Source organism: Microbacterium sp. CR_7 (assembly GCF_041954755.1).
In the GTDB taxonomy this organism is placed as follows: domain Bacteria; phylum Actinomycetota; class Actinomycetes; order Actinomycetales; family Microbacteriaceae; genus Microbacterium.
The window spans coordinates 57672-503674 of record NZ_JAVAYF010000003.1 but is presented as its reverse complement, the minus strand read 5'-3'; the positions used below and the strand labels follow the sequence as shown (position 1 = coordinate 503674).

441 protein-coding genes, 3 tRNA genes and 3 pseudogenes (2 of these 447 cut by a window edge) are annotated in these 446003 nt (G+C 69.2%); 236 read left to right on the top strand and 211 right to left on the bottom strand.

The genetic code is table 11. The features are described 5' to 3' along the window. A protein-coding gene (trxB, locus tag RAC81_RS08585) for a thioredoxin-disulfide reductase (protein WP_375081971.1) crosses the window boundary here: on the top strand, positions 1–434 show its end. The gene continues 541 nt to the left of window position 1, outside the view; 434 of the gene's 975 nt are visible here — the last part of the coding sequence; its start codon lies beyond the left edge, outside the window; its stop codon occupies positions 432–434. A gap of 67 nt (positions 435–501) precedes the next feature. Continuing rightward, positions 502–825 carry a thioredoxin gene (gene trxA / locus RAC81_RS08580; protein WP_096713591.1) on the top strand — a complete coding sequence of 108 codons (324 nt, stop codon included), beginning with the start codon at positions 502–504 and terminating at the stop codon, positions 823–825. A gap of 615 nt (positions 826–1440) precedes the next feature. Here trxA and RAC81_RS08575 read toward each other — a convergent pair. The 11 genes from RAC81_RS08575 to rpmH form a co-directional block, all read right to left on the bottom strand. Further along, positions 1441–1776: a tryptophan synthase subunit alpha gene (locus RAC81_RS08575; RefSeq protein ID WP_096713593.1), complete on the bottom strand. Its 336-nt coding sequence runs from the start codon at positions 1774–1776 to the stop codon at positions 1441–1443. Between the two features lie 9 nt (positions 1777–1785). After that, a complete protein-coding gene (locus tag RAC81_RS08570) occupies positions 1786–3234 on the bottom strand; it encodes a sugar porter family MFS transporter (RefSeq protein ID WP_375081970.1) in 1449 nt (482 codons plus the stop codon). A 63-nt stretch (positions 3235–3297) separates the two neighbouring features. Then, on the bottom strand, positions 3298–4263 hold the full coding sequence (locus RAC81_RS08565) for a ParB/RepB/Spo0J family partition protein (RefSeq protein ID WP_375081969.1): 966 nt from the start codon (positions 4261–4263) through the stop codon (positions 3298–3300). Beyond that, positions 4263–5189, bottom strand: coding sequence for a ParA family protein (locus tag RAC81_RS08560; protein WP_375081968.1), 927 nt, complete (start codon positions 5187–5189; stop codon positions 4263–4265). Before RAC81_RS08560 ends, RAC81_RS08565 begins: the two co-directional genes overlap by 1 nt. A 1672-nt stretch (positions 5190–6861) precedes the next feature. Further along, the gene (locus RAC81_RS08555; RefSeq protein ID WP_375081967.1) at positions 6862–7383 is read right to left on the bottom strand and encodes an AAA family ATPase; all 522 of its coding nucleotides are present in this window, start codon (positions 7381–7383) and stop codon (positions 6862–6864) included. Positions 7384–7618: 235 nt separating this feature from the next. After that, entirely contained in the window at positions 7619–8251 is a 633-nt protein-coding gene (gene rsmG, locus RAC81_RS08550; RefSeq protein ID WP_375081966.1) for a 16S rRNA (guanine(527)-N(7))-methyltransferase RsmG, read from the bottom strand. Between the two features lie 31 nt (positions 8252–8282). After that, positions 8283–8774, bottom strand: coding sequence for a protein jag (locus tag RAC81_RS08545; protein ID WP_375081965.1), 492 nt, complete (start codon positions 8772–8774; stop codon positions 8283–8285). Beyond that, positions 8771–9841, bottom strand: a complete 1071-nt coding sequence (yidC, locus tag RAC81_RS08540; RefSeq protein WP_375081964.1) for a membrane protein insertase YidC — start codon at positions 9839–9841, stop codon at positions 8771–8773. The genes RAC81_RS08545 and yidC overlap by 4 nt, the downstream gene beginning before the upstream one ends. A gap of 3 nt (positions 9842–9844) precedes the next feature. Continuing rightward, on the bottom strand, positions 9845–10195 hold the full coding sequence (yidD, locus tag RAC81_RS08535; RefSeq protein ID WP_375081963.1) for a membrane protein insertion efficiency factor YidD: 351 nt from the start codon (positions 10193–10195) through the stop codon (positions 9845–9847). Then, the gene (rnpA, locus tag RAC81_RS08530; RefSeq protein WP_375081962.1) at positions 10192–10536 is read right to left on the bottom strand and encodes a ribonuclease P protein component; all 345 of its coding nucleotides are present in this window, start codon (positions 10534–10536) and stop codon (positions 10192–10194) included. Before rnpA ends, yidD begins: the two co-directional genes overlap by 4 nt. Positions 10537–10542: 6 nt before the next feature. Further along, positions 10543–10680 (bottom strand): 50S ribosomal protein L34, encoded by a 138-nt coding sequence (gene rpmH / locus RAC81_RS08525; RefSeq protein ID WP_022879826.1) that lies wholly within the window; start codon positions 10678–10680, stop codon positions 10543–10545. Between the two features lie 319 nt (positions 10681–10999). Here rpmH and dnaA point away from each other — a divergent pair, with 319 nt between their 5' ends. The 12 genes from dnaA to RAC81_RS08465 all read left to right on the top strand — a co-directional run bounded on the left by dnaA (position 11000) and on the right by RAC81_RS08465 (position 24371). Beyond that, positions 11000–12394, top strand: a complete 1395-nt coding sequence (dnaA, locus tag RAC81_RS08520; protein ID WP_375081961.1) for a chromosomal replication initiator protein DnaA — start codon at positions 11000–11002, stop codon at positions 12392–12394. A gap of 493 nt (positions 12395–12887) precedes the next feature. Beyond that, the gene (dnaN, locus tag RAC81_RS08515; protein ID WP_251585060.1) at positions 12888–14030 is read left to right on the top strand and encodes a DNA polymerase III subunit beta; all 1143 of its coding nucleotides are present in this window, start codon (positions 12888–12890) and stop codon (positions 14028–14030) included. A 49-nt stretch (positions 14031–14079) separates the two neighbouring features. Further along, positions 14080–15306, top strand: a complete 1227-nt coding sequence (gene recF, locus RAC81_RS08510; protein ID WP_375081960.1) for a DNA replication/repair protein RecF — start codon at positions 14080–14082, stop codon at positions 15304–15306. Then, positions 15299–15802, top strand: coding sequence for a DUF721 domain-containing protein (locus tag RAC81_RS08505; RefSeq protein ID WP_375081959.1), 504 nt, complete (start codon positions 15299–15301; stop codon positions 15800–15802). Before recF ends, RAC81_RS08505 begins: the two co-directional genes overlap by 8 nt. 118 nt (positions 15803–15920) lie before the next feature. Next, on the top strand, positions 15921–17990 hold the full coding sequence (gyrB, locus tag RAC81_RS08500; RefSeq protein WP_375081958.1) for a DNA topoisomerase (ATP-hydrolyzing) subunit B: 2070 nt from the start codon (positions 15921–15923) through the stop codon (positions 17988–17990). Between the two features lie 53 nt (positions 17991–18043). Next, on the top strand, positions 18044–20608 hold the full coding sequence (gyrA, locus tag RAC81_RS08495; protein WP_375081957.1) for a DNA gyrase subunit A: 2565 nt from the start codon (positions 18044–18046) through the stop codon (positions 20606–20608). Next, entirely contained in the window at positions 20605–21009 is a 405-nt protein-coding gene (locus RAC81_RS08490) for a DUF3566 domain-containing protein (RefSeq protein ID WP_096714173.1), read from the top strand. The genes gyrA and RAC81_RS08490 overlap by 4 nt, the downstream gene beginning before the upstream one ends. A 154-nt stretch (positions 21010–21163) precedes the next feature. After that, the gene (locus RAC81_RS08485) at positions 21164–22432 is read left to right on the top strand and encodes a histidine kinase (protein ID WP_375081956.1); all 1269 of its coding nucleotides are present in this window, start codon (positions 21164–21166) and stop codon (positions 22430–22432) included. Positions 22433–22484: 52 nt separating this feature from the next. After that, positions 22485–23174 carry a LuxR C-terminal-related transcriptional regulator gene (locus tag RAC81_RS08480; RefSeq protein WP_375081955.1) on the top strand — a complete coding sequence of 230 codons (690 nt, stop codon included), beginning with the start codon at positions 22485–22487 and terminating at the stop codon, positions 23172–23174. Then, positions 23171–24115, top strand: coding sequence for a DUF4097 family beta strand repeat-containing protein (locus tag RAC81_RS08475; protein WP_375081954.1), 945 nt, complete (start codon positions 23171–23173; stop codon positions 24113–24115). Before RAC81_RS08480 ends, RAC81_RS08475 begins: the two co-directional genes overlap by 4 nt. 83 nt (positions 24116–24198) lie before the next feature. After that, a tRNA-Ile gene (locus RAC81_RS08470) sits at positions 24199–24272 on the top strand. 26 nt (positions 24273–24298) lie between these two features. Continuing rightward, a tRNA-Ala gene (locus tag RAC81_RS08465) sits at positions 24299–24371 on the top strand. Between the two features lie 60 nt (positions 24372–24431). Here the strand turns inward: RAC81_RS08465 and RAC81_RS08460 are convergent. Beyond that, a complete protein-coding gene (locus RAC81_RS08460) occupies positions 24432–25256 on the bottom strand; it encodes a helix-turn-helix transcriptional regulator (protein ID WP_375081953.1) in 825 nt (274 codons plus the stop codon). Between the two features lie 76 nt (positions 25257–25332). Between RAC81_RS08460 and ilvD the strand changes: the two genes are divergently transcribed. From ilvD to RAC81_RS08445, 3 genes are all read left to right on the top strand, one after another. Then, entirely contained in the window at positions 25333–27237 is a 1905-nt protein-coding gene (gene ilvD, locus RAC81_RS08455; RefSeq protein WP_375081952.1) for a dihydroxy-acid dehydratase, read from the top strand. A 172-nt stretch (positions 27238–27409) separates the two neighbouring features. Then, complete coding sequence (locus tag RAC81_RS08450; RefSeq protein WP_375081951.1) at positions 27410–27700, top strand: hypothetical protein; 291 nt, start codon at positions 27410–27412, stop codon at positions 27698–27700. A gap of 74 nt (positions 27701–27774) precedes the next feature. Next, complete coding sequence (locus RAC81_RS08445) at positions 27775–28530, top strand: MBL fold metallo-hydrolase (protein ID WP_375081950.1); 756 nt, start codon at positions 27775–27777, stop codon at positions 28528–28530. A gap of 34 nt (positions 28531–28564) precedes the next feature. Here RAC81_RS08445 and RAC81_RS08440 read toward each other — a convergent pair whose 3' ends face one another. The 3 genes from RAC81_RS08440 to RAC81_RS08430 form a co-directional block, all read right to left on the bottom strand. Further along, entirely contained in the window at positions 28565–29038 is a 474-nt protein-coding gene (locus RAC81_RS08440; RefSeq protein ID WP_375081949.1) for a DUF4383 domain-containing protein, read from the bottom strand. 137 nt (positions 29039–29175) lie between these two features. After that, entirely contained in the window at positions 29176–29679 is a 504-nt protein-coding gene (locus tag RAC81_RS08435) for a DUF3253 domain-containing protein (protein WP_375081948.1), read from the bottom strand. A 73-nt stretch (positions 29680–29752) separates the two neighbouring features. Then, positions 29753–30760 (bottom strand): LacI family DNA-binding transcriptional regulator, encoded by a 1008-nt coding sequence (locus tag RAC81_RS08430; protein ID WP_375081947.1) that lies wholly within the window; start codon positions 30758–30760, stop codon positions 29753–29755. A 193-nt stretch (positions 30761–30953) separates the two neighbouring features. Here RAC81_RS08430 and RAC81_RS08425 point away from each other — a divergent pair, with 193 nt between their 5' ends. Then, on the top strand, positions 30954–36974 hold the full coding sequence (locus RAC81_RS08425; protein ID WP_375081946.1) for a GH92 family glycosyl hydrolase: 6021 nt from the start codon (positions 30954–30956) through the stop codon (positions 36972–36974). Positions 36975–37104: 130 nt separating this feature from the next. Here the strand turns inward: RAC81_RS08425 and RAC81_RS08420 are convergent, their stop codons facing one another. The 3 genes from RAC81_RS08420 to RAC81_RS08410 form a co-directional block, all read right to left on the bottom strand. Next, entirely contained in the window at positions 37105–38220 is a 1116-nt protein-coding gene (locus RAC81_RS08420) for a M24 family metallopeptidase (RefSeq protein ID WP_375081945.1), read from the bottom strand. A 90-nt stretch (positions 38221–38310) separates the two neighbouring features. Then, on the bottom strand, positions 38311–39156 hold the full coding sequence (locus RAC81_RS08415) for a lytic polysaccharide monooxygenase (RefSeq protein WP_375081944.1): 846 nt from the start codon (positions 39154–39156) through the stop codon (positions 38311–38313). A gap of 125 nt (positions 39157–39281) precedes the next feature. Then, positions 39282–39728 (bottom strand): iron chaperone, encoded by a 447-nt coding sequence (locus RAC81_RS08410; protein ID WP_375081943.1) that lies wholly within the window; start codon positions 39726–39728, stop codon positions 39282–39284. Positions 39729–39877: 149 nt separating this feature from the next. On the opposite strand from RAC81_RS08410, the gene RAC81_RS08405 reads away from it, so the two are divergent. Continuing rightward, positions 39878–40300, top strand: coding sequence for an NUDIX hydrolase (locus RAC81_RS08405; protein ID WP_375081942.1), 423 nt, complete (start codon positions 39878–39880; stop codon positions 40298–40300). Between the two features lie 9 nt (positions 40301–40309). Here RAC81_RS08405 and RAC81_RS08400 read toward each other — a convergent pair whose 3' ends face one another. Together RAC81_RS08400 and RAC81_RS08395 are read right to left on the bottom strand one after the other, a co-directional pair. After that, positions 40310–40738 carry an aminoacyl-tRNA deacylase gene (locus RAC81_RS08400; protein ID WP_375082054.1) on the bottom strand — a complete coding sequence of 143 codons (429 nt, stop codon included), beginning with the start codon at positions 40736–40738 and terminating at the stop codon, positions 40310–40312. 80 nt (positions 40739–40818) lie between these two features. Next, positions 40819–41331, bottom strand: coding sequence for a DNA helicase (locus tag RAC81_RS08395; protein WP_096714211.1), 513 nt, complete (start codon positions 41329–41331; stop codon positions 40819–40821). Positions 41332–41476: 145 nt separating this feature from the next. On the opposite strand from RAC81_RS08395, the gene RAC81_RS08390 reads away from it, so the two are divergent. Both RAC81_RS08390 and RAC81_RS08385 read left to right on the top strand, forming a co-directional pair. Beyond that, positions 41477–42034, top strand: a complete 558-nt coding sequence (locus tag RAC81_RS08390; protein WP_375081941.1) for a peptidylprolyl isomerase — start codon at positions 41477–41479, stop codon at positions 42032–42034. A 21-nt stretch (positions 42035–42055) separates the two neighbouring features. Then, the gene (locus tag RAC81_RS08385; RefSeq protein WP_375081940.1) at positions 42056–42955 is read left to right on the top strand and encodes a rhomboid family intramembrane serine protease; all 900 of its coding nucleotides are present in this window, start codon (positions 42056–42058) and stop codon (positions 42953–42955) included. Between the two features lie 194 nt (positions 42956–43149). Here the strand turns inward: RAC81_RS08385 and RAC81_RS08380 are convergent, their stop codons facing one another. Then, the gene (locus RAC81_RS08380; RefSeq protein ID WP_375081939.1) at positions 43150–43389 is read right to left on the bottom strand and encodes a cell division protein CrgA; all 240 of its coding nucleotides are present in this window, start codon (positions 43387–43389) and stop codon (positions 43150–43152) included. 86 nt (positions 43390–43475) lie between these two features. Here RAC81_RS08380 and RAC81_RS08375 point away from each other — a divergent pair, with 86 nt between their 5' ends. The 3 genes from RAC81_RS08375 to RAC81_RS08365 are packed head-to-tail and all read left to right on the top strand — an operon-like array spanning position 43476 to position 45079. Continuing rightward, positions 43476–44270, top strand: coding sequence for a class E sortase (locus tag RAC81_RS08375; protein ID WP_375081938.1), 795 nt, complete (start codon positions 43476–43478; stop codon positions 44268–44270). A 21-nt stretch (positions 44271–44291) separates the two neighbouring features. Then, complete coding sequence (locus RAC81_RS08370) at positions 44292–44447, top strand: hypothetical protein (protein ID WP_375081937.1); 156 nt, start codon at positions 44292–44294, stop codon at positions 44445–44447. Then, complete coding sequence (locus RAC81_RS08365) at positions 44444–45079, top strand: anthranilate synthase component II (RefSeq protein ID WP_375081936.1); 636 nt, start codon at positions 44444–44446, stop codon at positions 45077–45079. The genes RAC81_RS08370 and RAC81_RS08365 overlap by 4 nt, the downstream gene beginning before the upstream one ends. Positions 45080–45147: 68 nt before the next feature. Here the strand turns inward: RAC81_RS08365 and pknB are convergent, their stop codons facing one another. The 7 genes from pknB to RAC81_RS08330 are packed head-to-tail and all read right to left on the bottom strand — an operon-like array spanning position 45148 to position 54014. Further along, a complete protein-coding gene (pknB, locus tag RAC81_RS08360; protein ID WP_375081935.1) occupies positions 45148–46851 on the bottom strand; it encodes a Stk1 family PASTA domain-containing Ser/Thr kinase in 1704 nt (567 codons plus the stop codon). A 54-nt stretch (positions 46852–46905) separates the two neighbouring features. Further along, positions 46906–48627: a protein kinase gene (locus RAC81_RS08355; protein ID WP_375081934.1), complete on the bottom strand. Its 1722-nt coding sequence runs from the start codon at positions 48625–48627 to the stop codon at positions 46906–46908. After that, a complete protein-coding gene (locus RAC81_RS08350) occupies positions 48624–50081 on the bottom strand; it encodes a peptidoglycan D,D-transpeptidase FtsI family protein (protein WP_375081933.1) in 1458 nt (485 codons plus the stop codon). The genes RAC81_RS08355 and RAC81_RS08350 overlap by 4 nt, the downstream gene beginning before the upstream one ends. 1 nt (position 50082) lies before the next feature. Beyond that, positions 50083–51468, bottom strand: coding sequence for an FtsW/RodA/SpoVE family cell cycle protein (locus tag RAC81_RS08345; RefSeq protein WP_375081932.1), 1386 nt, complete (start codon positions 51466–51468; stop codon positions 50083–50085). Further along, the gene (locus RAC81_RS08340) at positions 51465–52760 is read right to left on the bottom strand and encodes a PP2C family protein-serine/threonine phosphatase (protein ID WP_375081931.1); all 1296 of its coding nucleotides are present in this window, start codon (positions 52758–52760) and stop codon (positions 51465–51467) included. The genes RAC81_RS08345 and RAC81_RS08340 overlap by 4 nt, the downstream gene beginning before the upstream one ends. A gap of 7 nt (positions 52761–52767) precedes the next feature. Continuing rightward, positions 52768–53292: an FHA domain-containing protein gene (locus tag RAC81_RS08335; RefSeq protein WP_375081930.1), complete on the bottom strand. Its 525-nt coding sequence runs from the start codon at positions 53290–53292 to the stop codon at positions 52768–52770. After that, positions 53292–54014, bottom strand: coding sequence for an FhaA domain-containing protein (locus RAC81_RS08330; RefSeq protein ID WP_375081929.1), 723 nt, complete (start codon positions 54012–54014; stop codon positions 53292–53294). Before RAC81_RS08330 ends, RAC81_RS08335 begins: the two co-directional genes overlap by 1 nt. 202 nt (positions 54015–54216) lie before the next feature. Between RAC81_RS08330 and RAC81_RS08325 the strand changes: the two genes are divergently transcribed. After that, a tRNA-Leu gene (locus RAC81_RS08325) sits at positions 54217–54299 on the top strand. Positions 54300–54482: 183 nt separating this feature from the next. After that, positions 54483–54917 (top strand): DUF488 family protein, encoded by a 435-nt coding sequence (locus tag RAC81_RS08320; RefSeq protein ID WP_375081928.1) that lies wholly within the window; start codon positions 54483–54485, stop codon positions 54915–54917. Here RAC81_RS08320 and RAC81_RS08315 read toward each other — a convergent pair. Continuing rightward, positions 54914–55711 (bottom strand): hypothetical protein, encoded by a 798-nt coding sequence (locus RAC81_RS08315; RefSeq protein ID WP_375081927.1) that lies wholly within the window; start codon positions 55709–55711, stop codon positions 54914–54916. The two genes, RAC81_RS08320 and RAC81_RS08315, sit on opposite strands and share 4 nt — an antisense overlap. A 131-nt stretch (positions 55712–55842) precedes the next feature. Here RAC81_RS08315 and RAC81_RS08310 point away from each other — a divergent pair, with 131 nt between their 5' ends. Then, positions 55843–57285: a hypothetical protein gene (locus tag RAC81_RS08310; RefSeq protein ID WP_375081926.1), complete on the top strand. Its 1443-nt coding sequence runs from the start codon at positions 55843–55845 to the stop codon at positions 57283–57285. 36 nt (positions 57286–57321) lie between these two features. Here RAC81_RS08310 and RAC81_RS08305 read toward each other — a convergent pair whose 3' ends face one another. Continuing rightward, complete coding sequence (locus tag RAC81_RS08305; RefSeq protein WP_375081925.1) at positions 57322–57882, bottom strand: recombinase family protein; 561 nt, start codon at positions 57880–57882, stop codon at positions 57322–57324. 143 nt (positions 57883–58025) lie between these two features. On the opposite strand from RAC81_RS08305, the gene RAC81_RS08300 reads away from it, so the two are divergent. Together RAC81_RS08300 and RAC81_RS08295 are read left to right on the top strand one after the other, a co-directional pair. Next, the gene (locus RAC81_RS08300) at positions 58026–58487 is read left to right on the top strand and encodes a hypothetical protein (protein ID WP_375081924.1); all 462 of its coding nucleotides are present in this window, start codon (positions 58026–58028) and stop codon (positions 58485–58487) included. Further along, complete coding sequence (locus RAC81_RS08295; protein WP_375081923.1) at positions 58487–59611, top strand: serine/threonine-protein kinase; 1125 nt, start codon at positions 58487–58489, stop codon at positions 59609–59611. The genes RAC81_RS08300 and RAC81_RS08295 overlap by 1 nt, the downstream gene beginning before the upstream one ends. Positions 59612–60870: 1259 nt before the next feature. Here RAC81_RS08295 and RAC81_RS08290 read toward each other — a convergent pair. Next, complete coding sequence (locus RAC81_RS08290) at positions 60871–62415, bottom strand: LuxR C-terminal-related transcriptional regulator (protein WP_375081922.1); 1545 nt, start codon at positions 62413–62415, stop codon at positions 60871–60873. A 267-nt stretch (positions 62416–62682) separates the two neighbouring features. Between RAC81_RS08290 and RAC81_RS08285 the strand changes: the two genes are divergently transcribed. Together RAC81_RS08285 and RAC81_RS08280 are read left to right on the top strand one after the other, a co-directional pair. After that, complete coding sequence (locus tag RAC81_RS08285) at positions 62683–69021, top strand: beta strand repeat-containing protein (protein WP_375081921.1); 6339 nt, start codon at positions 62683–62685, stop codon at positions 69019–69021. Positions 69022–69163: 142 nt separating this feature from the next. Then, positions 69164–70528, top strand: a complete 1365-nt coding sequence (locus tag RAC81_RS08280; protein ID WP_375081920.1) for a sigma-70 family RNA polymerase sigma factor — start codon at positions 69164–69166, stop codon at positions 70526–70528. 806 nt (positions 70529–71334) lie between these two features. On the opposite strand, the gene RAC81_RS08275 is transcribed toward RAC81_RS08280, so the two are convergent. From RAC81_RS08275 to RAC81_RS08255, 5 genes are all read right to left on the bottom strand, one after another. Further along, on the bottom strand, positions 71335–71715 hold the full coding sequence (locus tag RAC81_RS08275; RefSeq protein ID WP_375081919.1) for a hypothetical protein: 381 nt from the start codon (positions 71713–71715) through the stop codon (positions 71335–71337). Continuing rightward, the gene (locus tag RAC81_RS08270; protein ID WP_375081918.1) at positions 71712–72755 is read right to left on the bottom strand and encodes a metallophosphoesterase; all 1044 of its coding nucleotides are present in this window, start codon (positions 72753–72755) and stop codon (positions 71712–71714) included. Before RAC81_RS08270 ends, RAC81_RS08275 begins: the two co-directional genes overlap by 4 nt. A gap of 50 nt (positions 72756–72805) precedes the next feature. Next, complete coding sequence (locus tag RAC81_RS08265) at positions 72806–73669, bottom strand: hypothetical protein (protein ID WP_375081917.1); 864 nt, start codon at positions 73667–73669, stop codon at positions 72806–72808. Positions 73670–73719: 50 nt separating this feature from the next. Next, the gene (locus RAC81_RS08260; RefSeq protein WP_375081916.1) at positions 73720–74307 is read right to left on the bottom strand and encodes a TetR family transcriptional regulator; all 588 of its coding nucleotides are present in this window, start codon (positions 74305–74307) and stop codon (positions 73720–73722) included. Between the two features lie 167 nt (positions 74308–74474). Then, entirely contained in the window at positions 74475–74747 is a 273-nt protein-coding gene (locus RAC81_RS08255; protein WP_375081915.1) for a hypothetical protein, read from the bottom strand. A 12-nt stretch (positions 74748–74759) separates the two neighbouring features. On the opposite strand from RAC81_RS08255, the gene RAC81_RS08250 reads away from it, so the two are divergent. The 7 genes from RAC81_RS08250 to RAC81_RS08220 all read left to right on the top strand — a co-directional run bounded on the left by RAC81_RS08250 (position 74760) and on the right by RAC81_RS08220 (position 79792). Next, on the top strand, positions 74760–75668 hold the full coding sequence (locus RAC81_RS08250; RefSeq protein ID WP_375081914.1) for a hypothetical protein: 909 nt from the start codon (positions 74760–74762) through the stop codon (positions 75666–75668). Next, positions 75665–77485, top strand: coding sequence for a hypothetical protein (locus RAC81_RS08245; RefSeq protein WP_375081913.1), 1821 nt, complete (start codon positions 75665–75667; stop codon positions 77483–77485). Before RAC81_RS08250 ends, RAC81_RS08245 begins: the two co-directional genes overlap by 4 nt. A 30-nt stretch (positions 77486–77515) precedes the next feature. Beyond that, entirely contained in the window at positions 77516–77725 is a 210-nt protein-coding gene (locus RAC81_RS08240; protein ID WP_375081912.1) for a hypothetical protein, read from the top strand. 40 nt (positions 77726–77765) lie between these two features. Then, a complete protein-coding gene (locus tag RAC81_RS08235) occupies positions 77766–78284 on the top strand; it encodes a hypothetical protein (RefSeq protein ID WP_375081911.1) in 519 nt (172 codons plus the stop codon). Positions 78285–78374: 90 nt separating this feature from the next. Further along, positions 78375–78830, top strand: a complete 456-nt coding sequence (locus RAC81_RS08230; protein ID WP_375081910.1) for a hypothetical protein — start codon at positions 78375–78377, stop codon at positions 78828–78830. 42 nt (positions 78831–78872) lie between these two features. Beyond that, positions 78873–79325 carry a helix-turn-helix domain-containing protein gene (locus tag RAC81_RS08225; protein WP_375081909.1) on the top strand — a complete coding sequence of 151 codons (453 nt, stop codon included), beginning with the start codon at positions 78873–78875 and terminating at the stop codon, positions 79323–79325. Continuing rightward, positions 79325–79792, top strand: coding sequence for a hypothetical protein (locus RAC81_RS08220; RefSeq protein ID WP_375081908.1), 468 nt, complete (start codon positions 79325–79327; stop codon positions 79790–79792). Before RAC81_RS08225 ends, RAC81_RS08220 begins: the two co-directional genes overlap by 1 nt. A gap of 45 nt (positions 79793–79837) precedes the next feature. Here RAC81_RS08220 and RAC81_RS08215 read toward each other — a convergent pair whose 3' ends face one another. The 3 genes from RAC81_RS08215 to RAC81_RS08205 form a co-directional block, all read right to left on the bottom strand. Then, positions 79838–80590, bottom strand: coding sequence for a Fic/DOC family protein (locus RAC81_RS08215; RefSeq protein WP_375081907.1), 753 nt, complete (start codon positions 80588–80590; stop codon positions 79838–79840). After that, the gene (locus tag RAC81_RS08210; protein WP_375081906.1) at positions 80580–80843 is read right to left on the bottom strand and encodes a hypothetical protein; all 264 of its coding nucleotides are present in this window, start codon (positions 80841–80843) and stop codon (positions 80580–80582) included. Before RAC81_RS08210 ends, RAC81_RS08215 begins: the two co-directional genes overlap by 11 nt. A gap of 361 nt (positions 80844–81204) precedes the next feature. Continuing rightward, on the bottom strand, positions 81205–81450 hold the full coding sequence (locus RAC81_RS08205) for a hypothetical protein (RefSeq protein WP_375081905.1): 246 nt from the start codon (positions 81448–81450) through the stop codon (positions 81205–81207). Between the two features lie 246 nt (positions 81451–81696). Here RAC81_RS08205 and RAC81_RS08200 point away from each other — a divergent pair, with 246 nt between their 5' ends. After that, complete coding sequence (locus RAC81_RS08200; RefSeq protein ID WP_375081904.1) at positions 81697–82272, top strand: hypothetical protein; 576 nt, start codon at positions 81697–81699, stop codon at positions 82270–82272. On the opposite strand, the gene RAC81_RS08195 is transcribed toward RAC81_RS08200, so the two are convergent. The 3 genes from RAC81_RS08195 to RAC81_RS08185 form a co-directional block, all read right to left on the bottom strand. Then, complete coding sequence (locus RAC81_RS08195) at positions 82245–82757, bottom strand: hypothetical protein (RefSeq protein WP_375081903.1); 513 nt, start codon at positions 82755–82757, stop codon at positions 82245–82247. The genes RAC81_RS08200 and RAC81_RS08195 overlap by 28 nt on opposite strands. After that, on the bottom strand, positions 82754–83350 hold the full coding sequence (locus RAC81_RS08190; protein WP_375081902.1) for an RNA polymerase sigma factor: 597 nt from the start codon (positions 83348–83350) through the stop codon (positions 82754–82756). Before RAC81_RS08190 ends, RAC81_RS08195 begins: the two co-directional genes overlap by 4 nt. 88 nt (positions 83351–83438) lie before the next feature. Then, positions 83439–83801 (bottom strand): helix-turn-helix domain-containing protein, encoded by a 363-nt coding sequence (locus RAC81_RS08185; protein ID WP_375081901.1) that lies wholly within the window; start codon positions 83799–83801, stop codon positions 83439–83441. 99 nt (positions 83802–83900) lie between these two features. Between RAC81_RS08185 and RAC81_RS08180 the strand changes: the two genes are divergently transcribed. Genes RAC81_RS08180 through RAC81_RS08170 form a run of 3 tightly spaced genes read left to right on the top strand, consistent with a single transcriptional unit; the run spans position 83901 to position 85476 of the window. Continuing rightward, positions 83901–84494 (top strand): sulfite oxidase-like oxidoreductase, encoded by a 594-nt coding sequence (locus RAC81_RS08180; RefSeq protein ID WP_375081900.1) that lies wholly within the window; start codon positions 83901–83903, stop codon positions 84492–84494. Then, a complete protein-coding gene (locus RAC81_RS08175) occupies positions 84491–85210 on the top strand; it encodes a ferredoxin reductase (protein WP_375081899.1) in 720 nt (239 codons plus the stop codon). Before RAC81_RS08180 ends, RAC81_RS08175 begins: the two co-directional genes overlap by 4 nt. Continuing rightward, entirely contained in the window at positions 85210–85476 is a 267-nt protein-coding gene (locus RAC81_RS08170) for a DUF6510 family protein (protein ID WP_375081898.1), read from the top strand. The genes RAC81_RS08175 and RAC81_RS08170 overlap by 1 nt, the downstream gene beginning before the upstream one ends. Positions 85477–85562: 86 nt before the next feature. On the opposite strand, the gene RAC81_RS08165 is transcribed toward RAC81_RS08170, so the two are convergent. From RAC81_RS08165 to RAC81_RS08155, 3 genes are all read right to left on the bottom strand, one after another. Next, the gene (locus tag RAC81_RS08165; RefSeq protein WP_375081897.1) at positions 85563–86399 is read right to left on the bottom strand and encodes an aldo/keto reductase; all 837 of its coding nucleotides are present in this window, start codon (positions 86397–86399) and stop codon (positions 85563–85565) included. A gap of 67 nt (positions 86400–86466) precedes the next feature. Continuing rightward, the gene (locus tag RAC81_RS08160; RefSeq protein ID WP_375081896.1) at positions 86467–87189 is read right to left on the bottom strand and encodes a hypothetical protein; all 723 of its coding nucleotides are present in this window, start codon (positions 87187–87189) and stop codon (positions 86467–86469) included. After that, positions 87186–87752: a mismatch-specific DNA-glycosylase gene (locus RAC81_RS08155; protein WP_375081895.1), complete on the bottom strand. Its 567-nt coding sequence runs from the start codon at positions 87750–87752 to the stop codon at positions 87186–87188. Before RAC81_RS08155 ends, RAC81_RS08160 begins: the two co-directional genes overlap by 4 nt. 70 nt (positions 87753–87822) lie before the next feature. Here RAC81_RS08155 and RAC81_RS08150 point away from each other — a divergent pair, with 70 nt between their 5' ends. Continuing rightward, complete coding sequence (locus RAC81_RS08150) at positions 87823–88299, top strand: heme-binding protein (protein ID WP_375081894.1); 477 nt, start codon at positions 87823–87825, stop codon at positions 88297–88299. A 19-nt stretch (positions 88300–88318) separates the two neighbouring features. Here RAC81_RS08150 and RAC81_RS08145 read toward each other — a convergent pair whose 3' ends face one another. Beyond that, on the bottom strand, positions 88319–89308 hold the full coding sequence (locus tag RAC81_RS08145; RefSeq protein WP_375081893.1) for an aldo/keto reductase: 990 nt from the start codon (positions 89306–89308) through the stop codon (positions 88319–88321). Between the two features lie 154 nt (positions 89309–89462). Here RAC81_RS08145 and RAC81_RS08140 point away from each other — a divergent pair, with 154 nt between their 5' ends. From RAC81_RS08140 to arr, 3 genes are read left to right on the top strand one after another with little or no spacing between them, the layout of a single operon-like run. Continuing rightward, positions 89463–89696, top strand: a complete 234-nt coding sequence (locus RAC81_RS08140; RefSeq protein WP_096714121.1) for a hypothetical protein — start codon at positions 89463–89465, stop codon at positions 89694–89696. Beyond that, complete coding sequence (locus RAC81_RS08135; RefSeq protein WP_375081892.1) at positions 89693–89950, top strand: hypothetical protein; 258 nt, start codon at positions 89693–89695, stop codon at positions 89948–89950. Before RAC81_RS08140 ends, RAC81_RS08135 begins: the two co-directional genes overlap by 4 nt. Positions 89951–89993: 43 nt before the next feature. After that, positions 89994–90404, top strand: coding sequence for an NAD(+)--rifampin ADP-ribosyltransferase (arr, locus tag RAC81_RS08130; protein ID WP_375081891.1), 411 nt, complete (start codon positions 89994–89996; stop codon positions 90402–90404). A gap of 47 nt (positions 90405–90451) precedes the next feature. Here arr and RAC81_RS08125 read toward each other — a convergent pair whose 3' ends face one another. The 5 genes from RAC81_RS08125 to RAC81_RS08105 all read right to left on the bottom strand — a co-directional run bounded on the left by RAC81_RS08125 (position 90452) and on the right by RAC81_RS08105 (position 96638). Further along, positions 90452–91210: a Pr6Pr family membrane protein gene (locus RAC81_RS08125; RefSeq protein WP_375081890.1), complete on the bottom strand. Its 759-nt coding sequence runs from the start codon at positions 91208–91210 to the stop codon at positions 90452–90454. 147 nt (positions 91211–91357) lie between these two features. Next, entirely contained in the window at positions 91358–92584 is a 1227-nt protein-coding gene (manD, locus tag RAC81_RS08120; protein ID WP_375081889.1) for a D-mannonate dehydratase ManD, read from the bottom strand. A gap of 86 nt (positions 92585–92670) precedes the next feature. Further along, positions 92671–94071, bottom strand: coding sequence for an MFS transporter (locus tag RAC81_RS08115; RefSeq protein WP_375081888.1), 1401 nt, complete (start codon positions 94069–94071; stop codon positions 92671–92673). Positions 94072–94125: 54 nt separating this feature from the next. Further along, positions 94126–95130 carry an L-idonate 5-dehydrogenase gene (locus RAC81_RS08110; RefSeq protein WP_375081887.1) on the bottom strand — a complete coding sequence of 335 codons (1005 nt, stop codon included), beginning with the start codon at positions 95128–95130 and terminating at the stop codon, positions 94126–94128. Next, entirely contained in the window at positions 95127–96638 is a 1512-nt protein-coding gene (locus RAC81_RS08105; RefSeq protein WP_375081886.1) for a mannitol dehydrogenase family protein, read from the bottom strand. Before RAC81_RS08105 ends, RAC81_RS08110 begins: the two co-directional genes overlap by 4 nt. Before the next feature lie 172 nt (positions 96639–96810). Here RAC81_RS08105 and RAC81_RS08100 point away from each other — a divergent pair, with 172 nt between their 5' ends. Then, the gene (locus tag RAC81_RS08100; RefSeq protein ID WP_375081885.1) at positions 96811–97755 is read left to right on the top strand and encodes a LacI family DNA-binding transcriptional regulator; all 945 of its coding nucleotides are present in this window, start codon (positions 96811–96813) and stop codon (positions 97753–97755) included. A 105-nt stretch (positions 97756–97860) separates the two neighbouring features. Here RAC81_RS08100 and RAC81_RS08095 read toward each other — a convergent pair whose 3' ends face one another. Beyond that, positions 97861–98556, bottom strand: coding sequence for an aspartate/glutamate racemase family protein (locus RAC81_RS08095; protein ID WP_375081884.1), 696 nt, complete (start codon positions 98554–98556; stop codon positions 97861–97863). Positions 98557–98566: 10 nt separating this feature from the next. Next, the gene (locus RAC81_RS08090) at positions 98567–99016 is read right to left on the bottom strand and encodes a MarR family winged helix-turn-helix transcriptional regulator (RefSeq protein ID WP_375081883.1); all 450 of its coding nucleotides are present in this window, start codon (positions 99014–99016) and stop codon (positions 98567–98569) included. A 129-nt stretch (positions 99017–99145) separates the two neighbouring features. Here RAC81_RS08090 and RAC81_RS08085 point away from each other — a divergent pair, with 129 nt between their 5' ends. Then, the gene (locus RAC81_RS08085) at positions 99146–100336 is read left to right on the top strand and encodes an MFS transporter (protein WP_375081882.1); all 1191 of its coding nucleotides are present in this window, start codon (positions 99146–99148) and stop codon (positions 100334–100336) included. A gap of 6 nt (positions 100337–100342) precedes the next feature. Here the strand turns inward: RAC81_RS08085 and RAC81_RS08080 are convergent, their stop codons facing one another. After that, the gene (locus RAC81_RS08080; protein ID WP_375081881.1) at positions 100343–101161 is read right to left on the bottom strand and encodes a shikimate 5-dehydrogenase; all 819 of its coding nucleotides are present in this window, start codon (positions 101159–101161) and stop codon (positions 100343–100345) included. 554 nt (positions 101162–101715) lie between these two features. Between RAC81_RS08080 and RAC81_RS08075 the strand changes: the two genes are divergently transcribed. Further along, the gene (locus RAC81_RS08075; protein WP_067356903.1) at positions 101716–101922 is read left to right on the top strand and encodes a cold-shock protein; all 207 of its coding nucleotides are present in this window, start codon (positions 101716–101718) and stop codon (positions 101920–101922) included. A 91-nt stretch (positions 101923–102013) separates the two neighbouring features. Here RAC81_RS08075 and RAC81_RS08070 read toward each other — a convergent pair whose 3' ends face one another. After that, positions 102014–102679 carry an HAD hydrolase-like protein gene (locus RAC81_RS08070; RefSeq protein WP_375081880.1) on the bottom strand — a complete coding sequence of 222 codons (666 nt, stop codon included), beginning with the start codon at positions 102677–102679 and terminating at the stop codon, positions 102014–102016. A 129-nt stretch (positions 102680–102808) separates the two neighbouring features. On the opposite strand from RAC81_RS08070, the gene RAC81_RS08065 reads away from it, so the two are divergent. Continuing rightward, positions 102809–103276, top strand: coding sequence for a response regulator (locus RAC81_RS08065; protein ID WP_375081879.1), 468 nt, complete (start codon positions 102809–102811; stop codon positions 103274–103276). A gap of 2 nt (positions 103277–103278) precedes the next feature. Here the strand turns inward: RAC81_RS08065 and nucS are convergent, their stop codons facing one another. Beyond that, complete coding sequence (nucS, locus tag RAC81_RS08060) at positions 103279–103974, bottom strand: endonuclease NucS (protein ID WP_375081878.1); 696 nt, start codon at positions 103972–103974, stop codon at positions 103279–103281. Between the two features lie 34 nt (positions 103975–104008). Next, positions 104009–105244 carry an MFS transporter gene (locus RAC81_RS08055; RefSeq protein WP_375081877.1) on the bottom strand — a complete coding sequence of 412 codons (1236 nt, stop codon included), beginning with the start codon at positions 105242–105244 and terminating at the stop codon, positions 104009–104011. 59 nt (positions 105245–105303) lie between these two features. Here RAC81_RS08055 and RAC81_RS08050 point away from each other — a divergent pair, with 59 nt between their 5' ends. Further along, positions 105304–106365: a LacI family DNA-binding transcriptional regulator gene (locus RAC81_RS08050; RefSeq protein ID WP_375081876.1), complete on the top strand. Its 1062-nt coding sequence runs from the start codon at positions 105304–105306 to the stop codon at positions 106363–106365. A 22-nt stretch (positions 106366–106387) separates the two neighbouring features. Here RAC81_RS08050 and RAC81_RS08045 read toward each other — a convergent pair whose 3' ends face one another. The 3 genes from RAC81_RS08045 to RAC81_RS08035 are packed head-to-tail and all read right to left on the bottom strand — an operon-like array spanning position 106388 to position 109612. Beyond that, a complete protein-coding gene (locus tag RAC81_RS08045; protein WP_375081875.1) occupies positions 106388–107893 on the bottom strand; it encodes a hypothetical protein in 1506 nt (501 codons plus the stop codon). 44 nt (positions 107894–107937) lie between these two features. Continuing rightward, positions 107938–108267 (bottom strand): L-rhamnose mutarotase, encoded by a 330-nt coding sequence (locus RAC81_RS08040; RefSeq protein ID WP_375081874.1) that lies wholly within the window; start codon positions 108265–108267, stop codon positions 107938–107940. A gap of 16 nt (positions 108268–108283) precedes the next feature. Further along, positions 108284–109612: an alpha-L-fucosidase gene (locus RAC81_RS08035; RefSeq protein ID WP_375081873.1), complete on the bottom strand. Its 1329-nt coding sequence runs from the start codon at positions 109610–109612 to the stop codon at positions 108284–108286. Between the two features lie 82 nt (positions 109613–109694). On the opposite strand from RAC81_RS08035, the gene RAC81_RS08030 reads away from it, so the two are divergent. From RAC81_RS08030 to RAC81_RS07965, 14 genes and pseudogenes are all read left to right on the top strand, one after another. Continuing rightward, positions 109695–111044, top strand: coding sequence for an alpha-L-fucosidase (locus RAC81_RS08030; protein ID WP_375081872.1), 1350 nt, complete (start codon positions 109695–109697; stop codon positions 111042–111044). A gap of 113 nt (positions 111045–111157) precedes the next feature. Continuing rightward, positions 111158–112414 carry an ABC transporter substrate-binding protein gene (locus RAC81_RS08025; protein ID WP_375081871.1) on the top strand — a complete coding sequence of 419 codons (1257 nt, stop codon included), beginning with the start codon at positions 111158–111160 and terminating at the stop codon, positions 112412–112414. A 13-nt stretch (positions 112415–112427) separates the two neighbouring features. Beyond that, positions 112428–113387 carry a carbohydrate ABC transporter permease gene (locus RAC81_RS08020; protein WP_375081870.1) on the top strand — a complete coding sequence of 320 codons (960 nt, stop codon included), beginning with the start codon at positions 112428–112430 and terminating at the stop codon, positions 113385–113387. Continuing rightward, a complete protein-coding gene (locus tag RAC81_RS08015; RefSeq protein WP_375081869.1) occupies positions 113380–114264 on the top strand; it encodes a carbohydrate ABC transporter permease in 885 nt (294 codons plus the stop codon). The genes RAC81_RS08020 and RAC81_RS08015 overlap by 8 nt, the downstream gene beginning before the upstream one ends. Continuing rightward, positions 114264–115403, top strand: a complete 1140-nt coding sequence (locus RAC81_RS08010; protein ID WP_375081868.1) for a mandelate racemase/muconate lactonizing enzyme family protein — start codon at positions 114264–114266, stop codon at positions 115401–115403. The genes RAC81_RS08015 and RAC81_RS08010 overlap by 1 nt, the downstream gene beginning before the upstream one ends. Next, the gene (locus tag RAC81_RS08005; protein WP_375081867.1) at positions 115400–116455 is read left to right on the top strand and encodes an aldo/keto reductase; all 1056 of its coding nucleotides are present in this window, start codon (positions 115400–115402) and stop codon (positions 116453–116455) included. Before RAC81_RS08010 ends, RAC81_RS08005 begins: the two co-directional genes overlap by 4 nt. Before the next feature lie 5 nt (positions 116456–116460). After that, complete coding sequence (locus RAC81_RS08000) at positions 116461–117201, top strand: GntR family transcriptional regulator (protein WP_375081866.1); 741 nt, start codon at positions 116461–116463, stop codon at positions 117199–117201. Positions 117202–117273: 72 nt separating this feature from the next. Next, positions 117274–120216 (top strand): Na+/H+ antiporter subunit A, encoded by a 2943-nt coding sequence (locus RAC81_RS07995; protein WP_375081865.1) that lies wholly within the window; start codon positions 117274–117276, stop codon positions 120214–120216. Continuing rightward, a pseudogene (locus tag RAC81_RS07990) lies at positions 120216–120740 on the top strand (Na(+)/H(+) antiporter subunit C); the annotation flags it as partial. The gene RAC81_RS07995 and the pseudogene RAC81_RS07990, both read left to right, overlap by 1 nt. A 254-nt stretch (positions 120741–120994) precedes the next feature. Then, positions 120995–122548 (top strand): Na+/H+ antiporter subunit D, encoded by a 1554-nt coding sequence (locus RAC81_RS07985; protein WP_096714095.1) that lies wholly within the window; start codon positions 120995–120997, stop codon positions 122546–122548. Next, positions 122545–123123 (top strand): Na+/H+ antiporter subunit E, encoded by a 579-nt coding sequence (locus tag RAC81_RS07980; RefSeq protein ID WP_375081864.1) that lies wholly within the window; start codon positions 122545–122547, stop codon positions 123121–123123. Before RAC81_RS07985 ends, RAC81_RS07980 begins: the two co-directional genes overlap by 4 nt. Further along, the gene (locus tag RAC81_RS07975; RefSeq protein WP_251584885.1) at positions 123120–123389 is read left to right on the top strand and encodes a monovalent cation/H+ antiporter complex subunit F; all 270 of its coding nucleotides are present in this window, start codon (positions 123120–123122) and stop codon (positions 123387–123389) included. The genes RAC81_RS07980 and RAC81_RS07975 overlap by 4 nt, the downstream gene beginning before the upstream one ends. Continuing rightward, positions 123386–123775, top strand: a complete 390-nt coding sequence (gene mnhG / locus RAC81_RS07970; RefSeq protein ID WP_375081863.1) for a monovalent cation/H(+) antiporter subunit G — start codon at positions 123386–123388, stop codon at positions 123773–123775. Before RAC81_RS07975 ends, mnhG begins: the two co-directional genes overlap by 4 nt. 68 nt (positions 123776–123843) lie before the next feature. After that, positions 123844–124017: a hypothetical protein gene (locus RAC81_RS07965; protein ID WP_375081862.1), complete on the top strand. Its 174-nt coding sequence runs from the start codon at positions 123844–123846 to the stop codon at positions 124015–124017. Here the strand turns inward: RAC81_RS07965 and RAC81_RS07960 are convergent, their stop codons facing one another. Further along, the gene (locus RAC81_RS07960; RefSeq protein ID WP_375081861.1) at positions 124018–124779 is read right to left on the bottom strand and encodes an alpha/beta fold hydrolase; all 762 of its coding nucleotides are present in this window, start codon (positions 124777–124779) and stop codon (positions 124018–124020) included. Between the two features lie 82 nt (positions 124780–124861). On the opposite strand from RAC81_RS07960, the gene RAC81_RS07955 reads away from it, so the two are divergent. Next, the gene (locus tag RAC81_RS07955) at positions 124862–126199 is read left to right on the top strand and encodes an MFS transporter (protein ID WP_375081860.1); all 1338 of its coding nucleotides are present in this window, start codon (positions 124862–124864) and stop codon (positions 126197–126199) included. 11 nt (positions 126200–126210) lie between these two features. Here RAC81_RS07955 and RAC81_RS07950 read toward each other — a convergent pair whose 3' ends face one another. The 6 genes from RAC81_RS07950 to RAC81_RS07925 form a co-directional block, all read right to left on the bottom strand. After that, a complete protein-coding gene (locus RAC81_RS07950; RefSeq protein ID WP_375081859.1) occupies positions 126211–128859 on the bottom strand; it encodes a penicillin acylase family protein in 2649 nt (882 codons plus the stop codon). A gap of 179 nt (positions 128860–129038) precedes the next feature. After that, on the bottom strand, positions 129039–130874 hold the full coding sequence (locus RAC81_RS07945) for a YhgE/Pip family protein (RefSeq protein WP_375081858.1): 1836 nt from the start codon (positions 130872–130874) through the stop codon (positions 129039–129041). Beyond that, the gene (locus RAC81_RS07940; RefSeq protein WP_375081857.1) at positions 130871–131719 is read right to left on the bottom strand and encodes a hypothetical protein; all 849 of its coding nucleotides are present in this window, start codon (positions 131717–131719) and stop codon (positions 130871–130873) included. Before RAC81_RS07940 ends, RAC81_RS07945 begins: the two co-directional genes overlap by 4 nt. Continuing rightward, entirely contained in the window at positions 131716–132339 is a 624-nt protein-coding gene (locus RAC81_RS07935) for a TetR/AcrR family transcriptional regulator (RefSeq protein WP_375081856.1), read from the bottom strand. The genes RAC81_RS07940 and RAC81_RS07935 overlap by 4 nt, the downstream gene beginning before the upstream one ends. A gap of 123 nt (positions 132340–132462) precedes the next feature. After that, positions 132463–133896, bottom strand: a complete 1434-nt coding sequence (gene argG / locus RAC81_RS07930) for an argininosuccinate synthase (RefSeq protein WP_375081855.1) — start codon at positions 133894–133896, stop codon at positions 132463–132465. Between the two features lie 138 nt (positions 133897–134034). Continuing rightward, positions 134035–134406, bottom strand: coding sequence for a winged helix-turn-helix transcriptional regulator (locus tag RAC81_RS07925; protein ID WP_375081854.1), 372 nt, complete (start codon positions 134404–134406; stop codon positions 134035–134037). A 98-nt stretch (positions 134407–134504) separates the two neighbouring features. On the opposite strand from RAC81_RS07925, the gene RAC81_RS07920 reads away from it, so the two are divergent. From RAC81_RS07920 to RAC81_RS07895, 6 genes are all read left to right on the top strand, one after another. Next, positions 134505–135875, top strand: coding sequence for an MFS transporter (locus tag RAC81_RS07920; protein ID WP_375081853.1), 1371 nt, complete (start codon positions 134505–134507; stop codon positions 135873–135875). 23 nt (positions 135876–135898) lie between these two features. Beyond that, positions 135899–136681 carry an NAD(P)H-dependent oxidoreductase gene (locus tag RAC81_RS07915; RefSeq protein ID WP_375081852.1) on the top strand — a complete coding sequence of 261 codons (783 nt, stop codon included), beginning with the start codon at positions 135899–135901 and terminating at the stop codon, positions 136679–136681. Between the two features lie 146 nt (positions 136682–136827). Next, on the top strand, positions 136828–137535 hold the full coding sequence (locus tag RAC81_RS07910; protein ID WP_375081851.1) for a ZIP family metal transporter: 708 nt from the start codon (positions 136828–136830) through the stop codon (positions 137533–137535). A 131-nt stretch (positions 137536–137666) separates the two neighbouring features. After that, the gene (locus tag RAC81_RS07905) at positions 137667–138635 is read left to right on the top strand and encodes an alpha/beta hydrolase (protein WP_375081850.1); all 969 of its coding nucleotides are present in this window, start codon (positions 137667–137669) and stop codon (positions 138633–138635) included. A gap of 95 nt (positions 138636–138730) precedes the next feature. Continuing rightward, on the top strand, positions 138731–139726 hold the full coding sequence (locus RAC81_RS07900) for a hypothetical protein (protein ID WP_375081849.1): 996 nt from the start codon (positions 138731–138733) through the stop codon (positions 139724–139726). A gap of 214 nt (positions 139727–139940) precedes the next feature. Further along, complete coding sequence (locus RAC81_RS07895; RefSeq protein ID WP_375081848.1) at positions 139941–140597, top strand: hypothetical protein; 657 nt, start codon at positions 139941–139943, stop codon at positions 140595–140597. A gap of 24 nt (positions 140598–140621) precedes the next feature. On the opposite strand, the gene RAC81_RS07890 is transcribed toward RAC81_RS07895, so the two are convergent. From RAC81_RS07890 to RAC81_RS07850, 9 genes are all read right to left on the bottom strand, one after another. After that, on the bottom strand, positions 140622–141737 hold the full coding sequence (locus RAC81_RS07890) for a hypothetical protein (protein ID WP_375081847.1): 1116 nt from the start codon (positions 141735–141737) through the stop codon (positions 140622–140624). Beyond that, positions 141731–142498 carry a hypothetical protein gene (locus RAC81_RS07885; protein WP_375081846.1) on the bottom strand — a complete coding sequence of 256 codons (768 nt, stop codon included), beginning with the start codon at positions 142496–142498 and terminating at the stop codon, positions 141731–141733. Before RAC81_RS07885 ends, RAC81_RS07890 begins: the two co-directional genes overlap by 7 nt. Further along, the gene (locus RAC81_RS07880; protein WP_375081845.1) at positions 142495–143559 is read right to left on the bottom strand and encodes a VWA domain-containing protein; all 1065 of its coding nucleotides are present in this window, start codon (positions 143557–143559) and stop codon (positions 142495–142497) included. The genes RAC81_RS07885 and RAC81_RS07880 overlap by 4 nt, the downstream gene beginning before the upstream one ends. Further along, positions 143556–144542: a VWA domain-containing protein gene (locus tag RAC81_RS07875; protein WP_375081844.1), complete on the bottom strand. Its 987-nt coding sequence runs from the start codon at positions 144540–144542 to the stop codon at positions 143556–143558. Before RAC81_RS07875 ends, RAC81_RS07880 begins: the two co-directional genes overlap by 4 nt. Next, on the bottom strand, positions 144533–145024 hold the full coding sequence (locus RAC81_RS07870) for a hypothetical protein (RefSeq protein WP_375081843.1): 492 nt from the start codon (positions 145022–145024) through the stop codon (positions 144533–144535). The genes RAC81_RS07875 and RAC81_RS07870 overlap by 10 nt, the downstream gene beginning before the upstream one ends. Continuing rightward, the gene (locus RAC81_RS07865; protein ID WP_375081842.1) at positions 145011–145898 is read right to left on the bottom strand and encodes a DUF58 domain-containing protein; all 888 of its coding nucleotides are present in this window, start codon (positions 145896–145898) and stop codon (positions 145011–145013) included. Before RAC81_RS07865 ends, RAC81_RS07870 begins: the two co-directional genes overlap by 14 nt. A 7-nt stretch (positions 145899–145905) precedes the next feature. Beyond that, the gene (locus RAC81_RS07860) at positions 145906–146928 is read right to left on the bottom strand and encodes an AAA family ATPase (RefSeq protein WP_375082053.1); all 1023 of its coding nucleotides are present in this window, start codon (positions 146926–146928) and stop codon (positions 145906–145908) included. A 256-nt stretch (positions 146929–147184) separates the two neighbouring features. Beyond that, a complete protein-coding gene (locus RAC81_RS07855) occupies positions 147185–147886 on the bottom strand; it encodes a Pr6Pr family membrane protein (RefSeq protein WP_375081841.1) in 702 nt (233 codons plus the stop codon). A 149-nt stretch (positions 147887–148035) separates the two neighbouring features. After that, positions 148036–148959 (bottom strand): DMT family transporter, encoded by a 924-nt coding sequence (locus RAC81_RS07850; RefSeq protein ID WP_375081840.1) that lies wholly within the window; start codon positions 148957–148959, stop codon positions 148036–148038. Positions 148960–149229: 270 nt separating this feature from the next. On the opposite strand from RAC81_RS07850, the gene RAC81_RS07845 reads away from it, so the two are divergent. The 8 genes from RAC81_RS07845 to RAC81_RS07810 all read left to right on the top strand — a co-directional run bounded on the left by RAC81_RS07845 (position 149230) and on the right by RAC81_RS07810 (position 156975). Beyond that, positions 149230–150516, top strand: a complete 1287-nt coding sequence (locus RAC81_RS07845; RefSeq protein ID WP_375081839.1) for an adenylosuccinate synthase — start codon at positions 149230–149232, stop codon at positions 150514–150516. 4 nt (positions 150517–150520) lie between these two features. Then, complete coding sequence (locus RAC81_RS07840) at positions 150521–151633, top strand: lactonase family protein (RefSeq protein WP_375081838.1); 1113 nt, start codon at positions 150521–150523, stop codon at positions 151631–151633. 112 nt (positions 151634–151745) lie between these two features. Further along, positions 151746–153179 (top strand): dihydrolipoyl dehydrogenase family protein, encoded by a 1434-nt coding sequence (locus RAC81_RS07835; RefSeq protein WP_375081837.1) that lies wholly within the window; start codon positions 151746–151748, stop codon positions 153177–153179. Positions 153180–153328: 149 nt separating this feature from the next. After that, on the top strand, positions 153329–153631 hold the full coding sequence (locus tag RAC81_RS07830) for a DUF427 domain-containing protein (RefSeq protein WP_341936034.1): 303 nt from the start codon (positions 153329–153331) through the stop codon (positions 153629–153631). A 64-nt stretch (positions 153632–153695) separates the two neighbouring features. Then, entirely contained in the window at positions 153696–154583 is an 888-nt protein-coding gene (locus RAC81_RS07825; RefSeq protein WP_375081836.1) for an ABC transporter ATP-binding protein, read from the top strand. After that, a complete protein-coding gene (locus RAC81_RS07820) occupies positions 154580–155260 on the top strand; it encodes an ABC transporter permease (protein WP_375081835.1) in 681 nt (226 codons plus the stop codon). Before RAC81_RS07825 ends, RAC81_RS07820 begins: the two co-directional genes overlap by 4 nt. Beyond that, entirely contained in the window at positions 155257–155991 is a 735-nt protein-coding gene (locus RAC81_RS07815) for an ABC transporter permease (RefSeq protein ID WP_375081834.1), read from the top strand. Before RAC81_RS07820 ends, RAC81_RS07815 begins: the two co-directional genes overlap by 4 nt. Positions 155992–156054: 63 nt before the next feature. Continuing rightward, on the top strand, positions 156055–156975 hold the full coding sequence (locus RAC81_RS07810) for an ABC transporter substrate-binding protein (RefSeq protein ID WP_375081833.1): 921 nt from the start codon (positions 156055–156057) through the stop codon (positions 156973–156975). A 217-nt stretch (positions 156976–157192) separates the two neighbouring features. Here RAC81_RS07810 and RAC81_RS07805 read toward each other — a convergent pair whose 3' ends face one another. Next, positions 157193–158446 (bottom strand): AI-2E family transporter, encoded by a 1254-nt coding sequence (locus tag RAC81_RS07805; RefSeq protein WP_375081832.1) that lies wholly within the window; start codon positions 158444–158446, stop codon positions 157193–157195. A gap of 91 nt (positions 158447–158537) precedes the next feature. Here RAC81_RS07805 and RAC81_RS07800 point away from each other — a divergent pair, with 91 nt between their 5' ends. From RAC81_RS07800 to RAC81_RS07790, 3 genes are all read left to right on the top strand, one after another. Continuing rightward, positions 158538–158837, top strand: coding sequence for a chorismate mutase (locus RAC81_RS07800; protein WP_375081831.1), 300 nt, complete (start codon positions 158538–158540; stop codon positions 158835–158837). A gap of 136 nt (positions 158838–158973) precedes the next feature. Further along, a complete protein-coding gene (locus RAC81_RS07795) occupies positions 158974–160128 on the top strand; it encodes an ROK family protein (RefSeq protein ID WP_375081830.1) in 1155 nt (384 codons plus the stop codon). 64 nt (positions 160129–160192) lie between these two features. Further along, a complete protein-coding gene (locus tag RAC81_RS07790; RefSeq protein WP_375081829.1) occupies positions 160193–161041 on the top strand; it encodes an AraC family transcriptional regulator in 849 nt (282 codons plus the stop codon). Between the two features lie 81 nt (positions 161042–161122). Here RAC81_RS07790 and RAC81_RS07785 read toward each other — a convergent pair whose 3' ends face one another. From RAC81_RS07785 to RAC81_RS07775, 3 genes are read right to left on the bottom strand one after another with little or no spacing between them, the layout of a single operon-like run. Next, complete coding sequence (locus tag RAC81_RS07785) at positions 161123–162043, bottom strand: carbohydrate ABC transporter permease (protein WP_375081828.1); 921 nt, start codon at positions 162041–162043, stop codon at positions 161123–161125. A gap of 2 nt (positions 162044–162045) precedes the next feature. Then, a complete protein-coding gene (locus RAC81_RS07780) occupies positions 162046–163011 on the bottom strand; it encodes a carbohydrate ABC transporter permease (RefSeq protein ID WP_375081827.1) in 966 nt (321 codons plus the stop codon). Between the two features lie 31 nt (positions 163012–163042). Further along, complete coding sequence (locus tag RAC81_RS07775; RefSeq protein ID WP_375081826.1) at positions 163043–164290, bottom strand: extracellular solute-binding protein; 1248 nt, start codon at positions 164288–164290, stop codon at positions 163043–163045. Positions 164291–164534: 244 nt separating this feature from the next. On the opposite strand from RAC81_RS07775, the gene RAC81_RS07770 reads away from it, so the two are divergent. Genes RAC81_RS07770 through RAC81_RS07750 form a run of 5 tightly spaced genes read left to right on the top strand, consistent with a single transcriptional unit; the run spans position 164535 to position 168984 of the window. Next, complete coding sequence (locus tag RAC81_RS07770) at positions 164535–165431, top strand: SIS domain-containing protein (RefSeq protein WP_375081825.1); 897 nt, start codon at positions 164535–164537, stop codon at positions 165429–165431. Continuing rightward, positions 165428–166417 (top strand): ROK family protein, encoded by a 990-nt coding sequence (locus RAC81_RS07765; RefSeq protein ID WP_375081824.1) that lies wholly within the window; start codon positions 165428–165430, stop codon positions 166415–166417. The genes RAC81_RS07770 and RAC81_RS07765 overlap by 4 nt, the downstream gene beginning before the upstream one ends. After that, positions 166414–167355 carry a 1-phosphofructokinase family hexose kinase gene (locus RAC81_RS07760; RefSeq protein WP_375081823.1) on the top strand — a complete coding sequence of 314 codons (942 nt, stop codon included), beginning with the start codon at positions 166414–166416 and terminating at the stop codon, positions 167353–167355. Before RAC81_RS07765 ends, RAC81_RS07760 begins: the two co-directional genes overlap by 4 nt. Further along, entirely contained in the window at positions 167352–168200 is an 849-nt protein-coding gene (locus tag RAC81_RS07755; protein WP_375081822.1) for a ketose-bisphosphate aldolase, read from the top strand. The genes RAC81_RS07760 and RAC81_RS07755 overlap by 4 nt, the downstream gene beginning before the upstream one ends. A gap of 4 nt (positions 168201–168204) precedes the next feature. Further along, positions 168205–168984, top strand: coding sequence for a DeoR/GlpR family DNA-binding transcription regulator (locus RAC81_RS07750; RefSeq protein ID WP_375081821.1), 780 nt, complete (start codon positions 168205–168207; stop codon positions 168982–168984). Between the two features lie 263 nt (positions 168985–169247). On the opposite strand, the gene RAC81_RS07745 is transcribed toward RAC81_RS07750, so the two are convergent. The 4 genes from RAC81_RS07745 to RAC81_RS07730 form a co-directional block, all read right to left on the bottom strand. Continuing rightward, entirely contained in the window at positions 169248–171692 is a 2445-nt protein-coding gene (locus tag RAC81_RS07745) for a CHAT domain-containing protein (RefSeq protein WP_375081820.1), read from the bottom strand. Between the two features lie 76 nt (positions 171693–171768). Continuing rightward, positions 171769–173331, bottom strand: a complete 1563-nt coding sequence (locus RAC81_RS07740; protein ID WP_375081819.1) for a S8 family serine peptidase — start codon at positions 173329–173331, stop codon at positions 171769–171771. A 78-nt stretch (positions 173332–173409) separates the two neighbouring features. Next, complete coding sequence (locus RAC81_RS07735) at positions 173410–173871, bottom strand: hypothetical protein (protein ID WP_375081818.1); 462 nt, start codon at positions 173869–173871, stop codon at positions 173410–173412. Beyond that, the gene (locus tag RAC81_RS07730; RefSeq protein ID WP_375081817.1) at positions 173868–174491 is read right to left on the bottom strand and encodes an RNA polymerase sigma factor; all 624 of its coding nucleotides are present in this window, start codon (positions 174489–174491) and stop codon (positions 173868–173870) included. Before RAC81_RS07730 ends, RAC81_RS07735 begins: the two co-directional genes overlap by 4 nt. 122 nt (positions 174492–174613) lie before the next feature. Between RAC81_RS07730 and RAC81_RS07725 the strand changes: the two genes are divergently transcribed. Next, complete coding sequence (locus RAC81_RS07725; RefSeq protein ID WP_375081816.1) at positions 174614–174832, top strand: SCO4848 family membrane protein; 219 nt, start codon at positions 174614–174616, stop codon at positions 174830–174832. A 126-nt stretch (positions 174833–174958) separates the two neighbouring features. On the opposite strand, the gene RAC81_RS07720 is transcribed toward RAC81_RS07725, so the two are convergent. From RAC81_RS07720 to RAC81_RS07705, 4 genes are all read right to left on the bottom strand, one after another. Continuing rightward, positions 174959–176068 (bottom strand): aromatic acid exporter family protein, encoded by a 1110-nt coding sequence (locus tag RAC81_RS07720; protein ID WP_375081815.1) that lies wholly within the window; start codon positions 176066–176068, stop codon positions 174959–174961. Positions 176069–176288: 220 nt separating this feature from the next. Then, complete coding sequence (locus RAC81_RS07715; protein ID WP_375081814.1) at positions 176289–176975, bottom strand: hypothetical protein; 687 nt, start codon at positions 176973–176975, stop codon at positions 176289–176291. Next, positions 176975–177886, bottom strand: coding sequence for an ABC transporter ATP-binding protein (locus RAC81_RS07710; RefSeq protein ID WP_375081813.1), 912 nt, complete (start codon positions 177884–177886; stop codon positions 176975–176977). Before RAC81_RS07710 ends, RAC81_RS07715 begins: the two co-directional genes overlap by 1 nt. Then, complete coding sequence (locus RAC81_RS07705) at positions 177883–178263, bottom strand: GntR family transcriptional regulator (RefSeq protein ID WP_251584766.1); 381 nt, start codon at positions 178261–178263, stop codon at positions 177883–177885. The genes RAC81_RS07710 and RAC81_RS07705 overlap by 4 nt, the downstream gene beginning before the upstream one ends. Positions 178264–178758: 495 nt before the next feature. Between RAC81_RS07705 and RAC81_RS07700 the strand changes: the two genes are divergently transcribed. Genes RAC81_RS07700 through RAC81_RS07690 form a run of 3 tightly spaced genes read left to right on the top strand, consistent with a single transcriptional unit; the run spans position 178759 to position 183535 of the window. Then, on the top strand, positions 178759–180021 hold the full coding sequence (locus RAC81_RS07700; RefSeq protein ID WP_375081812.1) for a hypothetical protein: 1263 nt from the start codon (positions 178759–178761) through the stop codon (positions 180019–180021). Further along, positions 180018–182462 carry a ThiF family adenylyltransferase gene (locus RAC81_RS07695; RefSeq protein WP_375081811.1) on the top strand — a complete coding sequence of 815 codons (2445 nt, stop codon included), beginning with the start codon at positions 180018–180020 and terminating at the stop codon, positions 182460–182462. Before RAC81_RS07700 ends, RAC81_RS07695 begins: the two co-directional genes overlap by 4 nt. Further along, a complete protein-coding gene (locus RAC81_RS07690) occupies positions 182459–183535 on the top strand; it encodes a patatin-like phospholipase family protein (protein ID WP_375081810.1) in 1077 nt (358 codons plus the stop codon). The genes RAC81_RS07695 and RAC81_RS07690 overlap by 4 nt, the downstream gene beginning before the upstream one ends. A 297-nt stretch (positions 183536–183832) precedes the next feature. On the opposite strand, the gene RAC81_RS07685 is transcribed toward RAC81_RS07690, so the two are convergent. Genes RAC81_RS07685 through RAC81_RS07675 form a run of 3 tightly spaced genes read right to left on the bottom strand, consistent with a single transcriptional unit; the run spans position 183833 to position 186887 of the window. Next, positions 183833–184543, bottom strand: coding sequence for a FadR/GntR family transcriptional regulator (locus tag RAC81_RS07685; protein ID WP_375081809.1), 711 nt, complete (start codon positions 184541–184543; stop codon positions 183833–183835). 46 nt (positions 184544–184589) lie between these two features. Next, a complete protein-coding gene (locus RAC81_RS07680) occupies positions 184590–186059 on the bottom strand; it encodes an APC family permease (RefSeq protein WP_375081808.1) in 1470 nt (489 codons plus the stop codon). 48 nt (positions 186060–186107) lie between these two features. Next, entirely contained in the window at positions 186108–186887 is a 780-nt protein-coding gene (locus RAC81_RS07675; protein ID WP_375081807.1) for a carbon-nitrogen hydrolase family protein, read from the bottom strand. 204 nt (positions 186888–187091) lie between these two features. Here RAC81_RS07675 and RAC81_RS07670 point away from each other — a divergent pair, with 204 nt between their 5' ends. Next, positions 187092–188240, top strand: a complete 1149-nt coding sequence (locus RAC81_RS07670) for a class I SAM-dependent methyltransferase (RefSeq protein WP_375081806.1) — start codon at positions 187092–187094, stop codon at positions 188238–188240. A 145-nt stretch (positions 188241–188385) separates the two neighbouring features. Here RAC81_RS07670 and RAC81_RS07665 read toward each other — a convergent pair whose 3' ends face one another. Beyond that, a complete protein-coding gene (locus RAC81_RS07665) occupies positions 188386–189141 on the bottom strand; it encodes an NYN domain-containing protein (protein ID WP_375081805.1) in 756 nt (251 codons plus the stop codon). Between the two features lie 431 nt (positions 189142–189572). Between RAC81_RS07665 and RAC81_RS07660 the strand changes: the two genes are divergently transcribed. The 3 genes from RAC81_RS07660 to RAC81_RS07650 are packed head-to-tail and all read left to right on the top strand — an operon-like array spanning position 189573 to position 192761. Next, entirely contained in the window at positions 189573–190889 is a 1317-nt protein-coding gene (locus tag RAC81_RS07660; RefSeq protein WP_375081804.1) for a glycine betaine/L-proline ABC transporter ATP-binding protein, read from the top strand. Continuing rightward, on the top strand, positions 190889–191845 hold the full coding sequence (locus RAC81_RS07655) for an ABC transporter permease (RefSeq protein WP_375081803.1): 957 nt from the start codon (positions 190889–190891) through the stop codon (positions 191843–191845). The genes RAC81_RS07660 and RAC81_RS07655 overlap by 1 nt, the downstream gene beginning before the upstream one ends. Beyond that, positions 191838–192761, top strand: coding sequence for a glycine betaine ABC transporter substrate-binding protein (locus RAC81_RS07650; protein WP_375081802.1), 924 nt, complete (start codon positions 191838–191840; stop codon positions 192759–192761). The genes RAC81_RS07655 and RAC81_RS07650 overlap by 8 nt, the downstream gene beginning before the upstream one ends. 27 nt (positions 192762–192788) lie before the next feature. Here RAC81_RS07650 and RAC81_RS07645 read toward each other — a convergent pair whose 3' ends face one another. Beyond that, the gene (locus RAC81_RS07645; protein WP_375081801.1) at positions 192789–193232 is read right to left on the bottom strand and encodes a hypothetical protein; all 444 of its coding nucleotides are present in this window, start codon (positions 193230–193232) and stop codon (positions 192789–192791) included. Positions 193233–193479: 247 nt separating this feature from the next. Here RAC81_RS07645 and RAC81_RS07640 point away from each other — a divergent pair, with 247 nt between their 5' ends. After that, positions 193480–194946: a lipase maturation factor family protein gene (locus tag RAC81_RS07640; RefSeq protein WP_375081800.1), complete on the top strand. Its 1467-nt coding sequence runs from the start codon at positions 193480–193482 to the stop codon at positions 194944–194946. Between the two features lie 246 nt (positions 194947–195192). On the opposite strand, the gene RAC81_RS07635 is transcribed toward RAC81_RS07640, so the two are convergent. The 4 genes from RAC81_RS07635 to RAC81_RS07620 are packed head-to-tail and all read right to left on the bottom strand — an operon-like array spanning position 195193 to position 197474. Continuing rightward, positions 195193–195960, bottom strand: a complete 768-nt coding sequence (locus RAC81_RS07635; RefSeq protein ID WP_375081799.1) for an ABC transporter permease — start codon at positions 195958–195960, stop codon at positions 195193–195195. Continuing rightward, entirely contained in the window at positions 195957–196739 is a 783-nt protein-coding gene (locus tag RAC81_RS07630) for an ABC transporter ATP-binding protein (protein WP_375081798.1), read from the bottom strand. The genes RAC81_RS07635 and RAC81_RS07630 overlap by 4 nt, the downstream gene beginning before the upstream one ends. Then, positions 196736–197107, bottom strand: coding sequence for a DUF1048 domain-containing protein (locus tag RAC81_RS07625; protein WP_375081797.1), 372 nt, complete (start codon positions 197105–197107; stop codon positions 196736–196738). Before RAC81_RS07625 ends, RAC81_RS07630 begins: the two co-directional genes overlap by 4 nt. A gap of 1 nt (position 197108) precedes the next feature. Beyond that, positions 197109–197474 carry a PadR family transcriptional regulator gene (locus RAC81_RS07620; RefSeq protein WP_375082052.1) on the bottom strand — a complete coding sequence of 122 codons (366 nt, stop codon included), beginning with the start codon at positions 197472–197474 and terminating at the stop codon, positions 197109–197111. A gap of 155 nt (positions 197475–197629) precedes the next feature. On the opposite strand from RAC81_RS07620, the gene RAC81_RS07615 reads away from it, so the two are divergent. Further along, positions 197630–198598, top strand: a complete 969-nt coding sequence (locus RAC81_RS07615) for an FUSC family protein (protein ID WP_375081796.1) — start codon at positions 197630–197632, stop codon at positions 198596–198598. Here RAC81_RS07615 and RAC81_RS07610 read toward each other — a convergent pair. The 8 genes from RAC81_RS07610 to RAC81_RS07575 all read right to left on the bottom strand — a co-directional run bounded on the left by RAC81_RS07610 (position 198595) and on the right by RAC81_RS07575 (position 207584). Then, positions 198595–199920, bottom strand: coding sequence for a threonine/serine exporter ThrE family protein (locus tag RAC81_RS07610; RefSeq protein WP_375081795.1), 1326 nt, complete (start codon positions 199918–199920; stop codon positions 198595–198597). The two genes, RAC81_RS07615 and RAC81_RS07610, sit on opposite strands and share 4 nt — an antisense overlap. A gap of 15 nt (positions 199921–199935) precedes the next feature. Next, a complete protein-coding gene (locus RAC81_RS07605; RefSeq protein ID WP_375081794.1) occupies positions 199936–201291 on the bottom strand; it encodes an anaerobic C4-dicarboxylate transporter family protein in 1356 nt (451 codons plus the stop codon). Beyond that, positions 201288–202028 (bottom strand): Type 1 glutamine amidotransferase-like domain-containing protein, encoded by a 741-nt coding sequence (locus RAC81_RS07600; protein WP_375081793.1) that lies wholly within the window; start codon positions 202026–202028, stop codon positions 201288–201290. Before RAC81_RS07600 ends, RAC81_RS07605 begins: the two co-directional genes overlap by 4 nt. Positions 202029–202163: 135 nt before the next feature. Next, on the bottom strand, positions 202164–202868 hold the full coding sequence (locus tag RAC81_RS07595; RefSeq protein WP_375081792.1) for an SGNH/GDSL hydrolase family protein: 705 nt from the start codon (positions 202866–202868) through the stop codon (positions 202164–202166). Positions 202869–203045: 177 nt separating this feature from the next. After that, entirely contained in the window at positions 203046–204047 is a 1002-nt protein-coding gene (locus RAC81_RS07590) for a magnesium and cobalt transport protein CorA (RefSeq protein ID WP_096714022.1), read from the bottom strand. Positions 204048–204406: 359 nt separating this feature from the next. After that, complete coding sequence (locus RAC81_RS07585) at positions 204407–205426, bottom strand: Gfo/Idh/MocA family protein (protein WP_375081791.1); 1020 nt, start codon at positions 205424–205426, stop codon at positions 204407–204409. Continuing rightward, on the bottom strand, positions 205423–206421 hold the full coding sequence (locus RAC81_RS07580) for a Gfo/Idh/MocA family protein (RefSeq protein WP_375081790.1): 999 nt from the start codon (positions 206419–206421) through the stop codon (positions 205423–205425). The genes RAC81_RS07585 and RAC81_RS07580 overlap by 4 nt, the downstream gene beginning before the upstream one ends. Next, complete coding sequence (locus RAC81_RS07575; RefSeq protein WP_375081789.1) at positions 206418–207584, bottom strand: ROK family protein; 1167 nt, start codon at positions 207582–207584, stop codon at positions 206418–206420. The genes RAC81_RS07580 and RAC81_RS07575 overlap by 4 nt, the downstream gene beginning before the upstream one ends. A 186-nt stretch (positions 207585–207770) precedes the next feature. On the opposite strand from RAC81_RS07575, the gene RAC81_RS07570 reads away from it, so the two are divergent. From RAC81_RS07570 to RAC81_RS07535, 8 genes are all read left to right on the top strand, one after another. Further along, positions 207771–209009: an ABC transporter substrate-binding protein gene (locus RAC81_RS07570; protein WP_375081788.1), complete on the top strand. Its 1239-nt coding sequence runs from the start codon at positions 207771–207773 to the stop codon at positions 209007–209009. Between the two features lie 70 nt (positions 209010–209079). Further along, positions 209080–209985 (top strand): carbohydrate ABC transporter permease, encoded by a 906-nt coding sequence (locus tag RAC81_RS07565; protein WP_375081787.1) that lies wholly within the window; start codon positions 209080–209082, stop codon positions 209983–209985. Further along, complete coding sequence (locus RAC81_RS07560; protein WP_375081786.1) at positions 209982–210896, top strand: carbohydrate ABC transporter permease; 915 nt, start codon at positions 209982–209984, stop codon at positions 210894–210896. Before RAC81_RS07565 ends, RAC81_RS07560 begins: the two co-directional genes overlap by 4 nt. A 19-nt stretch (positions 210897–210915) precedes the next feature. After that, positions 210916–211950, top strand: a complete 1035-nt coding sequence (locus RAC81_RS07555) for an NAD-dependent epimerase/dehydratase family protein (protein ID WP_375081785.1) — start codon at positions 210916–210918, stop codon at positions 211948–211950. Beyond that, entirely contained in the window at positions 211950–213035 is a 1086-nt protein-coding gene (locus RAC81_RS07550) for a dihydrodipicolinate synthase family protein (protein ID WP_375081784.1), read from the top strand. Before RAC81_RS07555 ends, RAC81_RS07550 begins: the two co-directional genes overlap by 1 nt. After that, positions 213032–214054, top strand: a complete 1023-nt coding sequence (locus RAC81_RS07545; protein ID WP_375081783.1) for a hydroxyacid dehydrogenase — start codon at positions 213032–213034, stop codon at positions 214052–214054. The genes RAC81_RS07550 and RAC81_RS07545 overlap by 4 nt, the downstream gene beginning before the upstream one ends. Next, a complete protein-coding gene (locus RAC81_RS07540; protein WP_375081782.1) occupies positions 214051–214992 on the top strand; it encodes a hypothetical protein in 942 nt (313 codons plus the stop codon). The genes RAC81_RS07545 and RAC81_RS07540 overlap by 4 nt, the downstream gene beginning before the upstream one ends. 85 nt (positions 214993–215077) lie before the next feature. Continuing rightward, on the top strand, positions 215078–217231 hold the full coding sequence (locus RAC81_RS07535) for a peptidase C14 (protein WP_375081781.1): 2154 nt from the start codon (positions 215078–215080) through the stop codon (positions 217229–217231). A gap of 112 nt (positions 217232–217343) precedes the next feature. Here RAC81_RS07535 and RAC81_RS07530 read toward each other — a convergent pair whose 3' ends face one another. Then, positions 217344–218183, bottom strand: a complete 840-nt coding sequence (locus RAC81_RS07530) for an SDR family NAD(P)-dependent oxidoreductase (RefSeq protein ID WP_375081780.1) — start codon at positions 218181–218183, stop codon at positions 217344–217346. Positions 218184–218188: 5 nt separating this feature from the next. Continuing rightward, positions 218189–218836 carry a GntR family transcriptional regulator gene (locus RAC81_RS07525; protein WP_375081779.1) on the bottom strand — a complete coding sequence of 216 codons (648 nt, stop codon included), beginning with the start codon at positions 218834–218836 and terminating at the stop codon, positions 218189–218191. 108 nt (positions 218837–218944) lie between these two features. On the opposite strand from RAC81_RS07525, the gene RAC81_RS07520 reads away from it, so the two are divergent. Genes RAC81_RS07520 through RAC81_RS07505 form a run of 4 tightly spaced genes read left to right on the top strand, consistent with a single transcriptional unit; the run spans position 218945 to position 223147 of the window. Further along, positions 218945–220495 carry a hypothetical protein gene (locus tag RAC81_RS07520; protein ID WP_375081778.1) on the top strand — a complete coding sequence of 517 codons (1551 nt, stop codon included), beginning with the start codon at positions 218945–218947 and terminating at the stop codon, positions 220493–220495. After that, positions 220492–221253: an SDR family NAD(P)-dependent oxidoreductase gene (locus RAC81_RS07515; RefSeq protein ID WP_375081777.1), complete on the top strand. Its 762-nt coding sequence runs from the start codon at positions 220492–220494 to the stop codon at positions 221251–221253. The genes RAC81_RS07520 and RAC81_RS07515 overlap by 4 nt, the downstream gene beginning before the upstream one ends. Further along, on the top strand, positions 221250–222335 hold the full coding sequence (locus RAC81_RS07510) for an enolase C-terminal domain-like protein (protein ID WP_375081776.1): 1086 nt from the start codon (positions 221250–221252) through the stop codon (positions 222333–222335). The genes RAC81_RS07515 and RAC81_RS07510 overlap by 4 nt, the downstream gene beginning before the upstream one ends. Next, the gene (locus RAC81_RS07505; protein WP_375081775.1) at positions 222332–223147 is read left to right on the top strand and encodes an SDR family NAD(P)-dependent oxidoreductase; all 816 of its coding nucleotides are present in this window, start codon (positions 222332–222334) and stop codon (positions 223145–223147) included. Before RAC81_RS07510 ends, RAC81_RS07505 begins: the two co-directional genes overlap by 4 nt. Before the next feature lie 229 nt (positions 223148–223376). On the opposite strand, the gene RAC81_RS07500 is transcribed toward RAC81_RS07505, so the two are convergent. Beyond that, positions 223377–223718, bottom strand: coding sequence for a nuclear transport factor 2 family protein (locus RAC81_RS07500; protein ID WP_375081774.1), 342 nt, complete (start codon positions 223716–223718; stop codon positions 223377–223379). After that, positions 223711–224460 carry an SDR family NAD(P)-dependent oxidoreductase gene (locus tag RAC81_RS07495; protein ID WP_096714005.1) on the bottom strand — a complete coding sequence of 250 codons (750 nt, stop codon included), beginning with the start codon at positions 224458–224460 and terminating at the stop codon, positions 223711–223713. Before RAC81_RS07495 ends, RAC81_RS07500 begins: the two co-directional genes overlap by 8 nt. Before the next feature lie 78 nt (positions 224461–224538). Here RAC81_RS07495 and RAC81_RS07490 point away from each other — a divergent pair, with 78 nt between their 5' ends. Further along, a complete protein-coding gene (locus RAC81_RS07490) occupies positions 224539–225516 on the top strand; it encodes a C-terminal binding protein (RefSeq protein WP_375081773.1) in 978 nt (325 codons plus the stop codon). A gap of 13 nt (positions 225517–225529) precedes the next feature. Next, on the top strand, positions 225530–226384 hold the full coding sequence (locus tag RAC81_RS07485) for a fumarylacetoacetate hydrolase family protein (RefSeq protein WP_375081772.1): 855 nt from the start codon (positions 225530–225532) through the stop codon (positions 226382–226384). Between the two features lie 111 nt (positions 226385–226495). Here RAC81_RS07485 and RAC81_RS07480 read toward each other — a convergent pair whose 3' ends face one another. Together RAC81_RS07480 and RAC81_RS07475 are read right to left on the bottom strand one after the other, a co-directional pair. Continuing rightward, positions 226496–227341 (bottom strand): SMP-30/gluconolactonase/LRE family protein, encoded by an 846-nt coding sequence (locus RAC81_RS07480; RefSeq protein WP_375081771.1) that lies wholly within the window; start codon positions 227339–227341, stop codon positions 226496–226498. After that, positions 227338–228147 carry a hypothetical protein gene (locus tag RAC81_RS07475; protein WP_375081770.1) on the bottom strand — a complete coding sequence of 270 codons (810 nt, stop codon included), beginning with the start codon at positions 228145–228147 and terminating at the stop codon, positions 227338–227340. Before RAC81_RS07475 ends, RAC81_RS07480 begins: the two co-directional genes overlap by 4 nt. A 122-nt stretch (positions 228148–228269) precedes the next feature. Between RAC81_RS07475 and RAC81_RS07470 the strand changes: the two genes are divergently transcribed. Together RAC81_RS07470 and RAC81_RS07465 are read left to right on the top strand one after the other, a co-directional pair. After that, on the top strand, positions 228270–229145 hold the full coding sequence (locus tag RAC81_RS07470; RefSeq protein WP_375081769.1) for an alpha/beta fold hydrolase: 876 nt from the start codon (positions 228270–228272) through the stop codon (positions 229143–229145). Beyond that, positions 229142–230245 (top strand): M20 family metallopeptidase, encoded by a 1104-nt coding sequence (locus tag RAC81_RS07465; protein ID WP_375081768.1) that lies wholly within the window; start codon positions 229142–229144, stop codon positions 230243–230245. The genes RAC81_RS07470 and RAC81_RS07465 overlap by 4 nt, the downstream gene beginning before the upstream one ends. Before the next feature lie 116 nt (positions 230246–230361). Here the strand turns inward: RAC81_RS07465 and RAC81_RS07460 are convergent, their stop codons facing one another. Next, positions 230362–231093: a TetR/AcrR family transcriptional regulator gene (locus RAC81_RS07460; protein ID WP_375081767.1), complete on the bottom strand. Its 732-nt coding sequence runs from the start codon at positions 231091–231093 to the stop codon at positions 230362–230364. A 188-nt stretch (positions 231094–231281) separates the two neighbouring features. On the opposite strand from RAC81_RS07460, the gene RAC81_RS07455 reads away from it, so the two are divergent. The 8 genes from RAC81_RS07455 (at position 231282) to RAC81_RS07420 (ending at position 240469) form a co-directional block, all read left to right on the top strand. After that, positions 231282–233114 (top strand): alpha/beta hydrolase family protein, encoded by a 1833-nt coding sequence (locus RAC81_RS07455; protein WP_375081766.1) that lies wholly within the window; start codon positions 231282–231284, stop codon positions 233112–233114. A 52-nt stretch (positions 233115–233166) separates the two neighbouring features. After that, positions 233167–233454: a hypothetical protein gene (locus tag RAC81_RS07450; protein WP_375081765.1), complete on the top strand. Its 288-nt coding sequence runs from the start codon at positions 233167–233169 to the stop codon at positions 233452–233454. A 178-nt stretch (positions 233455–233632) separates the two neighbouring features. Beyond that, entirely contained in the window at positions 233633–235333 is a 1701-nt protein-coding gene (locus tag RAC81_RS07445; RefSeq protein ID WP_375081764.1) for a peptide ABC transporter substrate-binding protein, read from the top strand. Positions 235334–235373: 40 nt separating this feature from the next. Beyond that, positions 235374–236339, top strand: a complete 966-nt coding sequence (locus tag RAC81_RS07440; RefSeq protein WP_375081763.1) for an ABC transporter permease — start codon at positions 235374–235376, stop codon at positions 236337–236339. Continuing rightward, complete coding sequence (locus RAC81_RS07435; protein WP_375081762.1) at positions 236336–237238, top strand: ABC transporter permease; 903 nt, start codon at positions 236336–236338, stop codon at positions 237236–237238. Before RAC81_RS07440 ends, RAC81_RS07435 begins: the two co-directional genes overlap by 4 nt. Further along, positions 237235–238260 carry an ABC transporter ATP-binding protein gene (locus RAC81_RS07430; RefSeq protein ID WP_375081761.1) on the top strand — a complete coding sequence of 342 codons (1026 nt, stop codon included), beginning with the start codon at positions 237235–237237 and terminating at the stop codon, positions 238258–238260. The genes RAC81_RS07435 and RAC81_RS07430 overlap by 4 nt, the downstream gene beginning before the upstream one ends. Beyond that, positions 238257–239285 (top strand): ABC transporter ATP-binding protein, encoded by a 1029-nt coding sequence (locus tag RAC81_RS07425; RefSeq protein WP_375081760.1) that lies wholly within the window; start codon positions 238257–238259, stop codon positions 239283–239285. The genes RAC81_RS07430 and RAC81_RS07425 overlap by 4 nt, the downstream gene beginning before the upstream one ends. Positions 239286–239383: 98 nt before the next feature. After that, on the top strand, positions 239384–240469 hold the full coding sequence (locus tag RAC81_RS07420) for a tartrate dehydrogenase (RefSeq protein ID WP_375081759.1): 1086 nt from the start codon (positions 239384–239386) through the stop codon (positions 240467–240469). Between the two features lie 75 nt (positions 240470–240544). Here RAC81_RS07420 and RAC81_RS07415 read toward each other — a convergent pair whose 3' ends face one another. The 3 genes from RAC81_RS07415 to RAC81_RS07405 all read right to left on the bottom strand — a co-directional run bounded on the left by RAC81_RS07415 (position 240545) and on the right by RAC81_RS07405 (position 244105). Further along, positions 240545–240895, bottom strand: a complete 351-nt coding sequence (locus RAC81_RS07415) for a TraR/DksA family transcriptional regulator (protein WP_375081758.1) — start codon at positions 240893–240895, stop codon at positions 240545–240547. Between the two features lie 154 nt (positions 240896–241049). Next, complete coding sequence (locus tag RAC81_RS07410; RefSeq protein ID WP_375081757.1) at positions 241050–241373, bottom strand: cupin domain-containing protein; 324 nt, start codon at positions 241371–241373, stop codon at positions 241050–241052. Between the two features lie 161 nt (positions 241374–241534). After that, positions 241535–244105, bottom strand: coding sequence for an MMPL family transporter (locus RAC81_RS07405; protein WP_375081756.1), 2571 nt, complete (start codon positions 244103–244105; stop codon positions 241535–241537). A gap of 69 nt (positions 244106–244174) precedes the next feature. Between RAC81_RS07405 and RAC81_RS07400 the strand changes: the two genes are divergently transcribed. Next, the gene (locus RAC81_RS07400; RefSeq protein WP_375081755.1) at positions 244175–244747 is read left to right on the top strand and encodes a TetR/AcrR family transcriptional regulator; all 573 of its coding nucleotides are present in this window, start codon (positions 244175–244177) and stop codon (positions 244745–244747) included. A gap of 426 nt (positions 244748–245173) precedes the next feature. Further along, on the top strand, positions 245174–245584 hold the full coding sequence (mscL, locus tag RAC81_RS07395; protein ID WP_375081754.1) for a large conductance mechanosensitive channel protein MscL: 411 nt from the start codon (positions 245174–245176) through the stop codon (positions 245582–245584). A 224-nt stretch (positions 245585–245808) separates the two neighbouring features. On the opposite strand, the gene RAC81_RS07390 is transcribed toward mscL, so the two are convergent. The 3 genes from RAC81_RS07390 to RAC81_RS07380 are packed head-to-tail and all read right to left on the bottom strand — an operon-like array spanning position 245809 to position 249272. Further along, positions 245809–245955: a hypothetical protein gene (locus RAC81_RS07390; RefSeq protein ID WP_179297510.1), complete on the bottom strand. Its 147-nt coding sequence runs from the start codon at positions 245953–245955 to the stop codon at positions 245809–245811. After that, on the bottom strand, positions 245952–248285 hold the full coding sequence (gene purL, locus RAC81_RS07385; RefSeq protein WP_375081753.1) for a phosphoribosylformylglycinamidine synthase subunit PurL: 2334 nt from the start codon (positions 248283–248285) through the stop codon (positions 245952–245954). Before purL ends, RAC81_RS07390 begins: the two co-directional genes overlap by 4 nt. 39 nt (positions 248286–248324) lie before the next feature. Next, positions 248325–249272, bottom strand: a complete 948-nt coding sequence (locus RAC81_RS07380) for a helix-turn-helix transcriptional regulator (RefSeq protein ID WP_375081752.1) — start codon at positions 249270–249272, stop codon at positions 248325–248327. A 98-nt stretch (positions 249273–249370) separates the two neighbouring features. On the opposite strand from RAC81_RS07380, the gene RAC81_RS07375 reads away from it, so the two are divergent. Next, positions 249371–249823 (top strand): VOC family protein, encoded by a 453-nt coding sequence (locus RAC81_RS07375; RefSeq protein ID WP_375081751.1) that lies wholly within the window; start codon positions 249371–249373, stop codon positions 249821–249823. A gap of 74 nt (positions 249824–249897) precedes the next feature. On the opposite strand, the gene RAC81_RS07370 is transcribed toward RAC81_RS07375, so the two are convergent. Beyond that, on the bottom strand, positions 249898–251298 hold the full coding sequence (locus RAC81_RS07370) for a serine/threonine-protein kinase (RefSeq protein ID WP_375081750.1): 1401 nt from the start codon (positions 251296–251298) through the stop codon (positions 249898–249900). A gap of 203 nt (positions 251299–251501) precedes the next feature. Here RAC81_RS07370 and RAC81_RS07365 point away from each other — a divergent pair, with 203 nt between their 5' ends. The 3 genes from RAC81_RS07365 (at position 251502) to RAC81_RS07355 (ending at position 253831) form a co-directional block, all read left to right on the top strand. Beyond that, on the top strand, positions 251502–251729 hold the full coding sequence (locus tag RAC81_RS07365) for a DUF2188 domain-containing protein (protein WP_096713984.1): 228 nt from the start codon (positions 251502–251504) through the stop codon (positions 251727–251729). Next, entirely contained in the window at positions 251729–252493 is a 765-nt protein-coding gene (locus RAC81_RS07360; RefSeq protein WP_375081749.1) for a 3-keto-5-aminohexanoate cleavage protein, read from the top strand. Before RAC81_RS07365 ends, RAC81_RS07360 begins: the two co-directional genes overlap by 1 nt. Before the next feature lie 153 nt (positions 252494–252646). Next, positions 252647–253831 (top strand): MalY/PatB family protein, encoded by a 1185-nt coding sequence (locus RAC81_RS07355; protein ID WP_375081748.1) that lies wholly within the window; start codon positions 252647–252649, stop codon positions 253829–253831. A 76-nt stretch (positions 253832–253907) separates the two neighbouring features. On the opposite strand, the gene RAC81_RS07350 is transcribed toward RAC81_RS07355, so the two are convergent. Continuing rightward, a complete protein-coding gene (locus tag RAC81_RS07350) occupies positions 253908–254903 on the bottom strand; it encodes an NAD-dependent epimerase/dehydratase family protein (protein WP_375081747.1) in 996 nt (331 codons plus the stop codon). Between the two features lie 4 nt (positions 254904–254907). Then, complete coding sequence (locus RAC81_RS07345; RefSeq protein ID WP_375081746.1) at positions 254908–256239, bottom strand: MFS transporter; 1332 nt, start codon at positions 256237–256239, stop codon at positions 254908–254910. A 130-nt stretch (positions 256240–256369) separates the two neighbouring features. Between RAC81_RS07345 and RAC81_RS07340 the strand changes: the two genes are divergently transcribed. Next, positions 256370–258673, top strand: a complete 2304-nt coding sequence (locus RAC81_RS07340) for an FAD-dependent oxidoreductase (protein WP_375081745.1) — start codon at positions 256370–256372, stop codon at positions 258671–258673. Between the two features lie 27 nt (positions 258674–258700). Further along, the gene (locus tag RAC81_RS07335; protein ID WP_375081744.1) at positions 258701–259480 is read left to right on the top strand and encodes an IclR family transcriptional regulator; all 780 of its coding nucleotides are present in this window, start codon (positions 258701–258703) and stop codon (positions 259478–259480) included. A gap of 88 nt (positions 259481–259568) precedes the next feature. Here the strand turns inward: RAC81_RS07335 and RAC81_RS07330 are convergent, their stop codons facing one another. Further along, positions 259569–261371, bottom strand: coding sequence for a class I mannose-6-phosphate isomerase (locus RAC81_RS07330; RefSeq protein WP_375081743.1), 1803 nt, complete (start codon positions 261369–261371; stop codon positions 259569–259571). A gap of 106 nt (positions 261372–261477) precedes the next feature. After that, on the bottom strand, positions 261478–262491 hold the full coding sequence (locus RAC81_RS07325; protein WP_375081742.1) for a LacI family DNA-binding transcriptional regulator: 1014 nt from the start codon (positions 262489–262491) through the stop codon (positions 261478–261480). A gap of 194 nt (positions 262492–262685) precedes the next feature. Here RAC81_RS07325 and RAC81_RS07320 point away from each other — a divergent pair, with 194 nt between their 5' ends. The 6 genes from RAC81_RS07320 (at position 262686) to RAC81_RS07295 (ending at position 271000) form a co-directional block, all read left to right on the top strand. Further along, on the top strand, positions 262686–263930 hold the full coding sequence (locus tag RAC81_RS07320) for an ABC transporter substrate-binding protein (RefSeq protein WP_375081741.1): 1245 nt from the start codon (positions 262686–262688) through the stop codon (positions 263928–263930). A gap of 5 nt (positions 263931–263935) precedes the next feature. Next, positions 263936–264832, top strand: coding sequence for a carbohydrate ABC transporter permease (locus RAC81_RS07315; protein WP_375081740.1), 897 nt, complete (start codon positions 263936–263938; stop codon positions 264830–264832). Then, positions 264829–265650, top strand: coding sequence for a carbohydrate ABC transporter permease (locus RAC81_RS07310; protein WP_375081739.1), 822 nt, complete (start codon positions 264829–264831; stop codon positions 265648–265650). The genes RAC81_RS07315 and RAC81_RS07310 overlap by 4 nt, the downstream gene beginning before the upstream one ends. Before the next feature lie 39 nt (positions 265651–265689). After that, the gene (locus RAC81_RS07305) at positions 265690–266631 is read left to right on the top strand and encodes an ROK family protein (RefSeq protein WP_375081738.1); all 942 of its coding nucleotides are present in this window, start codon (positions 265690–265692) and stop codon (positions 266629–266631) included. 71 nt (positions 266632–266702) lie between these two features. Then, positions 266703–269828 (top strand): hypothetical protein, encoded by a 3126-nt coding sequence (locus RAC81_RS07300; protein WP_375081737.1) that lies wholly within the window; start codon positions 266703–266705, stop codon positions 269826–269828. 62 nt (positions 269829–269890) lie between these two features. Beyond that, positions 269891–271000: a GntR family transcriptional regulator gene (locus tag RAC81_RS07295; RefSeq protein ID WP_375081736.1), complete on the top strand. Its 1110-nt coding sequence runs from the start codon at positions 269891–269893 to the stop codon at positions 270998–271000. Positions 271001–271166: 166 nt separating this feature from the next. On the opposite strand, the gene RAC81_RS07290 is transcribed toward RAC81_RS07295, so the two are convergent. The 5 genes from RAC81_RS07290 to RAC81_RS07270 form a co-directional block, all read right to left on the bottom strand. Next, complete coding sequence (locus RAC81_RS07290; RefSeq protein WP_375081735.1) at positions 271167–272291, bottom strand: glycoside hydrolase family 76 protein; 1125 nt, start codon at positions 272289–272291, stop codon at positions 271167–271169. A gap of 101 nt (positions 272292–272392) precedes the next feature. After that, positions 272393–273646, bottom strand: coding sequence for an ABC transporter substrate-binding protein (locus RAC81_RS07285; protein ID WP_375081734.1), 1254 nt, complete (start codon positions 273644–273646; stop codon positions 272393–272395). Between the two features lie 45 nt (positions 273647–273691). Beyond that, entirely contained in the window at positions 273692–274645 is a 954-nt protein-coding gene (locus RAC81_RS07280; RefSeq protein WP_375082051.1) for a carbohydrate ABC transporter permease, read from the bottom strand. Continuing rightward, positions 274645–275604 carry a carbohydrate ABC transporter permease gene (locus RAC81_RS07275; RefSeq protein ID WP_375081733.1) on the bottom strand — a complete coding sequence of 320 codons (960 nt, stop codon included), beginning with the start codon at positions 275602–275604 and terminating at the stop codon, positions 274645–274647. Before RAC81_RS07275 ends, RAC81_RS07280 begins: the two co-directional genes overlap by 1 nt. After that, positions 275601–276956: a glycoside hydrolase family 125 protein gene (locus RAC81_RS07270; protein ID WP_375081732.1), complete on the bottom strand. Its 1356-nt coding sequence runs from the start codon at positions 276954–276956 to the stop codon at positions 275601–275603. Before RAC81_RS07270 ends, RAC81_RS07275 begins: the two co-directional genes overlap by 4 nt. Before the next feature lie 200 nt (positions 276957–277156). On the opposite strand from RAC81_RS07270, the gene RAC81_RS07265 reads away from it, so the two are divergent. From RAC81_RS07265 to RAC81_RS07255, 3 genes are all read left to right on the top strand, one after another. Further along, positions 277157–278080, top strand: a complete 924-nt coding sequence (locus RAC81_RS07265) for a hypothetical protein (protein WP_375081731.1) — start codon at positions 277157–277159, stop codon at positions 278078–278080. Between the two features lie 112 nt (positions 278081–278192). Then, a complete protein-coding gene (gene gnd / locus RAC81_RS07260) occupies positions 278193–279248 on the top strand; it encodes a phosphogluconate dehydrogenase (NAD(+)-dependent, decarboxylating) (protein ID WP_375081730.1) in 1056 nt (351 codons plus the stop codon). Between the two features lie 114 nt (positions 279249–279362). Then, on the top strand, positions 279363–279836 hold the full coding sequence (locus RAC81_RS07255) for a GNAT family N-acetyltransferase (RefSeq protein WP_375081729.1): 474 nt from the start codon (positions 279363–279365) through the stop codon (positions 279834–279836). A 4-nt stretch (positions 279837–279840) separates the two neighbouring features. On the opposite strand, the gene RAC81_RS07250 is transcribed toward RAC81_RS07255, so the two are convergent. The 4 genes from RAC81_RS07250 to RAC81_RS07235 all read right to left on the bottom strand — a co-directional run bounded on the left by RAC81_RS07250 (position 279841) and on the right by RAC81_RS07235 (position 282793). Beyond that, on the bottom strand, positions 279841–280224 hold the full coding sequence (locus RAC81_RS07250; RefSeq protein WP_375081728.1) for a VOC family protein: 384 nt from the start codon (positions 280222–280224) through the stop codon (positions 279841–279843). A 57-nt stretch (positions 280225–280281) separates the two neighbouring features. After that, on the bottom strand, positions 280282–281046 hold the full coding sequence (locus tag RAC81_RS07245) for a MerR family transcriptional regulator (RefSeq protein WP_375081727.1): 765 nt from the start codon (positions 281044–281046) through the stop codon (positions 280282–280284). An 11-nt stretch (positions 281047–281057) separates the two neighbouring features. Then, entirely contained in the window at positions 281058–281966 is a 909-nt protein-coding gene (locus RAC81_RS07240) for a DUF2268 domain-containing protein (protein ID WP_375081726.1), read from the bottom strand. A gap of 146 nt (positions 281967–282112) precedes the next feature. Continuing rightward, entirely contained in the window at positions 282113–282793 is a 681-nt protein-coding gene (locus RAC81_RS07235; protein ID WP_375081725.1) for a hypothetical protein, read from the bottom strand. Here RAC81_RS07235 and RAC81_RS07230 point away from each other — a divergent pair. Together RAC81_RS07230 and RAC81_RS07225 are read left to right on the top strand one after the other, a co-directional pair. Continuing rightward, a complete protein-coding gene (locus RAC81_RS07230) occupies positions 282792–283361 on the top strand; it encodes a dihydrofolate reductase family protein (protein ID WP_375081724.1) in 570 nt (189 codons plus the stop codon). The two genes, RAC81_RS07235 and RAC81_RS07230, sit on opposite strands and share 2 nt — an antisense overlap. A 38-nt stretch (positions 283362–283399) precedes the next feature. Then, positions 283400–283615 (top strand): hypothetical protein, encoded by a 216-nt coding sequence (locus RAC81_RS07225; protein ID WP_375081723.1) that lies wholly within the window; start codon positions 283400–283402, stop codon positions 283613–283615. Here the strand turns inward: RAC81_RS07225 and RAC81_RS07220 are convergent. Next, positions 283612–284043 carry a G5 domain-containing protein gene (locus RAC81_RS07220; RefSeq protein ID WP_375081722.1) on the bottom strand — a complete coding sequence of 144 codons (432 nt, stop codon included), beginning with the start codon at positions 284041–284043 and terminating at the stop codon, positions 283612–283614. The genes RAC81_RS07225 and RAC81_RS07220 overlap by 4 nt on opposite strands. A gap of 321 nt (positions 284044–284364) precedes the next feature. Here RAC81_RS07220 and RAC81_RS07215 point away from each other — a divergent pair, with 321 nt between their 5' ends. Beyond that, a complete protein-coding gene (locus RAC81_RS07215) occupies positions 284365–284640 on the top strand; it encodes a hypothetical protein (protein WP_375081721.1) in 276 nt (91 codons plus the stop codon). A 13-nt stretch (positions 284641–284653) separates the two neighbouring features. On the opposite strand, the gene RAC81_RS07210 is transcribed toward RAC81_RS07215, so the two are convergent. Beyond that, positions 284654–284950, bottom strand: a complete 297-nt coding sequence (locus RAC81_RS07210; RefSeq protein ID WP_375081720.1) for a hypothetical protein — start codon at positions 284948–284950, stop codon at positions 284654–284656. Positions 284951–285034: 84 nt separating this feature from the next. On the opposite strand from RAC81_RS07210, the gene RAC81_RS07205 reads away from it, so the two are divergent. Next, positions 285035–285604 (top strand): TetR/AcrR family transcriptional regulator, encoded by a 570-nt coding sequence (locus tag RAC81_RS07205; RefSeq protein ID WP_375081719.1) that lies wholly within the window; start codon positions 285035–285037, stop codon positions 285602–285604. A 94-nt stretch (positions 285605–285698) separates the two neighbouring features. On the opposite strand, the gene RAC81_RS07200 is transcribed toward RAC81_RS07205, so the two are convergent. Together RAC81_RS07200 and RAC81_RS07195 are read right to left on the bottom strand one after the other, a co-directional pair. Continuing rightward, positions 285699–287669: a restriction endonuclease gene (locus RAC81_RS07200; RefSeq protein ID WP_375081718.1), complete on the bottom strand. Its 1971-nt coding sequence runs from the start codon at positions 287667–287669 to the stop codon at positions 285699–285701. Positions 287670–287815: 146 nt separating this feature from the next. After that, positions 287816–288199, bottom strand: coding sequence for a hypothetical protein (locus tag RAC81_RS07195; RefSeq protein ID WP_375081717.1), 384 nt, complete (start codon positions 288197–288199; stop codon positions 287816–287818). 104 nt (positions 288200–288303) lie between these two features. Here RAC81_RS07195 and RAC81_RS07190 point away from each other — a divergent pair, with 104 nt between their 5' ends. Both RAC81_RS07190 and RAC81_RS07185 read left to right on the top strand, forming a co-directional pair. Continuing rightward, positions 288304–288582 (top strand): hypothetical protein, encoded by a 279-nt coding sequence (locus RAC81_RS07190; RefSeq protein ID WP_375081716.1) that lies wholly within the window; start codon positions 288304–288306, stop codon positions 288580–288582. 174 nt (positions 288583–288756) lie between these two features. Then, complete coding sequence (locus RAC81_RS07185; protein WP_375081715.1) at positions 288757–289038, top strand: hypothetical protein; 282 nt, start codon at positions 288757–288759, stop codon at positions 289036–289038. Positions 289039–289045: 7 nt separating this feature from the next. On the opposite strand, the gene RAC81_RS07180 is transcribed toward RAC81_RS07185, so the two are convergent. From RAC81_RS07180 to RAC81_RS07170, 3 genes are all read right to left on the bottom strand, one after another. Beyond that, a complete protein-coding gene (locus tag RAC81_RS07180; protein WP_375081714.1) occupies positions 289046–289423 on the bottom strand; it encodes a hypothetical protein in 378 nt (125 codons plus the stop codon). Positions 289424–289613: 190 nt separating this feature from the next. Continuing rightward, positions 289614–291029 (bottom strand): MFS transporter, encoded by a 1416-nt coding sequence (locus RAC81_RS07175; protein ID WP_375081713.1) that lies wholly within the window; start codon positions 291027–291029, stop codon positions 289614–289616. Positions 291030–291111: 82 nt separating this feature from the next. Continuing rightward, entirely contained in the window at positions 291112–291675 is a 564-nt protein-coding gene (locus RAC81_RS07170) for a TetR/AcrR family transcriptional regulator (protein ID WP_375081712.1), read from the bottom strand. A gap of 238 nt (positions 291676–291913) precedes the next feature. Between RAC81_RS07170 and RAC81_RS07165 the strand changes: the two genes are divergently transcribed. From RAC81_RS07165 to panB, 3 genes are read left to right on the top strand one after another with little or no spacing between them, the layout of a single operon-like run. Next, positions 291914–292666 (top strand): DUF2520 domain-containing protein, encoded by a 753-nt coding sequence (locus RAC81_RS07165; protein WP_375081711.1) that lies wholly within the window; start codon positions 291914–291916, stop codon positions 292664–292666. Continuing rightward, positions 292663–293505 (top strand): pantoate--beta-alanine ligase, encoded by an 843-nt coding sequence (gene panC, locus RAC81_RS07160; protein WP_375081710.1) that lies wholly within the window; start codon positions 292663–292665, stop codon positions 293503–293505. The genes RAC81_RS07165 and panC overlap by 4 nt, the downstream gene beginning before the upstream one ends. Beyond that, the gene (gene panB, locus RAC81_RS07155) at positions 293502–294371 is read left to right on the top strand and encodes a 3-methyl-2-oxobutanoate hydroxymethyltransferase (protein WP_375081709.1); all 870 of its coding nucleotides are present in this window, start codon (positions 293502–293504) and stop codon (positions 294369–294371) included. The genes panC and panB overlap by 4 nt, the downstream gene beginning before the upstream one ends. A 96-nt stretch (positions 294372–294467) precedes the next feature. Here the strand turns inward: panB and RAC81_RS07150 are convergent, their stop codons facing one another. From RAC81_RS07150 to RAC81_RS07140, 3 genes are all read right to left on the bottom strand, one after another. After that, complete coding sequence (locus RAC81_RS07150; RefSeq protein WP_375081708.1) at positions 294468–294671, bottom strand: helix-turn-helix domain-containing protein; 204 nt, start codon at positions 294669–294671, stop codon at positions 294468–294470. Further along, positions 294671–295159 carry a DUF2975 domain-containing protein gene (locus RAC81_RS07145; protein WP_375081707.1) on the bottom strand — a complete coding sequence of 163 codons (489 nt, stop codon included), beginning with the start codon at positions 295157–295159 and terminating at the stop codon, positions 294671–294673. Before RAC81_RS07145 ends, RAC81_RS07150 begins: the two co-directional genes overlap by 1 nt. Positions 295160–295825: 666 nt before the next feature. Then, positions 295826–297049 (bottom strand): MFS transporter, encoded by a 1224-nt coding sequence (locus tag RAC81_RS07140; protein ID WP_375081706.1) that lies wholly within the window; start codon positions 297047–297049, stop codon positions 295826–295828. An 81-nt stretch (positions 297050–297130) separates the two neighbouring features. Between RAC81_RS07140 and RAC81_RS07135 the strand changes: the two genes are divergently transcribed. Next, positions 297131–297436: an ArsR/SmtB family transcription factor gene (locus RAC81_RS07135; protein WP_375081705.1), complete on the top strand. Its 306-nt coding sequence runs from the start codon at positions 297131–297133 to the stop codon at positions 297434–297436. A gap of 197 nt (positions 297437–297633) precedes the next feature. On the opposite strand, the gene RAC81_RS07130 is transcribed toward RAC81_RS07135, so the two are convergent. After that, a complete protein-coding gene (locus RAC81_RS07130; protein ID WP_375081704.1) occupies positions 297634–298392 on the bottom strand; it encodes an SDR family NAD(P)-dependent oxidoreductase in 759 nt (252 codons plus the stop codon). Between the two features lies 1 nt (position 298393). Further along, positions 298394–298666, bottom strand: coding sequence for a helix-turn-helix domain-containing protein (locus tag RAC81_RS07125; RefSeq protein WP_375082050.1), 273 nt, complete (start codon positions 298664–298666; stop codon positions 298394–298396). Between the two features lie 68 nt (positions 298667–298734). On the opposite strand from RAC81_RS07125, the gene map reads away from it, so the two are divergent. Further along, positions 298735–299505 carry a type I methionyl aminopeptidase gene (gene map, locus RAC81_RS07120; RefSeq protein ID WP_375081703.1) on the top strand — a complete coding sequence of 257 codons (771 nt, stop codon included), beginning with the start codon at positions 298735–298737 and terminating at the stop codon, positions 299503–299505. A 193-nt stretch (positions 299506–299698) separates the two neighbouring features. On the opposite strand, the gene RAC81_RS07115 is transcribed toward map, so the two are convergent. The 3 genes from RAC81_RS07115 to RAC81_RS07105 all read right to left on the bottom strand — a co-directional run bounded on the left by RAC81_RS07115 (position 299699) and on the right by RAC81_RS07105 (position 302989). Next, entirely contained in the window at positions 299699–301264 is a 1566-nt protein-coding gene (locus tag RAC81_RS07115; protein WP_375081702.1) for a glycosyltransferase family 2 protein, read from the bottom strand. A gap of 148 nt (positions 301265–301412) precedes the next feature. Further along, positions 301413–302615, bottom strand: a complete 1203-nt coding sequence (locus RAC81_RS07110; protein WP_375081701.1) for an RNA polymerase sigma factor — start codon at positions 302613–302615, stop codon at positions 301413–301415. Continuing rightward, positions 302612–302989, bottom strand: a complete 378-nt coding sequence (locus tag RAC81_RS07105) for a YciI family protein (RefSeq protein WP_375081700.1) — start codon at positions 302987–302989, stop codon at positions 302612–302614. The genes RAC81_RS07110 and RAC81_RS07105 overlap by 4 nt, the downstream gene beginning before the upstream one ends. A gap of 179 nt (positions 302990–303168) precedes the next feature. Between RAC81_RS07105 and RAC81_RS07100 the strand changes: the two genes are divergently transcribed. The 3 genes from RAC81_RS07100 (at position 303169) to RAC81_RS07090 (ending at position 307716) form a co-directional block, all read left to right on the top strand. Next, on the top strand, positions 303169–303792 hold the full coding sequence (locus RAC81_RS07100) for a PadR family transcriptional regulator (protein ID WP_375081699.1): 624 nt from the start codon (positions 303169–303171) through the stop codon (positions 303790–303792). Between the two features lie 23 nt (positions 303793–303815). Further along, complete coding sequence (locus RAC81_RS07095; protein ID WP_375081698.1) at positions 303816–305504, top strand: ABC1 kinase family protein; 1689 nt, start codon at positions 303816–303818, stop codon at positions 305502–305504. A 211-nt stretch (positions 305505–305715) separates the two neighbouring features. Beyond that, positions 305716–307716, top strand: a complete 2001-nt coding sequence (locus tag RAC81_RS07090) for a BCCT family transporter (RefSeq protein WP_375081697.1) — start codon at positions 305716–305718, stop codon at positions 307714–307716. A 45-nt stretch (positions 307717–307761) separates the two neighbouring features. On the opposite strand, the gene RAC81_RS07085 is transcribed toward RAC81_RS07090, so the two are convergent. Further along, positions 307762–309345, bottom strand: coding sequence for an SDR family oxidoreductase (locus tag RAC81_RS07085; protein ID WP_375081696.1), 1584 nt, complete (start codon positions 309343–309345; stop codon positions 307762–307764). Between the two features lie 93 nt (positions 309346–309438). On the opposite strand from RAC81_RS07085, the gene RAC81_RS07080 reads away from it, so the two are divergent. Then, a complete protein-coding gene (locus RAC81_RS07080; protein WP_375081695.1) occupies positions 309439–309696 on the top strand; it encodes a hypothetical protein in 258 nt (85 codons plus the stop codon). A gap of 45 nt (positions 309697–309741) precedes the next feature. After that, complete coding sequence (locus RAC81_RS07075; RefSeq protein WP_251584553.1) at positions 309742–309915, top strand: CsbD family protein; 174 nt, start codon at positions 309742–309744, stop codon at positions 309913–309915. A gap of 70 nt (positions 309916–309985) precedes the next feature. Here RAC81_RS07075 and RAC81_RS07070 read toward each other — a convergent pair whose 3' ends face one another. Then, positions 309986–310546 carry a MarR family winged helix-turn-helix transcriptional regulator gene (locus tag RAC81_RS07070; protein ID WP_375081694.1) on the bottom strand — a complete coding sequence of 187 codons (561 nt, stop codon included), beginning with the start codon at positions 310544–310546 and terminating at the stop codon, positions 309986–309988. Beyond that, on the bottom strand, positions 310546–310785 hold the full coding sequence (locus RAC81_RS07065; protein ID WP_375081693.1) for a hypothetical protein: 240 nt from the start codon (positions 310783–310785) through the stop codon (positions 310546–310548). Before RAC81_RS07065 ends, RAC81_RS07070 begins: the two co-directional genes overlap by 1 nt. Before the next feature lie 121 nt (positions 310786–310906). On the opposite strand from RAC81_RS07065, the gene RAC81_RS07060 reads away from it, so the two are divergent. The 3 genes from RAC81_RS07060 (at position 310907) to RAC81_RS07050 (ending at position 312044) form a co-directional block, all read left to right on the top strand. Continuing rightward, positions 310907–311359, top strand: coding sequence for a MarR family winged helix-turn-helix transcriptional regulator (locus RAC81_RS07060; RefSeq protein WP_375081692.1), 453 nt, complete (start codon positions 310907–310909; stop codon positions 311357–311359). An 80-nt stretch (positions 311360–311439) separates the two neighbouring features. Then, entirely contained in the window at positions 311440–311763 is a 324-nt protein-coding gene (locus RAC81_RS07055) for a hypothetical protein (RefSeq protein WP_375081691.1), read from the top strand. Positions 311764–311765: 2 nt separating this feature from the next. After that, positions 311766–312044 (top strand): hypothetical protein, encoded by a 279-nt coding sequence (locus RAC81_RS07050; RefSeq protein ID WP_375081690.1) that lies wholly within the window; start codon positions 311766–311768, stop codon positions 312042–312044. Positions 312045–312115: 71 nt separating this feature from the next. Here the strand turns inward: RAC81_RS07050 and RAC81_RS07045 are convergent, their stop codons facing one another. After that, complete coding sequence (locus RAC81_RS07045) at positions 312116–312625, bottom strand: GNAT family N-acetyltransferase (protein ID WP_375081689.1); 510 nt, start codon at positions 312623–312625, stop codon at positions 312116–312118. Positions 312626–312703: 78 nt separating this feature from the next. On the opposite strand from RAC81_RS07045, the gene RAC81_RS07040 reads away from it, so the two are divergent. The 4 genes from RAC81_RS07040 (at position 312704) to RAC81_RS07025 (ending at position 316155) form a co-directional block, all read left to right on the top strand. Next, a complete protein-coding gene (locus RAC81_RS07040) occupies positions 312704–313927 on the top strand; it encodes an MFS transporter (protein ID WP_375081688.1) in 1224 nt (407 codons plus the stop codon). Positions 313928–314194: 267 nt separating this feature from the next. After that, positions 314195–314923, top strand: a complete 729-nt coding sequence (locus RAC81_RS07035) for a histidine phosphatase family protein (RefSeq protein WP_375081687.1) — start codon at positions 314195–314197, stop codon at positions 314921–314923. After that, positions 314907–315758, top strand: coding sequence for an NAD(P)H-hydrate dehydratase (locus RAC81_RS07030; RefSeq protein WP_375081686.1), 852 nt, complete (start codon positions 314907–314909; stop codon positions 315756–315758). Before RAC81_RS07035 ends, RAC81_RS07030 begins: the two co-directional genes overlap by 17 nt. Before the next feature lie 109 nt (positions 315759–315867). Continuing rightward, positions 315868–316155 carry an ArsR/SmtB family transcription factor gene (locus RAC81_RS07025; protein ID WP_375082049.1) on the top strand — a complete coding sequence of 96 codons (288 nt, stop codon included), beginning with the start codon at positions 315868–315870 and terminating at the stop codon, positions 316153–316155. On the opposite strand, the gene RAC81_RS07020 is transcribed toward RAC81_RS07025, so the two are convergent. Then, positions 316116–316286, bottom strand: a complete 171-nt coding sequence (locus RAC81_RS07020) for a hypothetical protein (RefSeq protein ID WP_375081685.1) — start codon at positions 316284–316286, stop codon at positions 316116–316118. The genes RAC81_RS07025 and RAC81_RS07020 overlap by 40 nt on opposite strands. A gap of 51 nt (positions 316287–316337) precedes the next feature. Continuing rightward, entirely contained in the window at positions 316338–317033 is a 696-nt protein-coding gene (locus RAC81_RS07015) for a lysostaphin resistance A-like protein (RefSeq protein WP_375081684.1), read from the bottom strand. Between the two features lie 77 nt (positions 317034–317110). Between RAC81_RS07015 and RAC81_RS07010 the strand changes: the two genes are divergently transcribed. From RAC81_RS07010 to RAC81_RS07000, 3 genes are all read left to right on the top strand, one after another. Beyond that, on the top strand, positions 317111–317698 hold the full coding sequence (locus tag RAC81_RS07010; RefSeq protein ID WP_375081683.1) for a TetR/AcrR family transcriptional regulator: 588 nt from the start codon (positions 317111–317113) through the stop codon (positions 317696–317698). Between the two features lie 80 nt (positions 317699–317778). After that, a complete protein-coding gene (locus tag RAC81_RS07005; protein ID WP_375081682.1) occupies positions 317779–318177 on the top strand; it encodes an ArsR/SmtB family transcription factor in 399 nt (132 codons plus the stop codon). Between the two features lie 2 nt (positions 318178–318179). After that, positions 318180–319157 (top strand): SRPBCC domain-containing protein, encoded by a 978-nt coding sequence (locus tag RAC81_RS07000; RefSeq protein WP_375081681.1) that lies wholly within the window; start codon positions 318180–318182, stop codon positions 319155–319157. 57 nt (positions 319158–319214) lie between these two features. On the opposite strand, the gene RAC81_RS06995 is transcribed toward RAC81_RS07000, so the two are convergent. From RAC81_RS06995 to RAC81_RS06965, 7 genes are all read right to left on the bottom strand, one after another. Further along, on the bottom strand, positions 319215–319604 hold the full coding sequence (locus RAC81_RS06995) for a DoxX family membrane protein (RefSeq protein WP_375081680.1): 390 nt from the start codon (positions 319602–319604) through the stop codon (positions 319215–319217). Positions 319605–319640: 36 nt separating this feature from the next. Beyond that, entirely contained in the window at positions 319641–320477 is an 837-nt protein-coding gene (locus tag RAC81_RS06990) for a ribonuclease H (RefSeq protein WP_375081679.1), read from the bottom strand. Positions 320478–320593: 116 nt separating this feature from the next. Beyond that, positions 320594–320821 carry a hypothetical protein gene (locus RAC81_RS06985; RefSeq protein ID WP_375081678.1) on the bottom strand — a complete coding sequence of 76 codons (228 nt, stop codon included), beginning with the start codon at positions 320819–320821 and terminating at the stop codon, positions 320594–320596. A gap of 70 nt (positions 320822–320891) precedes the next feature. After that, complete coding sequence (locus tag RAC81_RS06980) at positions 320892–321197, bottom strand: protealysin inhibitor emfourin (RefSeq protein WP_375081677.1); 306 nt, start codon at positions 321195–321197, stop codon at positions 320892–320894. Further along, on the bottom strand, positions 321172–322236 hold the full coding sequence (locus RAC81_RS06975) for a M4 family metallopeptidase (protein WP_375081676.1): 1065 nt from the start codon (positions 322234–322236) through the stop codon (positions 321172–321174). The genes RAC81_RS06980 and RAC81_RS06975 overlap by 26 nt, the downstream gene beginning before the upstream one ends. Positions 322237–322392: 156 nt before the next feature. Continuing rightward, entirely contained in the window at positions 322393–322779 is a 387-nt protein-coding gene (locus RAC81_RS06970) for a VOC family protein (protein WP_375081675.1), read from the bottom strand. Further along, positions 322776–323057 (bottom strand): ArsR/SmtB family transcription factor, encoded by a 282-nt coding sequence (locus RAC81_RS06965; RefSeq protein ID WP_375081674.1) that lies wholly within the window; start codon positions 323055–323057, stop codon positions 322776–322778. The genes RAC81_RS06970 and RAC81_RS06965 overlap by 4 nt, the downstream gene beginning before the upstream one ends. A 101-nt stretch (positions 323058–323158) precedes the next feature. On the opposite strand from RAC81_RS06965, the gene RAC81_RS06960 reads away from it, so the two are divergent. Further along, the gene (locus RAC81_RS06960) at positions 323159–324679 is read left to right on the top strand and encodes an SDR family NAD(P)-dependent oxidoreductase (protein WP_375081673.1); all 1521 of its coding nucleotides are present in this window, start codon (positions 323159–323161) and stop codon (positions 324677–324679) included. A gap of 90 nt (positions 324680–324769) precedes the next feature. Here RAC81_RS06960 and RAC81_RS06955 read toward each other — a convergent pair whose 3' ends face one another. Further along, positions 324770–325108 carry a winged helix-turn-helix transcriptional regulator gene (locus RAC81_RS06955; protein WP_375081672.1) on the bottom strand — a complete coding sequence of 113 codons (339 nt, stop codon included), beginning with the start codon at positions 325106–325108 and terminating at the stop codon, positions 324770–324772. 77 nt (positions 325109–325185) lie between these two features. Between RAC81_RS06955 and RAC81_RS06950 the strand changes: the two genes are divergently transcribed. Further along, positions 325186–325842: an FMN-dependent NADH-azoreductase gene (locus tag RAC81_RS06950; protein ID WP_375081671.1), complete on the top strand. Its 657-nt coding sequence runs from the start codon at positions 325186–325188 to the stop codon at positions 325840–325842. 173 nt (positions 325843–326015) lie between these two features. Here the strand turns inward: RAC81_RS06950 and RAC81_RS06945 are convergent, their stop codons facing one another. Both RAC81_RS06945 and RAC81_RS06940 read right to left on the bottom strand, forming a co-directional pair. Continuing rightward, positions 326016–327152 (bottom strand): sensor histidine kinase, encoded by a 1137-nt coding sequence (locus RAC81_RS06945; protein ID WP_375081670.1) that lies wholly within the window; start codon positions 327150–327152, stop codon positions 326016–326018. Beyond that, positions 327133–327822, bottom strand: a complete 690-nt coding sequence (locus tag RAC81_RS06940; RefSeq protein ID WP_375082048.1) for a response regulator transcription factor — start codon at positions 327820–327822, stop codon at positions 327133–327135. The genes RAC81_RS06945 and RAC81_RS06940 overlap by 20 nt, the downstream gene beginning before the upstream one ends. A 103-nt stretch (positions 327823–327925) precedes the next feature. On the opposite strand from RAC81_RS06940, the gene RAC81_RS06935 reads away from it, so the two are divergent. From RAC81_RS06935 to RAC81_RS06915, 5 genes and pseudogenes are all read left to right on the top strand, one after another. Further along, positions 327926–328531, top strand: coding sequence for a M15 family metallopeptidase (locus tag RAC81_RS06935; protein ID WP_375081669.1), 606 nt, complete (start codon positions 327926–327928; stop codon positions 328529–328531). Continuing rightward, a complete protein-coding gene (locus RAC81_RS06930; protein WP_375082057.1) occupies positions 328528–328662 on the top strand; it encodes a hypothetical protein in 135 nt (44 codons plus the stop codon). Before RAC81_RS06935 ends, RAC81_RS06930 begins: the two co-directional genes overlap by 4 nt. 38 nt (positions 328663–328700) lie before the next feature. After that, positions 328701–329714, top strand: a pseudogene (gene alr / locus RAC81_RS06925) (alanine racemase); the annotation flags it as partial. Beyond that, positions 329711–330667, top strand: coding sequence for a D-alanine--D-alanine ligase (locus RAC81_RS06920; RefSeq protein WP_375081668.1), 957 nt, complete (start codon positions 329711–329713; stop codon positions 330665–330667). The pseudogene alr and the gene RAC81_RS06920, both read left to right, overlap by 4 nt. Beyond that, positions 330664–331710: an acyltransferase family protein gene (locus RAC81_RS06915; protein ID WP_375081667.1), complete on the top strand. Its 1047-nt coding sequence runs from the start codon at positions 330664–330666 to the stop codon at positions 331708–331710. Before RAC81_RS06920 ends, RAC81_RS06915 begins: the two co-directional genes overlap by 4 nt. Here the strand turns inward: RAC81_RS06915 and RAC81_RS06910 are convergent. Both RAC81_RS06910 and deoD read right to left on the bottom strand, forming a co-directional pair. Beyond that, the gene (locus RAC81_RS06910) at positions 331682–334189 is read right to left on the bottom strand and encodes a DEAD/DEAH box helicase (protein ID WP_375081666.1); all 2508 of its coding nucleotides are present in this window, start codon (positions 334187–334189) and stop codon (positions 331682–331684) included. The genes RAC81_RS06915 and RAC81_RS06910 overlap by 29 nt on opposite strands. A 98-nt stretch (positions 334190–334287) precedes the next feature. Continuing rightward, the gene (gene deoD / locus RAC81_RS06905) at positions 334288–335001 is read right to left on the bottom strand and encodes a purine-nucleoside phosphorylase (protein ID WP_375081665.1); all 714 of its coding nucleotides are present in this window, start codon (positions 334999–335001) and stop codon (positions 334288–334290) included. A 197-nt stretch (positions 335002–335198) separates the two neighbouring features. Here deoD and RAC81_RS06900 point away from each other — a divergent pair, with 197 nt between their 5' ends. Further along, positions 335199–335399 carry a hypothetical protein gene (locus tag RAC81_RS06900; protein WP_375081664.1) on the top strand — a complete coding sequence of 67 codons (201 nt, stop codon included), beginning with the start codon at positions 335199–335201 and terminating at the stop codon, positions 335397–335399. 6 nt (positions 335400–335405) lie between these two features. Here the strand turns inward: RAC81_RS06900 and RAC81_RS06895 are convergent, their stop codons facing one another. Then, positions 335406–336440, bottom strand: a complete 1035-nt coding sequence (locus RAC81_RS06895; protein WP_375081663.1) for an aromatic acid exporter family protein — start codon at positions 336438–336440, stop codon at positions 335406–335408. A gap of 141 nt (positions 336441–336581) precedes the next feature. Here RAC81_RS06895 and RAC81_RS06890 point away from each other — a divergent pair, with 141 nt between their 5' ends. The 9 genes from RAC81_RS06890 to RAC81_RS06850 all read left to right on the top strand — a co-directional run bounded on the left by RAC81_RS06890 (position 336582) and on the right by RAC81_RS06850 (position 345773). Continuing rightward, positions 336582–337037 (top strand): SRPBCC family protein, encoded by a 456-nt coding sequence (locus RAC81_RS06890; protein WP_341935826.1) that lies wholly within the window; start codon positions 336582–336584, stop codon positions 337035–337037. A gap of 170 nt (positions 337038–337207) precedes the next feature. Further along, positions 337208–337450 carry a hypothetical protein gene (locus RAC81_RS06885; RefSeq protein ID WP_375081662.1) on the top strand — a complete coding sequence of 81 codons (243 nt, stop codon included), beginning with the start codon at positions 337208–337210 and terminating at the stop codon, positions 337448–337450. Positions 337451–337518: 68 nt separating this feature from the next. Then, complete coding sequence (locus RAC81_RS06880) at positions 337519–340410, top strand: AAA family ATPase (protein ID WP_375081661.1); 2892 nt, start codon at positions 337519–337521, stop codon at positions 340408–340410. 74 nt (positions 340411–340484) lie between these two features. Next, complete coding sequence (locus tag RAC81_RS06875; RefSeq protein ID WP_050723174.1) at positions 340485–340688, top strand: cold-shock protein; 204 nt, start codon at positions 340485–340487, stop codon at positions 340686–340688. 178 nt (positions 340689–340866) lie between these two features. Then, positions 340867–341892: an iron-siderophore ABC transporter substrate-binding protein gene (locus tag RAC81_RS06870; protein ID WP_375081660.1), complete on the top strand. Its 1026-nt coding sequence runs from the start codon at positions 340867–340869 to the stop codon at positions 341890–341892. A gap of 27 nt (positions 341893–341919) precedes the next feature. Further along, positions 341920–342963 (top strand): FecCD family ABC transporter permease, encoded by a 1044-nt coding sequence (locus RAC81_RS06865; RefSeq protein ID WP_375081659.1) that lies wholly within the window; start codon positions 341920–341922, stop codon positions 342961–342963. 5 nt (positions 342964–342968) lie between these two features. Then, a complete protein-coding gene (locus RAC81_RS06860; RefSeq protein ID WP_375082047.1) occupies positions 342969–344030 on the top strand; it encodes a FecCD family ABC transporter permease in 1062 nt (353 codons plus the stop codon). After that, entirely contained in the window at positions 344027–344827 is an 801-nt protein-coding gene (locus RAC81_RS06855; RefSeq protein WP_375081658.1) for an ABC transporter ATP-binding protein, read from the top strand. The genes RAC81_RS06860 and RAC81_RS06855 overlap by 4 nt, the downstream gene beginning before the upstream one ends. Beyond that, positions 344817–345773: a siderophore-interacting protein gene (locus RAC81_RS06850; protein WP_375081657.1), complete on the top strand. Its 957-nt coding sequence runs from the start codon at positions 344817–344819 to the stop codon at positions 345771–345773. Before RAC81_RS06855 ends, RAC81_RS06850 begins: the two co-directional genes overlap by 11 nt. A 103-nt stretch (positions 345774–345876) precedes the next feature. On the opposite strand, the gene RAC81_RS06845 is transcribed toward RAC81_RS06850, so the two are convergent. Continuing rightward, positions 345877–346719, bottom strand: coding sequence for an alpha/beta fold hydrolase (locus RAC81_RS06845; protein ID WP_375081656.1), 843 nt, complete (start codon positions 346717–346719; stop codon positions 345877–345879). A 96-nt stretch (positions 346720–346815) separates the two neighbouring features. On the opposite strand from RAC81_RS06845, the gene RAC81_RS06840 reads away from it, so the two are divergent. Then, entirely contained in the window at positions 346816–347376 is a 561-nt protein-coding gene (locus RAC81_RS06840) for a TetR/AcrR family transcriptional regulator (RefSeq protein WP_375081655.1), read from the top strand. Positions 347377–347698: 322 nt separating this feature from the next. Further along, entirely contained in the window at positions 347699–348496 is a 798-nt protein-coding gene (locus tag RAC81_RS06835; RefSeq protein WP_375081654.1) for a tryptophan-rich sensory protein, read from the top strand. A 116-nt stretch (positions 348497–348612) separates the two neighbouring features. Here RAC81_RS06835 and RAC81_RS06830 read toward each other — a convergent pair whose 3' ends face one another. Continuing rightward, positions 348613–349281, bottom strand: a complete 669-nt coding sequence (locus RAC81_RS06830) for a response regulator (protein WP_375081653.1) — start codon at positions 349279–349281, stop codon at positions 348613–348615. Next, complete coding sequence (locus RAC81_RS06825) at positions 349278–351794, bottom strand: ATP-binding protein (protein ID WP_375081652.1); 2517 nt, start codon at positions 351792–351794, stop codon at positions 349278–349280. Before RAC81_RS06825 ends, RAC81_RS06830 begins: the two co-directional genes overlap by 4 nt. A gap of 176 nt (positions 351795–351970) precedes the next feature. Between RAC81_RS06825 and RAC81_RS06820 the strand changes: the two genes are divergently transcribed. Beyond that, positions 351971–353149, top strand: a complete 1179-nt coding sequence (locus RAC81_RS06820; RefSeq protein WP_375081651.1) for an SLC13 family permease — start codon at positions 351971–351973, stop codon at positions 353147–353149. An 8-nt stretch (positions 353150–353157) separates the two neighbouring features. On the opposite strand, the gene RAC81_RS06815 is transcribed toward RAC81_RS06820, so the two are convergent. Next, entirely contained in the window at positions 353158–353739 is a 582-nt protein-coding gene (locus RAC81_RS06815) for a GNAT family N-acetyltransferase (RefSeq protein WP_375081650.1), read from the bottom strand. 93 nt (positions 353740–353832) lie between these two features. On the opposite strand from RAC81_RS06815, the gene RAC81_RS06810 reads away from it, so the two are divergent. Continuing rightward, a complete protein-coding gene (locus RAC81_RS06810) occupies positions 353833–354666 on the top strand; it encodes a sugar phosphate isomerase/epimerase family protein (RefSeq protein ID WP_375081649.1) in 834 nt (277 codons plus the stop codon). 6 nt (positions 354667–354672) lie between these two features. Here RAC81_RS06810 and RAC81_RS06805 read toward each other — a convergent pair whose 3' ends face one another. Further along, on the bottom strand, positions 354673–355491 hold the full coding sequence (locus RAC81_RS06805) for a helix-turn-helix domain-containing protein (protein ID WP_375081648.1): 819 nt from the start codon (positions 355489–355491) through the stop codon (positions 354673–354675). A gap of 94 nt (positions 355492–355585) precedes the next feature. Between RAC81_RS06805 and RAC81_RS06800 the strand changes: the two genes are divergently transcribed. Continuing rightward, positions 355586–356437 carry a phytanoyl-CoA dioxygenase family protein gene (locus tag RAC81_RS06800; protein WP_375081647.1) on the top strand — a complete coding sequence of 284 codons (852 nt, stop codon included), beginning with the start codon at positions 355586–355588 and terminating at the stop codon, positions 356435–356437. 168 nt (positions 356438–356605) lie between these two features. On the opposite strand, the gene RAC81_RS06795 is transcribed toward RAC81_RS06800, so the two are convergent. Further along, positions 356606–358570 carry an APC family permease gene (locus tag RAC81_RS06795; protein WP_375082046.1) on the bottom strand — a complete coding sequence of 655 codons (1965 nt, stop codon included), beginning with the start codon at positions 358568–358570 and terminating at the stop codon, positions 356606–356608. Between the two features lie 214 nt (positions 358571–358784). Continuing rightward, entirely contained in the window at positions 358785–359144 is a 360-nt protein-coding gene (locus tag RAC81_RS06790; RefSeq protein WP_375081646.1) for a YybH family protein, read from the bottom strand. Positions 359145–359264: 120 nt separating this feature from the next. Between RAC81_RS06790 and RAC81_RS06785 the strand changes: the two genes are divergently transcribed. The 4 genes from RAC81_RS06785 to RAC81_RS06770 all read left to right on the top strand — a co-directional run bounded on the left by RAC81_RS06785 (position 359265) and on the right by RAC81_RS06770 (position 362754). Next, positions 359265–359963 carry a GTP pyrophosphokinase family protein gene (locus RAC81_RS06785; protein WP_375081645.1) on the top strand — a complete coding sequence of 233 codons (699 nt, stop codon included), beginning with the start codon at positions 359265–359267 and terminating at the stop codon, positions 359961–359963. Between the two features lie 258 nt (positions 359964–360221). Beyond that, a complete protein-coding gene (locus RAC81_RS06780) occupies positions 360222–361790 on the top strand; it encodes a molybdopterin-dependent oxidoreductase (RefSeq protein ID WP_375081644.1) in 1569 nt (522 codons plus the stop codon). Positions 361791–361828: 38 nt separating this feature from the next. Continuing rightward, on the top strand, positions 361829–362314 hold the full coding sequence (locus RAC81_RS06775; protein WP_375081643.1) for a molybdenum cofactor biosynthesis protein B: 486 nt from the start codon (positions 361829–361831) through the stop codon (positions 362312–362314). Then, complete coding sequence (locus tag RAC81_RS06770) at positions 362314–362754, top strand: molybdenum cofactor biosynthesis protein MoaE (protein WP_375081642.1); 441 nt, start codon at positions 362314–362316, stop codon at positions 362752–362754. Before RAC81_RS06775 ends, RAC81_RS06770 begins: the two co-directional genes overlap by 1 nt. A 260-nt stretch (positions 362755–363014) precedes the next feature. Here the strand turns inward: RAC81_RS06770 and RAC81_RS06765 are convergent, their stop codons facing one another. Genes RAC81_RS06765 through RAC81_RS06750 form a run of 4 tightly spaced genes read right to left on the bottom strand, consistent with a single transcriptional unit; the run spans position 363015 to position 365720 of the window. Beyond that, entirely contained in the window at positions 363015–363248 is a 234-nt protein-coding gene (locus RAC81_RS06765; protein ID WP_375081641.1) for a MoaD/ThiS family protein, read from the bottom strand. Further along, a complete protein-coding gene (gene moaC, locus RAC81_RS06760; protein WP_375081640.1) occupies positions 363245–363724 on the bottom strand; it encodes a cyclic pyranopterin monophosphate synthase MoaC in 480 nt (159 codons plus the stop codon). Before moaC ends, RAC81_RS06765 begins: the two co-directional genes overlap by 4 nt. After that, entirely contained in the window at positions 363721–364953 is a 1233-nt protein-coding gene (glp, locus tag RAC81_RS06755) for a gephyrin-like molybdotransferase Glp (RefSeq protein ID WP_375081639.1), read from the bottom strand. Before glp ends, moaC begins: the two co-directional genes overlap by 4 nt. Then, positions 364950–365720 carry a ThiF family adenylyltransferase gene (locus RAC81_RS06750; protein WP_375081638.1) on the bottom strand — a complete coding sequence of 257 codons (771 nt, stop codon included), beginning with the start codon at positions 365718–365720 and terminating at the stop codon, positions 364950–364952. The genes glp and RAC81_RS06750 overlap by 4 nt, the downstream gene beginning before the upstream one ends. Positions 365721–365940: 220 nt before the next feature. Here RAC81_RS06750 and RAC81_RS06745 point away from each other — a divergent pair, with 220 nt between their 5' ends. From RAC81_RS06745 to RAC81_RS06720, 6 genes are all read left to right on the top strand, one after another. Then, positions 365941–366333: a molybdopterin-binding protein gene (locus tag RAC81_RS06745; protein ID WP_375081637.1), complete on the top strand. Its 393-nt coding sequence runs from the start codon at positions 365941–365943 to the stop codon at positions 366331–366333. Between the two features lies 1 nt (position 366334). Continuing rightward, a complete protein-coding gene (gene modA, locus RAC81_RS06740) occupies positions 366335–367123 on the top strand; it encodes a molybdate ABC transporter substrate-binding protein (RefSeq protein WP_375081636.1) in 789 nt (262 codons plus the stop codon). Further along, a complete protein-coding gene (gene modB / locus RAC81_RS06735; RefSeq protein WP_375081635.1) occupies positions 367120–367905 on the top strand; it encodes a molybdate ABC transporter permease subunit in 786 nt (261 codons plus the stop codon). The genes modA and modB overlap by 4 nt, the downstream gene beginning before the upstream one ends. Further along, a complete protein-coding gene (locus RAC81_RS06730) occupies positions 367902–368966 on the top strand; it encodes a sulfate/molybdate ABC transporter ATP-binding protein (RefSeq protein ID WP_375081634.1) in 1065 nt (354 codons plus the stop codon). The genes modB and RAC81_RS06730 overlap by 4 nt, the downstream gene beginning before the upstream one ends. A 220-nt stretch (positions 368967–369186) precedes the next feature. Next, a complete protein-coding gene (gene moaA / locus RAC81_RS06725; RefSeq protein WP_375081633.1) occupies positions 369187–370266 on the top strand; it encodes a GTP 3',8-cyclase MoaA in 1080 nt (359 codons plus the stop codon). A gap of 52 nt (positions 370267–370318) precedes the next feature. Further along, entirely contained in the window at positions 370319–370582 is a 264-nt protein-coding gene (locus RAC81_RS06720) for a hypothetical protein (protein WP_375081632.1), read from the top strand. A gap of 9 nt (positions 370583–370591) precedes the next feature. On the opposite strand, the gene RAC81_RS06715 is transcribed toward RAC81_RS06720, so the two are convergent. The 3 genes from RAC81_RS06715 to RAC81_RS06705 all read right to left on the bottom strand — a co-directional run bounded on the left by RAC81_RS06715 (position 370592) and on the right by RAC81_RS06705 (position 373830). Beyond that, on the bottom strand, positions 370592–371575 hold the full coding sequence (locus RAC81_RS06715; protein WP_375081631.1) for a carbohydrate kinase family protein: 984 nt from the start codon (positions 371573–371575) through the stop codon (positions 370592–370594). A gap of 122 nt (positions 371576–371697) precedes the next feature. Further along, on the bottom strand, positions 371698–372912 hold the full coding sequence (locus tag RAC81_RS06710) for an amidohydrolase (RefSeq protein WP_375081630.1): 1215 nt from the start codon (positions 372910–372912) through the stop codon (positions 371698–371700). 273 nt (positions 372913–373185) lie between these two features. Beyond that, positions 373186–373830 (bottom strand): TetR/AcrR family transcriptional regulator, encoded by a 645-nt coding sequence (locus RAC81_RS06705; protein WP_375081629.1) that lies wholly within the window; start codon positions 373828–373830, stop codon positions 373186–373188. A gap of 151 nt (positions 373831–373981) precedes the next feature. On the opposite strand from RAC81_RS06705, the gene RAC81_RS06700 reads away from it, so the two are divergent. The 6 genes from RAC81_RS06700 to RAC81_RS06675 all read left to right on the top strand — a co-directional run bounded on the left by RAC81_RS06700 (position 373982) and on the right by RAC81_RS06675 (position 381843). Beyond that, positions 373982–375646, top strand: a complete 1665-nt coding sequence (locus tag RAC81_RS06700; protein WP_375081628.1) for an ABC transporter substrate-binding protein — start codon at positions 373982–373984, stop codon at positions 375644–375646. Between the two features lie 112 nt (positions 375647–375758). After that, a complete protein-coding gene (locus RAC81_RS06695) occupies positions 375759–376583 on the top strand; it encodes an ABC transporter ATP-binding protein (protein ID WP_375081627.1) in 825 nt (274 codons plus the stop codon). Further along, positions 376580–377401: an ABC transporter ATP-binding protein gene (locus tag RAC81_RS06690; RefSeq protein ID WP_375081626.1), complete on the top strand. Its 822-nt coding sequence runs from the start codon at positions 376580–376582 to the stop codon at positions 377399–377401. Before RAC81_RS06695 ends, RAC81_RS06690 begins: the two co-directional genes overlap by 4 nt. Continuing rightward, positions 377398–378498, top strand: coding sequence for an ABC transporter permease (locus RAC81_RS06685; RefSeq protein ID WP_375081625.1), 1101 nt, complete (start codon positions 377398–377400; stop codon positions 378496–378498). Before RAC81_RS06690 ends, RAC81_RS06685 begins: the two co-directional genes overlap by 4 nt. A 1-nt stretch (position 378499) precedes the next feature. Beyond that, the gene (locus RAC81_RS06680; protein WP_375081624.1) at positions 378500–379597 is read left to right on the top strand and encodes an ABC transporter permease; all 1098 of its coding nucleotides are present in this window, start codon (positions 378500–378502) and stop codon (positions 379595–379597) included. Continuing rightward, entirely contained in the window at positions 379597–381843 is a 2247-nt protein-coding gene (locus RAC81_RS06675) for a glycoside hydrolase family 3 N-terminal domain-containing protein (RefSeq protein WP_375081623.1), read from the top strand. The genes RAC81_RS06680 and RAC81_RS06675 overlap by 1 nt, the downstream gene beginning before the upstream one ends. A gap of 140 nt (positions 381844–381983) precedes the next feature. On the opposite strand, the gene RAC81_RS06670 is transcribed toward RAC81_RS06675, so the two are convergent. The 9 genes from RAC81_RS06670 to soxR all read right to left on the bottom strand — a co-directional run bounded on the left by RAC81_RS06670 (position 381984) and on the right by soxR (position 391603). Beyond that, positions 381984–382811 (bottom strand): carbohydrate ABC transporter permease, encoded by an 828-nt coding sequence (locus tag RAC81_RS06670; RefSeq protein ID WP_375081622.1) that lies wholly within the window; start codon positions 382809–382811, stop codon positions 381984–381986. Then, entirely contained in the window at positions 382808–383755 is a 948-nt protein-coding gene (locus RAC81_RS06665) for a carbohydrate ABC transporter permease (protein WP_375081621.1), read from the bottom strand. The genes RAC81_RS06670 and RAC81_RS06665 overlap by 4 nt, the downstream gene beginning before the upstream one ends. Further along, positions 383755–384996 carry an extracellular solute-binding protein gene (locus tag RAC81_RS06660; protein WP_375081620.1) on the bottom strand — a complete coding sequence of 414 codons (1242 nt, stop codon included), beginning with the start codon at positions 384994–384996 and terminating at the stop codon, positions 383755–383757. The genes RAC81_RS06665 and RAC81_RS06660 overlap by 1 nt, the downstream gene beginning before the upstream one ends. Before the next feature lie 165 nt (positions 384997–385161). Then, entirely contained in the window at positions 385162–386529 is a 1368-nt protein-coding gene (locus RAC81_RS06655) for an NtaA/DmoA family FMN-dependent monooxygenase (protein WP_375081619.1), read from the bottom strand. Then, a complete protein-coding gene (locus tag RAC81_RS06650; protein ID WP_375081618.1) occupies positions 386526–387824 on the bottom strand; it encodes an amidohydrolase family protein in 1299 nt (432 codons plus the stop codon). The genes RAC81_RS06655 and RAC81_RS06650 overlap by 4 nt, the downstream gene beginning before the upstream one ends. Before the next feature lie 14 nt (positions 387825–387838). Beyond that, positions 387839–389122: an adenosylhomocysteinase gene (locus RAC81_RS06645; RefSeq protein WP_375081617.1), complete on the bottom strand. Its 1284-nt coding sequence runs from the start codon at positions 389120–389122 to the stop codon at positions 387839–387841. Beyond that, a complete protein-coding gene (locus RAC81_RS06640) occupies positions 389119–389904 on the bottom strand; it encodes a hypothetical protein (RefSeq protein ID WP_375081616.1) in 786 nt (261 codons plus the stop codon). Before RAC81_RS06640 ends, RAC81_RS06645 begins: the two co-directional genes overlap by 4 nt. Then, positions 389901–390992 (bottom strand): nucleoside hydrolase, encoded by a 1092-nt coding sequence (locus RAC81_RS06635; protein ID WP_375081615.1) that lies wholly within the window; start codon positions 390990–390992, stop codon positions 389901–389903. Before RAC81_RS06635 ends, RAC81_RS06640 begins: the two co-directional genes overlap by 4 nt. Positions 390993–391129: 137 nt before the next feature. After that, positions 391130–391603: a redox-sensitive transcriptional activator SoxR gene (gene soxR, locus RAC81_RS06630; RefSeq protein WP_375081614.1), complete on the bottom strand. Its 474-nt coding sequence runs from the start codon at positions 391601–391603 to the stop codon at positions 391130–391132. 75 nt (positions 391604–391678) lie between these two features. Here soxR and fdxA point away from each other — a divergent pair, with 75 nt between their 5' ends. The 3 genes from fdxA to RAC81_RS06615 are packed head-to-tail and all read left to right on the top strand — an operon-like array spanning position 391679 to position 393184. Next, positions 391679–392005 (top strand): ferredoxin, encoded by a 327-nt coding sequence (gene fdxA / locus RAC81_RS06625; protein WP_341935763.1) that lies wholly within the window; start codon positions 391679–391681, stop codon positions 392003–392005. Continuing rightward, a complete protein-coding gene (locus RAC81_RS06620; protein WP_375081613.1) occupies positions 392002–392520 on the top strand; it encodes a flavin reductase family protein in 519 nt (172 codons plus the stop codon). The genes fdxA and RAC81_RS06620 overlap by 4 nt, the downstream gene beginning before the upstream one ends. A gap of 37 nt (positions 392521–392557) precedes the next feature. Then, entirely contained in the window at positions 392558–393184 is a 627-nt protein-coding gene (locus RAC81_RS06615) for a superoxide dismutase (RefSeq protein WP_375081612.1), read from the top strand. A gap of 141 nt (positions 393185–393325) precedes the next feature. Here the strand turns inward: RAC81_RS06615 and RAC81_RS06610 are convergent, their stop codons facing one another. Together RAC81_RS06610 and RAC81_RS06605 are read right to left on the bottom strand one after the other, a co-directional pair. Then, the gene (locus RAC81_RS06610) at positions 393326–393730 is read right to left on the bottom strand and encodes an arsenate reductase ArsC (protein ID WP_375081611.1); all 405 of its coding nucleotides are present in this window, start codon (positions 393728–393730) and stop codon (positions 393326–393328) included. A gap of 162 nt (positions 393731–393892) precedes the next feature. Further along, positions 393893–395554 carry a glycoside hydrolase family 13 protein gene (locus RAC81_RS06605; RefSeq protein ID WP_375081610.1) on the bottom strand — a complete coding sequence of 554 codons (1662 nt, stop codon included), beginning with the start codon at positions 395552–395554 and terminating at the stop codon, positions 393893–393895. A 36-nt stretch (positions 395555–395590) separates the two neighbouring features. Here RAC81_RS06605 and RAC81_RS06600 point away from each other — a divergent pair. After that, positions 395591–395854 (top strand): annotated as a pseudogene (locus RAC81_RS06600) (DUF1761 domain-containing protein); the annotation flags it as partial. On the opposite strand, the gene RAC81_RS06595 reads toward RAC81_RS06600, so the two are convergent. Beyond that, a complete protein-coding gene (locus tag RAC81_RS06595) occupies positions 395851–396321 on the bottom strand; it encodes a VOC family protein (protein WP_375081609.1) in 471 nt (156 codons plus the stop codon). The pseudogene RAC81_RS06600 and the gene RAC81_RS06595 overlap by 4 nt on opposite strands. A gap of 206 nt (positions 396322–396527) precedes the next feature. Between RAC81_RS06595 and RAC81_RS06590 the strand changes: the two genes are divergently transcribed. Beyond that, positions 396528–397763, top strand: coding sequence for a hypothetical protein (locus RAC81_RS06590; protein WP_375081608.1), 1236 nt, complete (start codon positions 396528–396530; stop codon positions 397761–397763). Between the two features lie 169 nt (positions 397764–397932). Here the strand turns inward: RAC81_RS06590 and RAC81_RS06585 are convergent, their stop codons facing one another. Further along, entirely contained in the window at positions 397933–399567 is a 1635-nt protein-coding gene (locus tag RAC81_RS06585; RefSeq protein ID WP_375081607.1) for a beta-N-acetylhexosaminidase, read from the bottom strand. Positions 399568–399830: 263 nt separating this feature from the next. Here RAC81_RS06585 and RAC81_RS06580 point away from each other — a divergent pair, with 263 nt between their 5' ends. From RAC81_RS06580 to RAC81_RS06560, 5 genes are all read left to right on the top strand, one after another. Next, positions 399831–401153, top strand: a complete 1323-nt coding sequence (locus tag RAC81_RS06580; protein ID WP_375081606.1) for an extracellular solute-binding protein — start codon at positions 399831–399833, stop codon at positions 401151–401153. A gap of 102 nt (positions 401154–401255) precedes the next feature. Continuing rightward, positions 401256–402230, top strand: a complete 975-nt coding sequence (locus tag RAC81_RS06575) for a carbohydrate ABC transporter permease (RefSeq protein ID WP_375081605.1) — start codon at positions 401256–401258, stop codon at positions 402228–402230. Next, on the top strand, positions 402230–403084 hold the full coding sequence (locus RAC81_RS06570) for a carbohydrate ABC transporter permease (protein WP_375081604.1): 855 nt from the start codon (positions 402230–402232) through the stop codon (positions 403082–403084). Before RAC81_RS06575 ends, RAC81_RS06570 begins: the two co-directional genes overlap by 1 nt. A gap of 9 nt (positions 403085–403093) precedes the next feature. Continuing rightward, on the top strand, positions 403094–404320 hold the full coding sequence (locus RAC81_RS06565; protein WP_375081603.1) for an ROK family protein: 1227 nt from the start codon (positions 403094–403096) through the stop codon (positions 404318–404320). Continuing rightward, positions 404317–405423, top strand: coding sequence for an ROK family protein (locus RAC81_RS06560; RefSeq protein ID WP_375081602.1), 1107 nt, complete (start codon positions 404317–404319; stop codon positions 405421–405423). Before RAC81_RS06565 ends, RAC81_RS06560 begins: the two co-directional genes overlap by 4 nt. Positions 405424–405590: 167 nt before the next feature. Here RAC81_RS06560 and purQ read toward each other — a convergent pair whose 3' ends face one another. The 3 genes from purQ to RAC81_RS06545 form a co-directional block, all read right to left on the bottom strand. Next, entirely contained in the window at positions 405591–406298 is a 708-nt protein-coding gene (gene purQ / locus RAC81_RS06555; protein WP_375081601.1) for a phosphoribosylformylglycinamidine synthase subunit PurQ, read from the bottom strand. Continuing rightward, positions 406295–406543 carry a phosphoribosylformylglycinamidine synthase subunit PurS gene (gene purS, locus RAC81_RS06550; RefSeq protein ID WP_251584381.1) on the bottom strand — a complete coding sequence of 83 codons (249 nt, stop codon included), beginning with the start codon at positions 406541–406543 and terminating at the stop codon, positions 406295–406297. The genes purQ and purS overlap by 4 nt, the downstream gene beginning before the upstream one ends. A gap of 235 nt (positions 406544–406778) precedes the next feature. Next, a complete protein-coding gene (locus RAC81_RS06545; RefSeq protein WP_375081600.1) occupies positions 406779–407312 on the bottom strand; it encodes an adenine phosphoribosyltransferase in 534 nt (177 codons plus the stop codon). A 235-nt stretch (positions 407313–407547) separates the two neighbouring features. On the opposite strand from RAC81_RS06545, the gene RAC81_RS06540 reads away from it, so the two are divergent. The 6 genes from RAC81_RS06540 (at position 407548) to RAC81_RS06515 (ending at position 414228) form a co-directional block, all read left to right on the top strand. Next, positions 407548–408855, top strand: coding sequence for an ABC transporter substrate-binding protein (locus tag RAC81_RS06540; protein WP_375081599.1), 1308 nt, complete (start codon positions 407548–407550; stop codon positions 408853–408855). 106 nt (positions 408856–408961) lie between these two features. Beyond that, complete coding sequence (locus RAC81_RS06535; protein WP_375081598.1) at positions 408962–410011, top strand: carbohydrate ABC transporter permease; 1050 nt, start codon at positions 408962–408964, stop codon at positions 410009–410011. Continuing rightward, positions 410008–410898: a carbohydrate ABC transporter permease gene (locus tag RAC81_RS06530; RefSeq protein ID WP_375081597.1), complete on the top strand. Its 891-nt coding sequence runs from the start codon at positions 410008–410010 to the stop codon at positions 410896–410898. Before RAC81_RS06535 ends, RAC81_RS06530 begins: the two co-directional genes overlap by 4 nt. A 5-nt stretch (positions 410899–410903) precedes the next feature. After that, positions 410904–412334, top strand: coding sequence for a GH1 family beta-glucosidase (locus RAC81_RS06525; protein WP_375081596.1), 1431 nt, complete (start codon positions 410904–410906; stop codon positions 412332–412334). 56 nt (positions 412335–412390) lie between these two features. Further along, a complete protein-coding gene (locus RAC81_RS06520; RefSeq protein WP_375081595.1) occupies positions 412391–413386 on the top strand; it encodes a LacI family DNA-binding transcriptional regulator in 996 nt (331 codons plus the stop codon). Positions 413387–413565: 179 nt separating this feature from the next. Then, complete coding sequence (locus tag RAC81_RS06515; RefSeq protein WP_375081594.1) at positions 413566–414228, top strand: TetR/AcrR family transcriptional regulator; 663 nt, start codon at positions 413566–413568, stop codon at positions 414226–414228. 78 nt (positions 414229–414306) lie between these two features. On the opposite strand, the gene RAC81_RS06510 is transcribed toward RAC81_RS06515, so the two are convergent. Beyond that, positions 414307–415662: a uracil-xanthine permease family protein gene (locus RAC81_RS06510; RefSeq protein ID WP_375081593.1), complete on the bottom strand. Its 1356-nt coding sequence runs from the start codon at positions 415660–415662 to the stop codon at positions 414307–414309. A 197-nt stretch (positions 415663–415859) separates the two neighbouring features. Beyond that, positions 415860–416765: a phosphoribosylaminoimidazolesuccinocarboxamide synthase gene (locus tag RAC81_RS06505; protein ID WP_375081592.1), complete on the bottom strand. Its 906-nt coding sequence runs from the start codon at positions 416763–416765 to the stop codon at positions 415860–415862. A 101-nt stretch (positions 416766–416866) separates the two neighbouring features. Between RAC81_RS06505 and RAC81_RS06500 the strand changes: the two genes are divergently transcribed. The 6 genes from RAC81_RS06500 (at position 416867) to RAC81_RS06475 (ending at position 422330) form a co-directional block, all read left to right on the top strand. Further along, the gene (locus RAC81_RS06500) at positions 416867–417082 is read left to right on the top strand and encodes a DUF2945 domain-containing protein (protein ID WP_375081591.1); all 216 of its coding nucleotides are present in this window, start codon (positions 416867–416869) and stop codon (positions 417080–417082) included. Between the two features lie 66 nt (positions 417083–417148). After that, entirely contained in the window at positions 417149–417772 is a 624-nt protein-coding gene (locus RAC81_RS06495) for a PadR family transcriptional regulator (RefSeq protein WP_375081590.1), read from the top strand. Beyond that, entirely contained in the window at positions 417769–419331 is a 1563-nt protein-coding gene (locus RAC81_RS06490; RefSeq protein ID WP_375081589.1) for an MFS transporter, read from the top strand. The genes RAC81_RS06495 and RAC81_RS06490 overlap by 4 nt, the downstream gene beginning before the upstream one ends. Before the next feature lie 174 nt (positions 419332–419505). Next, complete coding sequence (locus RAC81_RS06485; protein ID WP_375081588.1) at positions 419506–420060, top strand: GNAT family N-acetyltransferase; 555 nt, start codon at positions 419506–419508, stop codon at positions 420058–420060. 54 nt (positions 420061–420114) lie between these two features. After that, entirely contained in the window at positions 420115–421605 is a 1491-nt protein-coding gene (locus tag RAC81_RS06480; protein WP_375081587.1) for an amino acid ABC transporter substrate-binding protein/permease, read from the top strand. Then, on the top strand, positions 421602–422330 hold the full coding sequence (locus RAC81_RS06475; RefSeq protein WP_375081586.1) for an amino acid ABC transporter ATP-binding protein: 729 nt from the start codon (positions 421602–421604) through the stop codon (positions 422328–422330). Before RAC81_RS06480 ends, RAC81_RS06475 begins: the two co-directional genes overlap by 4 nt. Before the next feature lie 141 nt (positions 422331–422471). Here the strand turns inward: RAC81_RS06475 and RAC81_RS06470 are convergent, their stop codons facing one another. The 4 genes from RAC81_RS06470 to RAC81_RS06455 all read right to left on the bottom strand — a co-directional run bounded on the left by RAC81_RS06470 (position 422472) and on the right by RAC81_RS06455 (position 426598). Beyond that, complete coding sequence (locus RAC81_RS06470) at positions 422472–423776, bottom strand: MFS transporter (RefSeq protein ID WP_375081585.1); 1305 nt, start codon at positions 423774–423776, stop codon at positions 422472–422474. Next, positions 423773–424240: a winged helix-turn-helix transcriptional regulator gene (locus tag RAC81_RS06465; RefSeq protein ID WP_375081584.1), complete on the bottom strand. Its 468-nt coding sequence runs from the start codon at positions 424238–424240 to the stop codon at positions 423773–423775. Before RAC81_RS06465 ends, RAC81_RS06470 begins: the two co-directional genes overlap by 4 nt. 151 nt (positions 424241–424391) lie before the next feature. Continuing rightward, on the bottom strand, positions 424392–425669 hold the full coding sequence (gene purD, locus RAC81_RS06460) for a phosphoribosylamine--glycine ligase (protein ID WP_375081583.1): 1278 nt from the start codon (positions 425667–425669) through the stop codon (positions 424392–424394). A 248-nt stretch (positions 425670–425917) separates the two neighbouring features. Further along, positions 425918–426598 carry an NUDIX hydrolase gene (locus tag RAC81_RS06455; RefSeq protein ID WP_375081582.1) on the bottom strand — a complete coding sequence of 227 codons (681 nt, stop codon included), beginning with the start codon at positions 426596–426598 and terminating at the stop codon, positions 425918–425920. A gap of 151 nt (positions 426599–426749) precedes the next feature. Between RAC81_RS06455 and RAC81_RS06450 the strand changes: the two genes are divergently transcribed. After that, positions 426750–427121 carry a sterol carrier family protein gene (locus tag RAC81_RS06450; protein WP_375081581.1) on the top strand — a complete coding sequence of 124 codons (372 nt, stop codon included), beginning with the start codon at positions 426750–426752 and terminating at the stop codon, positions 427119–427121. A gap of 90 nt (positions 427122–427211) precedes the next feature. On the opposite strand, the gene RAC81_RS06445 is transcribed toward RAC81_RS06450, so the two are convergent. Genes RAC81_RS06445 through RAC81_RS06435 form a run of 3 tightly spaced genes read right to left on the bottom strand, consistent with a single transcriptional unit; the run spans position 427212 to position 430185 of the window. Then, positions 427212–428000, bottom strand: a complete 789-nt coding sequence (locus RAC81_RS06445; protein WP_375081580.1) for a heme ABC transporter ATP-binding protein — start codon at positions 427998–428000, stop codon at positions 427212–427214. Further along, on the bottom strand, positions 427997–429070 hold the full coding sequence (locus tag RAC81_RS06440) for a FecCD family ABC transporter permease (protein ID WP_375081579.1): 1074 nt from the start codon (positions 429068–429070) through the stop codon (positions 427997–427999). The genes RAC81_RS06445 and RAC81_RS06440 overlap by 4 nt, the downstream gene beginning before the upstream one ends. After that, a complete protein-coding gene (locus RAC81_RS06435; RefSeq protein ID WP_375081578.1) occupies positions 429067–430185 on the bottom strand; it encodes a hemin ABC transporter substrate-binding protein in 1119 nt (372 codons plus the stop codon). Before RAC81_RS06435 ends, RAC81_RS06440 begins: the two co-directional genes overlap by 4 nt. 161 nt (positions 430186–430346) lie before the next feature. On the opposite strand from RAC81_RS06435, the gene RAC81_RS06430 reads away from it, so the two are divergent. After that, on the top strand, positions 430347–433877 hold the full coding sequence (locus tag RAC81_RS06430) for an HtaA domain-containing protein (RefSeq protein WP_375081577.1): 3531 nt from the start codon (positions 430347–430349) through the stop codon (positions 433875–433877). Between the two features lie 95 nt (positions 433878–433972). Then, positions 433973–434287 (top strand): potassium transporter Trk, encoded by a 315-nt coding sequence (locus tag RAC81_RS06425; protein WP_375081576.1) that lies wholly within the window; start codon positions 433973–433975, stop codon positions 434285–434287. 30 nt (positions 434288–434317) lie between these two features. On the opposite strand, the gene RAC81_RS06420 is transcribed toward RAC81_RS06425, so the two are convergent. Beyond that, positions 434318–434950: a zinc-binding alcohol dehydrogenase gene (locus RAC81_RS06420; RefSeq protein WP_375081575.1), complete on the bottom strand. Its 633-nt coding sequence runs from the start codon at positions 434948–434950 to the stop codon at positions 434318–434320. A gap of 206 nt (positions 434951–435156) precedes the next feature. Between RAC81_RS06420 and RAC81_RS06415 the strand changes: the two genes are divergently transcribed. The 3 genes from RAC81_RS06415 to RAC81_RS06405 are packed head-to-tail and all read left to right on the top strand — an operon-like array spanning position 435157 to position 436942. Then, positions 435157–435957, top strand: a complete 801-nt coding sequence (locus tag RAC81_RS06415) for a hypothetical protein (protein WP_375081574.1) — start codon at positions 435157–435159, stop codon at positions 435955–435957. Further along, entirely contained in the window at positions 435954–436367 is a 414-nt protein-coding gene (locus tag RAC81_RS06410) for a phage holin family protein (RefSeq protein WP_096716209.1), read from the top strand. Before RAC81_RS06415 ends, RAC81_RS06410 begins: the two co-directional genes overlap by 4 nt. Next, the gene (locus RAC81_RS06405) at positions 436364–436942 is read left to right on the top strand and encodes a DUF3618 domain-containing protein (RefSeq protein ID WP_375081573.1); all 579 of its coding nucleotides are present in this window, start codon (positions 436364–436366) and stop codon (positions 436940–436942) included. The genes RAC81_RS06410 and RAC81_RS06405 overlap by 4 nt, the downstream gene beginning before the upstream one ends. Before the next feature lie 52 nt (positions 436943–436994). Here the strand turns inward: RAC81_RS06405 and RAC81_RS06400 are convergent, their stop codons facing one another. Then, positions 436995–437339, bottom strand: a complete 345-nt coding sequence (locus tag RAC81_RS06400) for a UBP-type zinc finger domain-containing protein (protein ID WP_375081572.1) — start codon at positions 437337–437339, stop codon at positions 436995–436997. Positions 437340–437364: 25 nt separating this feature from the next. Next, positions 437365–439041, bottom strand: a complete 1677-nt coding sequence (locus RAC81_RS06395) for an FAD-dependent oxidoreductase (protein ID WP_375081571.1) — start codon at positions 439039–439041, stop codon at positions 437365–437367. A 123-nt stretch (positions 439042–439164) separates the two neighbouring features. On the opposite strand from RAC81_RS06395, the gene purM reads away from it, so the two are divergent. The 3 genes from purM to RAC81_RS06380 are packed head-to-tail and all read left to right on the top strand — an operon-like array spanning position 439165 to position 443075. Further along, positions 439165–440280, top strand: coding sequence for a phosphoribosylformylglycinamidine cyclo-ligase (gene purM, locus RAC81_RS06390; protein WP_375081570.1), 1116 nt, complete (start codon positions 439165–439167; stop codon positions 440278–440280). A gap of 6 nt (positions 440281–440286) precedes the next feature. Further along, positions 440287–441759 carry an amidophosphoribosyltransferase gene (purF, locus tag RAC81_RS06385; RefSeq protein WP_375081569.1) on the top strand — a complete coding sequence of 491 codons (1473 nt, stop codon included), beginning with the start codon at positions 440287–440289 and terminating at the stop codon, positions 441757–441759. Further along, positions 441756–443075: a CynX/NimT family MFS transporter gene (locus tag RAC81_RS06380; protein WP_375081568.1), complete on the top strand. Its 1320-nt coding sequence runs from the start codon at positions 441756–441758 to the stop codon at positions 443073–443075. Before purF ends, RAC81_RS06380 begins: the two co-directional genes overlap by 4 nt. A gap of 167 nt (positions 443076–443242) precedes the next feature. On the opposite strand, the gene RAC81_RS06375 is transcribed toward RAC81_RS06380, so the two are convergent. Then, entirely contained in the window at positions 443243–443431 is a 189-nt protein-coding gene (locus RAC81_RS06375) for a DUF3073 domain-containing protein (RefSeq protein ID WP_096716204.1), read from the bottom strand. 150 nt (positions 443432–443581) lie between these two features. Here RAC81_RS06375 and RAC81_RS06370 point away from each other — a divergent pair, with 150 nt between their 5' ends. After that, complete coding sequence (locus tag RAC81_RS06370) at positions 443582–444124, top strand: universal stress protein (protein WP_375081567.1); 543 nt, start codon at positions 443582–443584, stop codon at positions 444122–444124. A 113-nt stretch (positions 444125–444237) separates the two neighbouring features. On the opposite strand, the gene RAC81_RS06365 is transcribed toward RAC81_RS06370, so the two are convergent. Both RAC81_RS06365 and RAC81_RS06360 read right to left on the bottom strand, forming a co-directional pair. Further along, the gene (locus RAC81_RS06365; RefSeq protein WP_375081566.1) at positions 444238–444864 is read right to left on the bottom strand and encodes a PadR family transcriptional regulator; all 627 of its coding nucleotides are present in this window, start codon (positions 444862–444864) and stop codon (positions 444238–444240) included. Beyond that, complete coding sequence (locus tag RAC81_RS06360; protein ID WP_375081565.1) at positions 444861–445703, bottom strand: DUF4097 family beta strand repeat-containing protein; 843 nt, start codon at positions 445701–445703, stop codon at positions 444861–444863. Before RAC81_RS06360 ends, RAC81_RS06365 begins: the two co-directional genes overlap by 4 nt. A gap of 159 nt (positions 445704–445862) precedes the next feature. Between RAC81_RS06360 and RAC81_RS06355 the strand changes: the two genes are divergently transcribed. Beyond that, a protein-coding gene (locus RAC81_RS06355; RefSeq protein WP_375081564.1) for a MerR family transcriptional regulator crosses the window boundary here: on the top strand, positions 445863–446003 show its beginning. Its footprint extends 648 nt past the window's final position; the window shows 141 of its 789 coding nt (coding positions 1–141); its start codon is at positions 445863–445865; its stop codon lies off the right edge, out of view.

Below are 446003 nucleotides of genomic sequence, written 5' to 3'. Positions count from 1 at the left end.
CGAAGATCATGCAGGAGCGCGCGTTCGCGAACGCGAAGATCGAGTTCGTGTGGAACAGCGAGGTCGTCGAGATCCTCGGCGGCGACTCGGTCGCCGGCGTGCAGCTGCGCAACACGGTCGACGGCACGCTGAGCGACCTCGCGCTCGACGGTCTGTTCATCGCGATCGGCAACGACCCGCGCACCCACCTCGTGCACGAGAAGCTCGACCTCACGGCCGAGGGCACGATCTGGGTCGACGGCCGGTCGTCGAAGACCTCCGTGCCCGGTGTCTTCGCCGCGGGCGACGTCATCGACCCGACCTACCGTCAGGCCATCACGGCCGCCGGTTCGGGCACGGTCGCGGCTCTCGACGCAGAGCACTTCCTCGCGGATTTCGATGACGCCTCGGTCGAGGTTCCGGCCGCCGAGGCGGCGGAGATCATCACGGCCTGACCGGTCGGGAACACTTTCACCTCGCCCGCTGTTGTAGCAGGCGAACCTCGAATCAAGGAGAACTCTGATGAGTGCAAAGGCTACGAGCCAGGCGACCTGGGAGCAGGACGTTCTGCAGGCCGAAGGTCCCGTGCTGGTGGACTTCTGGGCCGAGTGGTGCGGACCGTGTCGCATGGTCTCGCCGGTTCTGGACGAGATCCAGTCCGACAACCCCGACAAGATCACCATCCTCAAGCTGAACGTGGACGAGAACCCGCAGCTGGCGATGCAGTACCAGATCACGTCGATCCCGGCGATGAAGGTGTTCCAGGGCGGTGAGGTCAAGACGACCATCATCGGCGCGAAGCCGAAGTTCGCCCTCGAGCAGGATCTCGCCGCTTTCATCGGCTGATCCGCCGTCACGACCTCCGGGCCGTCACCCTTCGGGGTGGCGGCCCGTTTCTGTGACCAGCCGCGCTCGTCGATCGTCGGTCGCTGAGCGAGCGGAGCGAGACGACCGTGGAATCTCGTGGTCCGGGCTCCGGATGTTCCCCTCTCTCGCAGAGCGGGTTCCCTCCCGCTACGCGGGCCCCTCCCGAGCTCGTTCGGGGAACATCCTCCGCCCTGCGCTATGCGGACGGGCGGGGTACGCGGGGCAAGGGTGCAGAGGGCATGTGAATGCAGGCACGGATATCGGAAACGTGCACGGTGGGCCACCGACCCAGTCGCGCAGGGTCCCGCGGATTCGCGCTGTCACGGTCGGACGCGGCGAAGAAGTGCGCGATGCCGGTGCGGATGCCGTCGACCTCGAACACCACCGACGAGCTGTCCCCGGACGCCGTCGTCCGTCGAGCACGGCTAGACTCTGCCGTACCTCTATGAGCAGGATTCGGCTGCATCGCTTTCTCGCGGCATGAGGGAGTCGGGGCGCTCCCGGAGTGAGCATCGGGAGGGGACCCGCGTAGCGGGGAGGGCGCCCGCTCTGCGAACGAAGGGAGCGTCCCGACTCCCGACCCACGAGTCGACGTCAGGACGCGTCGGCGATCGTGGGATCCCAGCGGCGGTGACGCTGCTTCTCGTCGAGGAGGCCCCATACGGCCGGGGTGAGCTCCGGGTATTCCAACGCGATCTGCCGCAGCACGCGGTAGTGACGAGCCTCGTTAGGCCGCACGCCGTCGTTCGCGGTGATGTTGTCGGCGCGCAGCAGGTAGACGACGAGCTCATCGACGCTGGGCAGCTCCTCCATGAACTCCCACGGGTCTTCGCCGCCCAGCAGGCGCTCCTGAATGAGCACGGCGAGCTCGTCCGACGCTTCGGCGCGCAGCACTTCGAGGCTGGCGCGGCGGGGAACGGACTCGGTCATGTTTCCAGCCTACGTCCGCTGGCGACGTCCTCGGCGCTCGACGACCAGTTCGTCCGACATCTCCTCGAGTTCGCGGCCCTTGGTCTCCGGAACCTTGAAGTACACGAAGAAGAACGACAGCAGCGCGAAGAACGCGTAGAAGCCGTAGGCGAACGTGAGGCCGATCTCGGCGAAAGCAGGGAACGTGGTCGAGATGAAGAAGTTCGCCGCCCACTGCGCCGCCGCAGCGACCGCGAGGGCCCCGGCTCGGATGGAGTTCGGAAAGATCTCACCCAGGAGCACCCACACCAGCGGACCCCACGTCGCGCCGAAGAACACGACGAAGCCGTTCGCGCAGATCAGGGCCACCGTCGCCCAGGGGTCGGGTAGCGTCGCCGTCCCTTCCGCGTTCAGAGTGCCGAACGAGAACGCGACAGCCATGAGGCCGAGCGTCACGGTCATGCCCACGGATCCGACCAGCAGCATGATGCGGCGGCCGACCTTGTCGACGAGGAGGATCGCGACGATCGTCACCACGATGTTCGTCACCGACGTGATCACCGACGTGAGCAGGGCGCTGGACTCGTCGAAACCGACCGACTGCCACAGCGTCGTCGAGTAGTAGAAGATCACGTTGATGCCGACGAACTGCTGGAACACCGACAGCAGGATGCCGACCCAGACGATCGGCTTGAGTCCCAGTCGACTGCCGCGCAGATCGCGCAGCGATTCCGACTTCTCGGTGTCGATCGTGCCCGTGATCTCCTTGATCTTCGAGTCGACGTCGACGGTTCCCGTGACGGTCTGCAGGACCTCCGATGCCTTGTCTATCTCGCCCTTGCGCACGAGGTAGCGCGGGGATTCGGGGAGCCGGAGCGACACCAGGCCGTACACGAGGGCGGGGATCGCCGCGACCATGAACATCCACCGCCATGCCGTGAGACCCCACAGCGGCTGGTCAGCCTCCCCCGCGATGCCCGCGAGCAGGGCGTCGGACAGCAGCGCGGCGAAGATACCCGTCACGATCGCGAGCTGCTGCAGGGATCCGAGTCGTCCTCGGATGGCCGCCGGCGAGACCTCGGCGATGTACGCGGGGGCGATGACGGATGCCGCGCCCACTCCGAGTCCACCGATCACCCGCCAGATGATGAGGTCGACGACGCTGAATGCCAGACCCGAGCCGATCGCCGAGATGAAGAACATCGCCGCGGCGACGACCATGACGGGGATGCGCCCGCGCTTGTTCGCGATGGGCCCGGCGAACCAGGCGCCGACCGCGCAGCCGATGAGCGCCGACGACACCGCGAAGCCCTTGAGGCCCACGTTGAGGTCGAATCCCGACACGGTTCCCGCGAGAGCATCCACTGCTCCGTTGATCACGGCCGTGTCGAAGCCGAAGAGGAAGCCGCCGAGGGCTGCCGCGATGCTGACTGCGATCACCCGGCGTTGGATGCCGGCCGGATTCTGCGCTGCGGACATTGTCGTCCCCCTCATCCTCACGATGACGCGAGTCTAGAGGACGCCCGCCTCAGCGGGGCGTCATCACGCCGAGCCGTACCCGGACTGCCCGAGCTCCTCCAAAATGCGGTTGAGGTCTTGAATCGAGGCGAAATCGATTGTGACCTGGCCTTTGCGCGCGCCCAGAGAGATCTTGACGCGAGTGTTGAGTCGGTCGCCGAGGCTGCCGGCGACCTCGTCGAGATACGCCCGGCGCGCGCCGGGCGTCGGCTTGACGGAACGACCGGGCGCCGACGGCACGCTCTTCGCGGCCTCCTCGGTCGCCCTCACCGAGAGGTCCTCGTTCACGACCTTGTCGGCCAGTCGCTGCATCGCCTCCGGTGAATCGAGACTGAGGATCGCGCGAGCGTGACCCGCCGTGAGCACACCGGCCGCGACCCGCTGCTGCACCGGCACCGGGAGCTTGAGGAGACGGATCGTGTTGCTGATCTGCGGACGCGACCGTCCGATGCGGGTCGCGAGCTCCTCCTGCGTGATGCCGAAGTCGTCGAGGAGCTGCTGGTACGCGGAGGCCTCCTCCAGGGGGTTCAGCTCGGAGCGGTGCAGGTTCTCGAGCAGGGCGTCGCGGAGCAGGTCTTCATCTGCGGTCTCACGGACGATCGCCGGGATCGCGTCGAGGCCCGCCTCGCGGGCGGCGCGGGTGCGCCGCTCCCCCATGATCAGCTCGTAGTCGCCGTCGCTGTTCTTGCGCACGACGACAGGCTGCAACACTCCGAACTCGCGCACGCTGTGCACGAGCTCGGCGAGGTCCTCGGGGTTGAAGTGCGTGCGCGGCTGCCGCGGATTCGGCACGATCTTCTGAGGGTCGACCTGTACGAGATGGATGCCGGGAACGGCCTCGAGGTCAGGGGCGTCGACCGTCTCGGCGGCCGTCTCCTCCGCGGGGCGAACGCTCGCTCCGGGGAAGAACACGTCGACGGGACGCTCCGCCTGATCAGCCGTGGGGATGAGGGCCCCGATTCCGCGACCCAAACCGGTGCGCTTCGCCATCATTTCTCCTTGCTCTGCGCCGCTGCTCGCGACGCGATCTCGACTGCGGCCTCACGATAGGCGATCGCGCCGGCGGACTGTCCGTCGTAGGCGATCACGGTCTGCCCGAAACTCGGCGCCTCCGACACGCGCACAGAACGCGGGATGACGGTGTCGAGCACCTGCGACGGGAAGTGACTGCGCACCTCATCCGCCACCTGCTGCGCCAGACGCGTGCGTCCGTCGTACATCGTCAGCAGGATCGTGGAGAGGTGGAGGCCAGGATTCAGGTGCTTCTGGATCATCTGGATGCTGCCCAGCAGCTGGCTCAAGCCCTCGAGAGCGTAGTACTCGCACTGGATCGGGATGAACACCTCGGATGCCGCGGTGAAAGCGTTGATGGTGAGAAGGCCCAGCGAGGGCGGGCAGTCGATGATGACGAAGTCCGTATTCGTCGTCTCGAGGTAGTCGAGAAGCGCCCTGCGTAGCCGATGTTCGCGTGCGACCTGGGCGACGAGTTCGATCTCGGCGCCAGCCAGGTGGATCGTGCTCGGGGCACAGAAAAGATTCTCGCTCTCCGGGCTCTGCTGCACGATGTCTGCGAGTGGGAACTCCTCGATGAGAACGTCGTAGACGCTCGGCGTATCCGCGTTGTGCGGCACACCCAGAGCAGTGGAGGCGTTTCCCTGCGGGTCGAGGTCGATGACGAGCACCTTCGCACCGAGGCTGGCCAGAGCGGAAGCGATGTTGACAGCACTCGTCGTCTTGCCGACGCCGCCCTTCTGGTTGGAGACGGTGAAGATGCGGGTGTCCCCCGAGAACTCGACCTGCACGTTCTCCAGCGCCCGACGGCGAGCGGAGAGGTCTGCGAGTTCCCGCGCGAGCGGTGTATCCATCCCGAAGGAGTCCTTCGACGATGCCTGTTCGGACTGTTTCACGTGAAACATCCACTCCTTTCGGGGCCGTCTTCCACTCTAATCGGTCACTCGGACGTTGCTCGTGTCGGGCTGGTCGCGGTTGCGCCGTTTGGGCTGAATAGAGGCCGAGCGTTCCCGTCGTCCACGCAGCGGCGAGCGTCTCGATGCTCATCGCGGGAACCTCCCTACCGGACGCCGGGGGATCTCCTCGCCGCTCCATCGGTCGCTGGACGTGGCCCCCACTTGCGTGGCGTGCCCAGCCAAGGGGATGGAGCGACCGCGATGGATGGTGACTGCTGTCCGACCGAGCCGGAGTCACGCCACGCGGAACCCTCACCTCCTTTGCGACCTGGTGTGAGCTGCGAGAGTCCGTCTTCGTACCTGCCGTCGCCCACCGGAATGCGCGTGCGATGCGATGCGGTGATGCGCGACGTACCGATATGCCCGGGCTGGGTCTACCTGACGCTTCGGTAGCGCTGGTGTCCACTCACCCGCCTGCGCGGGGGTACCAGTCGCGGAGCTGAGTTCTCGACATCGGTCGGTCGGCAAAAGTTTCACGTGAAACATCGATCCCTGGCGACAAGGGATCGTCTCTCCTCTCCGCGAACCAGCTCCTCCCCTGCGGTCTGTGGTTCGCCCGCTGCATACGGTGTGGTCCACGAAAGGCGGCTTCCCAGCTCACATCGCCCGTAACGTGCACGACCGCCGAGGCCAGCGAGCGCGGAGCATGAGTGCTTTGAGGTAGCTGGTCGCATCGATGTCGCTGCCTTCCTCTCCTCTCGACCCGGAGTCACCGCTGGCACAGAGTTTCAGTTTTAGGTGACTTTGCGGCTCGGCGACAGCCCGAACGACTTGTGTTTCACGTGAAACGGCGCGTGAGTCTCCGCGGCGCACAACCCGGATACCTGCGTCGATCCAGGTTCATAGCGTTGTGGCCTCCCCGCCACGTGGTTTCGGCGCCGTCCTCCGATGACGCAACTGGGTCACGGAGCCGAACGCGGCCTTGCCCCACACGAGGCGGCGACTGCATACCCACTGAGCTGGCCCCCACGGTCGCGGGGAGGCGGAACGTGTCACCGCGGAAGGCACAAGATCGGTCAGCACATTCCGCCCGACGCGCTTCGCGTAGCGATGCAGGGCACGCCGCGCCGTCGGCTCGCGTAGGGCCAGCTATCGCAACTCCCCTAGTACCCGCAGAAAGGAACCACCGCACGCACGCACTCGCTGATACAGCCAGGCACCACGGTCTCTCCATACAGTTCATATCGGTCCTGCGGAGGTCGGCGCGCGCATGGGGGCGAGACGACGTACAGCCCATTCCTATCTCGATGTCCCGACTCCCGAGCCCGCGGCGATCGGCGGAGGCGGTCTAATCTGAGTGTTTCACGTGAAACGACGCGGTTCATGGGAGAGCACATGCAGTCGTGTTTCACCGGACACCGGTCGAGACAGCCAACGGGGACCCCGGTCGTGGCTGCTGCGCTCGCTATGCCGGCGGCCGCCGTGTTCCCTACGCGTCGGGTGTCTGGTGCGTCCGCCAAACGTGCAGTGGGTCGGCTGGCACACACCCCCGCCCTACTGGCTACTAATAAGGGCCGCGACTCCTGACTGAGCTGTGTCGCGGGTCGACGGGCGGCAGTTGCGAATGCGCAAGAACTCAAGCGACCCCCCTTCGCCCCAACGCGGGCGCGTCCGGGATGTTTCACGTGAAACGGCGAGGTGCCTGCAGGAGGCGACGAATATGTTCGATGGTCTCGGCGACCGGCTGCGATGTGTCGATCTCCGCCGTCGCGGTCGCTCGCAGCAGAGGCTCCACCGTCGCCGTGTACTCGAGAATCTCCTGACGCTCGGCATCTGTTTTGCCGTACGGGTTCCCATGGCGACGAGCGATCCGCTCGATCATCACCGACGTCGGCGCAGACAGGAGGACCACGTGATCGAAGACGTCGTAGAGCAGCCCCTGATTCTCGACGGTCCCCGCGACGACGACATCTTCGTGTTCATCGAGCATTGCCCGAACCTTGTCTAGATCCCACTGCTCTCGTGAGACCTTCCATTCGCCGTAGTCCGTGTCGATGGCGAGCACCCCCTCCGCGGACAAGGCCTCGACCACCGTCGACTTCCCGACTCCCGACATACCCGTCACCAATACCCGCGCCACGCCCCAAACGTACCGTGCACACTTGCCGGTCCGTTTCACGTGAAACATCCCATCAGCCAGCACGGCCTAGATCCCCACCGAGCGCAGCCGTCGAGCGAAGCAAGACGCTGCCCCCAAACCCACACCATTAACTGAACGTGCTCCCACGCACGCGGAACGGGCACGGATTCACATCACGAGAGCGGAGGTGTGTCCGCGGAATGAGTATCGGGAGGGGCCCGCGAAGCGGGAGGGTCCCCGCTCTGCGAATGAAGAAGACACACCGCAGCGGCGAACCGAGATGCTCAACCCGACCACGTCAGGAACGAACGAAAGCCCGAACCACGCGAGTGACTTCAGCCTCGGGCAACACTCCTTCACCCAGTATCTCGACCCGAACATCGGACAGGCGGTACTTCTTGATCTGCTTCTGCGCCGCGTCGATCTCGTTGCTGGCGTTCTTTCCCTTGAGCAGCGTGAGCTCTCCACCGTTGCGAACGAGCGGCGCGGTCCAAGGCAGCAGCGTGCGGAGCGCGCTCACGGCTCGTGCGGTGACGACGTCGAACCCTTCGGGCCGCTCGACGTCTTCCGCCCGTGCGCGAAGCACTTCCACATTGTCGAGCCCGAGTTCGAGCTTCTGTTCTGTGAGCCAGGTGACTCGGCGTTCCATGGGCTCGACCAGAGTGAAGTGCACGTCGGGCCGGGCGATAGCGAGAACAATGCCGGGAAGTCCTGCTCCCGAACCCACATCAGCCACAGAGCCGTGAAAGAGCGGGGCGGCGATCGCACTGTTCAAGACGTGCCTCGTCCACAGGCGTGGGAGCTCGAGCGGGCCGATGAGGCCGCGTTCTTCACCCTGCTCAGCGAGCGCAGTCGTGAACTGGCGAGCGAGCCCGATGCGCGCTCCGAACAAATCCGCGGCGGCCGACGGCTCCGCCTCGAGTTCACTCACTTGACGAATCCTCGATGTTTCACGTGAAACGTCAGTGGCGACGCAGGACCGTGTGTCGGTCAGCACCCTCGCCATAGGACTCGGAGACGAGTCCGTGGTCAGCAGCGATGTCATGCACCAGCTTGCGCTCGTAGCTCGACATAGCCGGCAGCGACGCCTGCGATGCGCCACCCTCGAGCTTGGCGGCGGCAGCACTCACGAGCGTCTCGAGCTGACGACGACGCGTGTCGCGCGACCCGCCGATGTCGAGGATCAGGCGCGAGAACGAGCCGGTCTTGTTCTGCACGGCCAGGCGCGTGAGCTCCTGCAGGGCCTGCACGGTGTCGGGCGCCGACAGCAACGCAAGGGCGTCACCCTCAGCTTCGACCGAGACGTACGCGCGTCCCTGCCGCACGTCGAGGTTCAGGTCGCCGTCGATGTCCGCGATGTCGAGGAGCTCCTCGAGGTAGTCCGCAGCGACATCGCCCTCGTTCTCCAGCTGAGCAACCGTCGGCTCGACGGTCTCGGTCAGGTTGTCGGTCATGAACCGCTCCCCTTCTTCTTCGCACGCTTCTTGCCGACCGGCTGCTGCCGCTTCGGCGCCTCCGCCTTGACTCGCTCGGCCTCTTCCAGCAGACGCTTCTGCTCCGCCTCGTAGCTCGCCATCGAGACGACCTTGCCGGAGGAGTCGATCGCCTTGCCCTTGCGAGCCAGGCGCTCTTCCCGTGCCTTGGCCGCGTCCGAGCCGGGGGTCGGCATCTCGCGGATCACGAGGAATTGCTGCCCCATGGTCCAGAGGTTCGAGATGAACCAGTAGATGACGACGCCGAGCGGGAAGAACACACCCGAGAAGATGAAGCCGAGCGGCAGCACATACAGCATGATCTTCTGCATCTGGTACGCCTGGCCGGTCTTGGCCTCGGGCGACAGGTTCTTCGAAATGATCTGCAGCTGCGTGAAGAACTGCGACGCGATCATGAGCACCACGAGGGTGACGAGGATGATGATCGCGGTGGTGTTCTGCGCGTCGATCGCGTTGCCGAGCGTCTCGTGCAGCGAGGCGACGCCGAACAGCTTGGCATCGTAGAACTCCTTGGTGAGCTCCGCGTTGAGGAGACCGACACCGCCGATCTCCAGCTTCGCGTGCTTGCTCACGTCGCTGAGCACGCTGTACAGCGAGAAGAACACCGGCATCTGTACGAGGAGCGGCAGACAGCTCGACATCGGCGTCGTACCGTGCTTCTTGTACAGCGCCATGGTCTCGCGGCTCATGGCCTCACGGCTGAGCTGATCCTTCTTGCCGCGATACTTCTCCTGAACTTTTCGCAGTTCAGGGGCAATTTCCATCATCTTGCGCTGGCTCTTGATCTGCTTCACGAAGAGCGGGATCAGAGCGGCACGGACCACGATGACGAGGCCCACGATCGACAGGACCCAGGTGAGCCCGGATGCCGCGGGCATCCCGACCGCGGTCAGCAGCCAGTGCCAGGCGACGAGCACCATCTCGACGAGCCACTTGAGCGGCCACAGGATGGTCCCGAGCAGATCGAAACCGCCGGAAGCAGGCGCCGGCGAGGGGGTGGTACTGGCGAGCAGGAGGTCTAGACCCACCGTTCAATCCTTTCGGGCAGGGACGACGAAACCGCGAGCGGTCAGGTCATGGCGGAAGTGTTCATGCGGACGGACGTCATCGACGCCACCGCGAGTCCAGGGATTGCAACGGAGGATGCGCCATGCCGAGAGCAGAGCTCCCTTCACCGCGCCGTGCTGTTGCACCGCTCCTACAGCGTAAGCGGAGCAGGAGGGGTAGTACGCACAGACATCTCCATACAGAGGGGAGATGACCTTTCGATACCCGGCCAGGAACCCGAGCACGAGATTGCGTGGGATCAGGGGGATGCTGCGCACGAGGTCGTGCGAGTCGAGATGCGCGGTCCCGACGGACGACGCCGGTAGGGCGGTCATGCCGGCACCTGCGACAGCCGGCCGAGACACCGGTTCACGTCGGCGCTGAGCTCGGCGTAACTCGCGGAGGCAGATGCAGGAAGGGCACGGATGACGACATCCGTGCCCTCGGGCACCCGTGGGAGCGCCTCCGCACAGACGGCTTTCAATCGTCGCCGAACGGTGTTGCGCACCACTGCGGTGCCGACCTGCTTGCTGATGATGAATCCGAACCTCGCGGCTCTGCTCTCACCCGTCGTCAACATCGAGGTGACCACGCGGGCCCCGCCACAGCGCGATCCGCGTCGAACGACCAGTCGATAGTCGCTCCCGCGTGTCAGACGAAACGGGCGGGCGAGCACAGCGGACTACGCGGAGAGCTCGGTGCGGCCCTTCGCACGGCGGGCCGAAAGGATGGCGCGGCCGGCGCGGGTGCGCATGCGGGCGCGGAAGCCGTGCTTCTTGGCGCGACGACGGTTGTTGGGCTGGAAGGTGCGCTTGCTCATGGGATCACTCCGGGAATGCTGCCACCGGAACCTGTTTCGACCGGAGACATAGGGAACTGCCGTTCAGGCATAAGTCAACCGATTAAGGGTACGTCCTGCCAGCGCGCAGAGCAAATCTGCGCGCTCGTCCTGTCATCCGCCGGGAGGAACCGCACAGCCATTATCCACAACCTCGCGAGTGCAGGTCCGTGCAACACGCGCGCGTCTTTCCCAGGCCAGGTTGCCGTTCACGGCCACGGTGACTACCGTGGCATCCGAAGTTATCCACAGGGGGGCGCGTTCCACGTCGGCCCTCCGCGATCCCCCATCCCGGAGCGTCATGTCCTCACCAGCCCAGCCTGACGTTCCGATCTGGACCACGGTGCAGGAGCTGCTCGAGGCGGATGACCGCGTGACCCCTCAGCTGCAGGGCTTCCTCAGCCTCGCGGTGCCCGCTGGGGTGATGGCCGCGACCCTCTATCTCGAGGTGCCGAACGACCTCACCGCCGCTCAGATCAACAAGCGCCTGCGCCTGCCGATCATGGAGGCGCTGTCGCACATCGGCGACGAGGTCACCTCGTACCGCACCGTCGTGAACCACGAGCTCGCCGAACAGCCGACCGCGCCCATCGCCGTCGCCGACTTCGGCCGACAGGAGCAGGTTCGCATCGAGTCGCCCATGGAGCAGGCTCCGGCGCCGATGCGCCATGAGTCCCGGCTGAATCCGAAGTACACCTTCGACAACTTCGTCATCGGCCAGTCCAACCGCTTCGCCCACGCGGCGGCGGTCGCTGTGGCCGAAGCGCCGGCCAAGGCGTACAACCCGCTCTTCATCTACGGAGACTCCGGCCTCGGCAAAACCCACCTCCTCCATGCGATCGGCGACTACGCACAGTCCCTCTACGCGGGCGTCAAGGTGAGGTACGTCTCGAGCGAGGAGTTCACGAACGACTTCATCAACTCGATCGCCAACAACCGCGGCGCCGCTTTCCAAGCCCGCTATCGCGATGTCGACATCCTCCTCATCGACGACATCCAGTTCCTCCAGGGGCGTGCCGAGACGCAGGAGGCCTTCTTCCACACGTTCAACACCCTGCACGACCACAACAAGCAGGTCGTGATCACGAGCGATGTCGCGCCCAAGCACCTCACCGGCTTCGAGGACCGGATGCGGAGCCGCTTCGAGTGGGGCCTCATCACCGACGTGCAGGCGCCGGACCTCGAAACGCGTATCGCGATCCTCCGCAAGAAGGCGCAGAGCGAGGCTCTGCACATCCCCGACGAGGTGCTCGAGTACATCGCGACCGTCGTGTCGTCGAACATCCGCGAACTCGAGGGCGCACTGATCCGCGTCTCGGCCTTCGCGAGCCTCAACCGCTCGGCGCTCGACATCTCGCTCGCGCAGACCGTGCTGCGCGACATCGTCGACACGGCGGAGGACAACGTCATCTCGCCGACCGACATCATCACGGCGACCGCTCAGTACTTCAAGCTGACGGTCGACGACCTCTACGGCTCGAGCCGGTCGCAGCAGATCGCGACCGCGCGGCAGATCGCCATGTATCTGTGCCGTGAACGCACGAGCCTGTCGCTGCCCAAGATCGGGCAGCTGTTCGGCAACCGCGATCACACGACCGTGATGTACGCCTACAAGAAGATCAGCGAGCTCATGAAGGAGCGGCGCTCGATCTACAACCAGGTCACCGAGATCACCACGCAGCTCGGACGACGCTGAAGGTCGTCGTCCTCCGAAAGAGGGGTGCAGGGTCCGTGAGGACGCTGCACCCCTCTTCCCGTCCCGGTGCGTGCCGATTCCGGCATCCGTTCGATGCCCTTTTGCACATGTGGATAACTTGTGGATGAAGGGGTTCGAGATCGGGACGGATGTGGGGGAAACCCGCAGACCTGTGGATAACCACACGAGCGGAGACCGACGAATGAATGCCGTCCACCCGCGGATTCCTCAGGGATTCCACAAGTGACAGAGGTGTAGTTCCCTACTCGCGTCTGCTTTCCACCGACTTATCCACAGTATCCACAGGCGTTAACACCGTTAAGAAGTTAATTCGAATCAAGGGCGATCCGATCACCAGACGGTGGGGAAACTCCGACGAACCGGTCGAATCACACGAGCGTAGGGATAGGAGCATCTGTGGGGCTAGCATGGGAAGCCCTGCACTGGCAGGAACGATCACGACGCGTCACAGAACGACGACAAGGGAGCACCCGTGAGGTTTCAGGTCAACCGCGATGTCTTCAGCGAGGCTGTGTCCTTCGTCGTCAAGCTCCTGCCGCAGCGCAACCCACAGCCGATCCTGGCCGGAGTGCTCATCGAGGCCGATGACGCGGGCCTGACCCTCTCGGCGTTCGACTACGAGGCATCAGCGCGCACGACCATCGAGGCGACGGTCGAGACGCCGGGGACGATCCTCGTGCACGGCCGCCTGCTCTCTGACATCGCCAGCCGCCTCCCGAACGCTCCGATCGAGATCGCGGTCGAGGACGACGGCGGCATCACGGTGACCTGCGGATCCGCACGCTTCACCCTCGCGGCCATGCCCGTCGAGGAATATCCCTCGATCCCCGAGGTCTCCGGCTCCTCCGGCGTCGTCCCGGCCGACGAGTTCGGCACCGCGATCTCGCAGGTCGGCTTCGCCGCGTCTCGCGATGACGTGACCCCGGTCCTCACGGGTGTGCAGCTCGAGGTCTCGGGTCAGAGCCTGAGCCTCGTCGCGACCGACCGCTATCGCGTCTCGCTGCGTGACGTGCCGTGGGACGGCGAGACCGTCGAGAACACGGCCCTCGTCCCGGCGCGCACCCTGCTCGAGGTCGGCAAGACGTTCGGTCACGCCGGCACGATCCAGGTCGCGTTCTCGGGGGCGGGCGACCGCGAGATCATCGCGTTCACCGCCGGCAACAAGACCGTGACGTCGCTGCTGATCAAGGGCAACTTCCCGCCGGTGCGCCGTCTGTTCCCCGAGCAGACCGACCACTACGCGGTCGTGAACACCGCCGACCTCGTCGAGGCCGTCCGTCGCGTGTCGCTCGTGCTCGACCGCGCCGCCCCGCTGCGCTTCACGTTCTCGAGCGACAGCGTCACGATGGACGCGTCGGGCAGCGAGCACGCCAGGGCCTCGGAATCGGTCGACGCGATCCTCTCCGGTGGAGACGAGGTCACGCTCGGTCTCAACCCGCAGTACCTGATCGAGGCTCTCGGCGCGGTGAAGAGCGAGTTCGTGCGCGTGACGTTCACGTCGAGCGACAACGCCAACAAGCTCAGCCCGGTGCTGATCACGAGCCAGACCTCGGTCGACCAGGCCGGTCTTGACTCGTTCAAGTACCTGCTGCAGCCGAACCTGCTGCTGCGCTGACCCCCCACGCCGGCGGTCGACTGTCGGAGGCCGAAGGTAGGCTGACTCCGTGATCGTGGAGCATCTGAGTCTGGTGGATTTCCGCAATTACGCGACCGCCGAACTCGCTCTCCACAAGGGTCCCAACGTCCTGGTCGGCCGGAACGGACAGGGCAAGACGAACCTCGCCGAGGCCGTCGTGTTCCTCGCCACACTCGGCTCGCACCGGGTCTCGTCCGACGCCCCCATGGTGCGCGACGGCAAGGAGTACGCGATCATCCGCGCGCGACTCTCCCACGGAGAGCGTCGCGTGCTCACCGAGGTGCAGCTCAACCGGCAGGGCTCCAACAAGGCCCGCATCAACGGCTCCCCCTCGAAGACGAGCGAGCTTCCCCGCTACGCGCACGTCGTGCTGTTCGCCCCGGAAGATCTGCAGATCGTGCGCGGAGATCCCTCGTCGCGCCGCCGCTTCGCGGATCAGTTGCTCATCCAGCGCACGCCTCGGCTCTCGGCCGTGCTCGCCGATTACGATCGCGTGCTCAAGCAGCGCACCGCCCTGCTCAAATCGGCTCGCGCCCGCGGCATCCGAGGCGACGCCCTCAGCACCCTCGACGTGTGGGACGACAAGCTCGTCGCACTGGGATCCGAGATCATCGCCGCGCGCCAGCGGCTGGCCGCCGATCTCCAGCAGCCGGTGAGCGACGCCTATACCGCGATCGCCGGCGCCGACCACCAGCCGCAGCTCGAATGGGCACTCTCCATCAGGGGCGGAGACCCCGAAGAGGGCGAGGCCGCGACGCTCATCGACGATGACGGATCGCTGAGCCTCGCGAAGTGCGCCGAGATGTTCCGTGCGTCGCTGCTCGCGAAGCGCACCCAGGAGCTGGACCGCGGTCTCACGCTCACCGGGCCGCATCGCGACGACCTGATCCTGCGTGTTCGCGGTCTTCCGGTGAAGGGCTATGCCTCGCACGGGGAATCCTGGTCGGTCGCGCTCGCGCTCCGGCTCGCCTCAGCCGAGCTGCTCCGCAGCGAATCCCCGGCCGGCGACCCCGTGCTGATCCTCGATGACGTGTTCGCCGAGCTCGACGCCGACCGGCGGCAGCGGCTCGCCTCGCTGACGGCCGGTTATGAACAGGTGGTCGTCACCGCCGCGGTGGAGGAGGATATCCCCGAGGTGCTGCATGCCCATGTGGTGCGGATCACGGCCGGCACCATCAGTGATGAACGCGACACCGCGCCCGGAGAGGACGCGCCCGCAGCAGCCGAGAGCGGAGAGGAGGCCGGCGATGACTGATGCGACGACCGCTCCGTCATCCGACGCGCCCGAGACCGTCGCGACGTACCTGCGCCTGCGCGGGCTCCAGCCCAGTTCCAAGAACTGGAAGCGCAAGCGGCGCATCGTCACCGACGACGACAACGCACCCTTCACCCCGGGGCGCGATCCCGGTTCGCTCGGAGCCGTGCTCGACAAGCTCACCCGTGACGCGGGCTGGCAGACGACGCTCGCTCGCGAGGATCTCGTGCGACAGTGGGGCGATCTGGCCGGCGCCGACACCGCCAAGCACTCGGAGCCCGTCTCTCTCGAGCGCGGTCTGCTCACCGTCAAGTGCGATTCGACGGCCTGGGCGAAGAACCTCCAGTACATGCGCGGCACCATCCTCACCGAGATCGGACGACGCTATCCGGATGCCGGGGTCGAGAACCTCCGCTTCATCGGACCAGACGTACCCTCCTGGAAATGGGGTCCCAGAGTCGTTCCAGGACGGGGCCCGCGCGATACCTACGGGTAGGGCACCATGCAAGGGGTCTGACACGCTCAGAGGGCCACACGCGGCCTCTGAGCCGCATTTCGCATCGAAAGCCCGCTAGACTGGGAGTTCGACATATCGATGTGGAGACTGCCCGCTGATGACGCCTGAATCCCCTGCTGACGAGACGGAATCGACCGACGGAGGCACCCCCGAGAACGCGGGCACCCCGGCACCGAAGGCTCAGCAGCCCGGTGAGTACGGCGCCGACTCGATCCAGATCCTCGAAGGTCTTGAGGCGGTCCGCAAGCGGCCCGGTATGTACATCGGCTCGACCGGCCCCCGCGGTCTGCATCACCTCGTCTACGAGATCGTCGACAACTCGGTCGACGAGGCTCTGGCCGGGTACGCCGACACCATTCTCGTCACACTGCTCGAAGACGGCGGCGTCCGTGTGATCGACAACGGCCGCGGCATCCCCGTCGACCCGCACTCGTCCGACCCGACCAAGTCGACCGTCGAGGTCGTGCTGACGATCCTGCACGCCGGCGGCAAGTTCGGCGGCGGCGCGTACGCCGTCTCGGGCGGACTGCACGGCGTCGGCTCCTCGGTCGTGAACGCCCTCTCCACCCGCTTCGAGGTCGAGGTCAAGCAGAAGGGCTTCGTCTGGCGGCACAGCTTCGCGAACGGCGGCGCCCCGCAGCAGAAGCTCGAGAAGGGCGAGGCGACCGATCAGACCGGAACCGCGATCACGTTCTGGCCGGATGCCGAGATCTTCCAGGAGACCGTCGAGTTCGACTACGACACCCTCCGCACCCGCTTCCAGCAGATGGCCTTCCTCAACAAGGGCCTGCGCATCGAGCTCTCCGACGAGCGTCCCGGATCCGCCTATGAGGTGGAGCACGAGGGCGAGACGATCACGAAGCAGCCGAGCGACGTCTTCTTCTACGAGCGCGGCCTCGTCGACTACGTCGAGTACCTGAACAAGGTGCGTCACGCCGAGGTCGTGAACGAGGAGATCATCGCGTTCGAGTCGGAGGACACCGCGCGCAAGATCTCGCTCGAGGTCGCGATGCAGTGGACGACCTCGTACACCGAGAACGTGTTCACCTACGCGAACACCATCAACACCCACGAGGGCGGCACGCACGAAGAGGGGTTCCGGGCAGCGCTGACCACCCTGGTCAACCGCTACGCCAGGGCGAACAACCTCCTCAAGGAGAAGGACGACAACCTCTCGGGCGACGACGTGCGCGAGGGCCTCACGGCCGTCATCTCGATCAAGCTCGGCGAGCCGCAGTTCGAGGGTCAGACCAAGACGAAGCTCGGCAACACCGAGGCGAAGGCGTTCGTGCAGAAGGTCGTCGGCGATCAGCTCGGCGACTGGTTCGACCGCAATCCGGCGCAGGCCAAGAACGTGATCCGCAAGGCGATCGACGCGGCCACCGCTCGTCTCGCCGCCCGCAAAGCGCGCGAGACCGCCCGCCGCAAGAGCGTCTTCGAGTCGGCCGCGATGCCCGACAAGCTCAAGGACTGCACGAGCAAGGACCCGTCGATCAGCGAGATCTTCCTCGTCGAGGGCGACTCGGCCGGCGGTTCCGCCGTGCAGGGTCGCGATCCGCACACGCAGGCGATCCTCGCGCTCCGCGGCAAAATCCTTAACGTCGAGCGCGCGCGCCTCGACAAGGCCCTCGGCAACAAAGAGGTCCAGGCGATGATCCAGGCCTTCGGCACGGGCATCGGCGAGGACTTCGACATCGAGAAGGCGCGCTATCACAAGATCGTGCTGATGGCGGATGCCGATGTCGACGGCCAGCACATCACGACGCTGCTGCTCACGATGCTCTTCCGCTACATGCGCGGACTCATCGAGGCCGGCTTCGTGTACCTCGCGATGCCGCCGCTGTACCGCCTGAAGTGGTCGAACTCGCCCCACGAGTACGTGTTCAGCGACGCCGAGCGCGACGCGCTGCTGAAGTACGGTCTCGACAACGGCAAGCGGATCCCGAAGGATGCCGGCATCCAGCGATACAAGGGTCTCGGCGAGATGAACGCCAAGGAGCTGTGGGAGACCACGATGGATCACACCACCCGCACGCTCCGGCAGGTGACCATCGAGGACGCCGCGGCGGCCGACGAGATCTTCAGCGTGCTGATGGGTGAGGACGTCGAGTCGCGACGCGGCTTCATCCAGCGCAACGCCAAGGACGTCCGCTTCCTCGACATCTGAGTGCGAGCGGTTCTCGCTTCGCTCGCTCAACGACCGGAAACTGAAGAGTACACATGACTGACGAAGAACGCCCCGACATCAACGAGGGCCACGACCACGGCCGGATCGACCAGGTCGACCTGCAGTCCGAGATGCAGCGCAGCTATCTCGACTACGCGATGGCCGTCATCGTGGGGCGCGCGCTCCCCGATGTCCGCGACGGACTCAAGCCCGTGCACCGCCGTGTGATCTACGGCATGTACGACGGCGGCTTCCGCCCCGACAAGTCGTTCTCGAAGTGCGCCCGTGTCGTCGGCGAGGTCATGGGTCAGTACCACCCGCACGGCGACTCGGCGATCTACGACGCCCTCGTCCGCCTCGTGCAGCCGTGGTCGCTGCGGTATCCGCTGGCTCTCGGCCAGGGCAACTTCGGCTCCCCAGGCAACATGGGCGCCGCGGCCCCTCGGTACACGGAGACCAAGATGGCTCCGCTCGCGCTCGAGATGGTGCGCGACATCGAAGAGGACACGGTCGACTTCACCGACAACTACGACGGGCAGACGCAGGAGCCGACCGTGCTCCCCGCGCGCTTCCCGAACCTCCTCGTCAACGGGTCGGTCGGTATCGCGGTCGGCATGGCGACCAACATCCCGCCGCACAACCTGCGCGAGGTCTCGGCTGCGGCGCTGTGGGCGCTCGACAACCCCGGGCTGCCGCGCGAGGAGCTCGTCGAGGGCCTGATCCAGCGCATCCCCGGTCCGGACTTCCCGACCGGTGCGCAGATCCTCGGCACGAAGGGCGTGCAGGAGGCCTACCGTACCGGGCGCGGCTCGATCACGATGCGCGCGGTCGTCAACGTCGAGGAGATCCAGGGCCGCACCTGCCTCGTCATCACCGAGCTGCCGTACCAGGTGAACCCCGACAACGTCGCGGTGAAGATCGGCGACCTGGCGCGCGACGGCAAGATCACCGGCATCGCCGACATCCGCGACGAATCGTCCGACCGCACCGGCCAGCGTCTCGTCGTCGTCCTCAAGCGGGATGCCGTCGCCAAGGTCGTGCTGAACAACCTGTACAAGCACACCCAGCTGCAGGAGAACTTCGGCGCGAACATGCTCGCGATCGTCGACGGCGTGCCGCGCACGCTCGGCATCGACGGGTTCGTCACGAACTGGATCACGCACCAGCTCGAGGTCATCGTCCGCCGCACGCGCTTCCGCCTCGCGAAGGCCGAGCGTCGCATGCACATCCTGCGCGGATACCTGAAGGCGCTCGACGCGCTCGACGAGGTCATCGCACTCATCCGCCGATCGGCGACCGTGGAGGACGCGCGCGACGGACTGAAGACCCTGCTCGACATCGACGACGACCAGGCTCAGGCGATCCTCGACATGCAGCTGCGTCGACTGGCCGCCCTCGAGCGCCAGAAGATCCTCGACGAGGCCGCCGAGCTCGAGCGTCTCATCGCCGAGTACAACGCGATCCTCGGTGACGAGGCGCTGCAGCGCGACATCATCCGGGAGGAGCTCACGGGGATCGTCGACCGCTTCGGCGACGAGCGGCGCACGCACATCCTGCACGGGTTCGATGGCGACGTGTCGATGGAAGACCTCATCGCCGAGGAGGAGATGGTCGTCACCGTCACGCGCGAGGGTTACATCAAGCGCACGCGCAGCGACAACTACCGCTCGCAGCACCGCGGCGGCAAGGGAGTGAAGGGTGCGCAGCTGCGTGCTGACGACATCGTCGAGCACTTCTTCGTCACCACGACGCACCACTGGCTGCTCTTCTTCACCGACAAGGGCCGCGTCTACCGCTCGAAGACCTACGAGGTGCCGGAGGCCGGTCGCGACGCGAAGGGTACGCACGTCGCGAACCTGCTCGCACTGCAGCCCGACGAGAAGATCGCGCAGATCCTCGACATCCGCGACTACAAGGTGGCCGACTACCTCGTGCTCGCGACGCGCGACGGACTGGTCAAGAAGACGAGCCTCGCGAGCTACGACACGAACCGTCAGGGCGGCGTGATCGCGATCCGTCTGAACGACGAGGACGAGCTGGTCTCGGCGCTCATGGTGAACGCCGAGGACGACATCCTTCTCATCAGCCGCAAGGGGATGTCGGTGCGCTTCAGCGCCACCGATGAAGCCCTGCGTCCGATGGGTCGTGCCACCGCCGGCGTGAAGGGCATGAAGTTCCGCGAGGGTGACAGCCTGCTGTCCGCCTCGGTCGCCGCGCCCGGCCAGTACGTGTTCGTGGTCACCGACGGCGGCTACGCGAAGCGCACCGCGATCGACGAGTACCGGGTGCAGGGACGCGGCGGATACGGCATCAAGGTCGCCAAGCTCAACGACGATCGGGGCACTCTCGCGGGTGGTCTGATGGTGTCGGAGGACGACGAGGTCTTGGTGGTTCTGTCCAGCGGCAAGGTGGTACGCTCTGCCGTGGCCGAGGTGCCCGCCAAGGGCCGCGACACCATGGGAGTGGTGTTCGCACGGACGTCGGAAGCCGACCGCATCCTCGCCATCGCCCGCAATGGTGAGCGGGGCCTCGCCGAGGAAGAGGAATCGGCCGAGGCGGAGTCGGACTCCCCCACCGCCTCCCCCGAGACACAGAACCCTGAGGACACCAAGGCATGAGCACAGTAGCCGACAAGCTGGCGAAGAAGTCCACGCGCAAGACCGGCGGCAAGCAGGTTCGCCTGCGCCTCGTCTACGTCGACTTCTGGTCGGCCGTGAAGCTGTCGTTCCTGGGAGCCGTCGCGCTCGCGATCGTCACCATGGTGTCGTTCTTCCTGATCTACCTCGTGCTGCAGGCCACGGGCATCCTGTCCCAGGCCGACGACTTCATCGGCACCATCACCGACAACTCGGTGCGGATCTCGGAGATCGCAGGTCTCCCGCAGGTCATGGCCTTCGCAGCGGTCGTGTCGATCCTCAACCTGATCGTCTTCACGGTGCTCGGCGCGGTCGTCGCCGGCATCTACAACCTCGCCGTGAAGGTGACGGGCGGCCTGCTCGTCGGCTTCATGTCGAACTGACCCTCGACCGGGTCGGAGACCCGGACGAACAGAGGGGCGGATGCTGCGGCATCCGCCCCTCTCGTGTTCCTGCGCGAGAGGGTAGGGAAAACCGGAAGCGGGGTGTCGGGATCCCTCGGTGTCGGCGCGTTCACCGCGCCCGTACTTTGGAACCATGACCACACAGACAGCCACGCCTTCCCAGGCCCCGGCCGCGAAGCCGCCGCTGCGCCTCTTCCTCACGCTGCTCCATCTCGCGGGCGTCGGGGTGCTCGGCGGGATCATCTTCAGCGCCCTCACCGGACTGCTCAGCGCCGGACTCGGCCTCCTGCTCGTCGCCGGCATCGGCGTCGTCCTGCTGGTCGGTCTCGTCTACGCGCTCTTCGCGGTCGGCTGGTTCGAGGTCGCGCGAGTCAGCGGCCTCTACCGTTCGCCCATCCCGCCGCTGCGTTGGCGTCCCCGCGACCGTCCCGGCTTCTCGGGCTGGATCCGCGCTCTCGGACGGCAGGCCATCGACGGCCGCATGTGGCGGGCCATCGCGAACTTCGCCATCTCGGCCGTGCTCGGCTGGATCGTGCTGCGTCTGGCGTGGGGCCTGGTGTGGTCGATCGCCATCTGCTTCGCCCCGCTCGTCGGCGCCGACTCCGTGATGGGTCCGTTCGGCGGGATGGGTATCACCGCTCCCTGGGCTCCGGTCGTCGGCATCCTCGGCATCGCCGCCTGCGTGTTCGGCATGATCGGCCTCGCCGCCCTCCACCGCGTGCTGTCGCTCGCGATCGTGATCCGTGCGAAGGAGGCCGAGCTCACCGAGCGGGTCCGCACCAGCACCGCTCAGCGCGAGGGGGCCGTGCGCGCCGCCGACGTGGAGCGCACCCGCATCGAACGCGACCTGCATGACGGCGTCCAGCCCCGGCTCGTCTCGGTCGGCATGACGCTGGGGCTCGCGCAGCAGAAGATCGACACCGATCCGGATGCCGCGAAGGAACTCATCACCGAAGCGCACACCTCGACGAAGGCGGCGATCACGGAGCTGCGGCAGCTGGCCCGCGGCATACACGCCTCGGTCCTGGACGACCGCGGTCTCGACGCCGCACTGTCGGCGCTCGCCGGAAGGTCGCACATTCCCGTGCAGCTCGACGTGCGGATGGACGGGCGCTGCAGCCGCGAGGCCGAAGCAGCGGTCTACTTCTCCATCGCGGAGTCGCTGACGAACGCCGCCAAGCACTCCCGTGCGAGTGAGGCGCGCGTGACCGTGCGGCTGCGCGAGGGCGGTGTGCTCTGGGCGCGCGTCGAGGACAACGGAATGGGCGGCGCTCAGGTGCAGCCCGGCGGCGGGCTCGACGGCATCGCCAACCGCATCCTCGCCGCGGGCGGCACGTTCCGTCTCGACAGCCCCGCCGGCGGACCGACCAGCCTGGAGGTGAACGTGCCATGCGCATCCTGATCTGCCGGCACTTCGACCAGCGCACCGACTTCGACATGGACGGGGGATTCCCATGCGCATCCTAATCTGCGAGGACTCCGTCCTGCTCCGCGAAGGTCTCGTCCGGCTGCTGGAGGACGCCGGCCACACCGTGGTCGCGGCCCTCCCCGACACGAACGGTCTCGCCGAAGCCGTGCAGGCCGAGGCGCCGGAGCTCTGCATCCTCGACGTCCGCCTCCCTCCGACGTTCACCGACGAGGGCATCCGCGCAGCGCTCGAGCTGCGCGCCTCCGATCCGTCGCTTCCACTGCTCGTGCTGTCGCAGTACGTCGAGGAGCGGTACGCATCCGACCTCATCGCCGCACAGGGCGGACCGCTCGGCTACCTGCTCAAGGATCGGGTCGCCGACGTCGCGGAGTTCCTCGGCTCCGTGCAGCGAATCTCGGAGGGCGCGACCGTGCTCGACCCCGAAGTCGTGGCGCAGCTGCTCACCCGACGCAACCGCGACGACCGGATGATGCGCCTGACCGAGCGGGAGCGGACCGTGCTCGCCCTGATCGCCGAAGGGAAGTCGAACCAGGCGATCGCCGGGCTGCTCTTCCTCTCGGAGGCGAGCGTCGAGAAGCACATCACCGCCATCTTCCAGAAACTCGGGTTCGAGCCCGACGAGTCGGGCAACCGGCGCGTGCTCGCAGCCCTCGCCCACATCGAGAACACCGGCGGGACCACCCCGCCCACCGGCCAGACAGGAGCCGCACGATGACCACTCCCCAGCACGATCCCGCATTCGACCCGCAGGGCGGGCGGATGCCGCTCACTCCTCCTCCGGCCCCCGGAGGCGAGGTGCCGCCCGTCGCCACCGAGCCGCCGACCGGCGGATCCGGCGGCTCGGGTCGCGGCCCCGGTGTCACGGCGATCCTCGTGACCACCGCGGTGATCGGCGGCATCGCCCTGCTCGGCTCGGGGGCCACCGCCGCCGTCGCTGCGACCGGGACGATGCTCTCCACCTCGGGCGGGCGCGGCGACTCGGTGCAGACAGTGGATGCCGAGGGCATCACGAGCATCGATCTCGACGTCGACGCGGGCAACATGCGCGTCGAGTTCGGCGACGTCGGTGAGGCCGAGCTGTCGGTCACCAACTCGCGGAATCCCGGATGGACGCTCGAGCGAGAGGGCGACGAGCTGGTCGTCCGCAGTCCCGACTTCGAGTGGGGCTGGTGGTTCGGCGGCTGGTTCGGCGACGATCGGTCGGCCGTGCTGACCCTCCCCGAGGACCTCCGAGGGGATGCCGTGGACGCCGACCTCACGCTCGACGCCGGCAGCCTCGACGTGGTCGGCGACTTCGGCGCCCTCGAGCTCACCGTCAACGCGGGGGCGCTCGACGTCGAGGGCTCGGCCGAGAGCCTGGCCGTCGACATGAGCGCCGGCCGTGCGGACGTCGCACTGGACGGCGTGGACGGGGCCGACCTCAGCGTGTCCGCCGGCGACATGAACGTCGATCTCACGGGGCGCGGCCCGTCGCAGACGACGATCGAGGTCAGTGCCGGATCGCTCGATCTGACGCTGCCCGACACGTCGTACGCCATCACGCAGGACGTGAGCGCCGGAACGCTCGACGCCAAGGTCGACCAGGAATCCAGCAGCTCGCGCACCATCGATGTGTCGCTGTCCGCGGGCAGCGTCACCATCCGCCCCGGCAGCTGATCCGCACCGAGGGCGGGACTCTCCCGGGTCCCGCCCTCGATTGGGTATTTCCGAGAATCTCCGGTAAAGTCTTGGAGGTTGACGGGGCTATAGCTCAGGCGGTTAGAGCGCTTCACTGATAATGAAGAGGTCCCAGGTTCAAGTCCTGGTAGCCCCACTCCGTAACTCAAGAAGTACCCTCACGGGGCCTTAGCTCAGTTGGTAGAGCGCCTGCTTTGCAAGCAGGATGTCAGGAGTTCGAATCTCCTAGGCTCCACACTGTGTTGAGACAGTTCGAGAAGGCCCCGCCGTGTGCGGGGCCTTCTCGTTTCTCCGGTCAGGCGGATGCAGCGAAGCGGCGGCGCGTCTCGGCATCCGCTGTGTAGACGACCAGCTGCACGTCGGTCTGATCCGACGGGCGCAGCTGGTGGTGCTCGAAGACGAGGCGACCGAGGGTCGGATGCTGGAACACCCGCTCGCGCGACACGAAACCGCCGACGCCGTGGCTCTCCCACCGTTCGCGGAAGTCGTCGCTCTCCTGCACGAGCCTGCCGATGAGATCGCGGTACCGGGGGTCGCCGAGCCGCGGGCCCGCCTCCGCCCGGAACTCGGCGAGGAACCGTCGGCTGGTGTCGTCCCAGTCGTCGAGCAGCGACCGCACGGCGGGGTCGGTGAAGATGAGCCGCAGCAGGTTGCGCTGCTCCGGCGGGGTGCTCGCGACGTTCGGGTAGAGCTTCTCGTACGCGGCGTTCCACCCGGCGATCCCCCAGTCGGGCGCGAGTGCGTAGGCGGGGTGCTCGTCGAGGGCGTCGAGGAATCGCTGCACGTGCGCGGGCGCGGTCTCGACGGCTTCGCCGCCACCCGGTCGCTGCGGTGCGAAGCCGGAGAGGGTGAGCACGTAGTCGTGCTCGGTGACCGTGAGGTGCAGCGTGGTGGCGACGGCATCCAGCACCTGCCTCGAGGGATTGATGTCGCGGCCCTGCTCGAGCCAGGTGTACCAGGTGACGCTGACGCCGGAGAGGAAGGAGATCTCCTCGCGGCGGAGCCCGATGGTGCGGCCGCGGCCGGCCGGGGGCAGGCCGTAGCCCGTGCGGTCGAGCTGCTCGCGTCGGGCGCGCAGGAACGCGCCGAGCTCCTTGCGCTGCTGCTCATCCGTGGCCACCTCACAAACCTAGTGCTCTCACTACTAGTGTCAGCGGCGACTTCCGCGAATCGCGGAGACGCACGAGGGTGGGAGGATGCCCACTCCCCTTCGCTCCCGCACCGTGACGCACGGCCGCAACGCCGCCGGCGCCCGCGCCCTCTTCCGCGCAGCCGGCGTGAACGCCGCCGACTTCGGCAAGCCGATGGTCGCCGTCGCGAACAGCTTCACCGAGTTCGTCCCCGGCCACACGCACCTGCAGCCCGTGGGTCGCATCGTCTCGGAGGCGATCAGCGCGGCGGGCGGCATCCCCCGCGAGTTCAACACCATCGCTGTCGACGACGGCATCGCGATGGGCCACGGCGGGATGCTGTACTCGCTCCCCTCGCGCGACCTCATCGCCGACTCGGTCGAGTACATGGTCAACGCACACCAGGCCGACGCCCTCGTGTGCATCTCGAACTGCGACAAGATCACCCCGGGCATGCTCATGGCCGCGCTGCGCCTGAACATCCCGACCGTCTTCGTGTCCGGCGGCCCGATGGAGTCGGGACGCGCCACGCTCGTCGACGGAAGCGTGCGGACCCTCGACCTCGTCGACGCCATCTCAGAGGCCGCGAACGACACGGTGTCGGATGCCGACATCCAGCGCATCGAGGAGAATGCGTGCCCGACGTGCGGGTCGTGCTCGGGCATGTTCACCGCGAACTCGATGAACTGCCTCGTCGAGGCGCTGGGGCTCGCGCTGCCGGGCAACGGCTCGGTGCTCGCGACCCACACCGCTCGGCGTTCGCTGTACGAGCGGGCCGGCGAGGTGGCCGTCGAGATCACCCGCCGGTTCTACGACGAGGACGACGCCTCGGTGCTTCCCCGCTCCGTCGCGAGCTACAACGCCTTCGAGAACGCCATGGCGCTCGACATCGCGATGGGCGGCTCGACCAACACGATCCTGCATCTGCTGGCTGCCGCGCACGAGGCGGGCGTCGCGTTCGGCCTCGACGAGATCGACGCCGTCTCGCGTCGTGTTCCCTGCCTCGCGAAGATCGCCCCCAACCCCGCGTACGGCCGCATGTACTACATGGAGGATGTGCACCGCGCCGGCGGCATCCCTCGCATCCTCGGCGAGCTGCGTCGCGCTGGTGCGCTGAACGACGACGTGTCATCGATCCACTCACCTTCTCTCGAGTCGTGGCTCGCGGACTGGGACATCCGCGGCGGCTCGGTTTCCGATGAGGCGAAGGACCTCTGGTACGCCGCCCCCGGTGGCGTGCGGTCGTCGAGCGCGTTCTCGCAGTCGGAGCGGTGGCTGGAGCTCGACACGGATGCCGAGAACGGCTGCATCCGTGACACCGAGCACGCCTACTCTGCCGACGGCGGCCTCGCGGTGCTCCGCGGCAACATCGCCGTCGACGGCGCGGTGGTGAAGACGGCGGGGGTCGATCCCTCCATCCTCGTCTTCTCCGGGCCCGCGGTCGTGTGCGAGTCGCAGGAGGAGGCCGTCGCGAAGATCCTCGGCAAGAAGGTGCAGCCCGGCGACGTCGTCGTGATCCGCTATGAAGGCCCGAAGGGCGGACCCGGCATGCAGGAGATGCTGCACCCGACCTCCTTCCTCAAGGGGCGTGGGCTCGGCAAGGTGTGCGCGCTCATCACCGACGGCCGCTTCTCGGGCGGCACGTCGGGGCTCTCGATCGGCCACGTCTCCCCCGAGGCGGCGTCGGGCGGTGTGATCGCGCTGGTCGAGGACGGCGACATCATCTCGATCGACATCCCGACGCGGGACCTGACGCTGCAGGTCGACGAGGCGGAGCTCGAGCGTCGTCGCGCGGCATTGCTGGAGGACGGCGGCTATCGCCCGCGTGATCGCCAGCGCGCGGTGTCGCTGGCCCTACGCTCCTACGCCACGATGGCGACCTCGGCCGATCGAGGCGCGGTGCGCGATGTCGAGGCGGTTGAGCGCGCACTGCGCGAGCAGGAGCTCCGCTCGGCGTCCTCCCTGGTGTGAGCGATCAGCCCGAGAACGGTCGATTCATCCACAGCTGTGGATGAAGCTGTTAACAACTCTGACCTGGGATTCATGAGATTCACAGGAATGGAACTCGGTGATCGTCTGGCACTCCAGAGCCAAGATTGCAAGCCCCCTTTTGTCGATCGTCGATGCGGCGTACCGTGCTTTCATGACTAACGTCGAGACTGTGCAGACGATGGTGCAGATCGAGGTGACCTTCGACGGGCGGGGCTTCCTGCTCGCTCAGGATCAGGACCTGACGGATCTGAAGCACCGTATCGAGGCCGCGATGGGCACCTCGGGCACTTTCGTCGACCTCATCGTCGTGGGCAACCGCAAGCTCAGCGTGCTGATCACCCCGCGCAGTCACGTGACCATCACCGAGGCGACCGTGCCCTTCGACGCGCGCGACACCGGAGACATCGACTCGCCGTTCGGCGGGTATTACGACCTGCTCTGACCGAACCGCTACCACCGCGAACGGCATCCGGCAAGGCTCCTGCGTCCCAGACGCGGCAGGCCCACCGTGGGGCGATGAGCATCCGAACCCGGTGGACCGAGGTCGTCGACGGCGTGTACCGCCTCGAGACCGCGAACGTGAACTGCTATCTCGTCGTCACGGCCGAGGGGATGACCCTCGTCGACGCCGGCTTACCCGGCACGCTTCCGCTGCTCGACGATCTCCTGGCTCATCTCGGGGCGCATCGAGGTGACATCGACGCGCTCATCCTCACCCACGCGCACTTCGACCACGTCGGGATGGCGCATCGCCTGGTCTCGGAGCGCCGCACTCCGGTGCATGTCCATCCGCGGGATCAGCGTCTGGCGCGGCATCCGTATCGATATGCCCATGAACGCGCGCGGATCACCTACCCGTTCCGCTACCCGAAGGCCGTGCCGACGCTGCTGGCCATGACCGCGAAGGGGGCACTGGGCGTGCGCGGCATCGAGGCGGCACCGACCGTGCACCACGCGACGGCCGTGGAGGCACCGGGTCGGCCTGTCGCGCTCTGGAGTCCCGGGCACACCGACGGGCACTGCGGATTCTGGTTCGAAGACCTCGACGTGCTGATGACCGGCGACGCGATCGTGACCCTCGACCCGTACACGGGCGGAACGGGCCCTCGGATCGTCGCCGGAGCAGCGACCGCCGACAGCGGCCGAGCCCTGAGCGACCTCGACGCCCTGCTGGCCTCGTCGGCGCGCACACTGCTTCCCGGGCACGGCGAGCCGTGGCACGACGGAGCCGGGGCCGCCGTGGCTCACGCTCGTCGCGTAGGTCGCAGCTGACCCCGGCTCTGGTTCCCGCCGGATGGGCGGTGATTCAGGCGCGCGCTGCGCGCCCGTCGTTGCCCGGAACGCGCGGTGCGCGCGAGACGAACACGCCGAGCAGGATCATGCCGATGCCGAGAACGAGGTGCAGCCAGTTGTCGGCGTTGTTCACGGGGATGAAGTTCAGCTGGTCGTTGCCGACGGCGATGAGACCGTAGATCCAGACGACGAGGTACGCGGCACCGCCGACGATCAGGTACAGACGTGCCGCGCGCGCCCGCGCGGCCAGCGCGATGCCGGCGACCGCGAAGGCGAGGTGCACGAAGTTGTGCAGCACCGAGACCTGGAAGAGACCGAGCAGATGCGCCTCGGAGCCGGCTCCTGCACCGTGCAGGTGCTCCGCGGAGTGCGTGAGCCCGGGGATGAAGCCGGCGATGCCGACGAGGAGGAAGACGATGCCCACGATGAGGGCGGTCTTCTGGATGGGGGTTCCTGCATAGCGCTCGACGCGCGCGGTGTCACTCATGATGTCCTCCGTAACGGTGCGATGGGGTACCTGAGGCTATCGATCAGCTGAAGCCGTGCCGCAGGGCATTGACGCTGCCGTCTCGTGGGGAATATGCTCGCCCGCTCCCTGCGGCCGCGCGATATGGCCGCGTGACGTCAGAGCGACGGACCTCTCACGATCCGCACGGGTCCCCGTGCGTCGCGGATGCTGACGGCCGACCCCTTCTGCGTCACGACGACCTGGTCGTCGTCGACGAGTTCCGCGGCGACCCGTCGCACGGCGGGCATGAGCCCCCGCCACGCCTCTCCGCCGACCGTGCGCGCGACATCGCTCGGGCAGATCGAGGATTCGGCTCGCTTGCGGACGAGAGTCCGGATGGCGGCGGCGATCCGCTCGTCGAAGCCCTCGCCGGAGCGCTCCTCCCACCACGGGGTGCCGCGCTCGCCGAGGGCGGTCTTCGCGTCGTTCACCCGTCGGCGTGCGTCCGGCTCGGATGCCTTCACCGCTCGGCGAGCGGACATCAGCTCGTCGACGAGCTCCTGCCGGAAGGTGTCGGGAATGCTCGGGTCGGTGGCCCGCCAGCGGCGTCCGTCGATCACGACGTGGTGGCCGTCGGCCGTGCGCTCCGGGCCGTCGGCGGTGTCTCTTCCCTTGGCCATGACGTCAGTCTCGCGCGAAGAAGAGGTCGGCGAAATGGTCTTGACGCCGGGGGCATCCTGCCCGGCGCCGCGGTCAGGAACCGGTCGAGGCTCGAGCGACGAGCCGCATCGGAACCGTGACGCTCTCGTAGGGACGCGTCCGGTCGCTCAGACGGGCGACGGCGAGTCGGGCGGCCTGTCGTCCCAGCGCCTCGATGTCGCCCGAGACGACGCTCACGCCCAGCACGCGCGCCCACTCCGGCTCGTCGAAGCCGATGACGGCCGGCCGGTCGGGGAGCCCGGCGACGGCTTCCATGACACCGAGCAGGATGCGGTTGTTGCCGGCCACGACGGCGGTCGGCGGCTCGTCGAGCGCGAGCAGCTCGCGCATACACGCGCGGGAGGATGCCGCGTCGTGCGCGTCGGTGCGGAGGAGCCGGCGCCAATCGGCGTCGGCGGGGTCGAGCACGTCGCCCATGCCCGCGAGGCGTTCGCGGTACGTGGGGAGCCACGCGTAGTCGCCGATGAAGGCGATGCGGCGGTGCCCGGCATCCAGCAGGTGCTGTGCGGCCAGCCGCCCTCCCTCTCGGTTGTCGAAGACGACCGAGTCGGCGGCGAGGTTCTCGGCCGGGCGGTCGACGAACACGACGGGGATGCCGCGAGCCTGCAGCTGCGCATACTCGCTGTGATCGGTCATCGCCGAGACGGTGATCACGGCCGTCGTCTGGCGGTCGGCGAGGTCGCGGGCGACGCGCTGCTCCTGCTCGGCCGACTCGCGCGAGTTCGCGACCGAGAGGTGCATGCCGCGGGGGCGGATCTCGTCTTCGACGGCCTGCGCGAGCGCGGAATAGAACGGGTTCGTGAAGTCGCCGGTGATGAGACCGATGGATGCCGCCAGGCGTCCGCTCGCGAGGAGGCTCGCCGCCGCGTTGCGCTGGTAGTCGAGCTCCGCCGCAGCCGACAGGACGCTCGCGAGCGTCTTCTCGCTCACGTACGACTCTCCCCCGAGCGCCCGGGACGCCGTCTTGAGACTGACCCCCGCGCGTTCGGCGACCTGGGCCAGCGTCGGGCGCGGTGTCGCGCCGGTCTCTGTGCGAGTCATGCATCCCCTTGTCGGCCGCGAACGCGGATAGCTCATTATGGCGGCTGCCGATCGGAACCGAGCTCTTCCGCCGGTCGCGATCGCTGTGATAGCGTCCAGCGTATGACAGCGATGTCATATACCGGTCATCCCGGCGTCGAAGTCGGTGAGGACCCCATCAGCGACACACCGTAGTGGAGTTAGAGGAGCAACCATGAGGGTCCCCAGCCCGAGGAACCACCGATCCGCCAGACGATCCTGGGCGGCGGCCGGAGTCGCCGTCGCCGTCGGGCTCGGCATGCTGACGCCGACGGCGGCCTCGGCGGCCGGAGAGACGACCTTCGCCTCGTCGTTCGAGTCCGGCGACGCGGCCCCCGTGCTGAGCGGCACGGGTCAGCCCGTCAACGTGACAGGCAGCCGCTTCGCCCCGGGCAGCGTCCTCGGTGACGTGGCCGCGGTGACGGCATCCGCCGAGAACGCGCCGAACGAGGTCGCGTCGTTCCTCGCCGACGGCAACGCCTCGTCGAAGTGGTTGGCCTTCCAGCGCGCGGCCTGGGCGCAGTACGAGCTGACCACCCCGCAGCCGATGGTGCGCTACACCCTGACGTCGGGCAACGACGCCCCCGAGCGCGACCCTCGCGACTTCCGCGTGCTCGGCTCGCAGAACGGCACCGACTGGGTGACGGTCGACGAGCGCACCGGCGAGCAGTTCTCCGCTCGCGGCGAGACACGCACGTTCGACCTCGCGACGCCCAGCGAGCCGTACCTCTACTACCGCCTCGACGTGCTCGCCACACGCACGCCGACCACCGGCATCGTGCAGCTCGCCGGGTGGGAGCCGATCGCCGTCGACGGCGCGACCCCCGCACCGGGCGACCTCCTGCTGCAGGTCGGCAGCGGCCCGACCAGTTCCGACACCGCCAAGACCGGCGTCGGCTTCACCGGAACCAAGGCACTGCAGTACGTCGGCCGCCACCTCGACGCGGGGCCCGCCTCCTCAACGAGCGTGCTCTACGACGACGTCGCGATCGACGTGGCCGATGACAGTGAGCTCTCGTACCTCGTCTTCCCCGTGCTCGACGGCGAGCAGACCTACGCCGCGACGTTCGTGGCGGTCGACCTGACGTTCGACGACGGATCGACGCTGTCCGCCGGCGACGCCACCGACTCCTACGGATACGCTGCGAACGCGCGCGCCCAGGGTCAGGCCAACGTGCTCTGGCCGAACCAGTGGAACAAGGTCACGATCGATCTCGGACAGTTCGCGGGCCGGACGATCGACGACATCCTCTTCCGCTACGACCACCCCGGCACCGACGTGAAGGGCGTGGAGGTGCCCACCGGCGCGACCGCCTTCAGCGGCTGGCTCGACGACGTGAGCATCGGAGCTGCCGCACAGCTCGACACCTCGGACGGTCTCGTGTCGTACGTCGACACGCGCCGGGGCACCAACTCGACCGGCGGCTTCTCGCGCGGCAACAACCTGCCGGCGACCGCATGGCCGAACGGCTTCAACTTCATCACCCCGATGACCAACGCCGACAACGTCGGCACGATCTACCAGTACCAGCGGGCCAACAACGCGCAGAACCTCCCGGCCCTCAACGGCATCGGCTTCTCGCACCAGCCGAGCATCTGGATGGGCGACCGCAACCAGATCGCCGTGCTCCCCACCGCGAACGGCAACCCCACCTCGTCGCTCAACGACCGCAAGCTCGCGTTCCACCACGAGAACGAGACCGCGCGGCCCGACATCTACAGCGTCGAGTTCGACAACGGCATCCAGACGTCCGTGACCGCCACCGACCACGGTGCGATCTACCGCTTCGAGTTCACCGGCGACACGAGCTCCGTGCTCATCGACCAGCTCGTGGACTCCTCGAAGCTCCAGATCGACGGCGACACCGTCTCCGGCTGGGTCGACGGCGGATCCGGCTGGCCGGGACGCACGCGCATGTTCGTGTACGGCACCTTCGACAAGGCGCCGCTCACCGCCGGTGCGACCACTCAGGGCGACCGCAACGGCACGGCCCGCTACGCCGCCTTCGACACGAGCGGCGACAAGACGGTCGAGCTGCGCCTGTCGTCGTCGTTCATCTCGCAGGACCAGGCGAAGAAGAACCACGAGTTCGAGCTGCAGGGCGTCTCGTTCGAAGACGCGCACGCCGCCGTGCGCGACGCCTGGAACGACCGGCTCGGCGTGATCCACGACGTGAAGGGCGCCACCGACACCCAGCTCGTGACGCTGTACTCGAGCCTGTACCGCCTGAACCTGTACCCGAACTCGCAGTTCGAGAACACCGGGTCGAAGGCCGACCCCGTCTACCAGTACGCCAGCCCGGTGTCCGCGACGAGCGGCAGCGCCAGCGACACCCGCACGAACGCGAAGATCGTCGACGGCAAGATCTACGTCAACAACGGCTTCTGGGACACGTACCGCACCGCCTGGCCGCTCTACTCGCTGCTCTACCCCGACGTGACCGAGGAGCTCGTCGACGGCTTCGTGCAGCAGTACCGCGACGGCGGATGGGTCGCCCGGTGGTCGTCCCCCGGCTACGCCGACCTCATGACCGGCACGAGCTCCGACGTCGCGTTCGCCGATGCCTACCTCGCGGGTGCGCTCGACACCGACACCGCACTCGAGGCTTACGACGCCGCCGTGAAGAACGCCACCGTGCTGCCGGCGTCCAACGCCGTCGGACGGAAGGGCCTCGCTCAGTCGATCTTCCTCGGCTACACCGAGGCGACGACGCACGAGAGCGCATCGTGGGGTCTCGAGGGCTACATCAACGACTTCGGCATCGCCGAGATGGCGAAGAAGCTGTCGGAGGACCCGGCGACCCCGGCCGGCCGCGTCGAGCAGCTGAAGGAGGAGGCCACCTACTTCGAGGCCCGCGCCGAGCACTACGTCGAGATGTTCAACCCCGAGGCGGGCACCTTCACCTCGCGGAACGCCGACGGCTCGTGGACCTCGGGTGCCGAGTTCGACAAGAAGGCGTGGGGCGGTGCGTTCACCGAGGCCAGTGCCTGGACGTTCGGCTTCCACGCCCCGCACGATGTGGACGGACTCGCCGCCCTCTACGGCGGCCGCCAGGGTCTGCTCGACGTCATGCACGACTTCCTCACCACCCGTGAGAAGGCCGACTACTCCGGCATCCACGAGGCGCGCGAAGCACGCGACGTCCGGCTCGGGATGCTGGGCATGTCGAACCAGATCGCCCACCACATCCCGTACGTGCTCGCCGAGGCCGGCGACCCGTCGGGGGCGCAGGAGCTGATCCGCGACATCCAGGACCGCCTCTTCGTCGGCTCCGACATCGGCCAGGGCTACCCGGGCGATGAGGACAACGGCGAGTTCTCGGCCTGGTACGTCTTCTCGGCGCTCGGCTTCTACCCGCTCGAGGTGGGCTCCGGCGACTACACGATCGGCACCCCCCTCTTCGACAGCGCGACGCTGTCGATCGGTGGCAGCGACCTCGTCGTGAATGCACCGGGGGCATCGGCGGGCGCCGATTACGTGGGTGGTGTCAGCCTCAACGGGCAGCCGATCACCGAGACGACGTTCGACGGCGACCTGCTGCGCGCCGGAGGGACCCTCGACTTCACGATGAGCACGACGCCGCAGGCGTGGGGTGCCAAGGACCTCACCGAGAAGCTCGAGGTGCCGACCACGCTCGTCGACGCCACCAAGACGGGACGCGGTGCGCTCGCCGCGGCGGACGGCACGCCCGTCGGCTCGCTCGTCGACGACAACATGAACTCGACCGTCACCTTCCCGGGCGACTCGGCCGAGCTGGTGTGGACGTCGCAGTCGGGCCCTGTCTCTATCGGCCAGTACACGCTGACCAGCGCGTCGAAGGCGGCCGCTCCCGCGAGCTGGACGCTCTCCGGTTCGCTCGACGGCACGACGTGGACCGAACTCGACAGCCGTGAGGGCCAGACCTTCACGTGGGACTCGCAGACCCGACCGTTCACGACGCAGACCGCAGGGGGATACACGAGCGTCAAGCTCACTGTGAAGAGCGGCGGTTCCCCGCTGGCACTGTCGGAGGTCGAGCTGTTCGCCTCGGCATCCGCCGCCGACGGTCTGTCGATCGCCGCGGGCGCTCCGCAGCGCGTCGCCGTGGGCACCGAGTTCTCGGGGTCGCTCGCGACGATCGTCGGCACTGAGACCGAGGCGTCGGGCTACGACGTCACCGTGGACTACGGCGACGGCGAGGAAGTCGGCGACGTGACCCTCACCCGCGACGAGCTCGGCGGCTGGAAGGTCAGCGCGCCGCACACGTTCACGGCGCCGGGCACGTACTCGCCCGTCATCACCGTGCGCGACTCCTCGGGCGCGGCGGCCCAGGCCACCGCGTCGATCGAGGTGTTCCGCGACGAGACCCTCATCGGCGGCTTCAACAACGTCTGCATCGGCGACCTCGGGGTCACCGCCGCCAACTGCGACTCGCAGGGCCACGGCTACTTCCGCGACAAGCTCAACGCCGACGGCTTCGTACAGGGCGAGACCCTGACCGTGCCGGGCACGACGCTGACGTACGACCTGCCCGCCGTCCCGGCCGGTGCGCCGGACAACATCACGGGCGAGGGTCAGACGGTGAAGCTGTCGCTGGGCACCGGTGCCACGCAGATCGCGTTCATCGGCACCGCCACCGAGAGCAACCGCGACTCGGACGCCGTGCTGCACTTCACCGACGGCAGCACCCAGACCGTCACCATCAGCTTCGGCGACTGGGTCGGTGCATCCGGCAACCCCTACAAGGGCAACACCGTGCTCACGATCTCCGAGGGTCGCCTCTCGGGAACCGGAGCAGAGTCGAGTGTGAAGAACACGGCGATCTACGCCACCGCCCCGATCGCCCTCGCGGTCGACGGGAACGGTGCGCCGAAGGTGGTCGAGTCGCTCACGATGCCGAAGGAGTCCGGTTCACTGAACGACGGACGCGTGCACGTGTTCGCGATCGCGTCGGACGGCGACCGCGCCGCCGCCGCCGAACTGTCGGTCACGGCCGGTACGGTCGACGAGCAGGTCACGGGCGAGGAGTTCGACGCCACGCTGGCGACCGTCACCGGCGGTCTCGGCGAGACGTCAGCGGTGGTCAACTGGGGTGACGGCGCCGCCGTCTCCGCGGTCGACGTGGCCGATGGTGCGGTGCAGGGCACGCACACCTACGCGAAGGCCGGCAGCTACACCGTGACGGTCACGGTCGACGACGGCGTGAAGTCGGCGGCGACGCAGCTGACCATCGTCGTCGCGGACCCCATGCCCGTGTACGAGCCCGAGATCCAGGCTCCGCAGCAGGCGGCACCTGGCGACACGGTCACGATCACCGGAACCGGCTTCGCGCCGGGCGAGAACGTCGCGCTGCGCATCGACGACGAGCAGCCGGTCATCGTGCAGGCCGAGCAGGACGGATCGATCAGCGGATCGATCACGGTGCCGAGCGGAGCCGTCGACGGAGACCACCCGGTGGTCGCGCTCGGCGACGTCTCGAAGGTCGAGGCGCGGGCATCGCTCCTCGTCGTCGGCGACCCGACGGCTCCGAAGAACACCTCGGTGTCGCTGAAGGCCGGATCCGACGACCCCGTCGCCGGAGAATCCGTGCCGTTGATCGCCACGGTGAAGCCCGCCGGTGCGGCGGGTCAGGTCGAGTTCCTCGAGGGCGACGTCGTGGTCGGCGCGGCAGGCGTCTCGGCGGGAGTCGCGACGGCGGACGTCACGATCGCGACCTCCGGTCAGCACACCTACACGGCCCGGTTCGTCCCGTCGGATGACACCGCGTTCCGCCCGTCGACCTCGGCCCCGCTGACGATCGAGGTCCGCAGCGCCCCGGTGCTGCAGGCGGAGCTCGTGATCGGCCAGCTCCGGGTGGTGCAGGGCGGCACGGTCGAGCTCGCGGGACGCGGCTTCGCCGCCGGCGAGCTCATCACGATCACGCTCTTCTCGGAGCCGGTGCGCCTCGCCGAGGTCACGGCCGACGGGTCGGGTGCGTTCCGCACGACGGTGACAATCCCGGCGAACACCCCGGTCGGGCAGCACACGCTGGTCGCCGAGGCCACGGCATCCGGGCTCAGCGCGCAGGGTGCGCTCACGGTCACTGCCGCGGCGTCGACGGGCGACGGCCTGGCCGGTACGGGAGGCGCGGTGCCCATCGCGCTGATCGTGCTGATGCTCGGGTTGCTCGCCACGGGCGGCGTGCTGTTCGTCCGGCGCCGCCGCTCGGAGGTCTGACCCACCGCGACCGTTCGGGAGGAGAGATCCGCTTCGGAAGGAGGAATCGCACGGATTCCTCCTTCCGAAGCGCAGATCTCCTTCCGAACGGATGCGGTGACGAGACGGGATGCCGCGGCTGCGCGCCGCGTCAGACGGCGGTGAGACCGTGCGGTGCCACGTTCAGCCGCTCGCATCCGTCTGCGGTCACCACCACGATGTCCTCGATGCGCGAGCCCCACTCCCCTGCGAAGTAGATGCCCGGCTCGATGCTGAACGCCATGCCCTCGCGCAGCACCAGGTCGTTGCCCGGCGCGATGTACGGTTCCTCGTGCACCGAGACGCCGATGCCATGACCGGTGCGGTGCAGGAACGCGTCGCCGAGACCGGCTTCGGTCAGCACGGTCCTCGCCGCGGCATCCACCTGCTCAGCCGTGACGCCGGGCCGCACGGCGTCGACGGCGGCCTGCTGCGCCCGCTCGAGCACCGCGATGCGCTCGGCCGCCGCGGGGTCGGGTGTGCCGACCACATAGGTGCGGGTGCTGTCGGAGTTGTAGCCGCTGGGTACCGCTCCCCCGATGTCGACCACGACGACGTCGCCGTCCTCGATCACCCGGTCGGACACCTCGTGGTGCGGGTCGGCGCCGTTCGGGCCCGATCCGACGATCACGAACTCGACCGTCCGGTGGCCCTCCGCGACGATGGCTTCGGCGATGTCGGCGGCGACCTCCCGCTCGGTGCGACCGGCGCGCAGCCACTCCGGAACCCGGCGGTGCACGGCGTCGATCGCGTTACCGGCGCGGCGCAACTCGGCGATCTCGTCGGCATCCTTGATCATGCGTCCTTCACGAAGCACGGGTGTCGCGAGCTCGAGGCGCAGACCGAGGCGGTCGGCGAGCGGAATGACGTGCAGAGCGGGCAGCGCGTCCGATACCCCGACGCGGGTGGCGGCGGTGATCACGCCGGCGACGAGCGCGTGCGCATCGTCTCCGTCGACCCAGTCGGAGACGGCGAGGCCGAGCTCGCCGACGGCGGTGCTGCGCACCTTCGCGAGCTCCATGCGCGGGACGACGACCGTCGGCGCGATGCCCGGTCCGAGCACGAGGGCGGTCAGACGCTCGATCGTGTCGCCCTCCACGCCCACGAGGTACTGCAGGTCGGGACCAGGACCGACGATGATCGCGTCCAGGCCGGCGCCGGCGGCGAGAGCGGACGCGCGGTCGAGGCGGGCGGCGTACACGGATGCGGGGAAGGGCGTTGTGCTCACGGCATCCACGCTAGTGTCCCGCGGCTCGTCGGGGAACGGACGTCGCCCTCCCGGAGCCGGAAGGGCGACGTCGAAGCAGGCGGATGCAGGTCAATGACTGTGCGTCAGCGGCTCCCACAGCGACAGGGCCGTGATCCATGAGGGATCTCCCCACGCGCGGTGCGTCTGCACGGCTCGGTAGGTGACGCCCTCGTGCCGGCGCAGATCACCCCGGGTATAGGAACCGGTCGGACTCCACGCGGCGATGTCGTCGGACGGTGCCGGCGTCGCCGGGGTCGGCGGACTGGTCGGCGTCGGCGGGGTGGGCCGCGTCGGCGGTGTCGTGGGCGTGACGGGCGGCGTGACGGGCGTCGTGGGCGGCGTGATGACCGCGCCACCCGCCCGAACGTCGATGTCGATGGTGTTGTAGAAGGCGTTGGTGGTGTCGGCGATGTCCCACACCGCGTAGATCACGTGGTAGCCGATGTGGTCGGACGGGATGGTGAGGGTGTGGGTCGTCGGCACGCCGGGGATCTCCGCGCGCCCGTCGAACGTCGCGAGCGGTTCGAAGTCGCCGCGATCGAGGGGTGCGTCGGGATTCCAGCCCTGCTTCGTGATGAAGTAGCGCCACTGCGCGGTGCGGTGGGCCGCCGGGAGCGTCCACGAGACCTGTACCGGTCCGGCCTGCACGACGTTCTTCGCCCACCGGGTGGCCGACTGCTCGTCGAGCGCGCCGTCGAAGAGGCCCCCGGCCGACGCGAGCTGCCCGTCGGCCGGGCCGCCCGTCGGGAAGCCCTTCGGCGCCTCGAGGCTCTGCGGTTCGAACGCGACGCTGCCGCGGTCGGTGTTCGCCGACCAGGCGGCGCGGGAGATCACCGAAGAGGCCCCGCCTCCGACGTATCCGTGGGCAGAGGCGGACGGAGCGGGAGCGGTGAGCAGGCCGGAGGCGGTGACCACGGCGACGGCGAGAGATGCGATTCCGATTCTGGTGGGGGCTTTCACCCCCTCAGAGATACCGAACTCGCGGACCTCGTCCAAGAATCAGGCGGTATATAGCACCGTGTCGCCGTTCCGGCCCCGGCTCAGCTCACCGCTGTGCGCACGCGCTCCGCGAGGAACTGCCGATTCGCGTCATCCAGCTCGAGCACGGCGTACGCGGTCGGCCACAGGGTTCCTTCGTCGAGATTGGCGGGCTGCTCGAACCCGAAGGTGCCGTACCGCGTCTTGAACTTGCTCGCCGGCTGGAAGAAGCACAGCACCTTGCCGTCCTTCGCCCACGCCGGCATGCCGTAGTACGTGCGAGGGATCAGCTCTGGTGCCGCCTCCGACACGAGTGCGTGCAGCCCCTCGGCGATCGCCCGATCCTCCTCGCTGAGCTTCTCGATCGCCGCCTTCAGATCGGCCTCGCCCTCGGCCCTGACCTCCTCCGGGGACTTCTTCGCCCGCGAGCGTGCCTTGCGTTTGTCGGCCGCAGCCGCCTTCATGGCCTCGCGCTCCTCCGCGCTGAAACCCGTGTCCTTCTCGACCATCATCGGCTCCTCTCTGACTGGTGATGCGGGGGTGGTTCGTGATGACCTCACCCTACGAAGGCCCGCGCGCACGCCGCTTCTCGATTCGTGATCGATCATCGACGACACAACCGGCCGCGGTCCATTCCCCGACGGTTAGGGTGGGACGCATGGACATGCGTGTCGCGGCATACGCAGTCGTCACCGATGACGACGGGCGGGTGCTGCTGGCGCGCTGGATCGAGGGCCGCCGCGTCGCATGGACCATGCCCGGCGGCGGTCTCGAGCCGGGCGAGGCTCCGGAGGCGGCCGTGCGGCGCGAACTGCGTGAGGAGACCGGCTACACCGTGAAGGTGGGAGAGCTGCTCGGCATCCACTCGCGCGTCATCCCCGCGTCGCAGCGCGTCCAGAACTCGGGTCAGCCGCTGCACACTCTGCGCATCGTCTACCGCGCGACCATCTCGGGCGGGCGCCTCCAGTACGAGACCGACGGGTCGACCGACATGGCGGAGTGGTTCCCGGTGAAGGCGATCGCCGACCTGCAGCGGGTCAAGCTCGTCGACATCTCGCTGCGGATGGCCGGCCTCCTCTGACGCGCAGGCTCAGCCGCGGGGCTCCTCGGGGACGGAGATGTCGGCGACCGTCGCACCGTACGCGGCGATGAGGTCGTCGGCGTCGACGAAGAGGCTGTAGCCGTGGGTGCCGGCGCCCATCGCGATGCGCTGACCGACGATCGTCTCGTCGGCGTACACCGGCCAGTCGGTGGTGCTGCCGATCGGCACGATCGTGCCGCGCTCGTAGCCGGTGGCGGCGAGCGCGAGTTCGGCTTCTGGGAGCCGAAGCTTGTTCACGCCGACGACGGCCCGCAGCTTGGCCCAGGAGATCGAGCGCCCGCCCGGCACCAGCGCGAACAGGTACGTGTCGTCGGAGCGCTTGACCACGAGGGTCTTCACGATGCCCTCCGGAGGGATGCCGAGGAGCTCGGCCGCCTCGAAAAGACTGCGGGCCGCCGGCCGCTCGCGGATCTCGATGTCGAGATCGCGAGCAGCGGCGGCCTCACGCACGCGGGCGTGCACGTCCGCCGGCTCGGCGGCCGGGGACTCGAACTCGGTCACGCCTCGGGGGCGGACAGCGGGTCGTCGGCGACCCAGAGCTCGTCGTCGGCACGAAGGGCCTGCCATGCGGCGTACAGGACGCCGACGGCGGCGGCAGCGCCGAGAACCAGGGCGACGACCGAGCCGATGCCCGGGCCCTTCTTCTGCGGCTTGGTGGCCTTGCGCACCTTCTTCTCGATCTTCTTCTCGATGCCGTGACGCTTGGCGTTCGCGACATCCCAGGCGGTCAGCGCACTGCCGACGACACCGCCGACGATCGGAACGACCTTGTCGTCGACGACGTGCTTGCCGAAGCGCACGCCCTGGTCGACGACCGGCGCCACGCGGCGATCATAGGTGTGCTGCACGGCCGGACCGACCTGCTCGCGCCCGAAGTTGCCGAGCTGGCGCCCCGCCTCACGCGCCACATCGGCAGCGTGGCCGACGAGGACCTGCTGGTTCTCCCAGAGCTGGTTGGCCTCCTTCTGGAGACGGCGCAGTTCCTTCTTCCGCTTGCGGCTGATGCTCACGATGCTCTCCTGTCGCTTGGAGTACGGGTTCCCCATCTTGCCACGCCACCCTGGAAGGGGCGAGGGAATCACCGAGGCCTTGCATCAGGCGACGATCAGCGCTAGATCAGGGCTCGCACACGGGAAGCTCTGCGAGAATGACACCATGCCTCACGCTTCTCACGTCGCAACCCTGCACACCAACCACGGTGACATCGTCATCAACCTCTTCGGCGACCACGCCCCGAAGACGGTCAAGAACTTCGTCGGCCTCGCCGACGGCACCCAGTCGTGGACCGACCCCGCCACCGGCAAGCCCGGCGAGGGTCCTCTCTACAAGGACGTCATCTTCCACCGCATCATCCCGAACTTCATGATCCAGGGCGGTGACCCGCTCGGTCAGGGCGTCGGCGGACCCGGATACAACTTCGACGACGAGATCCACCCCGAGCTGAACTTCAACGAGCCGTACGTCCTGGCCATGGCGAACGCCGGTCTGCGCCGCAACGCGATCACGGGCAAGGCCGAGGGCACGAACGGGTCGCAGTTCTTCATCACCACCGACCCCACCCCGTGGCTCCAGGGCAAGCACACCATCTTCGGCGAGGTCGCCGACGACGCCTCGAAGGCGGTCGTCGCCGCGATCGGCGCCGTGCCGACCGCTGCGGGCGATCGTCCGATCGAGCCGGTCGTGCTGCAGTCGATCGACATCGTCGCGGCCTGACACCGAGGCTGGCCGATCCGGATGACCACGCCTGAGTTCGCGGACAACCGCGACAACTTCTGCTACCGGCATCCGGATCGGCAGAGCTTCGTGCTCTGCCAGCGGTGCCTCCGCACCATCTGCGGCGAATGCCAGACTCCGGCCGCGGTCGGCGTCATCTGCCCGGAGTGCATGAAGGAGGAGCGCAAGAACCGCACCCCGGCCCAGAAGCGCGCCGAGCGACGCTGGGGCGGACCCTCGTCGACCTTGGCCGCCGTGCGCAGCGGCAACCCCGTGGTGACCTACGCCCTGATGCTGATCACGTCGATCATCGGCCTGCTGCAGCTGGTCCCCGGTATGGGCCCCGCCATCACTCAGCAGCTGCTGTTCGCCGGGCCCTACCTCTATCCGGATCTCTTCGGCGCGCCCTTCGAACCCTGGCGTCTGCTCACGGCGGTCTTCGCCCATGGAGGATTCATCCACCTCGCTCTGAACATGCTGGCGCTGTGGATGCTCGGGCAGAGCCTCGAGCCGCTGCTCGGTCGCGTGCGGTTCCTCGCGCTCTATCTCATCAGCGGACTCGGCGGCTCCGTCGCCGTCGCGCTGCTCGCCCCGGGCACCGCGACCGTGGGCGCCTCCGGCGCGATCTTCGGGCTCATGGCCGCCCTGCTGATCGTCGGCCGCCACATCGGCGCCAACGTCACCGGCATCCTCGTGATCCTCGGAATCAACTTCGTCGTCGGGTTCTTCATCGGCGGGATCGCGTGGCAGGCGCACCTCGGAGGCGCGGTCGTCGGTGCACTGCTGGCGTTCATCCTCACCCGCACTCGCCGCCGCGATCAGCGCGCGTGGCAGATCGTGCTCATCACGGCCGTCGCACTCGCCCTGCTTGTGATCGTCGCGTTCATCCCTCCCCTGCTCATCACCTCGATCTACTCCTGATCAGAGGTTGTTAACAGGTTCGTTAACAGGTGTGAATAACACGCGTGTAATTCATCCCCAGGTGTGAACAACCCTGTGGATAACTCTGTGGTGACGTTGTGGACACGCTGTGGAGACCTGGGGACGGCCACCCCGCGGAGATACGAAGAAGGCCCCTCGCGGTGCGAGGGGCCTTCGTGCGTGAGCGGCGCGATCTAGCGCCAGCGGGTGGTCATCAGGAACCCGATCAGGGCGATGCCGAGACCGATCGCGAGGTTCCAGTTGTCGAGTCCGGGGATCGGGAACTGCATCCCGGAGATGTAGAACACGAGGATCCACGCGAGACCGAGCAGCATGAAGCCGATCATCACCGGCTTGAACCACACGGCGTTGGGGGCGGACTCGCCCTCGGTGCGCGGTGCGTCGGGCTCTTCGGTCTTCGGGTCTCGGGCCATGCCGACATTGTACCCGGGTCGCCTTTGCTCTCGCGAGAACGCCGGGTTCCGGCTCCGCGCATAGGCCGGAGGGATAGGATCTCGCCATGACCGCATCCGTCGTATCGGGGGAGCGACGTGGCCGCAGCCGTCGCCCTCGATCGCGCGCCACCTTCACGAGCGTGCTGGGGGAACTGCTGCTCACCGCCGGCGTGCTCGTGCTGCTGTTCGTCGCGTGGCAGATGTGGATCGGCGACATCATCATCAGCGCGCAGAAGAACGACGAGGGCGCGGCAGTGTCGCGCGAGTGGGCCGAGGCCCCGCCCCCTGCACTGCCCGAGACCTTCGAGCGGCCCGACGGCACCACCGCCTACCAGCCGGTGATCCCCGCGCGCCCCGCCGACACCGAGCAGCTGGGGCAGATGCACATCCCGCGCTTCGGATCCGAGTACAACGTCGGCATCTTCGGCGGCACCAGCCGCGCCCGCACGCTCGACAAGCTCGGGATCGGCGTCTACACGAACTCGAAGATGCCCGGTGAGCCCGGCAACTTCGCGATGGCGGGCCACCGCACGACCTGGGGCAAGCCGTTCAACCAGCTCGACAAGCTGCAGATCGGCGACGCGATCGTCGTGGAGACGGTCGACGGCTGGTTCACGTATCGCTTCCGCACACTCGAGTACGTGAAGCCGACCCAGACCGACGTGCTGCTCGACGTTCCGCAGGTGCCCGGAGCGCAGACCGGCGAGCAGTACATCACCCTCACCGCCTGCTCCCCGCTCTACTCGCTCGCCGAGCGCATCGTCGCCTACGGCGTCTTCGAGAGCTTCCAGCCCCGCGCAGAAGGACCCCCGAAGGCGCTGACCGACCCGCCCCCACCCCCGGCCGCGCCGTCGATCTGACCGAAGGGACCGAGAGGAATCATGTACGCCGCACTCTGGCGCCTGCTGCCCGGCCCGTGGTGGGTCAAGCTGTTCATCCTGCTCGTGCTCGTCACGGCCGTGCTCTACGCGCTGTTCTGGTTCGTGTTCCCGTGGGTCAGCCCCATCATCGCGCCCGGTGAGGTCGACCTCGAATGACCCGGGTGCTGGTCGTGGACAACCACGACAGTTTCGTGCACACCCTCGTCGGGTACCTGCGTGAGCTCGGCGCCGAGGTCGAGATGGTCGAGGCGGATGCCGTCGACGCCGCCGACCTCGAACAGCTGCTGCCCCGCTTCGACGGCCTCATGCTGTCACCCGGACCGGGGACGCCTTCGGATGCCGGAGCAAGCCTCGACGCCGCTCGGATCGCCATGGCGCTGCGCCTGCCGCTGCTCGGCGTCTGCCTCGGCCATCAGGCGATCGGAGAGGCACTCGGCGCCCCGGTGACCGAAGCGCCCGAGCTCATGCACGGCATGGTGTCGCAGGTCGGGCACGACGGGTCGGCGCTGTTCGACGGCATCCCTTCTCCGTTCGCCGTCGGGCGCTATCACTCGCTCGCGCTCGACGAGGCATCGCTGCCCGGGCCGCTCGTCGTCACCGCCCGCACCGACTCGGGCACCGTCATGGCCGTCGCCCACACGACCCTGCCCGTGGTGGGGGTGCAGTTCCACCCCGAGAGCGTCCTCACCGAGGGCGGATACCGTCTGCTCGCGAACTGGCTCGCCCAGTGCGGCGACGCGGATGCCGTGGCCCGCGCCGAACGACTGCATCCGCTCGTGCGGGCGTAGCGCGTTTCGTCTCGGTCGCTGCTCTCCCTCGCTCAACGACCCCGAGGGCAGGCCGTGGTGGGCGGCGGTCAGTCGCCTGCAGCCGCTGCGCAGTAGCGCAGCTCGACGGTTGATCCGACGGGTACGTCGCCGGGGGCGACCGACATCGACGCGACCGTGGGAGGGTTCGTGGGCGGGCAATCGGTGAGCTCGACGGGGCTCGCTGTGAGGCCGATCCGTTCGAGCTCGGCGGTCGCGGCATCCATCGTCCAGCCGGAGACGTCGGTCAGGGTCACCCGTCCGCTGGCCACCACGAGGTTCACGACGGTCTTGGGCGGTACCTCGGTGTCGGCGGCCTCGCTCGCCTCCATGACGGTATCGGCCGCGAGGCCCTTGTCGTTCCGCTGGATCACGGTGCCGAGCTCGAGGCCGGCCTGGGTCAGCGCGTCTGTCGCCGCGGCGAGAGACAGACCCTCGAGCGTCGGCACGACGACCGTCTCCTTGCCGGATGAGACGTACACGGTGATCGAGTCGCCCTCGCTCACCGTCGTCCCGCCCTCGGGATCCGTACGGGTGACGTTGCCCTCGGCGATGTCGTTGCTCGGTTCGAGCACGAGCTTCGCGGTGAGGTCGAGCTCGTTCAGGTCTTCCTGCGCGCGCTCGGATGACACGTTCACGAGGTCGGGCACCGTGCGGGAGCTCGACGGGATGTCGTCGGGCCGCATGCTGATGGTCCACACCCAGAACAGCACCGATGCGAGCAGGACAGCGAGCAGCGCGACACCGGCCCAGATCCACGCGACCGGGGGACCGGACTGCGTGCGTGCCATGGTGGTGTCGGTGCTGAGCTGCCGCAGCGACCGCGCGGTCTCCTGCGCCTGGCGCGGACTCGGTCCGTACAGCTCACTCGTGAGCGCGCCGATCTCCTTGCGGCTGGGTGCCTGTCCCGAGACGGCCGCGTCGAGCGCGGCGCGGAAGTGCGCGGCATCCGGGTAGCGCTGGTACGGATCCTTCGCGAGCGCACGCAGCACGATCGGGTCGAGGGAGGCCGGGGCGTCCTCGTTGACCTCGGTCGGCGGGACCGGGGTCTCGCTGACGTGCTGATAGGCGACGGCGACCGGAGACTCCCCGCGGAACGGCTGACGTCCGGTGAGCAGTTCGTACAGCACGACACCGGTCGAGTAGAGGTCGGCGCGTGCGTCGACGGGCTCGCCCTTCGCCTGCTCGGGGGAGAAGTAGGCGGCCGTGCCGATGATCTGCGTGGTCTCGGCGACGGTCGAGGAGGAGTCCGAGACCGCGCGGGCGATGCCGAAGTCCATGACCTTGACCTGGCCCCTGTCGGTGACCATGACGTTGCCCGGCTTGATGTCGCGGTGCACGACGCCGGCCCGATGCGAATAGTCGAGCGCCTCGAGGATGCCGTCGACGTACCGCACGGCGTCTTCGACGGGGACCGGTCCGCGGGCGATGATGTCTTTCAGCAGGGTGCCGCTGATGAGCTCCATGACGATGTACGGCGGCTCGCCCGATCCGTCGCCGGTGCTGCTCGACGGGTCGCCGGCGTCGTACACGCGCACGATCGACGGGTGCGACATACGAGAGGCGGACTGCGCCTCCAGGCGGAAGCGCGTGCGGAACGCGGTGTCTCGGGCCAGGTCGGCATCGAGGATCTTGATCGCGATCGCGCGGCCGAGCGTGAGATCGTAACCGCGGTAGACCTTGGCCATTCCGCCATGCCCGATGAGCTCGTCGACGCGGTAGCGACCCGCGAGAACGCGTGGCTCTGTCGACACGTACTGACCCCCTGAAACGACCTGATGAAGTGCTCAGCCTACGGCGTGGAACCCCTAATCCCCTGTGTCCTCGCCGCCGGCATCATCGGCCGGAGTGATCTGAGCGGTGAGCTGAGGCGAGTTGCCCGAGGGGCGGTCGCCGCAGAACGCGCGGTACGTCGCCGTGACCTGCAGAGCGGGATCGGTGGCCGGGGTGATCTGCGTCGTCAGCTCACCCGGGCCGAACGCGCGGGTGGTCTTGCCGTCGCTGAACGTGGCGTTGGTGATCGAGACCTCGTACGAGCTGACCGTGCCTGCGCCCGAGGGGCAGGAGAACGCGGTCCAGTTGAGGGCGATCGGCTCTCCGGCCTGCGGGGTGCCGGACAGGCTCGGTGCCGAACCCGGTGCGCCGATCTCCACTCGGGGCGCGTAGGTGATGAGCGTGATCGCGTCGCCCTTCTCGAGCGTTCCGCGCGGGTCGACGGTCTCGACGACGTCGACGAGGTCATCGGACGGGGCCGGCGTGTTGCCGACGCGGCACTGGGGGACGAGTCCCGCCTGCGTCGCCGTGTTCAGAGCCTCCTGGCACGACAGGCCGACGAGACCGAGCGAGTCGACGTTGACCGACGTGTCGGTGGGGGTCGGCGTGGGGGTCGGCGTCTGCGGGGGAGCCGACGAGATCGACGGAGAGGGCGTGGGGTCGGCATCCTTCCCGTCGCCCTGGTTCATCAGCGCCCAGATCGTGCCTCCGAGAACGATGACGAGCAGAGCGATGAGCGCGACGAGAGGCCACGTCCACCGGCTGCGCTTCTTCTTCTCGGCTTCCTCCTCGGCGGCCGCCTCGGTGGGGACCTGAGCGGTGGTGGGGAGCACGCGCGTGGCGCCGTCGTCGCCGGATGCCGTGAGCAGTCGGGTCGCGTCGTCTGCCGCGACGCCGCCGGTGGCGATGGCCGGGACGGCGATCGCGGCGGAGTTCAGGTCGCCGCGGCGCAGGGCCTGGGCGGCGCGGGCGACGGTCGCCGCGGACGACGGCCGGTCGGCCGGCTTCTTCGCGATCATCGCCATGACGAGGTTCTGCACGGGGATCGGCACGGTCGGCGGCAGCGGCGGCGGCTGCTCGTTGATCTGCGCCATCGCGATCGCGACCTGCGACTCGCCGGTGAACGGACGCTTGCCGGCGAGGGATTCGTAGGCGACGATGCCGAGCGAGTAGATGTCGGTCGCGGGGGAGGCCGGGTGACCAGAGGCCTGCTCCGGCGACAGGTACTGCACGGTGCCCATGACCTGGCCGGTCGCGGTGAGCGGCACCTGATCTGCGATGCGGGCGATGCCGAAGTCGGTGATCTTGACGCGGCCGTCCGGCGTGATCAGCAGGTTGCCGGGCTTGATGTCTCGGTGCACGAGGCCGGCGGCGTGCGCGGCCTGGAGGGCGGACGCCGTCTGAGCGACGATGTCGAGCGTCTTGTCGGCGCTCAGCGAGCCGTCGCGCTCGAGGATCGTCGACAGGGCCTCGCCGGGAACGAGCTCCATGACGAGGTAGGCGCTGCCGTTCTCCTCGCCGTAGTCGAACACGCTGGCGATGCCCTCGTGGTTGACGAGTGCGGCGTGGCGCGCCTCGGCGCGGAACCGCTCGAGGAACCCGGGGTCCCCCATGTACTCGTCCTTGAGGATCTTGATCGCGACGGTGCGTCCGATGACGTGATCCGTCGCCTCCCACACCTCGCCCATGCCGCCGATCGCGATTCGCGACTGCAGCTCGTAGCGACCACCGAACGACACACCCTGCGTCGGTCTCATCTGCCCAGCACCGCCTCTATGACCTTCTTTGCAATCGGGGCGGCGATGGTGTCGCCGGATCCTGACTGCCCCTGTCCGCCGCCGTCTTCGACGAGGACCGTTACTGCGACCGTCGGGTCGTCCGCCGGCGCGAAACCGGTGAACCACAGCGTGTAAGGCCTGTCGTTCCCGTTCTCGGTCGTGCCGGTCTTACCGGCCACGTCGACCCCGTCTATTCTTGCACCCTGCGCTGCGCCGTTTGAGACGCTGGCGACCATGGATGCCGTCACCTGATCGGCCACGTCCGCCTCCAGTGCACGACCGAATTCGGTGTCGTCGTACGACCGCACAACCGAGAGGTCGTTGCCGATCACCGAGTCGATCAGGCGAGGGTTCATGACGACGCCGTCGTTCGCGATCCCGGCGGCGACCATGGCCATCTGCAGCGGCGTCGCGATGACCTTGCCCTGCCCGAAGCCGGTGAGCGCGGTCTGCGCGTCGTCGAGCGACCGTGGGTAGCTGGAGGCGGTCGACTCGAGCGGGGTCGAGAAGCTCTGGTTGAATCCGAACTTCTCGGCCATCTCGCGGATCCGGTCGTCGCCGAGCTGCACCGCGAGCTCCGCCATCGGGATGTTGCAGCTCAGGCGGATCGCCTCGGAGATCGTCACGGTCTCGCCGCCGCCGCAGGTGCCGCCCCAGGCATTGGCGACGGTGTTCGTCGAGCCGGGCAGCTGATAGCGCGCGGGATTCGGCAGCGCGGAGTCCGGCATGTACTCGCCGGAGGCGTAGGCCGCGGCCGCGACCACGAGCTTGAAGGTCGACCCCGGCGGGTTCAGGTCGCCGGCGATGGCGCGGTTCGACAGGGGCTTCGACGGGTCGGCGTCGAGCTGGTCGTAGGCCGCGTTCGCGGCATCCGCGTCGTGCGTGGCGAGAGCGTTCGTGTCGAAGCCGGGCGTCGACACCATGGCGAGGACGCGACCGGTGCTCGGCTCGATCGCGATCACGGCGCCCTCGAGTCCCTGCAGGGCGTCGTAGGCGGCCTTCTGCGCGGCCGCGTCGAGTGTGAGCTGGGCGCTGAAGCCGGCCTGCGGCTGCCCGGAGAGGATGCGCTCGATCTCGGAGAAGAACGCGCTCGATCCGGTGCCGGAGAGGTCGGCGTTGAGCGCTCGCTCGATCCCCGTCGCAGACTGCAGCGCGGGGTTGAAGTAGCCGGTCACGGGCTCCCACATCGCGCCGTCGGTGTAGACGCGCTGGAACTGGTACTTGTCGTCGGACGGCACCGAGGTCGCGATCGCGACGCCGTCGACGATGATCGATCCGCGCTGGATCTCGTAGCTGTCGAGCAGCGTTCGTCGGTTGTTGCTGTTCTGGCCGAGGGAGTCGGCCTGGACGACCTGGATCCAGCTGGTCGCGGCGAACAGCGACAGGAACATGAAGAGCATCACGATGCTCAGGCGGCGGAGCTCCTTGGTCATGTCAGCCGATCACCGTCCTCGGTTGGCTGCGCACTCCGTCGGAGATGCGCAGCAGGATCGCCACGATGAGCCAGTTCGCCACGAGCGACGAGCCGCCGGCCGCGAGGAACGGCGTCGTCAGACCGGTCAGCGGGATGACGCGGGTCACACCGCCGACCATGATGAACACCTGCAGCGCGATCGTGAATGCGAGACCGGTGGCGAGCAGCTTGCCGAAGTCGTCCTGCCCCGCGAGGCCGATGCGGATGCCGCGGCTGATGAACACCATGTACAGGCAGAGGATCGCGAAGAGGCCGATCAGGCCGATCTCCTCACCGAGGCTCGTGATGATGTAGTCGCTGTGGGCGAGAGGTGTCTCCTCGGGGCGGCCCTGGCCCCAGCCGGTGCCCAGGAGGCCGCCGTGCGCCAGGCCGAACAGGCCCTGCATCGGCTGATAGCCGGCGCCGTCGGGATCGACCTTGTCGGGGTCGAACAGGAACAGCCAGTTCGTGAAGCGCCCCTGCACGTAGCTGAGGATCTGCGTCGCGACGGCGACGCCCGCGGCGACGAGGGTGAGTCCGATGACCACCCAGCTGGTCTTGCCCGTGGCGACGTAGAGCATCGCGACGAACATGCCGAAGATGAGGGTTCCGGTGCCGAGGTCGCGCTGGATCACGATGATCCCCAGCGAGATCGCCCACACCACGAGCACGGGCCCGAGCTCGCGCATGCGCGGCCAGGTGATGCCGAGCACCTTGGTGCCGACCGATGTGAGGCTCTCGCGCGTGCGCACCAGATAGCCGGCGAAGAAGATCGCGAGGCAGATCTTGGCGAGCTCGCCCGGCTGGAAGGCGAACATGCCGCCCAGCGACACCCACACCTGGGCGTTCGCGTCGGGGATGCGCAGGCCGGGAACGAAGGGCAGCAGGAGCAGCAGGATGCCGGTGAGGCCGAAGATGTACGTGTACCGGAACAGCACCCGGTAGTTCCGCAGCATGATCACGACCGTGATCGCTCCGGCGAGCGAGATGGCCGTCCACGCGAGCTGCTTGGTGGAGTACGCGTTCCAGCCGGTCAGCGCCTTCGCGATGTCGATGCGGTAGATCATCGCGATGCCCAGCCCCGTGAGCAGCGTCGCGATCGGCAGCACGAACGGGTCCGCATCGGACGCCACGGCGCGCAGCACGAAGTGCACCGCGAACGCCAGCACGGCGAGGCCGCCGCCGATCGCGAGGATCATCGGGTCGATCAGTCCGAGCGCACCGAGCTGCACGAGCGTGAGCGATGCGCCGCTGAGGACGACGGCGAACAGCAGCAGCCAGAACTCTCGGTTGCGCTGCGTCTGCGGCATCCGGAGTCGGCGGAGCGCCTTGATGACGGTGGTGTCCGCCTGGACGTCGGTGCTCATCCCCCGCCCTCCGTCGTCGTCGGCGTGGGTACGGGAGTGGGCAGCGGCGTCTCGCCGGTGACGCGGTCGGCTCCGGCCTGCAGACGCGCGACGATGGCCTCGGCATCCGACAGCGATCGTGCCGTGATCGTGCGTTCGACGGAGTCGCGCTGATACGGGGGCAGGTTCGCCAGAAGGATGTCGGTGTCCTGGATCGGCGTCGACAGCGTGATCGGACCGATGTTCTGCTGCACGCCCTGGTAGATCACGACGCTGTCCTCGTCGGCGCCGACGAAGTAGCGGGTCTGTGTCCAGCTGTAGGCCGCGAAGGCGGCGAAGGCGAGCGCGGCGAGGACCACCAGCATCCCGGCGATCCAGCCGAGCCGACGGCGCTTGGCGCGGCGGCGGTCCTCTTCGATGAGCTCCTCGAGGTACTCGGACGACGGCTCGAAGTGACTGGGGTCGTTCGCGGCCTGGCGAACCGGGTGCAGCCAGCTGCTGCGCGGAGCGCGCACGGGCGGCACGGTGACGTTCGCGGGGTTCGATGCCGAGCCGACGATGGTCGCCGTGCCGGAGTGCATCGCGTGCGCTCCGCCGACCTCGACGAGCACGATCGTGACGTTGTCGGGGGCTCCGCCGTCGAGCGCCTGCTTGAGCAGGTTGTCGGCCGTGCGGCCCGGGGGGAGTCCGAGGCGCATCGCCTTGAGTATGTGCGCCTCGTCGACGACGCCCGAGAGTCCGTCGGAGCACAGGAGCCAGCGGTCGCCGGGCTGCGTGTGCATGACGAACATGTCGAGCTCGGGGTCGGAGTCCATGTCGCTGAGCACCCGCATCAGCACCGACCGCCGCGGGTGATATCGGGCTTCTTCGGGAGTGATGCGGCCGGAATCGACGAGGCGCTGCACGAAGGTGTGGTCGGCCGTGATCTGCGTGAGCGCGTCGTCGCGGTAGAGGTAGATGCGCGAGTCGCCGATGTGCCCGATGACGGCGTAGTCGTCGACCATGATGATCGCGCTGAGGGTGGTGCCGAGGCCTGCGAGCTCGGGGCGGTCCTTCGCGGCGCGGATCAGGTCGACGGCGGCGGTCGTCGCGGCAGCCTGCAGCGACGCCTGGGCGTCGTCGGTCGATGCGTACGGCTGGTCGAGGGGCTGCATGCGCGAGATCGCGATGCTCGACGCGACGTCACCGCCGGCGTGCCCGCCCATGCCGTCGGCGACGACGAACAGGTTCGCGCCGGAGTACCCGGAGTCCTGGTTGTTGGAGCGGACCTTGCCCGTATGGGAGATCGCGGCGCTCGAGCCCTCGAAGACCATGCCCGCGTCAGGCTCGCAGCTCGAAGGTCGTGGCGCCCACCTTGATGGGAACGCCGAGGCCGAGGGCGACGGGTCCGCCCGTCACGCGGTTGCCGGCGACGAAGGTGCCGTTCGTGGATTCGAGGTCCTGGATCGCCCAGGCGTCGCCGCGCAGCAGCAGTCGTGCGTGGTGGCTGGACGTGTAGTCGTCGCGGATCACGAGCGCGCACTCGCTCGACCGACCGATCGTGAGGGTGTCTGTGCCCAACGGCAGCTCGAGACCCGCCTTCGGTCCGGACGTGATCACAAGGCGCTTGGCTGTCGCGACGGTCGCCGGCCCGGTGTTCGCCTTCGCCGACGACGGGCGCTTGGCCGGAGCCGGGGGAGTGGAGGGGGTTGCCGCAGCCGCATCGCCGTCTGCGGGCAGCTTACGCACCTTCATGCCGAACAGATCGGCGCGCAGTGAGTAGACGACGCCGAACACGAAGAACCACAGCAGCACCAGGAAGCCGATGCGCATGAGGAGGAGGACGAGCTCACTGGGCGTGGTCATCAGATCGCTCCGAACGCGCGGGTCGCGTCGTCGTCGCGCGGGCGCGCAGGGCGTGAGGGCGCCGCGACCGGCACGATGCGGAAGACCAGGTCGGTGCGGCCGATGGTCAGGGTGGTGTCGGAGGGCAGGGCGGCCTCCCTGACCTTCGATCCGTTGACCTTCGTGCCGTTCGTGGAGCCGAGGTCGCGCATCATGGCGCGCTCGCCGTCCCACAGCACCTCGACGTGCTTGCGGCTCGATCCGGAATCCGCGATCGTGATGTCGGCGTCGGATCCACGGCCGATCACCGTGCGGGCCCGAGTGAGCGAGTGGCGACGTCCGTCGACGTCGATCACGGCCTGCCAGTTGACGCGGCCCTCGACCGTGCCCGAGCTGACGCGCACCGTGCCGGTGGGGATGTCGTCGGACTCGAGGGCGATCGAGAGGGGGCCGGCGAAGCTGTAGCCCTGCGACTTCGCGTGCTTCGTCAGAAGTGCGTGCAGCTCGTCGGTCAGCGCACCGCCGAGTCCCCGCATCCGCTCGGCGTCGTCGGCGCTCAGCCGCACCACGTAGCTGTTGGGCGTGAGGATGCGGTCGCGACTGACCACAGCCGCCTTGGTATCCGCCTCGCGCCGAAGCGCCGAAGCGATCTCCACGGGCTGGATGCCGCTGCGGAAGGTCTTCGCGAAGGCGCTGTTCACAGCGCGCTCGAGACCCTTCTCAAAGCTGTCAAGTAGTCCCACTGGGCTCCTCTGGCATGCCGACCGGTAGGGACATCGTAGCCAGGTGTCCTGGAAGTACGCCGTTCCGCGGGGTTGTCCGGGCCGAATTCGCCCCGGATGTCGGGGGTGCACGCGGGGAGGAGGCTGCGCTGTCGCCGGTTTCGTGCGGGGTGGGAGCGCGTGATAGCCTTGCGAAGTTGAGTTCCTCGGAACGAGACGACTCGCGCGAGTGGCGGAATGGTAGACGCGCTGGCTTCAGGTGCCAGTGTCCGCATGGACGTGGGGGTTCAAGTCCCCCCTCGCGCACAGCGGGTGTGTTTGTGAAACTCACCTGACATCGTTTGCGAAACTGGCCCGGATTCACTTGTGAAACCGGGCCTTTCGCTTGTCCTGACTGGGATCGCGGGCCTCCGCACCCGCACACTGGGCGAGCCCACGACGCCTCATCCGGTCCGGAAGCACCACCGAGAATGCGAGACTTGACCCATCATGCAAGCGAACGTCATCGGTGTCGGCTACGAGGGACTCGACCAAGACGGCCTCGTCTCGAAGCTACGCGTACGCGGCGTGAAAACGCTCGTCGACGTTCGTCTCAACCCCATTTCCCGGAAGCGTGGCCTATCGAAGACGGGACTTCGCGACCGGCTCGAGGCGGACGGGATCGCCTACGAGCACCTTCCGGCGCTGGGGAACCCCCGCGACAACCGGGACGGATTCGGTGAGGTGGCGGGTGATGCAGCTGCGGAAGCGCGCAATCGCTTCAGCGAGCTCCTCGAGTCAGATGCCGCTCATGCCGCACTGGATCGAGTCATCGCTCTCAGCGAGGCGGGAACGGTCGCACTGCTCTGTTTCGAGGCCGACGAGACGCGCTGCCACCGCGAGCTGGTGCTGTCGGCGTTGCGACACCGAGTCGTCACCGTCTAGAACAGGACGTCTGCGTATGCCGAGGCCCGCGGGGGCTTGTAGACGCCGAGCACGGAGAAGTTCTTCCGCTTGACGATGTCGGCGAAGTTCCCGACGAAGAAGTATGTGCGCACTCGGTCGTTCCACATTTCGGTGTGGAACTTCTGCGTGATGAGAGCCTTCAGCTCCTCGTTCGACTTGAACCGGCTGTGATACTGGAGTGCGCTCAGCTCCATGTCGAGGATGCGAGGCTTGTGTCCCTTACACGACGGCGTCATGCAGTAGTAGTCGTAGTGGACCTTGAATCGGGGCGGGATCAGCATCGGTGTCTCATCGACGTCGCCGAAGATATCCGGCTGCATGGCAGACTTCATGTCTTCAATCTGCTTGGCGGTCCACGGCCCATGTTCGACGAACTGGAGCGGCTTGAGTTCTCGGACCTCGACGAGCCCGAGCGACTGGGCATTGAGGTCGGCGTCGACTCCGGCACGAAGCTCGCACATGGTTGGGCCGAGAAGCTGCTCGAGGATGGGGCCACGTGCATCGTTCGGGTACGTCGTGTACTTCCCGTTCTTCACCTGCCGAGACAGAGTCTCCCAGTTGGGCCGGTGACTCTCCAGCCGCGAGTCCTTGGTCGCGCGGGTCAGGTCGACGTCGATGACTTCGAACTTCTTGAACTGCTGAGCAGAGTCCAGGTGTCGGAAGGCCACGGGATAGATGCGCACCCAGGACCCGGTCCCGTCGTCGTTCAAGCGGACCCCGGCCACGCATACGGTGTCGCCGTATGTCTTCGACGGCTCCGGAGAAGCCTTCACGGTAATCAGTACGCGCGCACGTTCGCTAAGCATCGAGTCCCTCCCAGCACGAGTGTAGGACCCCTTGAACACGTCCTCGCAGCACATCCTCTGCAATACTCTTGCCAGCGAATGAGTGGGGGATAAGCGCAATGGCGAAGAAGTCAGGCAAGGATGTCGTTGTACTCGGAGGGTCTTCGGATCTCAGCACGTCAATCACCTCGTTCGAAGACAGGATGTTGGACCATGTCTCTTCGCTCGGACTGCCGAGCGAGTCAGTGCTGATCCCAATTGAGGACCGAGTCTCAGTGCTCGGAAACCTGGAGGGAGCGATAAGTCGGCTACCGGTCGGCTATCGCTCGACCTCTATGTATTTGTCCAAGTTCGCGCTCGCGGTCAGCGCCGGCCTCTTCGATGCTGCACTCAATTACCTATGGGATGAGACCATCGGAGAGCTTCGGCGCCGGATTGTCGACTACGACCTCAGCTACTTCTTCGACCTCGCCGTCTCGGATCCAGAGAAGCGCAAGGACCTCACAGATCCCGATGACCTCACGAAACTCACGGACGATGAACTGATCCGGGCCGCGGCGACCGTGGGGTTCATCTCAAGCATCGGGCACCGCCAGCTTGATGTCGTCAGGTTCATGCGGAATCATGCGAGTGCCGCGCACCCCAATCAGCACGAACTGAAGCCATTTCAACTTCTCGGTTACGTGGAGACCTGCATCTCCGAAGTAATCATGCTTCCGGAATCGCAGACGATGGTCGACACGTCGCGTCTACTTCGGAACGTCCGCGACGCGAAGGTCGGGAAGTCGGATGCTGCGGCATACGCCACGCTGTTTCAGAATCTTCGAGACGAGCAGGTGACTGCACTCGCCAACGGGTTGTTCGGGATCTACGTTCGCACCGATTCTTCGACGCGTGCTCGCGACAACATCCGTCTGCTTCTCCCGTATCTCTGGCCGTATATCGCCGAGCGCACGCGCGCGGCGTTCGGTGTCAAGTTCGGGCGGTTCAAGGCGAACATGGATTACGAGCAAGCAGACCTCGCGCGCGAGCTGCTCGAGACGGTCGGAGGAGCGGCTTCTTACCTCCCGGATGACCAGCGGGCGGTGGAGATCGACGCACTTGTGGCCGATTTGCTTTCGGCCCATGAGGGGATGAACAACTTCTACAATGAGCCTCCAGTTGCTCGGAAGCTAAGGGACTACGTAGGAGAACAGCAGGTTCCGCTAGGAGTTCGGGAACGCTATGTGGCCGCACTGGCTGACGTCTACCTCGGTCGCCGAAGCGGAGTATCCGTAAAGGCGGACCCAATCTACGCCGAGCTTCTCGAGCGGTTCACGCCCGACGAGGCTGCGCTTGCGCTGGTCGAAATCACCGGTCAGAACCTCGCAGGCACGCTGGCATTCCGTGGACCCCAGGAGCAGCTTGAGCAGATGCTGGATATTCTGCAACCGAAACTGATTGGTGAGCCGGCCGTCGCGCTCGATAAGGCGATTCGTACGTTCACGGGCCCCAGAGAGTCGATGATCCTAGACACGCGCCTCCAAGCGAAGCGCGCAGCACTCGCGAAGTTTGTTGCCTAGCACTGAGGAATAGGATCCGACGAGGGCTGGGCGGTGCTATCCGCGATGGAGGTATAGATGCCGATAAATGGTTGCTCGGCCCACGCCCAGGACATCAGCGATCTCTTGGACTGTGTGCTCTCGACTGTCGTACATGGCACGCGCCTGGCGGATCTTCGCCGGGGTCATCTTCGGCTTCGCACCTCCGCGCCGGCCACGCGCCTTCGCCGCCGCGAGTCCGGCGGTCGTCCTCTCAACGATGAGGCCGTGTTCGAACTCCGCGATGGCAGCGAGCATGTGGAAGAACAGCTTCCCGCCGGGAGTGGTGGTGTCGATGCCCTGAGTCAGGACTCGAAGCCCGACTCCGCGGCGGTCGAGCTCGTCGCTGAGCTCGGTCAGATTCTTCACGCTCCGTCCGAGGCGGTCGAGCTTGGTGATAACGAGGGTGTCGCCGGCTCGAAGGTACTCAAGCGCGTCAGTGAGGGCGGGGCGAGTAGATAACGTCCCGGATGCGCGGTCGATGAAGATCCTCTCGCAGCCGGCAGCGTCGAGAGCGTCAGTCTGGCTGTCTTCGCGCTGGTCAGTTGTCGAGACCCTCGCATACCCCACGTTCACCATGGCGTCGACTGTAGAGCTCAGCTCGGACAGTTCGACTGCCGACGCGATGGCGCCGCTGTTGAACCCCTCACACTCATGCGGAAGTATGAAATGCACAACAGGGCCTCGCCTTGCGGGTCGGCTCAATATGCACGGGGGAGATAATGGCGTTTCTCGGTATCAATGGGACTACGAGTGGCCTCTGGCTGGCGGTGCTGAGTGACGATGGGGTGGTGCAGGACGCTCCGCCCAACATCGCACTCTCCGGTGACACGCCGCTCGACACGCAGATCGCGAACGCGGTCGATGAAGCTACTCGGCTGTTCGAGCGATTCTCCATCACGAACGTCGTAATCCTGGATGCCGAGACGGGTGGGCAGAACAAGCCCAACTTCACGACCCTCGTGCCACGAATCTCTCTTGAAGCAGCAGTCATGTACGCCGCTCATACACACGGCATCGCCGCGGTACGCATACCCAGGGCTCGGGTAAGGTCCACGCTCGGCCTCCCGAAACGAGGGCCGCTGACCTCGTTCGTCGCAGACCACCTTGAGCCACATTCGCCGTACTGGGCCAACAAGAGGGACCTCGCCGCCCTCGCCGCTCTGGCGGAGCTGAGACGCTGATGGCGATACTCGGGGACAGCGCTCGGATCCAGGATCTCGCCCCAGCGACCTATTCGTTCTTGAGGACGATTGCTGAAGGCAACACCGGAATCACGGGCCTGTACTGGCACGATCTCCTCCAGAAGCACTGCGTTCAGAAAACCATCACGGTGTTGGGAATCGCGGACGGCGTCGCGCAGAGCGAACCGCGTCTGTTGGAATCGTTCAACCACCCTCGCCTCATCAAAGTCCGAGAGGCTCAATGGGACGCGGACTACCCGGCGTCGATGAAGATGATTACCTTCATCACGGACTACTATGAGGGCGAGAGCATCCACGCCGCCCTCACATCCGGTCATCGATTCAGTACGAAGGATGCGCTGGACATTACCGCATGCATCCTGGAGGGGCTGGCATACCTGCACGCGACAGCGGGGTACGTGCACCGTGACATCAAGCCCGGCAACATCATGTTGGATGGCACTCGTACACAGGGGTTCGTCGGAGACTTCGGCAGCGCTGCGCGAATGAATCTGGACTCGCGCTCCGTCAGCGCGTCAGGAGGCACACTCCTATACCGTCCGCCCGAGTTCGCCTCTGGTGAGGTCGACGAACGTGGCGACCTCTACTCCACGGGCATGACCACTTTCGAGATGCTGAATGGCCCTTTCGACTACGCGGCATTGAATCAGGAGACGCTCGACAGACGGGCGGCAGAGGGGAGGCCGACTCTCGGACCGTCGCACCTGTCACCTAAGCCGTGGGTCTCGCCCGCAGTCGTGAGTTTCGTGCGCAAACTGATGAACCCCGATCCGTCGAGACGGTTCCAGACGGCCGATGAGGCCCTCCGCGCGTTGCGTGGACTCAGGTATGTCAGTTGGAGTCAGGTGGGTCCGTCGGAATGGATCGGCGTATGGCCCCCGCGTGAGCGTGCGTCGCGGCAACGTCAGCTGAAGGTCACGGCTACGCCATTGACCGGAAGGGGTCAGGGGCAACTCGAGCTCAAGGCGTCGTGGAGCCGCGACGGAATCACCTGGCGAGGTTACGCGCGGCTTACCTGTCGAGTCGACGAGGACGACGTTGCCGCCCTCGCCGAGTTCTTCCGCGCTGTGGAGCGCGAAGCCCAGTCCGTGCCGGTGAGGTAGATCGCAGTAGCCTGGCCGGCAGGGAGACGGCTGAGCCGACGTCGAGCAGAAGCGGTCTCGTTATCTGCGAGCACGAAGTCGGCGCCGGCGTCGCTTTCGTGGACCTGAAGGCGCCCGTCTCGGACTGCGTCCCACAGCGAGGCAGTCACGCCGGGAACCCGTGAGCCCACTTCGGCGTCCGGTTGCCAAGAACGAGAGACGCCGAATGTGTTGAGGGCAGATACTCCGTCGGCGGTCTCACCGAGGCGGCGCAGTGCATCGTGCGCGAGACGGTGGTCCCGGGCATCTAGACGGGTGACACCCCCAGCAGCCATCATGGTTGTCAGGAGGTCAGACATACCTCTCTTAGACATATGTTTACGGTAGCTGGGGGGTGGGACATGGCAGAGAAGCGACACTCGGTCGACGCAGCCGAGCTTTTGCGGTTGAGTCGGGACAGGCAGGTGAGCTTCCGATTCCCCTTGGCGCTTGACCAGCGCCTCGATGCCCTGATGGACCGAGCGGTCGCTTCCGGGGAACGCACCACTCGTGCTGAACTTCTCCAGGCGCTGATCTTGGACTGCGGCAGTGAGGGGCGGGAGCTCGGGGACATGCTGCGGCGGTTGCGCACCTCGTCGAATGGCGAGGCGGTTCTTGACCGTGACGTGCCGCGGGACAACGTCTTGCAGTTCAGGGAGTACAAGCCTGGACCGCGAACTGGGAGCGTATAGCCCCAGTGCTCGCAGGTTGGGGCTTCTCTGCGGGTGGTTCCGCGAGGTATCGGGGGGCGACTGGACTCGAGGTCTCTTGAACGTGCCTGTTGAGTCATAGTTCACGGACACGGGTCATAAGACAGCGGCACGCCGTGGGCGAGAGGCTCACTGGAATCGTCTCGTAGACGGTCATCTCTGAGACAGGTCGTCGACGTAGACAGGCTGGCTCAGCCCACCCGCCAAATCAAAGCGAGCGGCACGAACTGCGTCTCCCTTATCGGGGGCACGAATCGAGGAACTCATGCACACCGCCAACTCCAGCGGCGGCATCATGCTCGTGGGCGAGGTCCTCGACCTTCCGGAAGTGTGTGCCGCCTCGGATTTCTAGCAACCCGCCCGGTGCTCTGACGGCGGCGTGCACGGGCGGGCGCCGCGCAAGGGTGCGCGAATTAGACCAGCGTCAAGGCAAGTGAGCCTTGAGAGGATTTCGCCACCTTCTTGGATGGCGCAGGTCCGCAATGGGCCCAGGGTGAAGCCGCGAGAGGAGTCGAGGGCCGCGCGAGGCCGCTATCGTCCCAGCTGGTAGAGCTGGAGTAGTTGTGTCCTATTCGAGACGCCGAGCTTCCGGTACGCGATCCGAATGTGGGTCTTCACGGTGTTCACGCTGACGTGCTGCAGCTCGGAGATCTCAACGTTACTGAGGCCAGAAAGAGCCGCTTCCACGACCGCTGCCTCGCGTCGTGTCAGAGTGTCGCTGCCTGCGATAGCCGTACTTTCCTCGATAGCAAGGAGACGGTCAGCTATCTCGTCACCCTCACACTCGCGAAGGAGCTCGGCCAGAGCCACGCGTTGCTCGACGGGTGCGAAGGCGAGGGCGGCGTAACAGCCGTTCCAGCTAGCCAGCCCAACAGCGCGCCGGAGTAGTTCCTGTTGCTGGTCCACGGCGTCGCTCGCGGCGGCGATGACCAACGCTGGAAGGAGAACGCGGGGCCTCGCGCTGGAAACGTGCAAGAGCGGGGCGACGATCTTCCGAGCGGCCGTCACTTGTCCGAGCTTGACCATGCGGAGAGCGTGAAGCGTCACGCCTACCTGCTGAACGACACTCGCCTCGACGCCAACCTTCGTGGGTCCGAGCGCGCGGACCGCACGCTCGGGCTGATGAAGCACCTGAAGAAGGAGGTAGCGCACCAGAGCCGAATATTCGGCGTTCAACGGAACCTCCGCGTACTCGGGAGCCAGGCCTTCAACGAAGGAGTCGAACTCAGAGAGAAGGGACTGTGCCTCAGCCCGGTCGTCATCGATGATGAAAGCACGAACTGCGAAGTATGGGCCTAGAAGATCCGGCGACGACGCGATCTGAATCCCGGCGAGGAGGCTGCGCGCTGCATCCAGTTGAAGTTGTTCGATGAGGACAATTGCCTCGGCAATCGTGGCAGCAGTGCGCGCATCGGCAGCCCACCATGCCTCATCAGGCACGGACGGCAACTTCGACAACCATGTCTTTGCGTCTCGACCGCGTCCGTGAAGCGCGTGAACGAGCGCTATCGCACCGCCCGCACGCGTCGAAACCATCCGGTTGTCGACGGTTACGGCCCAATCATGACTGCGAGTGAATTGCTCCATGGCGTCAGCGAACCTCGACACCAACAAGTAGGTGACGCCCCAGTGATAGTGAAACTCGGGCAACGCGTTCCCGAAGGAGGGGATCACCTCGACGGGCAGCTCGCGCAACGCCGCAACGGCACGGTCGGTGGCGTCTACGGCATCTCGGTGACGGCCGGCCGCGCGCGCCGCGGCGATCCGTCCCGTGAGCGCGGCGAGACGGTCGAGCGGGGCAGCGTCAGGGTCATCAGTAAGGATATCTCTATACGCTCGGGGTTCGGGGTCTCGCCGGAGCGTTCGCCTCAGATGCTGGTCGGCAAGGCGCAATCGAGGGTTCTGCTCCAGCACCGGCGCTGAAAGAGACCCGATGATGTCCAGCAGCGCATGGGGATCGTCCTGTACGAGCTCGCTCCAGTGGTCCCGCAGCAATGCGAGAACCTGATCCCATTCCTCATCCTTTCGGGCCTGCGTGATCCGACCTAACGCAGAGCTCTCGTCCTCCCCGCCCATCATTCGCACCCTTCCGTGGGCACATCACCCACCCCGCCATTCTTCCAGGCGGTGCCCGCTGGTACAGCAGGTTCTAGTCGCGTGCGCAGGCCGCCTGAGGGGTGATTTTTCCTCGTAAAGGGGTGAGATCGCGAATTCGTCATCAGCCTGAGGTCTAGCATTCGAACGACTAGCTGTGTGCGGGCAGTATGCGAGTTTCCTGATTGAGAGCTGGGAACGCGTGGTGCATATGGCGTGAGGAACGAGTTACGGCTCCGAGGGGGAGACATGTCTAATCGTGGTGCGCTCACGCGCCCGAAGTACGGTGCACGCCGCCGGCAGATGGCGGCCGTGCTGGCCACCATCCTGGCCATCATCGCGAGCTTGTTCGTGGCCACTCCGGCAATGGCAGCCCCGGTGTACCAGATCGAAGGGCAGTGGGTCGACGCGCCGACGAGCGTCGCCGCAGGTGACACCGTGGTGTCCGAATGGCGCGTGAATGTCAACGACGACGCAGCTGCACCATCGAATGCACCCGTGGACAACGTCACGGCCACGCTGATAGCTACGGCTGGGATCTTCGTGGACATCCCCGCGTTGTGTCTGACGGATGGAGTGACACCCGCGTCGTCGATCTCCGCTGACGGCACTGTCCTCACCTGTAATCTCGGCACCCGTAACCAGGGCACGAGCGCCGTCTTCCTCGCGACGGTGGAAGCGAACGGCCAGACTGGCGATGCCCTCAGCATCAGCGGCAGCGTGCCCGGTGACACGGCAGCGGTCCCCCCGATCCCGACGCAGAACCCGTTCTCGCTGGACTTCACCTTCGGCACGCCGACCAACGACTATGACCGTAACAACGCAGCGAACACGACCGACTACCGCTTCCAGTGGTCGCTGCAGCTCGGCGCCAACAGTGAAGCTGGGCCGAACAGCATCACCTACACCATCACGACGAACAACAACGTCGGAGCCACCATGGCCGTTGGACCCGGAGCGTGCCGGCCCTTCACGGCGGGCGTGGCAGGCGGGCACCCCTGGACCAGCGGCAACCACCCGGCTGACCAACTCAGCCGCTTCGTGTCTTCCTGCAACATCACCCAGACCGGCGCGAACACATTCAACCTGACGCTTACGGGCATCGACTACTCCGCTGTCACCGCCGCTCAGAAGGACTCGACCGGCGCGGGCATCTCCCCATCGGTCGACGTCATCGCGACAGGAGAGATCGTCCTTCGCGTGAACTCGGCGGCGGCACAAACCATCAACATCCAGGCGAACACCCCGACGTACACCTCCGTCTCCGGTGCCACATACACCGACAACGCGGCTAACAACCAGGCCCAGAAGGTCATCGTTGACTTCGGCGCCTTCGCCACCGTCTGGGACCGCATCTATACCAACTCGGGCGGCACGAACTGGGACGACACCTACCGCGTCCCCACCGGCGAGCGTGTGCAGGCAAGCGCGATCACTGGTATGGGCCCGATCTTTGCCGGTCTTGTTCCCGCGGACGCGCAATTCGGTTTGTGCATGCCTCTCGACTCTCGCTACGTGACCTACGACTCCGTAGTGACTACGGGGATGGACACGACGAACATCGTCTACGAGTACTACGTCGGTACGGCTGCTTCCGTGGATCCGAACTCGGCGGGTTATGACCCCAACGCATTCACCTGTAACGAGGGCGGCGCGGACATCGGCGCGACCGGATGGACGACTGTCGAGCCCGCGGATAAGTCTCTCGTCAAGGCAGTGCGTGCTCAGTTCCCGTACTCGGCCTTGAACCCGTCGAACAACAGCGGCATGCACGTTCGTCAGATCATCAAGGACGGCGTCGCGCCCGGGCAGGACATCTGGGAGTTCGGTGGATGGCGGCAGAACGGCGGCCAGTGGATCGCCCAAACCGCTCCGGCGAACGGAATCACCAACACGCCCGACGCACGTTACCCATTCACGACCGGCGTGCGTCGCGACATCCTCCGCGTTGCGGCCCTGCAGCCGTTCATCGAGAAGTCGTCTGACCGCGTTGTCGCCCAGCCGGGTGAGACGGTCGTGTACACGCTCGACTACCAGCTCTCCGGTGCAGATGCTGATGGGGTTGCCGATGGCGTCACTCTCACTGACCAGCTTCCCGTTGGTCTGACCTATATCCCCGGATCTGCCACTCCCGCCCCCGTCATCACGACCCGTGCCGACGGCGGTCAGACTCTCACCTGGAACCTCAACGGCGTGCCCGTTGAGACCCAGCAAGCCTTGACTTATCAGGCTCGTGTGGGAGCGGATGTGGAGCCAGGTAGCGCGCTGAGGAACATCGCCCAGGCGGCCATCGCCGGCGTCCTCTCCGACCGCTCTTTCGTTGACGTCCAGGTTCCGAACGACGGGTTCACCACCATCGCGAAGACCGCCGACGAGGCGTATATCCCCAACCTCGCTGGCGACGGTGTCGGCACGGGATCGTGGACGGTTACCCTCGGGTCGCAGGACCCCGTCACCCAGGCGTTCACGGACACCATCGACATCCTCCCGTACAACGGTGATGGCCGAGGAACCTCGTTCTCCGGCTCCTACGCGCTCACCGATGTCACCACGGTCGCGGGATCGACGGTTTACTACACCGACGTCGACCCGACAACGCTGAGCGACGACCCGTCAGATGCGTCGAACGGTTCCGCCGGTGACCCGACGGGCAACACGGTGGGTTGGACCACCACGCGTCCTGCCAACGTCACGGCCATCCGTGTCCTCGGCCCGGAGCTGCTCCCCGGGGCGACGCAATCGTTCGTCGTCGGGATCGAGACAGATGGCGTCGAGGGCGGAGACATCCTCGTCAACCGCGCCCAAGCCATCGCCGAGCACACCGGGCTCGTGATGCGGACCTCCGCGCCCATCACCGTCGCGAACTTCTACTCGGCATCCCTGAAGAAGTACGTGCAGAACGCCGCGGGCGAGTGGGTCGACGCGAACACCGCAGCCGAGTACCCCACCTACCAGGTGGGCGACACGGTCCCGTACCGCATCGTCATCACGAATACAGGTCAGGGAACCCTGACTGACCTCGTCATCACAGATGATCTGTTCCCCGAGGGGTCGTTCACCGTAGACGAGCTCGCGCCGGGGGCGGAGGAAGCGCACGAGTTCTCTATCGTGCTTGAGGCTGGCGGCCTGGACACGGTCGTGAACACCGCCTGCGCCACCGCCGCGATCCCCGGTGACTCGGAAGTTCCCCCCACGATCAACTGTGACCCTGCGGGGATCGAGGTCGAGGGCTCTCCGACCCACACGAAGGAGATCGTCTCGGCGACCCCCATCGGTGGTGGTCAGTGGGAGATCGTGTACGCGCTCACCGTGACCAACACGTCGACTGCTTCCACGTCGTACTCCCTGGCCGATGAGCTCCACTTCGCCGACGAGGTCACCATCGCCTCGGCCGCGGTGACCAGCTCGCCTGCAGGTGTCACCCTCGCCACTCCGGCGTGGGACGGTCAGGGTAACGTCGCCGTTTCTGCCGACGTACCGCTGCTCGGTTCGGACGATGCCGGGTACGCCGCGCACGTCTACGAACTGACCGTGGTCGCCGACGTCCCCTTGCAGCTGACGCCCGGTGGTGCTCCGCCAGCCGCGCAGTGTGATGCTGAGGGTGCGGACACTGACACCGCCTTCAACAACACCTCTGCGCTGACGCTGCCCTCTGGTGAGATCGAGCCCGATCAGGCTTGCGCGCCGGTGCCGTCGATTGACATCACCAAGTCCGTCTCCGCTGGTCCGACGGCCAACGGCGACGGAACGTGGACCGTCACCTATGACGTCGTTGCTACCAACGACGGTGGTGCCGCAGGCGTCTACGACGTCACCGACCGCATGACCGCTGACGGCGACCTGTCGGTCATCTCCGGCGAGGTTGTCGAAGCTCCGGTCGCCACGTCCCCGACGTGGACCGGACTCGGCGCCGAGGGCGCTGCAGAGAACGTCATCGCAACGGACGTCACCCTTCCCGCAGGCGGCACGCACACCTACCGCATCGAGGTCATCATCGGCCTTGCGGAAGGAACCGAGGGCAGCCCCGTCATCACACCGTGCTCGGCAGAGCCGGGTGCCGGAGGTAGCGGCCTGTCTAACACGGCGGAGATCGAGCACAACGATCTCACCGACGACGCCTCCGCCTGCATCACGGTGGGTGTCGTGACCGTTGACAAGTCGGTCTCGGCGGGCCCGACGCCGAACGGCGATGGGACATGGACGGTGGTCTACGACATCGTCGCCACGAACGTTGGAGCGGCCGACGCCGACTACGACGTGACCGACCGACTCCACTTCGGTGAGGACATCGAAATCGTCGAGAAGGAAGTTCGCTCGCTGGACGGCATCACGGTGAACGCAGGCTGGACCGGACTCGGTGCTGCCGCAGATGCAGCCGAGAACGTCATCGCGGAAGGCATCACACTTGCCGCTGGCGCCTCGCACACCTACCAGGTCGAGGTGACCGTTCAGATGGACCAAGCCACCATCGACCCGGGTTCGCTAGAGTGCCCGGCGCCGGGCACTGGTGACGCCGGTGGACTCGCGAACTCGACCACGTTGACGAGCAACGGCATCGTGACCGAGGACGAGGTCTGCCCGACACTTCCCCTCATTGAGCTCGATAAGGAGCTCGTAGCAGGAAGCCCCACTGAAAACGGCGACGGCACCTGGACCATTGCCTACGACGTCACCGCCACGAACACGGGACAAGCAGCCGGTGACTACACCGTCACCGACCAGCTCCAGTACGGCGAGGGCATCGAGGTCCAGTCCGCGAACATCAACGCCAGCCCCGCTGGCGTCACGGTGAACGCAGGATGGACCGGCCAGGGTGCGGCGGCTGATGCGGCCGAGAACGTCATCGCGAGCGATGTCACTCTCGACGCGGGAGCAACGCATACCTACCGAGTCGTGGTCATCGCGTCGATGGACACCGCGGCTGTCACGCCGGGAAGCCTTGAGTGCCCGGCACCCGGTTCGGGCGAAGCTGGTGGATTCGCGAACACTGCAGGTCTCACCCACAACGGTGAGGACCAGGCAGACGATGCGTGCGCCACGCCCCCGCTCATCGAGATCACCAAGTCGCTTTCCGGTGCTGTGACTCCGGTTGACGGACAGCCGGGTCAGTACGACGCCACGTACGAGATCACTGTCACGAACAGCGGTCCCGGCGTAGGTCTCTATGACCTCGATGACGAGCTCAACCCCGGAGCGGGTGTCGAGATCGTCGGCGTTCAGAGCGTGACGTCCGACGTAGCCGAGTCTGTGGCCATCAACGCTGGCTTCAATGGCCTGACGGACACGCGCATCGTGACCGACCAGCCCATCGCGGGCGCTGCTGGTGCCCCGGTGGTGCATACCTACACGGTCGTCGTGCGGTACTCCGCCGACCTCGCAGGCATCGACCTTCCCGACGGTGACGTGTGCACCGCGCCGGGCGGCGAGGCGCTTCCGGGCACACTGAACAACACCGCCACGGTGGACTGGAACGGCATTGAGGACACGGACAACGCTTGTGTCATCCCGGGTCAGCCGACCCTCGACAAGGCGCTCGTCTCCGCTAACCCAGTCGGCGACGGCCAGTGGGAGGTTGTCTACGACCTCACCGTCGGCAACACCGGCACCGAGGCGACCACCTACGATCTGGACGACGAGTTCCTCTTCGCCCCGCAGGTCACCGTCGACACGGTAACGGTCACCGGCCCCGCCGGTGTCGACATCAACGACGGATTCGACGGTGATGCCGACCAGCGCATCGCAACGGACGTGCCGATTATCGGTCTGGACGACGACGGGTACGCCCCGCACGTCTACCGGGTCACCGTGACCGTCAACGTCCCGCTGGCCTTCGATCCCACCGCGGTGGGCTCGGACGGCACTGCATCGCCTGCGTGCACCGCACCGGCTGGCGACAACTTCGTCGAACAGGGCCTGAACAACGCAGCCACCCTGACCGACGAGAACGACAACACCGTCAGCGATACCGACTGCGCGGCCCTGCCGTCGGTCAGCATCACCAAGGCCATGGCAGGCGCACCCATCCAGGGCGCCGACGGACTGTGGACGGTGAACTACACCATCACCGTCGTCAACGATGGTGCAGCTGCCGGCGACTACACAGCCACCGACCGCCTGCGCTACGGCACCGGCATCGAGGTTCGCTCCGCAGCGGTCACCGCCGCTCCGGAGGGAGTCACGCCCGCAGCCAGCTGGACCGGCCGTGGGGCAGAGGGTGAAGCTGCGAACGTTGTCGCTGCGAACGTCTCCCTCGCTGCCGGCATGCAGCACGTCTACCGAGTCACCGTCGTCGCGTTCCTGAACACGGCAACGGCAGACAGCACCGCCATCGTCTGCCCTGCACCGGGTTCGGACGGTAACGGCGGCTTCGCGAACACGGCAGGACTCTCTCACAACGACCTCACGGCCGATGCTGAGGCGTGCGCAGTCCCCGAGTGGCCAGAGGACGTTCCCCCGCCCCTCGCCATCACCGGCGGAACCATCGCCATCGGAGTGGTCACCACCGGCCTGCTTCTGTTGCTCGCCGGTGCCGTCCTCCTCTACGTTCGACGTCGCCGCGTCGAACTGGCGACGGATGCCGCTGAGTAAGTAGCGAGGTGAGTGCCCTGCCGCCGGGTAGGGCACTCGCCACTGCGTGCACAACTGTGCCCCGCCTCACCGATGCGTCGAAGAGGTGGGGCACAGTCGTGCGCGGACGGAACCATGCACCGACGACACGCGGAGAGACACCATGACCACGACGCCCGGCGAACTTCGAAGGACCCGCGACTCAGACAGCCTTGGGAGTGCGGATCAACCCGCTGCTGCACTGGCTCCTGAGGAATTACCAGTGGCCGCGGCGGCTGGGGATCGAGTCGCCGCCGGGCAACTACTCGCGAACCACCTTCCGGCGCTATCTGCGCTTGCCCGCCGCTTCTCCGGTCCCGCATACGAGGCCGAAGATCTCCTTGGAGACGCAATCGTCTCTGTGCTCTCCCAATGGGCTGCAGGGAAAGGACCTACCGAGAACGTCGTCGCCTACATGGCCCAGATCATGCGCAATCGCGTCAACGACGCAGTGAAATCACCTCGTTCCAAAGTCGTCCTTCTCTCCGACGACGACGACGTCGCCGCCCCTGAGGATCCGCGAATCGAGCAGATCGACGTCGGGGCAGAACTCGCACTCGTCCGTCGTGCGCTCGACGAGCTGCCCGAGGATCAGAGGGTCGTACTGAGGGCCACTGTGCTCGAGGGGAGAAAGCCCGCCGAGCTGGAAGCCACTCTCCATCGGCCCGCATCTGCGATCTACTCTCTCTCCGCGCGAGCGCGGGCGAATCTGCGGCGCACAACTTTGCGCCTCGTTCTAGAGGTGAACGCGCGCCCGGACTGCTCAGCCGCCGCGCAGCGTCTGCCCGAACGAGTAGGCGACACCCCCGACAGTACGAGCACCGGCCGCTCCGCAGATCACTTCGCCACCTGCAGACGCTGTCGCCGTGCGTGGGGGCGCTTCGGGGCGTTATCCGCCCTCGGCCTTGTTCCCCTGGTCATCGTCGCCTGGGAGGTGGCGGGGCCCGCTCCGGCAGCCGTCGCTGACTCTGGTCCGGACGATGGCGCCGACCGCTCAACGCCCGAACTCGATGCACCGCGCGCGACGCGTCGCGTTCTCTTCAAGCGCTTGCTCATCGGCGGATCCGCTCTCTTGGCAGTCGGCGCGGTCGTCCTGGTTATCGTGCTGACCACCTTCACGACGCGAACTCTTTGGTTCGCACCACTCGAGGGCGGTTATCTCACGGTCGGCGCCGAAGGGGAATCGACCGTGACACAGCTCGATGTGTCGTTCAATCTCGATGGTGGAGCCTGGACGGTGAGAGAGCTGCGCATCGACATCGACAACGAGATCGTGGGCATCCACGCCCCCGACACGTGGGATTGCACCCTGGCTGGTGACCTAGCCATATGCGTGACGTCGGCCCCCTCACCTCAGGGCGGGCTGTTCATCGTTACGCATTCAGCTTCCGAAGGCGTTGTGTACGACGTCAGTATCGATGCAGAGACAGCCAACGGCGCGCGGGTGAGCGGAGATGCATCAGGACGGGTGAACTCGGCCGGGACATGACCCGGTCTCCCACTCTCGAGGCGCAGCCGTCGCCGCAAAAGAATTTCTCCGGAACGCCGACAGATTTTCGAGGACGCCTCGTCTCCTAAGTTGTGGGGCTCTCTTGCCCCGCTCGACCCTCCCCAGTGTCGAGAAGCCCATCACGGGCCGCTGGGTGGAGCATCCCCACCCCGCTCCACCCAGCGAATCTCTCCGGGCGATCTGGCGGAAGAGTCACCGCTTTCGCGTAACGGGGGACGCGACAGTGCGTCTCACATATGACGATTCGCTTCACAGATATACGGACTCAAGGACAACACCATGACAAGCCTCGAAGGCACTTCTCACGGTCCGGTGCGCGTCACCATGGTGGTGAAGGATTTGCGGGGCTTCACGCACTACTACGAGGAGTTGGAGACCACACCCGACGCTGTCCGAGACGCATTCGACTTGATGGCGCGGGTATCGAGCCCGCTGACGCTAGGAGCACCCGCGGGGCCCGGCGACGCTATGTTGGTGCGATCTCCTTCACGTGGCGTCCGCCGGGGACTTACCTGGCTGACCAGCCGAATGGGCGTATGAGCGTCGGGTGGGCTCTGGTCGGGGTGGGCCTCGTTGTCCTGCTGTTGTCGCGGAGACTGATCTCCCAGAGCCGAAGGACGGGGTATCGCGGAACGACGGGATCCATCTCCATCGTCATCCTGACGAATTCGTTGCTTGCTGTCTTGACGGGATGAATCCTCGTCGCCACCGAAGCGTGACTGCATCACCTCCATCGCAGTGGGACGTCGAGCTGGTCTCCCATTCGTCCTCTACAGGCACCGAAGTCAGGAGCTCCAAGCCCAAGCGACATGGCGGGCATCCCGCAATGCTTCCTCGAGACGCCCTTGGCGGAGCAGCGTGATGTTGCGGCGAGGGTACTTATCGGGCAGCGCGACGTTCAACCATTGCGTCCAGGTCCACGAGTCATCCACCCCGGTACGGAGAACGTTGAGAACCTCCGTCAGCCCTTCGACCACCTTGCCGTCCAGTAGCTGAAACTCTGGAAAGAGGTAGACGTCGTCTGTCGTGTGCAGCATGAGGAGGCGAAGATCGTTTCCGGCCTCCATAACCTCTGTCTCAGTCCAGCCGAGGGTGCGGGCCATGCTCGTCACCGTGTAGCACGGGCCAACGATCTCGCCCCAGGGGGTCGGACCGTCCTCGCTCATGACTCTTCCTCGGTCATGCGCGTGTGGCGACGGCGGACGTCTTCGATGATCTCGTCGAGGTTGCGAACCCCGTCGATGTAGTCCCGAGCGTCCCGGAGCGCCTGAGCGGAAGGCCTCAATCCGTCCAGGACTCCCGAGTGCAGGGACTCGGCGACGCTGTTCATCCGCTGCTCCCGGGTGCGACGAGAACCACCGTCCTCGGCGAGTCCGCGGAGTATCGCCAGGCTCGGCGTCGCCATCCGGAGGTTGTTCATATCGAGGATCCCGAGGTTCCACTCGTGGCCCTCTCGCCCAAGGCTCGCCACGCGCCGACCGTCCTCCGTCCTGCCACCCCCCGCGACGTGCATGTGTCCATGAGCGAGCAGCTCAGGGCGCACGGCGTCCCATACCTTCGAAATGCGCGCACGCGACTCCGCGGACGCCTCCAGTGCGGCTTTCGAGAACCAGTGCGGGTTCGTGCGCAGGACTTCGCGGACGGGGCGTACTGGGGTGCCGGCCGGGGACTCGTGCGTGAGCATCAGGTCCGCGGGTCCTCCGGCGACAGCCGCTTCTACGTCCTCGTCGGTCAGGGCCTCCTGCGGCCACCAGGTCAACCCTTCCTGCCTAGACTCCCGGTCGACCGACGATGCCCCTCCGAGCGAGAGAACACTCCGGCCACCGATGGACAGACGAGCAGGGCGCGGCAGGATCCAGGTCAGGCGCGACACACGCACGGCTGCGCCGGGATGCTTGTCTAGCAGCGGCGTGAGCTTCCCATACGGTTCGTGGTTTCCCAGCGTGACGAGGATCCGCTGGATGCCGGTGTCGGCGAAGGCGTCATCGACGTCATCACCGTTCATCCAGTAGTCCCCGAGGTGCAGGATCGTCGTCACATCGGGGGCGAGGCGTGGCAGCGCGCGACCCATCATCCGCGCCCAGCCAGCGTTACCGTGCCAGTCGCCGAAGACCGCCACGCGCTGATCCGGCAGCGTGATGCGATCCATGTACTCGGCGGCTTCCTGCTCGCCCTCGACATCGTTACGGTCGTTCCCCAGGGTCATGGATGGCACCCTACCTGCGGACGCAGACGTTACGGTCCAGCGTGTCGTCTTCACTTGCCGCCGACGCTCTCTTCGGCGAGGAGGCGCGCGGGCCGCGCGAGCTGGCGTCTGGACGCCCTCTCGTCGGGCGCCGTGACGAACCCGACGTACCGCGTGAATGCCTCCAGGGAGTCCACACCAGCGGCCGTCATCAGCGTGACGACGTTGGTGTCCGATTCGAGGTGACGCACGATCCAGGTCGCTCGTAGCCGCTGCGGTTGGGGTCTGAGCAGTCCCGGCGCACGGCTGACGAAATGTGAGACAACGTTCTTGCTGGTGGACTGCCGACCTGGGCGGAAGACGAAGCGGTGGGGTTCCTCTTCCGCCAGCGTGAGGTCGCTCGCCCAGAGGTCGAGCATCGTCACCGTTCGTGGACGAACGCCGCGGATGGCGATCTCGGTGTGCTCGGACTGAACGACATCTTCGATTCGGAGGTTCGTGATCTCGCTCGTGGACAGTCCCGCGCCGAGACCGAGCGCGAGGAGGTTCATCGCGCTGACCGCCCGCTCGCCTGTCTGCGTCCAGGCCCAAGACCGTAGGGCGGCCACCTCCGCGGTCGTGTACGGCATCGCTGGGTCAGCGGATGGCAGCGCCTTAACCGGTCGTCGACGATCTCGGGGGTCGGCGATCCGCTCCGAGATCCTGAACAGCCGGCCACGAAGGTTGCCGAGTGAACCCTTGGAGTATTGCCCCATCGCCACTGTGATGAATCGCTCGATGTTCCGAGTCGTGAAGATCAGCTCGAGGTCCGGGTCGAAGCCGGCGGGACCGAGCGCCCAGCGGAGAAATGGGATCACAGCGAAGCGAATGTCCGCCTCGCTGTATGGAGTGGCCAGGCCAAGTCGCGCGCATTCGGAGGCGAGAGGCTCCACCATGGGGTGAGAAGTCATGGTCGACGGATCTACACGGGACCGCCGACATGCGACTACGAGCGGCCCGGAGGCAGTGCCCGTAGAAGTAGCCCCCGGATCAGGGTAAAGTCCGGCGCTCCGGTGACTGTCGTGTCCTCGAGCAATGTCGTGGTGAGGCCATCGAAGACGACCTGAAGCCGCACAGCCGCCATTCCGCTGATCCCGTTCAAGTTCGCAGTCGGACCAAGACCGGCGCTCTGGCGAAACTGGTGCTCACAGAAGGACAGGAGATGGGCGCGAACCTGAGCCGCTGCCACTGGGTACTCCGAGAGGATGTGGGCCGAGTGCCGCATCTGGGTAGCCAGCGTGAGGACCTCGCGGCGTGGAGGGGTCGTCGGCAACAGGGCCATCAGTGCGTCTGCCGGGGTTGATCCGTGCGTTGCCTGCATGTCCGCTCGGTTACGGCGGACGACCTCTCCCGCCAAGAGGCGGTGCAGGGCGGCGTGGGTCGGGAACGAACGTTGGACCGCGCTCGGTGACAGCTTTGCAGCTAGGGCGACCCGTCGAACAGTCGTTGCGCCGAGGCCTTCATCGCCTGCCACCCGCCAGGCCGCGTCGATGAGTTCTCGTCGGCGACCCGCGGCGTCGATGAGAGCTGGCATCCGCCCAATCTAATACAGCTGTATCGCCATAAGACCTGCGACAGCGGCTCGCTTCGGCAACCGCTCGTCAGAACTCCTGAAAAGATGCCGATCTGCGACGGCGTCCCGCATAGGTCCCCTGATTCAACCAATCAGGAGAACGAATGCCCAAGGGACAGAAAACCCCGTCACACTGGCCGCGGCCAGACCGCTCGACCGAGAGCGCGCTCCATCCCGACGATGAGCTGCAGGCTCGGCCAGGTGCGGCCCGCGCTGACGGCAAGCAGCGTCGCGTGGTTCATGCCGACCAGCTCGGCGAAGCCTCGAACGCCGTGCTCGGCGATGCCAGCACGGAGGTCGAGAACGATGAGGCGGGCAACCTCGGCCTCGGGGGTACTGGCCTCGCCGGCGGGCCAACCGTCGACGAGGTCGGCGGGGCTCTCGCGGCGGGGACGGGGCATGACGTCAATGCTATGTCGGAGGATGGTGGTTATATTTCTAACCACTCCATCGAGGAACTCATGGAGCTCTACGTCCCGCGTGACACCAAGCACTGGAAAGAGGTGAGGCCGCTCGTGCTCGAAGCGACCAACGCCACTCGGCCGAAGAGCTGGGACCGCACCCGAGAAATGATGTTGGTGCTCACCCACTTCATCATCTGGGCCTGGAAGGTCGGGGCACGCGACCTCAACCTCGACGACCTGTTGACCAAGAACGCAGTGCGTCGTTACATCGCCGCGCAGAAGGACCTCACCTCCTCGGCGCGCATCCGACACGAAACGCACCTCGCTCGTGCCGTCGAGGGTTACACGGGAGTGAAGCCCGGGAACCCGTCGCACGAGAACACCAACTCAGTTCCGTACACGGCAGCGGAGCTGGCGTCGTGGCTGTCCGTCGCCAATACGTACTCGACAGAACGGATGAGGACAACCAGCAAGAGCATCATCGCGCTCGGCGTCGGTGCCGGACTTGGAACCACTGAGATGGCCGGCCTGCGCAACCGCGACGTCATGCTTCCGGAGGTCCATGTCGGAGGCGAATACGCGCGAACCGGCTACCTCCTCCCGACGTGGCGAGAGTACCTGACGGTCGGCGTCAACCCGGACGACTATCTGCTGCTCCCCGATGTCGCTCGCCACCAGAAGCCCGGGACGACCATCCTCAACTTCCTCCATGCCCTCCCCGGCTCGTCGGTCAGCCCGCGACGCCTGCGCTCGACGTGGACCATCGACCTCCTCCATCGCGGCATCGGCGTTCAGGACTTCCTCGCCCTCACCGCGCAGAAGACCGCACGCACCCTCGACCGATACGTCGAGCACCTGCAGCCAGCATCCAGCCCCGAGGACATCATCAATCGCCTCTACGAAAGGAGTGACGCGTGAACACGCTCGGACGACTCACCCGGAGCGCCCTCTTCGCCCGCAGCCAGCGCACGTCCGTCTTCCCGGACGAAGAGGTCGAGATGGCGCTGAACTCTCTGTCGCTCGTCCCCATCGTCGAGGCGGTCGAAGGCTGGCGGAAGGACGATTTCGGAGTCGGCGGTCGACCACCGGTCCTGAACTACCGCGCCCTCCTCGCGGTGATGCTGCTGCTTCGCACCGAGCACGCTCCTCAGCTCGTCACCGAGATGTCCAATGTCTTCTACCGACGACTGAGCGCGCAAGGACTCGAGATGCTCGGCCTCGCCAGCATTCGGCCGGCGAAGGACCCCGACAAGGAGCCGACGCAGTGGTACGACCGGACCTGGCGCTGCTTCCACAGCCTCCTCGAGCTCATGGACCCGTATCCGGCACCGCGCGAGACCATGAACCGGGACGAATGGGCCTACGTCGTCTCGCAGTGGGACCCGAAGGTGCAGGAGCTCAAGCGCGCTCGGCTCGACTGGTTCTGCAACGCTCTCCTCGAGATGAGCTTTCTTGAACTTCCGGAGAAGGCACGCGATGCCTGGAAGGGTGACGTCTCCATCGACCAGACGAAGGTCGCCGCCGTCAGCAAGCGGGGTCGACCCAGCTGGAAGCGGAAGAATGGACAGGGAATCGAAATCGAGCCCGACGCCGTCATCATGGAACGGATGGCCGACTGGTACAACTCGGCACCCGAGTTCCGCCACAAGGACGACGCGCGTTCGCGCGACTTCGAATGGGCGTACGCCCTGAACCTTGCCGTCGGCGTCCCCCACGACGCCATCGGGCGAAAGACCGGACCGGTTCCTCACCCCGTCTTCGCTATCGGAATGAAGCTCTCGACGCCCATCCGGGACGCCGTCGCACCCGACACGGTGGACATGCTCGCGTCCATCGTCGAGCGCGGGCACCCGGCCGGTCGATGCACGGGCGACAAGGACTACTGGGCCAAGCAGAAGCCGAAGCGATTCGCCCTGCCCATCCGCGCACTCGGCTACACCCCTGTCACCGACTACCGGAAGGAGTCGAACACAGCGAGTGACGCCAGCGGCCTTCAGGGGCAGATTGGCGGAGCGCCCATCGCAGATGGAGGACTGTTCTGCCCGATGACCAGAGACGGCCTCCTGCGGGCAACGCCGCTCTTCCGCCGGGGAGAAATCGACAAGGAGACCTACCGTGCGCGTGTGGACGAGCGGAGGAACTGGATGCTGCACCGTGCGCGCAAGCCCGACGAGACCGGAGCATGGGAGATGCGGTGCCCCGCCATCGGGAAGAGCGCGACGCTGGAATGCCCGCTGCGGGAACTTCATCGGGAGGCGACCGATAAGGAACGGGATGAGGTTGTGCGTCCCCCTGCCGCGCACGAGCGGGATGCTGTGTGCACGAAGAGCAGCATCAAGATTCCCTTCGACGAGAGCATCCGCTACCTCCAGGACATCCCCTACAAGTCCCGACTGTGGCGAGCCACCCACGGTGCCGACCGTTCGGACATCGAGCGCTTCAACGGAGTCGTGAAGGACGGCGCCAAGGAAGCGCTCTCGAACCCCAAGCTCCGCCAGACGCGCGGGTTCGCCGCGGCGTCCGTGTTCGCCGCCATGGCACTGGTCTCGGCCAACCGCAGGTACACCCTGGCGTGGGCCCGGAAGGAAGCGCGGCGCAAGAAGAAATCTGACGTCACTCGTCGGTCAAAGTCCTTCACCCCAGCCTCGCTCGCGGACTACAAGCCCAAGCGACTCATGCTCACCCCGACCGGCGAGGTGCGGACACCGGACCGCGAAGACCTCATCGCCAGCTGACCACCAACCCCATCAACGAAGGAGAACCACATGAAGACCACGCCCGCCCCCATCGCCAACGCTCGGCCGAACGTGCTCGCCTGCCCCGCCGCGTACAAGCAGCGCCTGCGCTCGACGCGGAAGCACCGCTCCAGCTTCGTCTTGGACTGCGCGGTTGTGCCGCGGCTGACCCCGACCATCCGCCGGCTCGCTGAGGAGCGGGTTAGCCACGCTGGCCACGCTCATTCGTCTGCCGCCTAACCCTCCTCGCCTCACATCGCTCGACAGATAGGAACTGGCCATGAAGACCAGCAACACCCTGACCCCCGTCGCAGCCATCAACAAGGCGCTCGGCACCGACTTCGAACTCCGCTGGGGCGAGTACGAGCGCGATGACCCCTCCCACGTGACCGACGAGGGCCACCTCGTGCTCGAGCTGAAGGACCTCTTCGACCCGAACGGGTTCCGGCACTGGACCCTCGTCCACGAGTGGGCGGCGGTGGTCGGTTTCGAGTTCCAGGGCCTCGACCCGAACGAGGTCTTCGCGTGCATCCTCGGGCAGTCCCTCTACCCCGCGGTGCGCGAGCGCCACGATGGTCACCGCCTGCGCAACCAGCAGGAGGCATATCTTCGCACCGGCATCGCGCCGACGGACATCCCGGACTTCCGCATCGCCGTCCACGGTGACCTCCTGCTCGCAGCCATCGTCCGCGTCCTCGACGGACCGTTCACGTCCGAACACGAGACCCGCCTCGCCATCGCGCGACGGTGCCGGTTCATCAGCAACGACCCGGCTGACTGGGTTCCCGACGAGGACTGACGTTAGAAGCAGAGGAGGGCAGCCCCGTCGGGGTGGCCCTCCTCTGCTATCGCGCGCCGACATGTCGGTCCCGCCCAGTAGCATCTCGGTATGACGCTCGCGAATCGCACCGGTAGCGATTCGCGGTGTTGTATCGAGAGCGGCGCGCCGTACACATGGATCCATGCTGAGGATCCGACGCACGTCCAGATGGTCGAGTTCGAGGAATGGCTCGCTGGTCTCAACGACTTCTCCCGAGCGCACGAAGAGGGCGAGATCGATGAACTCTTCGAGGCGGCATCCGAGGGCAAGCTCGAAGACACCGGCGACAACCACACCAAGATCAAGCCCGTCACGCACAAGCCTGAGATCTTCGAACTTCGCCTCAAGTCCGGGCTGAAGCGTCCGCACACCTACCTTCGCTTCTATCACTCGGAGCCTGTAGTCAGGCCGAAGAACCTCATCGCGCTCCACCGACACATCAAGTCGAGCGACGATGCCCAGACTGACGGACTCGCGCAGGCGATCTCCATCCACCTGCTAGGCGAATCGATAAACTGGGCGTAACGCCCCTACTCAACCTTCAGGTTGTGTGCGTATGATGTCGACATGAGCAACATTTTCCCCATGCTCGCCAAGTCCATCCCGCCTATGAAGCTCGTGCGTGCCCGTGCGAAGGTTCTTGCACGCGAAGACCGAGACATGCGCGCCGAGCTTGTCCGCATTCGCCGCAGGGCGAACCTGACCCAGAAGAAGGTCGCGGAGCAGCTCGGCATCACTGCACAGGCAGTGGCCAAGATTGAACGCTACGACGCTGACCCCAAGCTTTCGACTCTTCGACGGTACGCCAACGCCGTCGGCGCCATTGTCGAGCACCGCGTGACCGTCGACGCCGGTCAGTCCATCTATATGGCCAGCTCTTCCCGCTGGGAGTCAAACGACGTGCCAGGCGTTCAGGGCGCTACCTGGCGCTTCGCTACCTCGGGCGTCGCGGCGCACGCGCCGTCGAGCACCGCAGAGTGGTCGGAGCCGAAGCGGTCCGAGTTCGCGCTGGTCGTCTAGTGGCCGGTGAGCTGAGCGAGACCGATAAGGCTCGTGTTCATGCGCTGATTGCCAACTGCGAGCTCGGTGGAGTCTTTTTTCACGAGCAGAGCGTACGCCGGCACGAAGAGACACCGGAGGGTATGCCGGCTGACTTCTCCAACGCGGAGATCGGCATTCAGTTCAGGCTCGCGGACGACGATTTCGGAGTTCGCCTGAGGGCGGATATCCAGAACACAGTTGGCACCGCCGCGGTGGTGGTCTCCGGAGAGTACAACCTCACCGGCGGATACCAGCCGACCCGACGCGACGTCATGATGTTCGCCAACGAGGTAGCGGCGATGACGATCTACCCGTACCTCCGCGAAGGCGTCAGCACAGCCACAGCAAAGGTTCTGGGTGAAGGCGTCCTCTTGCCGATTGCTCCCCGAGGCGCCATCGCTTTCGACATCGACGACGATCCAGACGTCGAGATCACCAGCGCGTGAATCACGAAGAGGACGACCAGGACAACCTGGTCGTCCTCTTCGTCTCTACTGGTGAAAGGGGCACGCTCCGCGGCGTCGGCACCACGTTCCGTTGGTCGTGGGAGCGCCGCAACGTTCCGCGGTCCGCTTCGGCGCACCGAGAGGTGCCGTCATGACGGCGGTCGAGCGTCGGCGCGCACGCGCAGGACCGGTGTTATCGCCCGCAGCCGGGCGAACGATGCGCGTGAAAAGGCTGATGAATGGTTCCCCGGTACCACTCTCGTGCGATGCTTTCGACGCGGCGGTGTTCTCCTCCGGTGTCACACTCCGCCAGTCGAAGGCGCGGCCTTTGAGCGACGCGACGTCGTTGAGGAACGCTCGCTGAGTTCGACCGTTGCCTTCGCGGAACGGGTGCATGTAGTTCAGTCGAGCGAGGAACTCGGCGGAGCGAGACACGAACTCGGGGTTGGTGAGTACTTCGGTCGTCGCAAGGCCACTCTCACGCAACCAGCCGAACGTGTACTCCGATGCGCTGTGCATCTGCGCTGCGTGATGGAAGCTGTCGCCGTTCTTCGAGATGTTGACGGTGCGAAGCTCGCCGGCCCACTCGTACAGGTCCTGGAACAGAGTTCGGTGGATGGCTCGAAGGTGTTGCAGGTCGAAGGTGCTGACGACAGGGCGCCGTTCGAGCTGCACCTGCCGCAAGGTCACGTACCGGTGTTCGCTGGCACTGAGCAGCGCGGGGTCCAGGAGACCGAGCTTGTTGCGGAGAACGCTGGTGCCCGTATAGACGTACGGGTCGACGAACTCAGCGGACACCGTGCTCGGCGTCCAGACGCGCCAGCAGGCCTTCAAGGGTCGCGCGACCCCTGATGTAGTCCATCGCCGCAGCGACGTCGGACTCGTCCGGAACGAAGCCCTCGAGCTTCGAGCTGGCGCAAGCCCGCTCGATGATCTGACGACGAACCTGGGGGTCAGACTCGTCTGGGAGTGGCCGAGGGACGCCTGCGGGAGGGTTGGGGGAGGTGGTGTTGGGGTCGGGCACCTCGCGGTGCCCCTGCTGAATGTCCATGAAGAGGACATGCGCGGTCTACGTGCGCCACGTGACCACATGAGCGTCGCCACAGCGGGCCGGAGATCGAAGGTCGGCTTCGATGCCTCGGAAGCCCCCGGAATCACGCGGATATCGGGGCTGTCCGACCGCGCCACGAAAACGCCGCGAAAGGCTCCCGAAAATCTTGCGATAGAGCCGCGATAACGCCGAAATCAGGGGTCGCGAAAACCCGCGGAATCACGCGGCCAGATCGAGTATCGCAATCACGTCACAGCGATGAAGGCCCGGTTTCGTACCGGGCCTTTTTTCGTGCCCTGATCCGCTCGCCCCGAGGCGCCGCCCGCCTGGGGGTTCTGGCCGGAGCCGCCCAGCGAGCTCGCTACTCCTGCGGGAGATCGCGCGTGACCACGGGGAGCGTGAACGGCCGCCCGGCGGTGACCGCTTCCGCGTACGCGCGCATTCCGGCGTCGTCGAGGTCGACGAGCGGGCCGATCACGCGGAAGTCGTCGATGATGTCGTCGATCGACGCACCGACGTGCACGGACCGGAATCTCTCGTCGGCCGCGGCGACATTCTCCGTCGCTACGCGGAGGATGTCTCCCTGGTCGTCTGACTGAGGCGCCATCCGTCGAGCCTAGAAAGCCGCGCACGGTCGCGGCCACGGGCGGTGACCGCGCTGTCCGAAATCCTGCAGTCGGCGGTCGCCACGATCCAGTTCACCGCGCGCGCCGGCTACAGAGATCGCGCCAACTTTCCTCGCGCCAGCCGCGTGATCACGCGGATCACCGCAGCATCCTCCGTCCCCGGGCGGAACCGCGCCTCGCGGCTCGGACATACCGAAGCGAATCCCACCCCCATCGGAGGAGCTTCCATGTATCGACGAATCGCATCCGTGGCGGCAGCGCTCATCATCGGCGTCGCCGTCTCCGCCCCCGCACCCGCTCTCGCGGCATCCGATCCACCCGCCGTGTGCACGGTCGGCGGAGTCGCCGTCCCAGACGGTGTGCCACTGCCCGAGGAGATACCCACCGTGATCTCCTGTTTCGACACGGTGGCGGAGGCGGAGCAGTTCATCGCCGACGGAGCGCCTGGCGATCTCGAGCAGCTCCCGGCTCCGGCGGCCGCGGCTCGCTCGTCGTTCGCCACCGCATCGACAGTCATCGTCGGCAAGGCGTACACGGGAACGTCGCGCGGCGGCACCGCGCTGATCCACTGGGGATCGGGAAGCGGATGCTACGGCGTGACCTTCGGGTTCCCGACACTCGCAGCGACCTGGAACAACAACGTCTACTCGGCGGAGGGTCTCAGCAACTGCTGGTCGTCGCAGTACGACGGCACGAGCTACACCGGATCGAAGATCACGTGCACCCCGTACTGCGCGACGCTCGGCGCGCTCGCCGGGAAGACGTCGTCGATCGTCTACCGTCCTGTGGGCTCGTTCGGCTGATACGGGTGCAGTCGCAGCACCGAGCACTCGATGACGCCGGGAACCACGGCCGCCTCGCCCTCATCGGTGACGCAGGTCGTGAACTCCGCCGGTGCCGTGCCCGGAGTGGGCGTGGCCGACAGCGGATCGTTGTCCTCGAAGGCGCCCGCCTCCCACATCTGCACGCACATAGCCTCGGCGTCCTCGATCGCGAGTACTCCGTCGGGGGTGGCGACGCTGGCCGCCGCCCCCGACAGCGTGCCGTCAGGGTTGCGGTACGGGCCCTCCAGGCAGTGCACGATGCCGGTCTCGCTCACCGGCTTCTCGTCGAGGAGCACGACCCCGGCGACACCCGCGCCCGCAAGCACGAGCACTCCGCCGGCGATGGACAGTCGACCCCACAGCGTCTTCCACCAGACGGGACGAGAGAGGTCACGCCGCATCTGCTCGACCAGAAGATCCTGCACCTCACGGTGATGCGGCATGCCGCCAAGACGGTCGTTCACGCGTTCGCCTCCTCTGCGGTGGGAGCGTATCGCTGCAGGGAACCACGCAGCCGGGCCTTCACCCGCGACAGACGCGACTTCACGGTGCCCTCCGGGATGCCCAGGACCACAGCGGCCTCGGCCGTGGGGAGCTCGTGGACGATGCAGAGCACGACGACACCGGCATCCTTGTGATTCAGCTCGAGAAGCGCCTCTCTGATCTGATGGGAGATCTTCAGGGTGTCCATCGCGTGCGCCACCTCGTCGGCATGATCCGGCACGTCGCTGTCGCGCGGGATCCGACTGAGCAGCCGGTGGTATCGGCGGCGCGAGCGCATGCTGTTCTTCGCGGCGAACGAGGTCGTCGCCAGCAGCCAGGGAAGGACCGAGTCGTCGACCACACGGACCTTGGCCCGCTTGCGCCAGAGTTCGAAGAACGCGGTCGCGGCGACCTCCTCGGCGTCCCAGGTCGTGCGCATGAGGACGAGGGCGACGCGGAAGACGGCGCCCTGATGGCGGTCGTGGAGGAGGCGGTACGCCGGCTCGTCACCGCGCGACAAGCGGAAGAGGAGTTCCCCATCACCGGGGAGTCCTGACGCTGCGTTTCCCGGCACGACCTCACCTCGATCTTCGGAGTCGGCTGTTCAGCACGACCGATCGCTTCGAGTCTACGGTCCGTCCGGGACGTACGCCTTCGGATGCTCACGCTGCCTCGGGGTGCACGACCGCACGGAGACCCGCCTCGCGGGCTTCCCGTGGCGAACACCCCAGATAGCGATGGCAGTGGGCGCGGAACGTCTCGTAAGTGCCGTAACCGCAGCGAGGGGTGATCTGCGCCAGGGGAACGGCGGGGTGCGCCGTCGAGACCGTGATCACCCGCTCGAGCCGACGCCGCGCGAGCTGCTCCGCCACACTGGGCCGGCCGATGAACGCGCGATCCAAGTGGCGACGCGAGACGAACAGCTCGCGAGCCAGCCACGTGGGGCCGACGCGGGGATCGCGGTAGTGCTGCTCGATCAGGGCGGCGCAGCGGACACGGAGCACGACGAGATCGGTGGTCTTCATACAACGGTATGTCCGGCATCCGCTCCCGAGTTCCCGTCGCCTTGCGCAGACCCGTATATCGCGCCAAGCTGGCGCCATGCGTACGGGAGAGGATGACAGATGGCTGTGATCTCGCGGGGTTTCGGCGGGCGACGGCGTGAGAGCGAGCCGAACCTGCCACCCGGGCAGTACCTCACACAGGATTTCCCGGTGCTGTCCGCCGGCCCCACGCCGCGGATCGGCACGTCGGAGTGGAGCTTCGGGATCCGCGACGAGGGCGGCGCTCTGACCTCGTGGACCTGGGATGAGCTGCACGCGTTGCCCCTCGAAGACGTGCACACCGACATCCACTGCGTCACCCGCTGGTCGAAGCTCGGCACGAACTGGCGCGGTGTGTCGCTCGACACCCTGCTGGCCGACGTCGACACGAGTGCGTCGTATGCGATGGCCCATTCCTACGGCGGGTACACCACGAACATCCCGCTCGACGACCTGCTCGGCGGACAGGCGTGGATCGTCTCGGAGTTCGAGGGCGAACCACTCGACCCCGAGCACGGAGGACCGGCGAGGCTCATCGTGCCGCACCTCTACTTCTGGAAGAGCGCCAAGTGGGTCAGGGGCCTCACCCTCATGGACGAGGACGCCCCCGGATTCTGGGAGCAGAACGGCTACAACATGCACGGCGACCCCTGGACCGAGGAACGCTATTGGTGATCGTCGCCGGATGGCGCCCCGCACGCGTGGTCGGTGTCACCGAGCAGACGGCGTCGTCGCGCAGCATCCTGCTCGATGTGTCCGACTGGCCGGGGAACGATCCGGGCCAGCACGTCGACGTGCGGCTGACCGCCGAGGACGGCTATCAGGCCGTGCGCTCGTACTCGCTCGCGTCGTCAGGTGACTCGACCGTCATCGAGCTCGGGGTCGACGAGATCCCGACCGGAGAGGTCTCGCCCTACCTCGTGCGCGACGTGATGGTCGGCGACGAGCTCGAGGTGAAGGGTCCGCTCGGGCAGTTCTTCGTCTGGCGGCCCGGGCAGGCGGGGCCGGTGCAGCTGATCGCCGGCGGGTCGGGCATCGTCCCGCTCGTCGCGATGGTGCGCGCGGCGCATGCTGCGGGCGTCGGGTCGTCGATGCGCCTGCTTTACTCGGTGCGCAGCGCGGACGATGCGATGTTCGGCGCGGAACTGGCCGCCGACGACGCGGGGGTCGATGTGCGCTGGGCGTACACCCGATCGGCTCCGGCCGGCTGGAACGGCAGGGCGGGCAGGCTCGACGCGGATGCCGTCGCCGACGCCGTCTGGCCGGCGGATCGGCGTCCGCTCGTCTTCGTCTGCGGGCCGACCGGATTCGTCGAGCACGTGTCGAGCATCCTCGTGCAGCTCGGGCACGAACCCGACCGCGTGCGCACCGAGAGATTCGGAGGCAGCTGATGAGTCACGAACACCCCGCCGCCCGCGTGGACGGCAACGCCATCGCCGGTCAGGTGCTCGACATCCTCGGCATCGACGTCACCGCGCTGCGCGGGACGTGCGACGGATGCGGCAGTGACGCGTGCCTGGCCGAAGCCGTCGTCGAGCTCGACGACAGTGCAGCGATCGTGCGCTGCCGCACGTGCACGCGCACCCTCTTCACGCTGTTGCACACGGACGAGCGGCCGCGTCTCGTGTTCGGCAGCCTGCGGTCGCTCAGCGGCTGAGCTCGGACCGGCAACCACGAGAGAGGGGCGGATGCCGGGCGCTCACCCGGCATCCGCCCCTCTCCGTCAGCGACCTGCGCGCTCGATCAGTTGAACTCGAGCGGGTGCGAGCCGACGCGGCCGGAGCCGTCGAGCGGGTCGAGTCCGTCGATCGCGGCGATCTCGGCATCCGTCAGCTCGAAGCCGAACACGTCGAAGTTCTGCTGCATGCGCTCCTTGCGGCTGGACTTCGGGAAGACGATGAAGCCCTTCTGCAGGTGCCAGCGGATCACGGCCTGGGCCGGGGTGACGCCGTGCGCCTCGGCGGCCTCGGCGACCGCGGGGTTCTCGAACAGCGGGTACTTGCCCTGGCCGAGCGGACCCCACGACTCGATCTTCGTGCCGTTCTTCTCGGCCCAGGCGAGCACGTCGCGCTGCTGGTAGGCCGGGTGCAGTTCGATCTGGTCGATGGCGGGCACGACGCCGGTCTCGGCGACCAGTCGGTCGAGGTGCTCGGGCAGGTGGTTAGAGACGCCGATGGAGCGCGAGAGGCCCGCGTCGCGGATCTCGATGAGCTTGGTCCACGCGTTCACGTAGGTGTTCTTCTCGGGCGTGGGCCAGTGCGTCAGGTACAGGTCGACGTAGTCGAGGCCGAGCTTGTCGAGGCTCTCGCGGATCGCGTCGTGCGGCTGCTCGCCGGACTGACGGTCGTTCCAGAGCTTCGTGGTGATGAACAGCTCGTCGCGGGGGATGCCGCTCTTCGCGATGGCGGCGCCGACACCCTCTTCGTTCTTGTAGATCGCGGCGGTGTCGATGTGGCGGTATCCGACCTCGAGGGCCTCGGAGACGGCCTTCTCGGCCTCATCCGCGGGCACGAGGAAGACGCCGAAACCCAGCTGGGGGATGGAGTGGCCGGAGTTCAGGGCGATGGTGGGAACAGTCATGACTCCAGCCTAGAAGCCGCCCCGTGCCGAGAGGCCAGACGTTGACAACTGCTGTCGCAGGGCGTCATCATCCGTCCTCGCTGTCGGCGCGCACCTCGACCGTGTCGCCGCGCAGCGTGAACTTCAGGGCCGTCCCTTCGGGGAAGCGGTCGCGGAGTTCGTCGGGTTGTCCGGCGTCGACGATGATCTGGAGGGATGCCGGGAACGCGCCGGCGGAGCACTCCATCCCGATCGCGGAGAAACCGTTCGACGCCGACCGGACCGTGTCGGTAGGCACTCCCAGAAGACAGCGCTGGTCGTCGATCTCGCTCCAGCCCTCGTTGCGCACGAACGTCAGGCCGTACCAGTCCTCGAACAGCACCGATCCGTCGGTGCGCTCGCCGAGGGCGTCCCACCAGTCCGCGCCGGGATCGACGGCGATCGTGTCGACGAGTCCCGGTTCGACTGGACGAGCGGCCGCGGTGAACGCCGTGGCGACGGATGCCGAGACGGCTGCCACGACCGCGACGGCCGCGCACGCGAGGGCGATCCACGCCGTGCGCGGGCGTGGATCGAAGAACCCGGGGCGCGGCACGGGCTCGGAATCGACGGACTCTGCAGCCGCGGACTGCGACTCCGGCGCCGACACGGCGGTCGTCGAGTGAGGCGCGACGGCGACCGACGCCTCGACGGGTTGAGGCGCTTCGAGATCTGCCAGGCGCCGCATCGCCTCGGGGTCGCGGGTGATGTCGGCATCGCGCCCGTACGCCCGCGACTGCAGGGCGCGAAGCTCGGCATCCGTGTCGGTCATCGCGTGTCCTCCTGTCGGACGGCGATCCCGGCGGCGACGGCCGCCTCGCGAAACGCGGCCGCCAAGTCGGCCAGTGTCGACCCGGCATTCAGCCCGCTCGGATTCGGCAGCACCCGAAGCTGGGCGTCGCCCAGAGTCTCCTCCTGCACGCCCTGGCGGGCCTTCCGTCGCCCGAAGCCCGTGCGGTAGGCGCCGATGCCGAGCATCGCGACCACCGCAAGGTCGTGCTCGGCGACGAGTCGCCGCAGATCCTCGACTCCGGCGACCAGTTCCTCCGGCGCGAGCTCGTCGGCCGCACGGGTCGCTCGCTGCACGAGGGTGCTGACCCCGACGCCGCGCGCCAGGATGCGCTCGCGATCGGCCGGCGTCACCCCGTCATACGCATCGATGACCCGGTCGAGGATGCCGGCGGCATGCAGCGCCTTCCAGAACCGGTTGCTGCGGTGCGCGAAAGGCGCCGCGACCTCGGCCGAACGCAGCCCGGGGTTGATGCCGACGAACAGCAGCCGCGTCCGCTCGTCGATGAGCGGCGGCATGACGAGAGCGGGGCGAGGATCGGGCACACTCGGACTCTACGCCCGCCGCGACGCGGCAGACTGGGGGAGCACCCTCGGTACGGAAGGATCGACGACGATGACCGACGACGAATGGCTCAGCCGCCTCGAGCACGAGCACATCGAGCTCGAGCTCGATCGATTCGACAGGGCCGACGCGTGGCGCCTCGGCCGCGCGATCGCCGAGCGCGGACTGGCGGAGTCGGCACCGATCGCGGTCGACATCCGCACCGCATCCGCTGTGCTCTTCCACGCCTCGCTCCCCGGTGCGACGGCCGACAACGACTCGTGGGTGGCGAAGAAGGCGGCGACCGCGCTGCGCTTCGAGACCAGCACGGCGCTGCTCGAAGCGCGAGTGGCAGCGGGGGGACGCGACCCGATGGAGCCCGGATGGCTGGATGCGGCGGCCTACGCCGTCGCCGGCGGCGCCGTCCCCGTGCGCGTGCGCGGCGTGGGAGTCGTGGCCGTGGTGACCGTGTCGGGTCTGCCGTCGGCCGACGACCACGCCCTCGTCACGGACGCGCTGCGAGAGCTGCGGGACGGGCAGCGCGCCTGACGGCGGGGCGGAGTCGCGCTCAGAACCCCTCGGGTGCGCGAGGCGTGTAGGCGGCTTCCAGCGCCTCGACCTCGGACTCCTCGAGATGGATGCCGACGGCATCCACTGCGTCGTCGATGTGCCCCACGCGCGTGGCTCCGACGATCGGCGCGGTCACGGCATCCTGCTGCGCCACCCAGGCGAGCGCGATCTGCGCCCGCGAGACGCCGCGGGCCTGGGCGACGCGCGCGACGGCCTCGACGATCGCGCGGTTCGACTGCTCCTCGCTCCGGTAGAGCGTCGAGCCGAACGCATCCGACTCGGTCCTCGCCGTCGTGTCGTCCCAGTCGCGGGTCAGGCGTCCGCGGGCGAGGGGCGACCACGGCAGCACGCCGACGCCGGAGTCGAGGCAGTACGGGTGCATCTCCCGCTCCTCCTCGCGCTGCAGCAGGTTGTACTGGTCCTGCATCGAGACGAACGGCGTCCATCCGTTCTGGAGTGCGACGTGCTGGGCGGTCGCGAACTGCCAGGTCCACATCGACGAGGCGCCGATGTAGCGTGCCTTGCCCGAGCGCACGACGTCGTTCAGCGCCTCCATGGTCTCTTCGATGGGCGTCTCGGGGTCCCAGCGGTGGATCTGGTACAGGTCGACGTAGTCGGTGCCGAGGCGCCGCAGGCTCGCATCGATCCCGCTGAGGATGTGTCCCCGACTGAGCCCCGCCTGGTTGGCGCCCGGGCCCATGCGGCCGTGCACCTTCGTGGCGATCTCGATCTGGTCGCGCCGTGCGAAGTCGGCGAGAGCCCGTCCGACGATCTCCTCGCTGGTGCCGTCGGAGTACACGTCGGCCGTGTCGAACGTCGTGATCCCGGCCTCGACCGCGTGCCGGATCAGCGGACGACTCGCCTCCTCGTCGAGCGACCACGGGTGCGCCCCGCGGTCCGGAACGCCGAAGCTCATGCATCCGAGCACCACGGGGGAGATCTTCAGCCCTGAATCGCCGAGTCTCACGCTGTCTTTCGCTTCGAGCATCCGTCTCTCCTCATCCTCGTCGTGTATCGGCAAGACTATGCGCCGCACCGAGGTGTCGGCGGGGATACAGCCGGGCGACGCGGCTGTCAACCGCCCTGCGCTCGCCGCCGATCCGCGTCACCATGGACGTCCGCCACCCACATAGGAGGACTCCATGACGAACATCGACGCATTCGCCAACAGCTTCGAGCCGGAGATGCCCGGCGTGCCGCGCACGGAGGACCCGACCGACGGCACCTTCCCGACCGACACCGAGCAGCCCGAGACGCAGGGCGACGAGCCGCTCGAGGCCGAGATCGGCGAGGACGGACAGGGCGACCTGGCTCCCGAGGACGAGGGGTCGCAGCACAGCGGCGACGCCCCCGACGATCTGCGGGTCGAAGAGTGAGTCACGCGGACAGCGTCGGCGACGCACGGGATGCCGCGGCCGAGCCGGATCCGAAGGACCGCATCGCCGAGATGCTCGACGATCGCGGAGGAGACGACCCGGATGCCGTGGACGACGTGCCGGCGGGCGGCGCTGGTGCCGACTCCGGCGGTGCCGGCGCGGTCCGCGTCGACCCCGCCTCGAAGGGCGAGGTCAAGGACGAGTCGATCCACAATGACGAGCCGGGGATCGGCACGCGTCGCTCCGGCGACTGAGATCGCCTTCTGTCGGTCGCCCGCGCAGTCGTAGGCTGTGCGGGTGACAGACGCACTCGATGACGGTCCGTTCTTCCACGGCACGAAGGCCGATCTGCAGCCGGGCGACCTCCTCACTGCGGGGTTCCGATCGAACTACCGGCCCGAGATCGTGATGAACCACATCTACTTCACCGCGCTGCGCGACGGCGCAGGCCTCGCGGCCGAGCTCGCTCCGGGCGATCGAGAACCGCGCGTGTACGAGGTCGAGCCGATGGGGGAGTTCGAGAACGACCCGAACGTCACCGACAAGAAGTTCCCCGGCAATCCGACGAGGTCGTATCGCAGCGCTGAGCCGTTGCGCATCGTGCGCGAGGTGCACGACTGGACGCGGCTCTCACCCGAGGCGCTCGCCGACTGGCGCGAGAAGCTCGCCGCCCTGCACTCCGACCCTCGGGCCGAGATCATCAACTAGGCGTGGTGCGGGGGCGAAGGCGGGGCGTCTCGTCTCGCTTCACTCGCTCAACGACCTGCGGCGCGGCGAGCGAGGGCCGCGAGCGCGCGATCGAGGACGACGAACACGAATCCCACCACGATCAGGGCGATCGACAGCGCGATGACCCACTGCGTGACTCCGGGGATCCCGAGCGCATCGACGTCCATGAAGGGGTAGGGGTAGCGCTGGCCCGGCACGAACTCGCCGCCCAGCGCGCCGTAGACGAATGCCCACACGAGATAGGCGTACGGGATCAGCGTCCACAGCACCGGATCGCTCCACCGGAACGCGCCCTTCGGAACGAACAGCAGCCAGTCGACGATCAGCAGCACCGGTGTGACGATGTGGATGAGGTTGTCGGTGAGGGAGAAGACGTCGGCATCCCCGGCGTCGAATCGCGTCGGCACCAGCACCACCAGGTAGATGAGCATCGTGACGGTGATCGCCATCATCACCGCGCCGCTCCAGCGGGCGCTCGGCGTCGACGTGCCGCGGGCGCCGAGGCGCCGGAGGTCGCCGACCGTGCGGACGGCGAGCAACAGCATCCATCCCCCGCAGATGAGGTTGCTGACCATCGTGTAGTAGAGGAACGTCGTGGGGTCGATGGCTCCGTCCACGATGCGCGAGTTCCGCGCGATTCCCGTCGCGATGATCGCCAGCGCCAGCAGGCGGTATGCGAGCGCAAGAGGCCGTGAGTCGACGGCTGCCCGGGGGAGCAGGCGCGTGTTCGGTCGGACGGCCGGGAGATCGGATGCCGCGGGCGGAGTCACGACGGCTTTCGACATGCTTCGAGGCTACGCGCCTCGCAGAGCCGTCCGGTCCGCGAACTCCGGAGCGTCACTTCTGCGGCCATTCTCGCTTTCTGCGGCCACGAGCGGATGCCGTGGCCGCAGAAGATGCTCACGGCCGCAGAACGTGCCACGGCCGGACGCTCACCAGTCGTGCACGGTCCCGTCGAGCAGGCGGTTCACGGGCAGATACGCCTTGGTGTACTCGTGACCGGCCGCGGCGTCCTCATCGAGCTCGACGCCCAGACCGGGCGTCTCGCCCGGGTGCAGGAACCCCTTGTCGAAGGTGAACGACGTCTGGAACACCTCGAGCGTCTGCTCGTTGTGCGGCATGTACTCCTGGATGCCGAAGTTGTGGATCGCGAGATCGAGGTGCAGCGCCGCCGCCATGCCGACCGGCGAGATGTCGGTCGGGCCGTGGATGCCGGACTTGATGCCGTAGATCGCCGCGAAGTCGAGCAGCTTCTTCATCGCCGTGATGCCGCCGGTGTGCGTGACCGCGGAGCGGACGTAGTCGATGAGCCGCTCGGTGATGAGGGTCTGGTAGTCGTACACCGAGTTGAAGACCTCGCCGATCGCGAGCGGGGTGGCGGAGTGCTGACGCACCAGGCGCAGCGCTGTCTGGTCCTCGCCGGGTGTGCAGTCCTCGAGCCAGAACAGGTCGTACGGCTCGATGTCCTTCGCGAAACGCGCGGCCTCGATCGGCGACATGCGGTGGTGGCCGTCGTGGAGGATGCGCAGATCGGAGCCGAAGTCCTCGCGGATGCGCGCGAAGATCCCCGGCATGTGGTTCAGGTAGTTGCGGGTGTCCCAGGTCTCCTCGCTGGGGCGGTCGCCCGAGCGCTTGGCCGGCTCGTAGTCGTAGCGCACGCCGGGGCCGGCGTTCGAGACGCCGTAGATCTGGCCGAGCCCGGGCACTCCGGTCTGCACGCGGACGGCGGTGTAGCCGAGCTCCTCGTACCCCGCGATGGCGTTCTTGAGCGCCTCGTAGTCGGTTCCGGATGCGTGCGCGTAGACGCGGACGCCCTCGCGGCTCGCACCGCCGAGCAGCTGGTACAACGGCATCCCGGCCTTCTTGGCCTTGATGTCCCACAGCGCCATGTCGACCGCGGCGATCGCCGCCATGGTGACGGGGCCGCGGCGCCAGTACGGTCCGCGGTAGAGGTACTGCCAGGTGTCCTCGATGCGGTCCTCGTCGCGGCCGACGAGCGTCGACGCGACGTGGTCGGAGAGGTACGAGGCCACGGCGAGCTCACGGCCGTTGAGGGTCGCGTCGCCCCAGCCGACGATGCCGTCGGAGGTCGTGATCTTGAGCGTGACGAAGTTGCGCCCCGGGCTGGTGATGATGACGTCGACGTGCTCGATGGCCATGGTCTTCTCCTGCGTGTCGAAAGTGTGGTCGGGTGCGGCCGCCGTCGGGTCGGTGGCCGCACCCCGTCAGTGGTGGTCGTCCGGCGTCACATGGCGGCGCGCGGATCGGTGAGATCGCGCCCCGTCCACTCGGGAGCCCAGATGGCGGCCACGAGTGCGGATGCCGTGAACACGCCCATGAGGATCATCACCGGAACGATGCTGCCGGTCGTCGCCGAGACCCACGCCGCGACGATGATCGGACCGAGGCCCGTCGCGACGATGGCGGCGATCTCGCGCACCACGGCGGTGAGCGTGTAGCGGTTGCGGGCGCCGAAGATCTCGGGGATAGAGATGTTCTCCATGGAGGCGAGGCCGAGCACCGACACGTTGTGGATGATCGCGTAGCCGACGAAGACGGCGCCGACCTCTGCCGTGTTGATCAGCAGCAGCGTCGGGACGATCAGCAGCAGCGACAGCGACGACATGATGATGTACATGCGGCGGCGACCGAACCTGTCGCCGAGGTAGCCCATCAGCGGGATCGTCAGGAAGCCGATCAGCGACGAGACGATGACGACCTCGGGGCCGACCTCCTTCGACATCGCGAGCGTGATCGTGATGAACGAGATGAGGTAGGTCTGCACGAGACCGGAGTTGCCCGCCTGGCCGAAGCGCAGCAGGAACGACACGATGATGGCCTTGATCGGCTTGCGCTGGAGCGACTCGAGGGTGCGGATGTCGTTGGTCTCGGTGGCGAGCTTGACGACCTCGTCGCGCGAGAGCGCCTTGCCGTCGACGACGTCGGTGCGCTCCTCGAAGACGGGGCTCTCCTTGAGGTTGAACCTCACCCAGAGGGCGAACAGCATGATGACCGCGCTGCCGATGAACGGGATGCGCCAGCCCCACTCGATCACGTCGGACTCGAGCATGACGGCGAGCAGGACCGCCCAGATCGCCGACGCGAACAGCGTGCCGCAGTTGGTTCCGAGCGCGACGAGCGACGCCACGATGCCGCGGCGGTTGTCCGGCGCGTACTCGGAGAGCATGACGCCGGCGCCCGAGATCTCCGCGCCGGCGCCGAAGCCCTGGGCCAGGCGCAGGATCACGAGGAGGATCGGGGCGAGGATGCCGACCTGCTGGTACGTCGGCAGGAAGCCGATAAGCGTGGTGGCGGCGCCCATGAGGAGGATCGTGTAGAACAGCACCTTCTTGCGGCCGATGCGGTCGCCGATGCGGGCGAACACGAACGCGCCGACCGGGCGGGCGATGTAGCCGACGCCGTAGGTGGCCATCGCGAGCACGACGGCGATGCCGGGGGAGTCGCCGGCGAAAAACAGCTGGCTGAACACCAGAGCGGCCGCGAGTGAGTAGAGCTGGAAGTCCATGAACTCCAGCGCGGTGCCGAGCCAACCGGAGACGGCGGCGCGGACGAGGTCGCCCATCGATCTCTTGGCGACAGGCGGCGGGGCGGACACGTCCGCACCGGGGAGGGAGGAACTGCTCATCGGAATACTCCTTTGTAGTGATGTGCGCTCGGGCGCGCGGGGCAGCGGGTACCGCTAGAGGGCCAGCAGGACCTTGGCCGAGGCCGACGAGTCGCGAGCGAGCTCGAGGGCCTGGACGGCGTCGGATGCCGGGAGGACGTGGGAGATGACGGGGTCGAGCGCGTCGGATTCGGCGAGCATCGCGACCGCGTCGTCGATCTCGGTGGAGAACCGGAACGCTCCGCGGATGGTCAGCTCCTTCGCGAGCATGGGCGCGAGGTTCACCCCGATCTCGGCGTTCGCGAGCATGCCGACCTGCACGACGGTGCCGGCACGACGCGCTGCACGCACGGCCTGGGTCAGGGCGACACCGACGCCCGAGCACTCGAACACGACGTCGTACGACTCGTCGTCGATCGTGTCGCGGCCGACGAGGGCGACCTCGGTGGCGCCGAGGGCCTGCGCTCGCGCGAGGGGCTCCTCGCGCACGTCGCTCGCGCCGACGATCGAGGCGCCGGCGTGCACGGCGGCGGCGACCACGAGCAGTCCGATGGGGCCGGAACCGATCACGAGCACGCGCTTCCCGCCGATGTCGCCCGCGAGGCTCACGGCGTGGATCGCGACGGCGAGCGGCTCGGCGAGGGCTGCGCGCTCCAAGGGCAGGGCCTCGGGGAGGACGCGGATCATGTGATCCTCGACGATCAGCAGCTCGGATGCTCCGCCCTGACGGTGCGGGTTCGCCGCCGCGCTGCCGAGGTAGTCGCCTCCCGCGCGCAGGTGCGGACGATCCTCGAGACCCGGCACGGAGGCGCCGTATCGGGCGGGGTGCACGGTGACGGGCGTGCCGGGGGCGAGACGGCCGGACGGATCGAGGTCGACGACGGCCGACAGCTCGTGTCCGGGCGTCAGCGGCTCGCGGATCGTGTACTCGCCGTTCGCGCCGTGGAAGTAGTAGTGCAGGTCGGATCCGCAGATGCCGACGTACTTCACACGTAGGCGGACCTCTCCGTCGCCGGGGTTCGGGACCTCGCGGTCCTCCCAGCGGATGTCTTCCTTGGCGTGGATCGCGAGAGCCTTCATGGCTGCAGCTCCTTCGTGGGGGTCCGAGAGGCGTCGAGGGCGTCGGCGATCGCGGCGTCGACGCCCTGACGACGGATGGTGTCGGTGAGCTCGCCGACGCGCTCGATGAAAGCATCCTGCTCCCCGAGCTCGGCACCGAACAGGTGCAGTTCGGCGATCACGCGGCGGGCGAGCTCGCGGCCGTCCCGCGCGGTGGAGGCGAGGGCTGCGAGGCGGTCGCGCGCGGCATCCGTCATCGCGGCGGCGTGCAGACCCGGGTCGAATCCGGGCAGCGGGGCGATGCACGACAGGTAGCCGGCGACGGTGAGTGCGATGAGATGCGGCATCTCGCCGCGCGACAGCGACAGCAGCGCCGGCTCGGGGATGCGCTGGCGCAGCTTGACCGATCCGTCGGTTCCGACCTGGCTGGTGCGGTGGCCGAGGGCGGTGTTCGCCCAGCGCTCGAAGAGCTCGGTCTCGTAGGCGCGGATGTCGACTCCCGAAGGTACCTCGATCGACGGCTCGTACTCGTCGCGCAGCACCGCGCGCGCCGCGTGCTCGATGCCGTCGAGGCCGATCGCGGCGGGGATCGTGGCGACGCGGCTCAGTGCGCCGAGGTAGGCGATGAGCGAGTGCGTGCCGTTGAGCAGGCGCACCTTCATCTGCTCGTAGCGGGCGACCTCGTCGGTGAAGACGGCGCCGCCGGCCTGCCATGCGGGCCGACCCGCGGCGAAGGCGTCTTCGATCGCCCACATCGTGAACGGCTCGGCCGGCACCGGGATGTCGTCCCGCGCGCCGAGCAGCGTGCTCACTCGCGTGCGCAGCTCGCCGGTGGTCGCCGGCACGATGCGGTCGACCATGCTCGACGGGAAGGTGACGGCGTGGTCGAGGAAGGTCAGCGCCTCCGCGCCCTGGGAGCCGGGGAGCTCCTGCAGGAACTCGCGGACGAGCTTCTCGGTGTGCTTGCCGTTGGCGGCGAGGTTGTCGCAGCTGAGGATCGAGATCGGCGTGCCGGCGGCGGCCCTCGCCTGGAGTCCGCGCGCCAGCTGTCCGATGGTCGACCGCGGGGCGCCGCCGCGGAGGTCGGCCCGCACGGTCTCGTCGTCGAGGTCGAGGCGCTGGGTGGCGGCCGAGTAGCTGTAGCCGTTCTCGGTGACCGTGAGGGTGACGATGCGGATGCCGGGGTCGGCGATCTGCGCGACGACGCGGTCGGGCTGCTCCGCACCGACGAACGCGTCGGTGTGCGCACCGGGGATCGAGAGCGACGTCGTGTCGGGGGAGATGGTCGCGACGGAGTACAGCATGTCCTGCGCGTGCAGCGCGTCGACGATGGTGCGGGAGCGCGACGCGACGCCCACGATCCCCCAGTCGCCGCCCTCGGCCTGCAGGGCGGCGGCGGTGTACACGGCCTGGTGCGCGCGGTGGAAGCTTCCGAGTCCGAGGTGCAGGATCCCGGCGCGGGCGGGGGCTGCCGGCGCGGTGGTCGAGATGCGAGCGGTGCGGCTCAGGGCCGAGGCGGGAGTGCTCACGCGGTGGCTCCTTCGCTGTGGGCCGGGCACCACTGCGGGTGATCGGCGATGATCGTCATGTAAACGAGTGTGTATGAGTTGTACAAACTTGTCAAGCACGTTTACATGAGCGAGGGGGATCGTAGGATTGCACGAAAGACGGAGGGTGCTCGTGGCAGCGACATTGACGGACGTGGCACGCCACGCAGGCGTGTCCATCGCGACGGCGTCGCGGGCGTTCGGCGAACCCGACCGCCTCGCCCCGGGAACGCTCGGCCGCGTGCTCGAAGCCGCGTCCGAACTCGGCTATGCGACTCCGCAGTCCGCGGCCACGGCCACCCGCACGTTCGGCGTGATCCTGCCCGACGTCGCGAACCCGGTCTACGGCACCCTGCTCAAGGCGATCCAGGGTCAGGCCTGGCACGGACGGCACCGGATCGTCGTCTTCGACGCCGACGAGGACCTGCGCCGCGAACGCGAGCAGATAGAGCAGGCGCGCAAGCTCGACGGGATGCTGCTGTGCTCGCCGCGTCTGCCCGACGACGAGGTGCTCGCGCTCGTCGGCGACACCCCGTTCGTCGTGGTCAACCGCCAGATCGACGGCGCCCCCTGCGTCGTCATGGATGCCGAGCACGGGCCGGCCCAGGCGATCGAGCATCTGGCCGCCCTCGGGCACACGCACATCGCCTACGCCTCCGGTCCGCGCGGATCCTGGGCCGACATCCGTCGCGCAGACACCGTCGCCCGCGCGTGCGAGCGCCACGGCATCCGCCTCACCCTGCTCAGTCATCAGGCGGCGTCGATCCAGGGCGGTCGGGCGGCCGCCGCTCCCGCCGCGGCGAGCGGGGCGACGGCCGTCGTCGCCTACAACGACCTCGTGGCACTCGGCCTCGAGGCCGGTCTGCTGGAGCTCGGTCGCCGATGCCCCGCCGACGTCAGCATCGTGGGCATCGACGACATCGATCTGGCCGGCGCCGTGACGCCCGCCCTCACGACGGTGCGGATGCCGATCGACCGCAGCGGGTCGGTCGCGGTCGACCTGCTTCTGCAGATCCTCGCCGGTGGGACGGTGGGAGACGTGGCGCCGCTCGCCTCGCAGCTCATCGTGAGGGCATCGACGGCAGCTCCGTCCGCCTGATCGCGGTTCGGCAGTGTTCGTCTCTGCGGCCTCCGTCACGTTCTGCGGTCTCCGCGCGGCGCGATGGCCGCAGAAGTCACCCTGAACCGCAGAAGTTCACGCGCGTCAGTCGACGCCCAGCGCTCGATCGACGGCCGCCGCGACGTGCAGGGCGGTGGTAGGGAACACCGACACGGGGGAGTCGCCGGCCGAGACGAGCAGTTCGATCTCGGTGCAGCCGAGGATGATGCCCTGGGCGCCCCGCGCGACGAGACGGTCGATGACCTCGCGGTAGCGCTGTCGCGACTCCTCGCGGATCTCGCCGTGCACGAGCTCGTCGTAGATGATCGCGTGCACCGCGCGACGGTCGTCGGCGTCGGGCACGAGCGTGCGGATGCCGTGCGCTGCGAGCCTCTCCCGGTAGAACGGCTGCTCCATCGTGAAGGCCGTGCCGAGCAGCCCCACGGTCGTCAGGCCCGCGCGGTTCACTGCCTCGGCCGCGACATCGGCGATGTGCAGGAAGGGGATGCCGACGGCATCCTGGATCCGATCCGCGACGAGGTGCATCGTGTTGGTGCAGAGCACGAGCAGCTCCGCGCCGGCGCGCTCGAGGGCGCGAGCCCGGTCGGCGAGGAGGTCGCCCGCGGCATCCCAGTCGCCTCGCGCCTGCATCGCCTCGACCTCGGCGAAGTCGACCGAGTCGAGCACGATCCTCGCCGAGTGATGGCCGCCGAGGCGGTCGCGCACCCTCTCGTTCGCGAGCCGGTACCACTCCAGCGAGGACTCCCAGCTCATGCCGCCGAGAACGCCGATCGTCTGCATCCGCCGCCCCTCAGACGCCGACCGCGGTGCTCTGCAGAGCATGCACGACCGGGGCGAGTTCGGGCTGCGTCACCGCGTCGCCCAGGGTGCGTTCGAGGGCGTCGTCGTGGATCGGATGAGCCTTCTCGTAGAGCGCCTGTCCGGCTGCGGTGAGCTCGGTGTAGATCCCGCGTCGGTCGTCGGCGCAGAGGATGCGGGTGAGCAGGCCGCGATCCTCCAGGCGGGTCACCAGACGCGTCGTGGCGCTCGGGCTGAGAGCTGCGGCACGGGCGAGCTGCTGCATCCGCATGTGCCAGCCGTCCTGACGACTGAGCGCATCGAGCACGGTGTACTCCACGACCGAGAGCCCGACGGCCTCGCCGAGCGCCCGTTCGAGCTCGGCGTCGATCAGCCCGTGGAGCGCGGCGAGCGTGCGCCAGCCGCGCGCGCGGATCTCGACGGCGTCGTCCGAGATGCCCATGGTGACCTCCTGAGTCATTGCCGACGCGGATAGTTGCTTGCGCCGACTAGTTGCGCGTGCAATGATTGCTCGTCGGACGCAATATCCCGCGTCTGCAACTACTTTAGCAGAGCACCACGGAGCACACCCATGCCACTCGGACTCATCGCCCTCGCCATCGGCGCCTTCGGAATCGGACTCACCGAGTTCGTCATCATGGGCCTGCTGCCCGAGGTGGCCGCCGACTTCGGGGTCACCGAGGCCACGGCGGGCTGGCTCATCTCCGGCTACGCGCTGAGCGTCGTGGTCGGGGCGCTCGGCCTCACCGCCGCGACGACGCGCCTGCCGCGCAAGGCCGTGCTGCTCGGACTCGTCGTGCTCTTCATCGCGGGCAACGCCCTGACCGCGATCGCGCCCGACTACTCCACGGCCATGATCGGCCGCATCGTCGCGGCTCTCTGCCACGGTGCGTTCTTCGGCATCGGCTCGGTCGTCGCGTCGAGCCTCGTCGCCCCGGCGAAGAAGGCCGGTGCGATCGCGATCATGTTCACGGGTCTCACCGCGGCCAACGTGCTCGGGGTTCCGTTCGGCACGTTCATCGGCCAGCAGTTCGGGTGGCGCGCGACGTTCTGGGTGATCTCCGCGATCGGCGTCGTCGCGTTCCTCGGCATCGCACTCCTCGTCTCGGCGCCGCGCTCCTCCGACGCCCCCGTGAGCCTGCGGCACGAGCTCCGCGCGTTCGCCTCGGGCCAGGTCTGGTTCTCGCTCGTCGTGACGGCCCTCGCCTTCGGCGGCATGTTCGGCGCCTTCACCTACATCGCGTACACGCTCACCGGCGTCACGGGGTTCGCGGCGTCGGCCGTGCCGTGGCTGCTCGTGCTTTTCGGGGCCGGGCTCGTGGTCGGCAACTGGGTGGGCGGCCGCCTCGCGGACCGGGCGATCGACCGCACGCTGCTCTGGTTCATCTCTGCTCTCGCCGCGATCCTCGTCCTCTTCGGGATGCTGGCGTGGTCGCAGCCCGCGACGATCGGCCTGCTCGTGGTGATGGGGGCGTTCGGCTTCGGCACGGTGCCCGGACTCCAGAGCCGCGTCATGCAGTACGCGGGCGGTGCTCCGACGCTCGCCTCGGGTGCGAACATCGGCGCGTTCAACATCGGCAACGCGCTCGGAGCGTGGGCGGGCGGACTCGGCATCTCCGCGGGTCTCGGCTACACCTCGCCCATCTGGATCGGCGCCGCGATCACGGCATCCGCTCTCGTGGTGATGGTCGTGGCGAGCGTTCTCGCCCGGCGGCGCCCCACATCGGCGGCCACGGGCACGCTGCGAACCGTCGTCGCCTGAGCCGGGTCACTGCGCGCGCATGAACTCCTCGGCCGCGCGTACCTGCTCGGTGGTCGGACGGATGCCGGTGTAGAGCACGAACTGCTCGAGCGCCTGCAGCGTCGCGACCTCGGCGCCCGTGATGACGGTCTTCCCGGCCGCACGAGCCGCCTGGATCAGCGGCGTCTCGGCGGGGAGGGCCACGACGTCGAACACCACGGATGCCGCGGCGATCTGCTCCGCGTCGAAGGCCAGGGACTGCGCCTCGGCGCCGCCGGCCATGCCGATCGGGGTGATGTTCACGATGACGTCGGCGGTGACTCCGGCGGCATCCGGGGTCCATGCGAAGCCGTAGAGGTCGGCGAGGCCGCGGCCCCGCTCCTCGTTGCGGGCCGCGATGGTCACCTCGGTGAAGCCGGCATCGCGGAACGCGGCGGCGGTGGCCTTCGCCATCCCGCCGGATCCGCGCAGCAGCACCGACGATGCACGGTCGAGACCGCCGCGCTCGATGAGTTGCGCGATCGCGCTGTAGTCGGTGTTGTACGCGGTGAGCACGCCGTCGTCGTTCACGATGGTGTTGACGGAGTCGATGGCGGAGGCGGAGGCGTCCATGCGATCCACGAGCGCGATCACGTCCTCCTTGTACGGCATCGACACGGCGCAGCCGCGGATGCCGAGACCGCGCACGCCCGCGATCGCCTGGCCGAGGTCGGTCGGCGCGAACGCCTTGTAGATCCAGTTGAGCCCGAGCTCCTCGTAGAGGAAGTTGTGGAAGCGGGTGCCGTTGTTGCTCGGTCGCGCCGACAGCGAGATGCAGAGGGTCATGTCCTTGTTCAGCATGGTCACCGGATCAGGCTACCCAAGGGCCGGGCGGGGCTCTCGCGGGAACGCTCCCGCGACACGGCGACGACCCCATGGCGCGATCGTGTTTCCTCGTTTATGGTGAAGGTGCATGCACAGGGGATTGATCGCTCCGTCTACCCCAGATGACGGGCTGCCTTCCCCAGAGGCAAAGGCGATCCGTGCATGCGATTGGGCCCCCTCGAGTCGCTCAGTCCCCAATGGGCCGCTCGAGGGGGCCGCTATCGTTGTGGGTTTCCGCAATTTTCATCTTTGTCCCCCAAATGGGGGACAAATCCTCCGCGAAGGGGGTAGGGTGGTCTCTGACGCACCCTCCGGTCGTCTTCGGCCCTCATCGCTCCCCCCGCGGTGAGGGCCACACCATTTTCCAGGCCGATGACGCTCGACGGCCGCCACGGTGTTGTGACGGCGAGAGGTCGCTCATGCAACATTTGGGTTACGGGCTGACACCGGGACTTCCGCTCTGGCGGTGCTCCACTAGCGTGGACCACGTCGGTGCATCCTGCGTCGGCTTCTTTTCCCAGCAGAACAGGCAGTAAATGAGCACCCAGGGCACGGTCAAGTGGTTCAACTCGGAGAAGGGCTTCGGCTTCATCTCCCCCGACGACGGCGGCGCTGACGTTTTCGCGCACTACTCCGCCATCCAGTCTTCCGGCTACCGCTCGCTGGAGGAAAACCAGCGAGTCGAGTTCGACGTCGCGCAGGGCCCCAAGGGCCTGCAGGCCGAGAACATCCGTCCTCTCTGAGGCGGGCGACCTACAGAACTCCCTGACCGGGTGCCGCAACGAGCGCGGCATCCGGCGGGGAGTTCTGTGCTTTCACCGGTCCTGAACGGCCTCAGCCGAGCAGCAGGTCGCGGAGCTCGTCGGCCGTGGAGACGCGGAACGCCGCGTCGTCGCCCTCGTGCGCGTCGCTGAAGCCCCAGTCGACGAAGATCACCGGAACCCCGTTCGCGGCGCCTCCTTCGACGTCGTGGTGGCGGTCGCCGATGAGCACCGGCCGTGAGATGTCGACGCCGCGTGCGGCCAATCGGCGCAGGGCTTCGGCCACGATATCGGTCTTGGTCGCGAGGGTCGCCTCGTCGGGCGTGGCGCCGACCGTCGTCACGAAGTAGGGGCGCAGTTCCAGGAAGTCGACGATGGCGTCGACCTGGATCTCGGGCTTGGAACTGGCGGTCGCCTGCGGGATGCCGGCGGCATGCACGTCACGGAGGATCTCCGGGACCCCCGCGTAGGTGGCGATATCGGTCGTGTAGCCGTCGGCCTTGCCGAGCGTGCGATAGAACGACACGGCTTCCGTCGCCTGTTCGGGCGTCATCCCCGCCTGGGCCTGGAACGAGTCGAACATGGGCGGGCCGATCCAGTGGATCAGTTCGTCGCGCGTCGGCGCGGGCCGGCCGAAGTGCGTGAGTGCCACGTTCAGTCGACGGAGGATGCCGACGGAGGCGTCGACGATGGTGCCGTCGACGTCCCACAGCACGCAGGAGTAGGGGGAGAGAGGCATACCTTCCAGCGTATGGGCACCCGTCCTGCACAGAATCCGCCCCGGCGGGCTTATCCACGGATACCGGGATGCCGGATCTCATGCGGCTACCGTCGGGACATCGCCGCGGACGCGGAGAAGACTGGGGGAATGTACGTGTCGATGGAAGTCATCGCGATCATCGCATGCGCGGTGTCGGTGATCGTCGCGTTCGTCAGCGCCTGCGGCTGGTTCCTCACCAGGATGGATGCGCGGTTCGCGGCGGCGGACGCACGGATGGATGCGCGGTTCGCGGCGGCGGACGCCAGGATGGACGAGCGGTTCGCGGCGTCCGAGGCACGGTGGGACGCGCGGGCTGCGGCTCAGGAAGCGCGGTGGGACGCGCGGGCTGCGGCTCAAGATGCACGGGTCGCGGCACAGGACGCCAAGTGGGACGCGCGCTTCGCGAGTGCAGACGAGAAGGCGGATGCCCGGTTCGCGAGTGCAGACGAGAAGGCGGACGCCCGGATCGATCGGCTCGAGAACCGCATGAGCGGGGTCGAGCACGAGCTCTCCGAGGTGAAGGTCGCGATCGCGCGGCTCGAAGGACCCCTCCCGCGACTCGTCACATCGCGCTGACCTCAGAAGAGCCGGGGGATGCCGGACTCGATGCCCTTCATGTCGTCGTAGTCGAGAACGAGGCAGCGGATGCCGCGGTCCTCGGCCAGGACGCGTGCCTGCGGTTTGATCTCCTGAGCGGCGAACACTCCCTGCACGGGTGACAGGTGGGGGTCGCGGCGGAGCAGGTCGAGGTAGCGCGTGAGCTGCTCGACGCCGTCGATGTCGCCACGGCGCTTGACCTCCACCGCGATGGCCACGCCGTCGGCATCCCGCACCAGCAGGTCGACCGGGCCGATCGCGGTGGGGTACTCGCGGCGCACGAGCGTGGCACCGTCGGCGATCCGATCCACCTGCTCCGCGAGAAGGCGCTGCAGGTCAGCCTCGACGCCGTCCTTCTGCAGACCGGGGTCGATGCCCAGGTCGTGGTTCGAGTCGTGGATGACCTCGTAGATCTGCACGCGCAGCGCGTCACCGGTCTTCTTGTGCGTGACGCGCCACACCTCGGTCACCCCCGCGCTCGCCTCCTCCTCACCTGGCGCCTCGGTCGAGAGCGAGCAGGGAGGGCTCATCCAGTTGAGCGGCTTGTAGCTGCCGCCGTCGGAGTGCACGAGAAGGCTGCCGTCGCCCTTGTGCACCAGCAGGCGCGTGGCGAGGGGCAGGTGGGCATTCAGCCGCCCGGTGTAGTCGACGGAGCAGCGGGCGATGACGAGACGCACCCGACGAGCCTAACCGCATCGAGCGCGGTCGACGTCAGCGCGTCGGGACCGGCGTCTTCTCGTCCTCGCGGAGGGGGCGGGCGGCGCCCGAGAACAGACCGGAGAGGGCAGCGAGCGCGACGAGGATGAACAGCGTGTTGAGCAGTCCGATGTGCTCGCTGATGAATCCGAGCACGGGCGGGCCGCCCAGGAACGAGATGTACCCGATGGTCGCCGCCGCGCTCACGCGCGCCGCCGCCTTGGCCGGATCGTCGGCAGCGGCCGACATGCCCAGCGGGAATCCGAGGGAGGCGCCCACGCCCCACAGTGCAGCGCCGACAAACACGAGCGGCAGCGTCGGCGCGAGGATGAACAGCAGGATGCCGGCGGCCGCCGTCAGGGCGAGGATGCGCAGCACGATGACGCGCCCGAAGCGGTCGACGAGCGGACCGCCGAAGATCCGCACGGCGGTCATCGCCACGGAGAAGGTCGCGAGCGCCGCGGCGCCGAGAGCCGTGCCGCCGCCGTGGTCCTCGGCCACGCCGAGCGCGAGCCAGTCGTTCGCACCGCCCTCTGCGAAGGACATGCCGAGCATGACGACGCCGAGCGCGTAGGTGCGCGGCTCGCGCCAGGCCTCCAGCGCCAGGTGCATGCGCTCGCGCCAGTGCGGCTTCTCACCCGACCCGGCCTCGGTGTCGAGCGCCTCACTGCGCGCGGGGACGTTGATGATGCTGACCGCGCCGATCACCGCGATGAGGATCGCCGTGGCGAGGGTGTGCAGGAAGACGTCGATGTGCAGCTGCGCGGCGAGGGCGCCGAGGCCGGCTCCTGCGACGGTGCCGAAGCTGAAGAAGGCGTGGAACAGCGGCAGGATCGTCTTGCTCGCGTGCTGTTCGATCGCGGTCGCCTCCACGTTCATCATCACGTCGATGCAGCCGTTGCCGAGGCCGAACAGGGCCAGCCCGATCAGCACCACCGGGAACGAGCCGAAGAGGTTCGCGCCGATGCCGATCAGCGCGACGCCCGAGGCGAACGTGGCGATCGACAGCGTCATGCCGAGACGCGCACCGGTGCGCGCCATGATCGCTGGGCTCGAGGAGATGCCGATGATCGACGCGATGCCGCCCCCGAGCAGCAGCAGCCCGACCTGCGCCTTGTCGATCTCGAGCGCGGTCTTGATGCTGGGCACCCGCGACGCCCAGGTCGCGACAGACAGGCCGCTGATGAAGAAGATCGCGAAGATCGCGGTGCGCCAGCGGACGTACTGCGGGCGGGTGAGGACGTGCTGCATGGGGAAAGCCTATCGAATCGATTCGATCCCGCATACCCGCGGCGGGTTATCCTCGGAGTATGAGCAGTCCCGAAACTCCGCGTCGCGCGACCATCGCCGATGTCGCGCGCGAGGCGGGGGTCGCGACCTCCACGGCATCCGTCGTCTTCAGCGGCAAGGCCAACGTCGCCCCCGCCACCCGGGAGAAGGTCCTCGCCGCGGCGGCGGAGCTCGGCTACGCGGGACCCGACCCGCGAGCGGCCTCCCTGCGGCGGGGCCGCAGCGGCATCGTCGCTGTCGTGCTCGAAGGGCATCTGCGGGCGGCGTTCCTCGACCCCGTGACGACGGCGATGATGGACGGCCTCACCGACGGGCTCGCAGAACTGAGCGCCGGCGTCCTGCTCATGCGCGACGAGCCGGGCGACGATGGATCGCCTCTCGCGAGCGCGCCGGTCGACGCCGTCGTGCTGATCGGATGCTCCGGTCGCACCCGGGCTTCTCTCGATGTCGTGCGCGGTCGAGGGCTCCCCGTCGTCGTGATCGAGGGCGACGCGGGCGACGGCATCCCCCGAATCACACTCGACAATCAGGCGGCCGCGGCGGACGTCGCGCGGCACCTCCGCGAGCTCGGACACTGCGACGTCGCCCTCGTCACGCTGCCGCTCGACCAGGACCGCGTGCGCGGTCCGGTCACGACGGAGCGCATCGCCGCGGCCACGGTCGACGTCACCGTGGATCGTCTGGCAGGCATGCGCGAGATCTTCCCCGACGCCCCGGCGATCTCGGCGTCTGGCAGCCTGATCGACGAGGGTCTGCTGGTCGGCCGGATGCTGCTCGAGGATCCCGCATCGCGCCCGACGGCGATCTTCGCGCAGAGCGACCTGCTCGCGGTCGGCGTCATCCGCGCGGCCGAGGAGCTCGGACTCCGGGTGCCGGACGACCTCTCCGTCGCCGGTTTCGACGGCATCGACGCCGACGGACTGGGGGACCTCGTGCTCACGACGAGCGTGCAGCCCGCGGTCGAGAAGGGCCGCGCCGCGGGCGAACAGGTCGCGCGGATGCTGCGGGGCGAGCCGGGGGTGTCGCTGCACCTGACGTGCCGCTTCCGGGCGGGGACCACGACGGCCGCGCCGCGCCGCTGATCCCGGGCCCGACGACGTCGGATCAGGAGTGCGCCGGCCCGAGCGGCAGCGGTGTCGACGCGAAGTCGAGTATCGTCCAACGGCCGCAGCCGACGATGTCATCCGGTACCGCGGAGGCGGGCAGCTCCCACGGCACCGACTGCGAGTCCTCCACGAGGAACGTCACTTCGCGCACCCCGAAGTCCTCGCGGTTCACGAGCCAGGCATAGCCGTTCAGCCGATGGTCGACCTGCACGAGCTGAGAAGGATCCCCGAGGTGCAGCTTGGGCAGCCGGGCGGTCCAGAACTGGCCGGCGCCGCTGCGCCCCGACGCGTCGATCCAGTCGGTGACGCAGGCGAGATCGGCGTCATCGGATGCCTCGGTCGCGGCGATCGCGAGACGGGGTGCGCTCACCGCCCCGAGGGCGAGGACGACCACGGCGGCGACCGCGACGACGGCGCGGCGTGCCCGCGTCGGGAAGCGGAGTGCTCGCGGAGAGGCCACGAGTGAGAGCACGGGCAGGAACGCGATCGGCTCGAGGTAGCGCGAGGCATGGGTACCGAGAGCGATCGCGCCGAGGGCGACCGCGACGGGGAAGGCCCACGACGCGAGGGCGACCATTCGCGACGCCGGGTCATCGGCGCGGATGCTGCGGATCACGCCGAGAGCGAGGAGTGCGAGCCCGACGAAGAGGGCGACGACCCCGAGCGGCGACTGCAGACGCTGCACCGCAAGATCGGCGTAATACCCGATCGACTCCCGCCACAACGACGGTTGGACGTATCCCGCACCCGTGTTTGCGATCCATGCCGCGAACGGAATGCGGAAGAGGAGGCCGAGGCCGGTGCCCGCGACCGCCGCCACCATGAGGCCGATCGCAGACGCGCGAGGGCCACGGCGGAACACGAACGCGGCGGACACCACGAGGTACGGCGCGGTGAACCAGGCCGCATAGAGGGGGTTGGTGAGAGCCGAGAGCGCGGCGACCGCGCCGAGCGTGACGCCGAGCGCGACGGTGTGAGCGCTGCCGTCGAGCGCCCGTCGCGTCAGGCCGGTCGACACCACCACGGCGACGACCGTCGCGGAGTAGTAGGTCGTCGTGAGCTGCAGCGAGGCGAGTTCGAGGGCGTCCCGCGACGCCGACGTCTCGGTCATCGCCAGGAGGCCGAAGACGGCGACGGCGACGACGGACCAGCCGACGGGAGCGCGCCCCGCTGTCGCGCGGCCCGCGACGAGACGGATCGCTCCGTACAGGGCGAGCACGCCGACGACTGCACTCACCGCGAACAAGCCGTCGACCCCGAGCGGAAGAAGGGCGCGGAGGCCGGCGAACAGGGCCGTCTCGGGGAGGAACAGCACACTCGACATCGCCCAGTCCAGCGTCTCCCCGCTGAGGATCGAGCGAGACAGGAGGGCGACGATGAGCGAGTCGCCGTCGCGGAAGATCAGCTCGGCGCGGGGCGACGACGCCACGCTCGCCGCGGTGATCAGCGCGACGGCGGCGGCCAGCATCCATCCCGTCAGCTCCCGCACCCACGTCCGCGTCACGGGCCTACTCTGCCACGCGACCGACGAGCGATCCGCACCGTGCTTCAGGCGTCGCGCTGCGCCGAGAGGTCCCACACCTGCTCGAGGGGCGCGGTGCCCTCGGCGCCGTCGGCATCGCGGAACAGCTCGACGAAGCGGCCGATGTCGGCCTGCCAGGCGTGGTCGGCGGGGTCGTCGGCGAGAGCCGCGACCGCGGCATCCCAGTCGTCGCACTCGACGAGGTGGAACAGGCGATGCCCCGAGCGCCAGATCGTCCAGTCGTGGATGCCGATGCGTGCGAAGGTCGCGGCGAGGTCGTCGGGGATCCGCGCGTGGTTCGTGCGGTAGTCGTCGATCGCGCCCTCGCGGATCTCGGAGTGCAGGGCGATGCGCATGATGAGCGGCCTTTCGTCAGGTGCGGGTCCGGAAGGAGATCGCGACGGGGCCGTCGCCGTCCGTCGTCTCGACCAGGATGGCATCCCCGGCGCTGGTCGCGGAGACCGGCGTGCCGGCGATGCGAGCGGTCTTCTCGTCGAGCAGTCCGGCGGGGTCGGGAAGACGGACGGCTCCGCGCGCATCGACCACGGCGTGCACGGTGTCGCCGGAGCGGGTCCAGCGCACCCACGGGTCGTCGGCAGGGGTCAGACCGTCCACCGGTCGGGCGTCGAAGACGGCGTGGCCATGCCGGGCGGTCCACGCCGCGATGCCGTCGAGCGTCTGCCGCTGGAGCTCGGGGATGCGGCCCGCCGCATCGAGGCCGATGTTCAGCAGCAGGTTGCCGCCGCGGGAGACGACGTCGACGAGCAGCCGAACGGCATCCTCCGCCGAGAGCAGGTGCTCGGACGTCTCGTTGCGGTTGTGGCCGAAGGAGAGGCCGATGCCACGGGTGTTCTCCCACCCCTCTCCGACTTCCACCGCCGTGCCGTGCACGTACTCGCTCGTGCGGAAGTCCCAGTGCGACTCGCCCCACCGATCGTTGACCACCCCGTCCGGCACCGCGTCGTAGAAGACGTCGAACGCGTGCGCGAGACTCTTCGGGCCGGGTGCGATGCCCGCCTCCGGCCAGCGGATGTCGCCCCACAGGATGTCGGGGCGGTACCGCTCGACCAGGTCGACGAGATGGTCGTGCGCGTACGCGGCGTAGGGGAGGTCGTCCGGGGCGGGGGCACCGTCGTGATCGATGGGCGGCAGGTCGGAGAAGTGCCAGTCGAGGCCGCCCGAGTAGTAGACGCCGAAGCGCAGGCCGGCCCGCCTGGTGGCGTCGGCGAAGGCGCCGATCAGGTCGCGGCGAGGTCCGCGCGCGACCGTGTTCCGGCCGTTGGTTCCCGGAGCGTCCCACAGCGTGACGCCGTCGTGGTGCTTGGTCGTGGGGATGAAGTAGCGCGCCCCGGTCGCGGCGACCACGGCGAGCACCTCGTCCGGGTCGAACTCCTCGGCACGCCACTGATCGAGGAAGTCGTCGTACGGGGCGCCGCCGTGCACGGTCTCGTGATGCTCGCGCGCCGGGGATCCCTCGATGCGGATCGTGTTGGCGTACCACTCCGCGTAAGGGTTATGGGCGTACCACTCCTCGCGGGACACGGCACCGAGCTCGCCCGTCGGCTCGGCCCAGGCAGGAACCGAATACGGCCCCCAGTGCACGAAGATTCCGAGGGCGGCGCCGCGGTACCACTCGGGCAGCGGCCGCTCGAAACGGCGGTACTCGGCGGGTCGGACGGCATCCTTCTCGAACATGGCCATCGGCGCTTCCCCTTCACTCCGTTGTGGGATATATTGCGTATCAGGTATCCTATAGGAAATTGTGATCTCGACGAGGAGAGTCATGACAGACGCAGCAGCCTTCCGACGGCCGACCGACCGCATCCCGGGCGGCGAATGGTTCAGCGACGCGGGTTTCGGCATCTTCGTGCACTGGGACCAGGCGTCCCAGCAGGGCATCGAGATCTCCTGGCCGCTCGTCGGACGCTCGATCATCCCCGGCCAGGATGCCGTCGAGGACCGCGTCACGGTCGCCGAGTACCAGGCGACCGCGCCGACGTTCGACCCGACAGAATGGGATGCCGCAGACCTCGCCCGGCGGGCGCGCGAGGCGGGTGCCACCTACGTCGTCTTCACCGCCCGGCACCACGCGGGCTACAACATGTTCTTCACCGCGCAGTCGGACTTCGGCGTCGAGCACGGGCCCTTCCAGCGCGACATCACCCGCGAGTTCGTCGATGCCGTGCGCGCGGAGGGGCTCCGAGTCGGGATCTACTACAGCCTCCCGGACTGGAACCACCCCGACTACCCGGCGTTCCGTGATGAGGACCTCCCCTACAAGCTCGAGCACTGGCCGGCCGCCGGGCTCCCGGAGTTCGCGGACACGCCCGACGCGACCGACCGCCACCGCCGGTCGAGTCCCGAGGAATGGGAACGCTACCTGGAGTACGTCCGCGCACAGCTGCGCGAGCTGCTGAGCAACTACGGCACGATCGACCTGCTGTGGTTCGACGGCGACTGGGAGCGCTCAGCGGTCGAATGGACGGCCCCCGCGCTGCGGCGTCTCATCAAGGAGCTGCAGCCGGATGTCGTGATCAACGACCGGCTGCCCGGACAGGGCGACTACCGCACCCCTGAGCAGGGCTTCCCGCTCACCGCACCGACCGGTCCGTGGGAGCTGTGCCTCACGATCGGCGACCACTGGGCCTACCGCCGTGGTCCCGACAACGAGAAGTCGGCGCGCTCGCTGCTCGTCACGCTCATCGACGTCGTGGCGCGCGGCGGCAACCTGCTGCTCAACGTCGGCCCAGGCCCCGACGGCACGCTTCCCGAGGTCGAACGGGAACGGCTGCAGGAGTTCGCCGACTGGATGCCGTCGCACGCCGAGTCCGTGATCGGCGTCGACCCCACCGAGGGAATCGACTTCCACGGACCGACGACGGCTCGAAAGGGGCGACTCTACCTGCACCTCACGGCCCTGCCGGTCGAGGAGATCATCGTTCGCGGGCTCCCGGTGCGGCGCATCACCCGCGTGCACCGGCTGGCCGACGGCCTCGACCTGCAGCACGACGCGACCTTCGAGGTGCACGAGGCCTCGACCGCCGGCGACGACCTGGGCGAACTGCGCATCGTCGCCCCCGACCCGAGCGGAGCGCTGGTCGACGTCGTCGCCATCGACTTCTCCACCACCTGAACACAGACGTGACAGCGTCCGGACCACCTCCACCCCGATCGAGGCCGGACGGCATCCGAGCGGTACCCCTCACCCACGCATCGATGATGCATCCAATGAAGGAGGCAGACAGTATGAATGCAGTCCCCACGCGCCGCGCCAGGCGCCTGATCGTCTCCGGCGTCGCCGGACTCGCCGCGGTCACCCTCGCCGGGTGCGCGAGCAGCTCGGGCGGAGGCGGCGGCGACGCCGGCGGTCCGCTCGTGCTCTACACCTGGGCCGCCAGCGAGGGCGACCAGGAGCAGTGGGCCGACTTCATCGCCGGTGCGAAGGCCGAGGATCCCGACCTCGACATCTCCGTCGAGGGTCCGAGCTTCTCCGACTACTGGACCAAGGTCAAGACGCGCCTCAGCGGCAGCAACCCGCCGTGCCTGCTGACCACGCAGGCCGCCAGGGCCCAGGAGCTCGGCGACCTGCTGATGCCGCTCGACGACCTCATCGAGGAGGCCGGGTTCGACACCGACGAGATCGACGCGTCGATGCTCGCCGGCATGACGGTCGACGGCACGATCCGGGCGATCCCGTACGACGCCGAGCCCATCGTGCTGTTCTACAACGTGGAGGCGTTCCAGGCCGCCGGCCTGGAGCTCCCCGGCACCGAGTACACGCGCGACCAGTTCATCTCCGACGCGAAGGCCCTGACCGACGGCGACAAGAAGGGGCTCGCTCTGGCACCCGGCATCTTCATCCCGAACGCCTGGTCGCTGGCCGACGGCGTTCCGGCCGTGACCGAGGACGGCGAGCTCGACCTGACCAACCCGGACTTCGTCGAGCAGATCCAGAGCTTCTTCGATCTCGTCGCGGTCGACCAGGTCGCGAAGGCGCCCGAGGCGGCCGACGGCTCGGAGGTGTCGCAGCAGGCGTTCACGTCCGGTGCGGTGCCGATGCTCATCGAGGGGCCGTGGATGTACGGCAGCTTCGCCGAGGCCGCCGACTTCACGCTCGGCGTCACGATCGTGCCGTCGACCAGCGGCAGCGCCGCGGCCATGACCGCCGGCTCGGGCTTCGGGATCGCCGCCAACTGCGAGCGCCCCGAGGAGGCGTTCGCGGCGATCGAGGCGCTCACCTCGCTGTCGGTGCAGGAGAAGCAGGCTGAGGCGCGCGGCATCGTCCCCGCTCGCATCGAGGCGCTGCCGGCCTGGGCCGAGGGCAAGACCGAGGGCGCGGCCGATGTCGTCGAGGCGCTGCTGTCCGACGCGACGCCGCAGCGCACGACTCCCACCTGGAACCAGGTCGAGACCCTCATGACGCAGTACGGCGTGCAGGGCTACCGCGGCGAGCTGACGGCCGCGGAGATCATGGACACCATCCAGAACTCGGTGGCGGGCTGAGCGCATGGCCGTCATGAGCGACCGGAGAGAGGCTGCCGCCTCCTCTGCGCTGCCCGGAGGGATGGGGGCGCTCGGCGTCCCCACCCCGAAGGCTCCGCGGATGCCGCGTCGGCGCGGCCAGGCGTGGGTCGCCGTCGCGTTCCTCGCGCCGGGGATGATCGGGTTCGTCCTGTTCATCCTCACGCCGCTGTTCGGCTCGGCGTTCATCAGCCTCTTCGACTGGAAGCTGTTCGGCAGCCCCGACTTCATCGGCGTCGACAACTACGTGAAGCTGTTCCGCGACCCGACGTTCTACACCGTGCTGGGCAACACCGTGATCTTCGCGGTGGTCTACACGGCCCTGAACCTGTTCGTCGCGCTCACGATCTCGCTCTGGCTCAACACCCGCATGAAGGCGGCGGGTGCGTGGCGGGTGGTCTTCTTCCTACCGGTGATCACGCCGATGGTCGCGAACGCGCTGGTGTGGCGGCTGCTGCTCTCGCAGGACGGGCTCGTCAACTCGATGCTCGCGACGGTCGGGATCGACGGACCCAACTGGCTCTCGGATTCGGCCTGGGCGCTCCCGTCGGTGATCGCCATGTCGGTGTGGCAGTCGTTCGGCTACAACGTCATCGTGCTCTCGGCCGGCCTCAGCGCCATCCCGAAGGAGCTCCTCGAGGCGTCCCGCATCGACGGTACGACCGCGTGGCAGCGGCTGCGCTTCATCATCCTCCCGCTGCTGTCGCCCTCGCTCTTCTTCTGCTCGACCATGACCATGATCGGCGCCTTCCAGGTGTTCGTGCAGCCGCTGTTCCTGACGCAGGGCGGCCCGGGCGAGAGCACCAACACGTTCGTGCTGTATCTGTACCGGAACGGTTTCGTCTTCGATCGGCTCGGCTACGCATCCGCCCTCGCGTGGATCCTCTTCGTCGTGGTCATGCTCATCACGGCGCTGCAGTTCGTCGGCCAGCGCAAGTGGGTGAACTATGAGTGACCGCGACCTCTCCGCCACCGCCCTGCTGGTGCTCCCGCGGCGAGCGAAGCAGCGGCGGACCACCGTGAAGGAGTGGCTGAACACCGCCGCGATCGCCGTGGTGGCGGTGATCTTCGCGTTCCCGTTCATCTGGATGTTCCTCACGGCGCTGAAACCCGAGAACGAGGTCTTCACCGAGACGCCGCAGATCTTCGGATCCGAGATCCGGTGGGCGAACTTCGTCGAGGCGTGGACTGTCGTGCCGTTCGGACGCTTCATCCTCAACGGACTGTTCGTCGCGATCCTCGGCGCCGCGCTGTCGGTCGTCGTCGCCGTGCTCTCGGCCTACGCGTTCTCGCGACTCCGCTTCCGCTTCCGCGACAAGCTGTTCCTCCTGTTCGTGCTCACGCTGGTGCTGCCGCAGGAGGTGCTGGTCGTCCCGCTGTTCATCATGATCAACGGCTGGGGGCTCAACGACACCTACGCGGCCCTGATCATCCCGTTCGCGTTCACGGCGTTCGGCACGTTCCTCATGCGGCAGTTCTTCCTCACCATCCCGCTCGAGTACGAGGAGGCGGCGCTGATCGACGGCGCCTCCCGGCTGCGCACCCTGTGGTCGGTGCTGCTGCCGCAGCTCACGGCTCCCCTGAGCGTGCTGGCGGTCTTCTCGTTCATCGGCTACTGGAACTCGTACCTGTGGCCGCTCATCATCATCAACACGCAGGACATGGCGACGGTCCCCCTGGGACTCGGCATGTTCACCGGCCAGTTCGGCACGCAGTGGGCTCTGCTCATGGCGGCGTCGACCCTGGCCGTCATCCCCTCGCTGATCCTGGTGCTGCTACTGCAGCGTCAGCTGATCAAGGGGGTCACCCTGGGCGGACTCGGAGGACGCTGATGACCACCACTGACGACACACGCCTCGAGGTGCGGACGGATGCCACGGCGGGCAGCCGCATCGTGCGCGCCGAGGCCCGGCTCTGCGACATCCCTGTCGAGACCGAGCGCACCGACGCGCTGCAGACCTTCGTGAAGCAGGAGACCATCCTCGTGCGGATCCGCACGGCGGACGGCATCGACGGCGTCGGCTACAGCTACACGATCGGCACGGGCGGCGGCGCGGTGCTGAGCCTGCTGCGCGAGACGCTGCTGCCCGCGCTGATCGGACTCGAGGCCGAGCGGCCGGAGTCCGTGTGGCTGGCGCTCTTCGGCATCACGCGGGCGACGACGGTCGGCCCGATCACGGCGCTCGCGCTCGCCGCGATCGACACCGCGGTCTGGGATGCGAAGACGAAGCGTGCAGGCCTTCCCCTCTGGGTCGCGGCCGGCGGGGCCTCCCCCTCGGTGCCGATGTACGACACGGAGGGCGGCTGGCTGCACTACCGCACCGACGAGCTCGTCGAGCACGCGGTCGCCGCGAAGGAGCGCGGCATGGGCGGAGTCAAGATCAAGGTCGGCATGCCGAGAGGTCACCAGGACCTCGACCGACTGCGCGCCGTGCGTGACGCCGTCGGCCCCGACCTCGACATCATGGTCGACGCGAACCAGTCGTTCTCCGTCTCGGAGGCGGTGCGCCGTGCGCGCCTGTTCGAGCAGGTCGACGTGTTCTGGTTCGAGGAGCCCCTTCCCGCCGAAGACATCGAGGGACACCGACTGCTCGCCCGGTCGACGTCGGTGCCGATCGCGGTCGGCGAGAGCATGTACTCGCTCGGGCACTTCCGTGAGCACCTGCAGCGCGGCGGGGCGTCGATCGTGCAGGCCGACGTCGCGCGCGTCGGCGGCATCACCCCCTGGCTCAAGATCGCGCACCTCGCGGAGTCGTTCACCGCGAAGGTGGCGCCGCACTTCCTCATGGAGCTGCACGTCTCGCTCGCCTGTGCGATCCCCAACGCGCTGTACCTCGAGCACATCCCGCAGCTGCGCGCCGTGACGACGGGCGAGCTGCGCATCGAGAACGGCAGGGGGTGGGCGCCCACGGCGCCCGGCCTCGGCATCCCGTGGGACGATCGTGCGCTGGACCGGCTGATCGTCGCATGAGCCTCGTCGATGCCCGACCCGTCGCCATCGGTCGCGGGGGACTCACGGCCCCGCCGATCGCCTACGGCGCCGCCGCGCTCGGCAACCTCTACCGCGCGCTCGGCGACGACGAGTGGCAGCAGATCATCCCCGCGGCATGGGACAGCGGCGTGCGGTACTTCGACGTCGCCCCGCACTACGGCCTCGGGCTTGCGGAGCGACGGCTGGGCGAAGGGCTGCGCGCCCTGCCGCGAGACGAGTTCCTCGTCTCGACGAAGGTCGGTCGGCTGCTCGTGCCACAGGATGCCGATGGCCGCACCGATCTGGAGAACCTCTTCGACGTGCCGTCCGACCACCGTCGGGTCCGGGACTATTCGCGGGACGGCGTGCTGCGCTCGATCGAGGACTCGCTGACGCGGCTCGGCCTCGACCGCATCGACATCGTGCTCGTGCACGACCCCGACGAGTTCGAGCGCGAGGCCCTGGACGGGGCGTTCCCGGCGCTCGCCGAGCTGCGCGACCAGGGGGTGATCACCTCGTTCGGGGCGGGCATGAACCAGAGTGCGATGCCGGCCCGCTTCGTGCGCGAGACGGATGCCGACGTGATGATGATCGCCGGACGGTGGACGCTGCTCGACGAGTCCGCCGCCGACGACCTTCTGCCCGCCGCCGCGGAGCGCGGTGTGAGTGTGCTCGCCGCCGCGGTGTTCAACTCGGGCATCCTCGCGACGGACGACCCGGCGGCCGGCGCGATGTTCGACTACGGACCGGCGGGGGAGCAGATCGTCGAGCGTGCCCGCGCGATCGCGCGCGTGGCCGCCCGCCACGGGCATACGCTCCCCGAGCTCGCGGTGCAGTACCCGCTCACCCATCCGGCGGTGCCAGCCGTCGTGCTCGGCGGGGCGAGCGCCGAGCAGATCGCGCGCAACAGCGGGCTGCGGAGCCGACCGGTCGCCCCTGAGCTCTGGGGCGAACTCAGGGAACTCGGCCTGATCAGCCACTCTCCGCCCACGGGTGCCGTACCGCCATCCGCGCGCCCCCGGTCTGAGCGCGAAGGGCAGCCCGTACGATGAGACTCATGTTCAGCGACGACGAGGCCCGCGGACCGCGACCGCTCCCTGCGCGGCGTGCCCTCGTCGACGACGTCTACGACGCCGTGCTCGGACTGCTCATGGACCGCGTGATCGATCCGGGCGCCCGCGTCAACATCGATGCCGTCGCCCGCGATCTCGACGTATCGCCCACCCCCGTGCGGGAGGCTCTCACGCGGCTCGAGGCGGAGGGGCTCGTCGCGAAGCGCGCGCTCAAGGGATACGTCGCCGCTCCGCTGCTCGACGCTCGAGGGCTCAGGGACCTCTACGACATGCGCGAGCTCCTCGAACCCGAGGCCGCGAGGCGCGCGTCCGGGCGTATCGACGACGACACCGAGGCGGAGCTCTCCGAGTCGGTCGAGCAGATGCGCGCGGCATCCGACCCCGACGAGGACGAGCGGTTCCGCAGCTACCGCCGATTCATCGACGAGGATCTGCATTTCCACCACCTCATCGCCGAGCACGCCGACAGCCCGCTGCTGGCCGAGGCCATCGTGCGGCTGCGCTCGCACATGCACCTCTATCGGCTGAACTTCCGTCACGACTTCGAAGACGACACGGTCAGAGAGCACGAGCGCATCCTCGAGGCGCTCCGCCGGCGCGACGCGGATGCCGCGGCCGAGGCGATGCGCGCGCACATCGCGCAGTCCTACGAGAGGCTCGGTCCCGCTCTCGCTCGGAACTCCGAAGCGGAGCAATCCGAGACCCGCGGCCTTACGACTTCCTAACGCCGGGTAAACTGGTCAGCGACACCCGCCCGCCTGTGCCGATCTCGGCCGACGAGCTTTGAGGAGCCGCTTATGCTGACGCTCCTCGCTGTGTTCCTCCTCGGGTCGCTTCTGATGCCCGTTCTGGTGCGCTGGCTGGGGGCTCAGGCCTTCGCGGTCGCCGCACTCATTCCCGCAGCGGCATTCGTCCACGCGCTCGTGCTCACGCCGCAGGTGCTCGACGGTCCGGCGCCGTTCGTGTCCGTGCCGTGGATCCCCCAACTCGGGCTGAACATGTCGATGCACATGGACGTGCTGGGGTGGGTGCTCACCCTCATCGTCACCGGTGTCGGCGCCCTCGTGCTGCTGTACTGCCGGTGGTATTTCCACGACGACTCGGCGGGCATCGGACAGTTCTCGGCGGTGCTGCTCGCGTTCGCCGGAGCGATGTACGGCCTGGTGCTCACCGACGACCTCGTCATGCTCGTCATGTTCTGGGAGGTCACGAGCATCCTGTCGTACCTCCTCATCGGCCATTACCGCCGTCGCGCCGCCAGCCGTCGCGCGGCCCTGCAGGCGCTGCTCGTGACGACGCTCGGCGGACTCGTGATGTTCATCGGCGTCGTGGTCCTCGTCGTCGACGCGGGAACGGGCAGCATCCGCGAGATCCTCGAGCTCGCGCCGACGGGTCCGATGGTGGATGCCGCGATCGTCATGCTGCTCGTCGGCGCCGTCAGCAAGTCGGCGATCTTCCCGTTCCACTTCTGGCTGCCCGGCGCCATGGCCGCGCCTACTCCCGTGAGCGCCTACCTGCACGCGGCCGCGATGGTGAAGGCCGGCATCTACCTCATCGCCCGGTTCGCGCCCATCTTCGCGTTCAGCGGGCCGTGGCGGCCGATCATCATCTCGCTCGGCATCGTGACCATGCTGCTCGGCGGCTTCCAGGCGCTGCGCGAGACCGACCTCAAGCGCATCCTCGCGTTCGGCACCGTGAGCCAGCTCGGTTTCTTCGCCGTCGTGGTGGGCTACGGCACGCAGGCCAGCGCGCTCGCGGGCCTCGCCCTGGTCATCGGTCACGCGCTGTTCAAGTCGGCGCTGTTCCTCATCGTCGGCGTGATCGACCGGCAGCTGTCGACCCGTGACATCACCGAACTCAGCGGCGTCGGCCGCCAGGCGCCGGTCATGGCGACTGCGGCATTCATCTCGGTCGCCTCGATGGCGGGCATCGCGCCCACGATCGGATTCGTGGCGAAGGAGTCGACGCTCACGGCCTTGCTCGACGACGCGATCGGCGGCTCTCCCTGGGGTCTCGTCGCCATCATCGGCGTGAGCCTCGGTTCCATGCTGACAGCGGCATACGGCATCCGCTTCCTCTGGGGTGCGTTCTGGAGCAAGCGCGACGCGATGGGCGACCGCATCCCGGACACCGTCTGGCCCGACCCGCCCGTGGGCTTCCTGTCGGCACCGATCATCCTCGCCGGCGTCACGCTGGCCGCCGGCATCGGCGCACCCGCGATCGACAAGGCCCTGCAGGGGTACGCGCTCACCGCGACCCCGGGTCTCGACCATGCGGGCGAAGCGGTCGAGGGGCCGGGGCACCTCGCGCTATGGCACGGGCTGGAGCCCGCGCTCGGCATCTCGATCCTCACGGTGCTGCTCGGCGCGGCGCTCTTCCTGCTCACGGTGCGCTCCGGCTGGGACCGCAGGTCCCGTCTGCTGCCGTTCACCGCGGCCGACGCGTACTACCTCGTGGTGCGCGGCGTCGACCGCCTGTCCGTGCTCAGCACGACCCTCACGCAGCGCGGTTCGCTGCCGGTGTACGTCGGCACGATCTTCGTGGTGTTCGTCGCCGCCGAGATCACCGCGCTGCTCGCGAGCGACGTCGACCGGTTCCAGCTCTCCGCCTGGCACACGCCCGTGCAGATCGTCGTCGCCCCGCTCATGGCCGTCGCCGGCGTGATCGCCGTAAGGGCGCGCAAGCGCTACACGGGCGTCGTGCTCGTCTCGGTCACCGGTCTCGGCATGGTCGTGCTCTTCGCGACGAGCGGCGCCCCCGATCTCGCGCTCACGCAGATCCTCGTCGAGACCGTCACGCTCGTGACGTTCGCGCTCGTGCTGCGCCGGCTGCCCGCACGTCTCGGCGAGCACAACGCCTCGGTCGGCCGCGTCCCGCGCGCGCTGCTCGCGATCGGAACGGGCCTGACCATGGCCTGGGTCGCGATCGTCGCGACGCAGTCACGGGTCGCTGAACCGATCTCCGAAGCGTTCCCGAAGCTGGCCTATGAGATCGGCCATGGCAAGAACGTCGTCAACGTCGCACTGGTCGACCTCCGCGGCTGGGACACGATGGGCGAGCTCTCGGTGCTCGTGCTCGCCGCGACCGGCGTCGCGTCGCTGGTGTTCGTCACGCACCGGGCCGACATGCTCGCCTCCACCAAGACGCTGCCGAAGGCGAAGCGCCGCCGCACGCTCAGCCGGCCGCTGGTCGAGACCACCGAAGGCATCCGGTTCCAGACCGCCGAGAACGAGAGCAGCCCGCGGGCCTGGCTCGTCGGCGGCCCGAAGATGAAGCCCGAGAACAGGTCGATCCTGCTCGAGGTGGTCGTCCGCATCCTGTTCCACACGATCATCGTCGTGTCGATCTTCCTGCTGTTCGCCGGCCACAACCTCCCTGGCGGCGGCTTCGCCGGCGGTCTCGTCGCCGGCATGGCGCTCGTCATGCGCTACATCGCGGGTGGGCGCTGGGAGCTCGGTGCGGCTGCCCCGACGGATGCGGGCCGTCTGCTCGGCGCCGGACTCATCCTCGCGGTCGGTGCGGCCGTCGTGCCCCTGTTCTTCGGCCAGGCCCCGCTCACCAGCACGTTCTGGGAGTGGGAGATCCCCGGCATCGGCCACATGGAGTTCGTCACATCGACGATCTTCGACGTGGGCGTGTACCTCGTCGTGATCGGGCTCGTGCTCGACGTGCTGCGCAGCCTCGGCGCCGAGGTCGACCGGCAGACCCAGGAGCTGCGCGATCGGGGGGTGACGATCTGATGGACGTCTCCGTCACCCTCATCGCCATCATGGCCGTGCTGTTCGCATGCGGCGTGTACGCGATGCTCGAGCGCAGCCTCACCCGCGTGCTCATCGGCTTCCTGCTCCTGGGCAACGCCACGAACCTGCTGCTGCTGATCGTCATGGGAGTCCCCGGACGCGCGCCGTTCTACGACGCCGACGGCGACGTGAGCGACCCTCTCCCGCAGGCGCTCACCCTCACCGCGATCGTCATCACCTTCGCCGTCTCGGCCTTCCTGCTCGCCCTCATCTACCGCTCCTGGCAGCTCGGCCAGGCCGACACGGTCGAGGACGACGAGGCCGACATCGCGCTCCGCGAGCGCACCGACGCCGACGAAGACCTCATGGACGACGAGTCCGAGATCGACGACGACGACGCGACCACCGACTTCGTCGGCGTGCAGACCTCGCCGATCACCGTGCTGCACATGCGCGACAACGCGGCGATCCACGACGACGCCCCGGTCGACCGGCCGAGCTCCTGGTCGCCGGAGGACCGCGACGCAGACGGCCGCGCCGACGCTCAGGACGCCGACGCAGACGCAGCGCACGACGCCGGTGCTGCAGCATCCGTCATGACCGACGAATCGGCTCCCCCCGACGACGCGGACGGCCCGTCCGACTTCCGCACCGACGCCGACACGCACGCGTCCGACGCCCACGAGACGGATGCCGCGGATGCGGCGCGCGACACGGCATCCGACACCGCATCCGACGACAACGCACCCGAGCACCGAGAAGACGGGGAGGACCGCCGATGAGCGCACTCGTCCCCCTCCTCGTCGCCCTGCCGCTGCTGGGCGCCGCGGTCACGCTCGTGTTCGGCCGCAACGCGCGCCTGCAGGTGTTCGTCACGGTGGCGACGCTCGCGATCGTCTCGGTGATCGCCGCCGTGCTGCTCGTGGTGGTGGATGCCGGGTCGCCGCTCGCCGTCTCGGTGGGCGGGTGGCCGGTGCCGTTCGGCATCGTGCTCTACGTCGACCGGCTCGCGGCGCTGCTCGTGCTCGTCTCGAGCATCGTGCTGCTCGCGGTCCTCCTCTTCTCGATCGGTCAGGGGGCGGCCGACGGCACGGACGAGACCCCGATCTCGATCTTCAACCCCTCGTATCTGATCCTCGCGGCCGGCATCTTCAACGCCTTCATCGCGGGCGACCTGTTCAACCTCTACGTCGGCTTCGAGATCCTGCTCGTCGCGTCGTACGTGCTCATCACGCTCGGCAGCACCGAGTCGCGCATCCGCACCGGCGCCGTGTACATCGTCGTCTCGCTCGTGTCGTCGATCCTCTTCCTCGCGTCGATCGCGATGATCTACGGCGCGCTCGGAACCGTGAACATGGCGCAGATCGCCGAGCGGATGACCGAGCTGCCGCAGGAGACGCAGCTCGTGCTGCACCTCATGCTCGTCGTGGCGTTCGGCATCAAGGCGGCCATCTTCCCGGTGTCGTTCTGGCTGCCCGACTCCTACCCGACCGCACCGGCGCCCGTCACCGCCGTCTTCGCCGGGTTGCTCACGAAGGTCGGCGTGTACGCGCTCATCCGCACCGAGACGCAGCTCTTCGCCGAGAACAGCATCGACACGCTGCTGCTCATCATCGCTCTGGCGACGATGATCGTGGGCGTGCTCGGCGCGGTCGCGCAGGCCGAGCTGAAACGCATCCTGTCGTTCACGCTCGTCAGCCACGTCGGCTACATGATCTTCGGTCTCGCGATCGCGACGCCCGCGGCGATCGGGGCGACGGTGTACTACATCGTCCACCACATCGTCGTGCAGACGACCCTGTTCCTCGCGGTCGGCCTCATCGAGCGCCGCGCGGGGAGCACGTCGATCCTGCGGGTGAAGGGCCTGCTCAAGGTCGCGCCGGTGATCGCCGTGCTCTACTTCATCCCCGCGATCAACCTCGGCGGGCTCCCGCCCTTCTCGGGATTCATCGGCAAGTTCGCGCTGTTCGAGGCGGCCGCCTCGGTGGGCACGCCCCTGATGATCGTGCTGATCGTCGGCGGCATCGTCACCTCGCTCCTCACGCTGTACGCCCTCATGCGCGCCTGGAACCTCGCGTTCTGGCGTGAGGAGGAGGACTCCGCCGAGACCGAGGGCCGCATCTCGTACCTCGGGAACGCACCCGCCGCCGACGAGCAGCAGGAGCGTCGCCGCATCCCGAAGATCATGACCGTCGCCACCGCCGGCATGGTCGGCGTCACCGTCGCGCTGACCGTCTTCGCCGGACCCCTCTACGCGCTGTGCGATCGAATCGGCGCCGTGCTGCTCGAGCCCGTCAACCTCGTGCAGCTGGAAGGCGAGGTGGAGGGATGAGCAAGGAGACCGGGCGCCACATCTGGCGCGACATCGGCGTGCAGCTGCCGTTCCTCGCGTGGCTGGTCGTGCTCTGGATGCTGCTGTGGAGCCAGTTCACGGTGCTGGCGTTTCTCTCCGGTCTGATCGTCGCCGTGTTCGTCACGCGCGTCTTCCGACTGCCGACCGTCGAGCTGTCCGGCCGCATCAATCTCTGGTACGGCGCGCTGTTCGTCGTGCAGTTCCTGGCGGCGATGATCCGGGGAGCGCTCGCGGTGACGGCGCAGGTGTTCGACTTCCGCCGTCAGCCGGGGGCCGCGATCATCGCGGTGCCGCTGCGATACGCCGACGATCTGATGATGACGCACGTCTCCGTGGTGTCGTCGCTGATCCCCGGATCGCTGATCGTCGAGGCGGACCGCGACCGGCGCATCCTGTACCTGCACGTGATCGGCGTGCGGTCGGCCGACGATGTCGAGAAGCAGCGCGAGGGCGTGCTCCGATGGGAGCGCCGCATCGTGCGTGCGCTCGGCGCGCCCTCGCAGTACCGTGCCCTCAAGGCCGACGAGCGCGCGGCGAAGGGCGGTGCCCGATGAACATCCTGCTCCTGGTCGTCATGGTCGTGTTCGGCGTCGCGGCGATCCTCACGATCGTCCGGATCGTGCGCGGTCCGTCGATCCTCGACCGCGCCGTCGCGTCGGACGTGCTCCTCACCGAGGTGATGTGCGTGCTCGGCGCCGAGATGGCGATCAACGGGCACACCCGCACGATCCCCGTGATGCTGATCATCGCCGCGGTCGGCGTCTTCGGATCGATCTCGGTCGCCCGGTTCGTCGCGAGAAGGGACAACACGACGCCATGAACGTCTTCGAACTCGCGCTCCCGAAGGGCGTCGTCGACGTGACGGTGCTGGTGCTGATCCTGCTCGGCGCGGTGCTGTGCCTGTCGGCCGCGGTCGGGCTGCTGCGGTTCCGCGACGTGCCGTCGCGTCTGCACGCGGCGACCAAGCCGCAGGTGCTCGGGCTCGCGCTGATCTGCCTCTCGATCGCGGTGTCGATGGGCTCCGTCGGCAGCATCCTCGTCGGGCTCCTGCTCGTCGCGCCGATCGTGCTCATGCAGTTCGCGACCGCTCCGCTGTCTGCCCACATGGTCGGGCGCCAGGCGTACCGCAACGGCACCACCGACGAGCGCAGCCTCGTCGTCGACGAGTTGGCCGAGTCGAAGCAGACGCCGCCCGCCGCGGGCTGACGCCGCCCGAATTTCGGACGTCCCCTCGGATCTCGACAGGTCCGCCGGACCGGCGCTACGCTCGCCCCATGGAAATGTTCCTGCTCATCGGCACCGTGGCCGCGGCCGTGTGGTTCGTCGTGCTGTATCGTGACGCGCCCCGGAAGGCACCGGCGGATGACGGCTTCGCTGTCGATCCCGCGCTCACGCGCGCCGTCGACGAGCTCGCCGCAGAGCACACGCGATTCAAGGGATACCCCTGATCAGAGACGGTCGGCGAAGCTCTGGATGAGCTCGGCGGCCGGCTCGGAGTCGCTGATGAGCGTGCCGTGCCCGTGGTCGGGGATGACCTGCAGGTCCGCCCCCGGGATCGCGTCGATGATCTCGCGGCACCAGCTCATGGGGGCGAGCGGGTCGTCCTCGCCGCGCAGCACGAGCACCGGACGGTCGATCCGCGCGTAGGCGTCTTCGGGCTCGTGCACGACCGTGGCACGGATCTTGCGGATCAGGTGCGGGCCGCCGCGCAGGTATTCACGGGCTCCGCGCCAGATGACGAGCGGTCGTTCGCCCACGAGATCGGTGAGCAGATAGCGCGCCTGGGCGGCGACGTTGCGCGCGGCCTTGTTCACGGTCGGTCCGGCGAGCACGACGCCCGCCACGAGAGACGGATGTCGGGCGGCGAGCTCGGCCGCGATCTGGCTGCCCATCGAATGGCCGATCACGACCACCGGCTCCTCGCCGACGTGGCGCAGATAGGCGGCGATGAGGTCGGCGTGCCGCTCCATGGTGAGCGTGCGGTCGGGTTCGGGCGCCTCGCCGAATCCGGGGAGGTCGAGCGCCACCACGCGTCCGCGCAGCCGCTGCACGACGTCGAGGTACACGCTGCGGCCCATGCCGATGCCGTGCAGCAGCAGGAAGGTCGGGCCGCCCTCGCCGAACGACTCGGCGAGGAGCGTCGCCCCGCCGTGCTCGAACTCGAGCAGCGTGACCGGCGTGCCCTTCGGTGCGAGGTAACTGGATGCCACCCGACAACGGTAATCGAGCCGTAGCCGCCCGGCGAAACTAGCGTGTGCACGGCGGTGTCCGAGCCTCGTGTGAGGATGGAGGGTGACTTCGCCAGGCCCCGACCCCGAGACGACGACCGTGCCGGAGGCGGGACCGGCGGTGACGCCCACGCGCTTCTTCGCGCGCCTCGCCTCGAGCATGAGCGATCCCGTGCTGCGCGCTCTCGTCGCGGCCACCGCGGTGTCACGGGTCGGACGCGGAGTGTTCTTCGCGGTCACGGTGCTGTTCTTCACCCAGATCATCGGACTCTCGGCCGCGCAGGCGGCGGTGGTGCTCGCGGTCTCGAGCGGGTGCGGAGTGCTCGGCTCGCTCCTCGGCGGGTGGCTCTCCGATCGATGGAGCGCACGGCGGCTGTCCTTCACCTTCGAGGTGGTGAGCGGGCTGATGCTCGCCGCCTACGCGTTCACGGGGGACTTCGTGTCGGCGCTCGTGCTCGCGAGCCTCAGTGGCTTCTTCGACTCCATGGGCCACTCCTCGAGGTCGGCCATCATCGCCCGCGGCTTCGCGCCCGACCGCCGGGTGCATGCCAGGGCCGTGCTGCGCACCGTGACCAACGTCTCGATCGCGGCGGGTTCGGGCCTCGGCGCCGTCGCCCTCGCACTCGGCACGCCTGAGGCCTATCGCGTCGTCATCGCCAGCGGCGGCCTGCTCTGCGCGCTCGGCTCCCTGCCCCTCCTCCGCCTCACCGCCGCCGTCGATGCACCGCGCCGCGAGACGCACGAGGTGCGCACCGAGACCGGATCGATCGACACGGATGCCGCGGCCGCGGCGCGCCGCGACTGGAACCGCCGCTCGCCGTGGCGCGACTCGCGCTACCTGCTGCTGACCGTGCTGTCGGCCGTGTTCGGCATGCAGTTCGGAGTGGCGGAGTTCGGCATCCCGCTCTGGATCACCGAATACACCGCGGCGCCGGAGGTCACGGTGTCGGCGCTGCTGATCGTCAACACCGCCCTCGTGGTGCTGTTCCAGGTGCGGGCGTCGCGCGGCACCCACGATCTCCGCGTCGCCGGCCGCGTGACGATGATCGCGGGATGGCTCATGGTCGCCGCCTGCATGATCTACGCGCTCGCTGCGGGACTGCCCGCCTGGGTCGCGATCGCGCTGCTCGTGTTCGGGATGGTGGCGCACACGTTCGGCGAGATCCTGTCGCAGGCGGGGGCGTGGGGGCTGAGCTTCGAACTCGCGGACCCGCAGCGCGCCGGGGCCTATCAGGGGGTGTTCGGCATGGGGTTCTCGCTGGGAGCGCTCGCCTCGCCGATCGTCGTCAACGCGACCGCCATCACCTACGGCCCGACCGGGTGGGCGATGCTCGCCGCGATCTTCCTCGCCGCCGCGGTCGGCATCTGGGCCATCGCGCGCCGCGCCGCGGCATCCGTCTGACCGGGCCCGCCTTACCCCGCGGGCGTCAGGACGAGCGTGCGCTGCGCCGCGGCATCCACCGCCTCGGGCGAGAAGGCCCAGGGGCGCTGCACTCCCGCGGCCCAGTCGGCGGTCTGGTCGGTGTAGTGCTCGTCGAACGCGTGGCCGGACGCGCCCGTGAGGTGGATCCACGTCGAGGCGTCGAAGTCCGACAGGTCGACGACCATGCGCATCGACGGCACCGTCGTCGTGGCGTACGACTCGCCCAGTTGCCAGCCGGTGGCGTTCACGACCGACGCGCCACCGCTCACGGCGTACGGGCCCCGGTTGAAGAGCGCCTCGATAGGAGCGATGCCCGATGACCCGAGAGTGTCGCTGGTGAGCGTGATCGCGTGCAGGTCTCCCCAGTTCCAGGCGTCGACATCGGCGCCCTGCAGGGCCGACAGCTCGTCGTAGGCCTCCTCGGCCGACAGCGCGAGCATCTCGTCCCGCCCATCGACGTCGATCGCGGGGTTGGTCCACAGCGGGTCGGACGGATCGTCGAGCAGTGCGCCCACGACCGTGAAGAGGCGGCCCTGGCCGTCGGCGGGAAGCGGTTCGTCGCGCTCCACGAAGAGGTTCTGCACGAGGTTCGACCAGAGCACGTTCGCGTAGGCGGCGGCTGCCGAGTCCGCCTCGTTCTGCGCGTCCCAGTCGCGGAGGAGATCGACGGCATCCTTCGTACCCGCACCGTCCACCTCGATGTCGTCCATCGCCCTGGTGAGGCGCTTGCCGATCCACATCTCGCTGTCCATCTGGATGTCGCGCATGTCCTGAGCGGTGAGCGGACCGGCCGCCGCGCGACGTTCGATGAGGTACGCGATGCGCGCGGCGCGGTAGCCGTAGTCCCAGTCGCGCGAGAGGAAGTAGCGGTAGTCGTCGGCGACGATCGCGTTGTTGGCCGTGACGATGTACCCGGATGCCGGGTTGTACGAGACAGGGAGCTCCTCGAACGGGATGAAGCCCGTCCAGTCGTACGCGCTATCCCACCCGGGCTGCGGCATCCATCCGTCGCCGGCGCCGCGGACCGGGAGGCGGCCGGGCGTCTGGTAGCCGATGTTCCCCTCGGTGTCGGCGTAGATGAGGTTCTGCGCGGGGACGTCGAACAGCGATGCCGCGACGCGGAAGTCGTCGAAGTCCTGCGCCGTCGACAGGGCGAAGATCGCCGTACCGGTGGTTCCGGGGTCGAGCGCCGTCCAGCGGAGGCTCACGGCGTACTCGGCGTCGTCGCCCGGAGGAGCGGATGCCGTCGCGCCGCCGGCCGAGAGCCCGGGACCCGGGTCGTCGGCGAGAACCGTGAAGTCGTCGACGAGTCCGGAGATGATCGGCCCGTGCCCGGTCGATCGGATCGTGAGCTCGATGTCGTCGCCGCCCGCGACACGGATCGTCTCGGTGCGTTCCTCGAGGGGCACGAGAGCACCGTCGCGCCAGTACTGGTCGCCCTCGATGCGCTCGACGTACAGGTCGGTGACGTCGGTCGTCAGGTTGGTGAAGCCCCAGGCCACGTGCTGGTTGTGGCCGATCACGATGCCGGGGAGTCCGGAGAACGAGAAGCCGCCGACGTCGAACGGGCACTCGTCGGTGACGTCGGAGCAACGCAACTGCACCTGGTACCAGACCGAGGGCAGCGAGGCGCCGAGGTGGGGATCGTTGGCGAGCAGCGGCATCCCGCTCTCGGTGAGGTCGCCGGAGACGACCCACGAGTTCGAGCCGATGCCCTCTCCCACGTCGCCCACGAGCAGGCTCGCCGCTTCGATGACGTCGGATGCCTCGGTCCAGTCGACGGTCGTGACGGCCTGCCGCAGCTCGGGGTCGGCGGGTGAGGTCGAGAACGCCGCAGGCTCGGCACCCGTGTCGAGGGCAGGCACCGTGGAGATGGTCGGCACGATCACGGGGTTCTCGTCGAAGGGGTACCGCGGGTACAACTGGTCGAGCGTGGCGTCGAGCTCCGCAGCACCCGCTCCTCCCTCGGCCAGCCGGGAGGCGAGCAGCGCCCGCTCGGTCTCGTCCTCGATGTTGCCGCGCAGATCCCAGGCCATCGCCTTCAACCACGCGACGGAGTCGGCGGGCTCCCACGGCTCGGGGGTGTAGTCGGGGTTCTGTATGCCGAGGACTGCATACTCCAGCGACAGTTCGGAGCCCGAGCGGGAGGAGAGGTACGCGTTGACGCCGTCGGCGTACGACTCGTAGTAGCCCCGAGTGACGTCGTCCATCTGGGCGACCTCCTCCTCCGCGACCTTGCGCCACCCGAGGGTGCGTAGGAACGCGTCGATGCCCGCCTGCGACTCGCCGAACATCTCGGCGACCCGTCCGGCCGTGACGTGGCGGCGGAAGTCCATCTCGAAGAAGCGGTCCTGCGCGTGCACGAAGCCCTGCGCGAAGAAGAGGTCGTGCGAGGAATCGGCCGCGATCGTCGGCACGCCGCTCGCATCGCGCTGCACCGTCACCTCGGCCTGCAGTCCGTCGAGGCGCAGTTCGCCCTCGGTCTGCGGGAAGGACCGCTGGATGGTCCAGGTCACGAAGAACGCGGCGGCGACGGCGATCACCACGATCGCCGCGACCACGAGGAACGCGATCCTGCCCAGCCGCACTCCCCACGAGCGGCGCGCAGGCTCCACGACAGCAGCCTGATCAGTTGTCATCATCGAAAACTCTCTCGGGTGGCTCGACGGGACTCAGTCCCAGAGAGTCCCAGAGCGCGTCCCACGGACGCATCCTCGAATCCTAGCCGCACCGGACGCTCTCGAATCGCCTGACTGGCAACTCCACGGCGGTCGCGGTTGCAAGTCAAGCGATTCGAAAAGCAATCCCGCCTCCCGTGTCAGCCGATCAGGCTCGGCTGGAGGTCTCGCAGCGTCCGTCGATGCGTCATCCTCGTCACGCCGAGCGCCGCGAGAGCGAGCGCACCGACCAGCCACATGCCGAGCACCGCGAGATCCCACCCGGCGCGGGAGAGATCGCCGCCGTACATGAGCTGACGCATCGCGTCGACGACGTACCCCAGAGGGAGAACGTGATGCAGAGCGGCGAGCGGTGCGGGCAGCGTCTGCCACGGGAACGTGCCGCCGGCCGTCACGAGCTGCAGCACCATGAGCACGAGGCCCATGAACTGGCCGACGGATCCGAGCCACACGTTCAGCGCGAGGATGATCGCGGCGAACGTCGCCGACGCCGCCATCAGCACCCCGAGGGTGCCGATCGGATTGTCGAACGTGAACCCGAGGGTGATCGCGAGGATGCCCATGAGGCCGAGCATCTGGACGGCGCCCAGCATCGCCGGAGTGAGCCAGCCGGCCAGCGTCACCCGGATCGGCGAGTGCAGGGCGGTGACCGCTCGGCGCGAGATCGGCTTGACGATGAGGAACAGCGCGTAGATGCCGATCCAGGCCGACAGCGCGGCGAAGAACGGCGCGAGACCTGCGCCGTAGTCTTCGGCCGACGCGACCTTGTCGCTGGACACCTTCACCGGGTCGGCGATCGTGTCGGCCTGCTTCTCGCGGAGCTCGGGGGTGGATGCCGGAATGCGCGCGACCCCGTCGGCCAGCCCGTCGCGCAGCTGGGCGGCGCCGTCGGAGAGGGTCGCGAGACCGTCGCGCAACTGCACGGCGCCGTCGTTCACGGCCGCGGCACCCGACGCGGCCGTGCTGGCGCCGCTCGCGAGCTGGGACGCGCCCGACGCCACTGCTGCGGCGCCGTCGGCGAGCTGATCGACCTTGCCGACGGCGGTCTGCACGGTGGTGTTGCCCTCCTGCAACCTGGTCGCGACCGGGTCGAGGGCACCCAGCACCTGATCGATCTCGTCCTGCGTGAGGCCCTGGTCGGCCAGCAGCGTCTGGATGTCGGAGCGCACCTGCGGCAGGGCGTTCGTCGCCTGCTGCACGATCGATCCGGCGCGGTCGGCCACGTCCGCGAGTTGACGGTTGCCGTCGCTCACCTGCTGAGCTCCGGCGGCGAGGGTGCTCGCTCCGGAGGCGAGCTGCGCCGTGCCCGAGGCGAGCTGCGAGGTGCCGTCAGCCAGCGTGGCGCTGCCGGATGCCGCGGTCGTCGCCCCGTCGGCGAGCTGAGTCGCGCCGTCGACGGCGGTGACGAGGTTGTCTCGCACCTCGCTGAGACCGGTGAGCAGGCGCTCCGCGGCTTCGCTGCCCACCATCTCGGCCACCGAGCTGCGAATCTTCTCCACAGCCTGGGTGCCCATCGACGACGCGAGGTAGTTGTTCGCGTCGTTCGTCTCGAGGTCGATGCGCGCCTGGTGCGGGTCGTCTCCGGCGGCCGACGTGAGTGCAGCAGAGAAGTCGGCGGGGATCGTCACGGTGAAGTCGACGGACCCGGTGCGCAGCGCCTCCGCGGCCTCGTCCTCCGACATCCGCTGCCAGTCGAAGGCATTGCCGTCGATGAGATTGTCGGCGACATCCTCGCCGTAGTTGACGGTGTCGTCGGTGTGCTCCGTGGCATCCGTGGTCGGTGCCGGCGCGCCCTCGTCGTCGACCACGAGTGCCACCGGGACCTCGGGGAACTTCGCGTAGGGATCCTGGTTCGCCCACAGGTACAGGCCGCCGTAGAGGATCGGCACGCACACGAGCGCGACGAGCGCGATGATGCCCATCTTGCTGGCGGTCAGCCGCCGCAGTTCGGCGGCGATCATGGCGGGGACCTTCATCGCGCGCCCTCCTCGTCTTCGGTCTCGGTGTCGGATGCCGTGAGCTCGGCGTCGTGCGTGTCGTGGCGCGTTTCGTCTCGGTCGGCGTCGCCGTCCTCGCTCGATGGCCCGTCGGGAGCCTCGGTCGTCGGGTCGGGGCGCTTTTCGTCTCGGTCGGCTTCGCCGTCCTCGCTCGACGACCCGTCGGGTTCCTCGGCATCCGTGTCGAGCGTCAGCGGCTCGATGGGGCCGGAGGCGTTGACCGCGTCGAACTCCTGCATCCGCTCCAGGGCGACGGCCGCCGACCCGCCGACGATCACGAGCATGGCGTAGCCGCGGTCGGCGAACTCCATGGCGATGCGCCACCAGCCGTCGGGGCTCCCGCCGTGGCGGTCGGGGGCCACGAGCACGATCGCCTGCGTGCCCTCGCGCAGTATCGCCAGTTCGCACAGGATGCGGACGCGCGCCGCCGGGTCGACGTTGCCGATCGGCACGGACGCGAGCTCGCCGTAGCCGAGCTGGTTCAGCCAGCGGCGGGCGTGCAGCGGAGTGGCGCCGAGTCCCGCGAACATGAGCTCCTCGCCGACGACGCCGGCGAGGGCGATGTCGGGGTGGGGGTCGCTGACGTCGGGGGCGTCGACGAGCGCGACGGTGCGGCGCAGCATCCGGTTGTCCGTCGCTCCGTCGATGGTCACGCGTCCTGTCTCGGGCCGCATGCGACCGCTGGCGATGAGGCCGAGCACAGTCGGGCGCTGCTCGGTCTCGGCGAGGGCGAACCGCACGGCGCCGGTGTGGAACTCGAGGCTGGTCGTCGGCAGCGCCTGGCCGCCGCGGCCCTTGCTGACCTCGTGCAGGGTGATCCTCATGCGTCGGCCTCCTCGGCCTCGATGATGTCGGGGTGCGTGCCGAGAAGATCGTCGGCTTCGCGCCAGGAGAGTCCCGCGATGCTCAGCAGCGCACGCACGGCGAGGTTCGCGGCCCCGCTGCTGTTCGCGTCGGTGCGTGAGACGACGGTGCGGGCGACCTCTTCGATGAGGCGCGCGAGCGTCGGGGCGGCGATGTCGGTGCGGAAGCTGCCCTCGTCCTGCCCGCGCTGCACGAGTGCGGCGACCGTGCGGCGCAGTGGCGCGAGTGCGGCGGCGGTGTGCTCGACGTGGGCCTCGTCGAGCGCGAGCGCGGCGGCGAACTGCACGTGCGAGGCTTCGCGCCAGAGGCGCGCGGCGAGCCGGGCGAGCGCGATGCGCGGGTCGGTGTCGGTCACCGACTCGGCGATCGCGTTGAAGCGCTGCGCGCCGGTCGAGATGAGCTCGCGGATCAGGGCGTCGCGGTCGTCGAAGTGGCCGTAGAGGGTGCGGCGCGAGAGACCGGCGCTGCGGGCGATGACGTCGATCGACGCACGGGGGTCGTTCGCCAGCGTCGCGCGGGCGGCGTCGAGGATGCCGGCGCGGTTCTCGACCGAGTCGCGGCGGGGTGCACGGGTGGTCATGCCTCCATGCTAGTTATGTTGCACACTGTTGTGCAACATAACTCGGAGAACTCACAGTGTCCGGCTGCAGACGCAGACGGGGGGGCGGATGCCGCAGCATCCGCCCCTCTCCGACAGGAACCGTCAGTCGGTGCCGGAGTCGAACGCGGCACCCTCGGAGGCCGTGTCGACGGCATCCGCGAACGTCTCGTCGATGTCTTCGACCGATCCGGTGATCTCGGCGGATTCGCCGGCGGTCACGCGTCCGACGAGCTCGCCCGTCGCGCCGCCGACGAGGCCGAGGCCCGCGTACTGCTCGAGGCGGGCGCGCGAGTCGGCGATGTCGAGGTTGCGCATCGTGAGCTGTCCGATGCGGTCGACCGGGCCGAAGGCGGCGTCGCCGACGCGCTCCATCGACAGCTTCTCGGGCCCGTACGACAGGTTCGGCGAGACGGTGTCGAGGATCGTCCAGTCGTCGCCGCGGCGCAGACGGATCGTCACCGACCCCGAGATCGTCGATCCGACCCAGCGCTGGATCGACTCGCGCAGCATGAGCGACTGGGGCTCCAGCCAGCGGCCCTCGTACATGAGTCGGCCGAGGCGGCGACCCTGCTCGTGGTAGGTGGCGAGCGTGTCCTCGTTGAGGATGCCGTTGACGAGGCGCTCGTACGCGATGAAGAGCAGCGCCATCGCGGGCGCCTCGTAGATGCCGCGCGACTTCGCCTCGATGATGCGGTTCTCGATCTGGTCGCTCATGCCGAGGCCGTGGCGTCCGCCGATCGCGTTCGCCTCCTGCACCAGGGCCACCGGGTCGGAGAACTCGACGCCGTTGATCGCGACGGGGCGGCCGCCCTCGAACGTGACCGTGACGTCTTCGGCGTCGATCGCGACCGAGGGGTCCCAGAACTTCACGCCCATGATCGGGTCGACGGTCTCGAGCGACACGTCGAGGTGCTCGAGGGTCTTCGCCTCGTGCGTCGCCCCCCAGATGTTCGCGTCGGTCGAGTACGCCTTCTCGGCGGAGTCGCGGTAGGGGAAGTCGTGGGCGACGAGCCAGTCGCTCATCTCCTTGCGGCCGCCGAGCTCGGTGACGAAGTCGGCGTCGAGCCACGGCTTGTAGATGCGCAGGCGAGGGTTGGCGAGCAGGCCGTAGCGGTAGAACCGCTCGATGTCGTTGCCCTTGTAGGTGGAGCCGTCGCCCCAGATGTCGACGCCGTCCTCCTTCATGGCGCGCACCAGCAGCGTGCCGGTGACCGCGCGACCGAGGGGCGTGGTGTTGAAGTACGTCTTGCCGCCGGAGCGGATGTGGAACGCGCCGCATGAGAGGGCGACGAAGCCCTCCTCGACCAGGGCGGTCTTGCAGTCGATCAGACGCGAGGCCTCGGCGCCGTACTCGAGCGCGCGGCCTGGGATCGATTCGATGTCGTCCTCGTCGTACTGACCGAGGTCGCCGGTGTAGGTGTACGGCACGGCGCCCTTGTCGCGCATCCAGGCGACGGCGACGGAGGTGTCGAGTCCTCCGGAGAAGGCGATGCCGACGCGCTCGCCGACGGGCAGTGACTGGAGGACCTTGGACATGCCTTCCAGTCTATCGGCGGCGTGTCGCCTCCTTTCGCGGGCGCCCGTAACAGGAGCATCGCCCGAGATCAGGACGCTGCCGACAGCATCCTCCTGATCTGAGTGCATGTTCCTGATCTCGGGAGGAGGATGCCGCGGTCAGGAGGATGCCGTGGCCAGCGCGGCCCGCTGCGTCGCTGCGTACTGCCCGCCCCAGGCTGTGAGCGCGTCGACGAGGGGCATGGATCCGCGACCGAGGTCGCTGAGGCGGTACTCGACCTTCGGAGGCACCTGCCGGTACACCTCGCGGGTGATCAACCCGTCATCTTCGAGTTCGCGCAGCTGGCGCGTGAGCACGCGCGCCGTCGGCTCGTCGAGCAGGCGGCTCAGCTCGCCGAATCGGAGCACCTCGTGCTCGCCGAGCAGGCTGAGGATGCTGGGCTTCCACGCCCCGCCGAGCACGGCGATCGAGATCTCGGCGTCGCAGGCATCGCCCCACTCGCGCACGATGCGTTCTGTCTTCTCCCTCATCGGTCCGCCTTCCGTCGCCGCCATGGTATCCGAAACGTCAGTATGTGACCTGGATGACCGTACTTGTCGGAATCGTACCCCTCCGCCAGACTCAGGTGGTGACCTTCCCCGTCCCCGTCGTCTCCGCTCCCGCGCGCACCGCTCGGCACCCGTGGCTCGCCATGGCGCCGCTGCTCCTCGGCATCCTCATCGGCGCCCTCGCGATCAGCAGCGTGTCGACCGCGCTTCCCGCGATCCGCGGCGACCTGGCGCTGTCCGACAGCGGTGCGCTGTGGCTGGTCGACGTCTATGCGCTCTCGCTCGCGGCGACGCTCATCCTCGCCTCGCGCATCGGCGACACGTTCGGCCGTAAGCGCATCGTGCTGCTCGGTCTCGCCGGCTTCGCGGCGCTCAACCTCGTGGGAGGGCTGGCCCAGGACGGACTGCTGCTGATCGTGGTGCGCGCGCTGCTCGGCGTCGCGGAGGCGTTCGTCGTCGCTGGCGTCGTCGCGACGATCGGCGCGCACTACCAGGCGCGTCAGCGCGTGCTGGCGTACGGGCTCTGGACGGCGACGTTCGGCACCGGCAGCGCGCTCGGGCCCGTGCTCGGCGGTATCGTCACCGAGGGGCCGGGATGGCGGTGGCTGCTGCTCGGCAGCGTGCCCCTCGCGGTGGTCGCCGGCATCCTCGCGATCTGGCTGGTCCCCGATTCGCGCAGTTCCCGGCCCGCGTCGTGGGACGCGCTCAGCATCCTCTCCTCGATCGTCGCCCTTGGCGCCCTCGTATTCGCCCTGCACGAGGCGCTCGCGGAGCCGATCGCCGCTGCCGTCGCCGCGCTCGTCGCCGTCGCGACCCTCGTGTACTTCATCCGCCGCCAGCGCGCCCTGCACGAACCGCTCATCGACATGCGGCTGTTCTCGGTGCCGGGGTTCAGCCCCGCGATCGCACGCATCGTGGCGAGCAGCGGTGTGGCTGCGGCATCCGTGCTGCTCGTCAGCCTGCACCTGCAGGATCTGCGCGCTCATACGGCTGCCGAGGCGGGGATCGCGATCCTCCCGCAGGCGGTCGCGATCGCCGTGGGCGGTGTCGTCGCCCCGCTGTTCCTGCGCTGGCTGACCTCGCCGACGCTGACCGTGCTCGCGCTCGTCGTGCAGGGCGTCGGGCTCGCGTGGCTGGCGTTCGACCCCGATGTCGTGGCGATCCCGCTCGTGCTCGTCGGCGCCGGGTTCGGCGTCGCCGCGACCCTGGCCGCCACGACCCTGTTCGACGTGACGACCGAGGACGACGCCGGCCAGGTCGGGGCGATCCAGGAGGTGAGCTTCTCCCTCGGCGGCGGACTCGGCATCGCCGTGCTCGGCACGATCGCGACGGTCGTCGGCGCCGGCGGATTCGCGGTCGCGCTCGTCGTCGCGGCCGTCGCCGTCGTCGCTGCCGCCGTGCTGCCGCTGTGGCGGGGAACACCCGCGAGTACTGCCGCCGACGCCCACTGACACCGACCCCACGAAAGGCCACCATGTCGTCGCGCCCTGTCGCCCACTGGATCCACGCCCACCCGCAGCCGGACTCCTTCAACGCGCGCCTCTTCCGTGAGGGAGTCGACGCGCTCTCCCGCGACTACGACATCGTCACCAGCGACCTGTACCGGCAGGGGTTCGATCCCGTGCTCGCCGCCCGCGACTTCGGTGACCCGCTCGGGCGGCCGGGCAACGTCGTCGACCTCATGGGCGAGGCGTTCGCCGAGGGCCGCCTGCCCGACGACGTGGTCGAGGAGCAGCGCAAGCTCGGAGCGGCGGACCTCGTCGTGCTGCAGTTCCCGCTCTGGTGGTACGGGCCGCCGGCGAGCCTCAAGGGGTGGTTCGACCGGGTGCTCACGAACGGCTTCGCGTACGGTCCGAACGACCCGGAGACGGGTCTGCCGCTCCGCTACGGCGACGGGCTGCTGACGGGACGGCGGGCGCTCGTGATCGTCACCGCGGGCGAGGACGACCGTTCTATCGGCAGCCGCGGCATCAGCGGCGACATCGACCAGCTGCTGTTCCCGCTCACGCACGGGACGCTCTGGTACACGGGAATCGAGCCGCTCGACCTGCACGTCGTGCACGACGCCGACGGACTCGATGCGGACGACGTCGACCGCGAGGCCGCGCGGCTGCTCGCGCGACTGGACGGTATCGCCGACGAGGCGCCGAGCCGCCCGTTCCGACGGCTGAAGGATGGCGACTACCGGGGCACACGCGCGCTGCGCGCCGACCTCCTGCCCGGACGCACCGACCTCGACATCCACCGCATCCGCTGAGCCTTCGTGTCCCCGAGCTCAGGACCATATCCCGAGATCAGGAGTGCGCGGACGGCATCCTCCTGATCTCGGGTGATGTTCCTGATCTCGGATTGCGCCGGCAACCCCCTGGGTTTTCCGACCCCGGCGGTGGGAGAGTGGTCGGCATGGGTCAGGCAGTGCTGTGGGGTGTGGTCGCGGCATCCCCGTTGTTCATCGGTGCGGTGCTCGCGCTGCTGCGCGCGTGGCCGCCCCGCTGGCTGGGCATCGTGCTGGGATTCGGCGCCGGCGCGCTCATGGCCTCGATCGCCTTCGAGCTGTGGGAGGAGGGGCTCGAGCGCACCGGACCCATCCCGCTGGTCATCGGCGTCGCCCTCGGGGCGCTCAGCTACTACATCGCCGATCGCGTCCTCGACGCGAGGGCAGCGAAGACGAAGGGCGGCGCTGGCGGCGGGCAGCTCGCCGTGGGGGCGCTGCTCGACGGCATCCCCGAGCAGCTCGTGCTGGGTATCGGTCTGGCGTCGGGCGAGCCGGTGAGCGTCGCGCTCGTCGTCGCCATCCTCGTGTCGAATCTGCCCGAGTCCATCGGCTCGGCCGCCGACCTGCTCCAGGGCGGCATGAAGCGCTCGCGCGTGCTCGTGCTGTGGGGCGGCGTCGCCGTCGTCTGCGCTGCGGCCACGGTGGCGGGGTTCGCGCTCGCGAGCGTCACCGACGACACCTTCCGCTCCGCGGCCGGCGGTTTCGCCGCGGGAGCGCTCCTGGTCATGCTCGTCGATTCGATGGTCCCCGAGGCGCAGTCGAAGGCCAAGGAGTCCACGGGTCTTGCGACCGTGCTCGGCTTCGCGCTCGCCGCTGGACTCTCGCTCTCGTCGTGACCCCGCCATCCGGCGGTCCGAGGGTCCTCGATCGGCCGCGCCCGGCGGGTTCCGGGGCGGCAGGGGCGGAGGGATGCTGAGCCGAAGGTCACCACGACGTGACCATGGACACAGAGGACAAAGGAGTTCCGATGACCGACACACTCGCCCGCCCGCCCTTCGACCCCGAGCTGGAGGCCGCGCTCGCGCTCGTCGGCGACCAGCTGCCGCCGACGCTGACGGCGGAGATGATCCCGCTGATGCGGCAGTCCCCCGTGGGGAACGACGACGAGATCAGGCAGGTGCTCGCGGAGCGCGGCTTCGTGTGGCGCGACGAGACCATCCCGGGCCACGCCGGCGAAGACATCGTCGTCACCGTGATCGAGAAGGACGGACGCACGGGCACCGGACCGGGCTTCTTCCACACGCACGGCGGTGGCATGATCATGGGCAACCGCTGGCTGGGCGTGGTCGGCTTCCTCGATTGGGCCGAGCGCTTCAACGGCGTGATCGTGACGGTCGAGTATCGGCTGGCGCCGGAGTTCCCCGATCCGTACCCGGTCGAAGACTGCTACGCGGCGCTGCAGTGGACCGCACAGCACGCCGACGAGCTCGGCATCGACACGAGCCGCCTGCTCATCGGCGGCGGGAGCGGGGGAGGAGGGCTCGCCGCGGGCACGGCTCTGCTCGCCCGCGATCGGCGAGGACCGGCGCTCGTCGGCCAGCTGCTCATCTACCCGATGCTCGACGACCGCGACCAGACAGCCTCCACCCACCAGATCGACGGCATCGGCGTGTGGGACCGCGGGTCGAACATCACCGGATGGACGGCGCTGCTCGGAGACCGCAAGGGCACCGACGACGTGTCGATCTACGCCGCCCCGGCGCGGGCCACGGATCTCTCGGGTCTGCCGCCCGCGTTCATCGACTGCGGCAGCGCCGAGGTGTTCCGCGATGAGGATGTGGCGTACGCGACGACGCTCTGGGCGTCGGGAGTGCAGGCCGAGCTGCACGTGTGGGCCGGCGGCTTCCACGGATTCGACATGTTCGCGCCGCACTCCGCCGTCGCGCAGGCGATGCTCGCCGCCCGCGACGACTGGGTCACGCGGCTTCTGGCCTGAGGTCGGCGGCGCCGCTCGGTGCGGGTCAGAGGGCGCTCCTTTCGGCCCGCGTGTGGCCGAGGTCCTAATCTGGAACCCCGGGCGATGGAGCCGACATGCAAGATCTGCTGGGGCGGTTGACCGCCCTCGACCCCGACGCGAGCGAGAGCCTCAAGGTCGTCGCGTACTTCGATGCGCTGGTCGCGCGGTCGGTCGGCGTCGAGAGCATGCTCCGCGGCGCCGCTGTGCTGAGCGGCGCGACAGTCGGGGTGCGGGACGGCGCGCAGATCGTGCGCGTCGCCGCGGGCGGGGAGCGTATCGATCCGCGGGATCCCGACGAGTCGTGGATGCGGCGGGAGAGCGGACAGGATGCTGTCGCCTGGATCGAACGTGACGGCGACCCCCACACCAACGACGCGATGATCCTCGAACGGCTCGCCCTCGCGCTCGGCATCGTCCGCGCCCGTCGATCGGTCGGCGCCGAGAGCGCGGTCGAACTCGCGATCAGCTCCTACGCGAGCGCCGATGAACGGGCGGCCGCGCTGCTGCGCCTCCGCATGACGGATGCCGCGCTGCGGGCCGTGGCCTCGCCGCCCGATCCCGCGCCGCTCGCTCGGCATCCGTCATCCGTGGTCGCGACCCGGCACGGTCTCACGCGTGCGACGCTTCTCGACGCCGCATCGGACCCGCTGGCGGCATGGCCGGCGGGTTCCGCCCCGCGCCTCGGTGTGGGGACGGCGGTGTCGGGCGTCGGTCTTCCCGAATCATGGGCGGCGGCGCTCATTGCGGCGCGCCTTTCCTCCGACGCGGAGCCCGCGGTGCATGCGGCAGACCTGGGTGCGGCGCTGATCGTTGCTCAGGCCGCCGACGCGGCTGCCCTTCACCCGGATGCGGCGGCGCTGCGGAGCCTCGACCCGCGCACCCTCGAACTCCTCGACGCGCTCGCCGAGGAGCGCAGCGTCCGAGGTGCCGCCGCCCGGCTCGGGCGGCACCACTCCAGCATCCAGGAGCGACTCGCGTCGCTGATCGACGTCCTCGAATACGACCCCCGCACCCCGCGCGGCCATACGCGGTATGCGCTGGCACGGATGCTGCACACCCTCGCCGACTGACCGTCGCCGTCGCGGGTTCGAAAGGTCGGTGATAAGACGAAGAAAACCCCGACCGTCACACTCGCGTGCGCTGCGTCGGGGGCTGTGCTCTAGAGTAATCCTGCGACCCGTCGCCAGGCAAGAGAAACCAGCCATGTACCGTTTGCGCGCATCGATCCCTGCAGCGCGAATCGCTCGATACGACGCGGCATGCCAGCATTCCGATGTAGACGGCGTGGAGCTTTATCGGTGGGCGAACTCGGTCGCCCTGGCGGTCTTCGACGATCTCGGCAACCTCGAGGTCGCGATGCGGTCCGCGATGGCCCGGGAGCTCGCGGTCACCTACGGGATCGAGTGGTACAAGCGCACAGACTTGCTGGACGAGGACACCCTCGAGCTCATCGCCGAAGCGTGGGCGAACGGACACCTCGCCACGCTTGACGCAGCACCCGATGTGGTGCACGGGAAACTCGTCGCCACCCTGATGTTCGGATTCTGGGTGAGAATTCTGGGCAGGGGCGGGTACCAGGGTGAAGGCAGCTCGCGCGCACGGCGGATCTACGACACCCAGCTCTGGAAGCCGGCTCTGCGGAAAGCGTTCCCCGAAGTCGGCGACCTCGAGCGGGCTCGAGTCGAGACGGCGGCGCGGCACGTGAGGTTCCTTCGTAATCGCATCGCCCACCATGAGCACATCGTGTGGGGAGTGCCCATCGTCGGCGAGCGAAACTCCGACGGTGCGCCCCTGCGACTCTCGCTGATGGAAGCGCACGGCACTGTTCTGGAGCTCGCTGGATACGTGAGCAAGGACCTCCGCGGGTGGCTGAACGAGAACAGCCGGGTGCGTTCGCTGATCGACGACTGCCCGATCTGGGAAGGACTTCTCCTGCTCTGAGGCCGACTCATCGCCGTCGCGGGCTCACTCGAAGCCGGGGTATTCCTGCAGCTTCTTCTCGAACTCGGCGCGGTCGGCGTCACTGAGCACTGCGCTCGCGAGCACGGTCAGCTGCAGACCCTCGAGCGGTTCGCCCGTGCGCGCGCTCTGCGCCTCCCGTGCCGTGCGGAAGTCGCCGCTCGGGTCATTGGAGAGGTCGTAGATGTTCGCGTAGAACCGCATCGGGTCGGGATAGTTCTCGGCGTAGTACTCCCACGTGTGCTGCTCCCGCGGGTCGTCGCTGCCGTAGAGTTTCGCGATCATGGTGGGGTCGAGACCGGACGAAGCATCGTTGAACGAGTACAGGTACGACATGCCGTGCTCGGCGATGACGTCGTCGATCGTCGACATCACATCGAGCTTGAGCGCGTAGTCCTGCACGGGCTGGGTCGTCGCCCAGCTCGCCGACGTGTACTCGACGAGCATCGATTCGCCGCCGTAGCCGTTGCGCTCGGGGCGGAAGTCCTCGTCGCCGACCTGTACCCACTCGAAGCCGTACTCGGCTGTGAGCCGGGACCGGATGTCGGCGAACAGGCTCTCCGCCTCGGCCTGCACCTGTTCGAGCGACTGCTGCGCCAGCACGTCCTGCGAGTCGGTGCCCTTGATGCCCGGGTACGCCTCCTCATGCTTCTGCTCGTCGGATTTCATGCCGTCGTACGTTCCGGCCGCCGAGGTCTGCAGTGCGCCGATTCCGCCGACGGTCGCGACGTTGACCACGAGCGTCACGGCGAGGGCGATCGCGCCGAGAGTGCGACCCCGCTGGGTGAACAGGGCGCCGACGATGACCGCGACGACGACGAGCTGCAGCGCGAGCATCGTGACGCCGTAGAGCACGTCGGTTCCGCCCGCGGCGAGCGTGACGAGCAGGATCGCGGCGAACAGGATGCCGATGGTCAGCGCGATCCAGCCGAGGGCGTTCGCGGGCTTCTTGGCCTCGGGTACGGCGGTCGCGGTGGCGAAGGCACCGGGGACCGCCGGCTGCTGCACGACCGGCGAAGAGGGCCGCCGTGCGTTGCGGTATCCGCCCGGCGGGGGTAGCGGTGGTGCGCCCTCCGTACCGGCGATGTACCGAGCGCGCTGCTTCTCGTGATCCATCACCATGGCTTGTCCGTTCCTGAGCCGCCGCCGTCGTCGCCCTGCTGCTGATCGCGCTCCTGCGTGCCCTGCTCGAGCTTGTCCTTGAGCTCCTCGAGCTTGTCGTCGGACGGCTGCTCCTGCTGCTGCTCCTGGGGCTGCTCCTGCTGCTCAGGCTCCTGCTCCTGCTGCTGCTTCTGCTTGAGGCGGTCCTCGAGGTCGTCCTTGCTCTGCTGCATGTCGCGGCTCGGATCGGACGACTGCTGCTGCGCCTCCTCGCTGTTGCACTCCGCGGGCATCTCGGTGGTGACCGTGAGCGCCTCGGCGTACAGCTGGGCGGCGCCCGGGCCGTCGCCGTCGGCGCGCGCGGCATCGCCCATCCGCTCGATCACGATCGCGAGATTGATGCGGACGCCGCAGACCTCGAGTCCGGTCGCGAGGTCGAGTGCCTCCTCGAGCTTCGCGCGCGCCTCGGGCAGCTGCTCGGCGCCGGCGAGCGCCGTGCCCACGTTGAACGGCGCCTTGTACGGCTCGAACCAGTTGAGGAACTCCTGACCGCGCGCCGACGCCTCCGAACCGGCGTAGTCGTCGGCCACGTATGCGCTGATCGACTGGTGCGCGAACGCGTACATGCTCAGCAGCTTGCCGACGAAGAGAAGCGCGACAAGCGTGAGCGGCAGCGTGCCGATCGCGAGCCAGCGACGGATGCGGCGGCGCCTCCGGTTCGACGCGAGGAGAGCGGATGCCGCCTCCGCCCGGACATCGTCGGGTGCGGTGAGCGTGGTCATGCGTCACCTCCGTCGGCGCGTGTCGTCTCGCTGCGCTCGCTCAACGACCCGAGGTCGCTGCGCTTGCTCGACGACCCGGGCCTCGGAGCGCGGAGGTGGCGCAACCGCGCGACGAGCATGCCCGCCCTCGCGAGCTCGACGGCGAGGAGCGCGGCGATCACGAGCGCGGCGATCCAGTACAGCTCGATCACGTTGCCCACCTGACCGGATTCGGCGTAGTTCCTCGTGGTCGACGGCGCCTCGGGCAGGGCGATCTCGGCATCCGCCGTGCGGTGCTGGTAATCGACGCCCAGTTGACCCGCAATCGTCTCGAGGTTCCGCTCGTCGATCGTCGACAGCGCGTCGGCGCCCTCGTACTGGATGTACTCGCCGCTCGCCCCGTCGACGCCGCCGGTGGTGAGCCGCATCGGCCCGCCCTCGGTCGTGCCATAGCCGAGCACGGCCCCGGCATCCGTGTACCGCTCGCTGCCGTCGAAGGGCTCGGGCGTCGAGCTCGCGGTCTGCTCGCCGTCGCCGAAGTAGAAGACCATGCGCGAGCGGTCGGGCTGCGATTCGGCGGCGTTCGCGAGCGTGTCGGCGAGCAGCTGGTTCGCGATGCCGATCGAGCTGCCGCGCGACTGGCTCGTCACCTCGGGGCGCAGCACGTCGAGCGATGAGATCAGCGCGGTGGTGTCCGTGGTCAGCGGCAGGCGCAGGTCGGCCGAGGCGTCGAACGTGATGAGCGCGAACCGGGCTCCGGGGTACTCGTCGACGATCGACTGCACATCGGCGCGCACGCCGTCGAGTCGGGGCTGGCCGTCGCCCCAGTCCTCGGCGACGATGCTCGCGGTCGTGTCGACGACGAGCACGATGTCGGTGTCGGTCGCGAGGGTCTGCGTCGCCCCTCCCGGAATGCCGGGGCGAAGCAGGATCGTGAACAGGGCCACGAGCATGACGAGCCGCATGACCCACAGCCCGCGGTCGCGGCCGGGAGCCTTGACGAGTGCGAGCACCCCGATCGCCGCGACCGGAGCGAACAGCAGCAGGAGGAGGAAGACGTTGAGGACGGGCTGGAGGATCACAGCTTCACCCTCCAGAGAACGACGACGAACGACAGCAGCGAGACGAGCAGCACCACGATCCACAGGTTCGGGGTGTCGGTCCAGACGACCTGAGCCTGCCCCTTCAGCTCGTTCGCCTCCTGCTCCTGCACCTGTGCCACGATGTCCGACACCGTGGTGGTGTCGCGCAGGCCGTAGGCCTGTCCGCCGCTCGCCTCGGCGGCGCGGGTGAGCTCGGCGCTGACGTCGGCATCCTTCCCCTCCACCGGATTGAGCGCGAACACGCGCACGCCGACCGACGCCGAGTACGCGGCGGCCTCGTCGAGGGTGACGATCGAGGCGCCGTTGATCTCGTTGTCGGTGGCGAAGATGATCGACCGTGAGCGCTCGTCGTCGGGGTGGTCGAACGCCATCGCGCAGGCGGCGAGGCCGTCGCCGATGAGCGAGGCGCCGTTGCCGTTGAGCGTGCCCACCCAGTGCTCCGGCACCTCGTCGAGGTAGTCGAAGCTTTCTCGGATGCTCTGCAGGTGCTCGCGGATGAACGGGTAGTCGTCGGTGAGGGGGAAGATCTGTACCGGCGAGCTGTTGAAGATCGTGAGCCCGATGCGCTCGCCCTCGAAGTCCTCGAGCAGCTCCTCGAAGACGCTGAGCACCTCGACATCGACCTCGCTCATCGACCCCGACACGTCGAGGCACAGCATGATGTCGCGGCTCGTGTTCACGGGTTGGATGGTCTGCGACGACATCGGCCGCGCGGCGACGACACCCGCCGAGACGACGGCGATGACCCCCAACAGCAGGATGCCGGAGAGCGCCAGCACGCGGCGGTTCAGCGCCTGACGGAATGTCGGCAGGGCGCGCAGGCGTTCGGCGCGCGCGACCCTCGCGCGCTCGTGCGCGTCGGTCTTCGCGCCGCCGCGCAACCCGAGCAGTACGCCGATCGCGATCGCGACGACAGCCGCGCCGACGACGACGAGGAGCACCCACCAGTTCGCTAGTGCCATGTGCGCACCACCGTTCTGGCGGCCTCGGCTCCGGCCAGCGGATCGATCGCAGGGCCAGGGCGGAAGATGCTGGGGTAGTAGTGGCGACCCATCGCGTCGATGAGGGCGGGGTGCACGCCGCGGGCGACGAGATCGTCGAGCGCGAGGACGGGCGCTTCGATGCCGCTGTACTCGTTCACGAAGGTGCGGACGACGCGGCTCAGCTCGAAGTTCGCGTTGCGTGCCGAGAGCGTGCGCGCGCGATAGTCGTCCTCGATGCGCTGGATCGCCTGCAGATACTCGATCCGAAGCTGCGACAGCACGTCGACGGTCTGCACCATCGCTCCCTGACCCTCGCGGATCAGCATGAGGTCGCGCCGCGGCTTCGTCAGGGCGATGACCAGCCACGCGCCGGCGATGAGCAGCAGCAGGATGCCGATCGCGAGCAGGATCCAGCCCCAGCCGTACTGCGCCGGCGGGTAGAACTCGTCAGAGCCGGGCATGCGACCTCCGATTCAGCAGCTGCAGCAGCTGCGAGACGGCGTCGTCCTGATCGGCGAGCACTCCGTGGCTGATCTCCATGCGCGTGAGGATCTCGGCGAGCCGCACGGCATCCGCTTCGGTCTGCGCGGTGAGCTCTCGCACGATGTCGAGGTCGCCCTGCACGAAGTCGGGCACCTCCCACATGCTGTCGACGTCGCTGCGGATGGTCCCCGTGGTGTGGTCGAGCACCGGCTCGGCGTCGCGCAGGGTCAGCCACAGCACGTCATGCTGTACGCGCAGTCGGCGCAGCATCCGCTCCGTCTCGGGGGTGATGGGCGCTTCGTCGGTGATGACGACGACGATCATCCGCCGCGAGATGGTCCGCGTCACGTATGACAGCAGGGCGTCGCGGTCGCTCGGGGCGGTGCTGTCGTCGATCGCGCGGTCGATCGTGCGCAGTGCGTGCTCCAGAGCGCCCTCGCTGCGGCCGGGCGCGCGACGACGCACGCCGTCGGCGTCACCGTAGACGACAGTGAAGTCGTCGCCGTGGCGCAGTGCGAGGACCCCGAGCACACCCGTCGCGAGGATCGCGAGCTCTTTCTTCGATCGCTCGTCGCGAGCGAGCGCGCCCATCGACCGCCCGGTGTCGACGACGAACATGACCGTGTGCATGCGCTGCGCGCGGTGCCGCTTAACGAGCGGGGTCCCCATACGGGCGGTCGCCCGCCAGTCGATGTCGCGCACCTGATCGCCGTACTCGTACTTGCGCAGGTCTTCGAAGTCGAGGCTGCGCCCGTGCAGCAGCGATGCGTACGCGCCGTCGAGCGCGTGCAGCGACTTGCGCGACGAGTGGATGAAGAGCTTGCTCTTCACCTGCGTGATCAGGCTGGGCATGGGGGCGTCAGGGCGTGGGGACGGCGCCGAAGATCTGGTCGATGATCTCCTCGCTGCGCATGCCCTCGGCGTCGGCCTCGAACGTCAGCAGCACACGGTGGCGCAGCACGAGGTGACGCAGCGAGCGGATGTCCTCCGGCAGCACGTGACCGCGACCGTTGAGCAGCGCGAGGGCGCGCGCGGCCTGCAGGAACGCGATGCTCGCGCGGGGGCTGGCGCCGTACTTGATGTAGCGGGCGCGCTCTTCGCCGATGTACGGCGCGGGGTTCCGGGTGACATAGGCGATCGAGACGATGTAGTTGCGGATCGCGGGGTCGACGTAGATGCGGCTCGCGACGTCCTGCAGCATTCGCACGTCGTCGAGCGTGATCGCGCTCTCGACGTGACGGTCGGGGTCGAGCACGCCGGAGTCGATGCGTCCGAGGATCTCGAACTCGTCGGCCGGACTCGGGTACTCGACGATCTCCTTCAGCAGGAAGCGGTCCATCTGCGCCTCGGGCAGCTCGTACGTTCCCTCCTGCTCGATGGGGTTCTGTGTCGCGATCACGAGGAACGGCTGCGGGAGGTGGTGCACCTCGCCGCCGATCGTGGTCTGGTGCTCCTGCATCGCCTCGAGCATCGCGCTCTGCGTCTTCGCGCTCGAGCGGTTGATCTCGTCGAGCAGCACGAAGTTCGCGTGCACCGGCCCGAGCACGGTGCGGAACGAGCCGGTCGCGGCGTCGTAGATCTGATTGCCGGTGATGTCGCTGGGCAGCAGGTCGGGCGTGCACTGGATGCGCTTGAACTGTGCCTTCACGGTGTCGGCCAGGGTGCTCGCGGCAGTGGTCTTCGCGAGACCCGGCACGCTCTCGAGCAGGATGTGCCCACCGGCGATGAGCGAGATGAGCAGGCTCGTCCGCAGGCGCTCCTGGCCGACCATCTTCGCCGAGTACGCGTCCGACACGGTCTTCAGCACGGCGCCCGCGCGGCGCAGCTCGGCCTCGGTCGGCGCTTCTGATCGCTTCGACGCCGAGGGCGAGGCCGGAGGCACGGGCTGAGCAGCGCTGGGCTCGGCGCGCGTGGCCGGCGCCGCGGGCGGAGCGGGAGGCGCAGGCGGCGCGGGTGATGCCGACGGAGCGGGCGGAGGCGGCGGAGTGGAACCCGCCGGGGTGCCAGGTGCGTAGGGCTCGTTCACAGGTCTCCTCGTTCCCTCGGGGACGCGACGATGTTCCCCCGCGACCAGCGTAACGGCATCCGTTCGTGCGCCTCCGGCCCTCGAATGGGGACTTCTCCCCATGCCCGTCGGATCAGGCGGAGGTGACGGATGCCGCGCGGCGGCGCCCCACCCAGACGACGAAGCAGGCGACGCCGATGATGGCGATCGCGATGCCCAGGATGTAGCCGGAGACGCCGAGATACCCGCCCGGGACGACATGCGGGTTGAGGAAGGGGTAGGGGTACCACCACTTCTCGCCGGTGGCCGGAGCGATCACGAGGTTCGCCCTGACCATCGTGTAGACGGCCCATACGAGCGGGAAGATCGCGGTGATGAAGACGCTGCTCCACGGCAGCGCACGACGCCGCGGGGCGAAGAGCACATCCAGCAGGAGCACAAGCGGGAAGACGACGTGCAGCACCTCATTCGACCACGGCACCGTGACGCCCTGGGGCAATTCGATGCCGCGCAGCAGGGTGTTGTAGACGATGCCCGTGACGATCATGTACGTGCTCGCGCACACGAGCAGGATCGCGAGCCAGGCGGGCTCACGCTCGTCGTCGCGGCGGTGCCGGATGCCCCAGATCGCGGCGACGATGAAGACCACCGCGGCGATGACGTTGGAGTCGATCGTGAAGAAGCTGAAGAAGTTCCCCCAGACCGTCGGCAGGTGTCCGCCCCACGGGGTCGGGTTGTCGGCCGCGAGGGCGACGGTGAGTGACAGCTGGGCGATGACGGCCGCCAGGCCGAGCGCTGCGGATGCCAACCGGACGTACGACCACCAGGTCTTCATACTTCCTCCCGCGCACACACTATCGACACCCTCTTCCGATGCCGTTGCTGTCGGTTTCGGGTGCCGTCGCCGCGGCCGAATACGCTTCCCTCGGCCATCTGCGGCGCATCAGGCCGAGCGAAGGGCGATCGGCCGAGCGAGGCGACGACTCAGCCGCGCCGCCGCCAGCGCATGCGGGTGACGAGCACACCGAGCAGGCAGAGCGCTCCACCCAGGAACATGAGCGGCGTGGGGACCTCGCCGAGGATGGCCCACGACAGCAGGATCGCGATCGCGGGCACGACGTAGGTCGTCGCCGAGGTCTGCCCTGCGGTGCTGCGCTGCAAGACGTATGCCCAGGTGGTGAAGGCGATCGCCGTCGGGAAGATCCCGAGGTACACGACCCAGAGCGTCGAGTCGAGGGGAGCCGTCTGGACGGCCCCGATGAGACTGCCGGTCCAGGGGAGGAGTGCGATCGTGCCGGCGACAGCGCCGAGGAACGTCAGCGTCGTGGCATCCGATCCCGCGTTCAGCAGCCGCTTCTGCAGCAGTGTGCACCCCGCGTACATGACAGCGGCCAGCAGGGCGAGCAGCAGCCCGGTGATGTCGGGCCCGGCGGACGTCGAGGAGTTCATGCCGATCAGCACGACGCCGAGGAAAGCGATCGGCGCTCCTATCAGCAGCGGCTTCGGGAAGCCCTCGCGCAGGAACAGTCCGCTGAAGACGACGACCATGAGCGGGGCGAGGTTCACCACCATCGCCGCGGTGCCGGCGTCGAGCGTGCGCTCGGCCGCGTTGAGGGCGAGGTTGTAGACGCAGAACCAGCCCACGCCCCACACGGCGATCAGCCACCAGTTTCTGCGCGCGGGAAGACGGATGCCGTGCCGCACGGCGATGATCGCCAACACGGCGCTGCCGACGGCCATGCGCAGCAGCGCGAGCGCGCCGGGGTCGAAATGCGGACCCGCGCCGCGGATGCCGATGAACGCCGACGCCCAGAGCACGACCGTGACGAGCGCGGCCGCGAGGACGAGCGGTCCCTGACGGCGCGGTGTCGCGACGGTGGCGTCGCTCGAAAGATCGGTCTGCGGCATCCTTTGATCGTGCCACCGGCCACCGACATCGGTCGATGCGGAAGAGCGTCAGCATCCGTCGTTTTTCGGCCGTTCGCTGCGCCTGTTCAGCTGTCGCTTCCGGTCGCACTTCGTGCCGCCGGACGCTCCATCAGGCGGCACGAACTGCGACCGGAGCGCGTTCAGGCACACCCGAAACAGCCCCGAAACCGGCCTTCGATAGGATGGGGTCGCCCGAAGAGGGCCAGCTCATCAGCCGGTGCGAACCCGGCGTCAGCAAGGGGGACACCCATGCCAGGAATCGTGATCGTCGGCGTCCAGTGGGGCGACGAGGGCAAGGGGAAGGCCACCGACCTGCTCGGTGAGCGCACCGACTGGGTGGTGAAGTTCAACGGCGGCAACAACGCCGGGCACACCGTCGTCGTCGGCAACGAGAAGTACGCGCTGCACCTGCTGCCCTCCGGGATCCTGTCCCCGGGCGTCACGCCCGTGATCGGCAACGGCGTCGTGATCGACCTCGAGGTGCTGTTCAGCGAGCTCGAGGCGCTCGGCGCCCGCGGCATCGACGTCTCACGGCTGAAGGTGAGCGCGAACGCGCACATCATCACCGCCTACCACCGCACGCTCGACAAGGTGACCGAGCGCTTCCTCGGCAAGCGCAACATCGGCACGACCGGCCGCGGCATCGGCCCGGCGTACGCCGACAAGATCAACCGCGTGGGCATCCGCGTGCAGGATCTGTTCGACGAGAACATCCTGCGCCAGAAGGTCGAGGGCGCGCTCGACCAGAAGAACCACCTGCTCGTGAAGGTCTTCAACCGCCGTGCGGTCACGGTCGACGAGATCGTCGAGGAGCTGCTGTCGTACGCCGAGCGCCTGCGCCCGATGGTCGCCGACACCGGCTACCTGATCGCCGAGGCGCTCGACCGCGGCGAGGTCGTCGTGTTCGAGGGCGGCCAGGCCACCATGCTCGACATCGACCACGGCACGTACCCGTTCGTCACCTCGTCGACCGCGACGGCGGCCGGCGCGGCATCCGGTTCGGGTGTCGGCCCCGGCGCGCTCGACCGCATCGTCGGCATCGTGAAGGCCTACACGACCCGGGTCGGGTCGGGTCCGTTCCCCACCGAGCTGTTCGACGAGCAGGGCGAGTGGCTGCGTTCGCGCGGGTTCGAGTTCGGCACGACGACCGGGCGCCCGCGTCGCGTCGGATGGTACGACGCCCCGATCACCCGCTACGCGACGCGCGTCAACGGCATCACCGACCTCGTGCTCACCAAGCTCGACATCCTCACCGGACTCGAGCAGATCCCGGTGTGCGTGGCCTACGACGTCGACGGCCAGCGCTTCGACGAGGTGCCGGTCAACCAGACCGACTTCCACCACGCGACGCCGATCCTAGAGTACTTCCCCGGTTGGTCGGAGGACATCTCCACCGCGCGCACCTTCGACGACCTGCCGAAGAACGCCCAGGACTACGTGCTCGCCCTGGAGGGCATGAGCAACACCCGCATCTCGGTGATCGGCGTGGGTCCGGAGCGCGACCAGGTCGTCGTCCGCCACGACCTGCTCGACTGATCGCATGACCCGGTTCTGGCTCGGCGGCTACGGTGCCGCGATGGGCGGCGGCTCCGCCGACGGCATCGGCCTCCTCGCCGGCGACGAGCAGACGCCGACGAAGCTCTCGTACCGCGGCGCGGTCACCGAGACCCCGTCGCCGTCATGGCTCGCGCAGCATCCCACCCTCGACGTCGTCTACGCGGCGCTGGAGGGGGATGCCGCGGTGCAGGCGTTCCGCCGCACCGGTGAATCGACGCTGCAGCCGCTCGGCGAGCCCGTCGAAGCGGGCGACTCGGTCTGCCACGTCGCGGTGTCGCCCTCGGGCGGCTACCTCGTGGCGAGCTGCTACGGCGACGGTCGCGTCGTGGGCATCGGGATCGCTCCTGACGGGAGCCTGGTGCCGGATGCCGCGAACAAGGCCGCCGAACTCCGTGCCGCCCTGCTCGGCGAACCCGCCGAGACCTCGGCCCCCGCGGGCGTCGCGGCCGCGGCATCCGACCCCTATGCGGGTGCGCTCACGGCGACCGGCGATCCCCGGGTGTCGCATGCTCACGCCGCGGCATTCCTCGCCGATGGACGCATCGCCACCACCGACCTGGGCTTCGACCTCGTGCGCATCTGGCGGGCCACGTCCGGCGGTCTCGTGCTCGACCACGAGATCGCCCTGCCGCAGGGCACCGGTCCGCGGCACATGGTCGTGCACCCGAGCGGGCACCTGCACGTCGTGACCGAGTACTCGTGCGAGGTCTTCACGCTCGCCCCGGGTCCCGACGGCATCTGGCGCGTCGTGTCGTCGGTGCCGTCGAGCCCGATCGCGCAGGTGGGCGTCGACTTCCCCGCCGAGCTCGCCCGCACGCGTGACGGACGGTTCCTGTACACGGCGCTGCGCGGCAGCAACACGATCGCCGCGCTGCGGGTGCGCGGAGCGGGCGAGAGCCTCGAACCGGTCGCTCTCGCCGACGCGGGGGTCGACTGGCCGCGGCATCACCTCGTGCACGAGGGCAAGCTCCTCGTCGCGGGGCAGCGCTCCGACACGATCTCGCTGCTCGACCTCGACGAGCGCACGGGTGCGCCCCTCGGCATCCGTCATGAGGCGCAGGTCCCGACGCCGACGCACTTCCTGCCCGTGCGCTGACGCTCGCGCCCTCCACTTCGCGTGCCGACCCGCCCGGATCGGCGGCCGCGGAACAAACCCCGTGACTCGGCGTTGGTTCTGAGCGAGACTGGGCCACGGAGAGGGGCATCGCATGACTGCCGAGAACACCGACGAATACGACCTGATCGTGCTGGGCGGAGGTCCGGTGGGCGAGAACGTCGCCGACCGTGCCGTGCAGGGCGGTCTGACCGCGATCATCGTGGAGAGCGAGCTCGTCGGGGGCGAATGCTCCTACTGGGCGTGCATGCCCTCGAAGGCGCTGCTGCGTCCGGCGCAGGCGGTCCGGGCGGCGAAGAAGGTCGGCGGCGCGGCCGAGGCCGTCACAGGCGACCTCGACGTACGCGCGGTCTTCGACCGTCGCGACTCGTTCACGAGCAACTGGTCGGACGACGGTCAGGTGAAGTGGCTCGACTCGGCGGGCATCGATCTGGCCCGGGGCCATGGACGGCTCACGGGCGAGCGCGAGGTGACGGTGACGGATGCCGAGGGCGGCACCCGCGTGCTCCGCGCCCGCCACGCGGTCGCGATCAGCACGGGCACGGATGCCGCGGTGCCGCCCATCCCCGGTCTGCGCGAGGCCCAGCCCTGGACGAGTCGGGAGGCGACCAGCGCCGAGGAGCTGCCCGAGTCGCTGGCCGTGATCGGCGGCGGCGTGGTGGCCGTCGAGATGGCGACCGTCTACGCGTCGCTGGGCACGAAGGTCACGGTCATCGCCCGCAGCGGCCTGCTCGGCGCGTTCGAGCCCTTCGCGGGGGAGCGGGTGACCGCGGGGCTCGCGGAGCTCGGCGTCGACGTGCGCACCGACACGGGCACCGCGAACGTCACGCGCACCGACGACGGAGTCGTGATCGATCTCTCCGACGGCACGAGCGTGACAGCGGCCGAGGTGCTCGTCGCCACCGGACGCACGCCACGCAGCGGCGACATCGGACTCGACGTCGTCGGACTCGAGCCGGGGCGCTACATCGAGGTGGACGACACCCAGCGCGTGCCCGGCTCCGACTGGCTGTACGCCGTGGGCGACGTCAACGGCCGCGTGCTGCTGACCCACCAGGGCAAGTACCAGGCCCGCGCGGCGGGCGACGTGATCGCGGCACGCGCGAAGGGGGATGCCGTCGACGACGCACCCTGGGGCCGCCACGTCGCGACGGCCGACCACGCGGCTGCGCCTCAGGTCACGTTCTCCTATCCCGAGGTCGCATCGGTCGGGCTCACCGAGGCCGAGGCCCGCAAGGCCGGGCATGAGGTCGCCGTGGTCGACTACGACCTCGGAGCGGTCGCGGGTGCGAGCGTCTACGAGGACGGGTTCTCCGGCCAGGCTCGCCTCGTCATCGACGCCGAGCGCGACGTCGTGCTCGGCGCGACGTTCGTCGGCCCCGAGGTCGCCGAACTTCTGCAGGCGGCGACGGTCGCGGTCGTCGGCGAGGTGCCGATCTCCCGCCTGTGGCACGCGGTTCCGGCGTATCCCACGATCAGCGAGATCTGGCTGCGCCTGCTCGAGGAGTACGGCAGGCAGTCGGCCTGATCGCGCTGACCGCGCGGAGCAATCCGTTCCGACTCCCGTGCCGAACAGGCGGGGGACTTTGTTTCCCACATTGACGACCGCTCGCACAACCCCGAGCGGATGTCGTACACCTCGGTTACGCTCATACCCACATCCCAGGAGGCAGGACCATGAAGGCTGTACTCGCAGGAACCGTCATCGCTGAAGCAGACGAGAGTGACCTCGCGCGCATCGAAGGCAACTGGTACTTTCCGCCCGCATCGATCACAGAGGGCGCGCTCGTCGAGAGCCCGACGCCGTACACATGCCCGTGGAAGGGCGCAGCGCAGTACTTCTCCGTGCAGGCCGGCGGCGAGCTGCACGAGGACTACGCGTGGTCGTACCCGACCCCGTATCCGTCGGCGTTCGACCGGGTGGGCAAGGACTTCTCCGGCTTCGTGGCCTTCGATCCCCGCGTGCAGATCGAAGCATGACCGCCGTGTGCCGGCGCCGGGGCGCCGATGCCCGACTCGTCGATCGACCGACTGGAGTACAGCCATGATCGAATTCCGCAACGTCACGAAGAAGTTCGCCGGCGGCGCCGTCGCCGTGAACGACTTCAGCCTGGTTCTGCCATCGCGTAAGACGACCGTCTTCGTCGGGTCGTCCGGATGCGGCAAGACCACCCTGCTCCGCATGATCAACCGCATGGTGGAGCCGACCTCGGGAGAGGTCGAGATCGACGGAGAGAGCGTTCTGGCGGGCGATCCCGTCGCTCTGCGCCGCAGCATCGGCTACGTGATGCAGAACTCCGGCCTCATGCCGCACTTCACGGTGATCGACAACGTCGCCACGGTCCTCCGCCTCAACGGCGTGAAGAAGGCCGAGGCGCACAAGCGCTCGCGCGAACTGCTCGACACGGTGGGCCTCGACCAGGCGCTGGCCGAGCGCTACCCGAGCCAGCTGTCGGGCGGACAGCAGCAGCGTGTCGGCGTGGCCCGCGGGCTCGCGGCCGACCCGAACATCCTGCTCATGGACGAGCCGTTCGGCGCCGTCGATCCGATCGTCCGCGCCGACCTGCAGCAGGAGACACTGCGTCTGCAGCACGAGCTCGACAAGACCGTCGTGTTCGTGACCCACGACATCGACGAGGCCTTCCTCCTCGGCGACCAGGTGGTGATCCTCGACAAGGGTGCGCGCATCGTGCAGGTGGGCAGCCCGAGCGAGATCATCGAGAACCCGGCCGACGACTTCGTCGCCTCGTTCATCGGCGCCGACCGGGGCCGCCGCGCGCTGCACCTCAAGCAGACTCCGCACGGCACCGTCGTCGTGGACTCGGAGGGCCGCACGCAGGGTGCGATCGTGGCGGATGCCGAGACGTCCGACGGTCCGCTCTCCGGGCCCGACACCGCAGCCCTCGACGCGGTGCAGGGCGGTCACCCGTGAACTGGGTCGGAGACAACGTCGGGCTGATCCTCGATCTCACGCTGGTGCACCTGCGTCAGAGCATCATCCCGATCGTGCTCGGTTTCGTGCTGTCGCTGCCGCTCGGGTGGGTCGCCTGGCGGTTCCGCCTCGTGCGCGGGCCCATCATCGTCCTCACCGGCCTGCTCTACACGATCCCCTCGCTGGCGCTGCTCATCCTGCTGCCGGCGACGCTCGGGTACTCGGCGACGGAGGAGCCGAATCTCGTCGTGGCGCTGACGATCTACGCCATCGCGATCCTCGTCCGCGCCGTCTCCGACGGCCTCGACTCTGTCGACGACGACGTGCGCCAGGCGGCGACCGCAACCGGATTCGCCTCATTCCGCCGCTTCTGGGCTGTGGAGTTCCCGCTCGCCGGACCCGTGATCCTCGCCGGTCTCCGGGTCACTGCCGTGAGCACGATCTCGCTCGCCACGGTCGGCACGCTCATCGGTGTGACGAACCTCGGCTACCTCTTCACGAACGGTCTCGAGCGCCGCATCATCGCCGAAGTGTTCGCCGGGGTCATCGCGGTCGTGGTCATCGCCCTCGTGATCGACCTGATCCTGCTGCTGCTCGGACGCGCCCTGATGCCGTGGACCCGCGTCGCGAAGAAGACGCCCGCCGCTCGCGCCATCGCCGTGGGGGCTCCCGCATGAACCTCTTCCTCGACGCCTTCGCCTGGATGTTCGCCCCCGAGCAGTGGACGGGCAACTACGCGCTGCCGAAGCTGCTCGGCCAGCACCTCGCGCTCACCGCGATCTCCGTTCTCATCGCCGCCGCGATCGCGCTTCCGATCGGGTGGCTCATCGGCCACACCGGCAGGGGGCGTGAGATCGCCGTCGCCGTCTCGGGTGCCGCGCGCGCGATCCCGGCGTTCGGGCTCTTGATCCTGCTCGTCCTCCTCCTCGGAGTCCTGCGCATCCCCGAAGCCGCCGTCATCACGTTCGTCCTGCTCGCGATCCCGTCGCTGCTCGCCGGCGCCTACACCGGCCTCGAGGCCATCGACCGTCGGGTGATCGACGCCGCGAAGTCGATGGGCATGACGGGATGGCAGGTCTTCTGGAAGGTCGAGGTGCCTCTGGGGCTGCCGCTGCTCGTCGGCGGCATCCGATCGGCCCTGCTCCAGGTGATCGCCACGGTCACGATCGCCGCCTACGTCAACCTCGGCGGACTCGGCTACCCGATCATCCAGGGCATCCCCCTGCGCCGGTTCGACCAGGTGCTCGCGGGTGCCCTGCTCGTCGCGGTGCTCGCTCTTATCGTCGACCTGATCCTCGCCGCGGTGCAGCATGCCGCGGTCCCTGCGGGGCTTCGCGCCGGGCGTCCGCCTCGGCGCCGCGCACGTGCGGACTCCGCCGTGGCGGCATCCGCACCAGCCACCGCCTGACCCGGCGGTTCGAACCCACAGACCCTTCGTCACACAGCAGCAGTTCCAGAGAAGAGGAATCCCATGTTCACAGCACGAGGCAAGCGCTCCGTTTTCGCCGTCGGCCTGGTCGCCACGGCGGCACTCGCCCTGTCGGCCTGCTCGTCGAGCAACCCGCTCGACGAGCCCACCGACTCCGGCGACAGCTCCGGCGGCGACACCATCGTCGTCGGCTCGCAGGCGTACTACTCCAACGAGATCATCGCCGAGATCTACGCTCAGGCGCTTGAGGCCGCCGGCTTCGACGTCGAGAAGAAGCTCAACATCGGACAGCGCGACGCGTACATGCCCGACGTCGAGTCCGGTGCGATCAACGTCTTCCCGGAGTACACGGGCAGCCTGCTCGAGTATCTTTCCGACGACGAGGTCACCGTCACGAGCCCGGAGGACGTCTACACGGCTCTGGGCGACGCGCTGCCCGACAGCCTGACCGCCCTCGATTTCGCCGAGGCCACCGATCAGGACTCCTACACGGTCCTGAAGAGCTTCGCAGAGGAGAACAACCTGAAGACGATCGGCGACCTGAAGAACGTCTCGTCCCAGGTGACGATCGGTGCGGCGCCGGAGTTCGAGCAGCGTCCGTACAGCCCGGCTCGCGCCAAGGAGGTCTACGGCGTCGACCTGACGTTCTCGGCCACCGGCCAGACCACCCTCGAGTCGCTGCTCGCCGGCTCGATCCAGGTGGCCGACATCTACACCGCCGACCCGGCGTTCGAGACCGAGGACATCGTGGCCCTGGAGGACCCCGAGAACCTCATCATCTCGTCGAACGTCGTGCCGATCGTCTCGAGCGACATCGCCGACGACGTCTCCGATGTGCTGAACGAGATCAGCGCGAAGCTCACCGGCGAGGAGCTCGTCGCCCTCAACGTGCAGAGCACGGTCGATCAGAAGTCGTCGGCCGACATCGCCAAGCAGTGGCTCACCGACAACGACCTCATCTGAGTCGAAGAGCCTGACGAAGTGCCCGGGTCCGAGGACCCGGGCACTTCTGCGTCCGTGCACCTGCGGCGGGCGATGCCGGCCGAGACCCACCATCCCCGCCGAGACCCACCATGCCCGCCGAGACCTACCATCCCCGCCGAGGCCCACCATGCGGAACGCCGCGGACGGTGGGTCTCGACGAGCGCGGTGGGCTTCGACGCGGAACGGGGAGGGCGGGCTAGACCCGGGCGTCCTGCCTCGGCACCCACACCTGCTTGATGATGATGAGGATGGATGCCGCGACAGGCACCGCCACGAGAGCACCGAGCAGCCCGAGCAGCGTTCCGCCCGCAAGCGCGCCGATCACGACGAGCGACCCCGGGATGGAGATCGCGCGGTTCATGACACGGGGTGTGATGACGTACGCCTCGATCTGCATGTAGACGAGGTAGACGAGCGCGAACACGAGAGCTGCGATCGGGTTCGTGAACAGGGCGAGGGTGGTGCCGATGATCCAGAACAGCACGGATCCGACGAGGGGGATGAGGGTGATGCAGAACGCGACCGTCGCCATGAGCGGGGGGAACGGCAGGCCGAGGAAGAGATAGAGCAGGAACGCGAGGATCGCGTTGCAGAACGCGAGGATCACCATCCCCATGACGTAGCCGCCGACGGAGTCGGTGATCTGGTCGGTGATGTCGCTGGCGCGGGCGCGGTCGCGGGCCGGGGCGAGGCGCAGCAGACCCGACTTGATGGTCGGCAGCGTCGCGACGAAGTACAGCGTGAGCACGAGCACGACGATGATGCCCGAGACGGCAGAGGCGATGCTCGCACCGACCTGCAGCGCCCCACCGCCGATCACGGCGATGTTGCCCGGATCGGTGAGGAACTTCTGCACTTCGGCGACGAGGTCTTCGAACTGGTCGCCGAACTGCCCCTCCAGCGTCGCGTAGATGTCGGAGCGGGTGAACTCTGCGATCATGCCGGGCACGGAGCGGATGAAGCTGGCGATCTGATCGACCACGATCGGCACCACCATCCACAGCAGCATACCGGCGACGACGACGAGCGCGAGGATCACCGCGACCACCGACAGAGCTCGCGAGAGGCCGCGGCGTTCGAGGAACCGCACCGACGGATCGAGACCCAGAGCAGCGAAGAGCGCGAGGGCGATGTAGATCAGCACCGTCGAGAGGTTCGACAGGGCGAGGCCGAGGAGCACGGCCGCGAGTCCGCCGAGCGTCACGAGGAACCCGAACACGAACGGCCGGTCGATGCGCGTCCAGAAGGAGCGGCTGGGAGTCATGGGCTCGACGACCTTGGCGCGCGCGGACGAGGGCGCGTGCCCCGCCGCGGCGAATGCCGCGGCATCCACTGCGCCCTCTGTCTCTGCCGAGCTAGAGTCCATTTCCGTCGTCGCGGAACCGTGCTCCGTGCGATCGGATGCCGCGCCCTCTGCGCTCTCGGGCCGGGCCCGCTCGTCGTCGCTCATGTGCTCACGATAGCGGCCGGCGTCATCGCGACCCCCGCATCCGACGTCACCCGCAGGGTCGCTCAGACCCGTGTTTCCGTAGAGTAGGGGCATGACCGCCGCCGAAGATCCCCGGGCTGAACTCCTCCGACTGCGCTCCAGCATCGACAACATCGACGCCGCTCTCATCTTCATGCTCGCCGAGCGGTTTCGGGCCACGCAGCAGGTCGGCCGACTCAAGGCGGAGCACGAGATGCCGGCATCCGATCCGGGCCGCGAAGAGCAGCAGGTCGCGCGCCTCCGAGCACTGGCGGAAGAAGCTCATCTCGACCCGGAGTTCGCCGAGAAATGGTTCAACTTCGTGGTCGCAGAAGTGATCCGCCACCACACCGAGGCGGCCGAAGGTCGATGACGGGTCTTCCGGGCGAGCGACGGTGTGTGCAGCACTCGCCCGCCCGGAACCCGACTTAGTTCAACGACTAAACTATGTGCGAGGCTACCCAGACGACTCCGCGCTGTCAACACTCTCCCTTCCAGGAGACCGCATCATGCTGAGCCACGACGACACTCTCGAGACCCAGGCGTCCGTGCGGCGCGCCAATCTGCGACGGGCCCTGCAGCTGGTGTTCGACGAGCCCGAAGCGCAGACGCGCGCCGGCATCGCCCGCGCCACGGGCCTGACGGCGGCGACTGCGTCCTCGCTGGTCGCCGAGCTCCTCGACGCCCGCCTTATCGTCGAGGGGGCGCCGGCCGCCAGCACGGGCGGCAAGCGGGCGACCACTCTCGGCATCGACACCGCGCATCACCGGATCGTCGTCGTCCTCCTGCGCCCGGCCGACGCGCTCATCTCCCTCTTCTCGCTCGATGGTCGGGAGGTGGACTCGCAGCGGGTCGCATTCACTGCGGCGACGCGGATCGGGATACTGGAGTCCGCCCTCGCCACCATCGCCGCCGAGTACGGATCCCGTGTGCTCATCGCGGCGGTGCAGCTGCCCGGAACGACCGATGGGAGAACCGTGCTCGAGAGCGTGCAGCTGGAGTGGCAGGGCGTCCCGCTCGCCGAGCAGCTCGGGGCCGCACTGGGCACGCGCGTCCTTCTCGTCAACGACGTCGACGCCGAAGCCCTCGCCGAGGCGGGGGCGGATGAGCCGACGACCGGACACCGGCTCTTCATCCACATCGGCGGCGGTATCGGGGCGGCAGTGACACTCGGCGGCGAGCTCGCCCCGGGTCCGCGTCACCGTGCCGGCGAGATCGGCCACGTGCAGGTGGTGTTCGGTGACGCCGCGCGGCGCTGCCGGTGCGGCCGGACGGGATGCCTGGAGTCCGCGGCGTCGCTCGGGTCGATGCTCGGCGCGGAGTTCTCGGATTCACTCGGCCGCGCCCAGATCGTGGACCTCGTCGACCGCGCCGATCAGCGCGATCTCGACGAGGGAGCCCGCGCTCTCGCCGGGGTCATCAAGCTCATCAGCGCTCTGCTCGATCCGGTCGAGGTGGTCATCGGCGGACCGGGGGTCGTGCTCGGCGAGCGCTTCCTCGATCTCGTGCGCTCTGAGACCGACTACGCGGCGACCGGCACGGCCCAGGTGCCCGTGCGCTTCGCGGATCCGCGGATACCGCCGGCCGTGGGGCCCGCGCAGGCCGCCCTGGCTGCCGCGCTCGGCGTGCGCTGGAGCCCGGAGCGGATGCCGCGGCATCCGTAGTCCGATCCGACATTCACCGTCACTTTCTTGTCTCCGGAGCCTCCGGTGGTGACACTGGATGATCATGCAGAACTGGGCGATCTACGCGAATCCCTCGCGCACGCTCGCCGATGTCACGATCGCCTGCCTCGGAGCGGGCGAGTACTCGGGGCGCAACGAGGGATTCCGTGATCGACGCCTGCGCTCCCATGCCGCCGTCGTGGTGAGCGACGGCAGCGGGTGGTACTCGAGTCCGCTCACGGGGGACGTGCGGGTGGAGGCGCCGGCGCTCATCTGGCTCTTCCCCGGTGTCGTCCACGGCTACGGCCCGCGACGTGAAGGCTGGACCGAGCACTGGGTGCTCTTCTCGGGGGCGGCGACGCGCGCTCTCGACGAGCTCGGCGTCTGGCGACGGGGTTCGCCGATCGTGACGCTCGACGGTGTGCCCGACGCGCTCGCACCGACGTTCTCCGGGCTGCACACCGACCTGGTCGACAGCGGGAACGCCGCCGCCCTCCGGGCATCCGCCACCGGCTACGCCTGGATCGCAGGCCTCGCCGCCCTGACGATGCCACACGCGGCACGCGACCGGATCGATGCGTTCCGCTGCGGCGCCGCCCGCCGGGTGCCGATGGCGATCCGGGCGCGAGAGCTCGGCATGAGTCTCGGCGAGCTGCGAGCAGCCACGCTCGCGGCGACCGGCCTCACACCCGTGCAGCTCCTCATCGATGCCCGGCTCGCGCGGGCGCAGTCGCTGCTGGTCGAGACCGATCTCGAGGTCGGCGCGATCGCTCGGCAGGTCGGATTCGACGATCCCTCCTACTTCACCAGGCAGTTCAGCCGGCGTCTGGGCCGGTCGCCGAGCATGTTCCGCGACGAGCAGAGACGGATGCCGATGCTCGACGGCATGCAACCGGAGCAGATTCTGCGGTGAACGGTCACTTCTGCGGCCACCTCGAACCGGCATGGCCGCAGAAGTCGCCGATGGCCGCAGAACTGACGGGCGTCGTGCCGCTTACTTCACGCTGCCGGCGGTGAGTCCGCCGACGAGGCGCTTCTCGATGAGCATGAACAGGATGACGACGGGCAGGATCGCCACGATCGAGACCCCGAACACGTACTGCCAACTCGTCTCGTACTGACCGACGAACTTGGTGAGCGCGACGGACAGGGGCTGGTTCTTGTCGGTCGACAGGATCACGAGAGACGCGGCGAACTCGTTCCAGCAGGCGACGAATGTGAAGACGATCGCCGTCACGATGCCCGGCCAGACCAGCGGCAGGTTGATCTTGAAGAGCACGGTGAAGCGACCGGCGCCGTCGATCTGCGCGGCCTCGTCGACCTCCTTCGGGATGCCGGCGAAGAACGAGTGCATGATCCACACCGCGAACGACAGGTTGAACGCCGCGTTGATGAAGATCATCGCGGCCCAGGTGTCGCCGAGGCCGAGTGTCGTGAACTGACGGAACAGACCCGACGTCAGCACCGCGGGCTGCAGCATCTGCGTGACGATCACGAGGAACAGGAAGACCATGCGCCCGGGGAACCGGAACCGCGCCGTGTAGTACGCGGCAGGCAGCGACACGAGCAGCACCAGCAGGGTCGCGAAGACCGCGATGATGATCGTCGAGATGAGGTTGTACGGCAGCGGGGTCTCGGGCGTCGACCACATCGAGATGTAGTTCTCCCAGTGCCACTCGACGGGGAGGTAGGTCGGGTCGACCGAGCGGATCTGCGGTTTGGTCTTCACGCTGCCGAAGAACATGATCAGGTACGGCAGCACGAAGATCGCGAGCACGAGGAAGCCGGCGGCCGTGCGCAGGATGACGCGCGGCAGCGTGACCTGGTCAGCGGTGTACCGGCGTTTGCGGCCGGGGATGCGCGGCGCGGGGGTGGGCCCGGCGGTGGTGACGAGGGCGGTCTCGGTCAGGGTCACGATCAGACCTCCTTCATGGGCTTGACGGCCTTGACGTAGATCGCGACGATCACGATCACGATGAGGAAGGCGACAACCGACAGGGCGCTCGCGACGTCGACCTTCTTCTGCAGTTCGATGTACTTGAAGATCATCGTCATGATCGTGTCGGCGCCGTAGCCGGGGATCGAGCCGGTCATGACCTTGAGGATCGGCAGCGAGTTGAAGACGTTGATGATGTTGATGAGCACGGCGACGGCGAGGGCGCTGCGCAGCTGCGGCAGCACGATCGACCAGTACGTGCGCGCCGGTCCGGCGCCGTCCATCTTCGCGGCCTCGATGGCATCGGCGGGCACCGACTGGAGTCCGGCGAGGATCGTGTAGGTCGTGAAGGGCAGTGACACGAAGATCGCGATGACGATCGACCACGCGAACGCGGTGGCGGGGTTCTTCGTCCACCCGTAGCCCACGGCGTCGTCGGACAGACCGATGTCGTAGAGGAACTTGTTGAACACCCCGAAGTAGGGCTCGAGGCTGTAGTAGAAGACCATCGTCGTCATGACGACGGACGCCGCCCAGGGCACGATCACAGCCATGCGGACGATCTGCCGGCCGGGGAACGCCTTGTTGAGGATCTGCGCGAGGCCGAGCGAGATGATCACGGTGAACGCGACGACCACGACGACCCACACGATCGTGCGGAACAGGATCGGCCAGAACTCCGCGAACCCGAACACGGTCGCGAAGTTGTCGAACCCGACCGAGCCCTTGTCGAGGCCGGAAAGCGAGATGTCGCGGGTGGAGTTATAGAACATGACCCCTGCGGGGAAGAACACCACTCCGACGATGAGGAGCAGGGCCGGCGCGATCCAGGGCAGCGCCTGGAGGAGGTCCTTGCCCCGGGAACGCGCGCGCGGCGCGGAGCCCGAGGGGCGGGGGCGGCCGGTGGCCGCCCCCGCGAGGGTCTGGGACTCTGTGGTCTGGCTCATGGGAATCCCCGAACCTCTCCTTCCGCGGGGCTCAGCCCGCGTCGACCTGCGCCTGGATCTCGGTCAGCACGTCCTGCGCCGGCTTGGTCTGCAGCTGCCCGAACAGCGACTTGAACGCGCCGTCGGTCGCCGACCACTTCGGGTTCGTCGACGGGTAGAACTGCGCGTCGGGCAGCACCTCGAGGAACGGCGCGAGCGCCTCCTCACCCGACAGCTGCTCGGCGCCCGACTTGGTGACCGGCAGGAAGCCCTCGGCCTGCACCCACGGCACGTACACGTCGGCCGAGTAGTAGTAGTCGAAGAACTTGGTGATCGCCTCCTGCTTGTCGCCGTCGTTCTGGAACGCCATCAACTGGTCCATGACGCCGAGCGTGAAGGGCGAGCCGTCCTTCGTCGGGATCGGGACGATGGAGTAGTCCAGTTCGGGGTTGCCCTCCTCGATCTGACCGACCGTGGGCGGCAGGCCCACTTGCATCCCGATCTTGCCCTGGATGAAGATGTCCATCAGCGGCGACCGCTGCGTGGAACCCGGGTCGGCCTGCGTCGCACCGGCGTCGATCATCTTCTTGATCTGCTCGGCGCCCGCGAGGTTCTCCGGGGTGTCGATCGTGATCTCGGACGCGTCGCCGAACGAGCCGCCGCCGCCCCACAGCCACACGGCCGCCTCGGCCTGGGCCTCCTCGGAGCCGAGCGGCATGCCGTAGCCGGCGACGCCGCCGCCGAGGGCCGAGACCTTGGTCGCGGCATCCAGCAGCTCGTCCCACGTCTGGGGAGCCTCGGTCACGCCCGCCTGCTGCAGCAGTGTGTTGTTGACGAACAGGGCACGCGCCGACGCGATCAACGGCAGCGCGTAGGCGGTGCCGTCGACCTCGGCGTTCGCGATGAACGCGTCCTGGAAGTCGGCGAGGGTGTCCTCCGACACGACGTCCGAGACCGGGTACAGCAGCTCGTCGCCGACGAACCCGGCGAACGGACCGCCGTTGTAGATGTCGGGCGCCTCGCCGGCCTGGATCTTGGTCGAGATGACCTTCTCGAGGTTGTCCCAGGACTGCACCTCGAGGTCGACGGTGATGTCGGGGTTCTCCTTCTCGAACCCGTCGATCACGTCTTCCCACAGACCCTTGGTCGCGTCGGAGTAGCTCGGGACGAGCAGGCTCAGGGTGTTCGCGTCGTCTCCGCCGCCGCCCCCTCCCGAAGAACCACCGAAACCGCAGGAGGTGAGCGTGAGTGTGGCGGTTGCCGCGAGTGCGACGGCGCCGAATCGCAGTGACTTCTTCATCTGTGTGGCATTCCTCACTGTGTCAGGAACCGCTCGGATGGAGCGGAGGGTCGCACAGCCGCGAGTACAGCACGCGACAGTGCGTGGTCGCCTCTCCGGAGGATCGGCGTGGAGTTGTTCGATTATTTGTCAGGCGAATAAACAAATCAAGGAGAATATTGCTGGGGCTCCCGATATCGCCATACTATGATTGAAACAGCCTCGAAAAATCACAAACGTGCATCAAACCAACGACGGAGATCCCATGACCGAGACTCTTCCCGGCGCGCACATGCGCGCCGAGCTCACCTCGCAGCCCGAGACCTGGGCCCGCGCGGTCGCCATGCGCGACGAGCAGGCGCTGCTCCCGGAGGCGGGTGCCCGCATCGCCGTGGTGGGCTGCGGAACCTCGTGGTTCATGGCGCAGGCGTACGCCGCTCTGCGTGAAGGATCCGGCCAGGGCGAGACCGACGCCTTCGCGGCATCCGAGGCCTTCGTCGACCGCGGCTACGACGCCGTCGTCGCCCTGACCCGTTCGGGCACGACCACCGAGGTGCTCGAGCTCGTCGAGCGCGTGCGCGGTCGGGTTCAGGTCATCGGTGTCATCGGCGACGAGACCTCTCCGCTCGTCTCCCTGGTCGACGAGGCGGTGCTGCTGCCCTTCGCCGACGAGAAGTCGGTCGTGCAGACGCGCTTCGCCACCACCTCGCTCGCGCTGCTGCGCGCCTCGCTCGGAGAAGACCTCACGCCCGCGATCGAGGATGCCGCTGCGGTGCTCGCCGCAGACGACGACGCCGAGCTGGGGGATGCCGAGCAGTACACCTTCCTCGGTCGCGGCTGGACCGTCGGCCTGGCCCACGAGGCCGCCCTGAAGATGCGCGAGTCGTCGCAGTCGTGGACTGAGTCGTACGCCTCGATGGAGTACCGGCACGGCCCGATCGCGATCGCCGCTCCGGGGCGCGTGACCTGGCAGTTCGGCGAGGCGCCCGAGGGTCTCGCCGCGCAGGTGGAGGCCACCGGTGCGCGTTTCGTGCAGCATCCGGTCGACCCGCTGGCAGACCTCGTGCGTCTGCACCGGGTGGCGCTCGACCGGGCCGTGGCTCGCGGCCTGGAGCCCGACGAGCCGCGCAACCTGACGCGATCCGTCATCCTGGATGCATGACCTCAGCGATACCGGAGAGTCCGATGGCCGTGCCTGACGCCGGGGTCGTGGATCGCGCCGGCGCCGCGCGGTCGCTCGGTGCCGGGGCTCCGGTGCTCGCTTTCGACGTCGGCGGGACCGACATCAAGTCGGCCCTCTTCGATGCCGACGGCACGGCACTCGACCTGAGGCGAACACCGACGCCGGGTGGCTCGGGCGACCGCACGGCCGCGGTCATGGAGCGCTTGGGCGTGCTCGCCGCCGAGTACCGCACGGCTTTCCCCTCGATCGAGCCGCGGGCGGTGGGGCTCGTCGTGCCCGGGATCGTCGATCCGGATGCCGGGATCGGCGTCTTCGCGAGCAACATGGGGTGGCGTGAAAGCCCGATCCGTGACCTGGCGTCCGCCCGACTCGGTCTGCCGGTCGCCTTCGACCACGACGTGCGGGCGGCGAGCTGGGCCGAGCACGTGCTCGGCGGAGCACGGGCCTACGACGACTCGGTCGTCCTCGTGATCGGCACCGGCATCGCCGGCGCGCTGATCATCGGCGGCGTCCCGTACACCGCGGGCGGATATGCGGGAGAGATCGGCCATTCCCCGATCGCCGACGGCCCGATCTGCCCGTGCGGCGCACGCGGATGCCTCGAGGCCGTCGCGTCGGCGGGCGCGATCACCCGGCGGTACGCCGAGGCCACGGGCGTGATCCCCGATGGAGCGAGGGACGTCATCGCCCGCGCCTCCGGCGGCGATTCGGTCGCCGCCGAGATCTGGGAGTCGGCGCTCGACGCGCTCGCCCTCTCGCTCGCTCAGCTCACCGCGGTGATCGCTCCTCAGGCGATCGTGATCGGCGGCGGGCTCTCGCGCGCGGGCGATGTCCTGTTCGACGAACTCCGCCACCGCCTCACGGCACGACTCAGCTTCCACCGCATCCCCGACCTGGTCCCCGCCCAGCTCTCCGGCAACGCCGGCATCCTCGGCGCCGCCCTCCGCGCACGGGAGCTCGCATGATCCTCACCGTCACCCCGAACCCGGCCCTCGACCTCACCTGGCGGGTCGACCGTCTGACGGTCGGCGCGACACACAGGGCGGATGCCGGGGCGGCGCGCGCCGGCGGGAAGGGACTCAACGTCGCGCGGGTGGCGCACGCGCAGGGGGCTTCGACTCTCGCGCTCACGACAGCAGGCGGGCGCACCGGCATCGCGTTCTCAGCCGAGATCGCCGCGAGCGGTGTGCCGCACCGCGTCGTGCCCGTCGCGGCGGCCACGAGGCAGAGCGTCGCGATCGTCGACGAGGAGCTCGGCGACACCACGATCATCAACGAGCGCGGCGTGAATCCGACGGACCCGGAGTGGGCGGCGCTGTTCGGAGAGGTCGTCGACGCTCTGCCGAGCGCGCGCGTGCTCGTCATCTCGGGGAGTCTGCCGCCCGGCGCCCCCGAGTCCTTCGTCCCGCTGCTGATCGGCACCGCTCGTGACGCGGGCGTGCCGACGATCGTCGACACGTCGGGCGCGGCGCTCGTGCGCGCGGCGGATGCCGGAGCATCCGTCCTCAAGCCGAACGCCGCCGAACTCGTCGAGGCCACGGGCATCGCCGACCCGGTCGACGGCGCCCGGTCGCTCATCGCGCGCGGGGCCGAGCTGGTCCTCCTGTCGCTCGGCGCCGACGGGATGCTCGCCGTGACGGCATCCGATGTCCTCCACGCCCGTCTCGACGCACCTCTCGCCGGCAACCCCACCGGAGCGGGCGATGCCGGCGTCGCCGCGTGCGCCGTGCTCTACGCCGACGGCGTGCGCGACCCCGAGACCGTCCTGCGGCGGGCCACGGCGTGGTCGGCCGCGGCGGTCCTGATGCCGCTCGCCGGCGAGATCTCCGACGACTGGCGCACGCTCGGAGGCCGTCTCGTCGTCGCTCCGCATACGTCCACCCTCCGAGAGGACTCACCGTGACACTCGTCTCCGCCCGTGAACTCGTGACGGATGCCGCGACCCGCGGCACCGGAATCGGCGCGTTCAACGTCATCCATCTGGAGACCGGGGAGGGCCTCGTGCGCGCCGCTGAGGCTGCGCACCTGCCCGTGGTCCTGCAGATCTCGCAGAACTGCGCCGACTACCACGGCGGTCTCGAGCCGATCTCGCTGGCGACGCTCGCCCTCGCCCGCCGCGCTGCGGTGCCCGTCGCCGTGCACCTCGATCACGCGGAGCGACCCGAGCTCGTCGACGAGGCCGTCGAGCTCGGCTTCGGGTCCGTCATGTTCGACGGGGGAGCGCTGCCCTACGACGAGAACGTCGCGCTCACCGCGGCCGTCGTCGAACGCGCCCACCGCGCCGGCGTGTTCGTCGAGGGGGAGTTGGGCGAGGTCGGCGGCAAGGACGGTGCGCATGCCCCGGGCGTCCGCACCGATCCCGAGGAGGCCAGGGCCTTCGTCGCGGCGACCGGCGTCGACGCTCTCGCCGTCGCGGTCGGGTCGTCGCACGCGATGACGGATCGCACGGCATCCCTCGATCTCGATCTGATCTCGCGTCTGAAAGCCGCCCTCGGAGTGCCGCTCGTGCTGCACGGCTCCTCCGGCGTCGCCGACGACATGATCGCTGCCGCCGTTCGAGCGGGGATGACGAAGATCAACGTCTCCACGCACCTGAACGGGTTCTTCACCCGTGCCGTCCGTGAGATGCTCGCCGCCGATGAGCGGCTGGTCGACTCGCGCAAGTACCTCGCCCCGGCGCGGGAGGCGCTGGCGGAGGAGGCGGAGCGGATGCTGCGGCTGTTCGCCCTCGCACCGGCGGCGGACTGAGCTCATGAAGCGCGCCGCTCGACTCGCCGCGATCCTCGACCTGCTCGCTGTCGACGGAGAGGTCACCGTCGACGACCTGGTCGAGCGCTTCGGCGCCTCCGCCGCCACGACCCGCCGCGACCTCGACAGCCTCGCCGAGCAGCGACTGCTCACCCGCACCCACGGCGGAGCGGTCGCGCACTCGGTCGCCTATGAGCTTCCGGTGCGCTACAAGAGCCATCTGCGCACGCGGCAGAAGGAGAGCATCGCCCGCGCTGCGGCGGCGCTCGTGTCGCCCGGCATGGTCGTCGGCCTCTCGGGCGGCACGACCACCACGGCGATCGCCGCGGCACTCGCGGCGCGCGCCGACCTCACCGCAGGGCCGGGAATCACGATCGTCACGAACGCCGTGAACATCGCCGCGCAGCTCGCGACGCGGCCCGACATCAAGGTGGTGGTGACGGGCGGCGTCATCCATTCGCGCAGTTATGAGCTGGTCGGGCCGTTCGTGGAACAGCTGCTGCGCGGCGTGCGGCTCGACATGGCGTTCATCGGTGTGAACGCGGTCGACCCCGCCGATGGCGCCAGGACCGACGACGAGCGGGAGGCGGCTGTCAACAGCGTGATGGCGCAGCGCGCACAGCGTGCCGTGATCGTCGCCGATTCGTCGAAGGTCGGAGCCGGATCGTTCGCGTCGATCGGCGGGGCGGATCTCTTCCAGACCCTCATCACGGACGACGGACTCTCCTCCGCCATGCGGGACGAGTTCACGTCGGCGGGGTACCGCGTGATCGTCGCGGATTGACCGGTGCCGCGACGGGGTCCCCGCCCGTCGCGGCATCCGGCCGACCCTACCCTCGTCGACGGTTGGTGGGGATGTCGCGACCCCTCTCGCGACATCCCCGAGGTAGATGGTGTCCATGTCGTCTCTCGCACTCCCCAGTGCACGAGATTCCCCATTTTCGACTGCGCCTCCCTCGCGCTTCGTTTCCGAAGCCCTTCGCACGGCACCCTCTGCAGATCAGGAGAGGGTGCATCCCCATCTGATACATCGAGTGGAGAAAATCTTCAGAACCCGTCCCCGTGGCACTGGAAAGGGGCGCGGAGACCCGTGGACTCGGATGCTGCGGCCAGCGCCACGGCGGGAGCGTCGCCGTCCGCCAGCCGCGCGTGCACTGCGCCGAGGAGTTCGCACGCCACATCGTCGGCGACCACGACCGGCGCTGCGATCACGCATCGCGTACCGGCATGCAGCCAGACGCGCGTCATGCCGAGTGCCTCTTCCCCCCACCGCACCGAGGACCGGCCGAGCTCGCACGCCGACAGCACGACCGTGTCGGGCGTACGCCGGATGAGGTCGACGTCATAGCCGAACAGGGTGCCGTCGGCGAGCTCGAAGCCCGAGAACAGCGGGTTGTCGACGGCGTGGCGGCCGTGGGCGGCGATGTGGAACACCTCGACGCGTCCGGCCAGGTCGGTGACCGCGTCGACTCGCGCGTCTTCCCCGACGTGCACCTCGGCCCCGCCCCACGCGCTCGCCGCGGTGCGCACCTCCTCGATGCCGCGGGCGACGCGCGGCCCGGCGGCGAACCCCGCGCGGTGCGCCGTCGTGCCGGGCTCTCGGCGAGGGAGCGCGCGGTCCCCCAGGAGGCGCGACACGGAGGTCGCGATCGTGAACGGGATGCCGGTGAGTCCCGGCAGCATGGCCCAGGGGATCCCGCCGAGGATGCCGGGGATCGTCAGCGCCAGCCGCGACGCATGCGGCGCCGCGGCGCGGACGCGCGCGAACAGCGACTCGTCGAGCGCGTGCAGCCGCTGGTCGAGGGAGCGGGCGACGATCGCCGCCATCGGCCCTCCGTGCGTGAGGGCCGCGACGTCGAGGTCGGCGCGCAGTCCGTCGAGGGCGGCACGGACGCGGGGCCACGACAGCTCGACGACCGACGCCCCGGCCGCCGTGACGACCGTGCAGAGCAGGTCCTCACCCGTGTACACGTAGGCGAGGATCGCCGTCTCCTCGTCGAGCCGAGCCAGGGTCGTCGGCAGATCGAGACGCCCGCGATTCGCGCCGGCGCCGATCGACGACCACTGCCGTTCCCGTACCCGGTCGCGCAGCGCCCTCACCCTGGCGTCGGCGGTCCAGTCCGCGCCGGCGAGGTCGGCACGCAGCATCCGCAGCTCCGCGAGGTCGGCGGCGAGGTCGGTGTCGTGCGGCGGACGGACCGGGGCGACCTGCTGACTCAGGTGCCTGGCGCGCTCCGACCACTCGAACAGCACAGCCGGATCCTGCGTGCGCGCCGCCGCCGCGAGCCCGGCGAACATCAACTCGGTGCCGTGCATCGCGACCGACGCCTGCAGATCGAGGGCGCCGAACGACTGCTGCCACGACGTGAGAAGGTCGAGGCCGTCCGCCGCGGCGCGCAGGGCTGCGGCATCCTTCCCGGCCTTCGCCGCTCGCACCGCCCGTACCTCGTGCGCACGCAATCGCAGGGGTGTGGGCGCGTCGGCGGCGATGCGCGGCATCCGCTGTTCGTCGGCGAGCCGGGAGGTGAGGGCCAGGGCGGTCGCCTCCGTGCGGAACCCGCCGTCGGCGAGCGCGGCGGCGGTGCGGGCGAAGGCCCCGTGGTCGACGTCGCGCCCCGGGCGGGCGCGGAGTGCCGCCTCCAGGCGCACGGCCTCGGCCCGCGCCGACCAGCCGTCGCTGCCGAGCGACGCGAAGCGACGGGCGGCCCTGGCGGCGGTGCGCTCGGCGGACGCGGGGTCGTGCCGCAGCAGGGAGCGGGCGAGATGGAACTCGGCCTCTCCGCGCGCCTGCCGCATCCGCTGCGCTCCGAACCGCGTCGCGACCTCGTCGAGTAGCGCTTCCGCCTCGGTGGTCAGCCCCGCGTCGCGCAACACCTCCGCCCGGTCGAGGTCGCTGATAGCCGCCGCCAGGTCGCTCGTGGCGGCGAGCGTCGGCCGTGAGGCGGTCATGAGGTTCAGGGCGGTGATGAGGTCACCGCCGAGCAGCGCGGCGTACCCCAGGTTGTGGCGCGCCTCGGCGAGGGGCTCCTCCTCGCCGAGCGCCTCGTAGACGGCGATGGCGCTGCGCAGGTCGGCGGTGCAGTCGTCGAGCCGGTGCCGCTGCATCCCGACGATCGAACGGCTCATCAGCAGGTTCGCGCGCTCGATCGAGCCCTCGTCCAGCGCGTCGATCGCCCGCGTGAGCGACTGATCCGCCTCGTCGAGTCGACCGCCGTGCATGAGCAGTGTGCCGAGCTGGCCGTGCAGGAGCGCCACCGTCTCAGCGCGGAGACCGGGCCGCTCGAGGGCGTCGCGAGACAGCCGCTCCGCCTCAGCGGGCTCGCCCGTCTGAGCGAGGACGTACGCCATCGTGCCCTCGATGCGCGCCCGCAGGTCGGCATCGTCGCCGACGCGCGCGGACGCCGTCGCCAGCGCTCGCCGCGCCTGACCGAACCGCCGGGAGTTGGCCGCGTCGACGCCACGCTGATGCAGCTCACGCGCAGACAGGGGCATCGTCCCAGAATGCCGGTCGACAACGCGGCGCGGAAGGGTCGTGACGGCATCCGTCGCCGGACGCCGTTACGAGTGGCTACTCCCGAGGCGCCGGCAGCGTCTTCAGCACGGCCGCGACGGCCTTCGCCGCAGTCGCTGTCGACACGCCCTCTCCTGGCACGACCCCGAGCTGCGCCGCGATGCGCCCTGCGACATACGGCGCCGCGAACGAGGTGCCGCTCCAGATGGCGAATCCGCCGCGGTAGTCGTCGGGATCGATCGTCTCGCGGCGCAGTCCGTCGATGTCGGCGCGGCACGACGCCTGCTCCCCGCCGACGAACGCCGGCGACGTGCTGACGACCCCCGCGCCCGGCGCGTACACCTGCACCCACGGGCCGACGTTCGAGAACAGCGCGACCGAGCGCGCCGAGGGGTTCAGCGCCCCGACCGACACATGCGGGGCGTCGTCGTCGTGCGGGATGCCGTTGTCGGACCCGGGCCACGGCCAGAGCGAGGCCGGGAACGACGGCCGGTCGATCGCGTCGTTGCCGGCCGAGCACACCACGACGCAGCCGAGCTCCCTGGCCTTGGTCAGCAGCGCCGTGAGAGTGGTGCTGAAGAGGCCGTCCTGCGGGGTCTCGTGGTAGTACCCGAGCGACAGGTTGAGCACGTCGATCGGATGCCCGGTCGACGGGTCCTCCCGGTGCCGCCGCAGCAGCTCGACCACCTGCGCGACCGTCGTGAGGAACGTGCTCTCGTCGATCACTCCCAGGGCACCGGCCATGCGCACCGACAGGATGTCGGCATCCGGCGCGGTCTGGCGGATGATGCCGGCGATGAACGTTCCGTGCCCCGCGACCGCGTCGATCTCGCCGTCGAGCTGGCCGTACAGGTCGGGGTAGCGCTCGGGGTCGGCGTCGTCGGTGAGACCGACGGGAAGGCCGTCGAGCTCGATATGCCGGGTGACGATGTCGTCGGGCAGCCAGTCGTGCACGCCGCAGCCCGTGTCGAGCACCGCGACCACGGGGCGTCGTCCGCGCTTCGGTGATGGTCCGCGGCGCGGTGCCGGGCCCAGCCAGCTCACCGGCTGCCGGGCGCCCCGCCCCGGCTCGAGGTAGTCGTCGCTGCCGCCCGCTCCGGCTCCGCGCACGGGGTTCGTCCGGCTGAACGGGTTCGTGCGGCTGAAGGGGTTCGTGCGGCTGAACGGATTGAGCCCGACCGGATCGATCGACAGCACGTGCTCGAGGCTGGTCCGCGGCATCGGCGACCGGGTGCTGCGCCGGGCGCGCTGCAGGACGCGCCACGCGTCCGGTGGAACGGGCGACTCCCCGCGCACCGGCTCGTCGGGCGTCGTGAGGTGGGCGCGCAGGAATCCCGGCACCCCGGGCAGCAGATCATCGGCGTACAGGCGCGACTCGGGCGACTCGACGTCGAGCTGCCAGCCGAAGGATGCCGCGGCCTCGCGGAGCGCCTTCACTTCGCCGTCGTACGCCTCATGGTCGCTGTCGCGGTCGAATGTGATGAGCAGCCGCTCGGGCAGATACGCGGTCGGGAAGGCGCGGACGCCCGCCACCGGTTCGACGTTCGGATCGAGCGCCGTCCCTCGACGGATCGATCCCTCCGCTCTGTCCTGCCAGCTCCATCCCCTCGGCTGCTCCATGGTCGGTCCCCTCCTCGCGGGCGCACCCGCATCCTGTGCGGGCAGACCCGCGATGTGTGCGGGCGGACCCGCGGTGGATCACAACTCGAACTGCGGTGTCGACAGCGTGCGTTCCTCGTCGCCGACGGTGGTGGTGAGGCGCACGCGGGTGAACCCGTCGGGGACCTCGTCGAACGCGAAGCGTCCGGTCTCGCTGGGCTCTGTGCGGCGCACCCGCTCGCCCTGCGCGAGCTCGATGACCGCGGCGGCGGTGTCGACCCATCCGTCGACCCGGTGGCGTCCGCTCGCAGTCCGGGTGACGTGCAGCAGGATGCTCGTCGTGCCGTCGCTGAACTGCAGAGTCAGGGCGTCGGTGTCGCTGCGCACCGCGCCGAGCGGCTGCTCGACCAGCGTCAGCAGGGCGTACTCCTCGCTGAGGCCCTCGGCGGCGACGGCCGCGATCATCCGGTCGATGAGCGTCGCCGGCATCGGATCGACGTCGCGCCAGAGCGCGCGCAGCTGGGCGAACAGCGCAGCATCCTCCCGATCGTGCTCGCTCATGGTGCGCCCTCCGTCCGCGTGGTCGGGGCGTCGAGCAACGCTCGCAGCTTCGCAAGGCAGCGCCGCCGGGTCGGGCCGATGCTGCCGACGGGCATGCCGAGATCGGCGGCCAGCCGTGCATAGTCCGGCCGATCTTCGAAGGCGATCACCCGCAGGAGCCGCTGGCACCGATCGGCGAGGAGGCGGACGGCCGCCCAGAGGCGGCGGTTCTGATCGCCGATCGCGGCGTGCTCCTCGGCGGACTCCTGCTCGGGGAGTAGCGCGTCGAGAGCATCCGTCTCGGTGGTGTCGACCCGTCCGTGCGCTTTGCCCGCCCGCCAGGCCTCGCGCCTCGCGGTCGTGGTGAGCCAGGCGGCGATCGCGCGCGACTCGGTGATCGAGCGCCCGCCGCGCACCAGCTGCATCCAGGTCGTCTGGATCACGTCCTCGGCGAGCGTGCGCTCGAGTCCGTAGGCGCGCACGACGTGCCAGAGCACAGGCGTCATCAGCCGCACGAGGTCGTCCATCGCGCGGCTGTCGCCGTCCCGCCATGCGTCGAAGTATCCGGCGGCGAGCTTCCAGCGTGCCACGCCGTCGTCCGGTGCAGGATCGAGGCCGGCTCCGGGTGGGCCGTCGATCATGAGACTCATTGTGATCACACCTATCAGGAGTGCGGCAAGAGGCTGCTGATACATGGACTCGGTCGATCTCCCGCGCCGGCTCGTCGACGGGCCGATCCCGGGGAGCGGATACCGTGGAGAGGGTGACCGTCCTCGCCGTGCTCCTGTTCCTCAACGCCGCCTTCAACGCCCTCGTCTGGCCGCGGTTCTACGCCCGAATCGCGAAGGATCCGCGCGCCAGGGATGCCGCGGGCAAGCCGACGGCCTTCCTCACCGTGCACGTGGTGCTGATCTCGATCGCCCTCGTGCTGGCCCTGGCGTCGGTGCTCGCCAGCATCGCGGCGCTGACCGGGTCCCTGTAGCGGCCGCGCGGCCGCGCCGCCGACGGCCCGCGCGGAAAACGGAGATGCCGAGCCCTCGGCATCCGCATGTCGTGGTGCGACCCGCCGTCCGAAGCTCTCCGGTTTGGGTTCCCCTGACCAACGACGTCAGTCGCGTGCTTCGTTCCCGGTGCCGCTCACGATGAGGATGCGGCGCAGATGCATCGCCGCGAGCACGCCGGGACCCATCGTGCGGCCGGCGTCGATCGTGCGGTCGTCGACCCTCTCGAGCAGCATCCGGATGGCTCGGGCCGCTTCGCCGCGCAGGCGGTGGGCGTCGGCCGACGACGGGTCTTCCACGGCGATCACGTCGGCGACGGCGTGGCAGGAGGCCGCCAGGGGCTCGGGCAGTTCGGGGTCGAGTGGCATCGCGCCAGGGCGATCCCAGATCGTGTCGGCCGTCGCGTCGGCGATGTCGCGGATCAGGTGCGCGATGCGGTCGAGTCGGGTGAGATCCTCGTGCACATGCAGCGTCTCGCCGCGGCCGCCCCGCGCGCGAGGATTCACGCGGCGGCTGTCGTCCGCCTCTGCGAGCGTCGTGCGCAGCGACGACGTCGTGTCGGCGAGCGACGCGGCATCCTCCGCCCATTGCTCGTGCTCGGGTGGCCACGACTCCGTGATCGCGTAGCCGATGTCGTGCAGGTGGTCGCTGAGCTGATGGCGGAACGCGTCGACCCGTGCGGCCGCGGCCAGGGTCGTGGGGGCAGGGGCGATCAGCAGGTTGACGATGAGTCCGACGACGACGCCGACCGCCATCTGGGTGAGGTAGCCGAGGGAGTAGTTCTCGGCGTCCTGCCCCCCGATGATCAAGACGAAGAGGGCGGCGATCGGCACGTACTCCTTGCCGGCGCCGAACCAGCCCGTGCCCGAGACCAGAACGCCCAGGCCGACGACGACGGGGATCGTCCACCAGTTCGGGCCGACCGTCACGATCACCAGGGTGGCGAGGCCGATTCCGGCGACCAGGCCCGAGAGCGTCTGCAGACTCGACCGCACCGATCCCATCAGCGTCGGATACATGCTCACGAGGGCGCCGAGCGGGGCGTAGTAGGGGTACTGATCGGTGACGCCCGGCATGTGCGGGGCGATCCACCACGCCAGTCCCACCGCGAGAGCGGTCTTCGCCACGAGCAGCAGTCGCGCGGGCTGCACGGCCTCGCGCAGCGACTCCACGACGGCCGGTCGGCGTTCGCGGATTCGCGTGCGGATCTTCGTCACGGCATCCTCTCGGTCGTCCTCCCCGCAGGCCGACGATAGCCGCTGGTGCGGCGCAGTCGAACGGGGTTGCCTCCCGGATCCGTGCCGGGTAGAGCAGCATCCGGCATCCCACACAGACACGTCGGGGGCCGACCCGCCGGATGTCGGACGGATGCTGTGAAGCAGTCCGCCGATCGGCGTGTCGGCCCCCGAAGTGGAGCGGGGCCCGAGCCCGAGCGACCTATGGGGTCACGCGTCGGAATGCGAGGAACGACACGGTCGCGAGCACGGCTACGATCACGAGTCCCCACAGCGCCAGTCCCAGCGCGCCGAGGTCGCCGATCGCGCGCCACACCTGCAGCCACAGCTCCAGGCGGGTCACGAGGAAGACGAGGCCGAGCAGGACGAGCGCGAGCCCGACGCCGACGATCGTCAGCACCAGCGGACCCCAGCTCTTGTAGATCGTGGCGCCCGTGAACCCGAAGAGGAACAGCAGCAGGGCCAGTGTGAAGAACACGACGAACGCGCCCAGCGGCCCTGCCTCCCACAGCCACGGCAGATGGAAGACGTAACCGTTCACGCCATAGCCGTTCGTCGCGAGCTCGATCGCTCCGCCGAGGAGGAAGACCAGTCCCAGCAGCGCGCTGCCCAGCACGGCGGTGGCCAGCGTGCCGAGGAAGAAGTCCCGCCTCGTCACGCTCATCGCCTGCGAGAACGGGAACGTGTACGTCATCGCGCCCATGCCGATCGCGAAGAAGTACCAGAGCGGGGCCTGCCCGCCACCGCCGTACTTCGGGCCGTCGACCGGGATCATGGCGTAGATGAGCACCGAGATAACGACGGCGGAGCCGAGCACGATCAGCGGAACCCAGATGAAGGTCTGGCGGTTGATCAGCTGCAGGCGGATGACGTTGAGTGTGCGTCGCATCAGCGGACTCCTTCCTTGACGGCGGCGTCTTTGGTCGCGGATTCCGCCTTCTGCGTGAGTCGGACGACCAGCTGCTGCAGCGAGACCGGCGCGAGATCGAGACCGGATGCCGAGATCTCGGCGCGCTCGGCCGCCGAGACGTGTCCGAGGACGGTGACCGAAGCCACATGGCCCAACGACTCGCGATGCAGCACCTCGCGGCCGGACGCCCAGGCGTCGACCTTCTCCGCATCGCCGACGACTGTCACGGCGCGGTCGCGCACGGCATCCGTGTCCTCCTCGAGGAGGATCCGACCGTTGTCGATCACGATGACCTTCTCGATGAGGTTCGAGACCTCGTCGATGAGATGCGACGACAGGATGATCGTGCGCGGGTGCTCGGCGTAATCCTCGAGCAGGCGATCGTAGAAGATCTGCCGTGCCACGGCGTCGAGACCCAGGTAGGGCTCGTCGAAGAACGTCAGCTCGGCGCGGGAGGCGAGTCCGATGATGACTCCGACGGCCGAGAGCTGTCCGCGCGACAGCTTCTTGATCGTCTGCTTCATCGGCAGCTGGAACTGCTCGATCAACTCCTCGGCCAGTTCCTGGTCCCAGTTGCGGAAGAACAGGCTCGCGGCTTTGAAGGCATGACGCGGGTACGCGTCATCCGGGTATTTCTGGCTCTCGCGGACGAAGCAGACCCGGTCGAGCACGCGGGCGTTCTCGTACGGCTGCTCTCCGAAGACCCTGACGTCTCCGGAAGTGGCGAAGTTCTGCGCGGTGAGGATCGACATGAGAGTCGTCTTGCCCGCGCCGTTGCGCCCGAGCAGTCCGTAGATCGAGCCTGCCTCGAGCGTCAACGACACGTTGTCGAGCGCACGCTTGTCCTTATAGCGCTTGGTGAGGTTCTGCACCTCGATGACGGCGGTCATGCGGGGTTCTTCCCTTCTGTGGAGGCCGCCCGCTCGGTGAGCAGGGCGGCGAGGTCGGTGGCGCTCAGGCCCAGGGTGCGGGCCTCGGCGAGGAGCGGATCGAGGTAGCGGTCGGCGAACGCGGCGCGGCGCTCGCCCAGCACGATCTCCCGAGCGCCTTCGGCGACGAACATGCCGATGCCGCGGCGCTTGTACAGCACTCCCTTGTCGGTGAGCATGGCGACTCCCTTCGCTGCCGTGGCGGGGTTGATCCGGTAGAAGCCGGCGAGCTCGTTGGTCGAAGGCGCCTTGGTCTCCTCCGCGAGCGAACCGTCGATGATCGAGTCCTCGATCTGCTCGGCGATCTGGAGGAAGAGCGGCTTGCCTTCTTCGATCACGAGTCCTCCGCGGTGGTTGGTGGGTTAGTTACTCGACTAGGTAACCACTGAACCGGAACTGTGTCAACCATGTTCTCGCCCGGGTGTAGGTTCTCGGCGATCATTGTGCGTTCACACTGAAGTGACGGCATGTGGCGGTTCCGTCACGTCCACGAGAAGGAGGCGCCTTTCGGGTGGCGCGGCTCCCCGAATATCCCGCGAACCGATGCACGACCGTGTGGTCCAATGCGAGCCGAACCCGCTCGACTGGGCGTCCAAGACGCTCCCGGGGCCACGAAGGTAGCGGTCTGCGCCGACCACCTCGAACTTCCCGAATGGCGTTCCCCGCAGTCCGATAACGATCTTCGTGCGACATTGGGCCAGTTGGTACCGGTGTCGGTGGGTGCGGGTAGCGTGTCGAGCACCCGAGCAAGCTCCAGGCGCTGACCGGAGCAGATAGAGAGGCGTGCGATGTATTCGGAGGGACTTCCCGCGCGTGGCGTGATCTTCTGGCCGGTGGGTACCGGCGACAGCACCACGGTCGTCGTTGACGACACGGTCGTGGTTCAGGTCGACCTGCACGACCTGGCCAAGGCGGACGATAATGCCAATCCGGAGGTCGCCGTGGTGGATCGGCTCGTTGACGCTCTGCCGCTTGTCGACGGCGAGCCGTACCTGGCGACGTTCGTCTTGACGCACGCGGACAAGGATCACTGTCTGGGTTTCGCGGACCTGCTGAATCGGGTGCGTATCGGCGAGCTCTGGTCCACTCCGCGGCTGTGGCGCGAGTACAACGATCCCGATGCTCCCGAGCTGTGCCCGGACGCCGTGGCATTCCGTGAGGAGTCAGAGCGCCGCATCAACGCGACACGGCTGGCGGTGAGCGCGGGCGGCGCTCCCGGCAGCGGCGATCGGATCCGCGTCGTCGGATACGACAACGAGCACAGCTCGCACGCATACAACGACCTCCCGGACGAGTACCTGGCATATCCGGGTATGTCGTTGTCCATGCTCGACGGTCACGATCGTTCCGGGACCTTTGAGGCGTTCATCCACGCGCCCTTCAAGGAGGACGCGGCCGCCGCGCGCAATGAGACGTCGCTGTCGATGCAGGTCACGCTCACCGATGAGTCCGGGGTTGACGGGAAGGTCCTCCTGTTCGGAGACCTCGCCCACGACACCATCATGAAGATCTTCAACTACAGCGAGTACTACGACCGCGAGCAGTACCTCCAGTGGGATCTGCTCCTGGCACCGCATCACTGTTCGAAGCGCGTGATGTACAAGAAGGACGCCGACGGCGCGGAGATCCTGCAACAGGACGTCCTGGACGCATTCGAACGAAATGCGCGGCTGGGAGCCGCGATCGTCGCGAGCAGTGCCATCTTCCCCACGGTCGACGTGGACGGTCACAACCCGCCTCACCGGATGGCGGCGGATCGGTACGCCGAGATCGCGGACGAGCTGATCTGCACGATGTCCTGGATGGACGAGCTCGCGCCCAGCCCGGTCGTGTTCGGCGTCGACGCGTTCGGGGCCCGCGTGATCCGGGGCGAGCTGCTCGCGAAGTCCGCGCAGGAAGCCGCCCTCGAACTGTCCTCGTCGGCGGTGGGGCGTCGTTTCGCCGCTGTAACGGCGGCGGCGGTGAGCCTTGCGCACGCGCTTCCTGCTGCTGCAGCGGGGGCGGAGACCTCCGGGGCCGATCAGGTCCAGGACGCTATCGCAGCTGATCGCGGCGGCCAGAGTGCGCCGGAGAATCCCATCGGATTCGGTCGGTGAGCGACCTCGCCGCACAGCAGCTCGCGGACCTCGCGGACGTCAGCGGCGGTGCGATCCAAGTTCTCGGCTCCGTCGCGGACGATAAGTCGACGGTCTTCAGCATCTCTCTGAATACCGCGGGGGTGGTGACCTCGGGCTCAGGGATCTCGGTGCGCAGCCGAGAGCGATTCGAGATCCTCGTCGACCCGTCGTACCCCCATTCCTATCCCTCCGTGATGGTTCGACACCGACGGTGGGCCGACACTCCGCACGTCCAATGGGGGTCCCTGCTGTGCTTGTACGCCGCACCATCGGTGGAATGGAACCCCGCAGACGGTATGAGAGGCCTGGTGTCGCGGCTGATGTTGTGGCTGCAGCGCGCCGCCGCCGGCGAACTGGATCCCGCAGGTCAGCCGCTGCACCCCCCGGTCGCGTACGGCTCGTACGCCAACGGATGGATCGTGCTGCGTCCCGATCTCGGAGATCTGGTCCCATGGCGCAACCCCGACGGCGACCGCGTCAAGATCCTCTATGCATGGTGCGTGCAGAAGGGGTCGCGGGTCGACGTCCTCGAATGGCTCACACCCCTCCAGGTCTACGAGCGGGTGATCGAAGCGGGCGACGAAGCCAGCCGCGATGCTGCAGGCCGCCCGCTGTTCGCGGCGCCCACCATCGTCATCAGCGATGTCCTCGACATGGAGTACCCGGCGTCGGCTGCGGCGCTTGCCGAAGCCCTCGACGGATACGGCGTTCCCCGAGAAGCGCTTCTGACTGCTCTCGTTCGCGCATCGACCATCAACAAGGCGCTCGGGCACGCCGTGAGCGGCACCGAAGCAGTGCCGGCCATGATGCTGCTGGCCACCCCAGCGCGCCGGTTGGATCCCGGCGAACCTCTCGCCCACATCACGAGCTGGCACCTGGACGACCTCGGCTCCAAGATCACCGATTTGCTGCAGAGCATCCGCCCGGAGAACGAGAAACTCGCGGCGGATGTGCGCGAACTCGCGGAATCCTGGCTGGGTTTCGCGAAGGTCCAGTGGATGATCGTCCACGAGGCGAGGGCGGAGGTCACGCGCCGTCGCGACACCGGCTCGGTGTCGGCCTGGTTGGCAGGCAAGCGAGTCCTCCTTCTCGGGGCCGGGGCGCTCGGCGCTCCAATCGCTGAGCAGTGCGTCCGCGCGGGCGTCGCAGCACTCCATGTGATCGACAAGGGCACGGTGGGACCTGGCATCCTCGTCCGGCAGCCCTATGACGACGACGACATCGGATACAACAAGGCGGAACGTCTCGCCGCACGCCTGTCCCGGGTTCGCGACGATCTGACCGTCACCGCTTCGCGCGTGAATATCGTCACCGGGATTCTCCAGGAACCGGAGCAGATCCTGACCTACGACCTCGTCATCGATGCGACCGCGGATGTGGGCGTGCGCACCGCATTGGAAGCGGCTCGAGCCCCGGACCGTGCGCAATGGCCCGCGACCATCGGTGCCGTCTTCGGGCACACCGCGGAGCGGGGACTGGTTACCGTCTCGCTGCCCGGCGCTACCGGGGCGACGCACGACATCCTGCGCCGTACCGCGATTGACATCACTTCCAACCCTCCCGCCGGCTGGGCCGACATCGCCGAAGACTTCTTTCCCGCTGCTCCCCGGACCGACATGTTCTTCCCCGAGCCGGGCTGCTCCTCACCGACCTTCACCGGTTCCTCGACGCAGACGGTGGCTCTGGCGGCAGGACTCCTGTGGGCGGCGCTCCGGGTGCTCACCGATTCCGCAGCTACCCCCATGACCGCAGTCGCCGTCTATCTCGCGCCACCCGCGTCGGGTCACCCTCCACGACCGCTTTCTTGGTCGAACGACGTGGCCGTCGCTGACGATTCGGGACAATACGAAGTGCTGCTCAGCACGCGCGCACTGGCCGAGATCCGCACTGAAGCGCGTCGCGGCGCACGCATTCGCGGCGCGAGCGTCGAAACCGGGGGGATGCTCCTTGGCGCCATCGACGACGCGACGCGCACCGTCCACGTCGACGCCGCCGCCGGGCCCCCGCCGGACAGTCACCTGTCCCCGATCTACCTCGACCACGGTGTCGACGGCACCCAGGAACTCGTCGACGCCAGCCTGCGCAACACGGGCGCTCGAGTCGGATTCGTCGGTATGTGGCACACGCACCCCTACGGGCCGGCGCGGCCGAGCGACATCGATGACAGGGGCATGTCGCAGATCGTGACCCCGCGAGGCGCTGGGCGCCGCGCGCTCATGGTCATTCTCGGCGGACCATCTCCTGAGTGGGACGGATGGCTTCAGAACGGGACACCACCACGCGTCTACGCGCGGGTCGTGCGCCGCGACGACACCGCCCGAAGGCCGTCGACGGACTCGCCGTATTACCTCACCATCGGGGAGACGCACTGGTTCCCGGGCGGGTTCACCTACCCGTCGACAGCGAGGGCCGAACGTTGACGTCCCCGCGGATCGGGCTGGCCCTGTCCGGGGGCGGTTTCCGCGCTACAGCATTCGGTCTCGGGTGCCTGCGTGCTCTTCACGACCGTGACCTGTTGCGGTGGGTCTCCGTGGTGTCGGGGATCAGCGGTGGAAGTCTGCTGACGGCCATGTGGGCATACGGTCCCGCCGATTTCGCCGAGTTCGACGATTCCGTGACCCGTTTGCTCCGCAGCGGACTGCAGTCCGAGTTGGTCCGGCGTGCGTTTGCGCCCGGCGCCGCGCTGAAAAGTACCGGGAGCGCGTTGCGCGCCGTCGTGCCGGGGAAGCACCGCGGCTACTCCCGCACGGATGCCCTGGTCTCCGCGCTCTCGTCGCGGGAGTTCGGCAGTCGCAGCTTGCAGGACGTCACCCACCCCGACATGTCCGTCGTGCTGTCCGCGACGGACATGGTCACCGGCAACGCTGTGCGCTTCGGCAGCCAAGTGAGCTCCTGCTCCGCTCACGGCAAGATCATCGATCCCGTGACAGTCGCCGAGGCTGTGGCGGCGTCGGCAGCGTTCCCACTCCTGCTGCCTGCGATGGCCAGGACGTACGAATTCGAGGACCACAACGGCGCTCGAGCTGCACGGAAAGTCGTGATGACCGACGGCGGGGTCTACGACAACCTCGGCCTGAGCCCGCTGCTGCCGAACCGGTCCATTGCCCATACGAACCACGCGTACGACCTGGACTTTCTCATCGCCGCCGATGCCGGCCGGGGACGCTCCCACCGCCGCGCCGCGCGCTTTTTCGTCAGCAGGCTTTCGCAGAGTTTCGACATCACCTACGCGAAGACACAGGACGCCAGTCGCAGCCGCATCCACGACGCCGCCTCCTCAGGTCAGATCAAGGGGTTTGTTCACGCCTACCTCGGCATGCGCGATCAGAACCTGCCCACGCCTTTGCCCGACTTGGTCCCACGCGCGCGCGTTGACCGCTACCCGACCAACTTTGCCGCGATGAGAGCTGAGGACCTGACTGCGGTGGCGGTACGGGGCGAGCAGCTGACAAGGGCCCTCCTCGGGTACTACCACCCGGAGTTGGACGGCTGACCGCCTCCCAGGCAGTACGCCCCGCTTGAGACGGTCGCGCGACCCGGATGGATCCGGAGATACCCTCGGGAAGGCGCATGTGATCTGCCCCTCAGAGCAACCCGGCCGGGGGCGTCAACTCTGGTCCCGGGGGCCCTCTGTAAGAATCCGCCCTCTTGTGTGGAATCTCCGGCCCGCGACCAATCGCAACTGTCGCGGAATCCACTCATCCTCCGCCATTCTGGGTGGGAACCTACACGGGGGCGACCGACGTGGGCCACCGGGTCGTCGAGCGAGCGGAGCGAGACGGAACGCGGCTCAGGCGCCCGGACTCCCGACGTACATCGACCCGTGCAGCTCGGCGACGTGGTCGAAGGCGAGGCGGCTCGCGGTCGCGGCATCCTTCGCACGCAGCGCGTCGACGAGCCGCGCGTGCTCCTCGTTGGACTCGCGCAGGTAGTCGATGCGATAGGGGATGAAGTACGCGTAGAGCTCATGCGAGACGCGCTGGTGCAGGTCGACGGCTCCGGCCGCGCCCGCCATCCCGACCAGCACCTCGTGGAACGCGGCGTCGGCGGTGCGGAAGCCGGTCCAGTCGGGCACTGAGCGCATCTCCTCGACGAGGGCGTCGAGCTGCGCCAGTGCCCCCTCGTCGGCGGAGGCGCTGGCGATCGCGGCGAGCCCGGCCTCGAGCGCGGCGCGCTGGTCGATCAGAGCGTGCACGTGCGCGGCATCCGCCCGGTACGCGTCGATCTCGACGACCGTGCCCACCGCCGGTGCGTCGGCGATGAACGTGCCGCCGGCGTGGCCCTTGCGCCGGACGACGACGCCCTCGTCGCTCAGCGCGCGGTATGCGCGTCGCACCGTCATCTCGCTGACCTCGAACGCGCGAGCCGTGTCCTCGGTGCTGGGCAGACGCTGCCCCGGTGCCAGCATCCCGAGCTCTACGGCCAGCGAGATCCGCGCACGCACCGTGTCGACGGCGGTCGTGCGGCGGATCGCGCCGAGTGCCGGGGAGGCCAGGTCCATCGTGTGCGTCTCTCGGTCGGCACCGGTCGGCCGGGGCGACCCCGACTCAGCTCGTCGCGCGTTCCTCCGTGCGATCCGGTGCGGCGGGGTGCTCGACGAGTTCGGCGTCGAGGTGGAACCGCCTGCCCGCCACGATACCGATCGCCATCGCGGCGACGGGGATCAGCGCGAGCACGATGCTCACCGCTACGCTGCCGCCGGTCACGAGTGTGAAGTTCGACAGGACGAGCCACAGTGCGGAGGCGAGGCCGATCACCGCGAGGATGGGGAAGACCCGCGCCTTCACCGAGCGACCGGATGCGAGACCCGGGCGTCGGGCGAAGAACACGAGCACCGCGATCGAGGTCGTCAGCATCAGCAGCACCATGCCCACGGTCGCGACGCCGGCCATCGAGCCGAAGACGCCGACGAGGGGGTCGAGGCCGAGCAGCGCGAGCGCGGCCAGCACGATGGCGGCGGTGATGGTCTGCACGATCGAGGAGAACGCCGGGGAGTGGTGGGTCGCGTGACGGCGTCCGAGTCGCGCGGGGAGCACGGCCTTGTTCGCGAGCGTGAACTGGTAGCGGGCGATCACGTTGTGGAACGAGAGCACGCAGGCGAAGAGGCTGGTGATGAGCAGCACCTGCACGACGTCGCGGAAGATCGGCCCGAGATACCGGGTCGTCGTGTCGAGCAGCAGGTTGCCCTCGCCCGCGAGGGTCTGCTGCGCCACGGCGACCGCGTTGCTCGCGCCCACACCGGTGACGAGCGCCCAGCACGAGATGGCGTAGAAGACGCCGATGATGATCACCGCGAGGTACGTCGCCCGCGGGATGGTGCGCTCGGGCGCGCGGGCCTCGTCGCGGAACACCGCCGTCGCCTCGAACCCGATGAACCCGGTGAGGGCGAACAGCACGGCCACGCCGATGCCGCCGGTGAACACGTTCGCCGGGTCGAAGGTCTCGAGCGCGATGCCCTCGGCGCCGCCGGTGGCGAAGATCACGACGTCGAGCACGACGACGACGAGGATCTCGAGCGCGAGCGCGATGCCGAGAACCTTGGCGCTCAGTTCGATGTGCCGGTAACCGAGCACGGCCACGATCGCCATGGTCGCGAACGAGTAGAGCCACCAGGGCAGGCTCGGTCCGCCGAAGAACGTCACGAGATCGTCGACCGCCCACCCCATGTACCCGTACACGCCGACCTGGATCGCGGTGTACGCGACGAGCGCGGTGAACGCCGAGCCGAGTCCGAACCGCGATCCGAGCCCGGCTGTCACGTACGAGAAGAACGCGCCGGCCTCCTTCACGAACGGCGTCATCGTGACGAATCCGACGGAGAAGACGAGCAGGATCACGGCCGCGAGGGCGAAGCCGATCGGAGCGCCGGCGCCGTTGCCCGAGCCGATGGCGATCGGCACATTGCCGCCGATCACGGTGAGGGGAGCGGCGGCGGCGATCACCATGAAGACGATCGCGCCGGTGCCGAGCTGGCCGTCGAGGCGCTGGCGCGGCTCGGCGAGAGGGGAGACGGTCATGTGGTCTCTTTCGACGAGCATCCGGAGAGGGATGCGGAGAGGAGGGGGTCAGTACAGATCGGTGCGGCGGTCGGCGAGGTACGGGTTCTCCCGTCGCGCGCGTCGCGTGGCCTCGGGATCGATCGTGGCGATCAGGAGGCCGGTGTCGGTGGGTCCGAGGGAGTCGAGCACGACCCCGTCGGGGGAGACGATGCTGCTGCGGCCGACATACGTCAGGTCGCCTTCGGTGCCGGTGCGGTTGACGTAGACGACGTGCACCTGGTTCTCCCACGCCCGCACGGGGATGAGCCGTTCGGCGATGTGCGCGTAGGGCTCCATCTGCGCGGTCGGGACGATGACGGCATCCGCTCCGCTGAGGGCCGCGGCGCGCACGGTCTCGGGGAACTCGACGTCGTAGCAGATAAGCACCGAGACCTTCACGCCGTCGATGTCGATCGTGGGCGGGAGGGTGTCGCCCGCCACGAAGAGACTGCGATCGAGGTCGCCGAAGAGGTGCGTCTTGCGGTAGCGAAGCAGCTCGGCCCCGCTCCGGTCGATCGCGACGAGCGAGTTCGTGATGCCGCCATCGGGGAGCGTCTCAGGGAGGCCGGCGATGATCGCGATGCCCGCCTCTCGGGCGATGGCGGCGACGCGGTCGACGAGCTCGGGCACGGCGAGCGGTGCCAGCGCATCGCCGATGTTGTACCCGGTGACGAACATCTCGGGGGTGACGAGCATGCCGGCGCCGTGAGATGCCGCCGTCCGTGCGGCCTCCGCGATGACCGCGAGGTTCGCCTCGACGTCGCCGGCGACGCCGTCGTGCTGCAGTCCGGCGATGGTCAGGGTCATGCGGAGGCTCCTCGGGATACGTCGTCGTGATCCATCTAATAGATCAGAATGATCTATTAGATGACCATTGTGTGACGATCGTGTTTCCTCCGCAAGGGGTGCGGGGTCGGAGTTCCGCGGATGGTGCCGCGTTTCGAGCGAAGCGAGACGAAACGCGGTTACGACCGCAGACCCTCCGTAAGGCGGCGCTCGTAGGGTGGACGGGTGGAGTTCCCCTACGGCCGCCTGCGTCGTCGCCCCGACGTCGAGGCCGAGAACCTGCAGGCGTACGACGCGACCGACCTGCTGCTCGTCGACCGGGCGCTGGCTCTCGACGTGCCGGGCGAAGAGATCACCGTGATCGGCGACGAGTACGGTGCCATCACCCTGGCGCTCACGGCGGGCGGCCACGCCGGCGTTCGCGTGCACCAGGACCTCGCGACCGGCCGCCGCGCGCTCGACCTCAACGCCGCCGAGCTCGGGCTCACAGGCTTCGCGTCGCACGAGCTGGACGCCGAACTGCTCACGGGCGCGCGACTCGTGCTGCTGCAGCTGCCGAAGTCGCTCGCCGAGCTCGAGGAGGTCGCGGATGCCGTCGCGCGCTGGGCCGCGCCGAACGTCGTGCTCGTCGCAGGCGGCCGGGTCAAGCACATGACTCTCGCGCAGAACGAAGTGCTCGCCCGCAGCTTCGCCGTCGTTCAGGCGCAGCGGGCGGAGCGCAAGTCGCGGCTCATCATCGCCTCGGAACCTCGGGATGCCGCGGGCGAACCGCCCTTCCCCGTGAGGCAGCAGCACGATGGGCTCACGCTGGTCGCGCACGGCGGCGCCTTCGCCGGCGCGAAGCTCGACATCGGCACGCGGGTGCTGCTCGACGCGCTCGGCCTCGGTCGGGGTGGCGCGGACCCGGGGGCTGAAGCCGGCGATGCGCCGGGTGCAAGCCCGCCGACCGTCGTCGACCTCGGCTGCGGCACCGGTGCCCTCGCCGTCTCCTACGCGCTCGCGCACCCCGACGTCCGCGTGATCGCGACCGACCGCTCGGCCGCAGCGGTCGCCTCGGCCCGGGCAACGGCCGCGGCGAACGGCATCGCCGGCCGGATCGACGTCATGCACGACGACGCGGCGTCGGAGGTCTCCGACCGGAGCGCCGACGTCGTCCTGCTCAATCCGCCGTTCCACCTCGGTACGAGCGTGCACACGGGTGCCGCGATCCGGCTGTTCGAGGCCGCCGCGCGAATCCTGCGCCCGGGTGGCGAGCTCTTCACGGTGTACAACTCGTCGCTGGGGTATCGCGCCGAACTGACTCGCCTTGTGGGGCCGACGGAGCAGGTGCATCGCACCCCGAAGTTCACGGTGACGCGCAGCATCCGTCGCTGACGGCGCGCCCGGCGCCGCTGTCGATTCGTCGGCAAAAGAAAACTCGGCCCCAGAGGGACCGAGTGGTATGAGCTGAGTCTAGCAGGGAACCGCCGTCGTCCGCCGGACGCGGGACGTGCGATCAGCGTCCCGAGCATGAGTCGGATCACCAGCCAGGCGGGCGGGTAACCTTTCCGACGGTCGGTGGCAGCTGAGATCCGGTGATCTCCGCCACGGTCAATCGATGCCACCAGTGACCACCTACCCCATCGGTGTTCGAACCAGCCAGGGCGCCGGCGAGGTAACTGACGGTCGGGTTTACTGTTCCCACCGGAACGCGTGCCCGCGCCTGCTTGATCGGAAACTCGAGATCGCTGTCGTTGCTGATCACGATCGCCGCGTCGACGCGTCGCTCCAAGACATCCAGGAGCAGGTGCGACGCCACGTTGACATCCGACCCCTTCTCCTCGCGACGCGCGACCGAGGCCATGAATGTGGCATCAGGGGCGTCCGCGCCACGAGCGTCGCGGACCATCACCGGCCAGCTCGGGCGTGTGAGAACCGGGCGTTGCCTCTTGTCCGCCGTTGCCAGCGGAGCAGTTGCCACTCGGGAAACGTAAGTGCCCATCGCCATGACGTCTACGGCGCCGTGCGCCTTCAAGGCGCGAAGGTAGGTGTCCTGATCCTGCTGCCCCGATTCGTTGCCCGCGCCCTTGATGCGCGCAGTGCAGTAGGTCACCCGTTCGATGCGCGCTCGCGTCCACGATGCGCCAGGGCCGGACACGATGGTCTGCGACAGGGCGCGGAGATCGAGCCACCGCCAGCCCGCAACGCCGCGCCCGCACATCCGACGCGCGCCGTAGTACAGGTTGAACCCATCGATGTAGACGCCCACTCGCATCAGCACACGGTAGCCGCTCATCCCGACCCGTGGGACAGCCCGTCGCACAATGCTGGAACATTGGTAGTTCCGAGCTCTCGGATGCCGAGAAGGGTGAGCCGAACAGTCGGGAGGCGGCTGGGCGGGCCCGACGACACGCGCGACGGACGCCGCGCAATCCCCCGGTCAGACGCGGAAAGTCAGGCAGACTAGCAAACCCGGATTTGGCGCTGACCGGCCATTTCGTTACGTTGGTCTGTGGGCCTGATGGCCCGAAGACCAGTCCGCGACCGCGTCCTTCTTTCGAATGTGCTGTGCTGCGAAGAGGCGTGGGCGTACGGTCGATGCTCTATCGCGGGGGATCCGAAATCCGCCGTCCGTGCCGCCACAGCACCATGTCGAAACGGCCGGGAGCGTCACCCGGGCGTAACCGAAGCAGGCTCAGCCACCCGAAGGCGAGCCGCGGGGGAAACGTGTCCGAAATCGCTCTAGAAGCGCGCAATCTGTACAAGGTGTTCGGCAAGAACACGAACCAGGCGGTGCGACGCCTGAAAGCCGGTGAGACCCGCACCGACGTCGCCGAGAACGGGACAGCAGCCGTCATCGACGCCAGCTTCACCGTGAAGCGCGGCGAGATCTTCGTCATCATGGGGCTCTCCGGCTCCGGCAAGTCCACCATCATCCGGATGCTGAACGGTCTCCACGAGGCCACCGACGGCTCCGTGCTCGTCGGCGGAGACGCCATCACCGGCATCCCCGGTTCGCGCCTGCGCGAGATCCGCCGTGACCGCATCTCGATGGTGTTCCAGCACTTCGCCCTGCTGCCGCACCGCACGGTCGCCGCGAACGTCGCCTACCCGCTCGAGCTCAAGGGCGTCGGAAAGTCCGAGCGCCTCGCGAAGGCCGAGGAGATCCTGTCCCTCGTCGGCCTCGAGGGTCAGGCCGACAAGCTCCCGTCCGAGCTGTCCGGCGGAATGCAGCAGCGCGTCGGCATCGCCCGCGCGCTCGCCGCAGACACCGACATCCTGCTGATGGACGAGGCGTTCAGTGCCCTCGACCCGCTGATCCGGCGCGAGATGCAGGAGCAGCTGCTCGAGCTGCAGGAGAAGTTCCAGAAGACCATCGTGTTCATCACGCACGACCTCAACGAGGCCATGTTCCTCGGCGACCGCATCGCCGTGATGCGCGACGGCCGCATCGTGCAGATCGGCACACCAGAGGACATCCTCACCGACCCGGCCAACGACTACGTCGAGCAGTTCGTGCAGGACGTCGACCGGGCCCGCGTGCTCACGGCCGGCAACGTCATGGAGCGCCCACGCCCCGTCGTCGCCGAGACGGCCGGTCCGCGCACGGCGCTCCGCCAGATGCGGGACGCCTTCATGTCGGCGACGTACGTCACGGGCCGCGACCGCACGCTGCTCGGCATCGTCACCGACCGGGATGCCGTGAAGCTGGTGCGCAAGGGTGTGACGACTCTCGAGTCGATCCTCAAGCCCGTGCCGCAGAGCGTGAGCGTCGACGAGGTGCTCATGAACCTCTTCATTCCTTCGGTCGAGTCGCCGCTGCCGCTCGCGGTGGTCGACGCCGACGGACGCCTCGTCGGCGTCATCCCCCGCATCACCCTGCTCGCAGCGCTCGGCCCCGGTCCCGGCGCCACAGGCGAGCTCACCCTGCCGCTGCTGCCCATGCCGCAGGCCGAGATCGACGCCGTACTCGACGACGGGTGGACCGCTGAACCGGCTCCGTCGACCGGCTCGGGAACCCCGATGGCAGAGGAGGTGCGCTGATGGATGGCTTCCGCATCCCCCTCGGCTCCTGGGTCGCATCCGGCGTCGACTGGATCAAGACCAACCTCGACGGCCTGCTCGACGTGGTGTCGTTCGTCGTCACCTCGCTCGTGCAGGGCCTGACCTTCCTGCTGCTCCTGCCGTACTTCTACGTCGTGATCGTGGTCGCCGCGCTCATCGCGTGGCTCGTGCGGTCGTGGCAGCTCGCGATCGGGACCGTGATCTCGTTCACACTCATCGTCGCGATGGGCCTCTGGGTCCCCGCGATGCAGACGCTCGCCCTCGTGCTGGTCGCCGCACTCGTCGCCGTGATCATCGCGATCCCGCTCGGCATCTGGTCTGCGCGCAACGCGACCGTGCGGGCGGTGCTCAAGCCGGTGCTCGACTTCATGCAGACGATGCCCGCGTTCGTCTACCTGATCCCGGCCATCGTGTTCTTCAGCATCGGTGTCGTGCCCGGTCTGGTCGCGACGGTGATCTTCGCGCTCCCGCCGGGTGTGCGCCTCACCGAACTCGGCATCCGCGGAGTCGACTCCGAGACCGTCGAGGCGGGACAGGCGTTCGGCGCGAAGCCGGGACAGATCCTGCGCGGCATCCAGCTTCCGCTCGCCATGCCGACCATCCTCGCCGGTGTGAACCAGGTCATCATGCTCGCCCTGTCGATGGCCGTCATCGCAGGCATGGCCGGAGCCGACGGGCTCGGAAAGATGGTCGTCGAGGCCATCTCCACCGTGAACATCGCCAAGGGCGTCGAGGCAGGTCTGGGAGTCGTGCTCATCGCCGTCTTCCTCGACCGCGTCACGGCTGCTCTCGGCACGCTCGGACGCAACCGCGGTTCGCTGCTGGCACTGATCCGCGATCGCCGCGCGCAGCAGCGCGCTGCCGCGATCGAGGCAGCGCCGGCATCCGCCCCGGCATCCGCGTCCGTCGAAGAGAAGGAGCTCCAGAATGCGTAATCGCAGGCTCATCACCGTCGCGGCGCTCGGCGCCGCGGCATCCCTCGCCCTCGCCGGGTGCGCGAGCGACGGCGCCGGCGGAACGATCGAACTGGCCGGCGGCGGGTCGGATGCTGCGGGCGGCGGCGACAAGGGCACGATCACCCTCGGGTTCCTGCCCTCGTGGACCGACGGTCTCAGCACCGCGTACCTGCTGCAGGATCAGCTCCAGAAGCTCGGCTACACCGTCGAGATGAACGCGCTCACCGAGGCGGGACCGCTGTACACGGGGCTCGCGCAGGGCGACGTCGACGTCTTCCCGTCGGCGTGGCCCGAGATCACGCACGCCGAGTACATGGCGACGTACGGCGACTCGATCGAAGACCTCGGCACGTACTACGACAACGCGAAGCTGACGATCGCGGTCCCCGAGTACACAGACATCGACTCGATCGACGAGCTCGCTGCAGCGAGCGACCGGTTCGACGGCAAGATCTACGGGATCGAGCCGGGTGCCGGACTCACCGGCCAGACGCAGAAGATGATGCCCGAGTACGGCCTCGACGGCTACGAGCTCGTCACCTCGTCGACCGCTGCGATGCTCACCGAGTTGAAGTCGGCGACCGAGAACGAGAAGGACATCGTGGTGACCCTGTGGCGTCCGTTCTGGGCCAACGACGCGTACCCCGTGAAGGACCTCGAAGACCCGAAGGGCGCCATGGGCGAGGCCGAGGGTCTGCACTTCCTCGGCACGAAGGGCTTCGCCGCCGAGTACCCCGAGGCCGCCGAGCTCATCGAGAAGATCACGCTCGATGACGCGCAGTACGGCTCACTGGAGGACCTCGTCGTCAACGAGTACGGCGAGGGTCGCGAGGCCGAAGCCGTCGACGCATGGCTCGAGGAGCACGGCTCGGAGTTCGACTGGGTCGTCGACTGATCTGAGACGTTCCGTCGTCGGGATCCCTCAGGAGGTCGGGCTCTGGGCGGCTTCGTCGGGGTGGTTGGGCGTCCAGCCCAGCCACCCGTCCGACGTCTTCGCGACCGTCCAGTCACCGCACGCGAAGACCGTGTCGAGGTCGTAGACGTCGACCGTGTCGTCCAGCGTGTAGGCCGGCGCGGACTGCCGCGGCACCTCCGCGCACACCGCTGGGTCGAGCTCTTCCCCGCTCTCGGCGGCGAGGACGGCATCGTCGGCCTGCGTCGACCGAGTCACCCTGATCTGCGTGCCGTCGGCGGGGAGCCAGGGTGCGTCGAGGTCGCCGTCGGCGGCGAAAGCGGCGGCATCCGTGTACTCCGCGGACTTCTGCTTGTGGACGAGCCCGTCGACGACGGCGCAGCCGGATGCTGTGAGTGCCACGGACGCGAGCAGGCCGACGGCCGCGACCGAGGTCAGCAGGTTTCTTCTCATGCTTCCACTCTCCCGGCGGGCGGGGGCGCCGTCGTCAGCCGGGAGAGTGAGACTGCGTACATCGCAGGAGGGGTCTTCGCTGCGGCCGGGGCTATCCCGCACCCCCTCCTCCGGAGCGCTGCCGAAGGAGATCACGCGTTGCGAAGGAGTCGCCGGGCGTATCCGTCCTTCATTGCGAGCGATCTCCTGCACAGCGTGCGGGCGCAACCCCCTTCGATGTCGGAAGATCACGCCGTAGCCTGACCGCATGGACGGGTTCGCCGCGGTCGACTTCGGGTTCGCTCGCGAGGTGCTGCAGCGCGGCATCGCGGCGCTGTACCTCGTCGCCTTCATCTCGACGCTGAACCAGTTCCGCCCCCTGCTCGGCGAGCGCGGTCTGCTCCCGGCCCCGGCCCTGATCGACTGGGTCGGCGACAAGCCGTCGCGCCGAAGGATGCTGCATCCCACGCTCTTCCTCCGCATCCGCTACTCCGATCGGCGTCTCATCGTCCTGTGCTGGTACGGCATCGCGATCGCGGCCGTGCTCGTGCTCGGCATCCCTCAGCTCGCGCCGCCCTGGGTGCCGATGATCGCTTTCCTCGCCCTGTGGCTCGGATACATGTCGATCGTGAGCATCGGGCAGACGTTCTACTCCTTCGGGTGGGAGATGCTGCTGCTCGAGGCCGGGTTCCTCGCGGCGTTCCTCGGGTCGCACGATCAGCCGCCGCCGACGATCGTGATCGTGCTGTTCTGGTGGCTGCTGTTCCGGGTCGAGTTCGGAGCCGGCATGATCAAGATCCGCGGTGGTCGCGAATGGCGAGACCTCACCGCGCTCGTGTACCACCATGAGACGCAGCCGATGCCCGGACCGCTGAGTCGTCAGGCACATTTGCTGCCGAGGTGGTTCCACCGGGCGGAGGTCGTCGGCAACCACATCGCGCAGCTCGTCGTGCCGTTCTTCGTGTTCGCTCCGCTGCTGTCGATCTGGGTGCCGGGGCCCGTCCCGCAGATCATCGGCACGACGGCCGCGCTGATCATGATCGGGACCCAGCTGTGGCTCGTCGCCACCGGCAACTTCGCGTGGCTGAACTGGGTGACGATCGTGATCGCGTTCTCGGCGGTGGCGCTCCCGGGGATCGGTTCTGCGGGGTCGGAGGAGACGGGCGCGGCCTGGCCCGGCATCCCGCTGTACTGGTTCGTGATCACGTCGGCCGTCGGCGTGCTCGTGGTTGCGCTGAGCTGGCCGGCGCTGCGCAATCTCTTCGCCCGGCGACAGCTCATGAACGCGAGCTTCAACCGGTGGCAGATCGCGAACGCGTACGGCGCGTTCGGCACGGTCACGAAGGAGCGCATCGAGCTGGTCGTCGAGGGCTCGGCCGACGACGACGCGCTGCTGTGGCGCGAGTATGAGTTCAAGGGCAAGCCGGGCGACGTGCGGCGCGTACCCGGTCAGTTCGCGCCGTACCACCTGCGGCTCGACTGGCTGATGTGGTTCCTGCCGCTCGGACGCTCGCTCGACGACTGGTTCACGGTGTTCCTGCTGCGACTCCTCGAGGCGGATGCGCCGACGCTCGCCCTGCTGCGCTCCGATCCGTTCGAGGGGAAGCGGCCGCGGTGGGTGCGGGCGGTGTCGTACCGGTACCGCTTCGCGACCCGCGCCGAGCGGCGCGCGCACGGCGTGCGGTGGATGCGGACTCGTCAGGCCGTGGTGCTCGGTCCGGTCGGGCTGCGGTGAGGCCGCGGCATCCGCTCTGCTGTGCGTCCGACTCGGTGCCGCCCGTAACGAAGGAGATCTCGCGCTGCGAAGGAGCTTTCACGCGGGTCTCTCCTTCGTTGCGTGCGATCTCCTGCGCACCGTGCGATCTCCTGCGCACCGCGCGGCGGCTCGACACCGCACAGCCGTCGACCGCATCCGAGCGCAGCGAAACGCCCCGGCCGGAGTGTGAACTCCGGACGGAGCGTCCCGTCCCGCTCGGAGAGGTCAACTGATCTTCTTCCGGTACGTCACGATCGCGAGTACGTACGCCACGACCAGGATGCCGATGCACCAGGCGAGCGCGACCCAGATGTCGTTCCCGACGGGCTGCTCGGCGAACAGGGCCTGGATCGTGTTCACGATCGACGTCACCGGCTGGTTCTCGGCGAACCAGCGCACCGGCCCCGGCATCGTGTCGGTCGGCACGAACGCCGAGCTGATGAACGGCAGGAAGATCAGCGGGTACGAGAACGCGCTCGCTCCGTCGACCGTCTTGGCGGTGAGTCCGGCGATGATCGCCAGCCACGTGAGCGCGAGGGTGAACAACAGCAGGATGCCGATGGCCCCGAGCCAGGCGAGCACGCCGGCACCGGTGCGGAATCCCATCGCGAACCCGACCCCGAAGATGATCGCCAGGGTGATGGCGTTCGCGGTGAGCGACGTCAGCACGTGCGCCCAGAGGACGCTCGACTGCGCGATCGGCATGGAGTGGAAGCGCTCGAAGATGCCGCTCTGCATGTCGGTGAACAGCCGGAACGCCGTGTAGGCGATGCCGGATGCGATCGCGATCAGCAGGATGCCGGGCAGCAGGTAGTTCACGTAGTTCTCCGAGCCGGTGCTGGTGCGCAGCGCCCCTCCGAACACGTACACGAACAGGAGCATCAGCGCGATCGGGGTGACCGCCGTGGTGATGATGGTGTCGGGACTGCGGAAGATGTGCCGCATCGAGCGGCCGGTGAGAGTCGCCGTGTCCGCGGCGAAATGAGTGGTCATGCTGCGTTCTCCTTGTCTGTGTCGTGAGCCGACGGGCCGATGAGCGTGAGGAAGATCTCCTCGAGGGTGGGCTGCTTCTCGACGTACTCGACCTTCGCGGGAGGCAGCAGGGCCTTGAGCTCGGCGAGCGTGCCGTTCGCGATGATGCGGCCCTCGTGCAGGATGCCGATGCGATCGGCGAGGTGCTCGGCCTCGTCGAGGTACTGCGTGGTGAGGAGCACGGTCGTGCCGGAGTCGGCGAGCCGCTTCACGACCTCCCACACCTCGATGCGCGCCTCCGGGTCGAGACCGGTGGTGGGCTCGTCGAGATAGATGACCTCGGGGTCGCCGACGAGGCTCATGGCGATGTCGAGTCGCCGTCGCATGCCGCCGGAGTACGTGCCGACCTTGCGGCTCCCGGCATCCGTCAGACGGAACGTGGCCAGCAGGTCGTCGGCGACCTTCCCGGGGTTCGGCAGGTGCCGCAGCTTCGCGACGAGGACGAGGTTCCCACGTCCGGTGAGGATCTCGTCGACCGCGGCGAACTGCCCGGTGAGGCTGATGGACTCGCGCACCCGCAGGGGCTCGGCGGAGACGTCGAATCCGCGCACGGCGGCTGTGCCGGCATCCGCTCTGAGCAGTGTCGAGAGGATGCGGACCATGGTCGTCTTGCCGGCGCCGTTCGAGCCGAGGAGGGCGAAGATCGATCCCTTCTCGACCTCGAAGGAGACGCCGCGCAGCACGTGCAGGTCGCGGTAGGACTTCTCGATGCCGTGGACGGCGATGGCGGGCGTGGTCATGATCGACTCTCCTTCTTCTTGGCCTCGTCGACGGCCTCGACGAGGCGCGCGCGCTCCTTGTCGACCCACTGCGAGCCGCCGTACGCCTCGGCGTAGCTCTCGGCGTACTCGACGGGGTCGTCTCCGACGATGTCGGCGATGGGGGTTCCGTCGACGGCTGCGCGCTCCCAGAGGTCGGCGAGGTCGAGGAAGATCCGCACGAGGGTGTCGCCGTCGGTGATCCCGCCGTAGTAAATCGTGTAGCGGTGCTGGGCGTTGGCGACGGTGCGGTAGGGCTCGGGCAGGGCGTCGATGCGCTTTTTCGCATCGCGGTACTGCTTCTTCTGCTCGAGCGATCCGGTGATGAATTCGAGCCACTTGGCGGCCATGTCAGTTCTCCTTGTTCGTGGTGTTCGTGGCGGTGCTGTTCGCGGTGGTGCTGTTCAGCTGGTCGATGCGCTGCGCGAGGAAGTTCCAGGTGGTCCAGAACTCCTCGAGTTCCTGCGTGCCTGCGGGGTTGAGGGAGTACACCTTGCGGGGCGGCCCCTTCTCGCTCGGCACCTTCTCGACGTCGACGAGCTTCTTCTGCTCGATCCGCACGAGGAGGGCGTAGATCGTGCCCTCGGCGATGTCGGTGAATCCGTGATCACGCAGTCGCGCGGTGATCTCGTATCCGTAGGCCGGCTGCTCGGCGAGGAGGGCAAGGACGATGCCCTCCAGAGTGCCTTTGAGCATCTCGGTCATCTGCTTGCCCATGACGCTCCCTTCTGTCATTCGGTACTCAGTGTTGCTGGGTACCGGTACAAAGTAACACTGAGTACCGGTACTTAGCAACACCGAATACCGACCTCATCTCGAACACGAGCGAGAGGATCTGTACATGACGTGACAGACCGGGCACAGTGAGAAGCGTGGCGGCGATCGCGTGGTCCTGGCGGAACGTCCTTCACGGCGTCGTGCTCGGACTCCCCGCGGGCTTCGCCACGCTGAGCGATCCTCGCTTCGGGCTCGCCCTTGCCGTCGGAGTACTGCCCGCGGCGGCGCTCGGTCTGGCCGCGAACCGACGGCGGCGCACGGGTGCCCTCATCGTCGGGGGGATCGCTGCGGCGGCCGTGCTGCTCGGGTCCGCAGTCGCCGGCATCCCGATCCTCGCGGTGTCCGCGGTCTTCGTCGTCTGCGTCATCGTGGCGGTGGCGGCCTCGGACCCGTCGCACCGACTCGCGACCCCGATGCTCGTACTGGGTGTTCCGCTGATCGGCGTCGGACTCTCGTTCTCCACCGTCTCGAGCGGTCTCGCCGCCGCCGGCCTGATCGTCGTCGGTGCGGTCTACGCCTACCTCGTCTCGCTGTTGTGGCCAGCGCGCCGAGCGGCTCCGCGGCCGCCGCGTCGCGAGACCACCCGCGCGGCCATGCTCATGTACGGTGTCCAGATCGGCCTCGCGGGAGCCGCGGCAGCGGCGATCGGTTTCGCGCTCGGCGTCGATCACCCGGGGTGGGCGTGCGCGGCGGCGCTTCTGGTGAGCAGGCCGGCCTACGCGACGCTGGTGACGCGCGGCTGGGGGCGGGTGGTCTCGGTGCTCTGCGGGGCCCTGCTCGCCTGCGGGGTCGCCGCCCTCGCTCCGGCATCCGGCCTCTCCGCCGTGCTGCTCGTCGTTCTCCTCGCCGCGGGAACCGGCACGGCAGGGAGCCGCTGGTACGTCTTCCCGTTCTTCTCGACGTTCATCGTGCTGTCGCTTCTGCTGCTCGAGGACGCGACGACACCGGCCCACTGGTTCATCGAGCGCGTGGGCATGACACTCGTCGGGGTGGCGCTCGCGCTCGCGGCGGCCGCGTCGGTGCCGCGTCTGGCGCGACCGCTGCTCGACCGGAAGTCCCGCTAGCCCGTACCCCGACCATGCCGCCAGGGCAGCAGGCGTTTCCAGAACGCGGGCTCCGTGGTCTTGTCGACGACGGTCGGCGCGGCGACGGCGAACTGCACGATCTCCTCCGCGCCGTGGTGCACGACGCGATAGAGCGCGGTGCCGATCAGCACGCCCAGCGCGATCGACATGACCGAGACGAGGGCGGCCGTGAAGTCGGCCAGTCCGCTGCCGATGGCGACCGCCTCGGTGAGACCGACGAGTCCGGCCGCACCGGGAACGAGCAGCCAGAAGGCGGGGAGGAACGTGATCTGCACGGGGGTGCCGTGTCGTAGCGCCCCGATCCAGAACACGACGACCGTCATGGCGGCCGCACCGACGAAGCCGCCGACGGTCGCGCTGAGCAGCAACGTCCCCAGCCATTGCCCGGCGTACGCCACGATCAGCGCGAGCAGCACCCATCCGAAGGTCGAGGCTGGCGCCGAGAAGTGCAGGTAGTTGCCGAGGGCGAACACGACGATGCCGAGCAGCGCGACCCACCACGGCAGTGGGGAAGTCGCGGTCAACGGCTCGTACGATGCATCCTCCACGCCGACGACCGTGCCGGCCGCGAGGATACCGAAGGCGAGCAGTGACAGCTGCACGAGGCCGAAGACCAGGCGCGAGGCGCCCGAGATCATCTGCCCCGCCGCGAGTTCGACGGTCGCCGTCGTGAGGACGCCACCAGGGAGGAAGGTGACCAGCGGGGCGATGAGCAGCCGCACCGGATCGCCGATCTCGATGACCTCGGCGAGGAGGAACACCGACGCCGCGCAGACGAACGCGGCCGCGATCGGCAGGACGAGCTGCAGCGTCGGTGAGCGCACGAGTTTGAGCAGGCCGATACCCGCCCCGAGGACGAATGCGACGATCGCGCCCTGCCATGTGGGCGCGAGGAGCAGCGCGAGTCCCACGGTCAGCACGGCGTGGCCGAGCGTGCGAGTCGCCCACCCGAGTCGAGGCCGCATTGCCCCGATCTCGTTCAGGCGACGGATGCCGTCGAGCGGCGCAACCGCTCCGCGCCTCGCCTCTCCGACCAGCGCGCACAGTGCGGCGATCTGGTCGAACCGGAACGACGCGTTGGTCGCCGAGCTGAGCGCGACCCGTGACTGATCCGACTCCCCGGTCTCGACGAGGATGATGGTCGGCAGCACGACGAAGTCGGTGTCGTCTGCGCCGTACGCCTCGGCGACCTCGGTCATGGTGTCGCGGATGCGATCGACCGACTCGGCCGACGCATTCATGCCCTGCGCCAGTCCGAGCATGAACTGGCGCAGGGCGGAGCGATCGAGGTCAGCGCTCACGTCGCAGCGATCGCGTCACGAGAACAGGAAGGACAGGATCACCCCGACCACGATCGCGACCCCGATGTAGACGAGGTTCGGCAGCTGGAACGAGTGGTCGAAGACGAAGCGACCCATCTTCGTCGTCCCGGTCTGATCGAATGCGACTGTCGCGACCTGACTGCCGTTCGCCGGGAGCGTGTAGATGCCCATGGTCGCCGGCCACAGGCCGACCAGCAGTGGGGCGGGCAGCCCGATCGTGATGCCGATCGGCACGATCGCGTTGGTCGCGCTGGATTGACTGGTCGTCAGCATCGCGACCGCGAACAGGGCAAGTCCGAAGAGCAGTGCACCGAGGAAGGCCGACGACCCCGACACCACCGAGCCCAACCCCTCGACGATGAGGTTCTGATTCGCGGCGACGAACGTGTTGGCGAGCCATGCGATTCCGAAGAGCGCGATCGCTCCCACGAGACCCGCAGGGAAGGTGGGTTGCTTCGGCACGTCGGCAGCCTTCACCTTGCAGAAGACGAAGATCAGTGCTGCGATGATGCCCATCACCACCTCGATGATCACGGTGACGCTCAAACGGAGCGGGTCGCCGTCCTCGTCTGTTCCGATGATCGGGCGCAGGCCCTCGAAGAGCCCGAAGAACACGATCACGCCCACGCCGATGAGGAACAGCGCCGCCGACAGCACCGCGGTGCGCGGCAGAGTCTTCTCGTGCGCGTCGACCGCCGGTGGTCTGATCTGCTCGCTCGCCAGACGCTTCTGGAACTCGGGGTCGTCTTCGAGGTCCTTGCCGTGACGCATCGTGATCAGTGCCGCGACGAAGAGTCCGACGATCGACGCCGGCCACATGATGAGCAGCAACCCGCCGAGATCCACGCCCTGAGGTGCCAGCAGAACGACCATCGACGCGGTCGCCGCCGACACCGGAGAGCAGAGGATGCCGACCTGCGAGGCGACCGCCGACACCGACAGCGCGCGCTCCGGACGGATCTTCTGCTGATACGACACGTCGTAGATGACGGGCAGGAGCGGGTAGAAGATGTTGCCGGTCCCGGCGCCGACCGTGAACAGGAACGACATGGCCGGTGCGAGGAAGACGACCGACTTCGGTCTCCGTCGGATCACCTTGGCGGCCACCGACACCATCCAGTCGATGCCGCCGGCTGCCTGCATCGTCGAGGCGGCGGTGATCACCGTGATGACGATGAACACCGCATCGACCGGAGCGTTGCCCGGCGCCTCGCCGAAGACGAAGACGAGCACGGCGACTCCGACGAGTCCCCAGACGCCGAGTCCGATACCGCTCGTGCGAGTGCCCATGAAGATCGCCAGGACGACGATGATCAACTGGGCGACGAGGATCCACACGTTGTCGTTCACGTCGACGGTCCTGTCGTGACCGGCGCAGAACTCGTCAGGATCTCGGTGGCGAGTTCGGTCTCGACGATCTTCCCGTCGAGCGCCTCGACCCGGAGCGCGAGTGGACTCTCGACCGGACTGATCGCGGTCACGAACTCGGAGTCCTCGAAGTGCAGCGACTGCAGATTGCCCACCGCATAGCCGGTGGCCAGCTCTCCGCTCAGCAACGACGCGTGGAACAGGGGTCGTCGTTGGTCCTCGGCGTCGTAGTGCGGACAGAAGCTGCCGTGCAGGAACCCGAGTCCCTCTGGCAGCACCTGGAGGGTCGGGCCGTAGCTGTCGGTCGTTCCGCCCTCGAACCAGCAGATGCCCCCGGCGCTGCCGCCGGTGAACACGACGTGCGAATCGGGGTCGTCCCACATGTCTCGCATGATGGCGTCGAGGCCCTGGCGCTTCCATACGTCGAGCATGTTGGCGGTGTTGCCCCCGCCGACATGGATCACGTCGAACCCCTTCACGAAGCCGGCCAGATCGTCGATCGAGCGGTGGAAGAGCGGAAGGTGGTGAGGCGCGCACCGGTCGGAGTCGTAGGTCGCGTAGAAGCTCAGGATGTACGCCGCATCGTCACCCGTCGCAGTGCCCACGAACAGCACCCGCGGTCTCTTCTTGCGGGTGAGACCGAGTATGTAGTCGTGCGTCGGATCATTACGACGCTCCATCATGGCCTTGCCTGCGCCTGTTGCCACCACGTGAGCCATTGCGCCCCTCCTTATCGCTCCCCCGTGGTACGACTTCGGATGCGGCTGAAGATACTCAGACACGAGTGGATGCACCAGTGCATCCTGGGAGCGACCGGACGGCGGCGCCGCTTCGCGAGTCGGTTCGAAGAACCCTCAGGCGAGGCGTGCGGCGGCGACCTGCGCCTCGAGCAGCGGCAGGGTGCGCGACGCGGCCGGACGGATGTTGAGCGCCTCGGCGAGGCCGAGCGCGAGCGCGGCGTGGCCGGCGGCGTTCGGGTGGAAGGGGTCGTTCATGAGGCCCCACGGCACACCGCCGCCGCCGAGCTCGGCGAAGCGGGCGTTCTGGTCGACGAGGATGACGTCGTCGGCCGAAGCGGCGGCGCGCACGGCATCCGAGAACTCCGCGATCCGCTCGCGGCCGGGCGCGTTCGCGGTGTCGATCGAGGGCGGCGTCTGCAGGACCGGGATCGCGCCGAGCTCGCGCACGCGCGCCACGAACTCGCGCAGGGATGCCGTGAACGCGGCGGGTTCGACGTGCGGGCTGCCCGGCAGCGTCGACATGTCGTTCGTCCCGATCATGAGGGTCACCACGGCGGGATGCCACGACGAGACGCGGCGCTCGAAGTCGCCGAGGATGTCGGGCAGCCGGTGTCCGCTGATCGCCGAGTTCACGATGATGTCGCGCGTGCGCTCCAGCTCGCCGCGGATCAGCTCGTGCAGGTGCTCGGCGTAGTTGCGCGCACCCTGGGTGTGCACGAGTCCGTGCGTGATCGAGTCGCCGGTGATGACCCAGTTCAGCGGCTCGGCGCCGGCGAGCAGGTCGGCGAGGCGGGCGAGGTCGGATGCTGCGGAGGTCACGCTCCGACCCTACCGGTGCTCGTCGTCCCCGCGGTTCGGCGCCCCTCGGCATCCCGCCCCTTGCCCTGTCGAGACCCACCACGCGCGCCGAGACCCACCCGGAACGACGTCGCTGCTGATGGGTCTTGACGCGGGAGGTGGGTCTCGACGCAGAAAAGGGGAAGGGGTGGGATGCCGTCAGAGCCAGCGCTTGTACTTGAACACCCCGTACAGGCCGACCGCGAAGGCCGCCATCGCGCCGATCGCCATCGGGTATCCGAAGGTCCACTGCAGTTCCGGCATCCCCTCGAAGTTCATCCCGTAGACGGTGCCGACGAGGGTCGGGGCGAAGATGATCGCCGCCCACGACGAGATCTTCTTGATCTCGTCGTTCTGCGCGAGCCCCGCCTCCGACTGCCGTCGCGCGACGAGCGCCGACTGCACGGTGAGCGCGTTCTCGAGGATCGCCCGGAACGAGTCGATCTTCTCCTGCACGCGGATGACGTGGTCGAGCACGTCGCGCAGCGACCGCTGCAGCTCCTCGTCGATGCGGTACTTGTCCGATCCTCGACGCAGCCACTGCAGCATCCCGGCCAGCGGATGCACGGCGCGCTGGAACCCGATGACCTCGCGCGACAGCTCGTAGATGCGGCGGGAGAGGGCGTCGTCGTCGCTGTCGCCGAACAGCTGGTCCTCGATCTCGTCGATGTCGTTCTCGAGTCCGGCGACGATCGGCTCGTACTCGTCGACGACCTCGTCGAGGATCGCGTACAGCACGGCCTCGGGCCCCATCGCGAGCAGCTCGGGGTTCGCCTCCATGCGCCTCCGCACCGCGGCGAGGTTCGGCGACTCGGCGTGCCGGATGGTCACGACGAAGTCGGGTCCGATGAACAGGTGCAGTTCGCCGAACTCGATCGACTCCTCCTTGTCGCGGTATCGCGCCGGACGCAGCACGGCGAACAGGGTGTCGCCGTAGCGCTCGACCTTCGAGCGCTGGTGCCCGGAGAGCGCATCCTCGACGGCGAGCGGATGCAGGTCGAACTCGCGCGCGACCGATTCGACCTCCTGCGGGCTCGGGCGGTACAGCCCGATCCAGGCGATGCCGCCGAGCGCGCCGAGGGTGCGCGACGTGTCGTCGAGGTTGTGCAGGGTCTCCACGCGACGTCCGTGGACGTACACGCCGTTGTCGATGAGGGCCATGATGCGGCCTCCGTTCTCGCAGGCGCTCGCCGCGAAGGGTCGGCGGCGTGCGCAGGAATCGTCAGGGGCGGATGACGCCGCCGACGCTGCGGAGCAGAACGGTCGGTGCGGAGCCGGAGCTCAACGCACGGATGCCGTCAGACGCGACGCAACGAAGGCGGCGTCGCTACTATCACCGGACATCGCCATCACCGCCTCTCGCATCTGGGGCCACGTGACCCGATCGCCCAGCATACTCCCGCATCCCGGACGTGTGATGCGTGATGTGTGAGGTGCTCGCTCCGAGGCGCCTCCCGTCGCACTCCGTGCCGCCTGCGTCAGGTGTCGACGGCACGAACTGCGACGGGAACGCTCGCCGATCAGTCCAGCGACACGACCTGCCCGCCCGAGGCGGCGGACGCCTGCGCGGCCTTCACGATCTCGACGGTGCGGATGCCGACGCCGGCGTCGGGCTGCGGCTGCCGCCCCTCGCGCACGGCGGCGACGAACTCGTCGAGCAGCAGCGCGTCGAGATCGGCACCGACCGGCGTCCATGTCTCGCCGCTCGCGTCGTGCCCGGCGACGCCCTTCGCGAACGGGCTCACGGTGACGGTGCCGCGCTCGGCGACGACCTGCAGCGTCACCCCGCCCCACGTCGGCGAGCTCATCGGCCAGCTCCACGAGCAGTCGATCGTCGCGATCACACCGCTCGGGTAGCCGATCGTGACGAGCCCGCCCGTCTCGACGGCGAGGTCGCGCTGCGCGTGCAGGATGCCGTTCGACACGGCCCTGACCGACGACGCCCGCTCGCCGAGCAGCTCGTCGAGCAGGTCGGCGCAGTGCACGACGTGGTCGACGAGTGCGCCCCCGCCCGCGAGGTCCGGATCGGTGAACCACGCGCGGTCCCCCGGCAGCTTGCCGTTGTTGACGCCGGTGACGGAGAGGATGCGGCCCAGTCGTCCCGCGCGCAGCTCGGCGAGGGCGTCCCGCACGACGGGGGAGAACCGCACGGGGTACGCGACCATGAGAATCACACCCGCCTCGTCGCACGCGCGCTGCATCGCGACCGCGTCGTCGACGGTCGTGGCGAGCGGCTTCTCGCACAGCACGTGCGCACCGGCGCTCGCCGCCCGTTCGACGAGTTCACGGTGCCGCGAGTTCTCGGCCGCGATCACGACGGCATCCGGCTTCCACGCGAATGCGGCGTCGTAGTCGTCGACGTAGGAGACACCCAGCTCGGCGGCGAGGTCGGCACCGCGCAGCGCATCGTCGGGGGGCGAGGCGCCGTCGGGATCGGTGGCGATGAGCTCGACCCCGGGCATCGCCTGCAGCGCGTGCACGTAGCTGAGGGAGTGCGTGTGGGCGAACGAGAGCACGGCGATGCGCAGCGGAGCGGTCATCGGACGACCTCCTCGAACGAGACGACGGCGACCGGAGCGCCGGACGCGATCGACGCCATCGCCGCCTCCGCCACGGCCACCGCGCGGATCCCGTCGGCGGGGACCACCCGCGCGTGCCTGTGCTCGCGCACGGCGGCGACGAAGTCGGCAATCTCGGCGTAGTACGGGCTCTCCTGCGGCGACATCGGCGGCAGGTAGTCGGTCGCGGTTTCGTCGAGCACGGCATCCGTGCGCTGGGTGCGGTCCTCGGCGCTGTCGTACCGCAGGCGCCCCTCGGACCCGGCCACCTCGACGCTCGTGCGGAACGGCATGCCGGGGAGCCCCCAGCTCGCGTGCACGTGGCTGATCACACCGCTGCGGTGCGTGAGCACAACGTGCGACGACACGGGCACCGGCACCCGATCGTCGACCGTCGGCGGGTTCTGCACCGCGTAGACGGTGTCGACGGGGCCGGCGAACCACAGCGCCTGGTCGAGGTCGTGGATCATGAGGTCGCGGATGACGCCTCCGCCCGCCCGCTCCGAGAAGAACCAGGGCGACTGGGGTGCGGACCCGGTGCGGCTGAACCTCTGCACGGCGATCTCGCCGATGCGGCCGGCGTCGACGGCATCCTTGATCGCCGCGTACTCGGCCATGTACCGCACGACGTGGGCGGGGAAGAGCCGCACGCCCGCCTCCTCGGCGGCGGCTGCGACCTGCGCGGCGGCCTCGGCCGTCGCAGCGAGCGGCTTCTCGCAGATCACGTCGCGTCTGCCGGCGATCGCGCGCAGCGCGAAGTCGGCGTGCGTGCTGCTGGGCGTGACGATGTCGACCAGGTCGACCAGGTCGATGAGCGCGTCGACGTCGGCGACGACCTCGAAGCCGTATTCGGCGGCGATCTCCTCCGCCCCGTCGAGCGAGGTCACGTATCCGCGGGCGCCGAGGGCCCGCCAGGCGTCGGCGTGGACGCGCGAGATGCCTCCGGCGCCGATGAGTCCGACCGTCAGCGTGCTCACTGCTTCTCCTCTGCGGGGTGGGTCGCCGACTCGGGGGTCAGCGGGGTGATGGGCGGTACCGGCATGTCGTCGATGCCGTAGATGCTCGCGGCGTGGCGGCGGAACGCGTGCACGACGGCGCCGTGAGCGGCGGCCTCGGCGCCCAGCCGCGCTTCGGCCACGGGCACTTGGAACGGGAGTCCGAGATGGCCGGGCAGGGCGGCCCGCAGCGGGTCGAGCAGCTGCTCGTGCGCGGCCGACAGTCCGCCGCCGATCACGATCATGGCCGGATCGACGGTCATGATGAGGGTCGCGATGCCGTGGGCGAGCTCGTCGATGAAGGAATCCAGCTCGTGTTGCGCGTCGGCGTCGCCCGAGCGGGCGAGGGCGAAGACCTCGGCCGCGGATCCCGCGGTGCGCCACGTGATCTGCCCCGTCTCGGTGTTCAGCCCGCGGAATGCGAGGCGTCCGATGTCGCCGGCGGCGTTGTGGATGCCGCGACGCGGCCGACCGCCCAGGATGAGCCCCATCGAGATGCGGTTGCCGACCGACAGGTAGACGACGTCGTCGACGAGCTGGGCGACGCCGAGGTGGTGTTCGGCGACCGCGGCGAGACGCACGCCGTTGTCGACGGACACGGGGCAGCCGAAGGCCTGGTGCAGCTGCGCGCCGATGTCGACGCCCGACCACTCGGGGATCACGACCGACATCACGACGCGGCCCGCGTCGTCGACGAGACCGGGGAGCGAGACTCCGATCGCGCGCACCCGCGATGCGGGAACCGAGGCGGCGGCGAGCGTCCGGCGGACGTCGTCGATCACGGCGGCGAGCTTGGCGGCGCCGTCGCTCTGCGCGGCGACCCCGGCGAAGGCCTGCTGGGCGATCACGCGGCCGGTGAGGTCGGCGAGGATGACGCGCACGCTGGCCACGCCGATGTCGATGCCGACCACCGTGCCGGCTGCCGCATGGAAGGAGTAGTGGCGCGCGGGGCGTCCGGCACCGGCCGACGGTGCGGCCGAGCCCTCGACGATGAGCCCCGACTCGCTGAGGGTGGCGACCGCGTTCTCGACGGAGGTGCGGGAGACCTCGAGCGAGCGTGCGATCTCGTTCACCGTGGCGGCGCCCGCGTCTCGCAGGTGCTGCGCCGAGCGGGCGACGATCGACAGCTGGGTCGGCACGACCATGTGCGGCCTCCTTCTCGTCGTCGCGGGGTGCGATCAAAATAGCACACCGCATTCTCAAATCAAGATCAGTCGTTTTCCTCCCGGAAACACGCCTGTAACAACAGCTTGAGAAGTTGTACTTGACTAATTATCCCAACCCGATGTCATAATAAACCGTACTCAGCACGGTATGAGCAAAGGAGCACCATGCGCGTCAGCAAGTTCACCGGCGTCGCCGCGGGCATCGCGGCCGCCACCCTGTTGGCCGGATGTTCGGCCGGCGGAGGCACCACCGCAGAGGGCGAGCAGGACATCACTGTCTGGCTGTACCCGGTCATCGCCGACGAGGCGGCTCACAAGGAGTTCTGGGACTCCACGATCGCCGACTTCGAGAAGGAGAACGAGGGGATCAACGTCTCCTACGAGATCTTCCCGTGGGCGAACCGCGACGAGGCGCTGCAGACGGCCATCGCCGCGGGCAAGGGTCCGGACGTCGTCTACCTGATCCCTGATCAGCTCGCCGCGTACCAGAAGTCGATCGCACCGCTGAACGATCTGCTCAGTGAGCAGCGCCAGGACGATCTGCTCCCGAACGTCAAGGACTCCGTCACGATCGACGGCGACATCCTCGGCGCCCCCATCCTCACGAGCGCGCAGCCGCTCATCTGCAACGCCGCCGCGTTCGAGGCGGCCGGCGTCACCGAGTACCCCGAGACGTGGGACGACATCGTCGACATCGCCCCGAAGTTCACGGCGGCCGACATGTACGTGCTGAACTACCCCGCCTCGGCCGAGAACACCCTCAACCTCACCTTCTACCCGCTGCTCTGGCAGGCGGGCGGTGCGGTCTACACCGACGAGGGCGAGGTCGGGTTCGACAGCAAGGCCGGCGAGGAGGCACTGACCTTCATCACCGACCTCGCCGAGGCCGGCGCGCTCGACCCCGAGGCGCTCACCACCAACGTCCCGCTCGAGCAGACCGCGATCGCCCAGGGCAAGGTCGCGTGCACCTGGAACAACGGCGTGACCGAGGTCGCACCGTTCTGGGGCGAGGAGAACGTCAAGGTGCTCGCACCGCTCACCGACGAGGAGTCGGTGGCGTACGGAACGGTCGGCTCGCTCTCGGTGCTCAAGGGCTCGAAGGCGCAGGATGCCGCGGCGGCCTTCGCCGAGTACGCGACGAGCGCCGAGGTCGTCGAGCCGTACCTGACGGCGGCCGGCTACTTCTCGGCTCTCAGCACCACGGAGCCGCTGTACGCCGACGACCCGCTGCTCGGCGAGGTCGAGAAGTACGTCCCCGACACGACGGTCGGCGAGCTGAACGCCAGCTCCCGCGCGCTGATGGGCGTGCTCGCGCCCGAGATCCAGGCGGCGCTGCTCGGCCAGAAGTCGCCGGCCGATGCGCTGAAGGATGCCGCGAGCGCGGCCGCCCCGCTCATCAAGTAGCCCCATCGGGGGTGCGCGACGATCGCCGTGCACCCCCGTCCCCCTTCCATCACCGAGGTGAGGTCTCCTGATGACGACGGCAACCATCGCGAAGCGACCACCGGGTCGGGTGGCGCGGGTCCTGGCCAGGCGCGAGGCGCGCGTCGCGTTCCTGTTCGTGCTCCCCGCGTTCCTGCTCTTCATCGCGTTCCGGTTCGGTCCGAGCATCGCCGGGGTCGCGTTGAGCTTCTTCGACTACGACATCTCCGGCGAGGTAGCGTGGCGGGGTCTCGATCACTTCCAGCGTCTCGTCGCCGATCCGCTGTTCTGGCGGGCGATGGGCACCACCCTCATCTACACGGTCTTCGCGGTTCCGATCTCGCTGGCGCTGTCGACGATCATGGCGCTCGGCGTGCGGCGCGCGTTCCGCGGCGCACGGTTCTTCCGCTCGATCTTCTTCCTGCCGGTCATCACCTCGCTCGTGCTCGCCGGCAGCATCTTCGTCTGGATCTTCTCGAGCAACGGCCCCTGGTCGCAGCTCATGGCTCCGCTGGGACTCGGCGGTTCGTGGCTCGGCAGCACCGTGCTCGTCATCCCGGCGATCGTCGTCGTGGGCGTCTGGTCGCGGTTCGGCTACGGGATGATGATCGTCATCGCCGCGCTGCAGGATGTGCCTCGGGAGCTCGAGGAGGCGGCGCTGGTCGACGGCGCGAACGCGTGGAACCGCTTCCGGTACATCGTGTTCCCGTACCTGCGCCCCACCTTCTTCTTCCTCGCGGTGATCGAGACGACCGCGGCCTTCCAGGTCTTCGACGTCATCTACGTCATGACCCAGGGCGGTCCAGCGAACGCCAGCTACTCGCTCGTCTACCTGCTGTACGACCAGGGCTTCCGGTACTTCGACTACGGCTATGCGGCCGCGGTCGGCGTCGCTCTGTTCATCATGACCCTCGCGGTCGCCCTCACCCAGCGCCTCGTGATCGGAAAGCAGAAATGACCGCCCTGATCCAGCCGCCCACGCAGACGCCGGTCTCGGCGCCCCCGAAGAAGCCGGTCGCCCCGCGCCGCCAGCGGTCGTTCCGTGCCCTCGAACCGAGCCGCATGGGTGTGGTCGTGCGGTGGATCTGGCTGAGCATCGCCGGCATCCTGAGCTTCTTCCCCTTCTACGCGATGGTCGTGCTGAGCCTCAAGCCGGGGCTGGTGGTCGAGCTCCCCGGCTCGCTGCTGCCGTGGACCGACATCTCGTTCGAGTCGTACGAGCAGGTGCTCGGCGGCCAGAACATCCTCGGCTGGCTGTGGAACACGGTCGTCTACTCCCTCGTGTCGGTCGTGGCCGTGCTGTTCCTCTCGGCGATGGCCGGATACGCCTTCGCCAAGAAGCGGTTCGCCGGCAAGGAGGTGATGTTCTGGTCGTTCCTCGCGATGGTGATGGTGCCGTTCCACGTCACCCTCATCCCGACCTTCATCCTCATGGCGAATCTGGGCGGCATCGACACCTACTGGGGCCTCATCCTGCCGACGCTCGCCAATGCGCAGGCCGTGTTCCTCATGCGGCAGTTCATCCAGGGGCTGCCCGACGAGCTCTTCGAGGCCGCCCGCATCGACGGCGCGGGCGAGTTCCGGATCTTCCTGCGCATCGTGCTGCCGTTGTGCAAGCCGATCCTCGCGACCCTCGGCATCTTCGTGTTCCTCTGGCACTGGAACGACTTCCTGTGGCCGCTCATCATCGCGAAGTCCAACTCGATGTTCACGCTCACCGTCGGCATCTCGTCTCTGCAGCAGCAGAACGTGCCGCTGAGCACCATGCTCGCCGGATCCGTCGTCGCACTGCTGCCCATCTTCCTCGCCTACCTCATCGCCCAGAGGTACGTGCAGGAGGGCGTCACCGGCACGGGCATCAAGGGCTGAGAAGAAAGGGAATCACCACGTGACTCAGCACGCATTCACCTCGGAGGCGCAGCTCGAGGAGGTCCTCTCGACACCCTCCGACGCGCTCATCGCCGATCTGGCCCAGGGCTCGGGCGACCTCGTCATCCTCGGCGCAGGCGGCAAGATGGGCCCGACCCTCGCGATGCTCGCGCGTCGGGGCATGGACGCCGCAGGGCGGGAGAAGGATGCCGTCTACGCGGTGTCGCGGTTCGGCGACGCCGAGATCCGCGAGCGCCTCGACGCTGCCGGCGTCACCGTCGTGCCGTTCGACCTCATCGAGAACGACGACTTCAGCGGCCTCCCCGACGCCCCGAACGTCGTGTTCATGGTGGGGGCCAAATTCGGGGCGGCGACCAATGCGTCATGGGCGTGGGAGGTCAACGCCGCTCTGCCCGACCGCGTCGCCCGGCGGTACCGCGACAGCGCCATCTCGGTGCTCTCGACCGGCAACGTGTACCCGTTCGTGCCCGCCGCGTCCGGCGGTGCCTCCGAGCAGCTGACGCCGGCGCCGATCGGCGAGTACGCGCAGTCGTGCCTCGGGCGCGAACGCGTCTTCGAGTTCGGCGCGCAGGAGCGCGGCACCCGCGTGGCGATCATCCGACTCAACTACGCGATCGACCTGCGCTACGGGGTGCTCGCCGACATCGGCAGCGCGGTGCATGCGGGTCAGCCCGTGTCTCTCGCGACGGCGAACGTCAACGTGGTGTGGCAGGGGTATGCGAACGAGGTCGTGCTGCGGAGCCTCGTGCACGCCTCGACCGACCCGTTCACCATCAACCTGACCGGCCCTGAGCTGCTGAGCGTCGAGTCGATCGCCCGGCGCTTCGGCGAGCTGTTCGAGCGCGAGGTGACGCTCGTCGACGAGCCGCAGCCGACCGCGCTCCTCAGCGACGCCCGCCGCTGCATGGCGCTGTTCGGCTACCCGTCCGTCGCCGCGGAGACGCTGATCGGTCTGCAGGCCGAGTGGATCACCGCCGGACTCCCGATGATCGCCAAGCCCACGAAGTGGGCCGTGCGGGACGGCAGGTTCTGATGCGCGGGTACGCTGCGCACGCCTCGACCGTGCCGGTGCTCCGCGCGGAGGCCGCCACGACCCTCGCGCAGGGGGCCGTGATCCCGGCGCATCCGCTCGCCCTGACCGCCGATCGCACGCTCGACGAGCGCCGCCAGCGCGCACTGACCCGGTACTACCTGGATGCGGGAGCCGGCGGCCTCGCGGTGGGCGTGCACACGACCCAGTTCGAGATCCGCGACCCCGAGCATGCTCTGTTCGAGCCGGTGCTCGCGCTCGCGGCGGAGGAGATGGACGCACGGGCCGACGCCGGTGTCGTGCGCATCGCCGGCGTGGCCGGCGACACCGCGCAGGCCGTCGCCGAGGCCGAGCTCGCGCGCTCGCTCGGCTACGACGCGGTGCTCGTGAGCCCGCGGGTCGCCGGCGCCGACGATCGGGCTCTGCTCGACCGGGCGCGCGCGGTGGGCGAGGTGCTGCCGATCGTCGGCTTCTACCTGCAGACCGCGATCGGCGGTCCTGTGCTCGATCGGGAGTTCTGGCGCGAGTTCGCCGCGATCCCCGCGGTCGTGGCGGTCAAGGCCGCGCCGTTCGACCGATACCGCACGCTGGAGCTGGTGCGCGGCGTCGCCGCCTCCGGCCGCGCCGACGAGATCGCCCTGTACACGGGCAACGACGACGCGATCGTCGCCGACCTGCTGTCGGAGTTCCACGTCGAGTCGCCGGACGGCCCGCGCACGCTGCGCTTCGTCGGCGGGCTGCTGGGGCAATGGGCCGTGGGTACCAAGGCCGCGGTCGACCTGCTCGCCCGGGCGAGGACGGCCATGGAGGGGGATGCCGTCGCCTATCGCGAACTGGGGCTCGTCGCGTCCGACATGGTCGATGTGAACCAGGCCGTGTTCGACCCGGGCAACGACTTCCACGGCGTGATCGCCGGGGTGCACGAGCTGCTGCGCCAGCAGGGCCTGCTCGAGGGCACCTGGTGCCTCGATCCCGCCGAAGGGCTCTCGCCCGGGCAGGCCGAGGAGATCCGCCGCGTGCGCCTGGCCTACCCCGACCTGAACGACGACGCCTTCATCGCCGAGCACCTCGAGGCCTGGCTGGCATGAGCGCCGCACCGGTCGTCGTGGTGGCCGCTGTGCCGGCACCGCTGTTCGCCGAGCTGTTCTCGCGCGACGACGAGCAGCGCCTGCACGCCGCGGCACGCGCGCTCGGCGGTGCCTTCGCGCGGGTCGACGCACTCGACGACGCCCGACTCGATGCGGCCCGACTCGACGATGCCCGCGTGGTGCTGACCAGCTGGGGCGCTCCGCCGTTCGACGAGGCGCTGCTCGCCCGTCTCCCGAGTCTGCAGGTCGTCGCGCACATCGGCGCATCGGTGAAGGCCTTCGCGACCGACGCGCTCTTCGACCGCGGCGTGGTCGTGACGCAGGCCGGTGCGGCGATGGCCCGACCGGTGGCCGAGGTGGCGCTGGCGTTCACGATGGCGCTGCTGCACCGCATCCCGAGCATGCACAACGCCCTGCGCGACCCGGCGAGCTGGGACGACGCCGGTGCCGCTGGCCCGCAGCACGAGATCCTCGGGGCGCCGATCGCGGTGATCGGCGCCTCGCGCACGGGGCGCGCGTACCTCGAGCTCGTCCGGCTGCTCGGGGCCGAGCCCCTGCTCGTCGATCCGACCCTCGACGCCGCGCAGGCCGCTGTTCTCGGCGCCGAGCTGCTGCCCCTCGACGAGGCGCTGCGCCGAGCCCGCATCGTCGCGGTGCACGCGCCCACCCTGCCCGAGACCCGCCACCTCATCGGGCGACGCGAGCTCGCACTCATGCCAGACGGCGCCGGACTCGTGAACACGGCCCGCTCCTGGCTGGTCGACGAGGCGGCGCTGCTCGACGAGGTGCGCAGCGGACGCCTGAGTGCGGCGATCGACGTGTTCGACGAGGAGCCGCTGCCGGCCACCAGCCCCTTCCGCGGACTCCCGCACGTGCTGCTCACCCCGCACCGCGCCGCCGGCACGGTCGAGGGGCGTCTGCGCCAGGGCCGCATCGTGGCCGACGAGATCACCGCCTTCGCGGAGGGCCGGCCGCTGGTCGAAGCCGTCGATCGAGCCCGACTGGCGTCGATGGCATGACGACGTCGCCGCGGCGCGTGGCCTTCGCCGGTCTCGCGCACTCCCACCCCGACACGGATGCGACGCACGTCCGCGCACTCGGCGGCGAGGTCGTGGGCGTGTACGACGACGACCACGTCGCGGCGGCGGCTTTCGCGCGGCGGCACGGCACGGCATCCGTCGGCTCACCGGCCGACCTGCTCGCGCTCGGTCCGGATCTCGTGATCGCCACGCCGCGGACGCACGAGGCGGCGGCGCTGATCCGGGTGTTGCAGGACGGCATGACACCGGTGTTCGTGAACAAGGTCGTGGCCGCCACCTCGGCGCAGCTCCACGAGTGGTCGGATGCCGCGGACCCCGCGCTCGTCGGAACGAGCTCGGTGCTGCGCTTCGCGCCCGCGCTCGCCGCGCTCCGCGCCGAGGTCGAGCACGCGGAGGTGCTCGCTGTGCGAGTGCGGGCGCAGCACGACGCGGCCGGGTTCCGTACGCCGGAGCGCGACTGGCAGGACGCGCCGGACCTCGGAGGCGGAATCCTGGCGACCGTGGGCGTGCACGCCTGGGAGATGGTCGACGTCGTGCTGCCCGGCGCGCGGCTGACCTCGGGCACCGGCTGGACGCGCCAGGCCGCGGGATCGCCGCATTCGGAGGATGCCGCGGGCCTCGACGTCCGCGTCTCCGTCGGCGGGCGCGAGCTGCCCGTGCAGGTATCGCTGTCGGGGATCCCCGGCCCGGATGCCTATGCGATCGACGTCGTCACGACCGACGGGTGCCGCTCGTGCGTGCTCGACGTCGAGAACCCCCATGCTGCCCTCGGCTTCGAGGGACTGATCGGCGCTCTGCTCGATGCGAGTGCTGATCGACGCGTCGTCGCCCCGTGGCGTTCGGCGCAGGTCGTCGTCGAGAACACCGTGCGCGCAGCGCAGTTCGCGCGCTCCGGTGACGGCGGGGATTCGTGGTGACGCAGGAGATGTACCGGATGCCGCGTGCCGACCGGCCGGTCGCACGCCCGACAGCGGCGATGCCGCCGCACGAAGGGACGACAGCATGACGATCACGAACGAGGACAGGACCGAGACCGCCGCGTTCCGCAGCCGGCGGATGCTGCTCGCCGGCTTCGGGGCCGCAGCGCTGGGCGGGGTGGCGGCGGTCGCGAGCCACGCGCCCGCGCAGGCCGCTGGTCCGGTTGCTCCGCTGAGCGCCGCGACGTCGAAGGCCGTCGGCAACGCCGGGACCGCCGCCGACCTCGCCGGGCTCAAGGGCAAGGACGGCGATCTCGTGCGCACGTCCGGGTACGCGGCACCGGGCGACGGCGGGCACGGGCTCTACCGCTTCGTGAAGAAGGACGCACCGGCCGTGAACGGGGGCACCGTGCTCGCCGCGAAGAAGGAGGGCGCGTGGCTGCTCGTGCACTCCGGCGTCGTGGAGTTCCGGCAGTTCGGGCTGTTCGACGCCTCCGCGCCCGCCGACGACGCCCTCGACGCGATGGTCGGAGACCTCTCGATCCACCGCATCGAGGCGCACACCGACCTGAACTTCGTGCGACGGCACCGCTTCACCCGCTCGAACCTGGCCTTCGACTTCGGCAACAACCTCATGACCACCGTCGGCATCGAGAACGCCCCCAAGGACGACCCGTTCGCCGCGGTCATGTTCTTCCGCGGCGAGGTGACGGATGCCGTGCAGGAGGCGAAGCTCGGAGAGACCGTGCCCGACCTGGCCGACGTCTTCCCGGTCGCCGACTCGTCGTTCTTCGCCGTGGGCAGCTGGTACGCCGCGGAGGTGAACGGCCTGGCCGGTCGGTGGGAGCGCGAGCTGCAGCGGCTCGTGCAGGTGACCCAGATCGTCGACGGCACCCACATCCGCGTCAACTACAAGAACGGCTGGCCGCTCGGAAAGGACCGCACGATCACGTGGCGCCTCGTGAAGCCCGTGCACGACGTGACCGTGTCGAACCTGCGCTTCCTGGGCGGCGGGGCCGACGAGTACACCGGCTCGCACCCGCTCGCCTTCGAGTATGCGGTGCGCTGCGACGCCGACCACATCGACGGGACCGCGACGTTCTGGCCGCTCATCCAGCGCCGCTGGAACACGTACTTCACCACCGAGAGCTGCAACCTCTCGAACCCGACGTCGGTCACATGGGGCGGTGCCGGGTACCTGACGCAGCAGATCTACTGCCTGTACGGCTACGTCGCGAACTGCCACACCTCGAACGCCCGGCACCTCAACGACTTCACCGCCAGCGCCTACTGCCTCGTCGAGAACTGCCACGGCGACGGCGATGATCAGGGACCGTTCGTGACGCACGGCCAGTACGAGCACGACCTCACCTACACCGGGAACTCGGGCCTCATGACGTTCGCGAACTCGGGCGCGGCCTGGGGCTCGGCGGCCAAGCGCATCACGGTGCGCAAGCACGTCTGCTCGTGGTTCGTCGCCAGAGTGCGCATCACCGATCTCACCCTGGAAGACGTGCAGGTGATCGGCAAGCCCTCGCTCTCCGGTTCCGGGATGCTGTGGATCAACGCCGACGGGGCGCAGCTGCGCGGCTGCACGGCATCCGACACCCTGATCATCACCCAGCAGTCGGATGCGTCGGCTCGGCCGAACGTGATCGCCGACTCGCACTTCACGTTCGTCGCCCCCGGCGAGCTCACGAGCGCGGCGGTCACCACGCCCGTGACCTTCGTCGACACCGTGCTCAGCGGCGTCGGCGGCATGAAGATCACCGGGCCGGGAGCCGTCACGTTCCGCGGGTCGACGCTCACCGCGGCCGACGACGCGGCGCCGATCACCTCGGCATCCGAGCGCCTGCGCTTCGAGGGGTCCACGCTGCGAAACGCCCGCATCGCTGCCGCCCGCGGCGAGCGTCAGGCCGTCGAGATCGCCGGGTCGGACGTCCTGCTGAAGGGGGGCACCGGGGTGGCACGGACCGGCGCCGGGCCGCTGCACCTGACCGTGAGCGACAGCACCCTGCGTGCGGAGGGGTCGGCGACGCACGTCTCGCTGAAGACCGGGGTCACGCACTACCGCGCGGTCGGCAACCGCTTCGAGGGCGGCGCGCTCGAACTCGCCGACGGCGCCTTCGGCGCGGAGTCGACCCTCCTGCACACCGGCAACGTCGAATCAGGCGTCACCCGCACGGCGTTCCCCGCCGAGGGCGACCGCGTCGTCGACACCGCGAACATCGCGGTCTGAGCATCCTGGTCGCCCCGTGCTGTGCAGGAGATCTCGCGTAACGAAGGAGCAGATGCCCCATCCGCTCCTTCGTTATGAGAGATCTCCTTCGCAGCCGCGCGGGCGCGCGAGGTCAGGATGCCGGGATGCCGACGAGCTCGGCGCTCTTCTGCCACAGCGCCTCGGCGAGGGCGGGGTCGTCGACCTGCGGATTGACGCGGTTCGAGAGGGTGCGTTCGTCGTAGTAGGCGCCCGAGAACCAGGTCTCGTCGGGGGTGCCCTCGATGAACCAGCGCAGGATGCCGCCGCCCTCCTCGACGCCCGTGAGTATGAGCCGGCCGAGGAAGCTGCGGTAGACGAGGCGCATGAGGCTCGACGAGTCGGCCGCGAAGTTCGTGCGAACGGTGCCGGGGTGGAAGGCGACCGCGCTCAGCCCGTCGGCATGGAACCGCGTGTGCAGGCTCTTCGCGAAGAGGATGTTCGCGAGCTTGGCGTCGCCGTAGGCCTTGTTCGCGCTGAAGCGCCGCTCGTTGTCGAGGTCGTCGACGTCGAGGTCGCCGAACAGGCGGTGACCGACGCTCGACGTGTTGATGACGGCCCCTCGGCTGCGCAGCAGTCGGGGCAGGAGCAGGTTCGTCAGCAGGAACGGTGCGAGATGGTTGACCTGGATGGTCTTCTCGTGGCCGTCCACCGTGGGGGTGCGGTCGCCGAAGATGCCGCCGGCGTTGTTGGCGAGCACGTCGAGGCCGTCGTCGCCGAGGAGGTGGTCGATCCGACCGGCCAGCGCCCGCACGTCGTCGAGTCGCGCGAAGTCGGCGGTCAGCGCCTCGCCGCCGGTGTCGTCGGCCACAGCGCGGGTCTTCTCGGCCGATCGACCGACGAGCAGCAGCCGGTGCCCGGAATCCGCGAGCTGCCGCGCGGCGGCGGCGCCGATGCCGTCGGACGCTCCGGTGATCACGATGGTCTTCGTCATGGGGGTCATGCCTCCGCGTCGGTCGGGGTGATGCGCTGGGCTGCTCTGGTCACGTGCTCGGCGATCACGGCGCGAGCGGTCTCGGGGTCGGCGCCGGCGATCGCGTCCACGATCCGCTGGTGGCTGCGCACGTGCTCCTCCTGCTCGGCGGGGTCGAGAGCGGAGTTCGCCGCGTGCAGGAACCCGGCGACGCGGCCGCGCAGGTGCGAGGTGACCTCGTCGAGGAAGCGGTGGTCGGCGAGCTCCGACAGCGTCTCGTGGAACAGCCGGTCCTGCCGCAGCAGTTCGGCGATGTCGCCCTCGGGCACCGCCGCCATCGCCTCGACCACGGAGCCGAGGCGCGCGGCCGCCTCCTCGTCCCACCGCTCCTGCACGCGGACGGCCATGAACTGCTCGAGCACGATCCGCAGGCTCGAGATCTCCTCCAGGTCGCGGGCGGTGAGCGCGGCCACGCGGGCTCCGCGGCGCGGTTCGTGCACGACGAGGCGTTCCTGCGCGAGCCTCGTGAGCGCTTCGCGCACGGGAATGTGGCTCACGCCGAGCCGTTCCGCCAGCTTGCGCTCGACGAGTCTCTCGCCGGGAGCGAGTTCCCCCGAGTGGATCGCGGAGCGCAGTTCGTCGGCGACCTGTTCGGCGATGTTCTGGTCAGACACGCTGCGCACTCGTATGCCCTCCTCGATGCGCGACGCCGTCAGCGGATGCCGGGGCGCTCCGCTCGATGCTATGGCATTCCCTCCCCCTGCACACCCGAAGGAGTCCGCATGACCACCGCCCCGCTCGCGATCGGCGACAGCATCCGCGTCCCGCGCACGTCGGCGCTCGTCGGCGTGGCCAGGCGCGATGTGACGCCGCCGGTCGGCATCCGCGCGAAGAACTGGGGACCCGCCGACTGGGAGCGCGCGGAGGGCGCCCATCGGCCCTTCGAACTGACCGCGCTCGCGGTGACCGGCGGCGACGGGCGCGCGCGTGTGCTGCTCGCGGTCGACGGAACATGGTGGCGACGGGTGGCCGACGAGCTCGGGGTGCGAGGGGCCATCCTCGACGGGCTCGGCCTCGACGCTGATCAGCTCATGCTGTCGCTCTCGCACACGCACGCTGGCGCGGTGCTGTGCGCGGCCGACGCGCACCTCGAGGGCGGCGAGCTGATCCCCGGATACCTCGAGACCCTTGCAGAGCAGGGCATCGCGGCCGGCCGTGATGCGCTCGACTCCGCCCGACCCGGCCTCATCGAGTGGACGACCGGGCGCTGCGACCTCGCCGCCGATCGCGAGCTCGACGTCGACGGCCGGGCCCTCGTGGGCTGGAACCCGGACGTCGCCGCCGACGACACCGTGACGATCGGACGGGTGAGCGTCGGCGGGGCGGTGCGCGCGACGATCGTGAACTACGCGTGCCACCCCACCACGCTCGCGTGGCAGAACCGCGAGTTGTCTCCCGACTACGTCGGCGCGATGCGCGAGATCGTCGAGACGGCGACCGGTGCGCCGTGCCTGTTCGTGCAGGGAGCGTCGGGCGAGCTCGCGCCGCGCGAGCAGTACACCGGCGATGTCGCCGTGGCCGACCGGCACGGACGATCGCTCGGACACGCGGTGCTCTCGGCCCTCGACGGCCTGCCGCTGCCCGGAGACGAGCTCACCCTCGGCGGGGTCGTCGAGTCCGGCGCACCGCTCGCCATCTGGCGGGGACGCCCGGGGGACGGAGGGGAGGATGCCGCGGGCTCGACGACGACGGTCGATCTGCCGCTCCGCGACCTGCCCACGCTCGATCAGCTCGCCGAGGAGTGGAAGGACATCGATCCGCGCTCGCGCGACGAGCGGCTGGGCCGTGCCCGCAACCTCCGCGAGGGGTACATCGACGGGCCCACCGTCGCGCACCCCGTGTGGGCCTGGCGGTGGGGGCATGCGGTGATCGTCGGCCACCCCGGCGAGGCGTATTCGCGGCTGCAGACGACGCTGCGCGCCCGGTTCCCCGGCATCCCGATCGTGGTGATGAACCTCACGAACGGCCCGGGCTTCGTGTACCTGCCGACGCGAGAGGCGTACGAACGAGGGGCGTATCAGGCCTGGCAGACGCCCCTCGCCGCGGGCAGCCTCGAGCTTCTCGAGGAGCACGCCTGCGAGGTCGTCGCGGCCCTCCTCGCGAGTGCCCTGTCCGCGCCATCCGCGCCTCCTGCGCCGAAGCCCCACACCCGCGTCGAGACCCATCAGGAACGACGCGGGGGACGGTGGGCCTCGACGCGCGTGATGGGTCTCGACGACGCATCCGCGTCATCCGTTCCAGCCGCATCCGCCCCGACCAGAGGAGAGAAATGACAGACTACGCCCCCGTCGCCATCGTCACGGGAGGATCCGCCGGCATCGGCTGGGCGATCGGACGCCGCCTCGTCGCAGACGGCTATCGCGTCGTCGCCGCCGACCGGGTGCCGCGCCTCACGGCATCCGATGCGGGCGCCGGCGTGCTGTGGCGCGAGCTCGACGTCACCGACCACGACGCGACCGACCGGGTCTTCGGGGTCATCGAGGCGGAGCTGGGGCCGATCGAGGTGCTGGTGAACAATGCCGGCATCCAGCGCCATCGCGCGATCGAAGACCTCTCGTGGGACGAGTGGTCGGCCGTGGTCGACGTGAACCTGCACGGCGTGTTCTCGGCGCTGCAGGCAGCCGGACGACGGATGCTGTCGCGCGGCGCCGGCCGGATCGTGAACATCTCGTCGATCTCGTCGCGAGGTTCCGCCGGCCGCGCACCGTATGCGACGACGAAGGCCGCGGTGATCGGTCTCACGTCGACCGCGGGGGCGGAATGGGCGGCCCGCGGGGTGCGCGTGAACGCGGTCGCACCCGGTTATGTCGACACGGGCGTCTTCCGCCAGGGTGTCGAGCAGGGCACGCTGAGCCTCGACACGATCCTGTCGCGCATCCCGGCGGGTCGTCTCGCGGAGGCGAGTGAGATCGCGGATGCCGTGAGCTTCCTCGTGTCGGATCAGTCGCGCTACATGAACGGCCAGACGCTCTACGTCGACGGCGGGTTCCTGGTCGACTACGGCGTGCCGCTCGCGAAGAGGCCCGAATGACGGCGGTCGCGCGGGTCGACACCGCGACGGCGGTGCTGCCGCTTCCTGCTCCGCTGCACCTCGGTGCCATGACGGTGACCCGTCGCGAGTACAGCGCCGTGCGCGTGTCCGACGCCGACGGCACGACCGGGGTCGCGTACTGCCTGTCGCGGGAGGCGCCGATGGCCGAGATCGTCGACCGCCTGGTCGCTCCGCACGCGGTCGGGGCGGATGCCGACGACCCGTCGGCCGCGTGGAACCGGATGCTGCGGGGCAGCGCGATCGTCGGACGAGTGGGCCTCGTGCGGCGCGCGATCGGCCTCGTCGACATCGCCCTGTGGGACATCGCCGCTCGCCGGGCGGGGGTGCCGCTGTGGCAGCTCCTCGGGGCGGGCGACGCCCCTCGTCGCGCGATGCTCGTCGCGGCGTACCCCTCGCCGCAGCGCACTCCTCGCGACGTCGCCGACGAGGTTCTGCGCCAGGCCGCGGGATGGGCGCAGGTCAAGGTGTCGCGCATTCCCGATCCGGCATACATGCGCGAGCTGTTCGTGATCCTCGGTGCGGAGCTGCCGCGGCAGACGGGCCTCGTGGTCGATGTGGGCTTCGGATGGCGCGACGCCGACGAGGCCCTCTCCGAGATCGCGCAGTGGGGAGCGCCCGACCTCGCCTGGCTCGAGGATCCGCTCCTGCCCGAGGATGCAGCGGGATGCGCTCGGATCCGGGCCGAGAGCGGGCTGCCGTTGTCGGTCGGCGACGAGGTCACCGACCCCGCCGTGCTGCGTGCGCTCGTCGAGCAGGGTGGGGTCGATGTGCTGCGCCTCGACGTCGTCGCGATCGGCGGCATCACTCCCGCGCGCGAGATCGTGTCGTGGGCGGCGGAGCGCGGCATCCGGGTGTCCGGTCACGTGTATCCGGAGGTCACCGCCCACCTCGGGATCGAGGTCGAGACGTTCGCGCGCGGAGTGAATCCCTACGACCCCGCGGCGAGCTTCGTGACGGGCGGGCCGACGTTCGCGGGCGACGTCCGTCCCGCCGGGAGTCCGGGACTCGGCTTCGGCCTCGACCCGGCCGTCTTCACCTTCGACCGAGAGGAGCGACCATGACGTCCGCGCCGAGGAGCGCCGTCGTGACCGGCAGCGGCAAGGGCATCGGCCGGGCGATCGCCGAAAGGCTGACCGCCGACGGGTGGACGGTGGTGGGGCTCGAGCGGTCCGCTGGGTCGGGCACCGTCGAGCAGGGGATCGTCGCCGAGGTCGTGGTGGGGGATGCTGCGGACCGCAGCGTCCACGAGCGTGCCGCCGACGCCGCCCTCGCCTACGCGCCCCTGCGCGGCTGGGTCAACAACGCGGGCATCACCAAGCGCACACCCCTGCACGAGCTCGACGAGACGGTGGTGCGCGAGATCCTCGACATCAACGGCCTCGGGTACGTCTGGGGATGCTCGGCGGCGGTCTCGTCGTTCCTCGACCAGGGCGTCGCGGGTGCGATCGTCAACGTCGGCTCGATCCACGGCCGCTCCAGCTTCGTCGATCACGCGGCGTACGAGTTCACGAAGGGCGGCATCGACGCGCTCAGCCGCAGTGTGGCCGTGACATATGGCGGACTCGGCATACGCGCCAACACGGTCGCGCCGGGTGGCGTGCGCACGCCGCACCTCGAGGCGCAGATCGCGGCATCCTCCGATCCGGTGGCTGCAGAGCGCGCGCTCGCGGAGGGGCCGCCCATGGGCCGGATCGCCCGAGCCGAGGAGGTCGCGGCTGTCGCGGCGTTCCTGCTCTCCGACGAGGCTCCGTATCTGTCGGGGCAGTCGATCGCGGTCGACGGCGCGTGGACGGCGTCATTCGGCGAGGTCGTCGTCGACCCGGCGCTCCGCGCCCGCTTCGACGGCCGGGAGCGGCATCCCTCCGACCCTTGAGTCGGCACCTGACACCGCATCCCCCGGCTGACTTGGCACCGTCTGCCGCAATTCCGCGTGACTTCCCGCGGGAGGTGCCAACTCAGTCGCATCAGTCGCGACCGCCCGAGCCCACTGCGACGGGACAATGCCTCCCCGCCCCGGTCAGTTGGCACCTCGTGCCGAAATCCCTGGCGAATTCCCGCGGGCGGTGCCAACTGAGGCGGGACACCCCGCGTCGACGGTCGACTCAGGCCTTGAGCATCGAGGCGCGCGCGATGAGACCGTCGACCACGTCGAAGGTCGCGATGGTCTCGGTGGCGACGCCCGCGTTCACCACCTGCTCCTGGGCCACGACCCACCGCGATCCGAACAGCACGGTGTTCTCGATCACGCACGACAGCTCGGGGTTCTGCAGCCGGGGTTCGTAGAACGCGCGGATCGCCGCCGTGCCGACGATCGGCTCCGGCGCGACGCCGGTGATCACGGCATCCGCCGCGTAGGTCGCGACGAACGCGTCGAGATCGTGCGCGTTGAACGCGTCGAGCTGGGCCTGCACGGTGAGCGCCGCCGAGCGGATGCTGTCAGTCAATGCGCACTCCTCCGTTGACGTCGTACGTGGCGCCGGTGATGAAGCCCGCCCGCTCGGAGGCGAGAGAGGCGATGATCCACGCGACGTCGGCCGGCTGTCCGAATGCGCCGAGGGGGATGGATGCCGCGAGCCTGTCGCGTCCCTCGCCCTGCAGCTGATCCGTGATGGCGCTCGCGACGGGCCCGGGGCTGACCGCGTTCACCCGGATGCCCTCGGGGGCGAGGTGGCGCGCGAAGCTGCGCGTGAGTGCGAGGATCGCTCCCTTGCTCGCGGAGTAGTGGAGTCCGGTCTGCAGCGCGCCGACCTGGCCGGCGATCGACGACAGGTTGACGACGGAGCGGTCGCCGTCGGCGGCGCGCAGCAGGGGGAGCGCGCCGCGGGTGAGGAAGAACATGCCGCGCACGTTCGTCTCGAGCACGAAGTCCCATTCCTCGACGTCGATGTCGTCGTACGGGGTGTAGGGGCAGACGCCGCCGTTGTTGATCAGCACGTGCAGCGATCCCCACTCGGCGGTGATCTCCGCGAGCAGCGCGTCGATCGACGCCTGATCGCGCAGGTCGAGTCGTGACACGTGCACATCGGGAGAGCCGGCGGCGCGGCACTCGTCGGCGACGCGGGCGGCTTCGGCCTCGCGCCCGGTGTAGGTGATCCAGAGGGCGTACCCCTCGGTGGCGAGTTCGAGGGCGGCTGCGGTGCCGATGCCCGAGCTCGCGCCGGTGATGAGCGCTCGTCGCTGTGTCATACCTGAACGCTATAGCAAATGCGCGATCGCCCGAAACGACCTGGCGGTGCGGTTGCTAGATGCTATAGCATCCCTTCCATGCCCGAGCCCCTCATCATCGTGACCGACTGCGACCTGCCGGGGTCCGTCATCGAAGACACCCTCCGCGCCGCCGGTCTGCGCGCCGAGCGTGCCGCGTCCGCCACGATCGACGACCTCCTCGCCGCCGGCGCCGCCGACGCCGAAGGACTGGTCGTGCAGTGGATGCCGATCACCGCCGACGTCCTCGATCGTCTGCCGAACCTCCGCATCATCAGCCGCGTCGGCATCGGCTACGACATGATCGACGTGGATGCCGCCGCCGACCGCGGGATCGCCGTCGCGAACACCCCGAGCTACTGCATCGAAGAGGTCGCCGCGCACACCGTCGCCATGATCATGGCTCAGGCGCGCGGCCTCCTCGCGTACGACCGCGCGGTGCGCGCCGGCACGTGGAAGGCCGTCGACGCGCGTCCTCTCGCCGTGCGCCCGTCGCGCACCACGGTCTCGGTGCTCGGTTTCGGGCGCATCGGACGCGTCGTCGCGAGCGGATGCCGTGCGCTCGGGTTCCGTGTTCTCGTCGCCGATCCGTTCGCCGCCGCCGACTCCGTGCGGGCGGCCGGCTGCGAGCCGGTCGCGATCGACGAGGCGATCGCCGCCGCCGACATCCTCACCCTGCACGTGCCGCTCACCGATGAGACCCGGCATCTGATCGACGCCGACGCCCTGGCGACGATGAAGCGGGGAGCGGTCGTGGTGAACACGTGCCGCGGGCCGCTGGTCGACGAGGGGGCGCTTGCCGCCTCCCTCCGATCCGGGCACCTCGGCGGTGCGGCGCTGGATGTCTTCGGCGGCGAACCGCTCGCGGCGGACTCCCCGCTGCGCGATCTCGACGACGTCCTGCTCACCCCGCACGCCGCGTGGTTCTCGCCGCAGGCGCTCGACGATCTGCCCGTGCACGCGGCGGACAACGTCATCCGCTTCCTCGCCGGCGAGTCCGTCCCGCTCGTCACTCCTGCCCCCGCCCACGCCGGCTGATCGCGGCGCGACCATGGAACTGCTGCGTCTCGGATCGCTCGGCTCGGAGAAGCCCTTCGTGCGACACGACGGTGCCGTCTACGATCTGTCCTCGCTCACGCCCGACATCGACGGGGCGTTCCTCGCGGATGGCGGCATCGCCCGCGTCCGAGCGGCGCTCGCCGCAGGCGCGCTGCCCGCAGCCGACATCAGCGGTCTGCGCATCGGCGCCCCGGTCGCGCGCCCCGGAGCCGTGATCTGCATCGGCATGAACTACGCCGCGCACGCCGCCGAATCGGGGTCGCTGCCGCCCGAGCATCCGGTGGTCTTCTTCAAGCATCCGAACACCGTCGTCGGACCCGACGACGTGGTGCTGCTTCCGCCGGACGCCGAGAAGGTCGACTGGGAGGTGGAGCTCGCGGTCGTGATCGGTCGCACCGCGCGCTACCTGCCCTCGGCCGAGGCGGCGCGCGACGTGATCGCCGGGTACGCCGTGTCGAACGACGTGTCCGAGCGCGCCTTCCAGATCGAGGTGTCGGGCGGCCAGTGGTCGAAGGGCAAATGCGCCGAGACCTTCAATCCGCTCGGGCCTGCGCTCGTGCCGGCCGACGAGGTCGACCCGCAGGCGCTGCGGCTCCGGTCGTCGGTGAACGGCGCGGCCCGACAGGACTCGTCGACCGCCGACATGGTGTTCCCCGTTCTCGAGCTCGTCCGCGACCTCAGCCAGTACATGGTGCTGGAGCCCGGCGACGTGGTGAACACCGGAACACCGGAGGGTGTGGCGCTGTCGGGGCGGTTCCCGTATCTCGCGGAGGGCGACGAGATGCTGATCGAGATCGAGGGACTCGGTCGCCAGCGGCAGCGGGTGGAGCGCGCCCGGGTGCGCTGACCTCGCGGACCCGGCGCCTTGCGCCCGTGACACGGTTCATCCGGCTGAGTGCAGCCGTGTCGCGGGCGGAGGGCGTCGGGACCCCTCCGCCACCGCCCGACGGTGCCTGATTCAGCCGGCGAACGGCACGACCGGCAGACCGCGCACGCCGGGGCGCACCGCGAACAGCGATCCGGCTTCGGTGCCGTGATCGGGGCCGAGTCCCTGCGCCGATGTGGTGATGAACAGCGTGCCGAGGTCGTCGCCGCCGAACGTGCACGCGCTGACCTGCGGGACCGGCAGCTCGATGCGGGCGATCAGCGACCCTTCGGGCGAGTACCCGTGCACGGCCGAGCCGTTCCAGAGCGCGACCCAGACGGAACCGTCTGCGGCGACGGTGAGGCCGTCCGGCATCCCCTGGTCGTCCGCGATCGACACGAACCCGCGCCGGTCGCGCAGCTCGCCGTCGACGACGTCGAACACGTCGACGCGGCGGGTCGGTGTGTCGTTGTAATAGGCGAGGGTGCCGTCGGGGGAGAAGCCGATGCCGTTCGAGGTCTCGACGCCGGACAGCACCTCGGTCGAGGAGAGATCGCCGTCGATGCGCAGCACTCTCCCGGCCGCGCTGTCGTCTCCGGTGGCCATGGATCCGGCGAGCAGGCGACCCCGCGGGTCGACCGTGCCGTCGTTGAACTGCGCGGACCCGAGATCGAAGGACGTGACAACCCGCGCCGGTCCGTCCGCGGTGTCGGCGAGGTGAAGACGGCGCGCCCCGACCGCGACGAAGCCGCCGCCGATGCGAGGGCGGAAGAACGCCGCGTAGTCGTCGTCGAGGTGCAGGCGGTGGATGCCGTCGTCGCGCAGGGTCACGAGGTCGGCGGCCTCGGCATCCACCCATCTGACCCCGCCCCACGACGGCGACCACACCGGCGCCTCGGCGTGCACGCAGATCGGCCCGGTCAGATTCTCCGGCGTCATGATGCCTCGTCGCGGCGCAGCGGCAGCCGCTCGGGTTCGGGATGCGATTCCGGAGCATCCGGGGTCGCTGCCGGGTGGGCGGGGAGCTCGCGTGCCACCTGCTTCTCGAGCACCTGCACGGCCTCGTCGCTGAGCAGGATCAGCCCGTCGAGCTCGTCGCGCACCCGCTTGTAGGCGATGTTCCGCTCGGCCTGCGTGGCCGATTCGTCGACCGCGACCTTGAGCAGCTGCTGCGCACGATCGAGACGCTTGCGCTCCGGTTCGGTGAAGGTCGAGTCGCGCAGTCGCCTGGCATCCTTCTCCGCGACCTCGAACGCCACGGCGTAGGCGCCGACCGCGTCGAGGTACTCCGACACCTGCTGCTCGGTCACGGCGGCGTCGGCGGATGCCGGACGCAGCGCGTCGGCCGTGCGCTTCGCCCGCAGGAACGCGGCGACGAGCGGCTGGCGGCCGTCGCTCATGGCGGGGAACGCGATGAGCTTCGCGACGTCGAGTTCGTAGTCGAGCCACCGCGCGGTGATCTCGTCGTGCTCGGCGAAGAGCCGCTCGAGAAGAGTGTTCGGCGCGACCGGCGGCGCCGTGGTGTCGATGACCGACGGTCCCTGACGCCTGCCCCCGGCGCGAGCTTCGATCTGTGCCGCCTTGAGCTCGGCTTTCACCCGGAGGGTCTCGAGACGGCGTTCATGCCGGCGCTTCGCGCTGCGCTCCCACGCCTTCGCGGCGCCCCCGGCCATGCCCATGACAGGGAAGATGAGCCACCAGTAGCTGCCGGCCCAGACCCAGAAACCGCGGATGAACTCGTCCATGATGCCCTCAGCCTACTTCCGGCGGCGTTCCGGTTGACCCCCGAGCAGAACCGGGGTGGCGGATTCGCTCGTCATTGATATAGTCAACGCTATTGACTTGCTGTTCCGACGGTTGGACGACGATGACCACACCTCCCGCTCCCGTGTCGATCACGGCGGAGTGCGACGGCATCCGAATCGCGGCTGAGGTCCGCGGCTCCGGACCGGCCGTGCTGCTGCTGCACGGCTACCCCGAGACCAAGGCGATGTGGGATGCCGTCGCGGGCGCGCTCGCCGTGGACCACACGGTCGTCGCCGCCAATCTGCGTGGATACGGAGACTCCGCCAAGCCGCGAGATGCCTCGTATGCGAAGCGCGACATGGCGCGCGACCAGGTCGCGCTCATGCGGCAGCTCGGACACGAGAGCTTCGCGGTGATCGGCCACGACCGCGGCGGTCGTGTCGGGCACCGCCTGGCGCTCGATCACCCGGAGGCCGTGACGGCGCTCGCCGTGCTCGACATCGTGCCGACGCTGCACATGTTCGAGAACGTCGACCGCGAGATGGCCACCGCGTACTTCCACTGGTTCTTCCTCGCCCGAGACGACGGGATGCCCGAAGCGCTGATCGGCGCGGACCGTGAGACCTGGCTCCGCAGCCGCTTCACCGGTCGACGCCACGACGGCGATGCCCTACCCGATGCGTTCGACGAGTATCTGCGCTGCTTCGACCTCGACACCGTGTACGCCTCCGGCGCGGACTACCGCGCTGCGGCATCCGTCGATCTCGATCACGACCGCGCCGACCGCTCGGCCGGGCGAGTCGTCACCGCGCCGACCCTCGCCCTGTGGGGCGCGCACAGCTACGTCGGCCGCAACTTCGACGTGCTGTCGACCTGGGAGCCGTACGCCCCCGGTATCGGAGGCCGAGCGGTCGACGCCGACCACTACCTCGCCGAGGAGGCGCCGGAGCCCACGGCATCCGCACTCCGCACCTTCCTCACGGAGGTGGGCGCATGACCGCGCGCGAGGTCGACCGGCTCGCCGAGCTGGTGACGATCGAGACGCCGACGGGGGATGCCGCGGGCTTGGCGGCCGCGCAGCAGCTCATCCGCTCGTGGATCAGCCCCGTCGTGGGCGCCGACGGCGAGCTCGAGACCGTCGACGGCGTCTCGCATCTGCGGTGGTCGGGCGGGGACGATCCGACCGTGCTGCTGATCGGCCACGTCGACACGGTCTTCCCGGCCGGTACCATCGCCGAGCGCCCGTTCCGGGTCGAGGGCGACCGCGCCACCGGGCCGGGCGTCTTCGACATGAAGGCGGGCATCGTCATCATGGCCGCCGCCCTCGAGAGGGTGTCGCGCCCCGAACGCGTCGCGATCCTGCTCACGAGCGACGAAGAGGTCGGTTCGATCACGTCCCGCGCGCTGATCGAACGCGAGGCCGCCCGGGTGGGCACGGTGCTCGTGCTCGAACCGAGCCTCGACGGGGCGCTCAAGATCGCTCGGCGCGGCGGCAGCATCTACCGTCTCGCCTTCACCGGACGCGCTGCGCACGCCGGACTCGAACCGGCGAAGGGACGCAGCGCGCTCGCCGAGCTCGCCCACCACGTGCTGGCGCTGCCGCACCTCGCCGACGATGACCGCGGCACGACGGTGAGCCCGACCGTCGCGCAGGCGGGCACCGTCACCAATGTCATCCCCGAGCACGCCGAGCTGCGCATCGACGTACGCGCGTGGACGCTCGACGAGCTCGAACGGGTCGACGGACGGATGCAGTCGCTCGGCGCCCATACGCCCGATGTGCGGGTCGACGTGCACGGCGGGATCAACCGGCCGCCCATGGAGCAGAGCGTGTCGGAGGAGCTGCTCGCGTGTGCGCGCCGCGTCGCCGAACGGCTGGGGCACGCCGAGGTCGAGGCGGTATCGGCGGGAGGGGCGTCGGACGGCAACTTCACCGCCGCGGTCGGCGCGAGGACGCTCGACGGGCTCGGCCCGCGCGGATCCGGTGCCCACGCCGACCACGAGTGGGTGTCGATCGCGTCGCTGCACGAGCGGATCGACCTGCTCGCCGGCATGATCGACGACCTCGACGCCGCCTCTGAATCGGGCGCGGGCTGACTCGCTCCACGCGCACAACGAAGGAGATCTCACGTATCGCAGGACGAATCCGCGTAGATGCTCCTTCGTAGCGCGAGATCTCCTTCGTTATGCGCGCACAAGACGCCTTGCCCGCGTCAGGCGCCGGGGGCGTGTCGTGCGATGCTCTCCAGCATCAGGTCGAGCGCCGTCTCCCAGGCCCGGGGGTCGCGGATGCCGGGCAGCGCGTCGCCCGCCCACGCGATCTCGGGGTACTCGTCGGCGTCGAGACGGCGGCGGTCCATCTGCCACGTCAGCTCATCGGCATCCTGCACCTCGGCCGGGATCGCGGTGAGCGCCGCCTGGATGCTCGACGCCGAGCGGATCAGCTGCCCGAGCGCCCTGGCATACAGGGCGGCCTGCTCGCGGTCGTAGCCGCCGCGGCGCAGCGCGCCGATCGAGAACTCCATCGACGAGAAGTCCGTCGGCCGGCGCAGCGCCATCTGCAGGGCGAACTCGGGGTAGCGCATGTAGTGGTCGTGGATGAGGTGCGCCTGGGCGCGCAGGTCGGCGAGCCAGTCGTCGGTCGCGACCATGCCGCCGCTGTACGAGCGGGCGCGCAGCGTGTCGATGAGCGCGAGCAGCAGTTCGTCCTTATCGCGGAAGTGCCGGTAGATCGACGTGGGGTGTGCGCCGAGCTCTTCGCCGATCGATTGGAATGTGAGACGGTCGAGGCCTTCGCGCTCGACGACGCGGTCGGCGGCGGCGACGATGATCTCGCGGCTGAGCGAGTCGCGGGCTCGGCGTGGGCGACCGGTCGCCTTGGTCGCCTTCGCACCGGATGTCGCTGCCGGCTTCTTCGCCGGATCCGCGGCCTTCCGTGTCGCCATCGAGTACTCCGTTCGCAGATCGCGGCCGTCGGGGCCCGCGCGGATTCACGGTACCCCATGCCTGTCAGCCGTGCTGTCAGTGCCGTCGACAATGCTCGAAGTCTAGCCTCCCGTCGTTAGCCACTGTTATAGTCAACGCCATTGGCAAGCTCCCGGATGCGAGGGGAGCACGACACGAAGGAGCAAGGATGCTCGAGGTCCCCGCAGTCCCGTCCGACGAGGCGCTCGACGCGCGCTTCGCGGTGCCGTATCTGCTGACGGTGCGGCCCGTGCCCGGCCCGGACGACCTCGCCCTCCTCGTCGAGAACCACTCCGACGGCGCACGCGGTCGCATCTGGCGTGCGCCCGCAGCGCCGAGCGACCTCCTTCCGTTCCCGGTCGGCGTCGGCGCGATCCTCACGGCGGATGCCCGCTGGGTGGTCGACCTCGACGACGGCGGCGGGTCGGAGGTCGGCGGCCTCGTCGCCTTCGCGGTCGACGGCTCCGAGCGCGTCGAGCTCACGCCCGGTCGTGCCCCGTACGTCCTGCGCGGCCTGGAATCGTCGTACGACGGCCGCTCGGTCGTCGCGACCGTGGTCGACGAGGACGGCTTCCACGTGCTCGTGATCCCCGCAGCCCCCTGGGGCGAGCCCCGGGTCGTCTACTCGAACCCCGTGGAGGCCTGGTACGGGCAGATCTCCCCTGACGGCGCGCTCGTCTCGGTCGACACGACGGCGCACAATCCCGGCATCCGCCGTCCGCTGCTCACGGTCGTCGACGGTCGTAATGGCGACGTCGTCGCGACTCTCGACGACCTCCCCGCCGGGCCCGTGCGCGGAGTGCGCTTCGCGTCGGATGCCGGTGACGACCGTCTCCTGGTGAACACCGAGCGCAGCGGGTTCTCGCGCCCCGCGATCTGGAGCGTCCGCACGGGGGAGCGCGTCGACTTCGACCTGCCCGATCTCGCCGGTGAGGTCGTCCCGATCGACTGGCACTCCCCCAGCGGCCGGATCCTCGCGGTGCACGTCGACGACGGCATCCACCGTCTGGTCGAGATCGACGAGGCCTCCGGCGACGCGTGTGTGGTGGCGGAGGGCGGCAGCGTCTTCGACCCCGACGTGGCCGACCTGCATCCGTTCCAATGGGCGTCGTACTTCGCGCCGACCGGCGCCGTGCGTGCCGTGCGCTCGACCTGGGACGTGCCCCTGCACGTCGAGGAGATCGCCGCCGACGGCACCGCGGTCACCCTGATCGAGCCCGCGCCGGTACCGCCGGGGCGTCCGCTCGCGTCGGCCATGGTGCCGAGCGCCGACGGCACCCGAGTGCAGCTCTGGTGGGGGCGGCCGGCGCGCGATGAGCCGCTCGGCACCGTGCTGACCATTCACGGCGGGCCGAACCTCGTGACGGTCGACAGCTACGACCCCTCGGCGCAGGCCTGGCTGGATGCCGGCTTCGCCGTCGCCTCGCTCAACTACCGCGGGTCGGTCACCTTCGGTCGCGCGTTCCGGGAGGGTTTCTGGGGCGTCGGCGGCGATCGGGAGATCGAAGACGTGGCGGCGGCGATCGGCTTCCTGCGCGAGCAGGGCCTGGCCGCCCCAGCGACGACGTTCATCACGGGCGCGTCCTACGGAGGACACATGACGCTGCTGAGCGTCGGACGGCTACCCGACCTGTTCGCCGGCGGGCTCGCCCACGTCGCGGTGGCGGAGTGGTCGGCGGCGATCGACGCGATGAACCCCGCGGTGCGCAGCGTGTGGAGCTCGTGGGTGCCGCCGGAGATGGTCGAGCCGTTCTCGGCCATCACCTACCTCGAGGACGTGACGGCCTCCGTGTGGATCAACCAGGGTGACGTCGACACCCGCACTCCGATCGTCGGGGTCCAGCGCTACGTCGACGAGCTGAGCGCGCGTGGCGGCGACGTCGTGCTGGACGTGTTCGAGGGCGGGCACGAGCCCACCGGGCTGGACGGCGCGGCAGTCGACCAGCGCCGCATGCACGAGCTCGCCCGCCGCACCCTCGCGGGAGAGCGCTGGGACGGCTGACCCGGCGCGCGGTCCTCGCACCACGCGGCACCTGCCGCGATAGCGTCGGGGGATGAGCCGCCGACGCAAGTCAACGATCGCCTGGACTGCCGCGACCCTGCTCGTGGTCGCGGGACTGGCGGCGACGGTCGTCGGTCTGATGACCCCCGTCTCGTTCGGATGGTTTGCGTATCAGCCGCTCTCCTCGGCGACGTTCGCGGGAGACGGCGGCGGTTTCTTCGTATCGCGCACGACAGTGATCGGATTCGTCCTGCTGGCGCTGGGGCTCATCGCGGTCGCCTTCCTCGCCGGGTTGCGTCTCGCGGGGCGGCGGCCTGACGCAGCCGCGCGGAACGCCTGATCCCGGGCGCCTCGGCATCCCGTCGCGCCCTCGAACACGGTCTCTGCCCGCCTCATAGTCACGAACATTGACTAAAGTGCTTGCTATCTCGCCGGGACCGCCTTAGAGTCAGACCACCTACCCGCACCACAGCACGGTCGTACCCGCCCGATTCGTATCGATCACTGGAGATCCGGCAATGTCGCAGTCACGTCTTCGCACCGCTGTACCCGCTTCACGTCGCGCCGTCATCGCGGCCCTGACCGCTGCCGCCCTCGTCGGCTCGCTCGTCGCGTGCAGCTCGTCGTCCACGACGCCCGAGCCGAGCGACGTCGCTGTCGTCGACGGCGGAGAGATCGTCATCGGCGCCGAGCAGGAGCCCGACTGCGCCGACTGGATCGCGACTTGCGGCGGCTCGATCTGGGGCACGTACGTGATGCAGATCCCGACGATGCCGAGCGTGTTCCAGACCCGGCTCGTCGACGACGAGTGGCAGCCCACCCCGTCCGACCTCGTCACGGGCGAGCCCGAGGTCGTCGTCGCCGACGACGGCACCCAGACCATCACCTATTCGATCAACCCGAAGGCCGTGTGGTCCGACGGAGAGCCGATCACCTCGGCCGACTTCGCCTACACCGCCCTGCAGATCCGCGACGGCGACGACATCTTCGACAAGACGGGCTACGACCGCATCACCGCGGTCGACTCCAGCGACCCGGCGACCGCGGTGGTGACCCTGAACTCCGCCTATGCCGGCTGGCGCACGCTGTTCAGCGTCTACGGCATCATGCCCGCCCACCTGCTGGAAGGGCAGGACCGCGCGGCGATCATGGCCGACGGCTACGACTTCAGCGGCGGCCCGTGGAAGATCGAGAAGTGGACGCGCGGGACCTCGGTCACGCTCGTCCCGAACGAGAACTACTGGGGTGAGAAGCCGCACCTCGACAAGGTGACGTTCCTCTTCCTGCCCGACACGACCGCGGCGTTCCAGGCGCTCAAGAGCGGCCAGGTCAGCGTGCTCGCCCCGACGCCGCAGCTCGACGCGCTGACGCAGATCGAGGCCGGGCTCCCCGGCATCCGCTCACAGGTCGACGCTCGAAGCGGCAACCTCGAGGCGATCTGGCTGAACAACGCGGTCGCCCCGTTCGACTCCGTCGCCGTGCGTCAGGCTCTCGCCTACTCGATCGACCGCGACGCGATCGTGAAGCGACTGTTCGGCAGCCTCGGCATCGACGAGGCCCAGCAGAGCTTCAACTCCCCGATGGTCGCGCCCTTCGCCGCCGACGACTTCTCGCAGTACACGCTCGACCTCGACAAGGTCGACGAGCTGATGGAAGGCGACGGCTGGTCGAAGAACGGCGACGGCGTCTGGGCGAAGGGCGGCGAGACGGCGACGTTCTCGATCAAGACGCTCGCCGGCAACAAGCGCCGTGACCTCACCGTGCAGGTCCTGCAGTCGCAGCTGGCGGATGCCGGATTCGAGATGACCATCGATCAGGTCACCCCTGCCGACCTGTTCGGCACGATCGCTCCCGAGGGCGACTTCCAGGCCGGGATCTGGGCGCTGGTCGACACGTTCCCGGACCCCACCCTGTCGTCGACCTTCTCGTCGGTGAACATCCCCAGCGAGGCGAACGGCTTCTCGGGAATCAACTTCTACCGCGCGAACATCGACGGCCTCGACGACCTGCTCGCGCAGGTCGACACCGAGGTGGACCAGGATGCTCGGATCGCGGCCTCGCAGGAAGCCGACGCTCTGATCGCCGAGAACGTGCCATCGCTGCCGCTCGACGTGGTGCCCAACGTGCTCCTGTGGAGCGAGAAGGTCGGCGGTCCGCTGCAGATCAACCCGATCGAGGGTCCGTTCTGGAACCTCGCCGAATGGGGCCTGGCCGGCTGAGGCGCGCTCCCGCACAGCAGGACAGGAACGAGGCGACGACGTGCTCACATTCATCACCCGACGGGTTCTCTACTCGATCCCGGTGATCGTCGTCGCCTCGTTCATCCTCTTCTGGGCCGTTCGCTCGACGTTCGACCCGCTGGCGAAGCTCCGCCAGGCGCACGACCCCTCGGTGATCGCCCGGGAGATCGAGCGACTCGGCCTCGACCGCAGCATCCCCGAGCAGTACTTCCTGTGGCTGCGATCGATGGTCGTCGGCGACTGGGGGCTCAGCACCCGCACCGGCACCCCGGTGCTGCCGCTCATCGGAGAGGCGCTGTGGCCGACGCTGCAGCTCGCGTTCTGGGGACTCCTGACCGCCGTGCTGATCGCCGGCGCGGTGAGCGTGTACTCGGCCGTCCGGCAGTACTCGCTGGGCGACAACCTGCTGACGGGCGCCTCGTACATCGGCATCGCGATGCCCGCCTTCTGGTTCGGTCTCATCCTCATCCAGACCTTCGCGGTGTGGCCCAAGGAGACGTTCGGCCTGAGCGACCCGCCGCTGTACTTCATCGGACTGAACTCACCGGGGCAGAGCGACCCGCTCGACTACCTCCGCCACCTCGTCCTCCCGGTGGCGGCGCTCATGATCGCCCTCGTCGCATCGTGGAGCAGGTTCGGGCGTGCGGCCATGCTCGACGCCCTGTCCAGCGACTACGTCCGCACCGCGCGGGCGAAGGGAGTGCCGCGTCGCCAGGTGATCTGGCGCCACGCGGTGCGCAACTCGCTCGCTCCCTTCGTGACGGTCGTCGCACTCGACGCGGCGATCCTCATCGGCGGTCTCGTCGTCACTGAGCAGATCTTCGCGATCCCCGGCATGGGCCGCCTGTTCCTGCAGTCGCTCGTCGCGGGCGATGTGTACGTGCTGCTGCCGTGGATGATCGTGGTCGCCGTCGCGGTCGTGGTCTGCAACCTGATCGCCGACATCGCCTACGCGGTGCTCGACCCGAGAGTGAGGCTGTCATGAGCAGTGCAGGCATCGCCGGGCGGGAGGAGTTGCTCGCCGAACAGGATCCGCAGAAGGCCCCGACCCGCCAGCTGCTGAAGGGGTTCCTGCGCCATCGGCTCGGTGTCGTGAGCCTGGTCGTCCTCGTCATCCTGCTCGTGGTCTGCTTCGGCGCGGCGTGGATCGCGCCGTATCCGCAGGGACAGCAGGACCTGCTGACCGGACCCACCCCGCCATCGGGCGCCCACTGGCTCGGCACCGACGAGCTGGGCCGCGACTACCTGAGCGAGATCCTGTTCGCCGGGCAGATATCCCTCGCGATCGGTCTCGCCGTCGCCCTCCTCGCCACCGTCGTCGGCACGGCGCTGGGCGCGGTCGCCGGTTACGTGGGCGGGTGGATCGGCGAGCTCATCATGCGCATCACCGACCTGTTCCTCATCGTGCCGGCGATCGCGCTGCTCGCCGTCATCCTGCAGGGGCTCGGCTCGTCGCCCACGACGATCGTCTTCGCACTCACCGCGCTGGGCTGGACCTACATCGCCCGGGTCGTGCGGGCGCAGGTGCTGTCGCTGCGCGAGAAGGACTTCATCGACGCGGCGCGCGGCATCGGGGCATCCGGGTTCCGCATCGTCGTGTCGCACCTGCTGCCGAACCTCGCCGGGGTGATCGCGGTCGCGATGAGCCTCGCGGTCGCCTCGTCGATCATCGCCGAGTCGACCCTGAGCTTCCTCGGTTTCGGCGTGCAACCGCCGCAGACGAGCTGGGGATCGATGCTCAGCCAGGCCGCCGGGTACGTCGGCACGCCCCAGGTGTACCTGCTGTACTTCCCCGGCCTGTTCATCCTCGTCACCGTGCTCTGCGTCAACTTCATTGGAGACGGTCTCCGCGACGCCCTCGACCCGCAGGGGAAGAACCTATGACCAGCCCCTCTGTCGGCGGCCACGGCGAGATCCTGCTCCAGGTCGAAGACGTCGCGATCAGCTTCCCCACCGACCACGGGCTCGCCCGCGCCGTCGAAGGGGTCTCGTTCACCCTGCGCACGGGCGAGACCGTCGGCATCGTCGGCGAGTCCGGATCGGGCAAGTCGATGACGGCGATGGCGATCATGGGACTGCTGCCGAAGAAGGCCGTCGTCACCGGGTCGATCAGACTGCGCGGCCGCGAGCTCGTCGGGCTCTCCGACGACGAGCTGCGTGAGATCCGCGGCAAGGACGTCGCGATCGTGTTCCAGGATGCTCTGACCGCACTGAACCCGGTGATGCGCGTCGGCGAGCAGCTGGTCGAGGCCGTGCGCGTGCACCGCCCCGAGAGCACGGCCGCCGAGCGGAGGGCCAGGGCCGTCGAACTGCTCGACCTCGTCGGCATCCCCTCTCCCGAACTGCGCGTCGATCGCTACCCGCACGAGTTCTCCGGGGGCATGCGCCAGCGCGTGATGATCGCCATGAGCATCGCGAACGAACCCGACCTCCTGATCGCCGACGAGCCGACCACCGCCCTCGACGTGACGGTGCAGGCGCAGGTGCTCGAGGTGCTGCGCGAGGTGCAGCGCCGCACCGGCACGACCGTGCTGCTCATCACGCACGACCTCGGGGTCGTCGCCGGCACCGCCGACCGCGTGCTGGTCATGTACGCGGGAGGACTCGTCGAGACCGCCGACGTCGACCCGCTGTTCTACGAGACCGCCCATCCGTACACCGCCGGACTGCTCGCCTCGCTGCCGCGGCTCGACAGACGCTCCTCGCGCGACGAGCGTCTGTACCAGATCGCCGGGCAACCGCCGGTGGCGACGGAATGGCCGCAGGGATGCCGCTTCGCACCACGCTGCGCCCACGCCGTCGCCGGACTCTGCGACGCGGTGGTGCCGCCGCCGATCGAGGTCGGCGTCGGGCATACCGCCGCCTGCGTGCGCGTCGACGAATGGCAGAAGGAGGCGGTGTCATGAGCGCATCGCAGGTTGAGGAACGCACCGGCAACACCGGTCTCACGGTCGACGGACTCGTCAAGGAGTACCGCGTCGGCGGCGGCCTGTTCGGCCGAAGCCGCGAGGTCGTGCAGGCGGTGTCGGATGTGAGCCTGTCGATCGAGGGTGGGCAGACCTTCGGGCTCGTGGGCGAGTCGGGATGCGGCAAGTCGTCGCTCGGACGCAGCGTCGCCCGCCTGCAGCCCAGCGACGGGGGATCGATCCGGCTCGGCGATGATGACATCACGGCCGTGTCGGGGGAGCGCCTTCGGCTGCTGCGGCGGCGGGTGCAGTTCGTGTTCCAGGATCCGTACGCCTCGCTCAACCCGCGTAAGTCGGTGCGGGCGACGCTCACCGAACCGCTCGTCATCCACGGGCTGCACCGCGGCGACCGCGATCGCCGCGTCGAGGAGCTGCTCGCGCAGGTCGGGCTCAACCCCGCCCACGCCGACCGCTTCCCGCACGAGTTCTCCGGCGGGCAGCGGCAGCGTATCGGCATCGCCAGAGCGCTCGCCGTCGAGCCGGAGGTGATCGTGCTCGACGAGCCGGTCAGCGCGCTCGACGTCAGCGTGCAGGCCGGCGTGCTCAACCTGCTCGACGACCTGCAGCGCGACCTGGGCCTCACCTACCTGTTCATCGCCCACGATCTGTCGGTCGTGCGGCATCTCAGCGACCGCGTGGGAGTCATGTACCTCGGCAAGCTCGTCGAGGAGGCGCCGGTCGACGAGCTGTACGAGCGGCCGCTGCACCCGTACACGCAGGCGCTGCTGTCGGCGATCCCCGTGCCCGACCCCCGGGCCGAGCGGGCTCGCGAGCGCATCGTGCTCACGGGAGACGTGCCGAGCCCGGTGGCCCCGCCGAGCGGATGCCGGTTCCGCACCCGCTGCTGGAAGGCCACCGCGATCTGCGCCGAGGTCGTGCCCGAGCTCGCCGAACCCGGACTCGTCACGCCGGGCAGCACGCACCGCGTCGCGTGCCACCACCCTGCCGACCGCGACGTGCTCTGACCTGCCCGAGCTTTCGAATCGCCTGATTTGCGGCTTTCGACCTCGGGATTCTGCACATCAAGCGATTCGAAAGCCGCCACCCCTCCGAAAGGACACCCATGACCACCACACACCGCATCGCCGTGATCGCCGGCGACGGCATCGGCACCGAGGTGATGCCCGAGGGGCTGCGCGTGCTGCGGGCCGCCGCGGCACGTTTCGACATCGCCCTGGAGTTCGAAGAGTTCGACTTCGCGAGTGCCACCTATTGGCAGCAGCACGGCAAGATGCTGCCGGACGACTGGTTCGACACCCTCCGGGGATTCGACGCCATCTACTTCGGCGCCGTGGGCTGGCCCGAGGTCGTGCCCGACCACGTGAGCCTGTGGGGGAGCCTCATCCGGTTCCGCCGAGCGTTCGACCAGTACGTCAATCTGCGGCCGTGTCGCCTCATGCCCGGGGTCGTCTCGCCGCTCGCCGGTCGGGAGCCGGGCGACATCGACTTCTACGTCGTGCGCGAGAACACCGAGGGCGAGTACTCGTCGATCGGCGGCCGCATGTTCGAGGGCACCGAGCGGGAGTTCGTGCTGCAGGAGACGGTCATGACCCGCACCGGTGTCGACCGGGTGCTGCGCTACGCCTACGACCTCGCCGCGCGCCGCAGCGGGCACCTCACGTCGGCGACCAAGAGCAACGGCATCTCGATCTCGATGCCGTACTGGGATGAACGCGTCGCGGCGGTGGGTCTCGACTACCCCGACGTGACGCGCGACCAGTTCCACATCGACATCCTCACCGCGAACTTCGTGCTGCACCCCGACTGGTTCGACGTGGTCGTGGCGAGCAACCTGTTCGGCGACATCCTGTCCGACCTCGGCCCCGCGTGCACCGGCACGATCGGCATCGCGCCGAGCGCGAACATCAACCCCGAGGGTGTGTTCCCGAGCCTGTTCGAGCCCGTGCACGGGTCGGCGCCCGACATCGCCGGGCGAGGCATCGCCAACCCGATCGGCCAGATCTGGTGCGGGGCCATGATGCTCGAGCATCTCGGATATCCGGATGCCGGAGCGGCCGTGCTCGCCGGCATCGAGGGCGTTCTCGCCCGAGGAGCGGATGCCGCGCCCTTCACCCCCGACCTCGGCGGCACCGCCACGACGGTCGAGCTCGGCCGCGCGATCGCCGACGCCGTCGCCTCCGGTCGTTGAGCGGCCGGGGCCCCATCCGCTCCGGTCGTTGAGCGAGCGGAGGGAGACGAAACGCGGTCCCCTCCGCGGAACCCCTCAGCCGCCGAGCTTCTCCGCGCACGCGACGCAGTGGGTGGCGAACGGCCGCACCTCCAAGCGCGCCGCCGGAATGGGCCGACCGCAGTGCGCGCAGATGCCGTACGTTCCGGCATCCCGTCGTTCGATCGCCTCGTCGACCTGCCGGAGTTCCGATGCCGCGGCCTCGGCCAACCCGGTCAAGCGCGACCACTCCGACGACAGCGTGACGCCCTCCGGGTCATGCTCGTCGTCGTCGTTCGACCCCTCGCGGTCGTGCGTGAGCTGATCGAGCGTCGCCCTCGTCGACTCCACCCGGGCGACCGCGTCGGCGCGCAGCCTTTCGAGGAGTGCCCGCGGGTCCGAGGTCATCCGCACACCCTACGCCGCCCCACCGACACCGCCGCTACCGCATCCGACACCCACGGCCCCGTCCCTCCGGCTGACGATCCCCCGCATGGCCGGCCGCGCTGCAGCATCCGTTCCGCCATCCGGGGATCCGCCAGGCATCCGCGACCGTCGGGAACTACTCCAGCCACTCCGTCACGAACCGGTCGCTGGCGTGGATGTGCGTCGCGTTGTACGTGCCGCCGTCGAGCACCTCGAACCGGTGCGCGAGGAGCGCGGGCGCGGCGATGACCTGTCCGCCTTCGACGACGACCTGGTCGTCGCCGAGCGTGAACAGCGCGCGCCCCGAGTGCACGAGGAACGTCTCGACGTACGGATGCCGGTGCAGCCGCGGCCCCGACCCCGGCACCGCCGTGAACTCGCGGATCAGGCTCACCGGCGACCCGATCAGGTATCCCTCGATGTTCTCGTCGGATCCGATGTCGGTGGGCTGGATCGTCATGGTGCCTCCTCGCACGCCGAGGCTACCGCCCGGCATCCGTCCCCACCACCCGCATGGCTGGCCTTTCCCCGGTCGGCCGGCGAATCACCGGCATCCGTCCCGCCACCCGGGATTCCCTCAGCCATCCGGCCGTCACGGCCTGCGGATCAGCGGATGCCGCGTCAGCCCCGTTCGCGCCGGGCTCGCCGCGTGCGGGGGACGGGAGCCGCCTCCACCTCGGGCTCGGCCACGGTCACCGTGTCGGTGTGCACGGACGGGTGGTCGCGCTCCAGGGACGCGCCCTCCATGTCGACGTTCGGGATGATGCGGTCGAGCCAGCGCGGCAGCCACCACGCCGAGCGCCCGAGCAGGTGCATGAGCGCCGGCATGAGCAGCATCCGCACGACGAACGCGTCGAGCAGCACGCCGAACGCGAGGCCGAAGCCGATCGAGCGGATGATGGTCGACTCCGAGAAGATGAATCCGCCGAACACCGACACCATGATGAGCGCCGCCGCGATCACGACGGAGCGGCCCGCGCGGAAGCCCTGTGCCACGGCATCCCTCGCCGAGGCCCCGTGCACGTATGCCTCGCGCATGCCCGAGGCGAGGAACAGCTGGTAGTCCATCGCGAGTCCGAACAGGATGCCGACGAGGATCACGGGCAGGAAGCTGAGGATCGGCCCCGTGCTGTGCAGCCCGATGAACTCCGCGCCCCAGCCGAACTGGAACACCGCCACGGTGAGTCCGTAGGTCGCGAACAGGGAGAGCACGAACCCGCCCGTCGCGATGAGCGGCACGAGCAGCGACCGGAACACCACGATCATGATCAGCAGCGAGAGCCCGACCACGACGACGAGGTAGATCGGCAGCACGCCGGCGAGCGATTCGGAGATGTCGATGTTGATCGCCGCCTGGCCGGCGACGCCGAGCGTGATGCCGTCGCTCGACGGCAGGGAGCGGATGTCCTGCACGAGCTTCTCGGTCGAGGCGCTGTTGGGACCCTCGGCGGGCAGCACCTGGAACGCGAGCAGCGAGTTGTCGTCGGATGCGGCGACCGGCGCGACCGCGACCACGTCGTCCTGATCCGCGAGCCTCTGCGCGACCTCGACCTGGGTGGCGAGCAGATCGTCGTCGCCGACCGCGTCGTCGAGCGCCGCCGTGACGAGCAGCGGTCCGTTCGCGCCCTCGCCGAACTGCTCGTCGACGGCCTGGAAGGCGCGGTAGCTGGTCGAGTCGGTGGGCTCGCTCGATCCGTCGGGCAGTCCGAGGCGCATCGACATCGAGGGGATGGCGACGACCAGCAGCGCGACGACGCTGACGAGCACCGTGACGATCGCGCGCAGGGTCGACATGCGCTTCACGGGCTTGCCCGCGGCGTGCGGCTGACCGACGGAGGCCCGGGCCTTGCGGCCGAGCAGGCGCATGCCGGCGAGACCGAGCAGCGCCGGGGTCAGCGTGATCGCGACGAGCACGGCGACCGCGACGCACACCGCGCCGACCGTTCCCATGAGACCGAGGAACGGCACCCCCGTCACATTCAGGGCGAGCAGCGCCACGATCACGGTGGAGCCGGCGAACACGACCGCGGTTCCCGACGTGCCGGTCGCGAGGCCGATCGACTCCTGCACGGGCGATCCGGCGAGCAGCTGCTTGCGGTGTCGGTTGACGATGAAGAGCGAGTAGTCGATGCCGACGGCGAGCCCCAGCATCACGCCGAGCACCGGAGTCACCGACGCCATGTCGACCACGCCGGAGAACGCGAGGGATGCCGTGACGCCGACGCCCACGCCCACGATGGCCGTGATGATCGGGAAGGATGCCGCGAGCAGCGAGCCGAGCATCACGATGAGCACGACGGCGGCGATGGCCAGGCCGATCGCCTCGCCGACACCGAAGATCTCGGGCACGCCCTGGGCGATGTCGGTGCCGAAGTCGACCTCGACGCCGTCGACGGGAGAGTCCGCGAAGTGGGCGATCGTGGCCTGCTTCACCTCTTCGGAGAGCTCGAGGCGGGGGTCCTCGAACGACACGTTGACGATGGCGGTCGAGCCGTCGTCCGAGACGACGCCGATGCCGTTCGCGAGGTCGAGGAGCGTCGAGCCGAGCTCGACCTGCTTCTCGTTGCCCTCCAGCTCGGTGCGCGACTCGTCGAGCGTCTTCTGCTGCGCGTCGAGCTGGGCGAGCTGAGCGTTCAGTCCGGCGAGCTGCGCGTCGAGTGCGGCGAGTTGAGCCGACGGCGCCCCGGCGGCCTCGGCCTGCGCGCGGGCGGCGGTGAGCTGGTCGAGTCCGGACTGCAGCTGTGCGCGGCCGTCGTCGAGTTGGGTCTGGCCGGCGTCCAGCTGGGCTCGACCGTCGGCGATCTGCTTCTCTCCGTCGGCGAGCTGCGCGGCCTGATCAGACTGCTGCGCTTGCGTCTCGAACGGATCGATGACCGACGCGACGCCGTCGAGGTCTTCCGCGCTCGCGGCGAGGTCGGAGATCTCCTGCTTCTGCTCGTCGGTGAACGCCGAGCCGTCGGTCGTCCGATACACGACGGTGCCGGTCCCTCCCGCGGTGTCGGGGAGCTTCTCCGCCAGCTGGTCGGTGACCGCGCCGGATGCGGTGCCGGGGATGTCGAAGCTGTTGCTCAGCGCCCCGCCGAGACCGAGAAAGGCGCCGACGCCGATGCCGAGGAGCACGACCCAGGTGACGACCACCGCCCAGGCGCGACGAGCGGCGAGCGAACCCAGGCGGTACAGCAGTGAGGCCAACGCGATCTCCTTCAGTCATGAAGAGCATACGGTGCGTCTCGTCTAGAGTTCTGTGGTTATCCTGAACACGTGGTGAACGAGCATCGGAGCGGGCCCGTGCGCAGCACGGCTGCCCGAGAGGCGATCCTCGACGCGACGGCCCGGCTCTTCCACAACCGCGGTTACGACCGACTCACGATCGAGGGGATCGCCAAGGAAGCCGGAGTCGGCAAGCAGACGATCTACCGCTGGTGGCCGTCGCGCGGTGCGCTGATCGGCGAGTGCCTCGCCGAGGGCCGGCTGATACCCGTCGACTTCGTCGTGCCCGATACGGGCGACCTGGCCGCGGACGTCGAGACGTGGCTGCGCAGCGTGCTGTCGATCCTCGACGCCCCCGAGGGCGGTGCGCTGCTGCGGTCGCTCGTCGCCGCAGCGACGGAGGATGCCGGGGTCGGCGCCCATCTCGGCGAGAGCCTCGGGGTGGAGAAGTACCTCGCCGAACGACTGCGCGGCGGCATCCGCGACGGGCAGCTCGCCGCCGACGCTCCGGTCGAGCAGATCGGTCGAGCGATCCTCGGGGCGATCATCGTGGAATCGCTCGGACGCGAGGAGCACGACACCGCCGCAGTGGTGCGACTGACGCGCTTTCTCTTCTCTCGCTGAATGTATTCCGGAGCGCCGGAATATCAATGTGCGCGTATCGACGAAGAGCCGCATACCGCTGCCCACGAATGCCCCGCAGTGCAATCCATTCCTCGCGAGAGGAATGCGACGGCGATACACCACGCGACGAATTGCGCGCGCCGAACCGTGACGCGGCGAGCGAGGGGCGATACCCGGGATACCGCCCCTCCTCCTTCGCTGCTGCTGAAGGATGCGCCGATCCACGATTCCCCCCGAATCGTCCCTCAAAGAATCGGCGCTGGCAAAATAGCACGTATTTGTTCACCCTTTCAGGTCAAATAGGTAAACGCAAACAGGAGTTGAAAAATGCGTCCCTATTCGTGCATCATCGGTGGAGCATCGCCACGGGTCCTGTGCGGATCCGCTTTTCTCTCTCGGCTGCCGCCGACACTCCTGGGGGACACAATGATCAAGGGATTCAAGGATTTCATCGCGCAGGGCAACGTGATCGACCTCGCGGTCGCCGTCGTCATCGGCTCCGCGTTCACGGCCATCGTCACCGCGGTCGTGGCGAGCGTCATCACGCCCCTCGTAGGGCTCGTGTTCGAGGCCGACGCCACCGGCACGTTCGGCCCGAAGCTGACCAACATCTACGGCAACGAGGTCACGTTCCCGCTGGGCGACCTGCTCTCGGCGGTCATCGCGTTCTTCGCCGTGGCGCTGGTCGTGTACTTCGTCTTCGTACTGCCGATGAACACGTGGAAGGCCCGCCAGGCGGCACGCAAGCCGGCGGTCGTCGAGGTCGTGGCCCCGACCGAGACCGAGCTCCTCGTCGAGATCCGCGACCTCCTGCGCGCGAACGCTTCGTCGCGCTGACCCAAGACCAGGGACTCCCGTGAGTCCCGAGATCGTCGAGTCGCCGTTCCCATGCGGAACTCGACCGTCGGCCCGTCTCCCGCAGGGCGCGGCCGATAAGAGGCTCAGCACGGGACTGGGCCTGATCCGGCGACGAGACCTCCCCTCGGAAGCCGGAGAGGGGTGCCCGCTCGGGCGGGCACCCCTCACTCTCGTCGTCGGCTCATCGGAGCCGAGCGCGCTGCTCAGCCGAGGAGCAGCGTGATCACGGTCGCTCCGCCGCCGCCCAGCAGCAGCGCCACGATCACGACCCACGCGACCACGCGGATGCGGCGGTTGCGGCGCTCGCCCAGGTCGCCGTAGTCGTCGTCGGGGCGGCTCAGCTCGCTCATGCGCCGACCGGTTCCGCGACGGTCGGGCCGAAGGCCGCTGGCAGGGTGGCCTGAGAGCGCTCGCGGATCTCGGCGACGGGGATCGTGAACACGTCCTGCACCTCGAGCTTGGCGTCCTGCCCGTCCGTCACGCCGATTCGGGCGACCGGGTAGTTGCGGCCCTCGCAGAGTCCGCGGAACTTCACGTCGTCCTCGCGCGGCACGGTCACGATGACGCGACCGGTCGACTCCGAGAACAGCGCGGATGCAGCATCCACGCCGTCTCGCTCGATGATCTCGTTCAGCCAGACGCGCGCGCCGACGCCGAAGCGGGAGACGCCCTCGGCGAGCGCCTGCGCGAGACCGCCCTCCGACACGTCGTGCGCCGACGAGATCAGCCACTCGTCGCGTGCCGCCGCGAGCAGACCGGCGAGGCGCTTCTCGCCCGCGAGGTCGACCTTCGGGGGCAGGCCGCCGAGGTGCTGGTGAACGGTCTCGGCCCACGCCGAACCCGAGAGCTCCGTCGAGGTCGTGCCGAGCAGGTAGATGTTCTGGCCCTCGTCCTGCCATCCCGACGGGATGCGGCGCGAGACGTCGTCGATGATGCCGAGCACGCCGACGAGCGGGGTGGGGTGGATCGGCACGTCGCCGGTCTGGTTGTAGAACGAGACGTTGCCTCCGGTCACCGGGGTGCCGAGCTCGTAGCATCCGTCCGCGAGGCCGTCGACGGTCTGGCCGAACTGCCACATGACCTCGGGGTTCTCGGGGGAGCCGAAGTTCAGGCAGTCGGTGATCGCGGTGGGGACGGCGCCGGTGACGGCGACGTTGCGGTAGGCCTCGGCGAGAGCGAGCTGCGCACCCGCGTACGGGTCGAGCTGGCAGTAGCGACCGTTGGCGTCGGTCGAGATCGCGAAGCCCAGGCCCGACTCCTCGTCGACGCGGATCATGCCGGCGTCGTCGGGGAACGCGAGGGCCGTGTTGCCGAGCACGTAGTAGTCGTACTGGTTGGTGATCCAGCGGGTGTCGGCCAGGTTCGGCGAGGCGACGAGCGCGAGGAACTGCTCGCGCAGCACCTCGGGGTCGTTCGAACGCGGCAGGTTCTCTGCGGCATCCGCCTGCAGTGCGTCGATCCACGTCGGGTAGGCGACCGGGCGGTCGTAGACCGGGCCGTCGACCGCGACGGTCGAGGGGTCGACGTCGACGATGCGCTCGCCCTGCCAGTCGATGATGAGGCGTCCGTCGCCGGTGACCTCGCCGAGCACAGAGGTCTCGACCTCCCACTTGTCGACGACGGCCATGAACGCGTCGAGCTTCTCGGGAGCCACGATCGCCATCATGCGCTCCTGCGACTCCGACATGAGGATCTCCTCGGCCGTGAGCGACGGGTCGCGCAACAGCACGTTGTCGAGCGAGACCTTCATGCCGCTGTTGCCGTTGGCTGCGAGCTCGGAGGTCGCGCACGAGATGCCGGCCGCGCCGAGATCCTGGATGGCCTCGACGAGCTCGCCGCGGTACAGCTCGAGGCAGCACTCGATGAGCACCTTCTCGGCGAACGGGTCGCCGACCTGCACCGCCGGGCGCTTGGTCGGTCCGCCGTCGGCGAAGGTGTCGGATGCCAGGATGCTGGCGCCGCCGATGCCGTCGCCGCCCGTGCGGGCGCCGAAGAGCACGACCTTGTTGCCGACGCCGGTGGCATTGGCGAGCTTGAGGTCCTCGTGGCGGAGGACGCCCACGGCCAGCGCGTTGACGAGCGGGTTGGCCTGGTAGACGGAGTCGAAGACCGTCTCGCCGCCGATGTTCGGCAGGCCCAGGCAGTTGCCGTAGAAGCTGATGCCGCTCGTGACGCCGTGCACGACGCGGGCGGTGTCGGGATGGTCGATCGCGCCGAAGCGCAGGGCGTCCATGACCGCGACCGGGCGGGCGCCCATCGAGATGATGTCGCGGACGATGCCGCCGACGCCGGTGGCCGCACCCTGGAAGGGCTCGATGAAGCTCGGGTGGTTGTGGCTCTCCGCCTTGAACGTGACGGCCCAGCCCTCGCCGACGTCGATGACGCCCGCGTTCTGGCCCATGCCGACCATGAGGCGTTCCTTCATCTCGTCGGAGACCTTCTGGCCGAAGCGGCGCAGGTAGTTCTTCGACGACTTGTAGGAGCAGTGCTCCGACCACATGACCGAGTACATCGCCAGCTCACCGGAGGTGGGGCGACGGCCCAGGATCTCCTTGATGCGGGCGTACTCGTCGTCCTTGAGGCCCAGCGCCGCGTAGGGCTGCTCCTTCTCGGGAGTCGCGATCGCGTTCTCGACGGAGTCGGGGACGTGCTTGTGGGCAGGTGCAGGGGCGGTGGTCACGCGCACTCCAAGGGAAGGGGCCGGCGGGGCGATCCCAGTCTACCGGGGGGATGCCGCGGCGAAGCGCGCCGCGAGAGCGCGGGCGGCCTCCGCCAAGGGAGCGGGACCCGTGACCGTGAAGGGGGCGTCGAACCGCGTCACAGCAGCGAGCACCCCGACCCACGACCACGACCCGACCGTGACCCGGCACGATCTGTCGTCGACGGGTTCGACCGAGCCGTCGGCAGCGATCCAGGGTGCGACCTCGCGTGCCGGAAGCTCGATCACGACCTCGCCGATGCAGGGCCAGCGGTCGTCGGCATCCGATCCCTTGGCGCGGGCGGCGAGGTAGGTCTGCGCGTCCTGCGCGGGGAGCGGGCGCGGCGTGAACGACGGGCCGGTCGGGATGCGCGGGGTCATCCGGTCGAGGCGGAAGGTGCGCCAGTCGTCGGCGTCGAGGTCCCAGGCGAGCAGGTACCACCGGCCTTGCCGAGCGACGACCGCGTGCGGCTCGGCGCGCCGCGGCGGTCGATCGGACTGTCCGTAGTCGAAGCGCAGCACGAGGCGGTCGCGTACTGCGGCGCTCACAGCTTCGAGCACGGCGGGGTCGACGCGCACCTCGTTCGCGGAGCCGGAGAAGCGGATGCCGTCGATGCGGTGCCGCAGCCGCGAGGGCATGACCTGGCGCACGGTCGCCAGGGCGCGAGCCGCCGCTTCGTCGACGTCGATGCCGCTCGCGGGGATGCTCTGCAGGGCGACGGCGATCGCCACGGCCTGTGCGTCGTCGAAGAGGAGCGGGGGCAGCTCGGATCCGGCATCCAGTCGATAGCCGCCGTCGGGTCCCTTGATGGCCGTGATGCGGTACCCGAGTTCGCGCAGGCGGTCGACGTCACGACGGATCGTGCGCGGGGTCACGTCGAGTCGATCGGCCAGCACGGCACCCGGCCAGTCGCGCCGTGCCTGCAGGAGAGACAGGAGAGCGAGCATGCGCGACGAGGATCCGGCCATGCGTTCATTGTCGCGCGAGTAGCGGTCCGCACCTGACCTCTACTGCTGTGATCGTGGTTCTCGCGGCATACGCCGCCCTCATCCGACAGGAGAACCTCATGACCATCACCACCACCACCCACCTGAACTTCCGCGGCACCGCTCGACAGGCTCTCGAGTTCTACGGCTCGGTCTTCGCCGCCGATGTCTCCATCGCGACCTACGCCGACTTCGGGATGCCGGCCGAGGCGCCGGGGGCGAACCGCGTCGTGTTCGGGCAGGTCGCGAACGCCTCCGGCTTCCGCCTCATGGCCTACGACGTGCCTGGCGCCGACGAGGCGGAGTCCGTCGCCGGGACCACCCGCCGCGAGAACGGCGTCACCCTCACGGACCGGACGTTCTTCCAGTCGCTGCAGGCCGAGTCGCTCGACGAGCTGCGGGGCTATTGGGACGCGCTCGCCGACGGCGCGGACATCATCGAGCCCCTCGCCGCGTCAGCCTGGTCGGCCGGCTTCGGGATGCTGACCGACCGGCTCGGCGTGACCTGGGTGCTCGACGTGCGCGCGGCCTGATCCCCCGCCTTCGGTTGGCACCTCGTGCGGGAATTCCGCGTGAATTCCCGCGGGAGGTGCCGACTGAACGGGGGTCAGTCGTCGTCGCTCTTGTTGCCGGGGCCCTTGTTCTCGTTGCCCGGCTTGTCCTTCTTGTCGCCCTTGCCGCCGTTGTTGTTGCCGGGGCCCTTGTTCTCGTTCTGGGTCGGCTGGTTGACCGCCGGCTGGTTCACGACCGGTTCCGGCTCGGTCGGCTCGCTCACGACCACCTCGACGGGGGCCTCCCCGGAGTCCTCGGGCGCGATGACGGTGCGCTCGGCGAAGGATGCCGCGAGGCGGCCGCCCTCGGCGACGGGAGGGTTCCCGGCCACGAAGCCGGTGACGAGGGCTCCCGCGACGACGACCGCGGCGGCTGCGGCGATGCCGGCGACGGCCCGGGGGTTGCGGCGGCGGCGTGCGGAGGTTGCGGAGTCGAGCACCGCGGTGCGGTCGGTCGGCGGTTCTGCAGGAGCGAGGGCGGCGACACCCGCGGCACCCGCGGCACCCGCGACGCCGGCGGCACCCGCGACAACGCGCACAGCATCCGGAGCGGCTGCGGCAGCCGCATCCGCGCCCGCGGCAGTCCCAGCCGCCGCCGGCACGACGGCGGTCGGAGCCTCGCCGCGCATGAGAGATCGGGCGGCGCGGGCGACCTCGCGCGCGGTGGGGCGCTCTGAGGGCTCGAGGCGCGTCATCTGGTCGAGCAGCCCGCGCCACTCGTCGGGCACGCTGTCCGGGATGGTCGGCGGGTTCATGAGCCGGGCGACGGCTGCTCCCCGTCCGGTGCTCATCGCCGGGTACGCGGGTTCGCCGGTGAGGGCTTCGATCAGCATGAGGCCCAGCGAGAAGACGTCGACGGCCGTGCCGGGTTCGGCGTCGCGCAGCTGCTCGGGCGCCATGTACGTGAGGGTGCCGAGCACGATCCCGGGCGAGGTCAGGCGGGGGCTGCCGACCGTGCACGCGATGCCGAAGTCGGCGAGCTTGGCGGTCCACGGTCCGCCGCCGGGGTCGCGGGCCAGCAGCACGTTCGACGGCTTGACGTCGCGGTGCACGATTCCTGCTCCGTGCACGATCGACAGTGCCTCGGCGACGTCCCGCGCGACGCGGGCGACCTGGCGCGGACGCATCGGCCCTGTGCTCATGCGGCGGGCGAGGGTGGGACCCTCGACGAACTCCATTACGAGATACCGCGGGCGGCCGGGGATCAGCTGCGCGTCGTAGAGCGTGACCAGAGCGCGATGGTCGACGGCCGCGAGCAGCGCCTTCTCGTTGTGAGCCCGCTCGGCAGAGGAGGAGGCGTCGTCGTCCTCGTGGATCATCTTGATCGCGACGACGCGCTCGAGGTGGGTGTCCTCGGCCCGGTAGACGGTCGCCATGCCGCCGCGACCGACCCGCTCCTTGAGCACGTAGCGGCCGTCGAGCAGCGCCTCGGTGGGCGACATCACCTCGAGGCTCATCGGGCGCTCCGCGCAGCGGTCTTCGGGTCGGGCATGACATGACGGTACGGTCCGAAAATCCACCCGTCATCGCCCTTGACGTGGCGCGGGATGTCTGCATGCTGCGGCATCCGCTCCATCGTCGAGAACCGCGGATCCTGTCAAGCCCCTCCTGCCGTGTCCGAGCCCTCGCGTAGAAAGGAGGCGACGGAGAGGACATCCCCATGGCTGCAGGAGACATCGAGACGTTCCAGCGCGACGGCATCTGGTTCAACCGGATCGAGGGGGAGTCACGCACCCTGGGGAACAGCTTCGAGACGCAGGAGGAGGCGGTGCGGGTCGGCCGAGGAGCGGCGACGGCACGCCAGGTCGCGCACAACATCCGCACCGAGGAGGGCCCGTCCGACACCGGAGGGCTGCACCAGTTCCACCCGCGGGAGCTCATGAACTGATGTCAGGGCCGGGCGACACGAGGGCCGTCGGGTCGGGACGGATGCTGGTGCAGGTGTGCATCAACGGTGCGCGCGAGCTCACCCAGCATCCTCGGCTGACAGCCGATGCGACGCTCGCGGCCGCGGATGCAGCGCGGGCGGTCGCGGCCGGTGCGCGGGAGATCCACGCGCACGCCAAGGATGCCGCGGGGCGCGACTCCGTGGCACCCGACCATGTCGCGGAGTGGGTGCGCGCGCTGCGCGCGGCGTGCCCCGGTATCCCGATCGGTGTGACGACCGGCGCGTGGACCGAGCCCGACGTCGAGCGCCGCCTCGCGGCGATCGAGGCGTGGACCGAGCTGCCCGACCATGCCTCGGTGAACTGGCACGAGGCCGGGGCCGACGAGGTCGCGGTGGCTCTGCGGCGTCGAGGCGTCGGCGTCGAGGCCGGGATCTGGGACGGCACCGGATTCGAGGCCTGGCGCGACTCTCCCGTTCGCGGGGAATGCATGCGGGTGCTGATCGAGCTGCCCGACGAGGCCGCCGACGTCGTGCGTACCCACGCCGAGGGCCTGATCGCGCACGTGCGCGCGGAGGATGCCGAGGTCCCGATCCTGCTGCACGGCGAGGAGAGCTCGGCCTGGCCGGCGCTCGCGCTCGCAGTCGAGCTCGGACTCGACACCCGCATCGGGTTGGAGGACACACTCGTCCTCCCCGACGACCGCACGGCGTTCGACAACGCCGCCCTCGTGCGTGCGGCGATGGGCGTCGTCTCGGCGAGCTGAGGCGAGGATGCCGTCACGTGTCGACACGTGAGGTGCGTGCCGACGGAGTGCGTCCGTAGGCTGGAGGCTCCCGTCGAAGGAGTCCCCGTGTCCGTCATCCGCATCGTGAGCGTCGCCCGGCGATGTCGGACGGTGGGCTGAGAGCTGAACGACATGACCGACTCCGCGCGCCGCGCCCCGCATCCCTTCGACACCAGGACCCGATTCGATCTCGATCGTCCCGAGAGCCGGAAGTGGAGTCTGCACCCGGGCAGCATCGGCGCGTGGGTGGCCGAGATGGACTTCGGCATCGCGCCCGAGATCGCCGCAGCTCTGCACCGCGCGGTCGACGAGGAGACCCTCGGATACCTGTCGCCGCCGCTCGCGGCTGAACTCGGAACGGCCACGGCCGACTGGATGCGCACCGAGTACGGCTGGACCGTCGATCCCGAGCGCGTGCATCCGGTGTCGGACGTGATGGCCGCGCTCCGCGTCGCCGTGGAGGAGTACGCGCCGGCCGGGTCGCCGGTGATCGTGCCGACCCCCGCGTACATGCCGTTCCTCACCTACCTGCCGTCGATCGGGCACTCCGTGATCGAGGTGCCGGGCGTCGAGGTCGACGGACGCTGGCACCACGACGTCGACCGCATCGACGAGGCCTTCGCCGCCGGCGCGCGCACGCTCGTGCTGTGCAACCCGCACAATCCGACCGGCACCGTCGTCGACCGCGACGAGCTCGAGGCGATCGCCGAGATCGTCGAGAGGCACGGCGGGCGGGTGTTCGCCGATGAGATCCACGCGCCGCTGCGCTTCGACGGTCGGTCCTTCACGCCCTACGCCTCGCTGTCGGAGGCGACGGCCGCGCACACCGTCACCGGCACGAGCGCGTCGAAGGCGTGGAACATCCCCGGGCTCAAGGCCGCTCAGCTCGTGCTCTCGAACGACATCGACCAGGAGCAGTACCGCCGGTTCGGGTTCTCCGTGCAGCACGGCGCGTCGACGCTCGGAGTCGTCGCGTCGACCGCGGCGTACCGGTCGGGGCGTCCGTGGCTCGACGGGGTGCTCGCCTACCTCTCCGATTCGCGGCGCACGCTCGGCGAGCTCGTCGCCGAGCACCTGCCCGGCGCGCTCTACCGCGAACCAGAGGCCACTTACATCGGCTGGATCGACACAGGCGCGCTCGGCATCCCGGGCTCGCCCGCCCGGTTCTTCCGTGAGCGGGCCGGCGTCGTGCTCACCGACGGCGCGCTGCTCGGTCACGGCTACGAGGGCTTCGTGCGCGTGGTGTTCGCGACGCCGCGGCCGATCCTCGCCGAGGCGCTCGCCGCGATGGGGGATGCCGTCCGCGCATCGCGCTGACCGCGCGCTGACCCGTCGCCCCGCGCGTCGTTGAGCGTGCGAAGCGAGACGAAACGCGGCTCCCTTCGCAGAAGGCCTACCGCCGCGCCGCGTCCACCCGCTCGCGTCGCGCCTGGACGGCGGCCTCGATCATGCCGGCCTCGTCGTACTCGGGCCGGAACCCGAGCAGTTCCCTGGCCCGAGCGTTGCTGGTCGTGTACGACGGCGCCGTGTCGGGCAGGGTCAGCGGCGTCGTGGGCAGCCCCGCGGCATCCGCCAGGCGCGCGGCGAACGAGCCGAGGTCGGTCGAGGAGTCGGGGCCCAGCCCCACGACCTCGTGGCCCGACGTCTCACCCTCGAGCGCCAGTACGACGCCGCGCGCGAGGTCGGGCGCGGCCATGATCCCCATGGTGGTCGGGCTGCCGTCCGCCCGCTGAGCGACGATCACCGTGTCGGCCTCGTCGTCGGCGAAGCCGCGGAGCTGGTCGGCGACGAACGCGTTGCCCGCGGCATCCTCTTTCGCGAACCGCGCCTTCGCGAAGAAGCGCGGACCGGAGAAGAACGACGTCGGGTCGAGCAGTTCGGCGGGATGCTGCGTGTGCGAGAACCGCAGCACCACGGTGTCCCAGTCCAGGGTGCGACCGGCGAACGCGACCGTCTCCTCCGCCAGCACCTTGCTGAGTCCGTACCAGGTGCGGGGGAGGCGTGGATGCTGCTCGTCGACGGGCTGGTACTGCGGCGCGTTCTCGGGGTACACCTCGCCGGTGCTCGCGAGCACGAACCGCCGCACCGCCGACCCGGTCAGCGCACGCACCAACGCGAACGTCCCGGTGACGTTGGCCTCGTAGACGGCCTCGGCGTCGGCGTCGTTCCACGACATGAACGCTCCGAGGTGCGCCACGGCCTCGGCATCCGCGAGTCGCGGGTCGCGGGGTGCGAGCTCCGTGAGATCGGTCACGATGTGCTCCACGCCGGGGATCGGCTCGACCGGAGTGACCCGGTCGAGGCCGATCACCTCGTGGCCGCGCGCGACGAGCTGCGCGGCCACGGTCGATCCGACGCGTCCGGAGGCTCCGGTGACGACGATGCGCATGCGCTCAGCCCTTCTCGATCAGCGGGCTCTTCGCGGTCTCGCGCGCCCCGATCACGACGACGAGGGTGATGACGGCTGCGCCCATCACGTAGAAGGCGGGGGCGTAGGTGTTGCCCGTCCACGAGATGAGGCTCTGCGAGAACCAGGGCGTGATGCCGCCGAAGGCGGCGACGGAGATGTTGTACGCGATCGCCATCGAGCCGTAGCGGATGTTCGTGGGGAACAGCTCGGCCATCGCGGCGCTCATCGCCCCGTCGTAGGCGGCCATGAAGACGCCGAGGATGATCATCGCGACCACGGCGGCGAGGAACGCCCCCGATCCCATGAGCATGAGCGTGGGGTAGGTGAGCACGATGAAGCCGGACGCGCCGATGATCATGACGGGCTTGCGGCCGATGCGGTCGCTGAGCAGGCCGAACAGCGGCACGAGGATCATGATCGCCGCGAGTCCGATGGTCGTCACGGCGTAGGCCGTCTGCTGATCGAACTTCAGGTCGGTCTGCAGGTACGAGGGCATGAAGGTCTGCAGGATCCAGTGTCCGACGGCCTTGAGCACGACGAAGCCGATGCAGAAGAGCAGGGCCTTCCACCAGCGCGAGATCGAGGTGCGCAGCGGCTTGGCGGTGACCTCGCCCTTCTCCTTGATCTTCTGGAACTCCGGGGTGTCCTCGAGCTTGAGGCGCAGGTAGAGCCCGGCCGCGCCGAGCGGCAGCGCGAGGGCGAACATGGCCCGCCAGCCCCAGTCGTTCAGGGCGTCGGATCCGAGAGTGGCGGTGAAGAGGAGCACGAGACCGGAGCCCGCGACGAACGCCGCGAAGCCGAAGACGTCGACGAAGCTCGACACGAACCCACGGCGGTTGCTCGGCGCGTACTCGGCGAGCAGGGTGGTCGCGCCGCTGCTCTCGCCTCCCGCCGCGAAGCCCTGCACGAGCCGCACGATCACGAGCAGAAGGGGCGCGACGAGGCCGATCGCGTCGTACGTCGGCAGGATGCCCATGACGAACGTCGCGCCCGAGGTGACCATGATCACGAGGCCGAGCGTGGTGCGGCGGCCGATGCGGTCGCCCATGGAGCCGAAGAAGAGACCGCCGATCGGGCGCATGATGAACCCGGCCGCGAAGACCCCGAACGACGACAGCAGCGCTGCCTGCGGGTCGCCGGTCTGGAAGAAGTGCAGTGCGATGACGGTGGCGAGGGTGCCGTAGAGGCCGAAGTCGAACCATTCGACGAAGTGGCCGACGCCGGCTGCCGTGATGACCTTGCGCATGCGTCGGCGGCGCTCGTCGTCGGTGAGAACCGCGGTGCCGACGCCGTCGGCGGTGTCAGTGATACCCATTACGCGTCCTTGAGTAGAGGTGGTGGGGACACCACAAGCGTAGCGTCTGATGAGAAGCTACTACCGCTCAGTGGTAATCTGCAACCTCTGAACGGTAAAGTCTGATGAGTCGAAGCGACGAGGAGGTCCGATGATCAAGGCGGAGAGCCAGGTGGACGTGGTGGTCGTCGGCGGGGGGCTCGCCGGGACGTGCGCGGCCATCGCCGCAGCGCGGATGGGTTCGCGCGTCGCACTCATCCAGAACCGGCCGGTGCTCGGAGGCAATTCCTCGAGCGAGGTGCGAGTGTGGGTCGTCGGCGCCACCGCGCACGGCACGCAGCGATTCGCCCGCGAGACGGGGATCGTCGGCGAGCTCGTGCTCGAGAACCAGTACCGCAACCCCGAGGGCAACCCCTACTACTGGGACCAGGTGCTGCTCGACGCCGTGCGGTCGGAGCCGAACATCTCGCTGCACCTCAACACCGACGTCCGCGAGGTGCGGATGCACGAGACGTCCCCCGACGAGGCGCCGCGTATCGCGGCCGTGGTCGGCTGGACCATGGGCAGCGAGATCGAGACGGTGTTCGAGGCCCCCGTCTTCCTCGACTGCTCGGGCGACGGGCTGATCGGACATCTCGCGGGAGCCGGCTACCGCGTCGGCCGCGAGTCCCGCGCGGAGTTCGACGAGCCGTGGGCGCCCGAGGTCGCCGACAGCGAGCTGCTCGGCAGCTCCCTCTTCTTCTACACGAAGGATGCCGGCCGGCCCGAGCGCTTCGTGCCCCCGCTGATCGCGAAGGACATCCGCGAGACGCCCATCGTGCGCAACCGCATCATCCGCACCGGCGACAACGGCTGCGACTACTGGTGGATCGAGTGGGGCGGGCACCTCGACACCGTCTCATCGAACGAGCAGATCCGCGACGAGCTGTGGTCGATCGTCTACGGCATCTGGGACTACATCAAGAACTCCGGCGAGTTCGACGCCGACCGGCTCACCCTGGAGTGGGTCGGAGCGATCCCCGGCAAGCGCGAGTACCGGCGGTTCATCGGCGACTACACGATGACGCAGCACGACGTGCTGGAGCAGACGTCGTTCGATGACGCCGTGGCCTTCGGCGGCTGGTCGATCGACCTCCATCCCGTCGAGGGCGTCTACGCCGAGAAGGCGGGGGCGCTGCAGCGTTACAGCGACGGCATCTACCAGATCCCGTTCCGCAGCCTCTACTCGCGAGACGTCTCCAACCTCCTCTTCGCCGGCCGCAACATCTCGGCCTCGCACATCGCGTTCGGCTCCACCCGCGTCATGGCCACCTGTGCCACGCAGGGGCAGGCCGTCGGCACGGCCGCCGCACTGCTCGCCCGCGACGGACTCACGCCCCGCGACCTCGCCGGGTCGCACCGGGGTGCGCTGCAGGCGGCGCTTCTCCGCGAGGATGCCCCGGTGTTCGGCATCTCCGCGACCGACGCCGGCGACCTCGCGCCGGCGGCGACGGTCACGGCGTCGAGCGCGCTCACCGAGGTGTCGACCCGAGCGCACCGCACGGCCGACACGCTGCCGCTCGATCGCGACATCGCCGTGATGATCCCGGTCGACCCGCGGATCGAGGGCGTCGAGCTCGACGTCGTCGTCGGCTCTGACACCACGCTCCGCATCGAGCTCTGGACCACGGGCAAGCCGCAGAACGCCGTGCCCGTCGAGCAGATCGCCCAGGTCGAGGTGCCGGTCGCCGCGGGTGCGGACTCCGTCCTCGCCCCTCTCGCCTGGAACCCGGAGAGTCCCGCGAACGCGGTCGTCGTCGTGCGCGCCGACCCGCACGTCTCCCTCGTGCTCACGGACGAGCGCCCCTACGGCGTGCTCGCGATGGGCGCGAAGCGCGCCGACGACGCCGCGTTCGACGACCACATCCCCGACGCCGAGCACCAGCTCGTCACCGACTGGAACGCCCGGATGCTGCGTCGCCGCAGCGTCTCGCTCCGCGCCGTCGGCGAGACCCGCGCGTGGTCGGCGGACAAGGTCGTCGACGGCAGCAACCGGCCCTACGGCGGCCCTCGCATGTGGTCGTCGGAACGGGTGGATGCCGAGGCGCTCGCCGTCTCGCCGGAGTGGATCGAGCTGCGCTGGCCGGAGCCCGTCGCCGCGGCATCCGTCCGTCTCGTGTGGAACGACGACGTCGACGAGGATCTCATCAACCTGCACCACCACCGCACCGAGTTCACCGTGATTCCGGAGCTCGTCGCCGACTACGAGGTGCAGGTGCAGGTCGACGGCGCGTGGTCGACGGTCGCCGAGGTGACCGCGAACAGGCACCGTCACCGCATCCACGACTTCGCGCAGCAGCAGCTCGACGCAGTGCGAGTACGCGTGAGCCGTACGAACGGATACGCGTACGTGACGCTGAGCAGCCTGCGCGTGTACGCCGAGCCGAGCGGGCGCGATGTCGAACTGCCCTGGTGAGGCGCAGTCGTAGGGGAGACTGGGGGCATGGCGGCAGAGGTGCAGCAGGGAGTCGGCCGGGCGGCGGCGGTGCTCGAGGCGATCGCGAGTGCGACGGGTGGGCCGCCCCGTGCCTCCGACATCTCACGCGCCACGGGGCTCGGCGCATCCACGATCGCCCGCATGCTGACGACCCTCGAAGAGCTGGGTTACGTGTCGAAGGTCGACAACGGCTACGCGATCGGCGCCGAGGTCATGTCGCTCGCGAGCCGCGGACTCAACCAGTATCCGATCCACCGCGAGAGCCGCACCCCCGTGCAGGAGCTCGCCCAGCGCACGGGCTTCAGCGCGAACGTGGCCGTACGCGTCGGCGACAGGGCCGTGTACCTCTCGCACGCCGAGGGCGAGCTCGCGCGCAAGTCGCACACGATGGTCGGACTCGGGCAGCCCCTGCACGCATCCGCGCTGGGCAAGTGCCTGCTGCTCGGCCTCACCGCGCAGGAGCGACGCGATCTGCTCGGCGATGATCTGCCGAAGTACACCGTGAACACGATCGGCGACCACGCCGCGCTCGACGCCGAGCTCGACCGCGTCGCCCGCGACGGGTACGCGACCGAGGACCAGGAGCTGGCCCTGGGGCGGCTGTGCGTCGCCGCGCCCATCCGCGATGCGACCGGGAAGGCCGTCGGGGCGATCTCGCTGTCCGGCCGCCTCACGATGATGCGCGACTACGGACTCGACCGGCTGCAGGAAGACGTCGTCGAATCCGCCGACCGCATCAGCGTGGCCCTCGGCCTCATCTCGGCGGTGCCTCCGACTGTGCGGTGAGCCCGGGCCTCCGCCCCATCCCCCTCGGTCGTTGAGCGAGCACGGCGGAGCCGAGCGAGACGGAACGCGGTGCCCTCCGCAGAACGGCTCACGACGTTTCGTCTCTGTGCTTCGCTCCTACGGCGGTGCCCCGGACGAATGCCTTCACGGTCGCGCATTCCGTGCCGATACCCGCGCCGTGTGGACGGATCGTGTATCTGCCGACGGCCGCCGGGACGATGAAGGTCTCGGCGTAGTGCACGACGAACGGCTCGAACGCTGCGGTGGGGGATTCGACGATCGCCTCCGCCCCCTCGACGAGGTTCAGCACGTTCACCGTCCCGCCCGTGTCGTGCGGCACGGCATCCGTGAACCAGTGGCGGCGCACCTCGATGAACTCGAGCCCGTGCAGGCCGGTGCGCTCTTCCCGCCAGCCGTCGCCCTCGGTGATCGGCTCGACCTGATCGATGAGGTTCTCGTCGGTCCATGCGGTGTCGCGCTCCCACTGGATGTTCGCGAGCGCGTGATCGAGGTGGATCGGCCGGGGCACGCCGTCGAGACCCACGCGGTCCCAATCCCACATCTTGAAGGTGAAGATGTACGGCGTCGCCGAGATCTCGAGCACCATCGAGTTCGCTCCGGAGCAGTGCACAGTGCCGGCGGGGATCGAGAAGTGGTCGTGCTTCTTCGCCGGGTAGGTGTTGACGTAGTCCTCGGCGGGGAACGAGATCTCCCCGTCTTGCGCGCGTGCCAGATCGGCGGCGAGCCTTTCCCGATCCACCCCGGTCTTGAGTCCGAGGTACACGACGGCATCGTCGTCGGCATCCAGCAGGTAGTAGCTCTCGTCCTGCGTGTACGCCATGCCGAACCGATCGTGGATGTACTCGGTGAGCGGATGCACCTGCAGCGACAGGTTGCCGCCGCCCATCGTGTCGAGCAGGTCGAAGCGGATGGGGAACTCGGCCCCGAAACGCGTGAACGTGCGCTCGCCGAGGAGTTCCCGCGGGTGAGAGAACACCAGGTCGATGGACGGGATCTGGAAGACGTCTTCTCCGTCGCTCAGGAGCAGGCTGTTCTCTTCGGGCACGCCGTCGAACGACCAGGCGTAGTTGGCCTCCGACGCGTCGAGGCCGCAGACCTGCTTCATCCACTGCCCGCCCCAGACGCCGGGATCGAAGTAGGGCACGACGCGGAACGGGCGGCGGGCTGCCACGGCCAGCGTCGCGCGGAAGGCGTCGCCGGTGATAAGGGCCGTGGCCCCGGCCCGGTTCGCGTCCAGCACGAAGTCGGCGGTGCCGAACAGAGGTCGCTTGTGCCGATCGGCAGCGCGCCACTCGAGGAAGAAGCCCCTCTTGATCTTGCGCAGCGAATCCTCGTCGGCGTTCTCGGCGTGCCAATTCGGCATGCCGCGGCGGTAGCGCAGCTGGATCTCCCACCGCGCCATCTCGACGAGCGCGGTCACGTCGGCTCGCGTGAGAGTGGCTGCGCCCCAGCCGAGCAGCACGGTCGGACCGGTGCGGCGCTCGACCCGGGCGCGCAGCGCGTCGCGCTTCCCCGCGTCGTAGAAGGCGTCGATGGTCGCGTGCGACATGATGCCGAACACGCGATCGTCGGTGAGGGTGTGCGCGAATCGCGCCGCCAGCTCGGACGCAGGCAGCGCCGCCGACTCCGCATCGACGATGTCGAACCCGGGAAGACCGGCGCGGATCTCGTCGGCGAGCGCGGCGAGGTCGGTGCCCGGGTAGGCGTCGATCGCGATGAGCGCCCGATCGCCCGCAGACTCCGCGGCGCCGCGGAGCGCGCGCCAGACATCGGCGCCACGGCGGATGGTCTCGCCCGGCGGCAGTCCGATCACGGGATGGCGGTCGTAGGAGGACGTACGCTCATCGACGTGCGCGGGGGTGTGGGGCATCGCTGCAGCCTTTCGTTCCGGATGCCGACGCGGGAGCCGAGGAGGCCGCGGCGCTGATATCGTTATCAACGTATATCACGTCCGCCGGAAACGCATCACGCGGATCTCATTCCCGGAAGCGCGTGGGCAACTCGACCAGCTGCGGCTCGCTGTCGGGTGCTGTGAGACGCTGCATCATCATGCGGGCGGCCGTGCGACCGAGCTCGCGCGGATCATGCTCGATGACCGAGAGGTCGAAGGGCACGAGGCTCGACAGCTCGAAGTCGTCGAAGGCCACGATGCGCATCCCCGCGGCGAGCTCGGGATGCTCGGCGAGAGCGCGCAGCGCGCCGATGGTGTTGCGGTTGTTCGCGCTGAAGATCGCGGTCGGCGGATCGTCGCTCGTCAGCAGTTCGACCATCACGTCGTGCGCAGCCGCGTCGTCGTTCTGGCCGGCTCGCATCAGAGAGGGATCGATCGCGACGCCGACCTCGCGGTGCGCTCGTTCGAAGCCGAGGCGCCGTCGCCGGCTGGTGAAGACCGAGGCCCGGTTGCCGAGGAAGGCGATCCGACGGTGCCCCTGGGCGAGCAGAGACGCAGTGCCGTCTCGCGCTCCCTTCTCGTCGTCGACGAGCACCACGTCGGCGGTCACGCCGTCGACCTGTCGGGAGGCCAGGGCGAGCGGGATGCCGGCAGCCACCGCCGTGCGCAGGTGCGTGACGTCGTCGCCGGCGGGGACGACGATGAGTCCGTCGACCTTCCGCCCGATGAAGTCGTTCACCAGGGCGCGCTCGCGCTCGATGTCCTCGCCGCTGTTGCCGACGAGCAGGAGCATTCCGTCGGTGGTCACGATCTCCTCGACGCCGAGCTGCACCTGCGCGTAGTACGGGTTCGCGACATTGGTGATGATGACGCCGATCAGGCCGGTGCGCTGCCCGGGTCGGAGGCTCCGGGCGTTCTCGTTGCGGCGGTACCCGAGGGCGGCGGCCGCGTCGAGCACCGCCTGCACCTTCTCGGGTCGCACGTTCGGTCCACCGCTGAGCACCCGCGACACGGTCATCGGCGAGACGCCGGCCGCCGCGGCGACGTCCTGGACGGTGGGCGCGGCGGTGCCTCGATTCTTCGCAGGGCGACCGGTCATGCCGTCATGGTATCGATACATCCGGGCCCGCCCGGGTATCGCCGAGCGAGCGGCATCCGTCCGTGGGGTGCCCCCGACGACTTGCGATGGATCGCTTGCCCTCGTCTTCTCGACCGTGTTACAGTCCGTCTCTGATAACGATATCAATCCGATGATCGCGATACCGATCCTCGACCCGAACGAAGGAGTTCCGTGTGAAGTTCTCGCGAAGAATGGCTGCAGGCGCGGCCGTGCTCGTCACCGTGGCAGCGGTCGCCGGATGCGCCGGCTCGACCTCCGCATCGTCGTCGGATCTGCAGTTCGTCACCGACAAGAGCTGGGACTTCGAGAAGTTCTCCGCCGTGTCGAAGGACGACATCGACGTGTCGCTCGACCCGGCGTACTACGCCGACCAGAACGCGTTCCAGGCGTTCATCAAGCAGTCGTTCCGCTCGAACAAGGCCCCGGGACTGTTCACCTGGCACACCGGGTCGTCGCTCGAGGATCTGGTGTCGGAGGGACTCGTCGCCGAGACGACGGACATCTGGGAGAAGGCGGTCGCCGACGGCGACATCAGCGAGTCGGTGAAGGATCTCTACACGATCGACGGGAAGCAGTACTGCACCCCGATCAGCGTCGACGACTGGGTCATGTACTACGACAAGCGCACGTTCTCGGAGCTCGGGCTCGAGGTCCCCACGACATGGGACGCGATGATGACGGTCGCCGACACGCTCGTCGACGCCGGCGTCGCACCGTTCTGGAACTCGGGCGGCAACCCCTGGGCGTTCGTGTGGTTCCAGATCCTCACGGCGGGCACCGATGTCGAGCTGTACAACGATCTCGTCTCCGGTGAGGCGAAGTTCACCGACCCCGAGGTCGTCGACGTCATGAACGTCTGGCTCGACATGAAGGAGAAGGGCTACTTCTCCGACCCCGGCTCGAAGACCCCGGGCGAGACGCAGATCAAGGACCAGGAGGTGGCGATGATCCCCTTCGGCACCTGGTACGCGAGCACGCTCGACACCGTCGGGCTGGAAAGCGGCACCGACTGGGGCGTGTTCCCCATCCCGAACGTGAACCCCGAGCAGGAGGTCACTCCGGTGGCCATCGAGACCGCCCCTGCCTGCGTGCCCGAGAAGTCGGCGCAGCGCGAGCTCGGACTCGAGTACTCGGAGTGGTGGATGGGCACTGACGCGCAGACCGCGTGGTCGGAGCAGCAGGGCAATCTGCCCTTCAACCCGAACGCCACGGCATCCACCGAGGAGTTCCAGAAGATCGGCGAGGAGTACACCGACCCGAAGTACACGTTCTACCTGCGCTACTACGAGGCGGCCCCTGCGCCGATCCTCACCTCGTCGCTCGACCAGTTCACGGGGTTCATGACGAACCCCGGTGACCCGATGCCCTTCCTGGAGGGGATCCAGGCCACGGCGGACGAGTACTGGAGCGAGCATTGAGCCGGATGCCGGCTCACACCGCGCGGCAGCGCGACGCCTGGGCCTTCATGGGCCCGGGCGTCGTGGTGGTCATCCTCGCGCTGTACGTCCCGGTGCTGTACACCGTCTACCTGAGCTTCACGGAGTACGACGGTCTCGGCGACCCCGAGTGGATCGGCGTCGAGAACTACGTGGAGATGTTCCGCGACCCGGCGATGCTCACCTCCATCCTCAACACCCTGGCCTGGGTGGGCGGCACCCTGCTCGTGCCCGTCGGACTCGGCCTCCTCGTGGCGTATCTCGCCTACGGGCTTCCCGGCGCCGCGTGGCTGCGCGTGCCGTTCCTGATCCCCTACGCCCTGTCGGGTGTCGCGGTCGGCGTGATCTTCTCGTTCGTCCTGCAGAATGGGGGCGCCCTGTCGCAGGCGCTCGCGTTCCTGAATCTCCCGGGGTCGGAGCTGCGGTGGCTGCAGGATGCACCGCTGAACACCGTCGTCATGATCCTCGCTGCCTCGTGGCAGGGCGTCGGCGTGAACGCGCTGCTCTTCACGGTCGGACTCCAGTCGATCCCCAAAGAGCCGTTGGAAGCGGCGAAGCTCGACGGCGCAGGAGGGTTCCGGCTCTTCGGCTCGATGGTGTGGCCGCTGCTGCGGCCGACCACGACGATCGTCGTCGGACTGTCGATCGTGAACAGCCTCAAGACCTTCGACATCGTCCAGTCGATGACCCAGGGCGGCCCCAACCGGGTGTCCGAGACGCTCGGCGTCACGATGTACCGCGAGACGTTCCTCAACAACGAGTACGGCATGGGCTCGGCCGTGGCCATCTTCCTCACGGTCGTCACCGTCGCCGCATCCGTCATCTACCTGCGCCGCCAGCTGTCGCTCGGCGAGAGCGCACCGAAGGGAGCGCGACGCGCATGATCTCGAAGATCCTCCGCTACGGCATCCTCATCGCCATGGGCATCGTGTGGCTCCTTCCGATCTACCTGCTCCTCGCGAATGCGGGCAAGGTGACCTCGGAGTACTCCGGCTCGCGACTGTGGGAACCGGGCAACCTCGGGAGTCTGTGGACGAACATCGTCGACGTCTTCACGACGACCGATGTGCCGTCCGGCCTGTTCATCACCCTCGTGTACGCCATCATCGCGCCGGTCATCGCCGTCGTGCTCGGCGCGGCCGTCGGCTATGCCGTGATCGCGCTGAAGCTGAAGCACGGGTTCTTCTGGTTCTTCGTCATCTTCTGCGGCACGGTCTTCCCGCTGCAGCTCATGGTGATCCCGCTCTTCGCGGCCTACTCGCAGGTCGGACTCTTCGACACCGCGGTGGGCATGATCCTCATCTACTCGGTCGTGTGCCTGCCCTTCTCGGCGTTCGTGATGCGCAACTTCTTCGCGGGCATCGCTGAGTCGGTGTTCGAGGCGGCCGTCGTCGACGGCGCGAAGCCCTGGCGCATCTTCACCCAGATCTACCTGCCGATGTCACGCAGTGCGCTCGTAGTCGTCTTCATCCTGCAGGCGACCTGGGTGTGGAACGACTTCCTGCTCGCGCTCATCCTCACCCAGAGCTCGGAGACCCGTCCCGTGATGCCCCTGCTGCAGGCGCTGCAGTCGGTGCAGGGCGGCGGGTCGGCCTTCACGGTGCTCTTGACGGCGGCGTTGCTCGTGTCCATCCCGACCGCTCTGCTGTTCATGTTCACGCAGCGCACGTTCCAGCGCGGCCTCGCTCTGGGGCAGTACTGACCGATGCGTGGTGCGATGCAGGATGCGAGAGTACGAGTGATGAGCGACGATGCGAGCAGCGCCACCGCAACGGTGGAGGCGTCGCTGTGCGGGGTCGTGGAGGTCGGCGGGAGTCACGCGACGGCGGCGGTCGTCGAGCTGCTCGGGTCGTCGGCACGGATCGTGGAGTCGGGGACACGAGCGCTCGACCCCGCTCTGTCGGCGGACGCGCTCCTCGACGGGTTCGTCGCACCTGTGCAGCGGCTCACGGCGTCGCTCGTGACCCGGTGGGTCGTCGCGATGCCGGGCCCGTTCGACTACGAGCGGGGCGTCGGCATCTTCGGCGACGTCGCCAAGTTCGACGCCCTCCGCGGCGTCGATGTGGGGGCGGGCATGGCCTCACGTCTCGGCCTCGCGCCTGACCGCATCTCCTTCGTGAACGACGCCGCCGCATACGCGCTGGGGGAGTGGGCGTTCGGCGCCGACACCCGCGCAGACCGCCAGGTGTGCGTCACGCTCGGCACCGGAGTCGGCTCGGCCTTCCTCGATCACGGGCGGATCGTGACCGGGGGTGACGGCGTCCCGCCCGACGGCTGGGTGTACCCGCTGGAGTTCGAGGGCCGACCCCTCGAGGACACGATCTCGACGAGGGCCATCGTCGCCGACCACACCCGCCGCACGGGCCGTTCGTGCACCGTGAAGCAGATCGCCGCCGAGGCGGCGGAGGGACAGGCGGATGCCGCGGCCGTGCTCGACCACGCGATGCGCGCCCTCGGACGCGCGCTCGCACCCTGGCTCGCGTCGTTTCGCGCCGATCGGCTCACCGTCGGCGGCTCGATGGTGCGGTCCTGGCCGGTGCTCGTCGACGCTCTCCTCGACGGACTCGCACGCGGCGGCGCCCCGGACCGGCTCGACGTGACTCCCTCGCGGCTTCTCGACGCCGCGCCACTGCTCGGCGCCGCCCACTGGCTCCGCAGCCGCGACCTTCCCGCCTCCGTCTGACCGCGGCAGCACCCGACCGATCCCCCAACTTCCGACTGATCCCCCGCACCCCGACCCTGGAGCATCCGATCATGAAACCGTCTTTGATCTCCGCAAGCCCGTGGACCGGAGAGGAGGCCCGCGAAGGCCTTCTCCAACGAGCGACCGCCGCTGTCGCCACCGTGGGCTCGCACGCCGTCCGCGTCATCCCCGAGCCGTTGCAGCGGCAGGCGGGCGGGCAGAGCGCTCGCAGCGTCCGGGTGGTGATCGAAGGAGACCGCGCCGCCGACGCCGACGCGCTCGATGTGCAGATCGCCGATGCGGACGGTCGCTCGCTCGCTCTCGACCGGGCGACGGCTCCGGCAGGATCCGTGCGCGTGCTCGTACCCGCATCCGCCGACCCCGTCGATGTGGTGGTGCGCGTGCCCGAACTCGGGGAGGAGTCGATTTCCGTACGGCTCGACGGCGTCCGACCGTGGAGCGTGCACGTGGTGCATCACTCGCACTTCGACTTCGGCTACACCGACCCGCAGGCGGCGGTGATCGCCAACCAGCGGTCGTACCTCGATTCGGCCGTCGAGCTGATCCATCGCACCGCAGACTGGCCGGAGGAGTCGCGGTTCCGCTGGAACGCCGAGGCGCTGTGGTCGTTCGACGACTGGGAGCGCCATCGCACCCCGGCCGAGATCGACGAGCTCGTGCGCCTGGTGAAGGAGGGGTCGATCGGGCTGAGCGCGATGCCGTACAACCTGCACACCGACACGTGCTCGACCGACGAGCTGCACGAGCTGCTCGCCTCGGCGCGTCGCATCCGCGACCAGTACGGCATCGCGTTCCGCAGCGCGATGCAGACCGACGTGCCCGGCCAGGTCGCCGGTCTTCCCGACGCGCTGTCCGACCTCGGGGTGCGGTATCTCGCCGTCGCGCACAACTGGGCTGGGCGATCCGAACCGCATCGCAACGGCGGTCTCGACAATCCCCGGATGTTCCGCTGGCAGTCGCCGGCGGGCAAGTCGGTGCTCGTGTGGATGACCGACAGCCCGCACGGCCTCGCGTACATCGAGGGGCCGATGGTCGGGTTCACCGAGTCGTTCGAGACCCTGGAGACCGTGTTCTCCGCGTACCTCACGTCGCTGTCGACGAAGGGCTATCCGTTCCCCCCGGGTGTGTTCGGTGCGCACGGCGAGGAAGACCCCGGCCGTCAGCCCTACCCGTGGGACGTGCTCCACGTGCGCACGCAGGGCTTCATGGGCGACAACGGCCCCGCTCGCCTCCACCTCTCGGAGCAGGTGCGGCAGTGGAACGAGACGTGGGAGTATCCGCGGCTGCGCGTCTCGCGCAACGAGGACTTCTTCGAGGAGGCCGAGGCGCGTTACGGCGAGGAGCTCGTGACCTTCGAGGGCGACTGGGGAGACTGGTGGGTGGAGGGCGTCGGGTCGGGCGCGGTGCCGCTCGCCCTCGCCCGTGAGGCCCAGGCTGCGGCCCCGGTCGCGCGCTCGATCTCGCAACTGTCCCGGTGGAGCGGCGGCGATTCGGTCGCGTCGGAGGCAGCCGACGCCCGCGCGGCGTACGAGGCGATCTCGATGTTCAACGAGCACACCTGGGGAGCCAGCAACTCCTGGACCCATGGCGACGAGGGATACGACTCGGGCGAGCGGCAATGGCAGTGGAAGGTCGGGCACGCGATCGCCGCTCACCAGCGCACGGTCGACGCGACCGAGCTGGCGTTGCACCACCTCGGGCAGGCCGTCGCTCCGGCGGAGGAAGCTCTCGCGAGCTTCGTCGTCGTGAACGTGGCGGGTCACGCCCGGTCGACCACCGCGCGGGTGCTCGTCAAGGAGTCGCAGATCCCGCTCGATGCGCAATTCTCGGTCGTGGATGCGCGGTCGGGTGACGTCGTGCCCCACACCGTGGAAGACCAGGGCAACTCGCTGCACCGTGAGTCAGGGCGCTGGATCACCTTCCCGGTCGCCGACGCGCCGGAAGTCGGGTGGGTGCGATTCGACCTCGTGCCCGCCGATGAACCGGTCGCGACCCCGATCGTGCATCCGCTGCAGACCGGACGCCGGGAGGACATCCTGGTCCTCGAGAACGAGCATCTGCGGGTCGAGGTCGACGACCGTCGTTCGGTGATCCGCTCGCTGGTCGAGAAGTCGACCGGCCGCGAGTGGGTGAACGGCGACTCGTTCGCCGGGTTCAACGGCTACGTCTACGACACCTACGGCAGCTCGGGGGCCGGGGTGAACCACCTGGCGAACAAGCTCTCGGTCTCGCCGCGCCTCGAGCTGCTGGCGTCGCGCACGGTCGGCCGGCCGGCCGTCGTCGTGGAGCGCGTGGACGACGCGATCGAGCAGCGGCTCGTCTACGAGTTCCCCGCCGACGGCGTGGACGCCGTGCAGGTCACGCTGCGTCTGCGGCACGGCGACCCGACGCTGCTGATCGAGAACCGCGTCAGCAAGCCGGTCACGCGGGTGAAGGAGAGCGGGTACTTCGTGTTCCCGTTCGCGGCGGCCGACCCCACGGTGCGGCTCGAGGTCTCCGGAGGGGTGACCGGCGACGGCATCGCCCACATCCCGGGAGCGCCTCAGCACATGCGGGCCGTCCGCAACTGGGTCACGGTTGCGGACGGCGCCGAGGGCGCCGACGCGGTCGCCTGGGCGACGAAGGATGCTCCGCTCGTGCAGACCGGGGCGATCGCGTTGCCGTACTCGCCGTTCCCCGCCAGCACTTCGCCTGACGAGCCGTCGACGGTGATCTCGTGGTTCCACAACAACGTGTGGGACACGAACTTCCCGATCGAGCAGGGGTTCACTGCGACGTTCTCGTATGCGATCGGCGTGCGGGCCGCGGAGTCGGAGAGCGTCGAGGCGCTGGCCGTGTCGACGGCATCCGCGGTCGCACGCCCCCTGCTGGCCACCACAGCCGCCGGGCGAGGCACTGCCGAGCCGACCGCCTCGTTCCTGCACCTCGACGACGACCGCATCGCTGTCATCGGAGTCGGGGCGGCCGAGGAGCCGGGGTGGTCGCGAGTGCGGCTGCAGTCGTTCGCTGACGAGCCGTCGCGGGTGCGGATCGCGCTCGCCGGAACGGATGCCGCGCGCCGCACGACCCTCCTCGGCGATCCCCTCGGCGACCTCTCGGTCGATGACGGCGCGGTGACGCTGGAGCTGGCGCCGTTCGAGACGGTGGCCGTGGAGCTGCGGACATCGGGACGCTGATTCCCGGCGCGACGCCCCCGCACCCTGTAGATTAAATATAACTATTCGGGTGAGGGGGCGCCGTGCTCTACAAGCGGGTCTACGAGGCGCTGCGCGACTCCATCGCGCAGGGCACCTACGCCGTCGGCGACAAGCTCCCCACCGAGGCGGAGCTCTCGAAGCAGTTCGAGGTCAGCCCCATCACGGTCAAGCGGGCGCTCGACCTGCTGCGCACCGACGGCATGATCATGCGTCGTCCGCGCATCGGCACCGTCGTCACGAGCGCCACGCCCACGGCATCCGCCGCCCGCATCGCGGGGGAGTCCGACGGCGGTCCGTCGCTCATCGGCTGCGTCATCACGAGCTTCGACGACACCTTCGGCAACAAGGTCATCGAGGGCATCCTCGCCGCCGCCGGAGCCGACACCCACGTCGTGATCAAGCGCTCGGGCGGCGACCTCGCCGAGGAGGACGCCTGCATCCGCGCCCTCGTCGACGCGGGCGTCGAGGGACTCATCCTGCTGCCGAGCTCATCGGAGTACATCCCGCCGGCTGCGCTCGAGCTCGTCGCGAGGAAGTTCCCCGTCGTGATCCTCGACCGGCTGTTCGACGGCATCCCCGTGTCGGCCGTGTGCTCCGACAACCTCGCCGGCGGACGTGCGGCCACCGAGCACCTGCTCGAGCTCGGCCATCAGACGATCGGCTTCATCAGCTCGACCAGCCACGTCTCGTCGAGTGACGACCGCCGCAACGGCTACATCCATGCGCACGCGATGAACCACCTGCCGCTGGAGAACCAGGCGGAGCTGCGGACGATCGGCTCGACGGTACCGGGCAGCTCCGAGACCACCGAGCACGACATCGCCCGTCTCGTGGAGTTCGTCGAGCAGCATCCCGACATCACGGGATACGTGGTCGGCGAGTACAACATCGCCCTCATGCTGCGCGAGGCCTGCGACCGCCTCGGTCTCGCGGTTCCGACTGACGTCTCGATCGTGTGCTTCGACCACCCCGACGCCTTCTTCGACACCCGGCTGTTCCGGTACACGCACATCCGTCAGCAGCAGCGCGAGCTGGGGGAGAAGGGCGTCGAGTCCGTGCGGCGCCAGATCGCCGCGCCGAGCGAGATCGAGAAGGTCGTGCTGCCCGTCGAGCTGGTGGTGGGCGCGTCATCCGCCGCCCCGCGGCGCTGACCTCGCGTCCCCCGGCCCCGCTCCCGCCCGAGCCCCGCTCCCGCCCGAGCCCCGCCCGCCCCTCCCGAGCCCCGCTCCCCCTCACACGAGTTGGCACCTCCTGCCGGAATTCGCGAGGAATTCCCACAGGAGGTGCCAACTGAGCGGGGGCGGGGCGAGGATGCCGTCAGCCGACGACCCCCACGGACGCCGTCGCGCCGGGGGCGGAGGCGCTCGCCGCAGCATCCGCCCCGGCATCCCGTGCCTCGAGGCGCGCCCGCTGCTCCACGGCGAAGACCGCGCTGAGCAGCGTCGAGTACGGGATCCACTCGACCGGCGGCTTCGACCAGTCGTTGCCGGGGCGCAGGTGTCCGTCGACGAGGCCGTTCGCCCACAGGGCGTCGGTGCCCGCGCGGAGGAAGTCCTCGAGCGCGGCCTTCTCGTCGACATACTGCTCGTCGTCGGTGAGAGCCGCGAGGAGTTCGCCGAGGTAGCGGTAGAACACGCCCTTGAAAAGGCCCTCGTCGCCGCCGTCGCCCTCGTCGGGGAAGACGGTCCCGTCGCTGAGCTCTCGCACCGCGGTCATCGCGGTCTGCACGGCCCGATCGAGATAGGCGCGGTCGCCGGTGGCGGCGTGCAGCTCGACGGCGGCCCCGACGTACAGGCCCTGGTTGTAGGTGAACCGCCACTGCGTGTCGACCCGGCCGTCCTCCTCCCGGTTGACGCCGTCTTCGACGAACCCGTCTGCGCCCACGAGGGTGGCGGTCAGCCAGTCGAACGCCCGCCGCGCGTAGCCGAGATAGTCGCGGGAGTCGTCGAGGCGGCTGAGCCGGACGCCGAGGATGACGAGCGGCCCGTTCGCGGGCGTGTTCTTGTAGTACAGCTGCTGCTTCCGCCAGGCGAGGCTCTCGCCGAGGGTGTCGTTCCAGCCCTCCGCGATGACGTGGTCCCAGATCGCGATCGCCTCGTCGAGGAACCGCTGCTGGCCGGTCGCGCGATGCACGCGCTCCAGCGCGAGCGCGAACCACAGCATGTCGTCGAAGTAGTCGTTGAACAGCTGCCCGCCGTTGCGCTCGACGATGTTGTCGCGAGCGGCGATCGCGCGGTCGGTCCACGCGGGGTCGCCGGTGCGCAGCCAGGCGTCGACGCGGGCGTCGATCACGTGGGCGAGCCACCAGTAGTTGAAGACCTCGGTGTTGCCGCGGTCGTGCGGATGGCTGTTCGCCAGGAACTGGATGCCGTCGGCACCGAACCAGTGGTCGATGCTGTGCTGGGCGATGTCGGCTCGCGCCGACCAGGAAGTGTCGTTCATGTGTCCTTCTCGTCTGGTGGGTTTCGAATCGCTCACCTGGCAACCGGCGAGCCCCCGAAGTTGCAAGGTGAGCGATTCGAAAAGCCGGGGGGGGGGGGCGGTCAGCGGTTCTGCGCGAGGATCTGGTCGCCCTGCTCCTGGGCTTCCTTGAGCGCCTGCTCGGCCGAGATCTCGCCGGAGAGGAAGCGCTCGAGCGCCGGCACGAGGGCCTTGCCCTCGACGTCGGAGAAGCCCTGCACGTTCGGGCGGGTCTGCGCGTAGTTCATGGCCTCGATGAAGGCGGCGTAATGCTCGTCCTCGGTGAAGTAGGGGTCGTTCGCCGCCTCGATGTTGGCGGGAATCCAGCCGGCGATCTCACCGAAGGCGACGCCGTTCTCGGCCTCGGTGGTCCACCACTTCATGAACTCCCACGCGCCTTCGGCGTTCTTCGCGCCCTCGGGGATCACGAGTCCGAAGCCGCCCATGTAGGCGCCCTTGTCGCCGTTCGGCCCGGCCGGTGGCTGCACGACGCCGTACTCGAGCCCGTCGACCTGGTCGAGCGTCGACAGCGCCCACGGGCCGTCGAGCTTCATGGCGGTCTTGCTCTCGGCGAAGGAGTCGCCGGTGTCGCCGAAGCCCTGCTCGTAGACGTCGGCGTCGAGCAGGCTCTGCCAGAACTCGAGCACCTCGAGACCCTCGGGGCTGTTGAAGGCCGTCTTCGTCTCGTCGTCGTTCAGCAGCTGGCCTCCGGCCTGCGCGAGGTACATGTTGAACAGTCCGGGGTCGCTGAGGTCGAGGCCGGCCTGGGCGAGCTTGTTCCCGTCCTTGACCGTCAGCGCCTCGGCGGCGGTCTTCAGCTCGTCCCAGTTCGTGGGCGGCGTGACACCGGCTTCGTCCAGCAGCGTCTTGTTGAACAGCAGCGACCGGTTGTCGACGAGCAGCGGCAGGCCGTAGAGCTCGCCGTCGACCTCCATCTCACCGAGCGCGGGTTCGTAGAAGATGCTCGTGTCGACGGCATCCTCCTTCACGAACTCGTCGATCGGGGCGAGCGCGCCCTTCGGTGCGTAGAGAGAGGTCTGATAGCGGTCCCAGAGCACGACGTCGGGCACTTGGCCGCCCGCGAGAGACGTCAGCAGCTTCTCCTCGACGAGCTCCTGCGGCACGTACGAGACCTCGTACTCGTCCTGCGACTCGTTGAATCGCGCCGCCTGCTCTTCGAGCTGGTCGACCTGGTCGCCCGACCAGGATCCCCACATGACGACGGGCTCGGGTCCGTCTCCGCTGCCGCCGCCGGTGTCGCCGGAGGCGCAGCCCGCGACGGTGACGGCCAGGGTCGCCGTCGCGACGACGGCCAGGGCTCGCAGGTTCTTCTTCATCGAATTCTCCTTGATGGATGGTGGTGCTGTGGTGGTGGGAAGGTGCTATTTCGAGCCGACGTGCGCGACGCCCTCGATGATCCAGCGCTGCGCGAAGAGGAAGACGAGCAGCACGGGAAGGCTGGCGATCACGGTGCCGGCCATGAGGGGGCCGTACGCGGTCTCGTAGTTGTTGACGAACGACGCGAGGCCGACCTGGACGGTCATCATGTCCTGGCTGTTGAGCACGATCAGCGGCCAGAGGAAGTTGTTCCATCCGGCCTGGAAGCTGATGATGCCGAGCACCGCGAGCCCGGCCTTGGCGAGCGGGAAGTAGATGACCGTGAAGATGCGGAACTCGCTCGCGCCGTCGATGCGGGCTGCCTCGCCGAGCTCGTCGGGCAGCGTCTCGAAGAACTGCTTCATGAAGAACACCGCGAAGGCGCCGGCCGCTCCCGGGATGATCACGGCCCAGTAGGTGTTGATGAGACCGAGACCGCCCTGTCCGAGCACGTCGTTGCCTCCGGCGAACGGGATGCCGCGCAGGATGAGGAATGACGGGATCATCGTGATGATGCCGGGGATCATGAGCGACGACAGGAAAACGGCGAACACCGCTGCGCGGCCCTTGAACCGCAGCTTCGCGAGCGCGTATCCGCCGAGGGCGCCGAAGAAGATGTTCGTCGCCGCGCCGCCGAGACCCAGCACGAGCGAGTTCACGAAGTACCGGCCGAACGGCACCTCCTCGAACACCTGCAGGTAGTTCTCGATCGTCGGATTCGCGGGGATGAGGTTCAGGGCGCCGGAGAGGATCTCGCTCGCCGGCTTCAGCGACGTCGAGATCGTCCACACGAGCGGGGCGACGGTGATGACGCTGATGAGGATGACGCCGACGTACCAGCCGATCGTGGCGAGGCGCTGCCGCGGGGTCTTGCGCCGCGAGGTCGGGATCGGGGCGAGCGTCGTGCCCGCGGCGATCGAGGTGGCGACGGTGCGGGGTCCGCTGAGGGTGTTCGTCATCACGCGTCCCTCCTGTTCGTGAGCCTGGCGTTGACCAGGGAGAAGACGAGGATGATGAGGAACAGCACGAACGACAGGGCGGAGGCGTAGCCCATCTCGAGCGCCCCGAAGCCCTTGTTGTAGATGTAGTAGACCATCGTGACGGTCGAGTTGCCCGGGCCGCCCTTGGTGAGCACGTAGGCCTGGTCGAACACCTGGAACGCCCCGATGATGAGCAGCGTCGACACCAGGAACGTCGTGCGGGTGAGCGACGGCAGCGTCACATACCGGAACTGCTGCCAGGCGTTCGCACCGTCGAGCCGCGCCGCCTCGTACAGCTCGCCCGGCACGCCCTGAAGCCCGCCGAGGAAGATGATCATGTTGGCGCCGAAACCGGCCCACACGCTCATCATGACGATCGCGATCATGGCCCACTGCGACTCGTAGAGCCACGCGGGCCCGTCGATGCCGAACCAGCTGAGCACGACGTTGAGCAGACCGCTCTGCGGGTTCAGCATCCAGAACCAGATCGTCGCCGTCGCGACCGTCGAGGCGACGACGGGGATGTAGAACAGCGTGCGGAACAGCCGCACCGCGCGGTGGCGGCGGTTGAGCAGCAGGGCGGTGCCGAGGGCGACGACGAGTCCGGCCGGCACGTAGAGCAGCGTGTAATACGCGGTGTTGCGCAGGGCGATCCAGAAGAACGGGTCGACGGCGATGTCGAGGTAGTTCTGGATGCCGAGCCATTCGAAGTCGCCGACGATCGCGTAGTCGGTGAGGCTCAGCACGAGGGCCATGACGATCGGCAGCGCCATGAACACGACGAACAGCACGCCGGGCACGAGCAGGAACAGCCAGGCGTTCCAGGTCATCTGGCGCGCGGAGGGGTTGCGGGGCTTGCGGGTCTTCGCGGGGCGGGCCGGGCCCGCCGGCGGCTGCGGAGAGACGGATGCCGGTTCGGCGGTGATCTGCGCGCTCATGCCGACCGCGCCTCGGTCAGGGGCCCGCGGCTCAGCGGCTCCCGCTTCACTGGTTCGCGCTTCACCGTGCGCAGTCCGGTGATGTCGAGCACGAGCTCGCAGAACATCGCGTTCGCCCACGAGAACCACTCGCGCGTGAACACAGTCGGGTCGGTCGCGAGGAAGGACTCGTGCATGAGGCCGGTCCCGGCGTCCGTCTCGAGGAGCAGCCGGAGGATGCGCTGCTTCTCGCTCTGATCGTCGGTCGTCAGCGCCTCGATGCAGAGGCCGATCGGCCAGATGTGGCCGGCGGGGGTGTGCGGGCTGCCGAGTCCGCGCGCCTCGTCGCCCCAGGGGAGGGTGCCCGAGACGAAGGTCGGGTTCGCGTCGCTGAGGATCCACGAGCGGGTCGAGAGGTAGAGGGGGTCGTCGACGCCGCTCCAGCCGATCAGCGGCAGGGAGAGCAGGCTCGGCACGTTGGCGTCGTCGAGGAGCAGGATGCCGCCGCGACCGTCGACCTCGTAGGCGTACACCTGTCCGTGGTCGGGGGTGTCGACGACCGCGTGCTGCGCGATGCCCCGCTCGATGTCGGCGCGCAGGTCGCGGGCGCTCGCCGCGAGCTCGGGGTCGTCGAGAACGGCCGCGGCGATGGCCTCGATGTGCTGCAGCTCGACGGCAGCGAACATGTTGCCCGGCACGTTGTAGCCGTACTCGCAGGCGTCGTCGCTCGGGCGGAACGCCGACCAGGTCATGCCGGTCGGCGCGGTCTCGCTGCCGCGGCCGTCGCGCACGAGGGTGTCGGTCGACGGGCAGTCGAACCGTTGGAAGCGGTACGTCGATCGGGCTTCGTGCTCCTGCTCGGTGCGCCACAGCGCGATGATGGCGCGGGCCGCGCGGGCGAAAGGCTCGCCGAGGTGGTCGGTGCGGCCGGTCAGGGTCCACAGGTCGTGGGCGAGCTGCACGGGGTAGCAGAGCGAGTCGACCTCGTACTTGCGTTCCCACACCCACGGCGACTGCTCGGTGAGGTCGCTCTGGTGTCCGCTGCCGTCGGCGGCCGCGTTGAAAGCATTCGCGTAGGGGTCGAGCAGCACGTAGTCGATCTGGCGGCGTGAGACGGCGGCGATCATGTCGCTGATCGCCGGGTCCTCGGCCGCGAAATGCAGGTAGGGGCCGAGCTGAGCGGTCGAATCACGCAGCCACATCGCCGGGATGTCGCCCGTCAGCATGAAGAGCGTGCCGTCGGGCATCTCCCGCAGCGTGGTGCCGAGCGTGTTCTCGAAGCAGCGCTCGAACATCGCCGCGGTGGCCTCGTCGGTGCGGTCGCGCACGCGCTCTGCCACGGAGTGGATGAAGGCCGAATGGGTCTGAGCCACGATGCTCCTCGGTCGATCTCGGGTCGCCCCGCTCTGGGCGACATCGCCACTGTAGCCCGAAAAGCGTATTAAAGCTATTTATATCTATAAATATACGGAGCGAGTCGAGTTCTATACCTATTGCTCTTCTCCCGCCCCTCGCCGAGCCGTTGAGCGAGCGCAGCGAGACGAAATGCGGTTCCTGTGCCACCGTTGCTCTCATGACCGACACCACTGCCCTCGCGCCCGCACCGACGCGCACGCGCCTCCTGCCGTTCGCGATCGGGGTGGGCGGCGGCAGCCTCGGCGTGCTGCCCTGGCTGGTCGGGGGCGCGCGGCTCCCGCTGCAGAACCTCTGGAGCTCGGCGACGATGCCCGGGGACATGCCGATCGTGATGCTGCCCGTGAGTCAGTACTTCGCGACGCTCCTGTTCTCCCTCGTGCTCATCGGCGGGGTCTTCGCCGGCGTCGCCGTGCACATCGTGGGTCGTCGTCGCGAGATCGCGGTGTGGCCGGCGGCCCTGGGCGTGCTCCTCGTGCACGTGATCGCCGTCGTGCAGAGCTTCGCGGTCGTCGCGGCGGGTCTCGGACTCGCGAGCGACCGGCGCTCGATCGTGTATCTGGGCGGGATGCTCTTCGGTGCGATCGCCGCCACACTGATGGCGCAGCTCGGATTCTGGATGACCTCGCGCCGCTCGACGGGTATCGCGGCGTTCGGTGTCGCTCTCGCTGCGGTTCCGTTCGGCTCATGGGCCGCGAGGTGGGTGCTGGCCTTCACCGGTGACGCTCTCGCGCCGATGTGGGTCCCCGAGCTGCTGCGGTGGGTCCCGGCGGTCGTGGTGGGCCTCGCGCTGGCGTGGTGCGGGGTGCGTCCGGCGGCGCGACTCGTGGTGTGGGTCGTGTCGTTGCTGGCGCTGTGGATCCTGCCCGCTCTGTTCGGCGCGATCCAGTACGGCCTCGGCATGCGCGTGCTGAAGGGGGATCTGGTGGAGATGGCGTCGGCGACCGCGCAGGTGTTCCCGCTGATGCTCGGTGTCGGAGGGATGCCGGTGCTCGTCGCGCTCGTCATCGCGGTGGTCGGCGTGCTGGTGCGGAGCGGTGTCGCCTCGGGGCGCCGCGACGACCCCACCGTGCCGGGTCGTTGAGCGACCGCACAACACCCACCCACCTCTCCGCCAAACGCGCCACCCCCTTTGGTCGGAGCCCGCGGGCGTGTGAGGATGACGACATCCCTGCTCGGCGATGGAAGGAACCCTCATGCAGATCGCGATGATCGGACTCGGACGGATGGGCGCCAACATCGTGCGCCGCCTGATGCGCGACGGACACGACTGCGTGGTCTACGACGTGAACGCGGATGCCGTGCAGGGCCTGGTCGAGGAGGGCGCCGTCGGCGCCGACAGCATGACCGATCTCGCGTCGAAGCTCGAGGCGCCGCGGGCCGTCTGGATGATGGTGCCGGCTGGCCTGACCGGCGCGGTCGCCGATGAGGCGGCGGCCGTGCTCGAAGAGGGCGACATCCTCATCGACGGCGGCAACTCGAACTATCGCGACGACGTCCGTCGGGCGAAGGCGCTGAAGGAGCGCGGCATCCACTACGTCGACGTGGGCACGAGCGGCGGCGTCTTCGGGCTCGACCGCGGCTACTGCCTCATGGTCGGCGGGCCGGACGAGGCCGTGCAGCGCATCGAGCCGATCCTGAAGACGATCGCTCCGGGCGCGGGCGAGATCGAGCGGACGCCGGGGCGCACCGGCGACCTGGGCCCGGAGGAGCTCGGCTATCTGCACTGCGGGCCGTCGGGTGCCGGGCACTTCGTGAAGATGGTGCACAACGGCATCGAGTACGGCATCATGGCGTCGATCGCCGAGGGCCTGAACCTGCTGCACAACGCGGATGCCGGGGTGCGCGAGGCCGAGCACTCCGCCGAGATCGCGCCGCTGGAGGAGCCCGAGTACTACCAGTTCCCCATCGATACGGCGAAGGTCGCCGAGCTGTGGCGCCGCGGATCGGTGATCTCGTCGTGGCTGCTCGACCTCACGGCGGCGGCGCTGACCGAGAACCCCACGCTCGACGGACTCGCCGGCCGCGTCTCCGACTCCGGCGAGGGGCGTTGGACGGTCAAGGCCGCGGTCGACGTGGGCGTGCCGGTGCCGGTGCTCGCGGCATCCCTCTTCGAGCGCTTCGCCTCGCGCGACGAGGACCGCTTCGCGAACCAGGTCCTCTCGGCGATGCGTCTGCAGTTCGGCGGGCACAAGGAGCTCCCGGCCGGCGACGTGCTCGAGGCCGGCTCCCGCAAGGCCGAATCGAACTGATCGACGGCGTGCCCTCCCCCGGGTGGTTGAGCGAGCGAAGCGAGACGAAACGCGCTACATTCCTCGGATCGCCGCACTCCGGCATCCCGACACTCTCTACCCGAAAGAGACCCGATGAACGACGAACCCCGCGCGTACCGCATCCGCACGGCGACGCCCGACGATGCCCCGCGCATCGCCGAGCTGCTGCACGACTTCAACACCGAGTTCGACACCGCCACTCCGGGGGTCGAGGTGCTCGCGCGTCGGCTGCGCACCCTGCTCGCTGGGCCCTCGACATTCGCGGTTCTCGGCGGCGAGCCGGCGATCGGGGTCGCGCTGGTGACGCTGCGTCCGAACGTGTGGTCCGACGGACCGGTCGCCCTGCTCGACGAGATGTACGTCGCGCCGGATGAGCGGGGCGGAGGCATCGGCGGCGAGATCCTGCGCGTGACGGTCGAGGCGTGCCAGCGGCTCGGCGTCGCGGAGATCGAGATCAACGTCGACGAGTCGGATGCCGACACGATGCGCTTCTACGAGGCCCACGGCTTCACCGGCGCCGACCCGGCGACCGGCGAGCGGGCGTTCTACTACTCGCGCACGCTCTGACCCTTCACCGCCCGACCGCGCCCCAGCCCACCCAGTCCGGACGGTCGACGATGCAGAAGCGGTTGCCCTCCGGGTCCTGCATGATCACGTAGTCGGCGTCATCCGGACGCCCGTCCCACGGCACCACGGTCGCGCCGAGTGAGGAAAGGCGGCGCACCTCGGCATCCTGGTCCTCGGCGTAGATGTCGAGGTGGATGCGCGGCGGCAGCACCCGCTCGGAGTGATGCGCGTCGAGGGCGATGCACGGCGCCTCCGCGTCGCGCGGTTTGAGCACGACCCAGTCATCGGATGCCGGATCGCGCTCGACGTAGTCGAGGGCGGCCTTCCAGAACTCTGCCTGCGCGGGCAGGTCGTTCACGCGGATCACGATCGAGACGATCTTCAGCATGCCGGTCAGGTTAGAGCGGCGGGCGGATGCCGCGACAGGCCCTTGCGAGGCGATCGATCACCGCTTCCGCATGTGGATGCGCAGAGCGGCGGCGGCGAAGGCCGCGGCATCCGCCGTTCCGAACGTCTCGTGGAAGTCGGGGTTCGTCTCGTACTGGTCGGCCATGCCGAGCACCATCGCCTTCGCGTTCTCAGCGTCCCCGGTATGCGTGGGCGTGCCGGGGATCTCGGCGAACCAGTTCAGGTGCGAGGCGGCATGCGCCTGCGCCTCGGGCGAATCCGGGCCGAGACCCTGCTCGTGTAGCTCACGCCACCGCTCGACGAGCGCATCGGTGCGAGACTTCCACTCGCGCTGCTGCCGCACCGACTTGCCGTGCCACCATCGGTTCGAGGCGTCGAAGGCTTCGCGTCCCCAGCGCTGCACGACCTCGTCTTCGTAGTCGTCGTTGAAGCCCTGCAGCATGACGTCCATGCGCGGCTCGCGCCCCTGAATGCGCATGTCGATCGTGTGCTCGACCGACGCGATGCGGCGGGCGACGGCATCCGCCTCCGTCTGCAACTGCGCGAGATGTGCGCGCAGCGCGGCGACCTCTGCCTCGGGCGTCTCGGCGGCATCGAGCATCGACGCGATCTCAGCGAGCGGCATGCCGGCATCGCGCAGCAGCAGGATGCGTTGCAGCCGCGCGACGGCGACGGGTCCGTAGTAGCGGTAGCCGTTCGAGCCGGTCCGGTCGGGCGGCAGCAGTCCGAAGCGGTCGTAGTGGCGCAGGGTCCGGCCGCTGACGCCCGCGCGCTCGGCGAGCTCGGAGACGGTCCACTCCATAGGTGCTCCGTTCAGTCGTCGGTGGTCGCGGCCAGTCCGAGGCGCGGGAGGGCGAGGCCCAGGATGCCGGACGCCGGCTCGTGCACGGATTCTGCCGCCGTGCGTCCGCTCACCTCACGGTACGCCTCGACGAGGCGGGCGCCTGCCGCGTAGCCGGCCCCGGTCGGGAGCCCGACGGGTTCACCGCCGAACAGACGCGCCGTCGCGTCGCCGAGCACCCACGCCGCGAAGTCCTGCATGCCGGTGACGCCGAGGCCGGTGGCGACCTTCGCGAGCACCTGATCGTCGGCGCGGGTCTCGGGGGAGACGAAGTGCGTGTAGCCGGACGGTCCGTAGAGTTCGGTGGCGAAGACGTCGGCGAGCCCCTCGGAGATCACGTGCTCGCCGACGGTGACCGTGGCCGGATCCCAGACCACGCCGCCGGGGGAGTAGCGCACGTTGTGGTGCAGCTCGTGCACGGCGATCGCCTCGAGTCGGTCGAGCACGGGTGGCGTCGGCCACAGCGTGAGCGTGATGTGGCCGCTGATTCCGCCGAATCCGGAGAGCCCCTGCACCTCGTCGATGAAGTGCGCGTTGGTCGGATCGCCGAGGACCAGCAGCACGGTCAGGTCGGGGATCAGGATGCCGGGATTCGCGCGCTCCAGCGCCTCGATGCCGGTGTGCAGCGCGGCCTCGACGCGCTGCCATGCGTCGGCGTCGACGAGGGCGTCGAGTCCGGCGCGGAGCTGATCCGATGGATGCTCGGCATCGAACCCGAAGCTCTGCCGATGGACGTCGGCGAGATCGAGCCCGCCGGGGATGAAGTGATACATCCCCGCCATCGGCGCCCACATCTCGCGGACGAGGTCGGGGCGGTCGGCCGGGGCGACGTCGAGGATGCGGGCGGTGGCGGAGGCACTGTCGATCAGGGTGACGGTCATGTCATCCGACGGTAGACATTGCCCTTGCGTCAAGGTCAACCGCCGGGTGATCTGTCTGGTCGTTGAGCGAGCGAAGCGAGCGCCGTACTGAGCGAGCGCAGCGAGTCGAAGTGACGAAACGCGGCAACTGCCGTCGAGCGCCTTTCCTACTCCGCCTGCCGCTCCGCGCCCACCTCCGGACCGCCCGAGGCGCGAGACACCACCACGATCGTGATCAGCGTCCCGATCGCGAGCAGAAGGCTGGCGGACGGTGTCGCGAGCGAGATCACCAACGCGCCGGCGATGACGATTCCGAGAGCGAAACTGCTCGCCACGGCTGTACCGATCGAGAGGCGTGTTCGACGCAGGTACCCAGTGAGGACCACGGCGATCGCAGTCCCCAAGGTCAGCATCGCGGCCCCGAAGAGCACCGCCGTGACGCCCGAGTCGGGCTGCTCACTGTCGATGTCTCGATACCACGACTGGTGGGCCGCCGTCACGAAGCCCACGCCCACCAGAGCGAGCGCTACCGACGGCCACACATCGTTTGCGGGGCGGCGGAAGGAGGCCAGAGACCCGAGCGCCAACACCGTCAACGCCGGAACGACGCCGAAGATCATCGTGCGGACCACGACTGCGGTGGACTCCGACAGCGATGCGAGCATGACGAGACCTGCGATGCCGACGGCGATGGCCGCGACGGCGAATCCGTACGCGAGAACCTGCCAGACGCGGGCGCGACCGCTGTTGACCATGAAGCCCCCTCGCGATGCGACGATAGTCCTCGCTCGCGTGGGGTGCAGAATACTGTCAACAACGACGTTTGCATCAAGGGAGAGCAGCGCCATGAGACCACTGCGGTACGCCATCAACGTCACGCTGGACGGCTGCGTCCATCACGAGGCCGGCGTCGCTCCCGATGAGGAGCTGATGCGCTTCTGGACCGAGCAGATGGAGAACTCGGATGCCGAGCTCTACGGCCGCGTCACGTACGAGATGATGCGGGAGGCGTGGAAGCGTCCGGATGACGGGGTCTGGCCCGACTGGATGGACGAGGGGGAGCAGGAGTTCGCCGACACCCTCGATCGGGCGAAGAAGTACGTCGTCTCGAGCACGCTCGACGAGGTCGACTGGAATGCCGAGCTCGTGCAGGGCGACCTCCGCGAGGCCGTGCAGCGACTGAAGGAGCAGCCGGGCAAGGGGCTGTCGGTCGGCGGGGTCGCGCTGTCGACCGCGCTCACGGATCTTGGGCTGATCGACGAGTACATCTTCGTCGTGCATCCGATTCTCGCGGGTCACGGCCCGTACCTGTTCGACGGGTTGCGCGAGCGGGTGCGGTTGGAACCCGTGGACCGGCGCGAGTTCCGGTCGGGTGCCGTGGCGCAGGTGTACCGGAGGGTGGACGCCGCCTCTTAGGGTTTCGTTCAGTGTCGCCATACGACTACGCTGACCGGATGAGCAGCGCGATTCGTGCGAGCAGCGACCGCAGGGTCTTTCATGTCATTTGCAACGTCGTCATCGTCGTCGGTGTCGTCGCGGCCCCGCTGCTGATCGTCGGCGCCCTGCCCGATTGGGTCGGCTCAGCGCTCTTCCTGTTCGCCCTGATGTGGGTGGCCGTCGGCGCAACGCTTCCGCGGCCGTCACGCGAGCCGAGCGGGCGACGCGACTAGTCGCAGGCGATCCCGTCGCCGTCGCGGTCGAGGTCGTAGATGTCCGAACCGACGATCCGCACAGGGCCCTGCACGTACGCAGGCCCGTTCCCGCTCCCGCCGGCGCAGTCGACGTCGCTTGCGATCGGCACGCACGCACCGGTGTAGTTCGGATCGCACCCTCCACCGCCTTGCTGCACAAGCGGAACGGGTGCGGCGACAGGCGCTGGAGCCTTGCTGCCGATCGCGGTCACCTCGTCGACCGGAGCTGTCTGCACAGCTTCGCTCACCGCTTCGCGCAGTACCTCGACCCCGTCGACGAGCGTCACCTTGTAGGTGATGACCTTCACTCCGTTCACGCCCGCCGTCACCAGAGCGGTCGTGCCCTGATCGCGGAGCGGGTCGTCGACGACGGTCGCCGCGAACGGGATGGCGACTTCTTCGGTCACCGTCTCGAAGGTCGTTTCCGGCGTGGGAGTCGGAGACGGCGTGGATGCAGATGATGAGTCCGCCGAGCTCGTCGTCGCACCGCAGGCAGTGAGTCCGACGGTTCCGATCAGGAGGGTGACGACGATCAGTCCGATCTCGCGCCATCCTCTGCGTCGCCCTCGCGATGCCGTGCTCTGTGCCATGTGCCGTCCCCATCGACTGACGCGACGAATCGCGGACACCGCTGGGTGCCTGGGACCTGTATACCGGTCAGCTCAGGGTGAGGACAAGCACGGATTGCGGCGGTGACCTGCGGTGTTGCCGGCCGCTACGCTTCCCCCATGAGCGAACCAGAGCCGACGCCATCGCTGATTCAGCAGCGATTCGCGCTGCACAGGGAAAGGAACTCCGCGCTGTGGATGATCGTGTCGCCCCTCGTCGCGGCTTCGGTCTTCGTGGCCTTCATCGTTGACGGCAGGGGCGGATGGTTTCCGTGGCTCGCGCTCGCCGCCTTCGTTATCGGAGCGGTGTATGCCGTGTGGAGACTCTTCGCCGCCCGCCGCGCGATCCGCGAGTTCGAGGATCGTTACGGCCGCGACGCCGGCATCCAGGACTGACGTAAAGGTTCGATCAGCGACCGGGCCGCTCGCGCCGGTGCTTCACCACCATCTTGCCGAGCTGCCACGCGAGGGCGCACAGTCCCCACACCGCAGAGGCCGTTCCGGTCAGAGCTGCGCCAAGGGCGAGTGCGGGGAAGCCGCCTCCGGTCCCGGGGGCGCCCGCCGCGACCCCCGCGGCGAGCAGTTCCGACGCACCCCACCAAATCAGCAGCACGCCACCGACGATGGAAAGGATGCCGGCGACGACGCGGCACTGAGTCGTGGCCGACCCGCGTGCCCGTCGTGGCGAGGGGTCGGGAGCAGTCATGCGACCCAGCTAACACCCCGTCTGACGTCATGGCAGCATTCCGCGAGGCATCACGCCACGGCATCCGTCAGTAGCCTTGTCCTCATGCCTCGTCCTCGCAGTGAAGCCGCGCGCCGGTCCGTGCTCGACGCGATGCGCACGGCTGTCGTCGCCGGCGCGTATGAGGCTGTGACGATCGAGGGACTCGCGGAATCGGCCGGAGTCGCCAAGCAGACGATCTACCGCTGGTGGCCGTCGAAGGCGGCGATCCTCGGTGAGGCGCTGCTCGAGGGCGACCTGCCGGGCGCCGACGTCGAGGTGCCGATCACCGACGACATCCGCGCAGACCTGCACGCGTGGTTCTCGGCGATGTCGGCAGGACTCGGCAGTCCCGAGGGAACGGCACTCGCCCGAGCGCTCATCGCGGTGACGGCCACCGACCACGAGCTCGGACTCGCGCTCAACGAGCGGCTGGCAGCGCCGATCCGGGCGTGGGTCGCGGAGCGCATCGACCGCGGACAGTCGGCGGATGAGATCCGCCCGGACGTGGATGCCGACGCCATCGCCGATCAGCTCATCGCGATGGCGTCGTACGCGGCGCTCATCGGGCAGCCGCTCAGCGAAGACCGCATCGACGAGACGGTCACGCGGCTGTTGCGGGGCATCGCGGCCTAGGGTCGATTTAAAGCAGAGGAGTCGTCGCAAGTTCGGCTCGGTAGCCGTGGCTCGGGGCTATCGAGAGGAGTGACGTCGGGCAAACCTCGGAGGGCTACTGAGCGGGTGGTGTGGATTCTTCGATGGCCCTGGCTAGCGCGCGCAGTCGCGTCGCGGCCACGCGTGGCGCGGAAGGCAGTGTGTAAAGCCCGTCCGCATTGGAGCCGACAGCCCCGATTGCTGGCTGCGACAGCAGCTCGAGAACAGCACTGACTGTATCGTCGGCGATCGTGCTTCCGCCTCGACGCATGATGCGACCGATATCACGAGGCGCGACAGGTTCCGGCACCGGCTGGGCGGCTTCGGCTGAGAGTTCGCGCATGACGGTCGTCACCAGGGCCAAGTGGTCCATAGCAGCGAGGTGCCGCGAGTCGACTGCCTCTTTACCCCCGACCGTCAACAGATCCTTCACGTCCTCAGCGCTGAAGGGGTACGCATGATGAGCACGCAAGCGGGCACCCAATTCGGATGCAGTGAGAAGGACGACGTCGTTGGCCTGGGCCCAGGCCCTCAGGCGTCCGCTTCCTTCATAACTTGGTGCGACGACGGCCATCAGGGTTGCATCGTGCTTCGCCGCGTGCTCCTTAAGCGCGTCGAACTTGATCGAGCCTTCCGCGAGCTGCCCCGACGCGGACTTCGCATCGACGATTGCTTTGGCAATGACGTTCAAACTGGACTTGATCGTCACCAGGACATCGGTGCGTCCGGGGCCGCCGAGGTGTTGAGCTTCAACGCCGAGCGCTTCGAAAGCCGCAGCGCACGCCTGTTCGAATCGGTCAGGATTGGCGGAGTCGCGGGACGCCTCCTCGAGCTCCGTGATCAGCGTGTCGACCTCATTCGGCTGCTGCTCATGAGTCTCGTGCGCGTCCGGTCCTGCGGTCTGCGCTTCGCCTTCTTCCAGGGGAAGCTCTTCGCGGAGTGACTTGCCGAGTTCGGTGATCACGTATCGCGAAAATCCGATCGAGGCGACTGCGTTTGCGGCACCGAGATGGCGCAAGATTGCCGTCGTGCGGTTCGGTTTCGGCGTGCTGGATGCTCCGAAAAGGCGTGTGTGTATCTCGCCAGACGAGCGTGGCGTCTCGTCGAGATGTTGCAGCAGTTCTCCCACGCCAAAGTATCGAGTGTGCAGAATTCGGACGAAGTTGAGTGGAGTCGGGTGCTGCAGCCACTCAACGCCCAACGCGGTGGTGCGGATGTCCACCTTGCCCGTGTACTCGTACAGTCCCAGGGCTCCAGCTGAGTCTACAAACGACTTCGCCGAGCTTTCACTGATCGAGTGAGCGACCGCGATGCGCTTGACCGCGGCGTCCTTCGTGGAACCGTTCAGCGCTTCCAAGGCAAGCTCAGTCAAGGCGTCGACAGGAGCCGCGGTGAGGTATGGTGCGGCAAGTGACCGCTTGTTGTCGAGCGAGCTTGCCACGATTTGCGCGACTGCCGGTGGTGCGGGGTCGATGGACGCTCGGCCAGAGACCTCTGCGCGGGCGGCGCGGATGCTGTCGGCCGTTTCTACAGCGGTCTCAGAGAGAACCTTCTTCCCCAGAGCAGTGATTCGGTGCAGTCGCTTGGGGCCATCCTCAACCAGTCCCATCGCGTGCAGCCACGACAAGCGTCGCCGTACCTGGTCCATCGAATCCCACGTCATGCCGAAAGAGTCGACTGCATCAGCACGCAGGTCTTCCGCATGAACTGGCGTATCGGCGATCGTCGCCAGCATCTCCCCGAAGTATGCGATCCGAGAATGGAAGATCCGGAAGAGATCTTCGAGGTCGGGTTCCGCCAACCAGGCCCGACCGAGCGGAGTGACCTCGAGTGAGTTTCCTATGCGACGCGTCAATTGCAGGGGCCCAATCTGCTTCTGGATCCGCTCTCGCTCGGATGCCTCGGTGGCCGGTGCGGTCCCGGAGTTGCCGTCGAGTTCGCGAAGCAGAGAGATGAGAGTTGTCACCTGCTTGTCTGCGCCGCCCGGGAGCGAGGGAGCGGTGGTGGAGAGATCGAGCCACGGCTGCCTGTGCACATCAAGAGTCATGGATTCAATCTAGCTAGCCTGCCGTTCGTGGCCGTCGAAGGCGGCGATCCTCGTGGGATGACATTGCTCCGCGGCGCCGGAAGACGCGCCAACCCTGTTGGGCTTTTGAGCCAACAGGGCCTAGCCTGAGACGAAACGTCGCGAGACTACGGCGCGCAGTAGCCGACGATCGCCTCGGTCGTGGTGCGCAGGTTGGTGACCGCGGCATCCATGTTCCCGGGGTTCCCGGCGAGCGTGTTCTCACCCTCGACGATGACGCCGTCGATGCTGGTGGTCCATGCGTCGCGGAGGGTGACGAATTCGTCCGGACCCTCGACCTGACGGATGTTCTCGACCACGCCGCGGACCTCGTCGAGGGCCGCCCGCGCCGCCTCGGGAGTCGGCGACGTGAGGGAGCCGATCGCGCCGCTCACCTGCACGGCGAGCGAGGTGACCGAGCCGCACGCCGTGAGCTTCGACACCTGCTCGGAGCATCCGGGCAGCAGAAGGATGCTGACGCCGAGAGCGGCCAGGGCGGAGAGCTTCTTCATGCGAGTCAGGGTAACCGGCGGAGATGTGAGGTCGACGTCGGGCGGTCGCGAAGTGACCTGTGGAGAACGTGGAGTGTCCTCATATGTGTGCTTCGATGGACCGCATGTCGTTTGTCGTCGTCGGTATCGCGCTCTTCGCCCTGGGCGCGGCCGTCGAACGATCGGGACGCAAGCTCGGAACCGCGCTGGCTCTGCTGCCCGTGCTCCTCTGGTTCGGTTACGTGTTCATCGTTCAGCTCCACGGTGATCTCGGCGAGCGGGAGGCGGCGGACCACGCCACCGCGCTGCTGGTCGGACTCCTGTGCTTCTCCGCCGGGCAGATCGTCGCGGGGGTGGCGGCGGGATGGTTACGCAAGCGGCGTGACTCGCAGCGGCACTACTGACGGTGACGGGACGCACTCCGCCTTTACTCCTCCCGCTGGTCCCGCGGTTATCTGCTGACCTGTCTACTGCGTGAGACTGCAACACAACGGGTCGGGTCCTCCATTGGATGACCCGACCCGTCGGTGATTCAGCTACCAGCGTGGGGGGCGGCCGATGATTCGAAACGTCGGAGTATGAAGAACGACAGGAGGATGGCGAGGATGATCGTGATTGCAACTGCGCTCGTCCATGACCCGGTGATAGTGACGGCATTTACGCCCTCAGTGTCGAGGAAGCCCTCGAACGTAGCCACGAGTGGGATGCCAAGAGTGCTGGCGGTCGCGAACGCGGCAGCAGCGAGCAGCATTCCCGTTGTGGCCACGATCCCGGCCGAGATCCCGAGCGAAGATGCAACAACGAATAGTCGTCCGGATATGTCGCTCGAGGGTTTCGAGGTGTCGTCGTTGAGAGCGTGAGATTGGCTCATCGCACGCACCTCGCTGTGAAGCCGTTCTTGGTGGACAACTCCGGATACATGCCCCTCGCTTGGCACGTGTTCCACCAGCTGATGACCAGCCATGTTCCGACGCCGAGCGCGAGGGCTGCGACTGCCACCAAAGCGAGACCGGTGACGACGAACACGACCACGGGGAGCGGATCCGCCACGATTGGGTACGAGACATTGTCCAAGTTCTTGTGTTCCACCACCTGAGTGAGCGTGTTTCCCTCGACGGAATAATGCGAGGGTATGGCAGCTCCCGACGCGTCCTGGGCCCATGCCGCTTCGAAGTCGACCTTGACGTAGCCCTGGCCATCCACGATGCGGGCACCGGCACGATCATCGACCGTGAGTGCAGACATGGGGGATGCTCCAGAGAAGGGCCACGCGAAAGGGGCCGACAGTCCAGCGTAGGGCGGATGCCGCGGGCTCGCCGCCGCGCAGTCGTTTCGCTTCGCTCAACCACCTGCTGCACTTGCGGCCAAACGCGCTTCGCTCGGCCGAATCTGCTGGATCCGGCCGAGCGAAGCGCACATCACCGAGCGAGCGACCTCAGCCCCGCCGCGCGCGTCCAGCCACCGCAGCACCGGCCACCGTGACCGCCGCGGCCCCGAGGAACAGCCACGAGAACCCGCCGGTCAGAGCCTCCGGCGCCGACACCCCGGCCGAGGTCAGGGCCTCCGTCCGCAGCGAGGCGACCGTGCCGAGCACGGCGAGTCCGAGCGCGCCGCCGATCTGCTGGCTGGTGTTCACGAGTCCGCCGGCGAGTCCGGCCTCACCGCCCTCTACCCCGTCGACCGACAGCTGCGTCGCGGTGACGAACGCGCCGCCGAGACCGACGCCGATCAGCAGTGTCGGGCCGAGCAGTTGCGCCACGTATCCGGCATCCGCGGGCGCGAACGACAGCCACACGAGACCCGCGGCCAGCACGAGCAGCGATCCGATCAGCGTCGTGGTCAGCCCGACCCGCTGCACGATCGCGGGCACGACGCCGGCGACCACGACGAGCGCTCCGGCGAGGGGAAGCTGCGAGAGGCCCGTGGTGAGCGCGTCGTAGCCGAGCACCGCCTGCATGTAGACGGAGAGGGCGAAGAACAGGGCGACCATTCCGGCGCCGACGAGCAGCACGACGAGGTTGCCGATCGCGAGGGTGCGGGTCCGGAAGATCCCGAGCGGCACGAGAGGGGATGCCGTGCGCCGCTCGATCAGCACGAACGCCGCTCCGAGCGCGACCGCGACCACGAGCAGGCCCAGCGGGAGCGGATGCAGGATGCCGACCTGCTCGACCGCGCTGAGCGCCCCGACCACCGCGACCAGCGCACCGGTGATGGTGGCGGCGCCCCACACGTCGAGCTTCTCGCTCGCCGACGCCGTGTCGCGCGAGATCAGCAGCGGCACGGCCACGAGCACGACGATGCCGACGGGGACGTTCACGAAGAACACCGACTGCCACCCGAACGCGCCGGTGAGTACACCGCCGAGCAGCACTCCGGCGGCCGAGCCGATCCCGGCCACTCCGCCCCACACGCCGAGCGCCTTCGAGCGGTCGCGCGCCTCGGGGAAGAGCCGGGTCAACAGCGCGAGCGCCGACGGGGCGAGCAGCGCCGCCGACATGCCCTGCAGAGCACGGGCCGCGAGCAGCATCTCGCTCGAGAACGACAGCCCGGCCAGAGCGGATGCCGCGACGAATCCCGCCGTGCCGAGGAGGAAGATCCGGCGGTGGCCGTAGCGGTCGGCGAGCCGTCCGCCGAGCAGAAGCAGTCCGCCGAAGGCCAGGACGTACGCCGTGATCACCCACGCCAGCGCGGCGGTGCTCATGACGAGCTGCTCGCCGAGCACGGGCAGCGCGATGTTGACGATCGACGCGTCGAGCACGACGAGGAACTGCGCGAGAGCGAGAAAGCTCAGGGCGAGCCAGCGTCGACTGCTTCCTGCGGTCGTGGTGGGTGCCGGGGTGGCCAGGGTCATGATGAACTCCTTCGTGATGTGAATGTTAGTGAGTGGTCACTCACTTGCGAGGGCATGAAAAAGTGCGGGGGGACGGGATGGTTCATTCGGGATGACGGATGCCGTGCGCGACGATCTTCGCCCACGGCGCGCTGCTCTCGTCGACGCGAGCGGTGACGATAAGATGACACAGCTGCCCGTACGCGATGAAGCGCTGCACGGCGTCGTCGCTCGCGGCCGAGCGCTGACGCACGAACTCGGTGACCTTCGCGAGTCCGGCGCGCAGCGCATCGCCGATCTCGGGGATCTCCGCCGCGGACTGCGCATGCACCTGCAGCATCAGCAGTGACCGGTCGCGGATGAGGTAGGCATACGCCTCGCCCATGGCATCCAGCACCTCGTCGGGGGTGGGGGACTCGGCGCCGTGGGCTCCGGCATCCAGAGCCTCGACGATCCGCTCGAAGCACGCCTCGAGCGCCGCGACGAAGAGCTGCTCCTTGCGCGGGAACAGCTTGAAGACGTACGCCGGCGAGATCTTCGCCTCGCGAGCGACATCGGCCACGGTCGTGCGGAAGTACCCGCCCCGAGCGAACTCCGACAGCGCTGCCGCCGCGACCAGGGGGCGGCGGACGTCGGCGGTGGAGAGGACGGGAGTGCGCGGGGTCATGCCAGCGACTGTACTCGCGTGAGAGTGATTGGTCAATCACTCTTTCGGGTTGATCAGTGGGCTGCGGCCCTGTCGAGAACGCTCGGAGCAATATGCATAGAAAAATCCTCAAAAAGTGCCCATACTCACCAATCTCTGCTGTAAGTGACCTGTCTACTTGCTCCCGCATTTGGTGCGGGCACGTCCTGCGGCGGATACTCGACGCATCCCGCAACGACCACCTCGTGCGGACCGAATCATGCACAACACCCCTGCTCTCCCTCCCGAGACGACCATCGCCATCGTCGGCGCCGGCCGTCTCGGCGGCGTTCTCGCTCGGGCCCTGCGCGCGGCGGGATTCGTCGTCGTCGGACCGCTTCGCCGCGACGACAGGGTTCCGGATGCCGACATCGCCGTGCTCTGCGTTCCGGATTCCGCCATCGCCGCGGTGGCGTTCGCCGCTCGACCGCACACGCGGCTCATCGCCCATGTCTCGGGGGCCACCCCTCTCACCGACGTCGACTTCAGCCTCCACCCCCTGCAGACCTTCACGGGCACCGAGTCGCCCGACGTGTTCCGCGGCATCGGCGTCGCCGTCGACGGCCGCACACCCGAGACGCTCGAGGTCGCCGAACAGTTGGCGCGGGCGCTCGGCGCGAACCCCTTCCGCGTCGACGACGCCCACCGCGCGGAGTACCACGCCGCGGCATCCTTCGCCTCGAACTTCGTGCTCACCGTGCTCGACGCGGCCGAGCACCTCGCGAAGGATGCCGGTGTCGACCGTGCCCACCTGGCGCCGGTCGTCCGCCGGACGGCCGACAACTGGGCGGTGTCCGGCGCGGCATCAGCCCTGACCGGGCCCATCGCCCGCGGCGACGAGGAGACGGTGGCGCGGCAGCGCGCAGCATCCAACGACTATCGAGAGCTGTTCGACGCCCTCGCCACCGCCACCCGCGCGATCGTCGAGCGCGCGCCACGGGCGGCAGCGTGCCCAGAGGAGCCCGGAGTATGAGAATCGTCCGCACGATCGCCGAGGTGCGCGCCGCTGTCGGCGACGCGAAGGCCGCCGACCAGAGCGTCGGGCTCGTCCCCACGATGGGGGCGTTCCACGAGGGGCACCTTTCGCTCATGCGCACGGCGCGCGAGCAGACCGACCTCGTCGTCGTCTCGCTCTTCGTGAACCCGACCCAGTTCGCGCCGAACGAAGACCTCAGCACCTATCCGCGCGACGAGGCCCGTGATGCGGCGCTCGCCGAGGCGGAGGGCGTCGAGATCCTCTTCGCTCCCGAGCCCGCCGAGATCTACCCCGACGGATTCGCCACGAACATCCACGTGGCGGGCATCACCGACGTTCTCGACGGCGCGAGCCGCGGGCCCCATCACTTCGACGGAGTGGCGACCGTCGTCACGAAGCTCTTCGGCATCGTGCGCCCCGATGTCGCGTTCTTCGGGCAGAAGGATGCGCAGCAGGTGCTCGTCGTGCGCCGCGTCGTGCGCGACCTCGACCTCGGGGTGCGGATCGTCGCCTGTCCGATCGTGCGCGAATCCGACGGACTGGCCATGAGCTCGCGCAACGTCTATCTCGATGCGGAGGCTCGCGCGCAGGCCGCCGCGCTGAACCGGGCGCTGGATGCGGGGGAGGCGGCGCACCAGGCCGGGCGCGAGATCGTGCCGGCGGCCCTCGCGGTGCTCGCCGAGGCGGGCATCGAGCCCGAGTACCTGGAACTCCGGGATGCCGAGACTCTCCAGCCCGTCGCTCGCGCTGACCGCGACGCCCTGCTCCTCGTGGCCGCCCGGGTCGGCGCCGCCCGCCTGATCGACAACCACCTGCTGAGGGGAATCTTCGCATGAGCGCCCACGCCGCTCCCACCCGCCGCCTGACGATCGCCGACCTCGCGAAGAAGAAGGATGCCGGCGAGCCGATCGTCATGGTGACGGCTTACGACCATCCCGGCGCGCGCATCGTCGAGGACGCCGGGGTCGACATGGTGCTGGTCGGCGACTCCGCCGCGATGACCGTGCTCGGCTACGACAGCACGGTTCCCGTCACGATCGACGAGATGCTCATGCTGACCAAAGCCGTGCGCCGTGGGCTCTCGCGTCCTCTGCTCGTGGGCGACCTGCCGTTCGGGTCGTACGAGGCGTCGGACGCGCTCGCGCTCGAGACCGCGCAGCGCTTCGTGAAGGAGGCGGGGGTCGATCTCGTCAAGATCGAGCGCGGAGGAACAACGGTCGATCGCGCCCGCGCACTGGTGAACGCCGGCATCCCCGTCGTCGGACACGTCGGCCTCACGCCGCAGACCGCGACCGCGCTCGGCGGCTTCCGCGCGCAGGGGCGCACCGCCGAGGCCGCGATCGCCGTGATCGACGACGCCCTCGCGCTGCAGGATGCCGGAGTCTCGCTGCTCGTCGTCGAAGCCGTGCCGTCGGCGGTGACGGCGGCGCTCATGCCGTTGCTGCGCGTGCCGGTGATCGGCATCGGAGCGGGCGCGGATGCCGACGGCCAGGTGCTCGTGTTCCACGACCTGCTGGGCATCTACGACGGACCGGCTGCCGCCTTCGTCAAGCGGTATGCCGAGGTGCGGGCGGCGTCGGTCGCGGGAGTCGCGGCCTACGCGAGCGAGGTGCGGTCCGGGGAGTACCCCGCTCCCGAGCACGGGTACGGGATGCCGGAGGCCGAGGTCGCGCGGCTGCAGGAGCTGCTCGCGGAGCGGTAGCGGGCGTTCGTTCGCTCGGCCTTTTCCTCTTCCCTCGGCCGCGTGAGTGGGATGTGGCCGAGCGAACGGCATTTGGCCGCGGGAACCACCCCGCGGTCAGGGCACCCAGCGCAGCAGATCTCCGGGCTGGCACTCGAGCACCTCGCACAGCGCGTCGAGCGTCGTGAACCGCACCGCCTTCGCGCGGCCGTTCTTCAGCACCGCGAGGTTCGTGGGGGTGATGCCGATGCGCTCGGCGAGCTCGCCGACGCTCATCTTGCGCCGGGCCATCATCACGTCGATGTCGACCACGACGGGCATCAGATCACCTCATTGTCGAGCTCGGACCGCAGCGATCGCGCCTCGACGTCGCGGTCGATCGCCTGTCGCAGCAGCGCCTTCATCACGACGACGAGCAGCGCCATGCCGCACAGCACGAGTCCGGCGCCTCCGATCAGCGCGACGATCCCGGGCGCTGCATCGCCCGGAGCCAGCAGCGCCGCGAACGCGAACGTCAGCAGCGCCGCGACGAGGATCGCCCCGATGATCACGTCGACCAATCGGAACGAGGATGCCGAGAAGATCGACCCTTTGCGGACTCTGGTCAGCAGCATCCAGACGCAGATGCCGAACACCTGCATCGTCCCGACGCCCAGCACGATGAGGCTGACGATCACGATGCGCCCCCACAGCTCCTCGGCGGCGAGGTCGAGCCAGAGCATCGGCGCCACGAGCGCCTGCACGGCCACGGACCCCACCAGCGCGATGGCGATCAGCACCCTCAGTACGACGATCGTCGCTCGACCCATGACAGCACCCTCTCATCGAAGAACAATAGGAATCTATCGTTAATCGTTCGATCAGGCAAGGACGGGTCGATGCTGGGGCGGCGCCGTTGTGGCATCCCTCGCGCTCGTTCTGCAGGAGTTCGCGCGTTACGAAGGAGATTCCGGGGCGGATGCTCCTGCACTGCGTGAGATCTCCTGCGGTGTGTCTGTGGACGGGATGCGCGTGCGGGCCCGAGTCGAGAACGGGCGCGGGATGCGGTGGCCCCCGGCATCCGGCATCCGCCGCCATGCCCGCACCTGTATTGCAGGAGTTCTCGCGTTACGAAGGAGACTCCGGGGTGGATGCTCCTGCATTGCGTGTGATCTCCTGCGGTGCGGGTGTCCGGCAGGGTGCGTGCGTGGGCGCAGGCTGCTGTCGCTCGCGGCATCCGGCATCCGCCGCCGCGCGGCGGTGCGCGTCCCGCGCGGGGCTGCGGTAGCAGATTCGCGCTCGCGTCGCACGAACCTGCCTCGACACTGCGACGCGCGTGTACACGTGCGACGTCGGGCGCGCATCCGGCGACGCGCGCCCGCATTGCAGGAGTTCGCGCGTTACGAAGGAGGTTCCGGGGCGGAAGCTCCTTCATTGCGTGTGATCTCCTGCAGTGCGCGCGCGGGCGGGAACGCGGGATGCCGCGACACAGCCCCCTACGCGGCCCGGCGCACGCGCAGCACGAGCGCGGTCACAGCGAGGGCGATGACGACGGCGCCGTACCCGACGCACACAGCTCCCAAGCCGAAGACACCGACGAGCATGCCGGCGACCACCGCCGGCACGGCGAAGGCGAGGTAGGCGAGTACGTAGATCACGGCGAACGCGTCGGCGCGCTCGGTGGCGGGGATGCGGGGTGCCAACGACGCCACGACTCCCGAGAAGGCGGTGCCGAACCCCATGCCGGTGATGGCCGTGACCACGAGGTAGAAGGGCAGCGATCCGACAGCGAGCGCCACAAGCGACAGGGCTGTGCCGACCGTGAGCGCAGCCGTGCCGAAGATCACCGACGTCCGAGCGGAGCGGTCGCGGAACGCGAACGCCGTGATCGCGCCGACGCCCGCGAGCATCGCGACCGAGAGTCCCTGCCAGGTATGCGCCTCGCCGCCGAGCTCGCTGCGCACGATGGTCGCGCCGAGCGAGAGGAAGAGTCCGCCGGTGGCCCAGCCCGCGATGATGGCCGGCGCTCCGCGCCAGAAGTCGCCGCGCACGGCCGCCGGCACCGACAGCCGGAACCGCAGCGACGCCCACGCGCCCGCCCGCAGCGGCGCGGTCTCCGGCGCCACGAAGAACAGCGCGGCGAGGAGGACGTAGACCACCGTGAGCGGAGCGAACACGTCGAGCAGGGCGGCGCGCGTGAGGTCGAGCGCGATGCCGCCGAGCAGGGCGCCGAGCGCGAGGCCGATGCTGGGGCTGAGGGCGTTCCACAGGGCGGCGGTCCTGGCGCGACCGCGCGGCGCGAGGTCGAGAGCGGCGGCCGACAGCGTCGAGATGAGCACGCCGCTCGCGGCTCCCTGCAGGATGCGGGCGAGCATGAGCGTCGCGACCGTGTCGGCATGCCAGAACAGCAGCATGCTTGCGGCGAGGAGCAGGAATCCGCCGATCGCGACGGGGCGCCGGCCGACGTGGTCCGACAGCGACCCGGCCGTGAGCAGCGCGAGCAGCAGGGCGATCGCGTACACCGCGAAGACGGCGCTGATCACGATCGCATCGAACCCGATCTCGGCCGCCAGTACGGGGTAGAACGGCGACGGCGCGCTCGCGCCGGTCATCATCGCGATCTGCGCGACGATCGCGAGGGCGAACCCGAAACGGTGACGGCGGATGCGCGCTGCGGCATCGGCATCCGTCGTGGAGGTGGCGATCGGCGCGGTGGTCATGAGGCTCCTGTTCAGTTCGAGAATCATCGAACCTTCGCGAGCGTACTCGCCATGACGCAATTGTTCAACTATTCTCGAACCATGCCTGGTGACCTGCCGCATCCCGAGCGCTCCGACATCCACCTCACGGACGTGCTCTTCGCGCTCAGCGACCCCGAGCGCCTCGCCATCGCGCGCCAGCTCGCCGACGGCCCGCTCGACATGGCCGCCTGCCACGCCACTGACCCGAACCTGCCGAAGTCGACCAAGTCGCACTTCATGAAGGTGCTGCGCGAGGCCGGGGTCATCCGCAACGAACCGAACGGGCGGCGACGGATGCTGACGCTGCGCCGCGACGACCTTGACGCCCTCTTCCCGGGGCTGCTCGACTCCGTGCTGCGCGGCTGACGCGGCATCCGCTCGCGCCGCCGTCGCAGAATTGCGCCCGTGTCGCAGGGTTTCGCCGCGGACCTGCGACGCGGATGCCCATGACGCCGTGCGCGTGCGCTCTCCTCGGAGAAGTGCGCTTCCCGCGGCCGTATCCGGGCAAAGCAACCGAGGGAAGCGCACAAAGCCGAGGGAAGCGCACAAACGCAACCGGAAAGTCAGCGGAAGTACGACGCGCCGTTCAGGTCGAGCACTGTACCCGACGCCCACACGGCCCCCGGCGAGGTGAGGTACGCCACGGCTTCGGCGACCTCCTCCGGCGTGCCCACCCGATCGAACGGGCTCTGCCCGCGGATGCCGTCGCCGCCGGCCCCCTCGAGCTTCGGCGCCTGCCGCTCGGTGGCGATCATTCCCGGGGCGACCGAGGTCACGGAGATGCCGTGCGGCGCGAGCACGAGGGCGAGCGACTGGCCGAGCGCCTGCAGCCCCGCCTTCGTCGCGGCATAGGCGGGATGGTCGGCCTCGCCCCGGAACGCGCCGCGCGAACCGACGTTCACGATCGCCCCGCCGCCGCCCTGCGCGATCATGCGCTGCGCGACGAGCATCGTCACGTTCGAGGCGCCGACGAGATTCACCGCGACCATCGACGACCACGCGCGCTGCCAGTCCTCGAACGAGGCGGAGTCGACGCGGTGCTCGTTCGCCGCGCTGGGCGCCACGGCGGCGTTGTTCACCAGGATGCTGAGCGACCCGAGCGCCTCGATCGCGGCATCCACCACGCGCTGCGCACCCGCGGGATCGCCGAGGTCTCCGCCGACGATCGCGTGTCCCGAGCCGTCGAGCGACGCGAGGGTCTGCTCGGCGGCCGCGCGATCCGTGCCGTAGTGCACGACCACGCGGTCGCCGCGGCGTGCGAACTCCTGCGCCACGGCGCGGCCGATACCGCGCGAGGCGCCGGTGACGAGAGCGGTCGCCATGTCAGGAGGCGACCCGACCGCGGGTGTCGCGCGACGGCTCGATCTCGGCCCACACCGCGTCGAGCGAGAGGTGCAGCACCCCGGCGATGGCGGCGATGGTCGAGAACGCCGGCGTGGCCACGCGACCCGACTCGATCTTGCGCAGCGTCTCGGGCGAGACGCCGGCGTCGAGGGCGACGCTCAGCATCGATCGCTCGCCCCGCGAACGGCGCAGCAGGGCGCCGAGGCGCTCGCCGCGCTCGACCTCAGCGGGGCTCAACGGAAGACGGACCATCATGCACCCATAGTAATACCGGGATAGTATTACCGGGATAGTTATCGGGACAACGGACGGTACGGCACATGATCGAGATCCTCAATCGCGACCAGCTCGAGCGGGCGCGCGACACCGGCGCGCTCGTCGGCGGCATCCTGCAGACGCTCAAGGAGCGCACCGCTGTCGGGGTGAACCTGCTCGACCTCGACCGCTGGACGAAGGAGCTGATCGAGGATGCCGGAGCCGAGTCGTGCTACGTCGACTACGCCCCGTCGTTCGGCCGCGGACCCTTCGGCCACTACGTCTGCACCGCCGTGAACGACGCGGTCCTGCACGGGATGCCGCGCGACCGCGTCGTGGCGGACGGTGACCTCCTGACGCTCGACCTCGCCGTGAAGCTCCGCGGCATCGCGGCCGACGCGGCGATCAGCTTCGTGGTCGGCGAGCGCGCGGCATCCGAGGATCTCGCTCTCATCGACGCGACCGAGCGGGCGCTCGCAGCCGGGATCGCCGCAGCCGGGCCCGACGCGCGGATCGGCGACCTGTCGCACGCGATCGGCTCGGTGCTGACCGACTCCGGGTACGCGGTGAACCTCGAGTTCGGCGGCCACGGGATCGGGTCGACCATGCATCAGGATCCGCACGTCTCGAACGACGGACGCCCCGGTCGCGGCTACCGACTGCGCCCCGGACTACTGCTCGCGCTGGAACCCTGGGTCATGGCCGACACCGACGAGCTCGTCGTCGACGCCGACGGCTGGACCCTGCGCAGCGCCACCGGCTGCCGCACCGCCCACACCGAGCACACCATCGCGATCACCGACACCGGCGCCGAGGTGCTCACTCTGCCCCGCTGAGCCGACTGCGTGCGCGTGCGGCCGTGCATCCATGTTTCCGACCTGCGGACCCGATCGCGTTTCGTCTCACTTCGCTCGCTCAACGACCCACGAGCCGGCCCCGCGCCCCGCGCGTCGCATCCGGCCGTCGAGCGAGGACGACGACGTCGACCGAGACGAAACGCCGCGATCCCACACGAACGGATGCCGCGCGTCAGCGCCCGCGCACGCGGCTGCGCATCCGGCGCACGGCCCGACCCGCCAGGTCTTTGAACCGGCCCCCGGGCCAGACCCGACGCAGCTCGACCGCGCCGCCACGGGCCGCCACCGGAGTGCAGGTGCGTCCGGCGAGGAGCGGCGAGCGCCCCGCGCCGGCGAGCGTCGCGGCATCCGCGGTCAGGGGTACGTCGAACGTCCAGCCCGCGCGGCGGACCTTGGCGATGATCCGCGCCTCGCGGGACTCGTCGTCGGGGCCGAACACGCGCAGCGGGTCGATCGCGATCGTCGTGGTCGACCGCTTGCGCAGGGACGCGCTCGCCAGGTGCCTGACCGAGCCGCCCTCGCCGGGCAGCACGAGCTCGATCCGGTCGTTGCGCAGTTCGCGTCCTGCCTCGAGCAGTCCGGTCGGCAGCCCGTCCATCGGCACGGGCAGCGACGTGAGAGTGCCGCCCTCGTCGAACACGAGCGCGTCCTGGCCGTCACGCGTGATCTCGACCCGCAGCCCGAGGCTCAACCCGCCGCCGCGCGACCAGGATGCCGAGGTCACCACGACCCGGCACTCCATCTCCTTCTCGAACCGAGCGAACGCCACCAGATCGGCACGTCGATCGGCGCGCAGGAGCGCCGCCCGGATCCGCTGCGGGAAGGCGAGCCCCGCGTCGACCCCCGGTCCGAACCGTCGCTGCACGATCGGCACCACGGCGTCGAGCAGCCGGGTGCGGTACTCCGCGGGATATCCGACCATCCGCTTGCCCGCCACCCGCTTGAGGATCTTGCCGCGGAACCAGTGCCGCATCAGGCGGTCGCGGAGGCGTCCTGGCTCGGTGTACTGCTCCACCAGATCGAGCACGGCCTCGAGGTGCGGGAAGTACGACTGCGGGTCGATCCGCGACGAGCTCGCGCTGCCCGAGCGCTTCACCCAGGCGTAGCAGGGCACGCTGCCGAGGATCGAGATCGTGCGCGCCTCGAAGTACGCGCGCATCACGAAGAGGTGGTCCTCGAGGCGCACCCTGCCGTCGGGGAAGCGCACCTGCTTCTCGCGCAGGAACGCGGTGCGGAACATCTTGTGCGGCGTGAGCATCTCGAGCAGCGGGTCCTCGCCGAGCTTCGCGTCTGGCACGTCCCGTCGGTAGATGCGGCGCGGCAGCGGACGGCCGATCCCGACCTCCTTGCCCACGACGACGTCGGAGCCGTGCTCGTCGGCATAGTCGCACAGAGCCTCGAGCGCCGACTCGAACAGCCAGTCGTCCTGATCGACGAACTGCACGTAGCGGCCGCGAGCCGCGGCGACGCCCTCGTTGCGGGGGGTCCCGGGCCATCCGGAATGCGGCAGATACAGCACCCGCACGTACGGTCGGGTGCTCTCGACCTTCGCCAGTCGCTCCCTGGTCTGCTCGTCGGAGCCGTCGTCGCACAGCAGCACCTCGAACCGCGAGCGGTCGAGGGTCTGCCGGTCGAGCGAGGCGATGAGCTCGTCGAACGCCTGATTCGGATTGAACACGGGCACGACCACGCTCACGCGCACCGACTCCGCGGGAGGGGACTGGGGATCTTCGGACACTGTCGACATCGTGGAGCAGTCAATCAGTGTCGCCTATGGACCCGCACGGGGGTTGCCACGATCGTCCTGACATGCAGTCGGAACGTCCTGACGTGGGGTCCCGAACGTCCTGACGTGCAGCACGCGCCGGGAGGACGGATGCCGCGGGCTACCGCCCCGCCGCGCGCGCCCGCGCCCGCAGGAACGCCGCGACGTCGGCATCCTCGGTGAGCGCGATCGCTCGCGCGTACGCGTGCGCCGCATCCCGCCCTGCGCGCGCGAGCAGGTCGGCCCGCGCGGCCCAGTACGGCTGGAACCCGTCGGCCCCGGCGGCGTCGGCGACCTCCGCGAGCGCGTCGAGCCCGGCGTCCGCGCCCTCCGTCCGCCCCACCGCCACCGCCTTCGCAACCCGGGCGCCGAGGGTCGGCGCGACCGCCACGAGGGCTTCGTACAGCATCCGCACCGCCGCCCAGTCGACGGCGCCCGTGCGGCGACGATCGCAGTGCACCGCCTGGATCGCGCCCTCGAGTTGGAACCGCCCCGGCGAGCCGTCGGGCCGCGCTCGCCGCAGGTAGGCCTCGCCCTCGGCGATGAGCGCCGCGTCCCAGGTGTGCGGGTCCTGTTCGTCGAGCGGCACGAATCCGCCGGTCGTCCGTCGCGCCAGGGTCAGGGTCGTGAGGGCGGCGAGCCCCCACGCCTCGGCCTCGGTCTCCAGCAGCGCCGCGAGCGTGACGGCGAGGTACTGCGCCTCACCGGCGAACGACGACGCGTCGCCGCGCCACGTCAGGGCGGCGCAGCCGTACACCGCCTCGAGGACGGCGGGCAGCCGGTCGGGCATCGTGCGCCGGTCGGGCACGGCGAACGGGATGCGGGCGTCCTTGATCCGCCTCTTGGCGCGCACCAGACGCTGCGCCATGGTCGCGGGCGGCACCGCGAACGCGCGGGCGATGTCGGCGGCGTCGAACCCGAGCACGGTCTGGAGCATGAGCGGGGTGCGCGCCGCCTCGTCGATAGCGGGGTGCGCGCAGACGAACAGCAGTTCGAGCCGCTTGTCGCCGATCGCGAGGGGATCGTGGTCGGCGAGGGGGTCGGTCACGGCGCGCACCGAGTCGTCGAGCGGGGCGGATGCGCGCACCGCCGCAGACTTCCACACGTCTCGCAGTCGGTTCCTGGCCACGGTCAGCAGCCACCCTTCCGGATTGTCGGGCACCCCGGCCTGCGGCCACCGTCGCAGCGCCTCCTCGAAGGCGCCCGACAGCGAGTCCTCGGCCAGCGCGATGTCGCCGCTCTGCGCGGCGAGCAGGGAGAGCAGGCGGCCGTAGGAGGTCCGCGCCGTACGCTCGGCGGCGGCGCGGACCTCCCCGGCGCTCATCGGTTCGGCGTCCAGACGCCGTCGACGGTGTGCACGGCACCGGGCCGCACCTCGACGGCGCCCCAGTGCACCGGCGGCGCCTGCCGCGCGTACTCGATCGCGGCATCCAGATCGGGCACGTCGATCACGAACGTGCCGCCGACCTGTTCCTTGGTGTCGGCGTAGGGGCCGTCCTGCACCTGCAGGGCGCCGTCGCGCATCCGCACGGTCGTCGTCACGGTCGACGGCTGCAGCACTTCGCCGCCGACCAGCACTCCGGCGGCATGGAGCGTGGCGGCGTAGCTGGCGAACGCGGCCTGGCCCTCGACCAACGCCTCCTCGCCGAGTTCGGCCTCGGTCATCTCGGGGTAGTGCAACAGCAGTGTGTAGCGCATCGCTCTCATCTCCTCTGTCAGCGGTCAGCGTACAGAGAGATGACGAGCGAGCATCCTCCCGATCGACAGGCGTCTCGGAAGTTCTTCGCGGACGTCGAAACTCCCACCCCGCACCCAGGGTTAACGATATATCGTTGAGTATCGCTCACCGGCTCCACCAACAGCACTGGGAGGTCATCATGAACAACGCATTCCCCTTCGGCACCGGCTCTAACAGTGGCGAGAATCCGCTCGGCGGCATCTTCGGATCCGGCGGACTCGGCGGCCCCAACGGCCCGGCCGGCGCGATCTTCGACGCGCTCGACCAGCTCCGCAAGTCGTTCGACCAGCAGCGTCCCAGCGGTGGGACGCGCATGGCGCGCGGCGACGTCCGCACCGCCGTGCTCTCGCTCCTCGCGGAGCGCCCCATGCACGGATACCAGATCATCAGCGAGATCGCCGAGCGCAGCGGAGGATCGTGGAAGCCCAGCGCGGGCTCCGTGTACCCGACGCTGCAGCTGCTCGCCGACGAGGGCCTGATCGAAGCCGAGGAGCAGAACGGTCGCAAGACCTACTCGCTCACCGAAGCCGGTCGCGCTGTCGCCTCGGAGTCGACCGAGACGCCCGCTCCGTGGGAGTCCCACTCCACCAAGGACGGCCACCGCAACGACCCCCGGTTCTCGGCGCTGCCGAAGGCCGGCGTCGACCTCGCGGCCGCCGCCGCGCAGGTGGGACGCAGCGGCAGCCCCGAGCAGGTGCAGCAGGCCATCGACGTGCTCGACGAGGCCCGCCGTAGGCTGTACACGATCCTCGCTCAGGACTGACCGCGAACGAACGGGAACCATCGATGACGGATGCTGCGGCGCAGGGCGCCCACCGCGCCCGCTACCGCCGCATCGTGTCGTTCGCGGCCCGCGAGTTCGTCTCGGTGTGGTGGTTCGAGCTCGTCCTCCCGAGGTTCGGGCTCGGCACCGTCGCCGAACGGACCCGCGGGTCGCGCATGCAGCGCTTCGCGCGGCGGTTCCACGCACTCGCCGTCGACCTCGGCGGCCTGATGATCAAGGTCGGGCAGTTCATGTCGTCGCGCCTCGACGTGCTGCCGCCCGAGATCACGAAGGAGCTCGAGGGGCTGCAGGACGAAGTTCCGGCCGTCCCGTTTCCCGACATCCGTCGGGTGGCCGAGGCCGAGCTCGGGCACCCGCTCGATCGGGTGTTCGCCTGGTTCGACGAGACGCCCGTCGCCGCGGCATCCCTCGGCCAGGCGCATCGCGCGCGGCTGTCGGATCAGGATGCCGCGGACACGGGTCTCTCCGACGTCGTCGTGAAGGTGCAGCGGCCCGGCATCGACGAGATCGTCGCGGTCGATCTCTCCGCTCTGCGCCGCGTCGCGCGGTGGGCGATGCGGGTGCGCCTCGTGTCGGATCGCGTCGACGCCCCTGCGCTCGTCGAGGAGTTCGCGGCGACGAGCTTCGAGGAGATCGACTACCTGCACGAGGCGGGCAGTGCCGAGCGCTTCCGGGAGAACTTCGCCGACGATCCGCGCATCGACGCCCCCGAGATCGTCTGGGAGCGGTCGACCCGGCGGGTGCTCACCCTCTCCGACGTCACCGCCATCAAGATCAACGACACGGATGCTCTGCGCGCGGCCGGCATCGACCCCTCCGCCGTGGCCGACGCGTTCGCCGAGGTCATGTTCGACCAGGTGTTCACGCACAGCTTCGTGCACGCCGACCCGCACCCCGGCAACATCTTCGTCACCCCGGACGAGTCGTTGCCGGCCGGCTTCCGGCTCACATTCATCGACTTCGGGATGATGGCCGAGGTGCCGGCGAACCTCCGCGCCGGTCTGCGCACGCTGCTCATCGCCGTGACCGCGCGCGACAGTCATGGGCTCGTCGCCGCCGCGCAGGAGATCGGCGTGCTGCTGCCGTCGGCCGACACGGGCGAGCTCGAGCGGGCGCTCACCGCCCTGTTCGCCCGCTTCGGCGGTATGGGATTCGCCGAGCTCGCGAAGGCCGACCCGCGCGAGTTCGCCGACTTCGCGAACGAGTTCGGCGACATGGTGCGCTCGCTCCCGCTGCAGCTGCCCGAGAACATGCTGCTGCTCATCCGGGCGGTGTCGCTGACCTCGGGAATGTGCTCGAGCCTCGACCCCGAGTTCAACGTGTGGGATGCCGCGGAGCCGTACGCCGGGCGACTTCTCCGCGAGGAGAGCAGCGGCCTCATGCGCGACATGGCGGACCAGGCGATGGAGACCGCCGCGATCACCTATCGCCTGCCGAAGCGGATCGACGCGATCATCTCGCGCGTCGACGCGGGAACCGTCACGTTCGACACGTCGCGCCTGGAACGCCGCCTCGACCGACTCGAGGGCATCGCGCGCCGCATCGGATCGGGCGTGCTGTTCGCGGCGATGCTCGTCGGCGGGGCGCTGCTCGTGCCGTCGCTCGAACCGCTCGGCATCACCCTGATCTGCGTCTCGGCGCTGCCGCTGCTGCACGCCGTCTTCGCCGGCCTCGGCCGCCGCCCCCGCTGACCGCGCTCTGCCGGGAGCCGTGAGTCGACGGCATCCGCGGCGGTTGGGGCTGCTCCGATCGCACTTCGTGCCGCTCCGCGCTCGTCGGGGCGGCACCAACTGCGACGGGAGTGGGCGTCGGGATATCGGGGCGGCACCAACTGCGACGGGAGTGGGCGTGGCGACGAGGTGGACCGGGTCGCAGTATTCCGGCATGGGAGAATCGGGAGTCATGGACACTCCTGACGAGAAAGCCCACTCGCGGACCGACGTTCAGAAGACCACCACCGGAGCCCTGCGGCAGGCCGGGGTGCAGGCGGGCAAGATCGTCCGCGACATCGCCAAGGTCCCGCCGCGCAGCGTCCACCCGGCCCTCGTGCCCGGAGTCTCGGTCGAGGAGACCGGACGCACCTATCGCACCGATCCGCTGGTCTTCGGCGTCGCGGCATCCCTCACCATCGCGTTCATCGCGTGGGGTGTGTTCGCGGGCGACAACCTCGCCGGCACCACTAGGGCCGTACTCGATTGGGTGGTCGAATACTTCGGCTTCTTCTTCACGACGATCGCCACCGTCATCCTCGTGTTCATGCTGTTCGTCGGGTTCAGCCGCTATGGACGCATCCCGCTCGGCCGCGACGACGAAGAGCCCGAGTTCTCGATGTTCTCGTGGATCTCGATGCTCTTCGCCGCGGGCATGGGCATCGGACTCGTCTTCTGGGGCGCCGCGGAGCCGCTGACCTTCTTCGAGTCGCCGCCGCCGGGCACGGTCGAGGCGAACACGCTCGAGGCAATGCACACGGCGCAGGCGCAGGTGCTGTACCACTGGGGTCCGCAGGCGTGGGCGTTCTACGCGCTCGTCGGCGGCGCGATCGCGTACGGCGCGTTCCGCCGCGGACGCACCCCGCTGATCTCGTCGATCTTCGCGCCGCTGCTCGGCGAGGGCCGCACCACCGGACCGCTCGGCCGCACCATCGACATCTTCTCCATCATCGTCACGCTGTTCGGCACGGCCGCGTCGCTCGGCCTCGGCGCGCTGCAGATCGGCCACGGAGTCGAGATCGTCGCCGGCATCGGCGAGCTCGGCAACGGCATCCTCATCGCGGCCATCGCGGTGCTCACCGCCTGCTTCATCGCCTCCGCCGTCTCGGGCGTGAGCAAGGGCATTCGCGCGCTCTCGAACATCAACGCGGTCGCCGCACTCGTCCTGGCGTTCTTCGTGTTCTTCGTCGGACCGACGCTGCTGATCCTCAACGTCATCCCGTCGGTGGCCGTGCAGTTCCTCGGCGATCTGCCGCAGATGATCGCGCGCTCGGCATCCCAGGGCGACGAGGCGCAGATGTTCCTCTCGACCTGGACGATCTTCTACTGGGCGTGGTGGATCTCGTGGTCGCCCTTCGTGGGAATGTTCATCGCGAAGATCTCGCGCGGCCGCACGCTGCGCCAGTTCGTGTCGGTCGTCATCGTGGTGCCCGCCGCGATCTCGCTCATCTGGTTCGCGATCTTCGGCACGACGGCGATCCAGCAGCAGATGGACGGCGCCGGCCTCACGGTCGATCCGCCGGAGGAGGTGCTGTTCGGCGTACTCGAGAACCTCCCGTTCCCGCTGGTCACCAGCATCCTGCTGATCCTGCTGATATCGATCTTCTTCATCACGGGTGCAGACTCGGCATCCCTCGTGATGGGCACGCTGTCGCAGCAGGGTCGACCCGACCCGTCGCGCTGGGTCGCGGTCGTGTGGGGTGTGCTCGTCGGAGTCATCGCGGCCGTGCTGCTCGTCAGCGGCGAGGAGGGCAGCGGTCTGCGCTCGCTGCAGAACGTCACGATCATCGCCGCGCTGCCGTTCGCGGTGATCATGGCCTTCATGATGGTCGCGTTCATGAAGGATCTGCGGCGCGACCCCATGATCCTGCGCGAGCGCTACGCACGAATGGCCGTGCGGCACAGCGTCATGGCCGGACTCGAGGAATACGGCGACGACTTCGCGCTCGTGCCCGTCGAGTACGACCACTCGGAGGACGACCTCGCCTGGATCGACGAGGCCGAGGTCGACGACAGCCTCGCCGAGGTCTACGCGACGGCCACCGAGGCGATCGACGTCATCCCGGATTCGGGGACGGATGCGGGGGTGGATGCCGCGGCGCCCGCCGCCCCGACCGATCCGCCCGCGGCGCTCGCCGAGGACACGGCGGAGTCGGTCGACGAGGCCGGCGGCACCGCCCCGACCGAGCGCTGACCGGTCACCGCGCCCGGGCTCGCCGGCGGTCGCTGACGGACCGCGTCAGCGACCGGGCGCGACGGTCTCGACCGGCTCCTCCGCGGCAGCCGTGATGCGCGCCGCCATCCCGGCGAAGATGAACCCGTGGAAGGGCAGCACGGCGAACCAGTACAGGCGTCCGGCGAGTCCTCGCGGGAAGAACACGGCCCGCTGCTCGTAGCGGGCGCCCGTGCCGTCGGGCAGGGCCCGCAGCTCGAGCCACGCCTCGCCCGGCACCTTCATCTCGGCGCGCAGCCGCAGCAGTCCACCGCTCGCGTCCGACGCCTCGGTGTCGCGACCCGGCTCCTCGACGGCCTCGACGCGCCAGAAGTCGATCGCGTCGCCGACGCGCGCCGCCGCCTTGTTGCGGCGGCCCCTGCGCAGACCGACACCGCCGACGAGGCGGTCCATCCACCCCCGTACGGCCCACAGAAACGGCGAGGAGTACCAGCCGTTCTCTCCGCCGATGCCGATGATCACGCGCCAGAGGCCGTCGACGGGAGCGCTCGTCTTCAGGGACCGTGCATCCGTGAAGACCATGCGCCCCGCCCATTCGGGGTCGCTCGGCAGCGGGTCGCTGGGCGCACCGGACACCTCGGAATCCTGCCAGCTGGTCTCGATCGCATCCGCGTTCACGCGTCCGAGGGCCGCCCGCACCGCCTGACGGTACGGCGTGAGGCCGCCCTCAGGGCGCGGGATGAGGTCGTCGACGGCGTGGTCCTTGACGATGCACTCGTTCTGCAGCGACGCGACGAGCGGGCGCGCGATCGAGCGCGGCACCGGCGTGACGAGATTCACCCAGTGTGAGGCGAGGCCGGGTGTCAGCACCGGCAGCGCGGCGATCGCCCGCTGGGGGAGACCCGCCTCGACCGCGTAGCCGTTCATCATCTGTCCGTAGCGCAGCACGTCGGGTCCGCCGATGTCGACGGCCCGGTTCACGTCGTCGTCGACGCGCGCGGCGCCGAGCAGGTAGTGCAGCACGTCGCGCACCGCGATCGGCTGGATGCGGTTGCGCACCCACTTCGGCGCAGGCATGTAGGGCAGCACCTCGGTCAGGTGGCGGATCATCTCGAACGACGCCGACCCCGAGCCGATCACCACTCCGGCCTGCAGCACGAGGGTCGGGACGCCCGACCGCAAAAAGATCTCGCCCACGTGCACGCGCGATCGCAGGTGCGCCGAGAGCTTCACGTCGTCGGGATGCAGGCCGCCGAGGTACACGATGCGACGCGCGCCGGCCGCCGCCGCGGCATCCGCCACCGTCTGGGCCGCGCGCTCGTCGCTCTCCTCGAAGCCCTTGCCCGCCGACATCGAGTGGATCAGGTAGTACACGACGTCGACGTCGCGCATGGCCTCGCGGACGGCATCCTCGTCATCCGCGGATCCTTCGACGATCTCGGAGTCGGATCCCCAGGGGAAGGATGCGGCGCGCGCCGCGTCGCGCGCCAGCACCCGCACCCGGTACCCCGCGTTGAGGAGCCGCGGGGTGAGCCGCCCGCCGATGTATCCCGTGGCGCCGAGGACCAGCACTCGGGGCATCGATCCGTCTTCGCGGGGGACAGCACGCAGGGCGTCCTCGTGGCCGGTGGGCTGAGTGAGCTCCGTCATGCTCCCGAGGGTATGCCGCGGACAAGGAAATTTCACTAGGCTTTCAAATCACTAGTTCATCTAGTAACCTGCCATCGAAGGTAGGTGATGGAGATGTCCGGAGCAGCGAATTCCCCCGCTCGCGTCGATCAGGCCCCACATGACGCGACGTCGATGCTCACGGATGCGGCCAGCCTCGCGCCGCTCCCCGCCAGCGAGGCCGTGGGACGCGCGATCGGAATCGATCGCGCGTCCCTCGTCTCCGCTCGACCGAGTCGCGAGATCCTCGGCGCGGCGGGGCTCATGGCGCTCGTCGCCGCGGCATCCGCGCCGCTCATGACCGTCGTCCTCACACAGCTTCTGCAGCAGTGAGTTGCAGGCCCCGAGCCACCGTTGGAAGAGAGAAGGGAAGCCCCCATGGGACTCGATGACAAGATCAAGAACGCCGCGCAGGACATCTCCGGCAAGGCGAAGGAAGCGGTCGGCAAGCTGACCGACAACGAGAAGCTCGAGGCCGAGGGCAAGGCTGACCAGGTGAAGGCCGACGCCAAGAAGGCCGGCGAGAACGTGAAGGACGCCTTCAAGAACTGAGGCGTTCACACAAGGCGGGGAGGTGGCGTCTGCCACCTCCCCGCCTTTCGTATGTCGCCCTGTCGTGGCGCTATTCGCCCGACGACTCCGACTCCTCATGCGAGCGGATGACGTCGCGCAGCTCCTGATCGAGGTCGGACGCCTCCTCGATCGCCGACGTCATGCCGGCGAGGAAGCGCGTCACGACCGCCCGCTCCTTGTCGCTCATCTCGTCGACGAGGGCGAGCATGCGGCGGTGCATGGCGCCGAGGGTCTCGCGCACCTCGTCGTCGCTGCTCACGGTCGGCACGACGACGCCTGCGCGGCGGTCGGTCGGGTGAGGCTCTCGGCGGGCGTGACCACCCTTCTCGAGTCGGTCGATGAGGGTGGTGGTGGACGCGGTGGAGATGTCGAGCATACGGGCGATGTCGATGGGGCGCACGAGGCGTCCGGCCCGCTGCTCGCGCAGCAGGAACCGCAGCGCGACGAGGTCGGTCTCGTTCATCTTCATCGATGCACGAGTGCGCGCACGCATCGCGGTCTCGGCCGATCGATAGCGGCGCAGCAGATTGAGCACGTCGACGGTGCTCGCTGACTCGGCGTCGGGGTACCAGTAACCCGACCGGGTGAATTCCTCGGGAGACCCGGACATCAGGCCACCTCGTCGTCGTCGCTCATGCGATCCTCTTCGCGCGTGAGCATCTCAACAGCTCCGGTCTCGACCTCCGCGGGGACGATGCTCAGCATCCCTCCGGTGATCGCCTCGTTCTCGGCCGTGACGATCTGCTCGAGGCGCCAGCCGGGAACCGCCGGAAACTGCTCGCGCAGGCGCTCGATGACGTCGGAGTACAGGATGTATCCGGCGTCTTCGGGCGTGAATCGCTTACCCATGGCGTCCTTTCCGGCAGGACTCCATCCTCTCACCCGTTCGCGAGGTGCTGCGCATTGCATATCACTAGTCTGCCTGCTTACGTGGTTCTCTTGTAGAATGGGGTGGTCAGGGGGTGACGGAATGGCCGATATCAAGGACGCGACGCAGGTGACCACGAGCGAACTCGTGGGACGTGTCGACGACCTCCGTCGTGCCGAATCGCAGCTGGCCCGCAGGCTCTCCTTGCGCCGCGCGCCCAACGACACCGACCGCGAAGCGATGCGCTTCATCTCCGAGGCCCCGGCCGACTCGCCGGCAACGCCCGGCGACCTCGCCGTGCATCTCAACGTCAGCACCGCGGCAGTGACCAGCGTGCTCCGTCGGCTGCAGGAGCGGGGGCAGATCGTCGTCGCGCCGCACCCGGCGGATGCGAGGTCGAAGGTGCTTCGACCGTCACCGCGCGACGTGAACGTCCCGGTCGACGATCTCACGCGGCGCATCGAAGACATCGCGAGCGAGTTCACACCCGAGCAGAGCGATGTCGTCTCCCGCTTTCTGCGTCGGCTGACGGAGGAGATCAGCGACCTTTCGTGAACCAGTGTTCCCCTCGGCTGGCATTTAGCTAGGTAACCTAGTAATCTAAATGTTGAACGAACCACGGGATGGGAGACACGATGGGACACCTGACCTACGGGAACTCGACACTGCCGATCGACGTCGAGGACGAGACTCTGACGCACGTCCGTGCAGTCACGCTGACCAAGCTTCGCCGCAACGAATCGTTCGCGCTCACGCTGCACACGCCGGGCGGCGTCGAGACGCTGTGGGTGCAGGCGGCCATTCCGCTGCGCTTCGTCATGGAGGAGGAGTCGCCCATCGATCGGGCGCTGCTGGTCAAGATGATGAACGCCGCCAACTCCTCGGGTGGTCTCGACCTCACCCGCGCCGAGTTCGCGGACGTGGCGGCTGCCCCGCAGCTCCATGCCATGAGCGCCTGACCATGTCGAAGCGCATCGGAGCCGCGGCGCGCGCCGCAGCAGGAGCACGCACTCGTGCGGTCGCCACGCCCCGCGGGCTGTGGGTGGAGGTCGAGCCCGGCTTCCACGTCGGCAATGACGGGCTGCAGTACCTCGGATCGATCACCGTCGTCCCCGGTCGGGGCTTCGAAGCCTCCGGACCCCGGTCCGACGTGATCGGAATCTTCTCCGACCTCGACGACGCGAAGGCCGCCGTGGCGTCATCCTCTCGCTCCGAGTCGGTCGGCGCGTTCGTCGGCTGAGGCGTTCAGCGCCGCCCCGGCCGCGCCGCAAACCAGCTGGCCGGGCTCCAGCCGGGTGAGGTCGATCCGGTTCAGAGCCGCCGGAACATGATGTGCAGCCCCACGAGCCCGTGTGTCGGGTGGTCGAAGGCTTCCGGGACGGTGGCGAGGATCTCGAATCCGAGAGACTGCCAGAGGTGCACCGCCCGCTCGTTCGTCTCGACGACGGCGTTGAACTGCATCGCTCGATAGCCGTCGGCCCGAGCGGCCGCGAGCACGGCATCGCCGAGCGCCCGCCCGATCCCTCGCCCGGCGCCCGCGGGACCGACGACGAAGCTGGCGTTCGCGACGTGCGCACCGGCTCCCGGATGGTTCGGAAGATACTTGGCGGTCCCGAGGACCGTCCGTACGGCATCGACAGTGCCCACCGCGACGAGCACTCGAGCGCCGGGTGCCTCGAGCCAGGCGCGGCGCGCGTCGTCTTCGGTGATGTCGCGGGGGAACGTGTAGGTATCGCCGGCGCGGAACGCGGGCTCGAGCGCGCGCCAGATACCGGGCCAGTCGTCCTCGACGGCTGGGCGGATCTCGACCTCGGCACTCATGCCGTCGAGCTTAAGGCCATCTCCACGACCAACGCGTCCCGTACACGCGCTCGTTCGCGGACGTGTACGATCGTACGCATGACCTCCGCCGAAACGATTCGACGCACTACGCCCGACCGGAGAGTCCGTCGTGCGCGCATCGCTGTCTCGGCGCTCTTTCTCACCAACGGGGCGCTGTTCGCGAACATCCTCCCGCGCTATCCCGAGATCAAGGCGAGCCTGGGCCTCGACAACGTCGGCTACGGTCTCGCGATCGCCGCCTTCCCCGCCGGAGCCATCGCCGCCGGACTCCTCGCCGCCGTGCTCATCCGCCGCTTCGGCTCAGCCCGCATGGCCGTGTTCGGCACCATCGCGACCGGCCTCGGACTGCTCGCCGCGGCGCTGTCACCGTCCGGCATCCTGTTCGCCGTCGCCCTGCTGCTCGGCGGAGCGTCCGACGCGATCACCGACGTCGCGCAGAACGCGCACGGGCTGCGGGTACAGCGTCGATACGGGCGGTCGATCATCAACTCCTTCCACGCGATCTGGTCGATCGGCGCCGTGCTCGGCGGCGGCATGGCGGCGGCGGCCATCGCGCTGCAGCTGCCGCTGGGTGTGCACCTGGGCATCTCGACCGGCGTGTTCGTCGTCGTCGCACTGGTCGCCCTGGTGTTCTGCCTGCCCGGGCGGGACGAGGAAGCGGATGCTGAGACGACAGCCGACCCGGCGGAGGTCGCCACGGCCGTGCGTCGTCGGGTGACCCCACGCCTCGTGATGATCCTCATCGCCCTCACGCTCATCGCGATGGCGGGCGCGGTCGCTGAGGACGCCGGAAACTCCTGGGCGACCCTGTACCTGTCGGAGTCGCTGGGTGCTGCGGCGGCGGTCGCTCCGCTCGGCTTCATCGCCCTCGTCGGCGCGCAGTTCATCGGAAGGATGCTGGGCGACGGCATGACCGACCGGTTCGGACAGCGTACGGTCGCCCGCGTGGGCGGTCTCATCGCGGCCGTGGGCATGACACTCGCTCTGCTCTTCCCGAGTGTGCCGGGCACGATCGCCGGATTCGCGGCTGTCGGCTTCGGCATCGCCACGCTCATTCCCGCGGCCATGCACGCCGCCGACGAGCTGCCTGGACTCCGGGCCGGTGCCGGGCTCACGATCGTGTCGTGGCTGCTGCGCCTCGGGTTCCTGCTCTCGCCGCCGTTCGTCGGTTTCCTCGCCGAGACCGAGAGCCTGCGCGTGGGGCTCATCGTCGCTCCGGCGGCTGCGCTCGTCGCGGTGCTGCTCGCGGGGGTGCTCGAGGGGCGGAGGCCTTGCGCCTAGCGCTGCCTGCGGCGGCATCCTCGCCCGTGCGTCGCGGCCGTGCGTCGCGGCCGTGCCGTGCGCCGACGCCCCTGCTGAGCGCCCATGCCCCTGCTGAACGCCCACGCCCCTGCTGAACGACGGTGCTCAGCGGGGGCATCGGCGACGAACAGGGGCGTCGGTGCAGGGCTGCCCACCGCGCTACTCCGCGCCGGGTCCACGGTCAACCCCGCGCCGCGCTCGCGGCGACTGTGGAACCCTCGGAGTCCTGTGGAGGAGAGGTCGTGTATGGCGACGTTGCAGGAACTCTGGCTGGTGCGTCACGGAGAGAGCATCGGAAACATCGCGGCGACGGCTGCGGAGATGGCCGGCGACGAGGTGATCGCGCTCGATACGCGCGACGCGGACGTGCCCTTGTCCGCGACCGGGACGCAGCAGGCGAGGGCGCTCGCCGCACCGCTCTACGGAGCCGACGAAGTGCCGGCCGTCGCATGGTTGTCGCCGTATGCCAGGGCGCAGCAGACCTTCGCGCTGAGTGCGGAGAACGGGCCGCGCATCGCGCGGGTGCTCACCGACGAGAGACTGCGCGACCGGGAGCTCGGCATCCTCGATCTGCTCACCCGACGCGGGGTCGCCGCTCGTCATCCCGAGGAGGCGGCACGCCGCGCGAAGCTCGGCAAGTACTACCATCGCCCGCCCGGCGGCGAGTCGTGGGCCGACGTCTCGCTCCGGCTCCGGTCGTTCTTGCGGGACGCCGCCGAGGCGGATGCCCGCGTCGGACTGGTCGTGGCGCACGACGCCGTCGTGATGCTGCTCGTCGCTCTGCTCACCGGCCTGGATGAGACGAGCCTCTTGCGGTTCGCCGCCGATCACACGGTGCTGAACGCATCCGTCACCCGCCTGCGGTCCGACGGCCGGCGATGGGAGCTCGTCGATTTCTCGGACGTCCGCCATCTCGAGCAGCTCGGTGCAGAGGTCACCGCGCACCCGGGGAGCCCCGATGTCCAGCCGCGCTGAACCGGTCATCGTTAGCCCCGAGCTGTTGCAGGGGTGGGGCCTGCCCGATCCGGGCGAGTCGAAGTACTCGCGCGGCACGGCGATGGTCATCGGCGGTTCGCCTCTGTCGACGGGGGCCGTGACCCTGGCCGGCGAGGCCGCGCTACGCGTCGGGGCCGGAAAGGTCGGCGTCACGACCGAGGCTGCGCTCGCCGACATCGTCCGCGGCGCCTTCCCCGAAGCCGGCGTGCACGCGTCGCCCCGCACGGGTGAGCCGGTGGATGCCGCATGGACGGCGGCATGCGACGCGTCCGACGCCGTCCTCGTCGGTCCTGGGCTCGCGGACGCTGAGGTTGCGCGCGAGTGGCTCGTCCGTTTGGCGCACCAGAACGTCGACTGCCTGGTGGTGGACGCCTTCGCCGTCGGCATCCTGCGCGACGTCGACCGTGACGAACTCCCCCGCTCGCTGATCGTCAACGCCAACCTCGAAGAGGCGGAGATTCTGCTCGGCAGACCTGTCGACGACCTCCTCACCGACCTGCCCGGACTCGCCCGTGACCTCGACGCGGTGATCCACTGCTATTCCGCCCTCGCCGCTCCGTCCGGTCGAGTGTGGGAGCTGCGTGCCGGCGGGCCGGGCCTCGGGACGGCCGGCTCGGGCGATGTCCTGGCGGGTGCGATCACCGGATTCGCCGCGCGAGGGATGCGTCCGGAGCGCGCCGCCGCGTGCGGCGCCTGGAGTCACGCTCGCGCGGGGGACCGCCTTGCCGAGCGAATGGGGCTCGGGTTCCTTGCGCGTGAACTGGCCCGCGAGCTGCCGTCCGCGATGCGCGAGGTCGGCGTGAGTCGCGGCTAGCGACGAGCCCACAGGTGGGCGCTCGCTCCGTCTCGGCCCCGTCCAGACTGACCTCTTGACGCGCCTCCCGCCCAGTCTAACGTACAACCAAATTGTTGCACAATGAGAACTGAGCGAAGCGGAGGTCGACCGTGTGTTCCACGCACTGGCGACGTCGACCCGGCGCGACATCCTGCGTCGGACGAGCGAGCGGGAGCAGTCCGTCTCGACCCTCGCCTCTGACTACGACATGGCGTTCGCCGCGGTGCAGAAGCACGTGTCCGTGCTCGAGGCGGCGAACCTCATCGTCAAGCGCGCCGAGGGACGCGAGTGGCTCGTCCGCGCGAACCCCGTCGATCTCGAGGCGGCGCCGGATCTCTACGGGGTGAAGATCTTCAGCTCGTCGGCGGCGAAGTAGTTCTGAGTGGCGCCGCCGACGCGCACGAGGTACTTCTCGCGCTTCTCGTCGATCGAGACGACGGTTCCGACATTGCCTGTCATCACGGCGCCGGTGATCTGGACGGTGTCACCGATCTTGAGTTCCTTCATTTTCTTTCCCTTTCGATGGAGTGCGGGTGGAGATGCGGGTACGGCGCGTGGTCACGCGACAGCGGCGAAGGCGCTCGACAGGATGACGTAGCCGTTGTAGATCGCATGGACGACGACCCCGGGCCAGATCGATGCGGTCGCTCGGAACAGCAGGGCGGTGATCACGCCGATGACGAAGGCGACGGGAAGGACGTAGTTCACGCCGTGGGAGACCGCGAAGATCGCGGCGCTCACGAGGACCGCAACCCACCCGCCGTATCGAAGAAGCCCGTTCGTGAGGACTCCTCGGAACAGGAGTTCCTCACCCAACGGGGTCAGAACCGCGCCGGCCAAGAGCGTGAGCACCAGCCACATCGGCCCGTTCGAGGATGCGGAGGTGTAGTCGGCCTGCACGCCGCTGGGCGGGCCGCTCAGCAGGACCACGACCACGGTGACGACGATGCTGAGAACGATCGCGCCGATGCCGCCACCGACGGCGACGGAGATCCACCGCCAAGAGACTCCCCGGAAGCCCAACGCACGCACACTGCGAACGCGCACGAGGTGGACGGTCGCGACGGCGATTATCGGGGCGAGTCCTGACACGAGGTACTGTGCGACGCCCGCGGTAGCCGAATCGACTCGGATCGTCGTCAACAGGGCGATCGCAACGCCGTAAGAGATCGCGGCAGCTCCGACCGTGATCGCGACGGTCGTCAGATCGATGGGGCGTGTTCTCGCAGTCGGACGGAAAGCATCCTGGGTCATCGCCGGTCCCCTCCTCAGTAGCACAGTGTGCTAGTTCTGCGAGCGACAGTAGCACATTGTGCTACTGTCGCTCTCAGATGAATGAAGAAGAGGCCGGCACCCGCGATCGCATCCTCCGCGCCGCCGTCTCCGTCGCCCAGAGCGGCGCGAAGGTCACCGTCCGCGCCGTCGCTGCGCGCGCCGGAGTCGGGATGGGTACGCTCCGCTATCACTTCCGCACCCAACGCGAGCTCTTGGATGCAGTGCTTTCCTCGCTCTACGAAGAAGCGCTTCCGGACGAGCGCATCCGTGACGCGAGCGTGCCCGCCGAGGATCGCCTCGTCGAGTGCCTGCAGCATCTGCTGACCCCTGTCGGTACCGAGCATCAGGCGAGACAGGTCTGGGCGGATCTCTACCACGCGTTCATCGCCCTCGACGCGGCACCCGACGCCCGCGCCGGCTACATCGAACTGCACCGCCAGGCCGCGCGTCGCGTGGAATCCTGGCTGTCCATCCTCGTGGAGGAGGGAGCTCTCGAGCGCGGCGACAATGCGTCTCGCGCTCTTCTTCTCCTCGCCGTGATCAACGGCCTCGCGGTTCAGCGGGCGCTGCCGGCGGACAGAGCGCCGCTCGAGACCGAAGCGCACGTGCTTCGCGCGGCGGTCGCCTCGTTGCCCTTCATGTGACGGCGGTGTCGCGCCGGCCGGGTATGCGCGAGTGCAGATCCTCTTGACAGCTGCTCGACCCAGGGCTAACGTACAACCAAATGGTTGCACAACGAGAACTGAGCGAAGCGGAGGTCGACCGTGTGTTCCACGCATTGGCGACGTCGACCCGGCGCGACATCCTGCGTCGGACGATCGAGCGGGAGCATTCCGTCTCGACCCTCGCCTCCGAATACGAGATGTCGTTCGCCGCGGTCCAGAAGCACGTGTCCGTGCTCGAGGCGGCGAACCTCATCGTCAAGCGCGCCGAGGGACGCGAGCGGCTCGTCCGCGCGAACCCCGAGATGATCGCCCGCGCCAGGGCGCTCCTCGCCCGATACGAAGAGCTGTGGCGGTCGCGCATCGCCCGCCTCGACGACCTGCTGGCCGAGCCGTCGCGCCCGACCGCATCCGACACCACCGACAACAGCAGCACCTCACGAACCGAAGAAGGAGACTGATCATGCCTGTCACCGACATCACCACGGATGCCGACAACCTCACCATGACCGTCGTCGCAGACTTCGCGGCCCCGATCGAGCGGGTCTGGAGCGCATACAGCGATCCCCGCCAGCTCGAGCGCTTCTGGGGCCCTCCCGGCTGGCCGGCCACGTTCACCGCCTGGGACCACACGGTCGGCGGGCGCGCGAACTACACCATGAACGGTCCGCGCGGCGAGACCTCCTCGGGCTCCTGGGAGTTCCTGTCGATCGACGAGCCGCGCGGCTTCGAGGTGCTCGACTCCTTCGCGGATGCCGACGGCACGCCGCTCGACGGCTTTCCCGCGCAGCGCATGTCGTTCGCGTTCGAGTCGACCGCGAACGGCACCCGCATGGTCACGACGAGCCACTTCGACTCCGTCGAGGCGCTCGAGCAGGTCGTCGAGATGGGCCAGGTCGAGGGCATCCGCCTGGCGATGAGCCAGCTCGACGCGGTGCTGCAGGACCTCCGCGACTACGCGCAGGGCAAGGGCACCGTCGTCGACATCCTCGACGACACGCACGTGCGCATCACCCGGCTCGTGAACGGACCGCGCGAGCTGGTGTGGCGAGCGCACAACGAACCCGAGCTCATGAAGAAGTGGCTGCTCGGGCCGGACGGGTGGGAGATGACCGAGTGCGTCGTCGCGACCGAGGTCGGCCAGACGTACCGGAACTCCTGGGCTCCGGTGGGCGACACCGAGGGGGAGCCGTTCGGGTTCGAGGGCGAGGCTCTCGTGATCGACGCCCCGCGCCGGTCGGTGCAGACCGAGCGGATGATCGGGATGCCGGTCGAGACGCTGAACGACCTCAACCTCTACGAAGAGGACGGCGCGACCCTCATCACGCTCTACATCGAGTACCCCGACAAGGAGACGCGCGACATGATCCTCGCCACCGGCATGGCCGACGGCATGGAGGCGTCGTACGACCGCCTGGAGCGGGAGCTGCTCGCAGTCTGAGCTCGCGTCGCCGCAGTCGCACCGCCCGGTTCTCGCGAGCCGGGCGGTGCGTCGGTGTCAGTGACGTGTCTCGCGCGTCGACCAGAGCGCGAGCAGCACGAGAACCGGCTGGAAGAAGAGACGCACGAACCGCTTGATCTCGGTGTCGAGGCCGAAGCCGTCGCGGTGGTGCATCCACTGGGCGAGGTTTCCGGGGAACACGGCGACGAAGAACAGGGCGGCGATCACTCCGACGAGGCCGCGCCGCTTCCTGGCGAGCAACAGCGCGGAGCCGAGGCCGATCTCGACGACGCCCGAGGCGAGCACGGTCGTGTCGGGGTCGAGGGGCAGTGACTCCGGCACCTGGGCCTGGAACTCCTCTCGCGCGAACGTCAGGTGCGAGACGCCCGCGAAGACGAGCGAGGATCCGAGGAACAGGCGGCCGATCGTGCGCGCAGGTGTCGACATGGCGCGAGTCTACGCCGCGGCCGTCTGCGGGCCGGCTCAGATGAGGCGGCGAAGGGCCTCTTCGAGCGAGACGCCCTGCGCGTCGGCCAGGTCGGTCAGGCGAGCGTGCTCCTCGCCCGACAGTTGCACCCGAAGCTCGATCGGGTCGGAGGCCGGTTCCTCGTCGAAGCCGTCGAACAGGTCGGGGGCCTCAGCCCACAGCGGCTCGGCGAGCGACGCCGCGGCGGCGGGAGACGGAGCGGATGCCGCAGCGGCAGCGCCAGACGCGTTCCCGCCGGTCTCCGCCCCGACCCGCGCGGCATCCGCCTCGACGGCATCCGCCCAGGCGGCGTCATCATCGGAGGGTGACCATCCGCCCGCTCCCGCGGCGATCGGCGCGGAGGCCGCGACGGCGGCTCCTGCGTCCGTCGCCATCGTGAATCCGGGGCCCCGGCGAGGTTCCTGCTTCTGCTGATACGCCTTCGCGGCGGCGTTCGCGCGCTCGTCGGCCGCCTCGTTGAGAGGGTGTCCGGCGTGGCCCTTGACCCACGAGAACTCGACGTCGCGCCCGCGGATCGCCTCGTCGATGCCCTCGAGCAGGTTGCGGTTGAGCACCGGGCCGCCGTCGGACTTGCGCCAGCCCTTGCGCTTCCACCCCGGCATCCACTTGGTCACCGAATCGATCACGTAGCGGCTGTCGCACTCGATGAGGAGCTTCTCGTTCGTCCCCGCCGTCGCGCGCAGCAGTTCGAGCACCGCCTGCAGCTCGCCCTGGTTGTTGGTGCCGTGCGGGGATCCGCCGGCGGCCCAGTTCGAGTCGTCGATGTACCAGGCCCAGCCGTTGGGACCGGGATTGCCCAGGGCGGAACCGTCTGCCGCGGCGGTGATCGTCATCCCTCCACCGTAGCCGCGGCGGACGACACTGCTGGCCCGCACCCTCCCCGTTCGAATCGCGCGACTGGCAAGTCGGGGGCGTCAAGAACTGCAAATCAGGCGACTCGAAGGTGCGGTCAGTCCTCGGGCTCGCGACTCTCGGTCGACTGGGCCGACGGGGCCGGCGGTGCGACCGGGAAGACGATCGAACTCACGCTCCCGCCGGTCTCGGCGCAGAGGCCGATCGACAGCGGGTCGACCGCGGGCGCGGTGTCGAGCACCTCGGACGCACCGCGCTCGAGCGGCTCGGAGGGCAGTGCCCACTGCTTCTCTTCTTCTTCGGGTCGTTGCTGGAACAGTCCCATGCGTCCCATTCTCACCCCGCACGCCGGCTCGGCGTCAGGATTCACACCGGATCGATCGGATCGCGAAGGATCAGCGGGATGCCGCACGCACGGCGTCGACCAGCTCGCGCCAGGGGCCGTCGAGAGCCGAGTCGGGGAGTTCGCGTTCGCGGCGCTCCGACGGGGTCCGCACGCGGATCAGCCAGACGAAGCGGTCGGCGCCGCGCTCGGCATCCGCGTCATCGTCCCACGGCAGTCGCTCGACCATGGTGATCCACCGGGGCGCCTCATCAGGGTCGGGTTCCACCCTCCACTGACGGCGGATGCCGGCGATTCCGCCGGTGCGCACCACCGCGATGACGACGGGACCGTCAGTCTGTCGAGGGGACTCGCTCATCCCCATAGACTCCCACGGTCGTCCACGCGCGTCGAGCGGCTGCCTCGGTGGCGTCATCGATCTCGGCGGCCGCGGCGACCGTCGCATCGGCGAACTCTGAGAAGTCCGCCGTGCTCGACAGGCCGCCGATGAGCGCGCGGTACCAGACGGTGCCGGCGGTCTCCCACGCGTTGCCGCCGAGGTCGGTCGCGAACAGCGCGAACGCCCGGTTCGGGATGCCGGAGTTGATGTGCACGCCTCCGTTGTCTTCGGTGGTGCGCACGAAGCCGCTCATGTGGTCGGGCTGCGGATCCTTGCCGAGTTCGTCGTCGTCGTAGGCCGTGCCGGGGGCGATCATCGATCGCAGGGCCACGCCCTCGACGGCATCCGTGAAGATCTCGGCGCCGACGAGCCAGGTCGCCTGATCGGCGGTCTGGCCGAGGAGGTACTGCTCGGTGAGCACGCCGAAGACGTCGGCGATCGATTCGTTCAGTGCGCCCGGCTGGCCCTGGTACTCGAGGTTCGCCGTGAACTGGACGACGCCGTGGGCGAGCTCGTGCCCGATCACGGTGGTCGACCGCGTGAACCCTGTGAACACTTCGCCGTCGCCGTCGCCGAACACCATGCGCTCGCCGTCCCAGAAGGCGTTGTCATAGTCGACCCCGTAGTGCACGGTGGCGTCGAGCGGTGCGCCGGCGTCGTCGAGGGAGTTGCGGGAGAACGCCGCGAGCAGCATCTCGAAGGTGGCCCCGAGCCCGTCGTAGGCCTCGTTCACCGAGGGATCGTCGACCGGCGGCTCGTCTTCGCTGCGCACCACCGCACCGGGGAGGTTCTGGGTGTTGGCGGCGTCGCTGATCGTTCGGTTCGGAGCGTCGGAGAGCTGCGCCACGAGGTCGCCGTTCTCGTCGATCGACAGATCGATGCGGGCGCGGAACGGCGGTCGTCCGGCGGTGAGGGTCTGCCGCGCGGCGGCGGCCGCACGCGGATAGCGGCCCGACTCGGCCAGGCGCGCGAGCAGGTAGGACGGGACGACTCCGGGGGATGCGACGTGGCTGCTCATGCTCCGACCCTACGCCGGGGGTCGGACGTCGGGCCGAGGGGCGCGTGTGTTCGGCATCCTCGCCTCGCCTTTCGCTTGGCACCTGCGGTGGGAACTCCGCGCCGATTCCCGCAGAAGGTGCCCAGCGAACGCGTCGCAGGCGCGAATGCGAACGGGCTAGGCGTCCTTCGCCTGAACGAGCTGGATGAGGTTGCCGCAGGTGTCGTCGAACACGGCGATGAGCGCCGTGCCGACGTCGGTCGGAGGCTGCGTGAACACGACTCCGCGCTCGGTGAGCCGCTCGTGCTCCGCGGCGAGGTCGTCGACGGCGAACTGCGCGAGCGGGATGCCGTCGTCGACGAGCGCATCGCGGTAGGGCTTCACGGCCGGGTGGCCTGAGGGCTCGAGGAGCAGCTCGGCGCCACCCTCGGGGGAGACCACGGTGAGCCATGCGGCGTCACCGAGCGGGATGTCGTGGTGCTTCGTGAAGCCCAGCACCTCGGTGTAGAACACGAGGGCTGCGCGCTGGTCGTCGACGAAGATGCTCGTCAGGTCGATCCTCATGGTGTGCTCCTGGTCATCGGCCATCGCTCGGTGATGCGGGCGAGGGGTTCGGGGTGGAAATAGTGGAACTTCGAGCGGCCGCGGCGCTCGGTCGAGAGGAGCCCGGCCGATTCGAGCACGGCGAGGTGCTGCGAGACGGCCTGCCGCGTCAGCGTCACACCGTGCTGCATGGTGAGCGTCGAGCAGATCTCGAAGAGCGTCTGTCCGTCGCGAGCGGCGAGCGTGTCGAGGATGAGGCGTCTCGTCTCATCGTCGAGCGCGCGGAACAGATCGGACATGCGGCCATGATAGGCAAGTAGCAGCTTGCCTATCAAGGGCTGCCTCCTTCCGCGCCCATCGCGGCGCCCGACGCCCAGGTCCCTCGCGTAAAATCGGCCCAATGACCGATGCCCCTTCCGACGCCTCACCCGACCTCGGACCCGGCATCGACCCCGCAGACCTCGCCACGACGCTCCGCGTGCTCCGCGAACTGCACACGATCGACAACGAGCATCCCGACTTCATCGCCGTGCGGCAGGCGACCGCCGCCATGTTCAAGGACGTCAAGCGCGTGCGCCGCAAGCAGATCCGCGACGCGATCGCCGAGGCCGACAAGGCCGTCGTCGCGCGCACCGCCACGGGCGCCCCCGATCGCATCGACGACGAGACCCGTGGCAACGACCTGGCCTCGAGCGTGGTCGACGCTCCGATCGCCGGCGAGCTGCTCAAGCCGCGAAACTGCTACATCTGCAAGCAGCCGTACACGCTCGTCGATGCGTTCTACCACCAGCTGTGCCCCGACTGCGCCCGGTTCAGCCACGGCAAGCGCAACGCCCGCACCGACCTCACCGGCAAGCGCGCCCTGCTCACCGGCGGACGCGCGAAGATCGGCATGCACATCGCGCTGCGTCTGCTGCGCGACGGCGCGCACACCACGATCACGACGCGCTTCCCGCGCGACGCCGTGCGGCGCTTCTCGGCGCTTCCGGATGCCGCGGACTGGCTGCACCGGCTGCGCGTGGTCGGCATCGATCTGCGCGACCCGGCTCAGGTGATCGGCCTCGCGGATTCCGTCGCCGCACAGGGGCCCCTCGACATCCTCATCAACAACGCCGCGCAGACGGTTCGGCGCTCACCGGGTGCGTACTCGCTGCTGGCGGATGCCGAGCTGCAGCCGCTGCCCGACGGTCCGCTGCCCGAGATGGAGACCTTCGGGCACACCGCCGACCCCCATCCGCAGGCGCTGCAGGCATCGGTCGACGCGCATCCGCTGCTCTCGGTCGCGGCGCTCGGAGGCACCGTCGCGGAGCAGGGCGGCCAGGCGCTCACGGCCGAAGACCTCGCTCGTCTCGCCATGGCACCGGGCTCCTCATCGCTCGAGAAGCACGCCGACGGCACGGCGATCGACGCCGGCGGTCTCGTGCCGGACGTCAACCGCGTGAACAGCTGGGTGCAGTCGGTCGACCAGGTCGATCCGCTCGAGATGCTCGAGGTGCAGCTCGCGAACACGACCGCCCCTTTCCTGCTCATCAGCCGCTTGCGCGCGTCGATGGCCGCGTCGCCCGCCCGCCGCAAGTACGTCGTGAACGTGTCCGCGATGGAGGGGCAGTTCTCGCGCCGCTACAAGGGACCGGGTCACCCGCACACGAACATGGCGAAGGCCGCGCTCAACATGCTCACGCGCACGAGCGCGGGGGAGATGCTCGAGACCGACGGCATCCTCATGACCGCCGTCGACACGGGCTGGATCACCGACGAGCGCCCGCACTACACGAAGGTGCGCCTCGCGGAGGAGGGCTTCCACGCCCCGCTGGACCTCGTCGACGGAGCCGCCCGCGTCTACGACCCGATCGTGCGCGGCGAGGCCGGCGAAGACATCCAGGGCGTGTTCCTCAAGGACTACGAGCCCAGTCCCTGGTGACGGCCGGGGACCCTTCTTTCGAATAGCGCACTTTGCACTTTCCGACCGCCGGAATCTGCAAATCAAGCGATTCGAAACCGGGGTCGGGGGCTACCGCGGCCGCACCGCGAGGTTCGCGGAGGCCCATCGGCCGAGCTGGTCGAGGATCGGCAGCAGTCCGCGACCGCCGTCGGTGAGCGCGTAGGAGACCGTGACCGGAGGGCCGGCGTCGACCGATCGTTCGACCAGTCCGGCATCGGCCAGTTCGCCGAGGCGATCGGACAGCACGGTGTCGCTGATCCCCGCGACCGCGCGGCGCAGGGCGACGAACGTCGACGGTCCCCCGCCGAGGGTCGACACGATCATGCCGTTCCACCGCTTGCCGAGCACGCTGAACGCGAGGGTCACGGCGGCGTCGCACCGCTGGATCTCGTGAGCTGTCTCGGACACGATGCCATTCTACCTGTGCTACGTTAACCCGAGTCGCTAAGAAAAACAGAGCGGCTACGAAAAACGAAAGGTCACACATGTCCCTGTTCCGCCTGGATGCCAGCATCCTTCCCGCGTCGTCCGCCAGCCGATCGCTCGCCGACCTCGTCGAGGCCGAGTGGACGGCATCCCACCCCGACTCCACCGTGACCCGTCGCGACCTCGCCGCTGACCCCGTGCCCGCGACCGCGTGGGCCGATGCCGTGACCGGCGGCTTCGTCGACGAGGCGCAGCGCACTCCCGCGCAGAACGAGGCCCGGGCCCTCGCGACCACCTTCGCCGACGAGCTCATCGGCGCCGACGCGCTGCTCTTCGCCGTGCCGCTGTACAACTACGGCGTCTCGCAGCACTTCAAGACCTGGTTCGACCTGTCGTACACCGACCCGCGCATCGACCCGCAGGGCACCGCGCTGCGCGGCAAGCCCGCGACCCTCGTGACCGTGCTCGGCGGCAACTACGCCCCCGGAACGCCCAAGGAGGGCTGGGACCACTCCACCGGATGGCTGCGCCGCGTGCTCGAAGACGTCTGGGGCCTCGACCTGCGCGTCGTGCAGCGTCCGTTCACGCTCGTCGGCGTGAACCCGGCGCTCGACGCCTTCGCCGACACGGCCCGCGAGCTCAAGGAGAACGCCGAGACGGATGCCGTCGCCTACGGCCGCGAGATCGCGGCGTTGCGAGGCTCGCAGGTCGCCTGACGCCGGCATCCCTCCCGTTCAGTCGGCACCTGCTGCCGCAATCCTCCGAGAATTGCGGCAGCAGGTGCCAACCGAGAGCCCTGGAGCGGGAGGTGCCGACCGAGAGCCCTGGAGCGGCAGGTGCCGACCGAGAGCCCTGGAGCGGGAGGTGCCGACCAGGGCTCTGCGCCGGATCACGCGGCGGGCATCGACCGCGACGCGGGATACGGATGCGGCAACCACACCGTCACGTTCAATCCGCCGCCCTGGCGCGGGGTCAGCACGAGCGAACCGTCGTGCGCCTGCGCGATGCGCTGCACGATGGCCAGTCCCAGGCCGATCCCGACGTGATCGCCGGCCCGGCCCTCACCGCGAGCGCGCTCCGATCCGCGCTGGAACGGCTCGGCCAGCGTCGACACGACGTGCGGCGCGAGCACCGGCCCCGAGTTCTCGACGACGAGCGCGACGGCCTCGGGCAGCACGTGCGTCCGCACCACGACGGTGCCGCCTTCGGGGAGGTTGTGCACGATCGCGTTGTGCACGAGGTTCGTGATCAGCTGCTGCAGCAGGGCGGGGGAGCCCAGGACGTTCGCGGTGTCGCCGCCCTCGTCGATCGTCACGCCGCGGCGCTCGGCGAGCGGCAGCAGCGTCTCGACCGACTCCTCGGCCAGCAGCGACAGATCCAGCGGCTCGCGCGTGAACACCCGGCGCTCCGCGCGACTGAGCAGCAGTAGCGCCTCGGTCAGCTCGATCGCGCGCGAATTCACCTCCTGCAGCCGGTCGATGAGACCGTCGATGTCGCGGTGCGGGTCGTCGCGGGCCACCTCGAGCATGGTCTGCGAGATCGCGAGCGGGGTGCGCAGCTCGTGAGAGGCGTTCGCCGCGAACCGCTGCTGCTCTGCGACATGCGCCTCGAGCTGTTCGAGCATCGCGTCGAACACATCGGCGAGGTCGCGGAACTCGTCGCGCGGCCCTTCCAGGTCGACCCGGTGCGACAAGGACCCCTGCGCGGCGAGCTGGGCGGCGCGGCCGATGCGATCGAGCGGGGCCAGCATCCGGCCGGCGAGCAGCCATCCTCCGCCGATGCCGATCGCGAGCAGCACCATCATCACGACGACGGCGGCGGGGATGAACGCTCGGATGAGGTCGGAGCGGTTCGGCACGAACTGATCGATCTCCGTGATGATGTTCACATCCGGCACGTACCGCAGCAGCCACAGTGCCACAGCGGCGAGCAGCAGCGCCCCCGACACGACGACGACGCCCGCGTAGCTGAGCGTGAGCTTCCAGCGGGCGGTGATCCCGCGCCGTCTACGCCTCGGCGACGGCATCCGCTCGTCCCTCCGCGTCGATCCGGTACCCGACTCCGGGCACGGTGGCGATGAGTCCCGGCTCGCCGAGGCGCTTGCGCAGCGACGACACCGTGATGCGCACGGCGTTCGTGAACGGGTCGGCGTTCTCGTCCCAGGCGCGCTCGAGCAGCTCCTCGGCGCTGACGACGCCGCCCGCCGCGTCGACGAGCACCTCGAGCACGGCGAACTGCTTGCGGGTGAGGGCGACATAGCGACCGTCGCGATACACCTCGCGGCGGAACGGGTCGAGCCGCAGTCCCGCGATCTCGAGCACCGGCGGCCGCGCGCGCTGCCGACGCCGGTCGAGCGCGCGCAGTCGCAGCACGAGCTCCCGCAGCTCGAACGGTTTCGTGAGGTAGTCGTCGGCGCCGATCTCGAACCCGGTCGCCTTGTCGTCGAGGCGATCGGCGGCCGTGAGCATGAGGATGGGGATGCCGCTGCCCGACGCCACGATCCATCGGGCGACGTCATCGCCGGAGGGTCCGGGGATGTCGCGATCGAGCACGGCGAGGTCGTAGCTGTTGATGCCGAGCAGTTCGAGCGCGCTGTCGCCGTCGCCGGCGATGTCGGCCGCGATCGCTTCCAGGCGGAGTCCGTCGCGCACGGCCTCGGCCAGATAGGGCTCGTCCTCGACGATCAGCACGCGCACGACAGGACTCCCATGTGCTGAGAGCTTACGCACCCCGACATATCGCGAGCGTATGCAAATCCGCATACGACCTCGCAACAGCGGCGCTCGTTGACTGAGTTCCATGAACACTTCCCTCGCTCTCAGACGGCGCCGGCTGGTGACGGTGATCGGCGCCGTGGTGCTGGCCGCCGTGATCGCCGGATCGGCCGTGCTGATCGGTCAGCAGTCGCTGGCTGCGGCATCCACTCCCCTCCTGTCCGGACCCGTGACCGAGGCCGACGGACTGATCCGGGAAGAGGGAGCCGTCTCGGTGTTCGACGATGTGCCGGCGGTGTCGAACCTCGACGCCGAGCTGCTGGCGGCCGTGCGGACGGCGGCGACGGCCGCGGCCGAGCGTGACGGCGTGACCATGCATGTCAACAGCGGCTGGCGGTCGGCCGCGTACCAGCAGCAGCTGCGTGAGGATGCCGTCGCGCAGTACGGCTCCGAGCACGAGGCGGCGCGCTGGGTGGCGACGCCGGAGAACTCCGAGCACGTGTCGGGGGATGCCGTCGATCTCGGCCCTGTGGCGGCGCAGGACTGGTTGTCGCGGCACGGCGCCGAGTTCGGCCTCTGTCAGATCTACGCCAACGAGCGCTGGCACTTCGAACTGCGGCCGGGTGCCGTCGCGAACGGCTGCCCCCTCATGTACGCCGACCCGAACGCCGACCCGCGGGTGCATCGATGACCCTGACGGCGCCGGTCGGACGCCTGACCCTGTCGCGACTGCACGCTCCGACGCTCGAGACGCTTCCCGCGGCGGTCGCGGCGAACGTCGCGCGGATCCGCGAGTCGACGGACTCGGCGCGCTCACCGTAGCGAGAGCCGCGCTCGCTGCCGGAGCGGAATGGCTCGGAGTCACGGATGCCGCACACGGCGGCGCTCTGCGCGCGGCCGGCATCGAGGCGCCGATCCTCGCCTGGCTGAACCCGTCGGGGGTGGATGCCGCGCAGGCCGCCGCCGACCGCATCGACATCGCCGTGGGATCGGTCGACGAGCTTCGGCAGCTCGTGGCGGACGCGGTTCCCGGGGCGCCGCTGCTGCGCGTGCACCTGCACCTGGACACCGGCATGACGCGGGGCGGGGTCCCGCTCGACGACTGGGACGAGCTGCTGCGTGTCGCTCGAGCAGCGCGCGACCGCATCCGCGTGGTGGGCGTGATGGGGCATCTGCCGTGCGCCGACGGGGCCGATCCCGTGGCGAACGCGCCGGCCGTGCTGCGTCTTCGGCACGGCCGCGACGCGGTGCTGCGGGCGGGGTTCGGGCCGCTGCTCGTGCACCTCGCCGCGACCTCCGGCGCGCTCACCGACCGCGCGACGCACTTCGACCTCGTGCGGGTGGGGGCAGGACTCGTCGGCATCGACCCGTCGGAGACCATGGAACTGCACGGAGCGGCGCGGCTCACGGCATCCGTCGTGCACAGCAGCGCCGTCGCGGCCGGTACCTCCGTCGGATACGGCGGGGCGTACACGACCGATCGTGCCACGCATCTCGCGGTGATCGGGGTCGGGTACGCCGACGGCATCCCGCGCGAGCTGGCCCCGGGGGCGGCTGTCGCGATCGACGGCATCCGCTGCCCGCTCGTCGGGCGGGTGTCGATGGACCAGATCGTCGTCGACACCGGTGACCGCCGCGTGCCGCGGGGTACCACGGCGGTGGTGTTCGGGCCCGAGGGCGGGGCGGTGCCGAGCCTGCAGGAGTGGGCGCGGTGGGCCGGGACGATCCCGCACACGATCGTCACGGGGATCGGGGCTCGGGTGCAGCGCGGTATCGCAGGAGATCTCGCGTATCGAAGGACGGAAGCGCAGAAATCGTCCTTCATTGCGAGCGATCTCCTTCGTGACGCGGGCGAGCAGGAGGGGCTCGCATGAGGGTGCTGGTGATCGGAGGAGGACAGAACGCCGAGCACGCAGTATCGCTCGCCTCGGCCGACGCGGTGGCGGAGGCGCTGCGATCGCGCGGGCACGCGGTGAGCGGGGTGACGATCTCGCAGCAGGGGGTGTGGCAGGTGCCGGGGCTCGCGGAGGGAGCGGATGCGGCGGCCTCACTGGCCGCCGCACTGCCGCTGCTCGGCGACGCCGACGTGGTGTTCCCCGCCGTGCACGGTCCGCTCGGGGAAGACGGAGCGCTCGCCGCGCTGTGCGCCCTCGCGGGGGTGCGGGTGGTCGGCTCCGGTCTGGGCGCCGGAGCGATCGGCATGGACAAATGGGCCACGAAGCTGGTCGCGCAGGCGGCCGGTCTGCGGATCGCGCGCGGCCGGGTCGTCGACGCCGCGGCGCTGGGGGATGCCGAGTTCGAGGGCCCCGTGGTGGTGAAGCCCGTGTCGAGCGGATCGAGCTACGGCGTCGGGCTCGTGCGTGAGGAGGGGGAGCTCGCGGCGGCGCTGCGCGAGGCGGCGCGCTACGACCGGAGGGTGCTCGTGGAGGAGGTCGTGCGGGGGCGCGAGATCGACGTCGCCGTGATCCGCGAGGCGGGCGGTGTGCGGTGGGCGGCTCCGCCGCTCGAGATCGAGACGACCGGTCTGTTCGACACCGCGACGAAGTACGACGGCACGGCGCGCTTCACGGTGCCCGCCGCGCTCACGAACGCCGAGCACACCGCTCTGACCAGGGCGGCGTTGACCATGTTCGACGCCCTCGGCTGCGCGGGTGTCGCGCGCATGGACTTCTTCCTCATTGCCGACGGGCCGGTCCTGAACGAGGTCAACACGATGCCGGGCCTCACCGCGGCATCCCAGGTCCCGCGGATGTTCGCCGCCGCCGACGTCGCCTACCCCGACCTGGTGGAACGCCTCGTGCGCGCCGCCGAGGTGCCGGGCCGGTGAACGCTCGGGTCGGCTGGCCGGACGTCGCGAAGGGCGTCTGCATCATCCTCGTCGTGCTGTGGCACGTCGTCACCAAGCATGCGGTGGGGATGCCGGGCGCCGGCACCGTGACCGACGTGTGGGCCACGGTGAACGCCCAGCTGCTGCCGTTGCGCGTGCCGCTGTTCTTCCTGATTTCGGGGATGTTCGCGGGACGCGCCGTGCTGGCCGCCGACGGGTCGTCGTGGCGACGCCGGGCTGGCCGGCTGCTGGCGGTGTACGTGATCTGGGTGCTCATCCAGACCGCCGTGCTCGCGCTCACGCCCGACTTCGACACGGCCAAGGCCGAGACCGGATGGGAACTGATCGCGCAGCTGACGATCAGCCCGACGAACCTCTGGTACCTGCTCGCGCTCGCCGCCTACCTCGCCGTGGCGCGGCTCACCCGCGACGTGCCGACGGCGGTCGTGCTGCCGGTGGCGTTCGCGGTGTCGGCGGTCGCCGCGGCCGGCGTCATCCCCGATCTCGGCAACCTGTGGCAGGTCGTGCAGAACCTGTTCTTCTTCCTCGCCGGGCTGCGGCTCCGCGACGGGGTCGAGCGGTTCGCCGCGGCATCCGATCCCGTGCGCGCAGTCGGTCTCGGCCTGCTGTACCTCGGGGCGGCGGCCATCGTCGGTGTGCTGGGGATGCGGCAGTGGCCGGGGGTGTGGCCGCTGCTCGGCGTCGTGGCCGTGGCGTGGGGCGTCGCGGTGTGCGCGCTCGTCGACCGGAGTGCGGCGCCGCTCGCCCGACCGCTGCGGTGGATCGGCCGCAGGACGCTGCCGATCTACGTGCTGCACATGATCCCGCTCGCGCTCCTCGACGCCGGCGTCCGGGCCGCGGGGTGGCGGGTGGATCCGGTGGTCGAGGCTCTCTCTCCGGTGGTGATCACCGCCGCCGTCATCGGGATCTGCCTGGCGCTGCATGCCCTGCTCGTGCGATGCGGGCTCGGGATGCTGTTCGATCCGCTGCGCGTGGCCCGTCTGGCACCGAGCCCTACAGCCGGTCGACGGCCGTCACCGTGACCACCGCCGCGCCCTCCTCGTCGGACGCCGCGAGGTCGACGGTCGCGGAGATGCCCCAGTCGTGGTCGCCGGCCGGGTCGTCGATGATCTGACGCACTGTCCATTCGGTCGCGCCCTCGGTGAGGAGGAGCAGCTGAGAGCTGCGGGCGTTCGGTCCGGTGAGGATCTCGTCGTGCTCGCCGAAGTACGCGTCGAGCGCATCCGACCATGCGTCGGCGCCGAACGACGGGTCGAGCTCGGCCAGCGCCGCGACGTCCTCCCGCGCGGCGAGCTGCACCCGGCGGAACAGCTCGTTGCGCACGAGGATGCGGAACGCGCGGACGTTCGCGGTGAGGCGCTTCGGTGCGGGCGGCACGATCGGCTCGTCGTCGTGGTCCTGCGGGACACCGGCCACGAGCTCCTCCCACTCGTCGAGCAGGCTCGAGTCGACCTGGCGCACGAGCTCGCCGAGCCATTCGATGAGGTCGCGTAGATCCTCGTCCTTCAGCTCCTCAGGGATGGTCTGCGAGGCGGCGCGATACGCGTCCGAGAGATAGCGCAGCACGACGCCCTCCGACCGGGCGATCTTGTACTCGGCGACGTATTCCCCGAACGACATGGCCCGCTCGTACATGTCGCGGACGACGGACTTCGGATGCAGTTCGAAGTCGCGGATCCACGGCTGCGCCGCGCTGTACGTCTCGAACGCGGCGCTCAGCAGCTCGTCCAGCGGCTTCGGATACGTGACCTCTTCGAGGAGTTCCATGCGCTCGTCGTACTCGATGCCCTCGCGCTTCATCGCGGCGACGGCTTCGCCGCGCGCGAGGAACTCCTGCTGGCTCAGCACCGCTCGCGGGTCGTCGAGGGTCGCCTCGACGATCGAGATCATGTCGAGTGCGTACGAGCCGGTGCCGGTGCCGGCGGCGGGATCGGGGTCGAGGAGCTCGAACGCCGCGAGCGCGAACGGCGAGAGCGGCTGATTGAGCGCGAAGTTCGGCTGCAGGTCGACCGTGAGGCGGATGGCGCCGTCCGGCGCGCGCTCCACGACGCCCGATTCGAGCAGCGTGCGATAGATGCCGATCGCACGCCGGGCGAGCTCGCGCTGCCGTTTCCGCGGTTCGTGGTTGTCGTATACCAGCGCGCGCATATTCGCGAAGACGTCGCCGCCGCGGGCGATCACGTTGAGCATCATGGCGCTCGTGATCTGCATGTGCGAGGTCAGCGTCTCGGGTTCCGCGTCGATCAGCTTCCGGAACGACGGCTCGCCCCACGACACGAACCCGTCCGGTGCCTTCTTGCGGATGATCTTGCGCTTCTTCTTCGGATCGTCGCCGGCCTTCTTGATGGCGGCGATGTTCTCGGTCTCGTGCTCGGGCGCCTGGGCGACGACCGTACCGGCGGTGTCGTACCCTGCGCGTCCTGCCCGCCCCGCGATCTGATGGAACTCCCGCGCGTTGAGCTGCCGCATCCTGGTGCCGTCGAACTTCGTCAGCGCCGTGAGCAGAACGGTGCGGATCGGCACGTTGATGCCGACGCCGAGCGTGTCGGTGCCGCAGATCACGCGCAGCAGGCCGCGCTGCGCGAGCTGCTCCACCAGGCGGCGGTACTTCGGCAGCATCCCGGCGTGATGCACGCCGATGCCCGCCCGGAGGAAGCGAGACAGCGTCTTGCCGAACGCCGTGGTGAAGCGGAAGCCGCCGATCAGCGCCGCGATCTCGTCCCGCTGCTCGCGCGTCGCGACCTTGGTGCTCGACATGGCCTGCGCGCGCTCCATCGCCGCCGCCTGCGAGAAGTGCACGACGTAGATCGGCGCCTGCCCGGTGTTCAGCAGGTCGTCGATGGTCTCGTGGATCGGCGTCGTCTCGTAGAAGAAGTGCAGGGGCACCGGGCGTTCGACGCCGGTGACGGATGCCGTCTCGCGGCCGGTCCGCCGGGTGAGGTCGGAGGCCAGCTGCGTGACGTCGCCGAGGGTCGCCGACATGAGAATGAACTGCGCCTGGGGGAGTTCGAGCAGCGGCACCTGCCACGCCCACCCGCGGTCGGGGTCGGCGTAGAAGTGGAACTCGTCCATCACGACCTGCTGCACCGCGGCATCCGGACCCTGACGCAAAGCGAGGTTCGCGAGGATCTCGGCCGTGCAGCAGATGATCGGGGCATCCGGATTCACCGACGAGTCGCCCGTGATCATGCCCACGTTCGCGGCTCCGAACACGTCGACGAGCGCGAAGAACTTCTCGCTGACGAGCGCCTTGATGGGGGCGGTGTAGTAGGAGCGGCGACCGGTGACGAGGGCGGCGTAGTGCGCGCCGACGGCGACGAGCGACTTTCCGGTGCCGGTGGGCGTCGAGAGGATTAGGTTGTTGCCCGAGATGATCTCGATCAGCGCCTCGTCCTGCGCGGGGTAGAGGCTGATGCCGGTCGACTCGACCCAGTCGACGAACGCCGTGTAGACGGCATCCGCGTCGGATCCGTCAGCCAGGGTCGTCGGGTCGAGGAGCATCCTCCGATCCTTTCATCCCCTGGTCTGCTTTCGAATCGCTTGACTGGCAGCTCCGACGCCCTGAGATCTGCAATTTACGCGATTCGAAAGGGCGGGCCTCAGACCGAGGTCGCGGCGCGCAGCGCGATGCGGATCATGTCGCCGAACGTCTGCTCCCGCTCCTGCGCGGTGGTCTCCTCGCCCGTGACGATGTGATCGGAGACCGTGCAGATCGCGAGAGCGCGGCGCTCGTAGTACGCGGCGAGCGTGTACAGGCCGGCGGCCTCCATCTCGACGCCCAGCACCCCGTGCTTCACGAACGGCTCCGTGAGCTCGGGGCGGGTGCTGTAGAACTGGTCGCTCGGGAAGAGCAGCCCCACGTGCACGGCCGAGTCGATCGGCTCGGACTCGCTCGCCTCGACCGCCGCGCGCAGCAGGCCGAAGTCGGCGACAGGGGCGTAGTCGAGGCCGTGGAACCGCACTCGGTTGATCCCGGAGTCCGTGCACGCGCCGTTCGCGATGACGATGTCGCGCACCGCGAGCTTCTCGGTCAGCGCCCCGCACGACCCGACGCGCACGATCGTCTCGACGCCGTAGGAGTCGAACAGCTCGTTCGCGTAGATGGCCATCGACGGCTGCCCCATGCCCGACCCCTGCACCGAGACGCGGTGTCCCTCCCAGGTGCCGGTGAATCCCAGCATCCCGCGGGTCTCGGAGTAGAGCTCGGCGTCCTCGAGGAAGGTCTCCGCGATCCACTTCGCCCGCAGCGGGTCGCCGGGGAAGAGGGCGACGGGGGCGATCTGACCGGGCTCTGCGGCGATGTGCGTGCTCATCAGCCCAGCGTATTCGCGCCGACCGGCCCCTTTCCATGCCGCCCACCCCTCTACGGCCGCACAGAAGAGGGGTGGCTCGCACGGAAAGGGGTGGCTCGGCGCAGGAGAGGGGGGCGCGGCGGTTGTCAAGACCGCTGCCACCTCGCGGCGGCGCCGATAATGTCGCACGAACATCGACCAGACCGAGAGGACCGATCATGGGCATCGACAACATGGGCACCGAGAACGACGGCATCGACACCGACCGCACCGACATCAGCTCCGAGCCGTCGCCCGGCGCGGAGGAGAACGACAACCTCGGCACCGAGGACAACAAGAGCGACCCGCCGCGAGAGCTTCCGTCGGACGGCGATGACGACGGTCGGCACAGCAGCGACATCGAGGCCGAGCGGGACTGACCGCGCTCAGTCCTCGTCGACGAGTTCTCCGCGGATGCGGCGCAGGTCCTCCATCAGCGAGCCGATGAGGATCCAGTGCGCCGACGACGGCGGACGGATGACGAGGGGCGCCGTCAGCGCGGGGATCGTCGAGGTCAGGGCCTCCGGTTCCCGCGCCACATCGGCGATCTGCACCGCGAGGCGCACGTCGTGCCCCGCGCGCCGCAGCTGGTCGGCGATCGCGGCGACGGCGGGCTCCTCGCCGATCGAATCGTCGTAGTGGTCGAAGTACGCGCGCGTCATGCCGATGGTCTGCGTGACGATCGGGGTGAGCTTGTCGAGCAACGCCCGCATCTCGGCGAGATCGACCCGGTGCGTCGAGCGGCGCGGGTTGAGCGTCAGCGACTCCTCGCCGGCGGCGATCGATGCCTCTGCCGCGTCACGCATCGGCCGGAGCAGCCGCACCTCGAGCATGAGCTCCTGCAGCTGTGCGGGGGATTGGGGCTCGGGCAGCGCATCGGCGAGACGATCGAGGCTCGCGGCGAGTTCTCCCCCGAGCAGTCCGAGGTCGCGCTTCGCGGGGGCGACGAGCACCGGCGGCACGATGAGGGCGTTCACGACGATGCCGATGGCCACGCCGATGAGGGTCTCGAAGATCCGCGCGAGGGCGTAGTCGGGGGTCGATCCGAGTGCCAGCACGAGCATCGCCGAGATCGCGACCTGGTTGCCGGTGCCCGGGGTCGCGCGGAAGACCCACGCCACGAGCATGGCGACGACGATCGCGAGCAGCACGATCCAGCTGGGGGAGCCCAGCAGCAGACCGAGGGCGACGGCGATCACGACGCCGACGATCACTCCGATGCTGCGTTCGAGCGCCTTCGACAGCGACTGGTTGATGCTCGGCTGCACGACGAGCAGCGCGGCGATCGCGGCGAACACGGGCAGTTGCCCCGGCACGACCCATCCCGCGAGCAGCCAGGCCGCGATCGTCGCGGCGGCGGACTTGACCACCTGCAGCAACGGCGAGCGCTTCGAGGCGCGGATCGCGGCGGGGATGCGCATGGCTCCACGCTACTCGGCGGTCGCTTCGGCATCCGGCCCCTTGCGCTCTTGCCCCGCACCCTGTCAACCCCTTCGCATCCGGACGGGGAAGGGCGTCGAATAGAGGCACGGAACACAAGTCGAATCAGTGAGGAGCATCACATGGCGCAGATCATCGAGACCATCGACGTTCACGTCCCCGTCGACGTCGCCTACAACCAGTGGACCCAGTTCGAGAGCTTCCCGGAGTTCCTCGACGAGGTCGAGTCGATCGTGCAGATCGACGACACGCACAACCGCTGGAAGGTGAACGTGGGCGGCGCGACGCGCGAGTTCGACGCCGAGATCACCGAGCAGCACCCCGACGAGCGCGTCGCGTGGAAGAGCACGGGCGGCGACACCGAGCACGCCGGCGTCGTGACGTTCCACAAGCTCGAGGACCTGACGACGCGCGTCACCGTGCAGATCGACTGGGAGCCGGAGGGCCTTCTCGAGAAGGTCGGATCGCTCGTCGGCGCCGGATCGCACGCCGTGAAGAAGGACCTCAAGAACTTCAAGGAGTTCATCGAGAAGCGCGGGGCCGAGACCGGCTCGTGGCGCGGCGACGTGGACGCCTGACACCCGCATCACCCGACGAGGCCCGGACTGCAGCAGTCGCTGCGTCCGGGCCTCGTCGCGTGCGGGCGGGGCGCGGCTAGGGTGCCCACGCCAGAAAGATAGGGCATCCTCCCGATGCCGGAGGTCGACCTCAGAGCGGAGTGTAGGGACATCCCAACCGAGGAGATGTCATGTACGAGCACCCGTACCTCAGCTATCAGGTCACCGAGTTCGACCGGCAGCAACTGGAGCGCGCCGCCGAGCGCCGCCGCTTCCTCGCCGAGCACGCCGACCAGATCGTCCCCCGGCCGGCGGGTCCGCTGCGCCGGTTGATGGGAAGGATGCTGCACGGCTCCGCCGCATCGCGCGAAGGCGGGAAGGATGCCGTCGCCGCCCGCCGCGCCGCGCCCTGCGAACCCGCCCCCGCGCGGTGACGCCGACCGAGCCTCTGTCGACGGCAGCGGCCCTGCCGGATGTCGGAGGGGAGTGGCACGATGAGTCCATGCCCCCGTCCGCTCCGAGCACCGCGATGGTCGGCCGTGAGGCCGAATCGCAGGTCGTGCGCGCGGTCTTCGAACGCTCGCTCGAGGGCGCCCCGGTGGCGCTGCTCGTCGAGGGGGAAGCGGGCATCGGCAAGTCGCGACTGCTGCGCGAGTTCGCAGCCGACGTCGCGAACCGTGCCGATGTGCACGTCGGATGGTGCCTCGACCTCGGGGCGTCGCGCACGCCGTTCGGGCCGCTCGTCGGCATCCTGCGCTCGATCGTGTCGCAGCTGGGCGCCGAGAGCGTTCGCGCGCAGCTGGGGGTCGGCGCCGAGGCGCTCGGGATGCTGCTGCCCGAGCTGAACCCCACAGAGCGCAGCCAGACGAGTCCCGACCGGGTGCGCGATGCGATCGCCGCCCTCATCGAGGTCGCGTCCGAGCGCAACCCGCAGGTCCTGATCGTCGAAGACCTGCACTGGGCCGACGATTCGACGCTCGCGATCCTCGCCTTCCTGCTGCGCACGCTGTCGCGCGGACGCATCATGCTGCTGCTGTCGTGCCGCAGCGACGACGTGCGCCGAGGCGATGCGGTGAGCTCCTTCATCGGCGAGTCGACGCGGGCGCGTCTGCTCGAGCGGGTGCAGGTGGATCGCCTCGACGCGGTCGCGGTGCGCCAGCTCGCCGAGGCGATAACGGGTCAGCCGCTGAGCGACACCGCGATCGAGCGCATCCAGGTGCGGGCGGAGGGCGTGCCGTTCTTCGTCGAGGAGATCGCGGGATGCGCGACCGGGCCGCTCCCCGGAACCCTGCGCGACCTGCTGCTCGCGCGGTTCGACCGTCTCGGCGACGAGGCGCGGCGCGTGGTGCAGGTCGCCTCGGGGGCCGATCGGGCGCTGAGTCACCCGACCATCGCCGCGCTCGCCGGCCTCGCCGACGGGAGGCTCGACGAGGCGATCCGCGAGGCGACTCAGAGCGGCATCCTGATCGTGGTCGACGACGAGTACCGCTTCCGCCATGCGCTGCTGCGCGAGGCCGTTCATGACGACCTGCTGCCGGGGGAGCGGGCCCGGCTGCATCGCGCGTACGCGGAGCTCCTGGAACAGTGGGGCGCCGGCGCGGCGAGCGGCGAGGCAGCGGCTCTCGCGTATCACTGGCAGCTCGCGCAGGATCCGCAGCGGGCGCTCGCGGCGGCGATGACGGCGATGGTCGATGCGAAGGCACGGTTCGCCTTCGCGAGTGCCGCGCGGTTCGGCGAGCTCGTCCTCGACCTCTGGGCGCAGGTGCCCGATGCCGCGGAGGTCGTCGACGTCCCGCGCCTGGAGTTCCTGCGCTCGCTGGGCTCGGTGCTGCGCAACGCAGGAGACGGGGAGCGCGCGCTCACCGTGGTGAACCTCGCACTGTCGGAGGTCGACCCCGCGGCCGTCGACCCGCGCACCCACGCGCGCCTGCTGCGCGACAAGGCGTATTACACGATGAACCTCGGGCGCAACGGGTCGGTTCCGCTGCTGCAGGAGTCGCTCACCGTGCTCGACGGCCGCGTCGACGACGATCGACTGCACGCCTCGATCCTCAACCAGCTCGGCAGCCGGTACATGGTTGCCGGGCGCCTCTCCGACGCGATCGACATCGCGACGGAGGCGGAGGGTCGCGGCGAGGCGGCGGGCTCGGACGAGGAGATGTCGATCGCGGCGAACATCCGCGCGGCCTCCCTCGCGCATCTGGGCAGGGTCGCCGAATCGCACGAGCAGTACGCGCTGGCGCTCGCACGCGCGAACACGACGAACGCGGAGCTGCGGTACCGCGTCAACTACTCCGACCTGCTGGGTCTGCTCGGGCGCTACCGCGACGCGGTCCGTGTGGCCGAGGAGGGGATGGAGAGAGCCCGCGAGTACGGCGTCGAGCGCACCACCGGTGCGATCATGACGCAGAACATGGCGGTGCCTCTGCTCGAGATGGGCGAGATCGAGCGGGTCGAGGGGATGCTGGCGCGCGAGCTCGCGCAGGCGACCCTGCGCATCTTCCACGCCTACTCCACCATGACGCGGGTGCGTGTGCTGTCGTGGCGCGGCCGCCACGTCGAGGCCGCCGAGATCGTGCGCGAGTGGCACCCGGTGTTCGCCGAGGCCGGGGTCGACGAGCGGCAGATCTGGTACGACGAGATCATGATGCGCCTCTCGGTCGCCGAGAGCGGGGGAGACCTGCGGGCCGCGCTCGACGAGGTCCGTGCCATGCTCCGCGACGACGGCCCGAGGCTGCTGCACGAGCGTCGCCTGATGCTCGAGGCGGGGTGGCTGATCGCCGAGCTCCGGGCCACCGGCGAGGCGGTCGACGACGCGGTGTCCGAGGTGCGTGACGCCTGGCTCAGCCAACCCGAGCAGCTCCTCGACGACGCCTGGTGGAGCATCCTCTCGGCGCTGTTCGATCCCTCGGTCTCGGCCTTGCAGGCCGCCGTCGACCTCGCCGACGGCGACGACGTGCCGGTGACCTTGCGTGTCATGACCCGCCTCGAACTCGCCCGGACGCTGGTCGACGTCGGAGACCGGACGGCCGCGGCATCCGTCCTCGACGTCGCCCGGCGCACCGCCGAGGACCTCGGACACGTGCCCCTCGGACGCACGGTCGCCGAGTTCGGGCATGCCGCCGGGCTCCGCATGTCCGACGGCCCACACGCCGCCACCATCGAGTCGGGCGACGTCGAGCCGCTCACCGCGCGCGAGCTCCAGGTGCTCGAACTCATCGCCGAGGGGCTCAGCAACCGCCAGATCGCCGAGCGCCTCTTCATCAGCATCAAGACGGTGAGCGTGCACGTGTCGGCGGTGCTCCGCAAGCTGGGCGTGGCGAGCCGCACCGAGGCTGCCGTGCTCCACCGCGAGAACGTCCCGACCGTTCGTCAGCCCGCCGTGATACGTTGACGGAGTGTGCGCGCCGGATGATCCGGTGCGGCACGGGCCGCTTCAGCGGCCGTATCAACAGAAAGTAGAAACACATGGCCACTGGCACTGTGAAATGGTTCAACGCGGAGAAGGGTTTCGGCTTCATCGCTCCTGATGACGGTTCGGAAGACCTCTTCGCTCACTACTCGGCTATCGCCGGCTCCGGTTTCAAGGAGCTCCGCGAGAACCAGAAGGTCGAATTCGACGCTGAGCGTGGCCCCAAGGGCATGCAGGCGGCGAACATCCGCGCTCTCTGAGCACGCGCTGACTTCCTGAAGCCGGCCGGATCCTCACAGGATCCGGCCGGCTTTCTGCATCCTCGCGCCTCGGCTCGAGATGAGGGTCGCCTTACTTTCTGTTAGATTAGGCCAGGCTTACCAAAGCCCCGGCGCCCTCGTGCGCCCTACCCTCCATCTCCAACCGAAGGGAACGCCTGTGCGCACCTCCCGTCTCCTCGCCGCCGGTGTCGCCGCGGCGCTCGCCGTGGGCCTCGCCGCCTGCTCCACTCCGTCCGGTGGCGACTCCGACTCCGCCGGGAGCAACCCGGCCGACGACGGCGCCTTCCCGGTCACGATCGAGCACGTCTACGGCGAGACGACGATCACCGAGAAGCCCGAGCGCGTGGCGACGGTGGCGTGGGCGAACCACGAGGTGCCGCTGGCTCTCGGCATCGTGCCGGTCGGCATGAGCAAGGCCACGTGGGGCGACGACGACGACAACGGCATCCTGCCCTGGGTCGAGGAGAAGCTCGACGAGCTCGGCGGCGAGACCCCTGTCCTGTTCGACGAGTCAGACGGCATCGACTTCGAGGCCGTCGCCGACACGCAGCCCGACGTGATCCTCGCCTCGTACTCCGCGATCACCCAGGAGGAGTACGACACCCTCTCGAAGATCGCTCCGGTCGTCGCGTACCCCGACATCCCCTGGGGCACGACCGTCGACGAGATGATCGAGATGAACTCGAAGGCCCTCGGGCTCGAGGACGAGGGCGACGCGCTCGTCGAGAAGCTGCACTCCGACGCCGAGGCCGCGCTCGACGCGCAGGGCGACCTCAAGGACAAGAAGGCGATGTTCTTCTTCGTCGACCCGACCGACCTCAGCCAGATCGGGTACTACACGCCGATCGACCCCCGCGTCGGCTACCTGAACGAGCTCGGGATGCCGCTCTCCTCGCTGCTCGAGGCGGATGCCGACACCGACCAGTTCTACCTGCAGGTCAGCGCGGAGGACGCCGCGAAGTTCGACGACGTCGACCTCATCATCACCTACGGCGACGACTCGACGCTCGCCCTCCTTCAGGCTGACCCGCTCCTGTCGAAGATCCCCGCGATCGCCGAGGGCCGCGTCGCCGTGCTGCCCGACTCCACCCCGCTGGCGGCATCGGCCAACCCGACGCCGCTCTCCATCCCGTGGGGCATCGACAAGTACTTCGAAGCCCTGGCTGCGCCGCTCGCGCAGTGATCGTCCGCGCCATCCCGCTCTGATCCCGTGACCGCTGTCACCGCTCCCGCGCCGGGCATCGCAGATCTGCGACGCCCGGCGTGGCTGCGTACCATCTGGCTTCTCGCCGGGGTCGGAGTGCTGCTCGTGCTGTGCGCGCTGTCGGTGAGCTTCGGCGTGCAGGCCGTCACGCTCGACGACATCGGCGCAGCGTTCTCTGGACGCGCCGACACGATCGCCGAGGCGGCCGTCGTCAAGCGCATCCCGCGCACGGTGCTCGCCCTTCTCGTCGGAGCAGCCCTCGCGCTCTCAGGGGCGACCATGCAGGCGGTGACCCGCAATCCCGTGGCCGACCCCGGCATCCTCGGGGTCTCCAACGGCGCGTCCTTCGCCGTGGTGCTCGGCCTCGCGTTCCTCGGCATGACGAACCCGTACGGACAGATGGCGCTCGCGATCACCGGCGCCGCGCTGGCCGCCGCCTTCGTCTACACGGTGGGCTCGCTCGGTCGCGGCGGTGCCACCCCGCTCAAGCTGGCCCTCGCCGGCGCGGCGACCTCGGCCGCCTTCGCCTCCCTCATCAGCGCCGTGATGCTGCCGCGCGTCGACCTGCTGCAGGCCTTCCAGTCGTGGCAGATCGGCGGGGTCGGCGGAGCCGAGTGGCCGCGCATCGCGCTTACCGCGCCGGTGCTCGCGCTCGGCGCACTCATCTGCCTGGCGAGCGCGCGGGGAATGAACTCGCTCGCGCTCGGCGACGACATGGCCAAGGGCCTCGGCGAGCACGTGTTCCGCACCCGGCTCGTGTCGGCGCTCGGTGCCGTGATCCTCGCCGGCGCGGCGACCGCGATCGCCGGTCCGATCGGATTCATCGGGCTCGTCATCCCGCACGTGTGCCGGATGCTGATCGGCACCGACCACCGCTGGCTGCTGCCGTTCTCGGCGGTGGCCGGTGCGGCGCTGCTGCTCGCGAGCGACGTGATCGGCCGAGTCATCTCGCCATCGTCGGAGGAGATCCAGGTGGGCATCATCACCGCCGTCATCGGAGCGCCGTTCTTCATCTGGATCGTCCGTCGCCAGAAGGTGCGTGAGCTGTGAGCACCATGGACCGCACCGCTCCCCTGCAGATCTCGTCGCGCGACCGCATCGCCGCGATCGTCGCAGGGCGTCGCGCACGCCACCGCCGCCACGCGGTCGCGACGATCGTGCTCGGCGTCGTGCTGCTCACCCTGTTCACGCTCGCGCTCATGGTCGGCAACACGTTCTACCCGCTCGACGCCGTCGTGCGCGTGATCCTCGGCGAGACCGTGCCGGGCGCCTCGTTCACGGTCGGCGAGCTGCGGCTGCCTCGGGCCGTGCTGGCGATCCTCGCAGGCATCGCGTTCGGCATGGCCGGCGTCTCGTTCCAGACGCTGCTGCGCAACCCGCTCGCCTCCCCCGACATCATCGGCATCTCGAACGGCGCCGGCGCCGCCGCCGTGATCGGCATCATCGTGCTGTCGCTCGACGGTCCGCTCGTCTCCCTCATGGCCCTCGGCGGAGCGCTGCTCACCGCCGGAGCCATCTACCTGCTGTCGATCCGCGGCGGATTCGCCGGAACCCGGCTGATCCTCATCGGCATCGGCGTCTCGCTGATGCTGCAGAGCGTCATCTCGTACGTGCTGTCGCGTGCCGCGTCGTGGGATATCCAGACCGCGATGCAGTGGCTCACCGGCAGCCTCAACAGCGCCTCCTGGGAGCGTGTCGCACCCCTCGCGATCGCGGCGATCGTGATCGTGCCGCTGCTGCTGGGGCAGGGCCGGGCGCTGGGCGCGATGCGGCTCGGCGACGACTCGGCATCCGGACTCGGGGTGCGGGTGAATACGACGCGCGTGCTCTGCATCCTCGGTGCCGTCGCCCTGCTCGCGTTCGCCACCGCTGCCACCGGCCCGATCGCCTTCGTCGCGTTCATGGCCGGTCCGATCGCGGCCCGCCTCACCGGCCCCGGCGCGAACCCGCTGCTGCCCAGCGCGTTCGTCGGCGCCGTGCTCGTTCTCGGCGGCGACCTCATCGGCCAGTTCGCGTTCGGTGAGCGGTACCCGGTCGGCGTCATCACCGGCGTGCTCGGAGCGCCGTACCTCATCTACCTGCTCGTCCGCACCAATCGCTCGGGAGGCTCTCTGTGACCGAGTCGCACACCCTGACGGCGGAGTCCGTCACGCTCGCCTACGGCGACCGCACCATCATCGAGGGGCTCGATCTCGCCATCACCCCGGGCAAGATCACGACGATCGTCGGCGCGAACGGATGCGGCAAGTCGACGCTGCTCCGGTCGCTCGCGCGCCTGCTCTCGCCCACCGACGGTCAGATCGTGCTCGACGGGAAGTCGGTGCACGCCCGACCGACCAAGGAGGTCGCGCGCATCCTCGGTCTGCTGCCGCAGTCGCCCGTCGCGCCGGAGGGCATCGCGGTCGCGGATCTGGTGGGTCGTGGCCGGCATCCGCATCAGAAGATGCTGTCGCGCTGGAGCACCCACGACTACGAGGTGGTCGCCGACGCGCTCGACGTGACCGGAACCACCGAGCTCGCGGACCGCAGCGTCGACGAGCTCTCCGGCGGGCAGCGTCAGCGCGTGTGGATCGCGATGGCGCTCGCCCAGGAGACCGACATCCTGCTGCTCGACGAGCCGACCACGTTCCTCGACGTCGCGCACCAGGTCGAGGTGCTCGACCTGCTCACCGACCTCAGCGTCTCGCGCGGCACGACCATCGTCATGGTGCTGCACGACCTGAACCTCGCCGCCCGCTACTCAGACGAGCTCGTGGCGATGAAGGACGGACGCGTGCACGTCACAGGCACGCCGCAGGAGGTCGTCACGGCCGAGCACGTCGAAGAGGTCTTCGGCCTCGCGAATCAGATCACCACCGACCCGGTATCAGGAAAGCCGATGGTCACACCGATCGGGAGGCATCATGTCCGCTGAGACCACCACCGAGCGCCCCACCTACGTCCTGGCGCGCGCCGAGGTGCGCGCGGTCGACCGCGTCTCGCCGAACTTCGTGCGCGTGACGTTCGGCGGCGACGAGCTGTTCGAGTTCGGCACCCCCGGCGACGTGTTCGACTCGAGGATCAAGATCGTCTTCCCTCCGGCATCCGGCGTCCTGCCCGACCTCGACCGCGACACCGACAACTGGTGGGCCTCGTACCTGGCCGTGCCGGAGCACGAGCGCGGGTCGATGCGCACCTACTCGGTCCGCGAGCTGCGGGTGACGGACGCCAGCACCGAGATCGACGTCGACTTCGTGCTGCACCTCGCGCCCGGCCTCTCCGGACCCGCGTCGCGCTGGGCCGACGCGGCGGCCGTCGGGCAGGAGCTGTTCATCGTGGGGCCGCGGCGCGGCATCCCCGCCTCCGCGCACGGGGGAGCGGAGTTCGAGCCGGGCACCGCGGCATCCGTCGTGCTGGCCGGCGACGAGACCGCCGCTCCGGCCATCGCGCGCATCCTCGAAGACGCCCCGCGCGACCTGCGCGGGTGCGCGTTCATCGAGGTCCCGTCCGCCGACGACGTGCTGTCGATCGCCGCTCCCGCGGGCGTCGAGGTGCGGTGGCTGCCTCGCACGACCGAGCAGGACCACGGTCTGCAGCTGATCCCGGCGGTGCTCGAGTACCTCGGAGACGCGGATGCCGGTGACGACGTCGACGTGACCGATATCGAGTCCGAGGATCTGCTGTGGGAGACACCGGACTACTCGGGGCTCGGCGAGGAGATCGCGGTGGCGGATGCCCCGGCCGAACGCTATTTCTGGATCGCGGGCGAGAGCGGCGTCGTCACCACGCTGCGCCGCCACCTCGTGAAGGACCTCGGCATCGACCGCGGACAGGTGGCCTTCATGGGCTACTGGCGCCGCGGCGTCGCGATGCGCGGCTGACGGCCGGCCCCAGAGCAGGAACAACGCCCGAGATCAGGAGGATTCTGCGCGAATCCTCCTGATCTCGAGCGTTTGTCCTGTTCTCAGCCAGGTGTCGCTCGGGTTACTTCGCGAGGAAGCCCTTCAGTGCGGCGTTGACCTCGTCGGCGTGGGTCCAGAGCAGGCCGTGGGGCGCGCCCTCGACCTCGACGTACTCGGCCTCGGGGACAGCCTGGTGGAACCGGCGCGCGGTGGCGTCGATCGGCAGGATGTTGTCCTTCGTGCCGTGCAGGATCAGGGTGGGCTTGCCGGCGGCGGCCACGGCCTCGACATCGGCGCGGAAGTCCTCGATCCAGGCGGGGACCACGGCGTAGGCGGCGACGGGAGCGCTGCCGATCGCGACGTTCCAGCTGCCGGTGACGGCCTCCTGGCTGATGCGCGAACCGAGGTTCTCGTCGAGGTTGTAGAAGTCGTTGTAGAACTGCGTGAACCACGCGAATCGGTCGCCCTTGGCGGCCGCGGCGATGCCGTCGAACACGTCCTGCGGGACACCCTCGGGGTTGTCGTCGCGCTGCACGAGGAAGGGCTCGAGCGAGGCGAGGAACGCGAGCTTCGCGACGCGCTCGTGTCCGTACTTCGCGACGTAGCGGGCGAGTTCGCCGGTGCCCATCGAGAAGCCGACGAGCACGACGTCGCGCAGATCGAGGGTCTCGAGGACCGTGTTGAGGTCTGCGGCGAAGGTGTCGTAATCGTAGCCGGCGTTCACCTTCGAGGAGCCGCCGAAGCCACGGCGGTCGTACGTGATGACGCGGTAGCCCTGGTCGAGCAGTTCGCGGGTCTGGCGCTCCCAGCTGTGACCGTCGAGCGGGTACCCGTGGATCAGGACGACGGGCTGCCCCGACCCCTGGTCCTCGTAGTAGAGCTCGATCGGGGTGCTGTTCTCGTTTCCGACGGTGATGTAACCCATGATCCTGATCCTTTCGGTTCCGGTGAGAACGATCGTTCTCGCTCGATGTGACCAATCTAGAGAACGTTCGTTCTCGTGTCAAGTAAACTCTTGGGTATGACCGAAGAAGAGGCTCGCGAGCGCATCCTCTCCGCCGCCGAGGAGCTCTACTACCGCAAGGGATACACCGCCGTGGGCATGGACGAGCTGCGCGCGGCGTCCGGCGTGTCGCTGCGCCGGCTGTACGCCCTTTTCCCGGCCAAGGCCGACATCGTCACCGCTGTGCTCGCCCGTAAGCACGGGGAGTGGGAGTCCGGGTTGACCGGCGCAGTGGCGGATGCCGGGAGCGTCCCGCGCGACCGCCTTCTCGCCGTCTACGGCTACCTCGAGGACTGGTTCTGCACCGACGACTTCCGCGGCTGCGCGTTCATCAACGCCTTCGGGGAGCTCGGCGGCACGAACCCCGAGGTCGCCGAGATCGTGCGCGAGCACAAGGCGTCGTTCCAGCGCTACATGACCGGACTGGTGACGGATGCCGGCGCGCCGGCATCCCTCGCCGCACAGCTGTCGATCCTGGCGGAGGGCGCGCAGAGCACGGCCGCGATCTCGGGTGACTCGACCGTGGCGAGGCAGGCGCGGGATGCCGCAGAGGTGCTGATCGACGCCGCCGTCCGCTGACCGGCGCCCCGCGCTGCCGGCCTCACCCGCGCTGCCGGCCTCACCCGCGCCTCCGGCCTCACCCGCGCTGGCCTTACTCGCCCTGGCCTCACTCGCCCCGACCTCACTCGCGCCGGCCTCACCCGCGCCTCCGGCCTCACCCGCAACGGAGGAGATCTCTCGTAACGAAGGACGGATGCCGCGTGCGCGTCCTTCATTGCGAGAGATCTCCTGCGCAGCGCGGGTCGGCGCCACCACAACATTTAGCTAGCCAGGCTAGACGTTAGCCAAGCGAGCGTCAAGGGGCTGGGCGCCCGACGCGCGTGCGCGTACCGTGCCCAACATGGAATCCCGCTCGAAGGACATCGTCCGCCAGGCCGCGACCATCGCCGCAGTCGTGTTCATGCTGATCGCCGCAGCCGTCGGGTCGGGTGCCCTCGGCGGATCCTCCGTCGACGAGCTGCAGAACGGCGCGCTGTCGGCATCCGGCTCGTACCTCGCGCCCGCCGGGCCGGCGTTCTCGATCTGGTCGCTCATCTACCTCGGGCTCATCGCCTACACGGTGTGGCAGGCTCTGCCGGCGCAGCGCGACAACGAGCGTCAGCGCGAGACCGGCTGGTGGATCGCGGCGACCATGGTGCTCAACGGCCTCTGGCTCGTGACGGCGCAGTTCCTTACCCTGCCGCTGACGGTCCTCGTCATCGCAGTGCTCCTCGCGGCTCTCGCGCGGGTGATCGTTCTGCTCGACCGGCACAGCCCGCGCACCTGGCCCGAGCGGATCGTCGTCGACGGCGCGAACGGGCTGCACTTCGGCTGGGTCACGATCGCGACGGTCGCCAACGCCGCGGCCTGGTTCACGCAGATCGCTCCCGCCGACTGGGCTGAGCAGGCCGAGGTCTGGGCCGTCGCCGTGCTCGCCGTCGTGCTCGTGATCGGCGTCGCCACCGCGCTCGTACTGAAGCGGATCGCCCCGGCGCTCGCCACCGCCTGGGGGCTCTCCTGGCTCGCGGTCGGACGCCTCACCGGCGAACCGGACAGTGCGGTCACCGCGATCGCCGGGATCGTCGTCGCCGTGGCGCTGGTCATCGCCGGAGTCGTCGGAGTCCTGCGGCGCCGCCGCACGGCATCCGTCTCCCGCTGAAGCGCGCGCACCTCTTGCGGCCGAGGGAAACTTCTGCGGCCCTCTGCGCCGCTTCACGGCCGCGAAAGTCGCCCAACGCCGCAGAAGTTACGAGGGAAGCACGGCGAGCCTCAGCTTCAGAGCACGAGTCGGTAGCCCATCCCCGACTCGGTCAGCAGGTGCTCGGGCGTTCCGGGTTCGCGCTCGAGCTTCTTGCGCAGCTGCGACATGTACAGCCGCAGGTATCCCGAGTCGGCGACCTGCTCGCTGCCCCAGATCTCCTTGAGCAGGTCCTGCCGGGTGACGAGGGCACCGGGATGCCGGGCGAGATGCTCCAGCATCCGCCACTCGGTGGGCGTGAGGTGAACGCGCGCACCCGAGCGCGTGACCGTCTTGGTGGCGAGGTCGACGACGACGTCTCCGAAGCCGACGGTCGATTCGCCGGCCGGTGCCGCCCGCCGCGACAGCGCGCGAAGGCGGGCGAGGAGTTCGTCGACCTGGAACGGTTTGGTGACGAAGTCGTCGGCGCCGGCATCCAGTGCCTCGACCTTGTCGGCGGACCCGGTGCGACCCGAGACGACGATGATGGGCACGCTCGTCCATCCGCGCAGCGCCTGGATGACCTCGATGCCGTCGAGCTGCGGCATCCCCAGGTCGAGCATGATCAGGTCGGGGTGCGCCTGCGCTGCCGTCGCCACCGCCGCGGCACCGTCCGAGGCGACCACGACCTCGTAGCCGTGCGCCGCGAGCGTGATGCGCAGCGCACGCACCATCTGCGGGTCGTCGTCGGCGATGAGCAGCTTCACTCCGTGCCCTCCGTGTCGGCGCCGGCGAGCGGCAGCGAGATCACCATCGTGAGTCCACCGCCCGGGGTGTCCTCGGGTGTCAGGCTACCGCCCATGCCCTCGGCGAATCCGCGCGACAGGGCGAGCCCGAGTCCGAGTCCGGTGGTGTTGTCGGTGTCTCCGAGCCGCTGGAACGGCTGGAAGATCGCGTCGCGCTTCTCGGCCGGTATCCCCGCGCCGCGGTCGACGACCCGGATCTCGGCTCGCTCGTCGATCGCGCTCGTCGACACGAGCACGCGGCTGTGCGCCGGCGCGTGACGGCGGGCGTTCGCGATCACGTTCACGAGCACCCGCTGCAGCAGCACCGGGTCGGCGGTCACCGCGGAGAGCTTCGGGTCGAGTGCGAGCTCGACGTCGCTCGGACCGAGTCCGAGCTCGTCGACCGCCGCGAGCACGGGGCCCGCCACGTCGATCGGCATCGCCGACACCGCGAGGACCCCGGCCTGCACCCGGCTCACGTCGAGCAGATCGGTGACGAGCGTCGACAGCGTCGCGAGACTCTCGTCGGCCGTCGCCAGCAGCTCCTCGCGATCGGATGCCGACAGCGCGTGCGCCCCCCGGATTCCGCCGATCGCGGCGACGGCCGAGGCGAGCGGGCGCCGCAGATCGTGGCTCACCGCCGACAGCAGTGCCGTGCGCACCTGATCCGTCTCGGCGAGGGCCACGGCCTCCCGCGCCGTCGCCCGCAGGTCGGTGTGCTCGATCGCCGCCGCGAGCTGGGCGACGATCGCGTCGAGCAGTCGCCGGGCCGGGGTGTCGAGGGGTTCTCCGCTGAGCTCGAGGACCGCGGGTGATGCACCGCCCACCGCGACGCGGGTGACTCGGCCGTCGGGCACGGGTTCGCCGTCGCTCGCCAGCACCTCGCCGTCGGGTGTCAGGAGCCGCACGCCGGCCAGCCCGAACGCCTCTCGCGTGCGGCTCACGAGGGCGAGCACGGCGTTGTCGCCGCGGAGCACGTTGCCCGCGACCGCGGCGAGCAGCTCGGCCTCGGCGGCGGCGCGCTGCGCGGTGCGGGCACGTCGGGCGGCCTGATCGACGATGATGCTCACGAGCACCGCGATCAGCACGTACAGCGCCAGGGCGAGCACGTGCAGGGGGTGCGCGATCGTGATCGTGAACAGCGGCGCGACGAAGAGCAGATCGAGGGTGATGCCCGACAGCACGGCGGCGAAGACGGCCGGTCCGAGGCCGCCCACGAGCGCCACGACGACGACGAGCAGCTGGTAGGCGAGCACCTCGGCCGTGATCGACTCGGGGCTGCGGAACGTGAACATCACCCACGACAGAAGCGGCCCGACGACGAGGGCGACCGCGAATCCGAGCGCCTGTCGGCGCCAGCCCAGCGCGCCGCCGGTGATGCGCGGCAGACGCACGCGGTTGCCGGCGGCGGCGTGCGTGACGATGTGCACGTCGATGTCGCCGGAGCGGCGGATGACCTCGGCGCCGATACCCGGTCCGGTCAGCGCGGCGGCGATGCGACCGCGTCGGCTGACCCCGATCACGAGCTGCGTCGCGTCGACGCTCTGTGCGAACTCGACGAGGGTGCCCGGGATGTCGTCGCCGACCATCTGGTGGAACGTCCCGCCGAGCGACTCGACGAGCGAGCGCTGCGCCGCGAGAGCGCCCGGCGTCGCGTCGCGCAGTCCGTCCTGCGCGGCGACGTGCACCGCGAGCAGTTCGCCGCCGGCGGCACGCGCCGCGATCCGCGCACCTCGGCGCAGCAGGGTCTCGCCCTCGGGACCGCCGGTGAGCGCCACGACCACCCGCTCGCGCGCCTGCCAGGCGCCTTCGATGCCCTGGTCGGCACGGTAGCTGCGCAGCGCCGAGTCGACCTCGTCGGCGAGCCACAGCAGCGCGAGCTCGCGGAGCGCCGTGAGGTTGCCGAGGCGGAAGTAGTTCGACAGCGCGGCGTCGACGCGCTCGGCCGGATAGACCAGACCGGCGGAGAGACGGTCGCGCAGCGACTCAGGGGCGAGGTCGACGACCTCGATCTCGTCCGCAGCCCGCACCACGGCATCCGGCACCGTCTCCCGCTGCGCGACGCCCGTGATCTTCCTCACGACGGCGCCCAGGGACTCGATGTGCTGCACGTTCAGGGTCGTGACGACGTCGATCCCGGCGTCCAGCAGCACCTCGACGTCCTGCCACCGCTTCGCGTTCGTCGACCCTGGCGCGTTGGTATGGGCGAGCTCGTCGACGAGCGCGATCTCGGGATGCCGCGCGAGCACGGCATGCAGATCCATCTCCGTCACCGGCATCTCGCGGTGCAGTGCGGTGCGCCGGGGGACCTCGGGGATGCCGCCGGTCAGCGCCCCGGTCGCAGCGCGCCCGTGGGTCTCGACGAGCGCGATCACGACGTCGCGGCCCTCGTCGAGCATCCGTCGCCCCTCGGCCAGCATCTCGAACGTCTTGCCCACTCCGGGGGCTGCGCCGAGCAGGACGCGGAGCCTGCCGCGCGTGCCGGATGCCGCCATTCGCCCTCCCGCTCGTCGGCGCGGATCGGGCTCGGTCGTGCGTGTGCGCTCCGCGCCGAGGAGTCCCCGGTCCCGCCCTTGAATCCTAGACTCCGTGCCCTCGGCCGGCGCCCGTCGCGCCCCGGAGTGCACGGCCGTATGACGCGCTCCGCCGCCCCGGGCCGTACACTCACGAAGTGAGCGCGACGCGACGCCGGCCGGGGCCGGGCACCATCATCGTCCTGGTGCTCGTCGCCGTCGCCCTGATCTGCCTCGTCGCCGGCATCCTCCCGGCAGCGGACGCCGGGGCGCTCGGCGCGCGGATCACCCCCGTCCTCGGGTTCGTCGTCGCGATCACCATCGTCGCCGAACTGGCGCGCGATGCCGCGGTGTTCGACGTCGTCGCGCAGCGTCTCGCCCGTTGGGGACGCGGGCGCGTCGTCGCCCTCTGGGCCTCGGTCGTGCTGCTCGCGGTCGTCAGCACGGTGTTCCTGTCGCTCGACACGACCGCGGTCATCGTCACGCCGGTGGTCGTCGTGCTGGCGCAGAGCATCGGCGTCTCACCGCTGCCCTTCGCCCTCGCGACCGTATGGCTCGCGAACACGGCCTCGCTGGCGCTGCCTGTCTCGAACCTCACGAACCTGCTCGCCGCTCCGGCGATCGGCGAATCCCCGGCATCCTTCCTCGCGCTCAGCTGGGCGCCGACGCTCGTCGGCATCGTCGTGCCGGTCGCCCTGCTCACGATCGTGCACCGCCGCACGCTGTTCAGCGGATATCGGATGCCGTCGGCCGCCGCGCCGTCCGACCGCGTGTTGTTCTGGGGAGCCGCCGGCATCCTCGTCCTCCTCATGCCGCTGCTGGCGCTCACTCACGACGTGTGGGTGCCCGCCACCGTCGCCGCCGTGCTGCTCGTGGTGCTGTTCGCGGTACGCCGCCCGCACGTGCTGCGCCTGACACTCGTGCCGTGGCAGGCGATCGGACTCGCGACGGCGCTGTTCGTGCTCGTCGAGACCACGCACGCGAACGGCATCCTCGACGCGCTCTCCGCGCTGGCGACGCACGGGCACGACGTGGGTCGACTGCTCGGACTCGCCTCGGCCGGGGCGCTCGCCGCCAACGGCGTCAACAACCTGCCCGCCTACCTGATCCTCGAGCCGTCGGCATCCGACCCCGTCGCCCTGATGGCGCTGCTGATCGGCGTCAACCTCGGCCCGCTGATCACCCCGTGGGCGTCGCTCGCGACCCTGCTGTGGCACCATCGGGTCGTGTCACTGGGCGTCGAGATCCGCTGGCGCACCCTCATGCTGTGGGGCGCGGCCGTGGCGGTGCCGACCGTGGTGGTCGCGACCCTCGTGCTCGCTCTCGTCGCCGGCTGATCCGTCGCTCAGCGCGTCGCCCATTCCTCCGCGAGGATGCCGTAGTTCATCCCGTCGAGCCATTCACCCGAGCGATGCAGGGCCGTCTTGCGGCTGAACTCCTCGCGCCGCATGCCGAGCCGTTCCATGAGGCGCCACGACGGCTCGTTGTCTGCGAAGCATCCGGCATGCACGCGGCGCAGCCCGAGGGGTCCGAAGCACGCGTCGATGACCGCGCGGATCGCCTCCGTCGCATAGCCCCGACCCGTGTGCGCCGGATCGAGCACCCAGCCGAGTTCGGCCTCGACGCCCTTCGCCTGATCGGCGACCTCGAGCTGCGCCCATCCGTCGCCGATCCTGATCATCACGTCGCCGATCGGCCGCGGATCGCCGCTCTCTCCAGGGAGGAGCTCGACGAGGTACATCGCGGCGAGCCGATCGGCGTCGCGGTAGCGCTCGCGGAACGCCTCGCGTGTGTCGGGCGCGAGCCCCAGCCAACGGTTCACTTCGGGCAGGCGCCGCCACTCCCACATCACGTCGATATCGGCTTCGGTCATCGGACGCACCTGCAGTCGCTCGCTGCGGACGGGCCACACGTCGGTCGTGCTCATGCGATCAGCCTAGAATCCAACCGCGTGGCGCGAGAGTCCATGTGCGACGTCGGCGTCCGGGTCCATCCTGTCTCAGGGCCTGAGGAGACACCGATGATGACGCATCCGCTCGTGCTGATGAACGACTGGGCCGCGCCCGGTCCTGCGCCGATGTTGATCGATACGGCGCTGGCCAGGGGGTTCGACGGCGTGGAGGTGTGGTGGCCGAAGTCACCCGCCGCCCAGAGCGAGCTTGCGAGAGCGAGCCTCGCGACCGGGGCGGCCGTCTCACTGCTGGTCTCCGGCGGCGAGGGCGATCTCGCGACACAGCGACGGCTACTGGCCTCTCAGCTGCGCGCCATCGCCGACTCCGGCCTGAACCCGCTGCACGTCACGCTCCACGCGGGAAGGGATCACTGGCCGTCCCACCACCTCGACCATCTCGCCGAGGACGTCGTCGCGGAGCGATTCCGAACCGGTCTCGACGTCCTCGTCGAGACGCATCGTGCCCGGATGCTCCCCTCCGCGCACGAATCCGAACGGCTCCTCCGCCGGCATCCGGACCTTCGGATCACGCTCGACCTCTCGCATTGGATCGTCGTCGCCGAGTCTCTGCTCGGGGACCAGCCGTCGGCGATCGATCTGGCCGTCGAGCGTGCGGACCACGTGCACGCCCGCTTCGGGCATCCACAGTCTCCGCAGATCGACGATCCTGATTCACCGCGATGGGCTGCGGCCGTCGACAGGCACCTCGAGTGCTGGGATCGGGTGGTCGACAGGTTGCGGGACCTGGGTCGCCGACCGACGTTCCTCGCCGAGTTCGGACCGACGGACTACGCCACTCCCGACCCCCGCACCGGTGGTCCGCTCGGCGGCCCCGCCGAGCTCAACCTCTGGATGACGCGGCTGCTGCGCGACCGATACGCGAAGGGATCTGCGATCGTGTGAAACGGCTCAGAGGGTGGTTCCGTTGACGGCATCGGACGCTCCCGCCAGGCGCCGCTGTAGAGCGCGGAACCCCGCGGGAGGAACGCCCTCGCGGAAAGCGAAGATCCGCGAGAAGTACGCGGGGTCGTCATAGCCGACCGACCGCGCGATCGATTCGATCGACCGATCGGTCGAAGCGAGAAGATTCCGAGCCTGAGTGATGCGGGCGTTCACGATGAGACCGTGCGGCGTGAGCCCGGTGGCCGACTTCACGCGCGCGCGGAGTTCGGCCGGAGAGACTCCGAGTCGGCGGGCACGACCGGCGACCGACATCGTCTCGGATGCGTCGGCGGTCAGGGCGCGGACGAGAGGATCACTGCGGTACTGGTCGACGTCCTCCTCAGCGGACGCTGCGACCAGCCCCAGCACGATGGCAGACGCGGAGAGCTGAGCCAGTCGATCGGTCGCGGTGAGCAGCGAGGAGAGCTGACGGAAGCCCTCCGTCAGACCGGCGGGCATCCGGTGCAGACGGCGTACCGGGGCCCACCGGCTGAGGGCGGCGGCGTCCTCCAACGCGGTGGTCATCGCGCCGCCGAACAGCAACCAGTGCTCCGTCCAGCCGGACGGGGATGCATAGCCGTGCGGCACGGCCGGGAAGAGAGAGATCAGCGCCGGAGCCCGGACGTCCGAGGTCCGGCCGGAACCGTCGACATAGACGCCGGCGCCCTCCGAGACGAAGACGACGCCATGGCTGCGCAGGCGCCGATCGCGGAACCCTCCGTCGGCGCCGGAGAACTCGCCTGCCCCAAAGCACGCCAGACCGTCGTCGACGAGAGAACGATGCACAGTCGTGTACTCCGCCCACGCCTTCATGAAAGTCCAATCAGCTCGTCACGAGACTCCATTCTGTTCTGGAGCCCGCGAGATCATGATGATAGTCATGCACGTCTCGAACGGATATGTCCTCGACGAAAGTCCAGCCCGCCTCGGCCGGCTCGAACCGACGCCGATGTCGGAGCGCAGTGATCGCGAGGCCCTGTGGGCGCGGCTGCGCCGTGACGGATACCTGTATCTGACGAATCATCTCGACCCGGAGGTGGTCTGGGATTTCCGGCGGTACTACTTCGCCGCGCTCGCTGCGGCCGGTGTGACCGCGTCCGACACCGACCCGCGGGACGGCATCGCGGGTGACGGTCCGCTCGACCGCGGTGCGTACCGTCGCATCCTGTACGACGAGATCGTCCCGGGCGAGGAGTACCAGGCGCTCTGCGCCTCTCCGGCCATCAAGGACTTCTTCGCCTGGCTCTTCGAGGACGAGGTGCATCTGCACCGCCGCAAGATCATCCGCCACACCCTTCCCGGCGAGGCCGGCATCGGCACCGCCACCCAGGCGCACTACGACCTCGTCTACCTGCGCGAGGGCAGCGACAGGGTTCTGTCGATGTGGATCCCGCTCGGCGACACCCCGATCGACCGCGGCGGGCTCGCCTACCTCGAGCGCAGTCATCACCGCGTTCTGGCCGAGGAGGCGGCGGGAAAGCTCAAGCGTCCCGCGGCATCCATCACGGCGGACCTTCCCGCGCTCGCCGAGGAGTACGACTCGCGGTGGCTGCTCGCGGACTACGCCGCCGGCGATGTGATGATCCACTCGGCGCACATCATCCACGCCGGACTCGACAACACCGATCAGCACGGACGGATGCGGCTGTCGACCGACATCCGCTATCAGCGGGTCTCCGACCCGATCGACTGGCGCTGGCAGGACCACTGGCGCTGGGACGACGGTCTGTAGACGCCCGCCCCGGTGTCACGCCTCGGGCGGGCCCTCTCCCGAGTCCCTTCCCGAGACCCTGCGTCGAAACCCACCACGCGCGTCCAGACCCACCACGAACGACGTCGCGGGAGGTGGGCTTCGGCGGGGGTGGTGGGCCTCGGCGGCAGCCCGACGCCCGCCCCGGCATCACACCTCGGGCGGGCCCTCCGGCCGGTGCGCGCGGCGCCCGCTCACGACGACGGGACGCCCGGCGCGCTCCTGACCCGGCAGCGGACGCGAGCGGCGCCCGTAGATGAGCTCCGACGAGTCGAGCAGCCACGGCACGAGCGTGATCGTCACCCCGTGCACGAGCATGAGCTGATTGGCCATGCGGCGGGCGCGACGGTTGTGCAGGAACGTCTCCCACCAGTGCCCGACGATGTACTGCGGCAGGTACACGGTCACGACCGACGCACCGTGCTTCGCCCGGTACTGCTTGATGAACTGCGCCACCGGCTGCGCGAAGGCGCGGTACGGCGACTCGACGATCACCAGCGGGATAGGCACGAGGTGGTCGCGCCATTCCTTCTGCAGCTCGGCGACGTCGTCGGATGCCACGGCGACGTGCAGTCCGATCGTCTTGTCGTGCTTGGCGGCCACCGCGTAGTCGACGGCCTTCGCGACAGGCTTCTGCAGACGGTTCACGAGCACGATGGCGAGGTCGCCGGTCGACCCGAACTTCGTCGTGTCGTCGATCGCGATCTCGTGCTCGACATCGCGGTAGTACCGCTTCACACCCATCATGAGGAACGCGAGGATCGGGATCGCGAAGAACACCAGGTACGCGCCGTGCGTGAATTTCGTGATCGTCACGATCACCAGCACGAGCACCGTCAGCGTGGCGCCGGCGGAGTTGATGACGAGTCCGATCTTCGCCGAGCGGCGATCGGATGCCGAGGCGCCGTCGATCCCGGCATCCTTCGCGTCCTCCGCCGGCCTGCGCAGTACGCGCCGCCAGTGCCGGACCATGCCGATCTGTCCGAGTGAGAACGACACGAACACGCCGATGATGTACAGCTGGATGAGGGTCGTCAGCCGCGCCTGGAACACCACGAGCACGGCGATCGCGGCGATGCCGAGCACGATCATGCCGTTGGAGAACACGAGCCGGTCGCCGCGGGTGTTCAGCGACTTCGGCGCGTAGCCGTCGCGGGCGAGCACCGAGCCGAGCAGCGGGAACCCGTTGAACGCGGTGTTGGCCGCGAGCAGCAGCACGCACGCGGTCGCCGCCTGGATGATGAAGAACAGGATGCTGCCGCCGCCGAACGTCGCGGAGGCGATCTGCGCCATGAGGCTCGGCTGCGGGGTCGAGCAGTCGAAGCCGACCAGGTCGCAGGGGTTCTCGGCGTAGTGCACCCCGGCGATCAGTGCGAGGGCGGTCAGACCGGCGAACAGGCACGCGGCGATCGACCCCATCAGGACGAGCGTGGTCTGGGCGTTGCGGATCTTCGGGGTGCGGAACGCGGGAACGCCGTTCGATACGGCTTCGACGCCGGTGAGGGCGGAGCATCCGCTCGAGAAGGCGCGCAGGATGAGGAGGATCACGGCCGCCTGCCCGAGGTCCTCCGAGTGCACGGCGAACTCGGCGCTCGACGCGACAGGCGCATCGCCGAGGATCGTGCGGATGAGTCCCGTCACGATCATGAATCCGACCGATCCGATGAACACGTAGGTCGGGATCGCGAAGACGAGCGACGCCTCGCGCACACCGCGCAGGTTCACGATGATGATGAGGATCACGAAGCCGACGGCGAGCTCGACGCGGAGCGGGTCGAGACCCGGAACGGCCGAGATGATGTTGTCGACGCCCGACGAGACCGACACGGCGACCGTCAGCACGTAGTCGACGAGCAGCGCCGCGGCGACCACCACGCCCGGGATCTCGCCGAGGTTCTTCGAAGCGACCTCGTAGTCGCCTCCGCCCGACGGATACGCCTTGATGAGCTGCCGGTAGCTGAGCACGACCACGATGAGCAGCACCACGACCGCCGTGGCGACGAGCGGCGTGAAGGAGAGGAACGTCAGACCGCCGATGAGCAGGATCATCACGAGCTCCTGCGGCGCGTAGGCCACGGAGCTCAACGCGTCGGACGCGAAGATCGGCAGCGCCATCTTCTTGGGCAGCAGCTGATCGTCGACCTGCTGGCTCGTCAGCGGTTCGCCGATGAGGATGCGTTTGGCGAGCGGAGGAGCGTCCGTGGTCTCGCGTGATTCATCTGACACGTCGGGCGACTCTACGCCCGCTGACGCTTCGCTCACGCCATCCTCACGGAATCCCTACGGCGCGTCGTGCCGCCCTAACGGAATCCTCACGCCCGCGGCGCGATCAGTCCTCGTGCGGACGCGGCATGTACCACTCCGTGAACGCGGTGGCCCTGCCCTCGGCATCGAGTCGCACGATCCACAGGTTGAGGTAGTCACGCTCGGACGGGTACTTCGTGCGTCCTTCGACGGCGACGAATCCGGCATCCTCCTGGACGATCCACCATTCGAAGGACCAGGTGCCCGGATCGTCGAGGTCGTCGAGCCAGCCGGCCACGATCGCCTCGCGCCCGACGCGCGGCTCGGCGTCGGGACTGGTCAGATAGCGCGCGTCGTCGGTGAAGAGCGCCCCGATCTGCTCGGGATCGTTCGACCGCCACGCCTCGATGTACGCCTGTGTCCACTTCTCGCCCGGGGTCGTCATGTGGTCCGTTCTAGACCGCCGCCGCGGCGGGGTCAAGCGTCAACGACGGGTCGCGGTGCGCGACACGCGACATCGGAGATCCACAGCCCATTCCGATCACGGACGCGTAACGTCGGAGCCATGACGTCCCTCCAGGTCACCGATGACGCGATCCAGCAGACTCGGGAGCTCCGCGACGAATTCCAGCGCTTCCTGCGGGAGTACGAGTTCGGGATGCGGGAGGTCGAGACGAAGATCGGCATCCTCCGAGACGAGTTCACGCACCACCACTCGTACAACCCGATCGAGCACGTCAAGAGCCGCCTGAAGACGCCCGACAGCATCGTCGAGAAGATCGCCCGCAAGGGCATCGAGGAGCCCGACTTCGACCGCATCCGCGCCGAGATCACCGACATCGCCGGAGTGCGCGTCACCTGCAGCTTCGTCGCCGACGTCTACCGCCTCTTCGACCTGCTCACCGCGCAGGACGACGTCACCGTCCGCACAGTCAAGGACTACATCGCCCAGCCCAAGGACAACGGCTACAAGAGCCTGCACGCGATCATCGAGGTGCCCGTGTTCCTCTCGACCGGTGCTCTGTCGGTGCCCGTCGAGGTGCAGTTCCGCACCATCGCCATGGACTTCTGGGCCAGCCTCGAGCACAAGATCTACTACAAGTTCTCGAACCAGGTGCCGTCGCACCTCGTCGAGAGTCTGACGGATGCCGCGGAGGCCGCCGCCGAGCTCGACAGCCGTATGGAGCGTCTGCACCGCGAGGCGCACGGTGTGCCCCGGCGCGAGCTTCCGCCGCCCCCGCCTCCGCACGTCGTGCAGGTCTGAGGCCGGGCGCGCCGCACCGCGCGTGCCCGGCGCAACGCGCCCCCGCCGCTCGCCCGCCCGACGCGCCTGGCCACCGACGCGCTGAGTTGGCACCTGCTGCGGGTATTCCGCGGGGATTGCGGCAAGAGGTGCCAACTGAGGAGGAGAGGGGAAGATGGGCGGATGTGACGCGCAGATGTGCTGCACGGCGTCGGGCCCGCGGCATCCGATCCTCCGTCCGCTCCGAACAGGGTGAGACACACGGTGGAGGAGTGCATCATGGCGCAGCGCAGCACGCAGGGAGGCAAGCGGTTCTTCGTCTGGGCCGCTCTGGCCGGACTCGTCAGCGGGGCGGTGTTCCTCGCGGTCGCCGAGTTATTCGCCCTGATCCTCGCGCGGTCGGCGAGCCCCGTGCTCGCGGTCGGCGGATTCGTCATCGACATCGTTCCGCAGCCGTTCAAGGAGTTCGCGATCGCGACCTTCGGCGAATACGACAAGATCGCCCTGCTCGCGGGCCTCGGTCTGGCCGTCGTGATCGCATCGGCGGTCGGCGGCATCCTCGAGTACGTGCGTCCGCCGCTCGGTGTGGTCGTCATCGTGATCGCCGGTGCCCTCTCGACCGCCGCGGTCGTGACGCGCGCCGGTGTCAGCCCCCTCGGCTTCCTGCCCCCACTGCTCGGAGCCGCCGCGGGCGCCGTGATTCTCGTGATGCTGTCGCGGCGTCTGCGCACTTGGAAGGCCGCGGCCGTTCCCGCCGACGGCGAAGAGGCGCCGAAGGCGATGGGTCGCCGACAGTTCTTCCTGCTCGCCGGTATCGCCGGAGCATCCGCCGTCATCGTCGGCATCGCATCTCGTGCCGTGAGCATGGCCGTGACCTCGGTCGAGGCGATCCGCGACAACCTCACGCTGCCGAAGCCGAACTCGACCGTCACGATCCCGAACGGCGCCGAGCTCGACATCGAGGGCATCAGCCCCCTGTTCACGCCGAACAAGGACTTTTATCGCGTCGACACGGCCCTGACCGTGCCGACGGTCGACCCCGACACGTGGCGCCTCGTGATCGACGGCATGGTCGACGAGCGGGTCGAGATCAGCTTCCAGGACCTGCTCGACATGGGCCTCGACGAGTACGTCATCACCCTGACCTGCGTGTCGAACGAGGTCGGCGGCGAGCTCGTCGGCAACGCCAAGTGGCTCGGAGTGCCGGTGCGCGACGTGCTGAAGAAGGCGGGCGTGAAGGGGGATGCCGACATGGTGCTCTCGAAGAGCGTCGACGGCTACACGGCCAGCACGCCGCTGTCGGCTTTGACCGACGACAACCTCGACGCGATCTTCGCGGTGGCCATGAACGGCGAGCCGCTGCCTCCCGAGCACGGCTTCCCCGTGCGGATGGTCGTGCCCGGCCTCTACGGCTACGTGTCGGCGACGAAGTGGGTCACCGAGCTCAAGGTCACGACGTTCGAGAAGGACGAGGCCTACTGGACCCCTCGCGGATACAGCGCCGAGGCGCCGATCAAGTTCTCGTCGCGCATCGACACCCCCAAGCTCGGCGCGGCGGTCGACGCGGGCAGGATCGCGATCGCCGGAGTCGCGTGGGCGCAGACGGTCGGCATCGAGCGCGTCGAGGTCAGCATCGACAACGGCGACTGGACTCCTGCGACCCTTTCGGCTCCGATCAACGAGGACACGTGGGTGCAGTGGTTCCTCGAGTGGGACGCGACCCCCGGAACCCACTACGTGGCCGTGCGCGCCGTCAACAAGAACGGCGACCTGCAGATCGAGGACCGCGCGCCCATCGCCCCCGACGGGTCGACCGGCTGGCAGCGGTCGCTGATCCGGGTCGCCTGATCCGTGCGCGGCCGACGGCCTGCCCCTAGGGTGGAGCCATGACGTCGCTCCCCGCGTGTGTGATCACGGTCTCGGATCGCTCATTCGCGGGGGAGCGGGAGGACCGCGGCGGTCCGATCGCCGTCGGCCTGCTGCGGGATGCCGGGTGGCACTGCCCGGATGCCGAGATCATCGCCGACGGAGCGGAGTCGGTCGCCGACGCGCTGCGCCGTGCTGTCGCTCGCGGGGTGCGCCTCATCGTGACGACGGGCGGCACCGGGGTCGCCCCGCGCGACCTGACCCCCGAGGGGACGCGGCAGGTCATCACCAGGGAGCTGCCCGGGATCGCCGAGGAGCTGCGGCGCAGTGGGCTCGCCGACACCCCGCTGTCGGTGCTGTCGCGCGGACTGGCCGGCGTCGTTGATCCGGCCGGGGCCCTGATCGTGAACCTTCCGGGGTCGACGCGTGCCGTCGCCTCGGGCGTGCCGGTCGTGCTGGGCGTCGCCCGGCACATCGTGGATCAGGTCGACGGAGGGGACCACTGATGAACACAGTCCAGCTGGCAGCGATCTCGGAGCAGCCGCTCGATGTCGACGCGCATCTGCGTGCGGTCGAGCATCCGGCGCTCGGCGGCGTCACGACCTTCATCGGCCGTGTGCGCGACAACGATCCCGACGCCGATACCCCCGTCGTCGGTCTCGAGTACAGCGCCCACCCGGATGCCGAGGCGGTGCTGCGATCGATCGCCGAGAAGGCGGGGGCGGATGCCGTCGGCTCGGCGCGCGTCGATGTCGCCGTCAGCCATCGGATCGGCCGGCTCGACGTCGGGGATGCCGCCGTGATCATCGCCGTCGCCGCCGAGCACCGCGCCGAGGCGTTCGAGGTCTGCCGGGCCGTGATCGAGGACATCAAGCGCGACCTGCCGGTGTGGAAGCGCCAGCTCGAGTCCGACGGCTCGACGCTCTGGAAGGGCATCGGCGGCTGACGCGCTGTCTCGCCTCTTGTCTGCGCGAGCCACCCCTTTCCGCGCGAACCACCCCCTTGTGCGCCGCCACGAAAGGGGTGGCTCGCGTAGAAGGGGGTGGCTCGGCATCCGTGGAAGGCGGGGCGGCGTCGCGGCTCAGCTCGCTCACCCCTCCGCGTCGAGCCACCCCTTTATGCGCGAGCCACCCCGTTGTGGACTGCACAAGAGGGGGTGGCTCGCGTAGAAGGGGGTGGCTCGGCGTGGGGGCGTGGGGGCGCCGGTCAGCCGCCGGCGAAGGGCGGCAGCACGTCGACGAGCTCGACGCCCTCGAGCGACCGGTCCGTGTCGCTGCGCACGCCGTCGACCATGACGGCACAGCGCGGCAGGATGCCGACGAGCCCCGGATGCTGCGCCACGACCGCCGCGCGGAGCTCGTCCAGCGTCTGCTCCGACCGCTCCTCGGCATCCGTGCCCGCAGCCTCGGCCGCCGCGGCGAAGTAGCGCAGCCGGGTCATCGCGTCTCTCCCTCGCGCACCCACTCGCCCGAGCGGCCGCCCGACTTCGCCACGATGCGCACGTCTTCGATCACGACCGAGCGGTCGAGCCCCTTGATCATGTCGACGACGGCGAGGGCGGCGACCGACACCGCGGTCAGCGCCTCCATCTCGACGCCGGTGCGGTCGGCGGTCCCGACCGTCGCCTCGACGTGCACCCCGTCGTCGACGATGTCGAGCTCGACGCTCGCGCGGTGCACGCCGATCACGTGGGCGAGGGGCAGGAGCGAGGGCGTCGACTTCGCCGCCTGGATGCCGGCGATCCGGGCGACCGCGAGCACGTCGCCCTTCGGTGCGGTGCCGTCGCGCAGCGCGGTGACGACCTCGGGGCTGCAGCGCACGAAGCCGCGGGCGGTGGCGGTGCGGACGGTCGGCTGTTTGCCGGTCACGTCGACCATGTGCGCGCGCCCTGACGCGTCGAGATGCGGGAAGCTCATCCGACCAGCATGACATCGATCGGGTCGCCCGCGGCGACGCGCTCGACCTCTGCGGGCACGATCGCGAAGGCGTGCGCGCGGGCGAGCCCGCCGGCGAGGTGCGAGCCGGAGCCACCCGCGGTCGCCGGTCGCACGGTGCGTGCCGCGAGATCGACCACGGCCGGCAGGTACTGACGGCGTCCCGGCGGTGTGGTCCAGTCGGCGTCGGCGGTGAACGACGCGCGCGGACGGTGGATCTCGGCGCGTCCCTGCAGTGCCAGCAGCGCCGGTCGCACGAAAACCTCGAACGACACGGCCACGCTCACCGGGTTGCCGGGGAGGCCGAAGACGAGCGTCCCCGACCCGAGGGCACCGAACGCCTGCGGTTTGCCCGGCTGCATGGCGACGCTCGCGAACTCCACCTCACCGCGGCCGTCGAAGGCGCCCCGCACCGGCTCGTACGCGCCCGCGCTCACGCCGCCCGTGAAGACGATCACGTCGGCACCGCGCGAGACCGCGTCGGCCGTGACGGCGGCCACGGCATCCGCCTCGTCCGGCACCCGCGAGACGAGCACGACCTCGGCGTCGGCATCCGCCACGAGCTGCTGCAGCAGCGGTCCGTTGGAATCCGGGATGCGGCCGCGCGTCGGCGCATCTCCGGGGGAGAGCAGCTCGCTGCCGGTCGAGATCACGGCGACGCGCGGAGCGCGTGTCACGGAGACCCTGTCGATGCCGGCCGCGACGGCCGCGGCGAGCTGGAAGGCACCGACGCACTCGCCCGCGTGCACGACGGTGTCACCCGCGCGCAGGTCGGCGCCGCGGCGCCGCACGAACGCACCCGGTGCCGGTGCGCGCAGCACCCGCACCTCGCCCAGTGAATCGGCGAGCCCGCCCGCGGTGTCCTCGAAGGGCACGATCGCGTCGGCGGCGGTCGGCGCCGGAGACCCCGTCATGATCCGGGCGGCCTCGCCAGCGCCGAGTGCGGGGTCGTCCGCCACGCCGGCCGGCAGATCGGCGACAACGCGCAGCGTCACCGGCGTATCCGCCGATGCGCCGGACACGTCCTCCGCGCGCACGGCGAACCCGTCCATCGCGGAGTTGTCGAACAGCGGGATGTCGTGAGCGGCGGTCGCATCCGCCGCGAGGGTGCGGCCCGCGGCATCCCGGATCGCCACCTGCTCGACGTCGAGCGTCCGCACCGCGTCGAGCACCCGTGCGAGCTGCTCCTCGACCGTGCGGCGGGCGCTCATGCGGTCACCGCCGGACGGATCGCGATCTCGTGCTGTCGTGCCGTGAGCGCGTCGATCACGGCGAGGCGGCCGAGCAGCGGTTCGCCCGCACCGGTGACGAGCTTCACGACCTCGCCCGCCAGCATCCCGCCGATCTGCACGCACAGCGCCCCGAGCACGCCGACCTGCGCGCAGCTCGGCGGTTCGCCCTCTGTGCCCGGCGGGAAGAGATCGGCCAGCACGACCGGCGGGTGACCGGCGGGCGGAGCCGACCAGAACACGGTCGCCTGCGCGTGCCACTCCTGCACGGCTCCCCACACCAGGGGGATGCCGAGCGCCTCCGCCGCGGCAGCGACGTCGCGTCGTGTGGCGAAGGAGTCGCTCGTGTCGACCACCACGTCGGCGCCCTCGAACAGGCCGGTCGCGTTCGCGGCGTCGAGCCGAACGGCCTTCGGCACCACCACCGCGCCGGGCGACAGGGCCGTGATCGCCCGCACGGCGGAGACCGTCTTCGCGGTGCCCACGTCTTCCGCGCGGTGCGCGAGCTGCCGCTGCAGGTTCGTGAGCTCCACGACGTCGTCGTCGATCACGGTGATCGTACCGACCCCGGCGGCCGCGAGGGCGAGCAGCACGGGTGAGCCGATGCCGCCGGCCCCGACCACGGCGATGTGGGATGCCGCGAGCCGCCGCTGACCCTCCTCGCCGATGCCGGCGAGCACGGCATGACGGGCGGTGCGCACGAGCTCCGCCGGGTCGAGGGCTGGTGCGGGGGCGACGAGCGGCTGCATGGAACCAGGCTATGCGCCACCGGGCTGACTCGCCGGGACCTACTCGCCCCGTCGAGACCTACCCGCCCCGTCGAGACCTACCTGGCGGGACGTGGGGGACGGTGGGTCTCGACGCGCGGGGTGGGTATCGGCGCCTCGGTGACGGAGACTGGATCCGATTCTAATCCGCTTCTGCGGATGATTTGGCCTTCTTTACCCGCATGCGCGGTAGTCTTCGAGCATGCAGAGCTTCCGTATCGCGCGCGCGGCCCAGCTGCTGGGGGTCAGCGACGACACCGTGCGCCGCTGGATCGACCAGGGGCTGCTCCCGACCACCGAAGCGGTGCCCGCTGAGATCCCCGGCGATGCGCTGGCCGCCCGGGCGATCGCGCTCGCTGATGAGATCGCCGACCCGCACGGCGCGCTGTCGAGCGCTCGTAACCGCTTCGTCGGCATCGTCACCCGCGTGCAGATCGACGGGCTGATGGCGCAGATCGACCTGCAGTCCGGTCCGCACCGCGTCGTCTCGCTCATGTCCGCCGAGGCGGCCCGCGAACTCCACCTCGAGGTCGGCTCCCTGGCCACCGCGTCCGTCAAGGCGACCCAGGTCGTCGTCGAAGTGCCGAAGGGCTGACATGAACCGCTCGATCCTCCGCTCCGCGGCCGTGCTGGCGCTCGCCGCGCTCGCCCTCACCGGGTGCTCGTCGCCGTCGTCCCAGACCGAGCCCGCGCCCGACGAGTCCGCCACCTCGGACAGCACCCCGGTGAGCGGCGACCTCACGGTCTACGCCGCCGCGTCGCTGCAGGCCGCGTTCGACGAGATCGGCGCCGCCTTCACCGACGAGAACCCCGACGTGACCTTCAGCCCCGTCTACGACGGCTCGTCGACGCTCGTGACCCAGCTGCAGGAGGGCGCTCCCGGCGACGTGTTCGCGTCGGCGGATGAGAAGAACATGGAAAAGCTCTCCGACCTCGCGATCGATCCGACGCTGTTCGCCTCGAACACGCTCGTGATCGCCGTCCCCGCGGGCAACCCCGGCGGCGTCGAGGGCCTCGCCGACCTCGCCGACGTCACGACCGTGCTGTGCGCTCCGGAGGTGCCGTGCGGCGCGGCATCCACCGCCCTGCTGTCGAACGCCGGCGTCACGGTCGAGCCCGCGAGCCTCGAGCAGAACGTCACCGCCGTGCTGACGAAGGTCGCCGCAGGCGAGGCGGATGCCGGACTCGTCTACGCCACCGACGTGGTCGGGCGCGACGACGTTGAGGTCATCGTGCCGGACGGTGCGGACGACGTCGTGAACCGCTACCCGATCGCGGCGCTCGACGGGGCTCCGAACCGCGCCGCCGCCGAGGCGTTCGTCGCCTTCGTGCTGTCGGACGCCGGACAGGAGATCCTCGCGGACCACGGGTTCGGAGCGCCGTGAGCAGTGCCGCGCGTGGCTACGCGCCGCGTGCGATCGTGGCGCCGGCGCTCATCGGCCTCGCCTTCCTGATCCTGCCGCTCGCGGCGCTCATCGCGCGCGTGCAGTGGTCGACGTTTCTCGCCGACGTGACATCGGAGGCCGCGCGGTCGGCGCTGTTCCTCTCGCTCGGCACTGGGCTGCTCGCCACCCTCATCTGTGTGATCGTGGGCGTGCCGCTCGCGCTCACGATCGCCCGTGCGGGGCCGCGCCTCGCCGCTGTGCTCCGCGCCGCGGTCACCGTGCCGCTCGTGCTCCCGCCGATGGTCGGCGGCGTCGCCCTGCTCTATCTGTTCGGACGGGCGGGGTGGCTCGGCGGACTCGGGCTCTCGTTCAGCACCCCGGCCGTCGTGCTGGCGCAGACGTTCGTGGCGCTGCCGTTCCTCGTGCTTGCGGTCGAGGGCGCTGTGCGCACCTCGGGAGTCGAGTACGAACGCACCGCCGCCGCGCTCGGCGCGAGCCGCTGGACGATCCTGCGCCGCATCACACTCCCGCTCGCCGCGCCGGGGATCGTCGCGGGCGTCGTGCTGTGCTTCGCCCGAGCGATCGGGGAGTTCGGGGCCACGGCGCTGTTCGCGGGGAACCGGCCGGGCGTGACCCAGACGATGCCGCTCGCGATCTACACGGCCTTCAACGGCGCCGGGGTTTCGCAGGGCACCGCAGTCGCCCTCGCACTGCTGCTGCTCGCGGCGGCGATCGCCGTGCTGCTCCTCGTGCGCGGGTGGCGACCGGGGGCCGCTCGATGAGCGCGCGGGATGCCGGACTGCGCGCCCGCGTCGTCGTGGCCCGGGAGCACTTCGCCGTCGACGTCGAGGTGCGGGTCGCTGCGGGGGAGACCGTCGCTGTGATGGGCCCGAGCGGAGCGGGCAAGTCGACACTGCTGCAGGCGCTGGCCGGATTCGCGACGCTCGGCGCGGGCGAGATCGCCGTCGACGGACGGGTGGTCGACCGAGTGTCCACGCCGCGAGTGCGCACGGAGCCGATGCGGCGCGGCATCGTGCTGCTCGGACAGAACCCCCGCCTCTTCCCGCACCTGAGCGTGCGCGAGAACGTCGCCTTCGGACCCCGCGCGGCGGGAACCCCGGCGGATGCCGCCCGGCGCGACGCCGACGACTGGCTCGCCCGCGTCGGACTCCCCGGTGCCGGCGACCGCCGCCCGCAGGAGCTCTCGGGCGGCGAGGCCCAGCGCGTCGCCGTCGCCCGAGCGCTCGCCGCATCGCCGCGGGTCGTGCTGCTCGACGAGCCGCTCGTGGCGCTCGATCCCGACACCGCGGGGGACATCAGGCGGATGCTGCGCGAGCAGCTCACGGACACGACCACCGTCGCGGTGACGCATGACGCCGCGGACGCGGTAGCGCTCGCCGACCGGCTCGTCGTGATCGAGGCGGGGCGGATGACGCAGCAGGGAGAGGTGCGCGAGGTGCTCGCGGCACCGGCATCCGCCTTCGTCGCGTCGATCGCCGGCGTGAACCGCATCGAGGGGGTCGCGAGCGGCGGCGGCTGGCGGCGAGGCGGCGTGCGGCTGCTCGCCGCGGATGCCGCATCGCAGGCGCTCGCCGCCGGGGACGGGGCAGGGCTGGCCGCCGTCTTCCGCCCGAGCGACGTGCACCCGGTCGCGGAGGGCGGCGCCGTGAATTCGTGGCCGGCTGTCGTGAGGCGAATCGAACCGACGCTGGCGGGGGTGCGCGTGCTCACCGACCTCGGCGCCGTCGACCTGTCGCTGCCTGACGCAGGCGCTCTGCGCCCGGGCGACGCGCTGACTCTGCACGTCGCCCCGGAGCACGTGCGGTTCGTCGCAGCATCCTGACCCCTCTTCGCCGACCCACCCCTTTCTGCGCGAGCCACCCCTTTGCGGCGGGCGCGGAAGGGGGTGGCTCGCGCAGAAAGGGGTGGGTCGGCGCAGGTGGCGATGCGGGAGCGTGAGAGGGGTGGTCGGCGCAGAGGAAGAGCAGGCGAGGATGCGGAACGGGCCCCGACGTCGCTCATGCGGGTTAGGGTCGAACCATGGCGGGGAACGGGGAGAGGCGATGACCGCGGTGCCGGTCGCGATCGGGCGGCGGATGACCGCTCCCGATGCTGCCCTCGCGGCCATGGGCGACCGCCTCGTCGACACCCACGGGCGCGTGCATCGCGACCTGCGCATCTCGCTCACCGATCGCTGCTCGCTGCGCTGCACCTACTGCATGCCCGAGCAGGGCAACGAGTGGCTCGCGCGCTCCAGCATCCTGTCGACCGACGAGATCGTCGAGGTGGCCGAGGTCGCGGCGAGCCTCGGCATCCGCACGTTCCGCCTCACCGGCGGCGAGCCGCTGCTGCGCCGCGACATCGTCGATGTGGTGCGCCGCATCGCCCGGATCGAGGGCGCCGACGGGCCGGTCGAGGTCGCCATGACGACGAACGGCATCAGCCTCGCCGACAAGCTCCCCGCGCTCATCGACGCCGGTCTCACGCGGCTCAACATCAGCATCGACACGATCGACCGGCAGAGGTTCGCCGACCTGACCCGGCGAGACCGTCTCGACGATGTGCTCGAGGGGATCGCCGCCGCCGCGGCATCCGAACTCCGCCCCCTCAAACTGAACGCCGTCGCGATGCGAGGCGTGAACGACGACGAGTTGGCCGACCTCGTCGAGTTCGCGATGAGCGTCGGTGCGCAGCTGCGCTTCATCGAGCAGATGCCGCTGGATGCCGGGCACACGTGGGACCGCGCCTCGATGGTGACGCGCGAAGAGATCCTCGAGGCGCTCGGTGAGCGGTGGCGGCTCGACCCCGTGCCAGGCCGCGGCGGTGCGCCCGCCGAGAAGTGGCGCATCGACGGCGGCCCGCACGAGGTCGGAGTGATCGCCTCGGTGACCGCCCCGTTCTGCGGCGCCTGCGACCGACTGCGCCTCACCGCCGACGGGCAGTTCCGCAACTGCCTCTTCTCGAACGCGGAGTACGACCTCGCGGCCGTGCTGCGCGAGGAGCAGGGATCCGGCTCCGCCGCGCGGGCTGATGCGATCGCCGACCTGCTGCGCTCGTGCGTGCACGGCAAGCTGCCGGGGCACGCGATCAACGACCCCTCCTTCCTTCAGCCCGCTCGTGGCATGAACGCGATCGGCGGCTGACCCCCGCGCGGGCGGGCTTGCGACACCCCCAGAGTCCTGGGAGCATCGCCTGGTGACGACTGCCGCCCGAGACACCGAGAGCGTCGTCGACGTGAACGAGCTCGCCGGCCTCGACCGCGGACGGCAGCGCTGCGAATGCGACCACGGAGACGACAGCGGCTATGCGCCGTGCGGGCGCCGCGCCACGTGGCGCGTGTCGATCGACTGCCTCTGCGGAGAAGGACATCCGCGGCAGGTCGAGATCCTCTGCTCCCGGTGTCTGCGCACGCTCCGCGAGTCGCACGGCGACGAGGCGATCACCGCCCGTCGGCTCTGATCCCGGCTCTCACCGCACGACTGTGGTGTGCGCGGCGAGCGCCGTTGCCGTCTCCCAGTCCGGCTGCGCGCCCACTCCGCCGCTGCCGCGGGTCGACGCCGTGCCACAGGCCACCGCGAGGCGCAGCGCGTCCTCGAGTGGCACCCCGTGCAGCATCCCGGCGATGAACCCCGCGGCGAGCGTGTCGCCGGCGCCGACCGTGTCGGCGAGCTCGCCGTCGAGGGGCGGCACGGTGGCGCGCACGCGCTCGACCTCTCCGTCCGAGAGGCGGGCCGCATACGCTCCGTCGGCGCCGAGCTTCGCCACGACGACGGCATCCTGCGGCATGATCCCGAGCAGCTCCCTGACGGCGTCGTCGATGCGGGCGGCGCCCGTGACGCCCGTCAGCTCCTCCTCGTTGCCGAAGAAGACGTCGACGTGCGGGAGCAGCGTCAGGATGCCGGAGTCCCACCGCTCCGCCGGGTCGAAGTTGCCGTCGAGCGAGGTCCGCACCCCGGCGGCTCGCGCCGCTCCGAACAGCGCCGGGGCGTCGCCCTGCAGCGCGTGCTGCAGGAAGTAGCTGCCGATGTGCAGGTGCGATGCATCCTGCAGGTCCTCCGCCGTGACGTCGGCGGCGCGCACGGTGCCGATCGACCCCATCGAGGTGAGGATGGCGCGGTCGCCGTCCGGGCGCGTGAGGTGAGTGGACGCTCCGGTGGGCAGTGAGTCGTCGATGCGCACACCCGAAGGGTCGACCCCGCGCCGCCGCAGCTCCTCGTCGAGGTAGCGTCCGAACGTGTCGTCGCCGCGCACGCTGATCAGGCGCGTGTCGATGCCGAGGGCTGCCGCGCCGCATGCGGTGATCGCCGAGGAGCTGCCCATCGTGAGCGTCGTGCGCGGCACGATCTGCTCGTGCTGCCCGAACCGGATCTCATCGTCGCCGGTGGCGATGATGAGATCGACGCAGAGTTCGCCGATCACCAGCAGGCGGCCTACGGATGCTGCGGCAGCCATCCTCTTCCCTCTCCTTGCGCGTCGCGTCGGCGCAACTTCCGCGGCCATCCGTCACTTCTGCGGCCATCGCGGCCGCTCTTGGCCGCCGACGTTGCTCTCGGCCGCCGAAGTGACCTCCGCCGTCAGTCCAGGAACTCCCGTGCCGCGGCGCTCAGCGCCGTGACGCCCACCTCGATGGTCGGGTGGATCTCGGGCGCGAAGAACGGCGAGTGGTTGGTGGGGATGTCTTTGTCGAGGGTGCCGGCCGCCATCGCCGTCTGGAACTTCACCGGGTCGACGCCGCCCCAGAACCAGAACACGAGCGGAGCGCCCGAGTCGCGGGCGAACCACGACACGTCCTCGCTGCCGGTGAACATGCCGGGGTCGATGACGGCGGTCTCGCCGAGCGCCTTCTGCAGAGCCGACGTGACGCGCGCGGTCGCCTCGGCGTCGTTGATGGTCGGCGGCAGGGTGTGGTCGGTGCGGATCTCGGGCTCGCGCTCGGCTCCGGATGCCGCGGCCTCGGCGCGCACGATGCGCTCCACGCTCGCGAGCACCTTGTCACGCATCTCGTCGGTGGGGTAGCGCAGGCTCAGCTCGAGCTTCGCCTCGGCGGGGATGATGTTGTTCTTCAGCCCGGCGTGGATCGATCCGACCGTCACGACCGCGACGTCGCGCGGATCGACCTCGCGCGATGCGATCGTCTGCAGCCGCATGACCGTGGCCGCCGCCATGACGACGGGGTCGATGGTCGAGTGGGGGCGCGAGCCGTGCCCGCCACGCCCGTGCAGGGTGACGGTGAGCCCGTCGGATGCCGCCATCTGCGTGCCGGGCCGCACGCCGATCGTGCCGGCGGGCAGTGGCGTCACGTGCTGGCCGAGCACCACGTCGGGGCGGGGGAGACGGTCGAGGATGCCGTCGTCGAGCATCGCCCGCGCACCGGCGCCGTACTCCTCGGCGGGCTGGATGATCACGACGAGCGTGCCGGACCAGTCTGCACGGTCGGCGACGAGACGCTCGACCGCTCCGATCATGGCGGTCACGTGCATGTCGTGGCCGCACGCGTGCATGACGGGCACGGTGTTGCCGGCCGGATCGATTCCGGTCGCTGTGCTGGCGTACGCGAGACCGGTCTCTTCGCCGACGGGCAGGGCGTCCATGTCGGCACGAGCCCACACCACCGGGCCGTCGCCGTTCTCGAGCACGCCGATCACTCCGGTGACCCCCACGCCCTCCTGCACGTCGAGTCCGAGGTCGCGCAGGTGTGCGGCGGCGATGCCGGCGGTGCGGGTCTCCTGGAACGAGAGCTCGGGATGCTGGTGCAGGTCGATGTAGAGCGCTTCGAGGTCGATCGTCATGGCCCCGAGCCTACTCGCGGCCGCTCAGCGGCATCCCCTCTCCCTCGCCGCCGACTCCCCCGGCCCTCTCTCTCGCCGAACTCTCTCCCGCCACCCGATTGTTTCGCCGCCGAAGCCCACCTCGCGCGCCGAAGCCCACCTCGCGCGACGTTGCCCAGGGTGGGTCTCGACGTGCGGGGTGGGTTTCGGTGCAGAGGCTCGACGTGCGGGGTGGGTTTGGGTGCAGAAGGGCGGCGTGCGGGCGTGCGGGGAGGCTGCGAGGCGATGCGGCGGTCAGTGACGGTACGAGGCGAGCGACGGCCCGGGGTGCAGCACCCCGTTCACGATCGCCCTGATCGCGAACTCGCTCGCCTCTCCGAGATCGAACACGTCGCGGTGCAGGAGCCACTGCAGCTGCAGTCCGTCCATGACGGCGAGGATGCTGGCGGCCGCCGTGGCGATCGTGTCGGGCTCGGTCACGCCCTCCTGGGCGCACAGTTCGCGGAAGGCCTCGGTCACCTCGCGGCGCAGCGTCGTATAGCGCTCCTCGAAGTACTCCCGCCCCGGGTGATTGTCGGTGACCGACTCCGACGACAGCACGGTGTACGCCTGCACGATGCCAGGACGCAGCTCGTTGGCGATGGCCGTGCGCACGAGGTGTAGGAAGAGCTCCGGCCCGCCCGGGATGTGCTTCTCGGCGAGGTCCTGCACGTCGGCCTGATCGCGATAGGCGAGCACCTCGAGCAGCAGCTTCTGCTTCGACCCGAAGTGGTGCAGCACCCCGGCGTGGGTGATCCCCACCTGTTCGGCGACGTCGGCGAGGGTGCCGTTCGTGGAGCCCTTGTTGCCGAAGATCTCCACGGCGGCCTTGAGGATCTGCTCGCGTTTCTCACGCGTGGCAGGGCGGACGGGCGGCTTCGCGACGGCATCCTTCGGCATGGCTCCTCCTCTCGTGGATGACCCTACTTGCCAACCTTACTTACTAACGAGTAACCTCGCACCAGCTTACTTTCTCGCCAGTAAGCAAATCCGGAACGGATGCCGGAACATCCGTGCCCACAGCACAACGACCCGTGCCCAAGGAGAAGCAATGAAGCTCAGAAAGTCCCTCATCGCCGCGCTCGCGGTCGGCGCCCTCGGCGCCACGGTCCTCGCCGGTTGCTCGTCGGACGGCGGTTCCGGCGACAGCTCGGGCGGCGGCGCCGCCCTCACGATCGCGAAGCCCGACGGTGCGATCACCACCGAGTCGAACAACCCCTTCGTCGGCGACTCGTCGGCCTCGAAGTACGGCTACGGCAAGGTCATCTTCGAGACGCTCGGCCTCGTCAACCAGACCGGCGACCGCGAGACCACGCCGTGGCTCGCCGAGAGCATCGAGTGGAACGACGACTACACCGCCGTGACCGTCGTGCCCCGCAAGGACGTCACCTGGAGCGACGGCGAGCCCTTCACCGCCGACGACATCGTCTACACCTACGAGCTCGTCTCGACCCCCGCGCTCGACACGGCAGGTCTGAAGTTCGAGGGAGCGACCGTCGAGGGCGACGCCGTCACCCTGACCTTCGGAGAGTCGAAGTTCGTCAACCAGTCCCGCGTGCTGCACGTGCCGATCGTGCCCAAGCACATCTGGGAGAACCTCGACGATCCGGCCACCGACCCGGTCAAGGGCGACGATCTCGTCGGCACCGGACCCTACGCGCTGTCGAACTGGTCGACCGAGTCGGTCACGCTCGAGGCCCGCGACGACTACTGGGGCGGCGACCTCGCCGTGCCGGAGCTGCACTACGTGTCGTACGGCGACAACACCGCTCTCACCACGGCCCTCTCGCAGGGCGAGGCCGACTGGGCGCAGGCGTTCATCCCGCAGATTCAGGAGCAGTTCCTCGACTCCGACCCCGAGCACAACAAGTTCTGGGCGGCCCCGACGACCGGCTCCGCGACTCTCTTCATGAACCTGCAGGAGAAGCCGTTCGACGACGTCGTGTTCCGCCAGGCTCTCGCCTGGGTCATCGACCGCGACGCCTACGTCGACATCGCCCGCGAGGGTGCGAGCGAGCCCGTGTGGTCGGTCACCGGCCTCTCGTCGATCCTCGAGGACGAGATCCAGCCCGAGTTCCAGGGCCAGGACTACTCGGTGGATGCCGAGAAGGCGCGCGACCTGCTCGAGTCGGCCGGCTACACGTGGAAGGACGACGCGCTGATCGATCCCGACGGCACCCCCGTCTCGTTCACCCTCTCCGTGCCCTCCGGCTGGAGCGACTGGAACACCGCCCAGGAGCTCATCGCCGAGGACGTCAAGGAGGGCATCGGCGCCGAGGTCAAGATCGACATGCCCGACTGGGGCGGCTGGGCCGACCCGCGCGACAACGGCACGTTCTCGGCCATCATCCACTGGCTGGAGGACAGCGGCACGGCCTACGGCCTCTACACGTCGACCATGGACCCGCGCTGGATCTCGCCCGAGGGCGTCGCCGGTTTCAACTTCGGCCGCTTCGACGACCCCGCCGCGACCGAGGCGCTGAACGCCTACGCCAACGCCGCGTCGGATGAGGAGCGCACCGCCGCCCTCGACACCATGCAGACGATCTTCGTCGACCAGGTGCCGGCGATCCCGCTCGGAGCCCACCCGCTGCTCGGCGAGTTCAACACCCGCAACTACGTGGGATGGCCGTCGGAGGAGGACCCGTACGCGTCCGCCGACCCGACGCAGCAGAACATCGTGCTGATCCTCACGAAGCTGAAGCCGGCCGAGTAAGACGCGTCGTACGGGGCGTTTCGTCTCACAGCGAAGCTCCTCGCTCAACGACCGGTGCTCGGTCGTTGAGCGAGCGGAGCGAGACGAAACGCCCCCACCCTGAAGGAGCACCATGTCAGAACCCCTGCTCAGCGTGCGCGACTTCTCGGTCGTGTACGACGTCGATCCGCCCGTCGAGGCGGTGAGGAACGTCACGCTCGAACTGCAGCGCGGCGAGATACTCGGTCTCGCCGGAGAGAGCGGATGCGGCAAGACCACCCTCGCGTACGGCGTGCAGCGTCTGCTGCGGGCACCGGCCGTGATCGCCGGAGGCAGCGTGACGTTCCACGATGCATCCGGGATCGACGTCGACGTCAACGCGCTCGACGTCGAGGCGATGCAGCGGTTCCGCTGGGACAAGGTGTCGATGGTCTTCCAAGGCGCGATGAACGCCCTGAACCCCGTGGCGACGATCGGATCGCAGCTCGAGGACGTCTTCGAGATCCACCGCCCCGATATGACGAAGAGACAGCGGCGGGCAGAGGCCGAGGACCTGCTCGAGATCGTCAAGGTCGGCCGTCAGCGCATCGCCTCGTTCCCGCACGAGCTGTCCGGCGGCATGCGCCAGCGCGTGATGATCGCGATGGCGCTCGCCCTGCGTCCGCAGCTCATGATCATGGACGAGCCGACCACCGCGCTCGATGTGCTCGTGCAGCGGGAGATCCTGAAGCAGATCTCGCAGCTGCGCCACGAGTTCGGTTTCTCGGTCATCTTCATCACTCACGACCTGCCGCTGCTTCTGGAGATCAGCGACCGCATCGCGATCATGCGCGCGGGCGAGATCGTCGAGCTGGCGACGGCCGAGCGGATCTGGACCGATCCGCAGAACGAGTACACCAAGACGCTGCTGTCGTCGTTCCCGCGCCTGACGGGCGAGAGAGGAGTGCTGACGCGATGACCACCCTCGAACTCGCGAACGTCTCGAAGATCTACAACGTCCGCGGCGCAGGCCAGCTCAAGGCCCTCGACGACGTGAGCTTCACGCTCACCTCCGGCCGCACGATCGGCCTCGTCGGGCAGTCCGGGAGCGGCAAGTCGACGATCGCGAAGATCCTCACCCAGCTCGAGACGCCGACCAGCGGAGAGGTGCGCCTCGACGGCAAGCCGATCCCGCGGCGGGGCAGGGGGCTGCGCGCCTACCGCCAGCAGCTGCGCATGGTGTTCCAGGACCCGTTCGCCTCGCTCAACCCGTACCACTCCATCCGATACCACCTGGAGCGCCCGCTCCGCCTCGACGACGTCGTGCCGAAGAAGGAGACGGATGCCGAGGTGCGCCGCCTCCTCGAGCGCGTGCGCCTCGACGCGGATGCGGTGATCGACCGCCGTCCGCACGAGCTGTCCGGCGGACAGCGGCAGCGGGTCGCGATCGCGCGCGCCCTGGCATCCCGCCCTCGTCTGCTCGTCGCCGACGAGCCCGTGTCGATGCTCGACGTGTCGATCCGACTCGGTGTGCTGAACCTGCTCGCCGACCTGCAGCGCGAGGAGGGTCTGGGCGTGCTGTACATCACGCACGACCTCGCGACGGCCCGTCACTTCAGCGACGAGATCATGGTGCTGAACCAGGGCCGCGTCGTCGAGTACGGCGACGCCGACGACGTCATCCTCGACCCGCAGGATCCGTACACCCGCGAGCTGCGGGCGGCATCGCCCGACCCCGAGAAGCACTTCGCCTCGGCCGGATCGCCCTCGTCGGGAACCACAGGAGGAGCACAGTGACCACCGCATCCCCCGAGCTCGGCCAGACCGGGTTGAATCCCGAAGACGGCAGGCCGGACGCGCTGGAGGTCGGCACCACGGCGACCACCGCGCAGAAGGGTCGCAGGATCGTGCCGTGGCGCTTCTTCCTCGGCCGCGCGGGCTTCTACCTGTTCACCCTGTGGGCGGCCATCACGATCAACTTCTTCCTGCCGCGGTTCATGAAGGGCGACGCGGTCAGCTCGTACCTCGCCCGCAACCGCAACGTCAGTCCCGAGGCGGCGGAATCCCTCCGCATCCTGCTCGGCATCGACTCCGACAAGTCGCTGTGGCAGCAGTACGTCGAGTACTGGGGCACGCTGCTGCGCGGCGATCTGGGCATCTCGACGCTGCACGGTCTGCGGCCCGTGGCCGAGGTGCTCGGTGCCGCGCTGCCGTGGACCCTCGGCCTCGTCGGCCTCGCGACGATCATCTCGTTCGCCCTCGGCACGGTCGGCGGCGCGATCGTCGGATGGAAGCGGGGGAGCCGGCTCGACGCCCTCATCCCGATCACGACGTTCTTCAACACCATCCCGTACTTCTGGCTCGGTCTCATCGCGATCGCGGTGTTCTCGTCGACCCTGAAGTGGTTCCCGTCGTCGCACGCCTACGACAAGGGGCAGTCGCCGGAGTGGAGTCTCGACTTCGTCGGCCAGGTCATCGCGCACGGCACGCTGCCCGCGGTCACCATCATCATCGCCTCGCTCGGCGGATGGATGCTGGGCATGCGCAACATGATGCTGACCGTGCTCGACGAGGACTACATCACCGTCGCGCAGGCCAAGGGCATGCCGAACCGCCGGGTGCTGTGGGCCTACGCCGCCCGCAACGCGGTGCTGCCGCAGATCCAGAGCTTCGCGCTGTCGATCGGCTTCATCGTCGGCGGCACCATCGTCATGGAGATGGTGTTCAGCTACCCCGGCGTCGGCAAGCTGCTGCTCGACGCCACCAACGCGAAGGACTTCGCCCTCATGCAGGGCGTGTTCCTCGTGATCACCCTGTCGGTGCTGATCGCCAACATCCTCGCCGACATCGTCTACGCATACCTCGACCCGCGCACGCGCCAGACGGAGGCCTGACATGAGCGTCCCCACCCAGTCGGACACCACCGCACCCGACGGCAGCGCCCTCGCCACCGGGATGCCGGAGACGGCGACGTTCCGCACGGCCGGCGTCGACGGTGAGCCGCCGCGCAAGACGTTCTGGTCGCAGCTGGCGCAGGCGTTCGCGATGTTCCGCAACCGCAAGTCGATCGCGGGCCTGATCATCCTCGGGGTGTTCGTGCTCGTGGCGATCTTCGCCCCGCTCATCGCGCCGTACGGCCCGACGCAGAAGGACCGCACGGCGCTGCGTCAGCCGCCCTCGTTCGAGCACTGGCTCGGCACCACCCACATGGGCGAGGACGTGCTCAGCCAGATCATCTTCGGCACCCGCGGCGTGGTGGTGGTCGGCTTCCTCTCGGCGATCATCGCCACGGTCATCGCCATCACGATCGGCGTCATCGCCGGTTATGTGCGCGGCTGGAAGAGCGAGTCGCTGTCGGCGCTGACCAACGTGTTCCTGGTGATCCCGGGCATCCCGCTGATCATCATCGTCGCGTCGCAGTTCGAGAACCCGCCGCTCATCGTGATCGCCGCGGTGCTCGGCCTCACCGGCTGGGCGTGGGGTGCGCGCGTGCTGCGCGCGCAGACCATGTCGCTGCGCAATCGCGACTTCATCCAGGCCGCCCGAGCCAACGGCGAGCCTCTGCGACGCATCATCACGGTCGAGATGCTGCCGAACCTCATGGCCCTCATCGCGTCGAGCTTCGTCGGCACCGTGACAGCCGCGATCCTCGGCCTCACCACGCTCGCCTTCATCGGCGTGATCCCGGTGAGCAACCTCAACTGGGGCACGATCCTCTTCTGGGCGCAGCAGAACGGCGCCTTCCCGCGGCTGTGGTGGTGGTACGTGCCGGCCGGACTCTGCATCGCGATCATCGGCGTCGCGCTCTCGCTCATCAACTTCGGCATCGACGAGTACGTCAACCCGCGGCTGCGCTCCGCGGGCGAGCGGGCCCGCGCCATGAAGAAGAAGGGCTTGAACGTGAACGACCCGGTGACGGCGGTGCGCAGCATCCCGACTCCGGCGTCCGCGCCGCCCGCCTCGAACGACCCGCACACCGAGAACGCGAAGTGATGACCTCTCCCACCCTGACCGACTCCCTGCCCTACCTCGACCCCGCACTGCCGATCGCCGCCCGCGTCGCCGACCTCCTCGACCGCATGACGGTCGAGGAGAAGGTCGGGCAGATGCTGCAGCTCGACGCCCGCGACGATCTCGACGACCACGTCCTGCGGCGTCACGTCGGATCGATCCTGCACACCTCGCCGGAGCGGCTGATCCGCGCGAACGAGCTGACGGCGCAGACGCGGCTGCGCATCCCGCTGCTCGTCGGCGAGGACTGCATCCACGGCCACTCGTTCTGGCCGGGCGCCACGATCTACCCGACCCAGCTGGGGATGGCGGCGTCGTGGGACGCCGAGCTCGTCGAGAGGGTGGCTCGCGCCACCGCGGTCGAGGTCGCCGCGACCGGCATCCACTGGACCTTCTCGCCGGTGCTGTGCATCGCCCGCGATCTGCGCTGGGGCCGCGTCGACGAGACGTTCGGAGAGGACCCGTTCCTCATCGGCGAGCTCGCCTCGGCGATGGTGCGCGGGTACCAGGGCGACGGTCTCGACGACCCGACCGCGATCCTCGCGACCGCCAAGCACTTCGCCGGATACTCCGAGACGCAGGGCGGACGCGACGCGAGCGAGGCCGACATCTCGCGGCGCAAGCTGCGCTCGTGGTTCCTTCCGCCGTTCGAGCGCGTGGCCCGTGAGGGATGCCGCACCTTCATGCTGGGCTACCAGACCACCGACGGCGTGCCGATCACGGTCAACGACTGGCTGCTCAGCGACGTGCTGCGCGGCGAGTGGGGGTACACCGGCACCCTCATCACCGACTGGGACAACGTCGGCCGTATGGTCTGGGAGCAGCAGGTGCAGCCCGACTACACGCACGCCGCCGCCGCGGCGGTCAAGGCCGGCAACGACATGGTCATGACGACGCCCGGATTCTTCGAGGGGGCGCTGGACGCGGTCGAGCGCGGGATGCTGGCGTCGAGCGACTTCGACGCGGCGGTCGCCCGCATCCTCACCCTCAAGTTCGAGCTCGGGCTGTTCGAGGACCCGCGGCTCCCGCAGGAGGGACTGGATGCCGTGGTCGGCAGCCCCGCGCACGCCGACCTGAACCTCGAGGTCGCCCGCCGCTCGCTCGTGCTGCTCGAGAACGACGGCACTCTGCCGCTCTCGCCCGCCGCCCCGCTGTCGGTGGCGGTGGTCGGTCCGCTCGCCGACGACGCGCAGACGCAGCTCGGCGACTGGGCGGGAGGATCCGGCCAGGCAGGATGGCTCGACGGCCAGCCCCGTGACATGATCACCACCGTGCTCGACGGCCTCTCCGGAGTCGAGGGTTGGACCGTGACGCACGCCCGCGGCGCCGACATCCTCACGCTCGAGGAGGACCCCCGAGGGGCGACGTTCCCCGACGGACAGCCGCGCCCTCCCGTCGTCATGCCTGCCGCGCCCGACGAGGCGCTGGTCGCCGAGGCGGTCGCCGCAGCCTCGGCATCCGATGTCGTCGTCGCCGTCGTCGGAGACCGCATCGAACTCGTGGGAGAGGGGCGCTCGACCGCGACCCTCGAACTGATCGGCGGGCAGAACGCCCTGCTCGACGCGCTGATCGCGACCGGGAAGCCCGTCGTCGTCGTGCTGCTGGCGTCGAAGCCGCTCGTGCTTCCGGCATCCGTCTCGCAGGCCGCAGCCGTCATCTGGGCGGCGAATCCCGGCATGCAGGGCGGCAGGGCGCTCGCCGAGATCGTCACGGGAGCCGTCGAGCCATCGGGTCGCCTGCCGATCTCGTTCGCGCGTCACGTCGGACAGCAGCCGACGTACTACAACCAGATCCGCGGGCAGCACGGCGACCGGTACGCCGACCTCACGCAGTCGCCCGCCTGGGCGTTCGGCGAGGGCCTGTCGTACTCGACCGTGGCGTACTCGGATCTCATGGTCGCGTCCGGGGTGCTGTCGCTCGGCGACGCGGTCGTGGCCGAGGTGACCGTGACGAACACCGGCTCGCGGCCGGTGCGCGAGACCGTGCAGGTGTACGTGCGCGACGAGGTCACGAGCGTCAGCTGGACCGACCGCGAGCTCAAGGCCTACCGCCAGGTCGACCTCGCGCCGGGGGAGAGCCGCGTCGTGCGCGTCGAGGTGCCGGTGGCGGAGTGCTCGATCGTCGATGCGGCCGGTGTGCGCCGCGTCGAGCCGGGGGCGTTCGCCCTGCTCGTCGGACCGAGCTCGCGCGAGCAGTCGCTGCTGTCCGCGTCGTTCACGGTCGCGTAGCGCCGGCGTCTCCGTCCCTGCACCCCCGCCGACGCCCACCACTCCCGTCGAGGCCCACCACCCGCGACGTCTGGCGTGGTGGGCCTCGGCGCGCAAGGTGGGTTTCGACGCCGGGCGGAGGGTCGCGTGACAGGGCCCGCTCAGCGACTGCTGCCGGCGATCACACCCTCTTTGACGAAGCGTTGCGCGGCGAGCACGAGCACCAGTGCGGGGAGACTCGCGATGAGCGACGCGCCCATCGTCGCCGCCCATGTGTTCAGATTCGAGTTCGCGAGGGAGTAGATGAAAACCGTGACCGGGTACATGTCCGTCTGGGTGACGAGCGTGAGCCCGAACAGCAGGTCGCCCCAGGAGAAAAGGAATGTGAACACCCCGGCCGTGATCACGGCGTTGCGCGACAGCGGGACCACGATCCGCCGCAGCACGCCGAGCGGTCCCAGGCCGTCCAACGTCGCCGCCTCGATGACCTCGGAGTCGAAGCGCAGCATGAACGACCGCAGAAGGATGATCGCGAACGGGATACCGGCGGTCGAGTTGGCGAGGATCAGGCCGATGTAGCTGTTCAGAACGCCCCACGTGTTGAACATCGCGTAGAACGAGTTCGCGAGCACGATGCTCGGGATCGTCTGCGCGAGCAGGAGGAGCACGAGCGCCAGGCTGACCGCCCTCGACCGCAGCCGGCTCAGCGCGAACGCCGCGGGCACCGCGACGAGCAGCGTCAGGAGGACGGAACCCACCGCCGTGATCAGGCTCACGCGCAGACCGTCGAGCCCTCCGTCCTCGAACGCGGTCGCGTAGCCGTCGAATCCCGGCGCAGCCGGAAACCACTCGGTGTCGGTCGAGTTCGCCTGCGGCTGCAGGGATGCCGAGACCATCCAGTACACCGGGAACAGGTACACGATCAGGATGCCGACGGTGAGGAGCGTCCAGAACCAGCCGCGTGCGCGACGAGGCAGGCGCGCGCTCATCGCTCCGCTCGTTCTCTGCGCGCGGACAACCAGGTGTACCCGATGGCGAACACGAGGCTGATGCCCAGCAGCAGCATGCCGTAGGCCCCCGCATGCCCGAACTCGAAGAGCTGGAACGCCGAGCGGTATGACAGCACGCCCAGGGTCATCGTGCTGTTCGCCGGACCTCCCTGGGTGAGCGCGAGCACGAGATCGACGATGAGCAGGTTGAAGACGACGCTCATCACGACCAGCACCGAGACCACGGGCCAGATGCTGGGGATGATGATGTGCCACAGCCGCGCGCCGGCGCCGGCACCGTCGAGTTGGGCCGCCTCGAGATGCTCCGACGGCACCTGCTTCAGCGCGGCGGCGAGGATCGTCGACCAGTACGGCAGGCTCGCCCAGACGGCGACGACGATCACGCAGGCGAGGGCCGTGGCCGGATCGGCGAGCCAGGCGTTCGTGGGCAGCCCGAGGGTGCGCAGCACGTCGTTGATCGCGCCGTCGCCCGCGAGCAGCGACTTCCAGATCGTCGCCACCACCACGGCCGGGAGCAGCCAGGGAAGGAGGATCAGGGTGGGGAGCCAGCGGCTGCCGGGGAAACGCCGGGTGAAGAGCAGCGCGAGCGCGAGCCCGATCACGAGCTCGGCGCTCACGGCGACGACCGTGATCGTCAGGGTGTTGACCACCGCGGTGCCCGTGACCTCGGCGCCGAACACGTCGGCGAAGTTCTGCAGGCCGACGAACGGCGCCTCCCCGGTGATGAAGGTTCCGGTCGTGAAGTCGGTCGTGCTCATGAACACGCCGTACCCGAGAGGGAACAGGAAGAAGGCGGCGAAGAACACGATCGCGGGGACGAGGAACGCCCACAGTTCGAGGTTCCGGCGCCGGACGAGGTCGACGCCGAAGCGCCCGGGACGACGTGTCCCCGGGCGCTCCGGCGCTGCGACGGCTGCCGCCATCAGCTCTGGTCGGCCTTGCGCAATGCCTCCTCGGCGCTGGCGCCGTTGACCGTGGCGTCCTGCAGAGCGTCGACGTACTTCTGCTGCAGGGTGTTCCACTCGGTGCCGAGCGTCGCCGGGTTGAAGGCGTTCTCGACGGGGGCGACGAACGCGTCCGCGGCGGGCACCTGCTCGACGAACGCATCCTGTGCGGCGCTGAGAGCCGGGACATAGCCGCCCTTCACCGCGGTGTCGACCTGGTTCTCCTCAGAGACGCGGCAGTCGATCAGGGCTGCCGCGGCCTTCTCGCGCTTCTCGTCGCCCTGCACGGGCACGGTGTACGCATAGCCGAGCAGTCCGACGCTGCTCTCGTCCGCGCTCGTTCCGGCGGGGATCGAGAACGTGCCGTAGTCGAAGTCGATGCTCGTGTCGACGAGGTTCCATGGTCCGGACACGGTGATCGCGGCCTTGCCGGAGGTCCACTGGTCGATGCCCTCCCAGCCCCAGTTCACGAACTCCTTCGAAAGGCTGCCGTCGTCGACGAGGGTCTTGTAGAGGTCGACGGCGGCCACGGCTCCGTCGCTCGTCACGTCGGCCGGGTCGCCGCCGGCGCTGAGGAGGAACGGCAGGAAGTACGACGAGGTCGAGCCGTCGCCGGCGATGCCGGGAAGCGCGATACCGAAGTGGTCGGGGGTCGTGGTCGCCTTCGCAGCGGCGATGAGCTCGTCGAACGTCGTCGGCAGCTCGGTGATGCCGACTTCGTCGAAGTACGCCTTGTTGTAGAAGACCGAGTAGTCCTCGACCTGCACGGGAAGCCCGTACAGCCCGTCGTCGTAGCGGCCGAGGGCGGCGACGGATTCGGCCTGGCCGTCGGTGGCGAGTCCGAGTTCGTCGAGGTCGGCGAGCACGCCCTGCGCCGCGAGCGTGGGCAGCTGCGTGTCGGTGTTCACGAGGGCGATGTCGGGCAGCGACTTCGAGCTCGCCGCCTGGAGGAGGCTCGTCGTGTAGTCGCCCGACAGCGTCTCGACGTCGACCGTGATGCCGAGGTCGGCCGCGCACTGCTCGAAGTACTCCTTCTGCAGCGTCTGGTAGGGGTCGAAGTCGATGCTGTTCCACACCGTCAGCTCGACGCCGTCGAAGTCGGAGTCGGACTCGGAGGACGGGGCGGTGGAGCCGGCGCAGCCGGCGAGGAGCGCGGCCGCGGCGAGTCCGGCTGCGGCCGGGATCGCCGCGCGGAGGGCGCGCGTGCGGGAGGAGCTCATGGCGGGTCCTTAGCTCGACCGGGCTGTGACCGATCGTCGGGAGAAGGGAGGGCGGGATGCCGTGGCATGAGTCTCGTGGAGCGGACCGGGGTCGGCCACGGTCCCGGAAACATGGCGACACACGATGACACGGAACGACTCCGACGGGATCCGCCCGCCTCCCCTTCAGCGGCGCCCGGCGCTCGCCGGGTGGTCTGCCCCGAGGCGATCCGACCGGTCGGTGCGAAGACGCGAGCGGAGCGTGCCGGTCTGCGGGGCGCCTCCATAGAGGCCGCGCTCCCGGAGCCGGGGAACCAGCAGCTCGGTGAAGTCGTCGAGCGTGCCGGGCGACAGGAACTGGTGCAGGAGGAACCCGTCGACGCCGGACTCGTCGACGAACCGCTCGATGTTCGAGGCGACGGTGTCGGGCGTTCCGATGAACCGATCGTCGGCGAATGCGGTGACGAAGGCGAAGCGCGCTCGCACGTCACCCGCGAGCAGCGGGGGAGCGTCCCCGCGCGTGGCCTGGGTCTGCGTGTGGGTGGTGGCCTGCTTCGCGATCGGCTCGTCGTCGGCGTATCGGCTGAAGTCGACGCCGCTCCATCCGGCGTACGCGGCGAGCTGTGCGTCGGCGTTGTAGTGCGACTGGTACGCGTCGAGCTTCTCCTGCACGGCGATCGAGGTGCGCGCGAGCACGGGATTCATGCCGACCACCGCGCGGATCTGCTCGGGGTCGCGGCCGAGCTCCGCGGCTCGCGCACGGATACCTGCCAGCCCTTCGCGGATCGCCGCCGGGTCGGAGTCGCCGACGAAGATGAGCTCGGCGTGCCGGGCGGCGAACTCGCGCCCGCGGGGGGACCAGCCGGCCTGGATGAGATACGGGGTCCGCTGCGGCGACGGGATGCTGAGGTGCGGCCCCGCGACGCGGAAGTGCTCCCCCTGGTGGTCGATGCGGTGCACCTTCGCGGGGTCGGCGAAGACGCGCTCCTCCCGGCTCCCGACGAAGGCGTCGTCCTCCCAGCTCCGTTCCCACAGGTCGTACACGACCTGCAGGAACTCGTCGGCACGGTCGTACCGGCTGTCGTGAGCGAGCACGTCGAGGCCGAAGTTCGCCGCTGCTCCCGGCAGGTACGAAGTCACGATGTTCCATGCGATGCGGCCGTCGGTGAGATGGTCGAGGGTGCTGAACCGACGCGCGTGCGCGAACGGGTGCTCGTAAGTGGTCGATACGGTGGCGCCGAACGCGATACGGTCGGTGACCGCTGCCAGAGCGGGGATGTGCAGGAGCGGATCGTGGGCGGGCAACTCGACGCCCCATTCGAGCGCCGTGGCTGCGCTTCCGCGGTAGGTGTCGTACAGACCGAGAACGTCGCCGAAGAAGAACAGATCGAATCCGGCATCCTCCGCCCGGCGTCCGAGGTCGAGCCAGTACCGCAGCGTGGTCGCGCCGAGGCGCTCGTCGGCGGGGTGGGTCCACAGGCTCACGGCTCCCGAGCCGTTGCCGACGCAGGCCTGTTCGTAGAGCCCGTAGATGAGGGGACGGCGATCGGTCATCGGACTGCTCCATTCGCGGGCTCGGCGGTCCAGAGGGGGCTGCCTCCGACGACCGTGGCCAGTGCGGTCGGCGACGATTCGACCAGCTCGGCCAGGGCGTCGCCCGGTGCCGGCGCGGCGACGTCGAAGATCGCGAGGTCGGCGCGTGCACCCACGGTGAGGGTCCCGGTCGGCGATCCGCCGTGGTGGAGACCGAGCGCTCGTGCTCCGCCGGCGGTGGCGGCGTGGAGGAGTCGGGCGTGCAGATCGGTGTCGGCGTATCCCTGATCCCGGGCGAGCCTGTGCAGCTCCGCCACGTCGTCGAGCACCCGCAGCGACGGCGACGACGACAGCGAGTCGGTCCCCACGGCGAGCGGGTTCCGCTCTCGGAGGTACGCGGCGACGGGCGGAGCGTCCAGCCCGATCACGGAGTTCGATCGAGGGCACAGCGCGACCGAGACACCGCGGGCGCGCAGCAGGGCGCGGTCGTCGGCGTCGACGTAGATCCCGTGCGCGAGGTGCGAGTGCGGCGTGAGCACACCCACCTCGTCGAGGTACTGCACGACGCCGAGGCCCGATCCGTTGCCCGAGAGCAGCTGCAGATCGGAGTGGCCGAGGCCACGCCACCGGTCGGCCAGCGCGCCGGTTCCGAACCGGGCGAACTCGTCTTCGGATGCCGATTCCGCGGCGTGGATGTGCAGGCGCACCCCGTGCTGCTCGGCGAGTTGCTGCAGGGAGCGGAACACGTCGGTGTCGAGGGAGTAGAGCGCGTGCGGTGACAGACCCGTGGCCGGGGGCGTCGGGAGGGCGGCGAGCTGGGCGAGCACCGTCGACGGCCCCCGGTCGGCCCACGCCGCGCGCTTCCAGCCGAAGACCTCCCAGAACACGACGCCGTGGAGCCCCGCGTCGTGCACGGCGGCTCCTGCTTCCGGGTCGGTGACGATCTCGGCGACGGATGTCGTGCCGGCCTCGATCGACAGCCGCGCACCCTCGGCCGCGGATGCCGCCCAGTCGTGCGGGGTGCGGTAGCTCTTCTCGAACGCCAGCGCCCAGGTCTCGAAACTGGGATAGGTGCCGCGGCCCACCGCGGCCATGTCGGTGTACTGCAGGTGGGTGTGCGCGTTCACGAGCCCGGGGGAGAGCACGCCGTCCCATTCGTAGCGGTGCGTCACGGCATCCGCGAGCGCGACCGTGAGGTCGTCGTGCGTCCCGACCGCGACGATCCGCCCGTCCTGTACGGCGACGGCGCCGTCGGCGATCGGCGGTGCGGAGACGGGGAACACCGTGCGCGCACGGTGGAGGGTGAGAGTGCTCATCGTGTCGGGTCTTCTCAGGGGTCGGTGACGGGGAACGGGTCGCGGTCGGCGGCGGGCGGCCGCCAGGACGAGAGGTGCGCGCGCTGCGCGTCGGAGATCGAGTCCACTCCGCCGCCGAGAGCCCGCAGGGCGATCGCCGCGACGCGGTCGTCGGCCGCGCTCGGGAGCAGATGGACACCCGGTGCGAGGCGGCCCCGTTCGACGAGCAGGTGGTCGACGGCGGAGAGCTGCACGCCGAACGACAGATCCATCACCGGGATCGGGTTGCCTTCCGCCGCGCTGACGTTGAGGCAGTGGCCGTCGTCCAGCACGCGGATGGTCCGTCCGTTCGCGAGCCGGAGGCGGGAGACCGCTCCTGACCGCGAGGTCTCCTCGGCGCCGTCCCGGAACGCGTGCTGCAGGGAGATCTCCTGTGCGGCCCCTCCTCCGACCGCCACTGCCGCACCGTCGGGCAGGCGCGACAGGTCATCCGCGGTGACGGTGTGTGCGACTCCCGTCGTCGAGATGAGCACGTCGGCGTGGGTCGCCGCCCGCGCCAGAGCCTCCACCGAGTACCCGGCGTAGGCCGCTTGCAGCGCCGCCACGGGGTCGACCTCGGTCACGGTGACACGCGCCCCGAGAGCAGCGGCGTGGCGGGCGACGCCGCTGCCGACGCGACCGAACCCCACGACCACCACGTCGATCCCGCCCCAGGGCTCGTCGAGCAGATCGGCCACCGCGAGAACGACGGACTGGCCGGTGCCGTGCGCGTTGTCGAACAGTGACTTCGTGCGTGCGTCGTTGGCGGCGACGACGGGGATGCGCAGTGCGCCCTCGCGTTCCATCGTGCGCAGCGGACGGACGCCGCTCGTCGTCTGCTCGGTCGCCCCGGCCATCGCTGGCAGGAGGTCGGGTCGCTCGGTGTGCGCGAGGCGGATCGTCTGCGCGCCGTCGTCGACGATCACCTCCGGTCGGTGGGAGAGCAGCGAGAGCACGTTCTCGCGATCCTCTGCCTCGGTCGCTCCCCGATGCGCGTAGGTGGGGATGCCCGCGTGCGCGAGCGCTGCCGCGATGGCGTCGTCGGTGTCACGGCCGACGCAGGAGACCGAGACCTCCGCGCCCGCCTCGGCCAGCAGCAGGGCGACGGACGCGGTCTTCGGCTCGAGCACGTCGGAGACGCCGATGCGGATGCCGCGCACGCGCCCGCTCGTGGCCAGTTCGGCGCCGAGCGTCGTCGTCGCAGGCATGAACTCCCGCGCCCAGGAGATGCGATCCGCGCCCTCTCGCCACCGGCCGGGGGCGGCGATGCGCCCGGTCACGACAGCACCAGCTCGGCGAGGCGGAGGTCGGCGGCACGCCGGGCCTCGGCATCCGTGACCGGTCCGACCAGGACCGACAGGGCTATCAGTGCGTCGGTGATACGGGACGGGCCGGATGCGCTCGCGTGCACCTCGGGCGCATCGACGATCCACGAGCCCGGTCCGAGTCTGCGCACGAAAGGGCGGACGACCTCGCCGCGTGTTCCGACATCGCCCGTGCCCGTACCCGACACGGACGCGTCGATGAGGACGCCGCGCAGCGTGCTCGGATCGACGGGCTGGTGTCCTTCGCCGGTGACGACGACGAGGTCGGCGCCCGTCCAGGGGGCGACCGCCCGTTGTTCGCCGTCGAGATGAGAGCGCAGGGCGGCAACGGGATCGAGCACGCCTCGTCGCACGCGGGTGCCGCCGTGGCGCAGTGCACGGGCGATCGTGGTCGCGAGCGTCCCGTCGCCGATCACCAGGGCGTCCGCCGCGGGCAGTGCGAGATTCGTCCGGCGGGCGAGAGTGCGGATCACCTGCTCGGACCTGGCGTGCGCGGCCAGCGTCGCGAAGGCGGGGAGGGAACGCGGATCTGGGGCGGAGCGGTCTTCGACGACCCTCAGACCGTACGCCGTGCGCACGGCGTCGACGATGTCCTGCGGAGGTGCCGGGAAGTCCCAGGCGACGGTGCGCTGCTCGCCGGCCGGCGAAGCTGCGGATGCTGCTGCGGTCGCGAGCCGGAGGGATGCCGGGAGGTCGGCGCCAGCAGGCTGGTCGTCTTCGCGGACAGGAGTGCTCACGGCTGGGCGGGGGCAGGCGTCGAGAGCTCGGGGATCCCGGACGGAGCGGAGTTCGGCCATCCGGCCGGTGGTGTGCGCCCGGCGGTGTCCAGCGCCGCGCGCGTGCGACCGTAGGTGAGCGCGTGCACGAACCGACGACGGAACTCCTCGAGGTCGAACGCGGTGATCGCGCGGGTGGTCGGCCCGTCGGGCGTGCCCCAGGCGAGCGGGAGGCCGTCGCTGGTGAGCGCGACGCGGGTGGCGAGCGACCCCGCGGCCGGGGTGAAGTCGACCGGTCCCTCTATCCAGCCCGTGACGATCTCGGGGCGGTGCAGGACCACCGACGCGAGACCGTCGTGGGCGGCGGAGATCCGACGGCCCCACTTGTACTGGTAGAAGTCGTTGTAGGCGTCGAGGATGGTTCCCGCGAATCGGGCCGCCGGGAGTTCCGCGTTCAGAAGCGTGGAGGTGACGTGCTCCTCGAGGAGGGCGCGAGATGTGACGTTCACACCGACCATGATCACGTTTCCGCGATTCACCGCTCCGAACACGCGCTCGGCCGCCGCACGGTCGTTGTGGGTGTTCGCGTCGGTCACGGTCGCGTCCCCTGGCGCGGGGTAGGGGCCGGCCCCGCCCATGATCACGACGGATCGGAATTTGAGGAACAGCTCGGGATCCTTCTCCAGCGCGAGCGCGATGTTCGTGAGGGGCCCGAGCGGGTGCAGGTCGATCTGCCCGGGGTGCTCGTTGGCGATGCGCACCAGGTAGTCGGCGGCCGACTCCTCTGCGAGGATCGGCTCGGGGCGCTCGAACCCGCGGTCGCCGAGACCGTCGTGACCGTGCACGAACCAGGCGATCGAGGCATCGCCGTCGAGCGGGACGCTCGCGCCGAGGTGGATCGGGATCTCCGGGGCGTCGGCGATGTCGAGCACGTATGCGACGTTGCGCGCCGAGTCCTCGACGGCGCAGTTGCCGTAGACCGTCGTGATCCCGACGATCTCGACGTCGGGCTGCGCGAGCAGGTACAGCAGCGAGTGCGCGTCGTCGATCCCGGTGTCGGTGTCGACGACGATCCACTGCTTGTCGGGGGCGTAGTCGGGGAAGGGCATGGGCGCTGCTCTCGCGTCAGGGCTGGATTCTCCCGCACCGTCGCGCGCGACGAGGAGCGGGTCTCTCGCGACGCTATGACTCCGTGGCGTCCGCCCGCATCTCGAGCGCAACACGGGGTCACGCTGACGGGCCCGCCTCAGTCCTGCAGGCGTTGGGGTCCCGCGCCCTGGCTGCCGAGCGCGTCGTCGGGGTTGAGCAGCCCGCACGCCTTCATCGACAGGCAGCCGCAGCCGATGCATCCGGTCAGCTCGCGTTCGAGGCGCTCGATGCCCTCCCGGCGCTTCTCGAGCTCGCGCTTCCACCGGCGCGATGCGCGCTGCCAGTCGACGTGGCTCGGGGTCTGCGTGAGGGGGACGTCGGCGAACGCCTCCTGCACGTCGGAGAGGGGGATGCCGAGGCGCTTCGCGACCGTGATGAGCGACACCCGGCGCAGCATGTGCCTGGCGTACCGGCGCTGGTTGCCCGGCGTGCGGGTCGAGGCGATGAGGCCCAGACTCTCGTAGAAGTGCAGGGCCGAGGGGGCGACGCCGGTGCGTCGGCTCATCTCGCCGATCGTGAGCGGCTCGTCGGCGGCGTGCGGCGCGCTGTCGGGATCGCTGTGCGCTGTCAAGGGGTCTCCATGATTTGACCTCAAGTGTACTTGAGGTCTTACGGTGGAAACCGTGACTCGGAGGAAGACCACTCGATGACCTACGTGATCGCGCTGCCCTGCGTCGACGTCAAGGACCGCGCCTGCATCGACGAATGCCCGGTCGACTGCATCTACGAGGGCGAGCGCTCGCTCTACATCCACCCCGACGAATGCGTCGACTGCGGGGCGTGCGAACCGGTCTGCCCCGTCGAGGCGATCTTCTACGAAGACGATCTGCCCCCAGAATGGCAGGACTACTACAAGGCGAACGTCGAGTTCTTCGACGACATCGGATCCCCCGGTGGCGCCGCAAAGGTCGGCATGATCGAGCACGACCACCCGATCATCGCCGCACTCCCGCCGCAGGAGGCACACGAATGACCACCACACCGCCGCCCGCACCGGTGCCCTCGCCCGTCGGCGAAGGACTCAAGGCCGCGTTCCGACAGCATCCCGCCGGCGTCGCCATCATCACGGCGACGACCCCCGACGGACCGGTGGGGCTCACGGCATCCAGCGTCGCGTCCGTCGCGGTAGATCCGGCGGCGATCGTGTTCTCGGTGACCCGCGCCACCGGCAGCGCCGGGGCGATCCTGTCGTCCGACAGCTTCGTCGTGCACCTGATCGACGACGAGCACTCCGACCTCGCGCAGAGCTTCGCGATCAGCGGCGCGGAGCGCTTCACCGACGCGCAGGGCTGGAGCGCCCTGCCCACCGGCGAGCCGTACCTGCGCGAGGCGCGCGTCGCGATGCGCTGCCACCCGATGACCACGGTGGCCGTCGGATCGTCGACCGTCGTGATCGCCGAGGTCGACGAGGTGCTGCTCGGCCAGCCCGGACGCCCGCTCGTCTACATCGACCGCCGCTTCCACTCGCTGCCCGCCCAGCAGGACTGACCGGCTCCGTCTCCAGACCACCGAAGGAAGGAATCACATGTCCACTCCGTACACCCTCCCCGAGCTGCCGTACGACTACTCGGCGCTCGCCCCGCACATCTCCGGCAAGATCATGGAGCTGCACCACTCGAAGCACCACCAGGCCTATGTCACCGGCGCGAACACGGCGCTCGAGCACCTGGCGGCCGCGCGCGACGCGGGCGACCTCGCCGCCGTGAACAAGCTCGAGAAGGATCTCGCGTTCAACCTCGGCGGTCACATCAATCACTCGGTGTTCTGGCAGAACCTGTCGCCGGAGGGCGGCGGCAACCCCGAGGGCGAACTGTCGGCGGCGCTCGACGACGCGTTCGGATCGATCGACGCGTTCCGCGCGCACTTCACCGCCACGGCGCTCGGCGTGCAGGGATCCGGCTGGGCCGTGCTCGCCTGGGACTCGGTCGGCGCCCGCCCCGTGATCTTCCAGCTGTTCGACCAGCAGGGCAACGCGCCGCTCGGCGTCACTCCGCTGCTGCAGCTCGACGTGTGGGAGCACGCCTACTACCTCGACTACCTCAACGTGCGCGCCGACTACGTGAAGGCCTTCTGGGAGATCGTGAACTGGGAGGACGTGCAGCGGCGCTTCCAGCTCGCGCAGGAGAAGACCGCGGGCCTGATCGTCCCCTGATCCGGCTTCTCCGGGTTCGGCGCCCGCGGTGCGAGCATCGCCGAGCCACCCTGTTGTCGCCGAACCCCCCCGGTGCACACCGCACGTACCGGGGGGTTTCGGCGCGAAAGGGGTGGCTCGGCGAAAGGCAGGGGGCGGGCGTCAGGTCAGGAGGTCGGCGGCGAGAGCGCGGATGCGGGCTCGGATGTCGTCGCGGATCGGCCGCACGGCCTCGATCCCCTGACCGGCCGGGTCGTCGAGCGCCCAGTCCTCGTAGCGCTTCCCGGGGAAGAAGGGGCACGCGTCACCGCATCCCATCGTGATCACCACGTCGGACGCCTGCACGGCATCCGTCGTCAACACCTTCGGCGACTCGGCGGTGATGTCGATGCCGAGCTCCGCCATCGCCTCGACCGCGACCGGGTTGATGTGCTCGGCGGGCAGCGATCCGGCCGAGCGCACCTCGATGCGGTCGCCGGCGATGTCGCGCAGGAATCCCGCCGCCATCTGCGAGCGGCCCGCGTTGTGCACGCACACGAACAGGACGGAGGGGATGTCGGTCGCCATGCGTCCAGCATCCCACGCCTTCCTCGACACATCCTCTGGCTCTCGCCCCCGCCTTCCTTGCGCCGAAACCCACCTCCCGCGTCCAGGCCCACCACCCCGCACGGAGCTGCTGGTGGGTCTCGACGCGGGTGGTGGGTCTCGACGGAGGAAAGGGATGCCGGGTCAGGCCGTCGTGTACCAGACGGCCGTGTCGACGGGCAGCGCGTCGCCGTCGAACGGCTGACTCGCGACGAGCACCGTGGCGCCGGCGGGCAGGTCGAGCGGCTCCGTGCCCAGGTTCGCGACGACGTGCACCGCACCGCGGCGGAAGGCGACGGCATCCGCGCCCGCGTCCTCCCACACGAGCGAACCCGATCCGAAGCCGTGCTCCTTGCGCACGGCGAGCAGCCGCCGGTAGAGCGCGAGGGTCGAGGTCTCGTCCTTCTCCTCGACGTCGCGGGCGTAGGTCGCCCAGTCCGCCGGCTGCGGGAGCCACGACGCGCCGCTCTCGTTGAAGCCGAACGCCGGGGCGTCGGCCTCCCACGGGATCGGCACGCGGCATCCGTCGCGACCGTAGCGCTCGCCGTTGGTGCGGAACCAGGTCGGGTCCTGGCGGAACGCGTCGGGGATCTCCATCGCCTCGGGCAGCCCGAGCTCCTCGCCCTGATAGAGGTACGCCGAACCGGGGAGCGCGAGCATGACGGTCGTCGCGGCGCGGCCCCGGGCGAGGCCGATCGCGGTGTCGGGCTTGTTCGGCGTGAGCGGGCCGATGCCGTCTCCCTGCGGGTTCTCCTCGGTGAGCGCGAGGCGCGAGGCGTGCCGCACGACGTCGTGGTTCGACAGCACCCAGGTGCTGGGGGCCCCGACCGCGCCGAACTCCTCGAGCGATTCGCGGATGACGTCGCGCAGCGCCTCGGCATCCCACTCGGTCATGAGGTAGGGGAAGTTGAACGTCTGGTGCATCTCGTCGGGGCGCACCCACAGCGCGGTCTGCTTCAGCGTCGGCATCCAGGCCTCGCCGCACAGTGCGCGGTCGCCGTCGTACTCGGCGAGCACGCGGTGCCAGTCGCGGTAGATGTCGTGCACTCCGTCCTGGCCCCAGTACGGCACGTTCGCCTCGCCGCCGCCCATGGAGTCGGCGTCGGCCGGCGGGGTGTAGTCGGGCAGGCCGTCGGCCTTGATCATGCCGTGCGCCACGTCGACGCGGAAGCCGTCGACCCCGCGATCGAGCCAGAAGCGCAGGATCGAGCGGAACTCCTCGCGGACCTCCTCGTTCGTCCAGTCGAAGTCGGGCTGCGTGGGGTCGAAGATGTGCAGGTACCACTGGCCGGGCGTCCCGTCGGCCTCGGTCACGCGCTCCCACATGCCCCCGCCGAACACCGACTCCCAGTTGTTCGGCGGCAGTTCGCCGTTCTCGCCCTTGCCGTCGCGGAAGATGTAGCGGGCGCGCTCCGGGCTGCCGGGCGCTGCCTTGAGGGCCGCCTGGAACCACGCGTGCTGCGCCGAGGAGTGGTTCGGCACGAGGTCGACGATGACGCGGATGCCGCGGCGGTGCGCCTCGTTCAGCATGGTGTCGAAGTCGTCGAGCGTGCCGAACAGGGGATCGACGTCGCGGTAGTCGGCGACGTCGTAGCCGGCGTCGCGCTGCGGGCTCGTCATGAACGGGCTCAGCCAGATCGCGTCGACGCCGAGCTCCTTCAGCGAGTCGAGGCGGCTCGTGATGCCGGGCAGGTCGCCGATGCCGTCGCCCGAGGCGTCGGCGAACGAGCGGGGGTAGATCTGGTAGATGACGGCGCTGCGCCACCACTCGGAACCGGGGGCTGCGATCTGCTCAAGCTGTGCCATGGCACCAGGCTAATGGAAAGGGAGAGCGCGGATCGAATCGTTTCGTTCCTTGCCGGCGCGGGGTGGGTGCTGGCCGGCGCGTCCGCGATCGCGTGGCACTTCTACGGCGGATCGTTCTTCTGGGGCACGATCGTCACGGCCGTGCTGCTGTGGGCGGGATTCACCGCCGCACGGTTCATCACGCACGACGCCTTCGAGGGGCGGCCGACCGCGCTGACCGTCATGAACATCGCGCACGAGCTCGTGACGGTCGTGGTGATGGCGGTGCTGATCGGCTTCTGGCCGCCGGCGCTCGGCTAGTGCCCGGGGGAAGGCTCCTCGGCGTCGGCGCGCGTCTTCGTGAGATCCTGCGCGAGCATCACGATGATGCCGCTCGGGCCGCGCACGTAGGTGAGTCGGTACACGTCCTGGTAGTTCGCGACGCCCCGCAGCGGAAGACATCCGTGGCTCGCGGCGATCGCCAGCGATTCGTCGATGTCATCGACGGAGAACGCGACCCGGTGCATCCCGATCTCGTTCGGCCGGGTCGGCTCGGTCTCGATCGCGTCCGGGTGGATGTACTCGAAGAACTCCAGCTGTCCGTGGCCGTCCGGCGTCTGGAGCACCGCGATCCTGGCGTGGTTTCCGTCGAGTCCGACGGCCGTCGACGCCCACTCGCCGCTCACCTCGTCGCGACCGACGACGGTCAGACCGAGGTCGGTGAAGAAGGCGATGGCCTCATCGAGGTCGCGGACGGCGATGCCGACGTTCTCCAGTGCGATGGGCATGGCACGGATGCTACCCGCGCACCTCCGCGATGACCAGAGCGCCGCTGGACGGATGGATGCAGGAACATAGACCTTCGCCACTACTGCGCCCCCATCCGGAATGCCAAGATTCTGCCGTGACCTGCAGGTCGCCCGCGCTGTCGCATCGCGCGGTTCCGACCGAGGGGGTCATGATGTCCGGTACCGCGCGCCGTCCCGTGAGACGGATGGTCGCTGCGATGGTCGTCGCGACGACCGTGCTCGCCGGTGCCGCGACCGTCATCTCCACCGCCGTCGCCTCGGCCGACGACCCGGCTTCGGGGGCGAACGTGCCCGACCCCAGCCTCTCCGTATCGCTCGCCTACGAGTTCCTCGACGGGCGCGTCGACGAGTTCTGCGATGGAGCCGGGATGTGCCTTCCGCGCAGCTATCAGGGTGGCTTCTTCACCGACCTTCCGACCTGGGACTTCACTCCGTCGTTCGTCTACGACGATGCCCTCGTGATCATCGCCTACACGGCGCGCGGACTGCCCGACGATCTGCGGCGCGCGCAGGCGATCGGCGACACCCTCCTTTTCGTGCAGGAGAACGACCCGATCGGCGACGGCCGGGTGCGCACCTCGTACGAGCCGCACGGCATCCGTCAGGGGCGCATGGAGATCACGGGACCCGGTACCTTCACCGGCAACCAGGCGTGGGTCGGGATGGCGCTCGCGCGTCTATTCCACGCGACCGGCGAGCAGAAGTACCTCGACGGGGCCCTCGACATCGCGCAGTGGATCCAGACGAACACCGCCGACATGGCGCGTGCCCCCTACGGTTACACGGGCGGACAGCTCGAGGACGGCACCTCCCTCGTGTGGAAGTCCACCGAGCACAACAGCGACATCGCGGGATTCTTCGGGCAACTCGCGGCGCTCACGGGCGACCCGGTGTGGGCACAGCGCTCGACGATCGCGGCCGACTTCGTCGCGGCGATGCAGTCCGCGGACGGACACGTCGACACCGGTACCCTGCTCGACGGCAGCACCGTCAACACGCACCCCAAGCCGCTCGATGCGCAGACCTGGAGCTACCTCGGCACGGGCGACGCCCGCTTCGGCGCCGCCCTCGACTGGACCCTCTCGAACCTCATCGCCACCGACGGCCCGTACAGCGGTCCGTCGATCAGCGACGTCGACGTCTCCAAGGTCTGGTTCGAGGGCAGCGGGCACCTGGCGCTGGCGCTGCGACTGCGCGACGGACTCGGCGATGCGGATGCCGCGGAGTCGCTGCTCGACAGCATCCGCCTCGCCCAGCGCGATGCGCCGAACGGCGACGGCAAGGGGATCGTCGCGACCTCGACCGACGGCCTCGACTCCGGATTCGGCGACCTCTACTACGCGAGCCTGCACACCGGTACGACGGCCTGGTATCTGCTCGCCGCCGCGGGCGACAACCCCTTCACGCTCCCCGCCCCCTGACCCGCGCGCGCCGCGCCCGGCCCGGCACGCCCCGCCCAGGCATGCACGCCGAGCCACCCCTCTCGCGCCGAACCACCCCGGTTCGTGTCGCACGCACGGGGGTGGCTCGTCGCGAAGGGGGTGGCTCGACGGTAAGGGGGAGGCGGGCTCGCGCGGGAGTCCTGGTCGCTCAGCCGATGTTGGCGGTGATGCGGGCGAGGTGCGCGGCCGCCTCCTCGACCGACCGCGTCCGTCCGCTGACGCCCGGTCGCTCCTGCCACGGACGCGGGCCGTCAGCATGCCGGTACTCGACGCCCGCGGCATCCAGACGTGCGAGGTGCTCGGCCAGGCGCGGTGCGAATTCCTCGTAGTCGCGGTCGCCGGTGGTCCACAGCGCCTCGGCGACGGCCGAGAGGCGGGGGAACGCGCGGTAGTCGAGGCCGCGCATCGAGTCGATGTGCTCGGTCCAGAGGTTGGCCTGTCCGCCCAGCACGTGCGTCGCCTGCTCGGCGTCGAGCTCGGCGGGGACGGGGTCGAACGAGTAGGCCTTCTCGACGGTCGTGACGGTGCCGGTGGGGATCGGCTCCGACGGCAGGTCGGACTCGCGGTAGTCGAGGTACACCGTGTCCTCGGGGCAGGCCACGACGTCGTTGCCCGACCGGGCAGCGGTCAGTGCGCCCACGCGTCCGCGCCACGACAGGACGGTCGCGCCGTCGGCGAGGCCGCCCTCGAGGATCTCGTCCCACCCGAGCAGCTTGCGGCCGCGGGATGCCAGGTGCTGGCCGATGCGGCTGACGAACCAGCTCTGCAGCTCCTCCTCGTCGTGCAGGCCGAGTTCCCGCATCCGCTCCTGAGTGCGCTCGTCCTCCACCCACTGGATCTTCGGGCACTCGTCGCCGCCGATGCAGATGTACTCGGAGGGGAAGAGGTCGATCACCTCGTCGAGCACGTCGCAGAGGAACCCGATGGTCGACTCCTCGACGTTGAAGATCACCGGGTTGATGCCCCACAGCGTCCACGGGGTGGTCGGCGCGCTGTCGCCGACCCCGAGCTCGGGGTACGCGGCGACCGCGGCCTGCGCGTGCCCCGGAAGCTCGATCTCGGGGACGACGGTGATGCCGCGCGCGCCCGCGTAGGCGACGATCTCGCGGATGTCGTCCTGCGTGTAGAAGCCGCCGTGCGGCCGGCCGTCGGTGTCGGAGCCGTGCGCTGCGCCGAGCTGCGTCTCGGGGCGCCACCCGCCTACTTCGGTGAGGCGCGGGTAGCGGGCGATCTCGACGCGCCAGCCCTGGTCGTCGGTCAGGTGCAGGTGCAGCGTATTGAGGCGGTGCATCGCGAGCAGGTCTATGAACCGCAGCACGTCGCGGGTCGGGGCGAAGTGGCGCACCACGTCGAGCATCGCACCGCGCCAGGGGAACTTCGGCGCGTCGGCGACGCGGGTGGCGGGGGCGGTCCAGCGGATGCCGGGGGCCGGCGACCGGCGGTTGACCGCGGCGGGGAACAGCTGCAACAGCGCCTGCGCAGCCCAGTGCGCGCCGCGATCGGTCGCGGCGGCGATGCGGACGGCCCGGGGCGTCGTCTCGAGCTCGAAGCCCTCGGCCGCGAGCGCCGGGTCGAGGTCGAGCCGGATCGCGAGGGAGGTGTCGGATGCCTCCTCCGAGACCTCGAGCGGCAGCAGGAAGCCGGTCGCCGCGCGCAGCCGCTCCTGGAGCCGCTGCGCCGGCTGGGCGAGGTCGGGGTGGGTCGACAGGGCGCTGTCGCGGGTGAGTTCGAACTCCCCGTCGGTGAATTCCTGATGGGCGGGACGGGGTAGAAGGGTGGGCATTTCTCGGCGACTCCCTGGTGATTTCGCGGTGGCATGAATTAGTTGGTTACATGCCCTAATAGTTAGTAAATAAAGTGACCTAATTCACGCGGCGACTGCAGGGCCCGAAGGCGAAACATCGCCGTCATATTGCGGAAACGTCACGGTTCAACTAATACCAACATAATGATTGACAAAGGATATGCAACAGATGTGTACTAACTTTCACCGCTCGACACATCGACGTATCCGAATGCGGTATCCCACCTACCAAGGAGATTCACGTGGCAATCAAGAAAATGGCGGCAGTCGGTGCATTGGGCATCGCCTCCGTCCTCGCGCTCAGCGCGTGCTCGGGTTCCGCCGGCACCGGCAACGCCGGCGCCCCCGGCGACGGCAAGGTCCCCGAGGTCGACGGCAAGGGCGAGACCCTCACCGTCTGGGTCATGCAGAACGACTACACCGAAGAGACCCTCGCGGCGATCAACGAGGAGTTCACGAAGCAGACCGGAGCCGAGGTCACCATCCAGTCGCAGACCTGGGACGGCATCACCACCAAGCTGACCACGGCCCTCGCCACCGACACCCCGCCCGACGTCGTCGATGTGGGCAACACGCAGATCGCGAGCTACGCGGCGACCGGCGGCTTGCTCGACCTCACCCCGTACAAGGACGACCTCGCGCAGGGCCAGACCTGGCTCGACGGACTCGTCGACCCCGCGACGATCGACGGCGACCTGTACGGCGTACCGGGCTTCGCCGGCGCCCGTGCCGTCATCTACAACAAGGCGATGTGGGCGGCAGCCGGGGTCACCGAGGTGCCCACGACGTTCGACGAGCTCACGGCCGCCCTCGACAAGGTGAAGGCCGCCAACGCCCAGACCTCCGACTTCTCGGCGTTCTACCTCCCCGGCCAGTACTTCTACGCGGGCATGCAGTTCGTGTGGGACGCCGGGGGCGACATCGCGACCGACGACGACGGCGAGTGGAAGTCGGGCTTCTCGTCCGATGAGGCGATCGAGGGCCTGACGGCCTTCAAGGAGTTCCAGAACGAGTACTCGACTGCAGCATCCGCGACCCTCGACACGTTCGAGCCGAACCAGAGCCAGCTCTTCGCCGACGGCAAGACCTCTGCGATCCTCAACACGAACACCGGCGCGATCCTCAAGATCAACCCCGACCTCGAGGCCGACCTCGGCACGTTCCCGCTGCCCGGCATCTCGGGCGAGGCGCAGCCGGTCATGCTCGGCGGTTCCGACTGGGCCGTGCCTGTGAAGTCGAAGAACTCCGACCTGGCGCTGAACTGGGTGAAGATCGCGACGAGCCCCGACATCCAGAAGGACTACGTGTACGGCGTCGACGGGTGGATCCCGAACAGCGTCGAGGGCATCGAGTTCGCTCAGGAGTCGGTCGACGAGGTGCGGTCGAGCTTCTTCACCGCCGCCCTGCGGTCGAAGGCCACGCCGGCCAACGCGAACTGGACGACGATCGAGAGCAACAAGGCCATCAACGGCCTGTTCTCCGCCATCGCCTCCGGGTCGAAGAGCGTCGAGGACGCGGCGAAGGACTTCGACGCCGACGCCGACAAGACGCTCAACATCAAGTGACCCCCGGGATGCCGCGCGCTCGCGCCGAGCGCGCGGCATCCCTCCCCTCGACCTCCCGGCCGCCTCTCCGACGGCCCGTCCGCTCCGACGAAAGGCGAGCCCTTGGCCACCACCGCAGTCGAGTCCCCGCCGGCTCCCGCATCCTCCCCGCACCGCGCCGCTCCCGCGCGACGCTCCGGCGGCACCACCCGGTCGTCCGCGCCGTTCTGGCTGCTGACCCCCGCGGGTCTCATGATCGTGTTCGTGACGCTGCTGCCCATCGGGTTCCTCGTCTTCACGTCGTTCACGAACTACAACCAGCGCACCCTGTTCACGGGCGCCTTCGACGTCGTCGGACTCGACCAGTACGCCGCCGTGCTGGCGGACGAGGGCTTCTGGCTCTCGCTCCTCCGCACGATCGTCTTCACCGCGGCGCTCGTCGTGGGCAGCGTCGCGATCGGCGCCGGCATGTCGCACCTGATGACCCGTCTGCCCACGTCTCTCCGGCACGTCACGACGGTCGTGCTGATCCTCGCCTGGGCGATGCCCAACGTCGCCTCGTCGATCGTGTGGTCGTGGCTGTTCCAGCCGCAGTACGGCGTCATCAACTGGATGCTGACGCAGCTGCGCGTCTTCGGCGACATGACCAGCCGCGACTGGGCGTCCGACCCCGTGCTCGCCTGGATCTGCATCTGGCTGCTGGTCGTCTGGGGCGCGGTGCCGTTCATCGCCCTCACGCTGTACGCCGCCGAGACCCAGGTCGCGGTCGAGCTGAAGGAGGCCGCGCGCCTCGACGGCGCCTCGGAGTGGACGGTCTACCGCGTGGTGGTGCTGCCCTCGATCGCCCCCACGCTCCTGCTGGTGACGATGCTCTCGATCATCTGGGACTTCAACGTCTTCAACCAGATCTGGCTCATCTCTGAGGGCGGACCGAACGGCGCGACCTCGACCCTCGGCGTCTTCACCTACACGACGGCGTTCTCGGGCAACCTGCAGATCGGCACCGGGTCGGCGATCGCGGTCGCCTCGACGATCATCCTCGCGGCGCTCAGCGCCCTGTACATCCGGAACCTCGTGCGCTCGGGAGAGGACCTCTGATGACCACCCGCACCCGCCGCCTGCGTCGGCGCCCCTGGATCAGCAGCACCATCGCGATCGTCTTCTGCGTCGTGTGGGCGTTCCCCGTCTACTGGATGGTGAACACCGCGTTCAAGCCGCGGTCGGAGATGCTCAGCACCACGCCGCACTTCCTCCCCGAGGCGCCCACGCTCGACAACTTCTTCACGGCGATCGGCAAGGGGCAGTTCCTCGTCTACCTGCAGAACTCCGTGATCGTGGTCGCCGGAGCGGTGATCTTCGCGATCGTGCTCGGCATCTTCGCGGCGGCCGCGCTGTCGCGATTCCGCTTCCGCGGGCGCCGCCCGATCCTCGTGCTCATCCTCATCGTGCAGATGCTCCCCGGCACCGCGCTGCTCATCCCGCAGTTCCTCATCTTCAACTCGATGGGGCTCCTCGGCACCTACTGGGGACTGATCTTCGCGTACGTCGCAAGCGTGCTGCCGTTCTCCATCTGGGTCATGCGCGGCTTCTTCCTCGCGATCCCGATCGAGATCGACGAGGCGGCACGCATCGACGGCGCCTCGACCTGGCAGGTGCTCACCCGCGTGCTGTTCCCTCTGGTCATGCCGGGCATCGTGTCGAGCAGCGTGTTCGCGTTCATCGCCGCGTGGAACGACTACATCGTCGCGTTCACGTTCATGAAGGACCAGGCGAGCTACACGCTGCCGGTGTGGTTGAACTCCTTCACCGTCTCGGTGGGCGGCGACATGGGCACCGACTACGGCGGGCAGATGGCCGCGGCCACGCTCTTCTCGCTCCCCGTCGTGGTGTTCTTCATGATCATCCAGCGCAACCTCGTCACCGGCATGTCGGCCGGCGCCGTCAAGGGCTGAGCGCGGGGGATGGATGCCGATCACGAGGCCGATCCGTCCGTCGCGCCGCACGCCGATCCGTCCGCCGTTCCGGCTGCTCGGGAGCCGGGCTGGACGGATCGGCGCGTCGGGAGACAATGGGCTGTGGCCGATCTCCGCATCACGACCAAGGCGCTCCCCGAGCACAACCGCCTGCGCAATCGGGCCATGCTGCTGCAGAGCCTCTTCCACGACGGGCCCCGCAGCCGCGCCGACATCGCGCGTGGATCGGGGCTGAACAAGGTCACCGTGTCGGCGATCGTCGCCGACCTCATCGAGCACGGCATCCTCACCGAGCTCGGGCACTCGACCGACGTGCGCGTCGGCAAGCCGGCCACCCTCGTGGCGATCGACGACGACTCGCGCTCGATCATCAGCCTCGATCTGTCCGACACCCTGTCGTTCCGCGGTGCCGTGATGAACCTGCGGGGTCGAGTCGTGCACCAGAAGCGCGTCGACATCGTGACCGAGCGGGGAGCCGACGCGGTCGCGCAGGCCATCGCGCTCGCCGAGGAGCTCCTCGCCCTCGCTCCCGCCCCGGTGCTCGGCATCGGCGTCGGAAGCCCCGGCGTCGTCGACCGGGAGGGCGTCGTGCGCTTCGCCCCGCACCTCGGACTCTTCGACACGGATCTGCGCGGAGCGCTCGGCGACCGGTTCGACCTGCCGGTGCACGTCGTCAACGACGCGAACGGCATGGCGCTGGCCGTGCACACGTTCCGCGAGAACGACGGCCGCAGCATCCTCATCGTCACGATCCAGCGCGGAGCCGGTGCCGGGCTCATCGTGGGCGAGAACCTCATCGACGGCATGGACTTCACAGCCGGCGAGATCGGGCACGTCGTGGTCGACCCACGCCGCCAGACCGAGTGCCTCTGCGGACGCGCCGGCTGCCTCGACGCGATCGTCGCGGTGCCGGCCCTGCGGCGCCGGCTCGACGCGGGAGAGGAGCGGGCGGACGTGATCGACGACGCGGCGGATGCCCTCGCCGCCGCCGTCGCGCCCATCATCTCGCTGCTCGGTGCGACGCACGTCGTGATCGTCGGGCCGGAGGACGTGTACGACGAGGACTTCGCGCAGCGCACGCGCGTGCACCTGGCCGAGCGCACGCTGCCCTCCACGACGAGCTCGATCGGCGTCGACATCGCGTCGGACGGCGCGCTGCTCGCGCTGCAGGGACCGCTGGTCGCGGTGCTGTCGGCCGAACTGGGCATCTCGTGAGGGCCGGAGGGGAGAAGGCCCTGCCGGAGCACACCCGGCGGGCCAATCGCTCCCTCATCCTGCGCACGCTGTTCCGCAGCGACCCGATGAGTCGCGCCGACCTCGCGCGGGCGACCGAACTCACCAGGGTGAGCGTGTCGCGCATCGTCGACGATCTCGCCGCGGAGGGCATCGTGCGCGAGAGCGGTCCGAGTCCCGAGGGCCGCGTCGGCAAGCCGAGCACGCTCATCGCGCTGAACCCCGACGCGTACCACGTCGTCACCCTCGACCTCTCGGCCTACGCCGAGCTGACGGGCGCGATCATGAACCTCGTCGGCGACGTGGTGCACACCATGGTCGTGCCGACCGACGGTGCACGCGGCGACGAGCTGCTCGCGAAGGTGTGCGCGCTGGCATCCGCTCTCGTGAAGCGGTCGACCGTGCGCGTGCTGGGCGTCGGCATCGGATCACCAGGCGTCGTGAACGCCGACGGCGTCGTGCGAGAAGCCGTCGCGTTCGACTGGCACGACCTCGATGTCGGCGCGGCCGTGTCGGCCGTCGTGCCCGTGCCCGTGCACGTGGCGAACGATGCGAACGCCGCCGCGCTCGCCGCCCGCACCTACGGGCAGCCGGTCGTCGACAACCTCGCCCTCGTGCGCATCGGCCAGGGCATCGGAAGCGGCGTGATCGTCGCGGGAGCGCTCGTGACCGGCGAGCGATTCACCGCGGGAGAGATCGGGCACGTGCTCGTCGAGGAGGGCGGCGAGGTGTGCCGCTGCGGTCGGCGCGGATGCCTCGAGGTCGTCGCGGCGACCCCGTTCCTGCGGCGCCGACTGGCGGATGCCGCCGGCGACACCGACGCGGTGCTCGCCGCCGCCGGTCGGGCGCTCGGACGGGTGCTCACGCCGGTCGTGGCCGCTCTCGGTCTCGAGCAGGTCGTGCTGTCGGGGCCGCCGGACGTGGTCGGCGACGTGTTCCTCGAGGCGGCGAAGGCGGCTATCGAGCACGAGGCGCTGGCGATCGTCACCGACGACTTCGAGATCCGCGTGGCCGTGCGCGGCGACGACATCGTGCTGCTCGGTGGCACCGCCCTCGTGGTCGCCGAGGAGCTCGGCATCCGCTGACGCGCGCTCCCCGCTCCACCCCTACCCCCACCTGCACCTGTACGCCGAGCCACCCCTCTTGCGCCGAGCCACCCCCGCGCGTGCCGTACGCACGGGGGTGGCTCGCGTGAAAAGGGGTGGCTCGGCCGGGACTCGACGCAGTTCGTGAGTCGAGCGCGCGGGAGAGGTCAGGCGGCGACGCGGGCGACCGCGGCCACCGCGCTCGTGAAGAAGTCGAGGCCGTCGACGCCGCTGCGCATCGCGGCGGTCGTGTCGGGGCCGAAGCCCGGCTCGGTGGCGTGCTCGGGGTGCGGCATGAGACCGACGACGTTGCCCGCCTCGTTCGTCAGACCCGCGATGTCGCGCAGCGACCCGTTGGGGTTGACGCCCGCGTAGCGGAACGCCACGAGACCCTCGCCCTCGATGCGGTCGAGCGTCTCGTCGTCGGCGATGTAGCCGCCGTCGGCGTTCTTCAGCGGGATGACGATCTCCTGGCCGGTGCGGAACCGGTTGGTCCACGCGGTGTCGGAGTTCTCGACGACGAGCCTCTGGTCGCGGCGCACGAAGTGCTGGTGGTCGTTGCGGATCAGGCCGCCGGGCAGCAGATGAGCCTCGACGAGCATCTGGAATCCGTTGCAGATGCCGAGCACGGGCATGCCCTTCGCCGCGGCATCCTTCACTTCGGCCATGATCGGCGAGAGCGCGGCGATCGCGCCCGCGCGCAGGTAGTCGCCGTAGCTGAATCCGCCCGGCAGCACGAGAGCGTCGACGCCCTCGAGGTCGTGCGATCCGTGCCACAGGGCGACGGGCTCGGCTCCGGCGATGCGCACGGCGCGCTGCGCGTCGCGGTCGTCGAGCGAACCCGGGAACGTGATGACCCCGATGCGCGTGGTCACTCCGCCACCTCGACGCCCACGACGTCCTCGATCACGGAGTTCGACAGCACCTCGTCGGCGATGCGACGGGCCTCGGCGAGCACCTCTTCGGTGACCTCGCCCTCGACCGTGAGCTCGAAGCGCTTGCCGATGCGGACGTCGGTGAAGCCCTCGACGCCGAGGCGCGCGAACGCTCCGGAGACGGCCTTCCCCTGCGGGTCGAGCAGTTCGGGCTTGGGCATGACGTCGACGACGATGGTGGGCATGACGGCTCCAGGAGTCGCGGGCGGACGGGCGACTTCAGTCTACCGTCCCGGGCGCGTCGCCCTCGCGCGGCGCCTACCCGGGTCTCACTCGTCCGCGCGTCGATGTCGCGCTCGTCCGCGCCCCTCCAGAGCTACGAGGCCCCCGATCGGTTACGTGAATCAGCAGGGGCGTCGTAGCTCAGCGGGGGCGTCGTGGCAGAAGGGGCGTCGGCGAGGAAGGGCGGGGAGGTGCGCGTCAGGCGGAGTGGAAGACCGTGTGCAGGTCGCCGATGGCCTCGCGTCCGCCGAGGCCGTCGATCTCGAACAGCACCGAGATCCCGGCGACGTGGCTGCCGAGGCGCTCGACGAGCTGGCGTCCGGCGGCGAGGGTGCCACCGGTGGCGAGCACGTCGTCGATGAGCAGCACGCGTGACCCCGCGGGGAGATCGTCGTGCATCTCGATCGTCGCCGTGCCGTACTCGAGGGCGTAGTCGACGGATGCCGCGGGTCGAGGCAGCTTGCCGGCCTTGCGGATCGGGATGAGACCGACACCCGCCGCGATCGCCGCGGCGCCGGCGAGGATGAATCCGCGCGCCTCGATGCCCGCGACCACGTCGAACTGCCCGGCGAACGGCTCGATGATGGCTTCGGTCGTGACACGCAGCGCCTCGGCATCCGCCAGCAGCGGCGTGATGTCGCGGAAGATGATGCCCGGTTCCGGGTAGTCCGGGATGCTGCGGATCAGCGAGGCGGCGCGGACGAGGGCGGGGGAGAGTTCGGTGTCGGGCACCGGACAAGGGTACGCCGACTCGCCGGGGTCACGAATCGCGGACGGATGCACGTTCTGCGGTCTGTAACCCCGGAATGGGCCGCAGAAGGTGCCCATGGCCGCAGAACGTGACGGCCGAACCCGCGCTTGACATCCGTGGGAGCGCTCCCATAGAGTCGGGCTCACCACCGTGGGAGCGCTCCCACGGCATCCCGAATCTCGCACCACCGCACGACCCACCACAAAGGAGTGACCTGTGAACACACGTGCCCGCACCCGGATCCTGACCGCGACAGCCGCGGCATCCGTCTCCGCCCTCGCCCTCGCCGGCTGCGCGGCGACCGGCTCCGGCGACGCTGAAGGAGGTGACGGCGACATCACGCTCACCGTCACCACGTTCGGCACCTTCGGCTACGACGACCTGTACGACGAGTACGAGAAGGCGCACCCGAACATCACGATCGAGGCGACCAACATCGACACCGGCGGCAACGCCCGCACCGACGCGTTCACGAAGATCGCCGCGGGCTCTGGCCTCAGCGACATCGTCGCGATCGAGGAGGGGTGGCTCGGCGCCGTCATGGACGTCTCCGACACCTTCGTCGACCTCCGCGACTACGGCATCGAGGACCGCAAGGACGACTGGGTCGACTGGAAGTACGGACAGGCGACGGATGCCGAGGGCCGCGTCATCGGCTACGGCACCGACATCGGTCCGAGCGGCATCTGCTACAACGGCGCCGCGTTCGAGGCCGCCGGCCTGCCGAGTGACCGCGAGTCGGTCGCCCAGCTGCTCGACGGCGACTGGGAGAACTACTTCCAGGTCGGAGCCGACTACACCGCCAAGACCGGCAAGGCCTGGTACGACCACTCCGGCTTCGTCTGGAACGCGATGGTAAACCAGCTCGAGGAGGGGTACTACACCGCCGACGGCGAGCTGAACGTCGAGGACAACGCCGAGCTCAAGGAGCGCTTCGAGCTGCTCGGCGCAGCGACCGAGGGAGGCCAATCCGCCGCCCAGACCGCGTGGGACTGGAACGGCGGAAAGTCGTTCGTCGACGGAACCTTCGCCACGTTCGTCTGCCCCGGCTGGATGCTGGGCGTCGTGCAGGGGCAGGTCGAGGCCGGCGGCGGCGACGCCACGACCGGCTGGGACTTCGCCGACGTGTTCCCCGGCGGCGCGGCGAACTGGGGCGGCGCGTTCCTGTCGATCCCCGAGACCTCGCAGCACAAGGAGGCGGCCGCCGAACTCGCCGACTGGCTGACGCAGCCCGAGCAGCAGGTCAAGCAGTCGGCGGCGGCCGGCAACTTCCCGTCGACCGTCGAGGCCCAGGAGACGCTCGCGGCGGATGCCACGCCCAACGCGTTCTTCAACGACGCCCCGACCGGCGCGATCCTCGCCGAGCGCGCGAAGGGCGTGGTCGCTCAGTTCAAGGGCGCCGACGACTCGGTCATCCAGGAGAACGTGTTCGGCCCGGCGCTCAGCGCGCTCGACCGCGGCGAGACCGACACCCAGGGCGCCTGGGAGCAGGCCATCGGCCTGCTGGACGAGCTGGTCGGCTGACCCATCCGCCGAGGCTCCGGTCGCAGTTCGTGTCGTCGCTTTGCGCGATGAGCGACACGAACTGCGACCGGAGTGTCACGGACGTCGGGATTCCCGGAGGAGAATCATGACTCTCACACACGAACGCCCCGAGACGGCGTCCGCGCACGCGACCGCCCGATTGAAGACGGATGCCGCGCCGCCGCGCTCCTGGCGGCACCGCCTCTCGCGATTCGACCAGAACGCCTCGCCATACTTCTACATCTCGCCGTTCTTCCTGCTGTTCGGGCTCGTGGGACTGTTTCCGCTGCTGTACACGGTGTGGGTCGCCGTGCACGAGTGGGACCTGCTGAAGGGGCAGGGCGAGTTCGTCGGAGTGGGGAACTTCGCCGAGATCCTCGCCGACGGGATGTTCTGGAACTCGATCGGCAACACCCTGAGCATCTTCGTGCTCTCGGCGATCCCGCAGCTCGCGATCGCTCTGCTCATCGCCTACCTGCTCGACCGCGGCCTGCGGGCGCCGACCTTCTGGCGCATGAGCGTGCTGATCCCGTTCGTGGTGACGCCGGTCGCGGTGGCGATCATCTTCTCGAGCATCTTCAACGAGGCCGACGGCCTCGCCAACAACCTCCTCAACCTCATCGGCATCGCCGACCAGCAGTGGAAGCACGACACCTTCCTGTCGCACATCGCCATCGCGGTGATGGTGAACTTCCGCTGGACCGGTTACAACGCGCTGATCCTCCTCGCGGCGATGCAGGCCGTGCCGCGCGACCTGTACGAGTCGGCGGCGCTGGACGGCGCGGGCGCGGCGCGGCGGTTCTTCTCGATCACGATCCCGACCATCCGGCCGACTCTGATCTTCGTGATCATCACGGCCACGATCGGAGGCCTGCAGATCTTCGCCGAGCCGCGACTGTTCGACGTCTCCACGGCCGGCGGCATCGGCGGCAGCGATCGGCAGTTCCAGACGACCGTGCTGTTCCTGTGGGAGATGGCGTTCTTCCGCCGCGACCTCGGCGAGGCGTCGGCCGTCGCGATCCTGCTCTTCCTGCTCATCGTCGGGATCGGCGTCATCAACTTCCTCATCTCGCGACGCATCTCGACGGGAGACGGCCCTCGCAGCCGCTCCACGCGGCGCCGCACCCGCACCGCCAGCAAGGAGAGCGCGCGATGACCGCCACCATGGCACTCAGCGTCCCCGAGAAGATCCGTCGGCGCCGAGGCGCATCGAGCGGGACCGCGGGCATCGGCAGCCGGCCCGGCTTCCTCACCTACGGGCTGCTCGCGGCCTTCATCATCGGCAGCGTCTACCCGCTGTGGTGGTCGATCGTCGTCGCCAGCGGCACCAATGCGACGCGCGGCGAGACGCTTCCGCTGGTCCCCGGCGGCAACTTCTTCGCCAACGCGGCGAAGGTGCTCGACGCCATTCCGTTCTGGCTCGCGCTCGGCAACTCGTTCCTCATCTCGGCCATCATCACGGTCTCGGTCGTCACGTTCTCGACGCTCGCCGGGTACGCGTTCGCCAAGCTGCGCTTCCGCGGACGCGACGGCCTGCTCGTGTTCGTGATCGCGACCATGGCGATCCCGACCCAGCTCGGCATCATCCCGCTGTTCATGCTCATGCGCGAGCTGGGCTGGACCGGGTCGATCGGCGCGGTCATCGTGCCGACCCTCGTCACCGCGTTCGGCGTCTTCTTCATGCGGCAGTACCTCGTCGACGTGATCCCCGACGAGCTGATCGAGGCTGCCCGCGTCGACGGAGCCAACCAGTTCCGCACCTTCCTCACCGTGGGCGTGCCGGCCGCGCGGCCGGCCATGGCCATCCTGGGACTCTTCACGTTCATGACCGCGTGGACCGACTACCTCTGGCCGCTCATCGTGCTCTCGCCGCAGAATCCGACCCTGCAGACGGCGCTCAGCCAGCTGCAGTCGGGCTACTACATCGACTACTCGATCGTGCTCGCCGGCGCCGTGCTCGCGACGCTGCCGCTGCTCGCGCTCTTCGTGGCCGCCGGACGTCAGCTCGTGAGTGGCATCATGGCGGGCGCGGTGAAAGGATGACGTCCATGACCCGTGCCTTCCCCGATGACTTCCTGTTCGGAGCCGCCACGGCGGCCTATCAGATCGAGGGGGCGGCGTTCGAGGACGGCCGCACGGCATCGATCTGGGATGCGTTCAGCAGGGAGCCCGGCGCGGTGGTGCGGGGCGAGAACGGCGACGTGGCGTGCGATCACTACCATCGCTATCCGCAGGACGTCGCGCTCATGAAGGATCTGGGCCTGCAGACGTATCGCTTCTCGACCTCATGGTCGCGGGTGCGACCCGACGGTGGCGCCGTGAACGCGAAGGGCGTGGACTTCTACAGCCGACTCGTCGACGAACTCCTCGGCGCCGGCATCCTGCCCTGGCTGACGCTGTACCACTGGGACATGCCGCAGGCGCTGCAGGAGTCGGGTGGCTGGACGAACCGCGACACCGTCGGGCGGTTCCTCGAGTACGCGGGAACCATGCACGATGCGCTCGGTGACCGCGTGAACGTGTGGACGACGCTCAACGAGCCCTGGTGCTCGTCGTTCCTGTCGTACACGGGAGGCGAGCACGCGCCCGGTCACACGAGCGTCGCCGAGGGGCTGCTCGCCTCACACCACCTGCTGCTCGCCCACGGCGAGACGGTGCGCGAACTGCGCGGGCGCGACGCGAGCCTCAACCTCGGCATCACGCTCAACCACACGGTCGCCGATCCGGCCGACCCCGCGAACCCGGCCGACGTCGACGCCGCACGGCGGATCGACGGGCAGTTCAACCGCTGGTTCCTCGACCCGATCTACCGCGCGCAGTATCCGGCGGACATCGTCGAGGACATCCGAGCGGTCGACGCCGAGGCGGTGGCGCGGTTCGAGGATGCCGTGCACGACGGCGACCTCGAGACCATCGCGCAGCGCATCGACACGCAGGGCGTCAACTACTACCACGGCGACCTCGTGGCGGGCGAGGCACAGGTCGAGCCGCCGCAGGTGAGCGGCCCGGCGACCGACCGCCCCGGCCGCAGCCCGTACCCGTCGAGCGCCGGCATCCATCCGGTGGAGCGCGGGCTGCCGCGCACGGCGCAGGACTGGGAGGTGCAGCCCGAGGGCCTCACCCGGCTGCTGCAGCGGGTGTGGACGGAGTACGCCGAGCCCGCAGGTACCGTGCTCTACGTCACCGAGAACGGTGCCGCGTACGACGACGTCGCCGTGATCGAAGACGGCGAGACTCGCGTGCACGACGAGGACCGCGCCGAGTTCGTGCGCCTGCACCTCGATGCCGTGCTCGACGCGGCGGAGGCGGGGGTCGACGTGCGCGGCTTCTTCTACTGGTCGCTGTTCGACAACTTCGAGTGGGCCTGGGGCTACGACAAGCGCTTCGGCATCGTGCGCGTCGACTACGACACGCAGGAGCGCAGCGTGAAGGACTCCGGCCGGGAGTACGCTCGGATCATCGCCGCGCGGGCGCTCTGACGCCGGGTCGGCGGATCTGGGAAGACTCGACCGTCGGCCGGGTGGAGGGGAGAGTCGTGGCGACTCGCGCGACCATCGAAGAGGTGGCCTCGGCGGCCGGGGTGTCCCGGTCGACGGTGTCACGCGTGGTGAACGGCTCGACCGCGGTGAGCCCCGAGGCGTTGGACGCGGTGCAGCGCGCGATCGCCGAGCTCAACTACGTGCCCAACAGGGCGGCACGATCGCTCGCTTCGCGGCAGACGCACGCGATCGCGCTGATCGTGCCCGAGGACACGACGACGTTCTTCGGGGATCCGTTCTTCGCGGCGATCGTCGCCGGCATCACGGGCGCCCTGCGCGGTTCGGACTACCTCCTCAACCTGCTCATCGCGACCGATGACCCCGGCGACAAGATGGCGAGCTTCGTGCGCAACGGCGGCGTCGACGGTGCGCTGATCGTCTCGCATCACACGATCGACGCGTTCATCGAGCGTGTGGCCGACGCCGTGCCCGTCGTGTGGGGCGGTCGGCCGATGCATCGCCGCGAGGGCGACTACGTCGTCGACGTCGACAACGTGGCCGGCGCGCGGACGGCCACGCAGCATCTGCTCAGCACGGGCCGCCGCCGCATCGCCACGATCACCGGCCCGCTCACGATGGCGTCGTCGGGCGACCGGCTGCAGGGCTTCCGCGACGCGCTGGCGGACGCGGGGCTGGTGCCGTTCGCCGAGGAGGCCGGTGACTACAGCGAGGCGAGCGGGGCGGATGCCGCGCGCCGCATCCTCGCGACCGGTACCCCCGATGCGATCTTCGTGGCGAGCGACCTCATGGCGAGGGGGGCGCTGACGGCGCTCCGCGCCACCGGCATCCGCGTTCCCGACGACGTGGCCCTCGTGGGATACGACGACTCCTCGGTCGCGCTGTCGACCGATCCGCCGCTCACGACCGTGCGGCAGCCGATGTACGCGCAGGGTGAGGCGATGGCGGGCGTGCTGCTCTCGAATCTCGCCGGTGAAGCGCCCGAGACCACGACGATCCTGCCGACCGAGCTGGTCGTGCGCGGCTCTGCCTGACCAGAGCGAGAGATACACGGGTGCGGACCCGACGCCCCTCCGTGGGGGCCCGCACCCGTGTGGCGTGCGCCGCCGATCTGTCATATGACCGAACGCGAAATCTTGAATGTTTGTTCAAAGGTTATTGTAGAGGTTTGGCATTGATTTCGATGTCGTCCGATCCTGGGGAAGTGGACACGATGGCCCGTTCCGACGAGCAGAACAGGCAAGCCCGTGAGCGGGCTCGCGAGAAGATCCTCCTCGCCGCGATAGAACTCTTCGGTGAGAAGGGTGTCGCGGGAGCCAGCATCGCCGACATCACCCGCCGCGCGGGTGTCGCTCAGGGACTCGCGAATTATCACTTCGGTGGCAAGGACCAGCTGATATCCGCCGTCATCGACCGGTGGTTCGAGATGCTGTTCGGCATCCCGCAGGTGCCCGGCACCCCCGACGAGCGTCTCGCGGGCATCATCGACGGCGTCTTCATGGCGACCGGCTTCGCGATGCCCGTGCAGCGTGCCGTGCTCTCGATGCAGCAGCAGCCGGTCACGCACCGGCTCTTCGCCGAGTCGGAGGAGCGCTTCGGCCAGCAGGCCACCGAGTCGGAGAACATCGTGCGCGAGCTCTTCCGCGAGCGGGGCGCCGCCGACCCGGCGCTCGAAGAGGTCATGCTGCGCAGCACCCTCGAGGGCGCGATCATCAAGTACGCGGTGTACGGCGAATCGTTCCCGCTCGAAGACGCCCGCCGCTGGATGCACCGCCTCTACGGACTCCCGGAGCCGACGGCGCCCCTGCCTCTCGACCTTCCTCCGCGCGACGAGGACCTGCGCATCCGCGCGATCCGCGCCGTCCGCAGCTGCTGAGAAGAGGACGACGGCCCGAGTTCCGGATGCCGCTGCGCGCAGCATCCCGAAATCGAACCGTCGTCCGGATCCGTGCGGTCAGGCGGGGTCGCCTCCGAGCGGACCGACCGCCTCCAGGGGCTTCGGGTCGTCGGCGCCGGTCTTGCGCGCCCGGGCGATGAGGTTGCCCAGGTGGTAGATGAGCAGGGCTGCGACCGTGCCGAGCACGATGCCGCCGAACGCGAAGTCGCCGAGGTTCATCGAGAAGCCGGCGATGCCGATCACGAGCGACACCGCGGCTGTGTACTGGTTCACCGGGCGTGAGAAGTCGACCCTGCTGTCGACCCAGATCTTGATGCCGATGATGCCGATCAGGCCGTACAGCGCGGTGGTCGCGCCGCCGAGCACGCCCGCCGGGATCGAGTTGAACACCTCGCCGACCTTCGGCGAGAACGCCAGCAGGATCGCGAACAGTCCGGCCACCCAGTACACGGCTGTCGAGTAGACGCGGGTCGCGGCCATGACGCCGATGTTCTCGCCGTAGGTCGTGGTGCCCGAGCCGCCGAAGCCACCCGCGATCGTCGTGGCCACGCCGTCGGCGATGAGCGCACGTCCGGTGTGCTTGTTGATCGACGCATCCTCGGTCATGGTCGCCACGCCGCGCACGTGGCCGACGTTCTCCGCGATGAGCACGAGCACGACGGGCAGGAACATCGCGATGGTCGACCAGGTGCCCGGCTCGACGAAGTCGGGGAGCTGGAACTTCGGCATCCCGATCCAGGGGGCGTCGGAGATGAGCTCGGCGGGCGTCTTGCCGTCGCGGAGTGCGTTCGGCACGTCGAACGAGCCGTTGAACGCCGCCCAGATGAAGCCGACCGCGACGCCGAGGAAGATCGAGATGCGGCCGAGGAAGCCGCGGAACAGCACCGCGAACAGGATGATCGCGACGAGCGTGATGGTCGCGGTGACAGGGTCGAGCTGGAAGTTGTTCCACGCCGTCGGAGCGAGGTTGAAGCCGATCAGGGCGACGATCGCTCCGGCGACGACCGGAGGCATCAGCGCGTCAACCCAGCGCAGGCCGGCGAACTGCACGACGAGACCCACGAGCGCGAGCAGGATGCCGACGGCCACCACGCCCGCGAGGGCCGACCCCGTGCCGCCGGTGGCGACCGCGGCGGTGATCGGCGCGATGAACGCGAACGACGAGCCGAGGTAGCTGGGCAGCTGGTTCTTCGTGATCAGCAGGAAGATCAGGGTGCCGAGACCGCTGAACAGCAGTGTCGTCGAGACGGGGAATCCGGTCAGCGTCGGCACGAGGAACGTGGCGCCGAACATCGCGACGACATGCTGCGCGCCGATCGCGATGGTGGCGGGCCAGTTCAGGCGCTCGGCGGGAGTGACGACGGCGCCGGGCTCGACCGTGCGGCCGTTGCCGTGGATCTTCCACAGGGGCATGCGGGCTCCTCAGGTATCGGGGGAGGGAGGGAGTGCTGGAGCAACACTACCGATTCCTGAGTGTTCCCTGGGTGCGGTGGCCGTGCGACGCTCGCGCGTGATGAAGGAGATCTCTCGTATCGAAGGACCGAAACGGGGCGGTGGTCCTTCGTTGCGCGAGATCTCCTTCGCAGCGCGTGAGCGAAGACGGGCGCGCGTCAGGCGCCCAGGCGCTCGATCAGCTCGCGGTAGCGGTCGGCGGTGCGCTCCACGACATCCTCCGGCAGCACCGGCGGCTCGCCCTGCTTGTCCCAGTTGGCGGCGAGCCAGTCGCGCACGATCTGCTTGTCGAAGCTGGCCATGCGCTCGCTCGGCGTCGCGCCGGTGCGCCAGGACTCGGCATCCCAGTACCGCGACGAGTCGCTCGTGAGCACCTCGTCGGCCAGGCGCAGCACGCCGTCGACGTCGGTGCCGAACTCGAACTTCGTGTCGGCGAGGATGAGGCCGTGCTCCTCCGCGATCGCCGCAGCGCGGGCGTAGATCGCGAGCGACGCGTCGCGCAGTTCGGCGGCGCGCTCGGGGCCGACGAGCTCCTCGACCTTCTCGAACGTGATGTTCTCGTCGTGCTCGCCCATCGGCGCCTTGTACGCCGGGGTGAACAGCGGCTCGGGCAGGCGGTCGCCGTTCTGCAGGCCCTCGGGCAGCGGGATGCCGCATACGGTTCCGCTCTCGGTGTACTCCGCCCATCCGGAGCCGGTGATGTAACCGCGCACGACGCACTCGATCGGCAGCATCTCGAGCGACTGGGCGAGCATGGCGCGGTCGGCGACCGAGGGGGGCACGTCGCCCTCGGCGAGGTGGTTGGGCACCTCGAGGCGATCGAACCACCAGCGGCTCAGCCGCGTCAGCAGGGCGCCCTTCTGCGGGATGCCTGGCGACAGCACGAAGTCGAACGCGCTGACGCGGTCGGACGCCACGACGAGGATGCGCCTGTCTCCCGGGTCGGCGGAGGCGTACAGGTCGCGGACCTTGCCCGAGTAGAGGTGACGCCAGCCCGGGATCGTCCGCGCTGTGCTGTCGGAAGCGGTGCCGGCGGAAGCAGTGCTGTCGGAAGGTGTGCTCACCCGCCCATTATCGCGGGTCGTCGAGCGGCCGTCGGCCGCGTGTCAAGGGCTGGTGTCGGCATCCGCTCTCCGCGACGCTCGAAGGGACGAGCGGAGGAATCATGTCGAAGGACCTGTCAACGGGCGACCGGGTGAGCTGGAACACCTCGCAGGGCCGCACCCGCGGGACTGTGCAGCAGAAGAAGACCGCCGACTTCGAGTTCGCGGGCCAGAAGTTCACGGCATCCGCCGACGAGCCGGCGTACATCGTGAAGTCGGAGAAGAGCGGCGACGAGGCGGCGCACAAGGGATCGGCGCTGCGCAAGCTCAAGAGCTGAGTCGGGTTGTGGCCGGTGCTCCTCGAGGCGTATAGTCCACGTGGACTAGTCGAGATGGAGGATGCGGTGAAGAGCCCGGTCGACACACTCACGCCCATGGGGGTCATGGTGCTCGCGCTGCTGCGCGAGAGCGACATGCACCCCTATGAGATGGTGCGTCTGCTGCGCGCTCGCCACGACGACCGCCTCATCGCCATCACCAACGGGACGCTGTACCACACCGTCTCCCGGCTGCAGAAGAACGGGCTGATCGACGAGATCGGCATCGACCGCGACGGCAATCGCCCCGAGCGCACCACCTACACGCTGACGGATGCCGGGCGCGACACCGTCATCGCGTGGGTGCGCCGCGAGCTGCCGCGCGTCGATCGGGAGACCGACTTCCGCATCGCGCTCGCCGAATCCCACAACCTCGAAAGAGACGACGTGCGCGCGCTGCTGCAGGAGCGTCGCGCCGCGCTCGTCGAGACCCACGACATGCACCGCCACGGCCTCGACAAGGCCAGGGCGAAGGGCGTTCCCGCCCAGGTGCTCGTCGAGATCGAGAGGGAAGAGGTCCTGCTCGGCGCCGAGCTGCGCTGGCTCGACTCGCTCCTCGCCCGCCTCGACGGCGACGACCTCCCCTGGGGGCCGACCGCCTTCACCGACACAGATCGCTACCTCGCTCAGCGAAAGGCTGCACAGCAATGACCGAATCCCGTCAGGCGACCGGACCCGACACCGGGACCTTCGCCGCCGGACAGCGCCCCACGAGCCCCTGGCCCGCCCTGTGGGCGCTCGTCATCGGCTTCTTCATGATCCTCGTCGACACGACGATCGTCTCGGTCGCGAACCCGGCGATCAAGGCCGCGCTCGACCCGAACACCAACAACCTCGACAACGTCGTGTGGGTCACGAGCGCCTACCTGCTCACCTACGCGGTGCCGCTGCTCATCACCGGACGCCTCGGCGACCGCTTCGGCCCGAAGAACATCTACCTCATCGGACTCGCGATCTTCACGCTCGCGTCGCTCTGGTGCGGTCTGTCGACCTCGCTCGAGGGGCTGATCGTGGCGCGCGCCGCGCAGGGACTCGGCGCGGCGTTCATGACGCCGCAGACGATGGCGGTCATCACGCGCACGTTCCCGCCGAACCGTCGGGGCGCCGCCATGGGGCTGTGGGGCGCGACCGCCGGTGTCGCGACGCTCGTCGGTCCGCTGCTCGGCGGCGTCCTCGTCGACGGCCTCGGCTGGGAGTGGATCTTCTTCGTCAACCTCCCCGTCGGCGTCATCGCGTTCATCGCCGCGTGGATCCTCGTGCCGAAGCTGCAGACGCACCCGCACCGCTTCGACATCCTCGGCGTCGTGCTCAGCGCGGCCGCCATCTTCCTCGTCGTCTTCGGACTGCAGGAGGGCGAGAAGTACGACTGGGGCGTCATCTGGGGCCCGATCTCGGTGTGGGGTCTCATCATCGCCGGCATCGTCGTGATGGGACTGTTCATCCTGCAGCAGTGGAAGACGAAGAGCGAGGCGCTCGTGCCGCTCGAGCTTTTCCGCGACCGCAACTTCTCGGGCGCCAACATCGCGATCGCGACCGTCGGCTTCGCGGTGACGAGCATGTCGCTGCCGCTGATGTTCTTCCTGCAGATCGCGCGCGGACTCGCGCCGACCCAGGCGGCGCTGCTGATGATCCCGATGGCCGTGTTCTCGGGCGTGCTCGCTCCACTGGCCGGAAAGATCCTCGACCGCACCGACCCGCGGTTTATCCTCATCCCCGGGCTCGTCATCTTCGCGTCGGCGCTCGCCTGGTACTCCTCGCTCGTGCGCATGGACACCGAGATCTGGATGTTCCTGTTCCCGTCGGCCCTGCTCGGCATCGGCAGCGCGGGCATGTGGGGACCGCTCGCGACCACCGCCACACGTCGGCTTCCGATGCGTCAGGCGGGCGCCGGCGCGGGCATCTACAACACGACCCGCACGATCGGCTCGGTCATCGGATCCGCCGCCATCGCGACGTTCATGCAGGCTCGGCTCGAGGCGAACCTGCCGGGCATGGGCGACTCCGCCGGATCGATCAGCTCGGGCGGCACCCTGCCGCCGCAGGTCGCCGACGGGTTCGCCGCCGCCATGTCGCAGGCGATCCTGCTGCCGGCGAGCGTCATCGTGATCGGGCTGATCGCCGCGTTCTTCCTGCGCGGGGCGCCCAAGGCGACGGATGCCGGTGCGCCCGCCGCATCCGCTCCCGCCGCCGACCCCGCGCCCTCCGCCTGAGCACGAGGGGCTACTTCGCGAACTCCGGTCGCAGTTGGTGCCGCGCAGATCCGTCTGACGCGGCATCAACTGCGACCGGAGCGATCGAAAGTTTGGACCCTGCGGCGCGAACTGCGACCGGAACGACGCGGCGCGCGGTTTGGAAGGCGGGACGCCGTGTGATTGCATCGGGCGATGACCGTCGAACTCGTCCGCCCCACGTCCGCCATCTTCGACAGCTGGGCCTCGGCTATCGCCGAGTTCGGTGAGGGCCACGTCGACGGATCCGGACTGCAGGCTCCGGTCACGCCCGACCGTGAGACCCTCGACGCCCTCATCGCGAAGTCCGAGCTCCTCGCCGACACCTCGGCCGAACTCCCCGAAGGTTCCGTGCACAACGACCTGTACTGGATCGTCGACGACGGCGAGGTCGTCGGATTCGTGTCCTTCCGGCACGAGCTCAACGACTACCTGCGCGAGGCGGGCGGACACATCGGCTACGCGGTGCGCGAGTCCCGGCGGCGACGGGGCTACGCGTCCGCCGGCCTCGCGCTCGCACTCGACCGCGCCCGTGAGATCGGCCTCGACCGAGTGCTCGTCACCTGCGACGACGACAACGTGGGTTCGGCCCGCACGATCGAGCGGGCCGGCGGGGTGTTGCAGGACGTCAGCGACCAGAGCGCACGCGGGCACGCGATGCTGCGCCGCTACTGGATCGATCTCGCGGGGCCGGGAGCGCACGCAAAGTAGGGTTGATCCTCGGCGGCTGTCCGGTCGCATCATCCGATCCGAGGAGCATCCGTCGTGATCCCGAATCCCTTCCCTGCGACCGCGCGCCTTCGGCGACTCGGTCGCACCGTCGGCGCGATGGCGCTGACGGCGTTCATCGCGGCAGGCGCCGTGCTCGGCGGCGCCACCGCCGCCACCGCCGACACCACCGGCGAGACGTACGTCATCGGCACCGACACCACGTTCGCGCCGTTCGAGTTCACGTCGCCCGAGGGCGACCTCGTCGGCATCGACATGGACCTGCTCCGCGCGATCGCGGAGGACCAGGGCTTCGAGGTCGAGATCCGCCAGCTCGGCTTCGACGCCGCCGTCCAGGCGCTGCAGGCGAACCAGGTCGACGCGGTGATGGCAGGTATGTCGATCACCGACGAGCGCAAGCAGACCTTCGACTTCAGCGACCCGTACTTCACCAGCGGCATCCAGCTCGGCGTGCTCGACTCCAGCGACATCCAGTCGCTCGACGACCTCGACGGCAAGGCCGTGGCGGTCAAGACCGGCACGCAGGGGCAGACCTTCGCCGAGGAGAACCAGGACGAGTACGGCTTCCGCATCACGCCGTATCAGGACACGACCGACATGGTGGATGCCGTGAAGGCCGGCCAGGCCGTCGGCTACTTCGAGGACTTCCCGGTGCTCGCCTACGGCATCCAGCAGGGATCGGGCTTCCGCCTGGTCGGTGAGCCGGAGCTCGGCGGCGAGTACGGGTTCGCGGTCAACAAGGGGATGAACCCCGAGCTCATCGAGATGTTCAACGCGGGGCTCAAGAACCTGCAGGACTCGGGCGAGTACGACGAGATCGTCGACCGCTACCTCGGCGACGCGGAGGCCGGCGACGGTGGACAGGCGCAGGCCACCGACATCATCTCGGTCGCCGTGAAGTATTGGCCAGCCCTCATGCAGGGTCTGTGGCTCACGATCCTCGCGACGCTCGTGGCGATCGTGGCCGCGTTCATTCTCGGACTCGTCTTCGGATTCGGTCGCATCTCGCGCATCGCGCCGTTCCGCTGGATCGCCACCGCATACGTCTTCGTCTTCCGCGGCACCCCGATCCTCGTGCAGGCGTTCTTCGTCTTCTTCGCCGTGCCGCAGCTGTTCCCCGGCCTCACGTTCGACCCGTTCGTCGCGGGTGCGATCACCCTCTCGCTGAACACCGGCGCCTACATGACCGAGATCATCCGTGGCGGCATCCAGGCCGTCGACCCCGGCCAGAACGAGGCGTCGCGCTCGCTCGGTCTCAGTCACTGGAAGACCATGCGCAAGGTCGTGCTGCCGCAGGCGTTCCGCATCATGATCCCGTCGTTCGTGAACCAGGGCATCATCACCCTGAAGGACACGTCGCTCATCAGCGTCATCGGCCTGGCCGAGCTCACGTTCCAGTCGCGGCAGATCATCGCCTCGACGTACCTGTCGGCCCAGGTGCTGACGATCGTCGCCATCATCTACTTCGTCGTGATCACGCTGCTGACGCTGCTCGCGAACCGCCTGGAGAGGACGTTCAACGCATGAGCAAGATCGAGGTCAAGGACCTGCACAAGTCCTTCGGCGACAACGAGGTGCTCAAGGGCATCGACCTGACCGTCGAAGACGGCGAGGTCATCGCGGTGATCGGCCCGTCGGGCTCCGGCAAGTCGACGCTGCTGCGCTGCCTCAACAAGCTGGAGGAGCCCACGTCGGGCCACGTCGTCATCGACGGTGTCGACCTCACCGACAAGAGCGTCAAGCTCGACGACGTGCGTCAGCGCATCGGGATGGTGTTCCAGCACTTCAACCTGTTCCCGCACATGACGGTGCTCGAGAACATCACGCTCGCTCCGGTCGAGACGGGCAAGATGTCGAAGGCCGAGGCCCGCGAGCGCGCCCTCGCGCTGCTCGACCGGGTCGGTCTCTCGGAGAAGGCGGGTGCGAAGCCGGCATCCCTCTCCGGCGGTCAGAAGCAGCGCGTGGCGATCGCCCGCGCGCTGGCGATGGACCCCGAGATCATGCTCTTCGACGAGGCCACCAGCGCGCTCGACCCCGAGATGGTGGGCGAGGTGCTGCAGGTCATCCGCGACCTCGCGTCGGGCGGCATGACGATGGTGCTCGTCACCCACGAGATGGGCTTCGCGCGCGAGGTCTCCGGTCGCACGGTGTTCATGGACGGCGGAGTCGTCGTCGAGCAGGCGCCTCCCGCCGAACTGTTCGGGGCCCCCAAGAACGAGCGCCTGAAGGACTTCCTCTCGAAGGTGCTCTGACCCGCCCCTTCTTCCCTTCCCGCGCCGAGCCACCCCTTTCGCACCGAACCACCCCTTCGCGCACCGTTCGCGAGGGGGTGGTTCGGCGAGAAGGGGGTGGTTCGGCGGGCGTCAGAGGGCGTGAGAGAGCGAGGGGGCGCGTCAGGAGAGCGGGGTGGGATGCCGGCGGATCGTCGCGCTGACCAGCGCGGCGACCGCGCAGAGCCCGGCGGCGGCGAACCAGGCGATCGTGTACTGGCCGGTGTGGTCGCGCACGATGCCCGCGAGCACCGAGGCGATGCCCGCGCCGATCTGGTGCGCGGCGAACACCCATCCGAAGACGAGCGGTCCGCGGTCTCCGAACACCTCGCGGCACAGGGCGATCGTCGGCGGCACGGTCGCGACCCAGTCGAGGCCGTAGATCACGATGAACACGACGATGCTCGGCTGCACCTCGGCCGACAGCAGGTTCGGCAGGAACAGCAGGCTCACGCCGCGCAGCGCGTAGTACGCCGCGAGCAGGATGCGGGGGTTCACCCGGTCGGTGAGCCAGCCCGAGAACACGGTTCCGACGATGTCGAAGATCCCGACCACGGCGAGCAGCCCGGCGGCGGTGGTCGTCGGCATCCCGTGGTCGTGGGCGCTGGGGATGAAGTGCGTGCCGATGAGTCCGTTGGTCGAGGCACCGCAGATCGCGAAGCCGATCGCGAGGGCCCAGAACGTCTTCGTGCGTGCGGCGTCGCGCAGCGTCGTCACGGCGAGGCGGGCCGCGCCCCAGGCATTGCCGCGCGGTCTCGGTGCGACCGGAGTCGTCGGAGCGGTCTCGCCGTAGCGTCCGACGCCGAGGTCGCTCGGGCGGTTGCGCAGGAAGATCCAGACGAGCGGCACGACCGCGAGCGCGCCGCCGGCGATGACGAGGGATGCACCGCGCCATCCGATCTGCTCGGCCGAGGTCGCGATCACGGGCAGGAAGATGAGCTGACCGGTCGCGCTGCCCGCGGTGAGCACGCCCGACACGAGTCCGCGGCGGGTCGCGAACCACGTGTCGGTGATGGTCGCGGCGAACACGAGGGCCATCGACCCGGTGCCGAGTCCGATCAGCACGCCCCAGGTGAGGATCAGCTGCGCTGGAGTCGCGACGAACACGCTCAGCGCGGCGCCCGCGCCGATCACGAACAGCGCCGTCACGGTGACGGCCCTGATGCCGAAGCGCTGCATGAGCGCTGCCGCGAACGGAGCGGTGAGCCCGAACAGCAGCAGGTTGACGGTCACGGCGAGCGACAGCTCGGCGGTGGTCCAGCCGAACTCGTCCTGCAGCGGCAGCATGAGCACGCCCGGCGCGGCCCGGAACCCGGCGGCGCCGATCAGTGCGATGAGCGCGACGAGCGCGACGATCCACGCCGGATGCACACGACGCGGGCGGGATGCCGAGGTGCCGGTGGGCTCCTCGACCGATTCGGCCGTCACGCGGGGACTCCCGTGACCAGCGCGAACGGCTCCCCGCCCATGCTGCGCCGCGCCCACCGGGTCGAGTCCGCGTCGAGCGGGGCCTCGCAGTGCGTGCACCAGTCGACGGATGCCGCGGCGCGGCCGCACCGGGCGCACGAGGTCTGCAGACCCCAGGGGCCATCGGGGTCGGTCACGCGGGAGAAGCGCGCGAACGCGTGGAGGATCGGAAGCGTCTCGCGTCCGGCATCCGTCAGTGCGTAGCCGCGATCGGCGTCGCGGGCGACGAGTCCGGCGCCGGTCATCGCGCTGAGGCGGCGGGAGAGCACGGAGTCGGCGGCCCCGGTCGCGTCGCGCAGCTCGTCGAAGCGGGAACGCCCGGAGAAGAGCTCGCGCAGGATCAGCAGGACCCAGGGGTCGGCGAGCACATCGGCGGAGCGTGCGATCGGACACGTGGCGGTCGACCAGTCGGAGCGGAGCGGCATCTTCTTACTTTCTTGAAGAAAGTGGATGCTGTCAAGTGGGCGACCCCACCACTCCGCCGAACCACCCCTTTCTGCGCGAGCCACCCCGTGCGAACGGGTCGCAGAGGGGTGGCTCGAACGCAGCGGGGTGGTTCGGGCGGAGAGGCGGGCGTTACTCCGCGACGCGCGCGGCGATGTCGGTGCGGTGGTGCGAGCCCTCGAGGCGGATGCGTCCGATGGCCTCGTACGCGCGGTCGCGCGCGGTGCGGAAGTCGGCTGCCGTCGCCACGACGTTCAGTACGCGTCCGCCGGTCGCGACGAGCGATCCACCAGGGGCGTCGGGGCTCGCGGTCGCGGCGTGCACCAGGCGGACGCCCTCGACCGACGCCGCCTCGGACAGGCCCTCGATCGGGCGGCCGGTCTGAGGAGCTTCGGGGTACCCCTCGCTCGCCACGACGACCGTGATCGCGACGTCGTCGCGGAACTCCGGGTCGGGCTGGTCCTCGAGGGTGCCGGATGCCGCGGCGAGCAGCAGCTCCGAAAGCGGCGTCACGAGGCGCGGCAGCACGACCTGCGTCTCGGGGTCGCCGAAGCGGGCGTTGAACTCGATCACGCGCACACCGGCCGGCGTGAGGATGAGCCCCGCGTAGAGCAGGCCGATGAACGGGGTGCCCTCGCCGTCGAGCTGACGGATGACGGGGAGCGCCACGTCGCGTGTGACCTCGTCGACGAACGCCTTCTCGCTGCCGAACTGCTCGGCGAGCCAGGGGAGCGGCGAGTACGCGCCCATGCCGCCGGTGTTGGGGCCTTCGTCGCCGTCGAGTGCCCGCTTGAAATCCTGCGCGGGGCTGAGCGCGCGCACCGTGTCGCCGTCGCTGAGGAAGAAGAGCGAGACCTCGGGGCCCGACAGGAACTCCTCGACGAGCACCGGACCCGACGGCAGATACTGCTCGGCGTGGGCGAGGGCCTCGGCGCGATCGGAGGTCACGATGACGCCCTTTCCTGCCGCGAGGCCGTCGGCCTTCACCACGTGCGGGGCGCCGAGGTCGTCGAACGCCGCCTCGACCTCGGCGGTCGTCGCGGCGCGCACGGCGCGGCCGGTGGGCACGCCCGCGGCATCCATGATCCGCTTCGCGAACGACTTCGACCCTTCGAGCTGTGCCGCCGCCCTGCCCGGACCGAACACCGGGATGCCGCGCTCGCGCAGCACATCGGCGACACCCGCGACGAGCGGCGCCTCGGGGCCGACGACCACGAGGTCGACGGCGTTCTCGTTGGCGAACTCGGTGATCGCCGCGCCATCGAGCGGGTCGAGGCTCACCGGGATGGCATCCTGTGCGATGCCCGCGTTGCCGGGGGCGACGAAGATCTCGTGCTCCTTCTGCTCCGCTCGCAGGCCGAGGATGATCGCGTGCTCACGGGCACCGGAACCGAGGACGAGGATCTTCACCCGACCAGCCTACCGACGCGCACGGCGGGGTTTCCGACTGCGGCGTGGTGCCGATACCGACGATGGTTCTCGGTACCGACGGCGGCCGCGTGCGACGCCTCGGCGGCGATCGTGGAGGCTCGGGTCGCACTTCGTGCCGCCGCAGGATCGATCGGACGGCACGAACTGCGACGGCAACGGACGGGTCCAGCCCGCGGACGGCACGGACTGCGACGGGAACGGTGGGTTCGCGAGAACCGCGGACGGGGTCAGAGGTCGATCGGGCGCTCGGCGGAGCGGTCCCAGTCCTGCGTCCACCCCGTGGCGTCGAAGAGCGCGTCGAGCACCATGGCCGTGAACCCCCACACGATCGTGCCGTCGACGTCGAACGCGGGTCCGCGCCAGGTGCGGCCGAACCGGTGCAGGCGGGACGTGAAGCGGGTCGCCGGGTCGAGCAGCTGCGCGACGGGAACCCGGAACACCTCGACCGTCTCGGCGTGGTCGACCGCCGCGACGCGCGACGGCGACCGCCACCAGGCCAGCACGGGCGTGACGACGTGGTTGCTCGCGGCGAGGGGCAGCTCGCCGAGCGTGGCGAGCACCTCGACGCCCGCGGGGTCGAGGCCGGTCTCCTCCTGCGCCTCGCGCAGCGCGGTGGCGACGGCGTCGGCATCCTGCTCCTCGCGGCGTCCGCCCGGGAACGACACCTGTCCCGGGTGCGACGACAGCGTCGCGGCGCGTCTCTGCAGCAGCACGTCGAGGTCGGCGGCGACCGTGGCCTCGTCGGCCTGCGCGGGGGTGCTGTCGAGGCGTCCGAAAAGCACGAGCACGGATGCCGGATGCGCGTCGCCCACGAGGGGCGGGAACGGCTTCGCCCACCCGTCTGCACGCTGCGCCGCGGCGATCAGCTCGGCCCGCGCGCCGTGCAGGGTCTCGGCATTCTCGGTCATCGCCTCGAGCCTATGCCTGTCGGGACCCCCGGCGGCGGGCGCTGCGGTCGCAGAAACGCGCCAGCGTCGCAGGAAGACCCCGGATTCATGCGACGGGGGCGCGAATCTGCGACGGGAGAGGGATGCCGAGGCGCGGCGTACCCTGGATCCCATGCCCCCTCGCAAGATCGACATCATCGACGGACGCACCGCGCTCGACGCCGTGCGGACTGCGGCGTCGGCGGGGGAGAAGCCGGCCAGGAACGACCTCGCCACCGCCGTGCGCTACCTGCTGCAGCTGCTCGACGAGAAGGCGCCGGGCAACAGCGTCGAGGTGCGCGTCCCGCCGTTCGGGGCCGTGCAGGTCATCCAGGGTCCGCGCCATACCCGCGGCACTCCTCCGAACGTCGTCGAGATGGATGCCGCGACCTGGATCGCCGTCGCCACGGGCGTCGAGCACTGGACGGATGCCGAGACCGCCGGCCGCATCCACGCCTCCGGCACGCGGGCCGACCTGCTCGACGTGCTGCCGCTGCGTCCCTGACCTCCCCCCCCCCGGGGTTTCAGATCGCTTGATTTACCGTTGTGGCGGCGTCGGAGTTGCACATCAAGCGATTCGAAACCGCCCGGAGGGTCACCTCCGGGCGACGACGAGAGGAACGCCCGTGACGGGGTGCGGGAAGACGTCGACCGGCTGACCGTAGACGGCCTCGATCCGAGCGGCGGTCAGCACTTCGGCCGGGGTGCCCGTGGCGGCGACGCGTCCGTCGGCGAGCAGCGTCACCCGGTCGGCGTGCGCGAGCGCCGCGTTGAGGTCGTGCAGCACGAGGGCGACCGCGTCGCCGGCATCCGCCTGCCGGCGCACGAGTCGCATCACGTCTTCGTGATGCTTGAGGTCGAGCGCGGCGGTGGGTTCGTCGAGCAGCAGGATGCCGGTGCTCTGCGCGATCACGCGGGCGAGCGCCACGCGGGCGCGCTCTCCGCCCGACAGCGAGGTCACGGGGCGCGTCGCGAGCGCCGTGACCTCGGTCGCCGCCATCGCGGCGGCAACGCGCTGGTCGTCGTCCTCCGCGGCGTCGGTACGCGCCCACGGCGCCCGTCCCATGCGCACGACCTGCCCCACGGTGAACGGGAACGACACCGCGTTCTCCTGCAGCAGCACCGCGCGGGTGCGGGCGAGGTCGGGCGGGCGGATGCCGGAGAGCGGCGTCCCGTCGAGCAGTACCTCCCCCGCGAGCGGGACGAGGTCGCCGGCGAGCACGCCGAACAGCGTCGACTTGCCGGCTCCGTTGGGTCCGACGAGGGCATGGATCTCGCCCGCCCTGACGTCGATCGACGCGTCGTCGAGGATCGCGCGGCCGCCACCGATGCGCACCGTCACGTCGCGGGCCTGCAGCCGCACGGCGCCCTCCGTCGCGTTCATGCCCAGCCTCCCGAGCGACGGCGCGTTCGTACGAGCAGCCAGAGGAAGAACGGCCCGCCGACGAGCGAGGTGATCATGCCGATCGGCAGGTCGGCCAGCGGCACCGTGGTGCGGGCGACGAGGTCGGCGAGCGCGATCAGCAGCGCCCCGCCGAGCGCCGACGAGATCACGAGCGGCAGGTGGGCAGGGCCGATCAGCATGCGCATGAGATGGGGGACGACGAGCCCCGCGAACCCGATGATGCCCGCGAAGGCGACCGCTGCGCACACGAGCACCGCCACCGTCACGATGACCACCATCCGCAGAGCCTCGACGTTCACCCCGAGGTGCCGGGCGGTGCGCTCGCCGAGGGCGAAGAGGTCGAGGCGCCCGGCGACGAGCAGCGCCACGATCACCCCGACCGCGACCAGAGGCGCGACGAGCGCGGCGTGCGACCAGAGCGCGCCGTTGAGCGACCCGAGCTGCCAGAACACGATCTGCTCGCGCGTCGACGTGGTGCCGAGGAATGTGAGGAAGGCCATGCCGGCTCCGGCGATCGCATTGATGGCGATGCCGGTGAGCAGCAGCGTGACGACTTCGGTCCGTCCACCGGATCGGCTGATGAAGTAGACGGCGAGCACAGCCGCGAGGCCGCCGAGGAAGGCGAACACGGGCGTCGTCCACATACCGAACGACGCGAGTCCGAGGGTGATGCTCGCCGCCGCTCCCAGTGCCGCGCCGGAGGAGACTCCGACCACTCCGGCGTCCGCCAGCGGGTTGCCGAAGATCGCCTGCATGAGCACGCCCGAGACCGCGAGGGCGGCCCCGACGAGGATGCCGAGTGAGAGCCGCGGCAGTCGGAGGTTGTAGATCACTCCGTAGTCGGCGGCCGAGGTCGGAGCCCACACGGTGTCGATGCCCACTCCCTTGAGGAACACGCCGATGAGGTCGGTGGGGGACAGGGCGTACTGGCCGCTCGTGATCGAGGCGATGCAGGTCACGACGAGGGCCACGACGAGTCCGATGACGACGACGGTGAAGCGCAGGCCCCGGTGGGTGGTCGGGGTGCGGGTGACGACCTCCCCCGTCACTGGGCGGACTCGGCAGCGGCATCGGGCGCGTAGAGCGCGCGGGCGATCGCGCCGATCACCTCGGCCGAGCGAGGCCCGAAGCTGAGGATCTCGCTGTCGGCCATGTCGATCACGCGACGGTTCGCGCCGGCGGGAGTCTGCGCGATCGCGGGGATGCGCTCCACGAGCCCGTCGACGCCGCCGACGGATTCCAGCCCGTCGGTCATCATGACGAGCACGTCGGGCTGGGCGGCGACGAGCGCCTCGGCGGTCATGGGCTTCATGCCCTGCCAGCCGATCTCGCCGGCCACGTCGACCCCGCCGACCGCGTCGATCAGGGAGTCGGCGCCCGAGTCCTCGCCGAAGATGTAGTAGACATTCGCGCTCCCGCGCACGTAGAGGAACAGCATCCGTGCGCGGTCGTCGATCGATGCGGGGACCACCTCGGCGATCTCGGCGAGGGACGCCTCGAGATCGGCATCCAGCCGTTCGATGAGCGCCGTGCCGCGCGAGGGCACTCCGAGGGCTGCGGCGATCTCGGTGACGAGCTCGTCGGTGGTGTCGAGGCGTCGATCGCTGGAGACGACGACGACCGCGATGCCCGCGTCGCGCAGCTGCTGGCGAACCTCTTTGGGGCCGATCGTGGTGTCGGTGAGGATGACGGTGGGGGCGAGCTCGAGGATCGCCTCGGCGTTGAGGGTGTGACCGGTCTTGGTCACGACCGGAAGGTTCTCTGTTCCGGTGAACTGCGTCGACGAGTCGCGTCCGACGACCAGGTCGCCGAGTCCGAGGGCGAACACGGTCGACGCGATCGTGCCCGAGATGTCGATCGGCAGGATGCGGTCGACCTCGCTGATCTCGACCTCGCGTCCCTCGGCGTCCGTGACCGTGACCGGCAGGGCGGGCGCGGTGTCGTCGGCGACCGGCTCGATCGCGTGGCTGGAGAGGCAGGCGGTCGAGACGCCGGTCGCGGAGCGCACGTCGTCGACGAGGTCGAGCGATGCGAGCGGCTCGGATGCCTGAGGGCAGGTATCGACCGCCGTGGCGTCTTGCGGAGTCGCAGGTCCGGGGGTCGCGCACGAGGCGAGACCGAGGGCGAGCGCGGCAGCGAGGAGGACGGCAAGGACGCGGCGCATTAGGCAAGGCTATCCTAAAACTTGACGCGATCTCGTCGCCGCCTCTAGTCTCGGGACCAGCGCTTACTTAGCTAAGCCTAACCAACAATCACCCTTCGCCCGACTGCACAGCGGCACCGCTGGCGCGTACCCCCTTTCGCGCGCCCGGCGCCTGGAGAACCGTGAACGACACAGCCATCGCATCCCCGGGGAGCAGCCGCATCCGCGTGCTTCTCGCCGCCCTCGTCTCCTTCCTCCTGATAGCCGCCGGCGCGGTGATCGTGCCCCCGGCGCACGCCGCGAGCGGGTCTGTCAACGCAGCGGTCGCATCGGCCGGCACGAGCGGCGTGACCGTGCAGGTCGACGCGAGCGGACTCCCCGATGTCGCGAGCGTCTACGCCGCCCTCATCGTCAAGGGCACGGAGAGCGGACTCTCCGGCCCTGGTGGCGGCTACGCCGCCTTCGCGATTCCGTTCCCCGCCGTGAGCGGCGGTGCGAGCTCCTTCTCGCTGACTGCTCCGGCCGACAAGCTCGACCGCACGCAGGTCTACGAGGTCCTCATCTGGCAGCAGCACTCCGTGCCGAACGCCGACACCATCTACGCCCGGGGAGACGTCGCGATCTCGGTCGCGCAGTGGGATGCCGTGTTCCCGCCCGAGACGCCCGACCCCGGAACGGACCCGGGCACTGACCCCGGCACTGACCCCGGAACGGACCCGGGCACCGGCCCCGGCACCGACCCGGGCACCGATCCCGGCACCGACCCGGGCACTGACCCCGGCACGACGCCCGAGCCGGCCGCTCCCTCGATCGAGGTGTTCCTCGCCGACGGCACGACGCCGGCGGGAACGACGCCGCTGAAGACGGGTGACACCGTGGTCGTGAAGGGGTCGGGTTACGACCCGACGGCGAACGTCGGCGGCCGTGGCGTCCCGATCCCCGCGACGCTTCCGCAGGGCACGTACGTCGTGTTCGGCAACTTCGCCTCGCAGTGGCAGCCCTCGACGGGCGCGGCGTCGTCGACCCGTTCGGTGGGTTCGCAGGTGTGGGCGCTCGCCGAGTCGGTGCTCGACGAGGTTCCCGCGCAGTATCAGGCCGCGATCCGCGGGCAGTGGGTCGACATCGCCGCGGACGGCACCTTCCACGCCACTCTGACGCTCCAGGACGCGAAGGCCACCCCCGGCTCGTACGGCGTGTACACCTACGGTGCAGGCGGTGTGGTCAACGCCTCGCAGGAACGCAGCGTCGCCCTGAACTACTCGGTCGCACCCCCGGAGCCTTCCCTCGAGGTGTTCCTCGCCGACGGCACGACGCCCGCCGGATCGACGGCGCTGAAGGCCGGCGACACCGTGGTCGTGAAGGGCGCCGGATACGACCCGACCGCGAACGTCGGCGGTCGCGGTGTGCCCATCCCGAGCACGCTCCCGCAGGGCACGTACGTCGTGTTCGGCAACTTCGCCGCGCAGTGGCAGCCCTCCACCGGCGCCGCCTCCTCGACGCGTTCCGTCGGCGCGCAGAAGTGGGCTCTGGCCGAGTCCGTGTTGAATCAGGTGCCTGCGCAGTACCAGGCCGCGATCCGCGGGCAGTGGGTCGACATCGCGGCCGACGGCACCTTCCAGGCCTCGCTGACGCTGAAGGATGCCGCGGCCACTCCCGGCGCATACGGCGTGTACACCTACGGTGCCGGCGGTGTCACGAACGCGGCGCAGGAGCGCAGCGTGCCGCTGAATTACGGAAACGTCCCGGTCGTCTCCACGACCGTCACGGCGGCGACCGCTGCCGACGGTCTCACTGTCACGGCATCCGCTTCGAAGCTCGGCGACATCGCCGGTGCGTACGTCGCGCTCATCGAGACCGGCACCGAGGCCGACGTCACCGCCGGCGGTGGCTTCACGGCCATGCAGTACGTGCGGCCGATCACCGGCGGCCAGTTCTCGGTCGACCTCACGGCTGCCGCGAAGATGCTCGACCGCGCCGAGACCTACGAGGTCATCGTGTGGCAGCAGCACACCATGCCGACCGCGCAGACGATCTACGGACGCAGCGCGGTGACCATCACGCCGCAGCAGTGGGAGGCCCTGCTCGGCCCGGTCGTCGAGGTGCCGCCCACGACCCCGCCGACGACTCCGCCCACGACGCAGCCCACGGCGCCCGGCGTTCCCGTGCCCGGCGGGTCGCTGCGGTGGGCGATCTCGTCGTCGTTCACGAGCTACGTCACGGGCGGGATCGCCAAGGGCGCGATCGAGGTATCGGGCGGCGCGACCCGTTCCGACGGCATGTTCCAGTTCGGGCAGACGGTCGGCGGCGACTACAGCGCGGCCAGTGGGCTCGGCAGCGTCGTCTACCAGGGCGCCGTGCGTTTCACCGGTCACGGCGGTGTGCTCGACGTCACGGTCTCCAACCCGCAGATCACCGTCACATCGGCGAACGCGGCGACCCTGTCGGTGACGCACGCCGGCGCCCAGGTGCCGTTCGCGACGCTCGACCTGTCGCGCGCCGTGGTCGTGACCGCTAACGGCGCGGTCACCTACTCGGGCGCTCCCGCGGCGCTCACGGCGCAGGGGCGTGACCGCGTGCTCGCGGGCTTCTCGACCTCGCTCGACCCGGTGACGTTCACGATCGGCTCGGTCGCCGCTGCTCCGGCGGGCACCACCGGCACGGTCGCCGCGGCCGTCGCGAAGGCCAAGACCGCGCTTCCCGCGACGCCTCCGGCAACCACCGGCATCCAGATCGATGAGACGAATCTCGCGGCGCTGCAGTCCGGCGGATCGGCCACGATCTCGGCATCCGGATTCCGTCCGAACGAGACCGGCATCCAGGTCGTGGTCTACTCGACGCCCGTCCTTCTGGGCACCGTCGACGCCGATGCGACGGGAGTCGCGACCTGGTCGGGGGCGCTTCCCGCCACCCTCGAGGACGGCGCGCACACGCTGACCCTGCAGGGGTCGGTCTCCCGCGGCCTCGAGTTCACGCTGGCCCGTGCGACCACGGCGATCGGGCAGTGCACGGTCGAGGGTGCGACGCTGCAGTGGGGCTTCAAGGAGTCGTTCCGCACGTACATCGAGGGCATCGCCGCCGGCGGCTGGACCCTCACCGACGTGGAGTACCGCTACCCCGAGTACGTGTGGCAGAACGGCACCGGCTCCTTCGACGACCAGACGCTCACCGGACTCGTCGGGTTCGGGGGCAGCATCGCGTTCACGGGGCACGGCGGCGCCCTGGACACGACGCTGTCGAACGCGCGCCTCGAGCTCGCCGGAGACACCGGCTACCTGGTGTTCGACGTGCTCGGCACCACTCAGGACGGGCAGGGGGTCGATCAGCAGGGCGTCCGCTTCGCCGAGTTCGCGCTCGGCGACTCCGCGGTCGTCGACGGGATGCTGTCGCTCGACGCGCTGCCCGCGACGCTCACCGAGGCAGGGGCGTCGGCGTTCGGCACCTACGGCGCCGGCGAGGAGCTCGACCCGGTCACGGCATCCATCCCCGTCACCACCGAGTGCGGTGTGGCGGCGCAAGGCGAGCCGGAGGAGGAGTCGCAGGGCACCGCAGCCGCGGCATCCGTCACCGCCGTCGCCGACGTCGAGGGCGCACCGGTGTGGCCGTGGATCGTGGGCGGTCTCGTGATCGTCGCGGTCGGCACGGGCGCCGGCGTGCTCATCGGCCGACGCAACCGGGCGAACGCGGAGGGCGCCGACGTCACGACCGGAGCCTGAGACGCAGACCGCACCGCCCTCCCCGCAGCGGACGCGGGGAGGGCGGTGCACTGCATCCGGTGCCGCTGCACAGCAGACGGTGGGACAATGGAGTCATGTCCTCCCACGAAGTCCCCGAGACGGTCGAGGCGACTGTCCGTCGCGTACCGCGCTACGGCGTGTTCATGGGGATCGGCGTCGTCGTCGGCATCATCGTGGCCGGCATCCTCACCATGGTCGGCAGCTACGAGCCGTCCGACGCCGCGAACGTCGTCTATCCGCCCGGCCAGGTCTTCGGCTTCCTGCTGCTGTGGACGGTTCCGATCGGCCTCGCGCTCGGCGGTGTCGTCGGCCTGATCCTGGAGCGGGTCTCTCGGCGCCACGATCGCACGGTGCGCGTCGAGCACGAGACGATCGTCACGAACGACTGACGCCCCGCTTCAGGCGAGGCTGACCCCCGCTCAGGCGAGTTCGGCGATGATCGGACGGATCGCCGAGTCGAACGACACGACGTCGCGCCGCAGCCCGTCTGTCACCGCGACGGTCAGCGTGCCGATCCACCAGATGCCGCGCTGCGAGAACGGCAGCACCTGCACGTTCAGCTCGAAGGAGTGCGCCCGGCGGCCGATGTCGCGCTCGAACTCCGCGATCGCGCTGGCGTACGCGCGGTAGGACTCACCGTTCGTGGTGCCGGCTCCCGACCGGGTGCCCATCGAGCTGCGGATCGACGTGAGATAGCGGTCATGCGCGACCCGCGCGAAGTGCAGGACGGATGCCGCGTGGGGTGCCACGGCCTCGCGCAGCTCGTCAGCTCCTGAGGCGGGCAACGCGACGAGGGTGTCGAACCCGTCGACGAGCTCGAGCGGCACGCCCGACGGATGGGCGCGCGGTTCGACCGTCATATCCCAGTACTCGCGCCACTGCTTCTCGAGCGCGGGGTTCACCTCGGTCGCATCCGGGGCTCTGACCGGGAGATCACGCAGACTCGGCAGATCGTCGGGAGCGCGGATGCCGATGGCCTGCCGCAGCGCCAGCGCGACGAGCACGGAGACGCTCGCGTCCTCGCGGATCAGCCACTGCGGCTTGTCGGCCATGGCCCCATCGTATGTGTCGCTCGCCGCCGTGCGGCAGTCCCGGCGCGGATCCGGACGGTCGAATCCCGAGCGGATGCGGTTGCCGTCGCGCGCGCGGCACAGTAACCCTCTCAGGGCGCGCACGTCAACCCTCGCGACCCGCCTCGAACGCGAGCGTAGACCCGTAACCCACGCCGGTGATCACCGGCCGCAGCGAGAGGAACAACATGTCACAGAGTTATGGCGAAGGGGCCCCGGCCTCCGGCGCAGACTCCTCGGAATCCTCCGGAGTCGTGCAGACCGCGAAGGACGAGGCGATCGGCCTGACCGGAACCGCGTCTGAGCAGGCGGCAGGCGTGGTGGAGACCGCGAAGGCCGAGGCCGGTGCCGTCGCACACGAGGCGAAGGACCAGGTGAAGGACCTGTACCGACAGACCCGCGACGAGCTGCGCGACCAGGCGGCCGTGCAGCAGCGCCGAGTCGCCGAGGGGCTGCAGTCGGTGGGCGGCGAGCTGAAGACCATGGCCGACGGCGCAGAGGGCGGCGTCGCAGCCGACCTCGTGCGACAGGTGTCGACGAGGGTGCAGGGCGTCGCGGGCTGGATCGGCGATCGCGATCCGGGGTCGCTCCTGTCGGAGGTCACCTCCTACGCGCGCCGCAAGCCCGGCACGTTCATCGCCGTCGCGGCGGCCGCGGGGCTGGTGGTCGGGCGGCTGACGAGGGCCCTCTCCGAGAGCGCGGCCGAGAGCAGCTCGCACGGCGCATCCTCCGGATCGAACGACGCCGGTGCCACCGGTTCCGCGGCGACGGGCGCGACGGGTTACGCCTCGACGGCGGGTGCGGGCCCGACCGGTGCCGTTCCGCCGCCGGTGCCGCCGGTGCCGGTGGGCGAGCCGACCGGGCTGCCGGGGTCGCCGGGCGCCGCGCGGTATGACACCGACGTGACCCCGCCCCTCGAAGGCAGCGACACCCCGCTCTACGACCGTGCGGGCGCCGCGCACGATGCGCCCGGAGAGGAGCGACCATGACAGACCCGACGCCCTCCGAGCGCAAAGCCGAGACGACATCGCTCGGCGACCTGCTGGGAGAGGTCACATCCGACCTGTCGACGCTGATGCGGCAGGAGCTCGAACTCGCCAAAGCCGAGCTCAAGCAGTCGGCGGCGAGGGCGGGTCGAGGCGCGGGAATGCTGGGCGGCGCCGGATACGCGGCGCTCATGGCCGTCTTCTTCCTGTCGGTCGCCCTCTGGTGGGCGCTCGGCTACCTGACCGGCCTCGGCTGGTCGGCGGTGATCGTCGCCGTCATCTGGGCGCTGATCGCGCTCGTCCTGTTCCTGATGGGACGCACACAGCTGAAGAGCGTCGAGGGGGCGCCGCGCACGGTCGAGACCGTCAAGCGCATCCCGGACGCAGTGAAGAGAAACGAGGAGAACCGATGAGTGATTCGCCAGACGCCATCCGCGCCGACATCGAGCGCACCAGGCAGGAGTTCGGACGAGACGTCGACGCTCTCGCTGACAAGGTCACGCCGTCGAAGGTCGTGCACCGGCAGACGCAGAAGATGAAGGGCGCCGTGCGGTCGGTCGTCGACCGCGTCATGGGCGCAGCCGACGATGCGGGCAGTGCCGTGTCGGATGCCGGCTCGTCGGCGGCCTCCGCTGTCGGAGGCGTCGGCCACAGCGCCGTGCACAAGGCGCAGGGCAATCCGCTCGCGGTGGGGCTGATGGCGTTCGCCGCCGGGCTCGTCGCGGCGGCACTGATTCCGGCCTCGCAGAAGGAGAAGGAACTCGCCGAGGAGGTCAAGGAGAAGGCGCAGCCGCTGGTTGACGAGGCGACGTCGGCCGCGAAGACCGTCGGGGAGCACCTCAAGGAGCCGGCTCAGGAGGCGGCGGCCGCCGTCAAGGACGAGGTGACGGATGCCGCGTCCCACGTGAAGGACGAGGCCGTCTCAGCGGCCGACACCGTCAAGGACGAGGCGGAGCAGGCGCGCGACGCGGTCGCGGACCAGCGCTGACGCGGTCGGATGCGGTGCGGATGCCGTCACGGCTCCGCACCGCATCCTCGTGTCAGGTATGGATGAGCTCTCGCCAGTTGCCCGGCACGCGTCCGGCGGGGCCAGGGGATGGCTGATCCTGCGGCCTGCTGGTCGGAGCCGCGAGCTCCGGTCCGTCGAGGACCGTCTCGTCGACGTAGTCCCAGAACCACTCCTCACCCGGTTCGAAGCTCTGGATGAGACGGTGCCCGCTGTCGCGGAAATGGGCGGTGGCGTGCTGGCCGGGCGATGTGTCACAGCATCCCACGTGCCCGCAGGCGGCGCAGCGCCGCAGGTGAACCCAGAAACCCTGCTGCTCGTCGCACTCCACGCATCCCGTGCCGGACGGCGCGACGTTCAGGTCGATGTCGGTGCTCATCTCTCTCCCTTGCGAACTCTCGGTCTCAGTAGGCCAGCGCGCGGTGGACGGACGCCACGGCACTCGATCCCTCGCCGACGGCGGCGGCGACCCGCTTCATCGATCCACGACGCACATCACCCGCCGCGAACACGCGCGGCGCCGACGTCTCGAACGGCAGCGGCTCGCGGCCCAGGCCCTGCCACTGGTCGAGGGTCTGCACGGCGACGTCGGTGCCGGTGCGGATGAATCCCTCGGGGTCGCGATCGAGCGTCGGCAGCCACGAGGTCGCCGGCGTCGCGCCGATGAAGCAGAACAGGCCGCGGGCGTCGACGTCGCCCACGGTGTCGATGCGCACCGATTCGAGTGTGCCGTCGCCGTCGAGCCCGACGACGTTCGACGAGGTGTGCACGCGCACCCGCGGGTCGTCGGCGAGCCGATCGGCGAGATAGCTCGACATCCGGGTGCCCAGGTGCTCCCCGCGGACGACGAGGTGCACGGGGGAGCCGTGGGCGGAGAGGTACAGCGCCGCCTGGCCGGCGGAGTTCGCGCCGCCGACCACCACGACGGGCTTGCCCTGCACCTGACGCAGCTCGAGCGGCGTCGCGGCGTAGTAGACGCCGGAGCGCTCGAAGTCCTGCCAGCGGTCGAGGTCGAGGCGGCGGTACGCGGCACCCGACGTGACGATCACGCTGCGCGCGCGGATGAGGCGGCCGTCCGACAGGGCGACGTCGAGCAGGCCGGGGGCGACTCGCGTCAGGCCGGTCGCCTCGCACGGAGCGTAGACCCGCACGCCGAACTTCAGCGCCTGCAGGATCGCCTGGCCGATGAGATCCCCGCCGCTCACGCCGAACGGGAAGCCGAGGAAGTTCTCGATGCGGGAGGTCGCCGCCGCTTGACCACCCGGCGCGACGGCGTCGAGTAGCACGGTGCTCAACCCCTCCGAGGCGCCGTAGATGGCGGCGGCGAGACCGGCGGGACCCCCGCCGACGACCACGAGGTCGACGACCTCGTCGGCCTGCGCCTGGTAGCTCAGTCCGAGGTGCTCGGCCACGAGACCGGGGGTCGCTCGCAGCAGCGGCTCACCCTGGATGTACGCGACGGGCAGGTCGTCGACCGTGATCTCGTGCGTGTCGAGCGTGCCGAGGTCGCCCGGTGGCAGGGCCACGGCCTTGTGCACGAGGTCGAGGCGCTCGGCGAAGCGGCGCAGGGCGAGGAAGTCGTTCGAGGAACCCGTGCCGACGAACTTCAGTGTCATGGCCGCGGGTCCCGTGCGCAGGGATTCGCGCCGCGCCCAGAGCGCGTGCAGGATCAGATCGCACAGCTCGTCGTCCTCGTTCATGAGGGCGCGCAGCTGCGCTCGTGTCACGCGGTGGACGCGGCCCGCTTCGGTGACCCGAGCGGAGAGGAAGGCGCCCTGACCGTTGAGCAGACCGAGCTCCCCGGCGAACGTACGTGGACCCATCGTCGTGATGACGACCTCTCCGACCCAGCGGAGCGCGTCGCGGACGACCTCGACCTCTCCCGATTCGATCACGATCAGGTCGTACTCCGGCTCCCCGGTGCGGAACACGTAGTCGCCGACGGCGACGTCCTCGGCGGTGCCGGCGGCTATCAGCCGCTCCCATTGCTCGTCGCTCAGGGTCGGCGACATCACGGCATCCATCTCCACGGGGTCGACCTGCTCCTCCGCTGCTCCCACCTGGGCTCCCTCCGGGCTCATCGGATGCCAGTCTCGCCCGCAGCGCCCCTTCTGTCCATGGCTGATCCGTCGGTCCCGCGCGTGCCGCGCTGTCGAGCGCCGGATCCGGCGAACCGGTGCCCCGGCGGGCGGTAGTCTGGACGGGTGGCTGCCTCCCCCACCAACCCCTATTCCGAAGCCGGCGTCGATACGGCTGCCGGTGATCTCGCGGTCGAACTCATGAAGTCATCGGTTCGTGCGACGCACGGACCGGAAGTGCTCGGCGGAGTCGGCGGATTCGCCGGACTCTTCGACGCGAGCGCTCTGCGCGACTTCCGTCGTCCGCTGCTGGCGACCAGCACCGACGGCGTCGGCACGAAGGTCGCGATCGCGCAGGCGATCGACAAGCACGACACGATCGGTCAGGACCTCGTCGGCATGGTCGTCGACGACATCGTGGTGATGGGCGCGAAGCCGCTCTTCATGACCGATTACATCGCCTGCGGCAAGGTCTTCCCCGAGCGCATCGCCGACATCGTCCGCGGCATCGCCGAGGCGTGCTCCGCGACCGGCACCGCTCTGGTCGGCGGCGAGACCGCCGAGCACCCCGGGCTCCTGGGCCCGCGCGACTACGACGTCGCGGGCGCGGCCACCGGTGTCGTCGAGGCGGATGAGATCCTCGGCGCCGAGCGCGTGCAGGACGGCGATGCCGTGCTCGCGATCGCCTCCAGCGGACTGCACTCCAACGGCTACTCGCTCGTGCGACACATCGTCACCAACGCCGGCATCGGCTACGGCGACAACGCCGCCGACTTCGGCACGACGTGGGGCGAGGCCCTGCTCGAGCCCACCCGCCTGTACACCCTCCCTCTCCTGCGTCTCATCGCGGCGCTCGACGGCGGAGTGCACTCCCTCAGTCACGTCACCGGCGGCGGCATCGCCGCGAACCTCGCCCGTGTGCTGCCCCAGGGCAGCTGGGCGGAGGTCGACCGTGGCACCTGGTCGCCCAGCCCGGTCTTCCGGGTGCTCAGCGACATCGCCGGTTCGACTCTGGAGTCCGCGGAGGGGACCTGGAACCTCGGGATCGGATTCCTCGCGGTCGTCGCGGCGGACAAGAAGGATGCCGCGATCGCGGCCCTCGACGCGGAGGGCATGCCCGCGTGGCAGGTCGGCACGGTCGGCTTCGGGCAGCGCCCGAGCGGCGAATTCGAACAGGGCGCCAAGGGCGTCGACGGCGGAGCGGTGCGCCTGGTCGGCGCCTACGCGGACGGAGCGAAGTAACCACCCATGTGCGGCATCGTCGGAATGGTCGGGACGGCCCCGGTCAATCAGGACATCTACGACGCTCTCCTCCTGCTGCAGCACCGCGGTCAGGACGCGACGGGCATCGCCACGGCGGAGGCCAACGGCGTCATGCACAACGCGAAGGCGCAGGGCATGGTTCGTGAGGCGTTCCGCACCCGCGACATGCGCGGACTGCTCGGCAACGTCGGCCTCGGCCACGTCCGCTACGCGACCAAGGGCACCGCGTCGAGCGAGGAGGAGATGCAGCCGTTCTACGTGAACGCGCCCTACGGCATCATCCTCATCCACAACGGCAACCTCACGAACACGCGTGAGCTGACCGCCGACATGGCGAAGCGCGACCGCCGTCACCTCAACTCCTCGAGCGACACCGAGCTGCTGCTCAACGTGCTCGCGGGAGAACTGCAGAACACCACGTCGACGGTCGACCTCGACCCCGAGCGCATCTTCGAGGCGGTCGCCCGCACGCACGAGCGCATCGAGGGCGCGTACGCGGTGATCGCGGTGATCGCCGGATACGGTCTGCTCGCATTCCGCGACCCCTTCGGCATCCGTCCGCTCATCCTCGGCCGTCGTCCGTCGACAGTCGAGGGCGCGAAGGGCAAGGACGAGTGGGTCGTGGCGAGCGAGTCGCTGGTGCTCGAGAACGGCGACTACGAGGTCGTGCGCGAGGTCGAGCCCGGCGAGGCCGTGTTCATCACCAACGACGGCGAGCTGCACACCAAGCAGTGCGCGACGGAAGCGACCCTCGCGCCGTGCGCGTTCGAGTACGTCTACCTCGCGCGGCCGGACTCGGTCATGAATGGCATCTCCGTCTACGAGTCGCGCCTGCGCATGGGTGAGCGCCTCGCCGACACCATCGCGAAGCATGTGCCGATGGACAAGATCGACGTCGTGATGCCGATCCCCGACTCCGCGCGGCCGGCCGCGATGGAGGTCGCCCGCAAGCTGGGCATCGAGTACCGCGAGGGGTTCTACAAGAACCGCTACGTCGGCCGCACCTTCATCATGCCCGGCCAGGCGGTGCGCAAGAAGAGCGTGCGACAGAAGCTGAACGCCATGTCGACCGAGTTCCAGGGCAAGAACGTGCTGCTCATCGACGACTCGATCGTGCGCGGCACGACCTCGAAGCAGATCATCCAGATGGCTCGGGATGCCGGTGCCACGTCTGTGACGTTCGCCTCCGCGGCGCCGCCCGTGCGGCATCCGCACGTCTACGGCATCAACATGCCGTCGCGCCACGAGCTCATCGCGCACGGCCGCACGATCCCGGAGATCGCGGAGGAGCTGGGCTGCGACCACCTGGTCTACCAGGAGGTCGACGACCTCAAGGCCGCCATCACGGAGGGATCGGTGCTCTCCGACCTCGACATGAGCTGCTTCGACGGCCGGTACGTGACCGGCACGGTCTCCGACGAGTACCTCGCGTGGGTGGAGGGGTCGCAGACCTCGTGACGACGGGGTCCCCGAGCTCATCGCAGGGGCTGCCGCTCTGGCGCGGCCGAGCTCTCGCGCTGATCGGCATCGTGCTGGTCGCGTTCTCGCTGCGCTCGGCCGTGGCATCCCTCTCACCGGTCATCGACCACGTCGCCGAGGACTTCCCGGTGTCGTCGGTGGTCGCCGGTCTCATCGGCGCCGCACCACCCGTGTGCTTCGCGCTGTTCGGTCTGCTCACGCCACTGGTCGAGCGCCGGTTCGGGCTCGAGCGCATCGCCGTCGTGGCCATCTCGCTCATCGCCGCGGGCCTTCTGCTGCGCGGGCTCTCCGTCGATTCCACGACCCTGCTGGGGGCGACGGTCGTCGTGTTCGCCGGCGTCGGGTCGGGCAACGTGCTGCTGCCGCCCCTGGTGAAGAAGTACTTCCCCGACCGACTCGGCATCATGATGACCGTCTATTCGACGACGATGGCGGTGTCGACGTTCGTTCCACCACTGGTCGCCGTACCCGTCGCGGACTCGGCCGGCTGGCGCGTCTCGCTCGGGATGTGGGGCGTCTTCGCGGCGATCGCGCTCGTCCCATGGATCGTGATGATCGTGACGAGCCGCACGGACGGGCCGGCGCTGGCGCCGCCGATCGTGAAGCCGTCGATCGAGGCGCTCGAGAACCCCGATCCGGCATCGGTGTCGACCGGACCGATCGTCACGCGCCCGGCCAACCCGCGTGTCTTCGGGCGACTGTGGCGGCTGCCGATGGCGTGGGCCGTCGCGCTCGTCTTCGGCACGTCGTCGACGCTGGCCTACGTCTCCTTCGCCTGGCTGCCCGCGATCCTCATCGAGGTCGGCGGGGTCAGCGCCGCGGACGCGGGCCTCCTGCTCTCGCTGTTCGGCCTCATGGGGCTGCCCTGCTCACTGATCGTGCCGTTGCTCATCGTGCGCTTCCACGCGACGCGACCGGTGTTCTTCGTCGGGATAGCGGCGGGCCTGGCGGGCCTCGCCGGTCTGCTGTTCGCGCCGACCGTCGCGCTTCCACTGTGGGTGGTGCTCTTCGGCCTCGGGCCCATCCTGTTCCCGCTGAGCCTCGTGCTGCTCAGCATCCGCGCCCGCACGCCCGAGAGCGCGGTCGCGCTCAGCGGCTTCGCGCAGAGCATCGGCTACGCGGTCGCGGCGGCCTTCCCGCTGCTCATCGGCCTGCTGCACGAGACGACCGGCGGATGGCAGGTGCCGCTGTGGCTGCTCGTCGGAGTACTGCTCGCCGCGATCCCGGCCGGGCTCGTCGCCGGCCGCCGTCGCACGATCGAAGAGGATTGGGAACGCCGCTACGGGCGTTGGTGAGCGATCCTCGCGCGACGATCCGCGGACGCGGTCACGATCAGCGGATCATCGCCTCGGATTTGTCAGCGGATCGGGACCGGATCAGCGGATCGGGACCGGATCGGTCCTCTCGGACACGACGAAACCCCCGTGCGGTGCACGGGGGAGACGACGAGACGAGAGGGCGGTCAGGCCTTCTCTAGTTCGTCCTCGTCTTCGTCGGCGTACTCGTCTGCCCACTTGTCGACGTACTCGTCTTCCGAGTCGCTCGGGTGACCGAGCTCTCGTTCGAGCGCCGAGTAGTTGACGGACGGACTGAATGACTTCAGTTCGCGGGCGATTTTGGTGTGCTTCGCCTTCTGACGGCCACGGCCCATGCCAGAGACCCCCTCACGAGTTGAGCTGCGGGCTAGCTGGGGCCCGATGCATTCACGACACCGGCTCGAGGCCGGTAAGAGTAGCATTCAGAATAGCACGCGGGTAGACCGCACTGCCTGATAGCAAGGCTGGCGAAGGGAGCGATCTCGATGACCGACAACACCTCTTCTCCCTCGGACGAGGCCGTCCAGAACGCGACACTGCAGAAGGCGGTGATCGTCGGCATCCAGCCGGGGCAGAGCCCTCGTGTGATTCAGGAGGCATCGCGTTTCGCCCGCCTCCTGCGGGTGCCGCTCGTCGTCGTGCACGTCGACGTCACGCGCTTCGTGACGTATGAGGATCCGGACGGATACGTGCACTCGGCTCCGATCGACATCAACTTCGACGCGGGAACGGCGGAGTTCGAGGCCGTGCAGGCCGAGGCGGCGAAGGCTCTCGAAGGGACGGGGCTGATTTGGACCGCCCGGCAGCTCGTCGGCGATCCGGCGCTCGCGATCAAGGCGCTCGCGAACAAGCTCGACGCCCAGCTGATCGTAGTGGGCACGCGCAAGCGCGGCATCGGAGAGTCGATCCGCGAGTTCTTCACGGGATCGGTAGCCGCGCGCCTCGCTCACCGGCAGCATCGGTCCGTGCTCGTGGTGCCGCTCGAGGAGCCGGTGCCGGATTCGCAGCCCGAGATCTGGACGGAGTAGGCCCGATCTTCGGTACCGACGGCTGACGATCCCCCGCCTGGCTGGCTGTATGAGCCGAATCGGCCAGCCAACCGAGGGATCGTCAGCCGTCTGAGCGGCTTCCGAGAAGGACGTCAGCGCGAGAGCGACGACAGGGCGACGGTGATGCCGCGGGCGGCGGCATCGAGCCCCGCTTCGAGCTCGTTCACCACGGATGCCGGCAGGCGCCCGCCCTGGGCGACGTGCGTGCGGAGGTCGGTTCGGACCCGGGCGCGGAACGCGTTGATCACGGCATCCGCCCGGTGGAGCTCCTCACGGCTGACGATGCGCTCCTCGTCTCCCGCCGTGCGCGGGCGGGACTTGGATGCCGCGCGGTCGTCCTTCTCGGCGGTGGCGAAGTCGGCCCGCAGGCTCTTCATCGCCTCCTTGACGCTCTGGCGCACCTCGTTCGCGATCAGCCGCACCGAGTCGGTGAGTCCCGCCTCGATGCCCGCGAGGTCGCCCTCACGGGAGGACAGCTCGGCGCGTCCGGCATCCGTGATCGCGTAGATCGTGGTGCGGCCGTCGACCGTCTTCGAGACGAGTCCCTCTTCCTCGAGCTTCGCGAGTCGCGGGTAGATGGTGCCCGCGCTCGGCGTGTAGGTGCCGCCGGTGCGGTCGGTCAGGGCCTGGATGATGCCGTACCCGTGCTGCGGGGATTCCGCGAGCAGCGACAGCAGGTACAGGCGCAGGTCTCCGTGAGAGAAGACGGCGGGACTCATGCTTCCTCCCATTCGGCGTCGTTCTCGATCGATGCGGGGGTGCGGCGCAGCACCGTCACGCCGCCCGAGACCGAGTTCGCGCGCAGGTCGACGAATCGTCCGGCGAGCTCGCCCGTGGACCCGGTGTAGTTGTTGATGCCGGAGGAGCCGCGCTCGACGCCGTCGATGAGGAGTCGTCCGCTGAGCGAGCGGATGACGTAGTTGGCGGCGAGGGACTCGTCGAGCCGCACGGTGGTGCCGCCCGAGACCGAGTTGATGTTGATGGTGTTGACGTCGCCGGCAGCGTCGACGAGCGTGGAGCCCGACACGGTGTCGACGGTCGCCTTGCGCACGGTGCCGGTGATGGCGACGTCACCCGAGACGCTGTTCGCCGTGATCGAGCCGGTCAGCCCGCGCACCTGCACATCGCCCGACACCGAGTTCACGGTGATGTCGCCGATCAGCGTGTCGACGATGAGGTCGCCCGACACGGTGTTCAGGCGGGCGTCGTTGCGGATGCCGGAGACGAGCGCACCGGCGCTGACGACGCCGAGGGTGAGGGCGATCGAGCGCGGCACGGCGATGCTGACCTCGGCCTTGGGGCCGCCCGAGCCGAAGTTGCGGAACACCTCGAGGAAGTTGTCCCAGCCCAGCTGCGGGTGGTCGATCTCGACCTCGCCGTCGTGGGACTCGATGCGGAGGTCCTTGGTGGTGACGCCGTGCACCTCGATGCGGATGCCGGGTTCGTCGTGGGCGATCACGTCGACCTGCCCGCCGACCAGACCGACCTTCAGCCGGCTGACGTTCTCGATGTCGATGACGCGTTCCTCGCCCGGGGCGATGAGCCACTTCTCGGTCATGTCTGCTTCTCCTGTGTTGAGACGGATCACGATATATCGTGTTGCGACAGCGTAACACGATATATCTCGATCGTGTCAACGGATCGTGAACGTGGAGGCTTGACCTTGACGCAACGTCAACTTCTACGGTGGAGTCATCGAACGAACCGAGGAGGAGAGATGAGCGGACGGGAGTGGTCGATCCAGGAGATCGCACGCCTCGCGGGCACGACCAGCAGAACCCTTCGTCACTACGACGACATCGGTCTGCTGGCTCCGACCCGCATCGCGCCCAACGGCTACCGCCACTACGACGAGGCC

Excerpts from the sequence above, each read along its gene's own strand:
- trxA (WP_096713591.1), top strand. The coding sequence starts at position 502 with ATGAGTGCAAAGGCTACGAGCCAGGCGACCTGGGAGCAGGACGTTCTG.
- RAC81_RS08575 (WP_096713593.1), bottom strand. The coding sequence starts at position 1,776 with ATGACCGAGTCCGTTCCCCGCCGCGCCAGCCTCGAAGTGCTGCGCGCC.
- RAC81_RS08570 (WP_375081970.1), bottom strand. The coding sequence starts at position 3,234 with ATGTCCGCAGCGCAGAATCCGGCCGGCATCCAACGCCGGGTGATCGCA.
- RAC81_RS08565 (WP_375081969.1), bottom strand. The coding sequence starts at position 4,263 with ATGGCGAAGCGCACCGGTTTGGGTCGCGGAATCGGGGCCCTCATCCCC.
- RAC81_RS08560 (WP_375081968.1), bottom strand. The coding sequence starts at position 5,189 with ATGTTTCACGTGAAACAGTCCGAACAGGCATCGTCGAAGGACTCCTTC.
- RAC81_RS08545 (WP_375081965.1), bottom strand. The coding sequence starts at position 8,774 with ATGACCGACAACCTGACCGAGACCGTCGAGCCGACGGTTGCTCAGCTG.
- yidD (WP_375081963.1), bottom strand. The coding sequence starts at position 10,195 with ATGACCGCCCTACCGGCGTCGTCCGTCGGGACCGCGCATCTCGACTCG.
- rpmH (WP_022879826.1), bottom strand. The coding sequence starts at position 10,680 with ATGAGCAAGCGCACCTTCCAGCCCAACAACCGTCGTCGCGCCAAGAAG.
- dnaA (WP_375081961.1), top strand. The coding sequence starts at position 11,000 with ATGTCCTCACCAGCCCAGCCTGACGTTCCGATCTGGACCACGGTGCAG.
- RAC81_RS08505 (WP_375081959.1), top strand. The coding sequence starts at position 15,299 with ATGACTGATGCGACGACCGCTCCGTCATCCGACGCGCCCGAGACCGTC.
- gyrB (WP_375081958.1), top strand. The coding sequence starts at position 15,921 with ATGACGCCTGAATCCCCTGCTGACGAGACGGAATCGACCGACGGAGGC.
- gyrA (WP_375081957.1), top strand. The coding sequence starts at position 18,044 with ATGACTGACGAAGAACGCCCCGACATCAACGAGGGCCACGACCACGGC.
- RAC81_RS08490 (WP_096714173.1), top strand. The coding sequence starts at position 20,605 with ATGAGCACAGTAGCCGACAAGCTGGCGAAGAAGTCCACGCGCAAGACC.
- RAC81_RS08485 (WP_375081956.1), top strand. The coding sequence starts at position 21,164 with ATGACCACACAGACAGCCACGCCTTCCCAGGCCCCGGCCGCGAAGCCG.
- RAC81_RS08480 (WP_375081955.1), top strand. The coding sequence starts at position 22,485 with ATGCGCATCCTAATCTGCGAGGACTCCGTCCTGCTCCGCGAAGGTCTC.
- RAC81_RS08475 (WP_375081954.1), top strand. The coding sequence starts at position 23,171 with ATGACCACTCCCCAGCACGATCCCGCATTCGACCCGCAGGGCGGGCGG.
- ilvD (WP_375081952.1), top strand. The coding sequence starts at position 25,333 with ATGCCCACTCCCCTTCGCTCCCGCACCGTGACGCACGGCCGCAACGCC.
- RAC81_RS08450 (WP_375081951.1), top strand. The coding sequence starts at position 27,410 with ATGACTAACGTCGAGACTGTGCAGACGATGGTGCAGATCGAGGTGACC.
- RAC81_RS08445 (WP_375081950.1), top strand. The coding sequence starts at position 27,775 with ATGAGCATCCGAACCCGGTGGACCGAGGTCGTCGACGGCGTGTACCGC.
- RAC81_RS08440 (WP_375081949.1), bottom strand. The coding sequence starts at position 29,038 with ATGAGTGACACCGCGCGCGTCGAGCGCTATGCAGGAACCCCCATCCAG.
- RAC81_RS08435 (WP_375081948.1), bottom strand. The coding sequence starts at position 29,679 with ATGGCCAAGGGAAGAGACACCGCCGACGGCCCGGAGCGCACGGCCGAC.
- RAC81_RS08430 (WP_375081947.1), bottom strand. The coding sequence starts at position 30,760 with ATGACTCGCACAGAGACCGGCGCGACACCGCGCCCGACGCTGGCCCAG.
- RAC81_RS08425 (WP_375081946.1), top strand. The coding sequence starts at position 30,954 with ATGAGGGTCCCCAGCCCGAGGAACCACCGATCCGCCAGACGATCCTGG.
- RAC81_RS08410 (WP_375081943.1), bottom strand. The coding sequence starts at position 39,728 with ATGGTCGAGAAGGACACGGGTTTCAGCGCGGAGGAGCGCGAGGCCATG.
- RAC81_RS08405 (WP_375081942.1), top strand. The coding sequence starts at position 39,878 with ATGGACATGCGTGTCGCGGCATACGCAGTCGTCACCGATGACGACGGG.
- RAC81_RS08390 (WP_375081941.1), top strand. The coding sequence starts at position 41,477 with ATGCCTCACGCTTCTCACGTCGCAACCCTGCACACCAACCACGGTGAC.
- RAC81_RS08385 (WP_375081940.1), top strand. The coding sequence starts at position 42,056 with ATGACCACGCCTGAGTTCGCGGACAACCGCGACAACTTCTGCTACCGG.
- RAC81_RS08380 (WP_375081939.1), bottom strand. The coding sequence starts at position 43,389 with ATGGCCCGAGACCCGAAGACCGAAGAGCCCGACGCACCGCGCACCGAG.
- RAC81_RS08375 (WP_375081938.1), top strand. The coding sequence starts at position 43,476 with ATGACCGCATCCGTCGTATCGGGGGAGCGACGTGGCCGCAGCCGTCGC.
- RAC81_RS08370 (WP_375081937.1), top strand. The coding sequence starts at position 44,292 with ATGTACGCCGCACTCTGGCGCCTGCTGCCCGGCCCGTGGTGGGTCAAG.
- RAC81_RS08365 (WP_375081936.1), top strand. The coding sequence starts at position 44,444 with ATGACCCGGGTGCTGGTCGTGGACAACCACGACAGTTTCGTGCACACC.
- RAC81_RS08355 (WP_375081934.1), bottom strand. The coding sequence starts at position 48,627 with ATGAGACCGACGCAGGGTGTGTCGTTCGGTGGTCGCTACGAGCTGCAG.
- RAC81_RS08350 (WP_375081933.1), bottom strand. The coding sequence starts at position 50,081 with ATGACCAAGGAGCTCCGCCGCCTGAGCATCGTGATGCTCTTCATGTTC.
- RAC81_RS08345 (WP_375081932.1), bottom strand. The coding sequence starts at position 51,468 with ATGAGCACCGACGTCCAGGCGGACACCACCGTCATCAAGGCGCTCCGC.
- RAC81_RS08340 (WP_375081931.1), bottom strand. The coding sequence starts at position 52,760 with ATGGTCTTCGAGGGCTCGAGCGCCGCGATCTCCCATACGGGCAAGGTC.
- RAC81_RS08335 (WP_375081930.1), bottom strand. The coding sequence starts at position 53,292 with ATGACCACGCCCAGTGAGCTCGTCCTCCTCCTCATGCGCATCGGCTTC.
- RAC81_RS08320 (WP_375081928.1), top strand. The coding sequence starts at position 54,483 with ATGCAAGCGAACGTCATCGGTGTCGGCTACGAGGGACTCGACCAAGAC.
- RAC81_RS08310 (WP_375081926.1), top strand. The coding sequence starts at position 55,843 with ATGGCGAAGAAGTCAGGCAAGGATGTCGTTGTACTCGGAGGGTCTTCG.
- RAC81_RS08305 (WP_375081925.1), bottom strand. The coding sequence starts at position 57,882 with ATGGTGAACGTGGGGTATGCGAGGGTCTCGACAACTGACCAGCGCGAA.
- RAC81_RS08300 (WP_375081924.1), top strand. The coding sequence starts at position 58,026 with ATGGCGTTTCTCGGTATCAATGGGACTACGAGTGGCCTCTGGCTGGCG.
- RAC81_RS08295 (WP_375081923.1), top strand. The coding sequence starts at position 58,487 with ATGGCGATACTCGGGGACAGCGCTCGGATCCAGGATCTCGCCCCAGCG.
- RAC81_RS08290 (WP_375081922.1), bottom strand. The coding sequence starts at position 62,415 with ATGGGCGGGGAGGACGAGAGCTCTGCGTTAGGTCGGATCACGCAGGCC.
- RAC81_RS08285 (WP_375081921.1), top strand. The coding sequence starts at position 62,683 with ATGTCTAATCGTGGTGCGCTCACGCGCCCGAAGTACGGTGCACGCCGC.
- RAC81_RS08280 (WP_375081920.1), top strand. The coding sequence starts at position 69,164 with ATGACCACGACGCCCGGCGAACTTCGAAGGACCCGCGACTCAGACAGC.
- RAC81_RS08275 (WP_375081919.1), bottom strand. The coding sequence starts at position 71,715 with ATGAGCGAGGACGGTCCGACCCCCTGGGGCGAGATCGTTGGCCCGTGC.
- RAC81_RS08270 (WP_375081918.1), bottom strand. The coding sequence starts at position 72,755 with ATGACCCTGGGGAACGACCGTAACGATGTCGAGGGCGAGCAGGAAGCC.
- RAC81_RS08265 (WP_375081917.1), bottom strand. The coding sequence starts at position 73,669 with ATGGTGGAGCCTCTCGCCTCCGAATGCGCGCGACTTGGCCTGGCCACT.
- RAC81_RS08260 (WP_375081916.1), bottom strand. The coding sequence starts at position 74,307 with ATGCCAGCTCTCATCGACGCCGCGGGTCGCCGACGAGAACTCATCGAC.
- RAC81_RS08255 (WP_375081915.1), bottom strand. The coding sequence starts at position 74,747 with ATGCCCCGTCCCCGCCGCGAGAGCCCCGCCGACCTCGTCGACGGTTGG.
- RAC81_RS08250 (WP_375081914.1), top strand. The coding sequence starts at position 74,760 with ATGTCGGAGGATGGTGGTTATATTTCTAACCACTCCATCGAGGAACTC.
- RAC81_RS08240 (WP_375081912.1), top strand. The coding sequence starts at position 77,516 with ATGAAGACCACGCCCGCCCCCATCGCCAACGCTCGGCCGAACGTGCTC.
- RAC81_RS08235 (WP_375081911.1), top strand. The coding sequence starts at position 77,766 with ATGAAGACCAGCAACACCCTGACCCCCGTCGCAGCCATCAACAAGGCG.
- RAC81_RS08230 (WP_375081910.1), top strand. The coding sequence starts at position 78,375 with ATGACGCTCGCGAATCGCACCGGTAGCGATTCGCGGTGTTGTATCGAG.
- RAC81_RS08225 (WP_375081909.1), top strand. The coding sequence starts at position 78,873 with ATGAGCAACATTTTCCCCATGCTCGCCAAGTCCATCCCGCCTATGAAG.
- RAC81_RS08210 (WP_375081906.1), bottom strand. The coding sequence starts at position 80,843 with ATGGACATTCAGCAGGGGCACCGCGAGGTGCCCGACCCCAACACCACC.
- RAC81_RS08205 (WP_375081905.1), bottom strand. The coding sequence starts at position 81,450 with ATGGCGCCTCAGTCAGACGACCAGGGAGACATCCTCCGCGTAGCGACG.
- RAC81_RS08200 (WP_375081904.1), top strand. The coding sequence starts at position 81,697 with ATGTATCGACGAATCGCATCCGTGGCGGCAGCGCTCATCATCGGCGTC.
- RAC81_RS08185 (WP_375081901.1), bottom strand. The coding sequence starts at position 83,801 with ATGAAGACCACCGATCTCGTCGTGCTCCGTGTCCGCTGCGCCGCCCTG.
- RAC81_RS08180 (WP_375081900.1), top strand. The coding sequence starts at position 83,901 with ATGGCTGTGATCTCGCGGGGTTTCGGCGGGCGACGGCGTGAGAGCGAG.
- RAC81_RS08170 (WP_375081898.1), top strand. The coding sequence starts at position 85,210 with ATGAGTCACGAACACCCCGCCGCCCGCGTGGACGGCAACGCCATCGCC.
- RAC81_RS08165 (WP_375081897.1), bottom strand. The coding sequence starts at position 86,399 with ATGACTGTTCCCACCATCGCCCTGAACTCCGGCCACTCCATCCCCCAG.
- RAC81_RS08160 (WP_375081896.1), bottom strand. The coding sequence starts at position 87,189 with ATGACCGACACGGATGCCGAGCTTCGCGCCCTGCAGTCGCGGGCGTAC.
- RAC81_RS08150 (WP_375081894.1), top strand. The coding sequence starts at position 87,823 with ATGACCGACGACGAATGGCTCAGCCGCCTCGAGCACGAGCACATCGAG.
- RAC81_RS08145 (WP_375081893.1), bottom strand. The coding sequence starts at position 89,308 with ATGCTCGAAGCGAAAGACAGCGTGAGACTCGGCGATTCAGGGCTGAAG.
- RAC81_RS08140 (WP_096714121.1), top strand. The coding sequence starts at position 89,463 with ATGACGAACATCGACGCATTCGCCAACAGCTTCGAGCCGGAGATGCCC.
- RAC81_RS08125 (WP_375081890.1), bottom strand. The coding sequence starts at position 91,210 with ATGTCGAAAGCCGTCGTGACTCCGCCCGCGGCATCCGATCTCCCGGCC.
- manD (WP_375081889.1), bottom strand. The coding sequence starts at position 92,584 with ATGGCCATCGAGCACGTCGACGTCATCATCACCAGCCCGGGGCGCAAC.
- RAC81_RS08115 (WP_375081888.1), bottom strand. The coding sequence starts at position 94,071 with ATGAGCAGTTCCTCCCTCCCCGGTGCGGACGTGTCCGCCCCGCCGCCT.
- RAC81_RS08110 (WP_375081887.1), bottom strand. The coding sequence starts at position 95,130 with ATGAAGGCTCTCGCGATCCACGCCAAGGAAGACATCCGCTGGGAGGAC.
- RAC81_RS08095 (WP_375081884.1), bottom strand. The coding sequence starts at position 98,556 with ATGCAGACGATCGGCGTTCTCGGCGGCATGAGCTGGGAGTCCTCGCTG.
- RAC81_RS08090 (WP_375081883.1), bottom strand. The coding sequence starts at position 99,016 with ATGGGCATCTCGGACGACGCCGTCGAGATCCGCGCGCGCGGCTGGCGC.
- RAC81_RS08085 (WP_375081882.1), top strand. The coding sequence starts at position 99,146 with ATGCCACTCGGACTCATCGCCCTCGCCATCGGCGCCTTCGGAATCGGA.
- RAC81_RS08075 (WP_067356903.1), top strand. The coding sequence starts at position 101,716 with ATGAGCACCCAGGGCACGGTCAAGTGGTTCAACTCGGAGAAGGGCTTC.
- RAC81_RS08070 (WP_375081880.1), bottom strand. The coding sequence starts at position 102,679 with ATGCCTCTCTCCCCCTACTCCTGCGTGCTGTGGGACGTCGACGGCACC.
- RAC81_RS08065 (WP_375081879.1), top strand. The coding sequence starts at position 102,809 with ATGTACGTGTCGATGGAAGTCATCGCGATCATCGCATGCGCGGTGTCG.
- RAC81_RS08055 (WP_375081877.1), bottom strand. The coding sequence starts at position 105,244 with ATGCAGCACGTCCTCACCCGCCCGCAGTACGTCCGCTGGCGCACCGCG.
- RAC81_RS08050 (WP_375081876.1), top strand. The coding sequence starts at position 105,304 with ATGAGCAGTCCCGAAACTCCGCGTCGCGCGACCATCGCCGATGTCGCG.
- RAC81_RS08040 (WP_375081874.1), bottom strand. The coding sequence starts at position 108,267 with ATGCGCATCGCCCTGCACTCCGAGATCCGCGAGGGCGCGATCGACGAC.
- RAC81_RS08035 (WP_375081873.1), bottom strand. The coding sequence starts at position 109,612 with ATGGCCATGTTCGAGAAGGATGCCGTCCGACCCGCCGAGTACCGCCGT.
- RAC81_RS08030 (WP_375081872.1), top strand. The coding sequence starts at position 109,695 with ATGACAGACGCAGCAGCCTTCCGACGGCCGACCGACCGCATCCCGGGC.
- RAC81_RS08025 (WP_375081871.1), top strand. The coding sequence starts at position 111,158 with ATGAATGCAGTCCCCACGCGCCGCGCCAGGCGCCTGATCGTCTCCGGC.
- RAC81_RS08020 (WP_375081870.1), top strand. The coding sequence starts at position 112,428 with ATGAGCGACCGGAGAGAGGCTGCCGCCTCCTCTGCGCTGCCCGGAGGG.
- RAC81_RS08015 (WP_375081869.1), top strand. The coding sequence starts at position 113,380 with ATGAGTGACCGCGACCTCTCCGCCACCGCCCTGCTGGTGCTCCCGCGG.
- RAC81_RS08010 (WP_375081868.1), top strand. The coding sequence starts at position 114,264 with ATGACCACCACTGACGACACACGCCTCGAGGTGCGGACGGATGCCACG.
- RAC81_RS08005 (WP_375081867.1), top strand. The coding sequence starts at position 115,400 with ATGAGCCTCGTCGATGCCCGACCCGTCGCCATCGGTCGCGGGGGACTC.
- RAC81_RS08000 (WP_375081866.1), top strand. The coding sequence starts at position 116,461 with ATGTTCAGCGACGACGAGGCCCGCGGACCGCGACCGCTCCCTGCGCGG.
- RAC81_RS07995 (WP_375081865.1), top strand. The coding sequence starts at position 117,274 with ATGCTGACGCTCCTCGCTGTGTTCCTCCTCGGGTCGCTTCTGATGCCC.
- RAC81_RS07985 (WP_096714095.1), top strand. The coding sequence starts at position 120,995 with ATGAGCGCACTCGTCCCCCTCCTCGTCGCCCTGCCGCTGCTGGGCGCC.
- RAC81_RS07980 (WP_375081864.1), top strand. The coding sequence starts at position 122,545 with ATGAGCAAGGAGACCGGGCGCCACATCTGGCGCGACATCGGCGTGCAG.
- RAC81_RS07975 (WP_251584885.1), top strand. The coding sequence starts at position 123,120 with ATGAACATCCTGCTCCTGGTCGTCATGGTCGTGTTCGGCGTCGCGGCG.
- mnhG (WP_375081863.1), top strand. The coding sequence starts at position 123,386 with ATGAACGTCTTCGAACTCGCGCTCCCGAAGGGCGTCGTCGACGTGACG.
- RAC81_RS07965 (WP_375081862.1), top strand. The coding sequence starts at position 123,844 with ATGGAAATGTTCCTGCTCATCGGCACCGTGGCCGCGGCCGTGTGGTTC.
- RAC81_RS07950 (WP_375081859.1), bottom strand. The coding sequence starts at position 128,859 with ATGACAACTGATCAGGCTGCTGTCGTGGAGCCTGCGCGCCGCTCGTGG.
- RAC81_RS07945 (WP_375081858.1), bottom strand. The coding sequence starts at position 130,874 with ATGAAGGTCCCCGCCATGATCGCCGCCGAACTGCGGCGGCTGACCGCC.
- RAC81_RS07940 (WP_375081857.1), bottom strand. The coding sequence starts at position 131,719 with ATGAGGATCACCCTGCACGAGGTCAGCAAGGGCCGCGGCGGCCAGGCG.
- RAC81_RS07935 (WP_375081856.1), bottom strand. The coding sequence starts at position 132,339 with ATGACCACCCGTGCACCCCGCCGCGACTCGGTCGAGAACCGCGCCGGC.
- argG (WP_375081855.1), bottom strand. The coding sequence starts at position 133,896 with ATGTCCAAGGTCCTCCAGTCACTGCCCGTCGGCGAGCGCGTCGGCATC.
- RAC81_RS07925 (WP_375081854.1), bottom strand. The coding sequence starts at position 134,406 with ATGAGGGAGAAGACAGAACGCATCGTGCGCGAGTGGGGCGATGCCTGC.
- RAC81_RS07915 (WP_375081852.1), top strand. The coding sequence starts at position 135,899 with ATGTCGTCGCGCCCTGTCGCCCACTGGATCCACGCCCACCCGCAGCCG.
- RAC81_RS07910 (WP_375081851.1), top strand. The coding sequence starts at position 136,828 with ATGGGTCAGGCAGTGCTGTGGGGTGTGGTCGCGGCATCCCCGTTGTTC.
- RAC81_RS07905 (WP_375081850.1), top strand. The coding sequence starts at position 137,667 with ATGACCGACACACTCGCCCGCCCGCCCTTCGACCCCGAGCTGGAGGCC.
- RAC81_RS07900 (WP_375081849.1), top strand. The coding sequence starts at position 138,731 with ATGCAAGATCTGCTGGGGCGGTTGACCGCCCTCGACCCCGACGCGAGC.
- RAC81_RS07890 (WP_375081847.1), bottom strand. The coding sequence starts at position 141,737 with ATGGTGATGGATCACGAGAAGCAGCGCGCTCGGTACATCGCCGGTACG.
- RAC81_RS07885 (WP_375081846.1), bottom strand. The coding sequence starts at position 142,498 with ATGACCACGCTCACCGCACCCGACGATGTCCGGGCGGAGGCGGCATCC.
- RAC81_RS07875 (WP_375081844.1), bottom strand. The coding sequence starts at position 144,542 with ATGGCACTAGCGAACTGGTGGGTGCTCCTCGTCGTCGTCGGCGCGGCT.
- RAC81_RS07870 (WP_375081843.1), bottom strand. The coding sequence starts at position 145,024 with ATGCCCGGCTCTGACGAGTTCTACCCGCCGGCGCAGTACGGCTGGGGC.
- RAC81_RS07865 (WP_375081842.1), bottom strand. The coding sequence starts at position 145,898 with ATGCCCAGCCTGATCACGCAGGTGAAGAGCAAGCTCTTCATCCACTCG.
- RAC81_RS07855 (WP_375081841.1), bottom strand. The coding sequence starts at position 147,886 with ATGAAGACCTGGTGGTCGTACGTCCGGTTGGCATCCGCAGCGCTCGGC.
- RAC81_RS07850 (WP_375081840.1), bottom strand. The coding sequence starts at position 148,959 with ATGCCGCAGACCGATCTTTCGAGCGACGCCACCGTCGCGACACCGCGC.
- RAC81_RS07845 (WP_375081839.1), top strand. The coding sequence starts at position 149,230 with ATGCCAGGAATCGTGATCGTCGGCGTCCAGTGGGGCGACGAGGGCAAG.
- RAC81_RS07840 (WP_375081838.1), top strand. The coding sequence starts at position 150,521 with ATGACCCGGTTCTGGCTCGGCGGCTACGGTGCCGCGATGGGCGGCGGC.
- RAC81_RS07835 (WP_375081837.1), top strand. The coding sequence starts at position 151,746 with ATGACTGCCGAGAACACCGACGAATACGACCTGATCGTGCTGGGCGGA.
- RAC81_RS07830 (WP_341936034.1), top strand. The coding sequence starts at position 153,329 with ATGAAGGCTGTACTCGCAGGAACCGTCATCGCTGAAGCAGACGAGAGT.
- RAC81_RS07825 (WP_375081836.1), top strand. The coding sequence starts at position 153,696 with ATGATCGAATTCCGCAACGTCACGAAGAAGTTCGCCGGCGGCGCCGTC.
- RAC81_RS07815 (WP_375081834.1), top strand. The coding sequence starts at position 155,257 with ATGAACCTCTTCCTCGACGCCTTCGCCTGGATGTTCGCCCCCGAGCAG.
- RAC81_RS07810 (WP_375081833.1), top strand. The coding sequence starts at position 156,055 with ATGTTCACAGCACGAGGCAAGCGCTCCGTTTTCGCCGTCGGCCTGGTC.
- RAC81_RS07805 (WP_375081832.1), bottom strand. The coding sequence starts at position 158,446 with ATGAGCGACGACGAGCGGGCCCGGCCCGAGAGCGCAGAGGGCGCGGCA.
- RAC81_RS07800 (WP_375081831.1), top strand. The coding sequence starts at position 158,538 with ATGACCGCCGCCGAAGATCCCCGGGCTGAACTCCTCCGACTGCGCTCC.
- RAC81_RS07795 (WP_375081830.1), top strand. The coding sequence starts at position 158,974 with ATGCTGAGCCACGACGACACTCTCGAGACCCAGGCGTCCGTGCGGCGC.
- RAC81_RS07790 (WP_375081829.1), top strand. The coding sequence starts at position 160,193 with ATGCAGAACTGGGCGATCTACGCGAATCCCTCGCGCACGCTCGCCGAT.
- RAC81_RS07780 (WP_375081827.1), bottom strand. The coding sequence starts at position 163,011 with ATGAGCCAGACCACAGAGTCCCAGACCCTCGCGGGGGCGGCCACCGGC.
- RAC81_RS07775 (WP_375081826.1), bottom strand. The coding sequence starts at position 164,290 with ATGAAGAAGTCACTGCGATTCGGCGCCGTCGCACTCGCGGCAACCGCC.
- RAC81_RS07770 (WP_375081825.1), top strand. The coding sequence starts at position 164,535 with ATGACCGAGACTCTTCCCGGCGCGCACATGCGCGCCGAGCTCACCTCG.
- RAC81_RS07765 (WP_375081824.1), top strand. The coding sequence starts at position 165,428 with ATGACCTCAGCGATACCGGAGAGTCCGATGGCCGTGCCTGACGCCGGG.
- RAC81_RS07760 (WP_375081823.1), top strand. The coding sequence starts at position 166,414 with ATGATCCTCACCGTCACCCCGAACCCGGCCCTCGACCTCACCTGGCGG.
- RAC81_RS07750 (WP_375081821.1), top strand. The coding sequence starts at position 168,205 with ATGAAGCGCGCCGCTCGACTCGCCGCGATCCTCGACCTGCTCGCTGTC.
- RAC81_RS07745 (WP_375081820.1), bottom strand. The coding sequence starts at position 171,692 with ATGCCCCTGTCTGCGCGTGAGCTGCATCAGCGTGGCGTCGACGCGGCC.
- RAC81_RS07740 (WP_375081819.1), bottom strand. The coding sequence starts at position 173,331 with ATGGAGCAGCCGAGGGGATGGAGCTGGCAGGACAGAGCGGAGGGATCG.
- RAC81_RS07735 (WP_375081818.1), bottom strand. The coding sequence starts at position 173,871 with ATGAGCGAGCACGATCGGGAGGATGCTGCGCTGTTCGCCCAGCTGCGC.
- RAC81_RS07730 (WP_375081817.1), bottom strand. The coding sequence starts at position 174,491 with ATGATCGACGGCCCACCCGGAGCCGGCCTCGATCCTGCACCGGACGAC.
- RAC81_RS07715 (WP_375081814.1), bottom strand. The coding sequence starts at position 176,975 with ATGCGACGCACACTCAACGTCATCCGCCTGCAGCTGATCAACCGCCAG.
- RAC81_RS07710 (WP_375081813.1), bottom strand. The coding sequence starts at position 177,886 with ATGACCGCCGTCATCGAGGTGCAGAACCTCACCAAGCGCTATAAGGAC.
- RAC81_RS07685 (WP_375081809.1), bottom strand. The coding sequence starts at position 184,543 with ATGGACCTGGCCTCCCCGGCACTCGGCGCGATCCGCCGCACGACCGCC.
- RAC81_RS07680 (WP_375081808.1), bottom strand. The coding sequence starts at position 186,059 with ATGACCGTCTCCCCTCTCGCCGAGCCGCGCCAGCGCCTCGACGGCCAG.
- RAC81_RS07675 (WP_375081807.1), bottom strand. The coding sequence starts at position 186,887 with ATGACCCTGACCATCGCCGGACTGCAGCACGACGGCGTCGCCGGCGAC.
- RAC81_RS07665 (WP_375081805.1), bottom strand. The coding sequence starts at position 189,141 with ATGAGCGGCTACCGTGTGCTGATGCGAGTGGGCGTCTACATCGATGGG.
- RAC81_RS07655 (WP_375081803.1), top strand. The coding sequence starts at position 190,889 with ATGGATGGCTTCCGCATCCCCCTCGGCTCCTGGGTCGCATCCGGCGTC.
- RAC81_RS07650 (WP_375081802.1), top strand. The coding sequence starts at position 191,838 with ATGCGTAATCGCAGGCTCATCACCGTCGCGGCGCTCGGCGCCGCGGCA.
- RAC81_RS07645 (WP_375081801.1), bottom strand. The coding sequence starts at position 193,232 with ATGAGAAGAAACCTGCTGACCTCGGTCGCGGCCGTCGGCCTGCTCGCG.
- RAC81_RS07640 (WP_375081800.1), top strand. The coding sequence starts at position 193,480 with ATGGACGGGTTCGCCGCGGTCGACTTCGGGTTCGCTCGCGAGGTGCTG.
- RAC81_RS07635 (WP_375081799.1), bottom strand. The coding sequence starts at position 195,960 with ATGACCACTCATTTCGCCGCGGACACGGCGACTCTCACCGGCCGCTCG.
- RAC81_RS07630 (WP_375081798.1), bottom strand. The coding sequence starts at position 196,739 with ATGACCACGCCCGCCATCGCCGTCCACGGCATCGAGAAGTCCTACCGC.
- RAC81_RS07625 (WP_375081797.1), bottom strand. The coding sequence starts at position 197,107 with ATGGCCGCCAAGTGGCTCGAATTCATCACCGGATCGCTCGAGCAGAAG.
- RAC81_RS07620 (WP_375082052.1), bottom strand. The coding sequence starts at position 197,474 with ATGGGCAAGCAGATGACCGAGATGCTCAAAGGCACTCTGGAGGGCATC.
- RAC81_RS07600 (WP_375081793.1), bottom strand. The coding sequence starts at position 202,028 with ATGGCTCACGTGGTGGCAACAGGCGCAGGCAAGGCCATGATGGAGCGT.
- RAC81_RS07590 (WP_096714022.1), bottom strand. The coding sequence starts at position 204,047 with ATGGCCCTCATCGACAACGGCGTGTACGTCCACGGACGTCGCGTGGAG.
- RAC81_RS07585 (WP_375081791.1), bottom strand. The coding sequence starts at position 205,426 with ATGACCGCTCCGCTGCGCATCGCCGTGCTCTCGTTCGCCCACACGCAC.
- RAC81_RS07575 (WP_375081789.1), bottom strand. The coding sequence starts at position 207,584 with ATGGTCGTGCCGACCCAGCTGTCGATCGTCGCCCGCTCGGCGCAGCAC.
- RAC81_RS07570 (WP_375081788.1), top strand. The coding sequence starts at position 207,771 with ATGCGCGTCAGCAAGTTCACCGGCGTCGCCGCGGGCATCGCGGCCGCC.
- RAC81_RS07565 (WP_375081787.1), top strand. The coding sequence starts at position 209,080 with ATGACGACGGCAACCATCGCGAAGCGACCACCGGGTCGGGTGGCGCGG.
- RAC81_RS07560 (WP_375081786.1), top strand. The coding sequence starts at position 209,982 with ATGACCGCCCTGATCCAGCCGCCCACGCAGACGCCGGTCTCGGCGCCC.
- RAC81_RS07550 (WP_375081784.1), top strand. The coding sequence starts at position 211,950 with ATGCGCGGGTACGCTGCGCACGCCTCGACCGTGCCGGTGCTCCGCGCG.
- RAC81_RS07545 (WP_375081783.1), top strand. The coding sequence starts at position 213,032 with ATGAGCGCCGCACCGGTCGTCGTGGTGGCCGCTGTGCCGGCACCGCTG.
- RAC81_RS07540 (WP_375081782.1), top strand. The coding sequence starts at position 214,051 with ATGACGACGTCGCCGCGGCGCGTGGCCTTCGCCGGTCTCGCGCACTCC.
- RAC81_RS07535 (WP_375081781.1), top strand. The coding sequence starts at position 215,078 with ATGACGATCACGAACGAGGACAGGACCGAGACCGCCGCGTTCCGCAGC.
- RAC81_RS07530 (WP_375081780.1), bottom strand. The coding sequence starts at position 218,183 with ATGACGAAGACCATCGTGATCACCGGAGCGTCCGACGGCATCGGCGCC.
- RAC81_RS07520 (WP_375081778.1), top strand. The coding sequence starts at position 218,945 with ATGACCACCGCCCCGCTCGCGATCGGCGACAGCATCCGCGTCCCGCGC.
- RAC81_RS07515 (WP_375081777.1), top strand. The coding sequence starts at position 220,492 with ATGACAGACTACGCCCCCGTCGCCATCGTCACGGGAGGATCCGCCGGC.
- RAC81_RS07510 (WP_375081776.1), top strand. The coding sequence starts at position 221,250 with ATGACGGCGGTCGCGCGGGTCGACACCGCGACGGCGGTGCTGCCGCTT.
- RAC81_RS07505 (WP_375081775.1), top strand. The coding sequence starts at position 222,332 with ATGACGTCCGCGCCGAGGAGCGCCGTCGTGACCGGCAGCGGCAAGGGC.
- RAC81_RS07495 (WP_096714005.1), bottom strand. The coding sequence starts at position 224,460 with ATGACACAGCGACGAGCGCTCATCACCGGCGCGAGCTCGGGCATCGGC.
- RAC81_RS07490 (WP_375081773.1), top strand. The coding sequence starts at position 224,539 with ATGCCCGAGCCCCTCATCATCGTGACCGACTGCGACCTGCCGGGGTCC.
- RAC81_RS07485 (WP_375081772.1), top strand. The coding sequence starts at position 225,530 with ATGGAACTGCTGCGTCTCGGATCGCTCGGCTCGGAGAAGCCCTTCGTG.
- RAC81_RS07480 (WP_375081771.1), bottom strand. The coding sequence starts at position 227,341 with ATGACGCCGGAGAATCTGACCGGGCCGATCTGCGTGCACGCCGAGGCG.
- RAC81_RS07475 (WP_375081770.1), bottom strand. The coding sequence starts at position 228,147 with ATGGACGAGTTCATCCGCGGTTTCTGGGTCTGGGCCGGCAGCTACTGG.
- RAC81_RS07470 (WP_375081769.1), top strand. The coding sequence starts at position 228,270 with ATGACCACACCTCCCGCTCCCGTGTCGATCACGGCGGAGTGCGACGGC.
- RAC81_RS07465 (WP_375081768.1), top strand. The coding sequence starts at position 229,142 with ATGACCGCGCGCGAGGTCGACCGGCTCGCCGAGCTGGTGACGATCGAG.
- RAC81_RS07460 (WP_375081767.1), bottom strand. The coding sequence starts at position 231,093 with ATGGCGACACGGAAGGCCGCGGATCCGGCGAAGAAGCCGGCAGCGACA.
- RAC81_RS07455 (WP_375081766.1), top strand. The coding sequence starts at position 231,282 with ATGCTCGAGGTCCCCGCAGTCCCGTCCGACGAGGCGCTCGACGCGCGC.
- RAC81_RS07450 (WP_375081765.1), top strand. The coding sequence starts at position 233,167 with ATGAGCCGCCGACGCAAGTCAACGATCGCCTGGACTGCCGCGACCCTG.
- RAC81_RS07445 (WP_375081764.1), top strand. The coding sequence starts at position 233,633 with ATGTCGCAGTCACGTCTTCGCACCGCTGTACCCGCTTCACGTCGCGCC.
- RAC81_RS07435 (WP_375081762.1), top strand. The coding sequence starts at position 236,336 with ATGAGCAGTGCAGGCATCGCCGGGCGGGAGGAGTTGCTCGCCGAACAG.
- RAC81_RS07430 (WP_375081761.1), top strand. The coding sequence starts at position 237,235 with ATGACCAGCCCCTCTGTCGGCGGCCACGGCGAGATCCTGCTCCAGGTC.
- RAC81_RS07425 (WP_375081760.1), top strand. The coding sequence starts at position 238,257 with ATGAGCGCATCGCAGGTTGAGGAACGCACCGGCAACACCGGTCTCACG.
- RAC81_RS07420 (WP_375081759.1), top strand. The coding sequence starts at position 239,384 with ATGACCACCACACACCGCATCGCCGTGATCGCCGGCGACGGCATCGGC.
- RAC81_RS07415 (WP_375081758.1), bottom strand. The coding sequence starts at position 240,895 with ATGACCTCGGACCCGCGGGCACTCCTCGAAAGGCTGCGCGCCGACGCG.
- RAC81_RS07410 (WP_375081757.1), bottom strand. The coding sequence starts at position 241,373 with ATGACGATCCAGCCCACCGACATCGGATCCGACGAGAACATCGAGGGA.
- mscL (WP_375081754.1), top strand. The coding sequence starts at position 245,174 with ATGATCAAGGGATTCAAGGATTTCATCGCGCAGGGCAACGTGATCGAC.
- RAC81_RS07390 (WP_179297510.1), bottom strand. The coding sequence starts at position 245,955 with ATGAGCGAGCTGAGCCGCCCCGACGACGACTACGGCGACCTGGGCGAG.
- RAC81_RS07380 (WP_375081752.1), bottom strand. The coding sequence starts at position 249,272 with ATGGCCGGATCCTCGTCGCGCATGCTCGCTCTCCTGTCTCTCCTGCAG.
- RAC81_RS07375 (WP_375081751.1), top strand. The coding sequence starts at position 249,371 with ATGACCATCACCACCACCACCCACCTGAACTTCCGCGGCACCGCTCGA.
- RAC81_RS07370 (WP_375081750.1), bottom strand. The coding sequence starts at position 251,298 with ATGAGCCTCGAGGTGATGTCGCCCACCGAGGCGCTGCTCGACGGCCGC.
- RAC81_RS07365 (WP_096713984.1), top strand. The coding sequence starts at position 251,502 with ATGGCTGCAGGAGACATCGAGACGTTCCAGCGCGACGGCATCTGGTTC.
- RAC81_RS07360 (WP_375081749.1), top strand. The coding sequence starts at position 251,729 with ATGTCAGGGCCGGGCGACACGAGGGCCGTCGGGTCGGGACGGATGCTG.
- RAC81_RS07355 (WP_375081748.1), top strand. The coding sequence starts at position 252,647 with ATGACCGACTCCGCGCGCCGCGCCCCGCATCCCTTCGACACCAGGACC.
- RAC81_RS07350 (WP_375081747.1), bottom strand. The coding sequence starts at position 254,903 with ATGCGCATCGTCGTCACCGGAGCCTCCGGACGCGTCGGATCGACCGTG.
- RAC81_RS07345 (WP_375081746.1), bottom strand. The coding sequence starts at position 256,239 with ATGGGTATCACTGACACCGCCGACGGCGTCGGCACCGCGGTTCTCACC.
- RAC81_RS07340 (WP_375081745.1), top strand. The coding sequence starts at position 256,370 with ATGATCAAGGCGGAGAGCCAGGTGGACGTGGTGGTCGTCGGCGGGGGG.
- RAC81_RS07335 (WP_375081744.1), top strand. The coding sequence starts at position 258,701 with ATGGCGGCAGAGGTGCAGCAGGGAGTCGGCCGGGCGGCGGCGGTGCTC.
- RAC81_RS07330 (WP_375081743.1), bottom strand. The coding sequence starts at position 261,371 with ATGCCCCACACCCCCGCGCACGTCGATGAGCGTACGTCCTCCTACGAC.
- RAC81_RS07325 (WP_375081742.1), bottom strand. The coding sequence starts at position 262,491 with ATGACCGGTCGCCCTGCGAAGAATCGAGGCACCGCCGCGCCCACCGTC.
- RAC81_RS07315 (WP_375081740.1), top strand. The coding sequence starts at position 263,936 with ATGCCGGCTCACACCGCGCGGCAGCGCGACGCCTGGGCCTTCATGGGC.
- RAC81_RS07310 (WP_375081739.1), top strand. The coding sequence starts at position 264,829 with ATGATCTCGAAGATCCTCCGCTACGGCATCCTCATCGCCATGGGCATC.
- RAC81_RS07305 (WP_375081738.1), top strand. The coding sequence starts at position 265,690 with ATGAGCGACGATGCGAGCAGCGCCACCGCAACGGTGGAGGCGTCGCTG.
- RAC81_RS07300 (WP_375081737.1), top strand. The coding sequence starts at position 266,703 with ATGAAACCGTCTTTGATCTCCGCAAGCCCGTGGACCGGAGAGGAGGCC.
- RAC81_RS07290 (WP_375081735.1), bottom strand. The coding sequence starts at position 272,291 with ATGAACGACACTTCCTGGTCGGCGCGAGCCGACATCGCCCAGCACAGC.
- RAC81_RS07285 (WP_375081734.1), bottom strand. The coding sequence starts at position 273,646 with ATGAAGAAGAACCTGCGAGCCCTGGCCGTCGTCGCGACGGCGACCCTG.
- RAC81_RS07280 (WP_375082051.1), bottom strand. The coding sequence starts at position 274,645 with ATGACGAACACCCTCAGCGGACCCCGCACCGTCGCCACCTCGATCGCC.
- RAC81_RS07275 (WP_375081733.1), bottom strand. The coding sequence starts at position 275,604 with ATGAGCGCGCAGATCACCGCCGAACCGGCATCCGTCTCTCCGCAGCCG.
- RAC81_RS07265 (WP_375081731.1), top strand. The coding sequence starts at position 277,157 with ATGACCGACACCACTGCCCTCGCGCCCGCACCGACGCGCACGCGCCTC.
- gnd (WP_375081730.1), top strand. The coding sequence starts at position 278,193 with ATGCAGATCGCGATGATCGGACTCGGACGGATGGGCGCCAACATCGTG.
- RAC81_RS07255 (WP_375081729.1), top strand. The coding sequence starts at position 279,363 with ATGAACGACGAACCCCGCGCGTACCGCATCCGCACGGCGACGCCCGAC.
- RAC81_RS07250 (WP_375081728.1), bottom strand. The coding sequence starts at position 280,224 with ATGCTGAAGATCGTCTCGATCGTGATCCGCGTGAACGACCTGCCCGCG.
- RAC81_RS07245 (WP_375081727.1), bottom strand. The coding sequence starts at position 281,046 with ATGGAGTGGACCGTCTCCGAGCTCGCCGAGCGCGCGGGCGTCAGCGGC.
- RAC81_RS07240 (WP_375081726.1), bottom strand. The coding sequence starts at position 281,966 with ATGACCGTCACCCTGATCGACAGTGCCTCCGCCACCGCCCGCATCCTC.
- RAC81_RS07230 (WP_375081724.1), top strand. The coding sequence starts at position 282,792 with ATGAGACCACTGCGGTACGCCATCAACGTCACGCTGGACGGCTGCGTC.
- RAC81_RS07235 (WP_375081725.1), bottom strand. The coding sequence starts at position 282,793 with ATGGCGCTGCTCTCCCTTGATGCAAACGTCGTTGTTGACAGTATTCTG.
- RAC81_RS07225 (WP_375081723.1), top strand. The coding sequence starts at position 283,400 with ATGAGCAGCGCGATTCGTGCGAGCAGCGACCGCAGGGTCTTTCATGTC.
- RAC81_RS07215 (WP_375081721.1), top strand. The coding sequence starts at position 284,365 with ATGAGCGAACCAGAGCCGACGCCATCGCTGATTCAGCAGCGATTCGCG.
- RAC81_RS07210 (WP_375081720.1), bottom strand. The coding sequence starts at position 284,950 with ATGACTGCTCCCGACCCCTCGCCACGACGGGCACGCGGGTCGGCCACG.
- RAC81_RS07205 (WP_375081719.1), top strand. The coding sequence starts at position 285,035 with ATGCCTCGTCCTCGCAGTGAAGCCGCGCGCCGGTCCGTGCTCGACGCG.
- RAC81_RS07200 (WP_375081718.1), bottom strand. The coding sequence starts at position 287,669 with ATGACTCTTGATGTGCACAGGCAGCCGTGGCTCGATCTCTCCACCACC.
- RAC81_RS07195 (WP_375081717.1), bottom strand. The coding sequence starts at position 288,199 with ATGAAGAAGCTCTCCGCCCTGGCCGCTCTCGGCGTCAGCATCCTTCTG.
- RAC81_RS07190 (WP_375081716.1), top strand. The coding sequence starts at position 288,304 with ATGTCGTTTGTCGTCGTCGGTATCGCGCTCTTCGCCCTGGGCGCGGCC.
- RAC81_RS07185 (WP_375081715.1), top strand. The coding sequence starts at position 288,757 with ATGAAGAACGACAGGAGGATGGCGAGGATGATCGTGATTGCAACTGCG.
- RAC81_RS07180 (WP_375081714.1), bottom strand. The coding sequence starts at position 289,423 with ATGTCTGCACTCACGGTCGATGATCGTGCCGGTGCCCGCATCGTGGAT.
- RAC81_RS07175 (WP_375081713.1), bottom strand. The coding sequence starts at position 291,029 with ATGACCCTGGCCACCCCGGCACCCACCACGACCGCAGGAAGCAGTCGA.
- RAC81_RS07170 (WP_375081712.1), bottom strand. The coding sequence starts at position 291,675 with ATGACCCCGCGCACTCCCGTCCTCTCCACCGCCGACGTCCGCCGCCCC.
- RAC81_RS07165 (WP_375081711.1), top strand. The coding sequence starts at position 291,914 with ATGCACAACACCCCTGCTCTCCCTCCCGAGACGACCATCGCCATCGTC.
- panC (WP_375081710.1), top strand. The coding sequence starts at position 292,663 with ATGAGAATCGTCCGCACGATCGCCGAGGTGCGCGCCGCTGTCGGCGAC.
- panB (WP_375081709.1), top strand. The coding sequence starts at position 293,502 with ATGAGCGCCCACGCCGCTCCCACCCGCCGCCTGACGATCGCCGACCTC.
- RAC81_RS07150 (WP_375081708.1), bottom strand. The coding sequence starts at position 294,671 with ATGCCCGTCGTGGTCGACATCGACGTGATGATGGCCCGGCGCAAGATG.
- RAC81_RS07145 (WP_375081707.1), bottom strand. The coding sequence starts at position 295,159 with ATGGGTCGAGCGACGATCGTCGTACTGAGGGTGCTGATCGCCATCGCG.
- RAC81_RS07140 (WP_375081706.1), bottom strand. The coding sequence starts at position 297,049 with ATGACCACCGCGCCGATCGCCACCTCCACGACGGATGCCGATGCCGCA.
- RAC81_RS07135 (WP_375081705.1), top strand. The coding sequence starts at position 297,131 with ATGCCTGGTGACCTGCCGCATCCCGAGCGCTCCGACATCCACCTCACG.
- RAC81_RS07130 (WP_375081704.1), bottom strand. The coding sequence starts at position 298,392 with ATGGCGACCGCTCTCGTCACCGGCGCCTCGCGCGGTATCGGCCGCGCC.
- RAC81_RS07125 (WP_375082050.1), bottom strand. The coding sequence starts at position 298,666 with ATGGTCCGTCTTCCGTTGAGCCCCGCTGAGGTCGAGCGCGGCGAGCGC.
- map (WP_375081703.1), top strand. The coding sequence starts at position 298,735 with ATGATCGAGATCCTCAATCGCGACCAGCTCGAGCGGGCGCGCGACACC.
- RAC81_RS07110 (WP_375081701.1), bottom strand. The coding sequence starts at position 302,615 with ATGAGCGCCGGGGAGGTCCGCGCCGCCGCCGAGCGTACGGCGCGGACC.
- RAC81_RS07105 (WP_375081700.1), bottom strand. The coding sequence starts at position 302,989 with ATGCGCTACACACTGCTGTTGCACTACCCCGAGATGACCGAGGCCGAA.
- RAC81_RS07100 (WP_375081699.1), top strand. The coding sequence starts at position 303,169 with ATGAACAACGCATTCCCCTTCGGCACCGGCTCTAACAGTGGCGAGAAT.
- RAC81_RS07095 (WP_375081698.1), top strand. The coding sequence starts at position 303,816 with ATGACGGATGCTGCGGCGCAGGGCGCCCACCGCGCCCGCTACCGCCGC.
- RAC81_RS07090 (WP_375081697.1), top strand. The coding sequence starts at position 305,716 with ATGGACACTCCTGACGAGAAAGCCCACTCGCGGACCGACGTTCAGAAG.
- RAC81_RS07085 (WP_375081696.1), bottom strand. The coding sequence starts at position 309,345 with ATGACGGAGCTCACTCAGCCCACCGGCCACGAGGACGCCCTGCGTGCT.
- RAC81_RS07080 (WP_375081695.1), top strand. The coding sequence starts at position 309,439 with ATGTCCGGAGCAGCGAATTCCCCCGCTCGCGTCGATCAGGCCCCACAT.
- RAC81_RS07075 (WP_251584553.1), top strand. The coding sequence starts at position 309,742 with ATGGGACTCGATGACAAGATCAAGAACGCCGCGCAGGACATCTCCGGC.
- RAC81_RS07070 (WP_375081694.1), bottom strand. The coding sequence starts at position 310,546 with ATGTCCGGGTCTCCCGAGGAATTCACCCGGTCGGGTTACTGGTACCCC.
- RAC81_RS07065 (WP_375081693.1), bottom strand. The coding sequence starts at position 310,785 with ATGGGTAAGCGATTCACGCCCGAAGACGCCGGATACATCCTGTACTCC.
- RAC81_RS07060 (WP_375081692.1), top strand. The coding sequence starts at position 310,907 with ATGGCCGATATCAAGGACGCGACGCAGGTGACCACGAGCGAACTCGTG.
- RAC81_RS07055 (WP_375081691.1), top strand. The coding sequence starts at position 311,440 with ATGGGACACCTGACCTACGGGAACTCGACACTGCCGATCGACGTCGAG.
- RAC81_RS07050 (WP_375081690.1), top strand. The coding sequence starts at position 311,766 with ATGTCGAAGCGCATCGGAGCCGCGGCGCGCGCCGCAGCAGGAGCACGC.
- RAC81_RS07045 (WP_375081689.1), bottom strand. The coding sequence starts at position 312,625 with ATGAGTGCCGAGGTCGAGATCCGCCCAGCCGTCGAGGACGACTGGCCC.
- RAC81_RS07040 (WP_375081688.1), top strand. The coding sequence starts at position 312,704 with ATGACCTCCGCCGAAACGATTCGACGCACTACGCCCGACCGGAGAGTC.
- RAC81_RS07035 (WP_375081687.1), top strand. The coding sequence starts at position 314,195 with ATGGCGACGTTGCAGGAACTCTGGCTGGTGCGTCACGGAGAGAGCATC.
- RAC81_RS07030 (WP_375081686.1), top strand. The coding sequence starts at position 314,907 with ATGTCCAGCCGCGCTGAACCGGTCATCGTTAGCCCCGAGCTGTTGCAG.
- RAC81_RS07020 (WP_375081685.1), bottom strand. The coding sequence starts at position 316,286 with ATGAAGGAACTCAAGATCGGTGACACCGTCCAGATCACCGGCGCCGTG.
- RAC81_RS07015 (WP_375081684.1), bottom strand. The coding sequence starts at position 317,033 with ATGACCCAGGATGCTTTCCGTCCGACTGCGAGAACACGCCCCATCGAT.
- RAC81_RS07010 (WP_375081683.1), top strand. The coding sequence starts at position 317,111 with ATGAATGAAGAAGAGGCCGGCACCCGCGATCGCATCCTCCGCGCCGCC.
- RAC81_RS07005 (WP_375081682.1), top strand. The coding sequence starts at position 317,779 with ATGGTTGCACAACGAGAACTGAGCGAAGCGGAGGTCGACCGTGTGTTC.
- RAC81_RS07000 (WP_375081681.1), top strand. The coding sequence starts at position 318,180 with ATGCCTGTCACCGACATCACCACGGATGCCGACAACCTCACCATGACC.
- RAC81_RS06995 (WP_375081680.1), bottom strand. The coding sequence starts at position 319,604 with ATGTCGACACCTGCGCGCACGATCGGCCGCCTGTTCCTCGGATCCTCG.
- RAC81_RS06990 (WP_375081679.1), bottom strand. The coding sequence starts at position 320,477 with ATGACGATCACCGCCGCGGCAGACGGTTCCGCCCTGGGCAATCCCGGT.
- RAC81_RS06985 (WP_375081678.1), bottom strand. The coding sequence starts at position 320,821 with ATGGGACTGTTCCAGCAACGACCCGAAGAAGAAGAGAAGCAGTGGGCA.
- RAC81_RS06980 (WP_375081677.1), bottom strand. The coding sequence starts at position 321,197 with ATGAGCGAGTCCCCTCGACAGACTGACGGTCCCGTCGTCATCGCGGTG.
- RAC81_RS06975 (WP_375081676.1), bottom strand. The coding sequence starts at position 322,236 with ATGAGCAGCCACGTCGCATCCCCCGGAGTCGTCCCGTCCTACCTGCTC.
- RAC81_RS06970 (WP_375081675.1), bottom strand. The coding sequence starts at position 322,779 with ATGAGGATCGACCTGACGAGCATCTTCGTCGACGACCAGCGCGCAGCC.
- RAC81_RS06965 (WP_375081674.1), bottom strand. The coding sequence starts at position 323,057 with ATGTCCGATCTGTTCCGCGCGCTCGACGATGAGACGAGACGCCTCATC.
- RAC81_RS06960 (WP_375081673.1), top strand. The coding sequence starts at position 323,159 with ATGACCGATGCCCCTTCCGACGCCTCACCCGACCTCGGACCCGGCATC.
- RAC81_RS06950 (WP_375081671.1), top strand. The coding sequence starts at position 325,186 with ATGTCCCTGTTCCGCCTGGATGCCAGCATCCTTCCCGCGTCGTCCGCC.
- RAC81_RS06945 (WP_375081670.1), bottom strand. The coding sequence starts at position 327,152 with ATGCCGTCGCCGAGGCGTAGACGGCGCGGGATCACCGCCCGCTGGAAG.
- RAC81_RS06935 (WP_375081669.1), top strand. The coding sequence starts at position 327,926 with ATGAACACTTCCCTCGCTCTCAGACGGCGCCGGCTGGTGACGGTGATC.
- RAC81_RS06930 (WP_375082057.1), top strand. The coding sequence starts at position 328,528 with ATGACCCTGACGGCGCCGGTCGGACGCCTGACCCTGTCGCGACTGCAC.
- RAC81_RS06920 (WP_375081668.1), top strand. The coding sequence starts at position 329,711 with ATGAGGGTGCTGGTGATCGGAGGAGGACAGAACGCCGAGCACGCAGTA.
- RAC81_RS06910 (WP_375081666.1), bottom strand. The coding sequence starts at position 334,189 with ATGCTCCTCGACCCGACGACCCTGGCTGACGGATCCGACGCGGATGCC.
- deoD (WP_375081665.1), bottom strand. The coding sequence starts at position 335,001 with ATGAGCACGCACATCGCCGCAGAGCCCGGTCAGATCGCCCCCGTCGCC.
- RAC81_RS06900 (WP_375081664.1), top strand. The coding sequence starts at position 335,199 with ATGGGCATCGACAACATGGGCACCGAGAACGACGGCATCGACACCGAC.
- RAC81_RS06895 (WP_375081663.1), bottom strand. The coding sequence starts at position 336,440 with ATGCGCATCCCCGCCGCGATCCGCGCCTCGAAGCGCTCGCCGTTGCTG.
- RAC81_RS06890 (WP_341935826.1), top strand. The coding sequence starts at position 336,582 with ATGGCGCAGATCATCGAGACCATCGACGTTCACGTCCCCGTCGACGTC.
- RAC81_RS06885 (WP_375081662.1), top strand. The coding sequence starts at position 337,208 with ATGTACGAGCACCCGTACCTCAGCTATCAGGTCACCGAGTTCGACCGG.
- RAC81_RS06880 (WP_375081661.1), top strand. The coding sequence starts at position 337,519 with ATGCCCCCGTCCGCTCCGAGCACCGCGATGGTCGGCCGTGAGGCCGAA.
- RAC81_RS06875 (WP_050723174.1), top strand. The coding sequence starts at position 340,485 with ATGGCCACTGGCACTGTGAAATGGTTCAACGCGGAGAAGGGTTTCGGC.
- RAC81_RS06860 (WP_375082047.1), top strand. The coding sequence starts at position 342,969 with ATGGACCGCACCGCTCCCCTGCAGATCTCGTCGCGCGACCGCATCGCC.
- RAC81_RS06850 (WP_375081657.1), top strand. The coding sequence starts at position 344,817 with ATGTCCGCTGAGACCACCACCGAGCGCCCCACCTACGTCCTGGCGCGC.
- RAC81_RS06845 (WP_375081656.1), bottom strand. The coding sequence starts at position 346,719 with ATGGGTTACATCACCGTCGGAAACGAGAACAGCACCCCGATCGAGCTC.
- RAC81_RS06840 (WP_375081655.1), top strand. The coding sequence starts at position 346,816 with ATGACCGAAGAAGAGGCTCGCGAGCGCATCCTCTCCGCCGCCGAGGAG.
- RAC81_RS06835 (WP_375081654.1), top strand. The coding sequence starts at position 347,699 with ATGGAATCCCGCTCGAAGGACATCGTCCGCCAGGCCGCGACCATCGCC.
- RAC81_RS06825 (WP_375081652.1), bottom strand. The coding sequence starts at position 351,794 with ATGGCGGCATCCGGCACGCGCGGCAGGCTCCGCGTCCTGCTCGGCGCA.
- RAC81_RS06815 (WP_375081650.1), bottom strand. The coding sequence starts at position 353,739 with ATGAGCACGACCGACGTGTGGCCCGTCCGCAGCGAGCGACTGCAGGTG.
- RAC81_RS06810 (WP_375081649.1), top strand. The coding sequence starts at position 353,833 with ATGATGACGCATCCGCTCGTGCTGATGAACGACTGGGCCGCGCCCGGT.
- RAC81_RS06800 (WP_375081647.1), top strand. The coding sequence starts at position 355,586 with ATGCACGTCTCGAACGGATATGTCCTCGACGAAAGTCCAGCCCGCCTC.
- RAC81_RS06795 (WP_375082046.1), bottom strand. The coding sequence starts at position 358,570 with ATGGCGCTGCCGATCTTCGCGTCCGACGCGTTGAGCTCCGTGGCCTAC.
- RAC81_RS06790 (WP_375081646.1), bottom strand. The coding sequence starts at position 359,144 with ATGACGACCCCGGGCGAGAAGTGGACACAGGCGTACATCGAGGCGTGG.
- RAC81_RS06785 (WP_375081645.1), top strand. The coding sequence starts at position 359,265 with ATGACGTCCCTCCAGGTCACCGATGACGCGATCCAGCAGACTCGGGAG.
- RAC81_RS06780 (WP_375081644.1), top strand. The coding sequence starts at position 360,222 with ATGGCGCAGCGCAGCACGCAGGGAGGCAAGCGGTTCTTCGTCTGGGCC.
- RAC81_RS06775 (WP_375081643.1), top strand. The coding sequence starts at position 361,829 with ATGACGTCGCTCCCCGCGTGTGTGATCACGGTCTCGGATCGCTCATTC.
- RAC81_RS06770 (WP_375081642.1), top strand. The coding sequence starts at position 362,314 with ATGAACACAGTCCAGCTGGCAGCGATCTCGGAGCAGCCGCTCGATGTC.
- RAC81_RS06765 (WP_375081641.1), bottom strand. The coding sequence starts at position 363,248 with ATGACCCGGCTGCGCTACTTCGCCGCGGCGGCCGAGGCTGCGGGCACG.
- moaC (WP_375081640.1), bottom strand. The coding sequence starts at position 363,724 with ATGAGCTTCCCGCATCTCGACGCGTCAGGGCGCGCGCACATGGTCGAC.
- glp (WP_375081639.1), bottom strand. The coding sequence starts at position 364,953 with ATGAGCGCCCGCCGCACGGTCGAGGAGCAGCTCGCACGGGTGCTCGAC.
- RAC81_RS06750 (WP_375081638.1), bottom strand. The coding sequence starts at position 365,720 with ATGCAGCCGCTCGTCGCCCCCGCACCAGCCCTCGACCCGGCGGAGCTC.
- RAC81_RS06745 (WP_375081637.1), top strand. The coding sequence starts at position 365,941 with ATGCAGAGCTTCCGTATCGCGCGCGCGGCCCAGCTGCTGGGGGTCAGC.
- modA (WP_375081636.1), top strand. The coding sequence starts at position 366,335 with ATGAACCGCTCGATCCTCCGCTCCGCGGCCGTGCTGGCGCTCGCCGCG.
- RAC81_RS06730 (WP_375081634.1), top strand. The coding sequence starts at position 367,902 with ATGAGCGCGCGGGATGCCGGACTGCGCGCCCGCGTCGTCGTGGCCCGG.
- moaA (WP_375081633.1), top strand. The coding sequence starts at position 369,187 with ATGACCGCGGTGCCGGTCGCGATCGGGCGGCGGATGACCGCTCCCGAT.
- RAC81_RS06715 (WP_375081631.1), bottom strand. The coding sequence starts at position 371,575 with ATGGCTGCCGCAGCATCCGTAGGCCGCCTGCTGGTGATCGGCGAACTC.
- RAC81_RS06710 (WP_375081630.1), bottom strand. The coding sequence starts at position 372,912 with ATGACGATCGACCTCGAAGCGCTCTACATCGACCTGCACCAGCATCCC.
- RAC81_RS06705 (WP_375081629.1), bottom strand. The coding sequence starts at position 373,830 with ATGCCGAAGGATGCCGTCGCGAAGCCGCCCGTCCGCCCTGCCACGCGT.
- RAC81_RS06700 (WP_375081628.1), top strand. The coding sequence starts at position 373,982 with ATGAAGCTCAGAAAGTCCCTCATCGCCGCGCTCGCGGTCGGCGCCCTC.
- RAC81_RS06695 (WP_375081627.1), top strand. The coding sequence starts at position 375,759 with ATGTCAGAACCCCTGCTCAGCGTGCGCGACTTCTCGGTCGTGTACGAC.
- RAC81_RS06690 (WP_375081626.1), top strand. The coding sequence starts at position 376,580 with ATGACCACCCTCGAACTCGCGAACGTCTCGAAGATCTACAACGTCCGC.
- RAC81_RS06680 (WP_375081624.1), top strand. The coding sequence starts at position 378,500 with ATGAGCGTCCCCACCCAGTCGGACACCACCGCACCCGACGGCAGCGCC.
- RAC81_RS06675 (WP_375081623.1), top strand. The coding sequence starts at position 379,597 with ATGACCTCTCCCACCCTGACCGACTCCCTGCCCTACCTCGACCCCGCA.
- RAC81_RS06670 (WP_375081622.1), bottom strand. The coding sequence starts at position 382,811 with ATGAGCGCGCGCCTGCCTCGTCGCGCACGCGGCTGGTTCTGGACGCTC.
- RAC81_RS06665 (WP_375081621.1), bottom strand. The coding sequence starts at position 383,755 with ATGGCGGCAGCCGTCGCAGCGCCGGAGCGCCCGGGGACACGTCGTCCC.
- RAC81_RS06660 (WP_375081620.1), bottom strand. The coding sequence starts at position 384,996 with ATGAGCTCCTCCCGCACGCGCGCCCTCCGCGCGGCGATCCCGGCCGCA.
- RAC81_RS06655 (WP_375081619.1), bottom strand. The coding sequence starts at position 386,529 with ATGACCGATCGCCGTCCCCTCATCTACGGGCTCTACGAACAGGCCTGC.
- RAC81_RS06650 (WP_375081618.1), bottom strand. The coding sequence starts at position 387,824 with ATGAGCACTCTCACCCTCCACCGTGCGCGCACGGTGTTCCCCGTCTCC.
- RAC81_RS06635 (WP_375081615.1), bottom strand. The coding sequence starts at position 390,992 with ATGCCCTTCCCCGACTACGCCCCCGACAAGCAGTGGATCGTCGTCGAC.
- fdxA (WP_341935763.1), top strand. The coding sequence starts at position 391,679 with ATGACCTACGTGATCGCGCTGCCCTGCGTCGACGTCAAGGACCGCGCC.
- RAC81_RS06620 (WP_375081613.1), top strand. The coding sequence starts at position 392,002 with ATGACCACCACACCGCCGCCCGCACCGGTGCCCTCGCCCGTCGGCGAA.
- RAC81_RS06615 (WP_375081612.1), top strand. The coding sequence starts at position 392,558 with ATGTCCACTCCGTACACCCTCCCCGAGCTGCCGTACGACTACTCGGCG.
- RAC81_RS06610 (WP_375081611.1), bottom strand. The coding sequence starts at position 393,730 with ATGGCGACCGACATCCCCTCCGTCCTGTTCGTGTGCGTGCACAACGCG.
- RAC81_RS06605 (WP_375081610.1), bottom strand. The coding sequence starts at position 395,554 with ATGGCACAGCTTGAGCAGATCGCAGCCCCCGGTTCCGAGTGGTGGCGC.
- RAC81_RS06595 (WP_375081609.1), bottom strand. The coding sequence starts at position 396,321 with ATGCCCATCGCACTGGAGAACGTCGGCATCGCCGTCCGCGACCTCGAT.
- RAC81_RS06590 (WP_375081608.1), top strand. The coding sequence starts at position 396,528 with ATGGTCGCTGCGATGGTCGTCGCGACGACCGTGCTCGCCGGTGCCGCG.
- RAC81_RS06585 (WP_375081607.1), bottom strand. The coding sequence starts at position 399,567 with ATGCCCACCCTTCTACCCCGTCCCGCCCATCAGGAATTCACCGACGGG.
- RAC81_RS06570 (WP_375081604.1), top strand. The coding sequence starts at position 402,230 with ATGACCACCCGCACCCGCCGCCTGCGTCGGCGCCCCTGGATCAGCAGC.
- RAC81_RS06565 (WP_375081603.1), top strand. The coding sequence starts at position 403,094 with ATGGATGCCGATCACGAGGCCGATCCGTCCGTCGCGCCGCACGCCGAT.
- purS (WP_251584381.1), bottom strand. The coding sequence starts at position 406,543 with ATGCCCACCATCGTCGTCGACGTCATGCCCAAGCCCGAACTGCTCGAC.
- RAC81_RS06535 (WP_375081598.1), top strand. The coding sequence starts at position 408,962 with ATGACTCTCACACACGAACGCCCCGAGACGGCGTCCGCGCACGCGACC.
- RAC81_RS06530 (WP_375081597.1), top strand. The coding sequence starts at position 410,008 with ATGACCGCCACCATGGCACTCAGCGTCCCCGAGAAGATCCGTCGGCGC.
- RAC81_RS06525 (WP_375081596.1), top strand. The coding sequence starts at position 410,904 with ATGACCCGTGCCTTCCCCGATGACTTCCTGTTCGGAGCCGCCACGGCG.
- RAC81_RS06515 (WP_375081594.1), top strand. The coding sequence starts at position 413,566 with ATGGCCCGTTCCGACGAGCAGAACAGGCAAGCCCGTGAGCGGGCTCGC.
- RAC81_RS06510 (WP_375081593.1), bottom strand. The coding sequence starts at position 415,662 with ATGCCCCTGTGGAAGATCCACGGCAACGGCCGCACGGTCGAGCCCGGC.
- RAC81_RS06500 (WP_375081591.1), top strand. The coding sequence starts at position 416,867 with ATGTCGAAGGACCTGTCAACGGGCGACCGGGTGAGCTGGAACACCTCG.
- RAC81_RS06490 (WP_375081589.1), top strand. The coding sequence starts at position 417,769 with ATGACCGAATCCCGTCAGGCGACCGGACCCGACACCGGGACCTTCGCC.
- RAC81_RS06485 (WP_375081588.1), top strand. The coding sequence starts at position 419,506 with ATGACCGTCGAACTCGTCCGCCCCACGTCCGCCATCTTCGACAGCTGG.
- RAC81_RS06475 (WP_375081586.1), top strand. The coding sequence starts at position 421,602 with ATGAGCAAGATCGAGGTCAAGGACCTGCACAAGTCCTTCGGCGACAAC.
- RAC81_RS06465 (WP_375081584.1), bottom strand. The coding sequence starts at position 424,240 with ATGCCGCTCCGCTCCGACTGGTCGACCGCCACGTGTCCGATCGCACGC.
- RAC81_RS06455 (WP_375081582.1), bottom strand. The coding sequence starts at position 426,598 with ATGACCGAGAATGCCGAGACCCTGCACGGCGCGCGGGCCGAGCTGATC.
- RAC81_RS06450 (WP_375081581.1), top strand. The coding sequence starts at position 426,750 with ATGCCCCCTCGCAAGATCGACATCATCGACGGACGCACCGCGCTCGAC.
- RAC81_RS06445 (WP_375081580.1), bottom strand. The coding sequence starts at position 428,000 with ATGAACGCGACGGAGGGCGCCGTGCGGCTGCAGGCCCGCGACGTGACG.
- RAC81_RS06435 (WP_375081578.1), bottom strand. The coding sequence starts at position 430,185 with ATGCGCCGCGTCCTTGCCGTCCTCCTCGCTGCCGCGCTCGCCCTCGGT.
- RAC81_RS06425 (WP_375081576.1), top strand. The coding sequence starts at position 433,973 with ATGTCCTCCCACGAAGTCCCCGAGACGGTCGAGGCGACTGTCCGTCGC.
- RAC81_RS06420 (WP_375081575.1), bottom strand. The coding sequence starts at position 434,950 with ATGGCCGACAAGCCGCAGTGGCTGATCCGCGAGGACGCGAGCGTCTCC.
- RAC81_RS06415 (WP_375081574.1), top strand. The coding sequence starts at position 435,157 with ATGTCACAGAGTTATGGCGAAGGGGCCCCGGCCTCCGGCGCAGACTCC.
- RAC81_RS06410 (WP_096716209.1), top strand. The coding sequence starts at position 435,954 with ATGACAGACCCGACGCCCTCCGAGCGCAAAGCCGAGACGACATCGCTC.
- RAC81_RS06405 (WP_375081573.1), top strand. The coding sequence starts at position 436,364 with ATGAGTGATTCGCCAGACGCCATCCGCGCCGACATCGAGCGCACCAGG.
- RAC81_RS06400 (WP_375081572.1), bottom strand. The coding sequence starts at position 437,339 with ATGAGCACCGACATCGACCTGAACGTCGCGCCGTCCGGCACGGGATGC.
- RAC81_RS06395 (WP_375081571.1), bottom strand. The coding sequence starts at position 439,041 with ATGAGCCCGGAGGGAGCCCAGGTGGGAGCAGCGGAGGAGCAGGTCGAC.
- purF (WP_375081569.1), top strand. The coding sequence starts at position 440,287 with ATGTGCGGCATCGTCGGAATGGTCGGGACGGCCCCGGTCAATCAGGAC.
- RAC81_RS06375 (WP_096716204.1), bottom strand. The coding sequence starts at position 443,431 with ATGGGCCGTGGCCGTCAGAAGGCGAAGCACACCAAAATCGCCCGCGAA.
- RAC81_RS06370 (WP_375081567.1), top strand. The coding sequence starts at position 443,582 with ATGACCGACAACACCTCTTCTCCCTCGGACGAGGCCGTCCAGAACGCG.
- RAC81_RS06365 (WP_375081566.1), bottom strand. The coding sequence starts at position 444,864 with ATGAGTCCCGCCGTCTTCTCTCACGGAGACCTGCGCCTGTACCTGCTG.
- RAC81_RS06360 (WP_375081565.1), bottom strand. The coding sequence starts at position 445,703 with ATGACCGAGAAGTGGCTCATCGCCCCGGGCGAGGAACGCGTCATCGAC.